At 46.3% G+C, this 461,373-nt stretch carries 489 protein-coding genes, 4 tRNA genes, 1 other RNA gene, 1 pseudogene, 5 riboswitches and 1 other annotated feature (2 of these 501 cut by a window edge); of the genes and pseudogenes, 41 read left to right on the top strand and 454 right to left on the bottom strand.

Annotated elements, in window-relative coordinates; genetic code table 11:
* The 10 genes from dnaJ to gpr all read right to left on the bottom strand — a co-directional run.
* Nucleotides 1-496, bottom strand: the 5' end (the start) of a protein-coding gene (gene dnaJ, locus SPSPH_RS09580) for a molecular chaperone DnaJ (protein ID WP_075755449.1). It extends 641 nt beyond the left edge of the window; 496 of the gene's 1,137 nt are visible here — the first part of the coding sequence; it begins with the start codon at nucleotides 494-496; its stop codon lies beyond the left edge, outside the window.
* A 19-nt stretch (nucleotides 497-515) separates the two neighbouring features.
* Nucleotides 516-2,369 (bottom strand): molecular chaperone DnaK, encoded by a 1,854-nt coding sequence (gene dnaK, locus SPSPH_RS09575; RefSeq protein WP_075755447.1) that lies wholly within the window; start codon nucleotides 2,367-2,369, stop codon nucleotides 516-518.
* Nucleotides 2,370-2,404: 35 nt separating this feature from the next.
* Nucleotides 2,405-2,971 (bottom strand): nucleotide exchange factor GrpE, encoded by a 567-nt coding sequence (gene grpE, locus SPSPH_RS09570; protein WP_109298118.1) that lies wholly within the window; start codon nucleotides 2,969-2,971, stop codon nucleotides 2,405-2,407.
* Between the two features lie 19 nt (nucleotides 2,972-2,990).
* On the bottom strand, nucleotides 2,991-4,574 hold the full coding sequence (locus SPSPH_RS09565) for a TCP-1/cpn60 chaperonin family protein (protein ID WP_075755443.1): 1,584 nt from the start codon (nucleotides 4,572-4,574) through the stop codon (nucleotides 2,991-2,993).
* 14 nt (nucleotides 4,575-4,588) lie between these two features.
* Entirely contained in the window at nucleotides 4,589-5,620 is a 1,032-nt protein-coding gene (hrcA, locus tag SPSPH_RS09560; RefSeq protein ID WP_075755441.1) for a heat-inducible transcriptional repressor HrcA, read from the bottom strand.
* Between the two features lie 108 nt (nucleotides 5,621-5,728).
* Nucleotides 5,729-6,868, bottom strand: coding sequence for a radical SAM family heme chaperone HemW (gene hemW / locus SPSPH_RS09555; RefSeq protein WP_075755439.1), 1,140 nt, complete (start codon nucleotides 6,866-6,868; stop codon nucleotides 5,729-5,731).
* Between the two features lie 11 nt (nucleotides 6,869-6,879).
* Complete coding sequence (gene lepA / locus SPSPH_RS09550) at nucleotides 6,880-8,676, bottom strand: translation elongation factor 4 (protein ID WP_075755437.1); 1,797 nt, start codon at nucleotides 8,674-8,676, stop codon at nucleotides 6,880-6,882.
* Between the two features lie 91 nt (nucleotides 8,677-8,767).
* Nucleotides 8,768-9,262 (bottom strand): hypothetical protein, encoded by a 495-nt coding sequence (locus SPSPH_RS09545; protein WP_075755435.1) that lies wholly within the window; start codon nucleotides 9,260-9,262, stop codon nucleotides 8,768-8,770.
* Nucleotides 9,263-9,281: 19 nt separating this feature from the next.
* Nucleotides 9,282-10,388 (bottom strand): stage II sporulation protein P, encoded by a 1,107-nt coding sequence (spoIIP, locus tag SPSPH_RS09540; RefSeq protein WP_083945463.1) that lies wholly within the window; start codon nucleotides 10,386-10,388, stop codon nucleotides 9,282-9,284.
* 102 nt (nucleotides 10,389-10,490) lie between these two features.
* On the bottom strand, nucleotides 10,491-11,462 hold the full coding sequence (gene gpr, locus SPSPH_RS09535) for a GPR endopeptidase (protein WP_075755433.1): 972 nt from the start codon (nucleotides 11,460-11,462) through the stop codon (nucleotides 10,491-10,493).
* Nucleotides 11,463-11,617: 155 nt separating this feature from the next.
* Here gpr and rpsT point away from each other — a divergent pair, with 155 nt between their 5' ends.
* Nucleotides 11,618-11,884, top strand: coding sequence for a 30S ribosomal protein S20 (gene rpsT / locus SPSPH_RS09530; protein ID WP_075755431.1), 267 nt, complete (start codon nucleotides 11,618-11,620; stop codon nucleotides 11,882-11,884).
* Between the two features lie 142 nt (nucleotides 11,885-12,026).
* Here the strand turns inward: rpsT and holA are convergent, their stop codons facing one another.
* Genes holA through SPSPH_RS09515 form a run of 3 tightly spaced genes read right to left on the bottom strand, consistent with a single transcriptional unit; the run spans nucleotide 12,027 to nucleotide 16,093 of the window.
* The gene (gene holA, locus SPSPH_RS09525) at nucleotides 12,027-13,067 is read right to left on the bottom strand and encodes a DNA polymerase III subunit delta (protein WP_075755429.1); all 1,041 of its coding nucleotides are present in this window, start codon (nucleotides 13,065-13,067) and stop codon (nucleotides 12,027-12,029) included.
* An 18-nt stretch (nucleotides 13,068-13,085) separates the two neighbouring features.
* The gene (locus tag SPSPH_RS09520; RefSeq protein ID WP_158027058.1) at nucleotides 13,086-15,479 is read right to left on the bottom strand and encodes a DNA internalization-related competence protein ComEC/Rec2; all 2,394 of its coding nucleotides are present in this window, start codon (nucleotides 15,477-15,479) and stop codon (nucleotides 13,086-13,088) included.
* Entirely contained in the window at nucleotides 15,476-16,093 is a 618-nt protein-coding gene (locus SPSPH_RS09515) for a ComEA family DNA-binding protein (RefSeq protein WP_075756038.1), read from the bottom strand. The genes SPSPH_RS09520 and SPSPH_RS09515 overlap by 4 nt, the downstream gene beginning before the upstream one ends.
* 255 nt (nucleotides 16,094-16,348) lie before the next feature.
* Between SPSPH_RS09515 and SPSPH_RS09510 the strand changes: the two genes are divergently transcribed.
* Nucleotides 16,349-17,764, top strand: coding sequence for a sodium:solute symporter family protein (locus SPSPH_RS09510; protein ID WP_075755427.1), 1,416 nt, complete (start codon nucleotides 16,349-16,351; stop codon nucleotides 17,762-17,764).
* A 16-nt stretch (nucleotides 17,765-17,780) separates the two neighbouring features.
* The gene (locus tag SPSPH_RS09505; RefSeq protein WP_075755425.1) at nucleotides 17,781-18,200 is read left to right on the top strand and encodes a HutP family protein; all 420 of its coding nucleotides are present in this window, start codon (nucleotides 17,781-17,783) and stop codon (nucleotides 18,198-18,200) included.
* A gap of 53 nt (nucleotides 18,201-18,253) precedes the next feature.
* Here the strand turns inward: SPSPH_RS09505 and SPSPH_RS09500 are convergent, their stop codons facing one another.
* From SPSPH_RS09500 to SPSPH_RS09460, 9 genes are all read right to left on the bottom strand, one after another.
* Nucleotides 18,254-18,712 carry a DUF4878 domain-containing protein gene (locus SPSPH_RS09500; protein ID WP_075755423.1) on the bottom strand — a complete coding sequence of 153 codons (459 nt, stop codon included), beginning with the start codon at nucleotides 18,710-18,712 and terminating at the stop codon, nucleotides 18,254-18,256.
* Between the two features lie 51 nt (nucleotides 18,713-18,763).
* A complete protein-coding gene (locus tag SPSPH_RS09495; protein WP_198930901.1) occupies nucleotides 18,764-19,069 on the bottom strand; it encodes a DUF1294 domain-containing protein in 306 nt (101 codons plus the stop codon).
* A 186-nt stretch (nucleotides 19,070-19,255) separates the two neighbouring features.
* On the bottom strand, nucleotides 19,256-20,155 hold the full coding sequence (locus SPSPH_RS09490) for an SDR family oxidoreductase (RefSeq protein ID WP_075755421.1): 900 nt from the start codon (nucleotides 20,153-20,155) through the stop codon (nucleotides 19,256-19,258).
* Between the two features lie 71 nt (nucleotides 20,156-20,226).
* On the bottom strand, nucleotides 20,227-21,030 hold the full coding sequence (locus tag SPSPH_RS09485; protein ID WP_075755419.1) for a hypothetical protein: 804 nt from the start codon (nucleotides 21,028-21,030) through the stop codon (nucleotides 20,227-20,229).
* Between the two features lie 313 nt (nucleotides 21,031-21,343).
* Entirely contained in the window at nucleotides 21,344-21,529 is a 186-nt protein-coding gene (locus SPSPH_RS09480; RefSeq protein ID WP_075755417.1) for a hypothetical protein, read from the bottom strand.
* An 80-nt stretch (nucleotides 21,530-21,609) separates the two neighbouring features.
* Nucleotides 21,610-22,212 (bottom strand): CBO0543 family protein, encoded by a 603-nt coding sequence (locus SPSPH_RS09475; RefSeq protein ID WP_233138761.1) that lies wholly within the window; start codon nucleotides 22,210-22,212, stop codon nucleotides 21,610-21,612.
* Between the two features lie 357 nt (nucleotides 22,213-22,569).
* Nucleotides 22,570-22,773 carry a hypothetical protein gene (locus tag SPSPH_RS09470; protein WP_075755415.1) on the bottom strand — a complete coding sequence of 68 codons (204 nt, stop codon included), beginning with the start codon at nucleotides 22,771-22,773 and terminating at the stop codon, nucleotides 22,570-22,572.
* Between the two features lie 112 nt (nucleotides 22,774-22,885).
* Nucleotides 22,886-22,961, bottom strand: a tRNA-Met gene (locus SPSPH_RS09465).
* A gap of 8 nt (nucleotides 22,962-22,969) precedes the next feature.
* On the bottom strand, nucleotides 22,970-23,455 hold the full coding sequence (locus SPSPH_RS09460) for a hypothetical protein (RefSeq protein ID WP_075755413.1): 486 nt from the start codon (nucleotides 23,453-23,455) through the stop codon (nucleotides 22,970-22,972).
* Between the two features lie 231 nt (nucleotides 23,456-23,686).
* Between SPSPH_RS09460 and SPSPH_RS09455 the strand changes: the two genes are divergently transcribed.
* On the top strand, nucleotides 23,687-24,019 hold the full coding sequence (locus SPSPH_RS09455) for a hypothetical protein (RefSeq protein ID WP_075755411.1): 333 nt from the start codon (nucleotides 23,687-23,689) through the stop codon (nucleotides 24,017-24,019).
* A 44-nt stretch (nucleotides 24,020-24,063) separates the two neighbouring features.
* On the opposite strand, the gene SPSPH_RS09450 is transcribed toward SPSPH_RS09455, so the two are convergent.
* The 30 genes from SPSPH_RS09450 to SPSPH_RS09305 form a co-directional block, all read right to left on the bottom strand.
* Nucleotides 24,064-24,140 (bottom strand) — tRNA-Pro (locus SPSPH_RS09450).
* Between the two features lie 194 nt (nucleotides 24,141-24,334).
* A complete protein-coding gene (locus SPSPH_RS09445; RefSeq protein WP_075755409.1) occupies nucleotides 24,335-25,633 on the bottom strand; it encodes an FAD-dependent oxidoreductase in 1,299 nt (432 codons plus the stop codon).
* 380 nt (nucleotides 25,634-26,013) lie between these two features.
* Entirely contained in the window at nucleotides 26,014-26,919 is a 906-nt protein-coding gene (gene thrB, locus SPSPH_RS09440; protein ID WP_075755407.1) for a homoserine kinase, read from the bottom strand.
* A gap of 19 nt (nucleotides 26,920-26,938) precedes the next feature.
* Complete coding sequence (locus SPSPH_RS09435; RefSeq protein ID WP_075755405.1) at nucleotides 26,939-28,234, bottom strand: homoserine dehydrogenase; 1,296 nt, start codon at nucleotides 28,232-28,234, stop codon at nucleotides 26,939-26,941.
* A gap of 8 nt (nucleotides 28,235-28,242) precedes the next feature.
* Nucleotides 28,243-28,692 carry an ACT domain-containing protein gene (locus SPSPH_RS09430; RefSeq protein ID WP_075755403.1) on the bottom strand — a complete coding sequence of 150 codons (450 nt, stop codon included), beginning with the start codon at nucleotides 28,690-28,692 and terminating at the stop codon, nucleotides 28,243-28,245.
* 155 nt (nucleotides 28,693-28,847) lie between these two features.
* A complete protein-coding gene (gene spoIVA / locus SPSPH_RS09425) occupies nucleotides 28,848-30,326 on the bottom strand; it encodes a stage IV sporulation protein A (RefSeq protein ID WP_075755401.1) in 1,479 nt (492 codons plus the stop codon).
* 147 nt (nucleotides 30,327-30,473) lie between these two features.
* The gene (locus SPSPH_RS09420; RefSeq protein ID WP_075755399.1) at nucleotides 30,474-31,502 is read right to left on the bottom strand and encodes an NAD(P)H-dependent glycerol-3-phosphate dehydrogenase; all 1,029 of its coding nucleotides are present in this window, start codon (nucleotides 31,500-31,502) and stop codon (nucleotides 30,474-30,476) included.
* Between the two features lie 10 nt (nucleotides 31,503-31,512).
* Nucleotides 31,513-32,133 (bottom strand): glycerol-3-phosphate 1-O-acyltransferase PlsY, encoded by a 621-nt coding sequence (gene plsY / locus SPSPH_RS09415; protein WP_075755397.1) that lies wholly within the window; start codon nucleotides 32,131-32,133, stop codon nucleotides 31,513-31,515.
* Nucleotides 32,134-32,154: 21 nt separating this feature from the next.
* Nucleotides 32,155-33,480 (bottom strand): ribosome biogenesis GTPase Der, encoded by a 1,326-nt coding sequence (gene der / locus SPSPH_RS09410; protein WP_075755395.1) that lies wholly within the window; start codon nucleotides 33,478-33,480, stop codon nucleotides 32,155-32,157.
* A 153-nt stretch (nucleotides 33,481-33,633) separates the two neighbouring features.
* On the bottom strand, nucleotides 33,634-34,941 hold the full coding sequence (locus tag SPSPH_RS09405; protein ID WP_075755393.1) for a DUF512 domain-containing protein: 1,308 nt from the start codon (nucleotides 34,939-34,941) through the stop codon (nucleotides 33,634-33,636).
* Nucleotides 34,942-35,054: 113 nt separating this feature from the next.
* Nucleotides 35,055-36,263: a stage II sporulation protein P gene (spoIIP, locus tag SPSPH_RS09400; RefSeq protein WP_223225973.1), complete on the bottom strand. Its 1,209-nt coding sequence runs from the start codon at nucleotides 36,261-36,263 to the stop codon at nucleotides 35,055-35,057.
* Entirely contained in the window at nucleotides 36,253-37,008 is a 756-nt protein-coding gene (locus SPSPH_RS09395) for a DUF1614 domain-containing protein (RefSeq protein ID WP_233138758.1), read from the bottom strand. The genes spoIIP (SPSPH_RS09400) and SPSPH_RS09395 overlap by 11 nt, the downstream gene beginning before the upstream one ends.
* 231 nt (nucleotides 37,009-37,239) lie before the next feature.
* Entirely contained in the window at nucleotides 37,240-37,938 is a 699-nt protein-coding gene (locus SPSPH_RS09390) for an NAD-dependent epimerase/dehydratase family protein (protein WP_198930900.1), read from the bottom strand.
* Between the two features lie 178 nt (nucleotides 37,939-38,116).
* The gene (fni, locus tag SPSPH_RS09385) at nucleotides 38,117-39,184 is read right to left on the bottom strand and encodes a type 2 isopentenyl-diphosphate Delta-isomerase (protein WP_075755387.1); all 1,068 of its coding nucleotides are present in this window, start codon (nucleotides 39,182-39,184) and stop codon (nucleotides 38,117-38,119) included.
* Between the two features lie 8 nt (nucleotides 39,185-39,192).
* Complete coding sequence (locus SPSPH_RS09380) at nucleotides 39,193-41,154, bottom strand: bifunctional 4-hydroxy-3-methylbut-2-enyl diphosphate reductase/30S ribosomal protein S1 (protein ID WP_075755385.1); 1,962 nt, start codon at nucleotides 41,152-41,154, stop codon at nucleotides 39,193-39,195.
* Between the two features lie 191 nt (nucleotides 41,155-41,345).
* Complete coding sequence (locus SPSPH_RS09375; RefSeq protein ID WP_075755383.1) at nucleotides 41,346-43,202, bottom strand: carbon starvation CstA family protein; 1,857 nt, start codon at nucleotides 43,200-43,202, stop codon at nucleotides 41,346-41,348.
* Between the two features lie 241 nt (nucleotides 43,203-43,443).
* Nucleotides 43,444-44,214 carry a LytR/AlgR family response regulator transcription factor gene (locus SPSPH_RS09370; RefSeq protein WP_075755381.1) on the bottom strand — a complete coding sequence of 257 codons (771 nt, stop codon included), beginning with the start codon at nucleotides 44,212-44,214 and terminating at the stop codon, nucleotides 43,444-43,446.
* A complete protein-coding gene (locus SPSPH_RS09365) occupies nucleotides 44,207-45,931 on the bottom strand; it encodes a sensor histidine kinase (RefSeq protein ID WP_075755379.1) in 1,725 nt (574 codons plus the stop codon). The genes SPSPH_RS09370 and SPSPH_RS09365 overlap by 8 nt, the downstream gene beginning before the upstream one ends.
* Before the next feature lie 4 nt (nucleotides 45,932-45,935).
* A complete protein-coding gene (locus SPSPH_RS09360; protein WP_075755377.1) occupies nucleotides 45,936-46,547 on the bottom strand; it encodes a lysophospholipid acyltransferase family protein in 612 nt (203 codons plus the stop codon).
* Nucleotides 46,540-47,214, bottom strand: coding sequence for a (d)CMP kinase (gene cmk, locus SPSPH_RS09355; protein ID WP_075755375.1), 675 nt, complete (start codon nucleotides 47,212-47,214; stop codon nucleotides 46,540-46,542). Before cmk ends, SPSPH_RS09360 begins: the two co-directional genes overlap by 8 nt.
* 12 nt (nucleotides 47,215-47,226) lie before the next feature.
* Complete coding sequence (aroA, locus tag SPSPH_RS09350; RefSeq protein WP_075755373.1) at nucleotides 47,227-48,525, bottom strand: 3-phosphoshikimate 1-carboxyvinyltransferase; 1,299 nt, start codon at nucleotides 48,523-48,525, stop codon at nucleotides 47,227-47,229.
* Between the two features lie 22 nt (nucleotides 48,526-48,547).
* Nucleotides 48,548-49,576 (bottom strand): 3-deoxy-7-phosphoheptulonate synthase, encoded by a 1,029-nt coding sequence (gene aroF / locus SPSPH_RS09345; RefSeq protein ID WP_075755371.1) that lies wholly within the window; start codon nucleotides 49,574-49,576, stop codon nucleotides 48,548-48,550.
* A 122-nt stretch (nucleotides 49,577-49,698) separates the two neighbouring features.
* Nucleotides 49,699-50,256: a hypothetical protein gene (locus tag SPSPH_RS09340; protein WP_075755369.1), complete on the bottom strand. Its 558-nt coding sequence runs from the start codon at nucleotides 50,254-50,256 to the stop codon at nucleotides 49,699-49,701.
* 57 nt (nucleotides 50,257-50,313) lie between these two features.
* Nucleotides 50,314-51,555, bottom strand: a complete 1,242-nt coding sequence (locus SPSPH_RS09335; RefSeq protein WP_075755367.1) for an NAD(P)/FAD-dependent oxidoreductase — start codon at nucleotides 51,553-51,555, stop codon at nucleotides 50,314-50,316.
* Between the two features lie 80 nt (nucleotides 51,556-51,635).
* Nucleotides 51,636-52,370: a pseudouridine synthase gene (locus tag SPSPH_RS09330; protein WP_075755365.1), complete on the bottom strand. Its 735-nt coding sequence runs from the start codon at nucleotides 52,368-52,370 to the stop codon at nucleotides 51,636-51,638.
* A 29-nt stretch (nucleotides 52,371-52,399) separates the two neighbouring features.
* The gene (locus SPSPH_RS09325; RefSeq protein ID WP_075755363.1) at nucleotides 52,400-53,383 is read right to left on the bottom strand and encodes a hypothetical protein; all 984 of its coding nucleotides are present in this window, start codon (nucleotides 53,381-53,383) and stop codon (nucleotides 52,400-52,402) included.
* A gap of 16 nt (nucleotides 53,384-53,399) precedes the next feature.
* Entirely contained in the window at nucleotides 53,400-54,680 is a 1,281-nt protein-coding gene (locus SPSPH_RS09320; RefSeq protein ID WP_075755361.1) for an FAD-dependent oxidoreductase, read from the bottom strand.
* A gap of 107 nt (nucleotides 54,681-54,787) precedes the next feature.
* A complete protein-coding gene (locus tag SPSPH_RS09315) occupies nucleotides 54,788-55,327 on the bottom strand; it encodes a spore maturation protein (RefSeq protein WP_075755359.1) in 540 nt (179 codons plus the stop codon).
* 16 nt (nucleotides 55,328-55,343) lie between these two features.
* Complete coding sequence (locus tag SPSPH_RS09310) at nucleotides 55,344-55,925, bottom strand: nucleoside recognition domain-containing protein (protein WP_075755357.1); 582 nt, start codon at nucleotides 55,923-55,925, stop codon at nucleotides 55,344-55,346.
* A gap of 73 nt (nucleotides 55,926-55,998) precedes the next feature.
* Entirely contained in the window at nucleotides 55,999-57,147 is a 1,149-nt protein-coding gene (locus tag SPSPH_RS09305; protein WP_075755355.1) for a D-alanyl-D-alanine carboxypeptidase family protein, read from the bottom strand.
* 299 nt (nucleotides 57,148-57,446) lie between these two features.
* Here SPSPH_RS09305 and SPSPH_RS09300 point away from each other — a divergent pair, with 299 nt between their 5' ends.
* A complete protein-coding gene (locus SPSPH_RS09300; RefSeq protein WP_075755353.1) occupies nucleotides 57,447-57,641 on the top strand; it encodes a rubrerythrin family protein in 195 nt (64 codons plus the stop codon).
* A gap of 62 nt (nucleotides 57,642-57,703) precedes the next feature.
* Here SPSPH_RS09300 and ytfJ read toward each other — a convergent pair whose 3' ends face one another.
* From ytfJ to SPSPH_RS09270, 6 genes are all read right to left on the bottom strand, one after another.
* Nucleotides 57,704-58,159 (bottom strand): GerW family sporulation protein, encoded by a 456-nt coding sequence (gene ytfJ, locus SPSPH_RS09295; protein ID WP_075755351.1) that lies wholly within the window; start codon nucleotides 58,157-58,159, stop codon nucleotides 57,704-57,706.
* The gene (locus tag SPSPH_RS09290) at nucleotides 58,152-58,829 is read right to left on the bottom strand and encodes a DUF2953 domain-containing protein (protein ID WP_075755349.1); all 678 of its coding nucleotides are present in this window, start codon (nucleotides 58,827-58,829) and stop codon (nucleotides 58,152-58,154) included. The genes ytfJ and SPSPH_RS09290 overlap by 8 nt, the downstream gene beginning before the upstream one ends.
* Nucleotides 58,830-58,904: 75 nt before the next feature.
* Entirely contained in the window at nucleotides 58,905-59,438 is a 534-nt protein-coding gene (gene scpB / locus SPSPH_RS09285) for an SMC-Scp complex subunit ScpB (protein ID WP_075755347.1), read from the bottom strand.
* Nucleotides 59,439-59,445: 7 nt separating this feature from the next.
* Nucleotides 59,446-60,153, bottom strand: a complete 708-nt coding sequence (locus tag SPSPH_RS09280) for a segregation and condensation protein A (RefSeq protein WP_075755345.1) — start codon at nucleotides 60,151-60,153, stop codon at nucleotides 59,446-59,448.
* 7 nt (nucleotides 60,154-60,160) lie between these two features.
* Nucleotides 60,161-61,144 carry a tryptophan--tRNA ligase gene (gene trpS, locus SPSPH_RS09275; protein WP_075755343.1) on the bottom strand — a complete coding sequence of 328 codons (984 nt, stop codon included), beginning with the start codon at nucleotides 61,142-61,144 and terminating at the stop codon, nucleotides 60,161-60,163.
* Nucleotides 61,145-61,160: 16 nt separating this feature from the next.
* Nucleotides 61,161-61,781, bottom strand: a complete 621-nt coding sequence (locus tag SPSPH_RS09270) for a site-2 protease family protein (protein ID WP_075755341.1) — start codon at nucleotides 61,779-61,781, stop codon at nucleotides 61,161-61,163.
* Between the two features lie 306 nt (nucleotides 61,782-62,087).
* Here SPSPH_RS09270 and SPSPH_RS09265 point away from each other — a divergent pair, with 306 nt between their 5' ends.
* Nucleotides 62,088-62,825 carry a DUF4363 family protein gene (locus SPSPH_RS09265; protein WP_075755339.1) on the top strand — a complete coding sequence of 246 codons (738 nt, stop codon included), beginning with the start codon at nucleotides 62,088-62,090 and terminating at the stop codon, nucleotides 62,823-62,825.
* Nucleotides 62,826-62,872: 47 nt separating this feature from the next.
* On the opposite strand, the gene SPSPH_RS09260 is transcribed toward SPSPH_RS09265, so the two are convergent.
* The 24 genes from SPSPH_RS09260 to SPSPH_RS09145 all read right to left on the bottom strand — a co-directional run bounded on the left by SPSPH_RS09260 (nucleotide 62,873) and on the right by SPSPH_RS09145 (nucleotide 80,402).
* Complete coding sequence (locus SPSPH_RS09260; RefSeq protein ID WP_075755337.1) at nucleotides 62,873-64,387, bottom strand: spore germination protein; 1,515 nt, start codon at nucleotides 64,385-64,387, stop codon at nucleotides 62,873-62,875.
* On the bottom strand, nucleotides 64,377-64,985 hold the full coding sequence (locus SPSPH_RS09255) for a stage V sporulation protein AE (protein WP_233138755.1): 609 nt from the start codon (nucleotides 64,983-64,985) through the stop codon (nucleotides 64,377-64,379). Before SPSPH_RS09255 ends, SPSPH_RS09260 begins: the two co-directional genes overlap by 11 nt.
* Before the next feature lie 16 nt (nucleotides 64,986-65,001).
* Nucleotides 65,002-65,670: a hypothetical protein gene (locus tag SPSPH_RS09250; RefSeq protein WP_075755333.1), complete on the bottom strand. Its 669-nt coding sequence runs from the start codon at nucleotides 65,668-65,670 to the stop codon at nucleotides 65,002-65,004.
* 46 nt (nucleotides 65,671-65,716) lie between these two features.
* Nucleotides 65,717-66,055 (bottom strand): stage V sporulation protein AE, encoded by a 339-nt coding sequence (gene spoVAE / locus SPSPH_RS09245; RefSeq protein ID WP_075756034.1) that lies wholly within the window; start codon nucleotides 66,053-66,055, stop codon nucleotides 65,717-65,719.
* Between the two features lie 29 nt (nucleotides 66,056-66,084).
* Nucleotides 66,085-67,089, bottom strand: a complete 1,005-nt coding sequence (gene spoVAD / locus SPSPH_RS09240) for a stage V sporulation protein AD (RefSeq protein ID WP_075755331.1) — start codon at nucleotides 67,087-67,089, stop codon at nucleotides 66,085-66,087.
* A 14-nt stretch (nucleotides 67,090-67,103) separates the two neighbouring features.
* Nucleotides 67,104-67,559 carry a stage V sporulation protein AC gene (gene spoVAC / locus SPSPH_RS09235; protein WP_075755329.1) on the bottom strand — a complete coding sequence of 152 codons (456 nt, stop codon included), beginning with the start codon at nucleotides 67,557-67,559 and terminating at the stop codon, nucleotides 67,104-67,106.
* Between the two features lie 259 nt (nucleotides 67,560-67,818).
* Nucleotides 67,819-68,019 (bottom strand): dodecin family protein, encoded by a 201-nt coding sequence (locus SPSPH_RS09230; RefSeq protein ID WP_075755327.1) that lies wholly within the window; start codon nucleotides 68,017-68,019, stop codon nucleotides 67,819-67,821.
* A gap of 444 nt (nucleotides 68,020-68,463) precedes the next feature.
* On the bottom strand, nucleotides 68,464-69,213 hold the full coding sequence (locus SPSPH_RS09225) for a SigB/SigF/SigG family RNA polymerase sigma factor (protein ID WP_075755323.1): 750 nt from the start codon (nucleotides 69,211-69,213) through the stop codon (nucleotides 68,464-68,466).
* A 9-nt stretch (nucleotides 69,214-69,222) separates the two neighbouring features.
* Complete coding sequence (gene spoIIAB, locus SPSPH_RS09220; protein ID WP_075755321.1) at nucleotides 69,223-69,669, bottom strand: anti-sigma F factor; 447 nt, start codon at nucleotides 69,667-69,669, stop codon at nucleotides 69,223-69,225.
* 13 nt (nucleotides 69,670-69,682) lie between these two features.
* Nucleotides 69,683-70,018, bottom strand: a complete 336-nt coding sequence (gene spoIIAA / locus SPSPH_RS09215) for an anti-sigma F factor antagonist (RefSeq protein WP_083945460.1) — start codon at nucleotides 70,016-70,018, stop codon at nucleotides 69,683-69,685.
* A 164-nt stretch (nucleotides 70,019-70,182) separates the two neighbouring features.
* Nucleotides 70,183-71,340, bottom strand: coding sequence for a D-alanyl-D-alanine carboxypeptidase family protein (locus tag SPSPH_RS09210; RefSeq protein WP_233138752.1), 1,158 nt, complete (start codon nucleotides 71,338-71,340; stop codon nucleotides 70,183-70,185).
* Nucleotides 71,341-71,424: 84 nt separating this feature from the next.
* Nucleotides 71,425-72,756, bottom strand: a complete 1,332-nt coding sequence (locus SPSPH_RS09205; RefSeq protein WP_075755319.1) for a pyrimidine-nucleoside phosphorylase — start codon at nucleotides 72,754-72,756, stop codon at nucleotides 71,425-71,427.
* Nucleotides 72,757-72,762: 6 nt separating this feature from the next.
* A complete protein-coding gene (locus SPSPH_RS09200) occupies nucleotides 72,763-73,950 on the bottom strand; it encodes a phosphopentomutase (protein ID WP_075755317.1) in 1,188 nt (395 codons plus the stop codon).
* 36 nt (nucleotides 73,951-73,986) lie between these two features.
* A complete protein-coding gene (gene xerD, locus SPSPH_RS09195) occupies nucleotides 73,987-74,874 on the bottom strand; it encodes a site-specific tyrosine recombinase XerD (RefSeq protein WP_075755315.1) in 888 nt (295 codons plus the stop codon).
* Nucleotides 74,875-75,020: 146 nt separating this feature from the next.
* Nucleotides 75,021-75,248, bottom strand: coding sequence for a hypothetical protein (locus tag SPSPH_RS09190; protein WP_075755313.1), 228 nt, complete (start codon nucleotides 75,246-75,248; stop codon nucleotides 75,021-75,023).
* Between the two features lie 288 nt (nucleotides 75,249-75,536).
* Entirely contained in the window at nucleotides 75,537-75,968 is a 432-nt protein-coding gene (locus SPSPH_RS09185) for a HEPN domain-containing protein (RefSeq protein ID WP_075755311.1), read from the bottom strand.
* The gene (locus tag SPSPH_RS09180) at nucleotides 75,965-76,606 is read right to left on the bottom strand and encodes a hypothetical protein (protein ID WP_075755309.1); all 642 of its coding nucleotides are present in this window, start codon (nucleotides 76,604-76,606) and stop codon (nucleotides 75,965-75,967) included. The genes SPSPH_RS09185 and SPSPH_RS09180 overlap by 4 nt, the downstream gene beginning before the upstream one ends.
* Before the next feature lie 2 nt (nucleotides 76,607-76,608).
* Complete coding sequence (locus tag SPSPH_RS09175) at nucleotides 76,609-76,917, bottom strand: hypothetical protein (protein WP_075755307.1); 309 nt, start codon at nucleotides 76,915-76,917, stop codon at nucleotides 76,609-76,611.
* A gap of 388 nt (nucleotides 76,918-77,305) precedes the next feature.
* Nucleotides 77,306-78,457, bottom strand: a complete 1,152-nt coding sequence (locus SPSPH_RS09170; protein WP_075755305.1) for a tyrosine-type recombinase/integrase — start codon at nucleotides 78,455-78,457, stop codon at nucleotides 77,306-77,308.
* Between the two features lie 122 nt (nucleotides 78,458-78,579).
* Nucleotides 78,580-78,768 (bottom strand): hypothetical protein, encoded by a 189-nt coding sequence (locus SPSPH_RS09165; protein WP_075755303.1) that lies wholly within the window; start codon nucleotides 78,766-78,768, stop codon nucleotides 78,580-78,582.
* A gap of 117 nt (nucleotides 78,769-78,885) precedes the next feature.
* Nucleotides 78,886-79,437, bottom strand: a complete 552-nt coding sequence (locus SPSPH_RS09160) for a hypothetical protein (protein ID WP_075755301.1) — start codon at nucleotides 79,435-79,437, stop codon at nucleotides 78,886-78,888.
* Nucleotides 79,438-79,476: 39 nt separating this feature from the next.
* Entirely contained in the window at nucleotides 79,477-79,656 is a 180-nt protein-coding gene (locus SPSPH_RS09155; protein WP_075755299.1) for an Arc family DNA-binding protein, read from the bottom strand.
* A gap of 5 nt (nucleotides 79,657-79,661) precedes the next feature.
* Nucleotides 79,662-79,850, bottom strand: coding sequence for a hypothetical protein (locus tag SPSPH_RS09150; RefSeq protein WP_075755297.1), 189 nt, complete (start codon nucleotides 79,848-79,850; stop codon nucleotides 79,662-79,664).
* Between the two features lie 126 nt (nucleotides 79,851-79,976).
* Nucleotides 79,977-80,402 (bottom strand): HIRAN domain-containing protein, encoded by a 426-nt coding sequence (locus tag SPSPH_RS09145; RefSeq protein ID WP_075755295.1) that lies wholly within the window; start codon nucleotides 80,400-80,402, stop codon nucleotides 79,977-79,979.
* A gap of 144 nt (nucleotides 80,403-80,546) precedes the next feature.
* Here SPSPH_RS09145 and SPSPH_RS09140 point away from each other — a divergent pair, with 144 nt between their 5' ends.
* Complete coding sequence (locus SPSPH_RS09140; RefSeq protein WP_075755293.1) at nucleotides 80,547-80,768, top strand: helix-turn-helix domain-containing protein; 222 nt, start codon at nucleotides 80,547-80,549, stop codon at nucleotides 80,766-80,768.
* 10 nt (nucleotides 80,769-80,778) lie between these two features.
* Nucleotides 80,779-81,612 carry a hypothetical protein gene (locus tag SPSPH_RS09135; RefSeq protein WP_075755291.1) on the top strand — a complete coding sequence of 278 codons (834 nt, stop codon included), beginning with the start codon at nucleotides 80,779-80,781 and terminating at the stop codon, nucleotides 81,610-81,612.
* A gap of 201 nt (nucleotides 81,613-81,813) precedes the next feature.
* On the opposite strand, the gene SPSPH_RS09130 is transcribed toward SPSPH_RS09135, so the two are convergent.
* The 17 genes from SPSPH_RS09130 to SPSPH_RS09050 all read right to left on the bottom strand — a co-directional run bounded on the left by SPSPH_RS09130 (nucleotide 81,814) and on the right by SPSPH_RS09050 (nucleotide 93,233).
* Nucleotides 81,814-82,119: a helix-turn-helix domain-containing protein gene (locus SPSPH_RS09130; protein WP_075755289.1), complete on the bottom strand. Its 306-nt coding sequence runs from the start codon at nucleotides 82,117-82,119 to the stop codon at nucleotides 81,814-81,816.
* Nucleotides 82,120-82,863: 744 nt separating this feature from the next.
* Nucleotides 82,864-83,124, bottom strand: coding sequence for a phage terminase small subunit-related protein (locus SPSPH_RS09125; protein ID WP_075755287.1), 261 nt, complete (start codon nucleotides 83,122-83,124; stop codon nucleotides 82,864-82,866).
* A 106-nt stretch (nucleotides 83,125-83,230) separates the two neighbouring features.
* On the bottom strand, nucleotides 83,231-84,217 hold the full coding sequence (locus SPSPH_RS09120) for an XkdQ/YqbQ family protein (protein ID WP_075755285.1): 987 nt from the start codon (nucleotides 84,215-84,217) through the stop codon (nucleotides 83,231-83,233).
* A gap of 7 nt (nucleotides 84,218-84,224) precedes the next feature.
* Nucleotides 84,225-84,470, bottom strand: coding sequence for a hypothetical protein (locus SPSPH_RS09115; protein ID WP_075755283.1), 246 nt, complete (start codon nucleotides 84,468-84,470; stop codon nucleotides 84,225-84,227).
* Nucleotides 84,471-84,575: 105 nt separating this feature from the next.
* Nucleotides 84,576-85,022, bottom strand: a complete 447-nt coding sequence (locus SPSPH_RS09110) for a hypothetical protein (protein ID WP_075755281.1) — start codon at nucleotides 85,020-85,022, stop codon at nucleotides 84,576-84,578.
* A gap of 259 nt (nucleotides 85,023-85,281) precedes the next feature.
* A complete protein-coding gene (locus SPSPH_RS09105) occupies nucleotides 85,282-85,902 on the bottom strand; it encodes a hypothetical protein (RefSeq protein WP_075755277.1) in 621 nt (206 codons plus the stop codon).
* Between the two features lie 11 nt (nucleotides 85,903-85,913).
* Nucleotides 85,914-86,174 (bottom strand): hypothetical protein, encoded by a 261-nt coding sequence (locus tag SPSPH_RS09100; protein ID WP_075755275.1) that lies wholly within the window; start codon nucleotides 86,172-86,174, stop codon nucleotides 85,914-85,916.
* Nucleotides 86,167-86,346: a hypothetical protein gene (locus tag SPSPH_RS09095; RefSeq protein ID WP_075755273.1), complete on the bottom strand. Its 180-nt coding sequence runs from the start codon at nucleotides 86,344-86,346 to the stop codon at nucleotides 86,167-86,169. The genes SPSPH_RS09100 and SPSPH_RS09095 overlap by 8 nt, the downstream gene beginning before the upstream one ends.
* Nucleotides 86,339-86,551, bottom strand: coding sequence for a hypothetical protein (locus tag SPSPH_RS09090; RefSeq protein ID WP_075755271.1), 213 nt, complete (start codon nucleotides 86,549-86,551; stop codon nucleotides 86,339-86,341). Before SPSPH_RS09090 ends, SPSPH_RS09095 begins: the two co-directional genes overlap by 8 nt.
* A 30-nt stretch (nucleotides 86,552-86,581) precedes the next feature.
* Nucleotides 86,582-87,889, bottom strand: coding sequence for a replicative DNA helicase (locus SPSPH_RS09085; RefSeq protein WP_075755256.1), 1,308 nt, complete (start codon nucleotides 87,887-87,889; stop codon nucleotides 86,582-86,584).
* Between the two features lie 18 nt (nucleotides 87,890-87,907).
* The gene (locus SPSPH_RS09080; protein WP_075755254.1) at nucleotides 87,908-88,645 is read right to left on the bottom strand and encodes a conserved phage C-terminal domain-containing protein; all 738 of its coding nucleotides are present in this window, start codon (nucleotides 88,643-88,645) and stop codon (nucleotides 87,908-87,910) included.
* 100 nt (nucleotides 88,646-88,745) lie between these two features.
* On the bottom strand, nucleotides 88,746-89,018 hold the full coding sequence (locus tag SPSPH_RS09075) for a helix-turn-helix domain-containing protein (RefSeq protein ID WP_075755252.1): 273 nt from the start codon (nucleotides 89,016-89,018) through the stop codon (nucleotides 88,746-88,748).
* A 234-nt stretch (nucleotides 89,019-89,252) separates the two neighbouring features.
* Nucleotides 89,253-89,441, bottom strand: a complete 189-nt coding sequence (locus tag SPSPH_RS09070) for a helix-turn-helix transcriptional regulator (RefSeq protein WP_075755250.1) — start codon at nucleotides 89,439-89,441, stop codon at nucleotides 89,253-89,255.
* A 118-nt stretch (nucleotides 89,442-89,559) separates the two neighbouring features.
* The gene (locus SPSPH_RS09065) at nucleotides 89,560-90,195 is read right to left on the bottom strand and encodes a hypothetical protein (protein ID WP_075755248.1); all 636 of its coding nucleotides are present in this window, start codon (nucleotides 90,193-90,195) and stop codon (nucleotides 89,560-89,562) included.
* 524 nt (nucleotides 90,196-90,719) lie between these two features.
* Nucleotides 90,720-91,355, bottom strand: a complete 636-nt coding sequence (spoIIM, locus tag SPSPH_RS09060; protein ID WP_075755246.1) for a stage II sporulation protein M — start codon at nucleotides 91,353-91,355, stop codon at nucleotides 90,720-90,722.
* A gap of 141 nt (nucleotides 91,356-91,496) precedes the next feature.
* The gene (locus tag SPSPH_RS09055) at nucleotides 91,497-92,690 is read right to left on the bottom strand and encodes an endonuclease Q family protein (RefSeq protein ID WP_075755244.1); all 1,194 of its coding nucleotides are present in this window, start codon (nucleotides 92,688-92,690) and stop codon (nucleotides 91,497-91,499) included.
* 3 nt (nucleotides 92,691-92,693) lie between these two features.
* The gene (locus SPSPH_RS09050) at nucleotides 92,694-93,233 is read right to left on the bottom strand and encodes an NUDIX hydrolase (RefSeq protein ID WP_075755242.1); all 540 of its coding nucleotides are present in this window, start codon (nucleotides 93,231-93,233) and stop codon (nucleotides 92,694-92,696) included.
* 74 nt (nucleotides 93,234-93,307) lie between these two features.
* Here SPSPH_RS09050 and SPSPH_RS09045 point away from each other — a divergent pair, with 74 nt between their 5' ends.
* A complete protein-coding gene (locus tag SPSPH_RS09045) occupies nucleotides 93,308-93,433 on the top strand; it encodes a hypothetical protein (protein ID WP_255430382.1) in 126 nt (41 codons plus the stop codon).
* A 43-nt stretch (nucleotides 93,434-93,476) separates the two neighbouring features.
* Here the strand turns inward: SPSPH_RS09045 and SPSPH_RS09040 are convergent, their stop codons facing one another.
* The 24 genes from SPSPH_RS09040 to SPSPH_RS08925 all read right to left on the bottom strand — a co-directional run bounded on the left by SPSPH_RS09040 (nucleotide 93,477) and on the right by SPSPH_RS08925 (nucleotide 119,506).
* A complete protein-coding gene (locus tag SPSPH_RS09040) occupies nucleotides 93,477-94,139 on the bottom strand; it encodes a hypothetical protein (RefSeq protein WP_075755240.1) in 663 nt (220 codons plus the stop codon).
* A gap of 16 nt (nucleotides 94,140-94,155) precedes the next feature.
* Entirely contained in the window at nucleotides 94,156-95,226 is a 1,071-nt protein-coding gene (buk, locus tag SPSPH_RS09035; protein ID WP_075755238.1) for a butyrate kinase, read from the bottom strand.
* Between the two features lie 280 nt (nucleotides 95,227-95,506).
* On the bottom strand, nucleotides 95,507-96,298 hold the full coding sequence (gene spo0A / locus SPSPH_RS09030) for a sporulation transcription factor Spo0A (RefSeq protein ID WP_075755236.1): 792 nt from the start codon (nucleotides 96,296-96,298) through the stop codon (nucleotides 95,507-95,509).
* Between the two features lie 217 nt (nucleotides 96,299-96,515).
* A complete protein-coding gene (gene hfq / locus SPSPH_RS09025; protein WP_075755234.1) occupies nucleotides 96,516-96,776 on the bottom strand; it encodes an RNA chaperone Hfq in 261 nt (86 codons plus the stop codon).
* Between the two features lie 40 nt (nucleotides 96,777-96,816).
* Complete coding sequence (gene miaA / locus SPSPH_RS09020; protein WP_075755232.1) at nucleotides 96,817-97,755, bottom strand: tRNA (adenosine(37)-N6)-dimethylallyltransferase MiaA; 939 nt, start codon at nucleotides 97,753-97,755, stop codon at nucleotides 96,817-96,819.
* The gene (locus SPSPH_RS09015; RefSeq protein ID WP_075755230.1) at nucleotides 97,752-98,570 is read right to left on the bottom strand and encodes a class I SAM-dependent methyltransferase; all 819 of its coding nucleotides are present in this window, start codon (nucleotides 98,568-98,570) and stop codon (nucleotides 97,752-97,754) included. Before SPSPH_RS09015 ends, miaA begins: the two co-directional genes overlap by 4 nt.
* Before the next feature lie 9 nt (nucleotides 98,571-98,579).
* Nucleotides 98,580-100,391 carry a DNA mismatch repair endonuclease MutL gene (gene mutL / locus SPSPH_RS09010; RefSeq protein ID WP_075755228.1) on the bottom strand — a complete coding sequence of 604 codons (1,812 nt, stop codon included), beginning with the start codon at nucleotides 100,389-100,391 and terminating at the stop codon, nucleotides 98,580-98,582.
* On the bottom strand, nucleotides 100,388-103,000 hold the full coding sequence (gene mutS, locus SPSPH_RS09005) for a DNA mismatch repair protein MutS (RefSeq protein WP_075755226.1): 2,613 nt from the start codon (nucleotides 102,998-103,000) through the stop codon (nucleotides 100,388-100,390). Before mutS ends, mutL begins: the two co-directional genes overlap by 4 nt.
* Before the next feature lie 27 nt (nucleotides 103,001-103,027).
* The gene (gene miaB, locus SPSPH_RS09000) at nucleotides 103,028-104,368 is read right to left on the bottom strand and encodes a tRNA (N6-isopentenyl adenosine(37)-C2)-methylthiotransferase MiaB (RefSeq protein WP_075755224.1); all 1,341 of its coding nucleotides are present in this window, start codon (nucleotides 104,366-104,368) and stop codon (nucleotides 103,028-103,030) included.
* Between the two features lie 202 nt (nucleotides 104,369-104,570).
* Nucleotides 104,571-104,939, bottom strand: coding sequence for a sulfite exporter TauE/SafE family protein (locus SPSPH_RS08995; RefSeq protein WP_075755222.1), 369 nt, complete (start codon nucleotides 104,937-104,939; stop codon nucleotides 104,571-104,573).
* Complete coding sequence (locus SPSPH_RS08990) at nucleotides 104,936-105,292, bottom strand: sulfite exporter TauE/SafE family protein (protein WP_075755220.1); 357 nt, start codon at nucleotides 105,290-105,292, stop codon at nucleotides 104,936-104,938. Before SPSPH_RS08990 ends, SPSPH_RS08995 begins: the two co-directional genes overlap by 4 nt.
* A gap of 15 nt (nucleotides 105,293-105,307) precedes the next feature.
* Nucleotides 105,308-105,652: a DUF3870 domain-containing protein gene (locus tag SPSPH_RS08985; RefSeq protein ID WP_075755218.1), complete on the bottom strand. Its 345-nt coding sequence runs from the start codon at nucleotides 105,650-105,652 to the stop codon at nucleotides 105,308-105,310.
* Nucleotides 105,653-105,739: 87 nt separating this feature from the next.
* A complete protein-coding gene (locus tag SPSPH_RS08980; RefSeq protein ID WP_075755216.1) occupies nucleotides 105,740-106,567 on the bottom strand; it encodes an Asp23/Gls24 family envelope stress response protein in 828 nt (275 codons plus the stop codon).
* A 109-nt stretch (nucleotides 106,568-106,676) separates the two neighbouring features.
* On the bottom strand, nucleotides 106,677-107,498 hold the full coding sequence (locus tag SPSPH_RS08975; protein WP_075755214.1) for a PHP domain-containing protein: 822 nt from the start codon (nucleotides 107,496-107,498) through the stop codon (nucleotides 106,677-106,679).
* Nucleotides 107,495-108,991, bottom strand: coding sequence for a leucyl aminopeptidase (locus SPSPH_RS08970; RefSeq protein ID WP_075755212.1), 1,497 nt, complete (start codon nucleotides 108,989-108,991; stop codon nucleotides 107,495-107,497). Before SPSPH_RS08970 ends, SPSPH_RS08975 begins: the two co-directional genes overlap by 4 nt.
* A 136-nt stretch (nucleotides 108,992-109,127) precedes the next feature.
* Nucleotides 109,128-109,388 (bottom strand): stage V sporulation protein S, encoded by a 261-nt coding sequence (locus SPSPH_RS08965; RefSeq protein WP_075755210.1) that lies wholly within the window; start codon nucleotides 109,386-109,388, stop codon nucleotides 109,128-109,130.
* Between the two features lie 216 nt (nucleotides 109,389-109,604).
* Entirely contained in the window at nucleotides 109,605-110,126 is a 522-nt protein-coding gene (locus tag SPSPH_RS08960) for a hypothetical protein (RefSeq protein ID WP_075755207.1), read from the bottom strand.
* A gap of 142 nt (nucleotides 110,127-110,268) precedes the next feature.
* A complete protein-coding gene (rny, locus tag SPSPH_RS08955; RefSeq protein WP_075755205.1) occupies nucleotides 110,269-111,822 on the bottom strand; it encodes a ribonuclease Y in 1,554 nt (517 codons plus the stop codon).
* 163 nt (nucleotides 111,823-111,985) lie between these two features.
* Nucleotides 111,986-112,432, bottom strand: a complete 447-nt coding sequence (locus tag SPSPH_RS08950; protein WP_075755203.1) for a regulatory protein RecX — start codon at nucleotides 112,430-112,432, stop codon at nucleotides 111,986-111,988.
* Nucleotides 112,432-113,493, bottom strand: a complete 1,062-nt coding sequence (recA, locus tag SPSPH_RS08945; RefSeq protein WP_075756031.1) for a recombinase RecA — start codon at nucleotides 113,491-113,493, stop codon at nucleotides 112,432-112,434. The genes SPSPH_RS08950 and recA overlap by 1 nt, the downstream gene beginning before the upstream one ends.
* Before the next feature lie 265 nt (nucleotides 113,494-113,758).
* Nucleotides 113,759-115,333 (bottom strand): DEAD/DEAH box helicase, encoded by a 1,575-nt coding sequence (locus tag SPSPH_RS08940; protein ID WP_075755201.1) that lies wholly within the window; start codon nucleotides 115,331-115,333, stop codon nucleotides 113,759-113,761.
* Between the two features lie 12 nt (nucleotides 115,334-115,345).
* Nucleotides 115,346-116,593, bottom strand: coding sequence for a competence/damage-inducible protein A (locus SPSPH_RS08935; RefSeq protein ID WP_075755199.1), 1,248 nt, complete (start codon nucleotides 116,591-116,593; stop codon nucleotides 115,346-115,348).
* A 528-nt stretch (nucleotides 116,594-117,121) separates the two neighbouring features.
* Nucleotides 117,122-118,456: a 30S ribosomal protein S12 methylthiotransferase RimO gene (gene rimO / locus SPSPH_RS08930; RefSeq protein ID WP_075755197.1), complete on the bottom strand. Its 1,335-nt coding sequence runs from the start codon at nucleotides 118,454-118,456 to the stop codon at nucleotides 117,122-117,124.
* Between the two features lie 15 nt (nucleotides 118,457-118,471).
* On the bottom strand, nucleotides 118,472-119,506 hold the full coding sequence (locus tag SPSPH_RS08925) for an ABC transporter substrate-binding protein (protein WP_075755195.1): 1,035 nt from the start codon (nucleotides 119,504-119,506) through the stop codon (nucleotides 118,472-118,474).
* Nucleotides 119,507-119,830: 324 nt separating this feature from the next.
* Between SPSPH_RS08925 and SPSPH_RS08920 the strand changes: the two genes are divergently transcribed.
* Nucleotides 119,831-120,223: a hypothetical protein gene (locus SPSPH_RS08920; protein ID WP_075755193.1), complete on the top strand. Its 393-nt coding sequence runs from the start codon at nucleotides 119,831-119,833 to the stop codon at nucleotides 120,221-120,223.
* On the opposite strand, the gene SPSPH_RS08915 is transcribed toward SPSPH_RS08920, so the two are convergent.
* The 26 genes from SPSPH_RS08915 to infB all read right to left on the bottom strand — a co-directional run bounded on the left by SPSPH_RS08915 (nucleotide 120,220) and on the right by infB (nucleotide 148,536).
* Nucleotides 120,220-122,121 (bottom strand): YgiQ family radical SAM protein, encoded by a 1,902-nt coding sequence (locus SPSPH_RS08915; RefSeq protein WP_075755191.1) that lies wholly within the window; start codon nucleotides 122,119-122,121, stop codon nucleotides 120,220-120,222. The genes SPSPH_RS08920 and SPSPH_RS08915 overlap by 4 nt on opposite strands.
* Before the next feature lie 21 nt (nucleotides 122,122-122,142).
* Nucleotides 122,143-122,916, bottom strand: a complete 774-nt coding sequence (locus SPSPH_RS08910) for a helix-turn-helix domain-containing protein (protein ID WP_075755189.1) — start codon at nucleotides 122,914-122,916, stop codon at nucleotides 122,143-122,145.
* A gap of 5 nt (nucleotides 122,917-122,921) precedes the next feature.
* A complete protein-coding gene (gene mnmH, locus SPSPH_RS08905) occupies nucleotides 122,922-123,971 on the bottom strand; it encodes a tRNA 2-selenouridine(34) synthase MnmH (RefSeq protein WP_075755187.1) in 1,050 nt (349 codons plus the stop codon).
* Between the two features lie 56 nt (nucleotides 123,972-124,027).
* On the bottom strand, nucleotides 124,028-126,193 hold the full coding sequence (locus SPSPH_RS08900; protein ID WP_075755184.1) for an FtsK/SpoIIIE family DNA translocase: 2,166 nt from the start codon (nucleotides 126,191-126,193) through the stop codon (nucleotides 124,028-124,030).
* Between the two features lie 91 nt (nucleotides 126,194-126,284).
* Nucleotides 126,285-126,518 carry a YlzJ-like family protein gene (locus SPSPH_RS08895; protein WP_075755182.1) on the bottom strand — a complete coding sequence of 78 codons (234 nt, stop codon included), beginning with the start codon at nucleotides 126,516-126,518 and terminating at the stop codon, nucleotides 126,285-126,287.
* Entirely contained in the window at nucleotides 126,518-127,309 is a 792-nt protein-coding gene (locus tag SPSPH_RS08890; RefSeq protein WP_075755180.1) for a ClpP family protease, read from the bottom strand. The genes SPSPH_RS08895 and SPSPH_RS08890 overlap by 1 nt, the downstream gene beginning before the upstream one ends.
* A gap of 150 nt (nucleotides 127,310-127,459) precedes the next feature.
* Nucleotides 127,460-129,079, bottom strand: a complete 1,620-nt coding sequence (locus SPSPH_RS08885) for a ribonuclease J (RefSeq protein WP_233138930.1) — start codon at nucleotides 129,077-129,079, stop codon at nucleotides 127,460-127,462.
* A gap of 268 nt (nucleotides 129,080-129,347) precedes the next feature.
* Nucleotides 129,348-130,232, bottom strand: coding sequence for a 4-hydroxy-tetrahydrodipicolinate synthase (gene dapA / locus SPSPH_RS08880; RefSeq protein ID WP_075755176.1), 885 nt, complete (start codon nucleotides 130,230-130,232; stop codon nucleotides 129,348-129,350).
* Nucleotides 130,233-130,247: 15 nt separating this feature from the next.
* The gene (dapG, locus tag SPSPH_RS08875) at nucleotides 130,248-131,468 is read right to left on the bottom strand and encodes an aspartate kinase (RefSeq protein WP_075755174.1); all 1,221 of its coding nucleotides are present in this window, start codon (nucleotides 131,466-131,468) and stop codon (nucleotides 130,248-130,250) included.
* A 10-nt stretch (nucleotides 131,469-131,478) separates the two neighbouring features.
* On the bottom strand, nucleotides 131,479-132,510 hold the full coding sequence (locus SPSPH_RS08870) for an aspartate-semialdehyde dehydrogenase (RefSeq protein ID WP_075755172.1): 1,032 nt from the start codon (nucleotides 132,508-132,510) through the stop codon (nucleotides 131,479-131,481).
* 52 nt (nucleotides 132,511-132,562) lie between these two features.
* Nucleotides 132,563-133,357 carry a 4-hydroxy-tetrahydrodipicolinate reductase gene (gene dapB / locus SPSPH_RS08865; protein WP_075755170.1) on the bottom strand — a complete coding sequence of 265 codons (795 nt, stop codon included), beginning with the start codon at nucleotides 133,355-133,357 and terminating at the stop codon, nucleotides 132,563-132,565.
* Nucleotides 133,358-133,645: 288 nt separating this feature from the next.
* A riboswitch (Lysine riboswitch) is annotated at nucleotides 133,646-133,818 on the bottom strand.
* A 237-nt stretch (nucleotides 133,819-134,055) separates the two neighbouring features.
* On the bottom strand, nucleotides 134,056-134,745 hold the full coding sequence (locus SPSPH_RS08860) for a general stress protein (RefSeq protein WP_075755168.1): 690 nt from the start codon (nucleotides 134,743-134,745) through the stop codon (nucleotides 134,056-134,058).
* 65 nt (nucleotides 134,746-134,810) lie between these two features.
* Nucleotides 134,811-135,083 (bottom strand): YlmC/YmxH family sporulation protein, encoded by a 273-nt coding sequence (locus tag SPSPH_RS08855; RefSeq protein WP_075755166.1) that lies wholly within the window; start codon nucleotides 135,081-135,083, stop codon nucleotides 134,811-134,813.
* 12 nt (nucleotides 135,084-135,095) lie between these two features.
* A complete protein-coding gene (locus SPSPH_RS08850; RefSeq protein ID WP_075755164.1) occupies nucleotides 135,096-135,413 on the bottom strand; it encodes a hypothetical protein in 318 nt (105 codons plus the stop codon).
* 76 nt (nucleotides 135,414-135,489) lie between these two features.
* Complete coding sequence (locus SPSPH_RS08845) at nucleotides 135,490-135,933, bottom strand: deoxyuridine 5'-triphosphate nucleotidohydrolase (RefSeq protein ID WP_075755162.1); 444 nt, start codon at nucleotides 135,931-135,933, stop codon at nucleotides 135,490-135,492.
* A 12-nt stretch (nucleotides 135,934-135,945) separates the two neighbouring features.
* The gene (locus SPSPH_RS08840; RefSeq protein WP_075755160.1) at nucleotides 135,946-137,199 is read right to left on the bottom strand and encodes a M16 family metallopeptidase; all 1,254 of its coding nucleotides are present in this window, start codon (nucleotides 137,197-137,199) and stop codon (nucleotides 135,946-135,948) included.
* Between the two features lie 371 nt (nucleotides 137,200-137,570).
* Nucleotides 137,571-138,461, bottom strand: coding sequence for an N-acetylmuramoyl-L-alanine amidase family protein (locus SPSPH_RS08835; protein ID WP_075755158.1), 891 nt, complete (start codon nucleotides 138,459-138,461; stop codon nucleotides 137,571-137,573).
* A gap of 30 nt (nucleotides 138,462-138,491) precedes the next feature.
* Nucleotides 138,492-139,721 (bottom strand): glycosyl hydrolase family 18 protein, encoded by a 1,230-nt coding sequence (locus SPSPH_RS08830; protein WP_075755156.1) that lies wholly within the window; start codon nucleotides 139,719-139,721, stop codon nucleotides 138,492-138,494.
* A gap of 165 nt (nucleotides 139,722-139,886) precedes the next feature.
* On the bottom strand, nucleotides 139,887-140,612 hold the full coding sequence (locus SPSPH_RS08825; protein ID WP_223225981.1) for a polysaccharide deacetylase family protein: 726 nt from the start codon (nucleotides 140,610-140,612) through the stop codon (nucleotides 139,887-139,889).
* Nucleotides 140,613-140,781: 169 nt separating this feature from the next.
* Nucleotides 140,782-142,893: a polyribonucleotide nucleotidyltransferase gene (locus SPSPH_RS08820; protein ID WP_075755154.1), complete on the bottom strand. Its 2,112-nt coding sequence runs from the start codon at nucleotides 142,891-142,893 to the stop codon at nucleotides 140,782-140,784.
* A gap of 134 nt (nucleotides 142,894-143,027) precedes the next feature.
* Nucleotides 143,028-143,294, bottom strand: a complete 267-nt coding sequence (gene rpsO / locus SPSPH_RS08815; protein WP_075755152.1) for a 30S ribosomal protein S15 — start codon at nucleotides 143,292-143,294, stop codon at nucleotides 143,028-143,030.
* Nucleotides 143,295-143,440: 146 nt separating this feature from the next.
* A complete protein-coding gene (locus SPSPH_RS08810; RefSeq protein ID WP_075755150.1) occupies nucleotides 143,441-144,361 on the bottom strand; it encodes a bifunctional riboflavin kinase/FAD synthetase in 921 nt (306 codons plus the stop codon).
* A 180-nt stretch (nucleotides 144,362-144,541) separates the two neighbouring features.
* Nucleotides 144,542-145,426: a tRNA pseudouridine(55) synthase TruB gene (truB, locus tag SPSPH_RS08805; protein ID WP_233138750.1), complete on the bottom strand. Its 885-nt coding sequence runs from the start codon at nucleotides 145,424-145,426 to the stop codon at nucleotides 144,542-144,544.
* Entirely contained in the window at nucleotides 145,423-146,391 is a 969-nt protein-coding gene (locus tag SPSPH_RS08800; protein WP_075755148.1) for a DHH family phosphoesterase, read from the bottom strand. The genes truB and SPSPH_RS08800 overlap by 4 nt, the downstream gene beginning before the upstream one ends.
* A gap of 5 nt (nucleotides 146,392-146,396) precedes the next feature.
* Nucleotides 146,397-146,753, bottom strand: coding sequence for a 30S ribosome-binding factor RbfA (gene rbfA / locus SPSPH_RS08795; RefSeq protein WP_075755146.1), 357 nt, complete (start codon nucleotides 146,751-146,753; stop codon nucleotides 146,397-146,399).
* Between the two features lie 28 nt (nucleotides 146,754-146,781).
* Complete coding sequence (gene infB, locus SPSPH_RS08790) at nucleotides 146,782-148,536, bottom strand: translation initiation factor IF-2 (protein ID WP_416341267.1); 1,755 nt, start codon at nucleotides 148,534-148,536, stop codon at nucleotides 146,782-146,784.
* Nucleotides 148,537-148,773: 237 nt separating this feature from the next.
* On the opposite strand from infB, the gene SPSPH_RS23525 reads away from it, so the two are divergent.
* Nucleotides 148,774-149,175: a hypothetical protein gene (locus tag SPSPH_RS23525; protein ID WP_422397040.1), complete on the top strand. Its 402-nt coding sequence runs from the start codon at nucleotides 148,774-148,776 to the stop codon at nucleotides 149,173-149,175.
* 147 nt (nucleotides 149,176-149,322) lie between these two features.
* Here SPSPH_RS23525 and SPSPH_RS23520 read toward each other — a convergent pair.
* The 57 genes and pseudogenes from SPSPH_RS23520 to flgB all read right to left on the bottom strand — a co-directional run.
* Nucleotides 149,323-149,463: pseudogene (locus SPSPH_RS23520) on the bottom strand (translation initiation factor IF-2 N-terminal domain-containing protein); the annotation flags it as partial.
* Between the two features lie 164 nt (nucleotides 149,464-149,627).
* Nucleotides 149,628-149,933 (bottom strand): L7Ae/L30e/S12e/Gadd45 family ribosomal protein, encoded by a 306-nt coding sequence (locus SPSPH_RS08785; RefSeq protein WP_075755142.1) that lies wholly within the window; start codon nucleotides 149,931-149,933, stop codon nucleotides 149,628-149,630.
* Nucleotides 149,930-150,193, bottom strand: coding sequence for an RNase P modulator RnpM (gene rnpM, locus SPSPH_RS08780; protein ID WP_075755140.1), 264 nt, complete (start codon nucleotides 150,191-150,193; stop codon nucleotides 149,930-149,932). The genes SPSPH_RS08785 and rnpM overlap by 4 nt, the downstream gene beginning before the upstream one ends.
* Nucleotides 150,190-151,269 (bottom strand): transcription termination factor NusA, encoded by a 1,080-nt coding sequence (nusA, locus tag SPSPH_RS08775; protein ID WP_075755138.1) that lies wholly within the window; start codon nucleotides 151,267-151,269, stop codon nucleotides 150,190-150,192. The genes rnpM and nusA overlap by 4 nt, the downstream gene beginning before the upstream one ends.
* A 25-nt stretch (nucleotides 151,270-151,294) precedes the next feature.
* Entirely contained in the window at nucleotides 151,295-151,753 is a 459-nt protein-coding gene (gene rimP / locus SPSPH_RS08770) for a ribosome maturation factor RimP (protein ID WP_075755136.1), read from the bottom strand.
* Between the two features lie 225 nt (nucleotides 151,754-151,978).
* Nucleotides 151,979-155,665: a PolC-type DNA polymerase III gene (locus tag SPSPH_RS08765; protein ID WP_075755134.1), complete on the bottom strand. Its 3,687-nt coding sequence runs from the start codon at nucleotides 155,663-155,665 to the stop codon at nucleotides 151,979-151,981.
* Nucleotides 155,666-155,710: 45 nt separating this feature from the next.
* Complete coding sequence (locus SPSPH_RS08760) at nucleotides 155,711-156,382, bottom strand: MgtC/SapB family protein (protein ID WP_158027057.1); 672 nt, start codon at nucleotides 156,380-156,382, stop codon at nucleotides 155,711-155,713.
* Between the two features lie 258 nt (nucleotides 156,383-156,640).
* Nucleotides 156,641-158,356: a proline--tRNA ligase gene (locus SPSPH_RS08755; protein WP_075755132.1), complete on the bottom strand. Its 1,716-nt coding sequence runs from the start codon at nucleotides 158,354-158,356 to the stop codon at nucleotides 156,641-156,643.
* A gap of 1 nt (nucleotide 158,357) precedes the next feature.
* Complete coding sequence (gene ispG, locus SPSPH_RS08750) at nucleotides 158,358-159,428, bottom strand: flavodoxin-dependent (E)-4-hydroxy-3-methylbut-2-enyl-diphosphate synthase (protein ID WP_075755130.1); 1,071 nt, start codon at nucleotides 159,426-159,428, stop codon at nucleotides 158,358-158,360.
* A 14-nt stretch (nucleotides 159,429-159,442) separates the two neighbouring features.
* Nucleotides 159,443-160,474, bottom strand: a complete 1,032-nt coding sequence (gene rseP / locus SPSPH_RS08745) for an RIP metalloprotease RseP (RefSeq protein ID WP_075755128.1) — start codon at nucleotides 160,472-160,474, stop codon at nucleotides 159,443-159,445.
* A 27-nt stretch (nucleotides 160,475-160,501) separates the two neighbouring features.
* Nucleotides 160,502-161,665: a 1-deoxy-D-xylulose-5-phosphate reductoisomerase gene (locus SPSPH_RS08740; protein ID WP_075755126.1), complete on the bottom strand. Its 1,164-nt coding sequence runs from the start codon at nucleotides 161,663-161,665 to the stop codon at nucleotides 160,502-160,504.
* A gap of 23 nt (nucleotides 161,666-161,688) precedes the next feature.
* On the bottom strand, nucleotides 161,689-162,507 hold the full coding sequence (locus tag SPSPH_RS08735) for a phosphatidate cytidylyltransferase (RefSeq protein WP_233138928.1): 819 nt from the start codon (nucleotides 162,505-162,507) through the stop codon (nucleotides 161,689-161,691).
* Between the two features lie 18 nt (nucleotides 162,508-162,525).
* Complete coding sequence (locus SPSPH_RS08730) at nucleotides 162,526-163,308, bottom strand: isoprenyl transferase (RefSeq protein ID WP_075755124.1); 783 nt, start codon at nucleotides 163,306-163,308, stop codon at nucleotides 162,526-162,528.
* Nucleotides 163,309-163,490: 182 nt separating this feature from the next.
* On the bottom strand, nucleotides 163,491-163,661 hold the full coding sequence (locus tag SPSPH_RS08725) for a DUF362 domain-containing protein (RefSeq protein WP_075755122.1): 171 nt from the start codon (nucleotides 163,659-163,661) through the stop codon (nucleotides 163,491-163,493).
* A 3-nt stretch (nucleotides 163,662-163,664) separates the two neighbouring features.
* Complete coding sequence (locus tag SPSPH_RS08720) at nucleotides 163,665-163,865, bottom strand: hypothetical protein (protein WP_075755120.1); 201 nt, start codon at nucleotides 163,863-163,865, stop codon at nucleotides 163,665-163,667.
* Nucleotides 163,866-163,869: 4 nt separating this feature from the next.
* Nucleotides 163,870-164,430 (bottom strand): ribosome recycling factor, encoded by a 561-nt coding sequence (gene frr, locus SPSPH_RS08715; protein ID WP_075755118.1) that lies wholly within the window; start codon nucleotides 164,428-164,430, stop codon nucleotides 163,870-163,872.
* Nucleotides 164,427-165,155 carry a UMP kinase gene (gene pyrH / locus SPSPH_RS08710; protein ID WP_075755116.1) on the bottom strand — a complete coding sequence of 243 codons (729 nt, stop codon included), beginning with the start codon at nucleotides 165,153-165,155 and terminating at the stop codon, nucleotides 164,427-164,429. The genes frr and pyrH overlap by 4 nt, the downstream gene beginning before the upstream one ends.
* Nucleotides 165,156-165,293: 138 nt before the next feature.
* The gene (gene tsf, locus SPSPH_RS08705; RefSeq protein WP_075755114.1) at nucleotides 165,294-165,941 is read right to left on the bottom strand and encodes a translation elongation factor Ts; all 648 of its coding nucleotides are present in this window, start codon (nucleotides 165,939-165,941) and stop codon (nucleotides 165,294-165,296) included.
* 73 nt (nucleotides 165,942-166,014) lie between these two features.
* Nucleotides 166,015-166,713, bottom strand: coding sequence for a 30S ribosomal protein S2 (rpsB, locus tag SPSPH_RS08700; RefSeq protein ID WP_075755112.1), 699 nt, complete (start codon nucleotides 166,711-166,713; stop codon nucleotides 166,015-166,017).
* A gap of 197 nt (nucleotides 166,714-166,910) precedes the next feature.
* Nucleotides 166,911-167,471, bottom strand: coding sequence for a DUF6115 domain-containing protein (locus SPSPH_RS08695; RefSeq protein ID WP_075755110.1), 561 nt, complete (start codon nucleotides 167,469-167,471; stop codon nucleotides 166,911-166,913).
* 18 nt (nucleotides 167,472-167,489) lie between these two features.
* Complete coding sequence (locus SPSPH_RS08690; RefSeq protein ID WP_075755108.1) at nucleotides 167,490-167,822, bottom strand: hypothetical protein; 333 nt, start codon at nucleotides 167,820-167,822, stop codon at nucleotides 167,490-167,492.
* A 46-nt stretch (nucleotides 167,823-167,868) separates the two neighbouring features.
* Nucleotides 167,869-169,491, bottom strand: a complete 1,623-nt coding sequence (locus SPSPH_RS08685) for a DUF342 domain-containing protein (RefSeq protein ID WP_075755106.1) — start codon at nucleotides 169,489-169,491, stop codon at nucleotides 167,869-167,871.
* A 52-nt stretch (nucleotides 169,492-169,543) separates the two neighbouring features.
* Nucleotides 169,544-170,308, bottom strand: coding sequence for a FliA/WhiG family RNA polymerase sigma factor (locus tag SPSPH_RS08680; protein ID WP_075755104.1), 765 nt, complete (start codon nucleotides 170,306-170,308; stop codon nucleotides 169,544-169,546).
* A gap of 20 nt (nucleotides 170,309-170,328) precedes the next feature.
* Entirely contained in the window at nucleotides 170,329-170,661 is a 333-nt protein-coding gene (locus tag SPSPH_RS08675; protein WP_075755102.1) for a hypothetical protein, read from the bottom strand.
* Nucleotides 170,662-170,675: 14 nt separating this feature from the next.
* Nucleotides 170,676-171,161, bottom strand: a complete 486-nt coding sequence (locus SPSPH_RS08670; RefSeq protein WP_075755100.1) for a chemotaxis protein CheD — start codon at nucleotides 171,159-171,161, stop codon at nucleotides 170,676-170,678.
* Nucleotides 171,161-171,781, bottom strand: a complete 621-nt coding sequence (locus SPSPH_RS08665; RefSeq protein ID WP_075755098.1) for a chemotaxis protein CheC — start codon at nucleotides 171,779-171,781, stop codon at nucleotides 171,161-171,163. Before SPSPH_RS08665 ends, SPSPH_RS08670 begins: the two co-directional genes overlap by 1 nt.
* Nucleotides 171,782-171,814: 33 nt before the next feature.
* A complete protein-coding gene (locus SPSPH_RS08660; protein ID WP_075755096.1) occupies nucleotides 171,815-172,279 on the bottom strand; it encodes a chemotaxis protein CheW in 465 nt (154 codons plus the stop codon).
* Between the two features lie 16 nt (nucleotides 172,280-172,295).
* A complete protein-coding gene (locus SPSPH_RS08655; RefSeq protein ID WP_075755094.1) occupies nucleotides 172,296-174,365 on the bottom strand; it encodes a chemotaxis protein CheA in 2,070 nt (689 codons plus the stop codon).
* 178 nt (nucleotides 174,366-174,543) lie between these two features.
* Complete coding sequence (locus SPSPH_RS08650) at nucleotides 174,544-175,590, bottom strand: protein-glutamate methylesterase/protein-glutamine glutaminase (RefSeq protein WP_075755092.1); 1,047 nt, start codon at nucleotides 175,588-175,590, stop codon at nucleotides 174,544-174,546.
* A 24-nt stretch (nucleotides 175,591-175,614) separates the two neighbouring features.
* Entirely contained in the window at nucleotides 175,615-176,280 is a 666-nt protein-coding gene (locus tag SPSPH_RS08645; protein WP_075755090.1) for a flagellar brake protein, read from the bottom strand.
* A 26-nt stretch (nucleotides 176,281-176,306) separates the two neighbouring features.
* A complete protein-coding gene (locus SPSPH_RS08640) occupies nucleotides 176,307-177,185 on the bottom strand; it encodes a MinD/ParA family protein (protein WP_075755088.1) in 879 nt (292 codons plus the stop codon).
* Complete coding sequence (gene flhF, locus SPSPH_RS08635) at nucleotides 177,178-178,278, bottom strand: flagellar biosynthesis protein FlhF (RefSeq protein ID WP_075755086.1); 1,101 nt, start codon at nucleotides 178,276-178,278, stop codon at nucleotides 177,178-177,180. Before flhF ends, SPSPH_RS08640 begins: the two co-directional genes overlap by 8 nt.
* A gap of 1 nt (nucleotide 178,279) precedes the next feature.
* On the bottom strand, nucleotides 178,280-180,346 hold the full coding sequence (flhA, locus tag SPSPH_RS08630) for a flagellar biosynthesis protein FlhA (protein ID WP_075755084.1): 2,067 nt from the start codon (nucleotides 180,344-180,346) through the stop codon (nucleotides 178,280-178,282).
* Between the two features lie 18 nt (nucleotides 180,347-180,364).
* Complete coding sequence (flhB, locus tag SPSPH_RS08625) at nucleotides 180,365-181,510, bottom strand: flagellar biosynthesis protein FlhB (RefSeq protein WP_075755082.1); 1,146 nt, start codon at nucleotides 181,508-181,510, stop codon at nucleotides 180,365-180,367.
* Nucleotides 181,458-182,246: a flagellar biosynthetic protein FliR gene (gene fliR, locus SPSPH_RS08620; protein ID WP_075755080.1), complete on the bottom strand. Its 789-nt coding sequence runs from the start codon at nucleotides 182,244-182,246 to the stop codon at nucleotides 181,458-181,460. Before fliR ends, flhB begins: the two co-directional genes overlap by 53 nt.
* A gap of 46 nt (nucleotides 182,247-182,292) precedes the next feature.
* Nucleotides 182,293-182,562: a flagellar biosynthesis protein FliQ gene (gene fliQ / locus SPSPH_RS08615; RefSeq protein ID WP_075755078.1), complete on the bottom strand. Its 270-nt coding sequence runs from the start codon at nucleotides 182,560-182,562 to the stop codon at nucleotides 182,293-182,295.
* Between the two features lie 13 nt (nucleotides 182,563-182,575).
* Complete coding sequence (gene fliP / locus SPSPH_RS08610; protein ID WP_083945534.1) at nucleotides 182,576-183,268, bottom strand: flagellar type III secretion system pore protein FliP; 693 nt, start codon at nucleotides 183,266-183,268, stop codon at nucleotides 182,576-182,578.
* Nucleotides 183,269-183,357: 89 nt separating this feature from the next.
* Nucleotides 183,358-183,933 carry a flagellar biosynthetic protein FliO gene (fliO, locus tag SPSPH_RS08605; RefSeq protein WP_075755076.1) on the bottom strand — a complete coding sequence of 192 codons (576 nt, stop codon included), beginning with the start codon at nucleotides 183,931-183,933 and terminating at the stop codon, nucleotides 183,358-183,360.
* Between the two features lie 17 nt (nucleotides 183,934-183,950).
* Nucleotides 183,951-184,313: a response regulator gene (locus tag SPSPH_RS08600; protein ID WP_075755074.1), complete on the bottom strand. Its 363-nt coding sequence runs from the start codon at nucleotides 184,311-184,313 to the stop codon at nucleotides 183,951-183,953.
* Nucleotides 184,314-184,353: 40 nt separating this feature from the next.
* The gene (gene fliY / locus SPSPH_RS08595) at nucleotides 184,354-185,454 is read right to left on the bottom strand and encodes a flagellar motor switch phosphatase FliY (RefSeq protein WP_075755072.1); all 1,101 of its coding nucleotides are present in this window, start codon (nucleotides 185,452-185,454) and stop codon (nucleotides 184,354-184,356) included.
* Entirely contained in the window at nucleotides 185,447-186,451 is a 1,005-nt protein-coding gene (gene fliM / locus SPSPH_RS08590) for a flagellar motor switch protein FliM (RefSeq protein ID WP_075755070.1), read from the bottom strand. The genes fliY and fliM overlap by 8 nt, the downstream gene beginning before the upstream one ends.
* An 82-nt stretch (nucleotides 186,452-186,533) precedes the next feature.
* Nucleotides 186,534-187,010 (bottom strand): flagellar basal body-associated FliL family protein, encoded by a 477-nt coding sequence (locus SPSPH_RS08585; RefSeq protein ID WP_075755068.1) that lies wholly within the window; start codon nucleotides 187,008-187,010, stop codon nucleotides 186,534-186,536.
* Between the two features lie 195 nt (nucleotides 187,011-187,205).
* Nucleotides 187,206-187,403, bottom strand: a complete 198-nt coding sequence (locus SPSPH_RS08580; protein ID WP_075755066.1) for a flagellar FlbD family protein — start codon at nucleotides 187,401-187,403, stop codon at nucleotides 187,206-187,208.
* Nucleotides 187,404-187,503: 100 nt separating this feature from the next.
* Nucleotides 187,504-189,414, bottom strand: coding sequence for a flagellar hook protein FlgE (locus SPSPH_RS08575; protein WP_075755064.1), 1,911 nt, complete (start codon nucleotides 189,412-189,414; stop codon nucleotides 187,504-187,506).
* Between the two features lie 90 nt (nucleotides 189,415-189,504).
* Nucleotides 189,505-189,903, bottom strand: a complete 399-nt coding sequence (locus SPSPH_RS08570; RefSeq protein ID WP_075755062.1) for a TIGR02530 family flagellar biosynthesis protein — start codon at nucleotides 189,901-189,903, stop codon at nucleotides 189,505-189,507.
* A 2-nt stretch (nucleotides 189,904-189,905) separates the two neighbouring features.
* The gene (flgD, locus tag SPSPH_RS08565; protein WP_075755060.1) at nucleotides 189,906-190,517 is read right to left on the bottom strand and encodes a flagellar hook assembly protein FlgD; all 612 of its coding nucleotides are present in this window, start codon (nucleotides 190,515-190,517) and stop codon (nucleotides 189,906-189,908) included.
* Nucleotides 190,518-190,532: 15 nt separating this feature from the next.
* Complete coding sequence (locus SPSPH_RS08560) at nucleotides 190,533-191,954, bottom strand: flagellar hook-length control protein FliK (protein WP_075755058.1); 1,422 nt, start codon at nucleotides 191,952-191,954, stop codon at nucleotides 190,533-190,535.
* Nucleotides 191,955-191,992: 38 nt separating this feature from the next.
* Entirely contained in the window at nucleotides 191,993-192,649 is a 657-nt protein-coding gene (locus SPSPH_RS08555) for a MotE family protein (protein WP_075755056.1), read from the bottom strand.
* A 15-nt stretch (nucleotides 192,650-192,664) separates the two neighbouring features.
* Nucleotides 192,665-193,195, bottom strand: a complete 531-nt coding sequence (locus SPSPH_RS08550) for a lytic transglycosylase domain-containing protein (RefSeq protein WP_075756025.1) — start codon at nucleotides 193,193-193,195, stop codon at nucleotides 192,665-192,667.
* A 4-nt stretch (nucleotides 193,196-193,199) separates the two neighbouring features.
* A complete protein-coding gene (gene fliJ / locus SPSPH_RS08545) occupies nucleotides 193,200-193,652 on the bottom strand; it encodes a flagellar export protein FliJ (RefSeq protein WP_075755054.1) in 453 nt (150 codons plus the stop codon).
* A gap of 94 nt (nucleotides 193,653-193,746) precedes the next feature.
* Nucleotides 193,747-195,063 carry a flagellar protein export ATPase FliI gene (fliI, locus tag SPSPH_RS08540; protein ID WP_075755052.1) on the bottom strand — a complete coding sequence of 439 codons (1,317 nt, stop codon included), beginning with the start codon at nucleotides 195,061-195,063 and terminating at the stop codon, nucleotides 193,747-193,749.
* Entirely contained in the window at nucleotides 195,060-195,827 is a 768-nt protein-coding gene (locus SPSPH_RS08535) for a FliH/SctL family protein (RefSeq protein WP_075755050.1), read from the bottom strand. Before SPSPH_RS08535 ends, fliI begins: the two co-directional genes overlap by 4 nt.
* Nucleotides 195,820-196,830: a flagellar motor switch protein FliG gene (gene fliG, locus SPSPH_RS08530; RefSeq protein WP_075755048.1), complete on the bottom strand. Its 1,011-nt coding sequence runs from the start codon at nucleotides 196,828-196,830 to the stop codon at nucleotides 195,820-195,822. The genes SPSPH_RS08535 and fliG overlap by 8 nt, the downstream gene beginning before the upstream one ends.
* Before the next feature lie 17 nt (nucleotides 196,831-196,847).
* Nucleotides 196,848-198,407: a flagellar basal-body MS-ring/collar protein FliF gene (gene fliF, locus SPSPH_RS08525; protein ID WP_075755046.1), complete on the bottom strand. Its 1,560-nt coding sequence runs from the start codon at nucleotides 198,405-198,407 to the stop codon at nucleotides 196,848-196,850.
* A gap of 102 nt (nucleotides 198,408-198,509) precedes the next feature.
* The gene (gene fliE, locus SPSPH_RS08520; protein ID WP_075755044.1) at nucleotides 198,510-198,812 is read right to left on the bottom strand and encodes a flagellar hook-basal body complex protein FliE; all 303 of its coding nucleotides are present in this window, start codon (nucleotides 198,810-198,812) and stop codon (nucleotides 198,510-198,512) included.
* Between the two features lie 10 nt (nucleotides 198,813-198,822).
* The gene (gene flgC, locus SPSPH_RS08515; protein WP_075755042.1) at nucleotides 198,823-199,257 is read right to left on the bottom strand and encodes a flagellar basal body rod protein FlgC; all 435 of its coding nucleotides are present in this window, start codon (nucleotides 199,255-199,257) and stop codon (nucleotides 198,823-198,825) included.
* A 2-nt stretch (nucleotides 199,258-199,259) separates the two neighbouring features.
* A complete protein-coding gene (gene flgB, locus SPSPH_RS08510) occupies nucleotides 199,260-199,676 on the bottom strand; it encodes a flagellar basal body rod protein FlgB (RefSeq protein WP_075755040.1) in 417 nt (138 codons plus the stop codon).
* 194 nt (nucleotides 199,677-199,870) lie between these two features.
* Between flgB and SPSPH_RS08505 the strand changes: the two genes are divergently transcribed.
* Complete coding sequence (locus SPSPH_RS08505) at nucleotides 199,871-201,064, top strand: IS256 family transposase (protein ID WP_075754137.1); 1,194 nt, start codon at nucleotides 199,871-199,873, stop codon at nucleotides 201,062-201,064.
* A gap of 179 nt (nucleotides 201,065-201,243) precedes the next feature.
* Here the strand turns inward: SPSPH_RS08505 and codY are convergent, their stop codons facing one another.
* The 11 genes from codY to folP form a co-directional block, all read right to left on the bottom strand.
* Nucleotides 201,244-202,017 carry a GTP-sensing pleiotropic transcriptional regulator CodY gene (gene codY / locus SPSPH_RS08500; protein ID WP_075755038.1) on the bottom strand — a complete coding sequence of 258 codons (774 nt, stop codon included), beginning with the start codon at nucleotides 202,015-202,017 and terminating at the stop codon, nucleotides 201,244-201,246.
* A 37-nt stretch (nucleotides 202,018-202,054) separates the two neighbouring features.
* Entirely contained in the window at nucleotides 202,055-203,449 is a 1,395-nt protein-coding gene (hslU, locus tag SPSPH_RS08495; protein ID WP_083945457.1) for an ATP-dependent protease ATPase subunit HslU, read from the bottom strand.
* 18 nt (nucleotides 203,450-203,467) lie between these two features.
* Nucleotides 203,468-203,998 (bottom strand): ATP-dependent protease subunit HslV, encoded by a 531-nt coding sequence (gene hslV / locus SPSPH_RS08490; protein WP_075755034.1) that lies wholly within the window; start codon nucleotides 203,996-203,998, stop codon nucleotides 203,468-203,470.
* Nucleotides 203,999-204,018: 20 nt separating this feature from the next.
* Complete coding sequence (gene xerC, locus SPSPH_RS08485; protein WP_075755032.1) at nucleotides 204,019-204,963, bottom strand: tyrosine recombinase XerC; 945 nt, start codon at nucleotides 204,961-204,963, stop codon at nucleotides 204,019-204,021.
* Nucleotides 204,964-205,065: 102 nt separating this feature from the next.
* Complete coding sequence (gene trmFO / locus SPSPH_RS08480; RefSeq protein WP_083945455.1) at nucleotides 205,066-206,361, bottom strand: methylenetetrahydrofolate--tRNA-(uracil(54)-C(5))-methyltransferase (FADH(2)-oxidizing) TrmFO; 1,296 nt, start codon at nucleotides 206,359-206,361, stop codon at nucleotides 205,066-205,068.
* Nucleotides 206,354-208,549: a type I DNA topoisomerase gene (gene topA, locus SPSPH_RS08475; RefSeq protein ID WP_075755030.1), complete on the bottom strand. Its 2,196-nt coding sequence runs from the start codon at nucleotides 208,547-208,549 to the stop codon at nucleotides 206,354-206,356. The genes trmFO and topA overlap by 8 nt, the downstream gene beginning before the upstream one ends.
* Nucleotides 208,546-209,634, bottom strand: a complete 1,089-nt coding sequence (gene dprA, locus SPSPH_RS08470; protein WP_075755028.1) for a DNA-processing protein DprA — start codon at nucleotides 209,632-209,634, stop codon at nucleotides 208,546-208,548. The genes topA and dprA overlap by 4 nt, the downstream gene beginning before the upstream one ends.
* A 153-nt stretch (nucleotides 209,635-209,787) precedes the next feature.
* Nucleotides 209,788-210,915 (bottom strand): MGDG synthase family glycosyltransferase, encoded by a 1,128-nt coding sequence (locus tag SPSPH_RS08465; RefSeq protein ID WP_075755026.1) that lies wholly within the window; start codon nucleotides 210,913-210,915, stop codon nucleotides 209,788-209,790.
* Entirely contained in the window at nucleotides 210,908-211,429 is a 522-nt protein-coding gene (gene folK / locus SPSPH_RS08460) for a 2-amino-4-hydroxy-6-hydroxymethyldihydropteridine diphosphokinase (RefSeq protein WP_075755024.1), read from the bottom strand. Before folK ends, SPSPH_RS08465 begins: the two co-directional genes overlap by 8 nt.
* Nucleotides 211,426-211,794 (bottom strand): dihydroneopterin aldolase, encoded by a 369-nt coding sequence (gene folB, locus SPSPH_RS08455; RefSeq protein WP_075755022.1) that lies wholly within the window; start codon nucleotides 211,792-211,794, stop codon nucleotides 211,426-211,428. The genes folK and folB overlap by 4 nt, the downstream gene beginning before the upstream one ends.
* 11 nt (nucleotides 211,795-211,805) lie before the next feature.
* Entirely contained in the window at nucleotides 211,806-213,011 is a 1,206-nt protein-coding gene (folP, locus tag SPSPH_RS08450; RefSeq protein ID WP_075755020.1) for a dihydropteroate synthase, read from the bottom strand.
* A gap of 123 nt (nucleotides 213,012-213,134) precedes the next feature.
* Between folP and SPSPH_RS08445 the strand changes: the two genes are divergently transcribed.
* Nucleotides 213,135-214,187: a nicotinate phosphoribosyltransferase gene (locus tag SPSPH_RS08445; RefSeq protein WP_075755018.1), complete on the top strand. Its 1,053-nt coding sequence runs from the start codon at nucleotides 213,135-213,137 to the stop codon at nucleotides 214,185-214,187.
* 131 nt (nucleotides 214,188-214,318) lie between these two features.
* Here SPSPH_RS08445 and SPSPH_RS08440 read toward each other — a convergent pair whose 3' ends face one another.
* The 36 genes from SPSPH_RS08440 to SPSPH_RS08265 form a co-directional block, all read right to left on the bottom strand.
* Nucleotides 214,319-215,158 (bottom strand): methyl-accepting chemotaxis protein, encoded by an 840-nt coding sequence (locus SPSPH_RS08440; RefSeq protein WP_269147931.1) that lies wholly within the window; start codon nucleotides 215,156-215,158, stop codon nucleotides 214,319-214,321.
* 44 nt (nucleotides 215,159-215,202) lie between these two features.
* Entirely contained in the window at nucleotides 215,203-215,961 is a 759-nt protein-coding gene (locus tag SPSPH_RS08435; RefSeq protein WP_075755014.1) for a TPM domain-containing protein, read from the bottom strand.
* A gap of 23 nt (nucleotides 215,962-215,984) precedes the next feature.
* The gene (locus SPSPH_RS08430; protein WP_075755012.1) at nucleotides 215,985-216,539 is read right to left on the bottom strand and encodes a LemA family protein; all 555 of its coding nucleotides are present in this window, start codon (nucleotides 216,537-216,539) and stop codon (nucleotides 215,985-215,987) included.
* A gap of 122 nt (nucleotides 216,540-216,661) precedes the next feature.
* On the bottom strand, nucleotides 216,662-218,191 hold the full coding sequence (locus SPSPH_RS08425; RefSeq protein ID WP_075755010.1) for a YifB family Mg chelatase-like AAA ATPase: 1,530 nt from the start codon (nucleotides 218,189-218,191) through the stop codon (nucleotides 216,662-216,664).
* Nucleotides 218,192-218,372: 181 nt separating this feature from the next.
* Entirely contained in the window at nucleotides 218,373-218,729 is a 357-nt protein-coding gene (locus tag SPSPH_RS08420) for a YraN family protein (protein ID WP_075755008.1), read from the bottom strand.
* Nucleotides 218,730-218,748: 19 nt separating this feature from the next.
* The gene (locus SPSPH_RS08415) at nucleotides 218,749-219,039 is read right to left on the bottom strand and encodes an EscU/YscU/HrcU family type III secretion system export apparatus switch protein (RefSeq protein ID WP_075755007.1); all 291 of its coding nucleotides are present in this window, start codon (nucleotides 219,037-219,039) and stop codon (nucleotides 218,749-218,751) included.
* Between the two features lie 28 nt (nucleotides 219,040-219,067).
* Complete coding sequence (locus tag SPSPH_RS08410; RefSeq protein WP_181382905.1) at nucleotides 219,068-219,859, bottom strand: ribonuclease HII; 792 nt, start codon at nucleotides 219,857-219,859, stop codon at nucleotides 219,068-219,070.
* Nucleotides 219,860-220,055: 196 nt separating this feature from the next.
* Complete coding sequence (gene map / locus SPSPH_RS08405; RefSeq protein ID WP_075755005.1) at nucleotides 220,056-220,802, bottom strand: type I methionyl aminopeptidase; 747 nt, start codon at nucleotides 220,800-220,802, stop codon at nucleotides 220,056-220,058.
* 304 nt (nucleotides 220,803-221,106) lie between these two features.
* Nucleotides 221,107-221,958: a ribosome biogenesis GTPase YlqF gene (gene ylqF, locus SPSPH_RS08400; RefSeq protein ID WP_075755003.1), complete on the bottom strand. Its 852-nt coding sequence runs from the start codon at nucleotides 221,956-221,958 to the stop codon at nucleotides 221,107-221,109.
* Between the two features lie 83 nt (nucleotides 221,959-222,041).
* On the bottom strand, nucleotides 222,042-222,569 hold the full coding sequence (lepB, locus tag SPSPH_RS08395) for a signal peptidase I (RefSeq protein WP_075755001.1): 528 nt from the start codon (nucleotides 222,567-222,569) through the stop codon (nucleotides 222,042-222,044).
* Between the two features lie 90 nt (nucleotides 222,570-222,659).
* Nucleotides 222,660-223,001: a 50S ribosomal protein L19 gene (gene rplS / locus SPSPH_RS08390; RefSeq protein ID WP_075754999.1), complete on the bottom strand. Its 342-nt coding sequence runs from the start codon at nucleotides 222,999-223,001 to the stop codon at nucleotides 222,660-222,662.
* A 229-nt stretch (nucleotides 223,002-223,230) separates the two neighbouring features.
* Entirely contained in the window at nucleotides 223,231-223,803 is a 573-nt protein-coding gene (locus tag SPSPH_RS08385) for an RNA methyltransferase (protein ID WP_075754997.1), read from the bottom strand.
* 2 nt (nucleotides 223,804-223,805) lie between these two features.
* On the bottom strand, nucleotides 223,806-224,552 hold the full coding sequence (gene trmD / locus SPSPH_RS08380; protein WP_075754995.1) for a tRNA (guanosine(37)-N1)-methyltransferase TrmD: 747 nt from the start codon (nucleotides 224,550-224,552) through the stop codon (nucleotides 223,806-223,808).
* A gap of 10 nt (nucleotides 224,553-224,562) precedes the next feature.
* Nucleotides 224,563-225,096, bottom strand: a complete 534-nt coding sequence (gene rimM / locus SPSPH_RS08375) for a ribosome maturation factor RimM (RefSeq protein ID WP_198930899.1) — start codon at nucleotides 225,094-225,096, stop codon at nucleotides 224,563-224,565.
* On the bottom strand, nucleotides 225,068-225,484 hold the full coding sequence (locus tag SPSPH_RS08370; RefSeq protein WP_075754991.1) for a YlqD family protein: 417 nt from the start codon (nucleotides 225,482-225,484) through the stop codon (nucleotides 225,068-225,070). The genes rimM and SPSPH_RS08370 overlap by 29 nt, the downstream gene beginning before the upstream one ends.
* A gap of 37 nt (nucleotides 225,485-225,521) precedes the next feature.
* On the bottom strand, nucleotides 225,522-225,749 hold the full coding sequence (locus tag SPSPH_RS08365) for a KH domain-containing protein (protein WP_075754989.1): 228 nt from the start codon (nucleotides 225,747-225,749) through the stop codon (nucleotides 225,522-225,524).
* 27 nt (nucleotides 225,750-225,776) lie between these two features.
* Entirely contained in the window at nucleotides 225,777-226,049 is a 273-nt protein-coding gene (rpsP, locus tag SPSPH_RS08360; protein WP_075754987.1) for a 30S ribosomal protein S16, read from the bottom strand.
* A gap of 48 nt (nucleotides 226,050-226,097) precedes the next feature.
* Nucleotides 226,098-227,438 carry a signal recognition particle protein gene (ffh, locus tag SPSPH_RS08355; protein ID WP_075754985.1) on the bottom strand — a complete coding sequence of 447 codons (1,341 nt, stop codon included), beginning with the start codon at nucleotides 227,436-227,438 and terminating at the stop codon, nucleotides 226,098-226,100.
* 5 nt (nucleotides 227,439-227,443) lie between these two features.
* Nucleotides 227,444-227,803, bottom strand: coding sequence for a YlxM family DNA-binding protein (gene ylxM / locus SPSPH_RS08350; RefSeq protein ID WP_075754983.1), 360 nt, complete (start codon nucleotides 227,801-227,803; stop codon nucleotides 227,444-227,446).
* Between the two features lie 91 nt (nucleotides 227,804-227,894).
* Nucleotides 227,895-228,809: a signal recognition particle-docking protein FtsY gene (gene ftsY / locus SPSPH_RS08345; protein WP_075754981.1), complete on the bottom strand. Its 915-nt coding sequence runs from the start codon at nucleotides 228,807-228,809 to the stop codon at nucleotides 227,895-227,897.
* A gap of 26 nt (nucleotides 228,810-228,835) precedes the next feature.
* On the bottom strand, nucleotides 228,836-232,393 hold the full coding sequence (gene smc, locus SPSPH_RS08340; protein WP_075754979.1) for a chromosome segregation protein SMC: 3,558 nt from the start codon (nucleotides 232,391-232,393) through the stop codon (nucleotides 228,836-228,838).
* Between the two features lie 273 nt (nucleotides 232,394-232,666).
* Entirely contained in the window at nucleotides 232,667-232,927 is a 261-nt protein-coding gene (locus SPSPH_RS08335) for a stage V sporulation protein S (protein ID WP_075754977.1), read from the bottom strand.
* 100 nt (nucleotides 232,928-233,027) lie between these two features.
* Nucleotides 233,028-234,074 (bottom strand): elongator complex protein 3, encoded by a 1,047-nt coding sequence (locus SPSPH_RS08330; RefSeq protein ID WP_075754975.1) that lies wholly within the window; start codon nucleotides 234,072-234,074, stop codon nucleotides 233,028-233,030.
* A gap of 59 nt (nucleotides 234,075-234,133) precedes the next feature.
* A complete protein-coding gene (rnc, locus tag SPSPH_RS08325; RefSeq protein ID WP_075754973.1) occupies nucleotides 234,134-234,868 on the bottom strand; it encodes a ribonuclease III in 735 nt (244 codons plus the stop codon).
* A gap of 11 nt (nucleotides 234,869-234,879) precedes the next feature.
* Nucleotides 234,880-236,121: a beta-ketoacyl-ACP synthase II gene (fabF, locus tag SPSPH_RS08320; RefSeq protein ID WP_075754971.1), complete on the bottom strand. Its 1,242-nt coding sequence runs from the start codon at nucleotides 236,119-236,121 to the stop codon at nucleotides 234,880-234,882.
* Between the two features lie 13 nt (nucleotides 236,122-236,134).
* Nucleotides 236,135-237,082 (bottom strand): NAD(P)H-dependent flavin oxidoreductase, encoded by a 948-nt coding sequence (locus SPSPH_RS08315; protein WP_075754969.1) that lies wholly within the window; start codon nucleotides 237,080-237,082, stop codon nucleotides 236,135-236,137.
* Between the two features lie 144 nt (nucleotides 237,083-237,226).
* On the bottom strand, nucleotides 237,227-237,463 hold the full coding sequence (locus SPSPH_RS08310; protein WP_021167513.1) for an acyl carrier protein: 237 nt from the start codon (nucleotides 237,461-237,463) through the stop codon (nucleotides 237,227-237,229).
* Nucleotides 237,464-237,501: 38 nt separating this feature from the next.
* Nucleotides 237,502-238,245 (bottom strand): 3-oxoacyl-[acyl-carrier-protein] reductase, encoded by a 744-nt coding sequence (gene fabG / locus SPSPH_RS08305; protein ID WP_075754965.1) that lies wholly within the window; start codon nucleotides 238,243-238,245, stop codon nucleotides 237,502-237,504.
* Nucleotide 238,246: 1 nt separating this feature from the next.
* Nucleotides 238,247-239,191: an ACP S-malonyltransferase gene (gene fabD, locus SPSPH_RS08300; protein ID WP_075754963.1), complete on the bottom strand. Its 945-nt coding sequence runs from the start codon at nucleotides 239,189-239,191 to the stop codon at nucleotides 238,247-238,249.
* 31 nt (nucleotides 239,192-239,222) lie between these two features.
* On the bottom strand, nucleotides 239,223-240,104 hold the full coding sequence (locus SPSPH_RS08295; protein WP_233138917.1) for a DUF561 domain-containing protein: 882 nt from the start codon (nucleotides 240,102-240,104) through the stop codon (nucleotides 239,223-239,225).
* Between the two features lie 49 nt (nucleotides 240,105-240,153).
* Nucleotides 240,154-241,170 (bottom strand): beta-ketoacyl-ACP synthase III, encoded by a 1,017-nt coding sequence (locus SPSPH_RS08290; RefSeq protein ID WP_075754959.1) that lies wholly within the window; start codon nucleotides 241,168-241,170, stop codon nucleotides 240,154-240,156.
* Entirely contained in the window at nucleotides 241,157-242,188 is a 1,032-nt protein-coding gene (gene plsX / locus SPSPH_RS08285) for a phosphate acyltransferase PlsX (protein ID WP_075754957.1), read from the bottom strand. Before plsX ends, SPSPH_RS08290 begins: the two co-directional genes overlap by 14 nt.
* Nucleotides 242,189-242,384: 196 nt before the next feature.
* Nucleotides 242,385-242,954 (bottom strand): transcription factor FapR, encoded by a 570-nt coding sequence (gene fapR, locus SPSPH_RS08280; protein ID WP_075754955.1) that lies wholly within the window; start codon nucleotides 242,952-242,954, stop codon nucleotides 242,385-242,387.
* 136 nt (nucleotides 242,955-243,090) lie between these two features.
* Entirely contained in the window at nucleotides 243,091-243,267 is a 177-nt protein-coding gene (rpmF, locus tag SPSPH_RS08275; RefSeq protein WP_021167506.1) for a 50S ribosomal protein L32, read from the bottom strand.
* A gap of 42 nt (nucleotides 243,268-243,309) precedes the next feature.
* A complete protein-coding gene (locus SPSPH_RS08270; RefSeq protein ID WP_083945453.1) occupies nucleotides 243,310-243,828 on the bottom strand; it encodes a YceD family protein in 519 nt (172 codons plus the stop codon).
* Between the two features lie 191 nt (nucleotides 243,829-244,019).
* Nucleotides 244,020-245,222: an acetate/propionate family kinase gene (locus SPSPH_RS08265; protein WP_075754951.1), complete on the bottom strand. Its 1,203-nt coding sequence runs from the start codon at nucleotides 245,220-245,222 to the stop codon at nucleotides 244,020-244,022.
* Nucleotides 245,223-245,494: 272 nt separating this feature from the next.
* On the opposite strand from SPSPH_RS08265, the gene SPSPH_RS08260 reads away from it, so the two are divergent.
* A complete protein-coding gene (locus SPSPH_RS08260; RefSeq protein WP_075754949.1) occupies nucleotides 245,495-246,748 on the top strand; it encodes a nucleotidyltransferase in 1,254 nt (417 codons plus the stop codon).
* On the opposite strand, the gene SPSPH_RS08255 is transcribed toward SPSPH_RS08260, so the two are convergent.
* Nucleotides 246,684-247,514 carry a patatin-like phospholipase family protein gene (locus SPSPH_RS08255; protein WP_233138748.1) on the bottom strand — a complete coding sequence of 277 codons (831 nt, stop codon included), beginning with the start codon at nucleotides 247,512-247,514 and terminating at the stop codon, nucleotides 246,684-246,686. The two genes, SPSPH_RS08260 and SPSPH_RS08255, sit on opposite strands and share 65 nt — an antisense overlap.
* 108 nt (nucleotides 247,515-247,622) lie before the next feature.
* On the opposite strand from SPSPH_RS08255, the gene ylbJ reads away from it, so the two are divergent.
* The gene (gene ylbJ, locus SPSPH_RS08250) at nucleotides 247,623-248,873 is read left to right on the top strand and encodes a sporulation integral membrane protein YlbJ (RefSeq protein WP_075754945.1); all 1,251 of its coding nucleotides are present in this window, start codon (nucleotides 247,623-247,625) and stop codon (nucleotides 248,871-248,873) included.
* Nucleotides 248,874-248,964: 91 nt separating this feature from the next.
* Here the strand turns inward: ylbJ and SPSPH_RS08245 are convergent, their stop codons facing one another.
* The 4 genes from SPSPH_RS08245 to SPSPH_RS08230 all read right to left on the bottom strand — a co-directional run bounded on the left by SPSPH_RS08245 (nucleotide 248,965) and on the right by SPSPH_RS08230 (nucleotide 251,661).
* Nucleotides 248,965-249,426, bottom strand: coding sequence for an ATPase (locus SPSPH_RS08245; protein ID WP_075754943.1), 462 nt, complete (start codon nucleotides 249,424-249,426; stop codon nucleotides 248,965-248,967).
* 25 nt (nucleotides 249,427-249,451) lie between these two features.
* Complete coding sequence (gene coaD / locus SPSPH_RS08240) at nucleotides 249,452-249,937, bottom strand: pantetheine-phosphate adenylyltransferase (RefSeq protein ID WP_075754941.1); 486 nt, start codon at nucleotides 249,935-249,937, stop codon at nucleotides 249,452-249,454.
* Between the two features lie 34 nt (nucleotides 249,938-249,971).
* Nucleotides 249,972-250,544, bottom strand: coding sequence for a 16S rRNA (guanine(966)-N(2))-methyltransferase RsmD (gene rsmD, locus SPSPH_RS08235; RefSeq protein ID WP_075754939.1), 573 nt, complete (start codon nucleotides 250,542-250,544; stop codon nucleotides 249,972-249,974).
* Between the two features lie 295 nt (nucleotides 250,545-250,839).
* Nucleotides 250,840-251,661 (bottom strand): NlpC/P60 family protein, encoded by an 822-nt coding sequence (locus SPSPH_RS08230; protein ID WP_158027056.1) that lies wholly within the window; start codon nucleotides 251,659-251,661, stop codon nucleotides 250,840-250,842.
* A gap of 60 nt (nucleotides 251,662-251,721) precedes the next feature.
* On the opposite strand from SPSPH_RS08230, the gene SPSPH_RS08225 reads away from it, so the two are divergent.
* A tRNA-Pro gene (locus SPSPH_RS08225) sits at nucleotides 251,722-251,798 on the top strand.
* Nucleotides 251,799-252,532: 734 nt separating this feature from the next.
* Here the strand turns inward: SPSPH_RS08225 and SPSPH_RS08220 are convergent.
* The 29 genes from SPSPH_RS08220 to lgt (SPSPH_RS08080) form a co-directional block, all read right to left on the bottom strand.
* Nucleotides 252,533-254,263 carry a TIGR03960 family B12-binding radical SAM protein gene (locus SPSPH_RS08220; protein WP_075756022.1) on the bottom strand — a complete coding sequence of 577 codons (1,731 nt, stop codon included), beginning with the start codon at nucleotides 254,261-254,263 and terminating at the stop codon, nucleotides 252,533-252,535.
* Nucleotides 254,264-254,336: 73 nt separating this feature from the next.
* Nucleotides 254,337-254,873, bottom strand: a complete 537-nt coding sequence (nrdG, locus tag SPSPH_RS08215) for an anaerobic ribonucleoside-triphosphate reductase activating protein (RefSeq protein WP_075754933.1) — start codon at nucleotides 254,871-254,873, stop codon at nucleotides 254,337-254,339.
* Between the two features lie 101 nt (nucleotides 254,874-254,974).
* The gene (gene nrdD / locus SPSPH_RS08210; RefSeq protein WP_422397033.1) at nucleotides 254,975-256,981 is read right to left on the bottom strand and encodes an anaerobic ribonucleoside-triphosphate reductase; all 2,007 of its coding nucleotides are present in this window, start codon (nucleotides 256,979-256,981) and stop codon (nucleotides 254,975-254,977) included.
* A 27-nt stretch (nucleotides 256,982-257,008) separates the two neighbouring features.
* Nucleotides 257,009-257,473: a transcriptional regulator NrdR gene (gene nrdR, locus SPSPH_RS08205; protein WP_075754929.1), complete on the bottom strand. Its 465-nt coding sequence runs from the start codon at nucleotides 257,471-257,473 to the stop codon at nucleotides 257,009-257,011.
* Nucleotides 257,474-257,756: 283 nt separating this feature from the next.
* Nucleotides 257,757-258,014 carry a YlmC/YmxH family sporulation protein gene (locus tag SPSPH_RS08200; RefSeq protein WP_075754927.1) on the bottom strand — a complete coding sequence of 86 codons (258 nt, stop codon included), beginning with the start codon at nucleotides 258,012-258,014 and terminating at the stop codon, nucleotides 257,757-257,759.
* An 80-nt stretch (nucleotides 258,015-258,094) separates the two neighbouring features.
* Nucleotides 258,095-258,706 (bottom strand): stage II sporulation protein R, encoded by a 612-nt coding sequence (gene spoIIR / locus SPSPH_RS08195; RefSeq protein ID WP_075754925.1) that lies wholly within the window; start codon nucleotides 258,704-258,706, stop codon nucleotides 258,095-258,097.
* Nucleotides 258,707-258,736: 30 nt separating this feature from the next.
* Entirely contained in the window at nucleotides 258,737-259,510 is a 774-nt protein-coding gene (sigG, locus tag SPSPH_RS08190) for an RNA polymerase sporulation sigma factor SigG (protein WP_075754923.1), read from the bottom strand.
* 135 nt (nucleotides 259,511-259,645) lie between these two features.
* Nucleotides 259,646-260,383: an RNA polymerase sporulation sigma factor SigE gene (sigE, locus tag SPSPH_RS08185; protein WP_075754921.1), complete on the bottom strand. Its 738-nt coding sequence runs from the start codon at nucleotides 260,381-260,383 to the stop codon at nucleotides 259,646-259,648.
* Nucleotides 260,374-261,294: a sigma-E processing peptidase SpoIIGA gene (locus SPSPH_RS08180; RefSeq protein WP_075754919.1), complete on the bottom strand. Its 921-nt coding sequence runs from the start codon at nucleotides 261,292-261,294 to the stop codon at nucleotides 260,374-260,376. The genes sigE and SPSPH_RS08180 overlap by 10 nt, the downstream gene beginning before the upstream one ends.
* A 191-nt stretch (nucleotides 261,295-261,485) precedes the next feature.
* Nucleotides 261,486-262,535: a cell division protein FtsZ gene (gene ftsZ, locus SPSPH_RS08175; protein WP_075754917.1), complete on the bottom strand. Its 1,050-nt coding sequence runs from the start codon at nucleotides 262,533-262,535 to the stop codon at nucleotides 261,486-261,488.
* Nucleotides 262,536-262,562: 27 nt separating this feature from the next.
* Nucleotides 262,563-263,756, bottom strand: a complete 1,194-nt coding sequence (ftsA, locus tag SPSPH_RS08170; RefSeq protein WP_075754915.1) for a cell division protein FtsA — start codon at nucleotides 263,754-263,756, stop codon at nucleotides 262,563-262,565.
* A 159-nt stretch (nucleotides 263,757-263,915) separates the two neighbouring features.
* Complete coding sequence (locus tag SPSPH_RS08165; RefSeq protein WP_075754913.1) at nucleotides 263,916-264,245, bottom strand: small basic family protein; 330 nt, start codon at nucleotides 264,243-264,245, stop codon at nucleotides 263,916-263,918.
* 1 nt (nucleotide 264,246) lies between these two features.
* Nucleotides 264,247-264,939: a DUF881 domain-containing protein gene (locus tag SPSPH_RS08160; protein ID WP_075754911.1), complete on the bottom strand. Its 693-nt coding sequence runs from the start codon at nucleotides 264,937-264,939 to the stop codon at nucleotides 264,247-264,249.
* A 26-nt stretch (nucleotides 264,940-264,965) separates the two neighbouring features.
* Entirely contained in the window at nucleotides 264,966-265,712 is a 747-nt protein-coding gene (locus SPSPH_RS08155; RefSeq protein WP_075754909.1) for a cell division protein FtsQ/DivIB, read from the bottom strand.
* A 97-nt stretch (nucleotides 265,713-265,809) separates the two neighbouring features.
* Nucleotides 265,810-266,742 carry a D-alanine--D-alanine ligase family protein gene (locus tag SPSPH_RS08150; RefSeq protein WP_075754908.1) on the bottom strand — a complete coding sequence of 311 codons (933 nt, stop codon included), beginning with the start codon at nucleotides 266,740-266,742 and terminating at the stop codon, nucleotides 265,810-265,812.
* A gap of 17 nt (nucleotides 266,743-266,759) precedes the next feature.
* Nucleotides 266,760-268,007: a UDP-N-acetylglucosamine 1-carboxyvinyltransferase gene (gene murA / locus SPSPH_RS08145; RefSeq protein ID WP_075754906.1), complete on the bottom strand. Its 1,248-nt coding sequence runs from the start codon at nucleotides 268,005-268,007 to the stop codon at nucleotides 266,760-266,762.
* 74 nt (nucleotides 268,008-268,081) lie between these two features.
* A complete protein-coding gene (murC, locus tag SPSPH_RS08140; RefSeq protein ID WP_075754904.1) occupies nucleotides 268,082-269,461 on the bottom strand; it encodes a UDP-N-acetylmuramate--L-alanine ligase in 1,380 nt (459 codons plus the stop codon).
* Nucleotides 269,462-269,596: 135 nt separating this feature from the next.
* Entirely contained in the window at nucleotides 269,597-270,715 is a 1,119-nt protein-coding gene (gene murG, locus SPSPH_RS08135; RefSeq protein ID WP_075754902.1) for an undecaprenyldiphospho-muramoylpentapeptide beta-N-acetylglucosaminyltransferase, read from the bottom strand.
* A gap of 17 nt (nucleotides 270,716-270,732) precedes the next feature.
* A complete protein-coding gene (spoVE, locus tag SPSPH_RS08130) occupies nucleotides 270,733-271,836 on the bottom strand; it encodes a stage V sporulation protein E (protein WP_075754900.1) in 1,104 nt (367 codons plus the stop codon).
* 36 nt (nucleotides 271,837-271,872) lie between these two features.
* Nucleotides 271,873-273,252: a UDP-N-acetylmuramoyl-L-alanine--D-glutamate ligase gene (gene murD / locus SPSPH_RS08125; protein ID WP_075754898.1), complete on the bottom strand. Its 1,380-nt coding sequence runs from the start codon at nucleotides 273,250-273,252 to the stop codon at nucleotides 271,873-271,875.
* The gene (gene mraY, locus SPSPH_RS08120) at nucleotides 273,253-274,227 is read right to left on the bottom strand and encodes a phospho-N-acetylmuramoyl-pentapeptide-transferase (RefSeq protein WP_075754896.1); all 975 of its coding nucleotides are present in this window, start codon (nucleotides 274,225-274,227) and stop codon (nucleotides 273,253-273,255) included.
* Between the two features lie 29 nt (nucleotides 274,228-274,256).
* A complete protein-coding gene (locus SPSPH_RS08115; RefSeq protein ID WP_075754894.1) occupies nucleotides 274,257-275,636 on the bottom strand; it encodes a UDP-N-acetylmuramoyl-tripeptide--D-alanyl-D-alanine ligase in 1,380 nt (459 codons plus the stop codon).
* On the bottom strand, nucleotides 275,629-277,143 hold the full coding sequence (locus SPSPH_RS08110) for a UDP-N-acetylmuramoyl-L-alanyl-D-glutamate--2,6-diaminopimelate ligase (RefSeq protein ID WP_075754892.1): 1,515 nt from the start codon (nucleotides 277,141-277,143) through the stop codon (nucleotides 275,629-275,631). The genes SPSPH_RS08115 and SPSPH_RS08110 overlap by 8 nt, the downstream gene beginning before the upstream one ends.
* Nucleotides 277,144-277,284: 141 nt before the next feature.
* Nucleotides 277,285-279,381 (bottom strand): stage V sporulation protein D, encoded by a 2,097-nt coding sequence (locus SPSPH_RS08105; RefSeq protein ID WP_075754890.1) that lies wholly within the window; start codon nucleotides 279,379-279,381, stop codon nucleotides 277,285-277,287.
* A gap of 25 nt (nucleotides 279,382-279,406) precedes the next feature.
* Nucleotides 279,407-279,862 (bottom strand): cell division protein FtsL, encoded by a 456-nt coding sequence (gene ftsL / locus SPSPH_RS08100; RefSeq protein WP_075754888.1) that lies wholly within the window; start codon nucleotides 279,860-279,862, stop codon nucleotides 279,407-279,409.
* Between the two features lie 35 nt (nucleotides 279,863-279,897).
* Nucleotides 279,898-280,836 carry a 16S rRNA (cytosine(1402)-N(4))-methyltransferase RsmH gene (gene rsmH, locus SPSPH_RS08095; protein ID WP_075754886.1) on the bottom strand — a complete coding sequence of 313 codons (939 nt, stop codon included), beginning with the start codon at nucleotides 280,834-280,836 and terminating at the stop codon, nucleotides 279,898-279,900.
* A gap of 32 nt (nucleotides 280,837-280,868) precedes the next feature.
* Nucleotides 280,869-281,300 carry a division/cell wall cluster transcriptional repressor MraZ gene (mraZ, locus tag SPSPH_RS08090; RefSeq protein ID WP_083945532.1) on the bottom strand — a complete coding sequence of 144 codons (432 nt, stop codon included), beginning with the start codon at nucleotides 281,298-281,300 and terminating at the stop codon, nucleotides 280,869-280,871.
* A 167-nt stretch (nucleotides 281,301-281,467) separates the two neighbouring features.
* On the bottom strand, nucleotides 281,468-282,298 hold the full coding sequence (locus SPSPH_RS08085) for a polysaccharide deacetylase family protein (protein WP_075754884.1): 831 nt from the start codon (nucleotides 282,296-282,298) through the stop codon (nucleotides 281,468-281,470).
* A 17-nt stretch (nucleotides 282,299-282,315) separates the two neighbouring features.
* Nucleotides 282,316-283,110 carry a prolipoprotein diacylglyceryl transferase gene (lgt, locus tag SPSPH_RS08080; RefSeq protein WP_075754882.1) on the bottom strand — a complete coding sequence of 265 codons (795 nt, stop codon included), beginning with the start codon at nucleotides 283,108-283,110 and terminating at the stop codon, nucleotides 282,316-282,318.
* Nucleotides 283,111-283,364: 254 nt separating this feature from the next.
* On the opposite strand from lgt (SPSPH_RS08080), the gene SPSPH_RS08075 reads away from it, so the two are divergent.
* Nucleotides 283,365-283,562, top strand: coding sequence for a DUF1858 domain-containing protein (locus SPSPH_RS08075; protein WP_075754880.1), 198 nt, complete (start codon nucleotides 283,365-283,367; stop codon nucleotides 283,560-283,562).
* A gap of 30 nt (nucleotides 283,563-283,592) precedes the next feature.
* Here the strand turns inward: SPSPH_RS08075 and SPSPH_RS08070 are convergent, their stop codons facing one another.
* The 23 genes from SPSPH_RS08070 to cbiD all read right to left on the bottom strand — a co-directional run bounded on the left by SPSPH_RS08070 (nucleotide 283,593) and on the right by cbiD (nucleotide 302,716).
* A complete protein-coding gene (locus SPSPH_RS08070; protein ID WP_075754878.1) occupies nucleotides 283,593-283,841 on the bottom strand; it encodes a FeoA family protein in 249 nt (82 codons plus the stop codon).
* A gap of 124 nt (nucleotides 283,842-283,965) precedes the next feature.
* Complete coding sequence (gene feoB, locus SPSPH_RS08065; protein ID WP_075754876.1) at nucleotides 283,966-285,915, bottom strand: ferrous iron transport protein B; 1,950 nt, start codon at nucleotides 285,913-285,915, stop codon at nucleotides 283,966-283,968.
* Nucleotides 285,916-286,067: 152 nt separating this feature from the next.
* Nucleotides 286,068-286,391, bottom strand: coding sequence for a thioredoxin (trxA, locus tag SPSPH_RS08060; protein ID WP_075754873.1), 324 nt, complete (start codon nucleotides 286,389-286,391; stop codon nucleotides 286,068-286,070).
* 42 nt (nucleotides 286,392-286,433) lie between these two features.
* Nucleotides 286,434-286,823 (bottom strand): CoA-binding protein, encoded by a 390-nt coding sequence (locus SPSPH_RS08055; protein WP_075754871.1) that lies wholly within the window; start codon nucleotides 286,821-286,823, stop codon nucleotides 286,434-286,436.
* Nucleotides 286,824-286,866: 43 nt separating this feature from the next.
* Nucleotides 286,867-287,298, bottom strand: coding sequence for a peptidylprolyl isomerase (locus tag SPSPH_RS08050; RefSeq protein WP_075754869.1), 432 nt, complete (start codon nucleotides 287,296-287,298; stop codon nucleotides 286,867-286,869).
* Between the two features lie 123 nt (nucleotides 287,299-287,421).
* Nucleotides 287,422-287,982, bottom strand: coding sequence for an SGNH/GDSL hydrolase family protein (locus tag SPSPH_RS08045; protein ID WP_109298131.1), 561 nt, complete (start codon nucleotides 287,980-287,982; stop codon nucleotides 287,422-287,424).
* A gap of 141 nt (nucleotides 287,983-288,123) precedes the next feature.
* Nucleotides 288,124-288,300, bottom strand: a non-coding RNA gene (gene ssrS / locus SPSPH_RS08040) — 6S RNA.
* A 200-nt stretch (nucleotides 288,301-288,500) separates the two neighbouring features.
* Entirely contained in the window at nucleotides 288,501-289,109 is a 609-nt protein-coding gene (gene cobC / locus SPSPH_RS08035) for an alpha-ribazole phosphatase (protein WP_075754865.1), read from the bottom strand.
* Between the two features lie 4 nt (nucleotides 289,110-289,113).
* A complete protein-coding gene (gene cobD / locus SPSPH_RS08030) occupies nucleotides 289,114-290,202 on the bottom strand; it encodes a threonine-phosphate decarboxylase CobD (RefSeq protein ID WP_233138745.1) in 1,089 nt (362 codons plus the stop codon).
* Complete coding sequence (locus tag SPSPH_RS08025) at nucleotides 290,189-291,073, bottom strand: GHMP kinase (RefSeq protein ID WP_075754861.1); 885 nt, start codon at nucleotides 291,071-291,073, stop codon at nucleotides 290,189-290,191. Before SPSPH_RS08025 ends, cobD begins: the two co-directional genes overlap by 14 nt.
* Nucleotides 291,074-291,111: 38 nt before the next feature.
* Nucleotides 291,112-291,837: an adenosylcobinamide-GDP ribazoletransferase gene (cobS, locus tag SPSPH_RS08020; RefSeq protein ID WP_109298123.1), complete on the bottom strand. Its 726-nt coding sequence runs from the start codon at nucleotides 291,835-291,837 to the stop codon at nucleotides 291,112-291,114.
* A gap of 65 nt (nucleotides 291,838-291,902) precedes the next feature.
* Nucleotides 291,903-292,859, bottom strand: coding sequence for an adenosylcobinamide-phosphate synthase CbiB (gene cbiB / locus SPSPH_RS08015; protein ID WP_075754857.1), 957 nt, complete (start codon nucleotides 292,857-292,859; stop codon nucleotides 291,903-291,905).
* A gap of 2 nt (nucleotides 292,860-292,861) precedes the next feature.
* Entirely contained in the window at nucleotides 292,862-294,394 is a 1,533-nt protein-coding gene (locus SPSPH_RS08010) for a cobyric acid synthase (RefSeq protein WP_075754855.1), read from the bottom strand.
* Entirely contained in the window at nucleotides 294,387-294,968 is a 582-nt protein-coding gene (cobU, locus tag SPSPH_RS08005; protein WP_075754853.1) for a bifunctional adenosylcobinamide kinase/adenosylcobinamide-phosphate guanylyltransferase, read from the bottom strand. The genes SPSPH_RS08010 and cobU overlap by 8 nt, the downstream gene beginning before the upstream one ends.
* 1 nt (nucleotide 294,969) lies before the next feature.
* Nucleotides 294,970-296,370: a cobyrinate a,c-diamide synthase gene (locus tag SPSPH_RS08000; RefSeq protein WP_075754851.1), complete on the bottom strand. Its 1,401-nt coding sequence runs from the start codon at nucleotides 296,368-296,370 to the stop codon at nucleotides 294,970-294,972.
* Between the two features lie 25 nt (nucleotides 296,371-296,395).
* Entirely contained in the window at nucleotides 296,396-297,022 is a 627-nt protein-coding gene (locus SPSPH_RS07995) for a precorrin-8X methylmutase (protein ID WP_075754849.1), read from the bottom strand.
* Between the two features lie 49 nt (nucleotides 297,023-297,071).
* Nucleotides 297,072-297,842 (bottom strand): precorrin-6A reductase, encoded by a 771-nt coding sequence (gene cobK / locus SPSPH_RS07990; RefSeq protein ID WP_075754847.1) that lies wholly within the window; start codon nucleotides 297,840-297,842, stop codon nucleotides 297,072-297,074.
* Complete coding sequence (cobJ, locus tag SPSPH_RS07985) at nucleotides 297,839-298,528, bottom strand: precorrin-3B C(17)-methyltransferase (RefSeq protein ID WP_233138911.1); 690 nt, start codon at nucleotides 298,526-298,528, stop codon at nucleotides 297,839-297,841. The genes cobK and cobJ overlap by 4 nt, the downstream gene beginning before the upstream one ends.
* Nucleotides 298,529-298,548: 20 nt before the next feature.
* Nucleotides 298,549-299,622, bottom strand: coding sequence for a cobalt-precorrin 5A hydrolase (locus SPSPH_RS07980; protein ID WP_075754843.1), 1,074 nt, complete (start codon nucleotides 299,620-299,622; stop codon nucleotides 298,549-298,551).
* A 3-nt stretch (nucleotides 299,623-299,625) separates the two neighbouring features.
* Complete coding sequence (cobM, locus tag SPSPH_RS07975; RefSeq protein WP_075754841.1) at nucleotides 299,626-300,390, bottom strand: precorrin-4 C(11)-methyltransferase; 765 nt, start codon at nucleotides 300,388-300,390, stop codon at nucleotides 299,626-299,628.
* 30 nt (nucleotides 300,391-300,420) lie between these two features.
* Nucleotides 300,421-301,014 carry a precorrin-6Y C5,15-methyltransferase (decarboxylating) subunit CbiT gene (gene cbiT, locus SPSPH_RS07970; RefSeq protein ID WP_075754839.1) on the bottom strand — a complete coding sequence of 198 codons (594 nt, stop codon included), beginning with the start codon at nucleotides 301,012-301,014 and terminating at the stop codon, nucleotides 300,421-300,423.
* Entirely contained in the window at nucleotides 301,011-301,643 is a 633-nt protein-coding gene (cbiE, locus tag SPSPH_RS07965; RefSeq protein ID WP_075754837.1) for a precorrin-6y C5,15-methyltransferase (decarboxylating) subunit CbiE, read from the bottom strand. The genes cbiT and cbiE overlap by 4 nt, the downstream gene beginning before the upstream one ends.
* On the bottom strand, nucleotides 301,622-302,716 hold the full coding sequence (gene cbiD, locus SPSPH_RS07960; protein ID WP_075756020.1) for a cobalt-precorrin-5B (C(1))-methyltransferase CbiD: 1,095 nt from the start codon (nucleotides 302,714-302,716) through the stop codon (nucleotides 301,622-301,624). The genes cbiE and cbiD overlap by 22 nt, the downstream gene beginning before the upstream one ends.
* Nucleotides 302,717-302,828: 112 nt before the next feature.
* Nucleotides 302,829-303,000, bottom strand: a riboswitch (cobalamin riboswitch).
* Between the two features lie 206 nt (nucleotides 303,001-303,206).
* Between cbiD and SPSPH_RS07955 the strand changes: the two genes are divergently transcribed.
* Both SPSPH_RS07955 and ldhH read left to right on the top strand, forming a co-directional pair.
* On the top strand, nucleotides 303,207-303,821 hold the full coding sequence (locus tag SPSPH_RS07955; protein WP_075754835.1) for a LutC/YkgG family protein: 615 nt from the start codon (nucleotides 303,207-303,209) through the stop codon (nucleotides 303,819-303,821).
* Nucleotides 303,821-305,992 carry an L-lactate dehydrogenase (quinone) large subunit LdhH gene (gene ldhH, locus SPSPH_RS07950; RefSeq protein ID WP_075754833.1) on the top strand — a complete coding sequence of 724 codons (2,172 nt, stop codon included), beginning with the start codon at nucleotides 303,821-303,823 and terminating at the stop codon, nucleotides 305,990-305,992. The genes SPSPH_RS07955 and ldhH overlap by 1 nt, the downstream gene beginning before the upstream one ends.
* Before the next feature lie 145 nt (nucleotides 305,993-306,137).
* Here the strand turns inward: ldhH and SPSPH_RS07945 are convergent, their stop codons facing one another.
* The 6 genes from SPSPH_RS07945 to SPSPH_RS07920 form a co-directional block, all read right to left on the bottom strand.
* A complete protein-coding gene (locus tag SPSPH_RS07945) occupies nucleotides 306,138-306,671 on the bottom strand; it encodes a 2-oxoacid:acceptor oxidoreductase family protein (protein ID WP_075754831.1) in 534 nt (177 codons plus the stop codon).
* Nucleotides 306,671-307,495, bottom strand: coding sequence for a thiamine pyrophosphate-dependent enzyme (locus SPSPH_RS07940; RefSeq protein WP_083945451.1), 825 nt, complete (start codon nucleotides 307,493-307,495; stop codon nucleotides 306,671-306,673). The genes SPSPH_RS07945 and SPSPH_RS07940 overlap by 1 nt, the downstream gene beginning before the upstream one ends.
* Complete coding sequence (locus SPSPH_RS07935; RefSeq protein ID WP_075754827.1) at nucleotides 307,495-308,634, bottom strand: 2-oxoacid:acceptor oxidoreductase subunit alpha; 1,140 nt, start codon at nucleotides 308,632-308,634, stop codon at nucleotides 307,495-307,497. The genes SPSPH_RS07940 and SPSPH_RS07935 overlap by 1 nt, the downstream gene beginning before the upstream one ends.
* A complete protein-coding gene (locus tag SPSPH_RS07930; RefSeq protein WP_075754825.1) occupies nucleotides 308,631-308,855 on the bottom strand; it encodes a 4Fe-4S dicluster domain-containing protein in 225 nt (74 codons plus the stop codon). Before SPSPH_RS07930 ends, SPSPH_RS07935 begins: the two co-directional genes overlap by 4 nt.
* A gap of 161 nt (nucleotides 308,856-309,016) precedes the next feature.
* Nucleotides 309,017-309,940, bottom strand: a complete 924-nt coding sequence (locus SPSPH_RS07925) for an NAD-dependent epimerase/dehydratase family protein (RefSeq protein ID WP_075754823.1) — start codon at nucleotides 309,938-309,940, stop codon at nucleotides 309,017-309,019.
* 120 nt (nucleotides 309,941-310,060) lie between these two features.
* Complete coding sequence (locus SPSPH_RS07920) at nucleotides 310,061-310,921, bottom strand: ChbG/HpnK family deacetylase (RefSeq protein WP_075754821.1); 861 nt, start codon at nucleotides 310,919-310,921, stop codon at nucleotides 310,061-310,063.
* A gap of 138 nt (nucleotides 310,922-311,059) precedes the next feature.
* On the opposite strand from SPSPH_RS07920, the gene SPSPH_RS07915 reads away from it, so the two are divergent.
* Nucleotides 311,060-311,350 carry a hypothetical protein gene (locus SPSPH_RS07915; protein ID WP_075754819.1) on the top strand — a complete coding sequence of 97 codons (291 nt, stop codon included), beginning with the start codon at nucleotides 311,060-311,062 and terminating at the stop codon, nucleotides 311,348-311,350.
* 57 nt (nucleotides 311,351-311,407) lie between these two features.
* On the opposite strand, the gene folE2 is transcribed toward SPSPH_RS07915, so the two are convergent.
* The 9 genes from folE2 to SPSPH_RS07870 all read right to left on the bottom strand — a co-directional run bounded on the left by folE2 (nucleotide 311,408) and on the right by SPSPH_RS07870 (nucleotide 319,768).
* Complete coding sequence (folE2, locus tag SPSPH_RS07910) at nucleotides 311,408-312,196, bottom strand: GTP cyclohydrolase FolE2 (RefSeq protein ID WP_075756019.1); 789 nt, start codon at nucleotides 312,194-312,196, stop codon at nucleotides 311,408-311,410.
* Between the two features lie 31 nt (nucleotides 312,197-312,227).
* Nucleotides 312,228-312,914, bottom strand: coding sequence for a 7-cyano-7-deazaguanine synthase QueC (gene queC, locus SPSPH_RS07905; protein ID WP_075754817.1), 687 nt, complete (start codon nucleotides 312,912-312,914; stop codon nucleotides 312,228-312,230).
* 35 nt (nucleotides 312,915-312,949) lie between these two features.
* Nucleotides 312,950-314,029, bottom strand: a complete 1,080-nt coding sequence (locus tag SPSPH_RS07900; protein ID WP_075754815.1) for an HD-GYP domain-containing protein — start codon at nucleotides 314,027-314,029, stop codon at nucleotides 312,950-312,952.
* 113 nt (nucleotides 314,030-314,142) lie between these two features.
* On the bottom strand, nucleotides 314,143-315,090 hold the full coding sequence (gene rnhC, locus SPSPH_RS07895) for a ribonuclease HIII (RefSeq protein ID WP_233138740.1): 948 nt from the start codon (nucleotides 315,088-315,090) through the stop codon (nucleotides 314,143-314,145).
* A gap of 16 nt (nucleotides 315,091-315,106) precedes the next feature.
* Nucleotides 315,107-316,300, bottom strand: a complete 1,194-nt coding sequence (gene larC / locus SPSPH_RS07890) for a nickel pincer cofactor biosynthesis protein LarC (protein ID WP_075754813.1) — start codon at nucleotides 316,298-316,300, stop codon at nucleotides 315,107-315,109.
* Between the two features lie 9 nt (nucleotides 316,301-316,309).
* The gene (gene larB, locus SPSPH_RS07885) at nucleotides 316,310-317,062 is read right to left on the bottom strand and encodes a nickel pincer cofactor biosynthesis protein LarB (RefSeq protein ID WP_075754811.1); all 753 of its coding nucleotides are present in this window, start codon (nucleotides 317,060-317,062) and stop codon (nucleotides 316,310-316,312) included.
* A gap of 3 nt (nucleotides 317,063-317,065) precedes the next feature.
* Complete coding sequence (gene larE / locus SPSPH_RS07880; RefSeq protein WP_075754809.1) at nucleotides 317,066-317,887, bottom strand: ATP-dependent sacrificial sulfur transferase LarE; 822 nt, start codon at nucleotides 317,885-317,887, stop codon at nucleotides 317,066-317,068.
* 110 nt (nucleotides 317,888-317,997) lie between these two features.
* On the bottom strand, nucleotides 317,998-318,456 hold the full coding sequence (locus tag SPSPH_RS07875) for a hypothetical protein (protein WP_075754806.1): 459 nt from the start codon (nucleotides 318,454-318,456) through the stop codon (nucleotides 317,998-318,000).
* Between the two features lie 337 nt (nucleotides 318,457-318,793).
* Nucleotides 318,794-319,768: a 2-hydroxyacid dehydrogenase family protein gene (locus SPSPH_RS07870; RefSeq protein ID WP_075754804.1), complete on the bottom strand. Its 975-nt coding sequence runs from the start codon at nucleotides 319,766-319,768 to the stop codon at nucleotides 318,794-318,796.
* A 406-nt stretch (nucleotides 319,769-320,174) separates the two neighbouring features.
* Here SPSPH_RS07870 and SPSPH_RS23515 point away from each other — a divergent pair, with 406 nt between their 5' ends.
* On the top strand, nucleotides 320,175-320,363 hold the full coding sequence (locus tag SPSPH_RS23515) for a CC/Se motif family (seleno)protein (protein ID WP_422397032.1): 189 nt from the start codon (nucleotides 320,175-320,177) through the stop codon (nucleotides 320,361-320,363).
* 16 nt (nucleotides 320,364-320,379) lie between these two features.
* Here SPSPH_RS23515 and SPSPH_RS07865 read toward each other — a convergent pair whose 3' ends face one another.
* The 28 genes from SPSPH_RS07865 to SPSPH_RS07730 form a co-directional block, all read right to left on the bottom strand.
* A complete protein-coding gene (locus tag SPSPH_RS07865; RefSeq protein ID WP_075754802.1) occupies nucleotides 320,380-323,472 on the bottom strand; it encodes an efflux RND transporter permease subunit in 3,093 nt (1,030 codons plus the stop codon).
* A complete protein-coding gene (locus SPSPH_RS07860; protein WP_233138737.1) occupies nucleotides 323,465-324,604 on the bottom strand; it encodes an efflux RND transporter periplasmic adaptor subunit in 1,140 nt (379 codons plus the stop codon). The genes SPSPH_RS07865 and SPSPH_RS07860 overlap by 8 nt, the downstream gene beginning before the upstream one ends.
* Nucleotides 324,605-325,069: 465 nt before the next feature.
* Nucleotides 325,070-326,152 carry a 3-dehydroquinate synthase gene (gene aroB / locus SPSPH_RS07855; protein ID WP_075754798.1) on the bottom strand — a complete coding sequence of 361 codons (1,083 nt, stop codon included), beginning with the start codon at nucleotides 326,150-326,152 and terminating at the stop codon, nucleotides 325,070-325,072.
* Nucleotides 326,133-326,666 (bottom strand): shikimate kinase, encoded by a 534-nt coding sequence (locus SPSPH_RS07850; RefSeq protein ID WP_075754796.1) that lies wholly within the window; start codon nucleotides 326,664-326,666, stop codon nucleotides 326,133-326,135. The genes aroB and SPSPH_RS07850 overlap by 20 nt, the downstream gene beginning before the upstream one ends.
* A 24-nt stretch (nucleotides 326,667-326,690) precedes the next feature.
* Nucleotides 326,691-328,019: a type II secretion system protein GspD gene (locus SPSPH_RS07845; protein ID WP_146196571.1), complete on the bottom strand. Its 1,329-nt coding sequence runs from the start codon at nucleotides 328,017-328,019 to the stop codon at nucleotides 326,691-326,693.
* Nucleotides 328,020-328,024: 5 nt separating this feature from the next.
* On the bottom strand, nucleotides 328,025-328,573 hold the full coding sequence (locus tag SPSPH_RS07840) for a hypothetical protein (protein ID WP_075754794.1): 549 nt from the start codon (nucleotides 328,571-328,573) through the stop codon (nucleotides 328,025-328,027).
* 48 nt (nucleotides 328,574-328,621) lie between these two features.
* A complete protein-coding gene (locus tag SPSPH_RS07835) occupies nucleotides 328,622-329,695 on the bottom strand; it encodes a chorismate synthase (protein ID WP_075754792.1) in 1,074 nt (357 codons plus the stop codon).
* 14 nt (nucleotides 329,696-329,709) lie between these two features.
* Nucleotides 329,710-330,312 carry a type 4a pilus biogenesis protein PilO gene (locus SPSPH_RS07830; protein ID WP_075754790.1) on the bottom strand — a complete coding sequence of 201 codons (603 nt, stop codon included), beginning with the start codon at nucleotides 330,310-330,312 and terminating at the stop codon, nucleotides 329,710-329,712.
* Nucleotides 330,313-330,314: 2 nt separating this feature from the next.
* Nucleotides 330,315-330,845 (bottom strand): PilN domain-containing protein, encoded by a 531-nt coding sequence (locus tag SPSPH_RS07825; protein WP_075754788.1) that lies wholly within the window; start codon nucleotides 330,843-330,845, stop codon nucleotides 330,315-330,317.
* Nucleotides 330,832-331,926: a type IV pilus assembly protein PilM gene (gene pilM / locus SPSPH_RS07820; RefSeq protein WP_075754786.1), complete on the bottom strand. Its 1,095-nt coding sequence runs from the start codon at nucleotides 331,924-331,926 to the stop codon at nucleotides 330,832-330,834. The genes SPSPH_RS07825 and pilM overlap by 14 nt, the downstream gene beginning before the upstream one ends.
* Nucleotides 331,907-332,185 carry a late competence development ComFB family protein gene (locus SPSPH_RS07815; protein WP_075754784.1) on the bottom strand — a complete coding sequence of 93 codons (279 nt, stop codon included), beginning with the start codon at nucleotides 332,183-332,185 and terminating at the stop codon, nucleotides 331,907-331,909. The genes pilM and SPSPH_RS07815 overlap by 20 nt, the downstream gene beginning before the upstream one ends.
* An 18-nt stretch (nucleotides 332,186-332,203) precedes the next feature.
* The gene (locus SPSPH_RS07810) at nucleotides 332,204-332,662 is read right to left on the bottom strand and encodes a hypothetical protein (protein WP_075754782.1); all 459 of its coding nucleotides are present in this window, start codon (nucleotides 332,660-332,662) and stop codon (nucleotides 332,204-332,206) included.
* A gap of 186 nt (nucleotides 332,663-332,848) precedes the next feature.
* A complete protein-coding gene (locus SPSPH_RS07805; protein WP_075754780.1) occupies nucleotides 332,849-333,391 on the bottom strand; it encodes a PilW family protein in 543 nt (180 codons plus the stop codon).
* A gap of 46 nt (nucleotides 333,392-333,437) precedes the next feature.
* A complete protein-coding gene (locus SPSPH_RS07800; RefSeq protein WP_075754778.1) occupies nucleotides 333,438-333,836 on the bottom strand; it encodes a type IV pilus modification PilV family protein in 399 nt (132 codons plus the stop codon).
* Nucleotides 333,837-333,858: 22 nt separating this feature from the next.
* Nucleotides 333,859-334,344, bottom strand: a complete 486-nt coding sequence (locus tag SPSPH_RS07795; protein WP_075754776.1) for a pilus assembly FimT family protein — start codon at nucleotides 334,342-334,344, stop codon at nucleotides 333,859-333,861.
* On the bottom strand, nucleotides 334,320-335,051 hold the full coding sequence (locus tag SPSPH_RS07790; RefSeq protein ID WP_233138910.1) for a prepilin peptidase: 732 nt from the start codon (nucleotides 335,049-335,051) through the stop codon (nucleotides 334,320-334,322). Before SPSPH_RS07790 ends, SPSPH_RS07795 begins: the two co-directional genes overlap by 25 nt.
* A gap of 94 nt (nucleotides 335,052-335,145) precedes the next feature.
* Nucleotides 335,146-335,532 (bottom strand): type II secretion system protein, encoded by a 387-nt coding sequence (locus tag SPSPH_RS07785; RefSeq protein ID WP_075754774.1) that lies wholly within the window; start codon nucleotides 335,530-335,532, stop codon nucleotides 335,146-335,148.
* A 16-nt stretch (nucleotides 335,533-335,548) separates the two neighbouring features.
* Nucleotides 335,549-336,775 carry a type II secretion system F family protein gene (locus tag SPSPH_RS07780; RefSeq protein ID WP_075754772.1) on the bottom strand — a complete coding sequence of 409 codons (1,227 nt, stop codon included), beginning with the start codon at nucleotides 336,773-336,775 and terminating at the stop codon, nucleotides 335,549-335,551.
* 35 nt (nucleotides 336,776-336,810) lie between these two features.
* Nucleotides 336,811-337,860, bottom strand: a complete 1,050-nt coding sequence (locus SPSPH_RS07775) for a type IV pilus twitching motility protein PilT (RefSeq protein WP_075756015.1) — start codon at nucleotides 337,858-337,860, stop codon at nucleotides 336,811-336,813.
* 19 nt (nucleotides 337,861-337,879) lie between these two features.
* A complete protein-coding gene (locus SPSPH_RS07770; RefSeq protein ID WP_075754770.1) occupies nucleotides 337,880-339,571 on the bottom strand; it encodes a GspE/PulE family protein in 1,692 nt (563 codons plus the stop codon).
* Nucleotides 339,572-339,863: 292 nt separating this feature from the next.
* Entirely contained in the window at nucleotides 339,864-340,718 is an 855-nt protein-coding gene (locus SPSPH_RS07765) for a shikimate dehydrogenase (protein ID WP_075754768.1), read from the bottom strand.
* A gap of 210 nt (nucleotides 340,719-340,928) precedes the next feature.
* A complete protein-coding gene (locus SPSPH_RS07760) occupies nucleotides 340,929-341,435 on the bottom strand; it encodes a YqeG family HAD IIIA-type phosphatase (protein ID WP_075754766.1) in 507 nt (168 codons plus the stop codon).
* Between the two features lie 211 nt (nucleotides 341,436-341,646).
* Nucleotides 341,647-341,889, bottom strand: coding sequence for a sigma factor-like helix-turn-helix DNA-binding protein (locus SPSPH_RS07755; RefSeq protein ID WP_250724571.1), 243 nt, complete (start codon nucleotides 341,887-341,889; stop codon nucleotides 341,647-341,649).
* Nucleotides 341,890-341,988: 99 nt separating this feature from the next.
* The gene (locus SPSPH_RS07750; protein ID WP_255430388.1) at nucleotides 341,989-342,111 is read right to left on the bottom strand and encodes a hypothetical protein; all 123 of its coding nucleotides are present in this window, start codon (nucleotides 342,109-342,111) and stop codon (nucleotides 341,989-341,991) included.
* A 41-nt stretch (nucleotides 342,112-342,152) separates the two neighbouring features.
* Nucleotides 342,153-342,240: riboswitch (cyclic di-GMP riboswitch) on the bottom strand.
* 289 nt (nucleotides 342,241-342,529) lie between these two features.
* Nucleotides 342,530-342,724 (bottom strand): hypothetical protein, encoded by a 195-nt coding sequence (locus SPSPH_RS07745; protein WP_075754764.1) that lies wholly within the window; start codon nucleotides 342,722-342,724, stop codon nucleotides 342,530-342,532.
* A gap of 104 nt (nucleotides 342,725-342,828) precedes the next feature.
* Nucleotides 342,829-343,065, bottom strand: coding sequence for a hypothetical protein (locus SPSPH_RS07740; RefSeq protein ID WP_075754762.1), 237 nt, complete (start codon nucleotides 343,063-343,065; stop codon nucleotides 342,829-342,831).
* Nucleotides 343,066-343,206: 141 nt separating this feature from the next.
* Nucleotides 343,207-343,374: an aspartyl-phosphate phosphatase Spo0E family protein gene (locus SPSPH_RS07735; protein WP_075754760.1), complete on the bottom strand. Its 168-nt coding sequence runs from the start codon at nucleotides 343,372-343,374 to the stop codon at nucleotides 343,207-343,209.
* Between the two features lie 177 nt (nucleotides 343,375-343,551).
* Nucleotides 343,552-343,782, bottom strand: a complete 231-nt coding sequence (locus SPSPH_RS07730) for a hypothetical protein (protein ID WP_075754758.1) — start codon at nucleotides 343,780-343,782, stop codon at nucleotides 343,552-343,554.
* 351 nt (nucleotides 343,783-344,133) lie between these two features.
* On the opposite strand from SPSPH_RS07730, the gene SPSPH_RS07725 reads away from it, so the two are divergent.
* The 3 genes from SPSPH_RS07725 (at nucleotide 344,134) to SPSPH_RS07715 (ending at nucleotide 346,362) form a co-directional block, all read left to right on the top strand.
* Nucleotides 344,134-344,484 carry a DUF898 family protein gene (locus tag SPSPH_RS07725; RefSeq protein WP_075754756.1) on the top strand — a complete coding sequence of 117 codons (351 nt, stop codon included), beginning with the start codon at nucleotides 344,134-344,136 and terminating at the stop codon, nucleotides 344,482-344,484.
* Between the two features lie 66 nt (nucleotides 344,485-344,550).
* Entirely contained in the window at nucleotides 344,551-344,742 is a 192-nt protein-coding gene (locus SPSPH_RS07720; protein ID WP_075754754.1) for a DUF4177 domain-containing protein, read from the top strand.
* A gap of 42 nt (nucleotides 344,743-344,784) precedes the next feature.
* Nucleotides 344,785-346,362 (top strand): recombinase family protein, encoded by a 1,578-nt coding sequence (locus tag SPSPH_RS07715; RefSeq protein WP_075754752.1) that lies wholly within the window; start codon nucleotides 344,785-344,787, stop codon nucleotides 346,360-346,362.
* On the opposite strand, the gene SPSPH_RS07710 is transcribed toward SPSPH_RS07715, so the two are convergent.
* The 23 genes from SPSPH_RS07710 to SPSPH_RS07600 form a co-directional block, all read right to left on the bottom strand.
* Nucleotides 346,328-346,837 carry a sigma-70 family RNA polymerase sigma factor gene (locus tag SPSPH_RS07710; protein ID WP_075754750.1) on the bottom strand — a complete coding sequence of 170 codons (510 nt, stop codon included), beginning with the start codon at nucleotides 346,835-346,837 and terminating at the stop codon, nucleotides 346,328-346,330. The genes SPSPH_RS07715 and SPSPH_RS07710 overlap by 35 nt on opposite strands.
* A gap of 355 nt (nucleotides 346,838-347,192) precedes the next feature.
* Nucleotides 347,193-348,575, bottom strand: a complete 1,383-nt coding sequence (ltrA, locus tag SPSPH_RS07705) for a group II intron reverse transcriptase/maturase (RefSeq protein ID WP_075754748.1) — start codon at nucleotides 348,573-348,575, stop codon at nucleotides 347,193-347,195.
* Between the two features lie 468 nt (nucleotides 348,576-349,043).
* The gene (yyaC, locus tag SPSPH_RS07700) at nucleotides 349,044-349,637 is read right to left on the bottom strand and encodes a spore protease YyaC (RefSeq protein ID WP_075754746.1); all 594 of its coding nucleotides are present in this window, start codon (nucleotides 349,635-349,637) and stop codon (nucleotides 349,044-349,046) included.
* A 69-nt stretch (nucleotides 349,638-349,706) separates the two neighbouring features.
* The gene (locus SPSPH_RS07695) at nucleotides 349,707-350,276 is read right to left on the bottom strand and encodes an HD domain-containing protein (RefSeq protein WP_075754744.1); all 570 of its coding nucleotides are present in this window, start codon (nucleotides 350,274-350,276) and stop codon (nucleotides 349,707-349,709) included.
* A 63-nt stretch (nucleotides 350,277-350,339) separates the two neighbouring features.
* Nucleotides 350,340-351,182 (bottom strand): metal ABC transporter permease, encoded by an 843-nt coding sequence (locus SPSPH_RS07690; RefSeq protein WP_075754742.1) that lies wholly within the window; start codon nucleotides 351,180-351,182, stop codon nucleotides 350,340-350,342.
* Nucleotides 351,183-351,205: 23 nt separating this feature from the next.
* On the bottom strand, nucleotides 351,206-351,937 hold the full coding sequence (locus SPSPH_RS07685) for a metal ABC transporter ATP-binding protein (protein ID WP_075754740.1): 732 nt from the start codon (nucleotides 351,935-351,937) through the stop codon (nucleotides 351,206-351,208).
* Nucleotides 351,938-351,954: 17 nt separating this feature from the next.
* Nucleotides 351,955-352,398, bottom strand: coding sequence for a Fur family transcriptional regulator (locus tag SPSPH_RS07680; protein ID WP_075754738.1), 444 nt, complete (start codon nucleotides 352,396-352,398; stop codon nucleotides 351,955-351,957).
* A 99-nt stretch (nucleotides 352,399-352,497) separates the two neighbouring features.
* Entirely contained in the window at nucleotides 352,498-353,475 is a 978-nt protein-coding gene (locus SPSPH_RS07675) for a metal ABC transporter solute-binding protein, Zn/Mn family (protein ID WP_075754736.1), read from the bottom strand.
* A 258-nt stretch (nucleotides 353,476-353,733) separates the two neighbouring features.
* Nucleotides 353,734-354,381 carry a C40 family peptidase gene (locus SPSPH_RS07670; protein ID WP_422397031.1) on the bottom strand — a complete coding sequence of 216 codons (648 nt, stop codon included), beginning with the start codon at nucleotides 354,379-354,381 and terminating at the stop codon, nucleotides 353,734-353,736.
* A 24-nt stretch (nucleotides 354,382-354,405) separates the two neighbouring features.
* A riboswitch (cyclic di-AMP (ydaO/yuaA leader) is annotated at nucleotides 354,406-354,544 on the bottom strand.
* A gap of 96 nt (nucleotides 354,545-354,640) precedes the next feature.
* Nucleotides 354,641-355,600 (bottom strand): glycosyltransferase family 2 protein, encoded by a 960-nt coding sequence (locus SPSPH_RS07665; RefSeq protein ID WP_075754732.1) that lies wholly within the window; start codon nucleotides 355,598-355,600, stop codon nucleotides 354,641-354,643.
* Between the two features lie 169 nt (nucleotides 355,601-355,769).
* Complete coding sequence (gene aroH / locus SPSPH_RS07660; protein WP_075754730.1) at nucleotides 355,770-356,129, bottom strand: chorismate mutase; 360 nt, start codon at nucleotides 356,127-356,129, stop codon at nucleotides 355,770-355,772.
* 130 nt (nucleotides 356,130-356,259) lie between these two features.
* Nucleotides 356,260-356,574 carry a hypothetical protein gene (locus SPSPH_RS07655; protein ID WP_075754728.1) on the bottom strand — a complete coding sequence of 105 codons (315 nt, stop codon included), beginning with the start codon at nucleotides 356,572-356,574 and terminating at the stop codon, nucleotides 356,260-356,262.
* Between the two features lie 148 nt (nucleotides 356,575-356,722).
* Complete coding sequence (locus SPSPH_RS07650; RefSeq protein ID WP_075754726.1) at nucleotides 356,723-357,205, bottom strand: HyaD/HybD family hydrogenase maturation endopeptidase; 483 nt, start codon at nucleotides 357,203-357,205, stop codon at nucleotides 356,723-356,725.
* 86 nt (nucleotides 357,206-357,291) lie between these two features.
* Nucleotides 357,292-358,017: a Ni/Fe-hydrogenase, b-type cytochrome subunit gene (gene cybH, locus SPSPH_RS07645; RefSeq protein WP_075754724.1), complete on the bottom strand. Its 726-nt coding sequence runs from the start codon at nucleotides 358,015-358,017 to the stop codon at nucleotides 357,292-357,294.
* 19 nt (nucleotides 358,018-358,036) lie between these two features.
* Complete coding sequence (locus tag SPSPH_RS07640) at nucleotides 358,037-359,929, bottom strand: nickel-dependent hydrogenase large subunit (RefSeq protein WP_075754723.1); 1,893 nt, start codon at nucleotides 359,927-359,929, stop codon at nucleotides 358,037-358,039.
* 21 nt (nucleotides 359,930-359,950) lie between these two features.
* A complete protein-coding gene (locus SPSPH_RS07635; protein WP_075754721.1) occupies nucleotides 359,951-361,081 on the bottom strand; it encodes a hydrogenase small subunit in 1,131 nt (376 codons plus the stop codon).
* Between the two features lie 210 nt (nucleotides 361,082-361,291).
* Entirely contained in the window at nucleotides 361,292-362,578 is a 1,287-nt protein-coding gene (locus SPSPH_RS07630) for an ammonia-forming cytochrome c nitrite reductase subunit c552 (RefSeq protein ID WP_075754719.1), read from the bottom strand.
* On the bottom strand, nucleotides 362,571-363,056 hold the full coding sequence (locus SPSPH_RS07625; protein WP_422397000.1) for a NapC/NirT family cytochrome c: 486 nt from the start codon (nucleotides 363,054-363,056) through the stop codon (nucleotides 362,571-362,573). The genes SPSPH_RS07630 and SPSPH_RS07625 overlap by 8 nt, the downstream gene beginning before the upstream one ends.
* Nucleotides 363,057-363,183: 127 nt before the next feature.
* Nucleotides 363,184-364,170, bottom strand: a complete 987-nt coding sequence (gene nirJ2 / locus SPSPH_RS07620) for a putative heme d1 biosynthesis radical SAM protein NirJ2 (RefSeq protein ID WP_075754717.1) — start codon at nucleotides 364,168-364,170, stop codon at nucleotides 363,184-363,186.
* A 4-nt stretch (nucleotides 364,171-364,174) separates the two neighbouring features.
* Complete coding sequence (locus SPSPH_RS07615; RefSeq protein ID WP_075754715.1) at nucleotides 364,175-365,347, bottom strand: radical SAM/SPASM domain-containing protein; 1,173 nt, start codon at nucleotides 365,345-365,347, stop codon at nucleotides 364,175-364,177.
* Nucleotides 365,348-365,628: 281 nt separating this feature from the next.
* Entirely contained in the window at nucleotides 365,629-365,952 is a 324-nt protein-coding gene (trxA, locus tag SPSPH_RS07610; protein ID WP_075754713.1) for a thioredoxin, read from the bottom strand.
* A 33-nt stretch (nucleotides 365,953-365,985) separates the two neighbouring features.
* The gene (gene leuS / locus SPSPH_RS07605) at nucleotides 365,986-368,466 is read right to left on the bottom strand and encodes a leucine--tRNA ligase (protein WP_075754711.1); all 2,481 of its coding nucleotides are present in this window, start codon (nucleotides 368,464-368,466) and stop codon (nucleotides 365,986-365,988) included.
* Between the two features lie 117 nt (nucleotides 368,467-368,583).
* Nucleotides 368,584-368,792 (bottom strand) — a binding site (T-box leader).
* Between the two features lie 69 nt (nucleotides 368,793-368,861).
* On the bottom strand, nucleotides 368,862-369,038 hold the full coding sequence (locus SPSPH_RS07600; protein ID WP_158027054.1) for a hypothetical protein: 177 nt from the start codon (nucleotides 369,036-369,038) through the stop codon (nucleotides 368,862-368,864).
* Nucleotides 369,039-369,181: 143 nt separating this feature from the next.
* On the opposite strand from SPSPH_RS07600, the gene SPSPH_RS07595 reads away from it, so the two are divergent.
* From SPSPH_RS07595 to SPSPH_RS07585, 3 genes are all read left to right on the top strand, one after another.
* Nucleotides 369,182-370,897: an ABC transporter ATP-binding protein gene (locus SPSPH_RS07595; RefSeq protein WP_075754706.1), complete on the top strand. Its 1,716-nt coding sequence runs from the start codon at nucleotides 369,182-369,184 to the stop codon at nucleotides 370,895-370,897.
* Complete coding sequence (locus SPSPH_RS07590; RefSeq protein WP_075754704.1) at nucleotides 370,897-372,693, top strand: ABC transporter ATP-binding protein; 1,797 nt, start codon at nucleotides 370,897-370,899, stop codon at nucleotides 372,691-372,693. The genes SPSPH_RS07595 and SPSPH_RS07590 overlap by 1 nt, the downstream gene beginning before the upstream one ends.
* Before the next feature lie 300 nt (nucleotides 372,694-372,993).
* Nucleotides 372,994-373,404: a hypothetical protein gene (locus SPSPH_RS07585; RefSeq protein ID WP_075754702.1), complete on the top strand. Its 411-nt coding sequence runs from the start codon at nucleotides 372,994-372,996 to the stop codon at nucleotides 373,402-373,404.
* An 89-nt stretch (nucleotides 373,405-373,493) separates the two neighbouring features.
* On the opposite strand, the gene SPSPH_RS07580 is transcribed toward SPSPH_RS07585, so the two are convergent.
* Nucleotides 373,494-374,873 carry an aminotransferase class V-fold PLP-dependent enzyme gene (locus SPSPH_RS07580; RefSeq protein ID WP_083945446.1) on the bottom strand — a complete coding sequence of 460 codons (1,380 nt, stop codon included), beginning with the start codon at nucleotides 374,871-374,873 and terminating at the stop codon, nucleotides 373,494-373,496.
* Between the two features lie 151 nt (nucleotides 374,874-375,024).
* Here SPSPH_RS07580 and SPSPH_RS07575 point away from each other — a divergent pair, with 151 nt between their 5' ends.
* Entirely contained in the window at nucleotides 375,025-378,291 is a 3,267-nt protein-coding gene (locus SPSPH_RS07575) for a DEAD/DEAH box helicase (protein WP_075754700.1), read from the top strand.
* 143 nt (nucleotides 378,292-378,434) lie between these two features.
* Nucleotides 378,435-379,127, top strand: a complete 693-nt coding sequence (locus SPSPH_RS07570) for a metallophosphoesterase (protein WP_075754698.1) — start codon at nucleotides 378,435-378,437, stop codon at nucleotides 379,125-379,127.
* A 42-nt stretch (nucleotides 379,128-379,169) separates the two neighbouring features.
* Here SPSPH_RS07570 and SPSPH_RS07565 read toward each other — a convergent pair whose 3' ends face one another.
* On the bottom strand, nucleotides 379,170-379,871 hold the full coding sequence (locus tag SPSPH_RS07565; RefSeq protein WP_075754696.1) for a cytochrome c biogenesis CcdA family protein: 702 nt from the start codon (nucleotides 379,869-379,871) through the stop codon (nucleotides 379,170-379,172).
* Nucleotides 379,861-380,394 carry a TlpA family protein disulfide reductase gene (locus tag SPSPH_RS07560; protein ID WP_075754694.1) on the bottom strand — a complete coding sequence of 178 codons (534 nt, stop codon included), beginning with the start codon at nucleotides 380,392-380,394 and terminating at the stop codon, nucleotides 379,861-379,863. The genes SPSPH_RS07565 and SPSPH_RS07560 overlap by 11 nt, the downstream gene beginning before the upstream one ends.
* An 89-nt stretch (nucleotides 380,395-380,483) precedes the next feature.
* Between SPSPH_RS07560 and lgt (SPSPH_RS07555) the strand changes: the two genes are divergently transcribed.
* On the top strand, nucleotides 380,484-381,278 hold the full coding sequence (lgt, locus tag SPSPH_RS07555; RefSeq protein WP_075754692.1) for a prolipoprotein diacylglyceryl transferase: 795 nt from the start codon (nucleotides 380,484-380,486) through the stop codon (nucleotides 381,276-381,278).
* A gap of 68 nt (nucleotides 381,279-381,346) precedes the next feature.
* Here the strand turns inward: lgt (SPSPH_RS07555) and SPSPH_RS07550 are convergent, their stop codons facing one another.
* The 9 genes from SPSPH_RS07550 to hyfB form a co-directional block, all read right to left on the bottom strand.
* Complete coding sequence (locus SPSPH_RS07550; protein ID WP_075754690.1) at nucleotides 381,347-381,727, bottom strand: RidA family protein; 381 nt, start codon at nucleotides 381,725-381,727, stop codon at nucleotides 381,347-381,349.
* 61 nt (nucleotides 381,728-381,788) lie between these two features.
* Nucleotides 381,789-382,670, bottom strand: a complete 882-nt coding sequence (sdaAA, locus tag SPSPH_RS07545) for an L-serine ammonia-lyase, iron-sulfur-dependent, subunit alpha (RefSeq protein ID WP_075754688.1) — start codon at nucleotides 382,668-382,670, stop codon at nucleotides 381,789-381,791.
* A 4-nt stretch (nucleotides 382,671-382,674) separates the two neighbouring features.
* A complete protein-coding gene (gene sdaAB, locus SPSPH_RS07540; RefSeq protein WP_075754686.1) occupies nucleotides 382,675-383,352 on the bottom strand; it encodes an L-serine ammonia-lyase, iron-sulfur-dependent subunit beta in 678 nt (225 codons plus the stop codon).
* On the bottom strand, nucleotides 383,352-384,071 hold the full coding sequence (gene nuoB, locus SPSPH_RS07535; protein WP_075754684.1) for an NADH-quinone oxidoreductase subunit NuoB: 720 nt from the start codon (nucleotides 384,069-384,071) through the stop codon (nucleotides 383,352-383,354). Before nuoB ends, sdaAB begins: the two co-directional genes overlap by 1 nt.
* 11 nt (nucleotides 384,072-384,082) lie before the next feature.
* Nucleotides 384,083-385,594 (bottom strand): NADH-quinone oxidoreductase subunit C, encoded by a 1,512-nt coding sequence (locus SPSPH_RS07530; RefSeq protein ID WP_075754682.1) that lies wholly within the window; start codon nucleotides 385,592-385,594, stop codon nucleotides 384,083-384,085.
* Nucleotides 385,591-387,069, bottom strand: a complete 1,479-nt coding sequence (locus SPSPH_RS07525) for a hydrogenase 4 subunit F (RefSeq protein WP_075754680.1) — start codon at nucleotides 387,067-387,069, stop codon at nucleotides 385,591-385,593. Before SPSPH_RS07525 ends, SPSPH_RS07530 begins: the two co-directional genes overlap by 4 nt.
* Nucleotides 387,070-387,073: 4 nt before the next feature.
* Nucleotides 387,074-387,700, bottom strand: coding sequence for an NADH-quinone oxidoreductase subunit K (locus SPSPH_RS07520; RefSeq protein WP_075754678.1), 627 nt, complete (start codon nucleotides 387,698-387,700; stop codon nucleotides 387,074-387,076).
* A 15-nt stretch (nucleotides 387,701-387,715) separates the two neighbouring features.
* A complete protein-coding gene (locus tag SPSPH_RS07515) occupies nucleotides 387,716-388,600 on the bottom strand; it encodes a respiratory chain complex I subunit 1 family protein (protein ID WP_075754676.1) in 885 nt (294 codons plus the stop codon).
* A 5-nt stretch (nucleotides 388,601-388,605) separates the two neighbouring features.
* On the bottom strand, nucleotides 388,606-390,636 hold the full coding sequence (gene hyfB, locus SPSPH_RS07510) for a hydrogenase 4 subunit B (protein ID WP_075754674.1): 2,031 nt from the start codon (nucleotides 390,634-390,636) through the stop codon (nucleotides 388,606-388,608).
* A 134-nt stretch (nucleotides 390,637-390,770) separates the two neighbouring features.
* On the opposite strand from hyfB, the gene SPSPH_RS07505 reads away from it, so the two are divergent.
* From SPSPH_RS07505 to SPSPH_RS07495, 3 genes are all read left to right on the top strand, one after another.
* Complete coding sequence (locus SPSPH_RS07505) at nucleotides 390,771-391,427, top strand: response regulator (RefSeq protein ID WP_075754672.1); 657 nt, start codon at nucleotides 390,771-390,773, stop codon at nucleotides 391,425-391,427.
* Between the two features lie 168 nt (nucleotides 391,428-391,595).
* Nucleotides 391,596-392,978, top strand: a complete 1,383-nt coding sequence (locus tag SPSPH_RS07500) for an FAD-binding oxidoreductase (protein ID WP_075754670.1) — start codon at nucleotides 391,596-391,598, stop codon at nucleotides 392,976-392,978.
* Nucleotide 392,979: 1 nt separating this feature from the next.
* Complete coding sequence (locus tag SPSPH_RS07495) at nucleotides 392,980-394,308, top strand: (Fe-S)-binding protein (RefSeq protein WP_075754668.1); 1,329 nt, start codon at nucleotides 392,980-392,982, stop codon at nucleotides 394,306-394,308.
* Between the two features lie 105 nt (nucleotides 394,309-394,413).
* On the opposite strand, the gene SPSPH_RS07490 is transcribed toward SPSPH_RS07495, so the two are convergent.
* Entirely contained in the window at nucleotides 394,414-395,502 is a 1,089-nt protein-coding gene (locus tag SPSPH_RS07490) for a sugar diacid recognition domain-containing protein (protein WP_075754666.1), read from the bottom strand.
* 265 nt (nucleotides 395,503-395,767) lie between these two features.
* Here SPSPH_RS07490 and SPSPH_RS07485 point away from each other — a divergent pair, with 265 nt between their 5' ends.
* Entirely contained in the window at nucleotides 395,768-396,715 is a 948-nt protein-coding gene (locus tag SPSPH_RS07485; RefSeq protein WP_075754664.1) for a metal-dependent hydrolase, read from the top strand.
* Nucleotides 396,716-396,782: 67 nt separating this feature from the next.
* Here SPSPH_RS07485 and SPSPH_RS07480 read toward each other — a convergent pair whose 3' ends face one another.
* From SPSPH_RS07480 to SPSPH_RS07470, 3 genes are read right to left on the bottom strand one after another with little or no spacing between them, the layout of a single operon-like run.
* On the bottom strand, nucleotides 396,783-398,156 hold the full coding sequence (locus tag SPSPH_RS07480; protein ID WP_075754662.1) for a VWA domain-containing protein: 1,374 nt from the start codon (nucleotides 398,154-398,156) through the stop codon (nucleotides 396,783-396,785).
* Nucleotides 398,153-399,013, bottom strand: coding sequence for an AAA family ATPase (locus SPSPH_RS07475; protein ID WP_075754660.1), 861 nt, complete (start codon nucleotides 399,011-399,013; stop codon nucleotides 398,153-398,155). The genes SPSPH_RS07480 and SPSPH_RS07475 overlap by 4 nt, the downstream gene beginning before the upstream one ends.
* A 22-nt stretch (nucleotides 399,014-399,035) precedes the next feature.
* A complete protein-coding gene (locus SPSPH_RS07470; RefSeq protein ID WP_075754658.1) occupies nucleotides 399,036-400,220 on the bottom strand; it encodes a metal-dependent hydrolase family protein in 1,185 nt (394 codons plus the stop codon).
* 181 nt (nucleotides 400,221-400,401) lie between these two features.
* Between SPSPH_RS07470 and SPSPH_RS07465 the strand changes: the two genes are divergently transcribed.
* The 3 genes from SPSPH_RS07465 to SPSPH_RS07455 all read left to right on the top strand — a co-directional run bounded on the left by SPSPH_RS07465 (nucleotide 400,402) and on the right by SPSPH_RS07455 (nucleotide 402,878).
* A tRNA-Ala gene (locus tag SPSPH_RS07465) sits at nucleotides 400,402-400,477 on the top strand.
* Between the two features lie 152 nt (nucleotides 400,478-400,629).
* Complete coding sequence (locus tag SPSPH_RS07460) at nucleotides 400,630-401,217, top strand: YqaA family protein (RefSeq protein WP_075754656.1); 588 nt, start codon at nucleotides 400,630-400,632, stop codon at nucleotides 401,215-401,217.
* Between the two features lie 326 nt (nucleotides 401,218-401,543).
* Nucleotides 401,544-402,878 carry a hemolysin family protein gene (locus SPSPH_RS07455; RefSeq protein WP_075754654.1) on the top strand — a complete coding sequence of 445 codons (1,335 nt, stop codon included), beginning with the start codon at nucleotides 401,544-401,546 and terminating at the stop codon, nucleotides 402,876-402,878.
* 99 nt (nucleotides 402,879-402,977) lie between these two features.
* On the opposite strand, the gene SPSPH_RS07450 is transcribed toward SPSPH_RS07455, so the two are convergent.
* Nucleotides 402,978-403,166 carry a hypothetical protein gene (locus tag SPSPH_RS07450; RefSeq protein WP_075754652.1) on the bottom strand — a complete coding sequence of 63 codons (189 nt, stop codon included), beginning with the start codon at nucleotides 403,164-403,166 and terminating at the stop codon, nucleotides 402,978-402,980.
* A gap of 139 nt (nucleotides 403,167-403,305) precedes the next feature.
* Here SPSPH_RS07450 and SPSPH_RS07445 point away from each other — a divergent pair, with 139 nt between their 5' ends.
* Nucleotides 403,306-403,506, top strand: coding sequence for a hypothetical protein (locus tag SPSPH_RS07445; RefSeq protein WP_075754650.1), 201 nt, complete (start codon nucleotides 403,306-403,308; stop codon nucleotides 403,504-403,506).
* 58 nt (nucleotides 403,507-403,564) lie between these two features.
* Complete coding sequence (locus tag SPSPH_RS07440; RefSeq protein ID WP_255430392.1) at nucleotides 403,565-403,693, top strand: hypothetical protein; 129 nt, start codon at nucleotides 403,565-403,567, stop codon at nucleotides 403,691-403,693.
* Between the two features lie 16 nt (nucleotides 403,694-403,709).
* Here the strand turns inward: SPSPH_RS07440 and SPSPH_RS07435 are convergent, their stop codons facing one another.
* The 8 genes from SPSPH_RS07435 to SPSPH_RS07400 form a co-directional block, all read right to left on the bottom strand.
* The gene (locus tag SPSPH_RS07435) at nucleotides 403,710-404,591 is read right to left on the bottom strand and encodes a CvfB family protein (protein WP_075754648.1); all 882 of its coding nucleotides are present in this window, start codon (nucleotides 404,589-404,591) and stop codon (nucleotides 403,710-403,712) included.
* A gap of 8 nt (nucleotides 404,592-404,599) precedes the next feature.
* Entirely contained in the window at nucleotides 404,600-404,947 is a 348-nt protein-coding gene (gene rsfS / locus SPSPH_RS07430; RefSeq protein ID WP_075754646.1) for a ribosome silencing factor, read from the bottom strand.
* Between the two features lie 132 nt (nucleotides 404,948-405,079).
* Complete coding sequence (locus SPSPH_RS07425; protein ID WP_075754644.1) at nucleotides 405,080-406,090, bottom strand: LCP family protein; 1,011 nt, start codon at nucleotides 406,088-406,090, stop codon at nucleotides 405,080-405,082.
* An 83-nt stretch (nucleotides 406,091-406,173) separates the two neighbouring features.
* Nucleotides 406,174-406,734, bottom strand: coding sequence for a bis(5'-nucleosyl)-tetraphosphatase (symmetrical) YqeK (yqeK, locus tag SPSPH_RS07420; RefSeq protein ID WP_075754642.1), 561 nt, complete (start codon nucleotides 406,732-406,734; stop codon nucleotides 406,174-406,176).
* A 342-nt stretch (nucleotides 406,735-407,076) separates the two neighbouring features.
* Nucleotides 407,077-407,328, bottom strand: a complete 252-nt coding sequence (locus tag SPSPH_RS07415; RefSeq protein ID WP_075754640.1) for an RNA recognition motif domain-containing protein — start codon at nucleotides 407,326-407,328, stop codon at nucleotides 407,077-407,079.
* 119 nt (nucleotides 407,329-407,447) lie between these two features.
* A complete protein-coding gene (gene nadD, locus SPSPH_RS07410) occupies nucleotides 407,448-408,062 on the bottom strand; it encodes a nicotinate-nucleotide adenylyltransferase (protein WP_075754638.1) in 615 nt (204 codons plus the stop codon).
* 171 nt (nucleotides 408,063-408,233) lie between these two features.
* Nucleotides 408,234-408,392 (bottom strand): hypothetical protein, encoded by a 159-nt coding sequence (locus tag SPSPH_RS07405; RefSeq protein WP_181382908.1) that lies wholly within the window; start codon nucleotides 408,390-408,392, stop codon nucleotides 408,234-408,236.
* Between the two features lie 19 nt (nucleotides 408,393-408,411).
* Nucleotides 408,412-409,665, bottom strand: coding sequence for a glutamate-5-semialdehyde dehydrogenase (locus SPSPH_RS07400; RefSeq protein ID WP_075754636.1), 1,254 nt, complete (start codon nucleotides 409,663-409,665; stop codon nucleotides 408,412-408,414).
* Between the two features lie 250 nt (nucleotides 409,666-409,915).
* On the opposite strand from SPSPH_RS07400, the gene SPSPH_RS07395 reads away from it, so the two are divergent.
* Complete coding sequence (locus tag SPSPH_RS07395) at nucleotides 409,916-411,091, top strand: IS110 family transposase (RefSeq protein ID WP_288183632.1); 1,176 nt, start codon at nucleotides 409,916-409,918, stop codon at nucleotides 411,089-411,091.
* Between the two features lie 121 nt (nucleotides 411,092-411,212).
* Here SPSPH_RS07395 and proB read toward each other — a convergent pair whose 3' ends face one another.
* From proB to minC, 16 genes are all read right to left on the bottom strand, one after another.
* Nucleotides 411,213-412,340, bottom strand: a complete 1,128-nt coding sequence (gene proB, locus SPSPH_RS07390) for a glutamate 5-kinase (protein WP_075754632.1) — start codon at nucleotides 412,338-412,340, stop codon at nucleotides 411,213-411,215.
* A gap of 21 nt (nucleotides 412,341-412,361) precedes the next feature.
* Nucleotides 412,362-412,664 carry a ribosome assembly RNA-binding protein YhbY gene (yhbY, locus tag SPSPH_RS07385; protein WP_075756012.1) on the bottom strand — a complete coding sequence of 101 codons (303 nt, stop codon included), beginning with the start codon at nucleotides 412,662-412,664 and terminating at the stop codon, nucleotides 412,362-412,364.
* A 23-nt stretch (nucleotides 412,665-412,687) separates the two neighbouring features.
* Nucleotides 412,688-413,959, bottom strand: a complete 1,272-nt coding sequence (gene obgE, locus SPSPH_RS07380; RefSeq protein WP_075754630.1) for a GTPase ObgE — start codon at nucleotides 413,957-413,959, stop codon at nucleotides 412,688-412,690.
* Nucleotides 413,960-414,115: 156 nt separating this feature from the next.
* On the bottom strand, nucleotides 414,116-414,331 hold the full coding sequence (locus tag SPSPH_RS07375; RefSeq protein WP_075754628.1) for a Spo0B domain-containing protein: 216 nt from the start codon (nucleotides 414,329-414,331) through the stop codon (nucleotides 414,116-414,118).
* A 194-nt stretch (nucleotides 414,332-414,525) separates the two neighbouring features.
* Nucleotides 414,526-414,819 carry a 50S ribosomal protein L27 gene (gene rpmA, locus SPSPH_RS07370; protein WP_109298216.1) on the bottom strand — a complete coding sequence of 98 codons (294 nt, stop codon included), beginning with the start codon at nucleotides 414,817-414,819 and terminating at the stop codon, nucleotides 414,526-414,528.
* Nucleotides 414,820-414,841: 22 nt separating this feature from the next.
* Nucleotides 414,842-415,162, bottom strand: a complete 321-nt coding sequence (locus tag SPSPH_RS07365; protein ID WP_075754624.1) for a ribosomal-processing cysteine protease Prp — start codon at nucleotides 415,160-415,162, stop codon at nucleotides 414,842-414,844.
* A gap of 9 nt (nucleotides 415,163-415,171) precedes the next feature.
* On the bottom strand, nucleotides 415,172-415,483 hold the full coding sequence (gene rplU / locus SPSPH_RS07360) for a 50S ribosomal protein L21 (protein WP_075754622.1): 312 nt from the start codon (nucleotides 415,481-415,483) through the stop codon (nucleotides 415,172-415,174).
* A gap of 251 nt (nucleotides 415,484-415,734) precedes the next feature.
* Nucleotides 415,735-417,171 carry an Rne/Rng family ribonuclease gene (locus SPSPH_RS07355; protein ID WP_075754620.1) on the bottom strand — a complete coding sequence of 479 codons (1,437 nt, stop codon included), beginning with the start codon at nucleotides 417,169-417,171 and terminating at the stop codon, nucleotides 415,735-415,737.
* A gap of 27 nt (nucleotides 417,172-417,198) precedes the next feature.
* Nucleotides 417,199-417,909: a TIGR03936 family radical SAM-associated protein gene (locus SPSPH_RS07350; protein WP_075754618.1), complete on the bottom strand. Its 711-nt coding sequence runs from the start codon at nucleotides 417,907-417,909 to the stop codon at nucleotides 417,199-417,201.
* Nucleotides 417,909-419,768 (bottom strand): TIGR03960 family B12-binding radical SAM protein, encoded by a 1,860-nt coding sequence (locus SPSPH_RS07345; protein WP_075754616.1) that lies wholly within the window; start codon nucleotides 419,766-419,768, stop codon nucleotides 417,909-417,911. Before SPSPH_RS07345 ends, SPSPH_RS07350 begins: the two co-directional genes overlap by 1 nt.
* A gap of 157 nt (nucleotides 419,769-419,925) precedes the next feature.
* Nucleotides 419,926-420,798 (bottom strand): site-2 protease family protein, encoded by an 873-nt coding sequence (locus SPSPH_RS07340; protein ID WP_075754614.1) that lies wholly within the window; start codon nucleotides 420,796-420,798, stop codon nucleotides 419,926-419,928.
* A 34-nt stretch (nucleotides 420,799-420,832) separates the two neighbouring features.
* Entirely contained in the window at nucleotides 420,833-421,567 is a 735-nt protein-coding gene (locus SPSPH_RS07335; RefSeq protein ID WP_075754612.1) for a M23 family metallopeptidase, read from the bottom strand.
* A gap of 299 nt (nucleotides 421,568-421,866) precedes the next feature.
* Nucleotides 421,867-422,973 (bottom strand): rod shape-determining protein RodA, encoded by a 1,107-nt coding sequence (gene rodA, locus SPSPH_RS07330; RefSeq protein WP_075754610.1) that lies wholly within the window; start codon nucleotides 422,971-422,973, stop codon nucleotides 421,867-421,869.
* Nucleotides 422,974-423,075: 102 nt separating this feature from the next.
* The gene (gene minE / locus SPSPH_RS07325) at nucleotides 423,076-423,351 is read right to left on the bottom strand and encodes a cell division topological specificity factor MinE (protein ID WP_075756011.1); all 276 of its coding nucleotides are present in this window, start codon (nucleotides 423,349-423,351) and stop codon (nucleotides 423,076-423,078) included.
* Nucleotides 423,352-423,376: 25 nt separating this feature from the next.
* A complete protein-coding gene (gene minD, locus SPSPH_RS07320) occupies nucleotides 423,377-424,168 on the bottom strand; it encodes a septum site-determining protein MinD (RefSeq protein WP_075754608.1) in 792 nt (263 codons plus the stop codon).
* An 11-nt stretch (nucleotides 424,169-424,179) separates the two neighbouring features.
* Entirely contained in the window at nucleotides 424,180-424,836 is a 657-nt protein-coding gene (gene minC / locus SPSPH_RS07315; RefSeq protein ID WP_075754606.1) for a septum site-determining protein MinC, read from the bottom strand.
* A 270-nt stretch (nucleotides 424,837-425,106) separates the two neighbouring features.
* Between minC and SPSPH_RS07310 the strand changes: the two genes are divergently transcribed.
* Entirely contained in the window at nucleotides 425,107-426,075 is a 969-nt protein-coding gene (locus SPSPH_RS07310; RefSeq protein ID WP_233138733.1) for a bile acid:sodium symporter family protein, read from the top strand.
* Between the two features lie 479 nt (nucleotides 426,076-426,554).
* Here the strand turns inward: SPSPH_RS07310 and mrdA are convergent, their stop codons facing one another.
* The 37 genes from mrdA to SPSPH_RS07125 all read right to left on the bottom strand — a co-directional run.
* Nucleotides 426,555-428,387, bottom strand: a complete 1,833-nt coding sequence (gene mrdA / locus SPSPH_RS07305) for a penicillin-binding protein 2 (RefSeq protein ID WP_075754604.1) — start codon at nucleotides 428,385-428,387, stop codon at nucleotides 426,555-426,557.
* A 61-nt stretch (nucleotides 428,388-428,448) separates the two neighbouring features.
* Nucleotides 428,449-428,943, bottom strand: a complete 495-nt coding sequence (gene mreD / locus SPSPH_RS07300; protein ID WP_075754602.1) for a rod shape-determining protein MreD — start codon at nucleotides 428,941-428,943, stop codon at nucleotides 428,449-428,451.
* Nucleotides 428,940-429,854, bottom strand: coding sequence for a rod shape-determining protein MreC (mreC, locus tag SPSPH_RS07295; RefSeq protein ID WP_075754600.1), 915 nt, complete (start codon nucleotides 429,852-429,854; stop codon nucleotides 428,940-428,942). Before mreC ends, mreD begins: the two co-directional genes overlap by 4 nt.
* A gap of 40 nt (nucleotides 429,855-429,894) precedes the next feature.
* The gene (locus SPSPH_RS07290) at nucleotides 429,895-430,935 is read right to left on the bottom strand and encodes a rod shape-determining protein (protein ID WP_075754598.1); all 1,041 of its coding nucleotides are present in this window, start codon (nucleotides 430,933-430,935) and stop codon (nucleotides 429,895-429,897) included.
* Between the two features lie 33 nt (nucleotides 430,936-430,968).
* Nucleotides 430,969-431,658 carry a RadC family protein gene (gene radC / locus SPSPH_RS07285; RefSeq protein WP_075754595.1) on the bottom strand — a complete coding sequence of 230 codons (690 nt, stop codon included), beginning with the start codon at nucleotides 431,656-431,658 and terminating at the stop codon, nucleotides 430,969-430,971.
* On the bottom strand, nucleotides 431,655-432,224 hold the full coding sequence (locus tag SPSPH_RS07280) for a Maf family protein (protein ID WP_075754593.1): 570 nt from the start codon (nucleotides 432,222-432,224) through the stop codon (nucleotides 431,655-431,657). The genes radC and SPSPH_RS07280 overlap by 4 nt, the downstream gene beginning before the upstream one ends.
* 11 nt (nucleotides 432,225-432,235) lie before the next feature.
* Entirely contained in the window at nucleotides 432,236-432,529 is a 294-nt protein-coding gene (locus SPSPH_RS07275; protein WP_075754591.1) for a DUF4321 domain-containing protein, read from the bottom strand.
* 105 nt (nucleotides 432,530-432,634) lie between these two features.
* Nucleotides 432,635-433,165 (bottom strand): Gx transporter family protein, encoded by a 531-nt coding sequence (locus SPSPH_RS07270; RefSeq protein WP_075754589.1) that lies wholly within the window; start codon nucleotides 433,163-433,165, stop codon nucleotides 432,635-432,637.
* 2 nt (nucleotides 433,166-433,167) lie between these two features.
* Nucleotides 433,168-433,551: a NusG domain II-containing protein gene (locus SPSPH_RS07265; protein WP_158027053.1), complete on the bottom strand. Its 384-nt coding sequence runs from the start codon at nucleotides 433,549-433,551 to the stop codon at nucleotides 433,168-433,170.
* Nucleotides 433,552-433,831: 280 nt separating this feature from the next.
* Nucleotides 433,832-434,785 carry an RnfABCDGE type electron transport complex subunit B gene (gene rnfB, locus SPSPH_RS07260; protein ID WP_233138728.1) on the bottom strand — a complete coding sequence of 318 codons (954 nt, stop codon included), beginning with the start codon at nucleotides 434,783-434,785 and terminating at the stop codon, nucleotides 433,832-433,834.
* A gap of 51 nt (nucleotides 434,786-434,836) precedes the next feature.
* Nucleotides 434,837-435,415: an electron transport complex protein RnfA gene (locus SPSPH_RS07255; RefSeq protein ID WP_075754585.1), complete on the bottom strand. Its 579-nt coding sequence runs from the start codon at nucleotides 435,413-435,415 to the stop codon at nucleotides 434,837-434,839.
* On the bottom strand, nucleotides 435,408-436,094 hold the full coding sequence (gene rsxE / locus SPSPH_RS07250; RefSeq protein WP_223226006.1) for an electron transport complex subunit RsxE: 687 nt from the start codon (nucleotides 436,092-436,094) through the stop codon (nucleotides 435,408-435,410). Before rsxE ends, SPSPH_RS07255 begins: the two co-directional genes overlap by 8 nt.
* A gap of 14 nt (nucleotides 436,095-436,108) precedes the next feature.
* A complete protein-coding gene (locus tag SPSPH_RS07245; protein WP_075754583.1) occupies nucleotides 436,109-436,720 on the bottom strand; it encodes an RnfABCDGE type electron transport complex subunit G in 612 nt (203 codons plus the stop codon).
* 12 nt (nucleotides 436,721-436,732) lie between these two features.
* The gene (locus SPSPH_RS07240) at nucleotides 436,733-437,752 is read right to left on the bottom strand and encodes an RnfABCDGE type electron transport complex subunit D (RefSeq protein WP_075754581.1); all 1,020 of its coding nucleotides are present in this window, start codon (nucleotides 437,750-437,752) and stop codon (nucleotides 436,733-436,735) included.
* 17 nt (nucleotides 437,753-437,769) lie between these two features.
* Nucleotides 437,770-439,092 carry an electron transport complex subunit RsxC gene (rsxC, locus tag SPSPH_RS07235; protein WP_075754579.1) on the bottom strand — a complete coding sequence of 441 codons (1,323 nt, stop codon included), beginning with the start codon at nucleotides 439,090-439,092 and terminating at the stop codon, nucleotides 437,770-437,772.
* Between the two features lie 71 nt (nucleotides 439,093-439,163).
* A complete protein-coding gene (locus SPSPH_RS07230; protein ID WP_233138726.1) occupies nucleotides 439,164-439,559 on the bottom strand; it encodes a SoxR reducing system RseC family protein in 396 nt (131 codons plus the stop codon).
* A 347-nt stretch (nucleotides 439,560-439,906) separates the two neighbouring features.
* Nucleotides 439,907-440,470 (bottom strand): hypothetical protein, encoded by a 564-nt coding sequence (locus tag SPSPH_RS07225; RefSeq protein WP_075754575.1) that lies wholly within the window; start codon nucleotides 440,468-440,470, stop codon nucleotides 439,907-439,909.
* Nucleotides 440,471-440,499: 29 nt separating this feature from the next.
* Entirely contained in the window at nucleotides 440,500-441,684 is a 1,185-nt protein-coding gene (locus SPSPH_RS07220) for a CaiB/BaiF CoA transferase family protein (protein WP_075754573.1), read from the bottom strand.
* An 81-nt stretch (nucleotides 441,685-441,765) separates the two neighbouring features.
* Nucleotides 441,766-443,115 (bottom strand): SLC13 family permease, encoded by a 1,350-nt coding sequence (locus tag SPSPH_RS07215; RefSeq protein ID WP_075754571.1) that lies wholly within the window; start codon nucleotides 443,113-443,115, stop codon nucleotides 441,766-441,768.
* 217 nt (nucleotides 443,116-443,332) lie between these two features.
* Nucleotides 443,333-443,509, bottom strand: a complete 177-nt coding sequence (locus SPSPH_RS07210; protein ID WP_181382938.1) for a hypothetical protein — start codon at nucleotides 443,507-443,509, stop codon at nucleotides 443,333-443,335.
* Between the two features lie 12 nt (nucleotides 443,510-443,521).
* Nucleotides 443,522-444,679 carry a sodium ion-translocating decarboxylase subunit beta gene (locus SPSPH_RS07205; RefSeq protein ID WP_075754569.1) on the bottom strand — a complete coding sequence of 386 codons (1,158 nt, stop codon included), beginning with the start codon at nucleotides 444,677-444,679 and terminating at the stop codon, nucleotides 443,522-443,524.
* A 208-nt stretch (nucleotides 444,680-444,887) separates the two neighbouring features.
* Nucleotides 444,888-445,283 carry a biotin/lipoyl-containing protein gene (locus tag SPSPH_RS07200; protein ID WP_075754567.1) on the bottom strand — a complete coding sequence of 132 codons (396 nt, stop codon included), beginning with the start codon at nucleotides 445,281-445,283 and terminating at the stop codon, nucleotides 444,888-444,890.
* Between the two features lie 38 nt (nucleotides 445,284-445,321).
* A complete protein-coding gene (locus SPSPH_RS07195; protein WP_075754565.1) occupies nucleotides 445,322-445,594 on the bottom strand; it encodes an OadG family transporter subunit in 273 nt (90 codons plus the stop codon).
* A 45-nt stretch (nucleotides 445,595-445,639) separates the two neighbouring features.
* Complete coding sequence (gene mmdA / locus SPSPH_RS07190) at nucleotides 445,640-447,169, bottom strand: methylmalonyl-CoA decarboxylase subunit alpha (RefSeq protein WP_075754563.1); 1,530 nt, start codon at nucleotides 447,167-447,169, stop codon at nucleotides 445,640-445,642.
* Nucleotides 447,170-447,199: 30 nt separating this feature from the next.
* Nucleotides 447,200-447,643: a methylmalonyl-CoA epimerase gene (gene mce / locus SPSPH_RS07185; protein WP_075754561.1), complete on the bottom strand. Its 444-nt coding sequence runs from the start codon at nucleotides 447,641-447,643 to the stop codon at nucleotides 447,200-447,202.
* A 108-nt stretch (nucleotides 447,644-447,751) separates the two neighbouring features.
* Nucleotides 447,752-448,690, bottom strand: coding sequence for a methylmalonyl Co-A mutase-associated GTPase MeaB (gene meaB, locus SPSPH_RS07180; protein ID WP_075754559.1), 939 nt, complete (start codon nucleotides 448,688-448,690; stop codon nucleotides 447,752-447,754).
* Nucleotides 448,691-448,727: 37 nt separating this feature from the next.
* Nucleotides 448,728-449,120: a cobalamin B12-binding domain-containing protein gene (locus tag SPSPH_RS07175; RefSeq protein ID WP_075754557.1), complete on the bottom strand. Its 393-nt coding sequence runs from the start codon at nucleotides 449,118-449,120 to the stop codon at nucleotides 448,728-448,730.
* Nucleotides 449,121-449,142: 22 nt separating this feature from the next.
* Nucleotides 449,143-450,762, bottom strand: coding sequence for an acyl-CoA mutase large subunit family protein (locus SPSPH_RS07170; protein WP_373325913.1), 1,620 nt, complete (start codon nucleotides 450,760-450,762; stop codon nucleotides 449,143-449,145).
* A 233-nt stretch (nucleotides 450,763-450,995) separates the two neighbouring features.
* Nucleotides 450,996-452,498 (bottom strand): acetyl-CoA hydrolase/transferase family protein, encoded by a 1,503-nt coding sequence (locus SPSPH_RS07165; protein ID WP_075754553.1) that lies wholly within the window; start codon nucleotides 452,496-452,498, stop codon nucleotides 450,996-450,998.
* A gap of 431 nt (nucleotides 452,499-452,929) precedes the next feature.
* A complete protein-coding gene (locus SPSPH_RS07160; protein ID WP_075754551.1) occupies nucleotides 452,930-454,000 on the bottom strand; it encodes an ABC transporter ATP-binding protein in 1,071 nt (356 codons plus the stop codon).
* 14 nt (nucleotides 454,001-454,014) lie between these two features.
* The gene (locus SPSPH_RS07155; RefSeq protein ID WP_075754549.1) at nucleotides 454,015-454,674 is read right to left on the bottom strand and encodes an ABC transporter permease; all 660 of its coding nucleotides are present in this window, start codon (nucleotides 454,672-454,674) and stop codon (nucleotides 454,015-454,017) included.
* 10 nt (nucleotides 454,675-454,684) lie between these two features.
* Nucleotides 454,685-455,569, bottom strand: coding sequence for a substrate-binding domain-containing protein (locus tag SPSPH_RS07150; protein WP_075754547.1), 885 nt, complete (start codon nucleotides 455,567-455,569; stop codon nucleotides 454,685-454,687).
* Nucleotides 455,570-455,782: 213 nt separating this feature from the next.
* Nucleotides 455,783-455,901: riboswitch (molybdenum cofactor riboswitch) on the bottom strand.
* 73 nt (nucleotides 455,902-455,974) lie between these two features.
* Nucleotides 455,975-457,909 carry a molybdopterin biosynthesis protein gene (locus SPSPH_RS07145; RefSeq protein WP_075754545.1) on the bottom strand — a complete coding sequence of 645 codons (1,935 nt, stop codon included), beginning with the start codon at nucleotides 457,907-457,909 and terminating at the stop codon, nucleotides 455,975-455,977.
* A gap of 2 nt (nucleotides 457,910-457,911) precedes the next feature.
* Nucleotides 457,912-459,153, bottom strand: coding sequence for a gephyrin-like molybdotransferase Glp (gene glp, locus SPSPH_RS07140; protein WP_075754543.1), 1,242 nt, complete (start codon nucleotides 459,151-459,153; stop codon nucleotides 457,912-457,914).
* A gap of 1 nt (nucleotide 459,154) precedes the next feature.
* The gene (locus tag SPSPH_RS07135; RefSeq protein WP_075754541.1) at nucleotides 459,155-459,352 is read right to left on the bottom strand and encodes a hypothetical protein; all 198 of its coding nucleotides are present in this window, start codon (nucleotides 459,350-459,352) and stop codon (nucleotides 459,155-459,157) included.
* An 84-nt stretch (nucleotides 459,353-459,436) separates the two neighbouring features.
* Nucleotides 459,437-459,760, bottom strand: a complete 324-nt coding sequence (locus SPSPH_RS07130) for a MoaD/ThiS family protein (RefSeq protein ID WP_075754539.1) — start codon at nucleotides 459,758-459,760, stop codon at nucleotides 459,437-459,439.
* A gap of 91 nt (nucleotides 459,761-459,851) precedes the next feature.
* Nucleotides 459,852-461,373 carry the 3' portion of a sigma-54-dependent Fis family transcriptional regulator gene (locus SPSPH_RS07125; RefSeq protein ID WP_075754537.1) on the bottom strand. The gene runs 473 nt beyond the window's last position, so 1,522 of the gene's 1,995 nt are visible here — the last part of the coding sequence; its start codon lies off the right edge, out of view; its stop codon occupies nucleotides 459,852-459,854.

Below are 461,373 nucleotides of genomic sequence, written 5' to 3'. Positions count from 1 at the left end.
GACAAGTTTCAGGATGTGTTCCGGGAGCAGCACCTGAACCTTGGCAGGTACCGCAATCTTCGGTGCGTGGTACTTGTATTTCAGTTTCCAAGCCGAAAGCGGCGTCCTCAAAACTGATCTCCATATCATAACGTAAATCGGCACCCCGTTCAGGTCCGGCCTGCCGCCCACCGCCGAAACCAAAACCCGCCTGCCCAAAGAACATATCGAATATATCCGAAAAACCACCAGCCCCGGCGCCGCCAAAACCGCCACCGCCGTTAGCGGCATCGAACGCAGTATGACCAAATTGGTCATACTGCGCCCGGCGCTCGGCATTGGATAGAATTTCGTAAGCTTCATTTACTTCTTTAAACTTTTCTTCCGCTTCTTTGGGATTGTCGCGATTAACATCAGGATGGTACTTGCGGGCCAATTTGCGATAGGCTTTTTTGAGTTCATCCTCTGACGCCGTCTTGGCTACACCAAGCACTTCATAATAGTCACGCTTACTCATTCACACCATCCCAAACTCATTATTTCTTGTCTTCGTCCACCACTTTATATTCGGCATCAACTACTTTATCGTCATCAGGTGCACCTTGCGCACCTTGTGCTCCGCCTGGCTGAGCCCCTTCTGCCGCTCCTTCGGCCTGAGCAGAGGCTTGATACATAGCAGTCGACAGTTCGTAAAGCGGCTTAGTAAGAGCTTCAGAATCAGCCTTGATGGCCTCAATATCGCTGCCTTTCAATGTTTCTTTCAGCTTATCAGCCGCTTGCTGCACTTGATCAACAAGAGTTTTATCGGCTTTTTCGCCAAATTCTTTAATGGTTTTTTCCGCATTATATACCAGCGAGTCGGCATTATTACGAACTTCGACTTCTTCTTTGCGCTGTTTGTCTTCAGCAGCATGCGACTCGGCTTCTTTAACCATTCTTTCTACTTCCTCTTTATCCAGTCCACCGGAAGAAGTAATGGTAATCTTTTGTTCTTTGCCTGTACCTAAATCTTTTGCCGATACATGGACAATCCCGTTGGCATCGATATCAAAAGTAACCTCAATGCGCGGTACGCCACGGGGGGCAGGAGGAATGCCGGAAAGTTCAAAGCGTCCCAGCGTCTTGTTATATGACGCCATTTCGCGTTCACCTTGCAGTACATGGATATCAACAGACGGCTGATTGTCAGCAGCAGTTGAGAAGGTCTGACTCTTGGAAGTCGGGATGGTAGTATTGCGGTCAATAATTTTGGTAAATACCCCGCCCAAAGTTTCGATGCCCAGGGACAGCGGCGTAACGTCCAGCAGCAGTACGTCTTTTACTTCACCAACAAGCACACCGGCCTGGATGGCGGCACCGACGGCTACGCACTCGTCCGGGTTGACACCTTTATGCGGCTCTTTGCCCAAAGATTTTTTAATGGCTTCCTGTACGGCCGGAATCCGGGTGGAACCGCCGACAAGAATAACTTTATCAATATCCTTGGCAGACATCCCGGCATCGCTTAATGCCTGACGGGTCGGCCCCATGGTAGCTTCAACCAGATCGGCCGTTAATTCATCAAATTTTGCCCTGGTCAGATTGATGTCAAGATGTTTCGGACCAGTTTGATCGGCAGTAATGAACGGCAGGTTAATATTAGTGGTAAGTACACCTGACAGCTCAATTTTGGCTTTTTCCGCAGCTTCTTTCAACCGTTGCATGGCCATCCGGTCATTGGTCAGATCAATTCCCTGTTCTTTTTTGAATTCGGCTACCAGCCAATTCATAACCCTTTCGTCAAAGTCATCGCCGCCCAGCTTGTTATTACCACTGGTGGCTTTAACTTCGAACACGCCGTCGCCCAGTTCCAGGATCGACACATCAAACGTGCCACCACCCAGGTCAAATACCAGGATAGTGTGGTCATTGCCTTTATCCATACCATAAGCTAAAGCTGCAGCCGTAGGTTCATTGATGATCCGAAGCACTTCAAGACCTGCAATAGCACCGGCATCTTTGGTAGCCTGACGCTGGCTGTCAGAGAAGTACGCAGGAACGGTAATTACCGCCTGAGTTACTTTTTCACCCAGATAAGCTTCCGCATCGGATTTGAGTTTTTGCAGAATCATTGCTGAAATTTCCTGAGGAGTATAGTCCTTACCCTCAATAGTAACTTTATGCGTAGTCCCCATATGACGTTTAATCGAGCTAACCGTGCCGTCAGGATTGGAGACAGCTTGACGTTTAGCGATTTGTCCAATTAAGCGCTCACCGTTTTTTGAGAAACCTACTACAGAAGGGGTGATGCGACTGCCTTCCGGATTAGGAATAACTACCGGCTCGCCGCCTTCCATTACAGACACGCAGGAGTTAGTAGTACCAAGGTCAATACCAATTACTTTTGCCATCGTTAATTTCCTCCTTAAGTAAACTTACTTGTGAATTAATTTCCTACTACTTTTACCATACTTGGACGAATTACCCGCCCGTTAACTTTGTAACCTTTTTGCAGTTCTTCCACAATCATACCATCAGGCTGACTGCTATCCTCAAGGCGCAGTACGGCTTCATGCTGCGCTGGGTCAAACATATTTCCTACCGCAATAATGGGCTCTACCCCTAACTGTGTCAGGGTACTATTTAGCTGGCGGAAAATCATTTCCACGCCTGTGGCCAAAGCAGTTACGTCATTTGGCGTACTGGCTGTTGCCCGCTCAAAATTATCCACTATAGGCAAGAGTTCACAAATAATGCGCTCTGCAACTATAATAGATAGTTCTTCCTTCTCCTGACGAGTCCGGCGCCGGAAATTATCAAAATCGGCTTGTAAGCGCTTATACCGGTCTGTCATCTCATCAAGCAGGCGGCCTTTTTCATCCAGCGCCGCCATAAACTGACTTACATCTTCTGCCTGAAAACAAACTTCATAATTTTCTTCTGCTGCAGTTTCAGTATTTAGATTTTCTTGAACTGATTCAGTTTGTAATCGCTCTTGTTTTTTTTCTGCCACGAACTCCACCTCCGGTTATTTAGAAGTCAGGCATACCGCTGTCAGCACCGCCTGCCTTCTGGGCATTAGCCCCCTCTTCTTTTTTCTTTATAATGGTATCAATCCGCAAAATAGCCACAGCCACTTCTCCTGCAGCTTTTATGGCATGAAGTTTTACCGGAACCGGATCAATAACACCCCGCTCCAGCATATCAACCACTTCACCGCTATCACAATCCACACCTAAAGAATCGCGGTTTTGAGCCGTTTGCGCAGCAACGACATCCTCTACTTTTTCCAGAGGATTAAAGCCTGCATTTTCCACGATTTGCGACAAAGGCTGCTTCAGAGCATTAGCTACGCAATCCAGGCCATAGGCAGCCATACCTTTAAGGTTTTCACGATATTTGCTGACTTCCCGTGCCATTGCAATTTCAATGGAACCACCGCCCGGTACGTAACCGCCCTTTACTGCGGCCTGCACACTGGAAGCGGCATCTTTAGCAATACGTTCGCGTTCCCCTACTACCTCTTCGGTGGCTGCACCTACCAAAATCGTGGCCATTGGCTTGCCGCTGCCGCCAATAACCCGCACTTGTTCCAGCTTTTCATCCTGGTATACCTTTTGTGCAGCACCCAAATATTTTTCAATATCGGTCTGTTCTTTTTTCAAGCCGGTGCGTTTTATCATCCGCGCTCCGGTGTGATCGGCTACCCGGCGCAGATCTTTGGAAGATACCCTCTGAATAACCATAATATTGGCATCTGTGAGAATTTCCTCGGCAGCGCTGTGTACCCCCCGGTCAACCATAACAATGTTCACACCAAGACCAACAATCTTTTGCACATTGGATTTAAATTCATCCTGCAGATCGATATACCTTTTAAAACCGGCTTCTGTACTTAACGCCTCGTCTTCAATCTCTTCCGGTTCAAGTGCATCATCAATAAGCAGTAATTTTGCATTCAATATTTCTTCCGGCATTTCCTGGGTCATACGTTCCTGATCAACAATAACACCCAGAAAGACTTCATTGTCAGCGCCCGCTTCCGCCGTAATAATTTCGGCCAGCTTAAAGTTAGATTCGTTTAGCTTTTCCACACCTATCAGTTTAGCGGCTGCTACCACCAGGTCGGCAATATCTTCATGTTCCCGTCCGGCGATCATGGCAATACTCCGGAGTATGGGATCATTTACTTCAGTAATCGTACGGGTACGGTCCTTTACGTTTTCCAGGACTTTGGCGACACCATACCTGATGCCTTCAATGACTCTGGCGACAGGTACACCGCGCATAACCTGGTTTACCCCTTCAGATACCAGACTGCCAGCCATGATGGTAGCGGTAGTAGTGCCGTCTCCTACTTCGGCCTGTTGGGCCTTAGCGGTATTAATAAGCATTTTTGCCGCCGGATGATTAACATCCATCTTATCTAAAATTGTGACACCATCATTGGTAATAATAACTTCACCAAAACGGTCAACCAGCATAGTATCAAGCCCTTTAGGGCCGATTGTACCTTCAACGGCTGCAGTAATTGCCCGTACAGCATTGGCGTTAGTTAACAGAGCGGCTAATCGTTCATCCACATCAGCGCCACTGCCGGCTTGCTTTAAATTCATGGATTTCCTCCCACCTATAGCATTTTATACTTTTTCAAAATTTCACCTAAATGGCGTTGCATAAATTTAAGTACAGACATAGTTTTACCATATTCCATCCGGGTGGGACCAAGCACGGCAACCGTTCCTACCACTTGCCCGTCTATGCGGTACGTGGCTTGAACAACACTGCAGTCATGAATGCCTGTATATTTATTTTCCTGACCAATCGTAACAACCACACCATCACTGTTGGCCATATGGAGAATATCACATAGCAAACGGTCTTCCTCCAGCATGGTTAAGAGACCCTTAACCTTATCAACATCCCTGAATTCCGGCTGATTTAACATCTGCGTCGTGCCGCCAAGATACACTTTTTCCTTCTTATCAACAGTAAGTACATGCTTAAGCAGGGTAACGGCCCTTTCATACAACTGCGGGTCAGGCAAAATATCGTTTTGAATATCTTTTAGCACCGGTGTAGTAATCAGTTCGATCGCCAAGCCTCCCAGCCGGGAATTGATGGCAGTTGCCACACGGGTCAAGTCTTCATGGTTCAGGCCTTCAGGAATTTCAATTATTTTATTTTCTAACAACCCGGTATCGGTGATAATAACAACAATAGACCGGCACTCATCCAGCGGTAAGAACTGAAGGTATTTGAATGTACATTGTGACACTTGTGGTGCCAGGACCATAGAAACATTGCTGGTCACGCGGGAAAGGACCTTAACTGTCTCCTGAAATACTTCGTCTATCCGCCGGGCTTTTGTCTGATACCAGTTGTCGATGAGCTGAATATCTTTGTCAGAGATCTGGGGTGGTGCCAACAAACAGTCAACATAAAAACGGTAACCTTTGACTGAGGGTATTCTGCCTGCCGAGGTATGCGGTTGTTCAATATAACCTAACAGCTCCAAATCGGCCATTTCATTACGGATTGTGGCCGGACTGACCCCCAAATTATATTTACGGGCAATCGTCCGCGAGCCAACCGGTTCTGCGGTGGATATGTAGTCATCAATAATGGCGTGCAGGATTTGGCGCTTCCTTTCATCTAACATCGACTCCACCTCCTTGTTGTTAGCACTCATATCACGCGAGTGCTAACACCTACTAAAAAAATACCACTCCTTGGGTGTAATGTCAAGATAGTACACTACTTCTATGAGCTAATCGGGTAAAAAACTTCTAAATACTATATTGCCAAACTTCATCCCCGTATCGGTTAGCCAAATCCGTTCATCATCTGCCTTCAGCAAGCCTTGTCGTTGAAGCCTCGCAAAAACATTGCCAAACAGGTCAAAAAAATCTACACCAAAATACCGGGTAAAATGACTTAACCTCATCCCGCCGGTAGTACGCAATGCTAAGAAAATATATTCGGCCATAGACTCGCCCAAGGTCAATGTTTCCTCCATGACGACCGGAGACCTGCCTGTTGTTACTCTACTTATATATTCCTTAATTCCCGTTACCGTACCTGTTCGCTGCCTGTTTAAAAAAGAATGGGCAGCAGCTCCAAGCCCTAAATAAGGCTGATAATGCCAATATTTCAAATTGTGCCGGCACTCGAATCCCGGACGGGCAAAGTTTGAAATTTCATAACGGGCCAACCCTTGACTTGGTAAAAACTCAGACATTGCATTATACATGGCTTCCTCGTCCGCTTCATCCGGCAAGGCCAGCAACCCTTGTTCAGCGGCCGTCGCCAACGGGGTTCCTTCTTCCAGTTTCAGCCCATATACCGAAATATGGGCCGTATGTAATGCTGCCGCTTGCTCAAGCTCGCGAAAAAATCCAGCTGCTGTCTGACCTGGCAAACCATACATTAAATCAATACTTATATTATTAAACCCGGCAGCTTGTGCGTATTCCACAACCGCAAGACTGTCGGCCGTTTGATGGATACGTCCCAGGCCGGTAAGCAAATCATCATTAAAGGACTGAACACCAAAACTCAGTCGATTAATTCCGGCAGCTTTCAAGGCGGCAAGCTGCTGCCGCGTTACCGTGCCCGGGTTGGCTTCCATACTGATTTCAGCTCCGGACTCAATCGTAAAGTTATCCTCAAGACTGGCTACTATTTGCTCCAGCAGGGGAACCGGCAGGACACTGGGCGTGCCGCCGCCAATGTATACTGTGTCAACAAGCGGCTTATACAACTTACCGCCCTGATCAGCAATCTGCTGACACAAGGCGGTAGTGTAGGCCGTAAATAAGTGTTCTACTCCCGAATAGGAAGAAAAATCACAATACAAACATTTCTGTCGACAAAAGGGAATATGAACATATAGGCCAAGTTTGCTCATCGTCCGCTACCTTAATCCATTTTTAAAATAGCCATAAACGCTTCTTGCGGAACTTCAACGTTGCCCACTTGTTTCATCCGCTTTTTACCCTCTTTTTGCTTTTCCAGCAACTTGCGCTTACGGGTAATATCGCCGCCATAGCATTTTGCCAGTACATCCTTGCGCATGGCCCGTACAGTCTCGCGCGCAATAACCTTGCTGCCAATAGCGGCCTGAATGGGAATCTCAAACATTTGCCGGGGGATAATACCTTTTAGCTTTTCGGCCAGCTGCCGTCCCCGGTGTGTTGCCCTGTCCCGGTGAACAATTACACTCAGGGCATCAACCGGCTCACCATTCAGCAAAATATCCAATTTTACCAAATCCGATGTCTTGTAGCCCAACAGTTCATAATCCAGCGAAGCATAGCCGCGTGTTGATGATTTCAACTTATCAAAATAATCAAAAATGATCTCACTTAAGGGTAAATGATAGGTCAGCATTACCCGGGTGGTATCCAGATATTTCATATCTTTAAACTCGCCGCGCTTATCTTGAGACAATTCCATAACAGCGCCCACAAAGTCATTGGGAACCATAACCGTGGCTTTTACATACGGTTCTTCCACATGTTCGATTTCCTGAGTTGTCGGCAATTTTGACGGATTTTCAATATCGATAACTTCACCGTCTGTTCTGAACACCCGGTAAATTACACTGGGTGCGGTGGTAATGAGCGTCAGATTATACTCCCGCTCCAGACGTTCCTGAATAACATCCATATGTAGAAGTCCCAGGAAGCCGCAGCGGAAACCAAAGCCAAGCGCAATAGATGTCTCGGGTTCAAATACCAGCGATGCATCATTTAACTGAAGTTTTTCCAGAGCATCACGCAAATTTTCATAATCAGAGCTATCTACCGGGTATAAACCGCAATACACCATTGGCGTAATTTTGCGGTAACCCGGGAGTGGTTCGGCAACCGGACGCTCGGCACTGGTAATAGTATCACCTACCCGGGTATCTTTTACATTCTTAATACTGGCGGCAATAAAACCAACCTGTCCCGGGCCCAACTCGTCAATGTTGGCAAGATATGGTTTGAATACGCCTACTTCCGTCACATCAAAAACCTTATTTGTCGCCATCATTTTGATTTTCATGCCAGGCTTAATACAGCCATTCATTACCCGTACATAAGCAATTACACCTTTATAGGAATCAAAGTGCGAATCAAAAATGAGTGCACTTAAGGGTTCATCAACAGTACCTGCAGGTGGCGGAACTTTTTTAACAATGGCCTCAAGAATTTCCGCGATGCCAATGCCTGTTTTGGCGCTGGACAAAACGGCATCTGAGGTATCTAAGCCGATAACATCCTCAATTTCCTGTTTAACCCGCTCCGGCTCGGCGCTTGGCAAATCAATTTTATTGATTACCGGTACAATCTCAAGGTCATGTTCCAATGCCAAATAAACATTGGCCAGCGTTTGGGCTTCAATCCCCTGGGCGGCGTCAACTACTAAGAGCGCCCCCTCACAGGCTGCCAGACTGCGGGAGACTTCATAGGTAAAGTCAACATGCCCCGGTGTATCGATAAGGTTCAGCATATACGTTTCGCCGTTATTTGCGGTATAAGACAAGCGAACAGCCTGCGCTTTAATCGTAATGCCACGCTCGCGTTCAAGCGCCATTTGATCCAAAACCTGGTTTTCCATCTCGCGGGCAGAGAGAGCACCTGTATACTCCAACAACCGGTCTGCAAGCGTCGACTTGCCATGGTCGATGTGGGCGATAATAGAAAAATTGCGAATATGTGATGTATCCATCAGACTGGGGCTCCTCCCTGGTATAAATAAGGTTTTTTACACATTTCTATAAATTATACCATTAGCTGCCCGTTAACTGCAAGCGCTACCTCTATTCGCCAATATACTGTTTAATTTGCACTATAGCCGCTTGGGCCTGTGTTCTCACTGCCTGAATGGCAGTCTCAATATAGGGTCTAATGTGATTCCAGTATTCGAGCACCTGTTCCTTCGCGGCAAACGCTTCATCCACAAACTGCCGGTGCCAAACATCAAGCCAATGTCCAATAAACCTTCCGTCAATTTCTATTTTAGCCGGAATAGTAATGGCATGATTGGCGATATGCACTACAAGCTCATGGTCTGTCCGGGAAATATGGGCAAAAGGATATATTTTGCCCAGCGTTAAGCCATAGCCAAAAGCATAAGCCGAATATACATCTTCCCGGTTGCGGCCAATATAAAAGAAGCGTTCTTGCTCAGGACGCTGAGTGAGAGTGGTTAATTGATGTTCTGCCAGTCCCACACCAATTACAATAATGGCCAGCAATATAAAAAGACCTCGGGCAATAATTCCTATATCATTTGCCGCCACCCGTTCAAACACGCCACCCCTCCTCCGCTGACTAACGGTTCTCAGCAAGTATTTCTGCCAGTATGTCTCCCAGTATTTCCATACTACGCATGGCCTCTTCTTTGCTGCTTTCCTGTGATCCCACTTCTATCAGCAGCGCTCTGGGATGAAGATGCTGGTTATACCGCCACTCCACCAATTGAATACCGCGGCATAACCCCGGAAATTTAGCATTCAGCTTAGCGTCAATTAACTTAGCAAAGGCGTGATTCTGCTGCCAGTGCGGTTGGGGCAAATCCTGCTGTCCGGTAGCTACAACAATAGTAATTTTGGCAATCGGCAAATCATTAGCCATAAGGGTTACATTTTGGCGCTTATCGGCGTCGCGATGAATATCGAAAATCATTTGAATCGACGGATTTTCGGCAAGCATTTTTTGTGCAGTAATTTCGGAAGGTCCATACGCTTTCATAAAGCTGGGGTAGTCGTGAATCGTGGTACTGTGAATGGCTTTTACCCCATTTTTCTCTAACTGCTTGGCTAATGCCGCTCCTACTTCCACGATTTCACCATGCTGGCCTCCTGGCCGGTGCGTCACGCCGGAATTGGGAATAAAAGCTTCCGCCGTATGTGTATGGTATATTCCTACAAGCGGTTTGTCCGTAATTGCTACAGTTTTCGTATCAAATACCGGGAAGTTCGGCAGTGTCGTTGCACTGACAGCAGGCGATACCGGCTTTTTAAACGCCAATATAAAAGGGATTTCCTGTGAAACTAGCGAGCGCAAATCGCGAAAATCAACACCTGCAAATACCCGCACTATTTTGTTGGCAAAATTTTCATCACTGGGTGCCGGCGTTATTTTTATTATACTTTGCGGCTGAAATGTCAGGGAAAAACCAGGAATGCCTGAAATAAGCACGTCCTTTCCTTTAGGCCACAAAGCAGGCATGTATTGTCCGTAATATACTGCTTTGCCACTTACCGGTATAGCACTCTGTGTCAGATTGAGATAGGTGCCAAAAAATAATCCTCCTGATATTACCATCATCACCACAATAAACGCTATATTGGAAATCCTATAGATGCCGTAAAATCGCAAGAAATTAGACCAATGCCTGCTTTGATTTCTTTGTTTCCGCTCTTTCCTCGTAACCATTGCCGCCTCCGCCAGACCCCCAGAATTGGTTGTCCTCTGCTATTTTTGTTTACATACAATGTATATGCCTGGCGGCAGGACGATATTACAATTAGTCCCAAATCAATGTAAGTACATATGGATATTCTCGTAATCAATGTTAGGATGCATCGCCTGATTAATGCCGCCGGCCACAACGGCAGCAATATCTTCGATGAGTCTGTCAACCTCCTTAGGCGTTACCATAAGGTCTCCGAGTATGTCAGGCAATACCTGTCGGACAATGGTCTGCCTGTCCTGGTCAGATAAATTGGCCATGCTCTTAAAATACCGGCCAAAAGCCGCATGTTCCTGGAGAGTGTTAATGGTATCCATAGCAATGGTTGAAGCATGCACCACTGTCGGTACGCCAATAGCCACGACCGGCACTCCTAACGAGGTCTGCGTAAGCCCAAAGCGTTTATTGCCGACACCTGAACCAGGATGGATGCCGGTATTAGCTAATTGGATGGTAGTAATTACCCGTTGACTGGAAGCAGCAGCCAGAGCATCGATAGCGATTACCAGACTGGGCTTGATATTGTTCACAATCCCCTGGATAATTTCGGCTGTTTCCATACCGGTTATACCAAGCACACCGGGAGAAATCGCACACACCGCGCGCACACCGCCTTTTAGTTCCGGCGACAACATCTCCTGCAAATGCCGGGTAACGACAATCTTGTGCGTAGCCCGCGGGCCTAAAGCATCTGGCGTGACATTCCAGTTTCCAAGGCCGACAACCAATACGGTGGCGTTGCGAGGTAAATTAACCATTCCAGCTAATTCAACCGCCAGGAAATTCATGATTTTTTCTTGTAACGGAGTATTTTTATAGCGTAAGCCGGGTGCCTCCAGGGTAATATAACTTCCTTTGGCTTTCCCCATCATTCGCTCCGCCTCAGGAGTAGTAATATTTACCCGGGTAATAAGTACATCCTCATCTTCACTGGTCTCAACTAAGACACCGGGAATGTCTTCTCTCACCTGTTTTGTCAGCATTTCACGCGCTTCTAACGCCAAATCGGTTCGTACTGCAGCAGGAACTTGATCCATGAATTATTCTCCCCCTACTAAAAACTATTTCAAACCTATCTTATCCGGAAAAAAAGTTAGCTATACCAAGCCAATTGCTTTTACTTTATTGCTTGCTTTTTCCTGTAGAGCATGCTAAAATAGTTCAGTAACATATACATAAGGAGGTGAATTACTTGCCAAATATTAAAGCATCTGAGCGTAGCGTAAAAACTGACGCAGAACGGCGTGCCCGCAATTATTCGGTAAGATCAGCGATTAAAACTTCTGTTCGTAAGGTGGAAGAAGCTGCACGTACCGGTAAAGCAGATGAGGCCAAGAACCTCCTGACTACTGCTGCCAGCGTTATTGACAAAGCAGCCGCCAAAGGCGTTATTCATAAAAATGCCGCAGCTCGTAAGAAGTCCCGTCTAGCTCGCAAAGCTAATGCAACTCAAGCTTAATTATCTCAATAATAATTGAAACCCTGTTCACTAAAAAGTGGACAGGGTTTTCTTTATCCTAACAGAGAGTATAACTTTCTTAAAAGCAGGATCAACATCGGCTTCCGCTTTCGCCAAAGGCTCGGCGCAAGCCGTGTTTTCTTTATCCGCATAATTCAATAATTATTTTTTCCAGGGCTACCGGACCTGTCCGGCTTGACTTTAAATCCTGGTCGGCTGCCGCCAGGCTGAGCATAGCCTCTCTTAGTTTACTGTCAGCAAAACCCCGGCTTTGCTTCACCAGTTTCTCACCAATAAAGCCTGGCACCTTAAAATACTCAGCCACCTCCCGGCTGCCATAGCCTTGGTGTGTAAGTTCTTTAGCCTGCCATAACTGTCTGACCTGCCGGGCTAAGAGTGCCAATAGCCTCACAGGGTGTTCCCCGGCTGCCAGTTGTTCACGCAAGAGTGCAAGGGCCTGTGAAGTATGTCTTTGGCTTAGCGCCTCCACCATAGCAAAAATAGATACCTCGGGAACGGAAGACAAGATTTGCAATAAATCCTGGCGGGTAACCAGCCTTTTATCTGCCGTATATAAAATTACTTTCTCTAATTCATTGTTTAAAAAATCAAGAGAAACTTGCGGCATCATGCTGACTGCTGCTATAAGATGTTCCTCAGCATCGGAAGCCATTTTGATTTTGAGTTCAGAAAGCCGGTCTGTCAACCAAGCGCGCAGTTCCTTCCCCTTTAAGGGTGCTGCCTCAAAGACAACGCCATTTTTTTCCACAGCTTTATAAATCTTACGCCGCTTATCAGGCTTATCGGGCGTCAGAAATACAAGATGACTATAGGCAGGCATATTACTAAATAAAGCAATTAACCGGTTTAATGCAGGATCGGTTTTGTCCTGCCCCTCGTCGCTGCTGCTCTTGCGTCCGGCACTAAAAAGCGTCGTGCTGCGGATAATGATTAAGTTCTTTTCACCTAAAAAGGGTATTGTTTCAATAGTATTTATCAGTTCTTCCTTAGCTGGATCGGCTTCAAAAATAATGAGGTTCATATCCCGGTCTGCCGGTGGTACCACACTGGCAATCAGAGCCTGCTCGACCTGCCGCAGATGATAGGTTTCTTCCCCATGCAAAAGATAAACAGGAGCAATCTTATTTTGTTTAATGAGAGCACGTATTGCTTTATAATCCATAATTCACCAGCTTATATATTATTTGATATAGGTGTCAACTTCCAGCTTCCTGCCGTCAGACTTAAACACTACGGCCCCATGGGTATCTGTACGGTAAATTACGGTCTGCCTGTCAGTCAGGCGTCTGATGGTTTCCGGATGCGGATGCCCGAACCGATTGGCATAGCCTACGGAAATAACGGCATACTCCGGGTCAAGAGCCTGTAAAAACGCCGCCGTGGTGGAGGTCTTTGAACCATGATGTCCTACTTTAAGCACCGTACAGGGCTTAACCGCTTTTGCGGCAAGCAGCGCCTCCTCACCTTTTGCTTCCAGGTCGCCGGTGATAAGAAAACTATGCCGGCCATAACTTACCCTAACCACACTGGATACTTCATTGCCTGTGACAGCCTGATTTCGGCCATTTTCACCAACCGCATGCTCGATACCAACATCCACCCCATCCAGTTGAAATCTCTGATCTGTATATGTAGGAATAATCGCGATCGCCGGTTTAGTGTGAACAAGTGCCTGTACTGCCTGTGAGTATTCTTCTCGCGGCAGCATAACCTTATTGACGCTAACCCTGCCGGCAATACCGGCAGCGCCGCCTGCATGATCTTGGTGTCCATGGGTCAGGATTAAGTAGTCAACGGTTGTCACACCATAGTGCTTGAGATAGGGAGCAACCACTCTTTCACCGATATCATAATTTGAGCTGCTGAAACTGCCGCCGGTGTCTACCAGTACGGCCTTGCCGCGGGGTGTAATAATCAAAGCCGCATCCCCTTGACCCACATCAATAAAGTGCACGGACAAGGGCCGCGGATACCAGGTATACACTGCCAGCAGACCAATAATTACCATGACGGTTGTGGCGCAAGTGCCCGGACGCTGCCTGACAAGCTGTCCCGGACCCGGGACAGCTAACGGACGCCAGCCATAAAACCAGGCCAGGAGCAGGTAGTAAGCCGCACTCCCGCTTATCCCTACGGACGGTATGTAAACAGAACTGTACGGCACCGCTGCCAGGAGCGCTGTCAGCATCATAACCAAACCGATCAACAGGCTGCTGATAACAAACACCAGGTTGCCAATGACCGGAACAACGGTATAAATTATAACTCCTGTCAAGCCAAGGATGATTACCAGTTCAACAACCGGCAGGACAAGGATATTGGCAGCAAAAGAGATGAGGGAAAAATTATTAAAATACCAGGCAATTATCGGCAAAACACCCAGTTGGGCACTCGCGGTCACCGCCAACGGTCCTGCCAGCCATGCTGGCAAAAAAGCAGACAGATAATCATATGTCGGTTTATATAAAAATACCAAACCGGCTGTGGCGGCAAACGATAATTGAAAACTAATATCATAAAGCAGCAGCGGCTGATAAACAAGCATTCCCAGCGCTGTAATGGCTAGTGCCGCCGGAGCATAGCTTTCCCGTTCAACCAATATTGCCAGCAAGCTGATTATGCCCATAATCATCGAACGTATTACCGGTGGCGTGAATCCGCTGATACAGGCATAAAATACAATCGCCAGTACAGCCACAACCGTAGTCGTCCGGGAACCCAGCCGCAGCTGATTGCCGAACCACCGTATCAAGCCTGCCACCAGTGCAATATGCGCGCCTGAGACAGATAAAATGTGAATTAACCCGGTTGCCGCGAAATCATCGACAACATTTTTATTTATTCCTTGATAGCCGCCAAACAGTACGGCCGTTAAGATAGCGGCATCGTTGACCGGCATTACCTTTTGCAAGGCCCGGACAATTCCGGCTTGCCAGTCTGCCAGCGCTGCACGCCAGGAGTATCCGGCATAGGCTGTATTCAGCTTAATGTTCTGCTCCTGTACAGACATACGTGCTGTAATACCCTCGCGCTTAAGCGCAACCGTCATATCGATCTGTCCCGGGTTATTATACCCGCGCAGCTCCCGTACTTTCCCATAGACAGTTATTTTATCACCGTAAACTGCCAACTCACCGTTTTCCTTATACAGCACATTAATGCGAACTTTTCCACTGGAAGCTGAGTTAGCGCCTGTCTTTTCCAATTCTACATTTTGAACTTTGACTACATATCTTACTTGTTTGCCGTGCGTATTTGCCTGGCTTATCTCAGGAACGGCATCCACAATTCCCGTGACCGTAACGGTTTTCCCGATATGGTGACTAATAGCATCGGCCGGAACAATGCTATCCAGATTGGCACAAAGCATTCCGGCAATAAAAAACAGGCCGATAATCGGCCAAAAGGCCTGTTGGTAATTACGAACAACACGCCATAACGCTGTCAAAAGCAATAACACAGCCAAGACAATAAGCGTCAGACTATGCCAGCTATATATCCCTGCCTGCCAAATACCTGCGGCAAAAGCGGCACAGGCAAATACAATAATAGTATTTATTTGCTCCGTAATCACAGCGATATTTTGTTTTTAAACTGATTATATTTTGCCTCACCAATACCTGGCACTTTCTTGATATCGGCAATATCTCTGAACGGTTCAATATTGGTGCGATACTCAATAATCCGTTCAGCTATTGCCGGGCCAATGCCTGGCAGTTTATCCAATTCCTCTTTGGAAGCGGTATTAATATTAACCTTATCACCGCTGCTGCCAGTATTGGCATTAGCAGGCACTGCCATACCCGGATTATTGCTTACAGGAATAGCGGCGTAAGGGACGTGAATCTGCATCTCATCTTTAAGCAGCATTGCCAGATTAATTTTTGCCGCATCTGCACCAGGCATAAAGCCGCCGGCCAAGGCCACGGCATCAACCACCCGGCTGCCGCGAAAAAACTTGTACACGCCCGGCTTGCTAACCCCGCCGCTGACATAAACTACAACTTCATCTTCTTCCCCCTTGCCGGCAGGAATAGGATTAGAATTTTGTAAGGTTTCCGGTGAAGGCGCCGCTGTATTCAAAGCCCGGTCTGCTGAAGTCTTTTGCACAAAGCTGTAACAACTATAGGCCAAAATCCCGCATGCCAGCATAATAATAATGATTAGCTTTCTCTGCAGAATCCCCATACAATGATACCCCACTTTGTATTTTTGAATATATTTCAACAAATTGGGGTAATATCCTGCCCAATTTTCATTTTTGGTAAATTGTTTTACAGATATCGCCATTGACATTATTTTACTCGTTAGTTACCATAGAATTGCAATATAGCAGCTTTGACCCGGTTTTGTAGGATGGCAGGATTGCAGGAGCCTTGAAAGCAGGTGGTAGTAACCAACCGGTCAATAGCCATTGTAGATGTAGAAAGGTAGGATAGTTTCATGTCAATTCAGTTTGTAATTGTTGTCCTTTATATTTTTTTGCTCTTTGCCATCAGCCTCTATGCGAAACGTAAAGCTGCCGGCGGAAGTGTGAATTTTTTATTTGGCGGACGCCAAATGAATGCCCTCTTAGTGGCCGCTAATGTGGCAGGTCTGGCAGTTGGAGCCGCCTCAACCATCGGCGTGGCAGAAAATGCCTTCACAGCCGGTATCGCGGCCGGCTGGTATAATGCTGCCTGGGCTGCCGGCGCCTTGGTCATGGGCGTATTGGCAGCCGGAAAATACCGCGAAATGGACTGTACCACCATTCCCGAACTCTTTGAACGCTATTATGATAAAAAAGGCCGGGTTATCAGTGTTATCGGCCTAATTACTATACAATTGGTTATAACATCCATGCAATATCTGGCCGGCGGCGCCATTTTGTCCTCAATGCTGCCGGAGGTATTTTCATTCACCGGCGGTATGATTACCAGCGCTATCGTTTTTGTGGGAATAACCCTAATCGGCGGACTATGGTCATCCGGTTTATCCAATATTGTCAGTGTTGCCCTGATATATGCAGGCGTTGTTACCGGAACCATACTGACAGTTAAGCAGCAGGGCGGTTTGGGCACAATCGCCGCTCAACTGCCGCCAGGCACTGATTGGTTCACCCCTCTTGGCGGACTCGGTTTTGCTACCATTGCCGGCTGGTTTGTTGTTATGATTACCCAAAGCTTATCGGCCCAAGGCCCGGTGCAGATTGCCTGTGCCGCCTCAAGCGCCAAAGCTGCTAAACGGGGATTCATCTGGGGCGCAATTTTGATTTTCCCTATCGGCTTCTTATGTGCCATTATGGGTTTGGCTGCCAGAGTAGCTTATCCTGAAGTGCAGGCAACCCTGGCACTGCCAAAGATTATTATGGGACTTGATCCTGTGGTTTCAGGCATTACCCTTGCCGCGTTATGGGCTGCCGATGTGTCGACAGCCTGCACCTTGTTGCTTGGCGCCGGCACCTTATTTGCTCAGGATATATATAAACGGTTTATAAATCCCGCAGTGACCGAAAACAAATATGTCATTATCAACCGTGTAACTATTTTGGCTTTAGGCTTTTTCACCCTTTGGCTGGCCTTTAACGCAGTGGGCATTTTGAAAACCCTGCTGCTGGGCCTAAGCTTAACAACAGCATTTACCCTTGTGTTTTTATGTACGATCTTTTTGCCAGGCCTATGCCGGCGGAATTCCGCCTTTTATACCACCCTGGCCGGTATGCTGACATTGCTGGCCTGGCAGCTGATTCCGGAAATTAGAATAGTTGCTCACCCCATCTATCTCGAATGGCTTGTATGTATAGTAACTTTCCTGGCAGTTGCGGTAATTGACCCTCAGAAAATCACAATTCCTGCGAAATCCACTCAAACTACACAATGATGGGGGATTAACAATAATGAGTGAAATAACCAGCATAGATGTTGGACGAGCCGCACTGCGAATGGCTATCAGTGAAACCAGACAAGACGAGCACGATACTCGGCAGTTATTGGCAAAACGAAACCTGCAGGCTGTAGCCGTAGATTTTGGCGGCGAGTTTATTCCTTCAGTCAAGAAAATCATTGAGCGGGCCGTTGTGGCTGCTCAGCGACAAAACCTGGTGCCTGGCAATCATGTTGGCGAAGGCGCTGTTGCCGGGGCGGTACACGCAGCCTTAGAACAAGTTTCTGCCAAGGCAGTAGGCCTTAATGTCGGTGGTAAAATAGGTATTGCCCGCCATGGAGAACATCTTTGCGTAGCCGTTTATTTTGGCGTTGGTGTGCTAAACCTTAATGAAGTTGCTGTAGGACTTGCCCACCGCTCATTGTCATTGTAAATTGTACATTAATATAGAAACAGGGTACCGGTTTATTAGCCGGTACCCTGTTTTTAAATACGACTAAGCAATTGGGCTAATACTTTGTATTTCGCCTCACGCAGAGCCTGATCATAATCGACAATATACCATTCACCGTCAATTTTTTCAAGACCTACCGGCTTAACCGAAACATTCATTGAGTTTTGTTCTGCCTGCAAAGTAACAACCGCTGCCGCATAATCACCTTGCTGAGCCACCTTTTTCACAGATAGCAAATTTGAGTTTTTAATTGTTGAACTGCTTTCACCGGTGACGTATTTTAATACGGTCTTGGTGTCACTAGCCGATGTCGGTGACACATAGAGTGCCGCTTCCTTCATCTGGTTGCCTTTAGCAGCATCAAAAAAGTTCTGAATTACCGCTTCTGGTGACAAACCGGACTGACGCTGAACACCTGAACCGCCGCCGCAACCGGCTGCAACAAGCAGAGCCAACATGAGCATAGCAACCAGAATTACCTTATTTCTCATACTACGTAATCCAATCCTTTCTAAGTATTATGGTAACAAGATACTTGTATATTATATCACAAAACAAGCAGTTTTTTTGAGGATAATTATGTAAATATAATAGCCGCAGACAAAATTAATCACCAGCATAACCGGCATACCAATAACAAAAGTTGCGTGAAGCGTCTTATGCCGATAAACATACATACCGGTAAGTACGCCGGCGGCACCAAAAAATAAGGCTGCGAAAAAAAAGGTGCGTTCACGAATCCGCCAGGTTTTTCTCTTGGCCCGCTCTTTATCCAGTTCAACCAAGCGAAATGCAACCACATTCCAGACAAAATACAGTATAAGCCAAGCTGGTAAATCAATATTCACTACAATCCACTCCCCCTGCCATTGTCCCCGCCGAAATATAATTGTCGGCGTTTTTTGGATGATATAGGATACTCCACTAAAACGAAAAAGCCTAGACATAAGTCCAGACAAACATAAAACGCATATTAATTGCTTTTAAACCGAACCTAGAACGCTTCCCATCAGCTTTATTGGTTCGGGATTTACCTAGCTTTCTGTTATTGTACCACCATTTACATGAAGAACTTGACCAGATACATAGCGAGAGTCGTCACTTGCTAAATATACATATGCCGGAGCGACCTCAAACGGTTGCCCGGCGCGTTTCATGGGGGTATTAGCGCCAAAGGTTTTAATATACTCGGCGGGAAAACTTGACGGATTTAACGGGGTCCAAATCGGCCCCGGGGCTACTGCATTAACACGGATATGCCTTGGTGTTAAAGATAAAGACAACGATCGTGTAAGACTGACAATTGCCCCTTTAGTTGCAGAATAGTCAATTAGATATTTTTCTCCTTGATATGCCGTCACAGAGGTAGTATTTATAATCGAAGCATAGGGGCACATATGAGGCAGCGCCGCCTTAATCATATAAAAGAACGCAAAAATATTAGTTCTAAAGGTAGCATCCAACTGTTCGGCAGAAATATCAAGAATGCTCATCTGGGGAAATTGAACACCATGATTATTTACTAATATATCTAACCGCCCAAAAGTCTCCATTGTTTCTTCCACAACAATATAGGACTGACGCTCGTTTCGCAGATCTCCCGGCAAAAGGATACAATCTTGACCGATTTCGTGTATTCGTCCTTTTGTCTCTTCAGCGTCCCGGTGCTCATCAAGATAGGCGATCGCAATACTGGCGCCTTCTTTCGCAAAGGCATAGGCAGCTGCCCGGCCGATGCCGCTGTCGCCCCCGGTAATAATTGCTACTTTTCCCTGCAGTTTGCCACTACCCAAGGAGTTTGGATTTTCTGAGATAGGTCTGGGGTGCAAAAGATACTCCATACCGGGTTGACGGTTTTGATGCTGGGGAGGAAAGGTAACGGGGACAGCTTCGCATTGTTCTTCCATCCCTAAGTATGAATACTTAGGATACATAACATCACTTCCTTATTCGGTTTACTATATCATATTCCACCTTGATAAGTAGTGACATAATATCTTAGAAATTAATGCAGAGATGAGATCATAACCAGCTTTGATTGTGATTGCCAATTAGTTCCTGTATATTTAAACATAGTTTCTACCTCAGCTAATCTGTCTGCTCTATAAGCGCCAGAAAGACTTTGACTGCCTTTTAGCTCGTAGACCCCATCATGATCGATATCAACCGGTTCTAACTTAACAAAAGGGGCAGTCATTGTCTGAGTTTCCTTTTGTACCTTACCCTCTTCGTCATAAATACCTAACCGCAAATAATCTTCCCGGCGTTCAGCTACTCCAACGATTACTGTTGTTCCATCGGTATTATTGGCGAGAGCTACTTTCCAACCGTCCACAAACTTGCCAGTAATGTTAGTGGCAAAATTCTCTTTACTGCCGAATAGCTCTTTTGGCTCACCGCCACTAAAAGATATGATATTGTGATATGACCATCCACCGCTGCCGCCTGATGCTGTCGCTACGTAGACGTCAGCTATTTTATCACCCGAAAAATCGCCAGCGAAAAGATAGGGCTGATAACCGCCTACTTCAGCAAGAGGAAAACGAATAAATGACTTATCTGCACCGCTTTTTACTGTAATACTAAGATTTTTAGCAGCAGAAAAATTGGACTGGATTTTATAGCCGGCAAGGTATATCCTGTCAGCTATACCATCACCGGTTACATCAGCCTCGAGAGTATCAAAAATATAATAATCGGCAGGTAAGTTTATTTCCGTTGCCAAAATAGCGCTCGCATTCACTGCCATCATCGGTGCAGTGAATAAGCTCAGCATAATCGCGGCCATAAGAACTTTAATTTTTTTCATGTTGCCAGTCGACCTCCTTTATAATATGAACGATAAACAAAGTGAAAAGTAACAGTTCTTATTAAACCCCTCACAAACTGTTGCCTTAGCTGCCGCTGGCAGGATATGATCACAGCAAGCAAAAAACTTAAAGTCTGGGAGAAATCATTAATTTCTCCCAGACTTCTATCTTTCGTGTTTCACAGACAATACTGTGCGTTTTCTCCCGGATCAGACTGGCTCGAAGCCACGGAATCCCAGAAAACTTATTATATTATATTGAATTAATTTTAACACCGCATTTTAATTTAAGCAAGCTTTTGCTATAGGCTCATTATCTTAACTGGTTGGCAATATCTTCCCTGCCAAGTTCTTTTAATTTTTTCCTCGCAGCTTCTAAGCTCTTGCCCAGTGATATTCTTTGCTTGCTGCTAATTAGTATTAAGGTATACTCACCATTGAAATCTGATATTTGCTCACTCATATCACCACTCACCCAAATTGTTGGAGCTCCAGCCATAATATCGCTCCTCCTTTTTTTGGTAGCCTTTCGCCAAAAGATAATAAATCCCTGCTGAAGTCTAAAAAAGGGCGTTCGGTTTATTGATCAGGCATGGTTAACCCCAGATACAATCCGGCCAGAAATATCGTAAAAATTGCCACAAAATGAATGACAAACCAAAACCATTGTTCAGAGCGGAAAGCCTCGGCCGGTATGGGCGCTCTCAAATGCTGCGGTATAAGCTTACCACCGATCCATTCCATTAAAATAAAAAAGCCCCACCAACTGGTGTATGAATCCCAGAAATCCCATTCAAAATCATAGTGAATCAGCCTTGTTGTATTTTTTAAGACCGTTTCCAAGAGCACGCCAAGATTTACGATCACCCCATAAAAGGCTATTTTGTGCACCCAGTTTACCGGACTGTACCTGACACCCAGAATAACATAAAAAGAAAATGCGGTCAGAACTGCAATCACGGGAATACGGCTAAACGGCATAAAGATGTAGGGAAAAGAGTAAAAGCCTACTTTTTCAAAAATAAAACAGAGTATAATTCCCAGCATTCCGGCGATCGTATAAAGCAGGCCATAGCGCCGCCAGTCCAGGCGCAGAATAAAAAAGGTACCGGTAAGCGATACTATCAAACTAATCACCGATATATACATTTCCATACTGCTATCAAGAAAAGTCAGCCCCATAAGCCTGGCCTCCAGAATAATTCAATTTTGTTTGTAGTGTATTCCACAACAGTGCTTTATAATCAAATTAATTTTCATGCCAGACTGATCTGATTGTTATGGACAACAGTTACTGCCTTGGCAGAATGAGAAAATGAGCAAAATCGATTCAACAAAAACTGGAGAATAAGCAAATGATTGCAGTGTGCAATCACAAAATAACTCCACCTGATGATGCCCTGCCGGGAACAGGTCGAAACACTCTCATTAGAGAGTGTCGCGTGAACCCGTCACAAGGAGTATTACAAGGCTCCCCCTTAATATAGATTGTTCTCTGAAAATAAAAAGGCCTACCAGATAATCCTGGCAGGCGGTCGACTATATTAAATACTCTTTATCATTATCAATCAAAAAAGTTAAGTAATCACGAATAATCTCATTCGCTTTGGACTTATCATTGGCATTAGCAAAATGAAAGCTTCCATCGGTAATCTTAAAATCTTGAATCCCTTTTAATAAAAGCTGTTCTCGTATACGTGAAGTTAATTTACTCATGAGTGTCTCTTCCGTGCCGGCAATCACAATATCACATCCTTATTTCCATAATTTGGATATATTATATCATTACACTGCCAAAAAGCCAACGAAAAAATAAAAAGCCGCCAACCGGAACCGGCAGGCGGTATAAATTTCGTGGTTGCGGGGACAGGATTTGAACCTGTGACCTTCGGGTTATGAGCCCGACGAGCTACCAACTGCTCCACCCCGCGATGATTGTTTATCGAAGTCTTTTTATTACCTCGTGGTGCCATGGTAGCCATACTCCGTAAACCACAATAAAAACAGGTATTGAATACCAATTTTGCCATCCCAATAATTTCATGTATCCAGTCTGCGTAAGCAGCCATTCATAAGAATAAGATATACCTGTAAATATTGCAACATATAACCACTTGTTTTTTTTATCAAAATAGTTGATAAATATTACAGCTAAACATGAGGGGATAATTGCATAAGACGCTAAGTCCCCAATCCCCTCTTTACCGGGATCTCCCAAGTCAAAGAGATCAAAATATTCTCCTAGAATATTTATGTCAAGTAGCACACCTACACATCCTACGACTCCAAAGGTAAGGTAGATACCTAGCCAATCAATCTGTCGTTTGGGCATGAACACAACAAAGAGCAATACGGTCATGCAAAACAGTAAAGGAAGCCAAATTCCCGAAGCATATATATCCAATCTGTCCAAAAAAGCATCCATTACATTAAACATCTCCTTACCACGCTGCTATCAGCAGTATTCCCTTATTATAATTTTTATACTAACACAATTTGTATGAGACTTGTTCTTAATTGTCCTCCTATCATCAGCCGCTTACCGCAGAATTTTATCTCTCGCACATCTCACTCCGTATAAATTCTCGGTAATAGCACATCATATAAATAGGGAGAATCACCCTAAACGCCATTTTTAAGGGAGGTAACACTATGGGTGGCAGAACTCTTGACCAGTTTCGCAGTAGGCAACAAGCCAGGTCCAAAAAAAATAAAGAAAGCGACTTGCCCAAAGATCCCAAAAAAGAAGATTCAAAGCGTGATTCTGAATAGGTGGCAACCGCCGCCTTCTTTTATTTTAACACTAGGGGCTTATATTCACGAATTGCAGTCAGTGGAAGAACATTCTGCTAATGTCATGCAGGGGATTTTGCAAACATTAAAGCCGGAAATAGAAAGGACAGACCAATTAAGGTCTGTCCTTTCTATTTCTACAAGGTTTAATTTTGTCCTCGCTAAAATGCGGCAAGGGACAAGATTACATAAATAAAAAAATCCGCGGATCTATAAACCCGCGGATTTACTGGACTTTTCTGGTCGGAGCGACACGACTTGAACGTGCGGCCTCTACCACCCCAAGGTAGCGCTCTACCAAACTGAGCTACGCCCCGACATTGTTACCAGTCATGCTGTATTTTCTACGATGTTTGACTGACAAAATTTATTGTACCTAATTTCCGGAGAATTGTCAACAGTTTTATCAATTATAAGTTTTATTATGGAAACTTTTATTAGTTATCTGGTAAGTCCAGCGTGATGATTCCACACCGACCGAACAACAGTAATCGCTAGCTTTTAATGCATATTACCGGCATATTGCTGCCCGCTTGACCGGACGGGCAAATACTCCGCTTAGACCGGCTTTTGCCACCCGCTGTTTAATGGCTTGGATATCGGTGGTATATAAGCCTTTCTCCTGCATGCGCTCAAAGTATTGAGCACCGGAAAATGTGTATTTTACTTTTAAGCCGTTTACTGATTGCATTTGTTCGCCGACATGGGCAATAGCATCACCAATGGCTAATGTTTCGGGTAATATCAGTAGTTTTTCGCCAAGTGCCTGACGTAGTGCATTATGTCCTGCCAGAGTACCTGTTGCAATGGCCTCTGTATGGCCAACCAAGAGACCGGCCTTTTCGCCGCCGCAAAACAGGTTATCAAGTCCCTGGACTTTGAGGGTGTTGTCCCGCGGCGAGAGTGCGGTAAAACGCATCGAATTGCCCACACCGCCGGAATATGGATCTTCATAACGGGCGTTCTCAAAGCCCGGAATCTGGCGGAGCATGTCCAATGGAAAATAAGGCGTCATGAGCTTGGCATGACCGGTATCAAGCAGAATGACGTTATCAGCAAATTCCTTTAAGGCATATTGCTGGCAGGCTTTTATCGATAGAAAGTCCGGCTTTTTAAGCCGGCCAGGTATAGGGACGACAACGACCCCCTTAGTGTTAAGTTCTTTAACAATGGCTTCACTCAGTGAGTCTTTGTGGAGTTTGCAGGAACCGCTCATGGCACCTAAGCTGCCGTCAGCCTTACGCCCAATCATTTCTTGTATGCCGGCACGGGCGGCAATGCTTATTCTGGGGCCAAAGGTTGGACAACGAATAATACACATTGCGCAGCCGTTGCCATACTTGCTGCACTGGGATTGGGGGCCGGCGGTCCCGGTAGCTTCGACAAATACATCACCATACACTTCGTCGTCCTTGTCGGTGATAACTGACTTAATTCTTTGCCCGTCCATTGTAATGTCACGCACTCTGGCCAGGAAGTTATATTTTATATCATAGCATGCTAATAATTGTCTGATAGCGGGTTCCACATGCGCCACATCATACAAAGTAACATGCTTGTGACCGGGAAATTCAATATTGCTATGGCGGGCAACTTTATCGATAGTGTTAAATATATCGTCACCCATAGCTGACAATTCTTCCGCAGCCGTAAACCGGCCATTATTACGCATAATTCCACCGACCAGGCCTGTTCCCAGAAGCATGTCTGCCCGTTCAAGTAAAATTACTTCACCTGCGCCTGCTTTTTTGGCAGCTACAGCTGCACTGCAGCCAGCCCACCCGCCGCCAATAACAACTACTCTAGGCACGAAGACACCTCCGTTATAGTTCAGGCAATGCCCGTATTTTGCAGATATTCTTCCGGGATGTACCTTATGACTCCCGTTGCAACAAGATAACGCTGCCTTTCTTTATCCGATGACTACCTCGCTCTAAGACTCCAACTCTCCAGGCGGGAGTATACCCCTACGGGCACAGGTGAGCGACTAAGTCCCTGGATAAGGGCGACTAACCTTCAGATGGGGTTAAAATCCCACTTGAAGCTAAGTCTACTTTATATTTTGGCATGAAATACCGCAAATATGTATAAAGAAATACGGCTACGCCCGGCCTCTGGCGACAGGCGGCAGTCGATGTTGCCCAAACAAAAACCTGATCGCGATATGTGCGAACAGGTTTTGTATATATGTTATAGTATTATAGCACCTTGCCGGTCAATGTTTAACAGTTGATATCTTGCTTTGATTTTATGAATATTGAAGGCTTTGACCATTACCTGCCCCACTTCATCGGAGTCTCCGTCGGTAAAGGCCAGCAGACATGGCCCGGCACCGCTTAACGCCGCCCCCAGTGCTCCGGCCTGACGGGCAGCTGTTAATACTTGCGCCATACCGGGAATAAGCTTCTCACGATATGGCTGGTGCAGCCGGTCTTCCAGCGCGTGCAGCAGGAGTTTAAATTCACCGGTGCACAATGCTCCGACTAACAGTGCCGACCGGCTGACATTAAACACAGCATCCGCAAAGGGTACCGACTCTGGCAATACTCTGCGGGCAGCCTTGGTAGACAGGTTGAACTCAGGGATAACAGCTACCATTGAAAAATCCTTGGGAGGCAGGAACCGCAAATATTTGGCAGAGCCGCTATCCATGATGCTGACAGTAATACCGCCAAAAATAGCCGGAGCTACATTATCAGGATGGCCTTCAATACTGGTAGCCATATCCAGAATTTCTTGCTTTGATAATTGACAGCCGGTAAGTTCATTGGCTGCTACCAGTCCACCGACTATAGCGGCCGCACTGCTGCCAAGTCCTCGCGCCAGGGGAATATTGTTGACCATTTTAAGCGCAATTCCCGGATAGTGCCGGCCTGTTTTATTCAGAACCATCTGAACGGCTTTAATGGCAACATTAGAACCGTCAGCCGGGATAGCACCTGCACCTTCGCCCGCTACCTCAAGTGATATACCTGCTTGTGGACTCAAAGTAAGTTCAAGCTCGTTATATATCGTGCAAGCTATACCAACCGCATCAAACCCCGGGCCGCAATTGGCCGTTGTTCCCGGCACGCGGATTTTCACGGTATTTGCCATGATATCGCCACCTTTACTGCTATGAAATCTGCTCTGCTTCTACTCTGATTACATTGCCCACTTTGCTTACCATCGACATGCCCAGTAAGGTATTCATGGCTAGACGGATGTTTTCGTCAGATACCCGGTATGTAATAAGCACAAGCTCTGTTGCGCACTCCACTTTACGTTTCTGAATGACGGAATGCAGGCTGACCTGCTGGGCACCAAATGCACCTGCAATAGCCGCCAGCACACCCGGTTTGTCTTCGACTAAGAGGCGGATATAGTACGGTGATTCGGTTTTACTGACAGGATAGATGGGTTTTTGTTCAAAACAAGTACACAATATCCTGCTGCTGACATTATGGCGAATATCGCGGGCTACATCAATGATATCGGCTGTCACCGCACTGGCAGTTGGCAATTCACCGGCCCCGCGGCCATAAAACATGGTTTCACCTACGGCATCACCTTTGACAAAAATAGCATTAAATACATCATTCACTGCGGCTAAAGGATGAGTAACCGGCAGGAAGGCCGGATGTACACGTACATTAATCCCCCGGTCATCTTGCTTGGCAACAGCCAGAAGCTTGATGACAAAGCCAAGTTCCCGGGCATACTCAATATCTTCAATGGTAATATTGGTTATACCTTCAATATAGACATCTTCTAATGTAACCCGGGCACCAAAACCGATGGAAGCCAATATGGCAATTTTTCGGGCCGCATCATAACCACCGACATCAGCTGACGGATCGGCCTCGGCATACCCTTTGGCCTGAGCTTCGGCTAATACATCACTATAATCCATTTGTTCGTTGGTCATTTTGCTGAGCATATAGTTGGTCGTGCCATTCACAATGCCCATAATCTCACTGATTTGATTAGCCGCCAGACATTGTTTCAACGGTCTGATTATCGGGATACCCCCGCCGACACTAGCTTCGAATAGAAAATCGGTATGAGTTTCTGCCGCAGTGTCAAACAATTCGCGGCCGTATTTGGCCACCACATCTTTATTTGCGGTAACAACATGCTTGCCGGCCTTGAGCGCGGCTAACATATAATCTTTGGCCGGCAGCTCGCCGCCCATAACTTCAACCACGATTTTTATATCAGAATCATGTAGTATTTCGTCAATACTTGTTACCAGTTGCGCCTCTGTTGTTATATTTCTAACCTTGTCTGGATTTTTTACCAGTATTTTCTTGATAACAACAGGTGCTCCCACTTTTTGTTGAATACTGCGGGCGTTATTGGCCAATATTTTAACCACACCGGTACCAACAGTCCCCATTCCCAACAAAGCAATCTGGATTGCTTTCATTATTTTTCCTCCTAAGCCTGACCTAGAACTTCCAGTCTTTTCACACCATCAACCATTCTTAATTTGTCAAGCATTGCTTCCAAGTCAATAGCTAATTCGGCAGTTTCAATGGATATAGTCGCATTGGCGACCCCTTGCAGAGGGATCCCCTGATTAATTGTCAAAACACTGCCATGTTCGTTGGCTATCGTGTTTAGAACCCGTGACAATACGCCTGATTTGTGTTCAAGCAACAGAGCAAGTGTAACAATCTTTTCTTTACTGGCTTCATAAAACGGAAATACATAGTCCTTATATTTGTAATAGGCGCTACGGCTTAGTTCCATTTTTTCCACTGCTTCGTTAATTGTTCTTGCTTCACCGCGTTTTAATAACTCTTTTACCTTAATCGTCTTTTTGATGGCTTCGGGTAAGATTTCCTCCCGAACTAAATAAAAAACAGCTTTTTGTCCTGTAACCATGGTTCTCCTCCTCGGTACTGCTACTACGGATGGATATCTGTATCTGGTAGACATTATATCATCAATTCTGCCAGGTTTACAAGCCAAAATACAAAAAAATTCTAGTCAGTCCTTTACAGACTGACTAAAAAATTCTTCTGAAAATACTGTTTTTGTTAAAAAATGATACATATTAATCCGCCGCTGCCATCATTAACGATTTTTTGCAGTGTATCTTTTAGTTTTAACTGCGCATTTTCCGGCATAGCTGTCAATTTATTTTGAATGCCTTCACGAACCAGTTCATTTAAAGATTTACCAAATAAGTTGGTACGCCAAATTCTTTCCGGTTCGCCTTCAAATTCACGCATGAGGTATTGAATGAGCTCTTCGCTTTGTTTTTCAGTGCCGATAATCGGAGAAATTTCCGCTTGCACATCAGTACGGATGATATGTAAGGATGGAGCCGAAGCCTTTAGTTTTACGCCAAACCGGTTGCCTGTCCGGATAATTTCAGGTTCTTCTAAAATCATTTCATCAAGTTGTGGCGGTACAATGCCATAACCAGTTTGTTCAACATCTTCAAGCGCAGAGGCAATTTTGTCATACTGCCGCTTAGCTATTGACAGATCTTTCATCAGGCGCAACAAATGATGTTCACCGCTAATAGTAAAGCCGGTGAGCTCTTCAAGTACACTATAGAAAAGATCCGGGCGGGCGGTCATTTCGATAACGGCTATACCACTGCCAAGGTCCATGTCATGAAGAATGACATCGGCGACAAAGTCATAACCGGACAAATCGTCAATGGCCCGATCAATATCACGCAAACGGCGAATGTATTGAACGACGTCATTCACCGCACCCTCAAATTTTTGTCTCAGCCAGTGATCTTTCTCCAGCTCTTCTACCCACTTAGGCAATGTTATATTGACTTCTTTGACCGGGAATTCATATAATACTTCCTGCAAAATTCCATAAATATCGTCATGCGATAATTGGGCACAATCAACCGGAATAACAGGCACATCATAACTGCCTTCCAGTTTAGCCACAAGTTCACGAGTATCTTTGGAATTTGGTTTGCCGGTATTTAAAATGACCAGGAATGGTTTTTGCAATTCTTTAAGTTCGGCAATGACACGTTCTTCGGCCGGAAGATATTTATCCCGGGGTAAGTCGGTGACAGTACCGTCTGTGGTAATGACCAAACCAATTGTTGAATGTTCGGCAATAACCTTACGAGTGCCAACTTCGGCTGCTTCCTGGAACGGAATTTCGTTTTCGAACCAGGGTGTAAGCACCATGCGGGGGCCTTCTTCCTCTTCATAACCCAGCGCACCGTCTACGGTATAACCAACACAATCGACAACCCGAACCCGCACATTAACATTGTCTTTTACATTGATTTCGACGGCTTCATTAGGGATGAACTTAGGCTCTGTCGTCATAATAGTTTTGCCGCCGGCACTTTGCGGCAGTTCGTCTTTGGCACGTTCTTTATCATGGGGATTACTGATATTAGGTAATACCATGGTTTCCATAAAACGTTTAATAAAGGTTGATTTACCCGTGCGAACCGGACCGACTACACCAATATAAATATCTCCACCAGTGCGTTCGGCGATATCTCTAAACAGGTCGAATTTTTCCATCTGGCGTCTCCCTCCCTGATTACGGTAATTGTCATTATAAATATATGACAGGCCACCTCAAATATTACAAAATATAAAAAAGTATGGTAACTAAAAAGTAACTTACCTTACTTTATTAGCCACCATACTTTTTTATGCCAAGTTTATTTACTGCCAATGTAAATTGTTAAGCACAACTTCTTCTACCTCATGTGTCCGGCCGCGGGTCATGAGTTCGAGAACTGCATGTTTCGAGGATTTATTTTGATACAGGACCTCATACATTTGTTCTGTTATCGGCATTTCCACTTTATATTTAGCTGCCAATTGAAAGGCTGCTTTAGTTGCCCTGATACCTTCCACAACCATGGAGGTTTCCGCCTGTATTTCATCAATGGTCTTGCCTGCCGCCAGCATCAGGCCAGCCCGCCGATTGCGGCTGTGTACACTGGTGCAGGTGGCAATAAGGTCCCCGATACCGGCGAGTCCGGCAAAGGTCAGGGGATTTGCTCCCATCGCCATACCAAGGCGGGTGATTTCGGCCAACCCGCGTGTCATCAGTGCGGATTTAGCATTATCACCAAACCCCAGTCCTTCGGCAATGCCAGCGCCAAGGGCAATGATATTTTTGAGCGCGCCGGCAAGCTCTACCCCGACTATATCAGGATTGGTATATACGCGAAAAAAAGGCAGCATAAAGGTATCTTGCACAAACTCAGCTACCTTGCGCGACCTGGCTGCGGCAACAGTGGCCGTGGGATGACCGGAAGCCACCTCCTCAGCATGATTAGGACCTGATAATACGGCAATATTCTCAGCCGCCAGCGGCAATTCATCGGCAATGATTTCGGACATCCTTTTCACGGTGGTCAGTTCCAGCCCTTTGGCAGCACTGACAATAAGGGTGTCAGCACTGACATAAGGGGCCAAGGCTGCTGCTGTTTGCCGTATGGCATGAGAGGGCGTAACCAGTACGATTAGCCGGGTATCGCCTGCGGCCACGGCGAGGTTATCGGTAACGCAAACTGTTGCCGGTAATTTGCAGCCAGGTAAATAACTGTGGTTTTCCCGGGTGGAACGGATGCTTTCTGCTAGCTTAGGCGACCTTGCCCATAGAACAACGGATTGATGTTTTTGACCCAACACGCCGGCTAACGCTGTCCCCCAGCTGCCGGCGCCAATTACTGCGATATGCATTATATTACTGTCACTTCTCCTTTGTGGGACCGGAGGCTGTTTTACCGCCTGCTCTAATTTTTGGTTCTTCCCCTTTTAGAAGGCGCTCAATGTTCGGACGGTGCCGGATAATAACAAATAAAGCGGCCAATATCCCGAAATAAAAAAATTCTTGCCTGACATTCAATAGCCACATGCTGATAGGAACCAAAGCTGCCGCGACAATGGATGCCAGCGAAACATAGCGAGTCAAATAAACAATAGCCGCCCAGACGGCAAAAACAACGAGTGTTACCTTAGGCGCAATCATGGCGATAACACCAAGGCCGGTAGCCACACCACGCCCGCCTTTAAAATTCAAAAATACCGACCAGTTATGGCCGGTGATAGCGCCAATACCACCAGCCAATTCAGCTAGCGCCGTTCCGCCCAAATACTGACCTATCAGGACCCCTGCCACACCTTTGAGCGCATCTGTAAGAAAGACCCAGAAGGCCGGCCAGGGACCTAATGTCCGATACGCATTAGTGGCCCCAATATTTTTACTACCAAACTGCCGTAAATCAATATTATAGAAATTCCGACCAATAATCAGTCCATTCGGAATTGAACCAATTAGGTAGCTGGCAGCAATAACCAGCACATACTCCATTCTCCCACTCCTTCAATGAGTTTACTCCTCTTTGTCTTTGCGGCCACGAACCACTAATTTGAGTGGAGTTCCTTCAAAACCAAACGCTTCTCTCAATTTGTTTTCTAAAAAGCGCAAATAGGAAAAATGCATAATTTCCGGATCATTAACAAAGAAAACAAAGGTGGGCGGTTTTACGTCCGGCTGGGTGGTAAAATAGATTTTAAGCCGCCGGCCTTTATCGGAAGGTGGTGGGTTGATCGCAGTAGCATCTTCAATAACTTGATTAAGCACACTGGTTGCTACCCTCATGGAATGCTGGTCTGCTACATATTTTACCAGCTCAGTTACCCGATGAACACGCTGTTTGGTGAGCGCTGATGTAAACAGTACCGGCGAATATTGCATGAAACCCAATTCTTCGCGAATGGTCTCGGTAAATTTCAGCGAGGTCTTGCCGTCTTTTTCAATAAGATCCCATTTATTAACGACAATAATGCTGGCTTTACCGGCTTCGTGGGCATAACCGGCAATCTTTTTATCTTGTTCTGTCACGCCTTCTTCGGCATTAATAACCATGAGCACTACATCACAGCGGTCAACTGCCCGCAGGGAGCGGATAACACTATACCGTTCAACCGGCATATCAATCTTGGCCTTACGCCGCATGCCAGCCGTATCAATCAGCACATAGGACTGACCGTCTTTAGTAAAATGGGTATCAATGGCATCACGGGTAGTGCCGGGAATGTCACTGACGATAACCCGTTCTTCACCAATAATGGAGTTAACCAGCGAAGATTTGCCAACATTGGGGCGGCCGATTACCGCCACTTTGATTTGGTCAATATCTTCGGGTTCAATATGCTCTTGTGGCATATTTTCAATTAATCTGTCAAGCATGTCACCAATGTTAAGGGCATTAGCGGCGGAAATGGCAATAGGATCACCTAGTCCCAGATTATAGAACTCGTAAATATCGGCTTCATTTTTCATATTGTCTACTTTGTTTACCACCAAGAGCACAGGCTTTCTGGTGTTGCGCAAAATCACGGCCACTTCGTTATCAGAGGAAGTTAATCCGGCTTTGCCGTCCACAATGAACATGATAACATCGGCTTCCTCGATAGCCAGTTTAGCCTGATTACGTATGGCATTAAGCATCTTGTCTGTGGTCTCAAATTCGATACCGCCGGTATCAATCATAGTAAAATTGCGGCCCAGCCATTCGGCATCCATGTAAATACGGTCACGGGTAACACCGGGTATGTCTTCAACAATAGATAGACGGCTCTTGCCAATATAATTGAATAAAGTTGATTTGCCGACATTAGGCCGGCCAACAATTGCGACAATTGGTTTACTCATCTAATACCACCTTGTATCTTTTTAAAATCGTTTCCTTGATGTGATGAATCCGTTCTAGATCTGTAGTAGTTTTTCCTTTACCATTGCCTGTATTTACTTAAATTAACCGCATAATTGCATAGTTACCGTACTATAGCTGTTCTTGCCTGCACACTATCGCCACGCAGCAAGCAATTGTTTTAAGTCCTGGGCAAAATAGGCACTGCGTACAGGTGCCCCCAGTTCGGCGGCAATATCTGCAGGTGTGGTGTCATCAAGAAAAACCTGCTCCCCTTTTCTGAGAGCAACTCCTGGTATAATAATACCGGTCCGGGAACCCGGAAGCCTTTTCAATGCCTCGATAATATCACCGCCGGTCAGCAGTCCGGTGACGGTAACATCACTGCCAAAAAATCTGTTTTCCACTGCAATAACCCTAACTGTTAAATTGGGAACAGCCAGTTCAGCCAAAAGAGTTACGAGAATTTTTTCAGCGGAAATGCCGCAGATAACATCGATAACCTGTGGCTCAGTATAGCCGGCAGCCATGACCGGTTCTTCCTCCCATTCAGCCAGAAAGCTGCGGACAAGGCCGACCCCGTTTTCCAGCTGCCGAAAGCCGTCATACGATTCATAACTGGGAAATTCTTTACCTGCAGCCAGATAAAATTCATCAGCCAGATACACGAAAGATTCCTCAAGCTCTTCACGGCATTTTTTTTGCCACTCATGGACAAGTTCTGTTACCTCTTCGGCAGCGGCAGCGGAAAACTTGGTTAACGGATGACAATGGTCACGATAACGGGTAAGACCTACGGGAACGATCGACAGCGATAAAACCGACGGCTTAAGAGCGTATAAATCCCGGATGGTTCTATCTAACTCCCTGCCATCATTAACCCCGGGGCAAAGCACAACCTGTGTATGAAAGTCAATACCTTTGTCTGCCAGTTCATTAAGCTGGTCCATTATCTTGCCGGCCTGCCTGCCACCTAACATCCGCTCTCTAAGTTCACCATTAGTAGTATGTACGGAAACATAAAGTGGCGAAAGATGCAGTCTGGCAATCCGGCTGATATCTTTTACTCCCAGATTGGTCAGGGTAACAAAATTGCCATATAAAAAAGAAAGGCGATAGTCGTCATCTTTAATATACAGGCTTTCACGCATACCTGGCGGCATTTGGTCAACAAAGCAAAAAATACATTTGTTAGCGCACTGTCGCACTTTATCAAATACTGCGCTTTCAAACTCCAACCCCAAATCTTCATCATATTCTTTTTCCAGAGTTATTAGTTCCTGTTCGCCGGAGCTGCGTTCTATAAGCAGTTCAATTTCTTCTTCAGCCAGCGCAAAACTGAGATCAATGATATCCTGAACAACCTCGCCGTTGACTTCAAGCAATCGGTCTCCGGGCATAAGGCCTATTTCAGCGCCGATACTGTCAGATTTTACGTTAGATATAATGCCGCTATATGTCAAAGTATTCCCCCCTTTCTTTAGTATTCCTTCAGTAGCTATATTTTCCTGCAAAACCGCTGATAAACGGCAAAAATTAAATTAGAAAAGGCAGGACCAGGCCTGCCTGCTTAGTACTATTTGTCGTCTTTCCTGTCAGCTTGCTCGGAAGGCTCATTGTCTTTCCTGCGTTTTCGGGACTTGGGAGCAAGAAAATTAGCAAACTCTGTTGATGCAAAATTTTTGAGTTTAGCACCGGCCTCTTTGAGGCCGCCGGTACTCAGTAATAAAAAAGCTGCGCCCCCAACGATGAGCAGTCCTAAAATCCACCCTATCGACTTGGTGGCACCCGATGCCCCGCCGGCAGCAGAACCCAGGCCGGCATTGCCATCCGCATTGGTGGCTCCGGCGGCATTGGGGCCGGTAGGAGCGCTGGATTTACCGAGTATTGTTGGTATAACGTCGGCAAACAGGGCAATGCCTTTTTCAGCCGATTCGCGGTCATTCGTATGGGCTCCGACTTCCAGCAGCATGGAACGCGGATGCAAGTCCTGATTATAATCGCCGCCTTTGGCAAAAAAGATACCTTTCACCAAACCAGGATGCTTTTTATCTGAGGCGGCTTTAATCTGCAGGGCATAATCTTCAATTTGCTTGCCTGTAGGGCCATATTTGCCAACAACCAGTTGCACTTTACTGATATCCTGTCCGTCAATTTTACCACCATACACCTGCGGTGGCACAGCATCACGGTGAATATCAAAGATAGCATCAGGCTGTTCTTTTTTAATCAGATTAACCGCTGTCCGGCGCGAACGTTCATACGCCATATCGTCATGCGGATCATGCTTGGCTTCTGAAAAAGCCACATTCATACCTTTGCTTTCGAGTTCTTTGGCGAATCTGGCACCGACTTTATAGATACCGCCGGCACCAAGAATACTCTCTTTGCCATCGGTGGGCACATAAGACTCGTCAGAATGAGTATGATAAATGGCCACTTTACCGCTGCCCTCGGCTCTGGCAGTGGCTGGTTCCAAAAAACCCTTAAATTGAGCCAGAATCCCTTGCTCTGGTTCCTTATAATACAGGGATAGATCAACTTCCTCAATTAATTTGGCATAAGCAGTATCGCCCTCAACTCGGACAACTTCATACTTGCGATTGTTTTCAGTAAGAACCTGATCTCCCGGTTGCAGCAGCCGGCCTGTCATATACACGTTATTGCCGGCTTCATCGACAATAGTCGCGTAACTGCCGTCATTACGTTCATGGGCAAAGCCGTTGGGACTAAGTATCGCAAGCAGCAGCCCGATAATAAGGACTGCACCCAGTCTACTCTTCACGGCGTTCACCCCCGTTGTTTGAGGCCTTGTCATTTGCTGGCATTTGCGGGGTATCTTTTTGTTTTTCCTTCGGATGCAGTTCCTTACTAAACTCATAGAGACCTTCAGGACGATTGGGTCCCAGTACAGGCCCGCCCTGCAATTTTTCCCGGGTCTCGCCTACCAGTTCGGCAATCATAACCGCGATGATACCGGCAATAATGGTCGCATCAAAGGCTCCCGCCCCACCAATCGCCGTAGTTCCGGGAATGCCCAGACCAGAGATGGTTACTGCATGGACAATATCGCTTAAAACTATTCCCAATACCCCGCCGATAAAGGCACTGCGACGTGAACGGCCGGCAATATAGGCAATTAAGCCTGCGGCTAGTCCATAGATAAGTTTGGGGTCCATAAACATGTTTTCCGGTTCATACGGCAGATAGCGTGAGCCTAAGGATACCGCTGCGGCTACCAGTACCGCCGCAACAACCGCCCGCACTCTTTCAGCCGTTTCATCAGCTTTAACAATTAAGTAAATACAAAGTAAAATTGGCAATAAAGCGCCACCCACGTTAATGGTGATTTCCATCGGGGAACGCATAACGGGAATGTCAATAAAGCTGCCAATAACGATTCCGGCAATGAAAAGCAATGCCTGTTTATCCGTCATTCGCATACGATCCAGGATTCGCTGCGCTAGTCCGAAATAAACCAAGACACTGACGACTAAAAGTAGAATCATTCCCAGCGGCATATTCATCATGTTGTCTCACCTCATACCTTTGTGATGTTGATTTATTACATCTAGTTTGCACTGTTACTGTCTGATTAATACAAAGGGGGGTGTGTCAAAATAGGTTTTATTTCCAGCCCATTTCACATAAAAAAAACACGGCTTGCGCCGAGCCTTAGACGGGCCGAATTGCTATGCCATCCGTGGCGCAATCGGCACTAGCGCCATCCAGGCGCGTCGCAGCGGAAGCCGTTGTTGGGATTATAACCGCCGCCCGGCAATACCTGGACCCGCTGCCGCCATCCTGACAATATCCTCCATTTGATCCGGCGAGTAAGTGGTGACCCCTGGTTTATCTCTCTGAGCAAGCTGATACATAGCCTGAGCCACCACTCTTGCCTCTATTGCCAGCTTAGGCCATGACCTCTTAAGTAAAAGGGAAAGCCCGCGGACGACCTTAATTGCTATGGTTTCGAAAAATCTAAATTCTTGGCGCATCCCGATCAGCAGTGACGGACGAAGAATCGAGACTGCAGTCAAAGGAATGCTTTTTATTTGCTCCTCAAGGTGTCCTTTCAATTTTTGATACCAGATAAATGATTCAACATTGGCATTTACCGCGCTTACAATCAGAAAATGACAGACCCCCTGTTCTTTTGCCATATTAGCCAAGGTAACAGGATACTCTACATCCACTCTATACATGGCTTCCTTCGTTTTGGCTTTCTTGATTGTTGTCCCTAAACAGCAAAAAACATCATCTACCGCAAAATATTCTTTTACCGCTTCAAGCCGGTCAAAATCACAGACTATTTCTATTAGCTTTGGGTGTTTCACCGCCAGAGGTCTTCTGACAATGGCATAGACTGTTGCATATTGTTTCTCCGCTAGCAGGATTTGCAGCAATTCACTTCCCACTAAGCCGGTTGAACCGGCGATAAGAGCCGTTTTCGCCTTCACAATACCCTCTTCCCTTCCAAAAGTAAATGTTTTCATTGCAATGGATTTGTTTAATAAAATAAGTCCGCTTTCAATCATAATCATGAGAAAGCGGACTCTGCCTTTTCGTTGATAATATCATTTAATCTTTCGCTAACTTCTTTGTTTTGACAGGCTCTCTCGCTGTGCGACAGCCCCGCTAGCGTATTTTTTTCCGTCGTGCAAACTGTGTTATATCAATGCCTCTGACTTCCAGCCATTCCCGGCTGAAGCCGGTAATCACAAGAGGACAAGACTGCAGTTCCTTAACGGTGCGTGTACCCGCCAGCAGCATGAATCGTTTTACAGCTGTGGTAAAGCTCTCATACCAGTGAATAGCTCCCTCCAGCCCTTGGCACTGCAGCACTTTAAGTATCGGGCCGGCTATACCCGCCGCTGCGCCGCCGATAGTAAGCGCCTTAACAACATCAAGCGGTGTTCGTACTCCGCCTGACAGGATAACATCTGCACTGGAATTTGTTATTGACAGCACTTCCATGGCACTGATAGCGGTGGGGATACCCCAACTCATCATGTCGTCATCCAAAGGCAGTTTACTGCGGGCAGCTTCAATTGCCAGGAAGTTAGTTCCGCCGGTCCCACCGACATCAATAGCTTTAACTCCGACACCCGCAAGCGCTGCCGCTTGTTCGCGCGCAATGCCGCACCCCACTTCCTTGACAATAACCGGAACATCCACTTGCGCCACGATGGCTGCAATGCGTGACAGATAACCGCTGAAGTCGCGGTCTCCCTCACTCATGATAATTTCCTGGCCGGAGTTAAGATGAATCTGAATAGCCTGGGCATCAATCATTTCAACGGCATAGCGGGCAGCCTCAGGCGTGGCATGGGCCCCAAGATTGGCAAATACAATCCCCTCCGGGTTGACCTGCCGGACAATTTTATAAGACTCGGCCACAGCCGGATTCTCAACGGCTGCATATTGAGAGCCAACCGCCATAGGTATGCCTGTTTGTTTGGCAAATTCCGCCAAATCGCGATTAAGGAGGGTAACATCATCGGCACCGCCTGTTATCGCATTAATAATAACTGGTTGTGCCAGAGGGATACCGGCCACAGTTGTACTGATGTCAATATCCCGCCAGGCCAAATCCGGCAGACAATTATGCACTAAATGAAAATCGGCAAATCCGGCAGCCGCCGGACCATCGTCCAGCAGCATCGAGTACTTTATATGTTCCAGTTTGCGTGACTGCCGTTTCATACTTCGCTTTAGTCCTCCCGTTTAAACAAATGACCAAATTTATCACCAAGCGTAACACCCGATGCAGGAGCCTGTTTAGTCAGGTAATCATTGAATTCTGCCCGCTCTTTATCCTGCTGAGCTTGCACCATACTCAGGGCAATTCGCTTGGTTTCTTTATCAACACTTAGTATTTTAACCGCTACCTGCTGCCCGATGCTTACTGCTTCTTCGGCATTAACAATACGCCTTTCCGCTACTTCCGAAATATGCACCAAGCCTTCAACACCTGCTTCAATTTCTACAAAAACACCGAACTTTACAATTTTGGTAACCTTTCCAGTGACTACCGAACCAACAATTAGTTTATCGACAGCAGCATACCAGGGATCTCTTTCAACATCTTTCAGACTAAGTGACAGCTTTTTGGCCTCCATATCAACCTTAAGTACAACCACTTTAACATCATCGCCAACACTGACCACTTCCTGGGGCGTTCTAACCCGCTGCCAGGATAAGTCGGAAATATGAACCAGTCCGTCGATGCCACCGATATCGACAAATGCGCCAAAGTTAGCCAAACGACTTACTTTGCCGGTAATGGTCTGTCCCACCGCCAGTTTAGCAAACAGTTCGTTCTCCTTGGCTTCCTTTTCTGCCAGCAGCAATTGTTTGCGGGATAATACAGCTTTCTGTTTTTCCCTGTCAATTTCAATAGGAACTGCCGGAAGAGTTTGTCCGATAAAAGTATTCAAATCCTCCACATATCTGATATCCAGCTGTGATGCCGGAATAAAAGCGCGTACACCGAATACGGCGGCAACCACACCGCCTTTAACCACTTCGGTGACCCTGGCTTCAACCGCCTGTTTGGCTGCAAGGGCCTGCTCGAGCTTATCCCAGGCGGTAATTTTATCAGCCTGCGCTTTAGATAGCTTAACTTGACCGTCAGCACCATCAGCCTCAATAACCAGCACATCAATAATTTGCCCCTGACTTACAGCGTCAGCAGCTGTCTGCGGGGCCGGATAAGCAAGTTCTGACAGCGGTATGACTCCTTCCGCCTTATAACCGATATCAACAAATACCTCATCATGGCGTATTCCCACAACAGTGCCTTTGATAACACTGCCGGCCTCAAGTTTAGCAACATTGCCAATATTCATTTCTTCCATCTTAGCATATACCTCCTCAATTACCCACTCAGGGGTTGACGCACCGGCTGTAATACCGGCATTCTGTACATTTACAAACCACTCAGGCTTTAGCTCACCGGCTGACTCAATGTGCCGCGTTTTGCAGCCGGCCTCCTGGCAGACACTTGCCAGGCGGGTGGTATTGGCACTATTTTTGCCGCCGACTACGATCATAATATCTACTTTTTTCGCCAGGTCGAGCGCTGCCTGCTGTCTGAGGTCAGTTGCCGTACAAATAGTGCGCTCAATCTTCAAATCCTCACATTTGGTTTTTAAAATTGACAGAATGGCTTCAAAATCATTGGCAGCAAAGGTAGTCTGAGCCACCACTCCCAGCCGCGGATAAAACGGCAACGACTTGGCTGCAGCAATGGTTTCTACCACTTGGGCTTCCTCATTTGACCAGGCCACAATGCTTCTTACCTCAGGATGCTGGTGCTCGCCGACAATGACCACCTGATAACCGGACTGCCTAAGCTCATAGGCTGCCTGTTGAGCCTTCTTTACATGCGGGCAGGTGGCATCAACCACGTCTAACTGCTTGGCCTCAGCCTGCCGGTAGATTTCCGGCCCCACGCCATGTGACCGGATAATGACCTTGCCTGCAGGAATATCCTCCAGATTGTCAACCGCACCAATGCCTTGCGTTTGCAGGTGACTAACCATTTGCGGATTATGAATAATGGGTCCTAAGGTATGTACCGGACAATTTGACGCAACAGCACTCACAGCCATGTTGACAGCTCGCTTTACTCCATAACAAAAGCCCCGGTGCTCAGCCAAATATATTTTCATAAAAGCCTCCTATTATATATTCCACAGCCAAAAATATGGCAGGCGCAGGCAGGTAATGGCCTTAAAGCTGTCTTTTGTATATTCACCTTATTTATTATACCCCCTTTACTCTGGCGTTTCAAATAAAAAGCAAAACCGCCACCAATTCGGCAAAGCCAAATTGGTGGCGGTTATCAGGCAACAATTAACTATTAGCTTGGAATATTAGGCTTTGTGGTATCAACCGGACAAGACATTATCGAAATCTCCGTGTTCATACCAATCGGCTTATCTGTTTTTAACAGCTGGCGCCACAGTCTGATAGAATCAATCAAGGTAATAATTACCAGGATAATCAGGATAATGCTCATTGTACCATTAGTGTTACCTAAGGTATCGCCGCGTTTGAAAAACATTTGTACGTTCATTACACCGGCAGTGATAACAGTAACGGTCAGAAAAGCAAGCGGTGCAAAGGTAATCCATGCATAGGATTTCTTAGGAGCAATTTTCAGGATAATGGTAGTGCCAAGAGCCAGGGCAATTACTGCCAAAAGCTGATTGGCAACACCGAACAGCGGCCAAATGGTGGCTACGTCACCACTATAGAGCAGGTAGCCCCAGCAGTAGGTTACGATAGCACTGGTAAAGAGAATGCCAGGCCACCAGTTGGTTTGTTTGAGCGGAGCATATATATATGTGCCGAGAATATCCTGAAGGATGTAGCGGGCTACACGGGTACCGGCGTCAATTGTGGTAAGAATGAACAGCGCTTCAAACATGATGGCAAACTGATACCAATAGCTCATGAGATGCTGCATACCACCGATACTGGAAAAGATGTGAGCCATACCAACGGCCAGCGATACAGCACCGCCAGGACGGTGAGCGACATCCATTTGCACCAAACGGGATAATTCTTGGATTTCAACAGTAGGAATACCTAATTTGGCAAATACAGCCGCCGGGCTGTTAATCGCAAAATAATCACCAGGCATCAGCACAACTGCCGAAATAAGAGCCATTACCGCCACAAAACCTTCGGTCAGCATGCCGCCGTAGGCAATCAGGCGGGCCTGAGACTCAAGTTCAATCATCTTAGGAGTTGTACCTGAACTGATAAGCGAATGGAATCCGGAAATGGCGCCGCAGGCAATAGTAATGAACACATACGGCCACCAGGGTCCGGGAATAATGGGTCCGCCACCGTGAATAAACTGAGTGGTCATCGGCATGTTAACCGTTGGCTGAACAATGAGAATGCCTAATGCCAATGCCAATACAGTACCAATCTTCATATACGAACTTAAATAGTCACGGGGAGCCAATAACAGCCATACCGGCAAAACTGCGGCAAAGAAGCCATACAGCGGTAAGGCTACTGATAATTGCTGCTTAGTTAAGTCAAAGATACCGGCAATTCCTGCCCAGGGCTGACCAGGGCTTAGCCAATGGCCGGTAAATACGGCAGCCATTACCAGGAGGAAGCCAACAATGGAACCCGACCGGATAGCACCCGGGGAGATTTTGAACATATAGAGACCAATGACAATAGCAATCGGGATGGTCATAAACAGCGTGTATACGCCCCAAGGATTTTTAAACAGGGCATTGACAACAACAATAGCCAAGCCGGCAAGAGCAACAATAATGATAAAGAGAATTGCGAGCGAAGTGGTTACACCGGTCAACGGACCAACCTCACGCCGGGCAACAACTGCCAGCGATTGACCATTGTGACGCACCGACGCGAACAGGATAATAAAATCATGAACAGCACCGGCAAAAACTGAACCTAGTAAAATCCACATAAAGCCAGGGCCCCACCCATATTGGGCAGCCAATACCGGACCAACAAGCGGGCCAGCACCTGCAATAGCTGCAAAGTGGTGACCGAACAATACCCATTTATTGGTTGGTACGAACTCTCGTCCGTCATTACAACGGTAGGCCGGAGTTATATTGGCATCATTTAACGCCAGGACTTTTGCCGCGATGAATGCTGAGTAATACCGGTACGCCAGCACATAAACACAAATCGAAACTACTAATAAATTAACTGAATTCAAAAATAATTCCTCCTTTCAGAATCTAAAAATTAAACCTTGTGAATACAATCCCCCTTTCACAGAAGATTCCCTTATATTTGAAATGATACAGTATAGTGTATGAGTAGGCAATACGTCTGCCGTGAAATGACAAAAAACCAGGATGAAATACACTATCATCCTGGTCAACAGCACACTCTTGTATACATAGTTACACATGTTTTTTTATTCTAACAGAAAATATAACTTGGCCGTGTTTTCTTCATAAACCGAATATTTTTTTGAGTTTGGGAACCTGCTGGCGGCTGACCGGCACTTCTTCAGCCAACCCTTCCAGGATCAAATTATAAGTACCGTTAAACCACGGAATTATCTCCCGGATTTTTTCTATATTAACAAGATAGGCACGATGGGTACGAAAAAACAATTGTTCATCCAGGCGAGAATAAAACTCCTGGAGAGACATATTGGAGTAATAGCATTTATTGGCCGTGCGGATGGCTAATTGGCCTTCGGCACAATATACGGCAATAATATCCTTTGTGTCAATTACAAAAGCTTTGCCGTTATGTTCAATCGCCAATTTTTGCAGAGAATAAGGCACTGTTGCTAACTCGCCGGCCCGTTTGGTGGAATTGGTCTGCACAGCTTCCTGCAATAATGCCCGAACCTTTTCTATACATTTTGCCACTCTTTTGGCGGAAAAGGGTTTCAATAAATAGTCGACGGCATTAAGATCAAAAGCTTTAACCGCAAATTCTTCGTGCGCTGTGGCAAAAACAAGCAACGGCACAATCTGAGCCGCATGCATTTTTTCGGCAATTTGGATACCGTTTGAGCCGGCCATTTCAATATCCATAAAAATTAAGTGCGGATTCAGCGAGGGTATGGCGTTGATGACGGTATCACCACCGGCAAACTCACCCACAACCTCAATTTCACGAAAACTTTCCAACAAGTATTTTAACTCACTGCGTGCCGGCTCTTCATCATCAACAATCATGACTCTAATGGTGCGTAATTGATCAACCATTCACCACAACCTCCATGTCAATGGGTATATGGAGCAGCACTGTTGTTCCCTGCCCTTCCACACTATCAATGGCAAGTGCATGTTTGGGGCCGTATATCGCTTTGAGACGTTCATTAACATTAGTTAAACCAACACCGGCTCCTTTGCCAAAACCATATTCCAGTATCTGTTTTTGGATGGTGGCCGGGATACCCTGACCATTGTCGGTAATGGAAATCTCAACCTGCCTGCCAATGATTTGCGCGAGAATTTTAATGGTTCCGCCATCAACTTTGGCCAGAAGACCATGTTTTACAGCATTCTCGACAAGTGGCTGCAAGGTAAAAGCAGGGATAAATATATCCAGAGTATCAGGATCTATGGCATGCTCAATGGTTAGCCGCGAACCAAATCTCGCTTGTTCGAGAGTGAGATAGGAATCCACATGCTCAAGTTCTTCTTTGAGGGTGACAAAATCCCGGGCTGTTTTTAGGCTGCGCCGAAAGAACTCGCTTAACTCAATTAAAAGATTGCGGGCATTTTCAGGATTTGTACGGCAAAAAGAAACAATCGTATTCAGGGAATTAAATAAGAAATGCGGATTGATTTGAGCTCTAAGGGCTTTTAGCTCCGCTTTGGCCGTTAACTCTGCTTTATGTTGGAGGGCTGCCAGTTCAAGCTGAGTACCAAATACCTGGCCAAGTCCCTGGGCAAATTCAATATCCAGCGCTGTCAGCGCTTCTTCGCGCGCGTAATAAATCTTCAAAGTGCCAACAAGCTCGTCCCGGCAATAGAGCGGTACGACTATCGCCGATTTTAGCGGACAGGCCGGTTCCGTGCAGCCAATCTCTGCCTGCGTCTGAGCTACCGTAACCTGCTGCTGGGCCAAACAGGCTTTAGTTAATTTAGTAAACACCCGCATGCCCTGTGCATGATGGTCGCTGCCACGGCCTATATGGGTTAACACTCGTTCCAAATCGGTGATTGCCACTGCGGCAGCCGAGGTCATAGTTAAGATATTTGCAGCTACTTTTTCAGCCGAGATTGGATTTAACCCCTGGCGGAAATGGGGTAATGTAGCATTGGCTATCTTGAGGGCTTTGTGAGTTTGCAAAGCGGCAATTTGGGTCTGATGCTCTTTGGCGTTATGAATAATAATCATAAAAACCGCGATACCTATGGCATTGGCCAGCGACATGGGAACAGCGACAAGAGACACCAGCGACCAGGCTGCTTCGTAAGGTTTTGCAAATACTAAAATCAAGCCCATACTGAGCATGATTACACTAACACCGATAATTACACCGGTAATCCATTCCGACGTTTTCGGTTTAATACGCATATGAACATAGCCGGCTATCACACCGCCGATTATGGTGGCAATGCCGCACTGCACAGCAGTAAAACCCCCAAGGTAAATCCGGTGCAGGCCGCTGATTACCCCGGTAGCGGTTCCTACCAGCGGACCGGCCAAGAGCCCGGCGGCAATTGCCCCGGTATCCCGGACATTGGCAAGCGCACCTTCAATGGGTATGCCAAAATACGTGCCGGCAATAGATATAAGCGAAAAAATAAATATAAGTGCCAACTTCTCCCGGCCGGTAGTAGTTTCTTTAAAAAGCAGGCGAAAAGCCCGTGTATGTGATAATACATACGCAAAAACGGCAATTATGGCAATACGCTGCACTAAGATTATCGATAAATGAACTTCTACTATTTCGATCGTGCTATTTCCCATATACTTATACCTGCTTGCCAGACGAGGGATTGGCCGCCTCCAGCAAAAGACCTATCTCTGTCATAATTCGCATACTCATGACCTCCATAGTATCTTGGGTATTATTGTCACGGCTTACTATAATCGGCTTGCCAAAGACCACCTTAAATTCTGGCAGCCAGTGTCCGTCCCGGAAGACTTTATCGGTGCCAATTAGCGCCGCCGGCACCACCGGCACGCCGGACTTAATCGCCAGCAGGGCAAATCCGGGTTCCGGCGCACCCAGTTTACCACTCTTACTGCGAGTGCCTTCAGGAAAGATGCCGAGAACAGAGCCGTTCTCCAGCAGTGTCAAAGCGGTACGGATTGCTTTCCTGTCAGCCGCTCCCCGCCTTACCGGAAAAGCTCCTAGTTTGGTAATCAACCAGCTAAATATAGGGTTAGAAAACAATTCTTCCTTAGCCATAAAGTGAATTTTCCGTGGTATAGCGGTACCAAGCACCGGCGGGTCCCAAAGACTGATATGGTTTGCCGCAATAATAACACCACCTGCCGGTATATTCTCGGCTCCAATCACTTTCCAGCGAAATACCAGTGAGAAAAAGGTGCGCAGTATAACATGAACCAAGTTATACATTTGTCTGCCTCTCCTTGCATAGGTTTAGTATTTTTTCCACAGTGTCATCGATAGACAAATGGGTAGTATCAACCTGAATAGCGTCGGCAGCAGCGATGAGCGGCGCAACTTCCCGTTCACAGTCTTCCTTGTCCCGGCAGGCAATTTCATTTTCCAGTTCAGCCAAAACAATGGTATAGCCTTTGTCTGTCAGTTCCCGCCACCGGCGTTTCGCCCGCTCGGCAATAGATGCTGTTAAAAATATTTTTATGTCGGCATTAGGCAAAACATGAGTGCCAATATCACGGCCATCCATAACAACGCCACCCTGGCTCGCCATTTCCCGCTGCAATTTTAACATAACATCTCTAAGCTCAGGTACCTGCGCTACCTTGGCTACAAGCCGGCTGACCTCAGGGGTGCGGATGGCCTCCGTAATATCCTGTCCGGCCACAGCCACTTTGGTTTTACCATCCACATAGGACAGCTTTACATCAAGCTTGCGGGCTAAACCGGCAATCTCCCGGTTATTAGGTTCCACACCTTCATGAAGCGCCTGCCAGGCTACTGCCCGATACATAGCTCCGGTGTCAATATAGGTATAGTTTAACTTTTGCGCGGCAAGTTTTGCTACCGTACTCTTGCCAGCGCCTGCCGGTCCGTCAATTGCAATGATTAAGGGCTTCATTTATTGCCTCCTTTACTCCTGCCTTAATGCTGCCAGAATGCTAAAAAAGTCAGGATAAGAAATTTTTACACAATCAGGTTCTTCGATTTCGACGCCTTGGGCAGCCGCACCAGCCACTGCCAGCGCCATGGCCATGCGGTGATCGTGGTGGGAATTGCATGAGGCAAAATTTAATTTTTGCGGTCCGTTAATAATAAGGCCATCAGCAGTTTCGTCAATGGCGGCCCCCATCTTCCCAAGCTCGAGCACAACGGCCTTGAGACGGTCGGTTTCTTTTACCCGCAGTTCTTCTGCGCCGGTAACAATGGTTTGACCTTCGGCAAACAAAGCCGCAACCGTTAATACCGGAATTTCGTCAATAAGACGCGGGATAATCTCGGCGCCAATGGTTACGCCCTGCAGCTTAGCCGAACGAACAATAATATCTGCTACCGGTTCTCTGCCGCTCCAGCGTTCATTGGTAACCGTTATATCTGCACCCATTTGGGTTAATATATCGAGAATACCGGTGCGGGTCGGGTTGATGCCCACATTGACTAATACTAATTGACTGTTAGGAATAATGGAGGCAGCTACCAGCCAGAAGGCTGCTGAGCTGATATCACCCGGGACATCAATTTGCTCCGGGGCGTCAACCTTTTGTACAGGCTCAATGATAATACTGTTACCCTCCCGTTTAACAGGTATGCCGAAGGTTTCAAACATGCGCTCAGTATGATCGCGTGAAGGCATTGGTTCGGCAACAATAGTCGGGCTGTTGGCAAATAGTGCTGCCAATAGTATGGCTGACTTTACTTGCGCGCTGGCAACAGGCATATCATATTCAATGCCTTGTATTTGTTCGGCTGCCAAAATAGCTAAGGGAGCATACCGTGACTGCTCACGCCCCTTAACGTTTATTCCCATCCTGGCCAGTGGTGTTATAACCCGGGCCATCGGGCGTTTTCTCAGGGAAGCATCACCAGTCATAACGCTAAAAAACGGCTGAACTCCTAATAAACCTGTCATCAGTCTTATTGTTGTTCCCGAATTACCGGCATCAAGTACCTCATGCGGTTCACGCAGTCCGTAAAACCCATTGCCTGTAACAGTAAGAACCCCTGCATCGCCTTGCTCAACACGTACTCTAAGCGCCCGCATGCAGTCAATCGTTGACCAACAGTCGGCGGCATGCAAAAAATTTGTTATCTTTACAGGCGTATCAGCAAGACCGGCAAGCATAATACTGCGGTGCGATATCGACTTATCTCCCGGAATATTGACAGTCCCTTTCAGACCGGTTGTTCCCGTAACTTTCATATTTTCTCCCATACTACTATACTACTCCCTCTCATCACTTATTTTTCTTTTTATTTACGGTTCGACCAAGTGCGGCAGTTAATTTGTCCAGTTCTTCCATGAGCTGGGCAAAATTTCCTGGCGTGAGTGACTGAGGTCCGTCAGATAAGGCTTCCTCCGGGCAGGGATGCATTTCTATCAGCAAGCCGTCAGCACCGGCGGCAACTGCAGCCTTGGCCATAGGACTAACCCACCGCCAACTGCCTGTGCCATGGCTTGGATCAACAATAACAGGCAAATGGCTTATATGTTTTATTACCGGCACAGCACTCAAATCCAGCGTATTGCGTGTATAGGTCTCATAGGTACGAATGCCCCGCTCACACAATACGATTTGATCGTTGCCGCCTGACATAATGTATTCAGCAGCCATGAGCCATTCTTCAATCGTAGCTGCCAAACCACGCTTTAGCAGAACTGGTTTTTTGGCTAACGCTACTTCTTTGAGCAGTACGAAGTTTTGCATGTTGCGTGTACCAATTTGCAGCATATCTACATACTGGGCAATTAATTCTACTTTACGGGGATCGGTTACCTCTGAAACAACAGGCAAACCTACTTCCTGACCAACCGTCCTGATAATTTCAAGACCGTCTTTTTCCAGCCCTTGAAAACTGTAGGGTGAAGAACGCGGTTTATATGCTCCGCCCCGCAGCATTGCCGCCCCGGCCTCTTTGGCGCTGGCAGCAGCTTGCTGTAATTGTTTATAGCTTTCAATTGCACAAGGCCCGGCAATAACGGGGATGTTTTCTCCGCCAAAACTGGCAGTGCCAACCGTAACAATAGTATTGTGCTGTTGAAACTCCCGACTGGCTAATTTATAAGGTTTTGCAACAATAACTACCTTATCAACGCCTGGCATTCTTTCATATAGATCGGGATTACAGGCCGATAAGTCACCACTGGCTGTAATAATTGTTTTATCTGCGGTAGTTATCGAGTGACCATCCAAGCCCAACTGTCGAAGCTTGTCCATTACCCGATTAACCTGGCCGGTAGTGGGAGTGTTCATCATTATAATCATAACAGGCCTCCACAATATCTCCAAAAATATGCTTTAGTATAATTCCCTGCCTGGTAAAAATTCTCCTCCAACGTCCGCAGTTTATTGCCGAATTTCCGTAAATAATTCACCCTTGCGGCGTATTACCGTTTAAAAATTACCTTCCCTACCACCACAAGATTACTTTGATTTTCCAGTAAAATACCATCCACAGGATACACCAGATCATTTTTATGGGTATCAATAATAAACTGGGCAGTTTTTTTAATTCTAACAGCGTCAATTTCGATATAATCGCCTTCATATACTGTAAGTTCAACTTCACCTTTGCCAAAATTGCCCACCGTTTCCCCGTTTACGGTAACAATCGCATCAACACCGGCCGGCGGGTTAATCATCCGGATGGTAATTTTCTTCCCCGGCCGCAGCGTACGCATCGACTTGGCGACAACTTTGTTTACCGTGTTCATAGTCCGGTCAGCATTAGGCAAAGGCACATCGGCAGCATACATAGTGGCAGGAGAAGTGATTTGCTCGCCCTCCAGTTTATCTACCAACGAGAGATATTTTCGGGCCTCGCCATGCACAAGGAGAACTTGCACTACCAGCAGCAAAACAACAGCTGCAGTGGCCAGTTTGATGAGCAGCCGGTCGATAACATAGAAATGCTTACGGCGGAACTTGTCATTTCGGTTCTCCATCCTAAAGCCCCCTATCGCAGTTCATCTCTACTAAAATGCCTTACGTCCTTTACATTATTAGCTCCCGGCAGCAGACCTGCCGGCCACATAGCCGGTAGAAAAAGCGGCTTGCAAATTAAAACCACCGGTGTATCCGTCTATGTCAATAACTTCACCGGCAAAAAACAAACCGGGTATCAATTTTGATTCCATGGTCCTTGCATCAATTTCTTTGGTACTGACACCGCCGGCCGTTACTATAGCTTCAGCTACCGGCCTGGTTTGCGAAATGGTAAACGTCAGGTGTTGAAGTATGGTTAGCAGGCGCATTCGCTCTTCTTTCGTAATTTGATGGACAAATTTATCCGGGTCAATAAACGACAAATCAATGACAACAGGAATTAGTTTGGCAGGCAGCAGTTCGTGCAGAGAGTTTTTCAACTGCTTTCTGGTAAACTTGGCAAAGTCACGCTGCAGGCGCTTGTCCAAAGTCTCCGTACTAAGAGCCGGCTTAAGATTGATGGTTATCGTCACTTCCTGATCCGGAGCAGCGGCAAAGAGCTCAGACACTTTTTTGCTTAATGACAAAATAATGGGGCCGGACAGACCATAGTGGGTAAACAACATCTCGCCAAATTCTTCGGCGGCTTTTTTGCCGGCACTTAACACAGTTGCTGTCACATTCTTAAGCGACAAACCTTGCAGTTCAGTTATCCATTCCTCCGCAACTTCCAGCGGCACCAGTGACGGCTTCAGCGGCACAATGGTATGTCCGGCAGCCTGCGCTAACCGGTAGCCATCACCTGACGAACCTGTACCGGGATAGGAGGCGCCGCCTGTCGTAATAATTATGGCATCGGCCCGGTATTCGGCCTCTGTTGTAATAACACCAACAGCCCGGCCATCTTCTATAATTAGTTTTTTAACTGTTTGATTTGTTTTTACGTTAACCTGTAGTTTGGACAGTTCTTTAGTAAAGATGCTAATAACATCTTTGGCCTGATCACTAACCGGGAAAACCCGCCCGCCGCGTTCCACCTTGGTCGGCAAACCGGCCTGATTAAGAAAATCAACAACATCCTGATTAGTAAAGGCATGAAAAGCGCTGTATAAAAAAGAGCCATTCCCTGTCATATTTTTCACCAGTTCAGGAATATCGCAGTTATTCGTGAGATTGCAGCGGCCTTTTCCGGTAATAAGCAGCTTACGTCCGACATCTTTCATTTTTTCGAGTAGCGTTACCTGAGCGCCATATTGAGCCGCGCTTACGGCAGCCATAAGGCCGGCGGCTCCACCGCCGATGATAAGAACTTGCTGCATATGTCACACTCGCTTTTCTTAATTATTTGAGGAAATTGAGCAAAAAAACCCTTATTTACTTCCAAATAAGGGTGAAAAAATCAACTGTTTTTTTTCTTGCCCAGGCGTTTTAGTTCTTCCACCTCACCGGCAAGCAGTTGGCGGTACTGCCCCCGTCTGACTCCCTCCAAGGTTAAAAAGGCAAATTTAACCCGCTTTAAATTCTTCACAGGAAAACCGATTGCTTCACACATCCGGCGAATCTGCCTGTTTTTTCCTTCGTAAATAACAAATTCCATGGTAGTTAACGCTTTTTCCCTGTCGATGTCCACAATATTAATTTTTGCCGGCGCGGTCATGCCATCTTCTAATTTAATACCGGCCCGCAGCTTGTCGAGCTTCTCCTCAGGTGGATACCCCTGAACCTTGACTAAATAGGTTTTGGCGATCTCATGACTGGGGTGGGTCAGCGCATGCGTCAAATCACCGTCATTGGTCATAAGCAGCAGCCCTTCGGTATTATAATCCAGCCTCCCCACAGGATAAACCCGTTCCGGAATATCGGCAACAAGGGTAGCCACCGTTTTACGTCCCCGGGGATCTTCCAATGCAGTTATGATTCCTTTCGGCTTGTTGAGCAAAATATAAACATACTTTTCCGCTTTTAACGGCTTGCCATCAACAGCAACCCGGTCCCGCCTGGTCTCAACTTTACTGCCAAGCTCAGTAACCGTCTTGCCGTTAACGGTTACCCGGCCGGCTGTAATGAGTTCCTCTGCGTCCCGCCGTGATGCAATACCGGCTTGAGCAATAACTTTCTGCAAACGTTCTAACATGTATTTCGACTCCTACTTTTACACTTATTTTATTCTTGAGCAAATTGACTAAAATCAGTCTGTACTTTACAAGTGCGCACCCGTTTATTGTCTTTAGTTAGCCGGTCACAACTGCCGCAAATGCCTTCGCCACAGCACATGGTGGCATTATTGGTGGCTGCCATTGGCAGGTTGACTTGAGCCGTCTGCATGGCGGCGATAACTCCATAATGCTGCTCATCAGGCCCTGCGCTGACAATAAGCTCAGGACATTCTTTGCTGTCGGTTAACAGCTCGGTCAACGCCTGCATGCCAAACTGACGCATGGAGGCTACTTCCTGGACAGTAATGCCCAGTTTGGTAAGTTCACCGGCAATAAAAACCTTGCCAATCCTGCCTGGTGCGACAAGTGCTTTGATATCATTATTCTTTTTGACCAGCCGGTGTGCTATTGATAATGCAGGTGGCTGTCCCATACCCCCAGTTATTAATAATATTTTACCATTAACTATGTTGTCAATCCAGGGTTGACCAAAAATACCATTAAAATACGGACCGCGCACCAATACATGGTTATTGTTGTCGGCTAACAAGTGTGCGGATTTGGGTCCGGTAGTTTCAACAACCACTTGAATATGGCTGCCAATGACCCGCATTACGCCTACAGGAAACTGATAGAACTGCTGGTCGGACGGCCGGCGCAAGAAAACAAAGGACCCGCATCTGTCAAGAGCCTGGGCAAGTTCAGGGATTACTTCAAATTCCAAGAGGTATGTATGCTCGGCAATCTTTTCTTTTAAAATAAATTCAGTATCGGCTTCCATGCGTACAGGTGCATCGGCATCAATAATCCAGTTTTTCTTTTTTGCTTGCCATTGTTTTTCGTATAGTATGCACACTCCGCTCCAGTTGCAATCACATACTGCTTCACCTTTTAAATGGCTGCAAAAAGTACAATGGTTAGTTTCCGCCAACAGGCAAGGGCAATAAGGAGAATTTATATCAATACACTTCATTGCCAGCTTATATAGCATGTTTCACCCCTCCTTGTTAAACCAAACAGGTATTATAAATATCATTTAATCCCGTTTTGATAACACGGTCATTAATTTCTCCCCGAACGGCTGAATATAAGCCGCGTTGTTTCATCCGCTCAAAATAGGCCGAACCTGAGAAAGTATACCTTAGTTTAATGCCTTCTTCTGTCGTCATCTGCGCGTGAATATAATTGATAAAATCACCTGAAGCCAGTTCGGACGGCAGTTCAAGATACTTCATATCAATACAGCAGCGTACCGCATTATGGCCTGCTAAAAGTCCGGTTACTACCGCTTCCGTATGGCCTACAAGAATACCGGATTTTTCACCGGCACAGAACAAATTATCAATACCGTCTACTTTCAGTGAGCTGCCGCAAGGAGCCATACCCAAATACCGTATGGAATTCCCTACTCCCCCGGCGTACGGGTCTTCATACCTGGTGCGTTCCAGTCCGGGTATTGTCCGCAGCATATCAAGCGGGAAGAAAGGGGTCATTAGCTTGGCATGTCCGGTATCAATAAGAACCATGTTTTCGGCATAATCGGCAATGGCATATTGTGAGCAGGCTTTTTTTCCAAGCATTCCTGACTTTTTGAGATTTTCCGGCAAGGGTATGACTACCATGCCTTCTTTTTCTAATTTATCTTTAAGCTCAGGACTGAGTGAGTCTTTGTTAATTTTACAGGAGCCACTCATAGCGCCATAGCTGCCATCGGCTTTTTTACCCATTATTTCTTTGACATCGGCCTTGGCGGTAATACTTACCCGGGGTCCGAATGTCGGACAGCGAAGAATGCACATGGAACAACCGTTGCCATATTTTAGGCAATTGCCCATAGGGCCGGAAGTGCCGGTTGTGTCAACAAAGGCATCTGCCTTGAAAACTTCTTCGTTATCATCAAGAAGGTGTTGGATCTTTTTACCGTATTTAACTACACCAGATACCCTTGCCCTGGTCTTGATTTCAATACCATAGTTTTGCAGGATTTTTTTCACCAAGGGTTCCATTGTAGTTACATCATAAAATGAAGCATGACTATGTCCGGGAAAATGTATACCTCTATGCCTGCTATTGGCATCCATGGCTACAAATAAGTCTCCCCCGCCCATGGCAATAGCTTCTTCAGCAGCCGTAAACCGGCCATTGTTGCGGAATATGCCCCCAACTAAGCCTGTTCCTAACAGCAAATCGGTGCGTTCAAGCAAAACTACCTGTGCCCCGGCTTTAGCCGCTGCTAACGCTGCGGCACAGCCAGCCCAGCCACCTCCAACTACGACGACTTTAATCATGGACTTCGCCTCCATTCCCCTGCTTTACATCACATTACAGTGTATTCGTTTGGATTCGAAGTGCCACAAATGCCGATATAGAAAAAACTGGCAACAAATGTTGCCAGTTAGCTTGTAAATAGATATTGGCACAGGTAGACGGCAAGCAAAAAGCTGGCTATATCACCTGATAGTCCGACCAGGAGAGCATACCGTGGATTGCTGATTGACACCGCACCAAAGTATACGGTCAGCACATAAAAGGTAGTGTCCGTACTGGCCAGCACGGTGGAAGCTATCCTCCCAACCAGCGAATCAGGACCATAGGTATTCAAAATTTCTGTTGCCATTCCGAGAGAACCGCTGCCTGACAGCGGACGCATTATGGCTAACGGCACCAGATCAGCCGGTACTCCCAGCACATCCAGCAGCGGTGCCAGGAGTGCCACACAGGCGTCCATGGCACCTGATGCCCGAAAGATGCTGATAGCCACCAGCATGGCTACCAGACAGGGTATAATTCGGATAGCTGTTTGGAATCCTTCAGCAGCCCCTTCAATAAACGCTTCATATACTTTAACCTTGCGCAGGTATCCGACAATGGGAATTATGAGCAGCACAGCAGGAATAGCCCAAACTGACAGCTGCTCACTCAGTTCAGTCAACATCCGGAGTATTCCTCCTTTATCGTCTAAATACTGCCCGGCATAGCCGGTCAATAATAAGTACAAAAATGGTGGCAACCAAACTGACAATCAAGGTTGGCCCGACTATCTCGGTAGGATTTACCGAACCTGCCGCCGACCGCAGCGCAATAATAGTAGCCGGAACAAGGGTAAAACCGGTAGTGCATAAAGCCAGTAAAGTACACATAGCCGGCGTGGCCGTGCACTTTTTCGGATTTAAGGTCTGCAACTGCTGCATTGCTTTGATACCCAGCGGTGTTACCGCATTGCCCAGACCGAGCATATTGGCGCTGATGGTCATAATGATCGCCCCCATGGCCGGATGATTTTTGGGTACACTGGGAAATAGCAAACCAACTATCGGCTGTAAAACGAAGGAGATGACTTTGATTAATCCCGATAATTCGGCAATTTTCATAATACCCAGCCATAAGCACATAATTCCAATTAAATTAATCGCCAATTCGACTGCACTTTTGGCAGCGCTGATGGCGCTCGCAGTAACAACCTCAATCCTCCCGTTCATTCCGGCATAAATAATGCCGCTGGCCATCAGTAACAACCAAATTACATTAATCATCACACTATCACCCATTATGATGTATGACAGAATGTTGCAGGCTAGAACGTCAAAAGGACGCCGGCGGCGTCCTTTAAGCAAAATTGCGAATTACAAATGTCACGAAGCCTACCACTGATCCCCAAATCAGTTTGAAAAATGATTTTCGTTCCACCGTCCGGTCAGCAACCAGTTCGGTACTGGCAACTGCTACATTATCGTACATGACGGTAACTGTGCCGAGTTTCTGCCCGGCGGCAACCGGTGCGGCAACTTTTTCAGGAGCATCAATTACCGTGGTAAATTTATCAAATTCATTATCAGCAACCGGTAGAATAATATCATCAGTGGCCATCAGTTTTACCTTACCGACTTTACCCTCAGTAATTTTAACGGTCTTTAGGATATCATCCTTACGGACAACAGGCAGTTGTGTGAGCTTGCTGAAACCGTAATCCAAAAGGTTTATGGAATCATCCCACATATGTTCGCTGTCCAGCACTACGGCAATAATTTGAATGCCGTTCCGGTTGGCGGCTGAAACCAGGCAGCGTCCTGCAGCATCGGTATAGCCTGTTTTAACCCCGTTAGCCCCGTCATAGAGCCATAGCATTTTGTTTTCGTTATACAAATCCCGGTCATGATCTTTCCCTGGCCAGGGAATAACTTTATGCTGGGTTGAAACAATTTGAGCAAAGAGTTGATTTTTATATCCGTATGCTGTAATTTTGGCCAAATCATGTGCCGTGCTATAATGCTGTTCATCAGGCAGGCCGCTGCTATTGGTGAAATTGCTGTTGACCGCGCCAATAGCATGAGCTTTAGCGGTCATCTGTTTAGCAAAATTTTCTACCGAGCCTGAAATATGTTCAGCCACAGCTACGGTTGCGTCATTGCCGGATACAAGCATTACGCCATACAACATATCCAGCAAGGTAAGCCGCTCGCCTGCTGTGAGCCATAAAGAGGATCCTTCCGTGCCGGCAGCTTGGTCGCTGGCAGTAACCACATCATCCAGTTTGCCGTACTCGAGCGCTGTTATCAGTGTCATAATCTTGGTGGTACTGGCCGGATAGCGCTGTTCTGCCGCATTTTTGCTATAAAGTACTTTTCCTGTTGATGCTTCTATGACAATTGCCGATTTAGCCGTAAGTTCCGGCAGAGCAGTCCCGGCAAATACAGTTGTTGGCAAAAAAACCAGACATAGCAGGGACAATATTCCAAAATTAATTAGTCGTCGCATAATTCAATCCTTTCGCGTAAGGTAAGCCAAGCAATATTATATAATTAAATTCACCACAGGTCAAAAGTAATTACCTGCCAAATTAATCCATGTTATAAGCCAGACCAGCATCCATTTGTATCAAAATCAGGATCAATTTAGCGAGGATTGTTGCGCAGTGCAAGGCGGAGGAACCACACCGGCGTCGTAAAGCGGCTGTTAATAGCTAAGCTTGTCTAAATTTTACGTGTAATACTATCATGGCATTATTTGCGCAGCAGACGGAAATAATAGTAACAAATTCAAGGAGGTGAATCAATATGGAAACACTTGATCTTAAATCATCGTTGCGCACCACCCTGACGCAAAAGCAGGAACTTGTGCGCGATTATCAGTCGTTTGCCGATCGTATTAATGACAAAGAAGTAGCTAAAATGTTTAAACATTTCGCAGAAGCGGAAGCGCTGCATGCCACGCAAATTAAGAATAAGTTGGATGATTTAGCCAGCAATTAGTACTTGTATATGTAAAAACCCACACAATTATGTGTGGGTTTTTACATATACGACCGGTTGTCCTACTCCTCTGCCGAAGACTGCCGGTAGCCTTGAGTTTCGGCAGTTTGCGCAAGCTCTTCAAGTTCTTCCTCTTCACTGGCATCTTTGCTCAGCATGCTTTCAATCTTATTTATTACTTGTGGCACCATATCAATAAGCCGGTCATAAAAAAGGTTGCTCTCCACCGACATAAACCGCACTCCGCTAGTCGGCGAGCATACTAAAAATCCTACCGGTTTCACGCTAATGCCGGCACCGCTGGCACCACCAAAAGGGTGGCTGTGTGCAGCCGCTGTATCTTCGGCCTCATAGTCGCCGCCACCTGCCGCAAAACCAAATGTTACCCGCGATATAGGGACAATCACAGTTCCATCAGGGGTTTCCACCGCGTCGCCAACAATGGTATTGACATCAACCATACCTTTGATACTTTCCATAGCTGTTTTCATTAAACCCTGTATCGGATGATCAGCCACTGCGAGTCGCCTCCTTGTGCAATGAATTTGCTACTCTCGCCATACTTGCAGTAATAACATTGCCAAGTCTGATTCTGAATATACACCTTACTTCGACCTCCAGATAGTTGCATCCATATACGGGCTTCACCCTTACCGCAGGTTCGGAATCCATAATCAACCTATTTTGCAGCGATTGCAGCAACAGGCCCAGCATAGAGCCCAATATGCCCATTAGGACACCCGTAACAGCGGCATCCTCAAAGCCATATACAACTTTTATCTCAAGCCTGTCACAATGCATCGCCTGCGTTAATCTGTTTGTATAATGGCGATAGGTGCGGAAAAAGTGTCTGGTTGACTTAAGCAAACGCAAGAATCGCCGCGGGTTGTAAATAAATATCTTGGCCAGTTTTTTTACAAAACGCTGCTCACGCTCCGCATGTGTTTCGGTTTTAGCATGGGAAGTCTGTATTTCCGAGGTAACCCATGGCAAATCATTATACTGGATAATTTCAATAACAGGAATTTTCATGGTATAAATGAGCAGCTTTCTCAAGGCATAAACAGTCACTTCAAGAAAATCATCATCTTTACGCCGGCAAAAATGCAAGTCAATGTACAGGTTGACTTGTGAAAGCAGCCATAAAAAAAAGAGCACTGTTGTCAGGAATAATAGCCAGCTTTCCATGCTTTCCACCTCTCGCCTTGTAGCCTATTAGTTAGTATGCACGAATAAATAAAAATAAGACAACCAATGGTTGTCTTATTCCTCAGTCTCCGTACCCGGAAGCAGGCTGGCGATGGCCGGTAGGTCATCTAAGCTGTTCAGGCCAAAACATTGTAAGAACTCGTTAGTTGTGCCATATAAAATCGGACGTCCTACCGCTTCTTTGCGGCCTACTTCTTTAATGAGTGTACGGTCAAGCAGTGTAGTAATCACTCTGTCGGCTTTAACACCACGGATACTCTCAATTTCCTGTTTGGTCACAGGTTGTTTAAAGGCGACAATGGCGAGTGTTTCCAGGGCGGCAGCCGACAATTTGCTATCCTGCAGTTCGGCCAGTTTGCTGACAATATCAACAAGCGAGGGTTTTGTACATAGTTGATACCCACCTGCCACTTCCACAATGGTAAGACCACGCTGCTCACTCACCATGATGCCTGTCATTTCGACGATCAACGCATGCACATGGTCAACGTGAATATCTAATATTTGAGCTATTTTTGCCGCAGGCAGCGGCTGTCCGCTAGCAAATAGCAACGCTTCAATTGCTCCTTGCAAATGCTGATAAAACATCCGCCGGTCACTCCTTCAAACTAAGGCAAATCGGTGCAAACTGCTTTTCCTGGTGAATCATGATTTGCTTTAATCTAATTAGCTCCAATAACGCTAAAAAAGCGGCAATAAACTCCGAACGGGAACCTGTCCTAATCATGAGTTTGTGAAATTCCAGCTTCCCGTTGTTACTTCTTAACAGCGTCATAATATCGTGCATTTTATCCTTAACACTTATCTCTTCCGGGGCAATAACGGCAAAGTCAGGGATCACACTTTCCCAGAGCGCGGCAAAAGCTTTTAGCAGATCGTCAAGTGAAAGCCCTTCAGGCAGTGGAAACTGCTTGGCAAACTCCTGCGGCGATCTAATAAAATATTTGTCCCGCTCACTGCCCAGTTGGTTGAGGAACTGGGCTACTTGCTTATATTTACGATATTCAATCAGCCGGTCAACCAGTTCTTGGCGCGGATCAATAAGCTCATCGGCTGCTTCGGCAATAACCGGACGCGGCAATAACATATGCGATTTTATTTGTAACAGAGTAGCCGCCATAACGAGAAATTCACTGGCTACTTCAATATCGAACTCTTCCATAGCCTTAAGATAGTACAGATATTGCTCGGTTATCTCAGCGATGGGAATATTATAGATATCTATCTGACTTTTTTCAATTAGATGCATTAGTAAGGCTAATGGTCCCTCAAAAGCTTCTAGCTTGATAGTATAGCCTGACATAGTTTAACTAGCCCAAGTTCATGACTGACCGGACTTCTTCCATGGTTGCTGCTGCTACTTTTCTCGCACGTTCGGCACCGTAAGCTAATATTTCCCTGATTTTTTCAGGCTTGGCCGCCAGCTCTTTGCGGCGGCTATGGACATCGACCAATGTGGTAACCATCTTTTCAGCCAGCCGTTTTTTACATTCTACACAGCCAATACTGGCATTCCGGCAATGACCGGCAATTTCGCTTTGTTCCTGCTGTGAACTAAAGATTTTGTGAAAGGTATAGACTGTACAAACTTCCGGATCACCCGCATCGGTTTTCTTAACCCGCTTGGGATCAGTAATCATCAGCCTTACCCGCGCCTGCAACTCCTCCGGCTCAGCCGCATACGGAATCTCATTGCCATAGGATTTACTCATCTTGCGCCCATCGATGCCTGGCAACAGGGGGCTTAAAATAGCCTGAGGCTCAGGAAATATCGGCTTGTACAAATTTGCAAAACGACGAACAATTTCTCTTGTCAGTTCAAGATGCGGTATCTGATCTTCAGCTACCGGCACGACATCAGCCTTATACAAGATAATGTCGGCCGTCATCAATTCCGGATATCCCAAAAATCCGTAAGTATTAATCTCTTTACCCATTTCACCTAATTGCTGCAATTTATCTTTATAGGTCGGGACACGTTCCAGCCAGGACAGCGGTGTCATCATTGACAGCAGCAAATGTAGTTCAGCATGTTCTTTTACATGCGACTGGACAAACACAATACTCTTCTCCGGATCCAGGCCGGCACTCAGCCAGTCCAGCGCTATATTTTCAATACGCTCAGGCAGTTTGCCGGTATCTTCGTACGAAGATGTAAGCGCATGCCAATCTACTATCGAATATATGCAATCATATTCTTCCTGCAGTTTGATCCAGTTGCTAAGCACCTGATAATTCCCCATATGGAAATTCCCCGACGGCTGCATGCCGCTAAAAATACGTTTTTTAGTCAAAATATATCTCCTCCTGTTATAAAACTGTCATTACTATTAAATTAATAATATAGGATAAACCAATTCTCAGCGGATAGATAATGCTGCCAATAACACCGGTAAAGACAAGTGCTATTAATATAAAGGAGCCATATTGCTCCATTCTATCAAATATCTCTCCCTGACGGGCTGGCAGTATACTTGCCAGTATCTTTGAACCGTCAAGCGGCGGTATGGGTATCAAATTAAATACGGCTAAAATTATGTTATAGCTGTACAGCAGCCACAAAACTTTTACCCAATCCCCGTGTAACAACTGCAACTTACCCAAAATGGCTATGGCAAAGGCGGTTAAGAGCGCCAGCAGCATATTAGACACAGGCCCTGCCAGCGATACGAGTAACATTCCCTTGCGGTAATCCGTAAAATTGCCGGGATTAATAGGAACAGGCTTCGCCCAGCCAAACTGAGCCAGCCACAACATTAAGAGTCCAATGGGATCAAGATGTGATACAGGATTAAGTGTTAACCGCCCCATAAACCGCGGAGTCGGATCACCTAACGTAACTGCAACCCTGGCATGGGCATATTCATGTACCGTGAGGGCAATTAATAATGCCGGGATTCTGAATATCATATCGGCGTCAAAACCAAACAAATGGAGTCCTCCTTATTACTTTCACTCGACGTACTACTAAATTATACTAAAAAAGCAAGCAAAAGCAAAATAAAATAGCGGATTATTTCTATACTATCTACAATGCGTTACAGTTTTGCAGCGACTGGTGTGTTGGCAAAAGCACAAGTCAAGCGCCAGCGGTGGAGCGTTGTCAATACACCAGCCGTCTGCGACTGCAAATTCTTTACTGCTGAATATATAAAATTAGCAAAACCTGCTCAAAATAAACATATCCGGGTAAACTGCTGTTCTTTACCTTAAAATGAAAGGAGGCATCTACTTATTATGCGGGTACTGTCACTGATAAACATTGCGGTATTTACTTTGATTTTGCTGTTACTGGCCGGCTGCGGCTTAGCAGGGCCTGCGCCTAAACCGGAAATAGGTCCTGCCGGCAAACCGGTTGAATCAAAGCCCAACCCGCCGGTTTGGGAAAGATTTATTTCAGCACCTGCCGAACTCTATGATCTGGAAGCCACCGCCGGAGTTGTATTTGAAGGCATTAACAAAGAAGACTGGGCCCAGGCGCAGGCCGGGCTTGCCAATCTGCAAGCCAAGTGGCAGCAAGGCAAAGCCGCCGTCGGCGATAAAAAAGGCGTAAAGGAAGCCGATGAAGCTATGGGAAAACTAATTGCAGCCATCAATTCCGAAAAAATAACCGAATCTCATGAAAACCTGCTTGCCTTTATGGGTAGCATCAGCGATATCGGCAAGTCCTATAAACTATCACCTGTTGCCGATATTATTGCTGTCAGTAATGGGATACGCAATGTCAGTTTTTATGTAGAAAATAAAGATTGGGAAAAAGCTGTCATTAAAGCAAAAGAATTACAGGGAACCTGGGAAAAAGTAAAGCCTGGCATGGAGCAGGTTGGGATTTTAGGTGAGATAACCAAAACCCATTCAACGGTAAATCAGTTGAAAGATTCCGTTAATGCTGAAAATAAAGGCGCGTTTAAAGAGCAACTGGCCAACATCAATGAAAGCATGGGATATATACGTGAATTTTTTCGTGGAAAATAGCCTCCAGCAACAATGCCGCCCGGAAACTACGGGCGGCATTGTTTGTCTTACTTTTTATCTTGGTCACTACTGTCTTTAGTATTGTCTTGCACGCCGGTACTTTCAAGCCGGTCTGCATCCTGAGGTTTTAGGACGGCAGGACGCAATATTTTATTAGGTATGGGCAACCGGAATAACACGTCTTTCATCGCACCAAAATTAAAAGGAATTGCCGGCCACAGATAAGGAATGCCAAAAGATTTCGTTGTCAGCATCAATAAAAATACGGCTCCTACTCCCACAATAAAGCCTGGCAATTGGAAGAACATGACCAAAATGATAATCAGGGCCCGAAAAAGACGGGTAGCCATAGCAAACTCCATACTGGGAGTGGCAAATGCTCCGACAGCGGCTACTGCCGTATAAAAGATTGTCTCATTGCCGAACAGTCCTACCTTGGTGGCAATATCGCCCAGCATAAACGCTCCAATAAAACCTAAAGCCGTTGATTGCGCGGTAGGAACATGTACGGTTGCCATTCTGACCAATTCGACCCCAAACTCGGCCAATATAAACTGAATTCCAATAGGAATGATGCCTGACTCCTGCGGACCCAGAAAAGCCAGAGATTCAGGCAAAATCTGTCTGTTTAGCACTACAGCCAGCCATAACGGCGGCAGAAGCAAAGATAATAAAACCCCTGCCAAGCGAATCAGCCGCAGGTAAGAGCCAACTACTACATTTTGCCGGTATTCCTCCACATGCTGCACATGATGCCAAAAGGTTGTCGGCAAAATCATAATATTAGGCGAAGTGTCAACAACTAAACATACATGCCCCTCAAGCAGATGAACGGCAGCGACATCCGGCCGTTCGGTATACCGCACTTTCGGCAGCGGATTCCACTTGCTGCCGGCAACAACATATTCTTCTATAGCCTTTTCCGCCATCGGTACGCCGTCAATATTAATATTATTTAACCGCTCCTTGACGGTCTCAACCAGTTCCTGGTTGGTAATATCTTTAATATAAGCGACCGCAACATCACATTGTGACCGTGTGCCTACCTTGACAATTTCAAATCTGAGATTGGGGTCACGCAACCGCCGCCGGATCAGCGCCGTATTAAAAACAATGGTTTCAACAAAAGAGTCCCGCGAGCCTCTTGTTACCTTTTCGATATTTGATTCGGCAGGAGCCCGAACCGGATAGGCGCGTGCATCAATGACCATGACTTGCCCTTCGCCTTCCACAAAGAAGAGCAGTTCACCTGACAGCAGGCTGGTAATAGCATCATTCATGTTTTCAACCAATTTGACCTGGGAATGAATGGCCCGCGAATAAAACAGTTTCTGGAAGGTATTGACGGTTAATTCCTCTTGCTTATAAGCGGTTAATTCTTCAAACACATTTGATAAAACCACGTCATTGGTCATGCCATTTATCGAAAATGAAGCTGCCCGTTTTTTCCCTGCCCGATATTCGCGAAAGATAATATCAAAGGTTTCGCCCACTCCCAGGCGGTCTTTTACATAATTTATATTACTGTCAAGATCTTTAGCAATTTTCTGTTCATCTGACATAATCAATGCCACTCCGTTCTAATATCTCTTCAATTGCTTTACGGGTTATTGGAGCCCCCCGGCTCAAGTCATCATGCTTATCCATTTTCCCAATATCGCCTACGCCAATAATAACAGGCACCTCAACATCATTTAACACATCAACAGTATCACCGGTAATCACCGGCTCACAGTCGCAAGCATTCTTTTTTTTGATTTCCCCTTTTTTATCAACCGATGAGTCAATCACATGGCCCTGGCAATCAATACAGGCATCGGCATGAACCCCATGAATACAGTGGGTATTGGAGGCTACAGCCACAGCACCTAATACTTCAATATCAGGATGATTGGCTACGTATTCCAGCGCCCGTTCTCCCTCGGCTTTTTCCTCACGTCCTTTATCATCAAACATAACAAGTACCGGATCACGGGGAACGGTTTTCAGAAGTTCAACAATTTTTTTGCCACCGATAGGTGTCGGGTTGCCCCCTGATGCCGAAATACAGCGTAAACCCAAGGAAGAACCAATATTTTCAACTGCCTGCTGAGCTACTTTATCACCATCTGTAACGAGAATCACCCGTATTTTTTTATTGAGTGCCGTAACTTTGTCCAACTCCATCACCTCATTGCTACTGGCTATTTTCTTCGCCTAGTAAATTACTGATTTTATTAGCAATTTTTTCGCTTTCACTAATTACCTGTTTGAGCTTTTTTAAACTTGCTTCCAGTTCATTGGAAAGCTCATATTGTGCCTGAGCCAATACTTGTGCGGCAGTCTGCACGGCAATAGGCTTGTTAGAACTGTTATTCCCGTCATTTCCCTGTTCTTTACTCTGGTTCTGGCTTTGCCTTGCCTGCTGCGCCCCTTGCTCTCCGCCGGTGGCTGCCGGATTATTTTGCTGACCGGCATTAGCCAGCAGCATGCTGAACAATTGCCGTAATTCCGGCGCCACTTCCGCTTGAGAGTTTGCAGCCTGCTGTCCTGCCTGGGGTGACTGCGGCTGCGGCATTGGTTGATTTATCCCGGGTTGTTGTTCTTGTTGAGTTGGAGAGTAGCCGCCACCACTATGACTGTTTCCGTTAAGGGCCCCCTGCAAGTTCTCCAGTTGCCCGTTAATCTTATGTAACAGGTCGACAACTTCTTGCGAATTATCCAGCTTGGCTTGCGTTTGCAAGAAACCTTTAGCCATATCGGCAATTACTGTTCCTTCACCTGTCTGTGAACTTTCCAGACTTGAATTTTGTCCTTGCCTGGGTTTAATGTAACTTGATACCTTACTCGAAATTCGTTTCGGCACACTAATCCCCCCATATGTTACTCAAAAAACTGACTGGCTTATAAAGTTACCCTTTCGGATTAAAAACAATGGCTATAAGTAAACCAAAAATAACCGCTGCTGTTATCCCACTTGCAGTTGCTTTAACGGCCCCGCTGAAAATACCCCAAAAACCGATTTTATCCACTTCTTCCAGAGTACCTGAGACCAGCGCATGACCGAAACCCGGTAAGGGAACGGTTGCTCCCGCACCGCCCAGTTCCACTAACGGCTGATATAGCCCTATTCCGCTTAAAAGGCCGCCTAATACTACAAACAGCACTAACACATGGGCTGGTGTAAGCGGAGTAAGCTCCATAAGCAGTTGCCCGATTACACAGATCAAGCCCCCAATAACAAAAGCCATTACATATGCCTGCAAATGGGTTGCCTCCTTTATATTTCCACTGCTACAGCATGCGCAATACAGGGGATTGATTCTTTTTGCTGATACGAGGTCGTACTATGCAAACTGCCTGTACCTACCAGTAATATTTTGTGCAGTTTCTGACGCATGAGCAAACGGTAAATATAGCCGGTAAATACGATTGCCGAACTGGCGCAGCCACTGGCACCGGCATGGGCGTCCTGTTCCTCTTTAAAAATCATGCAACCGCAGTCCTCATAATTTGTTGATAAATCAATTCCTTTCTCCTTAAATAACTCAATGACCAATGCTTTGCCAACACTTCCCAGGTCACCGGTATAGATCATGTCATAATAATCCGGCGGACGCCCGGTATCGTTAAAGTGAGACCACAAGGTATCGGCAGCCGCGGGAGCCATAGCCGGCCCCATGGCGTTAGGATCTTTTAAGCCTATATCTACTATTTTCCCCACCGTTGCAGCCGTAATCCGCGGACCCTTGCCAACGGCTGAAATGACCACCGCACCGGCTCCGGTTACTGTCCACTGCGAAACAAGCGGCCGCTGTACACCAAGCTCGGTAGGAAACCGGTATTGACGTTCGGCCGTGTCATGATGACTGGAAACACTGGCAACAACTTTATTGGCAAAACCGCCATCAAGCAAGGTCGAGCCAACCAGCATACTTTCAGCTAATGTGGAGCAAGCACCATACATACCCAAAAATGGGCGGCCAATATTTCTTAGCGCAAAATGAGTACTCATTAGTTGATTAAGCAAGTCACCTGCCAATACATAGTCAACATCAGTAAGCACACTGTTATCCTTTGCTACCGCGGCCCGTATTGCCCATTCCATCATGCAGGATTCACATTGCTCCCAACTATCGTTGTTGTCAAGATTATCCTCTAGTATCCGGTCATAAAACTCGGTTAATATCCCATCGCCTTCCATCGGTCCGACAACATTGGCGGTACTTGTTATAACCGGGGGAACGGCAAAAACAATACTCTGCTGACCACGCTTTTTGTGCATGCTGTCCACCTTTCTTACAGTCTCAGCCAATAAATAAACCCAATGATTACTGCTGTTGAAATGCCATAAACCAATACCGGCCCGGCAATTACAAACATTTTTGCACCGATACCAAAGACATAACCTTCCCGCTTAAACTCCATAGCCGGCGAAACTATGGCATTGGCAAAACCGGTTATCGGCACAACCGACCCGGCACCGGCTATTCGTCCAAGTTCATCATACAGCCCTAAGCCTGTGAATAAGGCGCTTAGAAAAATTAGCACGATAGAAGTCGGCCCGGCAGCTTCCTTTTTGCTAAATCCCAAACTCATAAAATACTCCAGAAAAAATTGTCCAAGCACACAAATCAAGCCACCAACAATAAAGGCCCATACCACATTTTTTACTATAGGAGGTTTAGGTTTAAGCTGATTAAACTTTTCCTGGTACCGTTCCTGTTCAGCCTGACTGGCTTTGCTGTTAAACACTTGCACACCTCCATTATCAGTTTGGTATGATAAAGCAGACTTAGCTTCAGGTGGGGTTTTAACCCCATCTGAAGGTTAGTCGCCCAACTTCCTGGGAAGCCCCTAAACTCCCGCTGGGAGTCTTAGGGTTAGCCATCGGATAAAGCAGCTATTGCTAAAAACCAGTGTAAGTTCGCTTATATTTTGACCATAGCTAAACTGATTAATTCATATAACAACAAAGAGTGCCTGCGGCACTCTTTACGCTAATTATATTTAATTAGTGATTAACCTTGAAGGCTACCTTTACATCGGCTTTGTATTCCCCTATGTGGCCGTTATCTACACTTGCCGTAAAATTTGTTACTTCGACGCCAAGAATGGAGTCAACAGTCTTTGCCGCTTCCAAAACAGCATTATCTACCGCATCAGTCCAGTTGTGGCGGGAAGTTCCCACGAGTTCGATAACTTTTACAACCATATTACTACCCCCTGTAAAAATTATGTTTGGTGACAATTATAGTCTGTACATTATTCTGATTGTTATGCCACAAAAAAACTTGTCTGGCTCTCATTGGAGGTTTCGGAGTCATATCTGTAGTAAAATACAGCCAGGCAGCCGCGCTCCCGGCCATAAGCAGCGACACCAAAAACAGAAAAATAAAGCCTTTGAACTTTGATTTATTAACTACACTATCCATTGCAATCACCTCTTATTTTTATTATGTCCTAAAATCAGTTTACTACTATGGTATGAAAAAATAAGAAAAATCCTGGCGCGCTCCATATAATCGTCAACATTACCGAGGCACGAGTGGCCGTTATGCATAAGCGGAGCAGCGTTGTATGAAGGCAACCCGTGCCGGGTCTGGTGCTGGCACCAAAATTTATACATGCTGTTAAACTAAAAAACAGACCTCATTTGCTAAGAGGTCTGTAATAGTTCTCTGATTATCTTGAGCGCATGTTTTTCAATACGTGATACCTGCACCTGGGATAATCCAATAATTACCGCAATTTCAGCCTGTGTTTTATCGGCAAAGAAACGTAAATAAATAACGGTACGTTCTTTCACAGGCAGCCGTGCCAATACTTCTTTTAATGCCAGTTTATCGAAATACGCACTGTCCTGGCCCTCAGGCAGCATGATTTGGTCTAAAAGATGGATGGCATCGCCGCCATCACTGCCTGGAAATGCCTGCTCATATAATGAGACTTGCGGCTGAACAGCTTCGAGCGCGGAAACGATTTCTTGCGGTGCCAGCGATAATTCTTTGGCAATTTCGGTAATTGTTGGTTCTCGTCCCAAAGAACCTTGAAGCTTTTCCTGGGTTTTGTGAACACGATAGGCAAGCTCCTTTAGCGGGCGGCTGACTTTGACCGGATTATCATCTCTGATAAACCGGCGAATCTCACCAATAATCATAGGTACAGCATAGGTAGAGAATTTGACGCTAAAATTGAGGTCAAAGCGTTCAATGGCTTTTAATAGTCCAATACTGCCAATCTGAAATAAATCATCCCACTCATAGCCGCGGTTAGTAAAACGGTGGACAATGCTTCGGACTAAATTCAGGTTGTTTTCAAGAATACGCTCTTTAGCTTCTTCCCGTACGGCAGGGTCAGTCGATTGGGCCTTACAAAGCAATTCTTTAAATTCCTCATCTTTGAGCATGGTTTTCACCTAGTGCTCTACGCAGGGCACAAGCATTTTTACCATTCTTACTGTCGTCCCCTGCCCCAGCTCGGAAATAACTTCAAGTTCATCCATGAAAGAATCCATAAAAACAAAGCCTAATCCCATACGTTCAGGATCACTGGAAAACGAAGGCTGGCGTGCCTCTTTGATGTCGGCAATGCCTCGCCCGTAATCAATAACGGTAAATTCAAGCTTGTCCTGAAATAAGTTCATAATTAATTCAATATAGTTTTGTTTATCATTACAATCACCATAACCGTGAATTACAGAATTAGATACGGCTTCCGAAACGGCAACTTTAATTTCATCAATTTCTGTGAGCGTCAAATCCAGTTGTGCGGCAAAAGCCGCCGCTGCCGTCCTGGCAAAACCGACATTTTCATCAACACTTAACATCGAGAGTTTTATTTGATTTTTTATCTGCGTTCCCATTGGCACAGCCTCCTTATAGTAGTTCTAACGCTTGGTCTTCAGATTGATAAATGTTTAAAATTTTCATTAACCCGGCCAATTCAAATATTCGCTGTACCTGCGGTGCAAGGTGAACTACGAGGATTTTACCGCCAAGCGGGGCGATCTGCCGGTACCGCCCGAGAATAACACCTAACCCGGAACTGTCAATGAAACTAACTCCCTGCATATTCAGTAAAATGTGTTTGGCTCCGCTCGCCTCCAGTGCCTCATCGACGACAGCACGGAATTCATTAGCTCCGCAAACATCCAGTTCACCTGTAAGCCTTACTACCAAAACACCCTGTTTCATAACTGTAACAAGCTTCAACAATATAACCTCCCAAGTTAACGTCTCTACAATGGGAAATTCGGTAAAAGGAAATTTTTTCCTGCTATGGTTGTGTAAAAAAATAAAAAACTGCAGAATATTCCGCAGTTTTTTATCCTAAACAGAAAGTATAACTTTCTTAGATACTCATTGTCGATCTGTTTTTAATTTGAAATGCTGAACAAATTTGTTATCATATTTTGGAAAATTCTTATCAGCCCGGCTTTGGGTACTGCTTTTTCAGCAATTAAATCCACTTTACCCATTTCCTTGCCATCTTTAATAACAATAAGCTCGCCACATTTTTGCCCTGCTTCTATCGGGGCATTAACGCTGGAATCTGCCACGATCTTCTTTTGCAAATTCTTATTTTGTCCTTTGCCGACAATTAAATTTAAGTCTTGAGCAGCCACTAGTTGAATCTCTTTCTCTATGCCTTTATTGACTTTCAGCCGTTCAACCACAGTGCCTTGAGTGACAATGGGTACAGCCGTATAATTGGCAAAGCCCCAATCAAGCAGTTTCATACTTTCTCTTAAGTGAGAACGCGGTTCAGGGGTGGCGAACACTGCTGAAATAAGACGAAGACCATCCCGTTTGGCGGTACCGACAAAACAATATTTTGCCTCTTCTGTCCAACCGGTTTTTAACCCGTCGCCGCCCTTATACCACCACAATAGCTTGTTAGTATTAACAAGCCAGTTTTTCCCATCCCGCAGCCAGGCTTCTTTAATCCCGCACATCTCCATATACAGTGGGTGGGTGGTGGCTTCTTTGGCAATTAATGCAGCATCATAAGCACTCATGTAATGGTCAGTTGTCGGTAACCCATTTACATTGTTAAAATGAGTGTCTGCCAGACCTAATGCTTCGGCCCGCTTATTCATAGCTTCAACAGCAGCCGCTTCACTGCCGTAAATGTGTTCCATAAGTGCTACGGCAGCATCATTCGCACTGACGACCGCCACGGCAGTCAATATCTCCTTGACAGACATTTTCTCACCCGGTTCCAGCCATATCTGTGATCCACCCTGACGCCAGGCAGTTTCACTTGTAAATATTTCGTCAGTAAGCTGAATGCGGCCCTGTTCAACAGCTTCGACTGCCAGCAGCAAGGTCATAATTTTGGTTACACTGGCAGGCGGCAAGCGTTTGTGTGAATCTTTTTCAAAAAGTATTGTACCATTTTCGTCCATAAGCACAGCAGATACAGCACTAGTTTGCAGTTGCACAGCTGACTGCGGGTTTGCCGGAGCGCCAAAAGCAGTACTACCGGCCAAAAGCAAAAACAGTAATGTTACCAGCACAGTTTTTCGGATCAATCATAACACTCCTTTCTTTTGAATTATGGTATCCCATATTGGAGAAGCTTAAACAAGAAATAAGACAAAAAAAATCGACTGGTATTATTCCAGTCGATCATGAAAGCCGTTTTTATCAACCAAGCCTATTATCAAAGGCGGAATGACGGTAGGCTGCTCTTTAATTTCAATGGCCTGCTGTAAAATTTCGTCCGCCTGTTTAAGCTTTGATTTATCATTTGTGTATATTATTGCCAACGGCTGCCCGCAGCTCACATACTGTCCCAGCCGGCACTGCATCTGTATCCCGGCGGCTACATCGATTGTCTGTCCTTTATACTCCCGGCCTGCCCCCAAACGCATAGCGGCATAACCAATTTGAGCAGCGTTGACAGCGGTAATATATCCCTGACAAGGGGCCGTAACTTTCTGAACAAAGCCGGCCTGCGGCAGCTTACCGGTATCTTGCAAAATAGCGGAATCACCCTGTTGAGCAGTAATAAACTCGCCAAATTTGGCTAACGCCTGTCTGTTGTCGATAAGGTTTGTGAGCAACCTGCGCCCGTCTGCCGGTGTTTTTGCTTGACCGCCTAACACCAGCATCTGCGAACCCAGTTCCAGGCAAACCTCCTTGAGCGCGGCTGTACCCCGGCCTGATAGCAGTTCGATGGCTTCCTTAACTTCCAGGCTGTTGCCGATAGCCATACCCAACGGCTGATCCATATTGGTTAGTATGGCAACCGTTTCCCGGCCAACAAGCCGGCCGATATTTACCATAGCTTCAGCCAGGATAACAGCATCGGCCCTGGTTTTCATAAAAGCACCATTGCCAACCTTTACATCCAGAACAATTTTATCTGCCCCTGAAGCAATCTTCTTACTCATAATGGATGAGGCGATAAGCGGTATACTTTCGACCGTAGCCGTGACATCTCTAAGAGAATATAACTTGCCGTCGGCCGGTGCAATAGCAGCCGATTGGCCGGTGACAGCAATCCCGTATTGCTGCAGATTAGCAATAAATTCCTGACGTTCCAGCGTAGCCTTAAAGCCTGGTATGGCTTCCAGCTTATCTATGGTACCGCCGGTAAACCCCAGTCCCCTGCCGGACATTTTGGCCACAGGCACTCCGGCGGCAGCCACTAGCGGTGCCAGCACCAGTGTGGTGGTATCGGCAACCCCGCCGGTACTGTGTTTGTCCACTTTTATTCCGGGCACCTGGCTTAGGTCCACCTGCTCACCGGAGTTAGCCATAGCCATAGTAAGGGCTGCTGTCTCACGGTCTGTCATACCCCGGAAAAATACGGCCATAAGCCAGGCCGCCATTTGATAATCAGGTAGTTTATCATCGGTATAAGCCTGTATCAGCCAGGCAATTTCATTTTCTGATAATTCTTCACCATTACGCTTTTTGGTAATTATGTCAGCGGCATGCACTATTTTTCACCTCAAAAGGTCTTTTAAGAAGCTATGTCCATAGGCTAACGGCGCCAGAGAGAAATTCGCGGCCACAGTTGCCCCCACATCGGCAAAGGTAGAGCGTATCCCTAAATTGACTGGCTGCGGTGTTGTTGCCAGTCTCTTATGATACGCCAACAGCGGTACATACTCTCTGGTATGATCTGTTCCCGCTACAGTAGGATCACAGCCATGATCAGCGGTAATAATCAGCAGATCCTCTTCTGTCATCCTGGACACAAAGCCGGCAAGAGCTGTATCAAATTCTTCCAAAGCCTGCCCATAACCTGCCGCATCGTTGCGGTGTCCGTAAATGCTGTCAAAATCAACAAGATTGGCCATAATTAATCCGCTTGGCAAACTTTTGCCTGCTAAATCGGTAAGCACTTCCATGGCATGACTGTTGGATTTTGTGGGATAAGATTCCGTCAGGCCCCGGTGGGCATAAATGTCGGCAATTTTACCAATACCAGTGACGGCAAAACCGCTCTCTTTAAGCAGGTCAAGCACTGTTGGCGCTGGCGGTTCCAGACTGTAATCATGGCGGTTAGCCGTACGGACAAAATTCCCCGGTTTACCGATAAACGGCCTGGCAATAATCCGGCCCACAGCATGGTCGCCAAGGCAAACTTTGTCTCTCGCAATTTTGCATAACTCATATAAACGGGTCAGGGGAATAATCTCCTCATGAGCAGCAATTTGAAAAACACTGTCAGCAGACGTATATACGATCGGTCGGCCTGAACGCATGTGTTCTTCTCCCAGCTCGGCAATAATCTCTGTGCCGGAAGCTGCTTTGTTGCCCAAGACGTCCAACCCGGAATGCAGCTTGAAGCTTTCAATAATTTCGGCCGGAAAACCGTTAGGATAGACGGGAAATGAAGTAAACAGCGGGCAGCCTGCCAATTCCCAATGACCGCTTGTCGTATCTTTTCCTTTCGACAGCTCTGCCATTTTTCCGAAAGCAGCAATAGGGCGGGAAACTGCCGGAACACCGGCAATGGGCTCAATTAAGCCTAATCCCATGCTTGCCAGTACTGGCAAAGTAAGTCCGCCCTTAGTTTCAGCAATATGTACCAGCGTATTGGCCCCGGCGTCACCGTATTCGTGGGCATCAGGCATAGCACCAATCCCTACGCTGTCAAGTACAATCACAAATATACGTCTAAACAAGTTGTATAGCTCCTCTGTGAAGTAGTGTATATAGTATTATGCACGCGGATGAGTTTTATCATATACTTCTTTTAAACGGTTTTTGGTTACATGCGTATAGATTTGAGTTGTCGAAATATCGGCATGACCAAGCATTTCCTGAACCGAACGCAAATCTGCGCCATTTTCTAACAAATGTGTGGCAAAGGAATGTCTTAAGGTATGGGGAGTGATCTCTTTGGTAATATCTGCTTCTAATGCATATTTCTTGATAATCTTCCAAAAGCCCTGCCTGGTAAGACGATTACCATGATGGTTAACAAATAACGAAGCTTCTTCATAAGTACGCACCAGTTTCGGTCGACCTTTGCCGATGTATTCCTGCACACATCTGGCGGCAATAGAGCCAAGCGGCACAATGCGTTCTTTGGCACCTTTACCATAACACTTAATATAACCCATCTCCAGGTTAACATCAGATATGTTCAGACAGATAAGTTCAGAAACCCGGATACCTGTGGCATACAATAACTCCAGCATGGCTTTGTCCCGCAGACCGGTAGGTTGAAACGCATTAGGTTGTTTTAATAATTCTTCCACTTCAGTAATGCTAAGAATTTTGGGCAGTTTTTTCTCCAACTTGGGTGATTCCAGATTGACAGCAGGATCTTTTTCCAGATGACGCTCTCTGACCAGGTATTGATAAAAAGATTTTATGGCAGCAAGATTACGTGATATCGTGGAAACGGCGCGCCCCTTCATTTGGAGATTATTAAGATAACTTAGGATGGTGTCACGATTCGAATTCCGTAAAAAATCTAATTGACTATTTTGCAAAAACGTGTGAAACTGCCGTAAATCCCGCCCATAGGATTCTAGCGTATTTTGGGCTAACCCTCGCTCAACTGCAAGATAGTTAATAAATTCGTTAACATACGATTCCATTTTATTTTACCACCCTTTTTCCTTCCCAGATTATCGGCTGAATATTCACAGTATCTGGTCTATTTCTTTATTCAACATGAAGTTTACTTTTCCTTTATTTGTCTATCATGTTTTGTAAAGTTTTAGTGTTTTTTAGTGAGAAAATGCTAATCTATGTCATACTGTAAAGAGACAGCCGTCTTTGCTTCAGTCATAACCCGCAGCGGTTTTTCTAACAAGTGCTGGTCCCGTATTTTAAGACCGGGATTACTAAACTCCCAAAGCATGGTCATTAATTTGGGCAGAATGTAGAAGATGATAAGCGTTAATAGGACGATTCTAATATACAGTTTGGACCGCTTGATTACACGCCGCCAAGAAAACATCACTACCATACGCTTGTTCTTCCCTCCCCCGTTAGAAATATGGGCTCTGGCTTAACTTAATATCATATTTTATATTCACTATTTATCTATGCTTTATGGCACTTGATTATGCTAGCTTTATTCACTTTTAGGTACTTTGTTAATTAGCGGTGTATTACAATGATTGTAATATTTATTGTAATACAAAACCTGCAAGGGATTATTCCCAAAATGTCTGATAAACAAACGAAAACCGCACCCTGGAGGATGCGGCTTAAAGCAAAAACTGAAATCGCCTGGTAGCAGTCTGTAGTATTATTATTTGGCTTGGCTCGTTTGTTTGTCTTGTGATAGTTTATGTAATTTACTGATTACTGTCTCACAATAACTTATAGATTTTATGGCCTCTCCCACAAGGTTGGTTGCCGCTCTATTGTTTATATAATACTTATTGTTGTAATCAGCTTTATTTCTTGCAATTCGCAGCCTATTCAAATTTTCTCCAATCTGTTGATATGTCTCATTGGCACTTTTATTAAACTGGCTTTTAACAACTTCGTGAACCTTGGCATCGTCCGGAAGATCAACTCCATTATCTTTCAAGAAATTACGGGCATTGCAAAATGCACTATAGTAAGCTCGACTTATTGCACATCTCATTTTGGCCTCTTGGCATGGATTTTGTCCATTGTTTTTACCGCAAATCTCCTGTGCAAAAGTCAAATAATTACTCCAATCAAAGGTACTCATATGAACACCACATCTAAACAAAGTTTACCTTGGGCTTGGTGTACATTTGCTAACCACCATTGCTGATCAAACTCATATAATTTTTCGATGGCATACTCAGGATTTGTACTTGTAGCTATTGATAAAAATAATTGAGACTCATCTTTTATTTCTGGATCTTTAACAACTTCGAGACCAAGTTTAGCATCGGTGAAATAATCAAATATTTTTGAATGTAGTGTTTCCAATAACGGCAAAAGAAAAGAATTATTTCGAATAAAATCGCAAGCTTCTTTGTCTATATCAAACAAATTAGATAATTGCTCAAAATCACAACAAGCTTGTGCACCTTTTTTTTGTTTTATTGATATAATTTTCATTGGCGTACTCCCACTGAAATCAACAGAAGAATCCGCTTGTAAAAATTCGAGACTCCAATCACTTATAGTCTTATTTACGCGATTCAAAGAATCTCCAAATTTAATAAAATCGGCAACATTTGCTTTGTACATTCTACTAGCTAGTATTTGCCACGCATTTTCGCTTTTCGGTCGCGAGCTCGCTAAAATAGACTGCATTTCTTTTACATCATAATATACAATGTCAGCTCTTCCGTTGTTATCAATATCTATACGCACAGTATTACCATTATATGACATTTTTATTCACCTCTATCAACAGAAGCATCCTCATCACGCTTCTCTACGTTTAGGCCAATAGAAGTATTGAATTTTTCTTGGTACTCCATACCCGCAATTAACAATCTGGCTGTAATTTCTTTTATCATCTTTGGTGCTATAGAAACTCTAGCAACAACATCAACATTGAAATCCTTACACTCATTTATTGGTGTTGCATGCCCAAAGTCAATAACTATTTCGTCTTTGACGATACTATGAATCCTAATAGAATTAGCCTTTTTTGGAGTTTCTATTTCACACGGAACGTTTTCTTTTATAACAACTCCCATAATGCCCCCTGTTCAGTAATCCTTATATATGTTGATGTCTTATTCTATATCTAACTGGAAATACCTTCCAAGATATCCACAAAGTTACCAACATGTTCTATATCAAAATCCATATTATGTAAGAAAAATACTGCATTATGTAATCTTTGTGGATAAAACGCTTTACTTGTCCACAGGTATTTCCTTTTTTTATGTATACTTGTGTGCATTTTTAATATTTGTATCCTCACAATAGACATGTAACAAGTAGATATTCCTATGTATATTATCGCATAGTTTGAGGTTGCAGGTAAATAAGCCAGACCAATTTATTACATTTAGGAAAGGAAGTTTTATGCAAAAACAAAAAACCGCCCACCAGTTTCCCGGCGGACGGCAAAACAACCTTTTATAATCCCGCTAAATAATTGGATACTGCATCTATTACACTTTCAGCATCACCTTCTAAAAGGTGCCCATACTTGTTGTATGTTATCTGAATATTGGTATGCCCTAATACCTCAGACAGTGTTTTGATGTTTACCTTCCGGCTTATCGCTATGGAGGCGAACGTATGCCGTAGTTGGTGAAAGCTCCTATACTCTACACCTGCTGCCTTAGTTGCTCGGCAAAATGCGTTTGTAATCTGTGTACCTTTAACCATTTCGCCTGTTTCAAGCGTGAATACTAGGTTGTTATTGGTGTAGGCAGTTCCTAGCTCTAGCTTATTGGCGGCCTGCCATGCTTTCTGCTTCTTGAGAGCGGCCTTTACCTTATCATTAATTGGAATTGTACGGAATGCTTTTTCCGTCTTTAAGTTCCCTACAATCATTTTTTGCTCTGTGGCTGTGTACTTAGCACCTTGCCGGACATTAATCACACCTTTTTTAGTATCAACGTCCTGCCAGCGCAAGCCTAGCAACTCGCCTTTTCTCATGCCTGTAAAGGCCGCCACATAAATGATATTCTGAAGATACTTTCCGTCACTGGATTTTAATATCTTGCCTAATTCTTCCTCAGTAAAGGGCTTTACTTCGTCCCTGCCTGCAACAGGCTTTTTGGGTATCTTTACCCCTATAGCTGGATTTTTAATAATGATGTCATCTAATACCGCATTGCTCAAGCAATTTCCAATGATAGTTCGCAGTAATTCCAAGCTTTTTCTAGATAGTTTTTCATCCTTGCTGTTAATGAATTGCTGTATTCTTACTCTGTCCAAATCTTTTAACTTTGTCTTGCCAAGCTCAGGAATGATATGTTTATTTATCAGCGACTTATACAATTCATATGAAGTAATCTCAAGTGTCTTTTTCTTGTCAACCTCTAACCAGTTAGAGATTAACTGCCCAAAAGTTCCTTTGCTGGCCGCCATATCAACCCCGGATTCTAACTCCTTCTGCCATGCCTTGCGCTTCTCAGCTATCTCACCTTTGCTCTTGCCATAAATAGCCTTAACCTTGTTCCTGCCGGCCTTATCCTTATAGCCAAACCGCTGGCAAAATAACTGCTTATCTTCCAGCCATTTAATCTCTGTGCCAACCCCTGATTCACGCTTTGCCATTACTCACACCACCCTTCATTATTCGCCTGTTTTAGGCTTGCTATACTTTTTTTATTGAGTAGTGGGCGGGATTGCCCCACCCCTTCTTGTTGTCTCACTATTACTTTTGGTCATTTGCAGTGCTAGGCCACTAAGACCTTAGCTAAACTATCTATTTTGTCAATATAGTGGATACTACAATTGTCTAGTTTTAAAGCGACCTTGCTTACATCATGGAGTTCCTTTATCGACTTTGCCCCATATATGAAAAGGTTTGTTTTTTGTCCATCAGTCTGCATAACAACAACAGTGGTTTTTACATCGTTCATCATAATTATCTCTCCATTCAAAATAATGTGTTGGTATTTGCTTTTTGTTCCCGGTTCATTGTTTTTATAGCAAGTAGGCGGGGCTACCCCGCCCAATCAACTAGACTGATTCTGTCACTGTTAGCCTATCGCACACGCCGCGGTAAGCCCCTGCCTATAAGCTATTATCGCGGGGTCACTACTCTGGTGTATATCCCTTGTGTTAATGCGTAAATAATTCTCAGCCATGAAAGGAACTGCCTGATTATATACATCAATATGCCGATCTAACACATTGCGACCATTTGCATAGATAACAGTAGAGCTCTCAGGGATTTCTTTTACTTCGCCATTGCATTGCTTGCAGATAAACACCAGACGAACCGGACGATTCATAATAATTTCGGGCCAACGCCAAGCCAGCATTAATTTTTCACCGCAATCTGGGCAAATACGGTTTGACATGTACATGCTCATTCCCCCATTATCCGTAGTGTTTTGATAATTTTCCAGATCTTTTGCCAAATTTACTTTGATTTTACCGCGCTTTTGTTCAAACTTATTTACATACCAGGTTAGAACTGCTGCTATTTCCTTGTCTATAGAACGGTTATTATGTTCCGCGATATACAGCAACTTCGCTTTTAAAGAATCGCTAAGTCTTATTCCGACACTTGGTAGGTTTGGCGACATGTTCCTCACTCCTTTAAACAAAGGGTTCTGATATATTCGTTAATCTTTATGGATTTTTATTTCACCATATTTTTGTTCATATTGCATAATGTACCGCTTTACAATCTGCCCAACTTCACTGCTAAGAGTACGGCCATTTTCTCTGGCCAATCGCTGTAGCTTAGATTTCATTGCTTCGCTTTCAAGACGTGCCATAATTCGCGGCATTTTTGAAAACATATATTTTACCGCCCTTTATCTATGAGTATTTGCTGCTTAATTCCTCTAACCAATTCGCTAGCCGCCCAGGTAAGGGTTAATGCTGCCGCCTGAGCCGGTGTCTTAGGATATTGCAATATAGACTGAATGGTGGTCAGCCATTGGCCGGCATCGGTAATATAACGGTTGAGACGTTCCTTCTCAAAGTCTGTCATATTTTGTATCCTCCCATCAGTTTGACTATGTACCCCGCCGCCTGATAGAATGGATTTGACAGCGGGGCTTTTCTGGTTTCTGCTTGTCCCTGGCTGTTTAGTGGTGGTACACTGAGCAGCCTTTTCCTATGCACCTAGTGCATAGCTGATATTTAAGCCGTACCGTTTCACCCCGCCCCCGCCCGTAATATTCTCTACTGCTGCTCCCAGCTTGCCGCCGACCTTATCTATTACCCTTGCCAGTAGTGCAGTGTATTTAGCTTTGATATAGCCTATCTTGTATTCCTTGCTGCCTGCCACAGTAACCACTACGGCCACAGCGTTAGCATCAACCGGGTTATTACTTTCATGTACCAGGTACACCTTGACCAGTTCCCGCTCATACTGTGCCAGCCGCTTTAATGCTTCCTGCCGGTTCCCCACAGTAACGCCAACGGCCTTGGTAAAGAACTTGCTCCTTGCCATGCCCCAGGCTTTTTGAAAAGCTTCCGGGCGGGATATGCCTTTGGCTACCAGGGCATTGCCTATGGTTGTTACTATGGATTTCAACATTTTTCGCACCCTCTCTGTTTATTTTGTAATACTTTAGTTTAATTTATCTAACTATAGTATAACTTATTATGCATAGCATGTCAATACTTTGGTTTGACTTATTAAACTTTTTTTGTTACTATTTAAACAAAGGTAGGTGATAATATGATTAGCTATAAACCATTTCTAAAACTGTTAATAGATAAAGAAATGAAAAAGCAAGATATCATGCAACTGACTGGCATTTCTAAAGCTACTATGGCCAAACTCAATACCAATGACTATGTATCACTTGAAATAATTGATAAGCTCTGCGCTGCCCTCAACTGCCAGCCCGGTGACCTTATAGAGTACATTCCCAACCAAAATGAAGACTTTACAAAGTAAGGAGAACATTATGGACTTAGATTTGCAAAATCTATGTATTAGCAAGCGAATATATGACCGTATAGAGCTCAACAATACCTCTGATAAAGTCACATGTGCTGAAATTCTTCTTATTGGCGGATCAGCTCGAGCTTATTGTAATGAGTGCCGTAATGATAGCGTATTTAAGATAATACCCTACCTGCCAAAAATACCCGGTCCAACAGTTTTAGGGTATGTAGCTGAAGAAGTCGACTTGAGTAAATTCAATTCAATTGTCAGAGATAAATGTATTACCCTGGTTGGCGAATGTGCCGCTAATACAGATCACACCATAGTTTTTAATTTTCACGTTACGTCCACTAGTTTAGTTAAAATTGGTCAATATCCGTCTTACACTGACCTTATGAGGCCAACAACATCAAAATACAAGAAAGTCCTTGATACAGATAAGTTTAAAGAGCTTAATAGAGCTATCGGTCTGGCAAGCTCTGAGATTGGAATAGGCTCTTTCGTATATCTAAGAAGAGTTTTTGAGCATATCTTAGATACTGCCCATAATGAAGCTAAAACGTCTTATGGATGGAATGAAACTGACTATCAAAATAAAAAAGTACATGAAAAAATAGTTTGCTTAAAAGGGTTCTTGCCACAATTCTTAGTTGATAATTGGACATTGTACTCTATTTTAAGTAAAGGCATCCATGAGCTTTCAGAAGAAGAATGTATCAGCTATTTCCCTGTGGTAAAATCCGGTATTGAATTAATTCTTGATGAGTTGCTCTCCAAAGAGGAACAAAAACGAAAGCTAGCTGAAGCTCAAAAAGCAATAAGCCAACTTCATAGTCAGTTAAAATCAAAATAACTGAGACTACACCGGCCCTAGTAGCCGGCTTATTTTTTTGTCTATTGGGCGGGATGATAGCCCCGTCCAATTTAAGGCTTTTTAAGCCACTTTATATAGCCACTAGTACAAACACCCTGCCCACCATGCAAAAACGCCACAGCGAGGCTAAAACCAAATAAAAACATATGTTCTGTATTGCTGTAATTTATATGTAAGTCTCTATTTATTCATAATTTGCCTACTTTTAGCCCATTGCATAATTTCGTCAGCGATGAATCTCTTATGCTGACTGACCGGGAAATATGGTAGACCTTCATTTTTTATCAGCCTATAAACGTGACATTTTGATATACATAGAAATTCTGCGACTTGTTCAATGTTCATGATCGGTGGGAATTGTTTTTGTTCTTGGGCCTTAGGCTGTATCGGTTCCGGTTTTGGTGCTGGCTTGCCGCACTCCGGACAAAATTTTGCCTTGGTCGTTAACTCAGTGCGGCATTCTAGGCAGTAGATTTTTTCTAGCATTGCGACCTCCTATTATACCAGCAAAATTATTTTTCACTGGTACTTATAGTAATGTCCACTTTTTTGTCCACCTTCACATATTGGGTACATTGTGGACATGATAAAATCCCCGTTGGATTCTTCCCTGCTGTTACTTAACTGCTGATACTGAATACCCAAAATGGTTAGTTCTGGTTATTGATTTTGCAGCATTTTGCACACCTTTTGCACTATTTTTAAATAATGCAAGCGGCCTATTCTCGCATACTTTTTGCCGCCAGTGGCATGTCTATATATTCACGAATATTAGGTTTTAATAAGTTCTCAGCATATTGCAAAAACCTAACATTTTCTTACCTTTTGTAAGCATGCCCAACCGTTAATTTTACTAGATTGGCGGCACTTTTTAGCAACGTTAGTACAAGTAATGTAATGACGGTCATTTTATTAGCTCTGAACCGTCTACACCTTGAATACCTTTTTTACTTTTTGTATTCAAAGTCTACAGACTGGATGCATACAAAAATGCATCTTGGGTGCAAAGGGTGCAATGCACATAGTGCAATTTTACGTGCATTATGTGCATCTCGCCCCGCCCGACACCTAGCCAATAATGGTTGGTTTGGGTCCCGTAATTTCGGCATATCGTTTGTTTGTTTCGAATATTACCCCTGTTCTGGTACACCGTTTTAAATATCACGTTACCATTGGCGTACCTTTTGAAAGGGAACGTTACCTATAAGGGTCACCAAAATAGTAACGCAACTAATAACGCAGTTGCCTAAACATAGCTCGCATAGCTTTAATTCTCTCCAAGCGCTGCCGTATTTCTGCTTTAATCGCTTTAATCTCCGGCGGCTCTTCATCCTCTATACGCTGTAGCCAGTGATATTTTGCACTCCACCGTTTTATCAATGACAGGTTTTTGCCTGTTATCCTGGCAACATCTTTGAGCCTTCGGCTATCGCCCAGGCTCTTGAATATCCGGTATGCTTCTAACGTCTGACGGCTTTCTTTTCTGGTCATAACCTGCCATCTGTCACCACCAACCTACATTATTGGGCGGCATCATCTCACTGGCCGCCTGTTCTCTCTGTCTGTCGCATATAGGCTCTTCTGCTTAACCTCCGCTCTAAGCGTTAAACTCACTGCTCCGCAAACTAAGGTTCATCGTGTGCTGCCTATTAGTAAACACATGCTTTGCCCCTTCGACTAGCATATGTTTATTTACTGTGATATCGCCTAATGCAAGCTGTACAGCGATATGCGACCCGGCCCTTACCCTGATATCACCAAAAGCATTATTAATGCTCAGGCTTCGTGTTTTCCGATTATACATTTCCAGTAATGCGTCTGCCATAGCCTGAGGATTGGTTACTCCTTCATCAATCTTTTCGCAGTATTGGAGTACACCCCATTTCTTAATACTTTCCGATGCGGTGAACTCTTCCGGATCTTGAGGAGCAGTAAAAACCTCATGCTTACCGGTGTCCTTATTTTCCCGGTAGAGCTTAACCCGGTTAAAAGTCCTATGATCAATACTAGATACATAATCAAAGTTCTCGCCGGTTTCCGCGTCAATCAGTAAATCAAGTTTCATGCTCTCAATGTTTTTCAAGGTCAATTTACCAAAATCATCATAAAGAACATAAAGCTTTTTCTTGTTTTCTAGCGTTATCCCAATAGCCTCCTGAATAATATCAAAGAGTGTCTGATTGTCCTCAACCCTCTTTTCAATGACATATTCAGTGTCTTCGATTTCTCCAACCTTCAGTAGATGAATGGCAGCTACCTTTTTGATAAGTTCAGAGGCAGTCAGCCGTTCATAGTGCATGGTATGCTTATTCTTAAGGTATCTTAACTGGTCATAGGCGGTAACCTGGATAATGCCGTCCTTATCGCGTTTCTTAGTAAACACATAACCATAGAAAACATCTGTTCCATCTACGGCCATCCTGACAGCGTTTCCCTCGGTAAAGTCAATAGTATTATCCACTAACACATTAAACGTTAGTTTGCCAGGTGCACCTTTACGGGTGGTCTCCCAGGAGATTCCCTCTTCCACAATGGGTTCATATAGCTTGCCACCGTTATTAATCAAAATTTGCACATCATTCATTATCCAATTACCCCCTAATTATTGCTTTGGTCAATTCATCAAGTACCCCAACAAACTCCCTTGTACAAGCGGCCTGCTCCCTATCGTTAAAGGCATCAATAGCGGCCTGTACGGTTTCAACGTCCACACCCTCAATTCTAGTAGCTACACCCATGGCGCGATTCTTCAACCAGCTATGTACTTCTTCAATGTTTCTGGCCTGTTCCAGTAGAGCAATAGCCCTATTAACGAGCTCCTGCTGCTCTTTTGTCATTTTGCTATCCCCTCTCGGTATCCGGGTTATAATCTTCCGGCCAGTACCGGTCACACTTCACCACTATTTCAAGAGTTTCACCATTCATAACCAGCGGGCGGGTTGTTACACCTTGGCGGCTATCCGGCCACTTACAGAGACAACGCCAGCCGCACCGCTGGCATGTCCAGCATAGGCTTTCAGGTATTCGGTTAATTGCATTATCATCAAATTCCACGCTGTTATGCATGTCCAGGCATCCACCCCCGACCGCCGCGATATTGCCATCCAATCAAGCCGCCGCCACCTGTTTATTAATAACGGCCTATCTCGCGGCCTTAATTCAGTATCAATCCACCGGCTAATAAGAATAGTGCTCCTGTACTCTTCTTCAAGCATTACCAGCTTAACGGCCTTGCTCCCTGTCGAATCAGAATAGCTGTAACTATGTCCTATACCACAGGCAAAAGCCGTCTGCCGATATCTTTGCAAAATGTTCTGCTGCTCATTATGGAGTTGTGCCGACAAAGAAGGGTAATTCAGTAACAGGTATTCAGCTTGCTTGGTATGCATTAGCTTTCACTCCTTGGCCTTAGTGGGCGGGATCTACCCAACCCGCCCACAAGTAGGCAATGCCATGTCACGTTGTGCTTTATTAATCTGCTCATTATGCAATTCAACCCGGCCAATACTCAAACATGCTATAAAGCCCTGACAGCCACAATTAGCACACTGTGTAACTGCGCCCTGCCCTGTCCAGTGAAGAATATCCACATGGCTGCTTTTACATTGCAAACAAAGAATAACGCCGCTTGTAAGCATCACATCACCCCTATTCCACTACCCGCATATATCGCGGCCTTTTTTTATGCACTCTATGGACTTCGCCAGTAGTACCATTCTGCATAAACTCCTTGCCGGTGATGTCTACATATTTCCTGTAAACCGTCAGCCCATTATCTTCTGCAAACTTTTCCATAAGCCCCGGCTTACCTTCCAGCCGCCGCATGGCGCTTATCAGGCTTAATTCACCGCAAACGAAATTCATTAGGTCATTATTCATGTAGTCCCAAAGAATACTACCAATTTCACGGCCTATAGGCTTATTTAACCCATGCTCCCGCATTGCTTGCATGGTAAAGTAATAATCTTTGCACTGCCGCTTGCCGCCGTCATAGTCCTTTTTGGGCGGGAAAACCTGCATTAATTCCCGTGGTGTCAGCGTCTGCATTATCGCCTTTATTTGCTCAGTAAATTCAAGCCTTTTCATAAGTCCGCTATAATCTAACCCCGTAATATCTGAGTGAATAAGATATTTAACGCCATGATAGATTACGCTGGATATATAGACTTCGCCTTGCTTGTTTTCTTCTAATAGGCGCATAAGTGCCCTAATATGTAGCCCGGCATAGTCCGGCTTCGCTTTCTTGCGACCTTGCAAAACAGTAAACATGATTCGCCCCCTTACTCCACATCTAAAAGACTGTTGTAAAATCGCGCAGGCTTGACTGTTGTCTTTTTTCGGCTCCTGCTCTTGCTGCCGCCCTTACCTTTGGGATTGCCATAATAGCCAGTCCGAATTTGTTCGTCAAAGGTTTCTTGAAGCTGTTTCCCGGTATCACTGCTTGGCCATATTTCGCAGTCGCAGTCAGGGCAAATATAAAAGTCATTTGGTTTGACTATTGTCATGCTGCCACACAACGGGCAGATTACCTGCTTATTCATGCACTGCCCCCTTTGGTTTTCGTGCCTGTGCCTTTTCATAACGGTTAATACCTTTGCCGCGTTTAATACCCTCAAGCCATATTAAGGGATTAGCCTTCAGCATTTGTAGGACTTCGCTTTCTGTCAAAGCTACAATCTGCCGCGCTAACCGGATAATCACAAAACTATCCAAAGCTACCACCCTGCTTTTCAAAGAATGTGCATTGGGCTATTCCCTGGTAAAATTCAATTAAAAAATGTTCCGCATCGTGCCGGCAGCCGCCGTTTCCATCATTCCAGCGACATTGCTCAACCATACAAACCGCTACAGTTTCGTTCGATTGCTCACGCTTGCTTTTAGCTTGCCTAAAGTCAATAATCTTTGATTTATCAGGCAACCATCCCGCCCCCTTTCTGAAGTTACAGCCCTACCCCGCCGCCTGTACAAATTTTGCATAGTACAAGGCCTTGGCCTTATCATCGGTGAATGTCAGCCTGTCACCAAAGAAATACAAAGGCATGGCTCCTGTTCGAGTATTACGGCCTTTGACAATCTCTAAAACTATATTCCAGGGGTCCTTGCTCCCCAAAAATGTCTTAGTCTCTTCCTCGTTTGGCTTCCTGAGGTTAAGCCATAAGTCTGCTTCATGGCTCATGTAACTAGCCTGTGCCAGTTTACCCGATGCGCTTAATTGTGCCAGCATGATAATTGCCAGCTGCTGCTCTTGCGCTATGGTTTTTAAGCGTCTAGCTGCTCCGGTTAGTAACTGCCAATCATCAGCCTTTGAGTCCAGAAAGTCCATACGGCCTATGTAGTCAACGATTGCCAGCCTGATGTTCTCTTTTGCCTTAAAGCGGCGTATTTCCGATAATACTGTATTAATTCGCAAGTCCGGGATAGTCAAAGTGTGCAGCCCACCAGTGTCAAAGGCATCTAATTTTAGCGGCAATTTATTAAAATCACAGTCTGACAGTTTTCCTGCCCTCAATGCCGTATGGGATAATTCAGCCAATATAGCCGACCACCTGAGAGCCATCTGATCTGCCGACATCTCCGAATTGATATAAAGACCCGGCAACTTCTGAGTTACACAAACATCACGCGCTAGATTAGCCGCAAACGCGGATTTCCCGCCCCCGGTGCTGCCAGATAGTATAATTAAGTCTCCTGATTCAATACCTCCTGTTGCTTTATTCAAGGCGCCAAAACAGGTATAAATACACTTCTTAGCGCGTCCCTCCGGCTCCATCCGTTCTGCAACTACATCTAGGCATATCCTTGACATATCTTTTGGCGATATATAATGCCGACCGGCTGCATTCTCACATTTTGAAAGCGCTATTTCTATTCTGGCCTTAACTTCATCAACGCTAGTGCCGTTCTCTATATCCTGGCGTATGGTGTCAGACAAAGTCATTAAATTCCTTGCCTTGGTAGTCTCTTTCAGTTTGGCAATTGCCACCTTAAAGGCTGTCGGATTGGTAAAAACATCAGTTAGCGTTGTCCAACTAACACCTAGCCGCTTTATCATGTCGCTATGCTCTATGTAAAATGTCTGTGCCGTCACTTCCCGGCCGTCCTGGTACATCTTTGCCATAGCTTCAAAAATGATGTTATTCTCTCGTTGGTAAAAGTCTGCTGCCGTTAACTCGGCTAACGCTTCCCCTAGGTATTCGGGTCCTTCTGTACAAGCACCTAATATGTATCGTTCGTTTTCAGGGTCAAATATTAACAAGGCTTGTCCTCCTTCCCGTTATGTGAGCCAGTTTGTTTTACTTACTGGCTTTATTTCGACTTTGGGTTCTGTTTCAAGCTGATTAAGATAACTATCGAATTTTGTTCCAAACAAAGTTTCAGGGCGCAAGTATTTTGCACTATCTGTCCCCAGCCACTCTTTGGCCTTTTTTTCAATAACCTTTTTAAAATCATCAAAAGTATACTTTTCTTGCCAGCGTGTCCTTATGCTAGTTTTGTGCTTCTCTGTTACTCGGTAACTTGTCCCACAACTTTGATTAAGGTAGTCGATAATTTCCCTAAAAGGAATCGTTTCAACACTATATATATTATTATTTTCATTCTTACCATTCTTTACATTCTTGTTTGTGTTATTTTGTTGTTCTTTTGTTGTCATTTTGCTGTCATTTTTGCTGTCACTTTTTGGAGGCTCAATCTGGTATAACTCCCAGTTTATAAGGGTTACAAGACTAAATTTGTTGTTACTCTGGATGTCCAAACTTTGATTGTTGTTTAACCAAAGCAAATATTTCCAAAATGTTGATGGGTTCATCTTTAATTCTTTGGCTCCGGCATAGCGTCCCGTGATAAATTGACCTGGCTGAAGATTGATTTTTTGAAGTCCTATTAATTGCTCATGTTCCTTGTGGCTTGCTTTGAGCAAGCACCATATCCAAACCTTTAATAGCTTTTCATTTTGAAAGATTGGTTTTTGTATTAAGCATCTTGTTAGTTTTACATACCCACCAGCTGCCATTTCCTAACACCGCCATTGCTGCCATGCTAAATTACTGCTATAATTTGGGTAAATCATCAAATCACCGCCATGTCTCGCCCTCGCCCGGGCGGGATTTTCTTTATTTGGCTTGCAAAAATTCGTCAATAGCCCAATTCGGAACAAGCCATTTAGCACCGGCTTTAATTCCCTTAATTTTGCCGCTGTGTAAAAGCTCCATGAAGGTATTACGTCCAAGACCAATAATCTTTCTGGCTTCTTCTGGGCTATATGCTTTTTTTGTTATATCCTGCTTCTCATTTCGGGCAACAATTTCTTTTACTTGCTCTATCGAAAGCTCAATTATGGTTCCTTTCTCAGCATCCAAGGTAAATAATTTTTGTGTAGTTTTCATAAGTAAATCCCCTCTCTTTTCTAAAAATTAAAAGCCTGCAAGAATAGCAACAAAGGCATTAACCTTTTATCAACTATTCCGGCAGGCTTTAATATCACGCACACAATCCGGCTGCTATGCTGTTTTCCTTACTCGGCATCGTTTAGGTTTGCCGTTTGGCAATATCCTAATAATGGTTTCCCGCTCAGACTTTGGTATGCAGGTTGGCTGTTTTTTATCTGGTTTCTTCATGTTCTAAGCTCCCTTACCATTATCAACTGGTTTATCGAGAATCTCAGCAACAAACCAGCCAGGAACAAATATACGGCGTCCTACCTTCACAGTAGGAATATCCCCTTTCTTAGCAGCCGAATAAATTCCCGCGCGGCTCATAGGAATAATTTTAAGCATCTCCGGTAATTCATAGAGTTTTTGTTTCAACATGCTATCCTCCTCTGTCCATATTTTTTTATCTATTATTTAGCGTATCACACGGTCTATCTGTTATCAACACCTTGAACTTACACTTACCATGATTAGTACATCTTTATTCTATACAAAACTATAAAGCTTTGCACTTATCTAACCGCATAAAAAATGTCAAATATGTATCCAAATAAATAGCCACTGCCAACTTTTGAAAAGCGGAAGTTATTTTACCATAATTACAGTTTAATAGCGTAGCAGGTAAATAATCTGGAATGGTAATACCTCTTAGACTATATTCATACCTTACTAACTTCTCACTTTCATCGCCAGCATTCAATAAAGAATCTTGATATTCTTGGCTCTTTTTATACTCTTCATATTTTTCGAAAAGTTCTTTTTCTCTGGCGATTCTTTCAGTTTTAGTATCCATGATATCACTGGGTAAAAGTCCGAACAAAAAGCTTGCTGGTGGGATAAAGTCGCTAATCTCCTGAATAGCTTCTCTTCTAGCAAAACCAACGATGTTAGGCGAAAACCTAAGTTTTTGCCCATCAGGCGAAGCAAATGTATTTCCTCCCAGCATAGCCCATGCAGTAGCGACCTCAATTATTGTTCCCGTAGGATATTCCGTCCAGCGCCCTCCCCCTCTTCCATATCCTCCACGTTTAGGTGTAGCTATTAACCCATCACGCTCATATCGATTTAGGGTTGTTCTGGACAAAGTAACCTCTATTTTTTGAAGTCTGTAAATTAATTCATCAGGACTCATTAGTATCCCACCTTTAAACTGACCATCTAAGTGGTTAATTTATTTTTATATTATCCTATTTGCATTCCAAAATCAATACCCTTTCTATTTTTTTATATTTACCCCTATTTATAAGCACCAAAAACACCCCTAAATCAGCCCCGTTGTAATATTTATTGTAATACCACCCCGCCCAGAGCAAAAAGAAAAAGCCTATATGCCCAGTAAAATCAACGTTCTACAGGATTATAGGCAGGAAAACTTAACTTAATATCATACTTATTCATCACATAGTAGGTTTATTCTTATTTTAAAAATTCAAATAGCATCCTTATTCCTGTTTTTGAAAAAGGTATATTGCCTGTCAGGGTAAAAGAAACCGCAGGCACAGTCCTTTCATCTGACAATATTCCTGAAGCGCGGGTGGCTGTTATACATAAGCAGAGGTTAAGCGCCCGTCGTATGACAGCCACCCGCGCCGGGTCTTGTGTTGACATATAAATAAATTGACAAAGGCTGCATAGCCTACTACTATGCAGCCTTTGCTAATTAATAATGATTTGTGCCGCGGTTTTCATAAATACCGGTGAAATGTATACTTCTATCAAGGTTGCACCCAACATGAGCACCAGCATGATTAAGCAAAATACCGAGTAAGAAATCGAGTTATAAAATAAATTCTCTTTATTCTTGCGTCGCACTAACATCAGGGAAAAACTTGTCGCCGCCACACCGGTGGCCAAAATGGCAGGTACAGCCAGAAAATTATGCGGTAAAACGGAAACAAGAGCAAACAGCAAACCTTTCATTATATATTCATTGACTAAAAAACCAACCGTAAAACCAATGACGAACCCTCGCAAGCAAACCAAAAACAGCACAAAAGGTATCCCGACAATAGTAAAACCCAGCAGCCACATGATGCCAATCATTTTGATATTATTAAACATTACACTGGTTAATAAGGAATGGGTGTCACTTATTCCTTCCTGCTGCCCGGTTAAGCCCTGAAAAAATACCTGCAAATAACCGATGAGTTCAGTTTTTTGTTCATCAGGCAGTGTCTTTACTGCCATTGCACCAATAACTATGCCAATAATAAATATGAGAATCATGAAAAAATAGGCGACAATATTCGCACGGATATACTCGACAGCATTCTTGCGAAGCAGTTTTAGCATGCATGTACCTCCCTGCCAGCAGCCTGCCAAGTCTAAAACCGTAGGATGAAAGAACACTGCGGATTTGGGCTTGGTGGGCTGCTAGTACTGCTACAATATATGTTCTGCTAAAACTGTTTAGACCTTTTTGTCCACTACATTTTAACCATCGGTCTTAACCATCCGCCCATAGATTCCGCCGCCACCGGCAGTGATGGCCGCCGCTCCTGTACGGGCGCAGATAATAAAATCGGCGATTTTACTGCCCGCCACTTGGGCCAAAGCATCATAGGTGACGTAATGCAGAATATTCATCTCTGTATCAAAGGCTTCCAGCAAGTTAGCCATATTTTTCTTCCCCAGGCCAGGAATAAATTCCAAAGGAATTTGATAACAATAGCGGGGACGGTAAGCGGGATGGCGGGGTTCAGGATAATCAGCTATTTCGTTGATCCGGTCAAACACACCCTTTACCAGGCTGCTGCCGCCGCATTGCGGACAGCAGTTGCCTGTCAAGCCGTAAGTATCAGTAAAAGCGCAGTTGGAACAAAAGGTGTGATGGTATTTCCCCAGTCTGGGATCAAGGCCATAGTTGGCTGTTACCTGCCGGCCACCGCTGCGGGCTAAGGTTTTGGCTATTTCAGCAAAAGACAAGGCTTCCATGCCAAAGATGTTATACTCCCGGGCAATTTTATCTAATGAATGGGCATCTGAGTTAGTAATGAAGGTATACTCACTCAATTCACCAATTCTATCTGCCATATCGCTGTCAGAGCTGAGCCCCAGCTCAATTGCCGCCAGTTGATTCAGTTCTTTATCGCCGAGAATGTGAGACAACTTATCACAGCACACGCCATACAAACTTTTATGTGGCGTAAAAACGTGGGCCGGCACAATGAGCGCGTCAAAATTGCCGGCAATAGTAATAAGCTGGTTCAATGGCATGTGGGCGTTCTGCGAACTAAGATTGATATTGCGGATAAACCGGCACATATAGTTGGAAAACGCCGCCATTGTCTCAATATCGGGAACAAAAACCAGGGTATGTGCCAAACCGCCATTGGGCTCCCGTGTCTCGATTTCCGCGCCAAGCACCAGCAGCATATGCTCCTTATAGATATACCCGCCGCTATTAACCGGCATAAGCAAACCTTCTGACACAAGCTGTTTAATATCGGCCAGCACCAATGGTGATAACGCATCAACGATACCGACAATATCCATACCTTTGCGGTTGGCAGCCTCACTTAAAATTTCCCGCACAGTTAACCGGCGGGAAGTAGGAATTTTTACCCATTTGCCGCTTTCACTCATGCCGACATGAATGTGCAGATCAGCAAAATATTGATTTAGCATGGTCTAGATCCCAGCCAGACACAGTGCCACCAAACTTTTGGCATCACAAATTTCACCACTTCTAATCATTTGACGGATTTGTTCAGGAGTATACTGTTCGGTTTTGATAAATTCATCTTCATCAGGCCGCTGGTCGGATTCCACCAGATCTTCAGCCAGATACAGGTGAATCACTTCATTGGAAAATCCGGGGGTTGTGTACATGGATGTCAGTTTGTGCAGTTTGTTGGCAACAAAGCCGGTTTCTTCAGCCAGCTCCCGCAGAGCGCAGTCTTCCGGTTTTTCGTTTCTGTCGAGCTTGCCTGCAGGAACTTCCAGAATGATCCGGCCGACAGGATGCCGGAACTGACGGACTAAAACAACCTGCCCCGTTTTGGTTATCGGCACAACAGCAACAGCGCCGGGATGTTCCACTACTTCCCGTGTTACGGTACGTCCATTGGGAAGCATAACCTCATCCTGTCTTAAATTAATGATTTTACCTTCAAATAAACGATTTGAGCTTACCGGCTTTTCATATAAATCAATTTCGGTATGCGGCATAGAATTACCTCCAAGTTTTTATGGTATATGTTACCAAGCCTTATCATATATTCCTCATAAGGGGGAATGTCCCAATGAAAGTAATTGCCAATAATGGCCTGTATTTTAGCGGTAAAATTAAAGATTTACTGAAAGAATTACAAAGATTAAGCAAAAACTATAGTACGCTGCACGAAGTCATTACCAAAACCAGGCAGTAAACGGAAAACCGTGGGCAAAGCCACGGTTTTCCCGTTTTTACCTTTACTCCATCCACGGATAATGCGTATGAGGTGTCAAAACAAACAGCGGTGTTTTGCTGTTGGCAGTTGCTGCAAGCCATTCGGGAACCACTACCCAATTAACAGGCAGAGACAATTGCCGGGCAGCCTGTTCAACAATACTCAGCCCCTGGTAAACATGTTCCAGGGTTGTTTCCGGGCCAAGATTAGTATTACTGACCAAACCGCTGATTTTGAGCCGTGAAACTTGTTCGATACGTTGCAGGGTGTGAATAATGCCCTGAACATCACTGGTAAAGGGGCGTCTGGTATTAATAACCAGCAAAGCCTGGTAAGCATATTGAGCAAAATGCCGGTTAAGCTGCCCTAAGACAATGGCCGACTCGCCACCGCCAACATCCATGACTACATGGGTATTGGTCTGGGACAGCACTTCGAGTATATTGTGGGGTAATACCGGCAAGTCGGCATGTGACAGCCGCGGCTCAGGCGCAACTACCCTTACGCCGTTCCGCTCCAGCAGCTCACGGTTTTCCCTGGTGCGGAAATACGGTTTTACCAAATCAATGTCGACAATAGCTGTATCCATTCCCTTAGCTTTCAGCGCCAGCGCATAATTGACGGCTAATTCCGTCTTGCCGCTGCCAAATTCCCCGACAAAAATTGTGATACGGTTATCTGTCATCGCTTTTCCTTACCTGTTATTCATATATTTTTGCGGCTTCTTCGCCGCGCAGCACCCGTAAAGCACCTTCAACCAATGCCTGAAGCTCATCTTCGCCCGGATATACCAAGACCTGATTGATAAATTTCACTCGGTCGGTAATCATTTTTACAAGCATGGTCGAATGGGCCAAACCGCCGGTCAGGACAATGGCATCCAGAGCACCGTTTACCACTGTGGCCATGGCACCAATTTCTTTTGCCACCTGGTAAGCCATAGCTTCATAAATAAGCGCCGCTTTAGTATCACCGTTAGCAATACGGCTTTCTACTTCCCGTCCGTCATTGGTGCCAAGATGCGCTACCAGGCCACCTTGTCCAACCAGTTTCTTATTTATGTCATCAAGACTATACTTGCCGGAGAAGCACATATTGACAAGGCCATAGGACGGCAAACTGCCGGCACGTTCTGGTGAAAACGGTCCTAAATCATTCGGGTTGCTGACATCAATCATCCTGCCTCCTCGTTGTATCCCGACGGAAATACCACCGCCAAGATGAACCAGGATTAACGTAAGAGCCGTGTATTCTTTGCCCGTTTCCTTGGCAACTCTATGGGCTACGGCTTTCATATTAAGGGCGTGGAACAGACTGCGGCGGGAAATCTCCGGTAAACCGGTAATACGGGCCAACGGTTCAAATTCATCAACACTTACCGGATCAACAATAAAAGCCGGGATTTGTACCTGGCTGGCTATACCCCGGGCTAAAAGCCCGCCCAGATTGGAAGCATGTTCGGTTTGTACTCCTATGATTAAATCTTCAGCCATAGCATCATTAACGGCATAGGTCCCGCTGGCAAGCGGTTTTAATGGCCCACCGCGTCCAACAACAGCCGACAAGTGGCTTACTTTAATATTATTGTCCGCCAAAGCCGCTTCTACTAATTTCAACCGGTAGTCATATTGATCACAGACTTTGGCAAAGGCTTTCAATTCAGTAGTACTATGACGGATAACTTGCTCAAAATCAATTTGTTCATTGGTATATACCGCTATTTTTGTTGAGGTTGAACCGGGATTAATTGCCAGGATTTTGTATTGATTCATACTGCCTCCATATCCGAGTACCTTGTCTCACCTAATTCTTTGGGTTATATAGCAGTCTTTTTCCGCCCTGCGTTGTTGTCGTCGCCTTACATATGTCCGATATGCGCGGCTCCTCCGCCTAGCAGGACGAAAAAATCCTTGCTATCTAATCTCAAATTTTAGGTGAGACAAGGCACTAGTTTGTTTGATCAATGTTATGTATTTATTCATTGCCTGATGCAAAAATCCTGCCAGACGAAACAAACCCTCCTGACTTAATTGTCCAGAGGGTTTGTACAGCTTAGCTGGCTCTCATTTCCATGCGGAGTTTATCGGCAATCATCGCCATGAATTCCGAATTGGTAGGTTTACCTTTGTCAAGCTTAATGGTATAACCAAATAATTTATTAATCATGTCAATATTGCCCCGGTTCCAAGCCACCTCAATGGCATGGCGGATAGCCCGCTCAACGCGGCTGGGAGTAGTAGAGTATTTCTCAGCAATCATAGGATAGAGAACTTTCGTGACAGCTCCTAACAATTCTACCTCAGCGACGATCATCATAATGGCATCGCGAAGATATTGATAGCCCTTAATATGCGCCGGAATACCAATTTCTCTGATGATATTGGTAACCTCTACATCTATGGGCCGGGTCTTAACTGCCGGTACAGTAGCGGCGGCAGTAACCGGACGGGTAGTGACAGCCGTTCCGGCTAATTGCCTGATTCGATTAATAAGCACGTCCATGTTGAAAGGTTTTAAAACATAGTAATCGGCACCTAGTTCTACTACCCGCTGAGTAATGCTTTCCTGACCGAACGCGGTCAGCATAATGATCTTGGGGCGTTTGTTAGCTGAAGCGTTAATGCGCTCCAAAACACCGATCCCGTCTAAATGTGGCATAATGATGTCTAAGACTATAACATCCGGAGATCTTTCTTCAATAATCGATAGCATTTGTTCTCCGTTATAAGCTACACCAACTAACTCAATATCAGACTCTCGGCTAAGACATTCCTGGAGAATCTCCGAGAACTCTTTGTTGTCGTCAGCGATAGCTACTTTAATTGTTTCGCTCAGCGTTACCATTGGCATCCTCCCTGCAATTCTCTAATATATTAATGCATATTACAACATATTCGACAAAATCGCGCCAGTTCCTTCCTGGTTTGGTAGAAAAAACCAATTTATTTTAATTAAATTCTAAATATTACCTTAATTATATATGATGCAAGGATTCTATGACAAGCCTGATGTGAAAAAGTACTCCAGGCATCTGCCTGGAGTACTGCAAGACACGGCTAATTTATTTATCGGTTTTAACGGCTTCCTCTTTTTTCTCATGCAAATTGGCAGACAATGGACGAAACGGAGTCACTGTTGAAATTGCATGTTTATAGACTAACTGCTGTTTACCTTCGTTTTCAATTATTACGGTAAAATTATCAAAACCTCTTACGGCTCCACGCAATTGAAATCCATTAACCAAATATATAATTACCGGCACGCTTTCTTTTCGTACTTGATTTAAAAAACTGTCTTGCAGATTAATGACTTTGTTAGTCAAATGAAACCCCTCCGTATCAATGTTCTACTCTTTTTCTATTCTACCTTATACAAAACTTTCCTGCAACATACTTGTAAATAGCTTCCAGTAAATTATTGTAATTACCGAAATTGTCCACATCAAACCAGGTTATATAAGACATACGCCGGTAAAAGGTCAATTGCCGTTTGGCAAAGTTTCTCGTGGCTTGTTTTACCTGTTCAACAGCGGTAGCTAATTCTTTCCCTTCGCTCAGATGCTCAATAATCTCTTTATACCCAATGCCGCGCATAGCTTGACAGCCAGGCAATACTCCCTGCTGCAGCAGTCTGGCTACTTCATCTACCAAACCTTGCTCAACCATGATATCAACCCGTCGGTTAATCCTTTCGTATAACCTGGCTCTATCCATAGTAAGTCCAATAACAGCAGCATTATAAAGAAGCTCCGTAGGTGCTGTTTTGTCTTGAGAAACAGTTTCGCCGCTTACATAGAATACTTCCAGTGCCCTGATTATCCGGCGCAAATCATTAGGATGCAGCCTGGCAGCAGTGTCTGGCTGAACTTTTGCTAGAAGAGTATGCAGGTATTCATTCCCTTGCTCTGCCGCCAGGTCGGCCAGTTTCTGCCGCAGGACCTCATCGCCGGGAGCCTGACTGAAGCGGTATCCTTCAAGCAGTGCCCGCACGTACAGGCCGGTGCCGCCCGCCAAAATGGGAATATGTCCGGTGTTATTGATTTGTGTAATAAGTTTTTGGGCATAATTGCGAAAATCAACAACATTAAATTCTGCAGCCGGCTCTAAGATGTCAATAAGATGATGCATCACACCATCACGCTCAGCCAGGCTGGGTTTGGCGGTACCAACATCCAATCCCTTGTACACCAGCATAGAGTCGCCGGAAATAATTTGGGTGTTGAATTTTTTCGCCAAATCAATACTTAGTTTGGTTTTGCCTACGGCAGTGGGGCCAATGATTACTATCAAGCGTTCTGTCATAATTGGCCTCCGGCAGCTTTGTCTGCGTGACAGTCGATAATGCCATATTGTATGCTGCTGTATTTGCCGCCAACGATTGTCGTTATCCCCAGACGCGAGAACTCACCACTGCCTGCCGCTTCTTTTATCACAACTTTTTGCCTGGCTATCCGGCAGGCTTGCTCCACAGCTTCCGGTGTAAGAGAACGGTTATCTGCCAAATTTCTAATCGGCTGTAAGTTAGAGCTCTTATAAATTGGCTGACGAAACATGGGGTCAAAGTATACAACATCAAAACTGCAATCCGGTACTGCTAAGAGATACTGAAAATAATCGGCGTTTTCCACTTTAATCCGGCGTAAAGCGCTGGTGATATCATATTCAGGCTGAGGTTCAAGCGCAAAATTTTGCAGTCCAAGTCTGGTTATCAAAGCTATTATGGGTGAACTTTCCAGTCCAACAACCTGGCCGCTTTCACCGGTTACAAAACTGGCAACAATAGCATCTGTCGCCAGACCTAAGGTGCAGTCAAGCACTGACATGCCTGCTGCCAGCCCCATGGCAGCCACCATATGGTCATGTTTTCCATTTAACAAGTTTTTTATGCGCAATTCGGCCATACTTAGGTGAAAAAAGTATTCACCATTGCTGGTGTGTACAATTGGACCATCAACAGCAGCGACAATAATATTACTCACTTTATATTGCTCCCTGATTGCCGCCAAAGATTGCCGGTTGCGTTCTACAAAAGGAGCATTCAGTGCCGCTGCCATCTGTTTCGCGGTTTGTACAACACAGGCTGAAGGCTGCCCAGCGGTTGTAACAATCAAATCCATGGTAACCACCTAGGTCCGCTTAAACATTTTGGCCAAATCATCCGGGCCAAATTTCACGATTGTAGGGCGCCCGTGGGGACAAGTGTAGGGCAATTCGGTTGTATATAGTTCACTAAGCAGGGCTTGAATTTGCCGCATATTGAGTGACTCTCCCGCCTTAATCGCGCTGCGGCATGCCGCCATTTGCAGATAGGCATGCCGTAATTCCTGCGCCGATGGTTGGTGCATATCACCAATTAATTGTAAGATTTGCCTTAAAATAGCTTCGGCGTCGGTCAGGGGAATATCTGTTGGCATTTCCAACAGACGCATAGTATCGGGACCAACCTGTTCCAAGGTAAAGCCGAGCTGGTAAAATGTGTCATGATGTTCGACAATACTGTTGCAATCGTCACTGGTGAATTCAAAATATTGTGCCACCAGCAGTTGTTGGACCGGTACGCGCCCTTTGGAGCGGCTTAAACGGTCATATAATATCCGCTCATGGGCGGCATGCTGGTCGATAATGTACAGACCGTCCTGCCCCTGTGCCACGATGTAACAAGCGTTGATCTGGCCCAGCGGATAAAGGTCGCATTCGGCATGGGCTGAACGGGAATCACTATACTCTGCTAATGGCTCCTCTTGCTGCAAGGACTGTCTAACAGCGGCAAAGGAAATATTTTCATCACGCCACAATGCAGGTTTCCATGGCTCCGGCGCTGCGAACATACTGGTATGTCCCACGGCAGGAATGCTGTGTTTTTGTCCGCTCGGACTGCCGGTAATGACCGGCTGGTTTATCATAGGTTCTGTCTGGGTCTCATTCACGGCAGTCTGATTATGTACAGGCGCCGACAGGCTGGAGGATACGGCTTTATATACTGCCCGGTACAATTTTTGCTCATCACTGAATTTGACTTCTTTTTTCTGGGGATGAACATTGACATCAATGGTTTCCAGGGGTATGGTGAGCCGCAGCACAGCCAGCGGATATCCATTTTTCGGCAGCAGCGAGAAATAGGCATTATCAAGCGCTTTGGCCAGCATTCGGCTGTTTACCACCCGGTTATTAACCATAAAGGTTTGCCATTGCCGGCTGCTTTTTAGCAGTACAGGCTTTGCCACATAGCCTGATACAATGATGCCTTCGTTGTTATACTCTACCGGCAGTAATTCCGGCACCACTTTGTGTCCGTAAATATCGGCAATGGCATTAACTAACTGCCTGGTACCGCCGGTCGAAAGCACCAGGCGGTTATTGCTGATTAATCGAAAAGCTATGTGCGGGTGCGACATGGCTAATTTTGTCACCGCATCATTGATATATCCGCTTTCCGCCGGCGGCGTCTTCAGGAACTTGCGCCTTGCCGGTGTATTGAAAAACAAATCGGCAACAGTCACAGTGGTGCCACAGCCTGCCCCGGCCTCGCGAGCATCTGCCAATACGCCGCCATTAATTTCTACATAGGTTGCCAAAGCATCGGTTTGCAGCCGTGTAGTCAGCGTAAATTTGGCTACCGCCGCGATGCTGGGCAAGGCTTCTCCGCGAAAGCCCAGGGTTTGTATTGCCGCCAGATCTTCGGCGGTTCGAATTTTGCTGGTGGCATGGCGCTTTACAGCCAACAGGGCATCTTCATATCCCATGCCTTTGCCGTCATCGGTTACCCGGATAAATTGTGTGCCGCCGTCAACTATTTCAACTTCTATACTGGTACTGCCGGCATCGATTGCATTTTCGACAAGCTCTTTAACGACGGCAGCCGGCCGTTCTACCACTTCACCGGCAGCAATCTTATTGGCGGTATTCTCATCTAACAGGTGGATAATTTGCTGGCTCATAACCTTCCGGTTTCCTCTCTGGCTTTATTTTGCAGTTGATACAATACATTCAGCGCTTCCAAGGGAGTGAGGGTCATAACATCAACAGCCAACAATTCGTCTGCAACACCTGAACCAAACAGCGACATCGTAGCGGCAGCAACCGGCTTGGCACTTTCCTCTTTACCTGCTGCCGGTGCCTCACTGTTCACGTCAGCCTTACATTGTTCTAAATCCTGCAAGATTTGCTGGGCCCGTTCAATAATCCGCTTAGGTAACCCGGCGAGCTGAGCGACATGCACACCATAGCTCTTATCTGCCCCGCCCGGTATAATCCGGCGCAAAAATACAATATCATTACCACGTTCTTTTACAGCCACCGAATAATTTTTAATGACTTTACTGTACTCGGCCAGCTCGGTCAATTCATGGTAATGTGTCGCAAACATAGTTTTGGCTTTAACTTTGTCTTTGATATATTCGACCACTGCCCGCGCAATACTCATACCATCAAACGTACTGGTCCCGCGACCAATCTCATCTAAAATAAGCAAGCTATTGGCTGTGGCAAATTTTATAATTTGCGCTGTTTCCGTCATTTCAACCATAAAAGTACTCTGACCTGTTGCCAGATCATCACTGGCTCCTACCCTGGTGAAAATCCTGTCAACAGGACAAATTGACGCCTCCCGCACCGGAATAAAGCTGCCAATCTGCGCCATAATGACAAGCAGTGCCACCTGACGCATGTAGGTCGATTTACCAGCCATATTGGGGCCGGTTATAATCATTATCTCACAGTCGTGATGATTGAGCCCGGTATCATTTGGCACAAACATTTCACCGGCCAAAAGCCGCTCAACCACCGGGTGGCGTCCGTCTTTGATGATAAGCTCCCTGCTCTGATTCAAACCAGGACGTACATAGTTAAAGCGAACCGCTGCTTCATTTAAGGAAATAAGCACATCTAACTGGGCTATTTGCCTGGCAGTCTGCTGGATTTCGCAAATCCGCTCTTTAATATAGTCCTTAATGGTAGTAAACAGCTGATACTCAATATTAACAATCTTTTCCTGAGCGCCAAGCACCTTTGTTTCAAATTCCTTAAGCTCAGGTGTGATATACCGCTCGGCATTAACAAGGGTTTGTTTACGGATATAGGTGGGAGGAACTGCACCGGCATTGGCGTGAGTAACTTCAATATAATAGCCGAAAACTTTGTTATACCCGATTTTGAGCGACCTGATGCCTGTAGCCTCACGCTCCCGCAATTCCAGTTCCTGAATCCACTCTTTGCTGTCTCTGGCAATACTCCTAAGCTCGTCCAGCTCTAAATCGTAACCTGCACGAATAATACCGCCCTCACGAATACTAAAGGGGGGATTGTCGACAATGGCTGCTGCAATCATTTGGGTTACATCGATATGGGTTTTAATCGCCTGTCCAATACCGGTCAATAATGCTGCCTGGCAATCCTGAAGTTTAACCTTTATCTCAGGCAGGACTGATAAGGATGTTTTCAGCGCCGACAAATCCCGCGCATTGGCGCTGCCTACTTCAACCCGGGTCAGGATCCGTTCAAAGTCATATATCTCACCAAGCAGTTCTCCTAAAGTTTCGCGGGTTGCCCCTTTATCCGACAAATCAGCAATTGCATCCTGACGCTTGAAAATACCGACAGGACTTAACAGCGGAAATTCCAGCCATTTTTTAAGCAGACGCCCGCCCATCGCAGTTTTGGTAAAATCCAGCACCGCCAGCAGTGTGCCTTTGCGCCCGCCGTCACGCATGTTGCGGGTAATTTCAAGATTGCGCAAGGTTGAGGCATCCAGGACTAAATAGTCCTGGGCATCCACGCGCGTCAGCTTATTAACATGCGAAAGATCGCTTTTTAAAGTATGGTGCAGATAATACAGCAGATAGCCGACAGCAGCCTGGGCCCCCGAACTGCCGGGCAGTTCTTCATCGGCAAAATGCTGTCTGGATAGTTCATTGACCAGTAACGAGTCCGGCATTGCCAGGGTAGTAACCGCACAAGCCGGTACTCTCTGACCAAGAAAGCCGTTTATTGCCGGAAAGCTTTCTATCTTGCCCACTACCACCAATTCTGCCGGCAGCAGGCGGTACAATTGGTCACAAACAGCCGTTGTGCGGAAACTGCCGGCAAAGATCGCCCACAGACACTCTCCGGTAGAAATATCGGTGGCTGTCAAACACAGTTCATCGGCTTCCTCATATAGCAAGGCCAGGTAATTATTTGCTTTATCAGGCAATGAGGCTTCAGCCAGCACAGTGCCTGGCGTTATAATCTTGACGACTTCTCTGCGGACAATGCCTTTGGCTTGTTTAGGATCCTCCACTTGCTCACAAATAGCTACCTTGTAACCTTTACTGATTAATTTAGCAATATAATTGTCGGCGGCATGATAAGGAACACCGCACATCGGAACACGCTTATTCTGGCCTCCCTCGCGCGAAGTCAGAGTAATTTCTAATTCCCGTGAAGCGGTCTCGGCATCTTCAAAAAACATTTCGTAAAAATCGCCTAACCGGAAAAATAATATTTCACCACTATGCCTACTCTTTACCTCCCGGTATTGTTCCAGCATTGGGGTATAGCTTATTGCCATAGTGTAAATTCTCCTCTACCAAAACAATTAAATCAAACGGCCTTTCAAAACCCAGGTCTGTGCCGTATCAATCTGAATATGTACCAAATCACCGGCTTGTTCCTGACCTTTTTTCGGCCATAACACAATTTTATTTGTACGGGTTCGTCCCATAAGGGTATTATCATCATTTTTACTGGGACCTTCAACCAGCACTTCCATGCTCTTACCAACAAGCTGTTCATTGATGGCCAGACTAATTTCATTTTGTACCGTCATTAGCTGATTAAGACGGGCCTTTTTCGTTGGCAGAGGTACTTGATCCGGATATCTGGCCGCCGGTGTACCTGAGCGTTGTGAATAGATAAAGGTATAAGCCGCGTCATATCTAACCGTTTTGAGGAAGTCCAGCGTTTCCTGAAATTGGTCTTCCGTCTCTCCCGGAAATCCAACAATCAAGTCAGTGGTAAGACTGGCACCGGGGACAGCCTGGCGAATTTTAGCTACCAGTTGACGATAGTAGAGAGTGGTATAACCCCGGTTCATGCCTTCAAGAATAGCATCACTGCCTGCCTGAACCGGCAAATGGAAGTGCTCGCAGATCCTTTTACTAGTTTTAATGGTTTCAATGACCTTATCGTTCATATCCCGAGGATGCGAGGTCATATAGCGGATACGGGCAATCGTATCAACCTGGTCGGCGGCACGCAGCAAGTCCGCAAAATCAACCTGTTCCTCACTGTCTTTTCCATAGGAATTGACATTTTGACCAAGCAGTGTTATTTCTCTGAAACCGTCCTGGCCCAGTTGCTGAATCTCATTTATGATATGCTCAAGCGGACGGCTGCGCTCGCGCCCTCTGACATAGGGGACAATACAATAGGTACAGAAATTATTACAACCATACATGATCGGTACCCAGGCAGATATTTTCCCTTTCCGTACAGTCGGCACATCTGGCGCAAGTCGTTCCGCCTGATCCCAGACAGCCAGAACCGGTTCGCGGCTTTCCTCCAGTTTGGCAATAAGTTCTACAAGCTGATGGGTATTATGGGTGCCCATAACCAGATTGACATGGGGAAATTTTTTGAGGATTTTATCTTTGTCCTTTTGGGCCATACAGCCAACAACCCCAATAATCAAATTAGGATTAACCAGCTTTAGCCTTTTCAGTTCACCAATTTTCCCATAAATTTTCTTTTCGGCACTCTCCCGGACACAGCAGGTATTTATTAAGATTATGTCGGCTTGCTCCATATTTTCTGTAATCTCATAGCCAATTGTCCTCAATTGACCGGCCAGCCGTTCTGAGTCATTCAAATTCATTTGGCACCCGAAAGTAATTGTGTGAAAAAGCTTGGGTGAGCCGTGATTTTGCTTTGATTCCATCTATGTATCAGCTCCAATTGCGAAAGAGTATCTGCCAATTATTATAGCTTAAATTTTAAGCCAGCACAAATTTTAAGCAAACACGGCTTATACCACGGCATGAACAAAAGCCCAAGCCGATATTGATTCAACTGCAATGTCCGCTGCTGGCATCATATGCAAAAAAATCCTGGCAATAAAAATCGCCAGGATTTTTTTTGTACTATTTTTTTCGTGTTCCCCAAATCATTTTAAAACCGGAATAAATAACGAAAATGCCAAAAATCCGTTTTAGTTCACTGGCAGGTATATGTTGAACCAAGTTAGAGCTGATTAAAGCTCCGACAATGGCTCCTCCGGCCAAATAGAGAACAGCTTGGTAATGAATCAGCTTATCTTTATGAAAATGCCACACACTGACGAGAGCGGTAGGAATGATAACCAGCATGGAAATCCCTTGCGCTGTATGCTGCGTTATGCCTAAGATAAAGACCATCATCGGCACCAGCACTGCGCCGCCGCCAATGCCCAGCAGCCCGCTTAAGATACCGGCACCCAGGCCGATTGCAAAAATAATAAAAACGGCACTCATGATACCACCATCCTCAAACCGACAAGTATGAGTAAAAGCCCAAATAGCTGTTTTAGCCGGATGGCAGGGATTCTTTTCATTATCCGGGCCCCGATACTGGCGCCGCACATACTGCCAATAGCTAAATTAACCGCCAAACCCACATCAATATTGCCATGGAAACCATATACGGCACTGCTGACAAGGGCTGTCGGAATAATCACCGCCATTGAAGTGGCTTGGGCAATATGCTGGGTAATAGAAAAATAGGTTACCATGATGGGTACCAGAAAGATGCCGCCGCCCACACCGAGTAAACCGCTGAGAATACCTACAACAAAGCCGGCTCCTGAAAACTTCAGTTGTTCAGACATTATTAAAACCCCTTATTAATCAATGGTACAGGGGGCCAGGCCCTCTTTATAACTGCGGTATTTATCATAAATGATGCGAATAGCGGTAATGATTGCTTTCTTAGCGCTGCCTTGATACGTTTTGTCCACAACTCTAACCAGACTATCCGGATTGGCAATAGATTTGCCAACTAAAATCGAGGCTACATGATTACGAGCTACCGCTGTGGCCAGGGTACAGTCGGCTTCTATGATGGTTCCCGTATCTTCATCAATACTTAGCACTACGCCGATAACTTTATAAATTTCACTGGCTGTAATTCCTGTGGGTAATTTTGCGTACCCGGAAAATAAAATACGCTTATTTCTATTGTTTTCCACAGTTTCCCATCCTCACATATAGTATCTTACTAAAGTTAAACAGGCTTGTCGTCGAAAACGCCGGTCAAACGCAATCGCAGGCAATAATTATTCAATACTTAACCGTTTAACCATCACATTTACTTCTTTAACGTTCATGCCTGTCATGTACTCAACAACCTGCTTGACACGGGTTTGGGCATCCTGCACGACATTCCAGATCGATGGCCCATATTTAATGGTTACATCCAATGAAATCGAAATTCCTTTTTCTCTGTCCTGCGAGTTCTTAATATGTATTTGGCCTGTTTTGGTAACAGCCTCCTCGCTTGTCGCAACATAGTCCACAATTGCCGCTATTACTGCATCGGAGATAAGCAGCTTTCCATAATAACTAAAGGTCGGCCGGACAATTGATTTTTCCCCCAGCTTCCGCCGCTGCTTTGAGCGGGATTTTTTAAAAAAGACATCCAGCGGATCAATCAAATAACCGGAAAAATGCGGTTTAAGTTCAATCGTAGGTACAGGAATAATATGCTTCCCCTCTTTTAACCTACTCTCCTTCGCTTTGGCAATTTCACCCCTAGTGGCAATATCCTCAATCCGGATTACCTGGCTGATTGGCGGTAGATTCAGCACATCCACTATCTTTTCTACCATGTTTTTGGATGTTCCCAGTACTAAAATACGGCCAGGTTTTACTCTAACAATTGCATCTCTAACTTCAACAGCATGGTCAGGTTCCATAAATATGGCACGTTTGACAGCACGAATTTTGCTTGGCTCTTTTTTTGCTGAATAGCCGGCAATAATTTTACTGTCCTTAATTAACAGCCCGTCGTCAATAATTGTATCAACGTCATATTCGTGCGCAACAATTAGCGCCCGATGGCTTTTGCCCGTTCCACTTGGACCTACCAGAGCGATGGTGTCCATAGGCCAGCCTCCTGCCCAAATAATAAGATATAACCAGTTATTATTAGAAAGGGATTCTTTCTAATAATATAAAAATAAACACCTTTGCAGGTGTTGTCAAGTAAAAGTATCACATTGACAAAGATTCAACAATAGCAGTCGGAATCGTGAAGCTGCCCAGTTCCTCAGGATACCTGCCGGGAATAGCATGAAAATCGGAACCGCCTGTTATTTTCAATTTGTATTTGTTGGCAATCCCCAGGTACTTGTTTGTCATTGCCTGGTTGTGCTCCGGATGATATACTTCCAAGCCATGAATACCGGCTTGGATTAAATCAATAACCAAATCATCGTTACCGACCAGGCCGGGATGCGCCAATACGGCAATACCCCCAGCCTGTTCGATTAAACGGATTACTTGTTCCGGAGTCATTTTATAATGGGGAACATATGCCGGGCCATTTTGGGCCAGCGTCTGTTCAAAGGCTGCCGCAACTGTTTTGAAGTATTTTTTCTCGACAAGCGCTTTGGCTATATGCGGCCGCCCTACGGCTTCGGCTTGCCCGGCAATGGTCAATACCCGGCGGTAATCAATCGAATAACCCAATTTGTTTAATTTATCTACCATAACCTTGGCCCGCTGCAAACGGTCCTGGAGAATAATCTCCAATTGATCGTTAAGTTTACCATTGTCAATATCAATATAATACCCCAGAATATGGACCTCATATTTCGGTAAATCGGTGCTGAACTCTATCCCGGGAATAATGACCGGCTTGGTAACAGCTGTATCGAAAGCAGCAGCTCGCCGCAGCTCTTTATGGGCGGCAACAGTATCATGGTCCGTAATAGCAATATGACTCAAGCCAACCTGCCTGGCCTGTTTAACAATCTCCTGGGGCGATAACCGGCCATCAGAAGCCGTGGAGTGAATATGCAAATCAGCAATCATAACCGGCCCAGGTTGGCAGCCAATTGAATGAGTGTCCGAACCCCTGCCCCGGTACCCCCCTTGAGATTATAGCCCTTATTCTTATCTGTATCCGATGTTCCGGCTATATCCACATGTACCCACGGGGTTTCGCCGGCAAACTGTCCGATGAATAAGCCGGCTGTAATTGCCCCGCCCGGCCGGCCGCCACTATTTTTCAAATCAGCTATTGAACTCTTGATTTGCTCAAGATATGCTTCATCATTAGGCAGCTCCCACATTTTTTCCCCTGTTTGCCAGGCGGCAGTGGTGACTGCTGCCAGCCACTCGCGATTGTTGGTAATAACACCTGAATAAAAACTCCCGAGCCCAACAACACACGCCCCTGTTAATGTTGCGATGTCAATCAGCTTAGTGGCCCCCAATTTTTGGGCATAGGTGATCGCATCAGCCAGAATCAACCGTCCTTCGGCGTCGGTGTTTAATACCTCAATGGTTTTCCCGCTCATCGATGTAATAATATCACCTGGCCTGTAGGCCGTTCCTGATGGCATATTTTCAGTACACGGCACAACAGCTAAAATATTTATATTAGGTTTAATTTGGGCAATAGCCAGCATAGCGCCTAACACAGCGCCGCCCCCAGCCATATCCCCCTTCATTTCATCCATATTTTGACTGGGTTTTAGTGATATGCCGCCACTGTCAAAGGTAATCCCTTTGCCGACATAGGCTATAACTTCTGGCTTTGCCGGAGCTCCCGCATACTTTAAGGCAATTAATTTAGGAGCGGCAACGCTGCCTTGCGCTACTGCCAACAGTGCACCCATCCCCTGTTTTTCCATATCCTCTTTATCAAGTACGCTTAGTTCCAAACCGTATTTTTGGGCAATCTCAGCAGCATGCCACGCCATTTTGGCCGGGGTCATATATTGAGCCGGGTGATTTACCAAGTCGCGGGCATAATTTACACTTTCGGCAATTATTTTGCCAAGCCGCATTGCCTCATTATATTCATCAATTTTTGTGCCGTCCTGTATCGCAATAACAAGTTTCTCGATGGCAGGAGAATCCTCTTTGCCGGTTTTGTAATGTTTAAACCGATACAGCCCCATGATGGCCCCCTCAACAACAGCTTGAGCCGTTTGGCAGTCTTCTGCCACTCCCGTATCTGGTACAGTTGTTACCACCGTTTTCGCACGGAGCTTTCTGGCAGCCCGCATTCCAACAGCAATAAGCGCGCGGGCTTTGTCTAACGTAAGTTCACTTTGCTTGCCCAGACCAAGCAAAATAACATGTTTCGCACCAATTGCACCAAATGTATGTATAACTGTGGTTTCACCATACTTACCACATTCCGGCATATCACGAATGATTTCACTTATATGTCCACTTAACGCTTTGTCTACAGCGCCGGTTGTTCCACCGGGAATCATAGCGCCTTCAGATACATGAATAATAATGGAATCACACAAAATTTCCGGTAATGAGCCGGCAATGACTTCAAGTTCCATCTTTTTCACTCCTTATACTGATATACCATCTATACTATTCCATGATATTTTATATGGTTATATTATGCCATAAAATACTTATTAAAAACACTAAAACCTGTTCAAGATGAACAGGTTTCAAGCTTTCAGTAAATGATTAGCGAGGCTCAACAATCAGTTTGATGGCTGTTCTTTCTTCACCATCAATAAGAATATCGGTAAAGGCGGGAATACAGATTAGATCAACTCCATGCGGCGCTACAAACCCTCTTGCAATCGCTACTGCTTTTACAGCCTGGTTAAGTGCTCCGGCACCGATTGCTTGAATCTCGGCGCCACCACGTTCTCTCAATACACCAGCCAAGGCCCCTGCTACAGAATTAGGATTAGATTTTGCTGATACTTTCAATACATCCATGCTTTTATGTGCCCTCCTTTAATAAAAAAAAATTATTAGTTCTATAAATTAGATATATTCGTTATACGGCAAAAAATACCTTTTTTCACAAATAAAAAAATCTAATTATTACAACAAATTCAATAAATTCATTTTTTATAGCAACCAATAACCATTACAGGCACATTGCAGTAACAACAAAGTCAAGCATCCATTGTTGCAGGGCAACCGGACATGCTATTTGTTAAACACAAACACACGCCCATCTTCCCGAATACCAATAAGACCGTGATTATCATTATATTGTTTGCGCATATTTTCCAGCATATCTTCTATTACTTCTTCTTGCAGCCGGAGGTCTTCTTCTAACATGGTATCATTATGGTCAGCGACCAAGCGCTCGGCAAACCGATCTCTAAGAAGTTTGATCGTTAAGTTGATCTCTCCCCGGGACATAGTGTGTACATCCCGCGTAATACTTAACATTGCCACTTGCTCATAGGAACTTAGTTCAACATCCATGCTGCTGGTTTTAATATCCTCCAATAAATGATATGCCGCAACACTATTAATAATAAGCCGTTTAAGATTTTCAAAGTCCACGGCCGTGGGAATACCAGAAATCATAAATGTAAGTTTTATCGAATTTTCCTCAGGATCAAAGTTGATGGTCCCAAGTTCAGGATAACGCACCAACATAGATATAAGCAGGTTTGCCCCATCAGAAACCTGTTGATCATTTTGATTAAATTCAGGCATGTATTTTCACCATCCAAAAAGTATATATAGAGCAAGTATTCTCTGAGAAGCTGCTAAATCCTGCTTTTAAATTCCTGGTAAAAAATCTAAAAAACGGCTTTACCTAAAGGTAAAAGCCGTTTAAATAGCTCAATTCATTTTTTTACTTCGCATAATCAACAGCACGCGTTTCACGAATAACTGTTACTTTAATTTGACCCGGATATTCTAGTTCACTCTCAATTTTCTTCACAATATCCCTTACCAAACGAACAGCAGTTAAATCGTCAATCTTATCTGGTTTAACCATAATACGAATTTCGCGGCCTGCTTGAATAGCGAATGACTTTTCTACGCCATCAAATGATTCAGCGATTTCTTCCAATCGTGTTAATCGCTTAAGATAGCTTTCTAATGTTTCTCTACGAGCTCCCGGCCGCGCAGCAGATACAGCATCAGCTGCCGCTACCAGCACTGCCTGAATGGTTTTAGGTTCTTCGTCACCATGATGCGCAGCAATAGCATTAATAACCTCAGCTGTCTCACGATATTTCTTAGCTAAATCGGCACCAATGGTAACATGCGGACCCTCAACTTCATGGTCAACAGCTTTACCAATGTCATGGAGCAACCCTGCCCGCTTGGCTAACATTACATCCACGCCAAGCTCGCTTGCCATAACTCCGGCCAAATGCGCTACTTCAATGGAATGCTTAAGTACATTTTGGCCGTAACTGGTACGGAATTTTAATCGTCCAAGAAGTTTTATCAGCTCCGGATGCAAACCATGAACACCTGTTTCAAAGGTAGCTTGCTCGCCTGCTTCCTTGATTTTCTGTTCAACTTCTTTTTGCGCCTTTTCAACCATTTCCTCTATGCGAGCCGGGTGAATACGCCCATCAACGATAAGCTTTTCCAGTGCTATTCTGGCAACTTCCCGCCGAACAGGATCAAATCCTGACAAAATAACCGCTTCAGGTGTATCATCAATGATCAAATCAATACCGGTAAGGGTTTCAAGGGTTCGGATATTGCGGCCTTCACGACCGATAATCCTCCCTTTCATTTCATCATTAGGCAAGGAAACTACCGAAACAGTAGTTTCTGCAACATGATCAGCAGCACAGCGCTGAATGGCCAGTGATATAATCTCTTTGGCTTTCTTTTCCGCTTCTTCCTTGGCCTGTTGCTCCAATTCTTTGATGAGCATAGCTGTTTCGTGCTTAATTTCATCTTCGACATTGGCAAGCAGTAAGCTGCGGGCTTCCTCGGAGGTTAAACCGGACAGTCTTTCGAGTTCAGTAAGTTGCTTGGCATAAAGCTCGTTAATCTTTTCTTGACTTTTATCCAACTCAGTTTCTTTACGACTGAGAATCTCTTCTTTCTTTTCAAGAGAATCGATTTTTCTGTCAAGGTTTTCTTCTTTTTGCACCAAGCGCCGTTCCAGACGCTGAAGTTCTGTACGACGTTCTTTAATTTCCCGCTCAAGTTCACTTCTAAGTTTGTGAATCTCTTCTTTGGCTTCTACTAGTGCTTCCTTTTTCTTAGATTCGCCATCCTTCTCAGCATCTTCTAAGATTTTTCTGGCTGCATTTTCCGCAGAAGCGATTTTGGCTTCGGCAATATTTTTACGTACTAAATAGCCTGCACCAGCACCTAGCAGTCCGACTAAAATTGCGGTAAGAATAATTTCTAGTATATGTTCCACCTCCTTCATTTTGCAAAATAGCAATTAAGGGTAAAGCCGATATTTAGCTCGCTTTCAAAAGTAGCTGCTCTGATGCTTTATCAACATACAGGCTCTCCTAAAAGTTTACCTAACTAGATTTAACTTGTTACACGATTGGATAATTTTATTGTAAATGTTTTTCAAATAGGTGTCAAGGTGACATATCCCTAAGGTGCTTTAAAACTTTACTGACAGTTCCTGGGCTAAATCCTTTTGCCGCTAAACGGCGCACTAGCTTCGGCATTGCATCCTCATGACGGGCCAGGTATTTGCGGGCTAAATTCAGGGCTGCCTGATATTCGAATTCCTCATCCCGACTCATTAGTCTTTCATTAATCAAAGCTGCCGGCAAACCTCGCCGCCTTAATCTCATATAAGACTCTTTTACACTGTATTTATTCATCTCAGCATATTTTTCCAGGAGCCTATCACAAAGCGCGGCATCATTCAGATAGCCGCGCTCAGTAACATATTGAATAGCTGCATGTACTGCATCCTGGTCATAACCTTGCTGTGCAAGCTTTTGCTCAAGCTCGTACTGACTATAAGTTCTATTCTTTAACAGCGCAACAGCAGTGTCAGCTATCTTCTTATTCATCAGACTTCAAAAGCCTCGTCACTATCCTCGCTAAAAACCTCATCACTTTGACTTAAGGTTTTATCAAGCTTGGCATCGCCGGTAAGTAAGGTTTCGCGGATCTTCTTATCAATTTCATCGGCAATTTCCCGGTTTTCTTTGAAAAATTCCTTGACGTTTTCCCGCCCTTGCCCCAGCCGTTGTCCATTGTAAGAAAACCATGCGCCGCTTTTATTGATAATATCAAGGCTAACTCCCATATCCACCAGACTGCCTTCACGCGAAATACCTTCACCATACATTATGTCAAATTCAGCCTGTTTGAACGGAGGAGCTACTTTATTCTTAACAACCTTGACCTTTGTGCGGGTACCGACAACATCATTCCCTTGTTTCAAAGTATCGGCCTTACGAACATCCAAACGAACTGACGAATAGAATTTTAAAGCACGTCCGCCGGTGGTTGTTTCCGGATTGCCAAACATAACACCGACTTTTTCACGAATTTGGTTGATAAAGATAGCCGTAGTACGCGACTTACTGATAATACCGGTAAGTTTACGTAAGGCTTGAGACATTAAACGGGCATGAAGACCGACATGCGAGTCTCCCATATCTCCCTCAATTTCGTTTTTGGGCACCAAAGCAGCTACCGAGTCAATGACAATAACATCAATAGCCGCACTGCGCACCAGTGCCTCAGCAATCTCAAGAGCTTGTTCACCATTATCAGGCTGGGAAATTAAAAGATTGTCAATATCAACACCCAGTTTTTTGGCGTAAACCGGATCAAGAGCATGCTCGGCGTCAATAAATGCCGCTATACCGTCCAGTTTCTGTGCCTGGGCTATAATATGCAGCGCAACTGTGGTTTTACCTGACGACTCTGGCCCGAATATTTCAATAACGCGTCCTCGCGGTACGCCACCGACGCCGAGCGCAATATCAAGAGGTAATGAGCCTGTTGGGATAACTTCAATATTCATTTTGGCAGCCGCTTCGCCAAGCTTCATAATAGCGCCTTTGCCAAAATCCTTCTCTATCTGCCGCATAGCATTTTCAAGTGCTTTGAATTTGTCCATTTCCCGGTTTTTCTCAAAATCTTTCGCTTTATCCACGATAAATATAAACCTCCCCCGCTAACTATATATTCAGCATTAAAGAAGTTTACAGGCACAGGCGGGAGGCATGTTGACAATGCCGCACCGCTGGTGCCTGACTTTCACTGCCAACACACCTCCCGCCTGCAAACTTTAACGCGCTGTATATATACTAACAGTATACAAACGTTTGTTCGTTTTGTCAATCCTCTTGTCGGGTGATGCTTGCCTATATGGTATTTGTATTTTAGCGTCCCTTTGCCGGCTCTATATTAATCCGGTAGCCTTTAATGGTATTTTTATTCATAACCGACAGTACCCGTTCAGCAACGGTTTCCGGTACTTCAACAAAGGTAAATTTATCATAAATATTTATTACACCGATAATACTGCCTTCAATGTCAGCTTCTTCGGCAATTGTGCGAACAATGTCCTGTGGCTGAATTCTTTGCGCTCGTCCGGCATTAATAAATAACCTTACCATGCCAGGCTCGGCCCCGGTGTTGGCAAATTGGGTTTTCTCAAGACTTACCTGCTCTTTGTAGCCTTCTTGAAACAGTTTTAATGCAGCTGCCGCAAGCTCGATCGGGTCGTAATCGGCAGCCAAATCAGCAATAATACTGCTATAGGCATCAAACCCGCCGCGGTTAATGGTCTGAGTGAGCTGGTTTTTAATCACTTCTGTCTGACGTTCAAGAATATCGGCAGGTGATGGCAATTGGCGCCGCAGGATGCGTGTCTTGACCTCTTTCTCAATAATCTTAAGCTGTCTGTACTCACGGGGTTGGATAAAAGTAATTGCCACACCCTTTTTCCCGGCGCGTCCTGTACGGCCAATGCGGTGAACATAGGATTCAGGGTCTTGAGGAATATCATAGTTAATAACATGGCTGATATGGTCAATATCCAACCCCCGCGCAGCAACATCGGTGGCAATAAGAATATCCAGCTTGCCGTCACGGAATTTTTTCATAACCCGGTCACGCTGCGTCTGGCTTAAATCTCCATGCAATCCGTCTGAAATATAGCCGCGCGCCGATAAAGACGCCACCAGATCGTCGACACCTTTCTTTGTCCGGCAAAAAATGATAACCCGGTCAACCGTCTCGGAATCGAGTACCCGGCACAAACCGTCAAGCTTATCACGGGTTTCGTAATAGATTTGGTCAATCAGCGGCACTGTCAGTTGCTCTTTACTAATAGTTACCGTTACTCTGTCTTTCATATACCTATTGGCTAATCTCATTATTTCAGCCGGCATAGTAGCTGAGAATAGCAGGGTTTGGCGCTCAGTGGGAACATGCGCAAGGATACTTTCAATATCGTCGATAAAGCCCATATCCAGCATTTCATCAGCTTCATCAAGTACCAGCATTTTTACATGGTCCAGCTTGATCGTGTTTCTGCGAATATGGTCAAGCAGTCGGCCAGGAGTGCCGATGACGACCTGTACACCTAATTTGAGCGTTCTAATCTGTCTTTCTATGGCCTGTCCTCCATAGATGGGCAAGGTTTTAATCCGCTTGAATTTCCCGATTTTAGCCAATTCTTCAGAAACCTGGATGGCCAGTTCGCGCGTTGGGGTAAGCACCAGGGCTTGTATTTGTCTGGCCTCGGTTATCCGCTCCATGATCGGTATACCAAAGGCGGCAGTCTTACCTGTCCCGGTCTGTGCCTGACCTAAAACATCCTTGCCTGTTAATACCAGCGGGATAGTCTGGCTCTGAATGGGGGAAGGTTCTTCAAACCCCATCGCCGTAATAGCTGCCGCTGTTTTTTTACTTAAAGCTATCTCACCAAATAAAGTTACTGTGTCTTTCAATATAACAACCTCCTAAATAGTAAGCAGATAATGCCGCAAATGACTAAGGGCGGCTAGAGCCGTCCGGTTTTTTATATCAGTACGTGCTCCTGTAAAATAATGCTCGTAACAGTTGGTTCCTGCCGGACCGTCAATGGCAATGTAAACAAGTCCTACCGGCTTATCGGCAGTGGCGCCGTCAGGACCGGCAATACCGGTAATGCCGATACCTACACCGGCACAAAATTTTTCTCTAATACCCTGAGCCATGCTTTGAGCTGTCTCACGGCTTACGGCCCCTTTTTCGGCAAGTATTTCTTCGGCAACGCCAACTTGTTCCACTTTGACAGTATTGCTGTAGCACACTATGGAACCTGTCAGGTACCGCGAACTGCCGGGAACATCGGTAATACGGCTGGTAACAAGGCCGCCGGTACAAGATTCTGCAAGCGCTGCCGACAATTTTTTTTCCAGTAATAATTTGCCCACACTCATCTCGATAGTGTCTTCATCAATTCCAAAAACATGTTCACCTAACAACGGGCGGATTTGGCTTTCGAGATCGTGAATCATTTGCAAAGCTTTTGGTTCGCTTGCCGCCTGAGCAGTAATGCGCACGTGAATTTCACCACTGCGGGCTAGCAAGGCAATCGTCGGATTGGACTGAGATAAAATATAGTGCTTAATTCGCTCTTCTAACGCCGACTCTCCCAGCCCATAGGTACGGAGGACTCTTGATACTATCGCCCCCTGAAAACCAAAGCGTTCGCTAAGATACGAAACAATCGAGGTTTCAAACATGGCTGAACATTCATGCGGCGGTCCCGGCAGATTGATAATAATTTTACCTGTCGCCTCGTCTTCAATAATAACACCTGGCGCTGTGCCGCAAGTATTTTCAACAATCCGTGCTCCTTCGGGCATCATGGCCTGACGCAAATTATTACTTGGCATACAGGTACGGCGTGTGGCAAAATACTGCTCAATTTGCTTGGCACTTGCCTCATCCAGATACAGCGTTTTACCTAGCAGCGATGCGGTTACTTCTTTGGTGATATCACCTTGCGTTGGTCCCAGTCCACCGGTTGTTATAACAAGGTCGGCCCGTTCTAATGCGGTTTTTAAAACCAGCTTCATTCTGTCCCGGTTATCACCGACTGTTGTTTGATATATCACGCTAAACCCCAGCTCGTTTAAGCGGGTAGCTAAAAATGGCGCATTGGTATTTATTATCTGTCCCAAAAGCAGTTCAGTTCCTGTACTGACTAACTCTACAATCATTACTTTCCCCCCTAACTCTAATGCATTCGCGTTATAAATTAGCAAATCCTTTACTTAATTGATATTTTACCGCAAAAATTATCGTTAATAACCGCATTATTGCTATGGCTTGTTTATAACCGGATTACTCTATATACAATGTGTTAAAAACTTTTGCAGGCGGGTGGTGTGTTGGCATAAGCGGAAGTCAAACGCCAGTGGTGGAGCGTTGTCAATACACCGCCCGCCTGCGCCCGCAAACTTCATGAACACGGAATATATAGCTTTCAGGATAAAAAATAGCAGAGCATGACGCCTCTACTATTTTGAGCTTGCATTATAGTATTATGGCTGGTGCCTTGGCGAAATCGGATATGAGGTTTAAGATGCAGTACCTTGTGTCACCTAATTATTTGGATTATATAGCAGTCTTTTTCCGTCCTGCGTTGTTGTCGTCGCCTTACATATGTCCGATATGCGCGGCTCCTCCGCCTAGCAGGACGAAAAAATCCTTGCTATCTAATCGCAAATTTTAAGTGACACAAGGTACTAGTCCGGCTTTTTCTCAGCTAACAGATCGTACGTAAATCCTTGTACAACCTCTGCCTGTACTACCGTCCCGGGGACCAGCCCGCCAGCGTTCTCCACAAAAATCCGTCCATCCACCTCAGGCGCTTCCCGGTATGACCTGCCGAAAGCCACATCAGGCTGTTCGCTATTATGGCCTTCAATCAGTACCGTAAGCTCTTTTCCTTCCATCTGGCGATTCAGTTCTCCAGAAATCTGGCATTGCAAGGCCATCAGTTCGTGATAGCGTTCTTCTTTAACCGCGTCAGGCACCTGCTGCGCCAAAGCCCCGGCTGGTGTGCCTTCTTCCTGGGAGTAGGAAAAAACACCTACCCGTTCAAACTTTTGCGCCAGCATAAATTGCTTTAAGGTTTCAAAGTGCGCGTCTGATTCACCCGGGAACCCGACAATGAATGAAGTACGAACAACTACGCCAGGGATGGAAGTTCGAATTTTAGTTAGTAATGTTTCAATATCCGCCCGTGTATCGCGGCGGTTCATGGCCGCTAATATTTCATCGTCAGCATGTTGCAGCGGCATGTCAATATATTTGCAAATCTTAGGTTCGTTGGCAATTGTTTCAATAAGTTCATCATTAAAATATTTGGGATAGCAATAAAGCAGCCGAATCCAAAGCAGTCCGTCGATTTTTACCAATTCTTTAAGCAAGGCTGTTAACTGCGGCGTATGATAACGGTCACGCCCATAACTGGTAGTGTCCTGGGCAATCAAATTTATTTCTTTTACACCTTGCGCGGTGAGATTTTTTACCTCACTGACAATGGATTCTACTGTACGGCTGCGATATTTTCCCCGTACCAGCGGAATCACACAATAGGAACAGCAATTACTACAGCCTTCGGCAATTTTTACATAAGCACTATAAGAAGGGGTAGTGGTAATACGTCTCATATTTTCATCATAAATGGTATCTGTCTCACCAATAAGCAAAAGACGCTCACCGGCCAGAACAGCCTGTACTGCCTCCATAATCCGGTGCCAGGCGCCGGTACCGACAATGGCCGATACTTCCGGCAATTCATCTAATAATTCCTGCTGATAACGCTGCCCCAGACAGCCGGCAACAATAAGTCCCCGGCATTTACCTTCCCGTTTAAAATCAGCCATCTGAATAATGGTGGAAATAGACTCTTCTTTGGCAGAGTCTATAAATCCACAGGTGTTGACTATCAGGATATCGGCGGCATGTGGGTCATCGGTAATAGTTATATTGTTATCAGCCAAAATCCCCAGCATTACTTCCGTATCTACCAGGTTTTTGGCACATCCTAAACTAACAAATCCTGCTTTAAGCATTGGTGCGTAGGCCTCCTACTTTATTCCCAAGCGGGCTTGAACCCATTTATCCAGTAATCGCCGCTGCTGCTCAGGGGAGTACATATCATGATGGTCAAGCAGTTTCATGGGTTTTTTCGCATATTCCCGGTACAGTTTTGTTTCCGGATTAGTGGGGAGAAAATAAAATTTATGTTGTGTCATAACCATTTGCGGTGCATCCTGAGTAAGCCAGTCAATAAAATGTTTTGCCTGCTCGGCCTGCTTGGCTCCTCTGACCAGGCCCGCGCCTGTCAGCAAATACGATGAACCGCCTTCAGGGTAAACGATTTGTACAGGAAAGCCGTCCTTGGCATAACGCATAGTCTCACTATGCACAGCAATACCGATATCCACCTCACCCATGCTGGCCATTCGCGCCGGTGTGGCCAGAAATTTAGCATATTGTACAATATGCGGATGAAGTTTTTTGAACAGGTTTAATGTTTGTTCCTCACCATTGGCGGCAACCAAGGTGTATAAAAGATTGGCAGCAGCATCGGCTGCAAGAAAATCCGTCATGCCTACTCTTACTTTATCGTCCAGCAGCAAGTCTGACCAATTGGCCGTCTGTTGCGTTGTGGCTTGATAGTAATCCTGATTGACCGCAAAAACAATGGGGTCATACCATAGACCTACCCAATAACCGTCAGTATCTTGAAACTTGCTTGGTATGATATCAGTATATTCTGATTGGTATGGTACCAGGAGCGCACTGCTCCGGGCTTGTTTCAGCGTCTTGCGATGAGTCAGGATGAGGTCGGCCTGCGGCTGCAGTGACTCTGCTATTAACCGGTTAATCAGTTCCCTGTCGGTAAGGGGAGTAATATTCACTCTAACATTAGCGGTTTTCTCGTATTCCTGGGCTATTATGGCTACCTGTTCCAGCGGTAATGTTGTATAAACAGTAACAGTCTCCAAACCGCTTTTGTTCCCCTTGCTGCCTGCATAGCCTGCAAGATAGGTAGTGCCTGTAACCAATAAAATAAGCAAAAAGAAAGATATTAATAACAGTGGTAGATAACGTCGCATAAACTACCTCCGCTCTATTGTAGTCCGCTAAGCCCAAATCCGCAGTGTTCTTGTCGCAGACTACTAGCTATAGTTAGAATTACAGGAAAGGCAAACATATATACTATACCTTTTATTTCTTCTTTATGCAAGTCTAAATTCCTTTAATTTCCTGAAACATAAATCATTATATTGTAACCAAATTAACTCCATTATTCTAAAAAATAACATATTGTGGTAGAATAGAGGAGACCAAGCTTCCGGGGAAACCCGCTAAACTCCCGGTTATTAAAGCAGGGCGTATTAGTGTGGTATCAGGTAAATTATCGGAAAGGAGTTGTTACCATGATAGATAAACCCTCCTTGTGGTCTATGCTTCATCCGGATTTGACCGCACGTCTGCTTATTGTCATAATTTTTTTACTGTTAATAGCAGTGGGTTACGCATTTGGCATCTACGACGGGCTTGTACATAATGATACGACAGCTGCCCTGAATTCGTTTGCCGCACTACTCTTATACGCCATTCCCGCCTTTGGCTTGTTAAAACTCAAACGCTGGGCCAGGATGGTGGAATTAGTCTTATCGATTGTGTTTGTAATCATCGGATTTATCGTCATGTTCGGTTACAGTATGACGATGGGGATTATAACTATTGTCCCCCATGGACTAATTGCCATGTACCTGTTATCAGATGACTGCCGCCGTGCATTCGGCCTGCTAGCCAAAAGAGACTAGATTTTTCTATCTAGTCTCTTTTCTTTACCCCGCTTGTCCCTGGCAGGAGCAACCCGACGGGTTTTGTTAGATTTACCGGCTTGTGAGACGGCAGCCTGCGGTTTATTTCGCGGCGGCCGTATCAGGCATTTTGGCTCATAGCCGATTAAGTCCCGGCGATTGGCCTTAGTGAGTGCTTCATACACCAACTCGTAGTTTTTCGGATTCCGGTACTGCAATAACGCTCGCTGCAGCCTTTTATCCTCCGGCTTTTTGGCAACATAGACCTTTTCCCCTGTCAGCGGATTGATCCCGGTATAATACATACAGGTTGATATGCTTCCCGGAGTAGGAATGAAGTCCTGCACCTGCTCCGGATTATAACCGGTATCACGCAGAAATTCGGCCAATTCAACCGCTTCTTTAAGGCCGGCGCCCGGATGGCTGGACATAAAATAAGGTACAAGGTATTGTTCCTTACCTAATTCCTTATTGACTTTTTCATATGCCTTTTTAAATTTTAAATACGTATCTTTACCTGCTTTGCCCATTAGTTGTGTTACTTTGGCCGAAATATGCTCTGGTGCTACTTTTAACTGACCGCTGACATGATGCTCGCACAATTCCCGCAAAAACTGCATATCATTGGCTGCCAGCAAATAATCATACCGCAGCCCGGAGCGCACAAAGACTTTTTTTATGCCGGGAATTTTTCTGATTGCCCTAAGCAATTCTAAATACTCGGTATGATCGGTGTTCAAACTTTTGCAAGCATTGGGAAACAAGCATTGCTTACCGCGACAGGCCCCCCGGTCTGCTTGCTGCTCACAGGCAGGCTGGCGAAAATTCGCGGTAGGTCCGCCCACATCATGGATATACCCCTTAAAGTCCGGCATTCTGACAATTTCACCGGCTTCCCGCAGTATGGATTCCTTGCTGCGGCTTTGGATTATCCTGCCCTGATGCGCGTATAACGCACAAAACGAGCAGCTTCCATAACAGCCGCGATGACTGACTATGCTGAACTTTACCTCCTGAATAGCCGGAATCCCGCCTGCTGCGGTATAGGAAGGATGATAGGTGCGCTGATATGGCAAATCATATATTTCGTCCATCTCTTGCGTCGACAGCGGCATAGCCGGTGGATTTTGCACCACATATTGTTCACCATATCCCTGAACAATGTTTTTTCCCCTGATCGGGTCCTGCTCCAAATACTGAATTTTGAAGGCTTGGGCAAAATCAGCCTTACTATTGACGACCTCCTGATAACCAGGTATCTCAGCATAATCCCAGAGATGCTCTAGCGTCTCGGTGCGATAACAGGTTCCCGGTATATCCCGGATATTTTCAATACCAATACCGGCAGCTAATTGTGCGGCTAAGTCTTTTATCTGCTTTTCACCCATACCATAGATCAGCAGATCGGCTCTACTATCAATTAAAACCGACCGCCGTATACTATCTGACCAATAATCATAATGGGCAAACCGCCGCAAACTGGCTTCGATCCCGCCAATAATCAACGGTGTCTTTTTCCATATCTCTCTTAGCCGGTTGCAATAAACAATTGTCGCCCGTTCCGGCCTAAGTCCAGCCTGGCCTCCGGGCGAATAGTTATCAGTACTGCGATATTTCTTGGCTGCCGTATATTTATTAAGCATAGAGTCAAGATTGCCTGCGCTGACCAATATACCCAGCCGGGGTTTGCCTAAACGTTTAAAGTCATTCGTGGTACGCCAGTCAGGCTGAGCAATGATTCCCACCTTGTAACCATACTTTTCTAAAAGTCTGGAGATAATGGCCGGTCCAAAACTGGGATGGTCAACATACGCATCCCCGCTTATAAACAGGAAATCCAGTTGTTCCCAGCCTCTTTCAGCCATATCTTCTCTGGTCATGGGCAAGAAATTCGTCATATCGGTAAATTTACCTCATTCCTATTGTGTAATTCCCGTCAATGTAAATGTTTTAACAATGACTTCACCATTCCCACCAATTTTCCCCACTGCATTCCCGTTATATACTACCTCAACGGCACCGGCGTTGCCAAACTTGGCTGTCAGAGTATTGACGGCTTCCCAGGTCAACGATTCACCGCGCTTTGGAATACCTTCGTAGATTTCCTTGCCGTCTGCCATGACTTGTGTCCAACACTGGGAATTGTATTTAACATTTACAATGACTTTGGCAGCCGGCTGGACCGGCAGAGCAGACTGGGTTGACGGCGTTGGATTTGAAGCCGGCTGCTGCGCTGCCGGTTGCTGCATTGCCTGTTCCGGCTGTTTAGGGGCCGCGGATTGCGGTGGCGGAGTTGGAACAGGTTTTTGACTGCCTGATGACCACCAGGTCACTCCGGCAACAATCCCTGCTGCAACAACAGCTATCCCCAGCCATTTGAACCACGCATTACCGCTTTGAGGCGGCCGGCTTACAGGATCTTCCTCTTGCTGGCTGCTTTCCGGAACACTCTCGGTAACCTGCCCTTTATTTTGACGATATATCTCCATAACCTGCTGAGGATCAAGCCCCAAAAAAGTTGCATAATTGCGGATAAACCCTTTTACATATACCTCTCCGGGAATAACACCATAGTTACCTTCTTCAATAGCGTTAAGATACAGCGCCCTAATGCTGATAGCACTTTCAACATCTTTGATCGACAGATCTTTCTTTAAACGTTCAGCGCGTAAAAGTTCCCCTACTGTTTGCAAAACAACTACCTCCCAAACTGTTGTAAGTATTGGATTATTACTTCCGTTGCCTGCTCTATATCATCTGCATTTACTTCTACATCATATATAGCTGTATCTGATTGCCCATAGCCATACATAAGATCGTAATAGTCCACAAGCAGTACCTTCACGACGTCCCGAACCTTACCTGCTCTAAAATCAGCCAATAAGTATTCTGTTTTCTTGTTGCCGAGACGTCTGCGCAATGATTCAAGGCCAGCAACTATTGCTTCATCATTGTCTTTATCTTTATATAAATGTATGTACTCCTTGATTAACCGGTCTACCCGTACCTCAATATCTGCTGACACCAAAATCTTTTTGCCCCGCCTCATAGCGTCAAACAGACAGTCGGGCAAGTATACATTGCCAATACGCTTGCTTTCACATTCAACGACTATATATGGCTGTGTATTTAATTGGTCAAGCGCCAGCAGTAAATTCGTATCAAAAATTTGAGCTGTTGCCGGTCTGCCTAAACCAATTTGTCCAAAAACCGACCCCCGGTGATTTGCTAATTGTTCCAAATTGATTACCGGAATGTTTGCATTAGCCAGTTGGTTTAGAATTAAAGTTTTCCCTGTGCCGGTTGAGCCGCAGAGCACAATGATTATGGGTTTAACCTCGAAAGTTCTCAACCTGTTCAAGACAAATTGACGATAGGCTTTGTAGCCCCCGGAAAGCTGAGAAGACAAGATTCCCATTAATTCCAGCACAGTTACTACCGCTTTGGAGCGCATGCCCCCCCGCCAACAGTATACTACCACTTTTCGTCCTGATTCACGAAGTTGTTGAACCCGTCCGACGATATCCGGCAGCTTGGCTGAGGCCAAAACCAGTCCCTGCAGCTTGGCTTCTTCGACACCTACCTGTCTGTAGGTCGTTCCCACCTGAACACGTTCATCATCACTGAATAAGGGAATGTTTACGGCTCCAGGGATATGCCCGGTTTCATATTCTGCCGGTGAACGCACATCAATAAAAACCGGACTGTCTATAGCGACAGCTTCTTCTACACTAATAATACTATGCAATATAAATCACCACTATTATTCTACCCTGTCATAAATGCGCTAAGCATAAAAGAGAGTTATTTCTTGAAATATCTTACGTTAACTTGTTCAGAAGTCATAATAATATCCCGTGCTTTACTACCTATATTGGGTCCGACAATTTTCATCTCTTCCATAGTATCAATTAACCTGGCCGCGCGCGTATAGCCAATACGAAATTTGCGTTGCAGCATGGATACAGAAGCTTGTCCGGTTTCCAGCACCATATTCACGGCATCTTCCAAAAGTTCATCTTCAAAATGAGTTTGCTCATCTTTACCGGCATTCCCACTCTCCACAGTCGTTATACCATCATTATATTCCGGCTCAGCCTGTTCCTTAATATAGTTTACCAGGGCTTCCACTTCGCTATCGGCAATGAAGGCTCCCTGCACCCTGAGCGGTTTTGAAGCCCCGACCGGGTAAAATAACATATCCCCTTTGCCTAACAGTTTTTCGGCCCCGGCACTGTCTAAAATTGTCCGTGAGTCGACTTGTGACGAGACAGCAAAAGAAATGCGGGAAGGTACATTGGCCTTAATTGTACCGGTAATAACGTCAACCGAAGGACGCTGTGTGGCCAGTACCAGGTGCAAACCGGCAGCCCGGGCTTTTTGTGCCAGGCGGCAAATGGCATCCTCAACATCGACAGGGGCTACCATCATCAAATCAGCCAGCTCGTCGATGATAATCAGCACTAAGGGCAGGTGGTTATCGGCATGAAGCTCATTATACCGTGCAATATCACGGACTCCCGCGGTAGCAAAAACTTCATAACGGCGCTCCATCTCCTGTACAGCCCAGTTTAAGGCCGATGCCGCTTTCTTGGCGTCTGTCACTACAGGTGTCAGCAAATGCGGTATACCATTATAGTTGGATAGTTCCACCATTTTAGGGTCAATTAATACTAATTTTACTTCATCAGGACGCGCTTTAAAGAGCACGCTGGTTATCAACGTATTAATGCAAACGCTTTTGCCTGAACCGGTAGCCCCCGCAACCAGCAAATGCGGCATCTTAGCCAGGTCTGCAATAATTGGCTGTCCTGCAATGTCTTTGCCTAACGCTACTGTCAAACCGGAGGAAGAACGTACAAATTCGTCAGTTTCCAAAACCTCTCTTAAAGCAACACCGGATAATTCCTTATTGGGCACTTCAATGCCAATAGCTGCTTTACCGGGAATAGGAGCTTCAATACGAACCCCTGACGATGCAAGTTTCAGCGCCAGGTCATCTGATAAATTCACTATTTTGCTTACTTTTACACCAGGAGCGGGTTCAAGTTCGTACCGCGTAACTGTCGGTCCCTGACAAGTATTTATCACTCTGGCACTGACGCCGAAACTGTCTAACGTCTGTTCCAGTATACGGGCGTTGTCGGTAACTTCTTTCGGCAGCTTGGTTAAGCGTGGACGGTTTGGTTTTTTTAAGATAGATACCGGCGGCAACCCATATGTTGCAGTCGCCTCAGCCGCTTCAGGCCTGACTGGCACGAAAGACTCCGGTTCAGAGTGTTCTGCTGTGGCGATCCCCTCTTTAGGCATACTATTTTCTTTTTTGGGCGTCTTGACAATAAATTCCGGCTTGTCATCACACTGCTGGTCATAAAAAGCAGGCCGGCTTGGTGGCTCCTCTTGTTCTGAGAAAATATTTTCTGCAGACGCGGCGATAGCTTCCTTGGCTGAAGTCAGGCTGTCTACCGCCTTGACTTTAGCTGTCAGCAATGCTGCCGCCAGTGACCAGGTCGTAATCATTAGTATTGAACAAAGCAACATGGCGGAAAGTACGATGATGGAACCATGCACTCCTAACAATTTACGCAAAGAAAAAAGCAGCACACCGCCGGTAAAGCCGCCGCCTGTCACCAAGCTATCAGGCATTATTTCCTGACCAACCGGAATCTTAACATGATGATAAATTGCTAAAACCATAAGATAAAAAAGCAATAAGCCCCAAAACTTGACTGAATAAATAATTGGGCTTTTCGCTACAATGTACTTTAGTCCAACGATTAACAACACTAAAGGTACAACTGCCGCGCCAATTCCAAAAGTATATGTAAGTATTTTAGCAATAAATACCCCTAACGGACCAACATTCAAACCCAGCAGGCTAATTAACGCCAGCAGTCCGCCGGTAAACATTGTTATACCCAATAATTCATGTCGCAATTCCGGAGTCAAATGGTCTAACCATTTAGGCAAAACATACCACCTCTACTAGTACAGGGTTCTACATTATGAGAAAAATTCCTTTATTTTTAGTATTTTTAAGGCAAAAGAAAAACGCCCTCTTTTATGAGAGCGCCTGAATAACCGGTTTATAAGTGATAATTGTTCCCGGCTGCAATTCATTGCGAAGGTAGTCGAGAGGATCGGTGGTCAATAAGCGAACAACACGAAATTCATTATGCGATATTTTTTGCGCCATTACCTTTTGTCCTGCATATTCAATTTCTTCATAAGCTGGCTGCGGCTGATTTTGGTCGCCGTACACTACTTCTTCCGGAACAATTGTCCAAAGAATCATTACTGTTTCAGCCCCTTACCTTCTTTATGGTCTTTTTGCAGTTCAATGAGTTCCTCTAGTTTTTTCAAGGCTTGCGATACGCCGCCTATTTCATTAATTAAACCATATTTAACAGCATCTTTGCCAGCTACCGAAGTTCCGATGTCCCGGGACAATTCACCTGTTTTGAAGAGAAATTCTCTCCATTTCTTTTCAGTTACATTGGAATGGCTTACCACAAATTTATTAACACGCTCTTGCATCTTTTCGAGATAATCAAAGGAGCTTGGCGCGCCTATGACCAAACCGGTAAGCCTGATAGGGTGAATTGTCATGGTAGCGCTCTCCACAATAAACGAATATGTCGCCGAAACGGCAATCGGTACGCCAATACTATGCCCGCCCCCCAATACTATGGAAACAGTGGGTTTTGACATACTGGCAACCATTTCAGCGATGGCCAGCCCTGCTTCAACATCGCCGCCTACAGTATTGAGTACCAGCAGCAAACCGTCGATTTCATTTGACTGTTCAATCGCGACAATCTGTGGCATTACATGCTCATATTTGGTAGTTTTGTTCTGAGGCGGTAAAACCATATGGCCTTCAATTTGCCCAATTATAGTCATTACATGAATATTGGTCTTCGCTATTGGTACTTCGGGTGTCCCTAACTCCTGGATATTTTCGGCTGCTGCTGTTTTCCTGGCTTGTCTGCTTTTTTTCGGACTTTCTGCCGGCGACGGATTTATTTGAGGTGCTTCAGGATTAGTACCCGGAGGAGCAACTACCGGATTATCATTAACTATCATTTACATATCCCTCCAGCCAATAAGCTAGTTATTTTTTATCCATATATAGTATTGGCGCTGATTGAGATTTCATACAGGCCTTGCCGGCAAAACAAATAAATAAGCCTTGAGGTGCCTGGTTTTTCAGCAGGAACACTCAAGGCTTCATTATTATACTTCCATGATTATCGGTAAAATCATAGGACGGCGGCGGGTACGTTCATATAAATATTTGCCCAGCGTATCACGAACATTGGATTTAATGGCGGCCCATTCCGTAATACCGTTATTTTCACACTTTTCCAACGCCTGCCTGACACGCTCTTTGGCATCTTCCATAAGCTGTTCAGACTCGCGTACATAGACAAAACCACGGGATACAATATCCGGGCCTGCGGCCACTTGCCCGCCTTGTTTGTCCATCGTGACCACAATGATTAATATTCCGTCCTGTGAAAGCTGCCGGCGGTCGCGAAGTACAATATTGCCCACATCACCAACCCCAAGGCCATCTACTAAGACATTGCCGGAAGTTACCTTGCCGGCTACCAGCCCCTTGTCGGCGGTAAACTCCAATACCTGGCCATTTTCTGCAACAAAAACGTTCTCCTTAGGCAGCCCCATGGATTGCGCCAGTTGAGCATGCTTTACCAGGTGACGGTATTCTCCGTGAACCGGGATAAAGAATTTCGGCCGGATCAGGTTTTGGATTAATTTGAGCTCCTCCTGGCTTGCATGGCCGGAAACATGAATGCCGGAGGCCGCTTCATATACCACTTCGGCACCTTGCCGAAAAAGATAGTCAATTGTGCGTGAAACCAGTTTCTCGTTGCCGGGGATTGGTGTGGCTGAAATGATTACCGTATCTCCCGGAACAATTTCAACCTTTTTGTGTTCCGACATCGCCATTCTCGTTAAAGCCGACATCGGTTCCCCCTGACTGCCTGTTGTCAGAATAACAACTGCTGAAGACGGATAATTATTAATTTCATCAATATCAATAAGTATCCCTTCAGGCACATTTAAATAGCCTAGCTCCAGAGCGATATTGGCAACATTAACCATGCTGCGTCCAAGAATAGCTACCTTGCGCCGGTATTTGCAAGCAGTATCAATGGCTTGCTGAATCCGGTGAATATTAGAAGAAAAGGAAGCAATAATAATACGCTCCCGCGCGCTACGAAAAGTCTCGTCAAAGGTGACTCCCACCGACTTTTCACTTTGCGTGTAACCAGGTCGTTCCGCATTGGTACTATCAGCCAAAAGTACCAGAACCCCTTGATCACCTAACTCGGCAAAGCGGTGAAAATCAGTAACTTTACCGTCAACCGGAGTCTGATCAAGTTTAAAGTCGCCGGTATGGACAATCACACCAACCGGTGTTTTTATGGATAAAGCTACTGAGTCGGCGATACTGTGACTTACCCGGATAAAACCGATTTTAAAATTGCCAATCTGAATTCGGTCGCCTGGTTTAACGGCATTCAGATTAGTCGCAGGAACGTTGTTTTCTTTCAAACGGCCTTCCAGAATGCCAAGAGTCAAACGAGTGCCATATACAGGGACATTCAGCTGTTTTAATACATAAGGCAGGGCACCGATATGGTCCTCATGCCCATGCGTTAAAACAACCGCCTTCACTAAATCGCGGTTGTCCAACAGATAGGTAATATCAGGAATAACCAAATCAATCCCCAGCATGTCGTCTTCAGGGAACATTAAACCTGAGTCAATTACTATGATTTCGTCACCATAGCGTATGACCGTCATGTTTTTACCGATCTCCCCCATACCGCCCAAGGGAATTATCTGTACTTTGTTTGGTTGTCGTGACAAAAAAACATACACCTCCAAATAAATAAAGTAACCATACGAATCATTAAGTTGTAAGCGCCCGTTCATTAACCATAAACTAAAAAACCGGCCGTCCTGCCCACTTGTGAATAATTATAACCGATTTACCTGCCTATGACAACAAGTGGTACTGCTCGCTCAGAATATTATATGCAAATTCTGGCGACACATGCAAAAACCGGCAGCATTCGCTGCCGGTCCAAATTTACTGTAAAACACCGATTGATTGCATTACCTGCTTAAGCTGCTGCGTCTCACCCGCAGTGGGTGATATTAACGGCAGCCGCAGGGGACCTGCGTTAATGCCGATAATATTTACACATTCTTTAATCGGTATCGGATTAGTTGTAATAAAAATGGCTTTGAAGAAAGGCATAAGTTCAAGATGTATTGCTTGTGCTTTGGCTATATCTCCGGCAAAAAAAGCGGTTATCATCTCTTGCATACGCTTGCCGACAATATGTGCAGCAACACTAATTACCCCATTGCCGCCTACGCCTAAAAGCGGTAGTGTCAATCCATCATCACCACTATACACTAAAAAGTCGTTCGGCGTTATCCGGATAATTTCAGAAATTTGATCTAAGCTGCCACTGGCTTCCTTGACTGCTACAATATTGTTAATTTCCGCCAGCCGGGCAATCGTTGCCGGTAAAATATTAGAAGCAGTACGACCGGGAACGTTATATACAATAAGCGGCAACCCCGTTGAGTCGGCAATAGCTTTAAAATGCTGATAAAATCCTTCTTGCGGCGGTTTATTATAATAAGGACCTACAAGCATAGCTCCATGTACACCAATTTTTTCGGCTGCCTGCGTCATATCAATCGATGCTCTGGTATCATTTGAACCGGTTCCCGCAATGACGGTAGCACTGTCCCCCACTGCATCCAATACCGTCCTGAATAATTCCAGCTTCTCATCCTTTGAAAGAGTAGCCGCTTCCCCGGTACTGCCGGCCACAACAATGCCGTCAGAACCATTAGCTACAAGGTATTTCGCCAGTTTCGCTGCTTCATTGTAATTTACGCTGTAGTCAACATTAAACGGGGTTACCATCGCGGTTAAGACTCGTCCGAAATTCCTCATGATACTCTCCCCTTATTAATTTGATAAACCAAATTTTTCATGAAGCGACTTAACAGCGGCTCCAACGTCACTTTGGGGTACAAGCGCTGAAATGGAGGTATGCGAGTCTACGGTTTGCAAAATAGCAATCTTATTACGTGATAGAGCTTCGATAAAGTTTGCCATAACTCCGGGAACTTCACGCATTCCGCCACCAACTACCGACACTTTCGCACAGTTTTCCAAGATTTCGATATGATAGCCTTGCTGCTTGAGTTTGGTTGAAGCCTGCTCTACGTGCTCAGCAGTAATGGTGAACATAATTTGTCCCGGATGGACATTAATTAAATCAACACTAATATCACTTTCAGCCATAGTTCTAAACACGTTAAAGCTGCTGTCACTTCCCATGGTATCGTCAAGATGAACTTTAAACTGGGCAATATTGGTCAGGTAAGTTACCCCTGTAGCCACTCTGTCAACTACCGCAGCTTCACTGGTATCCTCTTGGGCAATATTGGTGATAAGTGTGCCGGGAGCATCACTAAAGGTGGATTTTACTACCAGTGGAATATTTTTTTGCATGGCAATTTCCACTGCCCGGGGATGAATAACCTTAGCCCCTTGATGCGCCAGTTGACACACTTCACCATAGCTTATGCAATCAAGGATTTTAGCATTCTCTACAATTCTTGGATCAGCGGTCATGATGCCGTCAACATCGGTATAGATTTCTATCATTTCCGCATTGAGCGCTGCACCTAACGCCGAGGCAGTTGTATCACTGCCGCCACGTCCCAAGGTAGTAAACTCACCTTCATCAGTCATACCTTGGAAACCACAGACAACAGGGACTTTTCCTTGTTTTAACAGGCTAAGTATCCGTGTTGGATCACATTTTAAGATACGGGCGTCAGTAAAGTTATCATCTGTGGTAATGCCTGCCTGCCCGCCTGTTAACATAACAGAAGCCATACCGGCAGCCTGCAAAGTACCGGCCATAACTACAGCTGAAATCATTTCACCGCAGTACATAATCTGATCCAGTTCCCGGGCCGCAATCCCTTTATACACCGAACGTGCGACGCTAAGCAGCGTATCGGTGGCATAAGGAGCTCCCTGGCGCCCCATTGCCGATACCACAATTACCGGATTGAAGCCCTGTTCCCGCGCCTTCTCAATTTTACGCAGAACCAGTTCCCTCACTTCGGGTGACGCTACAGATGTGCCCCCGAACTTCTGGACAAGTATTCGCATTTTGTACACCTCAAATTAAGTTATGCTCAATCATATACTCGGCAATTTGCACGGCATTAAGAGCTGCACCTTTTCGAATCTGATCGCCTACTACCCACATATTCAGCCCATAAGGAACCGTTTTATCCGGGCGGATACGACCAACGAATACCTCATTGCGGTCAGAAGTATATAAAGGCATAGGATACAGCATTTCTGCCGGATCGTCTTGTACAATAATGCCTGGGAATTCAGCCAATAGCTGTTTTGCCTCTTGCGGGGACAGCGGACCGTCCATTTCTATGTTTATTGATTCAGAGTGACTGCGATATACCGGTACTCTTACGGTGGTCGCAGTGATTCCGATAGAATAATCATTCAATATCTTATGAGTTTCATGTACCATTTTCATTTCTTCTTTAGTGTAATCGTCCTCAACAAAGACATCAATATGTGGCAACAGATTAAAGGCTATCTGATAATGTTTGGGCAGACTGGCACTTGGCAATATATTAGCTTCTACCGGACGGTTTTCCATAATGGCCTTAACCTGATCTGTCAGTTCGTCAATAGCCTCCTTGCCGGCGCCAGAGACTGCCTGATAGGTTGATACAACAATCCGCTTTATTTTGGCAGCGTCATAAATAGGCTTCAAAGCCATAACCATAATAATAGTTGAACAGTTAGGGTTGGCAATAATTCCTTTGTGCTTTTTTATGGCCTCAGGATTAACTTCCGGCACTACCAAAGGCACTTCCGGGTCCATGCGAAAGGCACTGGAGTTATCAATAACAACAGCTCCCCGTTTAGCAGCTTCAGGTGCCAGTGTTTTACTGATCGAACCGCCGGCAAACAAAGCAAACTGCACGTTGTTAAAAGCCTCTGGTGTTGCTTCTTCAACTATGTAACTTTTTCCCATAAATTCTATGGATTTTCCGGCTGATCGTTCAGATGCCAACAATTTTAATTCATTAAACGGAAATTTGCGTTCTTCAATAAGTCTTAAAAATTCCTGCCCAACTGCTCCAGTTGCACCTACAATTGCTACATTATACTTTTTCATGTAAGCCACTCCCCCAAGCTTTTCACATTATTTTGTACTACTATACAAGACTTTAGTCCATTATATGTTCAAGGCCAACTATTAGCCCATCCACAGTCAGTACCTTTTTACAAGCCAGTACAACTCCCGGCATAAAGGATTCGCGGGATATTGAATCATGGCGAATGCTAAGCGTTTGTCCTAAACCACCAAAAATTACTTCCTGATGGGCAACATAGCCTGGCAAGCGAACACTATGCAGCCTAATTCCCGCTAATTCGCCCCCACGCGCACCAGGCAGTTTCTCAGTCTCCCGGGGATGACCCTGACGCATTTCACCTCGCACACTGGCAATCATCTCCGCCGTCCTCAGGCCGGTGCCGGAAGGTGCGTCAAGTTTTTGATCATGATGCATTTCGATAATTTCGACATGCGGTAAATACTTAGCAGCTTCTTGCGCCAGTTTCATCATGAGAATTGCACCTATGGAAAAATTAGGAGAAATAATTGCATTAACTTTAGAAGCTGTACATAATTTACGGAGCTCATTAATATCGGCTTCCGCTAAGCCGGTAGTTCCAACTACCGGGCACACACCGTTTTTAATTGCCAGTTGAGTATTATTCATAACTGCTTCAGGATTAGTGAAATCAACCATAACTTGTGGTTTTGTCTCATTGATAACCGTAACCAGATCATTGCCTACAGTTACTCCTGTTTTGCCTGCACCGATAATATCCCCTACATCGGCAAAATCTGAGTTAATATCCATCGCACCAACTATACTTAACTGCTGGTCCTCATGAACTGCGCGCAGTACTTCCCGCCCCATTTTGCCATAAGCTCCACATACCATTACTCTTATCAAACGCTGTCCACCTCCTATTAAGATAAAGCAGACTTAGCTTCAGGTGGGGTTTTAACCCCATCTGAAGGTTAGTCGCCCTTATCCTGGGATTTAGCTGCTCTTAACTCCCTTTTGAAAAAGGGAGTCCTAGAGCGGGTTAATCTCAGGGAAAAACCTTCGCTTTTGCCAAATCCTTAGAAAAGTCAAAGGCATAAACATAAAGCAGCCGGTGAGTGCATTTCTCGCCGGCTGCCCTAAAGACAGCATTGGTCTAACCTTAGGAAAATACAAACGTATATTCCTCTGATCAGATGAGATAGCACTCCACCAAGTAATGGTGACAGTCTTAAACCTGTTTGATATAAGACCAGTAAAAGAGACTGGCAGTCCTGCTTTTACTTCGGCGGTTGTCCCTTTCCTTCCAGCTCATCGACGCCGCTCTCCCTGAAAGTACTGTTAACTCCCGCACCTCTACTTCATCCTGTATAGGATGTTGCTTATTCATTTTATACACATTCTATACCAAAGGTTCCAACGTTGTCAAATAAATATTATAAAATAGTGTATTTTACGGTCTAAGCAGGAAAAACCACCGACAAGTTTCTTATAACCATCATATTACTGAGGCGCGGGCGGCCGTTATATATAAGCGGAGTTAAACGCCGGCGGCGCTGTGTTGTATAAACTGAGTAAAAACCGGGGGATTCCCCCGGTTTTTTTTAGCTTAATGCGTGAGTTTCGACATCCTTGGCACCATTTTGGCGAAGGATCTGAGCCGCTTGGTTAGCCTTAGCTGCATCGGCGCGGATAATAGTCAAAATTCCCCCTTGCACTACATGCTGCTCATAGCGTTTTCCCACCTCAGCGGGAATGCCCCAGTCAATCAAACCACCGGCAATACCACCGGCCACAACCCCGCTTAAAGCAGCTGCAATCGGACCGGCAGCAACAATTGGCCCTACTCCGGGAATGGCTAAAGCACCCGCTCCCAGCAGCAAACCGCCAATTCCGCCTAAGGTGCCACCTGTAAGAGTACCATCGGTAATGTCATCTTCAAAAGATCCATCACCTTGGGTGTTTTTTGTGTTTTTGTTCTTAGAAACAATGTTGATTTCTTCTGTTGTAAAGCCTTGCGCCCTGAGGGAATTAACCGCTTGCTCCGCATTATTCCGGCCATCAAACACGCCGATTACACTTTTAACCCCCTGAGTATTTCCCTGAGCTGACTGAGTTACCTGATTTCCCTGCATGGTGCCTGCCGTCATTTGATTGGAAGTGGCCGCCGGCTGGGCACCTGTATTGGCATTGAACATGGCATTGCCTGCCTGTCCTGTAGTTTGGTTCATCGCCTGATTATTAACATTACCTGCTATTTGATTGCCACCATTGTTACTGTTTGTTGTCTCCATCAATAAAGCCTCCTAACATTAGTGTGATATACAATCTAATGTTAGGTTGACCATGTATAAGTTTTTTATTCCCTAAACGTAGAATACATTCGTTCATAAGCATTATTCAAATCAACAATAACAACCTCGTCACCAATCCGTTTGATGGCCTGCCAGGGTATTGTGGTTATCTGACCATCCCCTAAAAAGTTAAAGAGGGATCTTCGTTTGGGTAATACCAAGCCGCCAATAACCCCTGTCCGACTGTCAAAAGTAATTTCACATTCACCGATTATGCCCAACCGGGCTCCATCACCCAAATTAATAACTTCTTTTCCGGCCATTTCACTTATCCGCATATCCTCACCCACTTAATTACCAAATAGTCTACTAAAAAGCGGCTGGATAACCGCCATAGCAATCGACGTCATAGCCAACGGATCAAACGAAAGTATCCCGACCGTTATTTTCTCAGGCAACTCAAGTTTCAGGAAGGAAACCACCATTACCATCGAAAGATATACCCCGCCGGCAGTAGCTACTAAATCCTGTACAGCGGTGGAAAAAGGTGATGGCTTGGGTTCCAGCAAAGGTGCGCTGTCCAATAAGGTACGAGAGCGACAGACACGCAGCCAAACCGATCCCATAAGGAGAAGAATAATGAGTACCAACGCCGCCCATGTATACATCGTATCCCCCCTAACCGGCTTCTACCAATGTATATGGCGCTTTAGACTAAAATATGAACGAAAAATCAGCCCGGCTTCACTCGCCGGTACTGCCTAAGCCACCTGACCGGACAGCGGCAGCACAATCATTATCTGTCTTTAAATACTTATAAAAAATTCCCTGAGCTATTCTAGTCCCTGCTCTGATTGTCAAAGGCTCGGTACCATGATTAAATATGCCAACCAGAATATGTCCCTCATTGTCCGGATTATTATAATAATCGGCATCAATAATTCCTTGCCCATTGATTAAGCTCAAACTATGTTTAATGGATAAACCGGAACGGATGTGAATACCTAAATATTCATCCTCCTGCATATAAGCTTTGAGGCCTGTCGGAATCAAGGCCACCTTTCCGGGATATAAAGTAGTTTCTTGAGCGGCGGCAATATCATAGCCGGCACTTAATCCGGTCTTGCGTACAGGCAAAATTACATTACAGTCCTTATATTGGGTAATTACCTCAAACCCTCTTGTCATACTATTCCCCTTTTAAATCCTAAAGTTCGTATTAATTTTTGCAGAATCAACAGGCCCCAGGGCAGTAAAGCACAATTGCTTGGCAGTAAGCATCTGCTCAATCATCTGATTGACATCGGTTAACGTTACCCTGTCAATTTTACCGACAACTTCGTCTAAGGACACAAATTTGCCTAAAGTAATTTCCAGTTTGCCAATACGGGACATCCTGCTGCTTGAACTTTCCAGTCCCAGCAGCAAATTTCCCTTTATTTGCTCTTTGGACTTAGTTAACTCTTGTTCACTGATTCCTTTTTCTTTGAATTCTCTTAGGTTTTCCAGAATCAGATCTAAAACCTGATTTACATTGCCTGGCCGGGTTCCGGCATAGATAGTGAATAAGCCGGCATCCCGGTAATTAGTTTGATAGGAATAAATGGAATAGGCCAGTCCCCGCTCTTCCCGGATAGATTGAAACAGCCTGGAGCTTATCCCGCCGCCTAAAATATTATTCAGAATATGAACAGGATATATTTCCGGGCTGTCTTGTGGCACACTTGCTGTACCTAAACACACATGTACCTGCTCTATGTCTTTGCTGACAATGGTTTTCGCCGGAGCAAACGCCGGAGCAGTGATTGCCAGATTTCGGCTTTGGCCTTGCATTTGACCAAAATAATTTGCTGCCAACTGTACCAAAGCATCATGGCTTATATTGCCAGCTGCAGCAATAACCAAATTATCCGGTGTATAGAAATCCTGATAATATTTTTTCACTAACGCCTGGTCAAAGCATTCTATCGAAGCAAGTGTGCCTAAAATATTCCGGCCAAGCGGATGAGCCGGCCAGATAGTATCTAAATGAATATCATGAACCAATTCATCAGGTGTATCCTCATACATATGTACTTCTTCAAGTACTACCTGACGTTCCCGCTCAATGTCATCTTCGGCAAATTTGGACCGTAGCAGCATATCGCTTAAAATATCCATCGCCAGCTCGGCATGCGAGTCTAACACTTTTAGATAATAACAAGTGCACTCTTTGGCGGTAAATGCATTAAGCTGACCACCTACAGCATCCACCGTCTCAGCAATATCCTTGGCCGACCGCCGGGCGGTACCTTTAAACATCAAATGTTCAATAAAGTGAGAAACACCATGATTTTCTTCGTTTTCAAACCGTGATCCGGTAGCCATCCATACTCCCATGGTGACTGATTTAACATACGGAATAGTCTCCGAAACAACACGAACCCCATTAGGTAACACTGATTTTCGGTACATACAGTCTCCTTTTCCTCAAGCCAAAGTTAAAGCTTCCACCAGTATGCCTGGGAGAAAATCTTTATCATTTCACATACCTATTATAATGCAATTTATCAAAATAAGCATATTCCTTATTATACCTAAATTCAATAAAGAAAAAAACAGAGATAACCGGCTAAACTTCAGATTGACCAAAATCAATTGAAGTTTAGCCTGCTTTATCTCTGTTTACAGAAACTAATTTATCCGATGACTAACCCGCTCTAAGACTCCGCTTCACAAGCGGGAGACCCCTATGGGCACAGGCGAGCGGCTAAGTCCCTGGATAATTCCGACTAAGATTCAAATGGGGTTAAAACCCCATTTGAATCAAGTCTCCATTTATAGAATTAGTTAGCAAAGTAGCTTACTATCCCATCGAAAATACCCTGAGCCATTTTATTGCGGTAACTGTCTTCCTGCAGTTTACGCGCTTCGCCGGCGTTTGTCACAAATCCCATCTCAACTAAAATACTAGGCATGCTGGTGTTGCGGAGAACGTGGAAGGTTGCCGGCGATGTACCTTTATCTACAGCACCTGTCGCTTTGACAATACCGTTTTGCACTTTAAGTGCAAGCTGGGAAGACTTGCCGCTGGGATAAAAGGTCATTGCTCCGTAAATGGCAGGATTGGGATTAGAATTGGAATGGACACTAACAAATATATCAGCCTTGTTAGCTTCGGCAATATTTACCCTTGCGGCTAATTCCTGTCCAAGCGAGCTGCCCTCGGCAGCTACGGTGCGGTCAGTTTCTCTGGTCATAACTACTTTGGCGCCGGCGCTTGTCAGCTTGTCCCGCAATTTTTTGCTGACAGCTAAGTTATTATCCGATTCCCGGGTATTGTTGGCTACCGCCCCAGGGTTGCTGCCGCCATGGCCTGGGTCGACAACAATGACTTTGCCACGCAATACACCGCTGCTGCCGGTAACAGAACTGCCGTCTCCGGACGGAAGCGGTGTCACTTTTACCGGACTATCCGGCGAAGTTGTTGCCGCCTTGCCGCCATCAAAAATATTCAGTATTGGGCCAAGAATTTTATCAAATAAAAAACTAAAAAGCTTTTCAAAGATATTAGATCCGCCAGAGCTGCCGCCGCCATCTGTTCCGGGAACAGTCGAAGCCCCCAGAGTGCTGACAACACTATTTAAAGATGCCGCATGGCTAACTTGTACAGGTGCCACGACATTAAATACTAAAACGAGAAGCATAGCTATAATCATTATTTTTTCTTTATACACAACAAACCTCCTGTGTCGTTTATTAGTTGGTTATTTGCGGAACTTGTCCCTCAATACCGGCCACACTGCCGGGTCTTCTTCGCCAAGTTTCCACATGGCGGCACCGGCAATATCATACTTGGTAATAAGTGCCAGCTTGTGTTTCAAGCTTTCGCTATTTTCAAACCAAACCGTATGCGCTGTACCGTCTGTTGCGGTATAGCTAAAATGAGGAGATTTAGCTGTGTCATCCCACTGCACGGTTTTACCATAACGCTGAGCTAAATCCATAATAGCGTCAAACTCTAATGACTGGACTCCTTGTGCCGACCAGTCATAACCATAAGCAGCAATGCCAAGATAGAGTTTATCTTTAGGAATAGATTTCAACGCATATTTTAAGTTGTTTTCCACCCAGCGGATATCAGCAATCGGCCCCGGGCCACTCCAGGCACCGTGATTATCGTAAGTCATGATCATAATTTTATCAGCATATTTGGCTAACTCGGCGTAGTCATAGGCAGCCGCCACATCATTGTTCTCATCCTGTTTAGGAAAAACATCAATGGAAACAATATATCCCTGCGGTTTGAGGCGGCCATAAAGCTCACGCATAAAGGCCGTTAAAAGATCACGGTCTTTTGCCGGCACCATTTCAAAATCAACATTGATACCATCCAGATTGTACTTTTTAATATAGGCTTCAAAATTATCAATCGCTTTGGTTCTAAGAGCAGGGTTTGCCAGAACAGTATGCACCGGTGGCGCGTTATCCTGTTTAGCGTTATTCACCAACAGCAATACTGCCACATCTTTCTGATGAGCAGTGTTAACCACAGCTATATGGTCATTGCCACCCCGGTCGGTTAGTGTGCCATCGGCCTGCATGGTAGCCCAAAAAGGCGCAATGGTCTTAATTACATCAGCATTTTGAACCATAGAGTTATACGAGGAAGTATCTTCCCCCCACCATTCAGCATAAAACCCGACAAACTCTTTCGCTAAGTTGGTCTTTAAGCCATTATCGGAACTATTGTCTTGAACAGCTGCATCTGGGCTGGCAGCATTTCCCAGGACTTTACCCAGGAACAGACCAAGGATAATATCAACTACCCCCTTGCCTGCACTCACGCCACTCGTCCCGCCGGACTCAGCAGTCCCGGCAGCCTGTCCTAATATATCAGATACGGAAAAAGCATGTGCCGGCATAACCGGCAGCATAAAAGTCGCCATAACAGTCATCATGACTAACCAAGCCGTTGCCTGCTTATACTTTTTCATCAGCTACCTCCATCCCAGCAGATAAGTTGTCTTATCCTGCTTTTAGAAAGCCATGCTTTCTGTTAAAGCAAGCATAATAACTACATGTTACTTTTTTATGTAAACACATAGTATCACATTTATTGCATTTGGTCAATAAAAAAGCAGGCTTTCGCCTGCCTGTTTTTACGGTTTTAGTATATCAGATACCGTAGTTATTGTATATCCGCGTTTTTGTATTTCCTCAATAAGACTGGGAAGAGCCTGGGCGGTAGGCGCGGTTGGATGCATCAAAATAATGGCGCCGTTATGAAGCTTTTTCAATACCCGCTCCTTAAGTATTTCCGGCGGCGGCCGCTTCCAATCGACCGTATCAATGCTCCACATGATCGTAGTGTACTGTAATTCCTGCGCAGCCAGCAATACTGTATTGTTATACTCACCATAAGGTGGCGCGTACAGGTTTGTTTTTATGCCGGTAAGATTGTTCACTAATTCTTCTGTTTTTATGATTTGCTCTTTGTTTTTCTCTTTGCTTAGGTTGTTAGGGTGCGGGTGGCTATAGGTATGGTTACCCAGTTCATGTCCTCTATTGGCTAAATCCTTCAGTATTTCAGGATATTTATTAGCCCAGCTGCCGCCAATAAAAAAAGTGATGTGAATATTATTTTTATCCAATGTCTTAAGCATATCGGGGAGGTATTCTTCGCCCCAGAATACATTGCAAGCAAATGCCACTTGCGGCCGCGACTGATTTCCCTGAAAAATGGGCGGCGGTACAGTCGTCAGTTGGGTAGTAGCCAGCAGCGGCTGGAGCAGGCCTGATAACATAGCTATTGTCAAAAAGACACCAATAGAAAAATACACATACCACTGGCGAATTTTTCCTACCATTATCATTTTACACTGCATAACAATCAACTCCTGCCTAATACCCCGCATCACTTAAATAGTGAGGTGACGCAAGGTACTATCTACTCGCTCACATATAGTACAGTGTATTAATGGTGCCAGTCATTTATGAGCAAAATTAAAAGACTTGGCTGCTGCCAAGTCCCTAAATTGTTTGACCGATATGGTATTATTCGCCGACTTCAGGGCGGTTTTCCTTTGGCGGTTCTGCTTTTAACAACTCTTTACGCGACAGATTAATACGGCCTTGGCGGTCAATTTCTGTAACTTTAACCATAATTTCATCGCCAATCTTAACAACATCTTCTACTTTGGCTACCCGTTCGCGCGCAAGCTGTGAAATATGGACAAGGCCTTCTTTCCCAGGCAGAATCTCGACAAATGCACCAAAGTTCATGATGCGGGTGACTTTACCCGTATAGGTGGTACCAACTTCCACGCTGCGTACCAGGCTTTCAATTATACTCACTGCTTTTTGACCGGCCTCAACATCAACGGCGGCAATAAATACTTTGCCATCATCCTCAATGTCGATGGTCACGCCTGTTTCCTCAATAATCTTTTTAATAATCTTACCGCCTGGTCCAATGACATCGCGAATTTTGTCAGGATCAATTTCCATCGTAATAATGCGCGGTGCAAACGGCGAAAGTTCTTTTCTCGGTTCAGCAATAGCTTCAAGCATTCTGCCCATTATATGCATGCGTCCCCGCCTGGCCTGAGCCAGCGCATCTTCAAAAATTTCCTTCGTAATGCCGGATATTTTCATATCCATCTGCATAGCTGTTACACCTTTTGCCGTACCGGCTACTTTAAAGTCCATATCACCCAGTGCATCTTCCATGCCTTGAATATCTGTCAGGATCGTATAATGATCCCCTTCTTTAACCAGACCCATGGCTACACCGGATACGGGAGCTTTAATCGGCACACCGGCATCCATTAATGATAATGTACTGCCGCATACGCTGCCCATAGAGCTTGAGCCATTGGATTCCAGCACTTCTGACACTAACCGGATGGTATAAGGAAAATCAGTTTCTGAGGGAATTACAGGCAGCAAGGCTCTCTCAGCCAGTGCGCCATGACCAATCTCGCGACGGCCCGGACCGCGTGAAGGACGAGTCTCACCTACGCTGAAGGAAGGGAAATTATAATGATGCATATAGCGTTTGGATTCCTCGACACCAAGCCCGTCAAGAATCTGTTCATCCCCGATGGCTCCCAGGGTGGTTATCGTGAAGACTTGCGTCTGTCCGCGAGTAAACAAGCCTGACCCATGAGTACGTGCCAAAAGGCCTACTTCACAAGTAATAGGCCGTACTTCTTCAATCTGGCGGCCATCTGGACGGATTTTATCAACGGTAATCATTTTCCGTACAATTTCTTTGAGAATTTTTTGGAACATGTAATTAATGTCTTTTTCATTATCAGGATATAGCGAAAGGAAATGTGCCACAACTTCATTTTTAATCTGTTTGATATTTTCCTCACGCGTATGCTTATCCGAATTAACTACAGCTACCTTTAACTGTTCTGTTGCAAACTGCCGCATAGCTGCATCAATATCGGCAGGGACTTCATATAACGGTTTTTCCTTTTTCGGTTTACCGATTTTCGCAATAATATCTTCCTGGAAAGCAACTATTTCTTTGATGGCTTCGTGACCAAATAAAATTGCTTCAAGCATGGTTTCTTCCAGCAGTTCATTGGCCCCTGCCTCAACCATTAAAATGGCATCTTTGGTACCTGCTACGACTAAATTAAGCTCACTTTTTTCCTGCTCTTCCACCGTGGGATTCAAAATAAGCTTGCCGTCAAGCAGCCCTACACGCACACCGCCAATTGGCCCGTTAAAACCAATATCAGATACGCCTAAAGCGCAGGATGCACCAATCATTGCCGGGATATCCGGCGGGTTGTTCTGATCTACCGACATGACAGTAGCCACAACGTGAACATCGTTTCTCAGCCCATCGGCAAATAACGGTCGAAGCGGCCGGTCGATTAAGCGTCCGGCTAAAATGGCGGCTTCGCTTGGACGCCCTTCCCGTTTGATAAAGCCACCGGGAATTTTGCCAACCGAATATAAGCGTTCTTCATAATCAACAGTCAATGGGAAAAAATCAATGCCCGGCCGCGGCTCGGCCGACTGAGTCGCAGCCACAAGCACAGCCGTGTCACCGTAACGTACCAAAACGGCACCGCTGGCTTGTTTAGCCATTTTACCTGATTCAATGACCAGGGTACGGCCACCTAATTCCATCTGGAATTTCTCCATATTTTGTTTTCCTCCTCTGTTAAACCCCTTTTCTTTTAGCAAAGATTAACTGTTCGACATTTTTCTTATTATTCCCTTTTTTATTTTTCTTTAACCTGGAAAATAAATAAAAAAAAGCGGAAAATCCGCTTTTTCTATTTCCGCAAGTTGAGTTTTTCCAAGATTGAACGGTAGCGTTCAATATCATTTTCACGCAGATAGTTTAAGAGACCTCTGCGCTGACCAACCATTTTTAATAGACCGCGACGGGAATGGTGGTCTTTTTTGTGTTCTCTTAAATGTTCTGTCAAATAATTAATGCGCTCGGTAAGAATCGCAATCTGAACTTCCGGTGATCCGGTATCATTCAAGTGTACACGATATTTTTCAATAAGTTTCTGTTTGTTTTCAGGTGTCAACACGATGGTTCACCTCCTTTTACGTAGCTTTACCCCCATTAGCCAAGACATCGCCGGAGACTCGACTATCCTCGCTATGGTTATATGTGATTTAATCACTAAAATATATACTAACATAAAGATTAACACATGTAAACCTTTATAGCGCTTTAAAAGTAATTTTTTCGCGCAAAATTGATATCATTAGCCATTTGCTGTTTTAGTTGCTCGATGGAATTAAAAGCAATCTCACCGCGAATTCGGTCAAGAAATTGTACCTGAAGATGTTCTCCATAAATCAAACGGTCAAAATCCAAAATATGGATTTCAATCCGGCGGGATTGCCGCGTGAAGGTAGGATTATTGCCAATATTGGCTACTGCATTAAATTTTTGGCCGGACTTATCTATGGCATACACGGCATAAACTCCGTCAGCGGGAACCAGCAAGCCTTGGGGAATAGCCAAATTAGCGGTAGGAAAGCCTAATTTATTACCCCGCTGGTCGCCTTTGATAACTTCCCCGGTGATGGTTACGAAGCGGCCAAGCAAAACAGCCGCCTGTTTGACTTCACCCTCTTTAATTAATTGCCGGATAACAGTACTGCTCACAACAGTACCTTCGATATCAACCATATGTACCACATCGACGCTGAACCCGTGAAGAACGCCAGCCTTTTTCAACATGTCCGACGTCCCTGCCCCCCGATACCCATAGGTAAAGTTTTCTCCGACTATCACATGTTTCAGCTTAAGGTTGTTGACCAGCATTGCAACGAAACTCTCAGGCGTCAGTTGTAAAAGCTGACTTGTAAAGGGGATATTAAATAAAATATCAACTCCCAGGGCTGCAATTAAATTAACCTTTTCCGGGTTGGTTATAATGAGCGGTGGACAATGTTCTGGATTAATAACATTTAGAGGATGATTGCTAAAAGTAAACACAGAGCTCAAGCAGTTTTCGTTTTTCGCCAGCTCGACAGTACGTGAAATGATTGCCTGATGTCCAACATGAACACCATCAAAAGTTCCTAACGCCATATAAATGCCCGGATATTGATGTATGTCTTTTATCTGTGTAAATACTTCCATAGTTTCTCTGTTTCTCCTCGTTACCGCCTTACAGAAGGCTTGAGCGCAATACCTGGCAAGCGCTAGCTATAGCCTTCCTATCAGGGCAAAAATTATAAGGGGTGACTTTTGCTAAGAAAAATCGCTGGAGTGGCGCGCAAAATTTATAAATTCTGTTAGGCAAGCCAATAGTCCGGAACGCTACCGGTCCGGACTTAATATTTTAACTGGCGTTAGTAGCGACTGACCTTCGGCCCCGCTTATTTTCCGTCCAATGCCAATGAAAGTTTTCTGCCAGTCGTAGATTGTAACCAAATCCAGGGCATTTGCCTGACAGCAGATACTGCGTCCATTTTTTACAGCATTAGAATCTTGTTCAGATAATATCACAGCGGGAAAATGAGTAAGAACACTATCAGGCTTTTGGACGGCTTTTTCCTTGAGTAAAGCAATTTCTTCAAGGGTTAAAGACTGTTCCAGACAAAAATTACCGACACGGGTTCTTACCAAAAAACTCATGACTGCCAAACAATTCAATTTACGGCCAATATCAGCACATAATGTCCGAATGTAGGTTCCTTTAGAACAGGTTACATCAAACACAAGGCCTGCTTCATGCTCTGCCACCAATGCAATAGCATGGATCATAATGGTTCGAGGTTTCCGCTCAACTACCTGACCGGCACGAGCCAGCTCATACAACTTTTTACCGCCAATTTTCACCGCTGAATACATGGGGGGAATCTGTTCGTTAACTCCGATAAACGCTGCCAGCGTTTCCCTTATTTGTATTGACGACGGCCTTGTGTACGGACTGCTGGCAATAATTTGACCTGTATCGTCACCGGTATCTGTTTCAAACCCGAAGGTAAGTTCAGCACGGTAATGCTTGTCTGCGTCTGACAGATACTCAACAAGTCTGGTTGCATTACCTAAAAAGATTGGTAAAACGCCAGCTGCCGCCGGGTCCAGCGTACCGGCATGACCGACACGTTTTATACCATATAAGCGGCGAATAAACGACACCACGTCATGAGATGTCATCCCTGGCGGTTTAAGTACATTAATCACACCACTGTGCATCATGCAATAAAACCTGCAGCTAATTGTTTTCTTGCTGCCTCGACAACCAATGTTTTAGCACGGTCAAGCGGCTCAGCTACCGTACACCCCGCCGCCCGCGCATGCCCTCCACCGCCAAAAGAAAGGGCCAGCTTGCTTACATCTGCTGTCTTTGAACGCAGACTTACCCGCACACTATTATCATCTGCTTCCTTAAACATAATGGCTATTTCAACCCCGTCAATGTTACGCGGATAATTAATAAAGCCTTCTGTGTCATCCTTAAGTTTGGTTATTGCATCATAGTTTAACACGATTGTAGCTATGTTCCCGGCATCGCCGCAATCGATGATCTCAAGCGTCTCAAGCACTTTGGGCAGCATTTCAATAACAGCCCTTGGTTTGGTTTCAAGACGTTCGGAGATAACATGGGGCTGAGCACCCAGTTCCACCAATTCCGCCGCAATTTTGAGGGTTTGAGCTGAAGTATTGGCATAGCGAAAAAAACCGCAGTCAGTGGCTATGGCCGTAAACAATGCTTCAGCCATACTTGGCGTGATATTGGCATTTACTTCTTTAAATATCTTGAAAATAATTTCGCCGGTAGCGGCCGCCTGACTATCAATATACCAATAATCGGCAAACTTGACGTTGGATATGTGATGATCCAGGTTCAGTATAGGGGCTTTTATAACCTCACTTACCTTCCCAATTCGCTCCAGATCACTGGCATCAAGCACTACCAGTAAATCGGCGGTATGGACAATACCTTCAGGCTTTTCTACCTTCTCCCAGCCGTGGAGAAAGTAGAAAGCCCGAGGAACTTCATCATCAAGCAGGATTCTTACCTGTTTGCCCTGCGCTGACAGAAAGCTGTAGAGGGCAAACAGCGACCCTAACGCATCACCGTCCGGATGAACATGAGCAGTCAATATGATGTTGTTGGCTTTATTTAACAGCGTAGCGCTGTCTGCAATCGACACTTCCATCGGTGTTACTGGTTGCCTTCTTCCTGCTTAATTTTCAAGATGAGCTCCTGAATTCGCGCACTATATTCTAAGGTTTCATCAAGGTGTAGTGATAATTCCGGCGTACATCTCATCCGGATGCGTTTGCCGATTTCGGCACGCATATAGCCTAAGGCTTTAGTTAATCCAGCCCAGGTTTCAGCCTTTTGTTCATCACTGCCCATAAGGCTGAGATATATTTTAGCACTACGAAGGTCACCGGTGGCTTCCACCCTGGTAACTGTTACAAAGCCTATCCGGGGATCTTTGAGATCTGTCAGGATTATCTTGCTAATTTCCTGTTTGATAAATTCCTGCACCTTTTCTACCCGCAGTTGTCCCATAATAATTCCTCCGCTATCTACAACATCATTAAGCGCGCGGTGCGACTTCTTCCATGGTGAAGGCTTCAATGATATCGCCTTCTTTAATATCGCGGAACTTTTCAACAGTTATGCCACATTCATACCCTTGTGCGACTTCTTTGACATCATCTTTAAAACGCCGCAATGATTCGAGTTTTCCTTCATGAATAACAATGCCGTTTCTCAAGATCCGCACTTGGCTGGTACTGGTGATTTTTCCTTCCGTTACATAGGAGCCGGCAACCACTGCTTTAGGGATAGAAATTACCTGGCGTACTTCTACATGTCCCAAAACGACTTCTTTAAACTCAGGAGCCAGCATACCGGTGATGGCAGCCTCTACATCATTAATGGCTTCATAGATAACCCGGTAGGTTCTAACGTCGATTTTTTCAGTGTCTGCCGCTTTGCGGGCATTACCGTCAGGTCGGACATTAAAACCAATGATCAGGGCGTTAGAAGCGGCTGCTAACATAACGTCCGATTCATTAATGGCGCCGACACCGGCATGAACGATATTTACTCTCACTTCATTGTTCTTGATATTTACCAGTGATTGACGCAGAGCCTCAATCGATCCCTGAACATCGGCTTTCACTACAATGTTAAGATCTTTTAAGCTTCCTTCCTGGATTTGCTTAAATAAATCATCCAGTGAGACCTTCTGCGACTGCTTGATATCTTCTGTACGTTTTTTGGCCACACGTTTTTCAGCCACAGCCCTGGCAGTTCGCTCGTCAACTGCCACTAAAATATCACCCGCCTGGGGAACATCGGCCAATCCCAATACTTCTACCGGTGTAGAGGGTTCAGCCTTCTTAATTTTTTCGCCACGGTCATTGGTCATTGCCCGCACTTTACCATAAGCGGTACCGGCAATGATGGTATCACCGATTCTAAGCGTACCTTTTTGCACAAGTACGGTTGATACCGGTCCCCGCCCTTTATCAAGTTTGGCCTCAATAATGGTTCCATAAGCAAGACGATTGGGATTTGCCTTAAGATCAAGCATTTCCGCCACTAATAAAATCATTTCCAGAATGTCGCTGATACCTGTCTTTTGATGGGCTGAGACCGGAACCATAATAGTGTCGCCGCCCCAGTCCTCAGGTATTAACTGATGTTCTGCCAATTGCTGCTTGACCCGGTCTGGGTTTGCACCCGGACGATCTATTTTGTTAATGGCAACAATAATCGGAACTTTTGCCGATTTGGCGTGATTGATAGCTTCTATCGTTTGAGGCATAACACCGTCATCAGCGGCAACAACCAAAATGGCTATATCAGTTACCTGAGCGCCGCGCGCGCGCATGGAAGTAAACGCTTCATGGCCCGGAGTATCCAAAAAGACAATCTTTTTGCCCTGACACATTACCTGATAAGCACCAATATGCTGGGTAATCCCGCCAGCTTCCTGCGATGTCACATGGGTTTGCCGAATAGAGTCTAACAGTGAGGTTTTGCCATGGTCAACATGCCCCATAACCGTAACAACCGGTGGACGATGAACCAAATCTTTTTCATCATCTTCAATCTCCGGAATTTCTGTCGGATCTTCTTCCGGCGGAATAGCTTCAACAGTGACGCCAAATTCACCGCCTAAGATAGTGGCTGTATCGAAATCGACTTCCTGATTAATACTGACCATGGTTCCCAGCATCATCAGCTTTTTAATTACTTCGCCTGCTTCCCGGCCCATTTTGCCGGCCAGGTCTTTTACCGTAATTGATTCGCCAATTTTGATGCTCTTAGGTTTTGGCATCTCAGCTTTCGGCGGAGTAAACTGATTCCTGCCGGCCTGGTTTCTGTGCTGGCCGGAACGTTGCTGCGAATTCCTATTCCCCTGCCCGGGGCCACGGCGCGAATTATTATTGGTCGAACGGCGATTATTATTTTGAAACTGTGAATTTTGCTGTCCCTGTGGCCTGTTATCCGCCCCAGAAGCCGGATTCGGCTGCTGGCGCTGCTGCCCAGACTGTTGCATAGGAGTCTGTGGCCTTTGCGGTGGACGCTGCTGCTGGTTATTAAAGCCGGGTCTGTTCTGTTGCTGCTGGTTATTGGTACCCGGTCTGTTCTGCTGTTGCTGATTATTATAGCCCGGTCTATTTTGCTGCTGCTGATTACTAAAGCCCGGCCTGTTCTGTTGTTGCTGATTATTGAAGCCCGGTCTGTTTTGTTGCTGCTGGTTATTATAACCCGGTCTGTTCTGTTGCTGTTGGTTATTATAACCCGGTCTGTTCTGTTGCTGTTGGCTATTGGTACCCGGTCGATTCTGCGGCTGCTGGCTATTGGTACCCGGTCGATTCTGCGGCTGCTGGCTATTGACACCCGGTCTGCTCTGCGACTGATTGCTGCGGACCGGTCTGTTCTGTTGCTGCCCACTCTGATTCGGCCTGTTTGACGGCTGGTGAGAATGAGCAGCCGGTACGGCATTAGCGGCTGCAGGCTGCGATACCCGTTGTTCAGCCGGTGCGGCAGGCTGGGATGACTGCGCAGTGCGGACAGGCGTACCCGGATTAGGCTCTCCTGTTTTACGGGCAAACGTTCTATCAATTGCGACCTTTGCATCCTCATCAACACTGCTCATATGATTCTTGGCAGTAATATTATGGCGACCTAAAATATCTATAATAACTTTACTGGTAGTATTATATTCTTTGGCTAATTCATATACTCTGTATTTGGACATTGATCCACCCCCATTTTCTTTCTCCCCCACGGATAAAATCGACTTACCTTGAAGTGAGGTTTTACTCCTGCCACAAGGTTAATCTCCTCAATCCCGGACTTCCCGCTTTACCTCCCACTTGCAGAAGCTGGAAGTTCGAACAGGTCAGTCAGCGGAGATATAGCTTACTCTTCTAACGCCCGGACTAACGGTTTGACAAAACCATTATCGGTAATGACCACTGCCGCCCGTAGTGCTTTGCCGATTGCACCACCCAGTTGTTCTTTTGACAAGGCATAATAGATAACGATATCCCTGGATTCTGCTTGATACTGATACTCTTTTTTCGTAGCATCAGATGCATTGTTTGCCACAATCAGCATTCTGGCCTTGCCTGATTTGATAGCACCCTGAACCGCAAAATCACCTGAGACTATCTTGCCGGCCTTCTGCGCCAATCCCAGAAGCGACATAAGGTTCTTTTCGTTCATTCGGTAACCCCGGCCCTCAGCGCATTATAAACAGCTTCATCAATCTGATGTTTAAGCGCCTTTTCCAGGCGTTTTTCCTTAAAAGCTTTTGTCAAACATTGCTCACACGGGCACATATACGCACCCCGTCCGGCTTTTTTGCCGGTAGGATCAAGTATCACTTCTCCGTCCGGAGTTCTGACCACCCGCAGCAATTCTTTTTTTGATTTCATGGTCTGACAGCCAACGCACATTCTAAACGGAATCTTTTTGGCTTTCACTCAAACTCCTCCTGCGCTGAGCTTAATGGTGAAACTGATGCCTGAGCTGCTTGTGATTCACTCTTAATATCAATTTTCCAACCAGTAAGCTTAGCTGCCAGTCGTGCGTTCTGTCCTTCTTTGCCAATAGCCAGTGAGAGTTGATAGTCTGGAACAACTACTCTTGACATTTTTTCCGCTTCCTGAATATCTACAGAAAGTACTCGGGCAGGACTCAAGGCATTGGCTATATATTTTGCCGGATCAGCATTCCATTTAACTATATCTATTTTTTCGCCTTTTAACTCGTTAACAATAGTCTGTACCCGCATACCTTTATGGCCTACACAGGAACCTACAGGATCCACTGTCTCATCACGGGAGTAGACGGCGATCTTCGATCGTAGGCCGGGTTCCCTGGCTACTGATTTTATCTCAACAACCCCATCGTGAATTTCAGGCACTTCCAGTTCAAACAAGCGCTTCAATAATCCTGGATGGGTTCGGGATACAAGTATTTGGGGCCCTTTGGTGGTTTTCTTTACTTCTACTATATAGGTCTTCAATCTGTCGGCGTGTTTATATATTTCATCAGGAATTTGTTCAGAAGGTGCTAAAACAGCTTCCGCTTTGCCCAAGTCAATAAATACATTTTTTTGTTCAATTCTCTGAACAATACCTGTTACAATATCACTTTCCCGATTGGAAAATTCCTCATAAATCATACCCCGCTCGGCTTCCCTAATACGTTGCACAACAACCTGCTTAGCTGTTTGTGCTGCAATTCTGCCGAAGTTTTTGGGCGTAACTTCTAATTCAACCACATCTTCAAGCTCATAGCGCGGATCAATAGCCTTAGCTTCCTTTAAAGACAGTTCAAGACGTGCATCACTTACATCCTCAACCACATTCTTCCGGGCATAAACATGTATTTCACCGGTAGTTCTATCCAAAGAAACTCTTACATTTTGTGCCGAACCGAAGTTACGTTTATAGGCTGAGATCAAAGCGGCTTCTATGGCATCAAACAAAACTTCCGGCGCAATGCCTTTTTCTTTCCCCAATTGTTCAAATGCCTGCATAAATTCAGCGTTCATACAATTCCCCCCTATTCAATTGTTGCTAAAACTCTATATGTAATCTGATCTGCGCAGCTTTTTCCCGCGGAATATTCACAATTTGTCCCGCGATATCAATCCGGACTTCTCCATCAATTAAACCAAGCAGGTTTCCCACAAGCACTTTTTGTCCATTAATGGCCTCATAGGTTTTTACTTCTACCTTATCACCGGCATGACGGACAAAATCACGCTCCTTTTTGAGCGGACGATCAAGACCGGGGGAAGATACTTCAAGATAATAATGATCTTTAATCAAATTACTTTCATCCAGCTTAGCCTCAAGCTGCTCGCTCACCCATTGACAATCATCAATCTCAATACCTGATTCTTTATCCAAGAAGACTCTGAGATACCAGTCGTGCTCTTTTACATATTCAACATCAACCAATTCAAGCTTACTATCGGCAATAATGTCGGAAACAAGTTTTTCAACAACTGATTCTATTTTCTCTTTAGACATGATTTTTATAACACCTCCGCTTCAACGGCTCAAGCCGGCCGCAACAGTTCCTGCTTTTTATTCTTGCCTAATCTCTTACCCCTCATACCCTAAGATTGATTAGTGCTGAAATACGATGAAAGAGTGGGTGCCGGTACCCACTCTTAAAAAGTCAAATACTTTTATACTGCAATTATTATACCATTAAAATGGTAATCTTACAACCGACTTAATCAATTTTAATTATCAGGCAAACAATTGAGTTTGGTCACTGTCATCAAGCCCCTCTAAACATCCATGGGTTTTCAGAATATCAATAACAGTTTTCGAAACCCGGCTGCGGGACCGCAGATCTTCAATTGATGAAAAAGGCTTACCCTGCCTGGCAGCTACAATGTTTTGGGCAGCTGATACTCCTACTCCCTGCAAAGATCCCAGCGGCGGCAAAAGACCATTGTCCACCAGCTGAAATTTTGACGCATCTGATTGGTATAGGTCAACCCGCCGAAAGCCAAAACCGCGCAAATACATCTCATATGCCATTTCCAAAATGGTATGAGTGCTTTTTTCTTTAGCCGACAAAGCATTGCCCTTTTCTTCCAGCGCCGTAAGCTCAGCCTTAATTGCTTTATCACCTTTGACGATTAAATCAGCATCAAATTCAGTGGCTCTAACCGTAAAATACGAGGCGTAAAAGGCCAAAGGATGATGTATCTTACAATAGGCTATCCGGAAGGCCATCATAACATAAGCCACAGCATGCGCTTTGGGAAACATATATTTTATTTTTTGACAGGACTCTATGTACCACTCAGGAACGTCTTTGGCCCGCATTTTCTCAACATCATCAGGTTTTACGCCTTTTCCTTTACGTACGCCTTCCATAATTTTGAAAGCCACCTGCGGATCAACGCCTTTATGGATGAGATAAACCATAATGTCATCCCGTGCAGAAATGGCTTCTGACAATTTTGCCGTGCCATTTCTGATAAGGTCTTGCGCGTTATTGAGCCACACGTCAGTACCATGGGAAAAACCGCTTATCCGCACCAATTCACTAAAGGTCTTAGGCTTGGTATCTTCCAGCATTTGCCGCACAAACTTAGTGCCAAATTCCGGTATGCCGAAAGTAGCAACCGTACTGCCCAGTTGTGCAGGGGTAAGCCCTACAGCCTCTGTTGAGGAAAACAGGCTCATTGTTGTCTGATCATCAAACGGGATGGTTTTTGCATCAATACCGGTTAAGTCTTCCAGCATTTTTATTACTGTCGGATCGTCATGGCCCAGAATATCAAGCTTGACCAACCGGCTGCTGATCGAATGATAATCAAAATGGGTGGTAATTGTCGAAGAGTTTTTGTCATCTGCCGGATATTGAATCGGCGTAAAATGATGCACATCCATATCCCGCGGCACAACCATAATTCCGCCCGGATGTTGTCCTGTGGTTCTTTTTACACCGGTACAACCGTCAAGCAAACGGTTTATGTGGGCATTACGAGCCACTTGGCCTTTTTCATTTAAGTAATTTTTAACAAAGCCGTATGCTGTTTTTTCAGCGATTGTGGCAATGGTGCCTGCTCTAAATACATTATCACGACCAAACAACTCTTCTGTGTATTTATGCGCCACCGGTTGGTAATCACCGGAAAAGTTAAGATCAATATCGGGAACTTTGTCGCCATGAAAGCCCATAAACACCGCAAAGGGAATATCATGCCCGTTTTTCTCCATCCTGATTTGACAGTGTGGACATTCTTTATCCGGCAGATCAAAACCACCGCCATAACTGCCGTCGGTTATGAATTCACTGTATTGACAGTGTGAGCAGCGCCAATGCGGCGGCAGGGGATTTACTTCGGTTATCCCTGTCATGGTAGCTACAAAGGATGAGCCGACAGAGCCCCTTGAGCCTACAAGATAACCGTCATCCATTGATTTTTTCACAAGCTTATGCGCAATCAGATATAATACGGCAAAACCATTATTGATTATCGAGTTAAGCTCATATTCAAGGCGTTTGGCCACAAGTTCGGGAAGCGGAGTTCCATAGAGCGATTCGGCCTTTTGATAGGACATGAGCTTGATTTCTTCCTCAGCACCGGGAATCTGCGGTGAATATAATTCCTCGGGAATGGGTTTGACCGATTCGATAAGCCCATTAATCTTAAGCGGAGCTTCTACCACTACTTCATAGGCTTTATCGGTTCCGAGGTAATTAAACTCTGCCAGCATCTCGGCCGTTGTCCGGAAAAAAAGCGGCGGCTGCTTATCAGCGTCATCATACCCCTGTCCGGCCATGAGGATGCGGCGGTATATTTCATCTTCCGGATTTAAAAAATGCACGTCACAGGTGGCAACTACTAATTTTCCCAGTTTGGCACCAATGGTGCAGACCTGCCTGTTGATGTCGCGCAGCCCTTCTTCATCGGCAATTTTTCCTTTTCGCAGTAAAAATTCATTATTACCTGTAGGCTGAATCTCAAGATAATCATAATAGTTGGCAATCTTAATTAATTCTTCTTCACTGGCACCTTGAACCATAGCATGAATTAATTCACCGGCTTCACACGCTGAACCTAATAATAGTCCTTCCCGGTGTTCATCCAGTATAGCCCGGGGAATACGCGGTGTACGGTGCAAATACCGCAAATGGGATATCGAAACCAGTCGATATAAGTTACGAAGTCCGATATTGTTTTTCGCTAAAATAATAATATGGCGGGCTTGGTTAATATCATCCTCAAAGAGATAGCCTTCCATACCATAAATCACTTTAATGCCGGCACTAACAGCCTCTTCATATGCCTCGGGAAAGGCTTGGACCACCCCATGGTCGGTAATGGCAATGGCCGGATGCCCCCATTTTGCCGCTGTTTTTATCAGGCTTTTGGCAGATACAACAGCATCCAGCGCACTCATGCGGGTATGGGCATGCAGTTCAACCCGGCGAACAGGTTCATTGTCCTGGCGTTCAGGGGCTTTTTCCGCCCGGCACATGCTGTCGGCAAACAATGTTAGTTCATTGGCAAATTTATCATATTGCACAGTGCCCTTAACGGTCACCAGCATCCCCTTCTTAATCAGCCCGCTAGTCTTATCGAATTGCTCTTTATTATCAAAAAATACTTTGCCGCTAATACCATCAGTCGAATCAACAAGGTCAAATGTCAGCAGAAAACGCCCCGACTTTAACTCCTTCAATTCATGATTAATGATTTGCCCGGTAAGTATTACGTTGCGTGCTTCTTCCTGGATGGCATTTATCGGTTGCCCAGCACCGGCAGCGCCCCGAATGTTGCGGCCAAATATAATAGGACTATCACTTGCTTTAGGTTTATCCTGCGGCGACGCTGCTTCTGTGAGAGCTTCCCGGTATTCAGGCGTTAACAGCGCATCATCACATTCAACTGTTTCTTCAATAATTGAATGGATAAACCTGACCTCAGAGCTACGGCCAAACTCTTGCAGGATAAAGGACTTAATCGCCTGTTCCACCCCACGCTCAGCCAAAATAGCCGTTGACAAACCGCCCATAGTTTCAATGGTAAGGGTTTCTTCGTCATAAGACCAGGAGTCGGAGGCACTTAATAGTAAATGTTTTGTACCATAATGTCCCCGTGCAACCTGTTCAACAAATTGGGACCAATTCTCAGTCAGATACTGTTTTACATCCCTGACCTGCTGGCTAAAAATAACGTTAGCTAAACCGCACTGCTGACACAGCTGTGCCGCCAGCGTATCAAGCGCCTGCCCGGCAACAAGTTTGGCTGTAGTTATATGTATTGCCCAGGTCTTTGCACTGGGATTTACTTCCACTTTTTTAACTTGAGCTGTTTTTAATAGTTGCTGACTAGCCGAATCCAGCGGTAGCCGCTCCACAAATTGAAAAAAGCTTTGGCAATTTTCAGGTATAACACAATAACTAGGCATTTAACCTCTCCCCATCAATAACAGGTCACAGATATTCTATATATTTTACCACGGTTTTTCAATAGAAATCACACCATCAATTTCTGTAAGTTCCGAGAAAATCCGTACCATATCGGCATCTGGCGGAATTGTTAAGGCAAACTCTAATTTTATCACTTTTTGTTCATGTATATGGTGCATGGTTATATTGTGGATACCAATACCATGTTGTCCAAAAAACATACCTACCTGCCCAAGCTGTCCAGGCTGATCACGGATAATCAACTTAATTTTATCCCGTGATTTACTGGTCCAGTGGCGGCGTTCCACTTGCCCAAAAAATACTAAGGTCAAAAATACCAAGGCCGTACCGGCAATACCGGTAAAAAAGAGACCTGCTCCAATTGCCAGACCAATCCCTGCTACCACCCATAGACTGGCTGCCGTAGTAAGGCCTGTAACAGTCAAGCCTTCTCTCAGAATAGTACCTGCACCTAAGAAGCCAATCCCACTAATCACTTGCGCAGCGATTCGTCCAGGGTCCTTATTGACCGTCTCAATGCCGGTGAAACCGTAAATAGATACCAGCATCATTAATGTCGAACCCACACACACCAAAATATGGGTACGCAAACCGGCCGGCCTATCCAGGCTTTCGCGTTCAAATCCAATCAAGCCGCCAAGCAGACATGAGATAACCAACCGTAAAACAATATCTATTTCACTGATTGGAGCCACTCTCTCCCACCTCCCATTACTTGCAGCCGCTAATAAAGAAAACACGGCTTGCGCCGGGCCTGGCGACGATGAAAGCCGATGCTGCTCTTAAAAAAGTTATACTTTCCGTTAGGAAAAAAAGCGTGATCACCGGTATCACGCTTTTTTATGAAAAAGCTGCTTCTATATAATATATACCGCGTTAAATTTTTTTTACAAACAGATGGTGTGCCGGCAAAAGACAAGTCAAACGCCGGCGCAGCATTGTGGAATATATAATTACAGTTTAGCCAGCAATGTTTTGATACCTGCTACATATTCTTCAGGTCCAAAATAGAGTGTCTCGCCGGTACGCCGCACTTTAACTTCAATTAGATTGTCACTGATGGCTTTGGGACCAACTGTGACTTTTACCGGATAGCCAATAAGATCGGCATCCTTAAATTTAACACCAGGACGCTCATTGCGGTCATCCAGTACGGCTTCTACGCCGCTGGCGTTTAACTCACCGTATATTTTCTCAGCCAAAGCCATTTGCAGTTGATCTTTGGTGCTGACGGGAACAACTACGGCATGGAACGGTGCAATAGGTACAGGCCAGATAATACCGTTTTGATCGTAATTTTGTTCAATGGCTGCCGCCATGGTACGGCTGACCCCTATCCCGTAACAACCCATTACCATGGGCTTCTCTTTACCATCGTCATCAATAAAGGTAGTCTGCAAAGCTGTACTGTATTTAGTGAATAGCTTAAATACCTGACCAACCTCAATCCCCCGTGCCGTTTTAATCGGAGCGCCGCAGCGGGGGCACGGATCACTTTCCTGAATCAAGCGGATATCGGTAACAATCGACGCCTTAAAGTCACGGCCGGGATTAACATTGATATAATGTGCATCAGGCTTATTGGCACCGCACACGGCATTATGCATATTCATAACAGTAGCATCGGCTACAATAATAATATCCTTTTTGTCCGCCAGGCCAACAGGACCAATATATCCGGCTTTACTGCCAACAACACTGGCAATAGCTTCTTCGTTAGCCATTTCAAGGTGCAGGCAGCCAACTTTATTTAGCAGTTTAATTTCGTTTACTTCATGGTCACCGCGTACCAGTGCCAGGACAATCTCACCTTTATCGGTGCTATAAGCCAGTGTCTTAATTGTCTTTTCCGGGCTTACCCCCAGGAACTGGCTGAGTGCGGCAATGGTTTTCGTATCCGGCGTATCTTTTTCCGTCAACGGCATGCTTTCCTCGGCTGCCGCACTGATGGGATGCAGTTCAGCTTTTTCAACATTAGCGGCATATTCACAGCCGCCGCAGTACACAATGCCTGCTTCCCCGGAATCGGCAATTACCATAAACTCGTGTGAACCACTGCCGCCGATAGCGCCTGAATCGGCTTCTACCGCACGGAAGCTCAGCCCGCAGCGGGTAAATATCCGGGAATAAGCATCATACATTTTGTTATAGCTTTCATCAAGGCCTGCCTCATCACGGTCAAATGAATACAGATCCTTCATGATAAATTCCCGTCCCCGCATAAGGCCAAACCGGGGTCTGATTTCATCGCGGTATTTATTCTGAATCTGATAAAGCAGGAGTGGCAGTTGACGATAGGAGCGTACGTCACCACGAACAAGGGTGGTAATCAGTTCTTCATGGGTAGGGCCTAAGCAGAAATTGCGGTTGTGACGGTCTTTGAGACGAAACATTTCATCACCATAAACACTCCACCGGCCAGTTTCCTGCCACATTTCGGCCGGCTGGATAATTGGCATTGCCAGTTCCTGACCGCCTTTTGCAGCCATCTCTTCGCGCACAATGGCTTCAATTTTTTTTAAGACACGCCACGCCAATGGCAGGTACGAATAAATTCCACCGGCAGCTTTACGAATAAAGCCAGCCCTGAGCATTAATTGATGGCTTATTACTTCGGCTTCAGCCGGAGTTTCTCTTAACGTTGGTGCAAATAATTGGGAAACACGCATGTTAGTTGTTAGCCTCCTTATTAAGTTTGTCAATTTCAGCAAATAATGCACTTATGAGTTCGTCTTCCGGCACTTTACGGATAATCTTGCCTTTACTGAACAACAGGCCCTCGCCTTTGCCCCCGGCAATACCAACATCAGCTTCTTTTGCTTCACCTGGTCCATTTACCACACACCCCATTACGGCTACAGTAATGGGCTTTTTAAACAGTTTCAGCTTATCTTCCACCATTTCGGCAATATCTACCAAATTAATCTGGCAGCGGCCGCAGGTGGGACAAGATACCAGCGTGGGGCCATATTGCCGCAGTCCAAGTGACTTAAGAATTTCATTGGCCACATGAATTTCTTCTACAGGGTCGCCGGTTAACGATACTCTGAGGGTATCACCAATCCCCTGGGCCAATAGCGCTCCGATTCCTACTGCCGATTTAATGACACCTGACCGCACTGTTCCAGCCTCGGTTATGCCAAGATGCAAAGGGTAATCCACCGCTTCCGACATCAGCTGATAGGCGCGGATCGTTAGCGGTACATCATGGGCCTTCAGCGATATTTTAATGTCATTAAAATTATGCTTCTCTAATATACGGATATGCTTTAGCGCGCTTTCCACCATAGCTTCTGCTGTCGGACTCCCGCCATGTCTGGCAAGCATCTCCTTACTTAGTGAGCCGGCGTTAACCCCGATACGAATGGGAGTTCGCCGCTTTTTAGCGGCTTTAACAACAGCGGCTACCTGGTCAGCGTCGCCGATATTTCCGGGATTCAGGCGCAGGCCGTTAACACCGTGCTCGATGGCAGCGAGAGCCAGACGGTAGTCAAAATGAATATCGGCAATCAGTGGTACCTCGACCGCCGCTTTGATTGCTGCTATCGCCTGGGCGGCATTCATGTCAGGCACGGCAATGCGAACAATATCACACCCGGCGTCAAGCAGCCGCTTAATTTGTGCTACCGTTTCCGGAACATTGTCGGTACGGGTATTTGTCATTGATTGTATTGAGATAGGCGCACCGCCACCTACCGTAATTTTGTCAATTTGGATTGGCCGCGTTTGCTTGCGCTGCATACTTCATCACCAGCTTAAAACAATTTTAATCGCGATATATCTTTGAAGGTTGCCACCACAAACAGGAGCATGAGTAATGCAAACCCAATCATCTGGATAAATTGCATTTGGTTTCTATTTAGCGGTTTGCCTCTGAGACCTTCCACCGCCAGGGTGACAACATGCCCTCCATCCAGTACCGGCACCGGCAGCAGATTAATCAGGCCTAAATTAATACTTAAAAAAGCAGCAAATTGCAGTAACGGAATGATGCCAAGCTGGGCCACTTCTCCTGCCATCTGTGCTACACCAATGGGTCCGGCGACATCGGCAGCCGCTTTACCGGTAATCATCTCGGCAATGCCAACTACCATACTTTGCGCGACAAACAAGGTTTGTTTGCCCGCCAGACCAATAGCCTCAACCACTCCTGGCTGATACTTATTAATTAGCGGCATGACACCAATAATCCCCCGCTTAGTACTTTCATCATATTCAGGCGTCAATATCGCTGTTTTGTCTTGTTCAGAACCTCGGGCATAGGTTATCGTGAGATTCGCTCCCGCATGTGATTGGATTACACTGACAAAGTCACGCCAGGATTCAATCGGGGTGCCATTTACCGCCGATACTTTATCCCCCGGCAGCAAACCAGCCATAGCGGCCGGCTTATCCGGAAAAATCTTGCCGATGATTGGCTGATTGGAAGGAGTGTCGATGCCGGCACTGACAAATACGATGAACAGCAAAACAACCGGCAAAACCAGATTCATGGCAGAACCGGCCACAATAACCAGCATTCTGGCCCAGATAGGCTTCGCGCTGAAAGAACGTTCATCCTGTTCTTCATCAGGATCCATACCGGCAATTTTATTATAGCCGCCTAGTGGTATGATGCGAAGAGAGTATATGGTTTCTCCAATTTTTTTGCTTATTAGCTTTGGTCCGAAGCCGATAGCAAATTCATCCACCCTCATTCCCACGCTCTTCGCAGTAATAAAATGACCAAGCTCATGGACTAGGATTAATAAACCGAAAACAAATATGGTTGCAATAACGGTAGACAAATCTTTACCACCCCTTCATGTATTTGGTTAGGCCTTCCTGCCAAGGTCACTCACTGCCTGGACCGCACATTGGCGCGCCCATGTATCTGCTGCATATATTTGCTCCAAATCTGGAGTGGTAACAAGTGAATGTATTTCCATAGTATAACTTATAATCTGTGCAATATCAAGAAAACCAATTTTGCCCTGTAAAAATGCATACACAGCCACTTCATTGGCAGCATTGAAGACACAAGGCATGGTTCCGCCCTTGTTCCCCGCAGTATAAGCCAGCTTTAATGCCGGAAAATTGCCTGTATCAGGTTCAGTGAAGGTCAACGCCGACAAAGCAGTCAAATCAAGCCGTGGAAATTTGGAGGGTATGCGTTCAGGATAAGACAACGCATACTGAATTGGCAGACGCATATCCGGCATTCCCAATTGGGCCATGACACTGCCATCAATAAATTCCACCATAGAATGAATAATACTCTGAGGATGAACACAAACATCAATTTGATCATAAGCCACACCAAAGAGCCATTTGGCTTCAATCACTTCCAACCCTTTATTAGCCAAAGTTGCTGAATCAATTGTGATTTTACGTCCCATAGACCAATTAGGATGTTTCAGGCAATCCTCGACGGTAACATGAGCTAGTTCCTTGGCGGTACGCCCCCGGAACGGGCCGCCTGACGCCGTTAAAATAATCCGGCCAATGTGTTTATTGTTTTCGCCCTGCAAACACTGAAAAATCGCGCTATGTTCGCTGTCAACCGGATAAACGCTGACATTATAGTCTTTCGCCAAAGCCATAACTAACTGACCGGCGGCTACCAGCGTTTCTTTGTTAGCCAGAGCAATGTTTTTTTTAGCTTTGATGGCAGCAATCGTTGGCTTAAGACCGGCGAAGCCAACCAGTGAGGTCAAAACGGTATCTGTCTGGTGAAAAACAGCAGCTTCTAAGAGCCCCTCTTCACCGGTTACGATTTGGGTTGGCCCGCGATAGGAAGCAGCCAGACGGTCAGCTGCTTGTTTATCAATTAGCACCGCTAATTGGGGTTTGAAATATTCTATCTGCTCTTGTAGCAGCTGTTCATTATGATAGGCAGCCAACACTGTTACATTATATTTATCAGGGTTAGCAGCAATTACGTCCAAAGCCTGAGTACCAATGGAGCCGGTACTTCCTAAAATTGCAATATGCTTCATCTGTGGAACTCCTGTCTAAATTTCTAATAGCCGACAAATGTTCTTATGTAATAGTAGACCACCGGAACGGTAAACATAATGGCATCAAAGCGGTCAAGTACGCCGCCATGTCCTGGCAAAACATTGCCGGAGTCTTTTACTCCGGAAAATCTTTTAAGCGCCGATTCTGCCAGATCACCGAGCGGAGCTGCAAGACCTACCAAAAGACCTAAGAGCAGGGTATGGACCAGCGGCAATCCACTCACCCATCCCATAATACTGACACCGGCAATACTGCCGATTAAACCGCCTATTGCTCCCTCATAGGTTTTACCAGGGCTGATAGCCGGACACAATTTATGCCGCCCCAGCGTGGAACCAACAAAATAAGCCAGCGTGTCACTAGCCCAGGTACCGATGAAAGCCAGCCAAAGATAAGCTGCACCGACCGATAAGGCGCCCAATGCGGTTTGTATATATTCATGGGGGCTGGCAAAGCGCAGCAGCAGCAAATGCGCAAACGGCAAACTGATATATAGTGTTCCCAACACAGTAAAGGCGGCATCCGTCATGCCAAATTTCGCATGGGAAACCACTGATTTGGCGATAGTCGCCAACACAACCAGCAATATAACCATAACCAGTTCCTGCGCATTACCCAACCACGCACAGCCCAAAACTAATATGACCCCCATAAGACCAATCCCGCAGTGAACCTGGATATCCTTTGCCTGCATCATTTTATAAAACTCATGCCAGGCCAAGAGTGCCAGCAGTATTACCGCGGCAGCAAACAGCCATGCACCATAATTAATAATGTATATGGCTATCGGTATTCCAATAGCTGCTGTCAAAATACGCATTCCAAGCAATATAGGCACCTACCGTTTATTCGTATTTTTTATACCACCAAATCTTCGATCCCGTTGCTGATAATCGCGAACAGCCTGCAGCAGATCTTCTGATTTGAAATCCGGCCAGTGAATTTCCGTAAACCAAAACTCAGTATATGCCATTTGCCATAACAAAAAATTGCTAATGCGAAAATCTCCGCTCGGCCTGATCAATAAATCCGGAGCCGGCAAATTGGCAGTATATAAATGTTCTTCAATAATTGTTTCATTGATATCTTCCGGGTCTAACTCCCGCCGTAACACTTTTTCACTAATTATCTTAACAGCGCGCGTCAACTCAGCCCGGCCCCCGTAGTTTACGGCCAGATTTAAAATCAATCCTGTGTTATGAGCTGTAAGCGTCTGAGCTTTTTCAACTTTTTTTTGCAAATTGAGGGCCAAATCCCCTGTATGACCGATAAATCTTACTTGCACATTATTTTCATCTAATTCGGCAAGCTCATTATCAAGATAATCAGACAGCAGACTCATTAACAAACTGACTTCATCAGCCGGCCGCCGCCAGTTCTCCGTAGAAAAGGCATATGCAGTAAGGACTTGTATACCTATTTCGGAAGCGGTCTTTACAATTTCCCGCAGGGTTTCCGCCCCGGCCCGATGACCAAGGGTCCGCGGCAACCCTTTTTTCTGCGCCCAGCGTCCATTGCCATCCATGATTATAGCCACATGACGCGGGAGTCTTGTGGGATCAATATCATTATAATCGTTTTGTTTAAGAGTATGCTTTTTGCTAAACCACTTCATCCACACACTATAATCCTCCGCTAAGCTTTAGCTATAGTTATGACCAAATTATCTCCAGAATATAGTAGTCCGCCAAGCCAAAATCCACAGTGTTTTTATCCATCCTGTGGCTTTAGACTTGGCAGACTACTAGTAAAATTAGCCAACAGATATCAAATTTAAACCCCCTCTTGCGAGGGGGATTTAAATTATTCCGGAGCTACAATTGCACCAGTTGGGCAAACCTCTGCACAAGAACCACAGTCAACACATTCTTCGTTGATGCTGTAGATGGGTTCACCTTCTTGAATAGCGCCAACCGGGCAGGTAGCCGCACAGGAACCACAGGCAACACACTCATCTGTAATTTTGTAAGCCATTAATTAAAACACCTCCTTTCCCATTTTAGCAGCAGCAATTAAATGATAAATTCCATCAGCATCCACTTGCTGCCTAATAACATACAATGTATCATCAAGCTGAAACATATTGCGCGAAGGTTTAGTAATGGTAACAGTATATTTGCTATCATTTTGTTCCAACTTATTAATAACTTCAGACAACGGCTGCGCGACTGTATCCAAGCTGTTACACTTCCATAATGTCTTTTTCTTTTACTGCCATTACCTGATCCACTTCTTTGATATATTTATCAGTCAGCTTTTGAATATCATCTTGCGCCTTTTTGGCTTCATCTTCCGAAATGGCTTTGTCTTTTTCTATTTTTTTAACAGCATCATTGGCATCACGCCGCAAATTACGAATAGCGACTCTGCACTCTTCCGCTTTCTTATGTATAACCTTGACTATTTCCGCCCGGCGTTCTTGGGTAAGCTGCGGAATGGCAAGACGGATAACGGCACCATCACTATTAGGCATCAAGCCTAAGTCGGATTTTTGAATAGCCTTATCAATAGCAGTAAGCATTGACTTTTCCCAGGGCTGAATGATAATCATCCTGGGCTCGGGAACTGAAATATTGGCAACTTGATTAACCGGTGTTGGTGATCCATAATAATCCACCATTACCTTGTCAAGCAGAGAAGGGTTTGCCCTGCCGGCGCGCAAACTGCCATACTCTTTCCTCAAAGCTTCCAAAGCTTTTTTCATTTTATCTTCATGGGCAGAATGAATTTCCTTAGCTGTCATTTCTTTTCTCCCCCAACGATTGTTCCTATATCTTTTCCCAGCGCTGCTTTTAAAATATTTCCGGGTTCATCAATACTAAATACTACAATTGGAATTTGATTATCCATACATAATGAAGTGGCAGTAGAGTCCATAACCCCTAACCCCCGCTGCAGAACTTCAATATATTCAAGTTCTTTAAACTTCTTGGCATCAGGATTGTGACGCGGGTCAGAATCATAGACACCATCGGTACTCTTTTTAGCCATTAAGATAACATCTGCTTCGATTTCGGCTGCTCTGAGTGCTGCAGTTGTATCTGTAGAGAAATAGGGATTTCCCGTACCGGCGGCAAAAATAACTACGCGTCCCTTTTCCATATGACGTATTGCCCGGCGCCGGATGTAAGGCTCAGCAACCTGCTGCATATTAATGGCGCTCTGCACTCGCGAATCAACGCCGCAATGCTCCAGTGCATCCTGCAGGGCCAGCGCATTCATAACAGTTGCCAACATCCCCATATAGTCGGCAGTAGCGCGATCCATTCCTTTAGCGCTGCCTGCCAGGCCCCGCCAAATATTTCCGCCACCAACAACAATGGCTACATCCAGATTGTTTGCTTTTATTTCTTTAATTTCTTTAGCGATAGCATCGACAACTATTGGATCTATACCATAACCTTTATTGCCAGCTAAGGCTTCGCCACTTAATTTTAAGACAACGCGATTGTATTTACCGTTCGCCAAGCGGGAGAACCTCCTTTGATTGTATTTCTACAAATAGTCTTTAAATCCTTTATTTGTCACAACATTTTTTGTTCTGCTCTAACAGAAAGTTATACTTTCTGTTAGAGCTTGAGAAAAAAGAGAACACGAAGTGTTCTCCTATTTGTTAACAGCAGCCATTACTTCTGCCGCAAAATCATTGGCCTTTTTCTCAAGACCTTCACCTAAATGGTACCTGGTAAAACGACGAACCGATATGTTTTCGCCAATTTTAGCCACACTTTCTGTGATAAGCTGCTTAATTGTTTTATCCGGGTCCTTAATGAAAGGCTGTTCCAATAAGCAGGCTTCTTTATAGAATTTCTCCAACCGGCCGCCAATCATTTTCTCGATAATGTTGGCAGGTTTGCCTTCGTTCAGCGCCTGAGCCCGAAGAATTTCTCTTTCATGATTCAGTATTTCTTCCGGCACTTCTTCACGGGCAACATAGCTAGGGTTAGCAGCAGCTATTTGCATTGCTATGTCACGCACCAAACTTTTGAACCCATCGGTTTTGGCAACAAAGTCAGTCTCACAGTTAACTTCGAGAAGAACACCAATGCGTCCTGCCCCATGTATGTAAGCTTCAACAAGTCCTTCCGAAGCTATCCGGCTAGCTTTTTTTGCGGCGGCAGCCAAGCCTTTTTCCCGCAAATAATCAACAGCCTTTTCCATATCACCATTAGTCTCACCCAGCGCCTTTTTACAATCCATCATACCGGCACCAGTACGTTCTCTCAACTCTTTAACCATTCCAGCCGTTATCATGTCTAATCCCCCTAACTATTATTAAAGGTAAGAGGGCAAAAAAGCCCCTTACCTTTATTTTGCAAATAATAGTTTACTCTGCCATCTGTTCGCCTTGACGGCCTTCCAGAACAGCATCGGCAACTTTTGCAGTAAGCAACTTGACAGCACGAATAGCATCGTCGTTGCCAGGAATAATATAATCAATTTCATCAGGATCGCAGTTGGTGTCAACAATACCAACAATGGGAATACCCAGATTGCGAGCTTCAGCCACAGCAATACGTTCTTTACGCGGATCAATAATGAACAGCGCACCTGGAAGTTTGTGCATATTTTTAATGCCACCAAGGAATTTTTGCAGACGTTCCATTTCGTGGCGTAAAGTAATAACTTCCTTCTTAGGCAATACTTCGAACATGCCTTTTTCTTCCATACCTTCCAATTCACGCAGTCTGTTAATACGTTTTTGAATAGTTTGGAAGTTGGTCAGCATACCGCCAAGCCATCTTTCATTAACATAAAACATGTCGCATCTGATAGCTTCTTCTTTTACAGCTTCCTGAGCTTGTTTCTTCGTACCCACAAATAACATAGTTTGTCCTTGGGCAGCCAGGTCACGTACAAAATTATACGCTTCTTCCACCTTTTTAACTGTTTTTTGCAGGTCAATAATATAGATACCGTTACGCTCCGTAAATATGTACGGGGCCATTTTGGGGTTCCATCTTCTGGTCTGATGGCCGAAATGCACACCAGCTTCCAAAAGCTGTTTCATGGAAATAACTGACATAAGATACACCTCCTGTTAATTTACCGCCGCAATCCGCATTTTTTGCCGTCACCATTCTTTGGCACAGTGGCAAAATTAGATTGCGTGTGTGATAACACCGAAAAATAGTATAGCATAAGTTCTTACCGGTAACAAGTAAAAATTCCTTATATTTTTTTACTTTTTATCATTTTTTTGTTTTTATTATACCAAACGGTTCATTTTTTATTCAATTGCAGCAGTAAGGTTATCTCACCCTTACCCACACCGGTGGCTTTAGCGATTTCCGTAATCGTATAGCCTTGATCAGCCATAGCAATAATAAGCCGGTGTTTTTCTATATTAACCGGCTCTTTATCAAGTTTATTATCATCAAGCAATTCAGCTATATCATCAGCAGGCGGAGCTAACTCCATTGCCGGGGTCGGCTCCGGTACATGACTCACAGACTCTGTCCGGCTCTCCTGCCTGTAATTATCGCTATTGGGGCGATTTTCCAGTTCTATCAGTTGTCCAATAATTTTATTGGCATACTCCACCTGCTGGCTAAGTATGCCAATCTTCGCTTCTGCTTCTTCCAGCAGTAACTCAAGCTGTGCTGATTCATCCTCCAGCCGCCTGATAATCGAATCGGCCGTTTGCTCAAGCTGCTGAGAAAATTCATTTGCCGGAGCAGATACATTCAACATAAACATTTTGATAATCATTTCTTTCTTATATACCAGTAAAAAAACTAACAGTAATACAGCTACTAAAGAAACAATCACGCCTGTAAGCAAGTATACCACCCCAATATATCAGGTTTTAATGTCAATAATATGTCCACGCAGCGGGTCCTGTCCCACACCTTCCGGATCTTCTTGCTCAGACGCTTCTTTTGGCTGATCATGATTGCGAGCAAACTCACGCGGATGTTTTTTATGCTTTTGGTTCTCATCCCGTTCAACTTTACCACCTTGACTCTTGTCCATGCCTTGCACTTGCTGCTGGCGCACCTGTACTGTCTTTTTCAGTTCTTCCGCAAATTGCTGCTGCTGCAGCGTACTTTGTTGGTTCAAATTATTTTGCTGTTTTCCGACTTCTGTCGCTTTGGGAATAAGCACCTGCATATCAATTGGTCTGATGCTCATTATATCACCCACCCAATCATAATATAAGCAGATTGGTCATTTATTACTATTTATAAGAACTTGTTTTTATTTCCCCGTCTTCAGCATAAAATTTAACAAACTTAGCGGCATCCCGTAAGGGTTTTACTAATGTTCCGATAACCAATTTAACTCCCGGATAGGCAGTATCCGCCACCTTAACATGTCCATACCGCATTTCTTCTAAAGATATTTCGATTTCTGCCAAACGGTTACGCATGGTTTCAATCTGGCCAATTAAATGAAATTGCGCTTTTGTCAATTTAAGCAGCATTTCGTGCTTATCGGGCGGCAGAGTATTTTGATTCATAGCTTTCAGTACAGTAAGGGCTTTCTTCGTTTGTTCCAGGTTAAGTTCAATCTTTTTGACTTCTTTTCTCAATTCCTGGTATTCTTCCCGCAGCTGAGGATTTACACCAACTTCGATATCGGTATTGGTGGCTGAATTAGTTCCAATAACCTTTGCCCTGATTTCTTCGCCGGCCGATATCTGCCCGCCGACAATTAAACCACGCCGTTCCTCAACAATTACCCGTTTTGCGGCACTTACTTTGCTATGCAGCACAACATCACTGACAATAACGTCTTTCCCGGCATAAACTGTCGCATTTTCAATATACTTGGAAACTACATTCTCGGCGGCCTTTATATACCCCCGGTTCATGCCTTGAATGCCCATACGGACAACTACATTTTTCCCTTCAACAATACCACCGCTGACACTGCCGGCAATTTCTACATTGCCTTCTGCTTTAACCGTAAAACCGGTTTGCACTGATCCTTTAACGATTACACTGCCAACAAACTCAATATTGCCTGTAGACAGATCAACATCGGCTTTGATTTCAATCATAGGTATGACATTCAGCTTGTTATTGAGCATAACCAGCTGACCTGCCTGAGCGGCATACACCTTCAGGCCTTCGTCCACATAAACATTTTTGCCTTTCGGTAATACTACATCCCTGCCCGGCTTAGGAAAAACTTCATTACCCAGAATATCCATACCGGCTGTGCCCGGTGTTGCCGGTACCTTTTCTGCCAGTAATTCATCTGCGTGGACAACAGTAAACATGTTAAGATTTTTAAAATCAACCCGTCCGTCTTCCAACTCTGCCGGGCGTCCTTTATTCTCTAAATCAACAAGATATGTAATACTTGCATTAATTCCATCAACCGGACGCAAGCCGTTGGCACAAACTACTATAGTACCAGGCTTGGCAAACGCTGTTTCCACTGCCGTAAGATCAACGCCGTAAGTAATACCGGCATTTTTAATCCGGTCCATGACCTCTTCGATGCTAACCGGCCGACAGCCTTGCGGCTTAATCACCTGTAGTGTAGCTTCCATTTTATCACGAGAGATTTGAATCTGTATGTCCGGCTCTGCTTCTACCGGTTTCTCTGCAACTTTAACAGGAGTACCTAATGCCTCTCTTACAACACGGGTAAGCAGAGCATTGTCGACCTTATCGATACCAAGCTCTGCCAAAGCTTCAATTATTTTCGGTCCTTTTACAGGCTCGCCTGTCCCTTGTTGAGGATAAACAGTTAGAAAAAAACCATCTTCTTCTGCCGCAATATTGAAATATCCGTCAAGTGAACTAAGTTTCTCCTCAGTATGCTCTAAAAAACGATTGTTGTCCTCCATACGATTATCCCCCATCAATAGCACTCAAACTATCATACTATATGATAAATATCTATACAAAACTCGACTTAACTCTTGACAGAGCGCCACGCAGTCGGAAAATAGCTTTAGTATGAAGCTGGGAAATACGTGCCTCCGATAACTTCAGTATTAGGCTAATCTCTTTTAACGTCAATCCTTCGTAATAGTAAAGACTGACTACCAGACGTTCTTTTTCCGGTAACTTATCAATACTTTTTGCCAACATCTCTTTTACTTCTTGTTCTTCAATATGTTGGGAAGGATTTGGCGTATGCTGCGAAGCGGTCTCAGTTCTGGCGAACTCTTCCAAGGGAATAAGAGTGCTGGCATTTAGATGATTAATAAGCGTATAAAGTTCATTTAGTGGAATTTTCATTGCCATAGCAATCTCTTCATCTTTTACCGAGCGGCCTAACGCATGTTCTAATTTAGCAACTGTTTGTTCATATTGACGTGCTTTTTGTCTAATGGTAGCCGGAATCCAATCCTGGGCTCTAAGTGAATCAAGAATAGCTCCCCTGATTCGAACTACCGCATAAGTCTCGAATTTAACCCCCCGGTCAGGATCAAAACGTTCAATTGATTCCATAAGGCCAAAAAAACCATTACTGATTAAGTCATCTTTATCCACATGCTGAGGAAGACTGACTGCAATACGCCCTGCTACTAATTTCACCAGCGACAGATAGTGTTCAATAATTTTCTCGCGTATTTCCGGACTTCTGTTACTGCTATGATAGTCCTGCCAAAGCTTGAGTGTGTTAGCAGCCTTCTGTTCAGCATTATTACCTGCCATTGGCGCTTACCCTCCCATCCTTACTTTTGCGTTATTGTTATATTATCAAAATTTTCAGGATTCAAGGGTGTAAATTCCGGAATCGGCAACTCTTCTGCCTCAGGCTCATCACTGCTGACAATATCAACATTTGTACCTTTAAGGTCAGCTTCTTCCAGGGTTTCTTGTTTCTCTTGCAAAAAACGCTCAGCAAATTGACCACATGCATATCCTAACACGGCAAAAAGGACTAGCGAGACTAATGTACGGTATAAAATGGCAGTCAGTGCAATCGTGTTAAAAGCACCAACCAGTACAGTCAAGATGCTGGCGGCAAATGCCATATATAAACTAACCCGTAACTTTAGTGCCATAGCCCGTCCTCCAATTATAGTTCTTTTTCGCCTTTATCAATCGTTTTTACCCGAAATACGCCGGTATCCAGCTTTAATTCAACTGTTCGCCCATAATTGCCCCCGGTATCTTCAGCAATAAGCCTTATCTCCAGTTTTTTCAAAACTAAACGTACTGCCTCGGCATTGCGTTCCCCCACCCGCATAATATCAGTAGTATTGGTAAAGGTAAACATTTGCGCACCACCGGCAATTTTGGCGGTAATTCGTGATTTAACGGCCCCAAGTTTAATAATCTCACTTAACATTAGCGGCAAAGCAGTATCGGCAAATTTAGCCGGATTGTCGGTAGCGCGTGCCTGCGTACTATCAGGCAGCATAATGTGTGCTAAACCACCTACCTTAGCCACTGTATCAAATAAGGCAATACCTACACAAGATCCTAGCCCATAACTAATTAAGCTGGCCGGATTACGTCCAATTTTGTAATCAGCCATTCCTACTTTTATTAGTTCTGCCATTATTCCTTCACCCCGATTGCCGCCAAGATTGTATTAAGGGAGCCGGGATCAGGAATAAGGAAGAAATGCCCTTTAACACCGTCGTTTTCAGTGGTAAACTCTGTCTCTATAACCAGAGCATGGTCACCCATTTGTCCCAGTTGGATCAAAATAACACTTAAGATAGCACCGGCCATATCAATAGCCAAGGCCGGAATCGACGGGAGTAAGGTTAATTTAGTAAAATAGGACAAAGCATTCAAGTATGCCCCTGCCAAAATATTACCAATCTCCATCAATGCCGATTCATCCATAGAGTTAAGCAGCTGAGTTTCCCCCTGAGTACGGCCCATAAGCATATCAACCAGATAAAAGGCACTCTCACGGGGAAGAAGAAATAAGATACTGCCAGGCGCCGGACCAAACACTCTCAGATAAACACCTGCAACCATTGCATCAGGGCCGCCAACTACTTCAGGTACCTCCCCCAGAGGAAGAATGGATACCTCGGGAACCGTCATATCAATTTTGTTATTGATAATTTGAGATAGTGCTGTTGCCGCATTGCCGGCACCCACATTGCCAATTTCCCTCAATGCGTCTAACTGCAATGGTGATAAGTTTAATATATCCTCAGACAACCTCGCCCCCCCTTTGATATCTATACATAATAATTATCCTGCCTTAACTTCCTGGCCTATGCCAATAATTGCATCAGTATTCAATAAGATCAACAATCTGTCATCCACTTTTCCTACTCCGCTCAGGTAATCAGCTGCAATACCGCCTACCACAGCCTGTGGCGGCTCAATACTATTTTGGTCGATAGCCGTTACTTCTGATACAGCGTCAACAATCATTCCGACATGTATGTCTTCTACTTTGATAATAATAATCCGGGTATCGTCGGTGTGATCCTGCGGCGGCAAGTTAAGCCGTTTCTTTAGGTCAATTACCGGCAGCACACTGCCGCGCAAATTCATAACACCTTTAATATAATCCGGAGAATGAGGCACACGGGTAATCTCCGTGTTTCGCTTTATCTCTTGAACCTGCAGAATGCTGACACCATATTCTTCGCGCCCCAGCTTAAATACAACCAGTTGAACTTCATTTCCGGAATATGTTACTTCAGACATGCTTTTCCCTCCCTGCCTATTGCTTTAATGCGCTAACATCCAGGATGAGCGCTACTTCACCATTACCCAGGATAGTAGCGCCAGCAATAACCTTAATACCAGCCAACAGCTTGCCCATAGACTTAATGACTATTTCTTGCTGCCCGATAAGTGTATCAACAATAATTCCGGCACGATTTTCACCCATATGAACAATAACTACAAATAATTCATCCTGATTATGGATACAAGTATCAGGAACGTTAAGTACATTTCCTAATCGCACAATGGGAATAATTTGCCCTCTAAGTAAAATAACTTCCTGATTCTGAATGGTTTTAATATCCCGTGGCGTAATATTAATCGTGCTGTCAATGGAGCCAAGCGGTATGGCATAAATCTCTTCACACACCTTTACGAGCAGTGCCTGAATAATTGCCAGTGTCAGTGGCAGCCGGATTTTAAACTTACTGCCGCCATTGATCTTAGTCTCAACATCAACCATGCCACCCAGGGATTCAATCTTAGTCTTAACAGCATCTGTGCCTACGCCGCGCCCTGAAACATCAGTAACTGTCTCAACTGTGGAAAATCCCGGTAAAAATACCAGTCTGATAGCCTCAGCCGGTTCAAGTCTGTCAGCCTCGGCTTGCGTAATAAGTCCTTTATCCACTGCCTTTTGTTTAATAACATCGGCATTCATGCCTTTGCCGTCATCTTCAACCATGATAATAACATTATTGCCCTCATGCCGGGCAATAAGGCGAATTTCGCCGACAGGATTTTTGCCTTTAGCTTGCCGTTCTGCCGGGTGCTCAATACCATGGTCAATAGAGTTTCTTAGCAAATGCACCAGAGGATCGCCAATTTCATCAATGACAGTACGGTCAAGTTCTGTTTCTTCCCCCTGAATAATAAGGTTAACCTCTTTATTCAATTCGCGTGACAAATCTCTAACCATCCGGGGAAAGCGATTAAACACCTGGCCTACCGGCACCATACGGACTTTCATAACAACAGCCTGTAAATCGGTAGTTACCCGGTCCATCTGCTCAATTGTCTCAACAAGTTCGGTAAGCCGATGCGTTAAGCCGATTTGCTCCAGCCGGGTTTTGTTTATAACAAGTTCTCCGACCAGATTTAATAAACTGTCTAATTTATCAATATCAACCCTGACCGATTGTCCGCTTTTAAGTTTTTTATCAACAGCAGGATTATGATCATTAGCAGGCGGCTTTTCAGACTTTTCAGCCACGGCAGCTTTCTTATCCATGTTGCTTAACGTAACGCTCTCTGCTTGAACCGCCGGAGTTTCAACCGTTTCTTTAGCCGTGTCCTGAAGGTCGGACGAAACAACAACTACTTCTTCGACTTCCGAGATACTGCTGACTGCATATTCAAGCTTTTCAGCATCGGCAGCCGTTAAAACAAGTGCCTGGAACGTATAATCAAAATTTTCTCTTTCCAACTCTTCAACAGCAGGAATACTCTTGATAACTTCACCAATTTCTTCTAAGACGTTCATTACCATATAAGCTCTGGCTGATTTTAGCAGGCATCCTGTCCGTAAGGTAACATGAACTTCATAGCATTCAAGGCCTTGTTTTCTTGCGGCTTTGACAACAGTAAGCTCTGTTTCATCCAAATTGACAGCTTCCACCGACCTTGCCGGAGCTTCCTGCTGGACTGCCGCCGGCGGCAGCTTTTCAGCAGGCGCTGGAGAAAATTCACCTCTGGCAATGGCTGTGAGTTTAATAATTAATGGTTTAATTTCAATCGTCGCATCTGAATTTGAAGCCACATTTTCTACCAGCTGTTCCAAGGTGTCAATACACTTAAATAAAATATCAGTAATATCATCATCGGCATGCAGCGTCCCTTTACGCAAGAGGTCAAGAACATTTTCCATTTCATGTGTAAGTTCAGCAATCGTGGTAAAGCCCATGGTAGCGGACATACCTTTTATGGTATGAGCACTGCGAAATATCTCGTCAAGTACAGTTAGACTGCCGGGATCGTTTTCAAGATCAAGCAAGCAATTATTTAACGTCTGCAGATGCTCACGCGATTCTTCCAAAAACATCCCCATATACTGATTAATATCCATTCGTTTACACCCCCATATTACGTCCCAAGCTTGTTACTTCGATAAAGTAGACTTAGCTTCATTGGGGTTAAACCCCAACTGAAGGTTAGTCGCCCTTATCCTAAGACTTAGCCGCTCGCCTGTGCCCGTAGGGGCATAACTCCCCTTGTAGAAGATGGAGTCTTAGAGTGGGTTAGTCTCAGGATAAAACTTTAAGTATTTCAGCGGTTACACCGGTAATGGGTACTATCTTATCAACTACTCCCAACTCAATAGCTGCTTTAGGCATTCCGTACACAACTGCCGTTGACTGATCTTCGGCGATAGTATAACCGTTCTGCCGCTTAATAGCCTCGATACCTTTTGCACCGTCACGCCCCATACCGGTTAAAATAACGCCTATTGCCTTGCTGCCATAAGTACGTGCCACCGATTCCATTAGCGGATCTACCGCAGGTCTATGTCCGCCAATGGGAGGATTTTGATTGAGTTTTATAACGGTTTTTCCACCTTCGCGTTCGATAAGCATATGATAATCTCCCGGCGCAATAAACACATATCCAGGACGGATAACATCATTATGCTCTGCTTCTTTTACAGTAACAGAAGACAATGAATCCAACCGTTCTGCCAATGATTTAGTAAATCCCGGCGGCATGTGCTGTACAATTACAATACCGCAGGGTATATTACCGGGAATTTTAGTAATAATTTCCTGTAAAGCTCGCGGACCACCGGTAGAAGTGCCAATGGCAACAATGCGTTCATCAAGTGCCAGCCCAGGCGGTGAATGCATTTTGGGCATTGCCGGCAAAGCCCCGGCGGTAGCTCTGCCTGTCGCTAGCTGCAAGACATTGGCTCTGACTGCGGCCCGGCATTTGGTAAGTATTTCGGTACGAATGGCTGTAATATTGGATATCGGGCCTGCAGTCTTAGCAACAAAATCGACAGCACCAATTTCCAGTGCCCGCAAAGTAGCTACAGCACCTGCCTGCGTTAAACTGCTGATCATGACAACCGGTGTAGGAGCTTCTTTCATGATCAGTTCCAACGCTTTAATACCGTCCATAACCGGCATTTCAACGTCCATGGTAATTAAATCAGGTTTGAAACGTTTTACTTTATCGATGGCATCTTTGCCATTACGGGCAGTATCAACAACCGTAAAATCAGTTTCACCCGCAAATAAATCTGTTAAAAGCTTACGCATAAATACAGAATCATCAACAACCAATACCTTTATCATAAACTCACCACCAATATCCTGTATTTATTCCAAACCTTTGCGGCGTTGTTCCAATTGCTTCTTGAAGATAAATCTAATAATATTGCTGCGGTCTTTTTCGGTAATTTCAAGAAACTTAATCCCCACCCAAAACAATGTGCGGTCAGGTTGAGGCTGCTCTAGCCTGACCACTTCAGTTTTTAATGTCAGCGGTCCGATTTCCGGGTAGTCAATTGTTACCATTAATTTAGTTCCAAGCGCCCATTTATGACTGGTGGCTATCTGCGCGCCACCGCCGCTGATATCCTTGGTTATCGCCTGGATGACAGGTGTCTCGACTACCTGGTCACCTTCCATATTCATAATCTGTACAGGCAGCGCTACATCAACACGTACGAAAGCCCGTTGTTGAAATTTCTTAATATTATACGGTGCAGCAATAACCCATATCGGCAAAGGGGTCAGTTCCCGTGAAAGTAAAGAACTGGTAAACTCAAACGCCAGCCCATTAACTACCGTTCGCCCAAAAAAGACCTCGCCCCGCTGCAGCATGACCGGATATCCTTTACTCATCGGCATAGCAATGCTCATGCTATTAGCGGTAATATCTTCAATACGGCTGTGGTATTGCTCAGCAAAGCCGTCTTTTCCAGGCACAATAACTACAATACGCTGATTAATTTTAAAGACATTGTCGGGTTTATTACTCATAAGAATACCTCCTCATTTGAGGACTACTACATATATTCTAAAAATTTATGGAAAAATCCTCTTATTCCACGAGACGGCTCAACATTTTCACCATAAAGCAATTTTTTAGCAATGCCTTCAATACACCGGGATGATATGGCTTCAGGAAACGATAGCAGAAGCGGTACTTGTTTCTTAACCGCTTTCACCAGATTGCGATCTTCATAAACATACCCAAGGTTATCAATAGACACATCAAGAAACCGCTCCGAGACTCGCATTAACTTCTCAACAACCATCTGACCTTCATCCCGGTCCACCACACGGTTAACTACCAGTCTAAGCAGCGCGTCACCCCTTTGCCCGGCATACGCTTTCATCATGGCATAAGCATCTGTCATAGCCGTAGGCTCAGGGGTCGTAATAATAATAACTTCATCGGCAGCCGTCACAAAATTCAAGACATTGCGGCTTATGCCGGCTCCTGTATCAATCAAAATAAAGTCTGCCCAATTGTCAAATAGAGACAGTTGAGACACTATATGCTGCAGATGGACATCACTGAGGTTAGCCAAATGATAAATACCAGACCCACCGGCCATGAATAAAATCCCACGCGGTCCTTCAGTGACGACATCGGTTATTTTTAGTCCGCCTTCTAATAAATTAAGAATACTATAAGGTGCAGAGCAGCCTAAAACAACTTCAACATTTGCCATCCCCAGGTCGGCATCAATGACCAATACCTTTTGATCAAACGCCGCTAACGCCAGTGCCAGATTTACGGTAAAATTAGTTTTCCCTACACCGCCTTTGCCACTGGTAATTGTGAGCACGCGGCCTTTAGGTTTTTGCTTGAGAATAGCAGTTTTCAAAATGGGAGAATTTAGGGTCATTTGACGTAATTTTTCCGCTTGATCACTCATGATAATCCCTCAAAATCATGTTCGCTAATTTAGTAGAGTTAACGAGTTCAATATCATCAGGAACACTTTGCCCTGTGGTCATATAAGACAGGGTTGTGGGAAAATGGTACAGCAAATTCAGCACTGTCCCCAAATTACTTGCTTCATCAACTTTTGTAAACAAAAATTTGTGCGGCGAGCAAACTGAAAATTTATTTACTATTTCAAATGCATCCCGATACTTAGTTGTAGTACTCAGCACAAGATGGGTTTCAATATAAGGATCAACCGCTAACAGTTCCTGCAGCTCAGTAAGCTGCTCACGATTGCTCGGGCTGCGGCCGGCAGTGTCAATTAAAACTAAATGTTTATCTCCATGGCGATAAAGCGCAGTTCTAAGTTCATCAGGAGAATATACAATTTCAAGTGGTACGCCGATGATGTCGCCATAAATTTTTAATTGCTCAACGGCTGCAATACGATACGTATCGGCGGTAATCAAAGCTACCTTATAGCCTTCTTTCAACGCAAAATTAGCAGCCAGTTTTGCAATGGTTGTAGTCTTGCCTACACCGGTTGGCCCAATTAAAGCTACCGTTTTGCAGCCTGATGGTGATATGTCAATCCCATCAATACCTTGTAAACACTGGACAATGCGATCAACCAACAGCTTGCGAATCATCCCCGGATCACCGGCAGCACCGTTTTTGCCATCAGGTATTCCTTTAATAAGGCTCTCGGCAATCACCGGTTCAATATCATTCTTCAGCAATACATCCATAAGCGGCGAAGTTGACTTGCTGTCTTGCGAAAATTGACATAACATTTGCTCCATCATTTTCCGCATATTAGACATTTCAAGCTGCATCGCCGTTATTTTTGTATCCTCAATAGTATTGGCTGCAGGCGGAATCCATTGTTTTTTTTCAACACTGGGAGCAGCAGGAGAATCCAGCGCGGCCATAACCTCTACCATCTCTCTGCCGAAAAAGCCCAGGATTCCACCTTTTTTAAAACGGCGAGTATGTAAAATAACAGCATCGCGTCCTAAATCCTGCTTAACTTGCGCCATTGCTTCCGGCATACTATGTGCTGTAAACAATTTGACTTTCAAATTACAATTTCACCATCCCTAACGCCTGTACTTCAATTTTAGCATCTAATTCAGCATAGGATAACACAGCCAAATTCGGCGCCACTCGTTCTGTAAGTTTGCGGAAATATAATCTGGCCCCAGGACTTGTAAGTACCAGCGGTTGATAACCCATGTTAGTCAGTTTCGGCAGCTCATTTGTCAGGCTGGTGATAACAGCCTGTACCTTCTGAGGGTCAAGGGCCACATAGGAGCCTTGCTCGGTGCGCTGCACAGAATTGACAATAATATTCTCAAGTTGTGAGTCAACCGTTAGGCAGGTCAAAATATTATTGTTAACAAATTGGCGGGATATCTGGCGGGCCAGGGCATGGCGAACATATTCGGTCAAAATTTCAGTATCTTTAGTCAAGGTGGCATAATCAGCCAATGTTTCAAAAATAGTTACCATATCTCTAATCGAGATTTTCTCACGCAGCAAATTGCCCAACACTTTCTGAATTTCACCAAGTGATAACAAGTTTGGCGTTAATTCATCGGCAACTGCCGCATTGTTCTGTTTAACAGATTCAATTAAGGTTTGTACTTCCTGGCGTCCCAGAATTTCAGCAGCATGGGTCTTAATAATTTCTGTAAGATGTGTCGCCAGCACAGATACCGGATCAACAACAGTATAACCGGCAAGTTCAGCTTGCTCCCGGTATGTTTCCTGAATCCACAGGGCTGGCAGCCCAAATGCTGGTTCGACGGTTTCAATACCTGGTACTGATTCAAAAACTGCACCTGAATCCATGGCCAGGAAATGATCTAACATTAACTCGCCTCTGGCGATTTCAATGCCCTTAAGTTTGATAACATACACATTGGGTTTAAGCTGAATATTATCACGTATCCGGATTGTCGGAACAATAAGTCCCAGTTCCAATGCACATTGACGACGAATCATAACCACACGGTCCAGTAAATCGCCGCCCTGGCTGACATCAACAAGCGGAATAAGACTATAGCCAATTTCCAACTCCATCGGGTCAACCTGCAGCAATGAAACAATATTCTCTGGCTTACGCACCTCTTCTTTTTCCTTTTCTTCCTGCTGTGACATTTCCATTTGCACTTCAGATTTCTGCGTCCTTATCAGTGCATAGCCAATGACGCCGGTAATAGCGCTCATCGAAAAAAACGGAATACCCGGCAGCCCGGGAATCGTCCCAAGCAGCGCCAGTACACCGCTGGCAATGAAAAATATGCGGGGGTTATTAATAATCTGACTCGTAAGGTCTGAGCCCAAATTCGCTTCAGAAGCCGCCCTGGTTACAACAATACCGGTAGCGGTAGATATTAAGAGCGCCGGTATTTGGTTGACCAAACCCTCGCCCACCGTAAGCAGGGTATAGGTCTGCAGTGCCTGCAAAGCATCCATATCGCGCTGCAGCATCCCGATGGCAAAACCGCCGACAATATTAATCACAATAATAATAATGGCGGCAATCGCATCACCTTTAACAAACTTGCTCGCACCGTCCATAGCCCCGTAAAAATCAGCTTCGCGCTGAATAGTTTTCCGGCGGTCACGCGCTTCCTTGTCACTAATAAGTCCTGCATTCAGATCGGCATCAATGCTCATTTGCTTACCCGGCATAGCATCCAGGGTAAAGCGCGCCGCGACTTCCGCGACCCGTTCCGCACCTTTGGTAATTACAATAAACTGAATAATAATTAGGATAACAAAGACAATAAAGCCAACTACCGCATTACCGCCTACTACGAAATTACCGAAAGCGGCAATGACTTCCCCGGCATGACCATCTAATAAAATCAGCCGGGTGGAGGATACGTTAAGAGCCAGCCGGAATAAGGTAGTAACCAGCAGCAATGAGGGAAATACAGAAAAGTCCAGTGGTTCTATATTATAGATAGCTACCATAACAATAACCATAGCCAACGTAATGTTAAGCGTCAGCAGCATGTCAAGGAGAATTGTCGGCAGCGGGATAATCATCATAACTACAATAGTAATGATGGCCACAGCTATCATGATGTCACTGTATTTAGTTATGCCTCTAACTAACGCAGACTGGTGTGCAGCCATTTATCAAATCGCTCCTTACTAAGACAAGCGTTTTTTTAAGCGGTATACATAAGCCAAAACTTCCGCCACCGCCTGATATAATTCAGGGGGTACAACATCCCCAATTTCCACTACCGGGTACAGCGCACGCGCCAACGGTTTGTTTTCTACCACAACTACCTTGTTTTCCCGGGCCACTTGTTTGATACGCTCAGCGATAAAATCCTGCCCCTTAGCCAAAACCACCGGTGCCGACATATTTTTTTCATACTTTAAAGCAATGGCCAGGTGGGTCGGATTTGTCACTACGACATCGGCTTTGGGAATTTCCTGCATCATACGCCGCATAGCGATGGCCCGCTGTTTTTCTTTTATTTTACTTTTTATTTGCGGATTGCCTTCAGTTTGTTTGAACTCTTCTTTTACTTCTTGTTTGGACATTTTTATGCTCTGGTTATGTTCCCACCATTGATAGATATAATCAAAGATTGCCAGAATCATCATCACGGCAATAATCTGAAAAGCCAGGTCAATCACCAGCGAAGCCGCCAGTGCCACCGAATCGATAATCTCCATATTAATTAACTTAGGAATATCTCCTGTTTGTAACACCGCAAAGCGGTAAATAAAATAACCGATAATACATACCTTGAAAATAGACTTTGCCAGTTCGACAAGTGATCTTTTGGAAAATAAGCGCTGAAAGCCGGATATCGGATTCAGCTTGCTAAATTTCGGCATGATAACCTCTGTCGAAAACATGGCCCCAACTTGCATAAAATTGATCATTACCGCAATGATCATGATAACAAACAAAACAGGCAAAACTGTTTTTAACAATACTACAACTGCCTTAACATATATTAATTGCACAGACTGAAACGTAAAGTCCGGTGTAGCCAAACTTGACAAAGTTGTTTTCATAAAGCCTGTCAGCTGAGTATAGGCATGATCTCCTAAAAACTTAAGTGTGCAAAAAGCAGCCAGAATAACAAATACCGAATTAATTTCATTGCTTTTGGCCACCTGTCCTTTTTTTCTGGACTCCTGCCTGCGTTTCGGAGTAGCCTCTTCCGTCTTTTCACCATTAAATAACTGCAGGTCAAAGCTGGTCAGCTTATACCGGTTATCTTTAGACTGGCGCAAAACTTTCCAGGAGGCGGTACATGTGGTGGAAAATTTCATTGAAAACTACCTCCAAGAAAACAATGTAAAATGGTAAAGCCAAAGATAGTACAAAAATGCCGACAAGAATTTTGCCCGGCACACCAACGACAAAAATATTCATTTGGGGCATAGTACGGGCTAAAATACCTAAAGCTACATCGGTAAGCACTAAAGCAACCGAAATCGGCAAACTAATCTTAACTGCAATAATAAAAATGGCAACAAGCATATCCACCATAATATTAGCCAGCATATTGGGCTGAAATAACCCCTTGGTTACCGGAATGATTTTGAAACTGTAAAACATAGCTGACAAAAAAAGATGATGGCTGTTACTTACCAAATAAACCAGCATCGCCAAGATATATTTAAAATTGCCAATAATCGGCACCTGCTGGCCAATTAGCGGATCAAAGACATTCACCATCCCAAAGCCGATTTGCGTATCTAACAATGCCCCTGTCATCTGTATTCCATGAAAGATAAACGAACAGGCAAATCCCATGATCAGGCCGATTAAAAATTCACCGATAATCAAAGCAACATAGGATAATAAGGCGTCCGGCAAAATGAGATTTGGTTCAGCTAACAGCGGTAACAATATATAGGATAATAGTAACGACAGCCCGGCTTTGACCATTACCGGAACATTGCGGGCACCAAACATCGGGGCTGTCGAAAAAATCCCGCTCATTCGCGCAAAGATCAACAGGCAAAAGCCTAACTGGTTTTGCAGTAAAGTAAACAAATCCAATATTGCTTACCACCAATCTATGTAGAAATACCGCTGCTCCTTCCAGTTAGCGTACCATGGCCGGCAGATTCATAAATATCTCTCTGGTATAATCAACCATTATACTCAACATCCATGGCCCAAAAACAAGTATAGCAACAAAAACAGCGATGATCTTGGGAATAAACACAAGTGTCTGTTCCTGTATTTGGGTTGTCGCTTGAAATATGCTCACCATAATACCAACCAGCAAGCCAAGAACAAGCATCGGAGCTGCGACCATCATAACCATAGCCAATGCATTCCGGCCTAACTGGATAGCCATATCTCCCGACATAAGCGCCCTCCTCTTAGTGAAAACTACTGACCAATGAACGGACAACCAAATGCCAGCCATCTACCAGTACAAATAGTAAAAGTTTAAAAGGCAGCGAGATCATTACCGGCGGCACCATCATCATCCCCATAGCCATAAGGGTGCTGGCCACCACCATATCAATTACGATAAAAGGAATGTAAATTAAAAAGCCAATTTGAAAAGCCGTCTTCAGCTCGCTAATAATAAAAGCGGGAATCAACACCGAGGTGGGGACATCTTCCGGCGCATTAGGGCGCGCCATTTCCGACATATTTACAAATAAAGCCAGATCATTTTCACGGGTTTGTTTGAACATAAACTCACGCATAGGGTTCATGGCTTCGGTAAGTGCCGTTTCCTGGTTTATCGTCCCGGCCAGCATGGGCTGGAGCGCATTTTTATTCACCTGATCAAAATAAGGCGACATCGTAAAAAAGGTTAAAAACAAAGCCAGTCCGATTAAAACCTGATTCGGTGGCATTTGTTGGGTTGCCAATGCACTGCGCATAAAGGATAATACGACAATAATGCGAGTAAAGGATGTCATCATAATCAAAATAGACGGTGCCAGAGAAAGCACCGTTAATGTTAACAGAACTTGCAGGCTCAGAGCAACATCCTGGGGATTATTCGCTTCTTCCACCCCAATATTAATATTGGGAATCAATGGTGCTGCTTTAGCCATTGCCGGAAAAGCCAGTGCTATAATTAAGATCAAAACAAAAACATGGTAATGCCATGTTTTTGCATATGTAATCCATCGTGACACTCTATTTACCTCTTCCTATTATTGTTTTCAGGCTCCTTATCAACTGTTTCGGGAGTGTCTGAACCGAAAACAAGGGGAAAATTTCTTGGCATCTGCTTGAGCGAGACGAGCTGGCGGCGAAAAATGCTGCCAAACTGTTCGGGCGGCAGGGCATTAGCAGTAGACTGCAAAGCTTTAATACGCTCAATCTCAGTTGATGATGTAATCTCATTGAGCAGCGTAATATTCTGCTCGGTCACCCCAAGCACCATAAACTTGCCTGCTATCTCTACCACATGAACAGCACGATTAGGACCCAACGACAAAGTAGAATACACTTTGCCGCCAAAACCTCCGGCCCGTGTCATTCTTTGCCCCAAAAATTTAGATGTAAAATAGGCAAGCCCAAGAACCAGCAAAAAAGTTAACAGCAACGAAATAATATAACTACTGGTAGCAAGCCAGGAGGATGCCGCCGGCTGAGGCTCTTGATATTTTAAATATTCGCCTGTTTCCGCGGCTGCCAGCACCTGGCCTGTCAAAAATAACAAAACAAAAATAATGAGTACAACACTACCGCTTAGATGAAATTTACTGCGCATGTATAGTATATTCCCATCTAGCCAACTGCTTTACGGACAGCTTCAAGCACACGGTCAGGCTGGAACGGCTTAACGATAAAGTCGCGGGCCCCTGACTGAATTGCTTCAATAACCATAGCCTGCTGTCCCATTGCGCTGCACATAATCACTTTAGCACTGGGATCAATTTTTTTAATTTCTTTTACGGCAGTAATTCCATCCATTTCCGGCATAGTAATATCCATTGTGGTCAAATCAGGCTTAAGCTCCTGATATTTTTCCAGTGCCTTAAGACCGTTTTCCGCTTCGCCAACTACATCATAGCCGTTTTTGGATAAAATATCTTTAATCATCATGCGCATAAAAGCAGCATCATCCACGACTAAAACTTTAATCGCCATTAAAATAATCTCTCCCTATTTCGAAATTTATTTGGAATTGCTACTGGAGATTGTTAACCCGCTCCAAGGGACTTATCACATCGGTGATTCTCACACCAAAGTTTTCGTCAATAACTACAACTTCCCCTTTGGCAATCAATTTGCCATTAGCTAAAATATCTACCGGCTCGCCGGCCAGCTTATCGAGTTCGATCACCGAACCTGGCGCTAATTCGAGAATATCACGGATTAGTTTGCGGGTGCGGCCCAACTCAACCGTAATTTGCAACGGTACATCTAGAAGCAGGCCAATATTGGTGTCAACACCAGGCATGCCCCCTGGTTTTAACGGCGCAAATTGAACAGGTTGCACTGCCACATTTTGCACCGGCTGCTGGGTCGGTTGAGCATAAGCAGGAGCCGGTTGCGGTGGCGGCGCTGCGGGTTTAGGCGGCGCCGGCTGCGGCGGCGGAGCTGCTGCCGGCTGCTGAACGGCATTCATCAAATTTTCCACCATTTCTTTGGCAACACTAAGCGGCATAAGCTGCATAAGTTCACTGTCAATAAGCTCTTCTACTTCCATCCGGAAAGACACCCGTACCAAAGGATCGCTACCTGTAACAATCTGAGTAATATCAGGATCTATGGCAAAATCCAGCAAATTGACCTTGGGTGGCGCTATATCCACTTTTTTCTTGAAAATGGTAGATATGGATGTAGCTGTTGAACCCATCATCTGGTTCATAGATTCACTGACAGCACTCATGTACAATTCATTTAATTCGGTCGGCGGATTGGAACCGTCACCGCCCATCATCAGATCGGCAATAATTAACGCATCTTGCTCGCGTATAGCTAAAATATTGGTTCCCAGCAATCCCTGGGTATACCCTACTTCAATAACCAAATATGGCAGCGGATACTGGCGCTTTATTTCATCCAGAGTGGATATTGAGACTTTCGGGGTAGTAATTGAGACCCGTCTGCCCAAAAGCACAGACAGCGTAGTAGCGGCCGTCCCCATAGAGATATTGCCAATCTCACCCAAAGCATCTTTTTCAATATCCGACAACTCTTGCCCAGCCGGAGATGGCGAGGCTGCTACCGGTTCGCCTCTTAATAAAGCGTCTATTTCTTCCTGGGACAGGAATCCGTCACTCATCATTATCATCTCCTTGGGAAATTACTTGAGTAATTTGTATTGCATTTTTATGTCCGACTAAACCTGGTTTACACTTAAACTTTTCCCGGCTGCCAATAATGACACTCAAATCATTTTCAGCCTTAGTGTCAAGCTGCAACACATCCCCCACTCCCAAATTCAAAAGTTCATGAACGCTGATAGTAGCCCGTCCAAGTTCTGTAATAACAGGAATAAGGGTTTTCTCCAGCTTGCGCTGCAACGTATTCATGGTTTCCGGCGAAGATTGTTTGGCTGTTGAAGAAGACACCCAAAAAGTCGTTGTCAACTTAGACATAATTGGTTCAAGCACTAAATAGGGGATACAGATATTCATCAGCCCTTCCGCCTGACCAATCTTTGCCTGAAGCGTAATCAGTACCACCATGTCATTGGGAGGGACAATCTGAGTAAACTGCGGGTTGGTCTCTAAAGCCTCCATCCGGGGCTCGATACTTACAACTTGCTTCCAAGCTTCCTGCATGCTTTCCATAGCTTTATGAATAACCTTACGAATAATGGCTTCCTCAATATCAGTCAAGGCACGTGCTTTGGCAGGAGGCAATCCAGGACCGCCAAACAATCTGTCAATAATCGCTAACACAATGTTAGGATTTATCTCCAGGATTGCGTTGCCTTTTAGCGGCCGCATCTGGAAAATACTAATAACACTGGGATTGGGCATTGACCGGATAAATTCCTCATATGTCAGTTGGTCAACAGAAGCAACATCAATATGAATAAGTGTCCGCAGATGGGCTGAAAGGTAGGTATTGATCATGCGCGCGAAATTTTCGTGCAGCATGTAGATGGTACGGATTTGGTCTTTAGAAAACTTATCCGGACGCTTAAAGTCATAGATTTTAATCTTACGCTGTTTTTCTTCAGTTTTTATTTCCTCAGCAGTGACAACACCAGTCGACAAAGCTGACAGTAAATCATCGATTTCGGATTGTGATAAAACATCAGGCCCTGCCAATCCTCCCCCACCTTTCCACAAAAAACAAAACTATGTACTTAACGAGCAGTTAATTTATTATACAAGAATATTCGACATGATTCTACTGTAAAACAAAATTGGTAATATAAATGTCATAAACCCGTTCGCCGCCAAGAACTGTATTAATTTCATTTTTTAATACTTCTTTTAGCTGATCTTGTTTTGCCGGGTCAAAATCTTCTATTTTCTGCGAACGTAAGACATAAACTGCAGTATCCAATATCTTTATTTCCTCAGGTGAGGGCAATTTCCCTTCTTTTTGCGCTGTTTTCTTCTCAGGTTTCAATTCCACAATCAAACCGATTTTAAGGTACCGGCCGCTATTGACTCCGCCAATATTGAGAATAAGTCCGTCTTTTGCATCCCCTAGCTTAATAAAATGTCCCGGCTCATGCAGCGCACTTTTCTCAACCGTTTTGTCAGATACCACTCTTGTCGCAATCAAGTACGAAATACCACCGGCTAAAATTAAGCCCACAACGATCAAAATGATAATTGTCATCATTGACATTTTTTTTGGTTTTTCCTCTTCAGCCACTGGCACACCTCCATTACATAGATATTTGTTTCATTGACATGCAGCTTACCAGCTATATATTCCGCGTTAAAGAATCTGGCAGTCGCAGGCGGGTGGTGTATTGACAACGCTCCACCACTGGCGTTTGGCTTACGCTTTTGCCAACACACCACCCGCCTGCAAAAATATTTAGCACGTTATATATATAAGGAGAGGTTACCGCATATTTCTAAACAATGCCCGCCGGTAATCCATAACCATGCGTACAATTTCATCCATTGATTCTTCCACAATCAGTTTTTTGCCGCTGGTTAACGTAATTACCGTATCGGGTGTCTCCTCAATGGTTTCAATCAGTTCGGCATTCACCACAAAATCGCGGTCTTGCGACTTAAGTTTGGTAACCTTTATCATGTCAGTCCTCCTCACTTGCTTTTTTTAAGAAAATTATCCTTTCTGTTAGGAAAAAGCAGGTAGCGGAAGAGAGGTCTTCCCTCCGCTACCCTTCATGCAATTATCGCTTCAAGTTAGCCAGCAATTCCAGCATTTCGTCGGTTGTGGTAATAATTTTGGAGTTGGCCTGGAAGCCGCGCTGGGTAATAATCATATCACTGAATTGCTGAGCCAAATCGACATTGGACATTTCCAGCGTACCGCCGGCAAATTCACCGCGCCCGCCGGTACCGCTTGTGCCGATGTCCGCAATGCCGGAGTTATTGGTCTCAGTATACAGATTGTCACCGGCTTTATTCAGGCCGCCGGGATTATTAAATACAGCCATCGCAACCCTTGCCAGATTCTTACTCATACCATTGGTAAAATTACCCACAATCGTACCTGTAGCATCAATGGTAACACCGTCTAAAGTACCGTCAGCCCAGCCATTTTGCTCGGTTGCTTTAGCTGTAGACTCACTGGCATATTGAGAAATTGCCGAAAAATCCAGATCAACTGTGAACGCACCGGCACCGGCATAGGGTCCGCCTGCCGGATCAATCGTCAGGCTGTTTACCATGGTGTTTAACGCATCATACACACCAAAACGATCAAAGGCTATTGTCGACGGATTCCCGGTTATTGTGCCGACGGTAACACCATCTTTGTTAACAGCAGTCCCGGAAGGAGTAAACTCCCAGGTATTATCTCCGGTCTTGATAATGCTGGCGTTTATGGTGTATGGATTTCCTTGTGAATCATATATGGTAACCTGCATCGGTACTTTAGATGTTTCGTTATAGGCTGCTTTCACTGCCTCCGATGCATTTGTAACAGCAGTTGCTGCATCAAGCGCTGTTTGTGATGCAGCTGTTTGTGCAGTTTTTTTAAGTTGCTGGTCAGCTTCTGCTGCCTGTCGTGCTGCTTCTGCAGTAGTGAATGCTCCGTTTGCAGCGGTAACTGCTGTATTTGCAAATCCTTCCGCAGTGGCTGCAAGTCCAACTACTGCACCTATAGTTGATGTTGGAGGTGTAGCAGCCAATTTATCCGCCTCGGTTTTTAAGTTAGTAGCCGCGTTTTTTAGATCATTAGCAGCAGTTTGCGTAGCCGAAGTAGCACTATCTGCGGCAGTGGCTGCGAGAGCTGCGGCTGTATTTGCAAGCAAGGCTACATCAGCTGCTGTCGGTACCGGAGCAGGTGTACCATTCTGCAAAGCTACTGCCGCAGCATGTGCAGCAGCCATGGCTGTTTGTGCAGCCACCAGTGCATTCTGGGACGCCTTTGCTTTCACTTCGTCAGTTTGTGCTGTTGATAAAGCAGTATTTGCTGCCGCTAAGGCAGTGTTTGCATTTTTCAATGCAAGATCTGCCGCATCCTTGTCCGATTTTGCCGTTGTCAAAGCAATGTCTGCCGCCGCCCGTTCGGCTGCTGTGCCTGTCTTGATCGCGCTGGCCGATAAGTTCTTGCCAAAGGTAATTTTGTTGGTTTGCTGCGCCTTCATCATCTCACCAACTGGAATTTTAATGGTAGTAATGTCGCCGGTGGAATCAATATTCCCGGTAACAGAATCGGCCATCCAGCCTGCCACCTTTAAGCCGGTTCCGGGCACCACATAATTGCCCTGCACATCAAAGTCAAAATTACCTGCACGTGTATAGTACTTTTGGTTGCCATCAGCTAAAATAAAGAATCCCTGACCTGTGATTGCCAGGTCTGTTTGCTTGCCTGTAGGCTGGTAGCTGCCATCGGTGAAAATAGTATCAATACTGGCCACAGCCATCCCGAGACCAACCTGCTTCGGGTTGGTGCCGCCGCGATTGCCTTGCGGCGAGGATGCTCCCTGCAGGGTTTGGCTTAAAATATCCTGAAAGTTAACTCTGCTGCCTTTAAACCCAACTGTATTGACATTGGCAATATTATTGCCGATGACATCCATCCGGGTCTGATGGTTGCGAAGACCGGATACTCCGGCAAATAATGAACGCATCATAGTTAAACATGACCTCCTACATTCTTTTAGTAACATATTGGCTGCATCTGTCAATCAGCAGCCTGTGGGGCTTCCTCAAGAGGTCCAGCCCTAAATGATTACCGCACTGTCAATATTGGTAAATACGTTGCCTGCGCCACTTGCGCCGTCCACAGCAGTAATTACCGTTTTGTTTTTCACACTGACGACAAACGCCAAATTATTATCCATAATGATCAGTGATTCTTTTGCACCTTTTTGCGCCGCTTTGTCAATAGCCTGACTGAGCTGATTGAGCTGGCTGCTGTCAAGCTGAATTTTCCGGCTGTCAAGCCGCTGGAGCGCATGCTTGGAAAAAGTAACGCCGGCAAGTTCCTGACCCAGAATTTGATTGAAACTGGTTCCCGCAGCCGGTTGATTCGCCGCTGCTCTTGCTGGTTTGGGTGACGATGATACCGGTACTATTGGCGGCAAAGGCTGATATGACTGGTAAATACGGTTATCAGACATCGCTAGTCACCTGTGGAGCTATCCTTGACGCTGGTTACTTCACTTAGCCCGATAGTGCTGTCGCCAATAACCAGTTTCGGCACACCATCCACCAGGCGCACAGAATTCACCACGCCGTAGGTTTCCTTCCCGTCTTTATCTATCCAGCCTACTGTTTTACCGATCAGGGTGCTGGCCTGAGTCATCTGCCCGGTAGTGTAATCAACCGGAATTTCCGTAACGCTTATTACTTCACTCAGCCCCACAGTGGTATTTTCGTCAAGAACCAGTCTTGCTTCGCCGTTGACTATTTGCACAGAATTGACCATGCCATAGTAAAGCTGTCCACCCTGCGCCCAGCTGACTACCTTTCCAATCAAACCGCTGGCCTGACTCATCTGCATCGAGGTGTTCAGGTTTTTCATTTGTTCCAAACTGGTAAATTGGGCCATTTGGGCAATAAAATCCTTATCTTCCATCGGCTCCATCGGATCTTGATATCTCAGCTGCGTAATCAATAACTTCAGGAAATCATCTTTGCCAAGTTCATTGGTTTTATTGGTCCTGTTATTGGTCTTGTCAGTAGCTGAGCTTGCTGCGCTCTGCGTTGAGTTAGTAGTATATATACCAGCCATGATAACCTCCTTTTCTTATATACGGTAATCCACACCGGCTTGACTGCCGGTTCCGGGAATTCTTCCCTCTGCCACTTCTCCGTCAATTGCCTCAACAAAGCCCTCAGCGTCCTTTTTGTTCGCGAGCTTGATAAATTGCTGACGCGAATTTCTGTCCTGGTCATGGTTGGGCAAAAACTGGTCCAGTCCGGCTGAAACACTTACATTGTCAACCTTAAGACCGTTATTGGCCAAATCCAGCTTGAGCTGTGGCAGCGATTGTTCGATGATATTGCGTACTTCGGAATTATTGGAATGGAAACTGGCGTTTACCACACCATTTTCTACAGCGACCTTGAGGGTAAGCTCTCCCAGGTGTTCAGGTTTTAGCTTGATAATCATTTCGGTGTTTTGCGGCTTGGCAATAAGTCTGGTATGGGCTACGATTTGATCGGCCACTTGATGAACATCGGTAAAAGGAACTCCTGGCTGCTTGGTCTCTGCAGCGGCGGTGGTACCGGTTTTGGTTAAAACAGTATCCAGGCCTTGGGCAAAGGTGTGTGTTTTATTTACTTCCACAGTATTGATACTCAGGTCCTGAGCAAGCTTAGGCTGGCTGAGCGGATTTTCCGCTGAAGAATGCTTTTGGCCTTCTCCGCTAAACCCTTTACTTGCCTGTTTACCCTGTTGGTCGGTCGGCAAGAGCGGCAGTACCTCAGCCTCTGATGGCTGCTGCTCAGCTTCTACCGGGCGTTCATTGCGGCTACCGGTTTCGGCTTTAGGCAGCTGACCTTGGCCGGCAATCACAGTAGGCGCTATATCGGTGATATTTTCCGCGTTTGGCGCCGATTGCGGCAGATTTTGCTGTGCCTGTGACACACTCAGGCTGGCATTAGCCGGTGTGGTTGCAGTGGGAATAAGTTCTGCAGGCATTTGCGCCTGACTGATCGAATTATTGGCGGTTTCCGCAAACAATGTTCCCATTTGCGCACTTTCCGGTGAAACCGCTGCCTGCTGTTGCAAATTGATGCTGGGAGCTGTTACCGGAGCAACTGTCGCTTCAGGAGCGGCAGACTCACTGGCGGCCGTTGGCACTGGAATAAATCCCGGTACAGTCAGGGCAGTATTCACAGCGGTCTGTAAAAGCTGATCAGTAGGAAGCATCGTACCGTCATCAGGACCAGGTAATTCATCTGTGAGCATGTCCAGGATTTCAGGTAAAACTTGCTTGTCGGCAGGCTCAGCAGTCTTGATGACCAGATTTGTTGGCAGGTCAGGCAGTAAAAGCTTCTCTGTCTTACCATCTGTTGTCTGCTGTGCTTCGGATTGTGAAACAGCAGTATTCAGTTTGTCGCTAAAACTGTTGTTTTGCTGACTTTTCGGCTTGTTATTAGCCGTCTTGCCGGAAGCGGCTGCCGTTTGCGGGTTGACTGGTAATAAACCGAGTGCTGTATTCATGTTTTTCACCTCCTTTCGGTGCGTACATACTATTTATGCTACAGGCGTGGCGGCTGGCGCTGGCCTTTGAGCATATCTTCGGTTATGCGGGCGGCGCGTTTAGAATCAAACAAAGCCAGTATTTTAGAAACCTGGTCTTCTTCCATTTTGCCGAAAATGGCAATAACGGTAGCATCATCCAGTTCATTCATAATTGTTACCGCCGCATCGGGCTTCATTCCACCGTACAAACGGGCTAATTTTGAGATACGCTTGGCTTCTTCCTGCTGTCTAAGCTGGGCTTGTTTTTCCAAATCCTCCGGGGTAATGATATTAGGATTTGGCATTTGCGGAGTTGGCACAGGTGCTGCCGGCTGCTCAGCCGGATTCGATATTACCGGCGGCACTGCTGCCGGCCCAGGCGCAGCCATATCTTCCTCCAACTCTACCGGCTCAAAATTAGTTTTGGGCAAAAAACGCTCCATCACCGGATATTGGGACAAATTCATATCACTGGTGATTTTTTCTACATCAAATAATTTAAAATAGACTCCGGCACCAAATCCGATAGCTGTGAGAATACACAGGGAGAGGATTACCACCAAAATTTTAAATACCAGGCCAAATCTTGACTGCGGTTCTTGCTGTACCGGTGGCGGTGCAGCAGGCGGCGGCTGTTTGGATTTGGCAGCAGGAGTTCTAGGTTTTTCAGCCATTAATTACAGACTCCTCTACTTAGCCAGTGATAGCACTCTGGCTACATAGTTACGGGTTTCGCTATAAGGGGGAATACCATTATAATTTTTCACAGCCTGCGGGCCGGCATTATAAGCGGCTACCGCTTTGCTGACATCCCCTCCAAAGGTAGTGAGCATTTGTTTCAGATAGCGAACACCGCCGTCAATGTTCTCCCGCGGATCCTTGCTATTGCGTACCCCTAATGAGCGGGCGGTTTCAGGCATCAATTGCATTACGCCAACAGCCCCAACCGGCGAAACGGCTTCAGGTGACAAGCCCGATTCGGCTTCAGCTACCGCCATTGCCAGCTTGGGGTCAACCCCATATTTGCCGGCAGCCAGGTTTATCATCTTAACAATATCTTCCTTGCCGGCGCTGACTGCAGGTTTGGCAGCAGTTGACTGCTGCGCTGCGTCCGCTGCGGCAAGTGTTGCGGCAAAATCACCGGCAGGCCGGGACTGAGTATGAGAAAACCGCTGTTCTATAGCAGCAATTCGCTGCATCACTTGATTAATACTCTCCATCATGTTAACCACTCTCCTTGTCACGCATAAAGGCTTGCGTTCCAAGCTCGTCAAGAATTTTTTGCTCTTCCTGCAATAGCTCGTTATTATACTGTTCCAACCGTTTTTTTCGCAAGTTATCAACAAGTTTTCGCTGTTGAATGGCAGCCTCCAATAAGGTAAGGCATTCCTGGCGATATTCCGTTGCCTTGGCAACTTGCTCCCGTTGAGCGATAATTTCGCTCTTTATTTTATCGATATAATAACTAAAGGTCTTAAGCTTCTCAATTGTCGGTTGTCCGGCCTGCTCGTCATTAAGCCGGTCAAGGTTGAGTGCCAGTGTATTTTGTAAGTCATTTAGCAATTCTTGTGCTTTGCGCAAACGGTCCGCGGCTTCGGCTAGCTTAATCTGCGCTTGTTCTTCCTGCATTTTTCGAAATTTTAGCAGCGTTTCCAGGCGAAACCGAAACTTCTTCATAAGCTTTCATCCTTAGCAGCTATATATAACGACTATTTTTTTGCAATATTCCACCCGTCTGCACCTGCCAGCTTCTTTAATGGGGAATATATCTCTAAGCGACAAGTTTTTTTAAGCGCTGAACCGTTTCTGACAGCAGGGTATTTTCATTAATGCCTTGCTGGAGAAACTTTTTAATCTCGGCAATGACAGCAATTGCCTGGTCGATAGCCGGGTTGCTGCCATGAGCATAGGCCCCGATATTAATTAAATCTTCAGCTTCGCGATAGGTTGCCAATAAAGCACGCAATTGCTGCGCACATTGCACATGTTCAGTCTCAACAATTTCCAGCATGACCCGGCTGACACTGGCTAAGATATCAATGGCCGGATAGTGATTTTGTGCAGCCAAATTCCGGCTCAACACAATGTGTCCGTCAAGAATGCTGCGAACCGCATCGGCTATCGGCTCGTTCATATCATCCCCGTCAACCAACACGGTGTAAATTCCGGTTATTGATCCCCGGTCGCCAGTACCTGAGCGTTCGAGTAATTTTGGCAGCATGGCAAAGACGGAAGGAGTATATCCCCGGGTAGCCGGCGGTTCACCTACTGTCAGGCCAACTTCACGCTGTGCCATGGCAAACCGGGTCACGGAATCCATCATCAGCATAACATCCAGTCCCTGATCCCGGAAATATTCAGCAATGGCGGTGGCTGTCATGGCTCCCTTGAGCCTGACCAACGCCGGCTGGTCTGATGTCGCAACAACGACAACCGCTCGTTTTAACCCTTCCTCGCCTAAATCCCGTTCAATGAATTCCCGTACTTCCCGGCCACGTTCACCAATAAGAGCAATTACACTAATATCAGCCTCCGTATTCCGGGCTATCATGCCTAAAAGGGTGCTCTTGCCCACACCGCTGCCAGCCATAATCCCTACCCGTTGGCCTCTGCCAAGGGTCAGTAAGCTGTCAATGGCCCGAACACCGACACCGAGTTTTTCTGAGATGCGCCGGCGGGCTAAAGGCGGCGGCGGCACAGCAGTAAGCGGGTATTGACTGTTACTGTTCAGTGGACCTTTGCCATCAATCGGATTACCAAGTCCATCCAAAATCCGGCCTAACAGTTGACGCCCTACATTTACTTTAAGCACTCGATGAGCCGATACAACTTCACAGCCTGGACCAATACCCTGAATTTCACCGACAGGCATTAACAACACGCGATTCTCTCTAAAGCCTACAACTTCGGCAGGAATCGGTTCACCCGGATTGCGCGGGTAAATGTAGCACAATTCTCCGAGGTTTACATGCGGTCCCTGCGATTCAATCACCAGACCGATTATCTGGGTAATTCTACCATTTAATTTCATGGTGTCGGCACTATATATAGCGGAGAGATATTTTGATGGATCAAATGCTGGGTTCATGGCAGCACTTCCTGAATGGCTTTGTAAACCAATTCTAATTTGGTATCCAGCCTGGCATCGACCGTACCCAGCGAGGTGTCAATAACACAGCCTCCTAATGGAACAATGGGATCAACAGTTACACTAACCGCATTTTCCCTGCCAACCATAAGCTGCAAATCGCGTTTGGCCATCAGTACCATTTCATAATCTTCGGGATTGACTCGAATAGTAATTTGTTCCTGGTCGCGAACCTTGCTTAATGCTTCTTTCACAATTGGCAAAATGGCAGTTGGGTTTTCTTCCAGTTCCCGGGCCAGTACTCTTTTGGCTACAGCAAAAGCAATTTCGACAATCTCCCGTTCGGCGTCAAGAATCATCTGCCGGGCCGCTTGTTCGGCCGTCCCGACGATTCCCTGAGCCTTCTCCAGGGTTAACTGCATAGTCTGCTGCATATCAGCCAGTGCTGTTTGGTTTCCTTGTTCAAGCCCTTCCTGCTGACCTTGCTCAAGGCCTTCCTGATAGCCCTTATTGTGGCCTTCTTCATAAGCCTGCTGTGCCAGTTCGTGCGCCTTGCTTTCAGCCTCAGTCAAGCACTTGGCTGCAGTTTCTTCCGCCTTGGCGATAATTGTCTCAGCCTCATACCGGAAAGCCTCCAGGTCGATTGCAGGCACAACCGGCTCCGGCTCCTGTTCACGCACCGGCTCGGGTGCGATAATCGGACGGGCTTTGATAATTACCGGGCAGTTTTTTTCGAAGAACACACTTTTTATGATCTTAGACAATTATTTCGTCTCCTTTACCACGAGAAACAACGATTTCACCCGATTCTTCGAGACGACGTATATTATTAACAATTTTCTGCTGCGCTTCTTCCACATCTCTTATACGTACCGGACCCATGTACTCGATTTCTTCGCGAAGCATTTCACCGGCCCGTTTGGAAATATTTTTGTAAACTTTTTCCGATACTTCGCTTGCGGTTGCTTTAAGCGCCAACGCCAAGTCTTTGTTGTCAATTTCTCTAAGCACAAGCTGAAGCGACCTGTCGTCGAGAAGAACAATATCTTCGAAAACAAACATCCGCTTTTTAATTTCTTCAGCCAGCTCAGGATTTTGCACTTCCATGTTTTCAATAATGGTTCGTTCAGTAGTCCTGTCAACCCGGTTAAGAATATCGACAACAGAATCAACGCCACCGGCAGCTGTAAAGTCTTGAGTCACCAGTGATGATAATTTGCGTTCAAGAATTCTTTCCACATCACGGATTACATCAGGCGAAGTCCGGTCCATCGTTGCAATCCTGCGGGCAACGTCCACCTGCCGTTCAGGCGGCAATGCGGAAACGATAGCGGCAGATTGCTCCGGCTGAAGATAGGCCATAATTAATGCAATGGTTTGAGGATGTTCGTTTTGGATAAAGTTAAGTAATTGACTGGGGTCGGTTTTGCGGGCAAAGTCAAACGGCCGGATTTGCAGACTGGTAGTTAACCGGTTGATAATTGATACGGCTTTTTCGGAGCCCAATGCCTTTTCCAGCACTTCGCGGGCATAATCCAGACCCCCGTTGGAAATATATTCTTTAGCCACACACATTTGATGAAACTCAGCAAGCACTTTATCTTTTTGTTCTTGTGACAATTTTCGCTGATTGGCAATTTCCAGCGTTAATTTTTCAATTTCATCTTCACGCATGTGTTTTAACACCTGGGCTGAGATGTCAGGCCCCAGAGCGATCAACAAAATTGCTGCTTTTTGTTTTCCTGTCATTTCATTTGACTGGTACATGGCCTAAACACCTCTCATTACTCATCCGCTAACCAAACCTTAAGAATCTGAGCTACATCTTCAGGCCGTGATTTGGCAAATTTCTCTATCGAACCTCTTTGCTCAGAGCGTTCTTTTTCCTGAGCGTTTAATTCTTCTTTAGCTGCTTCAGCCTCCAGGTCAGCTATCGGCTGCGGTTCAAGCGCAAGCGCTGCAAGCGCCTCTTCCTCTTCGCGGCGGCGGGCATAGCGTCTGTAGTAGAAGTAGAGCAATGCAATAACGGCAAGAACAGCCAGACCAATGGCCAGCATATACACCTGCTGCTGTCTTTTCGCCATTTCCTCTTCTTCTTTACGTTGTTTGTCTGCCAGCTCTGTGTTGAACTGTATGGTTTCTACCGCAATGGCATCACCGCGTACCGGATTAATGCCAATAGCAGAAGCCACCGTTTTAGTAAGGCTGTCCTGCTGCGATTGCGGAATAGAGGCATCAACGAGAACAGCAACAGTTAACCGCTTGATGGAACCAGGGGTACTTACAACCTTTTCCTTGGTTTCATTGATTTCATAATTGCGGGTAGCTTCTTTTTTCTCGTAGTTTGACTCTGAGTTATTATTGGCGGCAACATAGCCCGGGATATTAGAAGTTGTTCCGGGAACGCCACCCGGCGCAGCCGCCGAATTTCCCTGATAACTTTCATTGATTTCGTGCGAACTGCGAATGATGCCTTTGTCATCGACAACAGGTTCAAAAACCTGCCGGTCCAAGGTACGCTGATCAAAATTAAGCTCAACATTCACCCTGGCCGCAGCCTTTCCTATTCCCAGTGTCTGGTCAAGCAGTGACTGCACATTTTTTTGCAAATCATCCTGTACTTTTTTGGTCATTTCAAACTGGGTGAGCGCAGCAGTGCCGGCAAGCGGCGGAGCTTCTTCCGACTGATCATTCAAAACCCGTGCAAGATTGTCAACAACCGTGATATTTTCCGGCTTCAGCCCCTGCACACTATGAGCCACCAGATTAACAATCCCTTTTACCTGCTGCTGGGTTAACTGGGCTTGCGGCTTGAGTTTCAGCATAATGGATGCCGTGGCCGGCTTTTCAGTTTTTTTATAAAGACTGTCCTCAGACATAACAATATGTACTCTGGCTTTTTCCACTTCACCCATCTGTTCAATGGTTCGCGTTAATTCTCCCTGAATGGCTTGCAGCAGGTGTACTTTGTTTTGAAATTCCGTAGTGCCAAATTTGCTCTGCTCAAAAATTTCAAAACCTTTATTTCCTCTGGGCAAACCCTGGCTGGCCAAATCCAACCTAAGCTTATGTACATCTTTAGAAGGGACTAAAATGTCAGCGCCCTTGCTTCCTGTTTGAACTTCATACTCAGCCTTCATCTCTTTTAGTTTCGCAGTAACATTGCCTGCATCTTCAGCTTCAAGACTAGTAAACAAAGGTACATTATCCGGGCGGCTGCCCCACCAATAACTCCACAGTAAAATAGAAAGAAATATAAATGCGGCTGTACCAATAATAATATACTTATGTCTTTTATTCATGTTTTGCCAAAGACGCAGAGACTGTTCCTTCAAATCAGCCATGTCTCCACCCTTTCAGTTACGGAAAAATATGCCCAAACTCATACAGTAGTCAGACTACAGCACAGATACCCGACAATGGCAGATATCTGTGCTGTTTTCATATTAAACCTGCATTCTCATAACTTCCTGATAGGACTCAACAACTTTATTGCGGACTTGCATGGTGAGCTGCAGCGCAACAGATGCCTTTTCAGCAGCGATGGTTACTTCGGCAATATCTTGAATCTTCCCGGCCGCCAGGTTTAAAGATGCTTGTTTAGATTGATTCTGCAGGTTATTTACACTATGTAGCGCATCTTGTAAAAATTCGCCGAAGGTTTTCTCCGATTCTTCTGTTTGGGCAATCGAAGCGGTTTCCGACAAAGCATTTTTGACAGGCATTAATTTTAAAGCTTCAATTTTCATTTATTGTCTCCTACTTTCCAATATCTAAGGCCTTCAGGGCCATACTTTTGGCAGCGTTGACAGCCGCTACATTAGCCTCATAGGCTCTAGTGGCAGTAATCATATCAACCATTTCACTGACAATATTAATATTAGGCATTTCCACATAGCCATCCTGGTTGGCATCAGGATGATTAGGATCGTACATAAGTTTAAGGGGAGCGTTATCCTTAATAATACCTGTTACGCGAACGCCCTCGCCTGACTCCATCTGACGGGACAACAGCTGACCGAAGGAAGCTTGTTCAGAACGCGGTTCAAATACTACCATTTGACGGCGATAAGGACCGCCTTCTGCGGTGCGGGTAGTATTAACATTGGCTATATTATTAGAAATAACGTCCATACGCAGCCTCTCTGCTGTCATGCCGGAAGCTGCAGAATCAATGGCCCGGAACAATCCCATAATTAGCTTCTCCCTCCACTAATTGCTGATTTGATACCAGCAAAATATTTGTTGATTTGTTGCGCAACTGCATCATAGTAAATAGAGTTTTTTGCCAAACCGGCCATTTCGCTGTCAATGTCCACATTACTGCCGTCACTGCGGAAAGAAGTAGTGGTAATCGTGTGAATAGTCGGCTCAACATTAGTAATGCCTGTTGATTTTATCGGCAAATGCCGGGCGTGTGTCCTGGCAATTGCCGGTTTGCCAGCACTCATGGCTAATTCCAACTGATCTTCAAAACTTACTTCACTTTTTTTAAATTTTGGTGTATTAACATTGGCAATGTTATTACTGATAACTTTATGACGAAGCGAGGCTGCGCCCAACGCTTTTTCCAGTACCGATACCTGTGTTGATTTTAAAAGTGAATCAAGCACTTGGCTGGCCCTCCTATATGTTCAGATTGCACACCACGCCTCAGGTGCTGCGCGTTAGCTATAACCTTATGCATATTTCGATAATGTACAATAAGTTTCGCAAATTGAATTAAGAGAAAAAAGAGGACAAGTTTGCAGTCCAAAAGGTAAAATGAAGTCACCACAACACCATTTACCGAAAGGAGACTGCAAACATGTCCAAGGAAATTATACAGTTGAACGAGGAAATCATCAAGGGAGAATTAAAAGAACTAGTACGCAGCAGCGTGGAGGAAACACTAAATAATCTTTTGGATCAGGAGGCTAGAGATCTGACCCAAGCGGCCAAATACGAGCGAACCGAATCACGACAAGGGTATCGCTCAGGTCACTACGATAGGAATCTAACAACCACCTCCGGGAATGTAACCCTTAAAGTCCCGAAACTCAAAGGCATTCCTTTTGAAACGGCTATCATTGAACGGTATCGGCGTAGGGAAAGCTCTGTCGAAGAAGCCCTTATTGAAATGTATCTGGCCGGAGTTTCTGTTCGTAGAGTTGAGGATATTACCGAGGCGCTATGGGGCACCAAAGTATCCCCATCCACCATCAGTGAGTTAAATAAGAAAGCGTATGTCCATATCGAACAATGGCGGAGCCGCCCGTTGCAAAGCGGGAAATATCCCTACGTTTATGTAGATGGCATTTATCTGAGGCGCAATTGGGGCGGCGAATATGAGAATGTAAGCATACTTGTAGCTATTGCAGTCAATGAAGATGGCTATCGTGAAGTCATCGGTGCCGCCGAAGGCATGAAAGAAGACAAAGCGAGTTGGACAGAGTTCTTCAAATGGCTGAAAGGCCGTGGCTTACATGGTGTTAAACTTGTTATTGGGGACAAATGCCTTGGTATGTTGGAAGCTGTGAACGAAGTATTCCCTGAAGCAAAATACCAACGTTGCACCGTTCATTTTTACCGGAATGTATTCTCCGTTGTTCCACGTTCCAAAGTGAAAGTAGTCGCCAAAATGCTAAAAGCCATTCATGCTCAGGAAAGTAAGCAGTCCGCCCAAGAAAAGGCTAAACAGGTAGCTAAAACTTTACTAGAAATGAAGCTTAAGGAAGCTGCCGCTAAAATAGAAAACAGCATTGATGAAACCCTCTCTTATACAGAGTTTCCCTTTGAGCATTGGACGAGGATCCGCACCAACAATGTAATTGAACGACTAAATCGGGAAATTAGGCGTCGGACGCGGGTAGTTGGCACCTTCCCCGATGGCCAATCGGCTCTCATGTTGGTTTGTGCCCGTCTTCGTCACGTTGCCGGAACCCAGTGGGGCAGCAAAAAGTATATGAATATGAAACACTTAGAAACTACCGGCCTTGAGTCGGATTTTAGTGCTGACTGATTTTACTTAATACGGATTGCAAACTAATTTGCGAAACTATCTTGACGGTACCCATATTTCTACAAAATCTATGAAAATCCTTTAAAAAACTTCCAGCGGATTATTAAGTTTTCCTAAAAAAAAAATTCCAACCACTTAACAGTGGCTGGAATGTAATATTGATTTTTTATAATTCTGTTTTATTTTTTGAGTTTTTTCAACTCATCCAATAAGCGTTCATTAAGCACTTTAATATAGGTGCCTTTCATGCCAAGCGATTTAGATTCAATTACGCCGGCACTTTCAAACTTACGTAAGGCATTAACAATGACTGAGCGGGTAATACCAACACGGTCTGCAATTTTACTGGCGACCAGCAAGCCTTCATTTCCTTCGAGCTCGCTCAGTATGTGCATTACTGCCTCAAGTTCCGAATAGGACAGAGTTCCTAACGCCACTTGCACTGTAGCCTTTTTCCGGGCTTCTTCTTCAATTTTCTCGCTGCGGTCTCTGAGCATTTCCATGCCGACAACTGTTGCACCATATTCGGCCAGGATTAAATCATCATCCTCAAACTCAAGGCTGAATTTAGCGACAATCAGGGTTCCAATTCGCTCGCCTACGCCATGGATAGGCACAATAGTCGTATACTTATCGTTGAATAAGCAGGAAGTACCTTCACTAAAAGAACATAAGCCACTTTCCAGGCGGAGGTTAGGTGAAGTTTGATCAATCTTGCGCAGCCATTCAACATATCTTTCCGGAAACTGCCCCAGTTTAAGCACTTTATCCCGCATGAGTTCACACTCAAAATCGTCAATTAAGGCATAGCCTAACACGCCACCGTCTTTGCTGACAATATAAATGTTAGCAGCCATAACACTGCTAAGCACTGCTGCAACTTCGCTGTATTCGACTTTCTCTGATTTTTGGAGCAGTTTGTTAATCGCGCGAGTGCGTTCTAATAAAGACATACTATTCCCCTACCTTTCATAATGTAAAACCATTAGTTTATAAAATGTAATGACTTAAATCTTGATTAATAACAATATGGTCCAGTCTTGCTTTTACATATTCGCGATTAATAATAACCTGCCGCTCAGCAACATCAGGCGCATCAAACGCCAAATCTTCCAGAAGTTTTTCTAAAATGGTATGCAGCCGGCGCGCCCCAATGTTTTCTGTCTGAAGGTTCACCCGGCAGGCAATATCGGCAAGCTCATCAATAGCATCTTCGGTAAATTCAATTTCTATGCCTTCGGTTTCCAGCAGACCAACATATTGTTTTATCAGCGCATTGGCTGGTTCTGTAAGTATTTGCTGAAAATCTTCTTTGGATAAGTTGGTAAGTTCAACCCGGATAGGAAAACGTCCCTGCAGTTCGGGTATCAGGTCAGAAGGCTTCGAAACATGAAAGGCACCGGCAGCAATAAATAAAACATGATCAGTTTTTACCGGACCATATTTGGTAACAACGGTAGATCCCTCGACAATGGGAAGTATGTCACGCTGGACTCCCTCCCGGGAAACATCAGGCCCTGAACTTTGACCCCTGACAGCTATTTTGTCAATTTCATCAAGGAAAATAATCCCATAGTTTTCTGCCAGGTCAATGGCACTGGCGGTAACCTCATCCATATCAATCAGTTTCTGCGCTTCTTCCTGAATAAAGATTTTCCGGGCATTGGCCACGGTTACTTTGCGCTTTTTCTGTTTCTTCGGCATTATATTGCCGAGCATATCTTGTATATTCATGCCCATTTCTTCGATTCCAGTTCCGGCAAACATGCCCATGACAGGTTGACCACTATCTTCTACTGTAATTTCGATCAGTTCCTCTTCCAGCTCGCCGCTTTGCAGGCGTTTACGCCACCATTCGCGGCCTGCGCTGGCTACCGGCGGTTCTTCCGGTTCCGGCGGCTTCTCCTGATTAGTCCCCATACTACCGGAAAATAGCATTTCAAATGGATTTCGTGTAGTATCCTTCTTGGGAGGTGGAACAAAGTGGTCAAGAATGCGCTCATTAGCGAGGTCTTTGGCTTTGTCATTTACCTCAAGCATTTTTTGGTGTTTAACCATGCGAATAGAGGTTTCCAGCAAATCCCGGACCATGGACTCGACATCGCGGCCCACATAACCTATTTCGGTAAATTTAGTGGCTTCCACTTTGACGAAAGGCGCATTTACCAGTTTCGCCAGGCGCCGGGCTATCTCGGTTTTACCGACACCTGTAGGACCAATCATTAAGATATTCTTAGGGACAATCTCTTCTTTAAGCTCCGCCGGCAGCTTCTTGCTGCGCCAGCGGTTTCGCAGTGCCACAGCAACTGATTTTTTCGCCTGCTGTTGACCGATTATGTATTTATTCAACTCATTGACTATTTCTTTTGGTGTAAGTTCCAGCAAAATCATCCCCCTTTAAAACTATAGTTCTTCTACGGTAATATGGTCATTAGTATAGACACAAATACCGGCTGCAATTTCAAGTGCCGTACGGGCAATACCGGCGGCCGGCAAGTCAGAGTGCTGCACAAGCGCTCTGGCGGCTGCCAATGCATAGGGTCCGCCTGAACCTATCGCGGTGACACCGTCGTCCGGTTCAATGACTTCCCCATTGCCTGATATAATGAGAAGATGTTCGGCATCAATAACAATAAGCAGGGCTTCCAGTCTGCGTAAAACTCTGTCTAAACGCCATTCTTTAGCCAGTTCAACAGCTGCTCTCATCATGTTGCCATTAAATTCTTCCAGCTTACTTTCAAATTTGGAGAATAACGTAAATGCATCCGCAACCGAGCCGGCAAATCCGGCTAAAACTTTACCATGATAAAGGCGGCGCACTTTTTTCGCGTTGTGTTTCATTACTGTATTTTGACCAAAGGTAACCTGTCCGTCACCAGCAATAGCTGTCTTTCCCTGATGGCGAACAGCAACAATCGTTGTAGCGTGAAACATGGTATCACCTCCAAGGGAATTTAGGCACGTGGATGCGATTTCTTGTAATTGGCTTTGAGTCTTTCGGTAGTTATATGGGTGTAAAGCTGAGTTGTCGACAAATTAACATGGCCTAAGAGTTCCTGCACGGTTCTGAGGTCTGCCCCGTTATCTAACAGATGGGTAGCAAAAGTATGACGCAGGGTATGGGGACTGACATTTTTCTTCAAAGCCATTTCTTCCACATACTTTTCAACAATCCGGCGGATGCTCCGGTCAGTGAGCGGGCCTCCCCGGTTATTGACAAACAGATAGCTATGCTGCTTTTTGGTTTGGCGGCCATATTCGCCAGTCTTAGTGCACAATACAGGGCGTGCACGCTGCAGGTATTTTTCCAAAAAAGCGGCTGCCGTCTTCCCCATCAAAACAATTCGTTCTTTCGCCCCTTTACCGGAGACGATAATGGTTCGTCCCTCAACATCAATATCCGGCAGAGTAATTCCGGCAAGCTCATTAACCCGTACGCCTGTCGCATAAAGCAGTTCCAGCACCGCTTTATCCCGAAAGCCAAGCGGACTGTCATCCGGCAAAGCCATTAATTCGCTAACTTCGTTAGCATCCAGAAAGACAGGTAGTTTTTTTTCCAGTTTTGGTGTTCTAACTGCGTCACATGGATTTTCACTTAAAATATTTTCCCGGCATAAAAACCGGAAAAACGACCTAAGCGCCGCAATTCGTCGCATAATGGTCGCTTTAGCGTACTCTTGCGATTTTAAATGTGCTAGATAACTGCGAAGTAACAACGGGGTAACATAACTAAACGGCCTCTCACCGCCCCCCTGATTTGACACAAACTCGACAAATTGGTAAATGTCGCGCTGGTAATTCAGCAGCGTATGGCGGGAGGAATTTTTTTCAACTCGTAAATAGAACATAAACTGATCTATAAATTTGTCAATTTGATTTGTTTGTTTGTTATCACACATTATCATCATTCTTCCCGACAAAATTAATGGCTACTGATTTTGCGGAAATTACTATTATACTAACACACCTAAGAAAATTCCGCAATATTATTGTCGTATTATTCAAATAAATTCTTCTAGCGCCGCCAGTGCCCTATCGGCAATAGCTCTGTTTTTAAGTTTCTTATCTCTGATCTTATGCCCTAAGGGGGGTATAAGCCCAAAGTTTATATTCATAGGCTGAAAATTAGACGGATCGGCCTCTGTGATATAACGGCACAGAGCGCCGTGCGCCGTCTCTTCCGGGAAAACTTTCGGCGCGAGACCCTGGGCTATCCTGCCGGCGTTAATCCCTGCGATAAGACCGCTTGCCGCCGACTCCACATATCCTTCAACACCGGTAATCTGTCCGGCAAATACAATGTTTGGCAGCTCCTTCATTTGCAATGTCGGGAGCAGTGTTTTGGGGGAATTGATATAAGTGTTGCGGTGCATTACTCCGTAACGGACAAACTCCGCGTTTTCCAGGCCTGGAATGAGTTTAAAAACCCGCTGTTGTTCCGGCCATTTGAGGTGGGTCTGAAAACCAACAATATTATAAAGGGTTGCGGCAACATTATCCTGGCGAAGCTGTACAACCGCATAAGGCATTTCTCCGGTTTCCGGATGTCTTAGCCCAACCGGCTTTAAGGGCCCGAAGCGCATGGTGTCAACGCCCCTGGCAGCCATAGTTTCTATCGGCATGCACCCTTCAAAAACGACCATGTTTTCAAACTCTTTGCGTTCTGCCGTTTCGGCGTGGGTCAGCTCGTGCCAAAATACCTCATATTGTTCTTGGTTCATCGGACAGTTAAGGTAATCATCATCGCCCTTACCGTAGCGGGAAGCCCGGTAGATAGTATTCATATTAAGGGAGTCGGCGGCAATAATCGGAGCAGCTGCATCATAAAAATACAGATAATCATTACCTGTAAGCTTGGCAATGGCCTGCGATAAAGCCGGTGACGTCAGCGGCCCGGTAGCAATGACCAGTGGTCTGTCATCCGGTATTGCTGTCACTTCGTCAGGTATAACAGAAATACGCGGATGATTGCAGAGAGTCTCGGTAATGAACCGGCTAAAATCGTTTCTATCAACTGCCAGTGCTCCGCCTGCCGGAACTGAATGAGCATCAGCCGCTTTCATAACCAGAGAATTCAGTCGCCGCATTTCTTCTTTCAATAGTCCGACAGCATTTTCTATAGCAGCAGCTCTTAACGAGTTACTGCATACCAATTCAGCAAACAAGCCGGTCTGATGGGCCGGTGTCATTGTTTTGGGGCGCATCTCATACAAGTCTACAGCTATGCCTGCTTCAGCCAGTTGCCAGGCAGCTTCACTGCCAGCCAGTCCGGCTCCTAATACGGTAACTTTAGCCACTCTTTTTCCTCCGGTTAGCAGAAGCCTTGTTGGAAGTTGGCTTTGCTGCCTTGCCTTCTGCTTTTTTCGTTGTTTCTTTATTCTCAGACGTTTGCCGTGACGGGCAAGACTCGTTGCTGCAAAGAGCGGCAAAGCCGCCATTTTTATATTTATGCCGAACCATATAGGTGCCGCATACGGGACAGTTATCGTTTAACGGCAGATCCCAGGTAGTAAAGTCACATTCAGGGTATTTTTCACAACCATAAAAAATTCTGCGCCGTTTAGTCTTCCTCTCGACAACCGCACCACCGCATTTAGGACATTTCACGCCGATATCTTTCAAAATGGGTTTGGTATTCCGGCAGGCGGGAAAACCCGGACATGCCAGGAAATTTCCATACCGCCCTTGCTTAATAATCATCATTTTCCCACAGTTTTCACAAGGAATGTCGGAAACTTCAACAGGCAGTTCCACCTGCCCGATAGCTTCTTCGGCAAAACTTAAATCTTTAGCAAAAGGATCATAGAATTCTTCCAAAACACCTAGCCAAGAGGCGTCACCTTCGGCGATAGCGTCTAGTTTGTCTTCCATCCCCGCAGTAAACTCAACATCAATGATTCTCTCGAAGTATTGTTTTAGGAGATCAAGCACCACAATCCCCAGATCGGTAGGATGAAACTTTTTCTCCACACGCTCTACATAACCCCGGACAACAATCGTCTCAATGGTCGGCGCATAGGTGCTGGGACGCCCGATGCCCTTTTCCTCCAGTACTTTAACCAAGGAAGCTTCTGTATAACGAGGCGGAGGTTCGGTAAAGTGTTGCTTAGGTTCCAGTTTGGCAAGCTGTAAGACTTGCCCTGTTTTTAGTTCAGGCAAAGTAGTTTCTGTATCAAGATCACTGTCAGAGTTTTGTTCCAATTCCTTGCCTTTACCGATAGCTCCACTAAAAGCGGCTAAGAATCCGGGAAATTTTAATTGTGAGCCTGTGGCTTTAAGCCTGTAATTTCCGGCGGTAATCTCAATGGTAAGGGTATCGTAGACAGCCGGTGTCATCTGGCTGGCAATAAACCTTTCCCAAATAAGCGTGTAGAGCTTTAACTGGTCTTTGGTCAAACTTTTGCCGATAGCTTCCGGCAACAGCTCAAGAGTGGTAGGTCTGACCGCTTCGTGAGCATCCTGGGATTTCTTATTGGCGTAGACAGGCGCTTTAGCCGGCAGGTAGCTCACGCCAAACTTGTTTTCAATATAGGCTCTGGCTTCCTGCTGAGCAGTTTCAGCTATCCGGGTGGAATCGGTACGCATATAAGTAATAAGACCGACCTGACCGGCCCGGCCAATATCAAGGCCTTCATACAGCTGCTGCGCAACCATCATTGTTTTGCGGGAAGTAAAGCCTAATTTGCGGGCAGCCTCCTGCTGCAGGCTGCTGGTGGTAAACGGAGGATATGGATTTCTCTTTCTCTCACGCTTTTTCACGTCGCTTACTACATATTCGGCATGGGTAAGCTCACTAACAATGGTTTCTGCCTGCGATTGGTTGTTGACATTCAGCTTTTCGCTGCCAACCATAAATAATTCGGCAGCAAATGCTTTGGCTGTACTTTTTTCTTTTAACTTTGCGGTAATTGTCCAATACTCTTCCGGAACAAAAGCCTGGATTTCTTTTTCCCGGTCGCAAATGAGACGAACGGTGACCGATTGCACCCGGCCGGCGCTTAACCCTTTGCGCACTTTGCGCCAAAGCAGCGGGCTAAGTTTATAGCCTACGATCCTGTCAAGTATCCGTCTGGTTTGCTGAGCATATACCCGCGGCAGATTAATGGGACGTGGTTTCTTGATAGCCTGCTGAATAGCCGGCTTAGTAATTTCATTAAATTCAATGCGGCAGGTAGTATGCTCCGAAAGATTAAGAATATGGGCCAGATGCCAGGCAATAGCTTCCCCTTCACGGTCAGGGTCTGTCGCCAGATAAACAGTATCAGCATTTTTTGCTGCATCTTTTAGACTTTTAATCAGATCGCCCTTGCCTCTGATATTAATATATTTCGGTGAAAAGTTGTTCTCAATATCAACCCCGAATTGACTTTTGGGCAAATCCCGCAAATGTCCCATAGAAGCTTTCACCATGTAATTTTTCCCAAGAAATTTTTCAATTGTCTTGGCTTTGGCCGGGGATTCTACTACAACTAGAGCTTTGCTCACTCAATTCCCTCCCTAGCGGCACGGGTATAGCGTTGTGCACTATGTTCAACCGTCAAACCCCGTAATGAAAGTTGCAATAATATATATGCGGCTGTTGCCGGCAATACCTTCAACTTTGTAACAATTTCTTCAATGCTCATGGGCTCGTCATAATTAAGTAACCCATATATGGCTTGTTCTTCTGCTGACAACGCCAGCGTTGTTGGCTTAACTGAAAAATTTTCCCAACCATATTCTTCAAGAATATCGGTCGCACAATCGACAGGCTTTGCTCCCAGCTTCAAAAGCTTATTGGCCCCTTTACTGGTGTTTGCAAAAATACTGCCAGGTACGGCAAATACATCCCGCCCTTCTTCTAAGGCAAAATCAGCAGTTATTAAGGCTCCGCTCTTTTCAGCGGCTTCCACGACAATAACCCCGCGCGCCAAGGCGTTAATGATGCGGTTACGGGCCGGAAAATGACCGGGATGGGCCATGGTACCGGGTGCATATTCAGAAACCACCGCACCGGTTTCAGCAATGCTTGCCAGCAAATTTTTGTTTTCCGGCGGATAGGCAACATCTACGCCGGAGCCCAGTACAGCTATGGTATACCCTTGCTGCTCCAGCGCCCCCTGATGGGCGGCAGTATCAATGCCACGCGCGGCGCCGCTGACAATGCCTACTCCGGCAGCAGCTAATGCTGCCGCTAACATGCTGGCGGCATTTTTCCCATAAGCCGTAGCTTTCCGGGCGCCAACAATGGCGATCAGCTTATCGGTTGCCGGTAAAGTCCCCCGGTAATACAATACATAGGGCGGATTAAAACTGTTCTGCAACAGCGAAGGATAATTGTCTGCCGTTAACGTACACAGAGAAATTCCTTTTTTAAATAAAGTGTCCGCCAGTTTATGTATATCTATCTTGTCCCGGCAGCTAAGTAAATTATTACAAATAGCAGTATCTATACATTTGGATAAAAATAAATCGCCCTGGTCAGCTAGCCAAGTCTGCCGGGCGCTACCAAAATAATCAATCAAGACCTTCATGCGTGAACTGCCGATACCTGGCACCATTTGCAAAGCAGCCAAGTAAAATTGTTCCATATCAGTTCCTCCACATTAGCTGGCATTAAACTGCCAAAACATAGCAAGCACCTGGTAAGTCATAGTACTTGCAATTATAACTGGGATAAAATCCAAAGGTCAAGAGCCAGGAGTCCCAATTTAAATATTTTTTTACAATATTTTAGCTTTTAATTAATAAAAATACTTATTAACTAAAAAATTAACTATATTTTTAGCCGCATCAGGGCAGCCAACTGCCGCAGCCCGCTGCTGTAACCGGCTAAGCTCGCCATGCTCGCCTGCCATCAAATTCAGCAAAATAGTTTTTAACTCCGGCAGCGAATCAGCCCTAAACGCTGCCCGCCTGGCTAATAAGTAGCGGGTATTTGCTTCTTCCTGACCCGGTATTGGCCGGTAGATAATAAGCGGTACCCCCAGAGCCAACGCCTCAGATACACTCATACCGCCGGGTTTAGAGATTAATAAGTCGGCAGCGCTCATAATTTCATGCACATTGTCAATATAACCCAAAACCCTTACAGGATGCCTGGCTGCTGTGGCAAAACGCATAAGTTTTCGATACAATTGCCGGTTATTGCCGGCAATGGCGATAAACTGCAACGGTTTATCAATTTCCATACACATATCCAGAATGCTGTCCATCGGCAGGACGCCGGCCCCGCCTCCCATAATCAGGATGGTTTTCCTGTCCGGAGCAAGCGTAAGCTTGTTGAGTATTTGACTCCTGTCACCCGGTTGGCTAAACGCCAGACTTACCGGAATGCCGGTGACAGTAACAGCTTCCTGCGCAACCCCGTATTGACCTAAGTACTCCACCATGCCGGCATGGGCCACAAAATAATGGTCCAACTCCGGATAAACCCATAGCCGGTGGGTAACAAAATCTGTGACAATGGCTACTGCCGGAACTGTGAGCAAGCCGTGCTTTTTACACCAGGCCACCAGCCCCGCCGGGGTAGCGTGGGTACACACAATGACCGATGGCTGAAAACTTCTGATATACTCCTCCATGCGCCTGGCAAGAAACCGGCTGACCAAGTCCCGCCCCATCAAAGCCAACCGGCTTTGATTACCCCAGCTATACATGGCGGCGTAAGCCTGCGGAAATATATCCAGTATTTTTAAATAGCTTTTGAGTATTGCCTGTCCAATACTTGGATGAAAAAAATCAAACACGTTGCAAAGTTCAGTCTGGCAGGCAGTGTCAGTCATTTTGAGCATCTGACTGACTGCTTGTGCCGCCCGGATATGCCCGGCACCGACCGGCGCGCTCATAAACAGAACCTTATTGTCAGCCAATGCCGTTCCCCTGCCTGGACACCGAGAGCCGGCCATACAAGGTAACCTGACTGTCGTCCGGACTGACAGCCAGCAATTCCTGCGCTGTTTGTCCCTTAAATATAGGTACATTGCCGGCAATCTCGGCTAATGGAATCAATACAAACCTTCTGTCAGGCATCCGGGGATGCGGTAGTTCAAGTGCCTGAAGGGCCATTTCCACATTATGATATGCTAAAAGATCAACATCAATATTACGCGGTCCCCATCGAACCTCGCGGACTCTTCCCATTTTTTGCTCAGCAGCAAGACAAACGGCAAGTAATTCCAGCGGCGGTAAATCAGTATCAATGGCAATTACCGCATTCAGAAAGCTTGGCTGCTCCTTCAGTCCTACCGGTTCAGTCTCATAAAGTGAGGATACTTTTGTCACGGTAATGCGCGCATGCTCGTCCAGCAGGTTGATAGCGGTTGCAATATTATCTTCTCTGGTAGTATTGTTGCTTATATTAGAGCCCAAACCTAAAAAAATCATTCGCCACGTCTCCGGACAGCTTCCACTTCCACACAATCAAGAGCAGCGGCAATGGGCACCGATGGTTTGCGTACCCTGACGGTAACTTCCTCGACCAGAGGATGCAAGCGCAAAACCTCCCCGGCAATGTGGTAGGATAACGCCTCCAGTAATTGGAACCGATGATTTTCCACTATTTCTTTAGTCTGGTTATATACAGAAACATAATCTATGGTTTCTTCAAGCCTGTCATTTACGCCGGCTTGCCTTAAATCGGCTTTCATATCAAGATCTACATAAAAACGCTGTCCCAATTCCCTCTCAAACTCATATACCCCGTGGAAACCGTAAAATACCATATTTTTTAAAGATATTTTATGACTCATTGCTACTCCCCCTATTGATATTTGGCATTTAGCATTACATCTGTCATACGGGCCATGCGGGCTATAGCTTTTACATCATGCACCCGGACAATATGTGCCGCACCCTTGATAATTCCCAATACGACACTGGCCCCTGTTCCCTCTACCCGGTCATCAGGCAATGCGTCCAAAATTTCACCGATAAACTTTTTGCGTGAAGTGCCGAGCAATACCGGGCAGCCCAGTGAATTCAATTCTTCCAGCCGTGCCAGCACGGCCAGGTTTTCCGGCAGCCCTTTGCCAAAGCCAATGCCTGGATCAATAATAAAATTCTTGGCGTCAATACCGGCTGCCATACCAATTTCGATACTCTTACGCAAGAATTCCAGGAGATGTGACATAATGTCCCGTTCATAATAGGTGCCCTCCTGGTTATGCATAACTACCACCGGCACATTATATTCGGCAACTGCTTTAGCCATTTCCGGATCAAATTGCAGTCCCCAGATATCATTAATGATGTGTGCCCCGGCTTTAAGTGCCTCCCTGGCAACACTGCCTTTATAAGTATCGACAGAAACAGGCACACTAAAATTGGCTAATATTTTCTCCAGCACAGGCATTAACCTGTCTAACTCCTCTTCGGCGGAAATCTTCTGCGAGCCGTATGGCCTGGTAGACTCGGCGCCGATATCAATAATGTCGGCACCGTCTTTAAGCATTTGTTCGGCATGCCGCATGGCCGAGTCAAGAGTATTAAACTTGCCGCCATCTGAAAATGAATCAGGCGTAAAGTTCAAAATCCCCATTACCAGCGTTTTCCCCGGAGTAATCGCCAGGCTATGCTGTCCCAGCTGATAGGCACGATGCGGAAAATTTTCACCGGCGGCGATGATAGCCTCTAACTCTTTAGCTAATTGCCCCAGTCCCCATGGCTGACCCTTAAGCTGGGGAATGGCTTGCTTAAAGTGTTTTAAGCTGCCGCTTAACAATACATCTGTATACTCATCGCTAAAATCGGCTGCGCCTCTGGTAACCGCTGCCTCGCCGCCTTTAGAAAGAAAAGTTTGTTTTAAAATAAGCGAAGCTTTACTTAATACATGCTCGACTTTTATTGTCTTGTGCACAACTTTATTGGACATAATAGCCATACCGCCAGGATCACAATTGACTTTTGCCAGTTCCTTCCGGGCTTGTTCCTGGTTTTTTATTTCAATTATTCGCATATTGTATCGCATTAACGCTCCTCCCCTATTGCGGCAAAATGTAATTTTATTGTATCATAAAATTATGTAGAATAAATATTATTATGCAAATTTTAGAAATTTGTTATTCAATTTGCAATATCTAGGAGGCCTTTAATGAAACAACGCTTATCGCCTGATCTTTTCAATCTTCCTGTTGAGCAAATAAAAAGCGGTTTTTTTAGTGACAATTATTTCGTGCGTACCCAGGAAATCCTCATCAAAGACAATCACCGGCCCAAAGTAGTCATGCAGGTTTTTCAACGTCAGCATGCTGTTGTGTGCGGTGTAGATGAAGCCATTGCTATAATTAAAAAGTGCGCACATAATCCTGAAAGTCTGACAATTCATGCCCTGCATGACGGGGATTCGGTTGAACCATGGGAAACCGTTATGACAATTGAAGGAGACTTAGCTGACTTTTCTCATTTGGAAACCGTTTATTTAGGTGCACTATCCCGTCAAACTAAAATTGCGACCAATGTACGCAAAGTAGTTGCAGCCGTCAATGGCAAGCCGGTGTTGTTTTTCCCGTCACGCTTTGATCATTATGCAGTGCAGACCTCTGATGGTTATGCGGCCCATATTGGCGGCGTTCACGGAGTATCCACTCCGGCCAATGGTGCTCTTTGGGGCGCCGAAGCACTGGGCACCATTCCCCATGCCCTCATCGCCACATATGGTGGCGATACCGTCAAAGCCACCAAAGCCTTTGACCGGTATGTTGATCAACGGATAAACCGGGTGGCCCTTGTTGATTTTTCTAACGACTGTGTTGCTACATCCCTGGCAGTGGCCAGAGAATTAGGCGATGCGTTATGGGCAGTCCGCCTCGATACTGCCGATAATCTTGTCGACGTATCTGTCATCCCCCAGATGAGTACTTTTAAACCTACCGGTGTCTGCGCGCAATTGGTGCTGAATGTCCGCCAGGCATTGGATGCAGAAGGCTTTAACCATGTAAAAATCATGGTTTCCGGCGGCTTCAATGCTGAACGCATCCGCCAGTTTGAAACCGCCGGCGTACCTGTAGACATTTATGCGGTAGGCAGCAGTTTGTTTAATGACAATATCAACTTTACCGCCGATATTGTTATGGTCGATGACAAGCCTTGTTCCAAAGTGGGCCGCAGCTACCGGCCAAACCCTCGACTGACATTGGTGGAATAGTAAAAAAGGGTTGTGGATAACTTGAAATCAAGTTGCCACAACCCCTTTTTTTGTCCGCCACTTAACCGCACTACCCCTCCGTTTGCCGCATAGGGGAGTATTTACGGAGGTAGTCGGCTTTTCAGGCATATTTATTTTTTATGATTTACAGTGGAAGCCAGCCCGGCAAGCTGTTCCGACATTGCCATCAGCATTTGGCTGTGGGCTGTCAGATTCTGGATGGTTTTTGCCTGATGTTCGGTAACAGAATCAACCTGCTCAATCTCGCCGGTGATTTTTTCAATAGACTGTTTGATATTATCCAGAATACTGGTAATTTGCGTGGCTGAACCGGCACTATTGGCAGCCAGTTTGCGCACTTCTTCCGCTACCACGCCAAAACCTTTTCCCATTTCGCCAACTCTGGCAGCTTCAATAGCAGCATTGAGTCCCAGAAGATTAGTCTGACTGGCTACGTTTTTAATAAACCCGACAACTGCATCAGTATCGGTTACCTGTTTGTTGGCGGCAACTGAAAGGTCTTTGAGAAACCGGCTGCTAGCAGCCAGTTCTTCTGCCTGAGCCAAAACGGCTTGAATGGCTGAAGACATCTCAACCGCAGAATCAGAAAGTTGCTTTGCGGCAGTTTCCAGCATGGTTTGACGCTCCAGTGATTCATGGATAGCTACAGCGCCAATGACTTCTCCCTGCTCATTCATAACCGGCAGACTGACGGCAACATAGGGAATACCATAGACTTCACTGCCAACTGCCGTAACGACCCGCTGCCGCCGCTGTATGGCTTGATGAGCAGCAGAGCCTGGCTTGAGCGGTTCTCCGACAACCACTTGCCCTTCCAGCTCAGGAATCGAATAAGATACCAGCCATTTGTTCCGGTCACTCACCACCATGCCGACTTTACCATTGACTAGCTGAGGAATGTATTTTGCCACCCGGGTAAAGCACTCCAACAGTGAAACTTCTGCCATCATAACCCCTTCCTTTTCTCACTGAATGCTGTGGAATATTATATTCCTTACCATCTGCGGCTTGACCCGCCGCCGCCGCCCGAACCCCCGCCATAGCCGCCACCGCCACCGCCGCCACGGGATCGCAGCAGGGAGAGAATAAGGTAGGTAATGCTGCCCCCAAAAAATACCCAGTCAATAATAAATAGGCCTAGCATTCCGGCGGCAATTGCCAGTTGAGCCCACCAAGGCAAAGTATCCCACCAGGATTGCTCTTGCACAGACTGTGTTTTTACGGCTTTTGCATCGGTACTGATGTCTGTCTTATACTCGGCGGCGGTAATACTTACCAAGGCCTGATAACCGTTCCAAATTCCCTGATTATAATCACCGGTACTAAAATAAGGTATCATGTAACTATCTTGTATCATACCGGTTTTAGCGTCATTGAGTGCCCCTTCCAGTCCATAGCCTACCTCAATCCGCGACTGCCGGTCATTTACAGCCACCAGCATCAGGACACCGTTGTTTAGCGCTTTATCCCCGATCCCCCAGTGCCTAAGTACAGCTAAGGCATATTCTTCCAAGGATGCCCCTTCCAGTGATTTTACCGTCAATACTACAATTTGCGCTTTGGTCTTAGCTGCCAGCTTAGTGCCCAAGCTGTTAATTTTACTCTTTGTTGCCGCATCCAGTACGCCGGCGTGGTCTTGAACATATATGCTCTGCGTTGGTGTTGGTGGAATTTTTGGCTGAGCCCAAACAGCAGATATCATCAATAAGGATAAGCATGCGATTAACGTCAGCCAAGCCAGCCTTTTATTCATAAGCCATCCCCCCGCCTGGCAATTTAAAAGTTAACCTGGGGAACTTGTTTAGCACTTTCTTCTGCTGTAAAGTATTCTTTAGGCCCAAAGCCCATCATCCCGGCAAATAAGCTTGTCGGCAGTGAACGTATTTTTACATTATAGACTTGCACCGCGTCATTATAGTCTTTACGCGCTACGGCAATGCGATTTTCTGTTCCGCTAAGTTCATCCATCAGCGCCCGGAAATTAGCATCAGCCTTAAGGTTGGGGTAATTTTCCGCCACCATCAGGAGTCTGCTGAGAGCAGAACTAAGTTCACCATCGGCTGCCGCTTTGCCCGCCGGCCCTTGGGCGCCGGCCAACTTGGCACGCGCATCGGCAACAGACTGAATGGCTTGTTGTTCATGCGCGGCGTAACCTTTTACCGTATTAACCAGGTTAGGAATCAAGTCGCCCCGGCGTTGCAGCTGGTTCTCAATCTGACTCCACTTGCCGGTAACATTTTCATTCATGCCAACCAGGGTATTGTAACTAAACATGGCGCTGACCAGGAGCGCTCCGACAATGGCGATAATAATCCATACCGACTTATTCATAAAAACCTCCTTTTAGCTTTACAGTCTCCTGTTTATTATATCTATATACAACGCGTTAAATTTCTTGCAGGCAGATGGTGTGTTGACAAAAGCGGACTGCGAGATATTTTGTTTAATTCAATTTATTTCCTGGAAATAAATTGAAAGTCACTGCGAAATTGAATGGCTTCCGCAATATGCTCTGCCGAAATCCGGGCTGACTGCTGTAAATCGGCAATGGTCTGAGCTACTTTTATGATCCGGTCATAGCCGCGAGCACTGAGATTCATTCTGGCAAAAGCCTGCTTTAGCAGGTTTCTCGCATCAGGCATAAGCTGACATAAGGTTTTAATATGCTTGTGCTGCATTTGAGCATTTGCATAAAGTCCGATACTTTTGAGACGTTCCTCTTGAATCCATCTGGCGGCTTCTACCCGCTGCCGGATAGTAACCGATGACTCCTGCGGACTATCTTTGACCAGATCGTTATATTCCAGACGCGGCACATGGATTATTATGTCCAGCCGATCAAGCAGCGGCCCTGAGATTCTCTTCTGATAACGGCGAATATCGGCCGGTGTACACGAACATTCCTGAACCGGATCCGAGCTAAAGCCGCAGGGACAGGGATTGAGTGCGGCAATAAGCATTATTTTTGCCGGATAGGATAATGTAGCATTAACCCGCGAAATGGTAACTTCCCCATCTTCAAGCGGTTGACGCAGGACTTCAAGCACCGTCCGCGGAAACTCAGGCAATTCATCCAGGAATAGGACGCCATTATGGCTCAGGGTGACTTCACCCGGCCTCGGTATACTGCCGCCGCCAATCATACCGGCGGTGGAAACAGTATGATGCGGACTGCGGAAAGGGCGCTCAGTAACCAGCCCCATATTGTTTTTCAGCATTCCGGCCACACTGTAAATTTTGGTAACTTCAAGCGCTTCCTGGGGGGTCATGGCAGGCAGTATTGAAGGAAGCCGTCTGGCCAGCATGGTTTTGCCCGAACCCGGCGGCCCCGACATTATAACATTATGAAAGCCGGCAGCGGCAATTTCAAGGGCCCGCTTGGCAACAACCTGGCCTTGTACATCAGCAAAATCAAGTGCCGAATCAACAGCCTGGCTTGCCGGCAGCCGGGAAATTGCCGGGAACAGTACTGTCTCACCAGCAAGATGTTTAACAACCCCGTCCAGCGTTTCCGGGGCATATACGGTTAAATCTCCGGCAAGCAATGCTTCCTGAGCGTTTTCCGGCGCGACAATCATTTCCTCGATAGTATTACTCCGGCAGTTAGCCGCCATCGATAATATCCCGGATATAGCCCGCAGCCTTCCGTCTAAAGACAGCTCTGCCGCAAATACCTGATTCCGGCAATTGGCAGGGTTAATCTGGCCACTTGCCGCCAATATGCCTACCGCAATGGGTAAGTCCAGTCCTGAGCTGTCCTTCTTGATATCGGCAGGTGCCAAATTAACAGTAATACGGCGGGACGGAAACTCAAAGCCGCTATTCTTGATGGCTGCCCGTACCCGTTCACGGGATTCACGTACAGCCGTATCAGGCAAACCTACAATATCAAGACCGGGAATGCCATTGGCAATATCCACTTCAACAGTTATCAGCACCCCATGTAAGCCTAAGGTCGTAGAGCCGAAAGTTTGTGCAAACACTAGTACCTCATCTCCCTCAAAACCAAGGATATTTTGCGCATCTTTTCCCGCACTGCTTCGTTGTCGTCGCCTTACATATTCCCGATATGCGCGGCTCCTCCGCCTTGCATTGCGAAAAAATCTGCGCAACCTATTCCATCGGTTTTAAGAAAGATGAGGTACTAGTTACCCCCACAGTAAATTAACTGCCAAAAGCATTTATTATGTGATTGCAGCGAATAGAATCCTGAGATAAATACACTTCCAGAATATCGAAACGGCAAGCGGCATCAGAAAGCCCGCGCTGGTTGAGAAAACACAGTGCCGTATTTATTATTTTTTGCTGTTTCCTCACATTGACGGCCTCAGCCGGAAACCCATAAGCAACTGAGCGTCTGGTCTTGACCTCGACAAAAACCAGGCACTCTTTATCTTTGGCAATAATATCGATTTCACCGGTTTTTGCCCGGTATTTGGTAGCAATAATTTTATACCCAAGCCTGCCCAGATAGCTTGCAGCAGACTGTTCACCTTTGTTGCCAACGTCAATATGGTTCATAACATCCTCCGCCGGCCTGTCACTTACGCTGCTTGCCTATTTGCTGGTCCAAACGGTAAATATATGCCAAAACTTCAGCAACAGCCTGATACAGCTCAGGCGGTATTTCCCTGTCCAGTTCAACAGCCATAAGCATGCCTGTAAGTGTTTTGTTCTGATATACCGGAATTCCATGTTCTTGGGCCGAGCTTAAAATCTTGCCGGCAACAAAGCCTGCACCTTTTGCGATTACCCGCGGTGCTTTATTTTCCAGTTCATCATATTGCAGTGCAACTGCCTGGGTTATTTTGTCACGCTCTTGCTCTGGCAAAGTAGTATCTCCTCCGCGGCAAATATAATTACCCTACGCGATTAGCCGGTAGTCCAACAGCCCTAACCGGTGCAAAGCTTTGGCGATGATGCCTGCATGGCCCGTATTTTTCCAGCGCATCCATATGTTCTTGCGTACCATAGCCTTTATTGCGACTAAACCCATACATGGGGTATTGGCTATCAAGCTGGTTCATGATGTGATCCCGCTCTACTTTAGCAATGATGGAAGCCGCCGCAATGGAAGCACTGACCTGATCTCCGCCAATAATTGACCGTGAGAGCATCGTAAGTGATAACGGTACCGCATCTATCAATACTGCCTGCGGTGATGGCAACATGTTTTCAATGACTTGGTACATGCCGCTCACGGTAGCTTGATAGATATTAAGCTCATCAATTGTTTCCACACTAATGATACAGCGGTTCACCGCGCTGGCAACCCGGTTAATATCCTCATATAGTTTTTCCCGCTGCGCGGCTGAAAGTTTTTTCGAATCATTTAACCCTGGCAGATAACAATCAGGTGGTAAAATCACACCGGCAATGACTACCGGCCCTGCTAAAGGCCCCCTGCCGGCTTCGTCAATACCGGCAACTAAACTATAGCCCGCACTTTGCAACTGCCGTTCATGTTTGTATAATGCGCTAATGCGCGCTTTTTCCTGCAGTTCCCTTTGCCGCCGGGATTCCCATTTATCTGCAAGCCGCTGCACCGATACCCGGGCATCCTGTTTTAATGCATCTATTATATGTAGGGAAATATCTTCTTTTGCTAATAATGAAGTTATTTGTGCCACCGTCATCTGTGCTGTATCCAAAACCAGTCCCCCAAAACTTATTATATATTTTTACATATTCTTGATTCAACTTACAAATCCTGCCTGTTTAAGGCAAGAATAATAGAACGGCCAAAATTGTTCGGCCGTTCTTGCATCTCCTGCCGCCAGGGGTGGCTCAACAGAGGTTTAGTAATCAAGAGCATTATTACCACTAACAACTTGGAATATAGGTATTTTACAGCTGCGTTAAAATAATAGTCTCATCCTCCAATACGGCAATAGTGTGTTCATATTGAATGCAAATAGAATGGTCAACAGTCCGCGCCGTCCATCCATCTTTATCAATTTGCGCCTGCCATCCGCCATTTGTAATCATCGGTTCAATGGCAATTACCATTCCCGGCTTAATTAACGGACCTCTGCCAGCCCGTCCATAATGAGGAATCTCCGGTTCTTCCCACAAATCCCGTCCGATGCCGTGACCACAAAATTCACGAACAACGCCATATTGATACCCTTCGGCATAAGTTTGAATAGCAGCGCCAATATCGCCGATCCGCTTCCCTGGCCTGGCCTGTTGAATGCCCAAATCCAGGCATTCTTTTGTGATCTTCATCAATTGCTCTATTTCCGGCCTTACCTGCCCAACAGCATAAGACCAGCCTGAATCGCCATGATATCCATTTAACTTAACGCCGATATCAATTGTAATGACATCACCGGCTTTTAACTCCGTCTGATCCGGTATTCCATGACAAATAATATCATTGATTGATGTACAAATACACGCCGGAAATCCATGATGCCCTTTGAAGCTAGGGGTTGCTCCCGTTTGTTGAATAAAAGTTTCAGCAATTCGGTCCAATTCCTTAGTAGTAATTCCCGGTTGAATATGTTCTTTTAAAGCAGCATGACACTGAGCCACAATCCTACCGGCCTCTCTCATAATTTGAATCTCTCTGTCTGATTTGAATATAATCATTTAGATTCTCCTTTCGCACAGCATGCCTAAAGCAAACTGCCGATATTAAAGCATGTTTTCGCTATGTGGACTTTTATAGATTTCCCTGTTGTCTTATTATTTAATTGCTATTCCACCTGCTCCCGCCAAACCCTGCTAATATAACGGAATGGCGCTCCACTTTACTTGAGAACAAGCAGTTCCTTTTTGCTGCTTATGCTTGCCGTCAACAGGAAAATGATCAGGGATATTGAAATAATAGAACGGCCAACATATTGTTTAGCCGTTCCTGCTCACCGTAAAAGGTATATTTTCTTTGTGTTGGTCATTTGGGACTGTCAAGGGTAAACTGCCCCAGCTTGCCGGAACGGAAATCGGTCAGAATAATTCTTCTGGCTTTTTCTTCATCTACCACACCGCCGCTGCGTAAGCAGCCCCGCTTGGCTCCGATGAGTGCTAACAGCTCAGCGGCATCTTCGGGCAGCAGTTCCTGCGTTAATTTATACCGCTCGCATAAGCGGCTGCTATAGTTATCCCGCAATATTTCCAGAAGCCGGAGGATGACTTTTTCCATATCATATATGTCATCTTTAATCGCACCGGTAGCAGCCAGTTTAAAAGCTACTTCCTGGTCATCCATCTTCGGCCATAATACGCCGGGAGTGTCTAACAATTCGAGGTTTTTGCCAACTTTTAGCCACTGCTGCCCCCGTGTTACACCAGGCCTGTCGCCGGTTTTGGCCGTTGCCGTACCTAACAGTCTGTTGATGAGCGAGGATTTGCCAACATTGGGGATACCGAGAATCATGGCTCTTACCGGCCGACCTTTTATCCCTTTAGCAGTCAGCTTAGCAATTTTTTCGCTAGCCTCCTGCTCTACTTTGTTGACCAGTTCTTTCATACCCTTGCCGCTGGCGGCATCGATACTTACGGTTGTTAAGCCCTGACTGCGGAAATGATTAATCCAGAGTATTGTTTGCGCCGTTTCGGCCAAGTCGGCCTTATTAAGCGCCACTACCCTGGGTTTGTCGCCAGCAATTTCGGCAATCATGGGATTAGCACTGCTTATGGGAATACGCGCATCCAGCAGTTCGATCACAACATCAATAAGACTGAGTTGTTTGGTAATCATCCGCTGGGCTTTGGCCATATGGCCGGGAAACCAATGAATGTGCATTACATCACACTCCTCACCTAAGAAACATAAATGATATTAAAATAGCCTCACCATTATTCTACCGTTTTAGAGCTTACAAGATACTAGGGCAAGGTTTTTATGTGATCAAGCGGCCAAAAAACAGTAATGGCTTTGCCTTTGATAAGCTCTAACGGCACAAAACCAACGTCTTTAAAGCGGCTGTCTTCGGAATTGTTGCGATTATCGCCCATTACATAAATGTGCCCTTCCGGCACGGTAACTGCCGGATACGACCCCCGGGTACGCTCTAATATATATGGCTCGTTTAATAGTTGTCCATTAAGGAGAACCCTGCTGTCTTTAATTTCAACAGTATCCCCTGCCACGCCGATTACCCGCTTAATAAAGTCGCGGCTCGGATCACGGGGATAACGAAAAACTAATATTTCGCCCCGTTCGGGTGCCTTAAACCGATAAATAAATTTATTAACAACCAGTCGTTCGCCATTAACCAGCGTGGGCCGCATAGACGGTCCCTCGACCATGTATAATTCAACAATAAAATACCGGATAAAAAAAGCCAAAACGATAGCTATCAGAATCGATATAACCCAGTCTTTTATTTCTTCACCCAGATTGGTAGTACTCACAGTCTTACTCCTTCCGCAATAGGGGATACCTTACATTCAGGGGTGATATGAAGAAAAGGGACTGAAATCAGTCCCTGAGTACCTGTCGATTTAGCGTTTTTCTCTAATACGGGCGGCCTTACCAGTAAGGTTGCGCAGATAGTAAAGCTTGGCTCTGCGGACAATACCGCGGCGCATTACTTCGATTTTTTCAATACGCGGAGAATGTACCGGGAAAGTACGCTCTACACCTACATTATAAGATATGCGTCTTACAGTAAAAGTTTCCCGCACACCGCCCCCTTGGCGGTTGATTACTACACCTTCGAAAACCTGAATACGTTCACGGCTGCCCTCGACAACTTTTACGTGTACACGCACAGTGTCGCCTGCCTTGAAAGACGGGATGTCTTGCCGCAATTGTTCTTGTTCTAAAATCTGAATAATATTCATTTTATTTCCTCCTTATATCAGACGTTCATACCAGTGCGCAGAGGACCGTCCGTATTACACAAAATGTATTATAACACATATTATCCGGCAACTCAACTAACCGATTGCAAAAGTTTGGATAATGTATCACAGTACTCCACCTTTTATAAAGTGGAGTTACTCTTTCTAGATTCAGGCGGGGGTAGAATCCCCATCTGAATCTCCGATGTCCAGCTTTAGCTGGACAAGTTCACTCAGCCCACCAAGATTCGCCCAGCAACCGGTCAAGGATAATGGCAACTGCCGCACGCACAGGCAGATGGTTATAGGTTCCCGGTCCGTAAATCGGTTCTAATATATAATCAAACTGCTTCATTACTGAATTCTCCATACCCCAACCTGTTCCAAACAGCAGCAGGCAGGGTCTGCCGGCTGCTATCTCCTGCCGCAGTCTCCTATAGGAGACTGTATTTTCATACTTACGGGCGTCGGTGGTAACAATCATAGGGCGTACACCTTCCCTGTCCGCAACATACTCGACAGCTGCCGCAATATCAGGAATAACTTCCACGATGCTTAAGGCCTCTTTGCGGTCAGGATTATACTGCCCGCCGTAGCCCTCCTGCCAGTAGCCGATAATTTCTTCGGCCAAAGCTTTCTGGCTGTCATGAGGATGAATGATAAAATACTTGATCAAATCATACGTCCTGGAGGTACGGGCAATATCATGGATATCAAAATTCGTAATGGCGGTGGTTACTATCTCATTATTTTTATTGTAAATAGGATGATGCACCAAGCCAATATATACAGGCAATGCCATAATCAGCCTCCAGCCTGCTCAGTCTTTATTTCTTCCAACAGCTTATGGTCAAGAGGACTTAGCTCCATCCCGGCCAGCAAATCCGGCCGGCGCAAAAGCGTTGTCCGCAGCGACTCTTTCCGCCGCCATCTTTCAATTTTAGCATGATCGCCTGAGAGCAGCACCTCCGGCACTTCCCAGCCATTGAACTGACGCGGGCGCGTATATTGCGGATATTCGAGCAGACCGTTATAAAAGGAATCCTGCTGCGCGCCATCATCGGCGCCAAGTACCCCTGGAAGCATCCGCGCAACCGCATCGGTAATGACCATCGCAGGCAATTCCCCGCCTGTCAGCACATAATCACCGATGGAAACAGCCTCGTCAACCACATACTGGCGTATCCGGTCATCAATACCTTCATAGTGGCCACAGACAAGGATTAACTGCTCATAGCCGGCCAGTTCCCTGGCTTTAGCCTGATCAAAAACTTGTCCGCCCGGACACATCAGCACAATCCGCCGGCGCGTAAGCTTAGCTGTACATACTACGTTTTCCACTGCCCGGAATATCGGTTCCGGTTTCATAACCATACCCGAACCACCGCCAAAAGGATAGTCGTCGGCAATATGATGCTTATCATAAGTAAAATCTCGGGGATTGGTTACATGAACAGCGATATGTCCGCTATCCTGTGCCCGTTTGAGGATGCTGTGCCCTAGTGGACCGGCAAACATATCGGGAAATAACGAAATAATATCAATACGCATAAAACCTCTGTTAGTCCATTTCTTCCTGAAGTTTGACTACCATCTGTTTTCCGGCAAGGTCAATTTTTTTAACAACTTCTTTAATGGCCGGGAGCAGCAGTTCTTTGTTGTTTTGCTGTTTTACAACATACACATCGTTACTCCCCGGCTGCAGGACATCGGTTATACTACCAAGCTGTTCACCGTCTTCGGTAACGACAGTAAGGCCGATTATATCAAAAATATAATATTGTCCTTCCGGCAGTTTGACTGCATCCTGCCGGCTGATTTTAATTAGTTTGCCACGCAGGCGTTCACTGTCATTCATAGAATCAAATCCGGAAAATTTGAGCAGGATCATCTTTTTATGCTGCCTGGCTGACTCCAGCTTCAGCTGGCCAACATCATCGACAAATACGGTTGTAAGATCATGGAATCGGTCAGGAAAATCAGTTAGCGGCAATATACGAACGTCACCCCGCACACCGTGCGGGGCAACAATTTTACCGATAGTAATCAGATCGGGTCCAGACATATTAGTTGCGGAAGGCAATAATTTTGCCATCTTCCAGCAAAATTTCCGTTGCCATCAGTTTGTGGAGGTCATCACCAATACTTACTGTAACGACTCTATCCATAGTACCCTGAACGACTTCCGCACCGATTTCCAGTTGTGCTGTTTCCTTTAGCTTTTCCAGCATATGATTTTTAAAATCAAGCCGTTTTTGCCGCTCGGCATCAATTTGCTGACGCAAACCTACCAGCCCCTGGGCATCTTGCTTGGCTTGCTCGGTCATCATGCGTTTAGCATGAAATTCGATTTGCTGGAGTTCTAAATCGGCTTTTCTGATAGCTTCCTGAATTTCAGCCGCCAAGTGCGCTTTAAGATCTTCTGTTACTTTGGCTTTAACGGTTACCGGGCACTTAATTGTCAAGTTCTCGACGTTGGCCATTAATTCCACCCCTTTGGTTTCAGCTTAACAGTTTTAATTATATTATTTCCACCATTACTCGTTTGTTTTCCCGGGTGGCGGCAGCTTTAACCACAGTGCGGATAGCTTTGGCAATACGTCCTTGCTTGCCAATGATTTTCCCCATGTCTTCCGGGGCCACATGCAGTTCATAGACTGTACCCAAATTATCGGTTGTTTCGTTAACATTGACGTGCTCCGGGTTTTTCACTAACGCTTTGGCGATAACTTCGACTAATTCTTTCATGCAGTTATCACGCCTCGTTTCTACACTTTACTTAGAACGCTTTACTTCATCCCATTTTTTCAGGATGCCGGTTTTGCTGAGCAGGTTTTTAACAGTATCGGTAGGTTGAGCGCCTTTTTGCAGCCATGCGATGGCTTTTTCTTCGTCAATCTTGATAACTGCCGGTTCAGTAGTGGAATCATAATGACCCAGGTTTTCAATAAAGCGGCCATCCCGTGGCGAACGGGAATCAGCTACTACTACACGGTAGAAAGGACGTTTTTTTGCGCCCATACGCTTTAAGCGAATTTTAACTGCCATAATAAGTCACCTCCTTTTTAGAGTATCCCAAAATGTATCTTCAGATGATTAATTCATAAAGGGAAGCTTAAAGTTTGGTTTCTTGCCACTCTTTTGCATTTCCTGAATACGTTTCATCATCTTTTTGGCTTCACCAAATTGTTTTAGCAGTCGATTAACATCTTGTACCCGTGTACCGCTGCCAAGAGCAATCCGCTTGCGGCGGCTGCCGTTGAGTATCGACGGGTCACGCCGTTCTTTGGCGGTCATCGACCGGATAATAGCAATAATATGTTTGACTTCTTTATCGTCAATATCCATGCCTTGCAGCTGTTTAAGCTTACCCATACCGGGGATCATGCCGAGAATTTGATCAAGCGGTCCCAGTTTGCGCACTTGTTCAATCTGTTCGAGGAAATCATCCAGCGTAAACTCTTCTTTGCGAAGTTTTTTCTGCATTTCCTGAGCTTTTTCCAGATTAAGCGTTGATTCAGCCTTTTCAATGAGGCTAAGTACATCGCCCATTCCCAGAATACGCGAGGCCATCCGGTCAGGATGAAACGGTTCCAGAGCATCCAGTTTTTCACCCATGCCGGCAAATTTTATTGGCTGGCCGGTAACTGCCTTGATGGAGAGAGCAGCCCCGCCGCGGGCATCGCCATCAAGTTTTGTCAGGATAATGCCGTCAATGCCAAGGTCATTATTAAAGGACTCGGCCACATTAACGGCATCTTGTCCGGTCATCGCATCAACGACCAGTAAGATTTCATGAGGCTTGACCGTTTGCTTAATAGATTTAAGTTCATTCATAAGCTCTTCATTAATGTGCAAACGACCGGCGGTATCAATAATCACAATGTCGCGGGCCATCATCAAGGCTTGATCCACGGCTTTTTTAGCAATATTGACCGGGTTTTCCTGCCCCATGGTGAATACCGGAATCTCCAGCTGCTGCCCCAGTACCTCCAACTGCTTGATCGCAGCCGGGCGATAAATATCGGCAGCCACCATCAGCGGCCGCTTGCCCTGACGTTTGAGCAGATGTGCCAGTTTACCGGCTGTGGTCGTCTTACCTGCGCCCTGCAAGCCCACCAGCATAATAACTGTCGGGGGACGGGACGCAATGGCAATGCGGCTCTGGGTACCGCCCATCAGGTTGGTAAGTTCTTCATTTACAATCTTTATAACATGCTGGGCAGGCGTCAGGCTTTCCAATACTTCCTGGCCTATGGCCCGTTCTTTGATTTTGGCAATCAGGTCTTTTACTACTTTAAAATTGACATCAGCTTCCAAGAGGGCCATCCGCACCTCTTTAAGAGCATCAGCAACATCACTTTCCGAGAGTTTGCCCCTGCCACGCAACTTTTTAAATGTTTGCTGGAGCTTATCGGCCAAACTTTCAAAAACCATTTATGTTACACCTCCCGGGTGTCTTCTAACAATACACTTAATTTAGTCAAGGCGCAGCGCAACTCAGGTAACTGCCGCACATGATGCGGCAGCTGCTCCAAATTACTGACAACTTCAGCAAGCAGCGTACGTTCTTCATGATAACGGGCAGCCAGTCCTAATTTAGTTTCATATTCTTCCAGTGTCTGTTCAGCCCGGCGTAAAATGTCATGCACCGCTTGGCGTGACACACCAAATTGTTCGGCAATTTCAGCCAGTGACAGATCCTGCAGATAGTGCATATTAAGACAGTCACGCTGTTTTTCGGTCAGGAGCGCATTATAGAAATCATACAATTGACCTACTCTCAGCACTTTATTTAACATGTGGTCTATAACGCTCACCTGCCTATCATGACAAGGGAAATTACTTTACACCACAGATTATATACAAAAACACAAAGCATGTCAAGTAAAATTACTTGTCAGCAAATAAAGCGGCGGCAAAATCAGCAGCAACGAAAGGCCGGAGGTCGTTAACCCCTTCGCCTACCCCTACCCATTTCACAGGCAGATCAAGTTCATTATTAATAGCGATTACCACTCCGCCCTTGGCTGTACCGTCCAGTTTGGTTAATACCACTCCTGAAAGCTTGACCGCATCACCGAATAGTTTAGCTTGATTAATAGCATTCTGTCCGGTAGTGGCATCAAGCACCAATAAGGTTTCGTGCGGTGCATCTGCTATTTCTTTGGCAATTACCCGGTTAATTTTTTTCAGTTCTTCCATTAAGTTCGATTTGGTATGCAAACGGCCGGCCGTATCAATGATAACCATATCGGCTTTCCGGGCTTTGGCAGCCTGTACGGCATCAAAAGCCACTGCCGCCGGGTCAGAGCCCTCCGCATGTTTAATAACTTCGGTACCGGTCCGCTGCCCCCAGATTTCTATCTGATCAATGGCAGCGGCGCGAAAGGTATCGCCGGCAGCCAACAGCACTTTCTTGCCGTTTTCACAATAATAGCTGGCTAATTTACCAATTGTCGTTGTTTTACCAACTCCATTTACGCCAACAACCAGTATAACGGTAGGCGGGTTATGGGCAGCTTCTGCCGGGGACTGACCTACCAGCATAGCACTGATTTTTTCCTGTAAGAATGGTTTTAGATCATCAGGAGAATTGATTAGCTTGTCTTTAATGCCTTTACGAATTTCAGCCATTAATTTGCTGGTGGTTGCTACACCAACATCTGCCGACAATAATACGGCTTCCAGATCATCAAGAAATTCGTCATCAATTGTGGCATAACCAATAACCAGCTGCTCGATTTTTTCCGTAAAGCTTTTCCTGGTTTTCTCCAGACCTGCTTTTAATTTATCAAAAAATCCCATTGTGAATTCCCCCAAATTAGATATTGTTATCCGGCTTTGTCCATAAACTTTACCGAAACCAGCCTGGATATTCCCGATTCTTCCATTGTCACGCCATGCAATACACCGGCGGCTTCCATAGTTCCTTTGCGGTGGGTAACAATAATAAATTGCGTGTTTTGTGCATAATCACGTAAAAATTCGCTAAACCGCTGTACGTTGGCTTCATCCAGGGCAGCATCAATTTCGTCAACCACACAGAAAGGTGCCGGACGATATGTCAGGATAGCAAATAACAATGCAATTACGGTAAGTGCCCGTTCACCGCCTGACAACAGGGCTAGATTTTGCAGTTTCTTTCCCGGAGGCTGTACAATAATATCTATGCCTGTTTCCAGAATATTGCCCGGCTCAATCAGCACAAGCTCCGCACGTCCACCACCAAACAAACGGTTGAATACATCGCCAAAGTATTGATTTATGGCTTTAAAGGCGGTATTAAATTGACGTGACATAGTAATATCAATATCTTTAATTACTGATGTCAAATACTCCTTAGCCTGTGATAAGTCAGTAACTTGCCCCTGCAAAAAGGCATATCGCTCCCGGACACGGTTATATTCTTCAATAGCTGCCGGATTAACCGGTCCAAGTGCTGCTATCTGCTGTTCAAGGGAAGCTATTGTCTGTAACAGCTGTTCAATACTGTCAGACCTTTTTAGCGCACGTGCCTCCTCGATTGTGAGGGCAAGCTGTCCGGTAAGCTGTTCGTGGCAGTTAGCTGCTTCATATGTATATTTAGTGACAAGTAATTCCATCTCGTGCAGTTTGTTTTGCAGGTCAGCACTCTGCCGGCGTAAATCTTTGATCTCTTTGTCCAGCCGGCCTATGCCTGCCAGTTTTTCCAGCTTGTCGGCATAAAGTGCCTGACGTGTTTCAACCAGCTGACATTTATCGCGTAACAGCCCTTCCTTGCTTGCCGAGAGTGAGACGAGTTCGTCCTGAGCTTGTCCATTCTCCGACTGTAGCTGCTGCTTCTCGGTATGGATACGGACAAGCTGCGCAGCCAGCGATGCTTGCAGCTGCGCAGCCTGCTCGCAACCTGCGCGGGCTGTGGTTACCGCTTGGGTAATGGCGCTGAGTTTAATTTTAGCATCGGTCAACTCATCGCCAATAGCCTGCTGCTCAGCTTTTTTGATTTTAAGTTCACCCTGCCAGTTTTCCACTTGTGATTTATAACCGATTTCCCGTGTTTCCAAAGAAGCAATGCTGGTTTTACTTTGCTCGAGCTTTTGTTGACAAACAACTATTTCGCGCTGACCATCCGCTGCTTCGGCAGTTATCGTTCTAAGCGCCAGCTCGCACTGTTCGTCCTCGGTCCTGACTGCAGCTAAATGAATTGCCAATTCGGCTTGACGAAGCTCTATTTCTTTTACATTGTTATCATAACCGGCCAGCTGCGCGTTAGCCCCGGTTATAGCGTTGGCAATAGCCGCTTTTTCCTGTTCTAAAATTTCCCGTTGCTCTTTCAGGGCTGTCAATGCTTGTTTAAGTGTGTCAATTTCATTATTCCTGGCAATAAAACTGGCTTCTTTACGCCCCATGCTGCCGCCGGTCAATGATCCGCCGGGATTAATAAGTTCACCGTCAAGGGTAACAATTTTTACGGAAAATCCACAATTGCGCGCAATTGTCAGTGCATGATCAATGGTTTTGGCAATAATAACCCGGCCCAGTAAATAGTTTACTACTGAGCGATACCGCTCGCTAACCCCGACAACATCTGCGGCAAACCCTAATGCGCCCGGCTGATTGGCGGCCAGTATTTCGGCTTCTCTTGGTTTACTTATTTTAATTGTGTTTAACGGTAAAAAAGTAGCCCGTCCTAATTTTTGTGTTTTCAAGAAATTAATAGCTTGCTTAGCGGTTTGATCGGTATCGGTAACAAGATGCTGTTGAGCACCGCCAAGTGCCACCTCAATGGCATTGACATAGGTATCCGGCACTGTCAAAAGCTGGGCTACTGCGCCACAAATCCCTTGACGCCAGGAACTCTGGTGTTTCAATATACCTTTTATCGCCCTGCCAAATCCTTCTAATTCCTGCTGCATGCTTGTCAAAACACTAAGGCGGGATGAGGTTTCATTTACCTTACCGGCAAGCTGCTGTTCTGTTTCTAAGATATTCTTATATTCATATTCCAATTTAGCCTTGTTCTGCTGCACAAGGCTAATCTGCTGTTCGAAATCCTTTCGCCGGTCAGCAAGCGCTTGAGTCTCGGCCTTAAGCTGCTGATCTTTAGCGCTGATCTCCTGCTGCCGGTTCAAATAGTTCTCATGTTCTTTAGCAAAATTCATCTGTTGTGCGGTTAACGCCGCCAAGTCACGCTCAAGCATGCGCAGGGCGTTACGTTCATTTACCAACAGCTGCAAATGTTCAAAGGTTTGCTCTTTACCTGTCTCAATTTGCTGCTCAAGCTGTCTGATGCTGGCAGCCAGGCACTCGCTGTGCCTGCTTTTCTCCGCTAACATGGCATTAGCAGTGACAATTTGTCCTTGTTTAGCTTCCAGCTCACCGTATAGCTCATTAAGTTTTACTTCTGCCGCTTGCTTTTCAGCAGTTAAGCGGGCAAGCTCATCGTCAAAACGCGCCTGCGCCTTTTGACCTTGTTCAATTCGCTCAGTCAGTACTCCTGTGCGGCTATCTGTGCGCTCTATTTCCTGGGCCACTTCTTGAATATTCTTTTCAGCACAAGTAATCGCTTCCTCTGTTTGAGCAAGCGTTAGCGTTAGCGCATCTTTTTCATTGTCGGCTGTAGTTAACCGGGCACTGGCTGCAATACTCCGGTCTGTTACATTAGCCTGTTCCAGCTTGGCGCTCTCTACCAGCTTTTCCGCTTTTGTCAACCGTTCCAGCAGCAAAGTTGCCTGACAGGCTGTCAATTCCGTGTTTAACAAATTAAACTGGCTAGTCCTGTCAGCGCTTTCTTTGAGCGGTTCCAACTGACTTTCAAGCTCTGCGGTAATATCCCGAACCCGGGTCAGATTTTGTTCTGTGTCGTCCAGCTTACGCAAGGCATCCCGTTTACGCTGTTTATACTTGATGATACCGGCGGCTTCTTCAAACAAAAGCCGGCGTTCTTCAGGTTTGCTGCTTAATATCTCATCAACTTTGTTCTGCCCGATTACTGTCATCGAATCACGGCCCAGTCCTGTATCTGCCAGCATTTCATGAATATCTTTTAATCGGCAGGGTGTTTTATTGATGTAATATTCACTGTCCCCTGAACGAAATACGCGGCGGGTGATGGTAACTTCACTAAAATCCAATGCCAGCTGCCCATCACTGTTATCAAATACGAGAGAAACTTCTGCTACTCCCAAAGGTCTGCGGTTGACACTGCCGGCAAAGATGACATCCTCCATCTTGGCACCACGCAAGGTGCGCAGGCTCTGTTCACCAAGCGCCCAACGAATGGCATCAGAAATATTGCTTTTGCCGCTGCCGTTGGGGCCAACAATGGCTGTTATTCCTTGTCCAAACTCCAGTTCGGTTTTTTCGGCAAACGATTTAAACCCATATGCCTCAAGTCGGCGGAGCAGCATACTAATCACCCTTTATATTTAAAGTCACTCAAAATTTTACCATGCCAGGTACAGTAACACAAGAGCAGAGAACATAAGACCATAACTTAGCCAGCGGATTCCCGGAACATTCCTGAGGCACAAAACGGCCGTTATGCATAAGCGGAAGTTGAACGCCGACGTCGCAGCGTTCCGTGCGGGCTTTGCATTGGCGCGCAAAACTTACAAATTTTAGATATATAAAAAAGCCTGCAGCAGGTGCTGGCAGACTTTTTCACAGCAAGCCGAATCTCATTAACGAGGCTCAACGATAAATCTAATGGCGGTACGTTCTTCCCCGTCAATAGAAATTTCCGCAAAAGCTGGTATGGTAATCAAATCAATGCCATTGGGAGCGACGAAACCACGTGAAATCGCAATAGCCTTGATAGCCTGATTAACCGCCCCTGCACCTACTGCCTGCACTTCTGCGGTACCTTTTTCCCGCAAAACTGCGGCCAGAGCGCCTGCTACGGATTTGGGATTTGATTGTGCAGATACTTTCAGCACTTCCATTTTTTCGCTCTCCTCCTTTGAATTCAGGGCCTATACATAAAGGTATTCTTCCTATTTCCTAAAAATTCCTTCTTTTACATGATTTTTAAATTTCATTTTATCATATTTTTGCTTTTTTGCTCAAAAGAAAGGAAAGGCCCTTATGTCTGAGCAGGAGCGAGCCAGGAATGACTGTCGAATCAGCACATAGTGTTATCGCCGATAAGTTGTATTGCAGTCGCAGGCGACTGAGATTGTTATTATGTTGTCCCCGTACTTTAGAGGTGTCTTTAGGGTGGTGAACAATCGTAAAACCGGTTTCAGTATCGAAGAAATTTTGTTCAATAAACCGGGTCAGCATTAAGTAAAAAATATGTGAATCCACCAGTTCGCCAAAAGCCGGATGATACGGCCCGGCAAGTACATTCTTGTCCAGTTCCTCACTGGCTTGGAGGCCTGTTCGAATAACCTCAATACCCTGGCGTTCAAAAACGAGTTTCATATAAGCGCAGCGGGCTACTGCCTGCGGTAATGACAACGGCTGGTAGACACCCTGCTGATATAATTCTGCCAGCCTTGTTCCGGCAATAACGATAGCCGGGTAAATGCGGACAAAATCCGGACATAAAGTGACGGTCTGACGTACGGTAGTAATTAAGCTCATCCAATCCTCACCAGGTAAACCGGGCATCAATTGCAAGCCACAGCTAATACCGGCAGCTTTCAGCAAATTCACAGCTTCAGCTACAATTTGACTGCTATGCCCGCGCGCCGCATTAAAAAGTACAGCATCGTCAAAAGACTGAACACCAAGTTCAACAATACTCACCCCGTGACTGCGAAGATTGGCAAGCGTACTGCCGGTTATACAGTCAGGTCTGGTAGAAAGACGAATAGCATGAATTTGACCATTATATAAAGCCTGACTGGCCGGAGCCAGCAATTCATTTTGCATAGCCTGCGGCAAAGCGGTAAAACTGCCGCCGTAGAAGGCTACTTCTATCCGGCGAGCTTGATTAATGTCAGCCAGCCGCTCCTGAATAACAGCCGCTACCTGCCTGGCAGTAACTGGTGTCAATAGGCCGGTTATTTTTCTCTGATTACAGAAAATGCATTCATGCAAACAACCCAAATGGGGGATAAATACCGGGATAATATAATGCTTCATAATACTACAATACTCCTATACAGAAAGGACGACCAAAATGGCCGCCCTGGTTTCACATATTATTGAGTTATTGTGCCAAGCTTTAGCAGCGCCTGTTTGGCAGCCTGTTGTTCAGCTTCTTTTTTACTTTTGCCCCAGCCTGAACCCATACGTTCAGTATTCACAAAAACAGCCACTTCAAAAGATTTATCATGATCAGGCCCGCGTTCGTTAATAACTTCATAGGCAATTTTGCTATCATTATTTTTTTGCACAATTTCCTGCAGCCAAGTCTTATAATCTTTTAAATAGTCACCACGTTCAACCAGCTTCAATTCAGATTTAAGCTGATTTAACACATAGCGGGCTGCGCTCTTGAAGCCTGCATCAAGATAAACAGCACCAATAATGGCTTCAAAGGCATCTGCGAGAATGGATATCCGTTCCCGTCCGCCAGACAGTGCTTCCCCTTTACCTAAGAGGAGATATTCACCAATTTTGAGTTCCAATGCTCTTTTAGCCAGCGTTTGTTCGCAAACCACCTGAGCCCTGGCTTTGGTAAGTTCGCCTTCAGGCAATTGTGGGCACTGACTAAACAAATATGAGCTAATGATCAGGTCCAAAACCGCATCGCCTAAGAATTCCAAACGCTCATTATGCCTAATACTGGTGCCTTTAGTTTCATTGGCATATGACGTATGGATAAGAGCCTGATGCAGCAGTTTATAATCGCCGAACACAACTCCTAAGGACCGGCACAACTCAGTTAACGCTTGCATGCGGGTATCATCTAGCATCCCTTTAACTTCTTTCATAAAAAAATAGGTTACGCCTGATATTTTTTTACCAGGATGGTTGCGTTGTGACCACCGAAACCAAAAGAGTTCGAAAGTGCCACATTTACAACTTGTTCCCGTGGTTTATTTGCTACATAATCCAGATCCAGCTCAGGGTCCTGGTTTTCTATATTGATGGTCGGCGGGACGATACTGTTAGCAACGGCAAGCACGCAAGCAATTGTCTCAATACCACCGGCTGCGCCTAACAGGTGCCCAGTCATGGACTTAGTTGAGCTAACCTTGAGGTTTTTAGCATGTTCACCAAACAATGACTTTATCGCAAGTGTTTCATTTTTGTCATTGAGCGGTGTGGAAGTACCATGAGCATTGATGTAATCTACTTCTTTAGGCTCAATTCCGCCATCTTTGAGCGCCATAGCCATGCATTTAGCGGCTTGAGCACCTTCAGGGGCGGGAGCGGTAATATGATAGGCGTCGGCATTAGAACCGTAGCCGATAATTTCCGCATAAATTTTGGCGCCGCGTGCCAGTGCATGCTCGAGAGTTTCCATGACTACTATGCCTGCGCCTTCGCCCAAGACAAAACCATCACGGTCTTTATCAAACGGACGGGAAGCTTTTTGCGGTTCGTCATTGCGGGTAGACATGGCCTTCATGGCACAAAAGCCGCCAACTGCCGCAGGCGATACAGCTGCTTCGGTACCACCGGCAACCATAACATCAGCATCACCGCGTTGAATAATTTTAAAAGCATCGCCGATAGCGTTAGTGCCTGTTGCACAAGCAGTAACTACGCAGCTGCAAGGTCCTTCAAGGCCAAGAGTAATAGAAGTTTGACCTGCCGGCATATTAGCAATCATCATCGGTACAAAGAACGGGCTAATCCGGCCCGGCCCCTTTTCAAATAATGTTTTGTACTGGTCATGCAGCGTATCCATACCGCCAATACCACTGCCGATTAAAGTTCCCATACGGCTGCGGTCTTCTTGTTCAAGATTGATTCCCGCATCTTCAAACGCCATCTTAGCCGCAGCGACAGCAAATTGAGTACATCTGTCCATACGCTTGGCTTCTTTTTTGTCAATATACTTTACCGGGTCAAAATCTTTTACTTCACCGGCAATTTGGGTAGAATATTCGCTGGCATCAAATCGGGTAATACGGTCAATTCCTGATTTGCCAGCAAGCAAAGCCTGCCAAAAAGCGTCTGTTCCAATACCAATAGGCGTAATCGCGCCCATTCCTGTAATTACAACTCGTTTTTTCAAGAAGGTCACCCCACTAATTTATTTCTTCAACTTCCCTAAGAAGCCGTGTAAATATTTCTTTAACAGGTAATATTTCATCTATTTTATGAATATACTCGCCGGTAAATACCAGTCCGGTGTCAACATCTCCCTGTTGAGCACGAATCAGTGCACTAATTATACAAAAATTCTTTTCGCAATGTTTTAGACATGCCACACATTTATCCGGACCATCGACGGTACATTCAAGGATTTTCTTAGCAAAAGGGTTTTTGATAGCACGTCCCGGCAACCCCACCGGGCTTTTAATCAATACTACGTCTTCAGGTTTAGCCTTTAAGTAAAATTCTTTTAAAGCCGGAGCGGCGTTAGACTCCACACTGGCGGCAAACCTGGTTCCCATTTGTACGCCATCAGCACCAAGCTTCATTACTTCAGCAATATCCCGACCGGAAATGATGCCGCCGGCGCCGATAACGGGAATAGCTACGGATTTTTTGATATCAGGCAGAAGTACACTCAAAGATTCATCAGTCCCCAGGTGACCACCTGCTTCTTTGCCTTCAACAATAATAGCGGCAGCGCCCAGCTTTTCTGAAATTTTGGCGGCCTTAACTGATGATACAATTGGCACGATTGGAGTACCCGACTTTTTCCCCATTGGGAATACGTCACGCGAGAATCCAGCTCCTGCTACTACCAAATCAATCCCTTCATCAATGGCAGTATCAACATAGCGAGCAAATTCTCTTGCCGCTACCATGATGTTTATACCAATTATCCCTTTGGTCAAGCTGCGCGCCAGTCTGATTTCATGGCGCAACTCATCAAAAGCCATACCTGATGCTGCGATAAGTCCGATGCCGCCAGCTTCAGCCACTGCTGCCGCCAAACGGGCAGTTGACAGTCTTATCGCCATGCCCCCTTGGATAATTGGGATCTTAGCAACATGTTGGCCAATTTTAAGCTCCGGAAGTTTCAAGTAACAACTCCTCCAATCAATAAACCATACCATAAGCTACCTAACACATTACCTTTAAGAAAGTCCCGCGAAAAAGTTTCCACGGGACTTTCTCCGTTTGAATAAGGTAATGACACCAATTACGACGCCAAAAAAACATTTGAATTACGCTTGCTTTTCCTTGTCTATGTACTCCACAGCGTCTTTTACTGTTTTAATTTTTTCAGCGATTTCGTCGGGAATTTCAATGCTGAATTCCTCTTCAAAGGCCATAATCAGTTCAACAATATCCAGTGAATCAGCGCCAAGATCGTCAATGAAAGTAGAATTGATTGCTACATCAGCTTCATCAACACCGAGCTGTTCCACAACAATTTCTTTAACCTTGTCAAAAGTTGTCATAATGGTATTCACCTCCTTCCAAGGAATTTTAACATATATTACATTACCATACCACCGTCAACATTTAAAGTCTGTCCGGTAATATAATTTGCCGACTGGCTTGCTAAAAATACTACGGCAGCGGCCACATCTTCGGCTTCACCCAAACGGCTCAGAGGAATTTTCGCCTCCAAATCGACTTTAACCTGTTCTGACAAACCATGTGTCATGTCGGTAGCAATAAAGCCTGGTGCAATAGCATTGACGGTAATGCCCCGTGATGCCAACTCTTTTGCCATTGATTTAGTAAATCCGATAACACCGGCTTTGGCCGCAGCATAGTTAGCCTGTCCGGCATTGCCCATAAGACCCACAACCGAAGTCATGTTGATGATCTTACCGCTTCTTTGTTTCATCATACTCTTTGTTACTGCCTTAGTGCAATAGAATATTCCTTTAAGATTGGTATTCATTACAGCATCCCAATCCTCATCCTTCATGCGCATTAACAGTGAATCCCGGGTGATACCGGCATTGTTTACCAGAATATCAATTTTACCATAGGTGTCAATGGCCTGCTTGACAAGACTGTCTACCGCATCGGCGTCAGCAACATCTGCCTTGACTGTAATTGCCTGACCGCCATTATCGGCAATGAATGTACGAACCTCTTCAGCCGCCTCGGCATTGCCGGCATAATTAATTACGACCTTTGCACCAACCTTGGCCAGCGCAATAGCCACTGCCCGCCCAATTCCCCGAGAAGCTCCGGTAATGATGGCAACTTGTCCGTCTAAATGCATTTTAGCGAACCTCCTTGAAATAATCAAGAACTTTTTCTAAAGAAGCCTCGTCTTCTATATTCAGTGTTTCGACATCTTTTGCAATTTTCTTGGTGAAGCCTGTAAGAACTTTTCCTGGTCCTACTTCTACAAAAGTATCTGCGCCAAAGTTCACGATTTGCGCCACACAGTCCTCCCACACCACCGGACTGGCAGCCTGTTTGACCAGCAATTCTTTTAGGGCTTCGCCTTGCGTAACAATTTGGCCGTTAACATTAACGACAACCGGAATAGCTGCATCCTTAACAGACACTTTGTCAAGTTCAGCCCCCAGTCTTACCGCTGCAGGCTGCATCAAAGAACTATGGAAAGGTGCACTGACAGGCAAGGAGATAGCCCTTTTGGCACCTGCCGCTTTTAACAGTTCATTGGCTTTCTCAACAGCCTGTGTCTTACCGGCAATGACAATTTGCCCCGGGCAATTAAAGTTTACGGCCTGCACAACGCCAGCTTCAGCTTCTACCTGCCGGCAAATCTCCACAACCTTATCGCGGTCAAGTCCCATGATAGCCGCCATACTGCCTTCTCCCAGCGGTACGGCTTCCTGCATGAATTGTCCACGCTTTCGTACCAATTGAACAGCATCTGTAAAGGCCAGCGCTCCAGCGGCAACCAATGCCGAATACTCGCCCAGACTGTGTCCGGCCACAATATCAGGAGTAATTCCACGCTGTTTTAATACCTCATAGCAGGCCACACTCATCGTCAAAATAGCCGGCTGGGTGTTATATGTTTTCTTGAGTTCTTCTTCAGGACCATTAAAACACATATCGGTAATTGAAAAGCCAAGAGCTTCATCTGCCGACTTGAATATGTCCCGGACAATATCAAACTTATCATAGAAGTCCTTGCCCATACCGACAGTTTGTGATCCCTGTCCGGGAAAAACAAATGCTAGTTTACCCATTTCTTTCCCTCCTTATGTATTTGTCGGATATTTATATATTTTGCGTCAGTCCAGTAATGACTTTCGGAACATTTTGAATAATATCCTGCATAATTTCATCCACGGTCCGGATTGAGTTTATCAACCCCGCAACCTGCCCAACCATCACGGAACCATACTCTACATCGCCTTCACGTACCGCATTCCTAAGTTTTCCGGCACCTAAACGATCCAATTCCTCAACCGTTGCGCCTTGTCTTTCCATTTCGGCAAATTCGCGGGTTAGTTTATTGGCAATAACTCTTACCGGATGTCCTGTTATTGCGCCGCTAACAACAGTTGAACGTTCTTTGGCTTTGATAATGGCAGCTTTATAGTTAGGGTGAGCGGTACATTCAACCGAAGCGGCAAACAGTGTTCCGATTTGTACACCCTGAGCACCCAAAGCCAGGGCAGCCACAACCCCGCGAGCATCGCCAATACCGCCTGCCGCAATAACCGGCACCGAAACAGCATCGGCAACCTGCGGCACCAGTGCCATGGTTGTTACTTCACCTACGTGACCACCGCTTTCCATACCTTCAGCAATAATAGCGTCAATACCTACCCGTTCCAGGCGTTTAGCCAGCGCCACCGAGGCAACAACCGGAATAATCTTGGTACCTACTTCCTTTAATGCCGGAATATACTCTCCAGGATTACCTGCCCCGGTAGTAACTACCGCTACCCTTTCATCAACAACTACCTGCATAACCTCTTTGACAAAAGGCGACATAAGCATAATATTGACACCAAAGGGTTTGTCAGTCAGAGCTTTTGCCTTTTTGATTTCTATCTTCAGTGCATCAGGCGGCATATGCCCGGCACCAATTAACCCCAAACCTCCTGCATTTGAAACTGCCGCTGCCAATTCAGCGGTAGCTACCCAAGCCATTCCACCTTGCAAAATCGGATATTTAATCTGTAAAAGCTGGCAGAGTTTGCTATTTAGCAATAGTGTCGGCCTCCTTGCCCCATTTTATAACAGCTGATGCCCAGGTTAACCCAGCACCGAAGCCAACAAGCACGACAATATCACCTTGTCTTATTTTGCCGCCATGTACAGCTTCTTCGAGGGCGATGGGAATAGAGGCAGCAGATGTATTACCATATTTATCAACATTGACCATAACTTTATCCATCGGCAGCTTAAGACGCTTTGCCGCCGATTGGATGATCCTGTTGTTGGCCTGATGCGGAATCAGGCAATCAACATCATTGGCACTAAGTCCGGCATGTTCTAATGCCTGAATCGCAGCTTCTCCCATTATTTTAACAGCAAACTTAAACACTTCGTTACCATTCATATGGACAAAATGCATTTTTTGCGTAACAGTTTCAGAACTTGCCGGATTGCGCGAGCCACCGGCAGGGAGTTTTAGTAAATCGCCGCCAGAACCATCGGCTCCTAATTGGGCGCCAATAATACCGTAACCGGCCTCTGTTTCAGCCAATACCGCCGCACCGGCACCATCACCGAATAAAACGCAGGTATTCCGGTCAGTCCAGTCCAGTATTTTAGAAAGCGTCTCCGCACCGATGACCAATACCTTTTTGTATAACCCGGCCTTAATAAATTGACTGCCGGTCACAATACCATAAACAAATCCGGAACATCCGGCCGCTAAATCAAAAGCAGCTGCACGACTGGCTTTGAGATTAGCCTGTACTAAGCAGGCGGTTGAGGGAAAAGACATATCCGGAGTGGCTGTAGCGACAATGATAAGATCAATCTCGTCGGCAGTAACACCGGCATCGATAAGCGCTTTCTCTGCCGCCCGGGTGGCTAAATCAGAGGTTGCCATATCTGGCGAAGCAATCCGGCGTTCCCGGATGCCGGTTCTCGATTCAATCCATTCATCTGAAGTGTCCACTATACTTTCCAGGTCTTTATTTGTCATTATTTTTTCAGGCAAATAGGTGCCAAGACCAATAATGCCTACGTCTTTAATTTCCTTCATGTGTTACAACCCCCTCTTTAGCAATGGTTTCGCGGATGTGGGCGACAACATCCTGCTCAGTAAATTCTTTAGCTACTCTAATAGCGTTTTTTATAGCTTTAGCCTGTGAACTGCCATGGCAGATGATAAACCCTCCATTTACACCTAAGAGCGGCGCTCCGCCATATTCGGCATAGTCCAGCTTTTTCTTTAACCCGTTCAAAGCCGGCAACACCAGCATGGAAGCCACTTTTGTCAAAAAACCGCTGGTTTTGATGGATTCTTTAATCAATTGCAAAATGGCTTTAGCCAAGCCTTCCCCAAATTTTAATACAATATTTCCTACAAAGCCGTCGCAAACAACAACGTCAACCGTTCCTTTCGGAATATCACGGCCTTCCACATTGCCAATAAAGTTCACTGTGTTAAGCTGCTTTAACAGCGGATATGTAGCTAAAACCTGTTCATTGCCTTTGCTTTCTTCCTCACCAATAGTTAAAAGCCCTACCCGCGGGCTGGGAATATTAAGGACATATTCCGCATAGATGGCACCCATAATAGCGTTTTGGACCAAATGTTTGGGTTTACTATCAACATTAGCGCCCGAGTCTAAGAGAATGGTTGTGCCTGTAAGGTTTGGCATCGGTGTTGCAATAGCTGGCCGCTCAATTCCATTAATCCGGCCTAAGCCTAATAGTGCGGCAGCTACAGCCGCACCCGTGCTACCCGCACATATTACCACATCGCAATGCCCCTGTTTAACAAGTGATGTAGCAACAACGACAGAAGCATCCTTCTTTTTTCTCACAGCAGCGCCCGGCGATTCATGCATATCAATAACTTCGCTGGCGTGATGAACAGTAATATTTGATTCTTTTCCATTGCCATGACGTTCAAGCGCTTGAGTAATTTGACTTTGGTCACCGACCAAAACAATTTCAACATCATCATTTACATACGCCTTGGCGGCTTGTAATGCGCCTAAAACAATTTCATCGGGCGCATAATCTCCCCCCATAGCATCAATGGCAACCCTCATTCAATATCTTCCTTTCACGAAACCCCACAGAATATGACTATTTATCCGATGACTAACCCGCTCTAAGACCCCGCTTCTGCAAACGCTATACCCCTACGGGCACAAGCGAGCGGCTAAGTCCCTGGATAATTCCAACTAAGATTCAGATGGGGTTAAACCCTATCTGATCAAGTCTCCATTTATCTACAATACTTTGTTATTTAGGCAAATCAGTATCCATGGAAACCATAATAAATTTAGCACGAAATACTTCTTGGCTATCATTTCTAGTTTTTACCCAAATAAAATATTTATTGCCTCTTTTTTTAATATTCTCTGCTTTGGCTACCAATTTTTCCCCTTCACGCACGGCAATCTTATATTTGATATTCGCAACCCCGGTTACAGCCAAGGGCGCATCAATAATTGCCAACGCCAAAGAATTCGCCTGAGCGAAGATATAATGCCCCCGTGCAACTTTTGTTTTCTCAAATACCATTTCCGGCGTTACTGTCATCAGCGATATTCCTGACTTCCCTAACTCCAGGTCAATCAGATCACCAATAACATCCGCACTGGCAATGGTCTTAAGCTTGTTCTGGGCTTCCTCGGCCATCTGCTTGGTACGTTCCCTAAGCTCGGGTATACCAAGTTCCAGCCGGTCAAGCCGAATGGTTTGCACGCTAACTTTCAAATAGGCTGCCAGTTCTTCATCAGTAAGAAAAGGTGTTGTTAACAACTTCTCTTTTAATTTCTCCTGGCGTATTTTTTTTTGGACCCGAGCCATAACATCACCTAATTTTATCAGCAACTTATAATACCAATTGATAGTATTAATTATAGCTACTTGCTACCAACATTGCAAGTAAAAAAGTGAGCAAGATAAATTTAATTGCCTTTTATCTTGCTCACTGCTTATTTTTTTATTCTGCTTGAACCACAACTTTACCATTATAATGACCACATTCAGGACACACACGGTGAGGCATTTTCTTTTCGTGACATTGAGGACATTCAACTAAACCTGGAATAGTAAGTTTCCAATTAGCACGACGCTTATCACGGCGAGCTTTAGACATTTTACGCTTAGGTACTGCCATTTGTTTCCACCTCCTTAACAAAATTGGCCAACCTGCATAACCTTAGTCCTTGGACAAGAGTTTTTCTAAAACCGCAAGCCTTGGATCGATTTTAATCGGATTACAGCCGCAGGTGCTTATGTTTAGGTTGGCCCCGCACTCGGGACATAGACCACGACAGTTCTCACTGCACACTGGTTTCAACGGCTTGGCCAACAAAATATTCTCACGAATTAAGTCAGTGATCTCCATTTCATCACCAGTAAAACAGCTAAATTCAAACTCGGAATCTTCGCCTGTTTCTTCCAGACCGGTTTCCCTGATTTTTTCACTAAAAGGGATGGTAAGTACGCTAACCACAGATTCCAGGCACCGGCTGCAGGATTCCTTCAGGGTAGCATGGATGGTACCGGTTACTTCGTAATAGGTTCCCTTATTGGTAACCACACCGTCAACCAGGACATTATCAGTCCAGGCTTCTTCCCGCTGGTTAAGGGCAAGTTCGTCAACCGAAGTTTGGAAAGAAAAAGTTTGGGTACCCCCAAGCTCTTTTTTTAACTGTGCTATGTTAATTTTCATCATTTTCCACCAACCTTCATCTATTATATCGACCCCCTGAAACTTTGTCAAGAAATAAAGAAAACACGGCTTGTAACGAGCGCCAACGAAGGTAGAAGCCGATGTTGCCCTGACAAAAAGTTAGCCTTGCGGCTAGGATAAGAAAAGCAGGGAACAAAATGTCCCCTGCCTATCATGCGAAGGTTGTATGGTGGTTATGCAAGTTTGCTGCAAATTGTTTTGGTATCCCGGGCGATAACAAGTTCTTCGTTGGTCGGGATAACAAAAATCTTAACTTGAGCGCCATCAACACTGATTTCTTGCGCTTTGCCGCGAACGTTATTCTTGACAGGGTCAATTTTGGTGCCAAGGAATTCCAGGCCGGTACAGATTTTTTCGCGCATAGAGATAGAGTTTTCACCAAGACCGGCAGTGAACACAATAGCATCAACACCACCCATAGCGGCAGTATAGGAACCAATGAAATTACGCACTCTGTAAGCAAACATTTCGAGCGCCAGTTCAGAACGGTCATTGCCGGAATTAGCAGCATTTTCAATATCACGGAAATCACTTGATACGCCGGAAACCCCAAGTACACCGGATTTTTTATTAAGATAGCTGTCGATTTGTTCGGCGGTCATGCCTTCTTTCTTCATTAAGAAAGGAATAATAGCAGGATCAATGCCGCCGCAGCGGGTACCCATTACCAGACCCTCAAGCGGTGTGAAGCCCATGCTGGTATCAATGCATTTACCATGCTTAACAGCGGCGATGCTGGCACCGTTTCCTAAATGACAGGTAATAATACGCAGATTGGTTATCGATTCGCCCATGAGGTCTGCAGCCTGTTGTGAAACATATTTATGGGAAGTACCATGGAAGCCATAGCGTCTAATGCCGTATTTCTCATAGGCTTCATAAGGTAAAGCATAAAGAAATGCATGTTTAGGCATTGTTTGGTGAAAAGCAGTATCAAAAACAGCTACCTGAGGAACACCTGGCATGATCTCGGCACAAGCATTTATCCCCATAATGTTAGGTGGGTTATGCAATGGTGCCATTTCAATGCATTCTTCCAAAGCATCCATTACCGCCGGAGTAATCAACACAGAATCAGCAAATTTTTCACCGCCGTGTACAACCCGGTGTCCAACGGCCGCGATTTCTTTCATATCAGTGATTACACCATGCTTTGCATCGGTAAGAGCCTCGATAACCAGCTTAATTCCAATGCTATGGTTCTTGATATCGGCATTGATTACTACTTTGTCTTTGCCTTCCGGCTGATGAGTTAATATCGAGCCATCAAGACCAATACGCTCCACCAAACCTTTGGCCAAAACCGACTCATCATTCATATTAACCAACTGGTACTTAATTGAGGAGCTTCCACAATTGACAACTAAAACTTTCACAACAAAATCCTCCTTATTATTGGGTATGGTTTTTCTGTCAGACACTATTTATGAGCTAACTCATTTCACTAACCAATTTTTATGTTTTCGACGCCTGCCTTAGTTTCCCTTCATCAGGAAAACTTATTTAATAAAAAATTTCACAAATGCATAAAATCTGGAAAGTTTTTTGCCGTATGCCGTCATTGGCACTCTGCGGCGACGTTTAGCTGCAGTAATGCAGCTGTAGATGCTATAATAAAACAATATACGAGGAAACAGGGTGATATGTAATGAAAGCAGTCGGTCTGATTGTAGAATACAATCCCTTCCACAATGGTCATTTATGGCATCTAAACGAAGCCAAACGAATTTCAGGCGCACCATTTGCGATCGGGGTCATGAGCGGCAATTTTACACAACGGGGTGAACCGGCCATGACTGATAAATGGTCACGAGCTGCCATGGCTGTTAAGGCTGGTGTCGATTTGATTGTTGAACTCCCGGTAGTGTTTTCGGTACGCAGTGCCCAATACTTTGCAACCGGCGGCATTCGGCTGCTTAATCATTTGGGAGTTGTCAGCCATGTCTGCTTTGGTGCGGAAATGCCGGATATGGCAAAGCTGCTGGCAGCCGCAAACGCGTTAAACCAACCGGCCGTCATTACTGCAATGCGTGAACAAATGAAAACCGGTCAGACATATGCTGCCAGCCTTGCAGCAGCCGTATCGGCAAGAGCAAGCGTTGATGCAGGTCTGTTTCAATCCCCTAATAATCTCTTGGCAATTGAATATGTACGGGCAATTAATACCTATGCTCCCCAGCTTGTCCCTTTGCCGCTTAAGCGTCTTGCTGCCGATTACCATGATAGCCTGATTACTTCTCCTATTGCCAGCGCTACAGCTATCAGGGCAGCCATTCTCCAAAAAGGTGCATTGTCTCCCGGCAGTACGGCCTGGCAAGCACTCCCCCCTAGCTGCGCCCGGCAAATTAACGAATTGATCAATGCAGGAAAGGCCCCTGTAACCTTAGCAGACTTTAGCAATATTATTTTAGCCAAAATCAGAGCCATGCGCCTGGATGCGCTGGCCGGATTACCTGACATCACAGAAGGTCTCCATAATAAAATAAACCAGGCTGCCTTCAAAGCCACTACTGTCCAGGAACTATTGGCACATAGCAAAAGTAAACGCTACACTATAACCCGCCTGCAAAGAATCATAATCCATGCACTGTTAGAAACCACTAAAGACCAACTGGCACAATTTGACCAGTCAGGCCCCTTATATGCCCGTATATTGGCATTTAACAACAATGGACGCCGCTTACTCAAAGAAATTTCCCAGCATGCCACAATACCGCTAATAACAAAAACTGCGCATTATCTTACCAGCAAACAACAACAGCCTGGCAGCCTATCGCCGCTGCAAGCTATGTTAGCCTGTGATATTAGCGCAACAGACATATATGCCTTAGGATTTCCTAATCCTGTGTGGCGGGCAGGCAATCAGGATTATCAGACTTCTCCTCTGTACATTGCAGACTAGCCAATATTTTTTTGATTTCCGGAATAACCGACTCGGCGGCAACTTCACCAGCCAGTGCACATTCATCCATCGTCTCGAAAGAGCTGGGCGAAAAGCTGCCCACATCTGGCTGAATAAGCACATCGCAATGATGCTGGCGATGCTTGCACAATTCCCTTTCCATGATATCGATAGATTGAATAATTACGTCAAACATATTGCTGATATTGGTTATCGTACCTGCATGAGCCAAGTCAACAGCGATAACAACATCGGCCCCCATATTCCGGACAGTGTCTATCGGAGTAGGATTTATAACAGCACCGTCGACAAATAATTTACCATCGATGGTAAAAGGAATAAAGACACCCGGCACAGAAATACTAGCCCTCACGGCTTGGGCAACATCACCCTCGGTAAAAACAACTTCCCTCCCGCTATTTAGCTCTGTTGCTACAACTGCCAAAGGAGTTTTTAGCTCGGCAAAGGTTTTTTGTTTTGTTAAGAGTCGGATAGTTGCCAGCGCCCGTTCACCGGAAACCATCCCCATCTGTGGTATAACAAAATCCAGCCAGTGACGCTTTTTTAGATTTTTGGCCAGCTTAAACATGGTTTCAGGATCAAGCCCGGCCGTGTACAAAGCACCTATCAGACTGCCAATACTACAGCCGGCAATATAATCTACAGGAATATTATACTTTTCCAACACTTTAAGAACGCCAATATGAGCAATCCCCCTCAGCCCGCCTGACCCCAGAGCCAGACCTATTTTGGGCGGCATCATCATCCCTCCAATACAACTACGCAGTATTTGCACCGTATTTTAGTTATATTACCTCTGCCTTGTCAATATATATATTATCAAACCGCACGGCTTGGAGGAGGAGATTAGTATATGCGGATTTGGGGCAGTGGCAAGCGTTATCGTTCACGATTATTGGCCTATTGCATGGCCTTTTGTACGGTATTTGTAACTATCGCTATGGTGACATATCCCAAAGATGCCTTTGATTCAGCTATTATGGGTTTAAATTTATGGTGGAATGTTGTTTTTCCTGCCCTGCTGCCTTTTTTCATTTTATCAGAAATACTTATGGGGCTTGGAGTTGTTCATTTCATCGGCGTGCTACTCGAACCCCTGATGAGGCCGATATTCAATGTTCCCGGTGTCGGAGCCTTTGCCATGTCCATGGGTCTTGCTTCCGGCTACCCAATGGATGCTGTAATCACCTGCAAATTTCGCAAGAATCAATTATGTAGTGCCGTCGAGGCTGAGCGGCTGCTCTCCTTCACTAATACGGCCGATCCGCTGTTTATGGTGGGCGCAGTAGCTGTAGGTATGTTTGGTATGCCCGAATTAGGTGCTACCATTGCCTTGGCCCACTACATATCCAGTTTTTTTGTGGGAATAATCTTCAGGTTTCACGGACGGGACCGGGATAATTACACCCAGGAGGGTCCGGTAGTACGCGGCAATATCATTATTCGTGCATTTCGGGCTTTGTATAATGCCAGACAGGAAGATAAGCGCTCACCCGGCCAATTGCTTGGTGATGCGGTCAAATCTTCGATGAATACCATCCTGCTGATTGGCGGCTTTATCATTGTTTTCTCGGTATTTATCCGTATTATGACCATTGTCGGTATTACCGATATCCTTACAGCCATGTTTGCCGCAATGCTCGGAGTCATCGGTTACAGCGCCAGCTTAGCCCCGGCATTGGTAAGCGGCTTGCTGGAAATTGATCTGGGTACATTGGCTGCCAGCCAAGCTGTTGCCCCACTCGATCAAAAGGTTGTTATCGTCAGTGCGATCATCGCCTGGAGCGGCCTTTCGGTTCATGGCCAGGTAGCCAGTATTGTTATCGAGTCAGGTATACGTATGATTCCGTACATGGTAGGCCGGTTGCTGCACGCTGTGCTGGCTGCCGGGATTACCGTGTTATTGCTCGGCCCGGGAGAGCAGTTTACCAAACTATTGGTCCTGCCGGTATCGATGAATATTGCTCAAAGCAATACCTGGAGCTTATGGCTGACCAGAATCGAACAAACTACCTATCAGATCGGAATATTGCTGAGCATTATGATAGCACTATCGATCGCTGTTCACCTCTGTAGAGAAATATATGGGTATGTAAAAAGATAAGGAGCATAGCTCCTTTCTTCTTTGTCTGTAAGAAAAATATTCTTCTACATTAAAAGCAACGCAGTTAAAAATCCGGCATCGCCATGCCACTTTATTTATCCTGGCTTTTTTTGTTTTGTTGTAACTCGCGATGGCCTTGCTGAACTACTTCAAGTGTTCTTTCCAGATGAACCAACACATGCTTAAATACTTCATCAGCGTAGCTGACCGCATCGGACTGTAAGTCTTTAGCGGTTTTGCGGGCCTGCATAACAAGTTCATTAGCCTGCTCCTGCGCCTGTTTATTTATCAGGTTCTCATCGGTAAGCTTAATACAATAGGTTTTAGCCTGTTCCACAATACTTTGCGCTTCTTTCTGTGCCTCATCAAGAATACGCTGCCGCTCAGCAATAATATGTTTAGCTTCATCAAGCTCTTTCGGCATCAGTTCACGCAGGTCATCTAAAAATTTGGCCAAATCATCTTCTTCGATGACTCTTTTATTAGTAAAAGGTACGCGGGCGGCCTCAACCAGCAGGTTCTCCATGTCATCAAGCAATTTCTCAATAGTCATAGTTTTCTCCCTTCCCATAACAAATCTAGCTTTTTTCACGAATTCTTTTTACTATTTTTTCTTCTAAGCATGCAGGAACCAATCCTGTAATTGGTCCGCCAAATCTCGCTAACTCCTTAATGCCGCTTGAACTAATGAACGAATAATCGCTACTGGTCATCATAAAAATCGTTTCCATATCGGGATCGATTTTCTTGATGAGCAGTGCCCGTTGAAATTCATATTCAAAGTCACTCAGCGCCCGTAAGCCCCTGACAATAAAGGTACTGTTCTGACGCCGTACATAGTCGTTTAAAAGGCCGGAAAAGCTATCTACTTTAATGTTGGGTATACCTTGTGTCGCCAAGGTTAGCATATCTACCCGTTCTTCCATGGTAAACAGCGGCTTTTTATTAGGATTATGAAAAACCGCGGCAATCACTAAATCAAACATTTTGCTGGATCGCAGAAAAATATCCAGATGCCCGTTACTAACCGGATCAAAACTGCCTGGGCAAACTCCTATCCGCATATTGGCTCCTCCTGTAGCAAATTAGTGTCGCGTATTAACGCATCAAAAAAGTTACGACTGTTTCTCCATAGCGCTCGGTACGAATTAACTTGAGATACTGCCATTGAGTAGTTATCGGTTCATGTTTGGAATGTTCAACAACAATGAGTCCCCCAGCTTCTGCAACACCGGTTGTATCAAGCTTGAGAAGCACAGCAGAAACAAGTCCCTGGTTATAAGGAGGATCTATAAATATAAGCCTGAATGTCCGACCCAGCTGACTTAACTTATCAATTGCCTTGACCGAGTCACCCCGCCAGATTTCGGTCTTTTCACTCAATTTTGCCGTATGAATATTGTCTTTTATAGCCGCAAGACTATGCTGACTATGATCGATAAACAGCGCATGCGCTGCCCCGCGGCTAAGAGCTTCTAACCCCAGATTGCCTGTGCCGGCAAACAAATCCAGCACATGGGCACCAGCTACCGCATCCTCAGCAGTTGGCAATTCTAAGTTAATAATAATATTAAATACTGATTCTTTGACTCGATCCGCAGTGGGACGCACATCAAGACCTTTTGGTGCTTTGAGCCTGGTCCCTTTTGCAATTCCGGTTATAATCCGCATATCTACCTCAATTTGTGGCTAAAATTCAGTTTACCATAGATATTTTAGCACATTTAAACCCGTATAACACTTTTTGCTAAAAAATATTTTACATGTTTTTCTTATATATATAACGTGCTAACTATTTTTGCAGGCGGGTAATGTATTGGCAAAAGCGTCAGTGGTGGAGCGTTGTCAATGCACCATCCGCCTGCGACTGCCAGATGGTTTAACGCGAAATATATATTAGTATTATTCCCGCCTTCACTCCGGGCAAACAAAAAAATAACCGGAGATATCCGGCTATTCTTCACTCTCATTTATTTACTACACGGAAAGCTCCTAAAAATCTTGCCTGATAATAGGGCTTAGACATAGCTGTTAAGGTTACCTCGCCGGCACCGGAACTAGCATGAATAAATTGACCATTACCCACATATATACCGACATGAGAAGGACCCGGAATATAGGTGCTGTAAAAAACTAAGTCACCGGGCTGAATGGCGTTTAGCGGTACACGGTGACCAATATTATATTGTTCGTCCGCCATTCTCGGCAGGGAAATACCGTAACGACTGTATATATAGTAAACAAAACCGGAACAATCAAATCCGGTTGGGGCTGAACCAGCCCATACATAGGGAACTCCTAAAAATTGCTGAGCCAAACCAGCAATTTGCTGTCCGGTGTTTCGGCCAAACTGACCGCGGCTTGCTGCATGATTATTCCCTAAATAATTTTGCAGCGCCAACCAGGTTTCCGAACCAACCACACCATCGTCCTCAATACCGACAGTCTGTTGAAATTGCATAACTGCCAGCTTCGTAAGCGAACCAAAATTACCGTCAACATTGTATTGATAGAAACCTATCTTTTTTAATTCTGCCTGCAGCGTATAAATGGCATCATTGGTGTCACCTTGTTGTAAAACAGGTAGATCCTGGCCAGACGCCTGAGCAATATTGCCGGGTGCCGCCAGCAAAAAGAAGGCACAGCTAAGAACCAAAAAAATCGTTTTAACTAAATTCAAACACATACCTCCGCACTTTTCCATTTTTTTCTTACATTTCGACACTTGGTATGAAAAGTCCTTTGGGACTAAAGACTCATAAACCTGATATATCAAAATTTTCTTCAAAAACCTGACCCTGACTGTTGACATAGTATTATGCACGTGGTAGAATTAGTAACTGTGAGCCGGGGCGTGGCGCAGTTTGGTAGCGCGCTTGGTTCGGGACTAAGAGGCCGCAGGTTCGAATCCTGTCGCCCCGACCAGTTAGATCCAGTAATATCAGGCATCCCGAAGCTTGATAAGGCAACACCAGAGCATCACTAAAGCCTTCTATTAACAGAAGGTCACAAATGAATATGCTGATGCATATACAAACATCTTGTTATTATTTACAAGATGTTTGTTTTTTTAGTTTGCCGTTATTTCCCCGTATATACTATGCTGCAAATATAAAACTGCCACCTGCCAGGAACGCTGACCGATGTAAAAGCCCTGCTGCAGCCCCAGGGGCTGCATTGCCGCTCGCGGTACTATTTTCCTTCTGAATCGTCAGCTAAACCACTTTCGTTATCTCATGAAATTAATAGATAAACAGAATGGACAAAAAAGAAAATACAGAATATAATGAAAATAGGAGAAAGAATAAGAAAGGGAGGATGAAGCACATGCTTAAAAATTATCCTGCTACTCAATTATTTCTCTTATCATCATTGATCTTAATAATTTTGCTCCTCATTACTCCGTTAGTGAGGGAATGGTACATTTTTGCTGCGGTGTTAGGCAGTCTGAAGTTCGTGGTAAAGGTTATCTGTGGCTTCTTCTTATTCTTTACAGTAATCGATATTATAGATGGTACACAGCTTCGCAAGCCAAAGCATTAATGCTAATCAAAATGATTAAAAAATTAACCGAAGCCGATGGCTTCGGTTTTTTGTCCCAACAGAAAGCATAGCTTTCAGATGGGGTTAAAACCCTATCTGAGTCAAGTCTCCATTTATCATTTGCATATACCGCATCTTTTACACCCCGCACTGCATGGCAAGGTGTATTTCTCTGCCTGAGCTTGGCGATACTCTGTCAATAAATAGGACATAGGAAAACCCATATGCAAGTTGTCCCATGGCAAAACTTCCGCTTCGTCGCGAAAACGGTACAAATAAAAATCTTCATCGACATTATATGTCTTTAGCGCCGTCCTCCAGGCTTTCACTCCACCCTTAGTCACAGCGGCAAGCAAGACTTGTCCCAGCCTGCGGTCACCCCGCGCCAGCACACTTTGGATATAGGCTTCTTTAGGCTGTTCAATCAGCGTCTCAATTCCCTTCCGCTTCTTTAATGCAGTTTGAATATATTTTAGTTTAGCCGCAACTTCTGACATCGCAGCCATAGGCAACCACTGAAAGGGGGTAAACGGTTTGGGAATAAACGGGTTAATACTCAGTGTCAGCATGCCGTTGCAGCCTAAAGATTCCATGTACAGCTTAATCTGCTCTGCCATTTCAACAATAGCTTCTATGTCCTGTTCCTGTTCCTCCGGCAAACCAACCATAATATACAGCCTCACATGAGGAATACCGGCGGTTACCGCCGCCTTGACTGCCTGGAAGATATGCTCGTTGCTAATCTGCTTATTAATTATTTTACGCATCCGTTCACTGCCGGCTTCCGGGGCCAAGGTAATGGTTCTATGGCCACTGACAGCCAAAGCCTCTACCAGCGGAGCGGTCAATGAGTCAGCCCTCAGTGAGGCAACCGACAGGGTCAACCCCTGAGCTAAAATCAACTGGCACAACTTATCAATTTCAGGATAGTCGGAAATTGCCGCCCCCATTAAACCGACTTTGGCGCGAAACGCTTTAGCCTTGTCCACACCTTCAGCAATTTGTGTCAGTGACCGCACCCGCGGATTACGGAAACAATAGCCTGCCATACAAAACCGGCAATGCCGGCCACAGCCTCTGGCAACTTCAATCAGATACATATCTTTAAATTCTGTATCAGCAGTAACAATAACCGTTTGCCCGGAATATCTGCCCAAATCTTTAACATAGCGGCGGTTTACCCTGACAGGCGCAGCTTCATGCCGCTCATACCGCTCAATAAGCCCGGCCTCATTATATCTGGGTTGGTAAAAACGCGGCACATATACGCCTTCAATTTGCGCCAGGCGTAATAATAATTCCTCGCGTACCAATCCGCACTTACGGCTATCATAATAGCAATCTAAAAACTCCTGAATTACTTCTTCACCTTCACCAATAATACAGGCATCAACAAAGTCAGCCAATGGTTCCGGGTTAAAAGTAGCGCACGGACCTCCGATAATAACCAGCGGCTCTCCCTCTTGCCTGTCGGCAGCCAATAATGGAACCTTACCGGCTGCCAATATGGCAAGCAGATTGAAATAATCCATTTCAAAAGAAACAGCAAACGAAATGAGCGGAAATTCATATAAAGGCAGCTGATTTTCTAAAGTTAACAGCGGTGTGTTTGTCCGGATATATTCATCAAAGGTTTTTTTATCAGGCAAAAACAGCCGTTCACAGGCAGTATCGCCCCGGCTGTTTATTTGCTCGTAAATGATATGCAAGCCAAGATTGGACATCCCAACATGGTAGGTATTCGGATAAACAAGCGCCATGGGAGAACGGGCCCCAGGCGCATATTTCATGGTTCCCTGCTCAGTTGCTACTATTTTCTGCAAGCGCTCTTTTAATTGCCATGTCACAGTAATCACATCCACCTGTAATGTCTCTTATAATAGTTATTGTTAATAACATTACAATAGTATACATTAAATTTTACGCCCAAAGTTTTTTTGCCGCATCCTCCCAGAGTATTACCTTGTTAGCAGCCAGAGTTGCTTTGATATCAATCAGGCGTTGATTGCGGGAACCCCTAAAGGCTAAGCCTAAATCCCGTTCGGCCTCACGATATAATCCGTCAACCAAAAGATCAGTATACTTAAGCAATTGCCCAATACTTTTCCGTTTTACCGCCATGGCCGTCAATTGCTCAAAAGTAAAGCCACTGTAAGTAACAATATCCAGCCCCTGGGCTTTTAGCCGTTTGGCCAGATGGGCCAAAGGCCTTGGCTGAAGAAATGGTTCGCCACCCGAAAAGGTTACTCCCTGTAACAACTTGTTACGGGCAGCGAGTTGTTTAATATGATTAAAAAGATCTTCCACAGCAATAGGATAGCCGCCATTTACATCATGCGTATCTTCATTATGGCAACCCGGGCAGCGGTGCGGGCAGCCTTGCGTAAAAATCACCAACCGCAACCCCGGACCATCCATAATACTTTCTTCAGTGATTCCGGCAATACGAATTTCCATGTATTCACCTTCTTTAAGCAGTGAGCCAGATTTCTAGGAGCGAGAGCGACGCAGAAATTTGTGCGAATCGCTTAGTTCCGAGCGACAGCAAGCGAACATCCTTAAATATGCCGCACTCTTTGGTTTAATTCGTTCAACTTAGCATCATTAAACCGGTCCACCGTACTCAGATAACCGGTAATGCGGCGAACCCGGCGAACACTGGTAGTGCCGCAAGAGGGACATTCTTCGGTGTCAATTACGCCAAGATGGCCGCAGCCTTCACAAAAATCCACCGGAAAATTAAAGCCGGCATATCCGAAATCACATTTGCCCATATAGCGGATAATCTCTTCTAAAGCGCCCAGGTTATTGACAGGCGGCGCAGCAAATTCTACATAACTAATATGCCCGGCATTGGCATATTTGTGATACACACCTTCAATGCGAATTTTATCAAAAACACTGATCGGGTAGTTAACAGGAATATGGAATGAATTCGTGTAATATTCTTTATCTGTAACCCCAGGAATAATACCATACTCCCGGAGATCCATCTTGACAAACCGCCCGGACAAACCTTCAGCCGGCGTGGCTAATAACGTATAATTCAGATCGTAATGCTCAGCTGCCCGGTCAAGCTTATCACGCATAAAGGCCACAATCTCTTCACCCATAATTTGGGCCTCTTCATTTTCTCCATGATGATAACCATTTAAAGCAGTCAGCGCCTCAGCCAAACCAATAAAACCAACTGACAGGGTACCATTTTTAATAACATCTTCAATATAATCATTAGCTTTCAGTTTATCTGAATCAAGATAAAGGCCTTGCCCCATTAGAAACGGCATATCCCGAACCTTTAGTTGAGCCTGAACCTGAAAACGGTGGTATAACTGTTCACAAGTCAAATCAATAAGTTCTGCCAGACTCTCATAAAACTTCATAAAATTTCGTTCAGCTTTAATAGCCAGGCGCGGTAAATTTATGGTAGTAAAGCTTAAGTTGCCTCGCCCGTCAGTTACCTCTGGACCGCAGCGATTGGACATTACTCTGGTACGGCAGCCCATGTAGCCCACTTGATTCCCATAAGGCTTGTTAAAGGTGGAATCCATGAAACTGAAGGTAGGGTTAAGGCGCTGGGCAGCAACGCGGATCGCCAGTTTAAATAAATCATAGTTGGGATCGCCGGGATTAAAGTTAACTCCTTCTTGCAGGCGGAAGATAATATTGGGGAAGATGGGATTTTCACCACGTCCTAAGCCTTTTTCATAGGCTAACAGCAAATTTTTAATTACGGCCCGCCCGGCCGGTGAAGTATCGGTACCTATGTTAAGACTGGAAAAAGGCACTTGGGCACCTGCCCGTGAATGCATGCTGTTTAAATTATAAATCAGCGCTTCCATTGCCTGGTATACTTCTTCATTGCTGGCTTTTTCCATAAAAGCAGCCATATCATGGTCAAAAAAAGCAAACGACTGGCCACCATGCATGTCATTTTGCGAGCTCTGCAAAATAATTGCCGCCAGCGCCGTGGCTGAGGCCGGGCGTTTAGGCTGACGAATAAAACCATGACCATTGTTAAAACCACTATGAAGTAACTTTCCTAAGGGTATTTGCACACAAGTCAAAGTTTTTCCGTAAAAGTCCAGATCATGAATATGATAATCCCCTTTAACATGAGCCTGAGCAAACTTTTCCGGAATCAGCCGGTTTAAATAAAAAGCCTTACTGGCTGCACTGGCGATTTGCAGCATCTTGGCTGATGGCGAATTAGATACATTGGCGTTTTCACGACTGGTTTCCACCAAAATTTCGCCAACTGCATCCATAAGGTCTGACTTGGCTTCACGCAGGCGGGTACGCTTGTCCCGGTGCAAAATGTAGGCTTTAGCGGTCTTAGCATGGCCTGTCTCAATCAAAATCTTCTCAACCGCATCTTGCACCTCTTCCACACCAAATACGCCGCCATTATATTTCTGTTTTAAAAACTTTAACACTTCAAGAGTGAGCTCCAAAGCTAATTGCCGGTCAGCTCCCCCCACGGCCTTGGCAGCTTTATAAATAGCTTCCGTTATTTTGCTTTCATCAAAAGCGGCTTCCCGTCCGTCCCGTTTCTTTATTTTAATAAACATGACTCTTCCCCCATATTCAATTTACTCCTTATGCTGTGTTTTCATTAGGAGTTCAAGTTCCTGCACAAAGTTATTAATATCAGCAAATTGGCGATATACGGAAGCAAATCGTACATAAGCCACCTGATCAAGCTCTTTGAGATGCTGCATCACAGACTCACCAATCTGGCGGGTAGACACCTCCCGCTCAGAATGATTATAAATGTCTTTCTCTACCTTACTAACAGCTCTCTCAATAGTATCAATAGGTACTGGCCGTTTTTCGCACGCCCGCAATAGTCCGTTTAATAGCTTGCCCCGGTCAAACCGTTCCCGACGACCATCTTTTTTTATAACCATCAACGGTATTTCCTCAACCACTTCATAAGTGGTAAAACGGCGGACGCAAACCGAGCACTCTCTGCGTCGGCGAATAGAGTTCCCTTCATCAGCAGCTCTTGAATCAACAACCTTGCTGTCAATCACTCCGCAAAATGGACAGCGCAAATGTATCCACTCCTTGATTACTCCGCAAAATGTGCTATAATATTTATAGCTTCGCAGGTCACAATACTATATATTGTATCTTATAAATTAAATATACGCCATATATTGTGTTTTTCCTGCTCGAGGGAAAAATATTGCAAAAAAATCTCTAACCTATAACCAGGTTAGAGATTTTTTATCCTAACAGAAAGAAAGTATAGCGGTCTTAAAAGCATAAGAGCAGAGCAGGATCAACATCGATTCCACCGTCGCCACAGGCTCGGTGTAAGCCGTGTTTGCTTTATCAGCCGTGTTTGAGCTCACCAAAACTACCTGCTTCCACTAAAATTACGTCCATTCCGATTTTATTAATTTTATCCCAAGGAATAACCACATCTTCATTGCGACCGAATAGGCCTAAAAATTTGCCTACTCCTGGTACAACAATCGCGGTAAGCCTCCCGGTTTCAACATCAATTTCTATATCTGTAATATTACCTAACCGTTTACCATCAATTACGTTTATAACTTCTTTTAATTTCAAATCGCTGGTCTTTAACATCTATCCCCCTCCTCCGTCCCATACCTTTACATTCTACAATAATTATATGAAGGACAAGGGATAAATGTGTGTTGAAATATTTATTTATTAAAGAATTCAACAATTTTCCAGCGGACTTCGGGAACAGGCGCTGCGCTGCCTTGCTGCCCAACCGTTTCTTTTGCCGAGGACAGCGGGGCCAGGGCCTTGTTAGCACCATCAATAAAGCACAGTGGCGGAAATAATACACACCACCAGTTTTGACCTGCCGCCTGCCCTAAAAGAATACGAACAGCTTGATAATCGCCGGCAGGCAATACCAGATTGCCATAGGAGCGTACAGGAAATGCAAAAGTTCCCAGTTGTACGGTAACCGGATAATCGGCGCCGTTGTCCAGCAGTGTTTTTCTTGCCAGTGTGATAATCTCTTGTTTGTGGCTGGTAATAATATTTTCAGCTGCTTTAGCATCGCCAACATCTTTAACATAAGGGGTTATATACGCAACCACCGCATCACGAACTTTTAGCTTGATCTGCTGATCTTCAATACTGTCACTATTGGCTAAGATATGCAGTCTCACATAATCACCCCGATTAGGCAGTGCGACACCTCGCTCGTGCTGATAAAAAAGCAACGCCCAGCCACCGGCAACAAAACAAAATAATACTGCCAATAATACGATTTTAAAGCTAACTATTTGTTTTCTCCTCATAACTATCTATTGCCTCCCACACAGCAGAACCTAAATATATTTGCGCATATGCCCTAAGGCTGCTTTTTCTAAACGGGACACTTGGGCTTGGGAAATACCGATTTCCTCGGCTACTTCCATTTGAGTTTTTCCTTCAAAGAATCGTAAGGTTAGAATATGTTTTTCCCGCTCGCTCAGTTTGCGCAGCGCCTCTTTAATAGCCACACCTTCAAGCCAGCTTAAATCCAGATTTTTGTCGTCGCTGATTTGATCCATCACAAATATCGGGTCACCACCATCATGATAGATGGGTTCAAACAAAGAAATGGGCTCTTGGATGGCATCAAGGGCAAAAATTATTTCTTCCCTTGGCACTTTAAGCTCATTGGCAATCTCACTAATGGAGGGCTCCCGTGAAAACCGGCTAACCAGCGAATCGCGCACTTGCAGCGCCTTGTAGGCAATATCCCGCATCGAACGGCTTACTCTAATGGGATTATTATCTCGCAAATAACGCCGGATTTCCCCAATAATCATCGGCACCGCGTAGGTAGAGAACTTAACATTCTGCGATAAATCGAAGTTGTCAATGGCTTTCATTAACCCGATACAACCAACTTGGAATAAATCATCAACATATTCGCCCCGGTTGTTGAATCGCTGAATTACGCTAAGCACCAGCCGCAGATTACTATAGATTAGCTGTTCACGAGCGGCTCTCTCGCCGCCTTGCATTATTTCGAACAGCTCGCGCATTTTAGTGGCAGAAAGCACCGGGAGCTTTGCTGTATTTACACCACATATCTCAACTTTATTGACAATCATGTTGTTTACCTCCCCAGTTTCCCTAAGCTACTAAAACAACTTACTCACACAAGCATTATTGCCATGGCTTGGAGGTTTTATACTTATATGCCCATAAAGACACGCGCACACGCAAAAAAAAATTATCCGCTGGACTCACTCCATGCGGATAATTTCTTTGCGCAGCCTCTTGATGATTCTCTTTTCCAGTCTTGATATATATGATTGCGAAATCCCCAGCATATCGGCCACTTCTTTTTGCGTACGTTCATTGCCATCATCATTAAGACCAAACCTAAGTTCCATAATTCGCCGTTCCCGTCCGGATAATTTATTCATCGCCGTATACAGCAGGGTTTTATCAACCTCTTCTTCGACCGACTTATAAATTATGTCATTCTCGGTTCCCAGCACATCTGAAAGCAACAGTTCATTACCATCCCAATCGATATTAAGCGGCTCATCAAAAGATACCTCTGCCCGGGTTTTACTATTACGACGCAGGTACATTAAGATTTCATTCTCAATACAACGCGAAGCATAGGTCGCCAGTTTGATTTTCTTGACAGGATCAAAAGTATTCACTGCCTTAATCAGTCCGATCGTGCCGATACTAACCAAATCTTCCACACTGACGCCGGTATTTTCAAATTTGCGGGCAATATAGACAACCAGCCGGAGATTTCGCTCAATAAAAACACTCTTAACCGATTTATCCCCTTTTTGTAACCGATTAAGCAAAAATATCTCTTCATCACTTGATAACGGTGGCGGTAAAATTTCTGCGCTGCCTACATAAAATACCTCATCAGGCTTGAGCCAACCGATGGCTTGCAGCAATGATATAATTTTAAGCCTGATATATAGTTTAACTATTGGCCAGGTTATGCGCATACACTCACCTCCTTTGTGATATGTGCTCCGGTTATAAGCGCCGGGTGCAAAAGTGCCTCATAAGGGCGATCACTGGCAAATACACCGTCATAAAGGCCAATAAGCACCTCGGTCGTATATGCCAAGCCATCCTCAGTCCTCACACTAATACCGTCCGGTCTAAAACCAAGCAGCATATTTTTTCCACCGACAGATTGACAAGGAATAACTTCCACTCTTGCCAGCCAAGCTGCATCCTGACATTCGTGAAGATTTGACAACCAGGCCGCCGGACTGGTAGAAGTTAAATAACCGGCTGCCTGTGAGCCTAGCAACTGAATTGCCGACTGCCAGCATAGCAGGACTACCGGCTTGTTCCCCAGCAGTGAATATAAGTTATTCCCGGTATCCAGCATGCCGGTGACATCTTTGTTCTGTCCATTATATTCAATCCGCACTTGATAGAAATTTCGCCGGCGAATCATTTTCCCCATCAGTCTTCTGGCAATAAGCGTAACAAGCATGACGGCTATGACACTGCCTGCAGCTAAGCTGCTCCAGGACATATCAAGATAATTGCCTGCCTGCTGGGGTGCTTCTGTTTGAATAAAGTATAGCCAACCTAAGGTAGCTCCGCCCAAAATGAAGGAGACAATAAAGAAGGCACCGACAAGGACCAATGTTGTCCTGACCGTCCTGTAACCAAAAGCCAGCAAGACAAGCACTACAGACATCAGCAACTTTCCCGGAATACTGTACAATACCGCCAGCTCCGGAAAAATTCCACTCAAAGCATAAACTCCCCCAAAGAGGGCGGCCGGCAACAGGCGTTTCCAGCTATAAGAAATGCCTGCCGCATGCGCTGTTAAGACCAGAATAACGCTATTCATGATACAATTAACAATCAATACTACATCAGCATAAATATACACTGGACATACCTTCCCGGCTGGAATTTTATAAGCTGTAACACTCTACACTATATGCGCTGAACCTAATTGCTATTCCAATTATAACAAGCAGCTAAGTAAAAGAGTGTCTGTTTTTGCCAGAAATTAACTGCAAAAACAGACACAAAAAACCCGGCTCAGATTGAGCCGGGTTTAATTTTCCTACTATCTTTTTAGCGACGCATCCAGGCGGGGATATCTAAGTCCCGCCCTTTAAATGGTTCAATAACCGGAGTTCCTTCTTTTCCTTCACTGTGTTTCAGGAGTGGCTTAGGATCAAAACCGGTAGCAATAACAGTTACCCGTACTTGATCTTCAAACATCTCATCAATGGTAGCACCGAAGATAATGGTAGCTTCCGGATCAGCAGCTTTGGCAATAATATCGGCAGCTTCATTGACTTCAAACAGTGTAGTATTGGGACCGCCGGTGAAGTTGAGCAATACACCTTTAGCACCATCAATCGACATCTCTAACAGCGGGCTTCTGATAGCTGCTTCAACAGCCGCAATGGACCTGTTGTCGCCTGTGCCAAAACCAATACCCATGAGTGCTGAACCAGCGTCACTCATAATCGTCTTAACATCGGCAAAGTCAAGATTAATTAACGCAGGCACAGCAATCAGATCAGAAATTCCTTGTACACCCTGCCGCAGCACGTCATCAACAATTTTGAAAGCATCCATAATAGAAGTTCGTTTATCAACTACCTGGAGCAAACGGTCATTAGGAATGGTAATTAACGTATCTACTTTTTCCTTAAGCTTGGCAATTCCCCGTTCGGCTTGGAGTTGACGTTTACGTCCTTCAAAAGTAAATGGTTTGGTAACAACCCCAACCGTTAAAGCTCCGACCTCTTTGGCACATTCGGCTACCACCGGCGCTGCGCCAGTACCCGTACCACCACCCATGCCGGCGGTAATAAACACCATATCGGAACCTTTAAGAACCTTAATGATATCCTCGCGGCTTTCTTGCGCCGCTTTTTCACCAATATCCGGATTAGCGCCTGCCCCTAAACCTTTTGTTAACTTTTCCCCGATCTGAATCCGATAAGCGGCTTCAGAACCAATGAGCGCCTGAGCATCGGTATTAACAGTAATAAATTCCACGCCCTGCAATCCGGCACCAATCATGCGATTAACCGCATTATTGCCGCCACCGCCTACACCGATAACTTTTATAGAAGCAAACTGGTCTAAGTCCATGTCAAATTCCAACATTACAAAGTTTTCCTCCCTTAACATCTATCAAATTTTCAATAGTTTCTTTGCTTTATCAATAAATACACCCCACGCGCTCTGACCAGCCTCCGGCTCGTTTGCAACAATCCGTGTACCATGGCTTATAATGCCATAACACACAGTATTGGACGGATGTACATATTCAGCAGCCAGCCGGTCTGGTTTCACCACTTCGGTATCAAGCTGAAAAACTTTAGCTACACAAGCTGCCATACTAGGCGTCGCCCCTGAACCACCAGTCAAATAAATACGTTCAAAGGTCTGTTCTGAGCCAGGCAGATACTTGTCCATTAACGGCTTAAGATAATCGTACATCAAAGTAACAATTTCATCTACTCTGCTTTCAATAATATCATATAAAAAGTCAAAGTGAACATGTTTGTCAGTCGTTCCATAATCATTGCAATCAAGCACTATTCCCTGGTTACGCAAATCAGGAGACAGCCGGGAATAGTAGCGTTTGATTTCCTCCGCGTGGGCTTGGCTGACGCCTATTCCCTGCATTAAATCACTAGTTATGTAATCACCGCCTAACGGTAACGAAGCCGAGTAACAAAGGTTGCCACCGACATAAATAACAAGTTCAGAAGTACCGGCACCCATATCGATAAAGATAAAGTTGCCTGGCCGCGCCGGCAGCTCATTTTTCATAGTTTCGGCTGCGATAACACTGCCAGCGACAATACCATTCAACTGGATTCCCTTCCCGGCAAGTGCCTCTCGGAGCTCCTGGATAATGGCTTGAGGAGCTGATATGATATGGGCTTCTACTTCTAAGGCGGTCCCTGGCAGGACTGCCGATTCTTTGGCAGGAAACACATGCAAAATGTCGGCATCATCCTGGGCAACCGAAAACATGGCCGCTTTGCAGGCACGCTCAACATCCAAACGGGTTACCGTTCCAGGTGTTGACGGCGCAACGCTGCCAATACTATTTTGCGTAACAAGTGTTGAACCACTGAGCCCCAAATAAACACCACCGGCAGCTTGGGTGTCAGCCGCCATAATAACACAATCTACTGCTTGTCTTATAGAATAAGCCAAAGCATTTATATCCGTAATGACTCCCCTGGCATATCCTGCTGTCGGGGCAGTCCCACTGCCGACAATTGCTACACTGCCATCGGCTTGTAGTTTTCCGGCAAATACTTTGACCATGCCTGTGCCGACATCAATAGCTAATATGTTTTTTTTGTTCATAAATCCCTCGCAGCACAGTATTATGTTTCTTCCCAATAGTTTCAACAAAAGTAGCATTTTCCCTTTTTTTTTCCGGAAAAATACTCGCTTTTTTTAAGGCAGTAACAACTAGAGCTTCAAGACCGAACCACTAACAGACGGCCTGAAGCTCCGGAGAATTTATTTCTTAAGAAAATACCGGCGAATGATAGCCAGGTTTTGAAAAATCCGTAAACCAAAAGCCAATAGTGCAACATAATATAAATCAATCCCCAGGCGCTCACCAATATAAACTAAGCCGGCAGCCATAAGCGCATTGGTGAAAAAGCCGGTTATAAATACCGTATTGTCAAATTTGTATTCAATTCCGGCTCTAAGGCCGCCAAATACCGAGTCTAACGAAGCCAACAAAGCTACCGACATAAATTTTGCATATTCAAGCGGTACAGTAATCGGGAAAGAGATACCAATAAGAATACCTATAATAAGTCCAATAATCGGCAAGACCATATTACTGCTCACCTTCCTTAGCCGGCTTGGCAAACTCAAACCGGAAAGCGCCTTTATATGCCGGGACCACTACTGCCTCTTGCTTTTTAATTGTCACTTGAATACCCCAGAATTGCAAGGTTTCAATAACACCGCCGCGCATTTTCAGTGCATTTTCCAATGTTGTGGGTTCTCCGATAGCCCGCACATCATAAGGTGGCGAATAACGGGAGTTATTCACCGATAAAGTTGGACCGGCACAGCGAATTTCCGAGCTGGCAATGAGCCGCTGCTCATTAATAGAAATAGCCTCAGCACCTGCCGCCCATAATTCGTTAATGACTTTTAAGATATCATCATCATGAATAAGATACAGGTTAGGGTTTTCCCCCGGTTTGGACGGCCGTTTGCTATCATCAATTGTTACAATAATTCCCGGACCTTCTACGGCTACTACACCGGCGCCCATCCTTACCCGGTCAAATTCCTTGGATGCAACTTCAACACCTGAAGTGCGTTTTAAATCCTGAACCTGCTTAGCCAGCTCATCCCGTTCCTTTTCAGTCTGGTTCAGCCGTTGGGATAAATCCTCTACCCTTTGATAGGGAATACTTGATTTAATATCCTCAGTGGTACGATATTGTACCGCCAGCATAATACCCAGCACTACACAGACCAAGGCAATGGCAAATTGCCCCTGCTTAATAGGTAACAAAATATCGTCTCCTTTCCAATTACACCTTATTTGTCCCGTATTTTGATAATGGGTGAAGTATAGTTAAGATCTATATATTCAACAACCATTTTTTTTGCGGAAATTTCCTGTAAAATTTCACCTGTTAATTTGGCTTTTTCCATAAGCCGTTGATTGTCACCAACCCGAATATAAATCGAGCCGGTGGTATAAGCTACAAGTTCATCAGCAGACTTAATGTTGACCTCGGATAATTGGTTTAAGACCTCCTCATCCAGCGCCGCCAAGTATGTTAATACATTTAAAAGTCCAGGATTATTCACTTGGTCACCAACATATACATTCCCCAAACGGACGCCGGTAATAACAGGCACTTTGACTTGTTTCAAATTTTTAAAAGCCGCCATAACTATGCCCTGCCTGTCAATTTCCACAAAACCATACTGATTGGCGACAAATGCCAACGGCTGACGTTCCTGAATATGAATACCGATAGTAGCCGGAAATTCTCTTTCAACCTGCACTTCAGCCACCCGCAGGTCATTCAGCAATCGGTCCCGTATTTCAGGGGTTTTCAGCCGAAAAATATTTACTTGTTCAGGAACACCCGCAACACGCAATACATCTTCGACAGCAATATACTTATTGCCTGAGACAACGACTGTCCCTACCGTAAAATAGGAAGAATTAATAAATAAAAAAAATGCTATCAGCACTGCTAAAGCCGCCAGACAAAGCGCGAATCGCGAAGCCCGGCGCTTCCTGTCCGCTTTCAAGCGTTCTGCCGTTTGCATGCAATCACTCCTGTAGACACCTTATGCAGTAATTATACAACGGATTGTCCGCTAAAGAAATAAAAAAATGAGCAGTTAATACTGCCCATTTCACCTTTTATTCAGCTACCATCAACAAAATGCGTTCACACAATTCGTCAAAACCTATACCGACAGCAGCTGCTGCCTTGGGCACAAGGCTGGTAGCCGTCATGCCTGGAATAGTATTAATTTCCAGAACATGAGGCTGATTATCGTTGCCCAGCATGACGTCAACCCGGCCAATCCCCCGGCAGCCCAGCAGCTTATATGCGGCAAGCGCTATGCGTTGTACATGGTCGGCAACCTGGGTTTCCAGTCTGGCCGGCACAATATATTCGGTGGCTCCCTTAGTATATTTAGACCGATAATCATACCGTCCGGATTGGGGTACTATTTCGATGATGGGCAGTGCCTCCGGCGAGCCTGTGCCAAGGATGGAAACAGTCAGCTCTTTCCCCCGGATAAATTCTTCAACAACAATGTGACCGCTGTAGTTAAAGGCTTCCCGCACAGCAGACTCAATATCACCGGCCTTTTCGACAATGATGACACCGATGCTTGAGCCCTGAGCGGCGGCTTTTACTACTACCGGCACACCAAAGGTAGTTAAAATATCCTCTGCCACCAAAGCCAAATCTGTATCCTGTTTGCTGTACAGCCGGGACTGCGGGGTAGGTATCCCTGCAGACATAAACAAGCGCTTGGTTATCGCTTTATCCATGGCCATCGCACTGGCTAACACTCCTGAACCGGTATACGGTATTCCCAGCATCTCCAGGGTGCCTTGCATCAGTCCGTCTTCACCATACAGTCCATGAATAGCATTAAAGACTACATCAATCTGCTCTTGTTTAAGCTGTTCAATGAAATTAGGGGGATCAAGGTCTACGCCAACGGCAGTATACCCTTTTTCTCGCAGCGCTGTTAAAATAGCCCGCCCTGTATTTAACGATACTTCTCGTTCAGACGACGGCCCACCCATAACAACTGCAATTTTTTTGTTTTTCATAAAAAATCCCCCTTTAGTTACCCTGTCCTTACAATTTGTGCTCCTAAAGACTGCAACTTTTGCTCTAAATTTTCATAACCGCGCTCAATATGATATACCTGTTCAATCTCGGTGGTGCCTTTCGCCGTTAATGCCGCCAAAACCAGCGCACTGCCGGCGCGCAAATCAGGAGCAGCCACAATGGCGCCTGTCAGGCTCGCTACCCCGCGGATAATGGCAGTACGGCCTTCCACCTTGATTTTGGCCCCCATTCGGGTAAGCTCATCAACATGCTTAAACCGGTTCTCAAAAATAGTTTCGGTAATAATACTGGTCCCTTTGGCAATGGTTACTAAGGAGAGCATGGGTGCTTGCAAATCGGTGGGAAAACCGGGATATGGCAGTGTTTTAATATCGACACCTCTAAGCTCCCCGGCCTTTATTCTGATAAAATCATTGCCTGTTGTTATCTGCGCTCCAATTTCCTGAAGCTTATCGGTCACTGAAAATAAATATTCGGGAACAATATTTTCGATAACAATATCACCGCGGGTCATAACTCCCGCGATCAAAAAAGTACCGGCTTCAATTCTGTCGCACATTACCGTATGTTCGGCAGGAACCAGTTTATTTACACCATTAATCCTGATAGTGTCAGTACCTGCGCCGCTGACTTTTGCCCCCATTTTATTCAAAAAAGCCTGCAAATCAGCAATTTCCGGTTCACGAGCCGCATTACGAATAATGGTAGTACCCTTAGCCAGTACAGCGGCCATCATGGCATTTTCGGTAGCACCAACACTGGGAAAATCGAAGTTAACTTCGCCCCCTGTCAGTTCTACTGCTTCGGCATCGATAAAACCAAAACTTTCGTCAACTTTTGCGCCAATTCTCTCTAGAGCTTTAATATGTAGATTGATTGGTCGAGGTCCGATAGCGCAACCGCCGGGATAAGACACTCTAACTTTACGGAATCTTCCTAATAGTGGCCCCATTAAAAATACTGAGGCTCGCATTTCCCGCATCAAATGTTCGGGGATTTCAGCCTTACTGACGTTGGTAGTATCAATAAGCATGGTATGGTCCTGCCTGGATATCTTGGCTCCAAGCAGTGTCAAAATATCCTGCATGGCCTGAATATCACGCAAAAAAGGAACGTCATGAATAACGCTGACACCGGAACATAGAAGCGTTGCCGCCATAATTGGCAAAGTGGCATTTTTGGCCCCGCTGATCCGGACACTGCCACATAGTTGTACTTCTCCTTTGACGATAAATTTCTCCATCGTCTTCCCTCCTAGAAAAGTACAATCACCCTACATCTTATCTCTAAGCTCTCCAAAATCCTCTATAAATTAAATTATAATTTTTGCATAAGCTTTTCTACCAATTCTTCACCAACCTCATAAATATTACCAGCTCCCATAGTCATTATCAAATCTCCGGGCTCGGCAATTTCGGCCAGATACCGGGCAATTTTACTTTTGTCCGGTATATAAGTTACCTGCTGACTGGATTGCCTCTCAACCTCAGCTTTGAGACTTTCACCGCTAACTCCGGGAATAGGTTGTTCACCGGCCGAATAAATGTCGGTAAGAATCAGTAAATCAGCCGAAGTGAAAGCACCGCCGAATTCCTGGCATAAAAATTTGGTACGCGTATACCGGTGCGGCTGGAAGACACAGATTAAACGCTTAGGTTGCGTCTGCCTTGCACCTGACAAAGTGGTAGTAATTTCCGTAGGGTGGTGGGCATAATCATCCACTACCCAAATACCATTAACCCGCCCTTTGGACTGAAACCGGCGTTTAGCGCCCTGGAACAGGCCAAGACCATCCACGATCTGCGAAAAACTGAGCCCGGCTTCCCTGCCTACAGCTACTGCCGCTAAGGCATTGGCCACATTGTGCATGCCAGGCACACAAATCCTTGCCGTACCTAATGATTCTCCCCGGTGATATACATCAAAGATGGTAACCGGACCGTCGGATTTTATATTACGTGCGGTATAATCTGCTTCATGATTCAGTGCATAACTTACATAGCGCCGATCCAACTTAGACGCTATATTTCTTACATAAGCGTTGTCAAAGCATAGTACGGCCAGCCCGTCTGCCGCCTCAAGCTTATGTAAAAACTCCTCGAAAGTGCGTAATATATTGTCCATAGTCTTGTAGTAATCCATATGGTCATTTTCAATATTAGTAACAACTGCAATTTGCGGTGAAAGCTTCAAAAAAGAAGCATCGCTTTCATCGGCTTCCGCCACCAAATACCGGCCCTGACCGAGTTTGGCGCTGCCGCCTATGGATTCTAATTCACCACCAATGATTATCGTCGGGTCCATACCTGACTTTTCCAGCATGAGAGCAATTATGGAAGTCGTTGTGGTCTTGCCATGAGCACCGGCTACAGCTATGCCCTGCCGCCTGGCCATCAGAAACGCCAGTATATCAGCCCGGTGGTATACAGGAATTGCGTTTTCCCTTGCGGCCCGGACCTCCGGATTGGTTTCGGGAATAGCGGTGGAAACAACCACAGCTTGCGCGTCACCGATATTTTCATAATTGTGGCCAGTATACACTACTGCACCCGCCTGCTCAAGTTTGGCTGTAACAGCTGATTTTTGGGCGTCAGACCCAGATACAGCATACCCCATATCCAGCAGTACTTTGGCAATAGCACTCATACCTGAGCCACCGATACCAATAAAGTGAATTCTTTTTATAGTATTTAACATGATATTTCTCCCCTTTCTTGCGCACCCCTCGATACCGCATCCGCAGAAAGAGTTATTCCCAGCCTATCCGGCTGCTGCCTAGGCATATCATAGTGTATGCAGTGCTTACAGCCATTGTTACCTTATACCCCGCGTTTAAGGTTTTTTCAGACTAAGCGCTAAACGGGCAATGGTTTCTGCCGCTTGCGGGCGCCCTAACTCTTTGCTCTTTTTCGCCATATCGGCAAGTGCTTCCGGGTTGTCCAGCAGCCTTTCAATTGTATCTATTAGTATAGCACTTGATAATTCCTTATCGGCAATAACACAGGCTGCTCCCTGTTTTGCGAGAGCTTGTGCATTGAATTCCTGATGATTTTCAGCCGCATACGGATAGGGTACAAGTATTGCCGGAATGCCTCGGGCTGTTAATTCAGCCAATCCCACTGCTCCAGCCCGGAAAATAGCCAAATCAGCCGCCGCTAACGCTAACGGCATATTATACAAATACGGTTTGATGATAATATTACCATCACTGGAAATGTCTATACCAGCTTGCTTATTATTGCCAACTATGCTATTATACTCGTTTTGTCCTGTCACATGCAATATTTGAATACGCTTGTTACCGCTAAAATGTTTGTGAACACCAAGCATAGCGTTATTAATACTGCGGGCCCCGCGACTGCCGCCGACAACCAACAGGGTGAGTCTGGCAGAGCTAAGCCCCAAGGCAGCCTGTCCTTCCTCGCGTGTTGCCGACATGACTTCCGGCCTGATAGGATTACCGGTAAAGATAATTTGTTCAGGCTTGTATTCGGTAAAATATCCCCGGGCCTCCTGGTAGCCGATAGCGATTTTGTCAACAAAGCGTGCCAGAATTTTATTCGTAATGCCTGGTATAACATTCTGTTCCTGAATCATCGACGGTATCTTAAGCAAACTGGCACTGAGCAGCACCGGACCACATACATAGCCGCCGGTGCCGATAACAACATCTGGCTTAAAAGCCTTGACAATCCGGATAGATTTCCAAACACCGCCTGCCGTATTAAACAAAGTCTGCACATTTTTCCAGGAGAGTTTGCGTTCAAGACCGCGCACCTCAATGGTGGTAAAGTCAAAACCTTCTTTAGGAATAATATCGGCTTCCAGACCTTGTTTTGTTCCCACAAATAGTATTTCACAGTGCTCGGCCAACTTGGCTATCTCTCTTGCGATAGTAATGGCGGGGTAGATGTGCCCACCTGTCCCCCCGCCAGAAATAATCATCCGCATAGGTTTGCCCCCTACATTCATTTCCAGCTGACATATCGCGAAACATTAAGCAGAATACCCACTCCGGCCATGGTAAAAATCAGAGCCGAGCCCCCAAAGCTGAGAAAGGGCAGCGGTATTCCGGTTACCGGCATCGAGGCGGTAACTACTGCGATATTCATCAGCGCCTGTAAAACAATCATACTGGTTATGCCGGCAGCCAGCAAACTGCCATAAATATCCGGCGCCGAGATAGCTATTTTAAAGCCACGCCAGGCAAATAAGAAGAACAGGATAAGAACAGTGGCCGTACCAATAAACCCAAGTTCTTCCCCTAAAATGGCAAAGATAAAATCGGTGTGCGGTTCAGGCAGATATAAGAATTTTTCCCGGCTGCGTCCCAGTCCAACGCCAAATAAGCCGCCTGAACCAATAGCATATAAAGACTGAATAATATGATAGCCGCTATTTAGCGGATCTGCCCACGGATCACTAAACGCCAATAGACGCTTTAACCGATATGGTTCGGCAATAATGAGCCCAACAATGCCGAGAACGCCGACTGCCCCTAAAGAACCCAAATGCGCCAGTTTAGCACCGGCGGCAAACAACAGAATAAAGACCGTACCACCGATAACCAGGGCCGTACCTAAATCAGGTTCTTTTAAGATTAAGCCAAATACCACCAAAAGTATAGCTAACTGGGGAGCAACACCTTTCATAAAGCTGCCGATTTTATCTTGCGTCAGAGCTAAACGGTTGGCGGTAAAGAGCACCATGCATAATTTGGCTATTTCTGACGGTTGCAGATAGAGTGAACCAAACCCCAGCCAACGCCTGGCACCATTGACTACTTTACCTAACCCGGGAACGAGGACAAGCACTAGCAATAGCAGCGTAACCAGCATGATTGGCTTAGCTAAATTTCGCCAGGCGTGATAATCAATATTCATGGTAAGCAGCATCGCCAGAATTCCCAGCACGGCCCAGATTATCTGGCGTTTTAGAAAATAGTAGCTGTCATTATAGTTGACATATGCAGAAACAGCACTGGCGCTATATACCATTACTATCCCAAACCCCAATAAACCAATGATGGCAAAAAAGATGACATAATCGGGCGACTTAGGTCTGCCTACCACTCCCGCTCCCCCCTTAACCAAACGCAATTCAACAACTTATGGCTTTAAACTCACTAACCGGTGTACCAAATCTTTGAAGGCTTTCCCCCGCTGTTCATAATTATCAAACATATCATAGCTGGCACAAGCCGGTGACAATAGCACCACTTGCGGCGGTTGGGCCACACTGTGAGCAAGGGTTACCGCCTCATCAAATGAAAATACCTGGTGAACATTTTTTATGTCCTGCCGGGCAGCAGCCTCGGCAAAACGCTGCTGCGCTTCCCCCAACAGGATTACATGAGCAGTTTTTTCTTTAGCCACCTGCATGAACTCGGTCAGGTCTGTGTTTTTATCCCGCCCGCCGGCAATGAGAATAATCTGTTCGTCAAAAGCCTTCAGGGCTTTTATCGAGGATTCAGGATTAGTACCTTTAGAATCATTATAATAAGCTACACCGTCAATTTCAGCTACAAACTCCAGGCGATGCTCAACACCGGCAAAGGTTTTAAGAATCGCCGCCATAGCTTCTGGCCGGACTCCGGCAAAATAGCCGATGGCGCAGGCTGCCAGCGCATTTTCTATATTGTGGCCGCCCTTGATTTTTATATCGCTAACAGCACAAATATCGGTTTTTTTTCCGTTCCAGCTGATTCTGACATTGCCGTCTTCGACAAAAGCACCTGCTGCAAGCGATTGTGTAAGACTGAAATAAACTGCTTTACCGGCTGCCCGCTTAGCCATATCGCGCACAACCGGATCATCATAATTCAGGATTATATAATCAGCAGCTTGCTGCTTGTTAAATATTTGTTCTTTCATTCTCTGATAAATATCCATGGTACGATGCCGGTCCAGATGGTCTGGTGTTATATTTAAAACAGCCGCAATATGTGGTCTAAAATTAACAACACCTTCCAGTTGGAAGCTGGATATCTCTGCTACCAGAATGCCGTCCGGCTTCACTGCCAGTGCTTGCTCAGACAGCGCCGCACCGATATTGCCTCCAACAGCTACTTCCCGTCCGGTGGTTTTAAGCATTTCGCCGACAAGGGTTGTCGTCGTCGTTTTACCATTCGTGCCGGTAATCGCCACAATGGGTGCTTCACTGAGGCGATAGGCCACTTCCACTTCACTCATGACAGTAATCCCCTGCTCCCGGGCGGCAGCAACAAGCGGGATATAGATAGATATACCTGGCGACAATACCAAATACTCTACTCCATGCAAAAGCTCTGCCTGCTGGTTGCCTAATGCCAGCACAATGCCGGCTGATTGCAATGCGGAAAAATCCTTGCCAAGCTGCCCGGCAGGCTTGGCATCACTTAATGTAACCGCTGCACCTAAATTCCGCAAAATACAAGCTACCGAAATCCCACTTACCCCGGCACCTAAAACCAAAACTTTTTTATTAGCAAATTCCGTCTGTTTAACCACTTAGATACCTCCTGCCCGGCTGACCGCCAAGATACTCAAAGCTATCGCGGCAAACAACGTACCTGCCAGCCAGAACACGGTTACTACCTTGGTTTCCGTCCAGCCGGACAATTCAAAGTGATGGTGAATGGGACTCATTTTAAAAACCCGTTTGCCTGTTGACTTAAAGGAAACAACTTGAATAATAACCGACAGGGCCTCGATAACAAATACACCCCCGACGATAACCAGCAGAAATTCCGTTTTGGTCATCACGGCTACCGCAGCCAGTGCTCCCCCTAATGCCAGCGAACCAGTATCCCCCATAAAGACTTTCGCGGGAAAAGCATTATACCGTAAAAAACCAAGACATGCGCCGGCTAAGGCTGCACAAAAAAGGGCTAAATGAGGTTTGCCAAAATAAAGCGAAATTACGGCATAGGCCAATGCAGCTACCGTTGTGGTGCCTGCTGCCAGGCCGTCAAGACCGTCTGTAAGATTGACTGCATTGGTAGTACCGACAAGCACCAGGAAAATTAATAAATAATATAAAGCCCCAAAATCGACATTGGCTCCCCAAACAGGGATCCATAAATCTGTTCCCCGCCCAAAATAAATGCTGGCAATATAGGAAAGAGCCACAGCCATAATAATTTGTCCCAGCAGCTTTTGCCGGGCCTTAAGCCCTAATGAGCGCTTAAGCACAACTTTGATAAAATCATCCAGAAAACCAATCAAGCCATGACCCAAGGTAACAAATAAGGCTAGTAATACTTCCGGATTGTTGCCGGAAAAAATCAGACTGGGGACAACCAGCGCCAACAAAATCAGCACCCCTCCCATAGTGGGGGTACCGGCCTTTGCATAGTGACGCTCCGGCCCTTCTTCTCTAATACTTTGACCAAATTTCATTCGTCGTAGCATGGGAATAACCACCGGTCCGGCAAGTATGGCGATAGCAAATGCCATCACGGCGGCATACAGCAATTCTTGCATGGTAACCTCCTGTATCGGATCACTGCTGCTTACAGCAAGATATCGTTAAACGCTTCCAACATAGTTTCCATCTTCATCCCGCGGGAACCTTTAAGCAAAATATAATCCCCTGGCTGAAGCAGGCCGCGCAAAACCAGAGTAGCTTCCTGGTGTCCGGCAAAAGCCTGTGCAATTTTTACGCCATCCTCACAGGCAGCATCGGCAATATGTTTGGCTAATTCCCCCACTGTCAACACAATGTCAATACCCACTGCCGCCGCCTGCCTGCCGATGCGGCGGTGCGCTTCCTTAGCAGCCTCGCCCAGTTCCAGCATATCCCCCAGTACCGCAATCTTGCGGCCCCGGGTCATGGCCGCCAAAGTATCAAGCGCCGCCGCCATAGATAAAGGGCTGGCATTATATACATCATTGACAACCGTGTATTCTCCGTATCTTTTTACCTCAAGCCGCATCGCACCCGGGACAAAACTGCCAATACCTGCTTGCAGTTCGGCAGGCTTTAAGCCCAGTTCCCAGCCGGTGGCGATAGCAGCAAGCGCATTATACACATTATGAATTCCCACGGTATGCAAAACAACCGGAAAAGAACCGCGCGGACTACAGCAGTCAAATTTTGTTATCAACTCACCATTGTCACTGCTGCTGATATTTTCAGCCCTCACAACAGCTTCCGGCTGTAAGCCGTAAAACACCACTTTTGCCTCAGTTTTCGTCTCCATGGCCCGTACATGGGGATCATCGGCATTGAGCACCACCAAGTCATTGTGAGTAATTGCTTCCACAAGCTCGGCCTTGGCCATAGCGATATTTTCGACAGAACCAAGAATCTCCATATGAGTTTCCCCGACATTAGTGACAACCCCCACGGTGGGTAAGGCAATCTCAGTTAACTGGCAAATCTCGCCGCGCGCCCGCATGCCCATTTCCACAACAGCCGCTTCGTGACTGGCTTCCAGCTTTAGTAAGGTAAGCGGCAAGCCAATTTCATTATTGAAATTGGCTTCGGTTTTAAGTACATTAAATCTACTGGACAACACCGCGGCCAGCATATCTTTTGTCGTTGTCTTGCCATTAGAACCGGTCACAGCAATGACCGGAATAAGAAACCGCTGCCGGTGAAACCGTGCTAACGCTTGCAAGGCTGCCAAAGTATCCACTACTTCGATCACTGCGACATTATCAGGTACCTGAACCGGCCTGCCGGCAATCACCCCGGCCGCCCCTTTAGCCACAGCCTGAGCAATAAAGTCATGGCCGTCAAAACGCCCGCCCACTAACGCAATAAATAAACTGCCAGGCTGAAGATTCCTGGTGTCGGTAGAAATTCCCCTGAATAATTTTCCGCCGCTGGCTGCAGCCAAACGGCCGCCCGTGGCCTTCAGCACCTCTGGCAATGTAAAATCAGCCATTCTTTTTCATCTCCCTGATAATTTCACGGGCTGCCTGCCTGTCATCAAAATCAATCGTTTTGTCTGCCAAAATCTGATATGTTTCATGACCTTTACCGGCGATAAGCACAACATCCTCAGGCTCGGCAAGTGCTATCGCCCGGGCAATTGCCTGGCGGCGGTCAGCAATTTTCTCATACTGTTTGCCGGCCTGATTGCCGGCTAAGGCTTCTTTGATCCCGACTTCTATATCTGCCAATATTTTTTCCGGGTCTTCACTGCGGGGGTTATCTGAGGTAGCGATGACTATATCACCATACTGCACGGCCAGTTTGCCCATAACCGGGCGTTTCGTGCGGTCGCGGTCCCCGCCGCAGCCAAAGACGACCAGGATTTTGCCTGCAGCAAACTGTTTTGCTGTTCTGAGCACATTTTCCAAACCATCAGGCGTATGGGCATAGTCAACAATAACAGTAAACGGCTGCCCGGCCTGCACCAGTTCAAATCGCCCCGGTACGCTGGTAAACTCCTCAAGTGCTTGTTTAATTGTCTCCGGGTTAACACCTTCCGCCAAGGCGGCTCCTACTGCTCCTAATACATTATACACATTAAACATCCCGGTAATACTGAGCTTTAGTTCTCTTTTGCCAAAGGGCCCGTGAATGTCAAAGCTGACGCCTGCCGACTTAACGTCAATATTGGCCGCGGTTAAAACCGCGTTATTCGTAACAGCATAACTTATTACCGGACAAGATGAATATCCGGCCATTGGCACACCAGCGCTATCATCGAAATTGATTACCGCGGCTTTACCTGTTTTGGTGTTTTGCGGCCGGCTTAAGGAGCGAAACAACCCGGCTTTGGCATCAATATAATTCTCAAAAGTTTGGTGAAAATCCATATGATCCTGGGTCATGTTGGTAAAAACACCAACATCAAACTCGCAACCGGCCACCCGGTTTAGCGCCAATGCGTGAGAGGAAACCTCCATGATAGCATAGTCTATGCCGCTATCAACCATTTCCGCCAGTGTGCTTTGCAGTTCAATGACATCAGGAGTGGTATTTTTAACAGGCAGCACTCTGTCTTCAATCAAAGTCTGAATGGTCCCGATTAAGCCGACTTTATAAGCAGCTTGCCGTAAAATACTGCGAATCAAATACGTGGTCGTCGTTTTGCCATTCGTGCCTGTTACCCCAATCATCCGGAGCTTATGTCCCGGATAATCATAAAAACAGGGTACAACCGCCTGCATGGCCGTCCGGGTGCTTGCTACTTTAATAATGGTTATCGCCGCATCTGGCGGCTCTGGCACATCTTTTTCCACTACGACGGCAACTGCACCACGCCGGGCAACTTCGGCAACAAAATCATGCCCGTCAGCATGAACGCCGGTTAAGCAAAAAAACATAGTCCCGGGAACCACTTTACGGGAATCATGCGCCACCGCAGCAATGGTTTGGTCAAGCCGTCCCCGTACCACAGGCTGCGGCAATAATGCCACCAATTGTTCTAATTTCTTGGCCATAAAAATTCCTCCTGCCTATATTACGAAAAAAGTTAGTAAATCAATAACCCCATTATACTATTTTTACCAAAATCAGTTATATATAGTATACAAAATATACAAAAAATCTTTATTGAAATTCTGAGAATGAATAAAATACCGCTACTCAAAATAGACGTCAATACTTGTTCCTGATAACACTTTACTGCCAGGCAAAGGATCTTGCTTGATAACTTTGCCGTCTTTGCCGTCTATTCCAACCGGATTAATGACAAAGCCCAGTTCTGCCAGCATATCAGCTGCCTCCCGCTGTGTCCGTCCGGTTAGATCCGGCACAGTAACCTCACCGGCTACATACCTTGGCGTCATAGTATACAGCAATACCCCGCCGCCGGGCGGCATGCGGCTGCCAGGTTTAGGAATCTGATCGGCTATTCTATCGCCTGCTTCCTCTATCCGTGGAGTCAAGCCGGCTTTTTTCAGTTCCGCCACAGCTTCCGGAACGCTTAAATTAATTAAACTGGGAACCAGTACATGGGCCTCGGTCGTCCCGGATTTTGCCGACGGGGACAACTGGGGGCTAATTTTGAGATATTGCAATACATCTTTCATTACGGCGCCAAATACCGGGGCAGCAATTTGTCCGCCATAGTAAAGACCGACAGGTTCATCAATAATCACCAACAGAGCTACCTGTGGGGCGTCAGCCGGCGCAAACCCGACAAAAGACGCCACATATTTGTCAGGTGAATATCCGCCTGCACCGACCTTTTGCGCCGTACCCGTTTTTCCGGCAATCCTGAACCCCTCAATATATGCATTTTTCCCGGTACCTTGCGATACTACCGACTCCAATATTTCATTAACTTGCTTAGTTACCGAAGTATCAAGCACTTGCCGGACAACGTCCGGCTGAAACCCTCTGATAACCTGCCCTGATTTGTCCTTCACTTCTCTGACAATCTGCGGCCTTAAAAGCTTGCCGTCATTGGCCACCGCTGCTACCGCAGTAACCAGTTGAACAGGAGTAACCGCAATACTCTGCCCGATTGACATGGTTGCAATATTAATCGGCGTTGCTTTAGTACGGTCAATAGTAATACCCTTTGCTTCTCCCGGCAAATCAATATTGGTGTGACGGCCAAAGCCAAAATCGTCAATATACTTGTAAAAGGACTCCCGTCCTAACCGCAATCCTACAGTAACAAAACCGACATTGCAAGAGTTTTGTACCACTTCGGTGAAGCTTTGACTGCCATGCCCCCCATGTTTCCAGCAGTGAATATGGCGTCCCTGCACTTCCACTTCACCAGGATCAAAAAACCTGTCTTCCGGTCTTACAGTATGTTCTGACATAACGGCAGAAGTAGTAATAATTTTGAAAGTTGATCCAGGCTCATAGGAGTTGGAAACGGCAATATTACGCCAAAGTTTAGGGGAATACTCACTGAATTTATTAGGATTATAATCCGGCTTGTTAGCCAAGGCCAAAATACCGCCGTCACGTGGATCAATGGCAATAATCGTGGCCGCTTTGGCCTGAGTCTCTTTCATCACCCGTTCAAGTTCACGCTCAATAATCTGCTGAATAACCAAATCAATGGTAAGGTAAATATCATTCCCTTCAACAGGAGCTACAAACCGGTGTGAGGCGTGCGGTATCTCCCGGCCCCTGGCATCATATTCGATGACAATACTGCCGGAACGTCCCTTTAAATAGCTGTCAAACGTCATTTCCACACCATCTAAACCCTGGCTGTCAATCCCGTTAAACCCCAGAACATGGGCAGCCAAGTTATCATTGGGATAATGGCGTTGACTTTCCTGTGTCAGACCGATGCCCGGAATATTAAGCACTTGTACCTTACGGGCTGTTTCAGCATCAATTTTTCGTTTGATCCAGGTAAAAGCCTGGCGCCTTTTTAGCTTGTTTTTAAGATTAGTTTCATCCAACGCCAAAATAGCAGCCAGACTGGCTGCTGTTTCTTCAGGATTCCGTATTTCGGCTGGTATTGCATATACAGATTCAGTACTGACACTAACCGCAAGTTCGCGGCCATTTCGGTCGTAAATAATGCCTCGTTTGGCTTCAACAGGAATTTCACGTATGCGTTGATCAACAGCGTTTTCCGAAAGCCAGGCGCTCTTATAAAACTGGAGATAGAGTAAGCGACCAATCAACCCCACCATAATTACCGATATGACAAGAAAAAGGAAAGCCACCCTCTTCCTGATGGTAACATGCGAAACAGATGCCACCTATATATCTCCCCCATCGTCTAAATTACCGCCCTTTACTCGCCTCCGCTTTGTGTACTTTGATTGCGCTCAGCATCTGCTCAGCAATACTCTCCGGCTGGACAGGCACTGTTAAGGACTGATCGGCTGAAGGTGTGGCTGCCGCTGCGAAATAGGCATTCTTAGGAATAACCATGCCTAACTCGTTCATCGCAATGGCTTCAATACGCTGCGGTGATTTCAATTTTGCAATATCCAGACGCAAGAGCTCATTTTCTTTTTCCAGCTTTGCTACCTGGCTTTTAACTTTCACTAAATCATAGCCTGCTTGAACAATGGCAGCACTTTGCATAGTGGTAACCACAGCAATTAGTATCGCCATGGAAACTAATATCAGACACTTAACACGCAATTGTTTGTCAGCTTTTTGCACAATCTTCGGCGCAGGTGAAGCGGCTTCTTGTTCATAAACATACAGTTCTTGTTTTTTCTGTACTAACATCTTTATTGCTCCTCCCCACTATTTAGAACAATTTATCATGCTAACTTTTCGGCTAACCGCAGCTTGGCACTCCGGGCCCGAGGGTTATATTCAAGCTCGGTGGACGATGGCAGGATAGGTTTCCCCTTCACCTTAACCTTTGCTTTCGTATTGCAAATACAAATCGGCATTTTGGGCGGACAGACACAGTTTTTAGCCAATTCCTGGAGCGTCTGTTTGGCAATCCGGTCTTCCAGCGAGTGGAAGGTGATGATCCCGATACGTCCTCCCGGCTTCAGTCTGTCGACTGCGGTGATAAAAGTATCCCGCAAAATTCCCAGTTCGTTGTTCACTTCGATTCTAATAGCCTGAAAGGTTCTTTTGGCAGGATGCGGGCCGCCCTGGCGTGCTCCGGCAGGAATAGCCTTCTTGATAACCTCCACCAGCTGCCCGGTTGTTTCAATACTGCTTTTGGCTCTATTTTCAACAATAAATTGAGCAATTCGCTTCGCCCAGCGTTCTTCCCCATAATCGGCAATAATAGCTGCCAGATTCTGTTCACTGTAGTTATTGACAACCTCATAAGCGGAAAAATCGGCATTAGGATTCATCCGCATATCAAGCGGCGCATCCTGCATGTAGGAAAAGCCCCGTTCAGCAACATCCAGTTGATGTGATGAGACTCCCAAATCAAACAAAATGCCATCCACCAAACCGGTCTCTAAATGCTCTAACACCGAACCTAAGTTGCGGAAATTATCCTGAACAATACTTATCCGGCAGGCAGCCCCTGATAAACGCTGCTTGCCGGCTTCCACGGCTGACGGGTCCTGGTCGATGCCGATTAACCAGCCGTTTGGTGCTAACTGTGCAGCCAAACAGGCCGAATGCCCCCCGCCCCCAAGTGTACAGTCTACATAAATTCCCCGGGGATTAGAAAAAATACCGTCAACACTTTCTTTTAATAATACGCTGGTATGTTCAAAGTCTCGCACTCTTTACCCACTCGTTTCGGTTATAGTTATAATTAAATGCCTAAATCAGCTAAATTCTCCGCAATAGCAGTAACCGTAGGATTAATCTGCCGGTTATATTCATCCCAGGCCGCTTTATCCCAAATCTCAATCCGGGTCGATACGCCAATGACAACCACATCCTTGTCCAATTGAGCATGCTCCCGTAAATTGGCCGGCAATAGCACTCTGCCCTGCTTATCGCATTCCAGTTCAGCCGCTCCGGAAAAGAAAAATCTCACAAAAGCTCTGGCCTCCGGCTTAGCCAATGGCAGCTTTTTTAATTTTTCTTCTAGGATAGCCCACTCATCCCGGGTATATACAAACAAGCAATTATCTAATCCTTTAGTGGCAATACAGGTTTCTCCCAACTCCTCACGGAATCTTGCGGGAAAAATCAGCCGTCCTTTATTGTCAATGGTATGCAGGTATTCACCCATAAACACGGCTGTCATCACCACCATAAGAAAAATTTAACCACTTTACACCACTTTACACCACTTTTTTAGACTATTCTGGGCAAAAAAAAAAAATCCTGCTTATAATCTGCAAGATTCTAAAAAAATCCATTAAATGGAGACCTAAGTCCCATGTTTTTAATACTAGTACCTTGTTAGTTCCGTATCAACCCAAACCGTTCCAATACCGGCGCGGCATTAAGCCTGACAAAAAAGCTGCGGAAAGTCTGCTGTCCTCTAAAGATAGGTATGCGCTCCAACGCATACGGATTGCTTTCAGCGCCTGCCTGACCAAAACGGATAGTAAAAGCCGCCTTATAGCCTGCTTGTTTCACCATTTCCTCCACCTGCGAATTATATGCGCCGGTAGGATAGGCAAAATATCTGACCTTGCTGCCTAATTGCCGCTCAATTTCCTGGCGCGAACTTAGCAGTTCTTCCAGAGCCTGCTCACGGGAAAGCGCAGTAAGCGCCTTATGTGATACGGTATGGGAGCCAAAAACAAAGCCGTCGCGCTGCATCTCCCGCACTTGCTCCCAGGTCAGATAGCGTTCATCATGTCCCACCAAATTGGTAATCAGAAAGATTGTTGCCGTAAAACCGTATTTTTTCATAATCGGATATGCGTTGGTATAGTTATCCAGATAACCATCATCAAAGGTAATTAGAACCGGCTTTTCCGGCAATGCCTTGCCATGGTTGAGATAAGCCATCAATTCGTCCGGCGTAATGGTGGTAAAACCGTTACGGGACAGATAGTCCATTTGCTCCTCAAAATCCTGGGGCGAAATAGACAGCGCATGGTGCAGCGTATCAATTTTATGATAATTCAAGATGGGAACATCATCAAGCGCCGCACCTATGTCGCGATTACGATTGTGTCCGGCTACCACAGCCGTGGTACTAATTGTGGATGATGCCAACAGTAATAAAAAAATAAGTCCCATAATAATAAAACATCCCTGACGCCGGCTAAAACGAACCACCGTATTTCCTCCCTCTGCTAAACCACTTCACCATTTTTCCGTCTCTTTTTATTACGCCAAGCCAGCAAGGTTCCGCTCCATATTAGGATAATGGCACTGACTAGCTGGGCCAAACGCCACTCTCCCAGCATTTCACTGTCAAGCCGGAACTCCTCAATAACCAAGCGGCCCAGCGAGTATAAAATCAAATACAGCAAAAACAGGCTGCCAGATGCCAGTGTGCTCGGTTTTCTAATTGTTAGCCGGCTTACTGTAATAAGTAAGATAAATATAGCTAAGCCCCAACCGGATTCATATAAAAAAGTAGGATGAAAGAAATCGAACTGCTCATACCCTGATGGACGGTATATGTAATCAATATAGATACCCCAGGCTGCGTCTGTCGGATAACCGAAGGCATCCTGGTTGATAAAATTCCCCCATTGGCCAATAGCCTGGGCAAAAGCGAGCCCTGGTACAACGATATCGGCCCAGCGCCAAAAAGAAATTCTATTGATTAGCGAATATAGCCAAATCGTTAAAGCAATACCAATTAACGCACCGTGGATGGCTAAGCCGCCATGCCATAGCTGCAAAATTTCCCGGGGATTGCCGGCGTATAACTGCCAGTTTACAACAACATAATACAATCTGGCGGAAAATATTCCTATAGGTATGCTATACAGGGTTAAGTCCAGTAAAGTATCCACATTTTCACGGCGTAAGCGAACCTGATACCAGCTTATGGCACATGCTGCCAGAATGGCGGTGGCTAAAATAAGCCCAAACCAGCTAAAATGAATGGTGCCTATTGAAAAAGCGATTTTTCCCATGGAAGCTCCTAATGCTGATTAAATTTCGTGGAAAAGCGTAAAAAACACATAAAAAAATATCGATAATACGATACTAATACAGTAATGCGGCCAAGCACCGGCAGTGGCAATACCATGCCCTTATCAGTTGTCATGCACCATACACGCTGCTACTAAATTCATAATAAAGTCATGACAAGCATTAGTCAAGTGTGATATAATTAATTATGTTACCAACATATTCCATTTAACTGTAATTTAAGGAGGCTGTTACAATGACTATCACTAAAGACATGAGCATCGTTGATGTTGTTCAACAATATCCGCAGACTGTTCAGGTATTCCGCAACTATGGCATGGGTTGTCTGGGTTGCGCTGCTGCCCGCTTCGAGAATATCGAACAGGGCGCTGCTGCCCACGGCATTGACGTAACTGCACTGATTGACGATTTAAACAAAGCTGTAAATGCATAATTATAAAAACAGGGCAATATGGCCCTGTTTTTATTTCTCCTTTTTATCCTGCCGGCAGCTGACAACAGCAAGACCAACGGCCGCTTCATAATCCAGCGCCAGTTCAGTATTACCAATCCTGAGAACATAGACCGGTGATGTCTGTACCATCTCAATCTCTACCCCGGGCAACAAACCAAACACGGTAAGTTTGCGCAAAGTCCTGACATCTTGCCCGGTTATTGCCACAATCCTGGCTTTTTCACCGGCTTTGAGTGCTGTTACAGACTGTTCTGTCATAGCATCCCTCACCTTTAGTTTCAACATGTTATTATTCTGTATATTCCGCTTTGCCAACACACCTCCCGCCTGCAAAGCCTTAACGCATTATATATATCCCTGCCATGTTTGCACAAACTCTTTACTATATCGGAATAGGCAACAGGTTAAGAATATGATGCACCACCGCAGCCGAACCAAAGGCAATTATAATGATCAGCAACACCATAGCTATAGCCCCGAATAGGCCGCGTTCCTTAACCATAACGGCAAATTGAGCGACACAGGGGACAAATAGGGTTATCGCTATGGCGGCAATTACCAATTGAGAATCAGTCAGTTTGCCCTGAGCCGCCAGGTCATACAACCCGGCGGCACCATAGTCACGACGAAAAAATCCCAATAAGAATGCCTGAGCTGTTGCCGGCGGCAGGCCGACAAATACCATCACAGGCTCAACCCAGGTAATTACTGTATGTAAAACCCCGCTGTGATGACCAGCCCACAGCACCATGCTTGTTACAATAAATACCGGCAATATCTCCATTAAATACCATACCATTCTGCTATAGGCCTTTTTTATAACATTACTGACCAGCGGCAGCCTCAGCGGTGGCAGCTCCATATAAAAAGCACTGCGACTTCCCGGCACAATTTTGGCACTCAACCAGCCGACAGCAATAAAAACAATCAGCATATATACACTCCAGATCGTAACGGCAGCAGTATTATGCGATAACAGTGCCAGTACTACCCCTAGTTGAGCCGAACAGGGTATGGCCAGCGACAGCAGGAAGGTAGCCAGCAGCCGTTCGCGTTTACTTTCAAGAGTACGGGTAACCATTACCGCCATCGTGCCACAGCCTAATCCCAAAGTCAGCGGGATGACAGCCCTGCCATTTAAGCCAAAATACCGGAAGACGGCATCCACCAGCATGGCCAGTCTTGGCAAATAGCCGGTATCTTCCAATACCGCAAACATCAAAAAAAATGTCCCGACAATTGGTAAAATAATTGCTAATGCATAGCGAAATCCCATGGTAAAAATGCCGTATTCCCCTACCAGCAGCCCTTGTGCCCACTCCCACGGAATACTGCTGCCAACAAGCTGCTCGGCTATCGGATTAATCAGCGGTATAAATACGCTATTGTTAAGATAATCGACAAGATAACCGGCACCAAACTTCCCAACAAATTGATATAAGCCAAAGTAAAGTACCAGGCAAAGGATAGGAATCCCGCTTACCGGTTGTCTGGTTATTTTGCCCAGCCAGCCTGCCAGCCTTTCTGTCGGCCGGCGTTCAAAACTCGCCTGCTTAACCACCTTACTGATAATCTTATCGGTAACCTCCTGCCGCAATGCCGCCGCGCTAGCCTCAAGGCTGCCTTTTTTTTGTCCTGACAGCTGCTTGATGGTATCGGCGATTTCCGGCCAGGCTGCCTCCGACCGGGCAATATCTGACATCATAGTATCACCCTGCAGTAACAAGAGCGCAGTTATCCGCTTACTAAAACCATATTGCCGGGTTAATCTGCTGCTAATACTGGCAATTGCCTGTTCAAACTCTTCGTTCAGGCTAAAAACCTTCGGCTTAGTCCGCTGATAATTGCCAACTCCTTGTTTCAGTGTTTCCAGCCCTGTCCTTTCCACAGCCGATGTAGTGATAACCGGGATTCCGAGTATTTTTTCCAATAGCAGCCTGTCAATTAACATCCCCAAATCCCGGGCTTCATCCATAATATTCAAGTTAAGGATTACAGGCAAGCCGGCATCAATAAGCTGAAGGGTCAGCGGCAGCATCCGCCGGATGTTTTTTGCATCAATAACATGAATCACAATATCTGGCACCAAATTGCCCAACAACAGTCTGGTAACCTTCTCCTCATCAGTCAGCGGAATTAGCGAATACATCCCCGGCGTATCAATGACTTCAAAGCGCCGTCTGCCGTAGTTAAAATGACCTGTTGAAATATCAACCGTAGTACCCGGATAATTAGATACGGCAACATAATTTCCCGTCAAATAGTTGAATATTGCACTTTTACCAACATTAGGCGAACCTACCAGTACAACTTTTGCCGGTGTATTTCGCATGCCATATCCCCCGCTTATCAAAAGTACCATGTTAAATACTACTGCTAATTTCCTATGCCGGTACAGGCGTGGATATGCGTTCAGGACAAATAAAATTCCCGGCCCACAAGGGCCGGGATAAATGGAGAGCAGGTTAATCATCGGATAAAAAATTATATTATTTTTTCCAGTTTGGCAACAATATTGGGTTTAGGCATATAACCTGTTATTTTTTCCAATTGATCGCCGTCTTTAAAAACAATCATGGTCGGCAAACTCATGACACCATATTTTTGCGCCAGTGAACGGTTTTCATCAACATTAACTTTAGCAACCTTAATTTGATCTTGCATTTCTTCTGCCAGTTCATCCAGGAGCGGTGCTAATCTGGTGCAGTAGCCGCACCACGGTGCCCAAAAATCTACAAGTACCGGCTTAGCAGTGTCAAGAACTTCCTCTTGGAAATTATTTTCATTCGCATTGACTACATTTGCCATTAGACAGTCCCCCTTTTTATTATTATAAAACGGGTATGTATCCTACTTGTGGTTGCAAAGTTCAACCAGTACACAATTCTGATCAACCACATTAAGACCAATATTTGCGGCTGCCGTCACTACGCTGGCAGCATTGGCACCTGGCTGCAGCCAAACATTTTTTATACCCAGCTCAGCACAATGGTTCATAATTTGTTCGCCAATTTTAGGTGGCACAACAACATTTACCACCTCAGGCACAACCGGCAGGTCCTTAAGCGCCGGATAACAGGTATCACCAAGTATCTCACTTACACCGGGGTTTACCGGGTACACCTGATATCCCGCTTCTTTTAATGCTTTAAAAATCTTATAACCAAACTTATCCTTGTTGTTAGTAGCTCCTACAACAGCCCATGTTTTCATTTGGAGCATTGCATCAACATGGCTCATAGAGTATCCCCCTTACCGTTATTTTACGGCAATAACCCTTAAATCATTCCTCAGTAACAGTTACTTTATTCATTGTGTCACCTTGGGCAATTTGGTCAACGGTTTCCATGCCTTCAATAACCTTGCCAAATACTGTATGAACACCATCCAAGTGAGGCTGGGGCTCGTACACAATAAAGAACTGACTGCCACCGGTATTGGGGCCGCGATGTGCCATTGACAATGAGCCGCGCTCATGTTTGTTAGGATTGCCTTTAGTTTCACAGGGAATGGTATAGCCAGGACCGCCGGTACCATTGCCGCTGGGGCAACCGCCCTGGGCAACGAAACCTTTAATTACCCGGTGAAAGGTTAATCCATCATAAAATCCTTCTTTGATTAACTTCTCGAAATTGGCTACTGTCTGGGGCGCATCTTTCTCAAATAACTCGATAATTACATTGCCTTTATCCATCTCAATAATTGCTTTTTTCAAAGTTTATCCCTCTTTTACATAGAATTATCTCAATTATATCACAGCTAGGTATACTTTGGCAAAATTGGAAACAGGTTTACAGAAAAAATAAAATACCCTTTCACAAAACGTATGCCGAAGCAGTTAGAACATTTTTCGAAGTATCTCAATAGCAACGCCAGCCATAACCTTGTAACCGGCCTCACTGGGATGTACGCCGTCACAGTGCAGCCCTGACTTTATTTCAGTATTGCTTTCGTCAATCATAGCTGAATAAAAGTCAATATAGACAGTACTATTATTGACAGCATATTGTTGAATAACTTCCCGGTATTCACCCAGCAAAGTTTCGGCATACCAGTCATTACACGGTATCGGCAGACCAATAATTGGAGTAATACCGTTTTCCACTGCCAGCTTTACCATAACTCGAATGTTATCAATGACCTGGCTAACCTCAACACCCTCGTAAGCATCATTAGTCCCGCCCATAATGATAACATGCGAAGGCTTATGCCCAAGTGCATCACGGTCAAAGCGGCTCAGCATACCGGTTGTTGTATCCCCGTTGATACCACTATTGACATGCTCAATAGCAAATTCTTTAGAAGCTAAGAAAAACCACGATTGCTCTGGCAAATAGGGAAAGCCGTATGTAATTGAATCGCCTATGGCGACTATTTTTATTGTATTAACAGTACTCACCTCCCTTTTCGAATTTTGTAAGACCAGCAACAACATACTGTCCATTTCTTAAAGGTAGCTTGTCCAGGAATGGCGAGAGTATAGGTTTAGGCATAAAAAAATTCTCCTTCTCACGAAGGAGTACCACTTGTTAAATAATTATGTCGGCCCACGGTACCGTGCTCTCGTATGTTCATACCCGCTTCTCAGCAGGTGGGCGTTTTCTAGTTATGTTTTTGCCTTCCACTCTTAGGAGGCTTGGCAGCTGCGTAACATCTAACTCCCCAAGTAAATGAGTCGGTTGAACATATAAGAGGTTAACGAATACCCCAGGCATTAGCGTCTTCTGTTATTATGTATCTTATCATGCCGGCTGCATTTGCTCAAGGCGGAAAATCAGGCAAAAAAGTAGGGTTTTAGCTTAATTAGCCGGCTTCATCAGGCTAATGCCATTTCACCCTTGAGCGCGCGCAGTTATTAATTATTTGACTTTTTAGTAATTCAAATCCTCTGGCTCTAGACTTGACAGACTACTAGCCTTATTTTTTAAAATGGCTGACACAATTTAATAAAGTGATTGTCGGCCGGCCATCATAATATTCAATAATATTTACAGCAGTATTATCTTGTCTGATACTCCATACATGATTTAGGTGTATATCGAGGACCGCACATAAAATTGTGCCAATAGTACCGCCATGGGCCACTACGGCTACTGTTTGGTCCGGATGGTCGGCTACAATTTTTTCAATAGCGGTATATGCCCGCGCTTTGAGCTGATGAAAAGTTTCACCGCCAGGTATTTGCAGTTCATCAGGTGTTGTCCACAATTTACCTAATAGTCCCGGCCAACGCACCGAGATTTCTTCATAAGTGAGGCCTTCCCAGTCGCCAAACTTTATTTCCCGCAGTTCCGGCACAGTATGTACTGTCAGATTATGTTTAGCCGCAATATATCCAGCTGTCTTATAGGCACGAGACAAGTCACTGGCATAAACCGCCGCAACGGCTTCTTCAGCTAAGCGCTCTGCTACCGCTTGAGCTTGTTTAAGTCCGGTATCGGTTAAGGCAATATCGCTATGTCCCTGATACTTTCGTTCCAAATTCCACAGCGTCTGACCGTGGCGTACTATAATTAATTTCGTCATGGGTTCACCTCAATACCTGCTCTAAGTGTTCGAGCAGCATTTTGTTTTGCTCGGCCAATTTGACAGCCACCCGCATATAATACGGAGATAATCCCGGATAATTACTGCAATCACGAATTAAGATACCGCTTGCCGCCAACCGCTGCCGCAGGCAGGCTGCCGAATGGCCGCTTAAGCTGGTATCTATTAATATGTAGTTGACAGATGGCATAAACGGTTTTAAACCAGGCAAAGCTTTCAGACCTTCATACAATACATCTTTTTCCCAGTTTATTATTCCCCGGCTTTTTTGCTGATACTCCTGATCCGCCAAAGCGGCTACACCGGCTGCCTGTGCTAACGAATTGACATTCCAGGGGTCTTTGGCAGCATGGAGTCTGGCAGTGAGCCTGGGATGAGCAAGGGCAAATCCCAATCTAAGGCCGGGAATAGCATAAAATTTAGTAAGTGAATGGAGTATTACCAGGTTATCATATTGCTTAAGCAGCGGCCGACAAGTATATTTGCCGCCATCTATGATAAAGTCCATAAAGGATTCATCCATAACCACCATGACCTTAGCTTGTCTGGCAGCAAACAGTAACTGTTCAAGCTGGCTTACCGGCAAAAGTGTGCCGGTAGGATTGCTGGGATTGCCGATAAACACCATTTCAACCCGGCTCAGGTAATCACACAGTGATTTTACATCAAGCGCAAAATTATGTTCCGGCGACGCATACACGTATTCGACATCGGCCCCGGCCGCCCTGGCCGCCCGTTCATATTCACAGAAGGCCGGTACCGGAATAAGCACCCGTTTGGGGCGTAAGCTGTGGGCAAGCACATACAGCAGTTCAACAGCCCCGTTACCGGCAGTTATGTACGTTGCGTCGACTTGATAATAGCTACTTATTGCTGTTTTGAGCAAGGCTGCTTCGACATCAGGATAGTGAATTACCTGACCAACAGACTGAACTATAGCCGTTTGAACACTCGCAGGCAAACCAAGCGGATTTATATTGGCGCTATAATCCAGCACACCGTTTAAGGTTCCCCCACGCTCCCGTGCCCAGGCATACACATTGCCGCCATGAACATGATTATCCGCGTTCACTGCCATCATCTCCTGTTATGATAAGTCCGCCGGCGATCAAGCGGACAGTTTTCAGATAAGCAACTTCCGGACAGGCGCGGCCCAGTTCCTTAATACAGGCATCGTGACCGGCCATAGCTCTTTCGCAGAACATAACCCCCAGCACTGTGCCGCTATGGGCAACGCAAACACCCACAGCACCGAAATCCCGGCTAATATGCAGCACTTGTTCAAGACAAGGTTTATATAATATCTTTTGATTGGCAACGGCACTCATCGTAGCTCCCTGTCCGATAAGCCGGGCATCTCCGGTTATGAGACCTTGTGCTACTAAATGAACTGCCGCTCTAATCGGCTCCTCATTGGCTTGATTTAAGCCGGCTAAATCCTCACGCTTATTAAAGGACAGCGTATCAACCTCACCACCTGCGTCAAAAACAGCAATTTTCATTGGCGGAGGATTCCCCAGGTGGCGGCGAATCTTGCCCTGCACATGATCAAACATAATAATTCCCGGATAAAAAATGCCGTCAGTCGGTTCAATGGCCAGAGCAATATCAGCAATTTCGTCATAAGACAGCCGTTCACCGGTGGCCGCCAGGGCTACAGCCTGACAAGCGGCGCTGATATCGGCACTGCTGGATGCCATTCCTTTACCTACCGGCAAATCCGATTCTACTTGTATGCCAAAATCGCCGGAAACAGTAAGATATTCAAGTGTTTTGTCAACAGCTGCCGCTGTTTTAGGCTCAACACCTGTCAATTTGCCGGCAGGAATAATTGAGACTTCAGAATACCAGTCCACCGGACAAGTAATCAAAAAATTGATCCCGTTTACCGTTCCCTGAACCAATTCGCCGCATGAGCCAGGTGCTTTAACTTTAATGGTCATAGAAAAGTCTGCCTTTCAGTGATTGAATCTTATTTATGCTAAATGATAAACACCAGCAAGGCCACTAACTCAGTGATCTCGGTAATAGCTCCATAAGTATCACCGGTTAAACCGCCCAGCACCTTGGCAAAATATCTTGCTGACAGTACTCCGGCCAATACGGCGCTACCGGCACTGATTGCTGCCTGCATACCAAACGGAATGATTGCTATAAGTGCGATAACACCGGCAATAACCAAAGTAGTACGGCCGGCATACTGGGCAAACGCCTTTCCCATGCCGTCAGGACGCGCATAAGGAAACGAAGTGATGCTAATAACCATAGCCATACGGCCTGCCACCGGCATAAGAAAAAGAGCGGTAGTCAGCATGGCCGGCGCCATATCGGCAATAAGCGAATATTTTAATAATAACAGGAGGCCAAAGGCTACTACACCATTAGCTCCTACCCGGCTGTCTTTCATAATCTCCAGCATCCGCTCGCGTGAGCGGCCTGAAAATACACCGTCGGCTGTATCCATGAATCCATCGCAGTGCAAACCGCCGGTGAGTATAATTTCGGCGATAATAATGGCCGCCGCCAGTACATGTGACGGCAGGAACTGGGCGAAAACATAAGCCAAACCAGCCAACAACAAGCCGATAACAACACCAATCAGTGTAAAATATTTTACACTGCGGCCAAAACTGTCCGGCGACCAGTCGGTTTGCTCCACAATGCGGATACGCGTAAGAAACTGTAATCCGGTAAAAAAATCTTTCAAACTCTGCTTCCCTCCACCCTGCATGAACGCGCAGGATAAGAAATCATAATTAAGCCGGATTTTGCTCAGGCTAAAGCCAATAAGCCTTTGCAGACAAATGCAGCTATAAGAAACAAAATGGTAACCGCATACATAATTTGAATGGTTTGTTCAATATGTACAGGCCGAAGCTCATGCCTGGCCTCACCCATATAGGCCCGGAAAGAAGCCACTCCACCATAGTAATTGAGACCGCCCAGTCTTACTCCCAGCGCTCCGGCCACTCCGGCTTCCGAAAAGCCGCTATTAGGACTGGGATGTTTGACTGCATCGCGCCTGATAGCCTTCCAGGCGCCTTGGGTATCCAGCCTGAGCAGTGCGGCGGCCATAATGATCAATAACCCGGTAATTCTTGCGGGAATGTAATTAAACACATCATCAAGCCGGGCCGCAACCATGCCGAAATCCCGGTATTTTTCATTTTTATAACCGACCATGGAATCCATTGTGTTTACCGCCCGGTACAAGCAAGCAAGTGGTACACCGCCAATTATAGCATAAAATAGCGGCGAGATAATACCATCAACAATATTTTCAGCCACTGTTTCCACAGTGGCACGGGTAACTTCAGGCGTATCAAGAGCAGCCGTATCACGGCCAACGATCCAGCCTACCTTAAACCTGGCCTGTTCCATATTGCCGGAATTGAGAAACCCGGCAATCTCCCTCCCGGCTTCCGCCAGAGCACGGGGCGATATGGCAAATGACAGCAGCACTGCGCCGGCGATGTAGCCGGCCCAGGAATGAATGGCGCTTAACGCCGCCATGATCAGCCATGCCACCCCATAGGCTGTTGTCAACACAATAGCAACCAATACCGCCCCTGCCATGGTTTTACGCATAGCCGGATGATTGACAGCCAATAAATGTCTTTCCAGCCAGGCAATAAACGTACCAAGCATAACGACCGGGTGAAATGATGTACGCGGGTCGCCAACCAGTCGGTCAATAATAACCGCGCCTAATGCCACATACTGTTCCATGACTAGCTACCAGTGGCTTCATTCAGAATACGATAGACCAAGTCCATATTCATATTCTGACGGACAACCTTTGCCAACCGGTCATAGGCGGCATTTTTCAGCGCCTGTGTATCCTTAACGACCCCCAGCGGTGCCAGGCCCTTGCGCACTCGCAGCGCATCAAGCACGGCACGCCGATAGGCGTCATTATCGAAGATTCCGTGCATATAAGTTCCCATGACCAGTCCGTCTGCTGAAACAGCACCATCCGGCATATTTACCTGTTCACCCGAGCGGGTGGTAATACTAAAAGCATGGTCAACAGGGCTCAAAAACTGGGTGCGGCCCATGTGAATTTCGTAACCTGTCAGGTTACCGCCGCTAAAATTAATTCCCAAAAATTTGTGATTGTCAGCCGCCGCTGTAACTTGATGGGTTACTTTATCAGCGACAAAAACAGTAATACTGTCAATTAAACCCAAACCCATTACTTTATCCAGGTCTGATTCGGTATGGTCAGGGTCCTGCACTTCCCGTCCCAGCATCTGGTAGCCACCACAAATACCAACAACAGGTGTGCCGCTTTTTACCAGCTTAATAAGTTCCTGCTCATAACCATTATTGCGAAGGTATAACAAGTCTTCAGTAGTGTTCTTACTGCCGGGCAGAATGATAAGATCAGGCTTGCCAATGGCTTCTCCCTGCCGTACATACCTAAGCCTGACATCGGTTTCACCGGCTATGGCGTCAAAATCAGTAAAGTTCGATATTTTAGGAAGCCGCAGTACGGCAATATCCAGGTCACCGTTTTTAGCGGGCTGCCCTTTATCTTCCAGTGATACCGAGTCCTCATCATCAATACCCAGCCGGTCAAGATGGGGAATGACACCTACCACCGGTTTACCGGTCTTAGTTTCGAGAAAATCCAGTGCCGGTTTCAGCAAATTAATATCGCCCCGGAATTTATTAATAATAATGCCTTTAACCAAATCGCGCTCATCCGGCTCTAACAGTTCCAGAGTGCCGACCACAGAAGCCAGCGCCCCGCCTCTGTCGATATCAGCAATCAGCAGTACCGGCGCCGCAGCCAGTTTGGCAACACGCATATTAACAATATCATTAGCTTTAAGGTTAACTTCCGCCGGACTGCCGGCCCCTTCAATAACGATAACGTCAAAGTCATTATGCAGTTTCTCAATACACTCGGTTACAACCCCCAGTGCGGTGAGACTATAGCCGGAATGATATTCTTTTGCCGACATATTGCCGACAGACTTACCCATAACAATGACCTGTGAACAGGCATTACCGGTAGGTTTTAATAATACCGGATTCATTTCAACAGCTGGGTCCAGTCCGGCAGCCTCAGCCTGAGCTACCTGGGCCCGCCCCATTTCGCCACCTGTTTTGGTTACATAGGAATTAAGCGCCATATTTTGTGCCTTAAATGGAGTTACCCGCTGTCCATCCTGTTTAAAAATCCGGCACAAGGCCGTTGTTAAAATACTTTTGCCAACATGGGAACTTGTTCCCTGTAGCATAATTGCTCTAGCCATTATGCTCACCCTCCCCCAGACTAACGGCTATTTTTTTGAGTTCCACTGCCAGACCGCTGACCACCAGATATACTTCATCAGCAACCCCGGCTACTTTCTGATTCACCAGCCCGGCAACGTCCCGGTATTCACGGGCCAGCGCATTATCGGGCACAATGCCTGCTCCGACTTCGTTGGTAACAAATATTACCTCCGCCTGATCCTGCCTGGCGCTGGCCAGCAGTTTATCGATGGCTGTCAGTACAGCTTGCCTGCGTTCTTCCCGGTCAGCAGGCGCAGTCGGAGCCAGGAGCAAATTACTGGTATATAGTGTCAGGCAATCAAACAGCACGGCTTCGGCGCACTGAACAGCCTGAGCCATGGCTTGTTCGGCCTGGTAAGGAGCTTCAAACGTCGGCCAGCCGGCCGGCCGGCGGCTTTGATGCAGCTTTACCCGTTCCTGCATTTCTTCATCATAGATTTGGGCGGTAGCAATATAGGCAACCTTCCGGCCGCCTTGCGCCGCATACCGCTCGGCAAACGTACTTTTGCCGCTGCGGGCCCCGCCGGTAACCAAAACAATGCTTGCTGCCATACTATTTCCCTCCCTGTCCGGTCAGGTGCTTATACCGGATACACCGTTCGACAAACCGCTTGGCAGCTTGCCGATTACCGGCAAAATGCATATGCAGATAGGAGGCCAATACCTCGCCGGACACATAACCGCCCGGATATTTGGCTCCTGTCCGCATTTTTGTAAATTCGAACGCCCAGGGAAACTCTGCTGCACTTACATCGGGAATCATCCGGGAAAAATGAAATTCATGCCCGCGCAGCCTTTCGCCGCCGGTACATAACACATTATCCTGTAATGCGGTTGTTTCCACATAGCCTACTGTTTCGAGCTTAGACTGCATCTGGCATACTGCCGGGATAATTCCGGCCATATCATAGGCCTGGCCGTCAAAGTCGATAATCTGCCGCGCCAAATACATCAGGCCGCCACATTCAGCATAAACAGGCATGCCGGCTGATGCCGCACGCCGCAGATCATTTCTCATCAAGACATTGTCCGATAATTCCCTGACAAACATTTCGGGAAAACCGCCGCCCAGTACCACCCCATCTACCTCAGGCAGACAGTTGGCAGCAAGCGGACTAAACGGTACCAGCTCGGCCCCGAACTCAGTCAAAACCTCCAGGCTTGAGGGATAGTAAAAAGTAAATACATCGTCCTGAGCTACACCAATCCGGACTTTGGCCGGAACTGCAGGCTTCCCGCTACTCCCACCACTGTCTGGCAGTGGCTCAGCGGTTTTAGCCAGCGCCAGCAACGCATCCAGATTAACCTCTTGCGCTATCTGACGTCCCATTTCCGCCACAGTGGCAGCCGCATCCTGCTCAGTTACCGGCGTCAGGCCAAGATGCCGTTCCGGCATCACCAGTTCGTTGTTGCGAAACACAGTGCCGATAACGGGAATTCCCAGTCTGGCAAAGGCCTCACAGACCATCAACCTGTGGCTTAGTGAGCCAAGCCGGTTAATAATGACTCCGGCCAGCTTAACCTCCGGATCATACATTTTAAAGCCCAACGCTATAGCCGCCGCACTCTCGCCCATAGACTTGGCATTAATCACCAATACTACCGGTGCATTCAGCATTTTTGCCACCGCGGCCGTGCTGCTGACACCGGAGCGCCCGCCATCATACAACCCCATGACACCTTCAATAACGGCAATATCATTGCCTGCTGCCGTACTGGCAAAGATTTCTGCCAGCGTTGCCGGCGGTACCAGCCAGGTATCGAGATTATGCGCGCTTTTGCCGCTGGCCAGACGATGAAAGCCTGGGTCGATGTAGTCAGGGCCAATTTTATAGGATTGGACTTTAAGGCCGCGTTCAGCCAAGGCTGACAGCATACCGGTTACAATGGTGGTTTTACCCACGCCGCTGCTGACTCCGGCAATGACCACCCGGGGAATGTTTAATTGGCCCATAGGTAACCCTCCTGTATTCAGCAAATTAGCGGCCTAACATATACATAACCGCATTAACCGAAGCTGCTGCAATCGGGCTGCCGCCTTTGTTGCCAAGTACAGTGATATAGGGAACAGGCGAAGTGGTATGCAGCAGTTCCTTGGATTCGGCAGCACCAACAAAACCGACAGGTACGCCAACAATGAGGGCCGGCTTGACATTATTTTCTTTTATCATTGCGAGCACCTCAAACAGGGCTGTCGGTGCATTGCCAATGGCCACAATGGCGCCATTAAGCTTATCACCAAATTTGCGCATGGCCGCCATTGACCGGGTAATGCCGGCTGCTTTAGCTTCCTGGGCCACCGTTTCATCAGCTACCAGACAATAAGCCTGGCCGCCCAGTTCGGCCAGCCGGCGCTTGTTTATGCCGGTGCGAACCATTTCTACATCACAGAAAATGTCGCAGCCGTTTTTAAGCGCCGCAAGCCCGGAAGCAATGGCTTCCGGATGAATTTTAATAATTGAGGCATAATCGGGGTCACCGGCAGCGTGAATAATGCGCGAATACACCTTGATTGCCTGTTCATCTAAATTAAAACCGGCCAAATAGGGAGCGATAATCTCCATACTGCGGTTTTCAATAGCCATCGGGTCTTTTATATATTCCATGCTAGTCCCTCCCGAATGTTAATTTGCGTTGGATTGAGAGATGGCACTCTCATTTCGCAGCAGTACCGGCCAACAGCCTTGTCATGACTTCATCGCTGGTCCGGCAAAGGTTTTTATACTCAATCGCCGGACGGCCAATGACAACCAGCTTCAGCCCCAGTTCCATCGCGGCCGATATTTTGGTATCGGCACCGCCAATCGTACCACTGTTTTTGGTTATGACGACCTCTGTGCCATACTCCCTGAATAACGCCGCATTGAGCGCGTGGGAAAATGGCCCCTGGATGGCCACAATATCACCAGGCTTGAACCCCAGTTCGATACATTCTGTTATCACCTCAGGCTGTGGCAGCACCCGGGCGATCAGGCGGCAATCTGCCAGCAGCGGTTCTGTCTTGAATATCTTTAACGTGCGGCTGCCTGTGGTTAAAAAGATGTTCTTGCCAAGACCGGCTGCTATCTTTGCGGCCTCGGCAGCATCTTTAACCAGATGCAGCTGCCTGTATTCCGGGACACTCACCTCTGAGCGTTCGTAGCGGATGTAGTCAATTCCGCCGGTTTCACAGGCAGACATAGCATTGGCCGATACATTGGCGGCATAGGGATGGCTGGCGTCCACGATTGCCTTAATCCTCCTGGTTGCGATGAATTCCTCCATCCCCGCCAGGGTCAGCTGTCCGGTATGAACGCCAATACCTGGTAATTCAGCCAAACTGCGGCCATAATCACTGATTACCGATACCATTACCTGATAACCGCCTGCCGCCAGACAGGCAGCCAATTGCCGGCCATCCTGCGTACCGGCCAGCACTAAAATCATACGTGATAGCCTCTGGGGGTAATCATTTTCCCATTGGCGGTATAGGTCTGGCTGTTGCCAATAATGACCAGGGAAAACATATCAATATGCTCCTTGGTAAAGTTGTCCAGGGTTGACAGGGTCATATCCTCTTTGGTCCGGGTAGCGTGATGCACAATCCCTACCGGAGTATCGGCCTGCCGGTGTTTTAGCGCAATTTCGCGCACCGTTTCTATTTGGCTTGTCCGCCGGGTACTTTTGGGGTTATAAATAGCAATAACGAAATCCCCGGCAACCGCCATTTCCACTCTCTTTTTAATAACTTCCCAGGGAGTTAATAAGTCACTCAGACTGATAACGGCAAAATCGTGCATCAGCGGTGCTCCCAGGATAGAGGCTGCCGCACCGACGGCGCTGATACCGGGAATAACCTCTACTTCCGGCTGCCTGGCTGCCGGCTGCTTGCCAACAAGTTCAAGCACTAAACCGGCCATACCATATATTCCCGGGTCGCCGCTGGAAATTACCGCCACCTGTTTTCCGGTCATGGCTTTATCTACCGCCGCCTGACAACGGTCGATTTCCTGCATCATGCCTGTGCCAATGGTGGTTTTGGCTGGCAGTAGAGCTTTTATCAAATCCAAATAGGTATCATAACCAACAATAATCTCAGCATCTTCAATCGCCTGCCGGGCTCGCGGCGTCATATCCTCCAGGCTGCCTGGCCCTATTCCCACCACCGATATTTTACCGTTGTGACCGCCACAGTCACTTTGGGATATTTTGTTTTGGGCAAAATCAGCTTGTTGTTCCGCCCCGCTAGTATGGCTGCTGGTTCGCATACATTTCCCACTCCTATCTTCTCATTAACAAAATCAGATAACGACAATTCATATTGGTCTATACATTGTTCCAGTTGTTCATTGGTAAAAAACTTAATCGGCACACCCAGCTGCTCCGCCACTGCGAGCAAACCCTGTTCATCGGCTTTTACGACAGTACTGCCAATCACAGCCACACTGTTGCTGCTCCGTCCGATTGTCCGGCAAGCCTGATTGATGGCTGACAAAATTTCAGCACCGGTGGTATCCCGCCGGCAGCCGATGCCAAGGGCTAAACTGTGGGGACGCAAATACAGATGCGGTTTCTGAATAGCAAGTTCTTTATCGGTAATGACTACAGCAGCATCATACTGATCCGGATGGATAAGTTCACTGCTATCAACTAATGCAACCCCTTGCCTGGTGGCCAAAGCAATATACCGCTCATGGTCAGCCAGTTCCTTATCAATAAAAAACAACACCCTGTCACCATTAACAATGGCGGCGTTTATGGTTTTGAGCGAACTGAACGGTTCGATGGTCAGATCAAGTTTGACTGCCAGTATGTCAGCAGCCGGCAAGCCGGCAACATCGGTGGCGGTAGTGATAACCGGCACAGCTTTGGCGGCACGGCTCACTAACCCGGTTAACTCATTGGCGCCGCCGATATGACCTGACAACAGGCTTATCGCATAATTGCCGCCATCATCCATGACAACTACCGCCGGATCGCAGCGTTTGTCCTTCACCTGTGCCGCAATGACCCTCACGACAATTCCTGTCGCCATAATGAACACCAAGCCATCATATAAGGAAAATATTTCAGCTACCAGGTCGCTTAAGGAGTCATAGGTATGATGTAACTCTGGCAGATTGCGCCCGTTTTTAGCATAGACATCAACCCCCGGCCCCAGCAGCGGTGCTATCCGTTCAGCCAGTTCGGCCCCTTTGCGGGTAACAGAGATGACTGCCAGCTTCACAATTTATTTAGCCTCCTGCGCCTGTCTGAACATATGTCCGAATTCCGGAGCATATAACCGCGACAAAGCATAATCGGTTTGCAAGACCTTACCGACCACAATCATGGCTGTACGGTCAATATTATTTTCTCTGGCAATTTGAGCAATAGTGCCTAAGGTAGCGCGGAAGATTTTTTGATCAGGCCAGGAGGCTTTTTGCACAATAGCCACCGGGGTTTCGTAGGTATAGCCGCCATCTACCAGCTCTTTAACCACATTGTCCAGCATATGCACACTCAGGAAAATACACATCGTAGCCTCGTGGCTGGCCAGCTTAACCAGTTTTTCTTTTTCCGGCACCGGGGTGCGCCCTTCCAAACGGGTAATAATTACCGTCTGGGATACATCAGGCAATGTATATTCCTGCTTTAAGGCAGCGGCTGTAGCCAGGAACGAGCTAACGCCGGGGATAACTTCAAAATCAATATTTTTCGGTGCCAGTGCATCCATTTGCTCCTGAATGGCACCATATATGCTGGGATCGCCGGTATGTAACCGGACTACCAGCTTGTTCTCTTTAACCCCTTGCTCCATAACAGCAATGACTTCATCCAGCGTCATGGAGGCGCTGTTATAGATGGCAGCTCCATTTTTAGCGAGGGATAAGAGCGCCGGATTGACTAACGAACCGGCATAAATAATGATATCTGCCTGTCCCAAAAGGCGCTGCCCTTTCACGGTAATCAGCTCAGGATCTCCCGGACCGGCTCCTACAAAAAATACATTCATTGATATTCTCCCTTCATCCAGGCTGTTTCCCTATCCGGCAGCCTGCCCTTCTTTAGTACAGGTAATAATATATATCGGGTTAAGTGCTTTAAACATATTACTGGTGCCCACCGGCTGAATCCGGGTAACTTGTACACAGCAAGCCTCAACCGCATAGGCCGGACGCTGCCGCATAAGCTGGAGAGCGGCAGACAGTGTTTCTACGGTAACAGCTGTTACAATCAGGCGTCCGCCCGGTTTCAGCAATTGATCGGCCGAGGACAAAATGTCGGGCAGCCTGCCGCCACTGCCGCCGATTAAGATGACTTCCGCCGCCGGCAGCCCGGCCAGCGCCGCCGGTGCCGAACCAAGCACAGCCTGAACATTGCCGGCCTCAAACTTAGCGGCGTTGGCCTTAATCAGTTCAATCCCCTCGGGTTCGCGCTCAATGGCATATACCCTGCCTTGCCTGGCCAATAAAGCCGCTTCAATGGATAGCGAACCGGTACCTGCCCCGATATCAATGACAGTGTCGGCAGCACCAATGCTGGCCTTAGCCAAAGTTAAGATGCGAATTTCCTGTTTCGTCATCGGAATGTCGCCTCTGATGAACTGCTCATCCGGAATACCTAAGCTGTGACTCATGCTTTCACCACCATTACGCTATGTTCAAAACCGGGAGTTTCTGCGGCCTCGGCTAAGGTCATAGCAGCCACCACTTCATTGTCATAAGACAAATTGGCGCATAACCAGACATGAGCCGCCTCCGGCCACCCGAATGCTAACAGGATGCGCGAAATACAGGCCGGATTGTGCTGAGTGTCAGTCAGGATGCCCAGCTTATGCCCTGGCCGGTAACGCAGTACCTCATCAGCGGCTGTACGGCCATGCATACTGATCAGAGCGGCATCCTGCCACACTTCGGCCACCCGGGCAAACGCCATTTGGACCGAACTAATACCGGGAATCACCGTAATACTCTCTGGCGCAAACCGTTTTCTGACTGCCACCAGCATGCTGTAAAATCCAGGGTCGCCGGACACCATAACCACTACATCCTGACTTGCCAGCTGTTCTTCAATAAAATCAAGCACACCGTTAATATCTTTATCAATAATCCTGGTAGCCTGACCGCCTGCGGCAAAGGTATCCAGCGCCCGCTTACTGCCTACCAGAACTCTGGCCTGAGCAATCGTCCGGCTAACGACAGGCAGCACATAATCAGGCGATCCGGGGCCAATGCCAACAACTACTACCTGGTACCTACATTCCATCCTAAATGGCCTCCAATTTCACGGGCTGTCTCATCAAGCCCCAGTATATCTCCCTGTAAAGTCACAATAACGGTTCCCACTGTCAAATCACCAAACACATAACGCTTTGCCCGGGCACTGGCCCGTTCGGCCAGTACAGAATAAACCTCAGTCATATTATACCGGGCGATGATTGGCATAGCAGCTTCGGTAGTAGTCGAAGCCATTATTTCTTCAATGGCCGTCTGTGGCGCTCCGTTTAGCGCCATATAGGCGGCTATTGTCTCCAGGCGGGCATCGGCCATCCGGTTATGAGTATGGAATATGCCGGCCGACACTTTAACGATTTTGCCAAGATGGCCAAATAACAACACCCGGCGCATGCCGTATTTTACTGCATTCTCCAACATATGTCCGATAAAATTGCTTGTCTGGATTACGGCGGCGGCCGGCAGGCCGCAACGGTTGATGGCTATATCCTGTCCGATTTTTCCCGGAGCAAATACTATATCTGTATAGCCTAATGCCTGCACCACACTAATCTGCGGTACAAGTGAATTTTTAAAAGCCTCTTCTGACATCGGTTCAACAATACCGGTAGTGCCAATAATCGACAGTCCGCCAACAATCCCCAATATGGGGTTAAGCGTTCTGGTCGCCAATTTCTCTCCCTCGGGAATAGAAATTGTCACAACAGCCCCTTTATCTGTTGGCAAACACTCAGTCACAGCCCTGGTAATCATGGAACGCGGCCCGGGATTTACTGCCGGTTCACCTACCGGCACAGCCAGCCCGGGTTTAGTCACCGTTCCTACGCCAATACCTGCTTTGATCACAACTCCCGGTTTATCGGTAATAATGATCTCTGCCATAATCCTAACCCCATTGGTTATATCCGGATCATCACCGGCATCTTTGATTATTGCCGCCATACCGCCGCCGGCAACCGGCCAGCTTTCGGCAACAGGTACTGTCAGCAGGACTCCTTGTGGTGAAAAAACCTGAAGAACAGTCACCGGCTGGCCCAGCCAGGCCATAACCGCAGCCTTGGCTGCCGCTGCGGCACAAGTCCCGGTGGTTATCCCTTTGCGCATTTCTTTATCGGACAATAAAAAAGCCCCCTTGAGCAGGGGGTATAACACCAAACAACATGTAAAGATTGCCTGAATATTGTACCCACACCTGCCTATCTTCCGTAGGTCCTAGCGGCATGTGTTAGAACAGGCAGGTCTCCTGACTCTGGTTCTTCGCGTACTTAGCCTTCCCAGTTTCCCAGTGGCATGTATTAAGCAGCATCCCCATTACAGTGGCGGGACCGCGCCGGTATTACACCGGACTTCCCTATTAAGCGCAAAGCACCCATTCCCTTACATGTATCAAATTTGCGATTAGTACTATTATTCCATATAGTTAATTATTTTCCTGCTTACCAGGCAGGAATTATCTAAATTAAATAATCTAAAAATTTTTCTGTATTTTTTGCGTTTTTTGTCAATTTTTAAAAGGGTTTTAGCCTATTTATTACGAAGTGTATACTGGTCAGACCATCATACCGATTAATTCGGTTATAAGGGAGTGGAGAATTTGAAAAAAGTAAGTGAAAATTGGACCCATGCGCTTACCTCCGGTACTTGTAGCGCCAGCCTGTTCCCGGAGTTCGAAACCCGGGCAAAAAACGCGGCCGCCGAAGTATTTCGCGTCAAAACAGCGGCTGAAGCCAAAGAAGTCATTGCCAATTTAGTCAAATACACCAACGCCCGCAAAGTAGTAGCCGTTGACAGCCCCTTGCAACAGGCAGCAGGAATTAATGCCACCCTAACAGACCTGGGTGTAAGCCTGTACACCGAACAAGCAGATATCGCCGAGCATGCTGAAAGTGCCGATATTGGCATCTCCGCTGTTGAGTTTGGCATTGCCGAGTCAGGCAGTGTTTGCCAGGATGCGTTAGCGTTTGAAAGCAGGCTTGTCTCGATGCTGCCTCCTTTACATATTGTTTTCATGAACAGCAATAGAATTGTTCCCGGCATAACAGAAGCTATGGAAACAATCGCCAAAGTCTACGACCGCGGTTATATCAGCTTTATTACCGGCCCCAGCCGCACTGCCGATATTGAACGCGTACTGACAATCGGCGTACATGGTCCCAGCCGTTTTGTCATTATTGCCGTTGATGAAGAAGTTAACGGAGGTAAGCAATAATGGAAGCGAATAATCGTAATATAAAAAATGAAATCCAGGAAAAGTTACAGGATGAAGTGCTGCGTGGCGCATTAAGCCGCTTTGCGGAGGCCTATCCGATATCCAGGGCCAAAGCTTATGAAAATGTTGCCGATATTGAGGCTCTGCGCGAACAAGTCCGTCAAATGAAGATGAGCGCCGTTGCCGATATTGAAAACCTGGCCGATAAATTTGAAGCAGAAGCTGCCAAACGGGGCGCTAAAGTGTTTCGCGCCAAAGATGGCAATGCGTTAAAAGAATATTTGATAAACCTCTGTAAAGAAAAAAATGTAAAACGAATTGTTAAATCCAAATCCATGGCTTCCGAGGAAATTCATCTTAATCACGATCTGGAAACAGCCGGCTTGCATGTTAAAGAAACTGACCTGGGTGAATGGATTATCTCTCTGGCCGGTCATAAACCGTCCCATATGGTTATGCCAGCCATTCACTTGAACCGTGAACAAGTTGCCGGCTACTTCTCCAAAGAACTGAAGCAGGAAATTCCGACCGATATTCCGTTCATGGTTCAGGCTGCCCGCCAAGCGCTCAGAGGGGAGTTCCTGGAAGCTGATATGGGCATATCGGGCGCAAACTTCGGTATCGCTGAAAATGGCGCTATCGGGCTGGTAACGAATGAAGGCAACGCCCGCCTTGTCACTACCCTGCCACGGGTTCATGTTGTCATCATCGGTTATGAAAAACTGATTCCCACCATTAAAGATGCCGCCCCCATCCTGCGCACCCTGCCGCGTAATGCCACCGGCCAGCTGATGACCAGTTATATGACAATGACTTCCGGTGTAACCCCGGTCATGGTCAAACAAGACGGAAAATGGGTTGAGCAAGACAAAGAACTTCATATTATTTTATTTGATAACGGACGCTTACAAGCTGCCCATGACGATAAATTCAAAGAAATCTACCAATGTGTTCGCTGTGCTTCCTGCCTCAACGTCTGTCCTGTATACACAATTGTCGGCGGTCATGTGTATGGTCACATCTATGCCGGCGGTATTGGCGCCATCCTGACGGCCTTCCTCAACAGTATGGGGGATTTTGAAAAAATCAATGAACTTTGTATCGGCTGCCGCAAATGTGTTGAGATATGCCCTGGCAAAATTGACATACCACACCTGATTGAAGAACTCCGGGCCAAAGCCGTCAAGGAACACGGTCTGCCTTTCGGTGTTAAAGCAGTAGTTGAAAACGTACTGTCAAACCGTAAGGTATTCCACACCCTGCTGCGGTTAGCAGCGATCGGTCAAAAACCGTTCCAATCCGGCCGTGTAATCCGTCATTTGCCGCTATTTTTAGCCGGCATGGCCAAAGACCGCAGTCTCCCGGCAGTGGCTGATGTTCCCTTCCGTGACCGCGTATCCAAGGTAACCAGGAAAATAAATCAGCCTGTCAAGAAAATCGCCTTCTTTAGCGGCTGTAACATTGATTTTATTTTCCCGGAAACCGGTGAGTCGGTGTATAAGGTACTACAGGATCTTAATATGGAAGTAGTTTTCCCGGAAGAACAAAGCTGCTGCGGCAAACCGGTACTGGGGATGGGTGACCGCGAAACAGCCAAACGGATTGCCAAAAAGAATATCGAGGCCTTCGAAGCCACAGGCGCTGACGCCATTCTTTCAGCTTGCCCGACTTGCGCCGAGACCTGGCATCAAACTTATATCGAATTGTTTGAAGATGAGCCGGCCTGGAAGGCCCGGGCCGAAAAAATCGGTCATAAGGTCTGCGAGTTTACCAGCTTTGTCGCGAAGGAATATCAAAAAGCCGGCCGCCTGGTCAAAACTGCCGGCAATGTAAAAGTAACATACCATGATTCCTGCCATATGAAACGCGGCCTTGGCATTTATACCGAGCCGCGCCAGTTGCTTGAAGCGGCTAACGGCTACGAACTGGTAGAAATGAAAGACTGCGATAAATGCTGCGGTATGGCCGGTGCCTTCGGCGTCAAATATACCGAGCTGTCCATGCCTATCCTTAAGCAAAAAATTACCAACATTAAAGCCAGCGCCGCTGAGATAGTCGCCGTTGCCTGCCCGGCATGCATGATGCAAATTCAGGGTGGCCTTGATAAGCAGCTGCCAAATGTAAAGATTAAGCATGTAGCCGAGATTTTAGCGGAAAATATTAAAGAGTAATAAAGAAAACACGGCTTGCGCCGAGCCTTTGGCGAAAGCGGAAGCCGATGTTGCCCTTATCCTAACAGAAAGCTATGCTTTCTGTTAGGATAAAAAAAGGAGTCTTTCGCTGAGAAAGACTCCTTTTGGCTGTTCATTTTGCTGCTTATCTCTCTGCCTGCCCCAGGGCATAGCCGGTTTCAAGCGCTTTCTTGTTAAGTTCTTCAGTACCTTTAGGTACTCTGGCCAGCACAGCCTTGGTCAAACATTCCAGTTCTACCAGATCGGCAAAACCGGCCAATGCACCAAGAGCAACAATATTGGCAACCATAACATTCCCCAGTTCATTACGGGCAATATGGGTTATCGGCAATGCCAAGACTTTGGCATCTACTTCCGGCAGTGTTTTAACCAGGGTAGTATCAACAACCAGCTTGCCGCCTTGCTTTAACAGGCCGATATATTTATTGCAGGCTTCCTGGCTCATAGCCAGCAAAATATCTGCCGCGGTAGCTTTGGGATAATCGATTTCCTGATCACTGATAAGGACTTCGGATTTGCTGGCTCCCCCTCTGGCCTCCGGACCATAGGACTGGGTCTGAATGGTCTGCTTGCCGTCAAGAATAGCCGCTTCCGCCAAAATAATACCGGCAAGAATCAAACCTTGACCACCAGTACCGCTCAAGCTAATTTGCCACATTATTTATTCCCCCTTTTGGCCTGAACATGAGCAATCAGTTTGTCATATTCTGCGGTAAACTCAGGGGCTTCCGAACGGTGAAGTTCGCCAATAACAAACTTGTCTTTAAGCTGTTCCTGCGAAAGCTTGGCAGCAGCCTGAACCGGAATTGCGTGTTCTTTCTGCCATTCCATCATTTTAGCTGCCGAACCCATCTTGTTTTTACGTCCGTAAGAAACAGGACATTGGGTAATGGCATCAATTACGGAAAAGCCTTTATTTTCAATACCTTTGACGACGAGATCTGTCAACATATTGGCATGAAATGCGGTTGCCCTGGCCACATAGGTAGCACCGGCAGCAATAGCTAATGCCCCAATGTCAAAGGACCGCTCAATATGACCAAACGGTGCCGTCGTTGATCTGCTGGCAAGCGGGGTAAGCGGCGAGGACTGTCCGCCGGTCATACCATAGATATTGTTGTTAAAGATAATGGTAGTAAGGTCGATATTCCGTCTGGCAGCATGAATGAAATGATTGCCGCCAATAGCGGTAGAGTCGCCATCACCGGTAATGACCAAGACATTCAGTTCAGGTTGCGCCAGCTTAATACCTGTGGCAAAAGTCAGCGCTCTGCCATGAGCTGTGTGGACAGTATTGAAGTTCATGTAACCGGATGCCCGGGACGAACAGCCGATACCTGATACAATAATGGTCTTTTCCTGATCAAGACCTAATTTATCAATGGCGCGAATGATAGAAGCCAAGATGATACCATTGCCGCAGCCGGGACACCAGATATGGGGAAAAGCTGACGGCCGCAAATATTTTTCGATGTCTGCCATTATTTAGCACCTCCAACGGCTGTAACAATTGGTGCCAGTATTTCTTCCGGTTTAAATAGTTCACCGTCGACCCTGGTAACAGAAACTACTTTGTCCTGACCTACATACCGCTCAATTTCACCGGCCAATTGGCCATAGTTCATTTCAGGCACAATAACCTTTTTGACTTTTGCTGCTGCCTGTTTTACAACATCGCCTGGAAACGGCCAGATGGTAATCAATTTCAAGAGACCTGCCTTAATCCCCTGCTCTCTGGCTGCCTTCACAGCAGCAATGGCTGCTCTGGCCGATCCGCCATAAGACACAACCAATACTTCGGCATCATCAAGATAATGCTCGGTGTAAAGCGTCAGTTCCTCTTTGGCATTATCAATTTTAGTGTGTAAACGTTCAATGAGCTCAGCTGTAAGGTCATTAGCCTGGGTAGGCTGTCCCAGATAATTATGCACCAAGCCTGTTACATGGTAATAATAGCCTGACCCGAAAGCAGCCATCGGCGGAATGCCATCGGCCTCAGGTTTGTACGCCTGATACTCGCTTGGCGGGACAGCAGGCAATTTACGGTCAATGATCTCAATTTCATCCGGTTCCGGTAATTCTACCCGCTCGCGCATATGGCCGATGACTTCGTCCAACAGCAGCACAACAGGAGTACGGAACTTTTCCGAAAAATTAACTGCTTTGACGGTTACATCAAAACATTCACGCACAGATGCCGGCGACAGAGCAATTACACCACGGTCGCCGTGACTGCCCCAGCGAGCCTGCATAACATCCCCTTGACCGGGTGATGTAGGTTTGCCGGTGCTTGGGCCTAAACGCTGCACATTAACAATTACAACCGGAATTTCAGCAATAGAGGCATAGCCGATTAATTCCTGCTTGAGTGAAAAGCCGGGGCCACTGGTAGCAGTAAGTGCCTTAACTCCGGTCAGGGCTGCGCCGCATACGGCACCCATGCTGGCAATTTCATCTTCCATCTGGATAAACTTACCGCCCAGCGCCGGCAGTTTTTCAGCAAGTATTTCAGCAACTTCAGTACTTGGGGTAATAGGATAACCGCCAAAAAAACGAACTCCAGCCGCCAGTGCCCCTTCGGCACAAGCCTGATTACCCTGCATTAAGCGTGCTTTTGTCACTTGGCAGCCCCCCCATCGGTTTTCGTACTGGTTTTTTCTTCTTTGGTTACTTTAATCGCATAATCCGGGCAACGCAGCTCGCATTGACCACAGATAATACATTTATCTGGATCTTTTGCATAGATTTTGCCCATTTCGTCTAAATCCAGAACGGCTTTAGGACAAAAATGCACACAGATACCACAGCCTTTACATAGCTTTGGTTTAATAGCCAGTGCCATAACAGCTTTCACTCCTCTTTCAATCAGTGTATGACTAGTGTGGATACTGATATATATACCCTAGTATAACCATAATAATTGGTTATCCAATTTTAAATTTGCTGTTATTGCGACATTTTCCTGCTAAAAATTTTATAAGCTGCAAAAAAAAAGTTAGTAATTTACATTGCCTTATTCAAAGCATGATAGGTTCGTCGCAGGCCTTCAGGCAACGGCATATAAGGCTGCCAGCCAATACCGGCAAGAGCAGCACGATTTGATAGTGTCGAGTGATAAATATCCCCTTCTCGAGGCGGCAGATAGCTCCTGTCTATTGGCTTGTCAGCCACAGCCGCCAATATTGCAATCAAATCGTTAACACTGGTTTGTGTCTGACTGCTAATGTTATATACCCTATTTACCCGCGTATGCGCCATAAGGGCCTGACAATTTGCCTCAGCCACATCACCAACATAAATAAAGTCTCTGGTCTGGCCGCCATCGCCAAAAATACAGATCGGCTGATTTTGATGAAGTTTGCGGGTAAAAATGCTTACTACCCCTCCCTCGCCGCCGTCGCCTTGACGTTCACCATATACATTGGCATAACGGAGAACAACATAGTCAAGCTGATGGATCTGGCTGTAGAGCGCAAGATACTTTTCACCGGTACACTTGGTAAGACCATAAAAAGACCCGGGCTTAAGGTGCGCTTCCTCAACAATCGGCAAACAGTCCGCATCGCCGTAAACTGCAGCACTGGAGGCAAATACCACCCGTTTAACACCTGTTTTGCGGCAGGCTTCCAAAACATTCACCATGCCGAGCAAGTTTACCTGACAATCAATATCAGGATGGTCAACAGAATAGGGTACTGATGTTTGTGCAGCAAGATGCACTACACAATCAAACCTTTCCTGAGAAAATACATTCAACAGCTCAACGTCCAGAATATCCATTTTCACAAATTTGACCCCGTCCGCAACATTGGCACGCAAGCCTGTACTTAGGTTATCAAGTACAACAACCTCCCAGCCTTTGTCCAGCATCTTATCAACAGTATGCGAGCCGATAAAGCCGGCGCCGCCAGTTACTAGTGCTTTCATATTGCTCATCCTCTATCTGTTATTCTTTCTACATAGTACGCCACCAAGCCCAAATTCAAGTGTCCCTGCCAATTCAGCCTACGGTTTTAGACTTGGCAAACTACCAGACTTAGCAGGCTACTAAACCGGGCGGACTGCCAGACTGCCAAAGGATACCAGTTTGACCTGCCGCTGTGCCAGGCATTCCATCACCTGCCGGCTGGCAACGGCCGCCAACTCCTGCTGCCAATGATAATCCCAGCCAAATGCCTGGTGTAATACGCTATTATCCAGACCCGGATGGACCATAATTTCTGACAGACCGTTAGGCAGATTATCAATAATGTTCAGCAAAATCTCTTCATTCATGCTGCCGCCGGCCAACATTCCATAAAAATGTTCAGGCGCAGCCAGCCCTGCACGCCGCACCTTCGGGCGGGCCAAGTTTGCCAGCGTACTAAGACCCAGCCGGCCAATAAGCCTACCGGCAGTTGGCCTGAAACCACCGAAAAACAAGGACGGCTCGGCCGGTATCCGCAAAGCCGGAATAGCAAACTGTTTGGCAATGTCGATGACAACATCGATTATCCCAGGCACCACATGCATATGTTGATGGCTGTCAAGATGAGTAATGGCAATGCCGGCTGCCATTACTTTTTTCACTTGGGCGGTAAACTCCCGCCTTACATCCTCAAGACGAACACCGGCTAAACAAAATTTTTGCAAAAATACCGGATAGCTGGAGCATAGCAGTCCGTCCTTATCAATTAGCGAAATAACCTGTCCCGGTTCGGCTGCCGGCAACCCGCCAACCAGCGTGAGATGAACCCCTATTCCCAACTGCGGATGGACTGCCGCTAAAGCGGCTGCATGATTAAAGGCAGGCGCACCGGCCATGATTGAAGTGCTGGTTATACAGCCCTTAATATATCCTTCAACGATACCGAGATTAATGGTTTCATGCAAACCGAAATCGTCGGCATTTACAATTAACTGTTTCATAGTTTCCTCAAAAAGATTTTATTTCCTCTGCGAAAATGGTTAATGGGGCAAAATATCCCTGGTATGAGTTGATATGTGATTTCTGATACTATTACTGGTTGCGTGACCAAATATAAAATACAGGGAGGTAATTACACGATGACACAATCCAAACAAAGCAAGCAAGCTGAAAGCAAAAGCGAATATGGTACCTTGACTGCTAAAATGGATGCCAACAAGGATTATTCCAGTAACACTGCCGGAACCAGCGCTTCCTCTTCCACGGCTGCCGGCACCTCGGCTTCTTCAGCAGATATGAACCAATTAAGCCAACTGGCTAAGCAGTCGCAAACCAGCAGCAGCACAGCTGCTACTAACGCAAAAACCCAAAAGGCTAATCAAACATTAACTGCAAAATATGATGCTAATGGCGACTATAGCGCCGAATAGCAATAAGTAAAACCGACGCGGCGCCGGACTCATTCAAAGAGTCTGGCGCCGCTTGTTTCATTGTTCCACGCACTCAACATGCGCAGCATAGGCACTATGATTATGAATGGACTCATAGTTTTCGCATTCCACTTCAAACCACTCTACACCATCAATCTTGCGCAGTGTTAGTACCAAATCCCTAAGCACATCTTCCACAAACTTTGGATTTTCATACGCCTTTTCCGTAACATACTTTTCATCTTCGCGCTTTAACAACGCATACACCTGGCAGCTGCCCTGCTCCTCCATCATGGCCGCCAGATCTTCAATCCAAATAAATTTGCCTGGCAGCTGTTTAATTTTTGCCCGCATAGTTCCCCGCTGGTTATGGGCTCCATAATGCGAAATTTCTTTACTGCACGGACAAAGCGACGTAAATGGCACCGTAATTCCAAACATAAAGTCCAATTGTTCGCCGCGAACCAGTTCAGCGGAAAATACGCAATCATAATCCAGCATGCTTTTTAAGCCGCTTACCGGCGCCGCTTTCTCAATAAAATATTTAAAATGAATATCAATATGTGCCCGCATGGCATGTAAGCGATCAATAGTATCTGTCAGCATATACTCCACTTCGCGATAGGATACCGGTTTTTGACTCCAATCACTCAGTATTTCGATGAAGCGGCTCATATGGGTGCCTTTAAACTCTTGGGGCAAATCAACAGCAAGCTTAATTTTTGCCAATACCGACTGGAACGAGCCACTCTTGGTTTTTATTAAAAAAGGTAAGTGAACATCACTGACCCCAACCTTCTGAATAGCAATACCACGCTCATCACAGCTGTTTTGAACATCCTTAATCCCGCTCTTTCCCTGGGTCGTTTGCTTCATGTTATTCACTCCTAGTATGATACAAAATAGGGTCCTTCAGTCCTGCCTCAGCAAATCCTTTAAGACGCAAAAGACAGCTGTCACATTGTCCACAAGCCGCATCCTGGCCCTGATAGCAGCTTGTTGTCAGATGAAGCGGTGCTGCCAGCTTATCCCCTAATAATACGATATCCTTTTTGCTTAAGGCTATCAGGGGTGTCTCAATAATAATCTTCCGGCCATCCTCAGCCGTAGCTTTGGTAGAATAGTTAGCCAGTTGCTGAAACATGGCAATGAATTCAGGGCGGCAATCAGGATAGCCTGAATAATCCAAGGCGTTAACACCGATATATACCCGCTCAGCTTCCGTTACTTCAGCATAGCCAAGAGCATAACTCAAAAAAATCAAATTCCGGGCAGGCACATAGGTAATAGGAACTTCAGCAGCGCCGGTATCCCCTTCCGGGACAGCCAGCTTAGGATCAGTCAGCGCACTGCCGCCAATGGCATCCATATTTGTCTCAATAATCAAATGACGGTCAACATTATAATGCTGAGCGACACTGGCGGCGGCCGCAAGTTCCCGCTTGTGCCGCTGATGATAATTAAAGCTTATTGGCAGCAGTTCATAGCCTTCGCTGTTAGCGACAGCCATACATACTGTAGAATCCAATCCGCCAGACAACAGCACAACTGCCTTTTTCTTCATAAGCGTTCCCCTATCTAATCATTTATTTTCTGCAATTAAGCTCTGATAACTTTTACAATGCTCAGACTCTTATTACGTTCCAAATCAATGTATTCTATGTCCGAAGTGACTACAACCGGCCTTGATGCCAGAAAATGTCCAAGATAAATCACCTCTGCCTGTCGTCCATCACTTAATTCTACAATATTACCCACAAAAAAATCGCGAATATTATTTAAAAATACTATGCCAATCTCAGGGTCAAGCTTATGAAACATTTCCTCAAGGATCATATCTACCACAGCAAAGGGTGTAATCTTGCGATGATATACACGGTCGGAAGTCATGGCATCATAGATATCAGCAATGGCAATAATTTTTGCGTAGTCGTGAATTTTATCACTAGCAACGCCCAGTGGATAACCGCTGCCGTCAAAACGTTCATGGTGCTGGAAAACTCCATAAGCCACACCCATTGGCAGATTAGGTATATCACACACCAATCGGTACCCCCGGATTGTGTGCAAACGCATAATTTCCATTTCTTCAGGCGTAAGCTTGCCAGGCTTATTGAGTATTTCCAAGGGAATCTGGGTTTTGCCAACATCATGCAGCAAACCGGCTAACATCAAATCCTGCAAATCCTGTTCGGCAAACCCAAGCCATTTTCCCAATACGCCACAAATTACCGCCACATTAACTGAATGATGAAACGTATAATCATCCTGACGGCGTATCATATGAATATGATTGATTACTCCGGTTGAATTAACCAACGGGTCAATCGAATTATTGGTTAATTCACGTATAGCCGCCAGTGGCACTTCCTTGAAAAAGCGTATTTTAGCAAATGACTCTTTGAGCGCATGCACCGTATCGTCATAGTCAGCATAAAACTTTTTTTGCTGGAGAGTTTCCGGAATAGAAAAATCAATATCAGGCTCATCTGAGAGTAATTCCTTAATAAATACTGTGGAAATATCCCAAAACTTTAGGCCTTCAATCATGCTTTGTGAGAGAATTGTTCCTTCACTGAGAACAATCTTTTTGTCCCGCGTCAGTACCATCCGCCCAATTTCCATCCCAGGCTTTACTTCGTCGAGCGGATATGGTTTGATACGATACTTTGCAGTCATTGCTTTCCCTCCCCGCACGCCACTCCCGGATATATAATTAGTATATGTTACAATATTAACAATATAATTTTACATGTTTTCCTTTTTTCCTGCTAAAAATTTTCCAAATTGAGTTATATCTGCTCAAAAGTCTTAAAATGGAGCTTGCAAACTTGGTTTAATGCCGCTTTTCCATACTTTCCGGCAAATTCCCGGGCAACGCCAACTACCTGGACTGCCCCTTTAGGAAAGCTGATGCCAAACTGTGCAGAAAGCTCGGCCATGCTGACTAAAAATCGGTCACGCGCCAGGATGGAAGCGGCGGCAACGGCAATATTGCGCTCAGCCCGGTGCATCTGTATTAAGGTAATCTCCTGACCTTTTTCTAAGAGTTCGGCCTGAATAAAACGTTCGTGGGCGAATTGGTCGGCGATGGCAAACTTGGCCGGCTCCTGGGTTAGCAGGCTCTCAAGAGCCCGGGCGTGCGAAAAGGCCAGAAAATGATTGAGGTTCCTACCGGCACTGTTAAACTTGCTGTACATAGCATTATACTCAGCCGGCATCCACGCCAATTCAACAAACCGGTGTGCGCACTCTTCCCTGATACGTTCTGCCAGAGCACGGTTTTTTTCGTCAGACAGGGCTTTGCTGTCTTTTACTCCTACGGCGGCCAGTTTATCGGCCGTCTGTTCGTCCACCAACACCGCAGCCACTACCAGCGGACCAAAGAAATCGCCTTTACCTGATTCATCAAGACCAATCCATTTATTATCAAAATCAACCACAGCCTCAAAGCCTGGCGGCCGTCCGGCAATTAGCTGCGCCTTCCCGGCACCCCCGCCCGCAGCCGGCGTTTTTCCTGCGCAAATGGCCTCCACGGCTGTTTTGAGCGGGGACCCAGAACCACCCACAACAATACTAATGCCCTTTTTTCCATTATATATATTAACAGTCACTGTGGCCTGCCCGTCGGAAACCTTTACCTGCCAGCCATAATTGATCGGCTTTTCCGCCGTTATCGTAAATCCTGCCTGGGCAAACCCTTCCTTCAGAACCGCCAGTCTTGCGTTTAGCATATCCATCTACAACCTTCTGTCCTTAACAAATTGACATAGCTTCTTTTAACGCAATATGTTGAACTACCTTAAGCGGCACCCCGGTGGCTTCAGCAATTTTGCGGCAATCTTCATATTCGGGCGCTACATTACATATCTTGCCCTGGTGGGAGCTAATTTTCACCTTGACTTCTCCCCAAGGCAAGCTAATAACCATAAACTCGCGACTAGCCATAGACCGTGATACCGGATAGATGCGCATGCCAATTGAGGTGGTTTCCTGTAAAACAATATCAACTGCTTTAGTCCGGCAATCTGCGGGAATCAGTACAGACAGTTTCGTTGCCGGCCGGTTTTTCTTCATAAAAATAGGCGTCAGCCAAACATCCAGTGCCCCGGCAGCAAAGAGTCTGTCCATTACATAACCATACAACTCCGGGCTTTGGTCATCAATATTGGCTTCCAGCACCAAACATTGTCCGTCCTCCCGGCCACTCAGCAAGGCGGACACATTGCCTGCATATAACCGCAAAACATTGGGAATTTCCAGTTCCCAGGTACCAGCCCCATAACCAATTCGGGCACTGACAAAGCTTTCAGGCATAGCTCCAAAACCATTGCCTAAGGTCGCCAGCACAGCAGCGCCGGTAGGTGTCACCAGTTCTTTGGCAATATCGCCCTGATAGCAGGGAATACCCTGCAAGAGTTCGGCAGTGGCCGGTGCCGGTACCGGCATAAGTCCGTGACAACACTGAACAAAGCCGCTGCCAACATGCAGGCGTGAAGCATAGATATGTTCGATCCCCAGGTAATCAAGCGCCCAGGCAATCCCAACAATATCCACAATCGAATCAACTGCGCCGACTTCATGAAAATGAACCTCTTCGGCCGGCATGCCGTGAACCTTCCCTTCGGCCTCTGCCAGACGGGTAAATATCCGCTTAGCCAGTTCCTTAACCGCAGGTGCAAGCTCTGCACAATCGATCATAGCGACAATATCAGCTAAAGTGCGATGCTCATGCACCGACTCGTCTACCTGAACATCTAGATAACAGGCATTGATACCGCCTTTGTCCACTCTGGTTATTACTAGCTCATAGCCGGTTACTGGCAATTTAGCCAGTTCTGTCCGAAGCAGTTCTGCCGGTGCACCGGCGTCCAGCAGCGCCCCCAGCAGCATGTTGCCGCTAATACCGGCAAAACAGTCAAGATAAATTGCATTATATTTTACATCCATTAGTTCAAATCACCTCATTTGATTAATAATGCTGGCCAGCCTGCCTGCGCCGAAACCATTGTCAATATTCACAACAGCGATACCTGCCGCGCAACTGTTGAGCATGCTTAATAATGCCGCAAGCCCACCAAAACTTGCGCCATAGCCAATACTTGTCGGCACTGCAATGACAGGTTTGGCTGCCATGCCGCCAACAACACTGGCCAGCGCCCCTTCCATCCCAGCAACAACAATAAGTACATTAGCCTGCTCGATAAGCTGCCTTTGATCAAGCAGGCGATGAATCCCGGCCACCCCCACATCATATACCCGTCTGACTTCATTGCCCATAATTTCAGCAGTAACAGCCGCTTCCTCAGCTACCGGAATATCACTGGTGCCGGCACTCATCACCAAAATAAACCGTTCACTATCAACAGGCGGTTTTTGCCGCTCAACAGTAATTAATCTGGCCAATTCATGATACTCAGCATCAGCTACAACGGCTTTTACGGCAGTATACATCTCTTTGCTGGCTCTTGTCGCCAAAATACTATGATTATATTCGGCCAGCCGTTGAACAATAGCCTGCACTTGTTCCACCGTTTTCCCCTGACAGAAAACCACTTCGGCAAATCCTTGCCTGATCAGGCGATGGTGATCCAGTTTAGCAAATTCCAAATCTTCATAAGGCAGTATCTTTAGTTTCTCAACCGTTTCCTCTAAGCTTAATTCGCCTGTCTTAAATTCTCTTAGCAGGCTGCTTACATGGTCAACATCCATTTTCTACACCTCGTTCAACGTCTCATTCATACTGCCGGTGCGATAACCACTAAGATCAAGCGTAACATATGTAAACCCAAGCTGCTTTATACCTGAAACAATAGCCGGCAACAACTCCTGGCTGGCTAACAGCTTTGCCACTGCTTCCGGCTGCAGCTCGATACGTGCCAGAGTATCATGATGACGCACTCGGATCTGACCTGAACAATACTGCCGCACCACTTCCTCGGCAAGTTCTACCTGCCGCAACCGTTCAGCGGTAATCTCCAGCCCATACACCAGGCGTGATACAAGGCAGGCCGCACTTGGCTTGTCCCAGGTGGGCAGCCCCCATTCTTTCGACACAGCCCGGATATCCTCTTTGGTAAAGCCGGCTTCCAGCAGTGGGCTTTTTACCTGTGGCAGTTCGGCAATGGCTTTCATCCCTGGGCGAAAATCTCCTAAATCATCGGCATTCGAGCCCTCAATAACCCAGTCAAAGCCATGCTCCCGCGACCAAGCCACCAGTGCGGAAAACCGTTCCTTTTTGCAATAATAGCATCTCTGGGACGTATTAGCAACAAAATCAGCGCTATTCATCTCTGAAGCTGGCAGCACGGTATGCTTGATACCAATTGCCTGGGCAAACGCCCTGGCCTCCTCGCACTCTCTGGCCGGAGATGATTCGGATACCGCCGTTATGGCCATAGTATTATCCCCCAGCACCCTATGCGCGGCTGCAGCCAAAAAAGTACTGTCAACACCGCCGGAGAAGGCAATAACTGCACTTTTGAGCGTTAAGAGTATGGTATTAAGCTTATTTACTTTTTCCTGGATTGTAATCATTGCCATCCTCCTGTTACTTATCAACATAAAGACATAATGTTTTTATATGCATTATGTCTTTATAAGAATTCCCTATGAACAGCCAAAATCCTGTTTATGGCTGAATTTTTTTAATTTTGCAATTGGGGAGCAGGATGTGAGTTTTCTAAAAGTTTTTCCAGGGTCTCGATGATTTTCAGTTGAGTTTCTTCCATAAATAGTATGCACTGGTTTAGCAACAGAATTTGCGGGTGAATCCGTATTTGCCTTTCCCGCGCAACCAGTTCCAAATACCCAATTGCCAGTTCCATTTGTTCAGCAGCCGCTAAAACCTGGCTGTCAAGTAATCGCTCCCAGAGAATATAGTGATATGCCTGCACCAATTGGGCAGCCTGACTATATCCTTCACTATTGTAATGATAATGGGCAAATTCGGAAACATGTTTAACAAACTCATTAAATTCATGACTGGTAGGCAGCATCATATCCGAGACTGTAGTTAAGATGAGTTTGTTTAGCTCATGAATATTGCTGTTTTGCAGTTTCATTAATGTTAACAAATTATTTACTTCATCCGTCTGATTAAACAATAGCATCCCCCCAAGGCGGTGCCTTTTAGAGCATTATACTTCATAGTATTCAGTTCCCCCATATTATGTCACGAGTACCTCATCTTTCTTAAATCGAGGGAATAGTTTGCGTAGATTTTTTCGCAATGCAAGGCGGAGGAGCCGCACATATCGGACATATGTAAGGCGACGACAACGAAGCAGTGCGGGAAAAGATACGCAAACTATCCTTGTTTTAAGGGAGATGAGGTACTAGGTACCTGCAAAACAAAACCGCCGCAAAACCTATTCGTAAGAATAGTGTCTGCGACGGAATTTTACTGCTACCATATGTTAGAAGGAAATTTTACCGGAATTTCTATTCGTAAATTTGCGAATTGACACAGGTAAGCGGCTTGCCGCCGGTGAGAACGGCAATAATATTGTTAGCAGCAATCTCGGCCATAGCGTTTCTGGTCTCAATGGTTGCATTGCCCAAATGCGGCGCTAACACTACATTATCAAGTTCTTCCAGACCGGCGGTCACTTTAGGCTCAAATTCATATACATCAAGAGCCGCACCGGCAATTGTCTTGCTCTTGAGTGCCGTAAGCAAGGCAGCCTCATCAATCAACGGGCCGCGGGCCGCGTTAATCAGGAACGCAGTAGGCTTCATACTGGTCAATTCCTTAGAGCCGATCATATGTTTCATGGCCGGATTATAGCTCTGGTGGAAGGTTAGGAAATCGGCCTGCTTAATGACTTCTTCCTGTGGCAGATATTCAAGCCCCAGTTCCTGCTCAAGTTCAGGCTGCAAACGGGTGCGGGTATAATAAACGATCCGCATATCAAAGCCTCTGGCACGTTTTGCCACAGCCCTGCCAATATTGCCCATACCAATAATCCCCAGTGTCTTCCCTGTCACTTCAACGCCCAAATGATACAATGGCGCCCAACCGGTAAACTTGCCGGCCCTGGTAGTTTTATCCCCCTCAACAATACGGCGGGCAATAGCCAAAATCAGCCCCCAGGTTAAATCAGCAGTGGCATTGGTGGAAACTGCAGGTGTGTTGGTTACCGGAATCTTCCGGGAGGTAGCGGCAGCTACATCAATATTATTAAATCCGGCACCATAGTTGGCAATAATCTTCAAATTGGGATTTGAAGCGATTATTTCGGCATCAATGTTATCCGAGAGCAGGCACAATAATGCATCTTTTCCTGCCAGGCCATCGATAATTTCCTGCTTGTTTAAAAGACGAAGATCGTTGTGCATGGTTACTTCAAAATGCTTGGACAGCATCTCGGCCGCAATTTGGGGAATAAGCCCCGAAACAAATACTTTTTGTTGCATTGTCAACAACTCCTTTTTGTTACCTGCATTGCCAGTGCCTCACCCGGCGGGAACACGAAGTATATCACCGGCCTTTTTGCTGCCAGGCTTTGTTGTCGTCGCCTTACATATGTCCGATATGTGCGGCTCCTCCGCCGCGCCTGACAACAAAAATTCTCGGAGCTATACTTCATAACCCCGCCGGATGAGACACTTGATATATTTTAAATATATTTTACCAAAATTCCTTACTTTATGGTAGAGTACGCCGGCAGGATATTGTAGCTTTATCCCGAACAAATTTGGTAAATAGGTAGAAGGAGGTATGTTTATGGCAACGCTGACAATAACTGACCAGGCTCTCGAATATATTATTGCTCGCGGCAAACCGGTATATCTTGAACTTTTCCAAGTCATTTCCTGCTGAATTGACATAAGAGAAAGCCCGGCTGTACGCCTGGGCCAACCGCATAACCCGGAAAAATATTCTCTTAAGGAAATACAAGGCATAAAAGTATATACCCCTTACGACCTGCCTGACATCCCCCTAACCATTGCTCTCAGCCGCTTCCTATGGTTTAAGAAGCTGGTTATCGAAGGCTGGCAACTGACTTAGAAAGAAGCCCCTGGCATTACATGCCTGGGCTTCTTTCTGTTGTATCAGGATTAGCCTGTTTAAAATGATTTTGTAGTCTGTCAATCAAAAGATATACCAGCGGAATAATAATAAGTGTCAGGAAAGTTGAAGTAATTAAGCCGCCGATAAGGGTTACTCCCATGGATGAGCGGATTTCAGCCCCGGCACCAATGCCCAAAGCAATGGGCAGCATGCCGAAAATCATGGCAAGTGTTGTCATTAAGATCGGTCTGAGCCTGACTGAACCTGCTTCTACCAGAGCCTCGACGGTCGGCACACCGCGTGCGCGCAGCTGATTTGTATAGTCGACAAGCAAAATAGCATTCTTAGTTACCAGTCCCATCAGCATGATAACACCAATCAACGACATGATATTAATGGTATTGCCTGCAATTAATAAGCCGAGTATGGCTCCTACCAGAGAAAACGGTAAGGACAGCATGATTGTCAGCGGATGGATAAAGCTTTCAAATTCCGCTGCCAACACCATATAAATCAGAATGATAGCCAGGATAAGCGCCTTGGCAATCTCATTAAACGAGTTTTCCATCATCTGGGCCTGGCCCACCAGCTTATGGGTATAGCCTAAGGGTAAATTAAGCCCCGGAATCAAATCTCTTACCTGAGCAAGGATTTCACCCGTAGAAGTGCCTACCGCATTGGCATAGACAATGACCTGACGCTGTCGGTCTTCCCGGTCAATTTGCGTCGGGCCGGATGACAGCTTCACTTCGGCGATATCACCGAGGCGGATAAAGCCGCTCCGGCTCTGAATCCGCAGATTGGCCACATCGTCCATACCCAGGCGATGTTCTTGCTTAAGCTGGACGCGAATATTATAGTCACTGTCAGCCACATTATACTGGTTGCCGGCTGTTGACCCCAGAAAAGCAGTTTGTACCGCCTTGCCGGCAGTTGCCGCATCCAGGCCGACATCGCCCAAACGAGCCGGGTCAAATTTTACCTGAACCTCCGGTTCAGACTGTTCGCTGGATATATCAACATCGGTAGTACCGGGAATTTGTTTTATTTGTTCGGCAAGTAAGCTGGCATACATATTCAGATTGTCCAGCTCCGGACCGCGCAGCGCCACCTGTACCGGACGCGAATCGCCCCGCCCCACGCCTTGCCCGCTTGACACCGATACCTTTAAGCCTTTGACACTCCGGAACTTAACCCGAAGCTCATCCATAATCTGCATCATGGAGCGTGAACGCTCCCCGGTGCTAACCAGCCTTACACCAATCATTGAGCGATAAACCTGACGGTTGCTGCCAACAACCATATAGGCTGATTCCAGTTCCGGAATAGCCAAAATTTCCTGTTCAATCTGGGCAGCTAATTCCCGGTTCCGCTCAATCGACGTTCCTGCCGGAGCCGTCATATTAACAATAAATTCACCGGAGTCATAGGTGGGTTGAAATTCAGAGCCAAGAAACTGCACCAGCAAGCCATTAACCAACAGGGATATTATCGCCAGCGCCACCAGTTTTTTCGGCCGCCGCAGCGCCCAATGCAATACCTGCCGGTAAAATTCCCGGAAAGCCTCAAACCCTCGCTCCCATTTATCAAGCATGGCCTCCAGCCAGCGGATTCCACCTTTTTCCCCGCCATGACCGGCCTTAAGCCAATAAGCCGACAACATGGGTGTCAGTGAAAAAGCAACAAACAGGGAGAACGCCACGGCAAATGCCACCGTCAACCCGAACTGCTTGAAAAACTGGCCAATAATCTCACCCATATTGCCGACAGGCACAAAGACGGCAATAATGCAAAAGGTTGTCGCCAGCACTGCCAGCGAAATTTCTTTAGTGCCTTCACATGCCGCCTCGAAGGGTTTTTTACCTTGCTCCATATGGCGGAAGATATTCTCAATGACTACGATGGCATCGTCAATCAGAATGCCTACCGCCAGACTAAGCCCCATTAACGACATATTGTTAAGGGTAAAATTCATCACCTTCATCAAAAAGAAGGTGGCAATAATGGAAGTCGGAATGGCAAGAGCGCTGATAATGGTTGCCCGCGTGTTGCGTAAAAAGAGAAAAGTAATGGCCACAGCCAGGAAACCGCCAAACACCATGGTCACCATGACATCTTCCACACTGTCTCTAATATACACTGAGTTATCCCGCACTTTGGTGACCTTGATATCAGGCGGCAGCACATTCTGTTGCAGATGCTGCATCGACTGTTTTACTTTGTCCGCGACACCAACAGTATTGGTGCCTGATTGTTTTTGGATGCTGACAATTACGCTGGGTATGCCATTGGTTGCAGCATAGTTGCGTTCTTCCTCCCAGGCATCTTTGACCTCAGCCACTTCGTGGAGCCGCACTAAACGCCCCTGTTGGTTAAGAACAATAATTTGCTTGATATCGTCAATGCTTTTGTATTTACCAATGGTTCTAACCGTTAACTCCATGCCTTTTTCTTTGACATGCCCGCCCGGAGTATTGACATTATTGCTGTTAACAACCTCCAGCAATTGCTGCAATGACAGACCATAAGCCTCCAGTTTGCTGGGGTCGGCCAGAATTTGAATTTCTCTTTGGGCTGCCCCATAGACACTAACCTCGGCTACCCCTTCCAACTGCTGGATTTGGTCTTTAACAATATCCTCGGCAATTTTGCGGATTTCACCCCGCGACCGGTTGTCGGAGGCCAGACTAAAAGTAAGGATAGACTGTGCCGTAATATCGTACCGCTGGACGACAGGCTCATCAATCTCGTCCGGCAGCCGCCGACGAATACCGGCGACCTTCTCCCGCACATCGTTGGCAGCCAGTTTGGCATTTGTCCCCAATTCAAACTCAATCGTGGTCTGCGACACGCCTTCCCGCGATACCGAGGATAGTGTTTTAATGCCTGACACTGAGCTTACGGCATCTTCGACAGGTTTTGTAATCAGGCTTTCCATCTCTTCCGGCGAAGCGCCGGTATAGGTAACACTAACCAAAACAATAGGAAACTCCACATCAGGATACAGGTCAATCCCCAGGCTCGGATAGGCGTTAAGCCCGAATACCACCAGCAGCATAACCAGCATAGTGGTAAATACCGGCCGCTTGATAAATAAATTAATCATTTAGCTGCCGAGCCTCCCCCGGCGCAGCCAGTCGGACCAGCGAACCGTCCCGCAGTTTATTTTGACCGGCAATGACAATCTGCTCTCCCTCTTTAACGCCGTCAATCACTTCCGCCCAGCCGCCGCCCACATACCCCAGAGTAAGCAGACGCTGCTGCACTTTGTTGTCAGCGGTAAGCACATACACCGTTTTACGGTCTTCCCGCATCACCAGCGCCGTTTCCGGCACAACAAGGGCCTGCTCATGCGCCGGAACAGAAACATCCACTTTGGCAAACATACCAGCCTTGAGAATATTTTGTTCATTAGGAATGGAAATCTCGGCGGTAAAGGTTCGTGAAGGCATGGCAGCTACCGGTGACAGACGGGTTATTGTCCCCACAAACTCCTGGCCACCAAGCGCATCTACCCTGACCTTTACACTGGCACCGGTCTTAAGCTGGGTAATCTCCGCCTCGCCTACCGTAGCCTTAGCTAAAAGCGTGCTAATGTTGGCCACAGTAACCAGCGGCGTACCTGCTTTGGCATAAAAGCCGACTTGCAGATGACGCCGGGTGACCACACCACTCTGCGGCGATAGTATGGTAGCGCCTGTCAGTTTGCTTGCATAAAGGCTTAACGCGCCTTCAGCCGCCCGAACCTGGCCTATAGCCAAATCGCGTTTCGTTCTGGCAGAATCGAGTGTTTGCACCGATATGGCACCTTGCTCAGCAAGTCTGGCCATCCGGCTATAATCAAGCTCGGCTTGTTCAAGATTGGCCCTGGCCTGCAGCAGAGTTCCCTCTGCCTGAATCACCTGGGCCGAAAGTTCTCCCATATCAAGCACGGCTATCGTCATACCGGCAGTGACAGCATCCCCTTCATCCACCGTAAGGATCTCTATACGACCGTCAACTTTACCGGAAATATCCGCACTCCACACCGGCTCAAGACTGGAGGAAAAGGTCAGCACAGGCGTAACGTCCCGTCTGGTAACAGCAGCCACTTCGACCGCCACTGCCTGCCCCTGCGCCACGCGCCCGGCCCGTTCTTTTCCCGCCTGCACATTGCTATAGATACGGTAGCTGATAATCCCGGTTAAAACCAATGCCATAATTGCTACAATAATGATTGCCCTTTGCTTGCGTGCCACCTGTTCATTCCTCCACATAAATTTTAAAATCCTCAGTTTTTATTCGACAAGTGGCTAGGCTATCCTGCTGTTGTGATGCAAATTTAAAGAAAAACCACTGATGCGGTTCTTTAGTTTTGTATAGATTAGATAATCCTGGAGTATTAAAAGAAAGCTTACTTTTGGCATTGCCCCATAAGCAGAGAGTCAAGTTATTAGGAGCAACGCGACGCTAGAACTTGTGTGAATCGCTTAGTTCCAAGCGGAGCGCGGAACTTCCTTTAGCTAAGGTCTAGGCCTGGAGCCTCCAAAAGCTGAAAAGCCGGATGGTATTCCTAAAATCCGTAAACTCGCTTACGCTCAAACAGTACGGATTTCTTAACGGAATACCATCCGGCTTTTCTCCTGCGGAACGCTTTTTCCGGCAATGGCCGGAGGGTTACGAGAATTGCAAGAAGCACTCTCTCTTGCTGTAACTCCCTGTTGTCAGGTGATCTGCGCCAGCGCTTCCTTAATTGCAGAATCCGTAACTTCGCGGGTTATCTTTACCTGGCCAATGCCTGTCATAAGTACCCAGTTGATTTTACCGCTCTCCATCTTCTTATCTCTCTGTAAATAACTTATAAGTGCTTGTGGCGAATAGCCGGGAGCTGTAAGCGGCAAACCCATGCGGCTGAGCAATTGCTGTAAAATCTCTACATCCTCGTGCTTGCATAACCCCATACCCTTGCTGATAAGTCCGGCAGCATGCATACCGATGGCTACGCCTTCCCCGTGATTATACTCCGAATAACCGCCCACAGCTTCAACGGCATGGCCAACAGTATGCCCAAAGTTCAGCAGCATACGGAGTGAACTCTCCCGTTCATCCTGGGCCACAATTTCAGCCTTAAGCTCGCAGCACCGGCCGATAACCGTCGCCAGCACAGCCGGCTCGCGAGTCAATAAAGCGGCAGCAGCAGCGGCTAAGTCAGCAAAAAAGTTCTGATCGGCAATAACACCATATTTTATGACCTCTGCCAGACCGGCTTTTAGTTCCCGATCAGGCAGCGTTTCCAATGCTGTCGGATCGATAACGACCAGATTCGGCTGATAAAAAGCACCGATTAAATTTTTCCCCAGTTCATGGTTAACGGCAGTTTTGCCGCCAACACTGGAATCAACTTGCGCCAATAAGGTCGTCGGCACTTGGATAAAGGGTACCCCGCGCAAATAAGTAGCTGCCGCAAAGCCGGCCAAATCGCCGACAACACCACCGCCCAAAGCAATAATCGGCGATTTACGGTCAAGGCCTTTACTAATGGCCTCAGTGAACACCGCATTTGCTGCAGTAAGCGATTTTGAACCCTCTCCCGGTTTTACAGTTACCATCGCGACTGTAAAGCCGGCAGCTGTCAGGCTGTCAGTTAAGGTTCCCGCATAGAGCGGACATACATTTTCATCGGTCACAATAAGGGCTTTATCGCCCAGCGGCAAACGGCGCATCAGTGCACCCACATGACTGATTCCGCCGGGCATTATATGGATGGTATAGCTATGTGCTTCCAGGTTAACTCTTACTTCGGCCACGCAAATAACCTCCTTCCCGCAGCAATCCAATAATTTTCTCTGTCACTTGGTGGGGCGGCATACAACTGGTATCAATAGTATAGTCGGCCCTCATATAGAGGCTGGCCCGCTCTTGAAACAACCTGGCTACCCGCTCGGCCCGGTCCTCACAATCTAAGAGCGGCCGTACGCCACGGCGGGAGGTTCGTTCCAAAATGGTATCCAGCGAAGCCGTGAGCGAGATAATAATTCCCGTATTTTTAAGTCTGACCATATTCTCCTGTTTAAGCACTACCCCTCCGCCTGTGGCGATAACCGTGTTGGTATAACGCGCAACCCGTGAAATAACCTCCCGTTCTAATTGTCGGAAATGGTCTTCGCCATAGAGTTGGAAAATATCACTAATAGCCAGTCCTGTTTCTTTTTCAATTTTTTTGTCAACATCAACAAAGGGACGGTTTAGTCTTCCTGCCAATAACCTCCCGGTACTGGTCTTACCTGTACCCATAAATCCGATTAGAACTATGTTTTTCACTTGTTCCTCCAAATTAAACATTGCCTATTTAACAATACGTGGGGTAAGGAAAATGACTACTTCTGTATCGTTGTGTGTTTTACTAAAATTTTTAAATAAAGCACCAATTATTGGCAGTCCACTGAAAAAGGGCACAGCCTTTCTCGCTTCACTGTCTGTAGACCCGATTAAACCACCAATTACCATGGTTTCGCCGTCCTTCAGCCGCACTGTAGTCTCAGCCTGACGGGTGGTAATCTTATATTGTTTAATATCTGACACTAAAGTGGGACTACTGACTTCTGTAAGAACCTGTACGGTAATCAGTCCGTCGGTATTAATCCTCGGCGTATAAATCAATTTGATACCGGCATCTACATACTCGGTACTTGTTGTTGTTGTCCCATTAGTTAGTGTTTGCACCTGTACAGGAATACGGTCACCAATAAGGATCTGAGCTTGCTGCCCGTTAATCGTGGTAACCTTGGGCCTGGCAAGCACTTTCGCATCGCCGTTGCTTACAAGTGCATTAATCGTTGCCTGGTAATAAAACTCGTAAGGATAGCCTTCCGGATTACGGCCAAATTGAATAATCCCTTTGTTATTTTCGCGGGTAACCGTAATATTATCATCATCATCTTTATCCCGCTCTGCATATTGCGGCGTTGCTTCCCATGACCACTCAATTCCTAAATTTTTTGTTTTCTCTTTACTGATAGCCAGTACTTCGGCTTCCAGTGATACCTGCTGATAGGGTACATCCAGCTCATCCAACAGTTTTTGAACCCTTGCCGCCTCGGTATTGGTACCAAAAAGAATTAATGAATTTGTTGCAAAATCAATAGTCAGCCTGTCTAATGCTGTTGATTCTTCGCTGGATTTTTCACCGGCAGTGGCGGCAGCACTGTTTTGCTGTGTATTGGCAGTTTTCACAGCCGAACTACCCTCGGTTTGTGTGATTTTCTGTCCTTTTTTCGCCCCAAACAAAATGGAGAGAATTGTGTCTTTAACAGAATCCGGATTGATAAATTTCAGCTTAAAGATATGTACCGATCCAAACGCGCGGCCGATTTGTTCAGCAACCCCTACCACCATAACATCACCGACTAATTGGTAGGTGAGTCCTTTGGTCTTGCATACCAAATCAAAAGCCGAATCGTACGGGATATTGGTAAGCTGAATGGTGATCGTCCCCTTGACCGAATCATCCAGTATCATGTTTACCTTGCCGACACTCGCCAAAGCCGTAAGGACATCCCGGACTTCCGCATTGCTCACCTGCATGTTGACGGGGGGTTTAGCCGCAGCAACACCTGTTATGCTAAAGGAAAAAAGACATAACACTATAAGTATTGATTTCTTCAGGCAACACATTAAATTCACCTTTCTAAAGTCAAAACTTTTTCGCCCTGCGGGCCCCGCAGAGTGGCCGTGCCTTCCCCAATAGTTACCAGTTGATATATACCGATGTACTCCTTAATCAGATAAGAGCGGCTAACACCGTCTCTTTTTATTATCGCAACCTGTTGCCCGCCGCCACTCACTGTTCCAGTCAGTTCTAACGAACTTTCCGGCGTTGCAGAGGGTAACACGGCAGATGCCTGAACACTTGAGTAATTCTTTGCTGACGGTAATGCAGCGGCCACCGCCGCCGGCTGAAATTCCGGGGGAACGGCAAACGGGTCACGTACCACGGCATGTACCGGATAGCGTGATGGCATTACCGCCCGTGACATTGCCGGTGAACTAATGCTTTGCCGCGAGGAGCCCGGATGAGTACCGGAAAAGGCAGTCCGTCCCGGCAACCAGAAAAAATACCCTGATGCCGCGGCGATAAAACAACAGAAAAGGATCAGCTGGATACTATGCCGCCAGCTTCGCCTGTGCTGCTTGCATTGTGTGCACTGCCCCCGGTTAAGCCTTTCCACAAAGCAACTCCTCACTTAGTAAAACATCATGACACATAGATAATGAATTTAATCATTAATCCGTATTCTATAATTATTAATGGCCAGCCGCAAATCGTCAATACTGTCACCGCCGAATTTTTCCAACAGACACTGAACCATTACAATAGCCACCATGGCTTCGGCGACAACCGCGGCCGCGGCAACAGCACACACGTCGCTCCGCTCCGTATTGGCCTTTTCTTCCGATTTATCGGCTATATTCACAGTCGCCAGCGGCTTCATCAGTGTCGGAATTGCCTTCATTACGGCTTTAATAATAATGGCCTCACCATTACTTATACCACCTTCAATACCACCGGCATTATTGGTGCGACGACAATACCCCTGACTGCCCTCATAATATATTTCATCATGTACCTGACTGCCTGACAAATTGGCATAAGCAAACCCTGCCCCGAATTCTACGCCTTTAATGGCTTGAATAGACATAACAGCGGCCGCCAAGCGGGTATCCAATCGCCGGTCCCATTGCACATGACTGCCTAGCCCGGGCATAACCTGAGCAACTACTACTTCAAAGATACCGCCCAGAGAATCGCCTGCCGCCTTGGCTTTCGCAATAGCCTCCAGCATTTCTGCCTCAGTTTGCGCACCACCGATGTTTAAAACTCTGGAAGTTATGGTAATACCAGCCACCGCCAAAAGCTGCTTAGCAACAGCGCCTACCGCAACGCGGGCTGCAGTTTCGCGGGCGCTGGCCCTTTCCAGAATGTCCCGGATGTCTTGCCGCTGGTACTTTAACACCCCAGGCAAATCAGCATGTCCGGGTCTGGGAGCCCGAATGGGTTCTCCCTGTGGCTGGCCAAATACAGCCATCCGCTCTTGCCAGTTATCCCAGTCACGGTTATGAATAAGCATAGTTATCGGACTGCCTAATGTAACGCCAAAACGCACCCCTGAGGTTATTTCGGCTTTATCTTTTTCAATCTTCATCCGGCCGCCGCGACCGAACCCCTGTTGGCGGCGTGCCATATCGGCATTAATTTGATCCAAATCCAAGGCCAAGCCTGCCGGAATCCCTTCAATAATAGCGGTAAGCGCCGGTCCATGCGACTCGCCGGCTGTAAGGAATCTGAACATGAAAACACCCCTGTTTAATTTTTTTTATTTTTTACCGGAGATGACTGAGACGGCTGTTTTGCTACAGGTTCGGAAAAAATGCCTTGGCTGTACACAACTACTATAAGTTTAACTTCTAATATGCCTTGTTTTGCTTGAAGATGAGCATATGTAAGGTAATTAAACCGCTGAAGCTCACCCATTTTTTTCGTAAATTCAAGCAGATTGGGAAATGATGCTTTGAGCTGGATTTCTATCGGAATCTCCCTATAGCCATTTCTATTCACCAAGGCCAATGGCTTAATCTCCAAAAGACTTACTTGGCTTAGCTTAGCGGCTTGTTCAATTTCTTTTAAAAAACTGCCAATCTCAGGTTTATCAGGCAGTTTTGCAGCCAGTTTGGCAACCTTCGCATCCATATCCCGTACATGTTGTGACGGGTCAGGGTACTTTTGTGCATAGCTTTCAATAGTTTTTATGCGTTGCTGTTCTATTTGGCATTGAGCTGCAAGGACATCCATCCGCTTGCCTTGTGGCGCTATTATCCCTAAATAGACCAAGACAATGGCAGTCAGCAACCCTGCCCCGAATAAAATCACCTTGTGCTTACTGTCTAAGTTGGCCAGCCAGCCTGTCACAACTATATCCCCTTAATTTTCACAGTCATTTCAAAGGTAGTATACAAATACTCAGCCTCTTGTTCGGCCTTAAGCAGAACAGGTTCGCCCAAAAGTTCATCCTGTTCCAGCTGGGTAATAAAATTGGCCAAATCAGGGTAGGTCGCCGCGTTGCCTTTTACCAGCAACACCTGCTGCTCCCCGGCACTTAGTTCGGAAAGCCATATTTGCGGCGGCGTTATCACGCCAAAATGCACTACGATGGCATTCCACGAAGTCTGTTCAGCCGTTATGTTAAGCAGAACTGCATGTTTTTCATTAATCAGACGTTGTTTATCTATGACCAATTGCATTTTTTCCTGGGTTGGGCGTAACAGCTCATATTGCTGGCTCAAAGCTGCCAATTGCTGTTCCAATGCCCATATTTTATAAGTATTAAAAAGGATTATTCCCAAAACCAAAGTGGTAAAGACTCCGCCGGTAACCAGTGCCAGCTTTTTCAAAGGCCATTTTGAGCGTCTCCTGGCAGGCGGCAGCAGATTAATAGTTAACATCCATTCCTCCGTGCAAAGCAAGGCCAATCGCAACCGCCAGCTGTGGCGCCAAGCCATGCAAATACTCTCTATCCAGCGAAGCAGCCGGAGTTAACACGCTGAGCGGGTTATGCCGCAGCACCTGAATGTCCCCTAATTGCGCAGCTAAATATTCCGGCAGATTATCCAGCTTTGACCCACCGCCGGTAAGATAGATTCTGTCAAGTACAGTTTCCCGGTTTTGTGCCTGATAATACTCGACCGTACGCTCTACTTCACGCCCAAGTTCACTGGCGAGCAATTGGAGACGCTGGTGCGCCATAGACAATTCGCCTTTGAAATCACGGCACTTCAACATGCCGGTCTGTTGTTTCAATCGTTCAGCCTCTGGATATTCAAGCTCTGTTGTCTGCATAATGACTTCAGTAAACTTGCGGCCGCCGATCGGAACAAGTCTGGTAACTGCCGGACTTTCACCCTGAAAAACACTAATTTGAGAAACAGTTGTGCCAATATCAATAACCATGGCATTTTTCACGTCATGCAATGTTCGAAATACAGCCAATGGTTCAATATCGATGGCTAACAGTTTGCACCCAGCCGCTGCCAACGCGTCAGCTAAGGTGTTAACAAGCTCATGAGGTGCTGCCACCAGCAGCACCTTGAGCTCTGCTTCATCTTTCCCCGGCCCAATTACGGCAAAGTCATAATAGTAACTGTCAGGCTCGTAAGGCACATACTTCTCCATATCCCATCTGACGGCCGCTTTAAGTTCTTCCTTAGTCATAACCGGAAAAATGATTTCCCGGACAAATACTGCTCTGCCGGCTACTGCTGCAATCACGTCCCGGGAGGAAATTCCACTGGTGGCCAACAGTCGGCGAATACTATCTGCCAGTGCCTCGCGCTCAAGCACATACCCGTCCTCTACCACATGTTCAGGCAAAGCAATCAAGCCTGCGGCTTTAAGTACCGGGTGTCCGCTATGTAAGGATAGCTCTGCCGCCTTGACCTGTCCGGTGCCAATGTCAAGACCCACAATATTTTGGGACTGCCCACCAAGCCAGTGAACCAGATGCTTTTTAAGCTTTTTTAGATTCATGACGCGGCCGGCTGGACACAATCTGAATAGCCTGACTAATGGCGGTAAGAATATCAACATTAAATTGCTGTTCCAGTGACTTTGCCTTGCTAAACGTTTCCCCCCGTGCGCTTACGACATAATGAGGCGGCAAAAGGTTCAAAGCCAGGGCAGCGGTGTCAAAGCGGCATTGTTCACACCTGCAGGCATGTTTATGGTTTTCAATGACTTCATCAAGCTGTTGCCAAACTAAGTCTTCCATAAAGTTTTTAAGTTCCACAAAGATCCCTCCCACTGTTTAATAGTTGCTATACGAATCTATAGATAAGCCGGACGTACTTGCAGCAGGTGGCGTAACCCGGAGTATTACCTGCCGTTTGGCAGCTGTTTTACCACTGCCAACTGTCCCGGTTGAAGTAATAATGCGGCCTGTCCCCGAACCCGTTACCTTGACAGTATAGCTGCCTGCTGTAGGAGTTCCCTCATTTTTAATGGCAGAAGTCTTGATAACCCCTGGAGGAATTCCGGTTTTTGCCACAAAATCAGTCTCTGTTTTTAATTTGACAATAGCCCACTGAACTCCTGCTTCAGCGAGATATTGAGCAGCAACTCCATTGCGATAATCTTTGCTTAGATCCACTTCAGTCGAACTAAGTGAGATAAAGGCTCCGCCTAAGCCTAAAAGCAAGGTCATGACAATGATCACCATCAGCGTAACCGAACCGCGTTCCGGCGATAAGCGTCGCGTAAACAGCAAGAGCATCACCTCTGTTTCTTTCATCCTGACAGAAAGTGTATAACTTTCATAAAAACAGGATCAACATCGGCTTCCACTGTCGCGCCAAAGGCTTGGCGCAAGCCGTGTTTTCTTTATCAAATAAGCGTGATAATTGCTTCAGATAGAGTTAAAGCTCCACCTGAAGCAATTCTTACTTTGGCATTATCACTTAAAGGTCTGCGTCAAACTGGTAACTGCCGAATAAAGCACGAAACTATGCCCGGTAACAGTATCCTTTGCTTCCACCGTTATGGTTATCGTATCAGGTTTGCTGGGATCAGGCTGCCTAAACAGGGCTTGATTATCCGGGTTAAGAATAATGTAGTTCGCCCCTTTAACATTCTCGCCAGTCACCGGCTGCGAAACAACTTGCGGAATGATACCGGTCTTATATAATTTATGGTCGGCTGTACTGACATGATAGCGGTAGGTATTGCCATACTGGCCTGATTTTATATTACGGTAGGTAATAGATCTGCCATCGCTCCCCAGTTCATAATTATCACCATAACGTAAATCCCTAACCATACTATCAACCGCAAAACGGGCTGTCTGCTGTACCTCAGACCGGCTGATGCCGGACTTCCAGGAAACAAGCGAAGTAGACAAAAGCCCAAAAATTCCGGACAATAATACTACTGTCAGCATAAGTCCAAGCATCAATTCGATCAAAGTCATTCCCCGTTGCCCTGTCATGCTGTTTTGCATTTAACATCTCTCCAAATACTCCAAGTAAAACCGGCAACTGCAATAATTATGGAATGCAGGAGTAAAAAGTGGTTAGTTGTACCTGACGCGCTTGTCCCTGCCTGGTCCATGAAACCACCACCACCACTTCGACAAGGCGGCTGTCATCGATACTGACAAAAGCGGTAGTTGCAACCGAGTAAGGACCTGTTGCCGCTGCCGTTCCCTGCCACGCAATGCTGGCCGGCAAGGCTAGATTTTTCCAATAAGTATCTGACCGCAGCTTTAACAGTTCCAGCTGTTTTTGCGCTAAATTGGTAGCCGCCGTATATTCCGCAGCGCCACCGGCAGCTTTGGTGGACTGGAGGAACATACCTGTAACTGCTAATAAAACTATGCTGGTAAGCATCATCCCCACCACTACCTCAGCCATAATAAAGCCATTTTGCCGCCTTAGTCCAGACATTCACTCCACCCCGTCACAACGGTTACTCGATACGTATCCGCCCCACAGAATCAATGATCACTTGTTTGCTCAAGCCGGTTATCTTCCTGCTGTTTAATTTAATGGTCGTCCCCATACCGTGGGGCAAAACCGGAAGTCCGTTTACATTAAAAGATACAACAGCATTAACCACAAAAACACTGGCCGGCAGCCTAACAGATTTTACACTGTGACCACTCACCATCACACTGTATTGATAAGGCTCGGCCGAAGCAAAAACCATCCTGGGGATAGCTTCGCCGCCGCTATTAATTGTCAATTGCTGCATCCAGCGCAGATCGGCCGCTAATTGCCTTGACGCACTATCCATTTCCCGTCTGGCTGTCGAATCTCCCAGTTTCGGGACAGCTAATGCGGTCACCAGCGCAAGGATGGCAAGCACCATCAGCATTTCTATAAAAGTAAAGCCGCTTTGACCAGACGGCTTTAGACAAATTTTCTTCTTTATGGCAAAAATTGAAAATACCATTGGATAATCTCAACTCCGTATAAAGCACTGATAAAACCGGCAATAGCAATAAAAGGGGCAAAGGGAATAAAATCTTTGCGGGTTTTCAGTTTGAACAGCAAAAGCAAGACGCTGCTCAGACCGCCCAGGACAAAAGCTAAAAATAAGGTCAGCATGGTGGGTTCTAACCCCAGCCACAAACCAAGAGCTGCAACAAGCTTGATATCCCCATCGCCCATACCGCCGCGCGTAATTAGGGCGAGAAAAAGTAAGACTCCCCCGCCGGTAACAGCAGCAAGAAGCATATCCCCAATAAGGGGATAACCGGTATATAGCTTGGCAACAACACCGGCTCCGGCAAACCAGACAAGCACTTTATCCAAAATAAGCTGATGATCATAGTCAATGAAGGCAATAATGACCAGAAATGAAGTAAACATCAGAGCTATAACCAGTTCAAGCCCTGCGCCAAAACACAAGAAACACCAAAAGAATAATAATCCGGTAAGCAACTCAACCACCGCATAGCGTGGCGAATAGGGCTTGCCACAATAACGGCATTTGCCGCCCAAAAGCAGATAGCTCATTATAGGAATTAAATCCCGAACTGTAAGCAGGGTGTTGCATTGAAGACAATGCGAAGGCGGAGTAACTACAGACTCGTTTTGCGGTAAGCGATAGATACAAACATTGAGAAAGCTGCCGATAACAGAACCAATAAAAAACATGAACATACTTAACAACTAAATACCCCTATCAACCCATATAGTTAAAGCAGCTGATTATTTTGCTGCTCAATACAGCAATAGTCCTAACAATCGCTTATGATTTTTCGCTCCAGTCTGCATAATACGACTTGGCTGTGGCTTCCACAGTCGCAAACGCCCGTCCACCATCAATACCATAAATAACTTTCTTGTCCTGATACTTAAAGCTTTGTTCTCCGCTCTTCACTGTTGAGATAAAATAAGGCGATAAGGTAGCAATATCTGTGGCAAATACGCCTGTGGCAGCATAATGCTGGGCAATTGCGCTGTCGATACTCCGCAAATCAGCCTGAATTCTTGCCTTGGTTGCACTGTCGGTAGCACTGGTAAATTTAGGAACGGCAATGGCAGCCAAAATCCCGATAATGGCGATCACTACCAATAATTCAATTAAAGTAAAGCCTTTTTGACTTTTTATATTGTTTCTGCTGTTCATAAGCATTTATTTCAACCCTCTGTCAATTATAAGATTGATTAAAATTAGTAAGCACATCAAATATCGGCAGCATCACCGAAATCACAATAAACCCAATAATCATCCCCACAATTCCAATCAATACCGGCTCCAGCATACTACTCAGCCTGCTAACCATATCCTCAACATCACTATCATAAAAATCGGCGATCTTCTCTAACATCTTATCCAGTTCGCCTGTTTCTTCACCAACGGCTACCATCTGTACCACCATAGGGGTAAACACGTTACTAGCCCTTAGTGGCATTGCCAGCCCCATTCCCTCACGAATACTGGCCTGAGCCGCAGTCAATGCCCTTGTCATGCTCAGATTGCCTGAGCTCTTTTTCACAACTTCAATGGCCGTGATAATAGGTACCCCGCCCCGTACCAAAGTTGACAGCGTACGGCTAAAACGGGCAATTGCCATCTTTCGCCATAGCAGGCCAAATACCGGTAAAACAAACAGTAATTGATCCAGCACCAGCCGGTATTGTTGCTGCCGTGCCAATACGATTACCCCATAGGTGCACAACAGTAGTGCCGCTGTCAGCCATAGGCCATAATCGGTGAGCAAACCGCTGATTTTCAGTAATACTTGTGTCGCCAGCGGTATTTCAGCCTGCATATCTTCAAATAATTTCATAAAGGGAGGCAAAACAAAGGTCAGAATAAAGCTAACAGTTATTAACGCAATACCTACAACCACTGCCGGATAAACCAACGCCGATTTGACCCGTTCATTAAGTTTGTGCTCTTGTTCGAAGTGAATTGCCAGCCTGCTTAGCATCTCGTCAAGCACACCGCCAACTTCCCCGGCTTCCACCATATTAATCATAATATCAGGGAAAATAATGGCATGCCCGGCCATAGCCCTGGACAGAGTTTCACCTGCTTGTACCTTTTTATAAATGATTTTTAGGGCAGCTTTGAGTTTAGGATTATAGGTCTGTTCAATCATGATGCTGAGACAGGCTAATAAGGACAGCCCGGCATCCACCATTGTCGAAAACTGGCGACAAAAAACGGCTAAATCTTTTATACTAACCAACTGCAGCTTATCTAACATCGCACCAATAGTGGATGCTGATTTCTGTACTTTGATTTGGGTGACAAAATAACCTTTATCCCGGATATAGGCAGCTACTGCCGCCTCGTTTTCGGCCATGATACTGCCTGTCAACACTTGACCGGTTCGGGCTTTGGCCTTATAGCTATATGTTTTTATCACTTCTAAATACACCTCTATGTTTAGCGAATATACATTTAACCATTTGCCAAACGGATAAAGGTCTCCTGGTCTATAGCCCGCGCAAGAGCTTCCTCATAAGTTACGATACCCTTGCGATACAAATCACGCAGTGACATATCCATAGCCTGCATCCCGCTTTTAGCTCCGGTCTGAATAACCGATATAAGCTGGTGGGTTTTGCCTTCACGGATAATATTGCGCACCGCCGGTGTCGCCACCAAGACCTCCATGGCGGCTGTCCGCCCGGCAGCATCACGGTTGGGCACTAGCTGCTGCGCTACAATCCCCTGCAATGTGAGTGACAACTGAATCCTGATTTGCTGCTGCTGGTAAGGAGGGAAAACGTCAATGATGCGGTCAATGCTCTGGGCAGCATCACCGGTATGTAAAGTAGCCAGCACCAAATGTCCGGTTTCAGCAGCTGTCAGCGCAGTGCCAATGGTCTCCGCATCACGCAACTCACCTACCAGAATAACATCCGGGTCTTCCCGCAGTGCTGCCCGGAGAGCGCTTACAAACGACCGGGTGTCTACATGAATTTGGCGTTGGTTAATAATACTTTTTTTATGATTATGCAAATATTCAATAGGGTCTTCCAAGGTAATGATATGACAAGCCCGCTCGGTGTTAATTAGATCAAGCATAGCGGCTAAAGTAGTTGACTTGCCGCTGCCGGTAGGCCCGGCGGCAAGCACCAGCCCCCGTGGTTTGCGCGCCAGGGTTTTGAGCACTTCCGGGTGGCCAAGCTGCTCTAAAGTAGGTACCTGCTCGCTCACCACGCGAATAGCAACCGCCAGGGAACCACGCTGTTTAAAAACATTGACCCGAAAACGGCTCAAACCAGCAATACTATAGGCGAAATCAATCTCTCCCAAAGCCTGAAGCTTGTCTTGCTGTTCCTGAGTGGTAATCTCCCTAACCATGAATTCAGTATCTTTAGCTGCGAGTTTGGGATACCGGGTGCCTTGCAAACTGCCTCCTACTCTAAAAATCGGGGAAATCCCCACCGTAAGATGAATATCTGAGGCCTGAGCCAATACTGCTGCTTCTAACAGACTATCTATAGTCTTCATGTTTTTCCCTCTACTCCTGGCCAGAGTAAGCAACCCGCATAACCTCAGATATGGTAGTTAGCCCGCTGACTGCTTTGGCAATACCATCCTGGCACATTGGTTCCATGCCTTCCGCGGCGGCAATATTTCCTAAAATGTTGCTCGATACCCGCCGGTTGATGGCCTCGCGCACCGCCGGACTGACAGTCATCACTTCATGGATGGCCATACGTCCAAGATAGCCGGTATGGCTGCAGCGCGGGCAGCCAACACCCCGGTACAAGCCAGGCCTGTCTTTAAAACCATTTGCCAGCAGAAAATGCCACTCTGGCGACTCAGTTGCCGGTGTATATTGTTGTTTGCAATCCGGACAAATTACCCGCACCAGCCGCTGGGCAACTATCCCCAGTACTGCGGAAGCCACTAAAAAGGGTTCCAGCCCCATATCGATTAACCGTATCACTGCTCCCGGCGCATCATTGGTATGCAATGTACTAAATACCAGATGACCGGTAAGCGCTGCCCTGACAGCAATATCGGCAGTCTCCCTGTCCCGTATTTCACCAACCATAATCACATTAGGGTCCTGTCGCAAAATCGACCGTAAACCATTAGAAAAAGTTAATCCCGCTTTATAATTTACCTGTACCTGGTTAATACCGTCTAAGCGATATTCAACAGGGTCTTCCACCGTAATCACATTTTTGCCGGGAGTACTAATCTCGGTAAGAGTCGAATATAAGGTGGTGGTTTTACCTGCCCCAGTAGGACCGGTCGCAAGAACCATGCCATGTGATTGAGAATACAGTTTACGGTATACTGTTAAATTTGCGGCGGCAAAGCCCAGTCCATTAACATCCAAAATAACAGTCTGTTTATCCAGTATCCGTAATACAATTTTTTCACCGCTAATTGTGGGCAAAGTTGATACCCTAAGGTCAATGTCACGCCCAAACTCCTGCACCTTTATACGTCCGTCCTGTGGCAGCCTTTTTTCCGCAATATCCATTTCACTCATAATTTTAATCCGCGAGATAATGGCAGCATGAGTATGTCGCGGGAAAGTAACAACTTCTCTTAGTACCCCGTCCACTCTGAACCGCACTCTCAGCAACTTGTCCTGCGGTTCAATATGGATATCGCTGGCCCGTTCTTTAATAGCCTGGCTGATAATGGAATTGACGATACTCACCACCGGTGCATCGTCGGTAAATTGGAGTTCAGCAGCAGTGGTGCTAGTACCGGCTGCGTCTGTTTTAAGTTTGCTGACAGCCTTCTCAACCAACTCCTGCACACCATAGGACCGCCGGATAGCCCACATAATCTCACGTTCGGCAGCCATTACCGGTTCAATGTCGCAGCCGGACGCCATCCGAACATCATCAATGGCAAAAAAATTCGTGGGATCAACCATGGCCAGGGTTAATGTGCGCCCCTCTTTCCTTATGGGAATAACCTGATAGCGTTCAGCCAAAATGGCAGGTATCGCTGAAGCAATTTCGCGCGAGATCTCCAGGGTACCAATAGTAACATACGGTACGCCAAGCTGAAACTCCAGTATTTCAGTCATCTTTGATTCGGTAATATAGTCTAAAGCAATAAGCACTTTTCTTAGAGGTTCACCTGTTTTTTTTTGCACGCTTACTGCTTTATTCAGTTGTTCGTGACTGAGAAATCCAGCTTCAAGTAATACATTGCCCAACCGTTTACAATTGTTCAACATTTGTTTATCTCCACCAAAAAATAATTAAACGGCTTGTCCCAAGGTTTGAGCGAAAGGAAGCGATTCAAAGGAAAAAAAGCAACCGGCACAGCAAAACATAGCTATTTTGCATGATCGGTTGCATTACTTGCGTTGGTTGAGTAAGTAATCAAATATAGCTTCAAACTTCATAATCTTTATATTATTTTTATGAAGGATGAATTAGAGAGAGTATTTTTATATAGTTCGTACATAAATAAAAAATTCCTGCCCCAATAATGGTGTTTTTATAAAAAAAATCCATTATTGGGTATTATTTACTTAATTTCGACAACAGCACCTGCTGCATAATGTCACGTGGAGCAGAGCAGCCAGTCCAGAGTTCAAATGCCAATGCCCCCTGCTCAGCAAGCATGCCTTCCCCCCCGACCACAGTGTGGCCACGTCGCACCGCCTCTGCCATAAAAGCGGTTGTCAGCGGGTTGTAAACCAGATCTGAGATAACGGCTGACGGCATCAGCAGTTCCCAGGGCAGGGGTGGCTGGCTGGCTATATTGGGATACATCCCCAGAGGTGTGGTATTAACAACAATATCGGCTTTAGACAGCGCGGCGGTAAAATCCCGGCTATCCCACCCGGTGCCGTACACTGGAGTATTTATTGGCAGCAGCTTTACAATACCGTCAACTTTCCCTTGGTCCCGGGCACTAATAACTACTGACGCAGCATGATTGGCGATAAAACCTGCGGCTACCGCCCGCGCCGCGCCGCCTGCCCCTAAAATAACGACATGCTTTCCAGTCACAGCAACACCCGCCAGTTTGAGGGAGCTGATATAACCGCCAGCATCGGTGTTGTGGCCTATCAGGCGACCTTCCTTATTAACGATGGTATTAACAGCGCCAACCAGTCTGGCACTGTTGTCTATTTCATCTAAATAATCCATGACAGCGATCTTATGGGGGATAGTGACATTGATACCTGCAAATCCCAGCGCTTTAACTCCGGTTACCGCCTGGGAGAGCAGTTCCGGCGGAACTGCAAGCGGCAGATACACGTAATCCAGACCGCTGGCAGCAAATGCAGCATTATGCATAGCCGGAGACAGCGAATGGCTGAGCGGCCAGCCCAACAAGCCAACTTTTTGAGTTGTGGCGGTTATATTCATAAAACAGTTCTCCTTTACATACCGGCCTATAGTCAGTAGCAGACGGCACGCCTGATGCGATAAAGTAGACTTAGCTTCAGGTGGGGTTTAAGCCCCATCTGAAGCTAAGTCGCCCTTATCCAAGGATTAGCCGCTCGCCTGTGCCCGTAGGGGTATCCCCCCCTTTGCAGAAGCTGGGAGTCTTAGAGCGGGTTAGCCGTCAGATAAATCTTAGGATAAGTGTCCGGCAGATTTTAACAAACGGACGGCCAGCTTTTCCAACTGGCGGGTAAATTTCGTGCCAATAAATTCTTGAGCGGCCAGCGGTTTAACCCAAATAGTAAACATACCTAAGCGATTACCGCCTAATATGTCGGTAAACAATTGATCACCCACTACGGCAATTGACGCCGGACTCAATTCCATAACCCGCGCGGCCTGGCGAAATCCTGTCCGGGAAGGTTTTAACGCCCGGGCGACAAAAGGCACTTCACACTGTGCCGCAATTTGCCTTACCCGCCGGTTTCCGTTGTTTGACACCATGCACAATTTAAAATCCCGGTTAACCAAATCGGTAAGCCATCCCAACACTTCCGGACAAATTTCCGAGCTATTCCAGGGAATTATAGTGTTGTCAAGGTCGAAAACGATGCCACGGATACCCTGTTTTTTGAGTTTTTCCAGATTAATGTCATATAAGGTGTCTACCACCAAACAAGGTGCTAATAACTTAAGCAAAATTCCCCTCCTCAGCCAATAGTATTATAGGTTGGTAGCAGCCCGACGCCAAGGTCGGGCATTACTAACAGTATTTATGAAAAAATCGGTATTGGCTGCCGTACAATTACCATAAATTATATCATGGCAAAAGTAAAAACAAAAGGAATTGCCACACAGGCGCTTACAATGACAGCCAAAGTCTGGTCATTGTAAGCGCAGTGCGGCAATCTTATTTGGGTGGGTTTCCATCCACCGACAAAGTCTTACCCAATTTGTTAATCGCATGTTTTTCTATTCTACTGACATAACTGCGGGATATCCCTAAAATTTTAGCAATATCCCGCTGTGTCTTCCGACTGCCATCAGGTATGCCGAACCGCATTTCAAGTACCCACTTTTCTCTTGCTGTCAGTCGGCGAATCTCCCGCGTCAACCGTTCTTGCTCACATAGACTTTCGACTGCTTCGCCCACAACATCCGGAGCTGTGCCAAGCACATCAATCAGTGTTATTTCATTAACATCTGGTATTTATCTGTTTCATGGTTCAAGTTCGTCCGGCTGAGTATCTAATTACGCTTTCGGCTTGGGAACATGCTGTTCTAGCTCTTCGATAATATCTGGCAGCTGAAGCAATAGTTCCTCTATTTCCTTTAATTCTTCTTCACTTAATACAATATCGTCCGTACCGCCCATCACTAACCCTCCCGTACAAAATAAAAATACCAGATTGCGTTTAATGCAACCTGGCAATCATAGATGTAACTCATCCTTAGACCCACGGCTTTGCGTCCCTTCCTTTAAGAAGGTTTGCCCATTATTCTTTTTTTAATTATTTTTATACATCTATTGCCAAAATCCTGCTAAGATGGATAAAAAAGAGTAAATATTTTCCCATTTCTGCAGACATATCACACACCCACTGCCTACTGCAAAAAAAGAGTTAAAAACCGCTGACCCGGTCCTTACAACCGACAACACTACCGAAGCGTAGACGGCCGGTCGGTATGCAAGCGGCGCAGCGTCGTCTGACGGCCGCCCGCGCCGTGTCCTTTGGGAGGCGCACAAAACGTATACCTTCTGTTAGATTTAAAAAACCGTCCTTGCGGACGGCTTACCAGTTATAATCATTCATAAAATCAGGAAAATCTTCAGCTTTATCTAATTCCATTAATTTTTGCCTCGCCTCAGCAAGCGTAGTTCCGATTCTTGTTGATTCTCCGGTTTTATTAATCAACAGAATCTCGCCATTGCCAATTACTACCTGCTCCAAATCATCTTGGCTTGTCCAAAAATATTGAGACTCCATAATAACCTCCCCTTTTACCATTTACATGTACATCTTTCGGCAAAAAGGATTTAATTCCTGCTGCCAAGCAAGTCCGTAGGAACGGTTTAATTGCTCACTTTTTGCTATTCCCAATTAAATTCCATAGTTACCGCCAGTTCACCGGCTTCAGGCTGAACACTAAAATACGAGCAATGGGAAAGTATCTTGCGTAATGATCGGAGCTGTTTCGGAGAATCCCCTGCTATTTTAGGAACTCGAACAATAACAAGCGCCTTATTATTGAAATTCTCGACAACAGTAATATTATTCGATACAAGTTTTATAGCAGTTAATATACGGATAAATGTTTCTCTTCTCATAGACAGCCCCCCCCCTTAAGATGACTTTATGTAAATTATATCATGATTAAATGAAAATTGCATGAATTTATTACTGTAAAAAATTGCGGACATATTTATACCCTTGGTTTTAGGCATGAAAAAAGAGCCCGAAGGCTTTAATTATTTAATTTTATTCTTTAGCATTTGTTGATATTCATTAAGCAGCACGTCCAGCATCTGGCTTGCCCGAACAACTTCCATATCTGTTAGTGATTTGTCTTTCGCGATTTCATGCAACTTATCACGCATTTTCTCAATCATTGCTTGCAGTTCAATTAATTCTTTCATGACTATTGCCCTTTCACCCCCTGGATAATTACAGTCTGCCCAGGAACGAAGGCATCTATTTGCATAAATTCAATATCGCTAATGTTTGGTATGCCGACAACTGATTTACCTCCAGTTTGCTGCCTGGAGTTCTTCGCCCAGGTATCATTCCCACTTGTCCGGATTGCCATCAGCCGATTACTCGGCTTTGAACAGTGTGGTAAGCCTGTGTTGAAGGATTGCAGTTAAATCAACACCCAAATTCAGTTTCAGCCTTTCATCAACAGGCAGCGAATTCCAGGCGGACCAGGCGGCGAAGTGGAATTCGCGAAGGATTATCTCTTTTTCCTCCTCCTTCATGGGCGGCGGAGCTACTATGTGAACCGTGGTTTTACCTAATTTATAAGTAGCGGCATATTTCTTTCCCACGCGATCACCTCATTTATATATATGCCGGTGACCGGTATGGACGGCCCTGCTAACTGCCAAAATTCACCTCTCCGGTCGCAGGAAGGTTCATAAAGTTCTTCCCCGGTCCCGTTTGGCAGTCATCAATAGTCCAATGTTGCTTGCAGACAATATTTTTCACCTCATATATTGTTTGCAAGCAACATATAAAGTAAAATCAACTTAGCGGGATACTATGCTGTGGCTAGATGTAATACCAGAAGTAATAGAAAGCTGAATCATTTATTCTTTATGTGACAAAGAACACAGTACTAATCCCACAGGCTGTGTTTTTGTTGATTATGTAGAATTAATCATATTGGAGGAGTCATTATGTCAAAAACCTTTGAATTTCGTGGTACTGGGTTTGGTTATCTCTGGCTGGTAATCTGGACTTCAATTGTATCAGTCATTACCCTTGGACTATACTTCCCTTGGGCTTATTCCGCTCAACAGAGATGGATTGCCGATAATACTTACGTGAATGGGCGGCAGCTACTGTTTACCGGTACTGGGATCCAATTTCTGGGCCACTGGCTGTTGATCATGGTATTAACCTTTATAACGTTTGGTCTGTACGTGCCTTGGGCTTACTGCCAATTAAAACGCTGGGAAACAGAGAATACCTGCTTTGCCGACGAGGTAACCACGCAGAGTGGTTCCCCAGCAGTCATTAATCATTAAAACCAGTTACCAAACGGGTTGATATGAGCACAGGTTGCAAAATGAAGATTCGAGGAGGTATCTAATATGCGCCAATATAAAGTGATAGAAGTAAAGAAAAAAGGATTTCTGGGAACCTCACGGCTTGATGGCGGACGGCTTGAGGAAATTCTGAATGAACAAGCCGTCAATGGCTGGATTTTTGATAAACACATTTCCGGAGAAACTCTGGTTCTTGATAAAGATACTATTATGCTTGTTTTTTATAAAGATGCCTAACCATTCGACGGAAACCTGTATATTACCCTCAGAGGTGATACTATGAGGCCACCACACACTTGTCAGGACTTAGAGCCAGCCGCCTTTTACCTCCGCAAGTCGCGCGAAGACAGCGAAGCCGAAGCCCGGGGCGAGGGTGAGACACTGGCTAAACATAAACGGGACTTATTCAGACTGGCTAAAGACTACAACGTAACTATCGCCCATGTTTTCGAAGAAATAGTATCTGGAGAAAGTGTCGTTAACCGTCCGGAGATGATGCAGCTTCTTAAGGAAGTTGCCGCAGGAAAATGGCGCTCTGTATTCTGTATGGAAGTTGACCGCCTGGGGCGTGGCGACATGGAAGATCAGGGATTCATTCTTAAAACCTTCAAGAACGCCAATACGCTCATCGTAACACCGCGCAAGATTTATGACCTTAATGATGAATTTGATGAAGAATACACCGAATTCGAAGCCTTTATGGCACGCAAGGAATTGAAAATTATCACCCGGCGTCTGCAAGGCGGCAGGGTGCGTTCGGTGCAGGATGGCAATTATATCGGCGCCAGACCGCCATATGGCTATCAAATTGAGAAAACCAACCGTGAGAGAATATTAATACCACACCCAGACCAGGCTCCCGTAGTAAAGCTCATTTTTGAATTATATACTCATGATGACCCTAATGTCAGAATGGGCAGCAACAAGATTGCTGCTGAACTTAACCGGCTAGGCAAGCCTACCTATAGCGGCAAACCCTGGGAGGCCTCTACCGTTCTCTTTATCCTGAAAAACGAAGTCTATATCGGCCGGCTGCAATGGAAAAAGAAAGAGGAAAAAAAGTCAAAAACTCCGGGCAAAAAAGAGGACGTTAGAACACGCCCCCGTTCGGAGTGGATTGACGTTGAAGGCAAACACAAGCCGCTTGTGGCCAAAGAGATTTTCAGCAAAGCACAGGCAATCCTAAAAGGTAAATATCATGTCCCCTATCGGCAAGTCAATGGTATTACCAACCCACTGGCCGGACTTGTTAAATGCGCAATATGCGGTGGGGCCATGGTATACAGGCCATACTCCCACCAGCAGTACCCCCATATCATCTGCTATAACAAGCAATGCCCAAATAAGAGCAGCCGCTTTGAGTATGTGGAAACCAGCGTGCTGAATGGCCTTGAATATTGGCTGGAGAAATACCGGGCTCAATGGGTGCGCAACAAGCCTGTCGAACAAAAAGATAATGCAATAAGTATTAAGAAAAAGCTATTGCAGCATCTTAACAAGGAGCACAGAGAGTTAGAGCTGCAAAAAGATCGTCTCCACGATTTTCTGGAAAGAAATATCTATGATGAAGCTACCTACCGGGACAGGTCACAGAAACTTTCCGAACGGATTCTGGAAACGGAAAAGGCCATAGCCGACACCGAGACTGCTATCAAGCACGAAATAACAAGAGAACAAGCCAATAAAGATATTATTCCGAAATTTGAAAAGGTCCTTGTCGTTTATAAAAAGACAAAGGACCCGGCGGTTAAAAATCAATTGTTAAAAACTGTATTAGCATATGCCACTTACCGCAAAGAAAAGCACCAGAATGGCGACAATTTCATTCTGGTGCTGCATCCCATTTTACCCAGGTAATGCGCAGCTGTGATTGCTTAAACAGATAACCATTCAGTGTTATTTCATTTCCTTCCTTATCAACCCCGATCGGGTCATACAAACTAACTTCACTGCGTATGCGGCGGGTACTTCTTAAATGCATGAGTATTTCATTCTCAATGCATCTGGCTGCATAGGTAGCCAACCTGATCTTCTTGGCAGGGTCAAATGTGTTAATGGCTTTAATAAGACCTATCGTGCCGATGGAAATGAGATCATCAACATCTTCGCCAGTGTTATCAAACTTCTTGACAATGTGTGCCACTAATCTCAGATTGCGTTCAATTAATACGTTTCGGGCTTCTTCCTCCCCGTTCTTTAACCGCTGCAAATAAATACGTTCATCTTTCTCCGACAGCGGCAAAGGGAAAGTATTGTTTGCTATATAAGAGACGAGCAGGGTGATGCCTTTAATTACCGAAGCTGCTAATACCGTAATAAACGTAAGAGCCATTCAGTCATTCACCCCCAAAAAATCTGTCGATTAAATTCTATGGAGTAGACAAGATGAATGTGCCTGGCAATAAAAAATATTTATATACCACTTGCGCCGGCAGCGCAGGTGGCATATAATCGATAAGAAATGTATGCCGTTCGGGAGGAGCGTGGTTTCGCATGGAGCGTTATATTGCTGATATTGGTGTATTCTTTGCCGGCACGCTGGTAGTACTATACATGATGTGGGACAGGCTGTTTCCCGAGGAGTAGGTAACAGCCACTAATCGATCGAGTAGGAGGTCATCCATTAACTGAATGACCGACCTCTCACACCACCGTACGTACCGTTCGGTATACGGCGGTTCAATAACTTAACGTAAATGCAATACCTCGTATCTCTTTGCTATGTTCATGTAGCCAAGGGATTCGAGGTATTTATCTGTTAGTGTCCTGTTCAGAATTACACTCCCAGCAATTCGCCAATATCCCAATCTTGTATTAGCGTATTCCCACGCTTTGCCACTATCTAGCCCCAATCTTTTCAGATTGTCATGCTTTGTGGAGATTTTCTTCCATTGTTTCCACAAGAACATCCTCAGCCTGCGCCGTATCCACTGGTTCAACTCCTGCATCTTTGCCCGCATATCTCCTATGGCGTAGTAATTTAGCCATCCATTTGTGTACTCTTTCAATTCCCTCAGAATGTCTTTTATTGACCGACCGCGATTTCGCCCGGTTATTTTCTTCACCTTCTGCTTGAATCTCCGGATTACCTTCGCATGGGGGCGGATTCCTACTTTACCAACTACTTTATGTAACGAAAACCCTAGGAACTTCTCTCGCAGCGGACTGCCTATCCGGCTTTTCTTTCGGTTCACAGTCAGTTTCAGTGTCCCTTCTAAATACCGAATACAACTTTCCATGATTCGTTTTGCTGCTCTTGGCGTTTTTACGTAAATATTACAGTCATCGGCATATCTCACGAATTTATGTCCTCTGCTTTCCAGCAGTTTATCGAACTTCGTTAGATAAATATTAGATAACAGCGGCGATAGGTTTCCTCCCTGGGGTGTTCCCGCTTCTGTTCGACTTACTAACCCGCCTTCCATTACTCCGCTTTTCAAATACTTCCGGATGAGCTTTATTACTCTCTCATCCTTTACTTCTTCCCGGAGCATATTAATTAGAATGTCATGATTTACCGTGTCAAAATACTGCGCCAGATCAAGGTCGACGGCTTTCGTGTATCCTTCCTCGTAGTAGCCTTTTGTCTTGCTTATGGCTTGGTGCGCGTTCCTTCCTGGGCGAAAGCCATAACTGTTTTCGGAAAATGTTTTTTCAAAGATTGGCTGTAATATCTGTGCTATCGCCTGCTGTAGCAACCTGTCTAATACCGTTGGTATTCCCAGCTTTCTCTTACCTCCATCCGGCTTCGGGATTTCTACCCGTCGTACCGGCTGGGGTTTGTATTTTCCAGTTCTCAGCTTTGCAAGGAATTCTTCCTTGTTTTCCTTTAACCAGCCCAGCATCGCACCTACTTCCATGCCATCTACTCCTGCAGCACCTTTCTTACTCTTCACCTGAAGGTAGGCTGCATTAAGATTGTCTTTGTTTAGGATTTCTTCTAACAGATTTACGCGGTTCTTTATTACAGGCTCTAGTGATGCCATGCTCCGCGCTCCCCTGCTACTTTTTGTTTCTAACATATCCTCACAGGGGTAGCCCATTTTACTGGTTTTCTGCTCTCTTAACATGACTTCACCTCCTTCTGTTCAAGAACTCAATTATTGTTCGGCCCTTCCTGAAAAAAAAACTTCCAGTACTATGGCCTCGGCTGACTTCTCACGATTAATCTTGTTTCAACCATGTTTCAAAAATTATCTCCACATGTCCGTGAGACCTCCCCGGGTAAGAACGCAGTCTTTCTCTCCATCTATCTGCCACATCTACAGGATTGACCTCGAATAGTTTGGGGCTTCGGTTTGAGTTGCAACCTCACCCGGTTTTTTTCCTGCCTTTTATGTGATTTCTGTTCGTCAGACCGGAGATTTGCCGCTGGCTTCCTTCAGATTCCACCTCGCGATGGACACCCTTGCCTTAAGCTATGCGCTTGGCACTATTAACCCGCGCTAGGGACTTGCTACCCGTTAGACTGCGCCCATGCCGGGCGCACAACTGAAAGGCGAGATGGCAGTGCAGCCATCTCGCCTTTTTCATTTGGTTCATTTAGCCATAGACTGAGTGCAGGCCGGCATTGTTTCAACCTGGATGGTGTTCATTGCTTCGGTAAGCACTTCGCTAATCACTTTGCTTATTTTCATTACCTTAGACAGCGGCGTACTCTGCAAATCAAGGTAACCTATCTGGCTTTGCGCATTCACCACACCAATAATTGATATATCACCAACAGTAGGCAGCCGGTTGCCGACAGCAATGCCTGCAGCCAATCCGCCTTGCCAAACTTCAATATTGCCGATCTCATGGCTTTTCCCCAGGCAAGCGTCAATGGCAATAATAAGCGGATGATGAAACCGATGCTTAATAATATTAAGCATTTCGACGAAATTACCGGCGTGAACAGGCTGCTCCAATGTACCATACACATGGCATTCGGTGTATTCTTCCAGATAGGTTCCGATTAGCGGCCCCAAAGCATCACCGGTATAGCGGTCAGAGCCAATGCACAGTACCACCAACGGCCGTAAGTGTATCCCTTCCTGACACTTTAATAGCATTATCAGATGGTCATATAGTTTTTCCCGGCTATTGGAATCATGCAGATTAACGGTTAGCTTATTCAGAACATGTTTTGCCATTATCCCTCTCCTTTTAGCTGTCCTCTTTAATCTGTATGCCCCCCTGCCTTAGTTTATGTTTAATATTGACTAACCAATAAGCGGCAGCTCTTGATATTCAGGCAGAGTCACTGCCCGGGCCAGCGCATGGGTAACAAATTCAACATGTTCTTTAAAATCAACGTCCATGGCGGCTGCGCTGACTGTAATGGTCTCACGGTTTACCGCACGGGCAAAAGCTTTGTCTTTCATTTTCTTCATAACCGATTTTAGTTCCAGATTTCCTAAGCTCTTATCCGGGCGCACCAAAGCACAGGCAATGATAAAGCCGGTCAGTTCGTCAACTGCCAGCAGCGTTTTTTGCAACAAGGTGCGCTCCGGTTGCCAGTCACGGGCATGGGCTTCAACATCGGTGATAAACTGACTGTTATACCCGGCTGCCGAGAGTAATTCCCGGGCATGATGGGGATGATCATCCGGGAATTTTTCAAAATCAACATCATGCAGCAGCCCTACAGCTCCCCAGTATTCAATGTCTTCACCAAATTTAGCTGCATAGGCCCGCATCGCAATTTCAACCGCCAGGCAATGCTTTAGCAGAACCTCACTATGTACATGCTGACGCAAAAGCTGCCAAGCCTGTTGTCTGTTGTAGTCCATGTAATAATCCTCCTAAATTATGTATAGTAATTTAATCCGATTATACCAAATTTGTTAAATACATTACAAGTTGATTATCTGGCTGTGGGACTCTGTCCGCTGCCAATAACGGTGAAGCTGACGGTAAATGGCCGTTGCCAGATAGCACAAAATTGCGGTAATAATGATGGAACCGCCTGGTGCAATATCCAGGTAAAATGCTGCCGTCAGACCGCACCCTACTGACAATACAGCCAACAGAATTGCCCAGCCCAGCGTAGCCTTAAAGCCTTTCCCCAATTGTTCCGCTGCCGCTACCGGCACAATCATCAAAGCGCTCACCATAAGAATCCCTACCACCATCATACCGGTAACAACAGTAATGGCCGTAACTATACTTAATGCCATATTCACCGCACTGGTATGAATGCCCGCAACTTTGGCCACGTCTTCATCAAAAGCAACCAAAGTAAGTTTGTTAAAATGGCTAAATACCACTCCCAAAACAACAATGCCACACCCGATAATCACCAGGACGTCTTGCCAGGATACTGTAAGGATACTGCCGAACAGAAATCCCAGCAAACTGGCGCTGGGTATCCGGGTAATAGTACTAAAAATTATCGCTAACGCTATTCCCGCATAGAAAAAAATAGCCAACGCAGTATCTGCCATTTGGGTGCGGTGGCGCCGTACAAGCTCAATACCGACAGCCCCGGCAACGGTTAATGTAAATGCTCCTATCGCCGGGTAAATACCTGCCAGATAACCGCCTGTTACTCCGGCAAAAGCAATATGTCCTAACCCGTCACCGATCAGCGACTGCCGGCGTACCACAATAAACATCCCCAAAACCGGGCAAATGACAGCCGTTATAAACCCGGCTAAAAAAGCCCGCTGCATAAAGTCGTATTGCAATATTTCCAAATTAAATCCCCCCACTTGTTCAGTTAGCCTGTGAAGCCGGAATAATACCACAAATGCCGCATAGTGGCATGACTGGAATGAAATTGTTCACTGTCACCAAAAAAACACAGGCTGCGATTAATACACGCTACTTTACTGGCAAAATGGGTAGCGTTTTCAATATCGTGGGAAACCATAACAATGGTAATGCCTAGTGTGCTGTTAAGCTGACCCAGTAGTTCATAAATTTTGGCACTGGCGGCATAGTCGATACCACTGGTCGGTTCGTCCAGCAGTAATAATTGCGGATTACCGGCCAGAGCCCGTGCTACCATTACCCGCTGCTGCTGGCCGCCGGATAGTTCGCCAATCCGGCGGTCTTTTAGCTTATCCATCCCCACCAATTCCAGCATATGCCGGACAATATGCCTGGCTCCTTTTTCCTTCTTTAGCAAACTGGAATAATTAACAAGCCCCAATGCCACAATTTCTTCGACAGTTGCCGGAAAAGCTGCCGTATTCTGGGCATAATGCTGTGGCACATAGCCAAGTATTCCCTGCCTGGCAGCGGTATAAACCGTCTGGTTGTCAATCAACACGTGACCGGCCAGGGGCTCGATAAGTCCGGCCATAATTTTTAACAGCGTACTTTTCCCCGCACCATTAGGACCAACCGCTACTACAAATTCACCCTGAGCTACAGAAAAGGTAATATTATTAAGCACCATTTCTGTGTTGTACCCGAATGTAATATTATGTAAGTTAATTTCAGCCATAGTTTTCCTTTTACTCCTTAAGAAGGATTGCATTGCCGGCATACACCGAACAATTCTAAGTTGTGACGCACTAATTCATAGCCATGGGTTTGCAACACCAGCATGAGGCGGGGGTCTACCGGGCAATACTCAATACATTGCGTTTGTCCGCATTTTACACATACAATATGATGATGATGGCTGGTGTCCACCAATTCATATCTGACACTTTCTTTTCCCAGGGCATTTATCGGGGTTAACGCTTCTAGGTCAACCAAAACATGAAGATTGCGGTATACGGTGTCCAGGCTTATGTCCTTATAGCGCACCTTTAGTTTTTCCCAAATTTCAAAGGCGGACAACGCTTGGCCTGACTCAACCAGCTGCGCAATCATAGCCTGCCGCTGGGCTGTTATCCGGTAGCCTTTATCTTTCAAACGGGCTATTACAGCGATGACACTTGCTGCATGATCGACAGTCATATCCTTTCCCCTTTCTACTGCAAAAAAGATTCCTAATAGGAATGAGATTGCCACGCTACGCCAGCAAGCGATAACGCGGCAATCTCTGAATGCAATTTATTATTCGAGAGCCTGGATTAAATTGGCTAAGTTTGCTCGCATCAGTGTAAGATAATTCTTCCCCTGCTTTACTTCATCAGGGGTTAACGCATCCACCGGATGCAACACCAGAACTTTGGCACCGGCTTCTTTAGCCAAAGTTTCCGCTACCTTGGAACTCACAATTGTTTCCGAAAATATGTAATTAATTTGCCGTTCACGACACAGCTTGGTAATATCAGCCATCTTTTCCGGCGTTGGTTCGGCATCCGGTGACAAACCCATGATGGCAACCTGTTCCAGCTGGTAGCGCTCTGCCAGATAGCCAAAAGCAGCATGGGTAGTAATAATTGTACGTTTCTTTACCTTTTGCAAACCGCTCTGATACTCTTCGTGAAGCTTTTGCAGCTCTTTATTATAATTAGCGGCATTTTCACGGTAATAGGCGGCATTGGCTGTATCGGCAGCAGCCAGAGCTTCCGCAATGTTGTCTACTTCCTTCTGGGCCAATACAGGATCAAGCCAAACATGCGGATCAATTTCGTTTTCTTCATGTTCATGCTCATGCTTATGCTCATCAACATGGTTATGTTCGTCATGTCCATGACTATGGGGAATGCCTTCTTTTAATTCAATACCTTTACTGACCTCAACCGCCGTTGTGCTGCCAAGTACGTCTTTCCCCGTTACTTTGCCAATCCAATGCTCGAAATTGGCACCGTGAAAGAAAAACAGTTTTGCATTTTTAACCTGTATCAAGTCCTTGGCTGATGGTTCCCATTCGTGCGGTTCGGCTCCGGCCGGAACAAGTATATCTACCTCGACTTTGTCGCCACCAACCTGCCGGACGAATTCGTATACCGGATAAACACTGGCCAAAACCTTGATTTTGGCTGCTTGCTGTGTATTATCGCCTGGCGCAGCTGTTCTCTGACCGCAACCACTGACAAGTACCCCCAAGAGAAAAAGTACAACCAAAACCATCCTTGTTTTTATCATATATATCGCTATCCCCTTTTAATAAGAATATTCCTATTAAGATAGTAACAGGCCGGAATCCTACTGTCAACACTTTCCACCCCTTAATAAGATTATTCTTAACAAAAAATCAAAAAAATATAGCGGCAATATAGCTGCCGCTGCTTTTTTTAGCATTATTTTACTTGGTTGCACGGGTGACCTCAAAAGATCGACTGTATATATAGGCATGAAATAACAAAAGCGGGAAGACAGCTAATGCCTTCCCTGCTTGTTGGTTTACATCACCCGGCGGGCGCCAATGTAGCGCGGACCCCAATAGCTACTGCTCATACTGGCAATAGCCACACCGCGGCTGGACGTAGCGCTGATAAAATTACCATCACCAATATAGATGCCGCTGTGAGATGCTCCCGGTGCGTAGGTAGTGAAAAACACCAAATCACCGGGTTGAAGACGACTGTAAGACACAGGCCGCCCAACTGCAAACTGTTCATCAGCCATTCGCGGCAGAGAGATACCACTCTGGGCAAATACGAAGCGAGTAAAGCCGGAACAGTCGAAACCGCCAGGGCTTGTCCCACCAAATACATAAGGCACACCTTGATAACGCAGCGATGTCTGAATAATACGCCGTACCGAAGTTGTGGAAGAATCACGGCTGGCAGGAATATCCCGCCCCATCAAAGCACGATAAGTTTGTGCTCCAACTACACCATCAGGCTCAAGACCCCGAGCTTTTTGAAAAGCCTTGACAGCACTGACCGTTAAGTCGCCAAAATCACCATCTGCTGCGCCGGCATCAAAACCAAGCTCAGTAAGCTGAGTTTGAATAGCGGCTACATCAGCGCCTCGGTCACCGGATTCATATGTACCTGAAGCATGGGCAAAAGCAGCGGTCCCAAAAAAGAGACAAAAAGCAACAATAAACCCGAAATACTTTTGCAATTGGTTTCCCCTCTCCTTGGCCTCCGAGGTTAGCTGACGGGTTAGGGTTGCAGGCACCCTACCTGAAAAGCCAGTGCTAATCAGGTTTCACCCCATAAAACTGGTTCCCCCGTACCTGAGCTGGATTCGGCTTTCTAAAACGCTCCTTGGTTATTATTCTGTATCAAATTTGAAAATCCTGCCTAAAATTCATGGTTTTTTTACAAATTTAGGGAGGATTATAGTTTCCTGATAATTACTACTCGTTACCTTTATTTTGCTGCCGACTCAGATCAGCCTGAAGCCAGTAGAGCGGACGCTGTTTCACTTCTTCAAATATTCTCCCGACATATTCACCAATAATACCAATGCCCGCTAATTGCAAACCGCCCAACAGCAAAATACTGGCCGTAATTGTCGCCCAGCCCGGAACAGCTTCATCGGTAAAAAGCCTAATATAAACAACATGGCCTGTCAGCACAATGCTGCTAAACCCCAGGGCCAGTCCAATATAAAAGGCAAACCGGAGCGGTGTTTTAGAATATGCCGTTATACCATCAAGCGCAAAATGCAGCATTCGCTTTAATGAGAATTTGGATTGCCCGGCAAAGCGTTTCGGCGCAACAAATTCAATCTTAGTCTGCCGATAGCCAATCGCGCTGATCATACCTCGAATAAATCTGGCACGTTCCCGAAAGCGCCGAAAACTATCTACCACCTGTTTATCTAATAATCTAAAATCAGAGCCACCCTCGGTAACCTGTACATTAGACATGGCATTCATCAGTTTATAAAACATGCCTGAGGTAAAGCTTTTAAACCAGGATACTCCTTCAGTATTAATTCTCACTGTCTGGACTACCTGGAAACCTTCTTCCCATTTGGCAAGCAACTGCGGCAGCATCTCAGGCGGATGCTGCATATCGCCATCCATGGTAATAACGGCATCCCCTTTTGCATGATCCAGTCCGCAGGTTAAAGCCACCTGATGACCAAAATTGCGAGCCATAATGAGCGCCCGTACCCGCTTGTCCGCATTGACTAAACGTTCTAAGATAAACGGAGTAGCATCACTTGAACCATCATCGATAAAAATGAGTTCATAAGAATAGGCCAGCGGCTCCATAGCATTAACAACTTCCTGATAAAAGTTGTCGATATTATCCTGTTCGTTAAATACCGGCACAACAATAGATATTACATTTTCCGGTGAAGCCATAATTCAGCCTCCTTTTCACCATTTTATTATTGCACTGCCGGCCAGTGAATGCAAGTCTTGGAACTGAAAAAGCGAGATTACTTCCCATACCTGCAATGACGGTAAGGACCCGCTACAGTCATTGTGAGAGGTACGGCGAAACAATCCCGCTTTTTCACTTAGAACCTTCTTACGCTGTGATATCCTGACGTAAAACCATTGCGTCATGCAAATAAATATGCTTGATATCCTGCTGACAAGTATCGGTATTCCAAAGAATCAATACCCTGATACACAGCGGCAGCGCTTCAGGACACTCTATTTCCTGGGTGCCAAACAATGGCACTTGTGTCCAGCCGAGTTTTCTTGCACCTGCAGCCGGAAAAGCCGCGTTTAAATCAGGGGTTGAGCTGAATATCACAGCGCCAATATCTTCGGTATTCATCGCATTTTCCCGTACAATTGCCGCTAGAAGTTCAGCCACGCGCTCAAAGATTTCTTCACATTGGTTTGCGGTAACAGTTGTCGCGCCTCGAACGCCACGCAGCATAATAACCACTCCTAGAGAAAAATTAGCATAGGCTTAGTATACAATATACGCGAAATTAATCCTTTTTCCTGCCAACATTGTAAATATATATATCCAATAACACTAAAGCCTCGCCGCCATGCTGTTAAAGTTAGTCTTCTTTCTTAGGTTTATTGCACCGGCAGGAGTCGCATACATGGCACCGCCACCAGCCGCATTCGGGGCAAACGGCATTGGACTGATTCAGCTCAACATATTTTCCTTGTTCATACTCTCGCCAACAAAAGCTGGCACCCGCTATTTTCTTTAACATAACCGACCGGGTATCTACCCATAATTTTTGCCCAAAAACAGTAATCAACAGCTCATGTACACCATTCTGCTCGTTAAACCTGTAATCTTCAGCAGGAAATACTTCAGGCACTCCTTTGAGGCTAAGGATAACATAGAGAACATTGTACTTCACAGTCCACCTCCCGCATGTATCCGCTGACTTAATCACTCTAAGACTCCCGCCTCTTTAGGCGGGAGTAAGAGCAGCTAAATCGCTGGATAATTCCGACTATACTCCAGTTGGGGGAACCTTACCGGAAGCAAGTCTTCAGTTATAATACCTATGTAAGCGGCAGGCAGTTTATACCCCAAGAATCTAATACTCGCAATGTCCTGCAGATAGCATTGTCAACACTAGCTTGTACTGTTTCACTTAATTCTAAACCAACATCAATAACGGCCGGCTGAACTCCTAATACAACCACGTCTTTCACCGGCTCTTCCAATACTTCCAGCGCCGCCAGCACGTCCTGAATCCCCAGTTCGTGCATAGATACTTTATGTTTAAAATAAGCCTTGACTTCCTCATTGGCAAACTGAAAAAAAGCCCCTGGTTCACTGCCGCCATTAATGGCATCAATAATCAGCAGCCGGTCAGCGCCTTTGATAAAGCGCAGCAATTCCATGCCAAGCGTACCGCCGTCAAGAACTTCAACAGTATCCGGAAAGGTATAACGCCGGGTAAGTTCCTCAACCACCCGGACGCCAAAACCTTCGTCCTGCATTAAAATATTGCCGATACCCAAAACAACGATTTTTTCCATGATGCAAGCTCCTATCATTCGCTCAATAGACAGAAGATTGCCACGCTAAATTCTGCTGTACATCCGGCGTGGCAATCTCGATCTCATTACTTTATCTTAGTTTTCAGGTTATCTTTGCTAATATCATCCAAATCATCAGGTTCTTCTTCCATATACTTGACACCGGAGAACATAGCCGATATCTCGCCGCCTTTTTCGGTAAAGTCAGCCCTGATTGCCATATATACGTGCACAATGACAAACAAGATGATACACCATGCAACAAAATGGTGAATGATATGAACAGTGTATTCGTTAACCAGCCAGTTGTTAAACGGGCCAAATACTTTTGCCAGGAACCGGTTAGGCTCAATCATGTAGTACATCGCCAAACCGGTTATGGCTTCAATCAGAAACATAAGATATACCGCCAGATAGCCTGATCTGGCCAATGAATTCCGGAGATAGGGACGATGCTTGCCGCGCATGAACATATAATGCATCTGCGTATCCATAATTCCAGTCCAGTACAGCTTAGTCCACGGCTTAGGCAAAAGCCTGTCGCCGGGATTAATGATAAAGCCGTAAATGCGGGGAATAAAGGAGATGATAAGCACATAGCCTGCGATAAAATGAATATACCTTATCATTTCCATCGATAAAACATGATTAACGGCAAACGTTGGCTCTATTCCCTGTGTCCCCAGGAAAAAAGGATTGCCAATGTACAGGCCGGTAAGAAACAGAATAAATGTACATATTACCATAACCCAATGGAAAATCCGCGTCCACGGGCTAAACAGGTAATAAGGTTTCATTGCTCCTTGACGCATGACCGGTATTCCTCCTTTTTTATAAATACGGGTCGGTGCGAACTACTGCAAGTTCCTTGCCTTCTTTGTCATAGAGATGAGTGGCACAAGCCAGACAAGGGTCAAAAGAGTGAAGCACCCGCAGTATTTCAAGCGGCTTTTCGGCAATCTTTACTTTGGTATCAATCATACTGGCTTCATAAGCGCCATAGCCGGCTTTTCCGTCCCGGGGACAAGCGTTCCAGGTGGAAGGAACAATCGCCTGATAGTTTTCAATTTTGCCGTTTTTAATGGTTACCCAATGACTCAGGCCGCCTCGCGGCGCTTCGTGCAGACCCACTCCTTTGGCTTCCTTCGGCCAGGTTGCCGGATCCCAGGTAGCCGTGTTAGCTACTGTTGTGTCGCCGGCTTTAATACTGTTTATCAGTTTATCAAAGAAATACTTGGCAATATACGCATGCAGCTGTGCATCCAAAGCGCGGGCTGCCGTACGCCCTACTGTAGTCGGCATCCATTTTTCCGGCGGCAGATTTAATGCTTTGGACACTGCCTCAATCTGGTCAACCATGAATTTTTCCGCCCAGGTTGGCTCACCGATAATGCCTTGTTTAACCTTGGTATACACAATAATATATTTAGCCAGCGGGCCAACTTCAGCCATTTTACCATTCCATTTGGGTGTCTTAATCCAGGAATATTTGCCATCCTCGTTAAGATACTTCCAGTTGGTCTTGGTCCCTTCTTTCGGTTCGGTATATTGCGGAGTGGTAACACCGTTCCAGGGATGAAGGTCCTTGCCGGCTTCAGGATAACGGTACCAAGAATGTTCAACACCTTCGGTCAATACATTCGGATCAGTCAGGTCTTTACCTTCCAGCGGATGGAAAACAGCCTGGCCAATACCCTGACCAAAGTTTTCTACAACCCCGTTGGCACGGATTAGCAGATTTTTAAAATAATCCCCATTGGAAGTTCCGCTATAGCGGTCTTCGGGGAAATCGCCAAAGGCCAGCACCCGTTGCCCGGCTAAACCGCCGCCGTCGGCAAAACCTGCTTTGACAAACAAATCGCCAATGACCAGCGCATCCGGTATGTAAAAATTATTTACCAAATCTATTGTTAGATTTATCGCAGTATCCACTACGGCTAACCGTTCGGTGTTAATAGGTGCATTCATATCATTCATGGAAATGGAACAGGGCATCCCGCCGACAATATAATGCGGATGAGGGTTTTTGCCGCCGAAGATAACATGGGGAATAACAATTTCCCGCTGACGGTCAAGCATGTTCAGATAATGGGATACAGCCATCAGATGAGCTTCCGGCGGCAGCACGTTATAGTCGGGATGATCCCAGTAATGGGCCGAAAAAAGACCCAGTTGGCCGCTCTCGACAATGCCTTTTATTTTATTTTGAATTTCCCTGAAGTACGCGGTTGTTGCCTTCGGAAACTCTTTAGGATAGGCGTTGGTGTCAAAACTGACAGGGCCCTCAAACGTAAGGCTGTATTTTTCCAGTACCGTGTTCTGCAGCGCCGCCGTAGCTGCCGGGTCGGCTCTGAGCGCCGCTACCGGGCTGACCCAGTCCAGGGCATGCAAATGATAAAAATGGACAAGATGATCATGCACCATTTGCGTACCGGCTATTATATTGCGAATAAAGTTGGCGTTTTTGGGAATTTCGATACCTAACGCATCTTCAACCGCCCGCAAGCTGCCTAAAGCATGTACGGTAGTACAAACACCGCAGATTCTCTGGACAAACATCCAGGCATCCCGTGGATCCCTCCCGTTTACTATTAATTCAATCCCCCTCCAGGCAGTGCCGCTTGAAAGAGCATCTTCCACTTTGCCGGTAGCTTCATCTACTTCTATTTCAACCCGCAGGTGGCCTTCAATCCGGTTTATCGGATCAACAACTATGCGTTTCATCTAAACCGCTCCTCCTCATCCCTATTCATTGTCCTGGCCGCGTTCCGGCTTGGTTTCATCCGTGCCGTCCTGCGCTTTTTCTGCTTTAGACTCATGCATTTTGTGCTGAACATAAGATGCAATACCATGAGTCGCTACACCGGCGGCAGTCACGCCGGCCAAGATAGCGCCAACTTTGTCTGCATTGACAATAGTATTAGGCACAGGGATGTTAGGCAGCCGTTCATAGAAAGGATCATTATCCCAGAAGTTATTGGCGGCACAGGCAACACAGGGCGCACCTGCCTGGATGGGATAACTCAGACCATTCCACCAGCGTATATTGCCGCAGGAATTATAAGCTTCCGGCCCCCGGCAGCCCACCTTGTACAGACACCAGCCGGCCTTGCTGGCAATATCGTCAAATTTTTCCACAAACATACCGGAATCAAAAAATGGACGCCGATAACAAGTATCATGGATGCGATTGCCAAAAAATTGTTTAGGCCGTCCCTGATTATCAACAGGTGGTAACTGGCCGAAAAGAACATAATGCATAATGGTACCTGTCAGCACTTCCGGAATCGGCGGACAGCCAGGCACCTTGATAATCGGCTTGCCACTAACAATTTCACTTACTGCCACCGACTTGGTGGGATTGGGTCTGGCGGCTTGAATTCCGCCCCAGGCGGCACAGGAACCATTTTCAATAATCGCTGCCGCATTTTTAGCGACATGCTTCAATGTCTCAAGCATGGGTTTTCCGCCAACCATACAGTATATGCCAGCTTCCGCAGTAGGCACAGCACCTTCAAAAACCAGAACATACTGACCCGCATATTTTTTTATTGTTTCTTCCAGGTGATGTTCCAGTGGCTCGCCGGCAGTGGCAGCCAATACATCCATGTATTCAAGAGCAATCATATTAAGTACCAGATCGGAAGCCAACGGTGACTGGGAACGAATAAAGCTCTCGTCGCAACCTGTACACTCATGACCATGCAGCCAAATGACCGGCAGCAACGGTTTTTTCTCTGCCGCTTCAATGACACGGGGTATTAGTTCGGTAGACAGCCCCATAATACTGGTCAGAGCCACGCATGTTTTAACGAAATCACGCCTGCTGATATTTTTCTTTTGAAATAATCCCCAAAGGGTATCCCGCTTTTCCATAGTCGCCCCCCTTAAAATAATACTGTTTACAAATTAATCCTTCTTCTGATATTCTGCTTATTTTTCCAGTTTCCTGTCGCACTTGTCAAAAAATAATAAATTACAATTAGAACTTATTATGCCGCAGCTATACAGGCAATTTACAAGCGGGTGATGTATAGGCAATACACCACCCGCCTGCACTACAAACTGCTTTCACTTGTTAATTACTCATAGAGAGTTGGTTCCTGCTGCTTTATTGGCAGCATTAACAGCCTGATGAGATAAATCAATGGACTGCCCCAGCGTGTTAAGTCCTTGAACCGGATTATGGAACCCCATACTGTTGGAGGCTGCCATGTAATCCCAATACCATTGAGCCCGGCGCAGCAATTCACGGGCATTGGCCAGTTCAGTCTGATTGACATTCGGGATTTGACTGGCTTTTTGAATGGCTTCATGGGCTCTGGCAACATTTTCTCCCGCCATATGCTGAAGCTGCCAGGTATTATCCTGATAGGCCTTAACCTGGTTGAATAAAAGTTCCTGTCCCTGGGTATGGCAGGGGGAACAAGATTCATTGAGCGTCTTTAACGGGCTTGTCATCCAGTGCGAACTATACTTCTGTCCGTTTTTTCGCATATAGGGCATATGGCAATCAGCACAGGACACACCAAATTTGCCATGAACCCCATTTTGCCATTCTTCATAATCGGGATGTTGCGCCTTTAAAACAGGCACTTTTGAATCGGTTTGCAGAAAATCATATTCAAATCCGTTCGGTTTGCCGGAATAATACTCATACATTTCCTGAGGAGTCAGGCCTTTATCCCAGGGAAATATTACTTTGAAGGTACCTGGCTCAAAATAGTACTCAGAATGGCATTGACCACATACATAAGAACGCATCTCTTCACGGCTGGCCTTGCTGACATCTATGCCACGCCGTTGCATAGCTTCGATAAAGGCCGGATTAATTACCCGCAATCCCATAGTCTCAGGATCATGACAGTTAGCACAGTTGATCGGATGATCTTTGGCCCGGTCCATGAGTTCATTAAGCGGTCGACTGGCATAACCCCAGCCCATTTCCTGATAAAATTGCTCCAGATACGGTGTTTTACAGGTAACGCATGCCCCTTTAGCTGCCGGACCAATACGCTTGGATTCCCGCAAATCGTGCATCGCATACTGGTGACCGCGATCTTCGGTATAATCTTTGCTGAAGGGATTGCCTTTGAAGTTGACAAATAATTCAGGCTGTCTTTCTGATTTTTGAATATTAATGCCGCCACCATAACCTGTCGGCGAAGGTGCGGTTTCTAAATTCTTCTGATAGCTTTCGTAATACAGCGGGTAGTTTTTACCCCAGGTTTCGATGTTATATTCTCCTGCCGGAAGTTTAACCAACTGCACTGCTGATTGCGGTTTAAACAACCATATACGGCTAAGCACCGCTCCTGTAAACAGGATAATAAGCACGAGGAAAGCAGCCAAGACTTTTTGGGTCTTATTCAACAGGAACACCCTCCTTAACTACAATCTGATTATGAATCATGCCGCGGTGGCATTTGGTGCAGGCGTGCCCGCCGCTTGCCGACATAAATGTATTGCCGATCGTATAGGCATGGCAACGGGCACAGTTATCGTTTACAATAGCTCTGCCTTTGGCGCTAATCCGAATAGTATCAGGATAATCACGCAAGAATTCATGATAGGTGTCATGCATACCGGTTTGTCCTTTGACAATCATTTTCTCAACCAGGTTCTCCTGAGGCAAATGGCAATCCCCGCAGCTAAACTGACGGTGATTGGACGCTTGCCAGGTAACCGCTGCATGCTGCATGGAGTGGCAGCTGCTGCAAAAGGAAGCCTTATCTGCATAAGCTATGCCGCCGCCTGCTATGGCAAACCCGGCAATGGCTGCTAATGCGCCAATCAGCATGAAGGTAAGAGTTTTTCTTTCCAGATAATTTTTCCATTCCAATATAGCCACCTCCCGATAACCGGTTCAGTCTGCGTACTATTCAGCATTATTAGATTCCCATTTTTGGAAGGGTTTATGCCAAAAAAAAAGAAGCTGGCCGAAACAAAGTTTCAGCACAGCTTCTTTTTTAGCAGTATCATCTATTTCCCCGGTTACACCAAGGCTCTTCAGCCAAATAATCTCCGTCAGAGTAATAATACGCTCTGGCACGGCAACCACCACACAGGCTGTCATAACCACAAGAACCGCAGCCGCCTTTGAGCGGTTCCTGGCGCAGTTCTTGAAAGACCTTACTGTCTTGCCATATTGTATCAAAAGCAGCCTCTCTCACGTTACCTACTTTCAGCGGTAAATACGGACAAGGCTGGACATCACCATTAGGCAATATGACACAATAGGTAGTACCTGCCAGACAGCCGCGGGTATAACGCATAGGCACGCCGCGTTCTTTAGCAATACGCATAAACTGTGGGGCACAGGTTGGTTTTATTTCAATAGAGGTGGTTGCCTGCTTGTCAAGAATACGTGTCAGCAGGGCTTCATACTCTGCTGTCTTAAGCGTAGTTTCTTCAATGTCTTTTCCCCGTCCGGCAGGCACAAGAAAAAAGATATGGTGGGCAACAGCACCTAACTCAACAGCCAGATCGGTAATCCTGGTAATTTCATTTTCATTCCAGTTGGTCACGGTGGTATGGAGCTGGAAAGGCAAACCGGCTTCCCGGCAGCTTTTAATCCCCTCCATGGTTTGCTGCCAAGCGCCTTTCACTCCCCGGAAGGTGTCATGACGTTCAGCATCACAGCTGTCTACACTTATGCCTGCGCACATTAACCCGGCAGACTTCAGCCTGGCCGGAACCTCACCGGTTAGCATAATGCCATTGGTGCCGAGTACTGGTCTAAGCCCGACGGCAGCAGCATGGGTAATGAGTTCATAGATATCAGCGCGCAGCATGGGCTCGCCACCGCTTAAAATCATAATCTTAAAGCCGGCTCTGGCGATCTCGCTAAGCAATTTTTTGCCTTCAGCGGTGCTTAGCTCATCAGAACGTTTAGCGCCCGCATCGCGGTAACAGTGTATACAATTGATATTACACTGTTGTGTGGTATTCCATGAGATTATCATGCAGTTACTCCTTGTAATCAGTAAGATAGCACGCCGGATCTTCGCTCCACATATCACCCGATACTGCCTCTGCCCTTATCCGGCAGCCACCACAGAAACTTTTGTAGCGGCACTCGCCACAGCGACCGGTGACATGGCTTTGTTTATCACGCAGCTTGCACAAAAATTCATCTTGTGCATTGTGCCAGATTTGACTGAATGATTGTGTGCGAACATTGCCAAGCGATTTATGGCCCCAGAACTGACAGGCATGAACATCACCCTGGGGATCAACATTGGCCATTTTCTGTCCGGCCGAACAGCCGCCATGCATACCCAAAAGCTCTTTAATTTCGGGTACCCGTTCCGGCTGAGTACGCTCAAAATGTTGCAGAATGTAGATGCCGTCGGCATGATTATCGGTGGTAAGAATTTCAACTTCCACGCCACGCTTGTGAAAATCCAGTGTCCGTTCAATTAAATATTCAATTGTCTGGCGTTTCTGTTCAGCAGTGGTATCAAGTTCAGCCATTTCCTTGCCTCGTCCGGCATATACCAGATGATACATACAGAAACGAGGAATCTTCTCTTGTTCAACAATATCTAAAATATCGGGCAATGTATGATAATTCAGCTTGTTAACAGTAAAACGGATCCCTGTTTTATTACCGGCAGCAATAGAGTTGCGGATGCCGGCAAGAGTTTCTTTAAAGGCCCCTTTTTTCCCCCGGAAATAGTCGTGGACTTCTTCATTGCCGTCAACACTAACGCCAACATACTGGAAGCCGGTATCTTTAATACGTTTGGCCATCTGCGGGGTAATGAGCGTGCCATTTGTTGAAATAACCGGGCGAATGCCCTTCTCAAGGGTATAAGCCCCCAGTTCAAACAAATCCTGGCGGACAAGTGGTTCACCGCCGGAAAACAGTAATACAGGCACTTTCATGCCTGCCAGGTCATCAATAAAACTCTTGGCTTCAGCAGTAGTAAACTCACCTGCATAATCACGGTCTTCAGCACAGATATAACAGTGCTGGCAATTGAGATTACAGCGGTTGGTCGAATTCCATACGACAATGGGTGTTGCGTCTGAGGAAAATTGAAGCATCTGGGGCGGCAAGTGGCGGGAACTACGACCATATTTTACGATGTCGGACACAGTCGCCGTGCCGCAAAGCAATTTGGTGCAACCTATCATCTTGTATTATTTCTCCTTCGATTTTAAGTTTTATAATAATTTCGACATACGGCGAAAAGTTCCCTGCTGGCCTTACAAACTTTTCCGATAATTGTAAACAAGCCCTATAGTTGACGGGGAATATATAGTATCCCATAAGGATTTACAGTAGGTTGTTGGTAAGAGCGCAGGTTAAGTGCCTGCGTCGGAACATAACTAACAACCTGCTGTAGAGGAAAATCTGTATTGGATTTTATATAGTACAACTCCCGGATACCATATAGTACCCGGGAGTTGTGGTTTTAAAACAGCTTTTCCAAAGCATCACCAATATCTTTTTTCGGACGATAGCCGGTAATCCTGGCGACTTCCCTGCCGCCTTTAAAGAATACCAGCGTAGGAATACTCATAACATTGTATTGGCTGGCCAGTTCCTGTTGCTCATCCACATTAATCTTAGCCACATCTGCCCGGCCTTCGAAGTTTTTGGCCACAGCCTCCACTTCCGGTCCCACCATTTTGCAAGGACCACACCAGGGCGCCCAAAAGTCGACAAGCACCGGTTTGTCGGCTTTAATGACATTGTCATTAAATTCAACCGCGTTTGTAATGGTAATTATACTCATTTTCCCGCCTCCTTACTAATGGACTTATTATCTCTATTTCACAACAATATTAACCAGTTTCTGCGGCACAGATATTACTCTGACAACCTCTTTACCGGCAATAAGCTCACGGACTCTTTCCTGCTCAAGCGCTGTCCTTTCCAGTTCTTTTGCACTGAGGCCTGCTGCGACAACCACTTTATCGCGGACTTTGCCGTTAATCTGAAGAACAATCTCGACTTCTTCGACTTCCAGGGCAGACGCATCAAATGTCGGCCAGAATTGCTTATGAACACTGCCGTCGGCAATGGTCTCCAGCCATAATTCTTCGGTGACATGAGGAGCGAACGGAGCAAGCATTTTCAGCAGACTTGCGACTACCTCCCGCAACAAAGCAGCGTTGGGTGTTATACCTTGCTCTTTTAGGGCATACATCGCATTAACCAGTTCCATAATCGCACTGATGGCTGTATTAAAGTTAAACCGCTGACCGATGTCCTCGGTTACCCGTTTGATGGTTATGTGCAGAATGCGGCGAAGTTCTTTTTCTGCTTTAGTCAGTTGGCTTGGATCATAGCTTGCCGTCTCTGCCTGGATATACGGTCCATAATGACCGATAATCCGCCACAGACGTCCTAAGAAACGGTATGCACCCTCAACGCCCTGGTCACTCCATTCCAAATCCCGTTCCGGGGGTGCCGCAAATAAGATAAACAATCTGGCGGTATCGGCGCCGTACTTGCCAATAATCTCTTCCGGCGAAACAACATTGCCTTTGGACTTGGACATTTTGGCACCGTCTTTGATAACCATCCCTTGGGTTAACAGGTTCTTAAACGGCTCATTGACATTAACCAGGCCGGCATCTTTTAATACTTTGGTAAAAAACCGTGAATACAGAAGGTGCAAAATGGCGTGTTCTATGCCACCGATATATTGATCAACAGGCATCCAATAGTTGGCTTTATCAGGATCAAAGGGCTCGTCCGCACTATGCGGGCTGGTATACCGGAAGTAATACCAGGAGGAGCAGATAAAGGTATCCATAGTATCTGTTTCCCGCCGCGCCTTGCCACCGCATTTCGGACAAGTACAGTTGATAAACTCCTCGGCTTTAGCCAGTGGCGATACCGAGCCGCTGGTAAAATCAACGTTTTCAGGCAATAAAACCGGTAATTGTTCTTTGGGAACAGGTACTGTACCACAATCAGGGCAATAGATGACAGGAATCGGTGCGCCCCAATAACGCTGACGGGAAATGAGCCAATCACGCAGACGATAGTTAATCCGCCGCTTGCCAATGCCTTGTGTTTCGAACCATTGCGCAATTTTGACCTTGCCGGCTTCGTTATCCAGACCACTGAATTCGCCTGAATTAACCATAATACCCTGGCCATCATACGCGCCAGTCATATCATTAAGGTCTAGCGCTTGGTCAGCCGGCTGAACTACCAGCTTTTTCGGCAAATCATACTTATTGGCAAATTCCCAGTCACGCTGGTCATGAGCCGGTACACCCATAACTGCACCGGTACCGTATTCTGCCAATACATAGTTGGCTATCCAGATAGGCACCTGCTCACCGGTAAACGGGTGAAGAGCATACGCCCCGGTAAAGATGCCCTCTTTTTCCGTCTCAGTGGACGTGCGGGCAATTTCACTTTGTCCTCTAACCTTCTCGATAAAGGCTCTGACAGCCGCTTCCTCCGGTTTGCCGGTAACAAGCTTGTCCACCAGCGCATGCTCCGGTGCCAGTACAATATAGCTGACACCAAAAACCGTATCATGACGGGTGGTGTACACGGCAATCTTATCATTTATTTCAGGCACGGCAAAACTGAATTCAGCGCCTTCACTACGGCCAATCCAGTTTTCCTGCATAGTCTTAACCCGTTCAGGCCAGCCTTTAAGCTCAGGCAAATCGTCTAAAAGCCGGTCAGCATACTCTGTTATCTTTAAAAACCATTGTTCGAGGTCTTTTTTAACAACATCAGAGTCACAGCGCCAGCAGCGTCCGTCAACCACCTGCTCATTGGCCAGTACGGTATTACAGTCATTACACCAGTTTACTGCCGCTTTCTTTTTATACGCTAATCCACGTTCAAAAAACAACAAGAACAGCCACTGAGTCCAATGATAATAATTCGGATGGCAGGTGGCTACTTCGCGGTCCCAGTCATAAGACAACCCCAGCTCTTGCTGCTGGCGGCGCATGTTAGCAATATTATCCTTAGTCCAGGACGAAGGATGAATGCCATGCTTAATAGCGGCGTTTTCGGCAGGCATGCCAAAAGCATCCCACCCCATAGGATGCAGCACATTGTAGCCTTGCATGACTTTGAATCTGGCGACAACATCACCAATCGAATAATTACGTACATGGCCCATGTGCAAATTTCCTGATGGATAGGGAAACATCTCCAAAACATAATATTCTGGTCGCTGGCGGTTAATAGTTGTGCAGAAAGCATTGCTTTCAGCCCAGAGTTTTTGCCATTTGGCCTCAATCTCGCCTGGCATGTATTTTTCATTCATCGAGTAAATCCCCCTTGGACAGATAAGATAATAAACTATAGCTTACACTAAGCTTTAGCGTAAGAGAAGCCGATTAATTTCTATACCCGTAGAATATAAAAAAATCCCGTGGCTAACGCCAGGGACGAGGCTTCTCGCGGTACCACCCTGTTTGATGACAATTGTCATCCACTCATTTGCCAATAACGCCAGCCTCGCGTCGACCACTACACACGTTCACAGTCGCTCTTCAGCAGCGAGTTCAATAATAGTACAGATTGGCTCACAGCGACCGCCAACTTTCTGAACCGCAGCTATCATTTACTATTCTGCCTCTTAAGATTTGCATTCTCAATTATATAGTAATAATTTGCAAAAGTCAACTTATGGATAAATGGGTCTTTGTGCCGCTCCGGTCAATTAAACTTGTCCACGGCACATAGCCGCGGATCAACGCCGGGATTGATGATAACCAGCAGTACATGGGTGTCGGCTGAGCCGGCTCTAATAGGCGGAAGTATTTCTACCAGTACGACAGAAATGACCGCACCGTCATAAGTCGGGTTGATGGCACCTCGGCCCCTGTTTGACATAAATAGCACCATGTGCAGCAGACTATAAACGCAAGCAGCTGTTTTTAGCAGATGGTTGGCTGGCTCCGCGACCGCAGTAAATTTTGCAGCCAACATCTATATGGTATAATTATACGGTGAGACGTTTTCGAAGGGGTATGGGTATGAAGCATTGGCAAGGTTACTGGCAAAGATACCGGCTGCATTTTAGCGGAGCGGCCTTGTTTGTCGCGCTGGAGGCGGTATGCGATTTGCTGCAGCCGACCATTATGGCCAGTATTATTGATATTGGTGTGGCCAACCGGGATCTGGATTATGTACTGCAGCAGGGCGGCATCATGCTGCTGGTGACGGCGGCAGGCGCTTTGGCGGCAACCGCCCGCAATATCATTTCCAGTACAGTATCCCAGCGGGTGGGCACCGAACTGCGCAGCCAGGTCTATGAAAAAATTCAGACCCTGCCGTTTACCATGGTTGACAAATTTGACCGGGCAGCCCTGATAACCCGGCTGACCAATGACGTAACCCAGATTCAGTCGCTGGTAAACGGCATGATGCGCATTTCGCTGAAAGCACCTATTCTTTGCATTGGTGGCCTGATTATGGCAGTCAGTCTAAACCCTCGCCTGAGCGTGGTGCTGGCCGGCGTTGTGCCGGTGGTGGGCTTGCTGATTGCCATTAATATGAAAATCGGGTATCCCATGTTTCTGGCGGTGCAGTCCGCCCTTGATCAAATGAACCGGACAGTACGGGAGACAGTGTCCGGGGTCCGGGTGGTAAGGGCCTTTAACCGGTTTAGTTATGAACAAACCAAGTTTGCGACTGTTAATACCTATTTCCGGGAGCGGTCGGAGACTGCGCTGCGCCGGATGGCAGTTTTCGGACCAAGCATTGCCCTGACGATGAATCTGGGAGTGGTCGCCGTCCTCTGGCTGGGCGGCCGCGGGGTGAAAAGCGGCGAGATGCAGGTCGGCCATATTATTGCTTTTATAAATTACATGACCCAAATATTATTTGCACTGGTCATTATTGCGCTGGTATTCAACGTATTTGTCCGGGCCCGGGTATCGGCCCGCCGGATCGAAGAAGTGCTGAATGTCCAGGCAGACGGGACGGAGGAACTGGCAGCCGACCCGGCGCCTCTTTCCTTCCGGGGCAGGATTGACTTCGAACAGGTCTCTTTTGCCTATGATGGAACGCTGGCACTGGATAATATTTCGCTGACCTGCCTGCCGGGAGAAACCGTCGGCATTATCGGGCCGACCGGTGCAGGAAAAAGCACGCTGGTGCAGTTGATTCCAAGACTGTATGAACCTGCAGCCGGCACTGTGAAGCTGGACGGCCTCGATATCCACCGGCTAAATCCCCGGCTGCTGCGGGATAGGATAGCCTTTGTGCCGCAAAAGGCCTTGCTATTTTCCGGCACGATTCTGGACAATATCCGCTGGGGCAAAGAGGGGGCAACGTCGGCCGAAATAGAAACTGCCGCCCGCATGGCCCAGGCCCATGACTTTGTCATGGATTTCCCGGAAGGCTATGAAACCCGGATTGGGCAGGGAGGCGTCAATTTATCCGGCGGGCAGAAACAGCGGCTGGCCATTGCCCGGGCACTGGTGCGCAAGCCAGCCATTTTGATTCTCGACGATGCCACCAGTGCGGTAGATGTTGCTACCGAGGCCCGGATTAGACAGGCTTTAGCGGCCTATGCGGCCGGGCTGACCTGTTTTATTATCGCCCAGCGGATTTCTTCTATTATGACAGCCGATAAAATTGCAGTTCTGGATGAAGGAAAACTGGTCGGACTGGGACAACATGAAAAGTTGCTGGCAAGTTGCGCGGTATACCGGGAAATTTGCCAGTCGCAGTTAGGCGGTTGCTGATGGCAGAGCAGGACCGGCGGGAAAATTCCGGCTCCGGATCTTACCGGGGATTTTTGCGCGGCGGCAAGGGTTTGGGCCGGAGCAAACAGCAAGCAGTGACCAAGCCGCAGCATTTTTGGTCAACACTTGGCCGGTTGTGGTGCTATCTTGGGCGGGAGAAAGAACAACTAAGCGTTATCTTTGGCATGGTACTGCTGGAAGGGGCGCTGGCGCTGGCCGGCCCCTATCTGGTCGGTGTGGCAGTGGATGCGGTGACAGCCTACGGGCAGGGAGGTTCTTCCGCCCGGCTGGAGCAGCTCATCTTTATGCTGCTGACTGTGTATCTGAGCACGGCTGCACTGTCTGCCGGCGAGGGCTGGTTGATTGTGGGCGTATCTCAGCGGCTGGTGGCGGTCCTGCGCCGGGAACTGTTTACCAAGCTGCAGAAGGTTCCGCTGGTATATATCGATACCCGTGGCCACGGTGATGTCATGAGCCGTTTTACCAATGACATTGATATTGTAAGTACAACGGTTTCGCAAGCGGCCAGCCAGATAATGGGCGGCTCGATCGCAATTGTGGGTTCATTGGTCATGATGCTGTGGCTGAGTCCGCTCCTGACACTGGCTGCTATGATTACGGTGCCGCTGTTGGTTTTGCTGACCAAGGCAATTTCCCGGCGGACCGGACAGCTGTTTAAGGAACAGCAGGATCAGTTAGGCCGTCTCAATGCTCATGCTGAAGAAACTATCAGCGGGATTGAAGTGATTAGGGCCTATAATCATGAGGCAAAAGCCATTACCGAATTCAACCTGATCAATGACCAGCTCTGTCAGGTGGGGCTTAAAGCACAAATCTGGTCAGGATTTTTAATGCCGATTATGAATGTCATCAACAATATAGGCTTTGCCGCCATTGCCATCGTCGGCGGTATTCTGGCCGTCAATCAGGGGATTACCGTCGGCGTCATCGCCAGCTTCCTCGGGTATTCCCGTCAGTTTGTCCGGCCACTCAACGACTTGGGTAATACCTTTAATACACTCCAGTCAGGGGTCGCCGGTGCCGAACGGGTCATAGAGCTGCTGGATACTGCCGAAGAGCCGCCCGATCCGCCAGGGGCGGCAGTGCTGCATAAGCCACGGGGCGAAGTGATCTTTGACAGGGTTTCCTTTGGCTACCGGCCGGACCGGCCAATTTTGCATGCTATTAGTTTTACAGCCGTTGCCGGCAGCAGCATTGCCCTTATCGGCCCGACTGGCGCCGGCAAGACGACCATCGTCAATCTGTTAACCCGTTTTTATGACGTTACCGGCGGAACCATTTACATTGACGGGCGGGATATCCGCGACTATACCCGCGACAGTGTGCGCAGCACGTTCGGCATTGTCCTGCAGGACACCTACCTGTTCTCTGGGACAATCCGGGATAACATCCGTTATGGCCGGCCGGAGGCATCCGATACGGATGTGGCGGCCGCAGCCGCCAAAGCCAATGCGGCCGGGTTTATTGAGCGCTTCCCACTGGGGTATGAAACCGAACTGACGGAAAACGGCAGTAACTTAAGTCAGGGACAGCGGCAATTGTTAGCCATTGCCCGGGTTATCCTGGCCGACCCCTCCATCTTGGTATTAGATGAAGCCACCAGCAGCATTGATACCCGGACAGAAGGGTATATCCAGGCTGCGTTGAAGACCATTATGCAGGGCCGGACCACGTTTATTATCGCTCACCGTTTAAACACCATCCGGGATGTAGACATGGTGCTGGAAATTCAAGACGGCAGGATTGCTGCCCAAAGACTGCGGCAGCGGGCCTAGTAGTCTGCCAAGTCTAAAGCTATAGGATGAATTGCGCGAGATTTTTCGTCCAGCAAGGCGGAGGAGCCGCGCATATCGGACATATGTAAGGTGACGACAACGAAGTTGGGCGGAAAATATCGCGACAAGAACACCATGGATTTAGGCTTGGTGGACTACTAAGCTACAGGAGCGGCTGTCCATCAAGCCAGCTCTGGAGTACCGGCAGGCAAATGAAAACAAAAGTCAACTTAGGGATAGATGGTGAAAACTGTTCTATCTCAGTCAAACCTTCATACACTGTTCATAAGGAGGTGCGTCATGTATAAGCTTATTATCGGCAATGTCAGAGTGACCGTAAATGATGACAGTATTAAGCGGGAGCAGGCCGCCGCTTATGGCAAACAGGCGATTGCCGCTGCCAGCCAGCAGGGCAAGCTACTCTCCCATGTTGAACTTAGTACCGGACCAGACGGTATTGAGGTTGCCTGCACGGAAAAAGCCGGTTGCCGCATGATCAGAAAATCCATTACCCAAAGTATGCTTGACGGTGTCTTAGATGCCGCCAAAGAGAAATTCTATCCCACCGGAACCTTTTCCCAAAAAGATTTATGGTTTGACAGCGAAACAGGTCAGGAGTGGCGGGGGCAGGAATGCGAGTTAGCGCGTCAGGACGTTTTGAAAAGATTAGAAGAATGGGTAAGTTCTCAAAATTCCCAAACCCATACATAACCGGCACTTACGGACAAGTCAGAAGTAACGGGGAAACAACCAAAACCACCTTGAAACCAAATCGGAATCCGGGTGGTTTTAGTTTGTTCCTAGCAATAGGGATAAGCATCTTTTTCACTGCCGTTGCAGCGCCCGGGTGACAATACATAGGCATATTTGCGTGCATAGTGGTTCCTGTGCTTGGCGGCATGAGCCAATAGGGTGTAAAATATATCTATTTCCTCAAAGTTATTATATATACCGAAACTAATCCGGGCTAAACCGGGTATCCTTTTATCATCATGGGTTTGATAGTATTTGATTTCCGCTTCATTCAAGTTCAGCAGCTTTTCGACATAGGGGTGGGCGCAGAATAAGCCGCTGCGAATGGCAATTCCGGCTTCCTGGGACAAAAGTTCGGCAACCTGACTATGGTGCAAGCCTTCCAGACTGAAAGATATCAGGCTTACCCGCTCCTCTCTTCTTTCCTGGCAACTGTATAAAGTAACACCGGGAATCTCTGCCAAGCTGTCGATAGCATACTCAATAAGTGCCTGTTCGTAATTATGGATTTCAGTAATAGACAGACGGGACAGTGCTTCTATGGCGGTAATCAGCGCCAGCACCCCCATCATATTGGGAGTGCCAGCTTCATATTTTGCCGGTGGGTCATCCCACTCAATATGTTGCTGTGAAACCAGGCCAACTGCTCCTCCCCCCTGATACACGGGAACAGCCTGTTCAAAGCATTTCTTCGGCCCAATCAACACGCCGGTGCCAAACGGCGCATACATTTTATGGGCTGAAAAAGCCAGAAAATCAATATGTTCGGGCGAATGCTGCGGTTTCATGTTCACCGGAGCATGCGGAACCCATTGGGCACCATCAACAAAAATCCTGGCCCCGTATTTATGGGCCAATCTGGCAATTTTAGGAATAGGATTGATATAGCCGGTAACATTAGAAGCACCGGTAACAGCTACCAGGCTTACTTTTCCCCGATAGGTCCGCAGCTTGGTTTCCAGGTCTTCTAATGACAATCTGCCTGATTTGGTTAAGCCTACATAGTCGACAGTGAATTTATCCCGCCAAGGCATGTCATTGGCTAAATGTTCCATATCTGTTGATAACACGACCTGCTCTTTGCCGCCTGCTGCCAGGGCATAGGCCAGTATATTGATAGATTCGGTGGTATTTTTGGTAAAAATAATGACATCACCTGGATCAGCCTTAACAAAATGCCTGACAACTTCCCGCCCACGGTCATAAAGCTCGGAAGTCAGAATCGATTTATAACCTCTGCCCCGATGAACCGAAGCATACCAGGGAGCAAACCGGGAAATTGCTTTTATTACCGGGCTTAACGGCGGCGTGGTGGCTGCATTATCAAAATTGATCGCCGTAACCTGCCGGCCATTTGCCAATGTGACTTTAGTATCACATCCGGTCACTAGGGTTCGAAAATAACTTCCTGGGTTCCGGTAAATCATATTTCAACCCCACTTTTCATTATTTTTTTAATACGCCGTCAATATAATTTATGCAACCGGTCAAGCCGGGGGAATAGCAATGCAGGATTTTCAGAGACCAGAGAATAATTATCTACTATTGAACCATTAAAGATAGCCCGAAGGAGTCGTTATGCTAACAGATGAACAGATTCGGCACGAAGCGGATATTGATGCTTCATATACCAGAGGATTGCACTATTATCGCAATAGCTGTGTCAAAACTTTGCACTTCTCAGCCTCTGACAGCACCTTTGAAGCCAAAGTGCTGGGAAACGACCTGTATAGAATAGCTGTGACATTTACCCCGGCACAAAAGATTGAACAATATCACTGCGATTGTCCGGCTTTTTTCAGATATCATGGCGCTTGCAAGCATATTGTCGCTGTGTTGAAGGCCATCCAGCAGAATTGGGATACCTATTTCACTACAGCCAGCTATGTCCCAATAACGCGTACAACCAAAGCAATGCTGGATTTTTTTCAGAATACCGGGCTTGAAGCCCGAGTGGACAAGCCCTACTCAGCCTCGCGGTTAAAGCTTATCCCCACCTATAGCTTTCACTGGTATCCTGACCAAAAACTAAGTCGGCTGGATTTTACCATTGGCACTGACCGGATGTATGTTGTGAAGAATATTCCACAACTCATCACCGCTATGGATACTAAGCAAGAGTTTGTCTTTGGTAAAAACTTTACCTTACATCCCGGCGAAGCTGTCTTTGATGAACCTTCAGCCGCTCTGCTGCAGCTGCTGAAAAATGCTTACGACGAAGAAACTCAGCGAGCCTTATGGAATTATCATTCGTTTTCCGGGTCATCTGCCAACTCTGCTTTTAGTGAAGCCAGGCATTTTAAACTAACCAATACCTATCTTATGCGCTTCTTCGAGATTATGCACTCTCAGCCTTTTACTGCCATAATTAACGGTCAAACACCGGCTAAGCTTACTGTGCAAAAAGGCAGACCGCCAATACAGCTTGCAGTTGAAGCCACTGAAGACGGTTTACGCTTGTCTATGGCGACCAAAGATGAAGTATTTTACGGACTTGATACCGATTACCGCTACATTTACCATAACAACACTATCTATCATACCGATGCGGTATTTGCCGGCTACGTTAAACGGCTGCTTGAGTGCTTATACGAAACCAGAAAAGCCGAAATAGCTATTCCGGCAATAACAGTGTCTGATTTTGTGTCAGGTACCCTACCGGTGTTGGAAACTATTGCTTCAGTAAAGGTAGATGCCACTGTTTACAGCAAATTCCACAAAGAACCTTTGGTAAAACAAGTGTATCTGGATAAATTCGCGGAAGGGATCAGCGCCAAAATCGAGTTTTGCTATGGTACTGTGATCATCAACCCGGCTGCCGACACCAACGCAGTTCCTTCTGCCCCGGAGGAAAAATGGCTGTTGCGGTCTACAGCGCAAGAACGGGAGCTGTTGGGTGTTTTTCAGCAGCACGGTTTTGTTTGGGAAAATGGCAGCCTGGTTTTGCCTGACGAAGATGCTGCCTATACGTTTCTGCAGCAAGGTTTGCCGAAGCTGCAGGATATTGCCGAAATATTTTATGCTGATGCGTTTCACCATATCAAGATTCAGCCTGCCGCCAGGATTGCCGCCGGTGTAAGACTGAATACCCATACCGACATGCTGGAGTTTTCACTGCAGCTGGACGATATCTCTGCTAAAGAATTAATCGAATTATTAGCCGCATATAAATTGAAAAAGCGCTATCACCGTCTGCCAAATGGTGCATTCATTCCGCTTGATTCCACCGAATTTCAAACAGCAGCCAGGCTGATCGACGCACTGGGCCTGCGCCCGTCTGACATTGAGAAACAAGTGGTAGAACTGCCCAAATACCGCGCCCTGTATCTTGACAGCCTGGCAAGGGAGTCACCGGACTTTACCATGGAACGCAGCAGTACCTTTAAACGCATGGTACAAGACATCCGCGAACCGCAGGATAGCGAATGCGTTATTCCGCAAGGCATCCAAGGCAAACTCAGAGATTATCAAAAAACTGGCTTTAAATGGCTCAAATCTCTTGCCAATTACGGGTTAGGCGGTATCTTAGCCGATGATATGGGGCTGGGAAAAACCCTGCAGGTAATTGCTTTTGTCCTTTCAGAAAAGGCTAACTGTCAAGCGCCGTCACTGGTCATCGCTCCTACCTCACTTGTCTACAACTGGCAGGAAGAAGTGTTCAAGTTTGCGCCCAGCCTAAATGCAGTTGTTATCTCCGGTCAGCCTGATGAACGGGTAGAACAGCTCCAGGATATCGGTAATGCCGATCTGGTCATAACCTCCTATGGCCTGATTCGCCGTGACGTAACATTTTATCAAAAAACTGCTTTTAAATACTGTTTCCTGGATGAAGCCCAGCATATTAAAAATCCCAACACGCTAAATGCCAAATCAGTTAAGCAGATTAAGGCCGGCAGTTATTTTGCCCTTACCGGCACCCCGATTGAAAACACCTTAACCGAGCTGTGGTCGATTTTTGATTTCCTGATGCCCGGTTATTTGCGCTCACACAAAACGTTTACCAGCCGGTTTGAAATTCCCATTGTTAAAAATGGCGACAAGAGAGCGTTAGCAGAACTGGGGCGGCACATCAAACCCTTTATTATGCGGCGCATGAAAAAAGCAGTTCTTAAAGAACTGCCGGAAAAGGTCGAGACTAAGATGGTCAGCGAAATGACCCCAGAACAAACCAAGCTGTATGCCGCCTGGCTCTTAAAGGCCAAATCAGAGTTCGAAGCCGAAGTCAGCGCCAACGGCTTTGAAAAAAGCCAGATTAAAATTCTCTCCCTGCTGACCAGGCTTAGACAAATTTGCTGTCATCCGGCTCTGTTTATTGAAAACTATGAAGCCGGCAGCGGCAAGCTGGAAATGCTGCAGGAACTAATCAGGGATGCTATCGGCAGCAGACACCGGATCTTACTATTTTCTCAATTTACCGGGATGTTGGCCTTGATTAAACAAACACTTACCGCCATGCAGCTCAGCTATTTTTATCTGGATGGCGCTACCAAGGCCGATGAACGCCTCCGGCTGGTAAATGCTTTTAACGCCGGGGAAAACGAAATTTTCCTTATTTCACTCAAAGCCGGCGGCACCGGCCTCAATCTTACCGGCGCCGATATGGTTATTCACTACGACCCGTGGTGGAATCCTGCCGTCGAAGATCAGGCGACCGACCGCGCCTACCGGATTGGACAAAAAAATTCGGTTCAGGTCTACAAGCTGATTACGAAAAATACCATTGAAGAAAAAATTTATCTGCTGCAGCAGCAGAAGAAAGAAATGATTGATACCCTCATTAAGCCTGGGGAGAATTTCCTGACCAAGATGAGTGAGTCTGAAATCCGGGAACTGTTCACCCTATAAGACGCCGGTGCAGCAACCTGCTGCCAGCATCCTTGCCGTTTCCGGATCGTTGGCAGCCATGGCACTCTTACTCATGGCATTGCTATTCACCCCATTATTAGATAAAATATATTCCAGAAATATAGGTGAGGATACTTTTAGTTATGAAGATATTTGCTATTGCTGACCTTCATTTGTCAGGAACACCTCCGGCTAAGCCGATGAGCATTTTCGGCGCACACTGGGAAGGGCATTGGGAAAAACTTAAAGCAAATTGGCACGAACTAGTCACTGATGACGATGTGGTTCTGATTGCCGGCGACACTTCCTGGGCAATGAAGCTGCCGGACGCACTTGTCGATTTACACGCTATTGCCGGTCTGCCTGGGAGAAAAATTATAATACGCGGCAATCATGATTATTGGTGGCAGACAGTAAGCAAACTAACCAAAGCCGTCGATGGGAAGCTGGAGTTTCTTAATAACAGTTTTGCCCCTGTCGGCGAATGGGCCATCTGCGGCAGCCGCGGCTGGACATGCCCCGAAGACCCGCTGTTCAAAGCCAAGGACCGGCCCATTTTCGAACGGGAATTGCTGCGTGTCGAAGCTTCCCTGCAGGCCGCCCGGGATGCGGGCTTTACCCGCATCATTCTTATGCTGCATTTCCCCCCGTTTTATGACCACCAGAGCCATACAGGCTTTGCCCAGCTGATTACTAAGTACAAAGCAGAGATCTGCATCTACGGTCATCTGCACAGCGATTCCATAAAAAATGCGGCAACCGGTATAATTAACGGTGCCGCCTACCATCTTGTATCTTGCGATGCGCTGGAGTTTCAGCTCAAGCAGTTGATTTAGCCGCTCCTCCTTGCTGTGATGTAAACCGGCTGACTATATAGTTCAACCCAATAGGTTCCACAATATGCCTATGCCCTTTTGCATCAAATCAAAGTAAATAAACAGACCTGCGGCAATGAGTATGATGCCAGCCACTTGCTGAACAATCGGCAGCCATTTATAGATTCCCTGAATTTTACTCATATAGCGGTTTATCAGCAGCGCCAGGGCCAAAAATGGCAGACAAAAACCCATAGCGTAAATAAACAGGAGAAATGCTCCCTGGCTAACGGTGGCCGTTGCTCCTGCATACATAAGCACGGTAGCCAAAATAGGACCGGTACAAGGTGTCCAGCCGGCGGTAAACGCCAGCCCTAAGAAAAACGCCCCTGCCGGGCCGGTAAACGTGCTTTGTAAAAATGGCCGGTATTCGCGGGCAAGGCCAGGCAGCTTCAGTATACCAAGCACATGTATTCCCATGATCATCATGAATACTGCCCCTATTTTACGAATAACCTCCTGATAGTCCAAAAACAGCTCACCAATATAGGAGGCCGTTGCGCCCATAGCCACGAATATGAGCGTAAAACCGCTGAGAAAACTAATGGCATTGGCTAAAAACCGCCAGTGATTGTCCGCCATGGTCTGGGCCCCGCCTCCGGCCAAGAGCGCAGTATAGGTGGGCAGCATAGGTAACACACAGGGTGACAAAAAAGAGATCAATCCCGCCCCGAAAACCGTTATCAGGGTGATGCTATAATCCATTCAGCACTCCTTCCAGTTCGGCCAGCGTTACCGGGCCTGACTTCCGGTATTTGATAATCCCTTGCTTATCCACCACTAAAGTGGTAGGAATGGCGTTAATACGAAAGAGCTTTGCCACCTCCCCCTCTGTATCGCTTAAGACGCTCATGGTATACTTGTTCTGAGCCATGAACGCAGCCACTTTATCACCAGGCTCCTGAATGTTGACGGCGTGGAATTCAACCTTGCCACTATACTGCTCAGCAAACTTATCCAATTCCGGCATCTCCTGACGACAAGGCGGACACCAGGTCGCCCAGAAGTTGAGTACCAGAATCTGTCCGGCCGGGGCAACTGTGACCTGCCTTCCGTCCAAAGCAGGCAATGTAAATTCTGGCAGAGCGTTGCCTACTGTAACGCCAGTCTCGGCTGGCGGTTTCTGGGGTTCCGCCCCGGAAAAACTATCAGGCTGCATGGCGACAAATCCCATGGCAACAGTCATGCAAATAACAGCCACTGCTAAAATGATAAGTCTTTTTGGCATAATAATCTCCTCTCATACACTATATGCTTACTAAGGAATATACAGAATCCGCGAATTACTAACACCAATATTATAATGGAGGCCGCACTATGCATCAGTATCTTTTTTTTATCGGAGACTTCCCCATCCGGGCTTACGGGCTCATTTTAAGTCTTAGTATTATTCTGGCTACCTGCACTGCTTATTTTTTTGCCAAGCAGGATGGGCGCTGGCATCAGCATGTGCCGGATATTGGAATTTATTGTGGCTTAGCCGGTATTGTCGGTGCAAGATTATGGGATGTCTTTTTCTTTGACTGGGATTACTACCAACACCACCTGCTGGAGATACCCTTTGTCTGGCAGGGGGGAATGGCCATTCAGGGCGGTGTCCTGCTGGGGGCTATCGCTGGTATCGTCTACACTAAGATCCACAAAATCGACACCTGGGCTTTTGCCGATATTGTTGCCGCTCCAGCGGTTATCATGGGACAAGCTATTGGCAGGATGGCCAATCTAATGAACGGTGATGCTTTTGGCAATCCTACCGGCGGCAACTTTGGCATAATTTATCCGCCGACAACCTTAGCCTACCAGGTGTATGGCGACAAACCGTTATGGCCGGCTGAAGTGTGGGAAGGCCAGATCGATGTTATTATTTTTGTACTGCTACTGCTCTTTAGAACAACCAACCATGCCAAAGGCCAGGTTTTTATCCTTTATGCGATTTTGTATTCAGCCGCCCGCTTTTTCCTCGAATTCCTCAGGGGAGACTATGGCACACTTTTATTTGGCTTAAAATCCGCCCAGCTCACCAGCCTGGGCATCATACTCATTGGCCTGATCCTATTTATCCGACAAGGATATTATGCCGAACGTATCGGCCTCGGCGGCAAAAGTAAATAATAAAAACTATTATAAAGCGAGGCTGTGGATGACTTATCACTAAGTTTTCCCACAGCCTCTTTATAATTTTATGGATATACGGCTATCAATTCAATTTCTACACTGACATCACGCGGCAGCCTGGCCACTTGCACACAAGCGCGAGCAGGCGGCTCATCGGCAAATGCTTGCGCATATACCTTATTCATCACCGCAAAATCTTCCATATCTTTCAAAAATACCGTTGTCTTGACAACATTGGCAAAAGTGAGACCCTCTTTTTCCAAGATTGCCCGCAAATTGGCAATAACCTGGTAGGTTTGGCTTTCTATACCGCCGTAGACAATTTGGCCGGTAGTTGGATCAAGCGGAATCTGTCCTGATACAAATAGAAATCCATTGGCCTTGATAGCCTGAGAGTAGGGACCAATGGCCTGCGGGGCACGATCAGAACTAATCACGGTTTTCATGCTGCAGCCCTCCGGAAAATATATTTTTTTGAAGTATTCTCCATATATCTGAAAAAACCTGCTATCTGGCACTGATTTTTTCTGTCAACTCCAGGCCGGTAGGTGTAACTGCCAAACCACCCTGAGCCGTTTCTTTAAGCGAACAATGCATGGATCGGCCTACAGACTCCATGGCATCAATTACTTCATCCACCGGAATAACACTGGTAATGCCGGCCAATGCCATTTCCGCCGCGATGATAGCCTGAGCCACAGCGCCGGCATTACGCTTAACACACGGTACTTCTACTAAGCCGGCTACCGGATCACACACCAACCCCAGCATATTTTTAATTGTAATAGCTACCGCTTGTCCGACTTGAGCTGCTGTACCGCCTAACAGAGCCACCATCGCGCCTGCCGCCATAGCTCCGGCTGAACCGCATTCAGCCTGGCAGCCGCCTGCCGCACCGGCCAGTGAAGCCCGTGAAGCAATAACCATCCCAATGGCACCGGCTACAATCAGCCCACCGGCCAATTGTATCTGATCAAGGTCATATTCTTCCTTCAGGGCAAATAAGATGCCTGGCAATACACCGCTGGAACCGGCGGTAGGAGCGGCGACAATCCGTCCCATAGCAGCATTGGCTTCCCCGACAGCCAGAGCGTAGGCCACCGCTTTGCCGCTAAAACGCCCCATCAGCGTTTTTTGCCGGCTTTGGCTGTATTGCTGTAATTTCCTGGCATCGCCGCCCACTAGGCCCCCTTTGGAACGAGGCCCCTTTAGCCCGGCAGCAATTGATTCTTCCATTACGGCAAGCATGGCTTCCATCCGTGCAGTAATTTCAGCAGACGATAATTCTGTCTGTTTGACCTGCAGCCCTAAACAAAATTCTGCAAACGGCAGTGCCTCTGCTTCAGCCGCCGTAATCCACTCGGCAAGCGACAATTTTGCTAATGACATTCCCTTACACTCCTTGTCCGCTAATGGCATGAATACAACGTACGGTTTTTATCATCGGCAGACCGGCCACAGCAGCCAGGTCTGCCTCAGCCAGCGGCTGGTCGGTCTCAAGCACCATACTGGCCAAACCGCCTTTATTTTTTCTGAACACTTTCATCTGAGCAATATTAACGCCACATTTGGATAATATTCCTGTTACCTCAGCCACTGCACCGGGACGGTCTTCATGCAAGGTCAGGATTGTCGGAAAATCGCCGGTAAAGGCCAGCGGGAAATCATCCACTTCACTAATTACCACACGTCCGCCGCCAATGGATGCTCCCGCGACCTGACTCTTAACTCCGTTTTGCCCGGTCAGCCAGAATTTCACAAAATTGGGGTGAGCCGCATCACCGGCATCAATTGTCCGAAAAAAATAATGTAAACCGGCTTCCCGGGCATAGTCAAACGCCTGCGGGATCCTCAGATCATCGGTCGGCCAGCCCATAAGACCTGCTACCAGTGCCAAATCAGTTCCATGCCCCCGTCCGGTCTGAGCAAACGATCCATGCAGGCCGATAGTGGCCTCAATGACCGGCTGACCTAAAATTGCCCTGGCAGCATTACCCAGGCGTACCGCCCCTGCGGTATGAGAACTTGAAGGGCCAACCATAACCGGACCAATAATATCAAAAATATTCATTACTTATCCTTGCCTCCCAGTCTGTCCAGCGCCAGCAGCAAACCATAGATAAGAGCCGCCGGACGCGGCGGGCAGCCTGGCACATAGATATCTACAGGAACGATTGTGCCGACAGCGCCGCGAATGGCATAACTGCTGCCAAAAACTTTGCCGCTGGCGGCACAGGCGCCTACCGCCATAACCAATTTCGGTGCCGGCACAGCTTCATAAGTCATAGTTAGGGCTTGCTCCAGATTACGGGTAACTACTCCTGTCACCATCAGCATATCGGCATGCCGCGGCGAAGCCACAAAATCAATACCATATTGCTGCAAATCATAAACAGGATTATTCAGCGCCGTCATTTCCCAGTCACAAGCGTTGCACGACCCGGCATCCACATGCCGGATATGCAGTGACCGTTTCAGCGTGGCTTTAATTTTTTCCGACAACCGGGTTGTCAGCTCAGCCAACCGGTATTCGTCCGAATGATCTAAGACAGCATGCTCACAGGCAGCAACACATGCCCCGCAAAAAATACAGGCCCGGTTATCAATGAGGAGCTGCCCGTCCGTAATCCGGATGGCTCCGGTAGGACAAGCCTTACAGCAACTTTGGCACTGTTGGCACAAACCGGCTGCTTTCGTCACCTCACCGCGGAACCGGGGAGGCACCATGCCACCATCATAGGGTTCGGTTACGCGGCCTGTTTTCACTATTTTTTTGAGAAGTTCCAGCATAGTATTCCTCCTTAGCGATCAAGACACGCATAACATAATTCAAAACTTTTATTGATTAAGGGAAAATCAGGAATAATATTCCCGGGAGCAGCAACCGTAAGCGCCGGCCAGTTAGCATAAGAAGCCGACCGGGAAAAATAACGGTAGACAGTATTATTTTCACCTGCCATCAGCCAGTGCAAAACAGAGCCGCGGGGCGATTCGGCATAACCGCAGCCTGCTTTATATAGCGGGGCAGGCGGTACTTCAACTAACAGCTTGCCACCAGGTAACCCTACCAGTATTTGGTCAATAATTCTCAGGGACTCGCCGGCCTCATCAGCCCGCACCCATAAACGGGCTGCCACATCGCCCTTCTTATACACCGGCACTTCAAAATCAAACCGCCCGTATGCCGCATAAGGAAAATCCCGCCGCATATCAGAATCAATACCTGATGCCCTGGCGGCCACCCCGACAACCCCCAAATCAGTGGCTGCCCGCTGCGGCAAGATGCCGGTAGTATTAACCCTGTCCAAAAAGGCATCATTCTCCCTGAGCAGCCCCAGTAGCTCGTTAAAATCCCGCGTAAGTCTGACAAGGGTACGGCGAATGTCATTGATCATATCCTTAGTAATATCCATAGTAACCCCGCCCAATGTCACCCAACCACGCAAAAACCGGTTGCCTGCCAGGCGTTCATTCAGGCGCATCACCTGCTCTTTTAACCGCGCGCCATGGCTTACTCCCGGCGCAAAGCCCAGCCCGGCACACAAATTGCCAATATCACCAACATGATTGTACAGTCGTTCCAGTTCGGCCGCCAGTACCCGCAGGTATTCGGCCCGAACGGGAATTTCGACCGCAGTCATGGTTTCCACTGCTTGAACAAAAGCCAGCGTATTGGCCACCGAACAAGCACCGCAAATGCGTTCCGCCTGATATAATGCCCGGCCAAAGGACATGCCTTCCACCGCTTTTTCAATGCCGCGGTGAGTAAAAAACAGCTTAGCCTCCAAATTAATGACATTTTCACCTGCCTGACTAAACCGAAAATGACCTGGCTCGATAATGCCGGCGTGAATCGGGCCGACAGGCACTTCAAATACACCTTTGCCCTGAACAGGCGCCATTGTATACTCACTGTCGGCATTAGGCACAGGCGCGCCCGGATCGAAATCCTTCCGGAGCGGGTATAGGCCCTGGGGCCAGTTTTCATGCAGCACAAGCCGCCTTAAATCCGGATGTCCAAGCGGTACTAACCCAAATAAATCATGAATCTCCCGCTCATACCAGGCGGCAGACGCCATCAAAGGCGTAAGGGAAGGAAATTCGGGCGGGTCCTCCTGCTTGATCAGGGCTTTAATGGTTTTAATCAGCCTGTCTGCCTTACCGGCAAATACGGCATAGATGGCAAAACAACCATTGATAGCACGTTCATCGTTCGCAAACATAGCTGTCAGCCGGTAGCGGCCACCATGGCTGAGTACATTGGCGGCCGCCCGGAGGGTTGCCACCGGTATTACTTCTATTGTTGCTGTCATAATCCCCCTCCTGTCATAATAGCCACAGCCCTGGTGATAAGAGTATCAAGCCAGGCCGGCAGGTAAATGCCGCCGCCGGCCATCAGCACCAGCGATACCACTATGGCTGCCATCGCCGGTTTGCCAGGCCGGTAGCCGCTGGCGGCAACCCGCCGTGGCGCTGAAGCAAAGCCCAGCTTTAAAGTATAATAAATCATACCGGCAAAAATAGCTGCCATCAGCAATAATATTATCACTCCCAGCCAGGCACTGCCTGACTGAAAGGCGGCCCAGACAATGGTAAGCTTACTGTAAAAGATGCTAAACGGCGGCAAGCCGGCAATAGCCAGCACGGCAGCCACAAACAAGGCTCCCATAACCGGTGCGGCGCCTACCAGGCCCCGGATACGCAGGATATTCTTGGTGCCATAGTGTTGGATAACAGCACCTGCCAGATAAAACAGGGCTGATTTCGTTATCGCATGATTAATTACATGCAGCAGCGCCCCGTACATGGCGAGCGGTGTGCCAATCCCCAACCCCAGTGTAATCAGCCCCATATGTTCAATACTCGAATAAGCCAATAACCGTTTTAGGTCATGCTGCACTAAAATAAACGGAACCGCAATGACAATGGACAATAAACCGAAGCCTGTCAAAAATTGTTCAGTAAAAGCAGGCCCTACAGCGCCTTTAACTATAATAGAGGTACGGATAATGGCATACAGCGCACAGCTTAAGAGTGCACCGGATAAAAAACCGCTGACCGGCGATGGCGCCTGGCTGTGGGCGTCAGGCAGCCAGGTGTGCATGGGAGCCAAACCAGCCTTAGTGCCATAGCCGATTAAAATAAATACAAAAGCCAGTTTAACCATACCAGGATCAAGCCGGCCGCTGGCAGCTTTAAGCGCCTGCCAGCTTAGTGCCTGCCCGCCGCCGATATCGGCGCTGACCTGCGCATAGTACAGCAAAATGGTGCCTAAAAGTGCCAAACAAATCCCTACAGTACACACCATTACATACTTCCAGGCTGCTTCCAGTGCCGGGCGGTCAAAATAGAACGCCACCAGCAAGGCCGAACTTAAAGTAGTGGCCTCAATGGCAACCCACAGCAGCCCCATATTCTCTACTACCGGCACACATACCATCGTAAATACAAATAAGTTTAGCAAAATATAATAACGTTTCAGCATCTTTAAGGAAGCATGCCCCTGCACAATCTCCAGCTTCATGTATGACAGCGAAAATAGTGTGGCCGTGCAGGTAAGTATCGCAATCACCAGCAACAACACGGCGCTCAGGGCATCAACATAGAATTGACCGGCCTGAATATTCCCATTCACCGCCACCTGATAAACGATAACCAGCAAAGTCAAACTTACCAGACAACTGCCGGTCAGATTAAGCCGCCTGATGGCTTGCTCTGTCAATTGTGCCATATTTAAAAGACTAGTTGCCAATGGCAGAACCAGTGCCAGAACTATCCATTGCTCCATACTATCATCCCTTTAACTTTTTTAACACACTGGTATCTGTCGACATAAACGAGCGTTTCAGCCGGTAAGTCAAAATAACCAGTACCACTACCGCCACCATCACATCCAGAACCACGCCAAGCTCAATAATGAGCGGCAAGCCCTGCGTTACCGACAGTCCAACCAGATACAGGCCATTTTCCATCGTAATCAGGCCAACAATCTGCAGTACCGCCTGACGCCTGATCATAATCATCGTCAGGCCAATTAACATCATGGCGACCGCGGCAGCCAGCGCATCCCGGCTGACGATTTCCGGCAGCGCCTTGTCAGTTAATCCATAGGCCAATACAATCATAATCCCGGCTACCATGGCTGAATAATTAGGCTGTAAAATAGGATTAACTTCCCGTTCCCGCCGCAGCATACCGACAATACGGAACAGAGCGTAAGGAATCAGGCCGGCTTTTATAACCAGTGTAAGCGCAGCCGCAATGTAAGTGTGCACCGCGCCGGTTTCAGCAGCTACAATGGCACAAGCCAGTGCCACCAGGATGGATTGGCCCAGTAAAATAATAACCGCTGTTTTCAGGTTGGTAACCCGGCTTAACAGCAGTGCCAGAAATAACAAAATAATGATAAGCACATTCACAGCCTCACCCCCTTCTTACTGTGCCACCAACGCCAGCAGCGCCAGCATAGCAGCTACTCCCATAAAACCCGGTACTTTAAACAGCCGCATTTTGTTAGTACTGGTCTCGACAACCGCTAAGATCAGGGCCGTAAGCAGTACCTTGCCGGCTGTCCAGAAAAATGCCATAACCGGCGATAAACCGCCCGGCTGCCAGGGTAAAAACAATACAACAAACAAAATGATAAAGACTAATTGTTTAATGGCCGATGCCCAAAAAATCAGCCCCAGCCAGCGGCCGGAATATTCCAGCACCATTCCCTCGTGAATCATGGTCAGCTCCAGATGCGTATCAGGATTGTCAACAGGAATGCGTCCTGTTTCTGTCACTAATATAAGAAAAAAAGCAATAGCAGAAAAAATATAAGGCAGCGAAAAAGGAGTAGCCGCTGCCGCTCCGGTCATAGCCGCCAGCCCGGTTGTTCCGGCTCTCACAGCCACTGTCAGCATGGTTAATAATAGCACAGGCTCTACCAGCACACTGATATACATCTCCCGCGAGCCGCCCATGCCGCCAAAACTGCTACCGGCGTCAAGAGAAGCCAGCACCAGAAAAAAACGTCCGGCCGCCAGCACATAGAGCAAAGTAAATAAATCGCCTGCCGGCAAGAGTGCTGCCGCAGCAAAAGCGCCGGCAAAATAAATAAAGGGCGCCCGGGAAAAAATCCACGAGGTGGTCGGCGATACCACACTGTCTTTTTGCAGTAGTTTAGACAAATCATAATATACTTGCAGTACTCCCGGACCACGACGGTTTTGCATGCCGGCTTTGGCGGTTTTAATCATACCGGCCACTAACGGTGAAACAGCCACAATAGCGAAAGCACAAACAAAATTTTTAATTAGCGTTACTGGTTCCATATTGCTCACCACCCGTTACTTATAATGAGTGCCAGCACGGTAATTGCCGTGATATATCCGACATAAAGCTGGACACTGCCTGTTTGAATACCCTTCATAAACTGAGCCGCCTGGATGATGGCATGATTAACAGGCCGGTAAAGGGCGTTAAATATATCGGTAATACTGACATGGTAACTCAAGCGGCGCCCAAAGTAGCGGTTAGGGCTTACATCCGCAACCGTCTCACGCTGGGGCCGTAAAATTGCCCGGAAAGCCATGCGGATTGGCTTGGAAAAGCCGGTAGCAGTATATTCCATCCTGGCTGTCGGCACAATCCCGCAGGTCCAGGTCTCACCGCCAACAATCTGCGGTTTGCCGTATAACCGGTATAACGCCCAGGCAAGAGCTGCGCCAAAAAACATAATAAGCACGACCACAGGCATCTCCAGACTGGTATTGCCGCCGGCCGGCTGAACCCCGGCCAGATACCAGGCCGTATCGGCAAAAGCCGGCAAAGCATTTACACCAGGTATCCCAAAAAGCACCTGTTTAAGAGCCTCAATAACCAGCTGCGGCCATACACCAAAAAATACGCACAAGCCGGCAAGAGCCGCCATAGACACCAGCATAGGCTTGTTAGCCTCCCCAGCCTGCTCGGCCTGGCTACTGCGCGGTTTGCCCAAAAAAGCAATGCCGAACGCCTTCACAAAGCAAGCCGCTGCCAGCCCCCCGGTAAGCCCGAGCAGCGCCAGCAAAAGCGCTGCCAGCACCTTCCCCAGCACTCCTTGCAAGGCTTGCGGCAAATAGAGCAAAGACTGAAAGGTTAACCACTCGCTGATAAAACCATTTAACGGCGGCAATGCCGAAATAGCAGCAGTACCAGCCAACACACACACAGCCGTGTAAGGCATCTTTTTTATCAGGCCGCCCAGGCGTTCCAGTTCCTTGGTCCTGACAGCCGTAAGCACAGCTCCGGCTCCCATAAACAGCAGCGACTTAAAAATAGCATGGTTTAGCACATGATAAAGCGCTGCCGCCCAGGCCAGCGCTGCCAGCGTTCCCATTCCTTTGGCCATAAATACCATGCCGGCCCCCATTCCCAGCAAAATAATACCCATATTCTCCGCACTGGAATAAGCAAGCAAACGTTTTACATCCGACTCCATCAGCGCATAAAGCACACCCAATACGGCAGACACAATAGCAAATACCAGCACCACTACGCCCCACCAGACCGGGCCTGTGCCCAAAAACTCAAGATAAAACCGGCACAAGCCATAAATGGCGGTTTTAAGCATTACGCCTGACATGAGTGCCGATACATGGCTGGGAGCCGCCGGATGCGCCAGCGGCAGCCAAATGTGTAGCGGAATAATACCGGCCTTAGCACCAAAACCAATCCAGGCACACAAAAATACCATGTTCTTAGTCCAAGTATCAAGACTGCCTGCTGCCTGAACCAGGCTGCCAAAGTCCAAACTGCCGGCCTTGTGAGCCAGCAGAAAAAAAGCAGTGATAACAAAAGCCGTCCCCACATGGGTCATGACAATGTAGACAAAAGCTGCCCGCCTGACTTCATTATGATGATGCTCATAATTGACCAGAAAAAACGAAGTAACAGCCATCAATTCCCAAACAACAATAAAGGCGGCCACATGACTAACAGCAACCACCAGCACCATCGACAGCAAAAAAGCACAATACATCGATACCATAACCTGATAGCGACGTCCGTCCCCCGCATACTCACGGCTGTAACCAACAGCATATATACTGGCTGCAGCGCCTACTACCCCAATAATCAACAAAAAGTACGCCGCCAGATAATCCAGCCGGATGTGAACCGGTTCGCCTAACAGCAATAACGGTGTCATTAAGTCAACTTTGCCACCGGCAAAAATAAAAATCGCACACAGTACAACCGCCAGACACCCCAGCGCCGCCATTCCATGTGCAACATAGTTGACTATTTTGTTACTTTTAGTGAAAAATGGTGACAGTACACCTGCGATAAAGAAAAACAGGGAAAAATACAATAAAACTTCGGCAACCATTGTAACGCCTCCGGTCCGGTAAATAGTGATTGATATTTTATATGATACTATTGTAACATAATATTATTAGGTATGGGGCAAGAAAAAAAATTTTCCAACATGAAATTACAGGTTAACTAAGTGGAGGCTAAAATATGGATAGAATACGTATTGTAATTGCTGACGATCATGCCGTATTGCGTTCGGGACTCAAAGCATTGCTGAATTGTTCACCATTATTTGAAGTCATTGGCGAAGCCGGTGATGGTCAACAGGCCATTCGCATGGTAGAACAGCTCCGTCCGGATGTACTGCTGCTCGATATATCCATGCCGGTTATGAGCGGCGTAGAGTGTATCAAAGAAATGAAGTCCCGGGGACTTTCCTGCCGCATACTTGTCCTGACAATGTATGATGGTGATGAATATATCAAAGAAGTCATGCGGGCCGGTGCCGACGGCTATGTACTAAAAAAATCGGCAGACACCGAACTGGTTGAAGGTATCCTTAAAATTTCCTCAGGAAAAAAACATCTCAATGAAACCATGTCGCAAACCCTGCTGAATAGTCTGCTCAAAATTCCAGACGAAAAAAACGACCAGCGCGATCCCTATACCCTCTTAAGCGCGCGGGAGCGCCAAGTGCTGCGGCTGTTGGCCCAGGGGCATACCAATAGTGAAATTGCCAGTCACCTGTCTTTAAGCACCAAAACGATAGACACCTACCGTTCACGCGTCATGACCAAACTTAATGTCCGGAAAAAATCCGAACTGGTCAATTACGCTCTGCAGTATAAACTTATTAATATGTGAAAATTAAGACTATTTGTCGGATTTTCCCTTACAGGCACTTACAGTAATCCCCCACATAATATTACTGTAAGTGCCTGATTTACATTTTGACGAAATTTAGCGACAATATTATCAAATGCTAATTTTCTTTACTGTCGGAAAATTTTAAACATGAAGGGGTATGAGCAAATGCAAAACCAACATATTGAGGCGCTCAAAAGAATTGTAGGTACTGAGCATGTACTAACAAGTGCGGAAGAGCTGCACTGCTACTCGTATGATGCTACTCCAGGGTTTTCCCATATGCCCGACGTTGTTGTCATACCAGGCACTACGGAAGAAGTAGCCAAGGTGCTGGCGTTGGCCAACAGCGAAAAAATTCCGGTTTATACCCGCGGTTCGGGCACCAATTTGTCTGCAGGCACCATACCGACAAAAGGCGGCATTGTGCTCCTCATGACCCGCATGAATCAAATTATTGAAATTGATACCGAAAACCTGGTGGCAGTAGCCCAGCCCGGCGTCATTGTCTCTGACCTTAATAAAGCAGTTGAAACCCACGGGCTCATCTATCCGCCGGACCCCGGCACCGTAACCACAGCTACCTTAGGCGGCACCGTCTCTGAAAACGCCGGCGGACTGCGCGGGCTCAAATATGGCGTAACCAAACACTATGTGATGGGCCTTGAAGTAGTGCTTGCCAGCGGACAAGTTATGAATGTCGGCGGCAAAAATGTAAAAGACGTGTCAGGCTATGACATGACCAAGCTCTTTACCGGTGCGGAAGGCACCTTAGGCGTAATTACTAAAATTATTGTTAAACTGGTCCCCGCTCCTGAGGCCAAAAAGAGCATGATGGCTATTTTTAAGAACCTTGACAATGCCGGTAATTCCATAGCGGCCATCATCGCCGCCAAGATTATTCCGGCAACACTGGAAATTATGGATAATGCCACCATCCGCACGGTCGAAGATTATGCCAAAGTTGGCCTGCCGGTTGATGCCGAGGCCGTCCTGCTGATTGAAGTTGACGGTATTCCCGAGGTAGTGGAAAAAGAAGCTGCAAAAGTCCTGGAAGTGCTGACCATTAATAAGGCAGATGAAGTGAGACAGGCCAAAGATGCGGCTGAACGCGATAAAATCTGGGCTGCCCGCCGCGCCGCGCTCCCGGCCCTGGCCAAGCTCCGCCCCACAACCTTTGTGGAAGATGCCACCGTCCCCAGAAACAAGGTTCCTGAGATGATTCGCGCCGTAAATGAAATTGCCAAAAAATACAATGTCACTATTGGTACCTTCGGCCATGCCGGCGACGGCAACATGCATCCGACTATTGTCTGTGACATCCGTGATGAGGAAGAAATGAGCCGGGTATATAAGGCCATGGACGAAATTTTCGGTACCGCTATTAAACTGGGCGGCACACTGTCTGGCGAACATGGTATTGGCCTTGGCAAACTTAAATATATGGAAGATCAATTCGGTCCGGTAGCGATGGAAGCTATGCGCAATATTAAACGCGCCCTTGACCCCAACCTCATTTTAAATCCCGGAAAACTAGTAGGAGAGTGTTAAAATGAGTGATTCTAACAAATCCGTCACCGCGCAGGCCATCAATGCGCAGGATAAGGAACTGTTGGCTGACATTCAGGATGCGCTTGCCAACTGTATGAAATGCGGTAACTGTATGGAAGTGTGCCCCATCTACAAAGAGCTGGGCACCGAAACAGCAGTTGCCAGAGGTAAACTCGCACTGATGGAGGCGGTATTAAGCGGTAAAATTCCCATCAGTGAAAACTTCGATAAATGGATGGCCAAATGCGTATCTTGTAAAGCGTGTTCGGTAAAATGTCCTTGCGGTGTACCGGCTGACGAACTTATCGTCCGCGGCCGCCAGGCTGCCGTAAAAGCCCGTGGTCTGCATCCGGTAAAGAAACAGGTGTTTAACCTGCTGAAAAACCGGGCCATGTTTGACCTGGCACTAAGAATGGCCGGTCTCTTTGGCCCGCTAAGCATGAAAAAACTGCCCCGCCCCATGGCGGCCGTAGCCCGTTTCCCGATGCCCGGACTTGATAAGCGCCGCGTAACCGCGCCGTTTGCCGCTACGCCGTTGCGCAGCCAAAACCCGGAAGTAATTAAAGTTGATAAACCCAAAATGAAAGTCGGTTTTTTCACCGGCTGTACTATCAATTATATTTACACCGATGTAGGTCAGGCAGTCATTGATGTACTCAAGGCCAACAATGTTGAAATTGTCATTCCGCCTATGCAGCATTGTTGTGGCACACCGATATTTATGTCCGGCGATGTTGAGTCGGCTAAACTCTTAGCCAAACACAATATCGAAGTCTTCGAGCAATATGATATTGATTACATCATTGCCGCCTGCGGCTCCTGTGCCGAAGCCTGGAAGATAGAGTTCATCGAATTGTTCCACGATAACCCGGTAATGAAAGCCAAGGCTGAGAAACTGGCTAGTAAGACCTATGAAATCAGCCAATTCTTAGTTAATGTTGTGAAACTTGACAAAAGCAGGCTCGGTCCGGTCAATGCCACAGTCACCATGCACGACCCCTGTCACATGGCGCGTGGTATCAAAGTTACCGCTGAACCGCGTGAAATATTAAAATCCATCCCCGGTCTGACCTTCGTAGAAATGAAAGAAGCCGACCGTTGCTGCGGTTCCGGCGGCTCTTTCAGTCTGGCGAACTACGAAATCTCGCGTAAAATTAACGACCGTAAAATCGCCAATATCGCTCAGACTAAAGCGGACACAGTGGCCACCAGCTGCGGCACCTGCCGCATGCATATCACCGACGGCCTGGTCCAAAACAACATGAACCAAAACGTATTCCATGTCATTCAACTGTTAGACAGAGCTTATAAAGCCGGCCAGCGCAAGTAAAGCTTACTCCACATAGGCTGTGATGGTGGCCGATGGTCTGACTCACCCCCCAGTCATTATCACAGTAATGTGTAAATTAAGTCCAGAGTAAAAAATGGAAAGCGGTTAATGGGCTTGGCCCAAACCGCTTTCTGTTTTTTTATGCTGTCGGATAGGAATCTCTACCGCAATGGTCGTTCCTTCCCCTTCAGAGGAATGAATGGTAAAATCGCCTGACAAAAGTGCAACCCTTTCATGCATACCGTGAATACCAAGACAATTATCACTGGCAGTACCGCTGATCCGCTTGGCATTAAAACCAATACCGCTGTCTTTTACTATCAGCATCAGTCTTCCCTTGTGCTTTTTCAGGGTAACTTTCACCTTACTGGCTTTGGCATGTTTGGCAATATTGGTTAAAGCCTCCTGCAAAATCCGGTACAAGGTAATTTCAATCTCCGGCAAAAACCTTTGCCGCGACAAATTAACAACAGCCAGGTCCACAAAAATATTATATTGGCGTGAATAGTTCTCAATATACTTTTGCGCTGCTGCCACCAGCCCCAGGTCATCCAGCAAGGCCGGTCTAAGCTGCACGGCCAGGTGATGCACAGCCTCCAGTGTTGTTACCACCAAATCACGCATCTCCAAAATCTTCATCCGCTCATTCTCACTATGCACATGCTCGGATAACACCCGTAAACCAACGATAATTGACGTTAAGGCCTGACTGGTTTCATCATGCAGCTCACGCGATATCTTTTTACGTTCCTCTTCCTGAACACTAATCACCTTGTTTAACAACGTGGATTGAAGCTCTTCCTTTTCCAGCAGAGCGCGCACCAGCTTTTCCTGTCTGGCATTGGATTCTAAGGCCGCTTCGACAAATCTTGCAGCCAATCGGGCGTAAGGCGCTGCCGTATGAGGTTCACCGGAAACGCCAATAACCCCAACACAGCAATCATTTACCATAATCGGCACATTGAATCCTGCCCGTACCCCTTTTAATTGCCGTTCTTCCTTATCTGTAACGGAAAATTCCCGGATCGGACCACTAAGCAGCATTTTTGCAGCCGCTTCATGAATATGCGAGATACGCTCCTTGCTGAAGGATGCAATAATAACACCGTGATTATCTGTAATATTGACGTTTTGATTTAGTTCTGCGGCAACAATATCAACAAGTGTTTGAGCAAAACGGGGATCAAGCTCCATAGCTGGCCTCGCCGCTGTAAGAGTATATCCGTTTTTTCCGCCAATACCTGCCTGACACTGCTGGTTTCATTGTAAAAATCCCCCTTACAATTAATTTGTGTTTTACAAACTTTGGCTTGCGTCAATATAGATAGTATCTAATGAAAATTTGCAGCCGCCTCACTCTGCTTGCCTGCAATTACCAATAGACCTCCTCCCCGTCAGCTGTGATATAATTAGCAAGTATTGATATGTTATGTCACCTAGTTGGGGAGGTTTCGATCGCATGGATACTTTCTCCCATGCCTTGCTGGGTATTGCTGTTGCAGGTTTATCAGGACACCCGTTAAGCATTGGCGACCCTATTTATGTAGCAAGTATTATCGGTGCTCAGGCACCTGATTTTGATGTTATTGCCAGCGTCCGGGGAAAACTCGCTTTACTCCGTCAGCACCGGGCTTTCTCGCATTCCATCCCCGGGCTTATCCTGTGGTCAGGTTTGATTACTGCCGGCTTTTTCTTAGCGTCACCAGCGACAGCACCTGTTGACGTTTTTGTTTGGTCTTTTCTCGGAGGTCTGTCACATAGTATTATGGATTTCTTTAATGCCCATGGCGCAGCCGTCTTGTGGCCATTTAGCCGGGAACGCAAAAGCTTCAGTCTGTTAAATGTGTTTGATCCGTTACTGCTAATCATTATGCTTGCCGTATTTGTTCCAGGCCTGCCGGCGCGGGAGACTTCCCTGCTCTTTTTTGCCGTAACCGGTTTGTATATTGCGGTAAGATTTATACTTAAGCTACGTGCAACCAATCGGTGCAGACACCATTTTGGCAGCAATGCAATTATGCGAATGCTGCTTATGCCATCCCTTAAGAGTACCCGCTTCTGGGATTTTGTTATTGAAACCAATAACCACTATTATGTCGGGCAAATCGGTGTATTTCATCAGGCGTTCATGATTCATACCGAACTGGCCAAACAAGCCTTATCTCCGGCTGCCCAGGGTGCACAAAAAACCGTTTTGGGCGAATTTTTTTCGTCGTTTACGCCGTTTAGCTATTTTACTGAACATCAGGATCACCAGCAACATGCTAAATTTGTGCACATTTATGATCTGCGTTATTTTTTCAATCAGACCTTCCTGCATAGTGCCACGATTATTTTTGGCAGCGATCAACAGCCTTGTGATTCCTATATTAAGACCTACGGACAAAAAATAAAAATACCCTGTTAAAGCCAAGCCGGTTTCAGGTGCTGCCTGCACCGGCAATTTTATTGTGGAATATACTAGTCGGCCACATTCATAGAATATGGCTGGCTACATTGGTTAATTGCTCCAAATTGCGGCATTCAAACACTTGCCGGCAATATGGCAAATACTCTTGCATGAGACAGTCTCCGGTAAACCACTCTTTCTCCGGCAGAGGATTCAGCCAGTAGATGGCCTCAGCCTGTTCGGCAATTTTAGCCAGTTCGTCCGCCCCGCCCGGATGCCAGTTATTCCGGCCATCCCCTAAAATAATTAGTTTAGTGCGGCTACTAATGGCCGAAAGCTCATGCCGGGCCAGTTGTTCAAAAACAAAATCATAACGTGACAAACCTACCCGGCGGTTAAATCGGTCGCGTAAATGCCTGGCCTGCAAAAAAGCATTAACATCCTGATTTTTAAACCACTCGGTAACTTCAACGGCTTCATCAACAAACACAAACGAGCGGATGTTGGCATAACGCCTGTTAGCCGCCTGCACCAGTTGCAGCATAAACCGGCTAAACTGTTCTACCGAGTTGGAAACGTCACATAATAGCCATAAATCCACCTTACTCTTGCTCTTATCCCGGTATTTTAAATGCAGCGGGCAGCCGCCGGTGCGAACTACTTCCCGGAAGGTGCGGCGAAGATCCACCTTGCCGCGTTTGGCCCGCCGCAGCCGAATGCCAGGCCTTTCGGCCAATTTTTTGGCCAGTTTGGCAATCTCCTGCTCCACGGTGATAATTTCTGCCGCAGCCAGGCCATCAAATTCCCGGCGCCTGATGTTAGCATACTCAACCAACTGCACGATATGCTGACGGCCAAATTGCCTGACCGCTTTACGCTCCAGTTCCCGGCGGATAAGTGCCTCCAACTGGGCAAACAGCTTTTGCCAATTCTGAAACCGGCCTTCTTTCATCTGTTTATTTACATATTGACGCTCAATTTTGTTAACGGCTTCAAACCATCTGAGTTTGACCTGAACAGCCCGCAGCTTTTGCGATATTTCTTCCGGCTCTGCACTGGCAAGAGCTATATCTCTGGTAAATTGCCTGGCCAAGTCTTCCAGCACAACGGCCGGCTGACTATCAATGGTTTCCAGCAGACCTTCGGCATCGCCACCGGCGCCTGCTGAACTGCGGCCACTGCCATCAGCGGTAGCGGCTTTAATTGTCAGCAGTTCCTGATTATGAGCCGCTTGTTCGGACGCCGGCGGTGCTAAATCAAAATAAAGATCAAATAAAGCAGCAAAGACCGGCCGCTCCCACATGCTTTTGACCAGCGTGGTTTCCAGCACGCCCCGCAGCAGCACCGGGTTAAAGCCAATGAGTTCGGCCGACCGCAGGGCATCGGCGGCTTCCATGGTGGTTACCGTTAGACCGGCTTTCCGCAGTAAACGGACAAATTCGACAATCAAATGTTTCATGGCTTAAGTAAATATGGCAGCTTATCGGCGACAAGCTCACGGTCTTTGGTATATTTGAGCAGTGCGGTAAGCGTAGCGCGGACTGCTTCTGGCGTTAATTCGCCGCCAAAAAGATGCATGGATAATGCCCAATCAATACTCTCGGTAACACTGGGCGGCTTCTTGAGCGGCTGTTTGCGAAGATTTTGAACAAATTCGACAAGCTGATTGGCAAACTTCCGGTCAATTTGCGGAGCATTCAACTCAACAATCGCCATTTCCCGTTCAAAATCAGGATAATCAATGTGAAAATGCAGGCACCGGCGGCGCAGCGCATCACCTAATTCCCGGGTGCTATTGGAAGTCAGCACAACATGCGGCCGGGTAACGGCACTTATGGTGCCAAGTTCGGGAATGGTTACCTGCCAGTCAGATAAGGCCTCCAGGAGGAAGCTTTCAAACTCCTGATCGCTTTTGTCAATCTCATCAATTAAGAGCACCACCGGTTCCGGACTGGTAAGCGCCGTTAGCAGCGGTCGTTTTAGCAGGAATTCCTGATCAAAGATCTGCTGCCGCCCTGTTTCCCAGCCGCTTTGCGCCAATGCCTCAATCTGGATGTATAACAGCTGTTTTTGATAGTTCCACTCATACAGCGCCTTGCTTTCGTCAAGACCTTCATAACATTGCAGACGGATAAGCCGCCGGTTGCGCAGCCGTGACCACGCCTTTGCCAACTCGGTTTTGCCAACACCGGCCGGCCCTTCCAAGAGCAGCGGCTTCTCCAGGTTCTCGGCCAAATACATTGCTGCCGCTAAATTATTATCAGCCAGATAGCCGTTTGCCGCTAAGCCGGCTTTCAGGTTCTCAATTGCTTCCATCACTACCAACTCCATTAACTGATTATTGAGCCACCCCATCCTTAAATACTTTTACAACATTTTTTATACACGCGATATCGGTTAGCGGATTGCCGGCCAGCACCAGCAAATCTGCCCGTTTACCCATTTCCAGGGTCCCAAGTTCCTGATCGGCACCTATCGCCTGCGCCGCTAAGCCGGTAGCAGCCTGAAGCACCGCAGCGGCCGGCAAGCCACACTCGGCCAGCAAATAAAGCTCCCGCCAGATATCACCATGCTCTACCCCGAGTGCTCCGGCATCAGTACCGGCAACAATCCTGGCACCTGACCGATAGGCCCGCACTACCATCGCTTTATGCCGCAAGTATACTGTCTCAATGCCCGCCGGCGGCAAGGTCCTGGTCTGATGGGTACGGCCATAGTCCAGCATACGCTCAAACGGCACCAGGGTGGGTATCCAATACACAGCACTGTCAGCCATGATATCTGCCGTAGCTTCATCAATTAGCGCCCCATGCTCGATGGTAGCCACACCGACAGCCAGTGCCTGACGCACGCCGGCTATACCGTTTGCGTGTACAGCAACCTGCCGGTTTAACCGCTGCGCTTCATTGACGCCTGTCTTGGCTTCTGCCAGCGACAGTTCCACAATACCGGCGTCTTGGGCAACAAAGTTGACACAGCCTGTCATCATAAGCTTGATGCAATCGGCACCGCTTCTGACCTGTTCCCGCACCGCCTTAACCATTTCATCCGGTCCGTCAGCCTCCCGCCCGCCGGCATAATGAAAATGCCCGCCGGTTATGGAAATAGCTTGTCCGGCCGTAAACACTCTGGGGCCCGGAATAGTTCCCTGATTTACAGCCTTTTTTAAAAAGGTGCTTATCCCGTAGGGGCCGCCTAAATCACGAACCGTCGTTACGCCCTGACAAATGGTTCGCCTTAGGTTATTGACCGCCCGGAGCAGTGTTGTTTCCTTATCCTCCTTCCAGCGCAAAGTACGTGCTTTTGCGTCTGAAATGCCTTCCAAAAATAAATGGACATGAGGATCAACGAGACCTGGCATAACGGTGTACTGAGTATAATCAACGGCTGCGGCCACACAGTCAGCAGCAAAATCGCCGGCTTGACCGATACCGGCAATGCGTCCCTGCTCTACAGCCAAGTAACAGGTCTCGCGGTAGCGGCCTGTTCCCTCTATTAGCAGACCTATCTTAAACAAATTCATGCTCGTCCTTCTTTCCCACACCTGACTTTGCTTGTAAAATTTAGCTGAGTGTACATTTTCACAGTATTCTTCATGCTGCGATTAAGTCCCTGCCGCTCCCGGATTTTTCTGTAAAATTCTTGACATTATCTTGCCAGATAAGTATAATTACAATGTAATTCAGTGTAATATTATAAAATTTGGGGGTATAGCTCAGCTGGGAGAGCGCTTGAATGGCATTCAAGAGGCCAGCGGTTCGATCCCGCTTATCTCCACCAAGCAAGAAGAATTAACTGTTCATCTGGTTAATTCTTCTTGCTTTTTTATCCTGCACTGCTCCGGGTTAAGTCCGCCTGCTATTTTATCTACTCCTTACCTTGACTGACGCCCGGATGTAAGATAAACTATTTAGAAGGAGAGGAGCGTGTTAATGGAATCGTTAGTAGAAATACTTTTGGAATGGGGTTTTCCCGGTCTCTTACTTGCCGCTTTTACAGAATCCTTTATATCGCCGGTGTTGCCTGACCTGCTTCTCATCCCATTAGCTTTAGCAAATCCGCACTACGCCATATATTACGGGCTAGCTGCCACGGTTGTATCTGTCTTAGGCGGTTTAGTTGGCTATGGCATCGGTTTAAAAATCGGCCTGCCGGCCGCCCGTAAGTGTATGCCGGCCAAATATCTGAGCAAAATACACACCACTGTGGAAAAAAATGCGCTGCTGGCAATATTTCTAGCTGCTTTGTCCCCTATTCCGTACAAGTTTGTCAGTATCACAGCCGGAGCGTTAAGAATAAATATGTCAATTTTTTTAATCATTTCCTGCCTGGGCCGCGGCAAACGTTTTTTACTGGAAGGTGTGCTTATCTATTATTTTGGCCCGCAGGCGGTGGAAATGTTTACCCAGCACAAAGATGATATGTTGATCATTTCACTCATTCTCATTGCCATCGTCGGTGTGGTGACTTATATTATAAAAAGAAGTAAAAAAAACGATACCGTGATTGATGAATTGTAATACCCACTGCCCGCTGCAGTCAAAGCCAGCGGGCAGTTTATTATAAGGAGGTTTAGCAACGAGATGGCGATCATGATCATCCTATAGCAACCGCGCGTGTTTGATACTGTGCATAAAAGGATATGATATGACTGTACCTGTACATGAATTTTACTTTATCCAATGGCTAACTCGCTCTAAGACTCCCGCCGCTTTAGGTGGGAGTATACCCCTACGGGCACAGGCGAGCGACTAAGCCTCTGGATAATTCCGATTAGGATTCAATGAGGTTAAAACCCCACCCGAATCAAGTCTACATTTATCAAAGGGAGAGTGCTATTGTAATTTTGGACACAGCTTCGATTGGTACCGAGATTATAATTATCCTTGTTCTTATTTTAGCCAACGGGCTATTTGCTATGACCGAAATGTCCATTGTTTCTTCCCGTAAAAGCCGTTTAGAAAGTATGGCCACCAGCGGCAGTAAGGGCGCGCAGGCCGCCATTAAGCTGGCAGAAGACCCTACACCATTGCTATCCGCCGTACAGATTGGGATTACCCTAATTGGCATATTGACAGGCGCTTTTGGCGGAGCCAGATTATCGAGCTATCTTGTCGTACCGTTAAATACCATCCCCTTTCTGCGCGGTTACAGTGAGGCCATCAGCCTTGCTATTGTCGTTGGCATAATCACCTATTTATCGCTGATTATCGGGGAACTGGTGCCGAAAAAACTGGCGCTCAATAACCCTGAGCCAATTGCAGCAGCCATTGCCAGACCCATGTCTGCTTTTGTACGTCTTAACCGTCCGCTGGTCCATTTGTTAAGTCTTTCGACAGTTATGGTAATGAAGCTGCTTGGAACCAAAGCGCCTGATGAACCACCGGTAACAGAAGAGGAAGTCAGGGGACTGATTGGGCAGGGAGCACAATATGGTGTCTTTGAAAAATCTGAACGCGAAATGCTGGAAAAGATTTTTATTCTTGGCGATATGCGCGTCGGTGCTCTTATGACGCCCCGGACCCAGATCAAATGGCTGGATCTTGAAGATAATGATCAATATAACCTGCGCATCATCCGCAACTCTAACCATCTGTTTTTTCCGGTAGCTCGCGGCAGTTTAGACGATATAATCGGCGTTGTTTACTCTAACGAACTCCTGGCAAACTATATTCCCGGAGTGCCCTTACGCCTGGAGAAGGCTGCCCGCCAACCGCTCTATGTTCCCAAAAACACCCCAGCCCTGAAGGTTCTGGAAAAAATCAGGGAAACCGATGTATATGTGGCCCTGGTAGTTGATGAATATGGCGGTATTTCCGGTTTGATCAGCCTTTATGATATTGCTGAGCACATTGTCGGTGATATGCCCTATCTTGGTGAAGATGAAGATCCTGATGTCATCATTCGTGATGATACATCCTGGCTGGTAGATGGTATGCTTTCTGCCGAGGAATTGAAAGAATTACTGGATGTAGACCATTTTCCCGGTGAAGAAAGAGGGTATTTTCAAACCCTTGGCGGTTTCATTGTCTCTTTCCTTGGCCGCATCCCGGCAACTGCCGAAAGTTTCGAGTGGAACGGCTATACCTTTGAAATCGTTGACATGGATAAGGCCCGGGTTGACAAAGTGCTTATTACCCGTCAGTTGCCACAGGTACATGGCGATCGTTCAACAGAATAATAACATAGCAGCCCTGCGAATTTGCAATTCGCAGGGCTGCGTTCTATTTATAGCGAAAACATGGCTTGACCTTTGGCGAAAGCAGCCACCAAACCGGTGCTAAAAAGTTCGCATTGACGGAGTGCGTTTTTCATTAATTGTATGAGCATACTCCTCAAGCTGTGTGCTTAACGTGCTGCTGGCTGTTATGATCTCGGCATCAGCCGAATTAGAAGTCTGCATAAGTTCATTAAGCTGTTGCCTAAGTGCTTTAACCTGCAGAGAAATAGTCTGTAACTGCTGGTCCATGCAATATTCCTCCTTATTGTCTTGTATTTATAGTCTTTCCCTCATCATAAAAAACATGTAAGCATTGGGATTAGCAATCATTGTCGCTCATGCTTATTTTGCATCCGGGAAAACTAACACCAGCACAGGAGGTGATAATTTGACAAAAAAGACTGGCTTCTGGAACGGCAAAAACATGGCCGGCGAATCACATGCGGGTGTTAAAGGGTTAATCAGTGAAGGGCCGCGCACAAGCCCTACCCAGTCAAAATATCAGGTAAGCACAGATACCGTCTCTGCCACTGACCTCCAGGCCAACGCAGAAGCTCCGGATACTGCTGGCAAACACACCCCTGGCTGACCCAACAAAAAAAAGCGGTAGTTGTGCCGCAGGCAAACTTTTAAGGAGGGATTATTCTATGGCTGACAAACAGACAAGGAAGGCAAACAATACCAAGAGCAATGAACTTGCCGACAAAATGCATCCCACCGACAAGCCTGCCGACAAAAAAAAGCATGCACCTTGCAAAAACTCCCTTCCCACTTAATAAATAATGAAGGTGGCTATTCGCCACCTTCATTATTTATTAAGTAAGTCCAGCCCTCTTTCTGTTCAATAAGCCGGTCTTTGAGCAAACGACCCATCGCACGTTTAAAGGCCGCCTTACTTATATTAAATTTTTCCTTAATGATCTCCGGCGGTGAATTATCACTATAAGGCATCTGGCCGCCCCTGCTGCGAAGCACCTGCAGTATTTTGGCGGTATCCTCGTCCATGGCATTTTCTTTGGCCGGACGCATGGATACATTGATGCGGCCGTCTTCTCTGATATAAGTAACCCGGGTGTCAAGTTCAGCACCTACCCGGGGCCGTTCTGTCATCTCATCATTGTGCAGGAAGGCAATAAACCGGTCTTTAGTAAAAAGAAAGGCGCCCTGCTCATTATAATTGTATACCGACCCGGTTACCATATCACCGACTTTAACGCCTTCAGCCGGCCGGGAAGCCTGTCTGAGTTCGTCTTCCACCTCCATAGTAACAGCCGGACGGCCGGACTTATCGCGATACAGCTTGACCCACACTTTTTCACCGCGGCGCGGCAGGCCCCGCCTGCCGGCATGCGGCATGAATACACCTCGCTCAGCGCCAATGTTGACAAAAGTGCCGTCACGGGTCGTGTTAATAACTTCCACTCTGGCGACCTGGCCTTCCCGCATTTGCGGCAGGCGCATACTGGCCGTCAGCCTGCCTTTGGGATCTGTATAGAGGTATACCTTAACAGTTTGTCCTACGGCAACAGGTTCTGTCTGTTGGGCATTATGCAGCAAAATATCATCACTGGTATTGCCTGTACCGGCGTCTAAAAATACGCCTAAGTCACTTTTCCGTACCACTGCCAGCTCTACTACATCACCAGGCCTGAATGCATGTTTATTTCTATCCATACTCACACCTAACCTTGGTAAGACATTTGTTTGGCATCGCTCCACAACCGCTCGAGATTGTAAAATACACGGTCATCTTCCACAAAAATATGGGCCACACAACTGCCATAATCGAGTAGCACCCATCGCGCTTCCCGGTATCCTTCTTTACGCAACAGCCTAATGCCTTGTTCTTCCATCTGTTCCACAATGTTATCGGCAATGGCTTGTACTTGGGTAGTTGAATTAGCGCTGCAAATGACAAAGGAGTCAGTAACTGGTGATATTCCCAGCAAATCCATAATAATGATGTCACGCGCTTTTTTGTCGCTGGCAGCTTTGGCCACTAATTCAGCTAAATTATGATTATCAATCATCGGTTAAACATTACCTCCTGGAAACTCTTCGTTATAGCTTTTTCTTTCCAAAATTATTTTATTCGGACCAGACAGGCCAGTTTCCTGCCAAAAAGGGTAAAGCCTCAAAAATAAGCTTTACCCTCGAACATTTTAGTTGTTTCTGGTGCTGGCCGGACTTGAACCATCCCTGGATATGCCATCGGCTGCCTTTTTAGAAAAAAACATTTTTTCTATTACCTGTGTTGTCTGCTCGGTATTCGGCACCCAATAGCTCAAGCCTTCGATGGTGGCAAAATCACCTGGCAGCATTTCCGCATTAAAATTATTTGAGTCAAAGCTTTTGAGACTATTGGCTACTTTGGCCATAGTCATCACCGACATATCGGTATCAACATATTGATTAAGGGTACTGACAAGTGCGGGTACCTTTAAGAGAGTGCCCACCTGCATGGTCTCTTTAGCCAGGGCTTTTACAAAACGCTGCTGTCGCTGCACCCGGCCAATATCACCAAGTTCATCACTGCGGAATCGAACATATTGCCCCGCCATTTCACCATCTAAATGCTGATAGCCTTTATCAATATCTATCGTAAGATCAGCATAAGGGTCACGATAGTGCATATCATGCTCGACGTAAAGATCCACACCACCTAAAATATCAATGACTTTGATAAATGCCTGCCAGTCAATTACTACATAATAATTAACCGGAATATGCAAAAACTGCTCCACGGTGCTGCGGGCAAGTTCAGCGCCGCCATAAGCGTAAGCATGGTTAAGCTTGTCATAGCCCTTGCGTCCGGGGATGTTCACCTTAGTGTCACGCGGCAGGGACAACAAATTGATTGTGCCATCATCCGGATTAAGGCTGGCAACCATCATGGTATCTGATCGTCTGGCCTTATCATAAGGGTTTTCATGATCTTGATCATCAAGACCTAGGAGTAGGATATTGACTCTGTTCTTAAGTGTTTCCGGCGGACGTTCGGTAGACTTTACCACCGGCGTTACTGCCGGTACACGAGCCATACTAAGGTATGCATAAACAGTGGCTCCCGCAATAGCCACTACCGCCAGCAGCAGCAGCACCAGCAGAATAAGAATGCGATCCCAGCGAATTTTGCGTCGCCGCTGCTTTGTTCTATTGTCTGCTTCATTCATGGTATCATCTCCTCTCCAAGAGATTAACAGGACCAACATCGGCTTCCACCGCCGCCAAAGGCTCGGCGCAAGCCGTGTTTTCTTTATCTTTGTAATAAATAATTACGGCCTTCTATTGTGGCCGGATGTATAAGCAAGCCTTGCTCAATAACATAGTAAAGGGACTGATCAAAGGCGGCAAGCAAAGCCGCATTAAGATCGGCGTCAGCTAAACGGCGAAGCTTGTCTACCCCGGGAAACTTCCTGCCCGGTTCTATACAATCAGCCAGATAAATGATTTTTGCCAAGGTTGACATAGTACGCCCGCCAGTAGTATGAAGCCTAATGGCAGCCAGAATATCAGGATCATCGACCCCATATTCCGTGTTGGCCAGAAACGCGCCGACCGGCGCGTGCAATAACACGGGTTGGCAACGTTCGACATCATTCATCACTATAGCAAAAGCTTCTGCCTTTTGCAATAGGCTATCGCTGGAAATGTTGCGGGCACAGTCATGCAACAGCCCGGCCAGGCGGGCTGTTTGTACATCTACGCCAAATCTGCCGGCAAGTTCACCGGCAGTCTGACTTACTCCCAATGAATGTTGAAAGCGTTTGGCAGACAATACTTGTGACAGCTTGTCCATAGCCTGGTTATACTCCATGATTTGACACCACCTTGTTGTTCTTATTATAAAGTAGACTTAGCTTCAGGGTGGGGTTTTAAACCCCATCTGAAGGTTAGTCGCTATTATCCAGGGGCATAACCGCTCTTAAACTCCCACTTTTAGAAGACGGGAGTCTTAGAGCGGGTTAGTCATCAGATAAAATTCGGCAGTTTTTTGCAAAAATCCTCTTACATATATAGTATCCAACAATTGCAGGCAGGTTGTGCAATAAACTGCTGGCTTTGCTGAAAGAGGCAAATAAAAAACCTCCTAAATATATAGGAGGTTAATATATAGGGTTACAGTTTATTATAAACTACAAGCTGCTACACCGGCCTTTTACCCTTGCCGTGGCTTAGCTTCATTGACAACGATTTGCCGGCCGCCGACTTGAGAACCATTCATAGCCTCGATCATTTTGTCGGCATCAGCGTCCTCTACTTCTACAAACCCAAACCCACGGGAACGTCCTGTTTCCTTATCCGTGATGATTCTGCTCGAAATTACAGAACCATGTGGGCGGAAAGTATCTGCAAGCTCTGTGTCTGTAGTAGTCCAGGGCAGATTGCCGACATAAAGTGTTTTTGCCAAAGGGAATCACCTCCGTTACCTCAGGATACTTTTAAACAAAATAAGTTTTACGTTAACATTATTTGCAAAAGCACGGTATTTATGCCTGCCTGATTCTACCTTTTTAAATTGGCGGACTACTATCGGTACAAGCCTTCCTTGTAGATGTAAGCTTCCACACTTTCCGGCACGATATATTTAATCGACCGCCCCTTCTTCACCCGTTCACGAATATCGGTTGAAGATATTTCAAGCTCCGGTGTGGCCAGCCGCTGAATGCTGCGGCGTCCTTTGGCGCCAAACTGTTTTATTACCTGATCAATATAACTGATGCAGCCCGGCCGGGTAGCGGCCACAAAGAAACATAAATCCAGAAGCTGGTCGATATGCCGCCATGTGGGCAAATCTTTTACCGCGTCGGCACCGGTAATAAAATAAAATTCGGTACTGGCACCATAGCAATCAATTAATGCTCTGACAGTATCAACCGTATAGGAGGGACCGGAACGCTCAAGTTCAATGCCTGACACAAAAAAATGGGGATTAGAATAAGTAGCCATCACTGTCATAATATAACGGTGGATGGCTGGCGTAACCAGTGATTCTTGTTTATGCGGCGGATTGCTGGCAGGAATAAATAAGACTTTATCCAGGTTGTATTCAATACGGACAGCTTCCGCCGTTACTAAATGACCGACATGAATAGGGTCAAAGGTCCCACCCATAATACCTACTTTAGCTGTTGCGCACACCATAGTATCTGCCTTTCAAAATATCCAAAAAATCCAAATTCACTTTCATTATAGCAAATGCTTGTCACCATGAAAAGATATTTAAGTGCTGCACCACAAAGCTTGGCTGCTTTTATCCGGAGACTTAATCGCTCTTACTCTTGCCTGGAGAAGCGTGAGTCTCAGCGCGGTCAGTCATCGGCTACATGTTATGATGAACCACACTATGCCAGCTACTGTGGCGATAAGGGCGGCTGCCTGCGCATAATCAACAGCGTCATGCCGTCCCTTTGGCGTACGCAAATAATTCATTACAGCATAATAATAACCTGACAGCTGTTTTAGCTTATTCATCAGTGCCTGCTATGCCAAACTATCGTATTTGCCCATTGCCGTTTACTATATATTTAATGCTGGTCAACTCCGGCAGCCCCATCGGCCCTCTGGCGTGAAGCTTCTGAGTACTTATGCCGATTTCAGCGCCAAACCCAAACTCAAAACCATCGGTAAACCGGGTTGAGGCGTTAACATATACGGCAGCAGCATCGACCTCCTGCTGGAAGCGGTTAGCATTGTCATAGTCGCAGGTGACAATGGCTTCCGAGTGCCGCGTGCTGTATGCTGCAATATGATCCAGCGCCATATCCAAACTGCCGACTACCCGTACTGCCAGAATAAGATCCAGAAATTCGGCCGCCCAGTCTGCTTCTGTCGCTGGCTTAACAGCGGTATGATATGTCATAGTCTGGGTGCAGCCCCTTATTTCAACACCGGCTTGGATATACCGTTCCAGCATGGCAGGCAGGAACTGAGGCGCGATTTTTTCATGAACCAGCAAAGTCTCCATGGCATTACACACGCCCGGTCGCGAAACCTTGGCATTGAAGGCAATGTCCTGAGCCATGGTAAGATCAGCCGCAGCATCGACAAAGGTATGACAGACACCTGTACCTGTTTCAATAACAGGTACCGTGCTGTTTTCAACAACAGTCTTAATCAGCCCGGCCCCGCCTCTGGGGATAATTACATCCAAATATTGATTAAGCTTAAGCATGGCAGTGACAGCCAAACGGTCAGTGGTCTCGATAAGCTGAATGGCTCCTGCCGGTACGCCGGCCGCCTGCGCGGCATTGGCCAGGATGGACGCAATAGCAGTATTCGAATGGATGGCTTCCGAGCCGCCGCGCAAAATAACGGCATTACCGGCTTTTAGGCAAAGTCCGGCAGCATCTACCGTAACATTGGGGCGGGCTTCATAAATAATACCAATAACCCCTAATGGCACCCTCATTTTTGTGACCTTAAGGCCATTAGGCCGCAGCCAGCCGCTGATACTCTCCCCGACAGGGTCTGGCAGTGCCGCAATTTGCCGTAAGCCGTCAGCTATGGCTTTGATTCTGGTTTCATCAAGCATCAGCCGGTCAACGAGGGGTTTAGCCATGCCATTTTCCCTTGCTTGCGCAATATCTTTGGCATTGGCGGCAATAATTACTGCCTGATTGTCTGCCAACGCTGCTGCCATCGCCAAGAGTGCCTGGTTTTTCACCGCAGTAGATAATGTCGCCAGTTTGCGGGCTGCGAGCTTAGCTTTGCCGCCTTTTTCGGTGAGTTCAGTTATGTAATCCATACCTTGTCTCCTTGTATTATAGAGTAGTAGTTATTAGAGCCCCTCTCCAAGGGCTATATGCTACACTGTAAGGGATGCTGTGGATTGGTTTTATCTCCTACCACCAGATGGTTCAAGAGAGGCTCCAACCGCAGCCCTTTGCAGGTTTGTTAATCAGTTAGATACCGCCAGACGGTTGATGTAGAACAAGGTTACAAGAGCAAAGTGTTCTGTGGGTACAGCATCAAATAATACCGTTGGAGGTCTTGCTATGATTTGTGTCGGGATTGATGTCGCTAAGGATAAACACGACTGCTTCATCATCAGTTCGGAGGGTAAAGTCCTTGCAAATGTGTTCACCATCCAAAACAGCATGGAAGGATTTGGCTACCTGTTGGAAAAAATCCGTGCCTGTTCTTTGCCCCTGGACAAAATAAAGGTAGGGCTTGAGGCTACCGGACACTACAGCTACAACATTCTCGGGTTTCTCCTTGACAATGGTCTGGACACCTATGTCATTAACCCCTTGCACACCAATCTTTACCGGAAAAGCCTCACCCTGCGAAAGACGAAGACTGACCGTGTCGATGCGCGAACAATTGCGGCTATGCTCATGTCTGATGTGGGCCTCAAGCCCTACACAGACACAGCTTACCACAATGAGGAGCTAAAGTCACTCACCAGATACCGGTTCGACAAGGTGAAGGTACGCGCTAAGCTGAAGTCCTCAATTGCCAGGCTGGTATGCATCCTGTTCCCGGAGCTGGAAAAGCTGGTATCGTCACTCCATATGGCCTCTGTTTACGCCTTGCTCGATGAGTTCCCGGGGGCTAAGCAGATTGCAGCGGCACATCTGACGCGGCTCACCCATTTGCTTGCCGAATCCTCCAAAGGCCGTTACGGACGGGACAAAGCCATAGAGATACGTGAAGCCGCCAGGCAATCGATTGGCTCTGTGACGACCGCGAAATCACTGGAACTGCGGCATACCATCCGGCTCATCCGTGAACTCGATGCCGAGATTGCGGAAATTGAACAGGTCATCCAACGCATCATGGACAAGATGCTTTCGCCTATTACCACGATTCCCGGCATTGGCTACAGGATGGGGGCTATGATTCTGTCTGAGGTGGGTGACTTTTCACGCTTTGATTCCCCTGACAAGATTTTGGCCTATGCCGGCCTGTCGCCCTCTACCTACCAATCCGGGCAGCTTAAAAATTGCTATGCCCATATGGAGAAGCGCGGCTCCAGATACCTACGCTATGCCATCTTCAATGCCACAAAATTTGTTTGCCTTTGGGACCCTGTCTTTGCCGCTTACCTCGCCAGGAAACGCGCCGAGGGAAAGCATTACAATGTGGCCATCTCTCATGCTGCCAAGAAGCTGGTGCGGCTCATTTATGCTCTGGTGAAATCCGGCGAGCCTTATCGTCTGGCAGCCTGATTCTCTCTCGATAGCCCGCATGGCGTCCTGTGGACGTCTGCTTTGCTATACCCTTTTTGGAACCATCTGTTTTTTGTCCACCATCCTCAATTTCGGGCTTGACTTTTAATAGTTAGTCTCTCTATACCAGTAATACCAGGTTGTCGCGGTGTACAATCTCATCATAGGGTTTAGAGCCAAGTATCTGACTAATTTCATGGGTGTGAACCCCCATGACTTTTTTCACATCATCAGCACCGTAATTGGTAATGCCTCGCGCCAGTTCCCGCCCACAGTCACTTACGATACTGATGGTGTTGCCTAGCTCAAAGTCACCGTCCACGGCTGTTATTCCGGCAGCCAGCAGGCTGGAGCCGCCCTTTAGCAGTGCCTGTTCACACCCTTTATCAACTTTTACCTTGCCGCTCACGCCGGCGCCAAAAGCCAGCCAGCGTTTACGAATTTGCAGGCGATTTTCTTTGGAAATAAAAATCGTGCCTACCCTATGGCCTTGCAGTACCTCACGAACTACACCATCCCGGCCGCCGGAGGCAATCACCATGGTTACCCCGGAATTAACGGCAATTTTCGCTGCCTGTATTTTGGTATACATACCGCCTGTTCCCCGAAGAGTGCCTGGTCCGCCTGCCAACTCTTCAATCGCCGGGGTAATATCCATAATTTCATCAAGCAGAGTGGCCTGTGGGTCTGTCTGAGGATTGGCGGTGTAAACGCCTTCCACATCGGACAAAATGATCAGCAAGTCGGCGTCAATAATGCTGGCTACCATGGCGGAAAGTGTGTCATTATCACCAATTTTCAATTCATCAATGGCAACTGCGTCGTTTTCGTTAATAATGGGAATGACGCCCTGATTGAGGAGCGCCATTAATGTGTTGCGGGAGTTAGTATACCGCTTGCGATTAACAGAGTCGGCGCGTGTTAATAATACCTGGGCAACAATCTGACCGTATTCACCAAACATTTTCTCGTAAATGTGCAGCAAAATTCCCTGCCCAACAGCAGCCGCCGCTTGCTTTTCAGGAATCGTCTTGGGCTTTTCTTTAAGTCCCAGGCGATCCATGCCGGCACCAACTGCACCGGAAGTAACCAGGATAATCTGTTTTCCCTGATTGGCAAGATCAGACAACTCACGTGCCAGTCTCTCTATCCGCAAAAGATTAAGTTTGCCTGTCGTATGAGTTAATGTACTGGTTCCAACCTTAACAACAATACGGTTGGCACTGCTTAAATTCTCTCTGGTAAGCATACTAATACTCCCCTCCACAATTCACGGCAATTCTATTTTTGATTTTTCCTCATTTTTTTTATAAAGTAAGCCGTTGCGGCCAATTACCTGTACTAATTCTGCACCGGTAGCCTTTGCGAGTGCGGCAATAGCAGCTTTCGGTTCTTCCGGGCTGTTTTGCAGCACCCGGACTTTGATAATTTCTCTGGCAGCCAATGCTTGTTCAGCACTTTCCGTAACAGTGTCGATTACGCCACTTTTACCAATCTGCACCACAGGGTCAAGCGTGCTGCCCATCGCCCGTAAAAATCGTTTTTGTTTACCTGTGAGTGTTGTTTCATTCACTTGCACTTGCAAAATATAGCCTCCTATGGTCTAAACTCAAATTCCATATCGCCGATTCGAACTGTGTCACCTTCCTGGATTCCTCTTGCCCGGAGTTCTGCATCAATTCCCAGTTTACGCCAAATGGCCTGAAAACGGCGTAAGCCCTCTTCATCACCAAACCGGGTCATGGCCACCAGTTTTTCGATATTGTCGCCCTGAACGACAAACGCGCCGTCGTCTTCCCGGGTAATGGAGAATTCGTCCTCAGGTTTGGCTTCATATACTTTGGCCTCTTCTATTTCCTCCGGCTCTTCCACATATGCATCCAGGAGCTGAGAGGCCCGCTGCATAAGAACCTGCAAACCCTCGCCGGTAGCAGCTGAAATAGGATAAATCTCATGCCCGGCAGCCTTCATATAGTCGGCTACCTGCTGATAATTCTCCTGCGCTTCCGGCAAATCCATCTTATTGGCGGCAACAATTTGTGCCCGCTTAAACAGTTTTTCATTATACAGTTTAAGCTCATTATTAATTTTGTGAAAATCCTCTATCGGATCACGGCCTTCTATCCCGGATACATCAAGCACATGGATCAGCACCTTAGTTCGTTCAATATGACGCAAAAAGTCGTGCCCTAACCCCACACCTTCATGCGCGCCCTCGATTAATCCCGGAATATCGGCCAGCACAAAGTTTCGGCCTTCAGCAATGCTGACAACTCCCAATACCGGCGACAAAGTGGTAAAATGGTAGGCCGCAATTTCAGGTTTCGCTGCCGATACCATAGATAAGATACTGGATTTGCCTACACTGGGATAGCCGAGCAAACCAACATCTGCTAATAGCTTGAGTTCAAGCAGCAGTGTTTGTTCTTCACCGGGTTCTCCTAATTCGGCAAATGTCGGTGCCCTGTTTACACTATTGACAAACCGGGCATTACCACGTCCACCCCGTCCTCCTTTGGCAACAATAACCATTTGTCCGGGTTCGGTAATATCCCCAAGTATTTGGTTGGTCGCTTCATCTCTGATAATAGTTCCCGGCGGTACTTTAATCAATAAGTCTTCCGCACCGCGGCCGTGCATGTTGCTGGACTGGCCGTTAGCCCCGTTATTGGCTTTGAACTGGCGCTTGTAACGAAAATCAATAAGGGTATTCAGGTTGGCATCCCCCATTAACACTACATTGGCACCACGGCCGCCATCGCCGCCGCTGGGCCCGCCTCTCGGAACATACTTTTCCCGGCGAAAACTCGACATACCGTTTCCACCGCTACCAGCCTTAACCGTAATTTTGGCTCTATCAATAAACATAGAAATCCCCTTGCATTTTTTATATGTAATATGCGCGTTCGCACCCATTCTTATCCGATAGCCAATCCAGCTAAGACTCCCAGCTTCCACAAACAAGAATTAAGCATATAAGCTCCGGGAAGTTTAGAGATTCAGCCACAGGCATAAGTATATTTTTTACACAGACTTATTTTGGTAGGCGGCAAGCAGATCGGATATCATATCAGGGTCGTGCGCCAATTTTTCAATATATTGCAGTGCTTTTTCGCCCCGTCCTAATTGTATCATCGCATGGATGACCTGCAGATGATTTAAAAAATCATGCCGCTGAATACGAAGCAGTTTGATCATATCAGCACAGGTAGCTACTTCAGGGCAAGTGGTATTGGTCATACTATCATCCTTCCAATATACTGCGGATGATGTATCTTTCGCTCCCGGCAGCTAAAATACCTGTCGGACTTCGACATTTTCACTGAAAATTAAAGAAAACACGGCCATCTGTGCCGGTTCTTGTATTGGCACCCAAACCTATACTTTCTGTTAGGGTAAAAAAAACCTGCGGCCAATTAGGCCGCAGGCGTTTCTTACATCGCTTCTTCAGCTGCAGGATACACACTAACTTGCCGGTCATAACGGCCTTTACGCTCGAAAGCGACTTTGCCGGGAACTTTGGCAAACAAAGTATCATCCTTGCCAATACCGACGTTATTACCGGGATGGAAATGTGTACCACGCTGGCGCACCAGAATGCTGCCTGCGGTTACAGCTTCACCGTCTTGACGCTTCACACCCAGGCGCTTAGCCTCGCTGTCGCGTCCGTTACGGGAGCTGCCAACACCTTTTTTATGAGCAAATAATTGTAAATCAAAAGAATTCAATTTAAATTTTTCCATCTTGCTTTCACCTCCTGTGCCCAATAATACGAACACTTTTAGGATATAGTCTGGCAATTTCGGTTAAACCCAGCAGCATTGTTGCAAAAATTGCGTCCGTAAGCCTGTCAGGCTGACCAATAAGTTCCATAGTAAGAACATCAGTGTCCTGTACCAGCTCAATATCCCGCCCCAAATGGCGTTCAATTCCCATGATAGAGGATTGGACCAGTGCCGATACTCCGGCACAGACAATATCCTGACCATGTGGCGCAACATTGGCATGACCGCCGACCGTAAATCCGGTAATTGCCTTGTTGTTATCACGAACCAACGTAATGGTAATCATTATCCGGCCTTATGCTTCAATTTTCGCAATGCGGACTTTAGTGAACGGCTGACGATGACCTTGGCGGCGGCGGTAATTGGACTTGGCTTTATATTTGAAAACCAGAATCTTCTTGCCTTTGCCATGGGCCACTACTTCAGCAGTAACTTTGGCATTAGCAATGAGCGGTTTGCCGATAACGACCTCGCCGTCCTTTACCACAGTCAGAACACGATCAAAATCAACAGTCTGACCTTCGGCAGCTTCGAGCTTCTCAATGTTGAGCACATCGCCTTCAGTAACGCGGTATTGTTTACCGCCTGTTTCGATAATAGCGTACATGTTTAGTTTGCACCTCCCCTGTGTTAGGACTCGCCGAATACGGTACCCGGAACTGCTTATAAACGCCCATCTGCGTTGTTGCTCTTGCGCGTGCTCCCTGCGACGTACTTCCCAGTACGACTACGGTCGCATGCTCATCGCGCCTAGCACCTGAGCATTTCTAAGCAGTTCCTAGTTTTAGTAGAACCTCTCCGTGCGGTGGTGTAGACACTGCCTACATCATCAAATAATATCATACTGGTAATAGTTTGTCAATCTGGTTTCCACAGCAAGGAAAATATCTCCGGATTGAGGTCGGCAACAGATTCTAGCGTAAGGCTTCTGGCTGTTTCCTCTTCCAGACGCTTGAGCTCACCTTGCTTTGTTAACAAGTCAGCTACCTGGGGATGGACTTGAATTAACAGCCTGCCGCCCGGCCGTGACCGTTTATTTAGCTTTCTTAAGTCCCGTTTAATGTCAAGCACTACCGTTTCCGGCGATTTAATGCGGCCTTTTCCCAAACAATACGGACATTGACTGTAAAGCATGCCGTTAATACTCTGCCTGGCCTTTTTCCGGGTCATCTCAACCAAGCCCAGGCTGGTAAAGCCTAACACATTGGATTTGGTACGATCCTTTTTTAATTCCAGCTCAAGTACGGCAAGCACGGCTGCCCGCTGCTCGGCTTTGTCCATATCAATAAAGTCAATGATAATGATGCCGCCAATATCCCGCAGCCTTAGCTGCCTGACGATTTGTGCCGCTGCCTCCAGGTTTGTCTGAAATACCGTTTCCGACAGGTTGGTCTTGCCGACAAATTTGCCGGTGTTCACGTCAATGACAGTAAGTGCTTCGGTATGATCAATGACTAAATAGCCGCCACAGGCTAATTCTACCCGCCGGTTACGCAGGCTGTCCAACTGGGTATCCAGGTTAAAACGGCTGAATATATCACTCTCCTGGCCGGTTGGTGTATACAAGCGAACACACTCTGCCAGCTCGGGCGATATATGGGTAAGTAAATCAACAACCCGGTTGTAAGCTTCCTGGTTATCAATAACAAACTCGGTAACATCCTCAGTCAGATAGTCCCTGACAATCCGCACAACAAGCTCGGCATCCCGGTAAATGAGCGCCGGAGCATTGCTGCGTTTAGCCCTGGAGCTTAATATTGACCACATGTTAGCCAAATAAGCCATATCTTTTATTAAGTCTTCCTCACCTTTGCCTATGGCTACCGTTCTGACAATGACTCCCATGCCGGCCGGACGAATTTTCTCGGCAATCTGACGCAGGCGTTCACGTTCGGGTTCTTCTTCAATGCGGCGCGAAATACCGATATAGTCGACGGTAGGCATCAGCACAATATACCGCCCAGGCAGTGTCAGACTAATGGTAGCCCGCGGTCCTTTGTCCCCCATGGCGTCCTTGGCAATCTGCACAAGTACATCCTGGCCGATGGTCAAGTGCTGACAGGCGGCTTGACGACCCGCATCCCCCATATATAAAAAAGCATTTTTATCCCGGCCAATATCCACAAATGCGGCCTGCATACCCGGAAGAACATTTTTTACTTTGCCTTTGTAGATATTGCCGACCAAATGTCCGCTTTCGCTGCGTTCCACCGATACTTCCATCAGCTCACCTGCTTCTAAAAGGGCCACCCTGGTTTCTTCCGGCATCACGCTGGCGATTATACTTTTACTCATACTTTATTCCTCTTACGTTCTCTCTACCTATAATTCCATAGGCGATAGCTGTACCCGGCCATCGCTTACAAACAGCCCGGTGCGATTAATTAAGGCATTGTCTTTATCAACAGGCAGCCCAAAACCGGCAATCAGCGCGTCAAGCACTTCAACCGGCTTAACACTGCCGCCAGGAGTAATCTTTATCGATAAGCCAAGGCTCATGACTTCCTGCTGGCTGTCGGCCACTTTCCTCACGGCAACCGGTGTGGCAAGATATTCTTTAATATCAATTTCACGCCGGCCTTTAGGCGATTGTTTACTATATATGACTTCAACTTCACTATTAAACTTTGCCAAGCTCGTTTCGACAGTATGCCAGTGCGCTCCTGGCGCCAGGGAAGCAACAACTTCATAGGTTGCCAAATTAACCACTGCCATCAGAGCTTTACTGCGCCCACCCACATATTTAGCGGCTTTCAGAGTAATGCCTGCAGGTAACTGGGGCTTCAGTCTTGCTGTTATCTGGTCAACACTGATTTCTTCAGTCAGTTCAAGCTCCAGATATTCGGCCTCACTGGTTACTCCCACCGCCAAAGCTGAAGCAAAAGCCAGCTTCATATGGGGATTAAAACCTTCCGAGTAGGCGGCCGGCAGCTTAGCCCGCCGAATGGCCCGTTCCATTGTACCGGCCAGGTCCAAGTGGGAAACATAGCGTATTTCATCACTTTTGGTTATCTGAAGCCGTAATTTAGCCATTATGCCTGCCCCCAATCCACAACGTTAACCTCAAGCTCCTGACAGACGCCACAGGCCATGCAGTTTTCATGACGGCAATCAGGGGTAAACGCAGCATCTTTCGCCGCCTGCCACTCCCGCGCCAGGAAAGACTTGTCCACACCTGCCGATAAGTGTTCCCATGGCAAATATTCCTGCAGCACCCGTTCCCGGTTGGCATAGAAAACAGGATCAATTCCTTCGGCAGCAAAAGCTTCCATCCACACAGCATAGTTAAAATGTTCAGACCAGCCGTCGAACTTGGCACCATTCTGCCAGGCCCGGAGTAGCACCTTGCCCAGCCTGCGGTCACCGCGGGCAAACACGCCTTCCAAAAAACTGGTGCGGGCATCGTGCCAGCTTAGCGAAATACTGCGGTCCTTAATGAGTGAGCGCAGCAGCTTTTGTTTGCGTTCAAGCTCTTCCACCGGGTTTTGGCCAAACCATTCAAACGCAGTGTGCGGTTTGGGGACAAAAGAAGAAACACTGACAGTTACCTTGGCCCCTTTGCGTCCTTTCAGCTGTTTATACAGATCAGCCACCCGCTGAGCTAACGCAGCAATACCTGCGATATCTTCATCCGTCTCGGTCGGCAAGCCAATCATAAAATAGAGTTTAATGGTTGACCACCCGGACTTAAAAGCAGCACTTACCGCTTCTGTCAGGTTTTCCTCGGTAACTCCTTTATTGATAACATCTCTGAGCCGCTGAGTCCCGGCTTCCGGCGCAAATGTCAGTCCGCTTTTTCTCACTTGCTGCACTTGCTTGGCCAAATCAATGGAAAAGCTGTCAATTCTCAGCGAAGGCAGCGACACACTTACTCCCTGCTCTTTAAACCGCTCAATAAGTTCAGTAATTAAATGACTAAGACAGGAATAATCGGCCGAGCTTAATGATACCAGCGAAATTTCATTATAGCCTGTATTGTCAATAAGCTGTTGTACATGATTGAATAGTGTCTCAAGCTTGCGTTCCCGAACCGGACGATAGATTACTCCTGCCTGGCAAAAACGGCAGCCGCGCGTACACCCCCGGAACAGTTCCAGCATGATGCGATCATGCACAATTTCAATAAAAGGAACAATCGGCTTTGTCGCAAATGTTATCTGATCAAGCTCTTGAATAACACGCTTAACAATAACGGCTTTCGCTTCCGGTATAAGCGGCTTAATCGCCTCCACTGCACCGTCAGCCTGATAATCTACCTCGTAAAACCGGGGAACATAGATTCCCTGCAGGCCGGCAAGCCGTTTTAGTATCCCCGTCTTGCCACCAGGCCTGCCGGCCTGTTTCCACTCAGCAATAGCAGCGGCCACCTCGGCGATAACCTCTTCAGCCTCACCAAGTATAAAAAAATCGACAAAATCAGTCATCGGCTCGGCATTAAAAGCACATGGCCCGCCACACACTACCAGCGGTTGACTTTCATCCCGTTCGGCAGCCAAAAGCCTAATGCCTGCCAAATCAAGCATATTAAGCACATTACTGTAACTAAGCTCATACTGTAAGGAAAAACCGATAATATCACATTGATCAACAGGCCGCTTACTTTCCAAGGTATGTAGCTTGATACCAGCGGTTCTCATTTCCGCTTCCATATCCACCCATGGCGCATACACACGCTCCGCAAACGTATCCGGACGGTTATTTAATACTTCATATAATATTTTGAGCCCAAGATTAGACATGCCCACTTCATACACATCAGGCATAGCCAGCACAAAATTTACGACATATTCATCAGGGGCTTTGCTAACACTGTTCCATTCATGACCAGTGTAACGGGCCGGTTTCATAACCCGGCTCAAAATCCCGGGACTGACAGGATCTAAAGAAGACATAGGTACCTCCAAAATATATTTCTGCAATAGAATTCAGACAAAAGCCAACGGCCGGCAGCGCGACAGCTATAAAAATTATTATCTATTCTTTGACTGGAAATATCAAGACTTATTTTTTCCATCTTGGCCAGATTTGAAACCTGACAAAAAGATGCGGCTACAAAAACTCTTTTATCCTGGCTCTTATCCCCTTTTTCAGGAGGCCCTCCCACACTTCGGTTTCTGTCAGCGCTCCGCACAATTTGAAATTTTGGTCAACAATATGCACAATATAATATTGCTCCGGGCCAAATAAGGCAATAACCTCACTGATAGCAGCATCCTCAATGGCTGTCAGATGTCTTGTCGGCATAATGCCGCAGGCAATGAGCTCAGCTTTTTTTCTGGCCAGGATACGCATGGTCCGGAATCCGGCCAGCGTGTTTTCCGTCCGGGCAGTAAGCAGCAAAAACCCGGCAGCTACCAGCATAGTCAAATTCACCGTATAATCAAGCAAAAAAATCAATCCTGCCAGCACGATCAGCAGACAACTTATGATATGACTCATGGTTACAACAATAGCTGTGGCAGCCCGGTAGTCACGTCTGCGGGTAAGAACAGCCCGCAAAATTCTGCCACCGTCAAGCGGTAATGCCGGCAGCAAATTGAAACCGGCCAACATAAGGTGTGTTTCGCCATAAAAATAAATCTCTTCCTGCCAACTGCCTGCCCCCCCCGCTGCGACATAACATAAAGCCGCCAGACCCAGGCTTGCCAGTGGTCCGGCGGCTGCTATCATTATTTCACTTACCGCCCCGGCATCGGTCAGGCGTTCTACGCGCGCCGTAGCGCCAAAAGGCAGCAATTCTACCTGCTTGACTTTATAACCTAAGCCGCCTGCCATCAGCATATGCGCCAATTCATGCAATAAAACGGCACTAACAATTAGCAGCGCTTTATCGGCAAGACCGGCAACAGCGAATACGGCAATCAGCCCCAAGAACCAATTATTTACTATGATTTCAACCCCTGCTATCTTCCCGGCCCGCATATTTCACATCCTTATCTGCCAGTATCGTGCGACACTACTTTATCCTCGACAAAGGATCAATCGCTTTGCCATTTTCCCGCAGTTCAAAGTACAATACGGACACGGCAGCTCCCGTTTTTCCAACCCGTGCCACCACCTGCCCCTGACTGATCTCATCACTTTCTTTGACTAATACATCGGTCAAGTGACCGTAGATTGTCTCGATATTCTGCCCATGGTCAATAATAAGGATTGTGCCAAACTGGACACTATCGGTAACGACTTTGACTTTGCCGGTAGCTGCTGCACGTACACTTGCTCCTGCCGGCGCAGCAATATCAATGCCTTCGTGGAATATATCCTGCTTAACCGCAGTATTGCCCTGCCAGCCATACTGCGTTACTATCTGCCCCTCTACCGGTTTGGTCATATAGCGCAATGGGTCGGCAGGACGGGAAATGGTTGTCTGCATTTGTTTCAACACAGGTATCCCGGATATATCGGCACCATTAGGCCAATGCCTGTTTATATACTCAATGGTTCTGGCTGTATAATAGACAAAATCAGTCTGAGTCGCCAGGACCTGACGAACAATACCTGTGACTTCCTGTCCAACTCTGGTATTGGATGCCTGGGCACCGTAAACCAGCGCAAATATCGCTAACGCTGCTATTATTTTTTTAAGCCAAGTATAGTCAGGTTCTTCTTCATAATAAGATTGCCAGGTTTTTTCCGTATTGCGGGCAGAAAAATTCCAGCGATTTTTTAAACGGTTCCATAGCTTTGTCATCCTAAACCCTCCATAAGTACCGGCTTAAGTGTTCTTATGGAATATATATGCTAAAACTACAGATTTATAACCAGCAGCAAAATTCCCTCTCCAGCAATGGCAGGCCGCTACCACACCAATCAGCAGCAAACCCAAATAAGAAAAACTGCTGGCGCGTAAAACTTATATAGGTTGTTAGAGCAAAAACAAACAGACAGGCTGTTTCAACATTCACAGCCTGTCTATGTACAATAGCACTACACCAAAGAAGTCGGCAGATGTCTGATGCCGGTGGGATAAAATATACCAATGCTTTGCCGTCAAAATAAAATTTTTTGCCTTCGCATGTAGATATTTAATAATATCCCGATACTGATCATATTAGTGGTCAGTGAACTTACACCGTAACTCATCAGCGGCAGGGGAATACCGGTAACAGGCATAATTCCCGCGGTCATACCAACATTAACAAGCAGATGAAAGGCTAACATCGAAACAATGCCTGTTGCCAGCAGTGTGCCGAAATTATCACGGGCACCACCGGCAATTTTGACTCCACGATAGAGTAAGATAAGGTACAGCAGCAAAATTATCACAGCGCCAACAAACCCCAGTTCTTCCCCAATCACGGCAAAAATAAAATCGGTATGATTTTCCGGCAAAAAATTCAGCTGGCTTTGCGTACCGTTAAATAAGCCTTTGCCAAACAACATGCCCGAACCAATGGCAATCTTAGACTGAATAATGTGGTAGCCTGAACCCAAAGGGTCCACATTGGGATCGATAAATACCGTTAACCGTTTTTTTTGATAATCCTTTAAAAAATGCCAAAAAATTGGCATAAAGGCAATACCTGCCCCAATAATAGACATTAAGAGCCGCATATTAATGCCGGCTACAAAAATCATTCCGAACAATATGGCCATAAATACCAGGGAAGTGCCAAGATCAGGCTGCTTTAACACCAGGATAAACGGTATGCCCACATAGACAAAAATCGGGATAATATCTTTAAAAGAATTAAGCTTACCTGTTCGTTTATCCAATACCTGGGCCAACCCAATAATCATAATCAGCTTAGAAAACTCCGATGGCTGCAAACTGATGGGGCCGATCTGAATCCAGCGCTGGGCGCCAAGCGCCGTTTGCCCGACAAACATAACGGCAAGCAGCATTATCAGATTAAAGATATACAAAAAACCTGAGAATCTTTCCAGTGACTTATAGTCAAAATTCAGCATGATAAAGAAAACAGCAATATTAGCCAGGACAAAAAAACCCTGACGCTGCACATACCAGTATCGGTCCTCACTGGGAGTGTTGATATGAGTAGCACTACCGATGATAACAAGACTTACAAGAATAAGCAGGGCAGTAACAGCGATCAGAATAAAATCTAAATTTCGCAACAGGCGCTGGTTAAGCATAACCTAGTGACCTCTCTCTAACAATATCTTATATATTATAATAGTATTTTCTGCCCGCGTCCAGTATGCTGCCGTAAGAGGCCGCCATCAATCTTACTTTCCCTACTCTCCCGGCATGGTCCGTTTCATGCGGTTTACCGGAATATTAGCAACCAATGCCACCTGGGTGTTAGTCCGGGTCAAATTTATTTCCATTTCGGTTTCATTAATATCCATATAGTTAGAGATAACTTTAATCATATCATCTTTTATAACTTCCATAAACTGTGGTGATACATTAACCCGGTCATGCACCAGAACAAATCTCAAACGTTCTTTTGCAATATTTTTCGAACCTTGCGCTTCTCGGCCAAACAGCTTTTGAATAAGTTCAAACAACATTTTCTCCTCCTAGACCCATTATTTACAATCCCAACACTTTTTTAAACTTGCCCCATAAACTCTCATTCGTCTCAAGAACCATGAGCGGAACATTTTCGCCTGTCAGGCGGCGCACGATGTTGCGGTAAGCCGTACTGGCCAGGGCGGAGTTGTTGACAACGGCAGGCTCGCCCCTGTTGGTAGATATGACAATGTACTCATCTTCAGGAATGATTCCCAATAAATCAACAGCTAAGATCTCGATGATATCGTCAATATCCATCATGTCGCCCTTTTTGACCATGAGTGGCCGGATACGGTTAACAATCAGCTTAGGGTTGTGCTTGCCTTCTGACTCTAACAAGCCGATAATTCTATCCGCGTCGCGAACAGCCGACACTTCCGGTGTGGTAACAATAATGGCGCGGTCTGCACCGGCAATGGCATTTTTAAACCCTTGTTCAATACCTGCCGGACAATCAATAATTACATAGTCAAATTCTTGCGCCAAGTCTTTGCATAACTGCTGCATTTGGTCTGGCGTAACGGCGTTTTTATCTCTGGTTTGGGCAGCAGGCAGCAGGTAGAGTGTCTCGTACCGCTTGTCCCTGATCAGTGCCTGCTTTAAGCGGCAGTTACCCTCAGTCACGTCAACTAAATCATAGACAATTCTATTTTCAAGCCCCATAACTACATCAAGATTCCTTAAGCCGATATCGGCATCAACTAAAACAACTTTTTTGCCCTGAAGAGCAAAACCAGTACCTATATTAGCGGTTGTCGTCGTTTTTCCTACGCCGCCTTTTCCTGACGTAATAACTATTACTTCCCCCATCTATGTACCTCCTATGTAATCTTTACATCGTCTGCCGGTCCAATCACAACAACTCCACCGTCAATCCGGGCTGTTTCCCGGTAGGCAGGCACATCCTGGTTGTCAGGTGCACGCGCAATAAGTCCGGCGATTCTTAGCTGGCCTGCGATTAGCTTATCAGCCGTAATAACCGCCGCTTGATCGCCGTTGGCGCCGGCGTGTGCTAAGCCTCTGCAGGTTCCCTGAACAGTAATATTGCCGCTGGCAATAATTTCAGAACCGGGATTAACGTCTCCCATAACGATGACAGAACCGTCAAATACTACCTTCTGACCGCTTCTGAGCGTTCTTGATATGATTAACGTTTGTCCGCCTTCGTTCTCCTGCCGGTATAGAGCAGCTTCCCCGCAGCTATTATCCTGAGGCGATATTTCGGGTGGCAGGGGCTCAGGCCGGTCATGTAAGGCAAGTCCATAACCGGCCAGCAGGCTGATTAGCTGCCTTCGTTCATCACCGGTTAATGTATTGGTGCCGGATGACACTTTGACGCCGGTGCTGCCGGTAAAAAAGTAGGCAGCCGACTCCAACTTTTCTTTTAACTGTTCCAATATGGCGGTAAAATCAGCCGTTTGGTTCAGTACCAATTCAAGGCCGTCTTTACTTCCTTTAAAAACTACATCCTCCCGCATATCTTCTCCTAAATTTTACCATAAATTATTACCCATATGTCAACTAAAATTCGCCCTATTTCCCAAATTTCCTGCAAACTATATACACAACATAGTAAAGCTTTTTGCAAGCACAGGTGTACCGGCAAACCTGTGCTTCCGGCGGGCAACGGCAAAGCGATACCAAACCGTATCGTTCTTATCAGGAGGCATATCCTGTTAACAGCTAAAAAGGGTATGTCCCATATAAGCTGGAATATAGTACTTTAGTATTGTATTGGAGGCTATAACGTGATTAACTTTTTGGCAAAAATTACTGCCTGGCTGGGACAGCATATGTTCTTTATCGTACTTTCCGGCCTGATAGCCGGGTTTTTAATACCGCTTCCCGATTCTCCCGCCCTGCGGGCGACCGTAGTTGGTTCCTTTGGTTATATGACGTTTGTTACCGCACTTGGTACAAGTTTAAAAGAATTTTTACGAGTCTTAAAAAAACCGGTTATTCCGCTCTGGATACTGGTATTAATACATGTTGTATCCCCATGTATTGCCTGGCTGGCAGGACTGTTCTTTTTCAGCGGCGATCCTTATACCCAGTTAGGCTATTTAATAGCCGCCTCCACTCCCATTGGTGTGACGTCTGTCATTTGGACGGCTTTAACCGGTGGCAGCGTGTCTGTTGCCCTGGTTGCCGTCACCCTTGATACATTGCTGGTGCCTGTCATGTTACCCTTTTTCTTTAAGGCCGTCATTGGGCAGACATTGCAAATTGATTACCTGCAAATGATGGTTCAGTTATTTGCGATGATTACCATCCCAAGTATAGCCGGTATGCTGATTCATGATCATGGCCGCAGCGATATGCTGCCCAAGTCGCTTAAGGTTATTGGCAATTTTATTGCCAAGCTGGCCTTCTTTGCCGTTATATTTATTAATGCCGCTTTAGTTGGACCAGATATCGCCTGGGACTTGTCGACCCTTAAAATCGTCCTGGTAACCATGTTCCTGGTGGCGCTGGGCTATGCCATGGGTTATCTGGGTTCTTGGGTCTTTAAAAACCGCTCACGTGAAGTGGCGCTGGCCATGATTTATTGTGTTGGCTTGCGTAATGCCAGTTTCGGCGTGGTGCTGGCTTTAACCTTCTTTCCCCATGCTGTCGCTATACCGGTAACTATGACAATTTTATACCAGCAGCCATTTGCAGCCATCATTCCTTACTTTTTTGGGTCTACAGGCAATAAAGACCAGGGTGCAACCTAAATATGGGGTAAGCAAAACCGCTGACGTAGTCCTTTGACTTTACGCATATCAGATAATTCAGGAATCAAGCGTCGCGGTCTTACTTTTGGCATCGCCCCAAAAGTAACAAAAAGTCTAGGCCCGAAGCCTCCAAAAGCTGAAAAGCCGGGTGGTATTCCTAAAATCCGTAAACTCGCTGCGCTCAAACAGTACGGATTTTTTAACGGAATACCACCCGGCTTTTCTCCTACGGAACGCTTTTTCCGGCAATGGCCGAGGAGGTTACGGGGGTTACCGACGCTTCCTGGCCAAACGTCAATAGTACTGAGGCGCGGGCGGCTGTTATACACAAGCGGAGGTTAAGCACCAGCGTCGCAGCGTTGTATGACGGCCGCCCGCGCCGGGCTTTGTGTTGGCGAACCAAACTTATAAACTCTGTTAAACTAAAAAAACATGAAGCTAGACTGATAAAGTCTAGCCCCATGTTTTCTTTTATCTGGTTATAACGCCGTCTGCGGCCGGTATATTTTAGCCGCTTCAGCCGGAGTCTGGTTAATATTAAAAGCTGCTTCCATAATTTTTTTGGCAATAGGTACTGCCGATGATGAACCAAAACCGCCTTGTTCAACAATAATAGCAACTGCCACCCGCGGATCTTCATAAGGACCATAGCCTACAAACCAGCCATGGTCACTGCCATGAGAATTTTCCGATGTACCTGTTTTTCCGGCAATGGCAACAGGAAAATCTCCAAACGCAGTGGCCGCAGTACCACCTTCCTGGGCAACTTCCCGCAACGATTCCTGGATAAGAGTCCAATTGCTCTCGGCCAGAATCACCTGACCTGTTTTTTCCGGCTCAAAGGTTTTTATAACCTCGCCATTAGGGCCGGTAATCCTGCTAACCAGTTGCGGCTTATAACGCTGACCGTCGTTGGCAACCTGACCAATAACCACAGCCATTTGGAGCGGCGTTGCCAATTGAAAGCCTTGCCCAATGGCAGCATCAAAGGTCTCTGATAAATACCAGTCTTCTCCATACACTTTTTCTTTATACCGCCGGTTGGCCACCAGACCGTCCGATTCCCCCGGCAAATTGATTCCGGTATAGGCACCCAAGCCAAACATGCGGGCAAACTTTTCCAGATTATCAATACCCAACCGATTACCCATCTCATAAAAGTACACATTATCCGATTTAGACAAGGCTTCACGGAAGTTAATCCATCCCAAAGCTTCCCCCATAGCATTACCTTTGGGGATAATCCAGTGCGTGCCGGTATCAAGGATTTTTTCTTCCGGTGTTACTTTTCCAAGCTCTAATGCCGCCGCACCGGTAATAATTTTAAAGGTTGAGCCTGGCGGATATACACCGGCTATCGCTTTGTTATCCATCGGGTGATGCGGATTCTCGTTAAGTAATTTCCAGTCTTTACTGGAGATACCGCCATTAAATGCATTAGGATTAAAGGTCGGACGACTTACCATGGCCAAAACTTCCCCGGTCTTCGGGTTCAAGACTACGGCAGCGGCGGCTTTGGCATTGGTGTAGCCTGCTTTGGTCTGCAGATAAATCAGCTGTTCATCAATGGCCGCTTCGGCCGCCTTTTGGATTCGCTGATCAATTGTCAGCACTAAGTTATTGCCAGGTATCGGGTCCTTCTTGCCAATTACCTGTACCGGACGGCCATTAGCGTCAACCTCCACCTGGTTGCCGCCGTCAGTACCGCGAATTTCTTTGTCATACACTCTTTCTAAACCAAATTTGCCGACAATATCTCTCGCTTTATACCCCTGGGCTTTGCCGCTTTCCAGCTCTGTCTCATTAATCTCGCCGACATAACCAAAAATATGAGCGGCAAGCTCATTATTAATATAATTTCGCAGCGGCTGAATTTCAATAACAACCCCAGGCAATTCTGAGCGCCGTTCTTCAATTTTGGTAACAATTTCAGGACCGACATCGGTTTTGACCCGGATAGGTTCAAATGAGCCGGTTTTCTGAGATAATTTCCCTTTAATCTCTTCTGCATTGAGGTTAAGGATAACAGCCAGCTTGCCGATAACTTCATCGGGAACCGGCCCGTTAATGGGCAGTAAAGATATGGTGAAACCCGGACGATTCGATACCAGCATTACGCCATTCCGGTCATAAAAAACGCCCCGTGGGGCCATAATGGGAATAAGCCTGATGCGGTTGCCGTCAGCCAGCTGTCCGTAGTATTGACCTTGTGCCATTTGCAGATAGCCAAGACGAGATACTAAGGCAACAAATATGAAAATGATAATTATACCAAAAATCTCTAGTCTGCCATATTCACGTTTAGCAAGCATCCGACAATCTCCCTTCCAAGAATACCAACGAACTGACATACCAGAGAATTAATTTGCTGTTTCAAAATTGACTGCGGTTACCGAAAGTAATCCGGTAAATCAGCCGGTGAATCGGAATACAAAACAAAATATTATAGGCCAAGGAAGGTAATAGCTGATATTGCAGCATAGGAATAAGCTCCACCTTGTAACCCAACAGCAAAAGCAGAGCCTGCATGCTCACGCTGTTAAAGAAAGTAGCCATGGTAATCGCCAATACCGGCAATACCATACTTTCTTTAAATACCTTGCGTTCAGCCAAGCCGGCTATATAGCCTGTAGCCATCTTCGATAAGGTGTTCAAGCCGAAAATATTGCCTGACGCAAAGTCCTGCATTACACCTGCAAAAAAACCGATACCAACACCCCGCTCCCGGCCGGCAAGCAAACCGCTGGCTACAACAATAATTAACAATATATCAGGTTTAGTCCCATTGCTAAAAATTAATGGCAGTAAGACAGACTGAACAGCAATAGTGCCTAGAAGTAACCCGGCCCAGACGACTATTGTTCTCATTGACCTGCCCCTTTCGGCTGTACAGGCGAACTAGACCAGGTTTGCCCCGGTGTAGTGGGAGCAGCCGCCGACGGCACAAGTTGCACTTCGCGCGACTGTACGATGATTAATACCTCTTCTAGTCTATCAAAATCTACTGCCGGCTTCAAGACAGCATATTTTAACAATCCGCCTTCATCATTAACAATATCCATAACTTCACCAACTAATAAACCTTTGGGATATATACCGCCGAAACCGGAGGTAATGATCTTATCACCCTTGATTACATCGGCGTCACGGGCAATATTAATCATTCGCGGTGCGTGCGAATTAAAGGTACTGCCTTCAACAATACCAGCTACCCGCGACTCAGGCCGTTGCACCAGGCAGCCGACCGCGCTCCGCGGGTCCAGGATGAGCTGCACTTTGGCAGCATTATTATAAACGGTTACGACATTGCCAACAAGTCCTTGGGCAGTTACCACCGCCATATCCTTTGCTATCCCATCGGCAGCACCACGGTTTATGATAATTATGCTGGTCCATGTTCCCGGATCACGGGCAATTACTTGCGCGGTGATAAAATCAAACTGCGGAACAGTTTTTTTGTAATCCAGCATACCCCGCAATCGCGCATTCTCTGCCAAAATCTCCGTAGTATTAACATCTTTTTGGCGCAGTCCCTCATTTTCAGCTTTCAGCGCCTGATTATCACGATACACTGTCATAATTTGTCTGGTAAAAGAACTTGTGTGACGTATAGCAAACCCAAGTTTGCCTAATACATATTCGATCGGAGTTAACAATGTAATTACAGTCTGCTCCATAAAAGCAAACTGATATTTCCCTTTGGCTACAGTACCGGCCAGCAAAAAGACGGTAAGCACCGCCACTAAGAGAATGACCGCCTTTTTGTGAATGAATCGCACTTTCCGGGCCCCTTCCTTACAATAATTCCAGCTACGAGAATCAGCCTAGTTGAGTCTTTTTGGGCGGCATTAGCACCCGTTTTAAAAGATCAATGCTTTCCAGTGCTCCACCAGTACCTGCGGCAACACAGGACAAAGCTTCTTCGGAAATATGTACCGGCATCCCTGTTTCTTTGTTCAGCAGCGTATCCAGCCCTCTTAAAAGCGACCCGCCACCAGTCATAACGATTCCCCGGTCCATGATATCGGAAGCCAGTTCAGGGGGGGTTTTCTCCAAGGTAACCTTAACAGCTTCAATAATACCTGCTACCGGCTCACTGAGTGCTAATTGCACTTCACTGGCTTTAATAATCAAGGTCTTAGGTAAACCGGTTACTAAATCCCGCCCGCGTACATCCATTTGTTCATCGGCTTTCGGAGTAATGGCCGAACCAATAGTAATTTTCACTTCTTCTGCAGTACGTTCACCGATCATTAAGTTATAAGTGCGTTTAATATACTGAATAATCGCCTCATCCATCTCATCGCCGCCAATACGGATAGAACGGCTGGTAACAATGCCGCCCAGTGAAATAACGGCTACTTCGGTAGTGCCGCCGCCAATATCAACAACCATATTCCCGGTCGGTTCATGAACAGGCAAGCCCGCGCCAATGGCTGCGGCCATCGGTTCTTCAATCAAATAGGCTTCCCGTGCCCCGGCCTGAATTGTAGCGTCAATAACCGCTCTTTTTTCAACCTCGGTAACACCGGAAGGTACACCGACAATGACTCGCGGCCTGATAAAAGACTTTGAATCCATTGCTTTTTTTATAAAATATTTAAGCATCGCCTGAGTTACGTCAAAATCAGCAATTACGCCATCTTTGAGCGGTCGAATGGCCACAATATTCCCCGGCGTACGCCCAATCATCTGCTTGGCTTCCTCACCGACAGCCAACACTTCCCCGGTATCACGCTGGATGGCTACTACGGACGGTTCTCTCAGAACAATCCCCCTGCCTTTCACATGCACCAGTGTATTGGCTGTACCGAGATCTATCCCCATATCACGCGATAGTGAACCGAACAAATTGAACATAGAAATTTTAGCCCCTTTCATTTAGAAAACCTATTATATTATTCCCTTTTCCTTAAAACTAACATACTTGCCATCGCCGATTATTACATGGTCAAGTACGGAAATATTCAGTACTGTTCCGGCTTCCACCAGTTGTTTCGTCAATGCGATATCTTCCCTGCTGGGAGTCGGATCACCGCTGGGGTGGTTATGCACCAGGACAACCGATGCCGCACTGTAACTGATGGCTTCCCGGAAAAGTTCCCGCGGATGAACAATAGAAGCATTTAAACTGCCGACAGAGATAATTGCCCGGGCAATAACATGATTCTTGGTGGACAAAAGCAAGGCAACAAAATGCTCTTTTGTCTGATATCTCAGCTCCGGCATCATCAAATCTGCGGCATCACGCGGATTCCTTATTACCGGACGTTCTGCCGGCTCTTTCCGGCTCAGCCGGCAGCCCAGTTCTATGGCAGCCACCACCGTAACGGCTTTGACTAAGCCGATGCCTGCAGTTTTGCTCAATTCCTGTGGTGATATGCTGCCAAGGCCGGACAATTCATATTTAACTAACAGTTGTTCAGCAAGCCGGTTAACCGGCATATTTTTCGTGCCTGTGCGGAGAAGTATCGCCAATAACTCGGCATTACTAAGAGCTTTGGCTCCCTTGGCAAGCATTTTTTCGCGCGGCCTTTCCGTCTCAGGCAGTTCTTTCATCATTAACTGTTTATCTACAGTCATAACAGTTCTACTCCAGCCTGTCCTAATAGTTTTGACAGCAAAACAAGCGGTAAACCCACCACATTATTATAGCAGCCATTAATGCTTTCCACCAGCAGTGTTCCCCGCCCTTGAATCGCATAAGCGCCGGCTTTGTCCATCGGTTCGCCGTTATCCACATATCGCTCGATTTGAGTAACTGACAGCGGTCTGAGGGTAACGGCAGTCGCACTGAAACCAGTGAACACCCGGCCGCCTCTGACCACTGCCACGCCGGAAATAACCGTATGCTCTCTGCCGGCAAGAGCTGTGAGCATTCTGACAGCATCCTGCCTGTCCACCGGTTTGCCAAATACCTTCCCGTCCAAAACCACAATAGTGTCAGCCCCAATGACTACGGCATCTCCGGCAACCTGTTTACTAACATCCATGGCTTTATCGCGTGCCTGACCTATCGCCAATTCGTGAGGCGGCAGGTCTTTAGCATTATCTTCCTCAATTTGGCTGACAACAATCGTAAATGTAAGACCGATTAACTCCAGCAGCTGCTGCCGCCGGGGCGACGATGATGCCAGAACTATTTTCATGCCAAATCCTCCTAAAAACGCCGGAAAAGGATAACTGCCGCAATAATCCCTATTATACTCATCAAATTAGGGTACAAGGCAAAACCAATTACCAGTTTTATTACATACAGGTTAATGGCTACCGGTGGCACATCAAACACAGGAAACGGTTTTATTAAGTAGGGAGCAATGCCTGAAAGCAAACTGGAACTGGCGGCAAGTTCGCCTAAAATGCCGCCGACAACTGCTCCGGTGACAAGAAATAATACCATCATACCCATATTTTTTCCGGCTGAGCTGCCTCTTTTTGTGCCGGTTTTCACCATAAAACCCCCTCATGCATTAACAAATGTTGTCAGAACACTACTATATAACAATATATTGACAAAAGTATGACAAATCATATATGAACAAATGGTATAAGGACATTGTCAATCCGTATCTTTACAAGTCAAGCCATGCTTTACTGGAATTTTAGCAAGAAAATAATTAGCCGCCAGGCCGGTGCAGAGTCCAGTCGGTACGGCAAAAAGCAATAGGTATGGCAGATACCATAACAGCCCCAGACTATTAACAAGCATAGCTGCCAAAATTACTTGCGCAATATTGTGAGTTGCTGCGCCAAGTACACTGACACCGACAGGGGAAAATACCTTGCCGTAGGTATTAGCTGCATAACTCATAATAAAAATACTGGCCAGCGCACCGCCCATACTCATAACAAATGCCGGTCCAAACAGGGAACCGCCAAATAACGAGCCTAGTAACACCCGGGCAACGGTAACATACACAGCATCCCGCCAGCCTAGCATAATGATTGTCAGCAGTGAAATTATATTAGTCAATCCCAGCTTTACACCAGGTACAGGTACGGGAACCGGCAGCCGGCTTTCCACAACATGCAGGGCGGCAGCTACGGCGACAAGCAGGGCTAAAAAAACCAGGCGTTTTGTCTTAGCCATATTTACCTCACAATGTCGTCAATATCAGCAGAACTATCGGCTGTTATTTTGACAACAACCCGGTAAGGTAAACATACGATCTGCTGTGGCGGAGTATTTATCCAGCCTGACTGAACACAAATTTGATCCGGACAGTCAGCTTCTTTCATATGTACATGTCCATCTTTGTACTCAATAACGTTAAAATGGCTATCGCCGCCAATCCTAAATTCTCCGGAATAACCCGGACGTAACGGAATTGTTTTTACTATCTGGCCGTTTACTGATATGACCATATGCTTTTCCTGACCGCTTGCTCCTGACAGGTAGTACATATTAAGGCCGATACCGGCAGTTGCAAATAGTAACAAAGCACTAATCAGCCATTTGTCAGCTTTTGTAAGCATAATTGCCACCTTGCCCATATTCTATTATATTTTACATTAAAATAATGGTTTATGCAAATAATACCAAAATTATCCTTTGCAAGAAAATGCCGGCTTTTACCCGGGCTCTGGCATCATCCGGTCGCAGCGGCAGGAATTATATTTTCACTCCTGAAAAAAGCGGACCGGTAAGTGCCAGCAGCGCAGCGTTGTATGCCTTTGTGCCGGGCCCCTGACCAAAAATCTTGGGAAGACAATAGTAAAGAGGAGGGCTTCCCCTCCTCTTTACTTATTGTTTGTATTATGCTACAACATCTTCCACTTCGCTGCCGGGCACTACCCCAAGCACAGCTTCCCTGATGGCTTTAGTCGGACATTTAGCCAGGCAAGTAGGATTGTTACACTTCTCGATACATACTTTGGCGTCAACAACCGCTAAATTGCTCTCCATCTTAATAGCGCCATACGGGCATTCTTTCATACATAAGGTGCAGCCAATACAAGCAGCGCTGCAGGCTTTCTTAGCAACCGCGCCCTTATCATGTGAATTACAATTAACACGGACAGAAGCTCCCAGCGGCATCATAGCAATGACTTTTTTCGGACAAACTGTTTCACATTTTGCACAACCGGTACATTTATCCGGATCAATAATCGGCAGGCCGTCGGCACTCATTTCCATAGCGCCAAACGGACAAGCTTTGACACAGGTGCCAAGACCCAGACAACCATATTTACAGCTCTTAGGGCCGCCGAATAACAGGTTGGCTGCCACGCAGTCCTCCACACCGACGTATTCATTGGCCTTACCGGCCTTGACATACGTACCGGCGCACCTGACCTGGGCAATCCGGGGGTCAACGGGCGCCGCCGCCTTGCCTGTCAGCTCGCCGACCAGTTTGGCGACAACGTCCTTGCCAGGGGTACAGAGATTGGGCGGGACATCCGGGTTGGTCACCACGGCCTCGGCATAGCCCATGCAGCCGGGATAGCCGCACGCGCCGCACTGTCCTTTGGGGAGTATGTCCTCAACAATATGAATAAGCGGATTAACCTCAACGGCAAACTTCTTGTTGGCATAGGCCATAATAATACCGAACAACAGTCCCATGGAGACTAGTAAAACTATAGCCGCAATTACGGTATCAGCCCCGACATTCGCGTCAATCGACGACTCGACTGCCACTGCAGCATGTACAGCTTGATCAAATCCGGCCAGCATAAGAAACAGAATGCCGGCTGTTATTTTTTTCATTGCGCATATCCTTACAGTTTTTTTCATAATTTATTCAGCCAAACCTCCTTTCTATGAAATCATGCCGGAGAAGCCGAGAAACGCCAACGCCAGCATACCAGCTAGAATAAAGGAAATCCCCAGGCCGTCAAGCGTCTTAGGCACATTCGCATACTGTAATTTTTCCCTAAGGCTCGCCATAAGCACGATAGCTAGGGCAAATCCCGCACCGGAACCAAAAGAGTTTACGACACTCTTAACTAAGCCAAAGCCCTCTGCGGCATTGATTACAGGCAAACCGAATACTATGCAGTTTGCGGCAATCAGCATCAAGTAAATACCCCACATATTATATAATGCAGGCGAATGTTTCTTGATAATCATCTCCAAGAGCTGCACAGAACAGGCGATAAGGAGGACAAAAACCGGTGTTTGCAAAAACTTAAGCCCAAATGGAACAAGGGCAAATGTGTATACAAGCCAAGTCATTACCGAACTTACCACCATAACCGAAGTTACCGCAACACCCATACCAAGCGAGGCGTCAAGGTTTTTGGAAACCCCGAAAAATATGCACAGGCCCAAGAAACGAGTTAGAACGAAGTTGTTAATAAGAACAGCTCCGATAAATAAAGTGAAATACTCACCCATTCGCACTCACTCCTTTTTGCAACGCCATTTTTTGCATTCTTGCCTCTTTCAGTTTCTTACTCGCCGCTTTATCTTGATATTGACCAATGATGGCAAAAAGGCCGATCAAAAGCCCAATAAGCATGAAAGCTCCAGGCGGCAAAATCATAATGAGTGCAGGATTGTAAAAGCCTTCGGGAAATATAGGAATCTTAAACAGAGTCCCGCTGCCAAACAATTCACGGGTAGCACCGATTAAAACCATGGCACCCAGAAAGCCGATGCCCATGCCTAAGCCGTCCACAGCCGAAGGGATAACGCCGTTTTTTGTGGCAAAAACTTCCGCCCGCGCCATAATAATGGCAAAAACGACCACCAGCGGCAAATAAATACCCAGCGCCTCAAAAATCTCCGGAGAAAAAGCTTGCAGTACCAACCCGCTTACCGTAACAATTGTGGATATGGAAGTAATAAAAACAGGGAGGCGCACTTTGGGATTGATAAAGTTTTTCAAAAGAGAAATAACAATATTATTTGTGGTAATAACAAAAGTTACCACAATGCCCATGGCAACCGCGTTATTCACGGTCGCAGTTACCGCCAAAGCCGGACACAAACTCAAGGCCAGCCGGAAAATGGGATTCATTTCGAAAAGCCCTTTGGTAAACTCAGGCCACAATCTCATATTTTCGTTACTCATTTATTTTATTCACCTCACTTGTTCTGGGTTTCTTTCATATATACTCCAACTTCCTCAGCCGCTTCTCTAATACCTTTGGCTATTGCCCTTGTAGTGATAGTCGCGCCGGTCATCGCCTGAATATTTTTATCGGTTGGTTCTTTTACAACTACCAAATCTTCAGGTTTTTTCCCCGGAAACTGTTGATAAAATTTCGGCTCATAGAATTTGTCGCCAAGACCGGGAGTTTCCGCTTGGGATACAACCTTGAAATTTAATAGTTTCCCTTCCGGGCTAACGGCGATAATCATCGAAACTACACTAGAATAACCTTTGCTCGCAGCCGGGACAATATAAGCTATCACCTTGCCGTCAGCCTTCATTGCGGCTTTATACCATCCGGGCTTGTTTTCAATCGGAATTATACCCCAATCATTCGGGCTTAATTTTAAAGCAAACTCCTTATTCGGCACATCTTCAATTACCGCCTGCATAGCTTTTTCTTTTCTTTTCGTATCATTTGCAGCCGCGTAAGGCGCGGTAATAAAATACACTCCCGAAAGAATTACACTTGAGATCAGACAGGCCGTCGTCAAGTTAAGGGCAATTTTTATAAGACTGTCATTTTTACCAGAATCATGTGACATGCTCCCACCTCCTTACACCGTTTTTCCGAACCTGACGGGTTTAATAGCGCGGTCAATAAGCGGCGTTACCGAGTTCATCAGCAAAATAGCATAACAAACACCCTCAGGATAGCCGCCTTGAAGCCTAATCAAAACAGTAAGAGCTCCCGCTCCGGCGGCAAATATAATCTGCCCTTTGACGGTAATGGGGATAGTAACCATGTCGGTAGCCATGAAAAACGCCCCCAAAATCAACCCGCCGGAAAGCATGCTCAAAATCGGGTCACCTGTGAAAAGGCCGGTAGAGCCGTTAACATTATACAAGCCGCCAAAAATCCAAGTCAAAACCGCTACGGTAGAAATCATAACAACCGGAATTTGCCAATTTACATAACCCCGATAAATGAGGTAAATGCCTCCCAAAATCAGGAGAATCGCCGAAGTTTCGCCCATACTGCCGCCATGTGTGCCCAAAAACATGGCCTTGTACATAGTGGCTTGGTCGCCAAAAACCTCCACCAGCTTGGCATAACCTTCCATTTTTAAAATACCCAAAGGAGTGGCGCTAGTAAGCGCGTCAACCGTGCCGGGCATAGCCATCTTCGGCCAGGTTGTCATCAAAACCGGCCAGGAAGCAACCAGCGCCGCTCTGCCGATTAGCGCGGGGTTAAAAATATTAAACCCAAGCCCGCCCATGGTGTGTTTGGCAATGCCGATGGCAACGACAGAACCAAAAACCGGCATATACCACGGCACATCCGGCGGTATGTTCATGCCTAACAAAAGGCCTGTCAAAAACGCGCTTCCGTCATTTATGGTAATAGGTTTTTCCTGCCATTTTTGAATAAGATATTCGGTCAAAACACATACCGCTATACACAGGGCCAAAGTAGTAAAAGCCCCGATTCCAAACTGATAAACGGAAAATAAAGCCGCCGGCGTCAGAGCCATATTAACGGTCCACATTATTTTGGAAATGGATTCATCGCACCTGATATGCGGCGACGCCGAGACCGTCAACATACCGGTGTCAAGTTTTACTTCTGCGCTCATACTCTTTGCGTCACCTCCTATTTCTTCGCCGCAGCCTGGGCCGCGTTTTGGACTTTACATAGTTTGATATACTGAACAATATTGCGCTTGGCGGGACATACATAGACGCATGAGCCACACTCCACGCAGTCCAAAACGTTATATTCTTTCACGGACACCTCAAACACGCCGCGTTCGCCAAGAATACTGAACATGTTGGGTACCAGCCCCATCGGGCAGGCCTCTACACAGCGGCCGCAGCGAATACAGGGCTGTTCATCCCCCATATTTACGTCAGCTGCACTCAGGGCTAAAATACCGGAAGTACCTTTGATAACAGGTACGTCAACAGTGCGTTGGGCCATCCCCATCATGGGTCCACCCATAATCACTTTGACCGGCTGCTCTTTAAAGCCGCCACACAATTCAATTGCCTGGGCAAAAGTTGCGCCTACCCGCAGCAAAATATTTTTAGGTTCGGCAATAGCGCCACCGGTAATGGTAGCAACACGCTCGATCAAGGGGATACCTTTCTCGACAGCATCAGCCATAGCCACCATCGTGCCAACGTTTTGAACAACAGTACCTACATCCATAGGCAGGCCGCCGGATGGTACTTCCCTGTCAAGGATAACCTTAATCAGGGTCTTTTCCGCACCTTGCGGATATTTGGTTTGAAGCGGTACAACTTCGATGGCAGAACCGGTACAGGCTTTACGCATAATTTCAATGGCATCAGGCTTGTTTTCTTCGATGCCGACATAGCCTTTGCTTACGCCAAGAATCTTCATTGCAATCTTCATGCCTGTAATAATGCGCTCGGTTTGCTCCAGCATTACCCTGTGGTCGGCAGTCAGGTACGGTTCGCACTCTGCGCCGTTCAGGATAAATGAGTCAATCGGCTTTTCCGGAGGCGGCGACATTTTTACATGTGTCGGAAAAGTTGCCCCCCCCATACCGACAAGACCGGCAAGGCGGACAATTTCTTTCAGTTCTTTAACATCAAGCGACTGCCAGTCGCGGCTAAGCGGCAGACCGGGTGCCCATTCATCCTTGTCGTCACTTTCAATGACAACTGCCTGACAGGCGCCAAAAACCGGATGAGGATATTCGGCAATTTCTACCACCTTACCTGATGTTGAGGCATGAATCGGACTGGCGACAAAGGCTTGTGCCTCAGCTACTACCTGTCCTTTCTTGACCAGATCGCCCACCTTGACTATCGGTGCGCAAGGCGCTCCCAGATGCTGCCTGGTAGGAATGATGACTTTCCGCGGTATCGGCGCCACTTCTATGGCTTTGGCAGCCGTATACCGCTTGCGGTCGTCGGGATGAACCCCGCCGCGAAAGCTTTTTGCCATAAATTCAACTCCTTTTTATTTAGAAATTTTTCAACCGCAATTTAATATTTTGGCCAGCCCAAACCAAACTGCTACAAAATCCGGGTGATTACCGGCTGCATGTCTGCCCTGGTTCTGGCCTTGCGATCATAATAACGAACATACAAAAGTGACAGGACGCAAGCAATACTCCCGCCGCCCATTTGCAACCAGAAAGGGTCGTTAATCCCCATCATCTCGGTTCCAAAATACCAGCCTACGACAGCGCCGGCAATGGTGCCCAAAACAGGAACGGCATAAACAACAACAGCCGATTTCAGCATGCTTATCTGCTCGATTTCAAAAACCACCCTCTGCCCGCGTTTCGCGCCCACCGGGTTGCGCGCAACAAGAACTATCGCATTGTTGCCAGGACACGAGCCGCAGTTTTCGCAATCGTTATGGCGGCTTGCCTTTACTTTTGCTATATCATCGATAACCTCCAGCACAATGCCTTCATGCAGTTTTTCCAGTTTTTATCCCCCCTTTGGCAGGTGATATACAAGTAATAGTGGATTATTAAAACGAAATATATATTCGCGTAAAACGATTGTTTACCTGCTAATTTACATAAATTAAATTTTTCACTTATCAAAGAAAAATGATGTTAGTAAATTGAAAAAATTCCAACTGTATTTACAATACCAGATTTTCAAAAAAATTACTATACTTTTTTGTGAAATTTTGTACAAAATCTTAAAAATTAACACAATAAATATACTAAAAGCCTTTTCAAACGTTATTTGTAACGTTTGAAAAGGCTTTTAGTATAAAAAGGCTTATATTTTTGAATTTATTATCCTTTAAGCATGGTTTCATTTTTTTCTTCTGTCAGCAATACTTCTTTAATAATTTTTTCTTCTGCCACCACTTTTTCAGGTAATTTTGACCGCAATGCGATGAGCAGTTGCTGCCCTGGCTTAATGTAAAACCGTCTATTTTCCATTTTTCCCTTATATCCCGGCGCGGTATAGGCCAATGTCCAGACATTCCTGCTGTCCAGCGCCGAATTAAACCGATAGGTACGGCGAAATTTAATTACGCCGATAAGCTGGGGCTTATAACGGTATAAACCAAAAATATCACGGTAAGGAATTTCGTGCGTTATGCGGCCTAATAAACCATGTTTGATTAATCTGAGTACCTTCTTATCCATTTCATAGGTGTATTTTGCCGACATACGCTCAATAAGCACAAACAGCACCAACGCTTCAGCCATCAGCTCCACCGGTTGAAATATTCCAAGGGCAAACCATTTGTAAAGTGAAAATACGACAACAGCCGCAAAAGCTGTTACAGCTGCTGTCATCACAATAAAATTCTTTCTGCTGATTTGTGAGCGTACTACTACTTTTTCCAATGCAATCGAAGCCTCCGTGTGACATTGCTTTATATAACCTTATTCTCTCTCAGTTTGTTAATTTCCTGTACACTTAAGCCGAGAAATTCCTGTAAAATTTCTTCCGTGTGCTGTCCCAGGAGCGGCGCCGGTTGTTCCACAGCTCCGGGAGTATCTGACAATTTAATAGGTATTCCCGCCATTTTTACCATACCTGCAACCGGATGTTCAGTACCAACAAGCATATCTCGGGCAACAATCTGAGGGTTATTTACCACTCTATCCATGGTGTTAATCGGGCCGCACGGAATTCCCGCATCTTCCATCACCTGAAGCCATTCATCAACTGTCTTGTGTACAAAAGCAGCATCCAGCAAATCTTTTAATTGCCGCACATTTTGTGTCCTAATGGCATTGGTGGCAAAACGGGAATCTTGCGCCAATCCGGGTTGACCTATTACCTTACATAATTTTTCAAATAACTTATCATTACCTGCACCGACGATGAGCGAACCGTCTTTGGCGGTAAACGCCTCAAACGGGGCAATCGAAGGATGCCGGCTTCCCATCGGTCCTGGGGCGGTGCCTGTTACCATATATCTGGCTATGGCATTTTCCAAAACAGCCAGTTGACAGTCCAGCATTCCCACATCAATCATTTGTCCGTGCCCGCTTTTTTCCCGGTGGTATAAAGCCATTTCAATCCCAATTACAGTAAACAGACCGGCAATAATGTCACCGATAGAGGCGCCTACCCGGACAGGCGGTCCGCCTTCCGGCCCGGTAATGCTCATAATCCCTCCCATCGCCTGAACAATTACGTCATAGGCCGGTTTATTCCGGTAGGGACCTGTCTGACCAAAACCGGAGCAGGCAGCGTAAATGATGCGGGGATTAATTTCTTTTAAACTACTATAGCCAAGCTCAAACTTTTCCATAGTGCCCGGACGGTAATTCTCAACTACAATGTCGGCTTTTTTTACCATTTCCCGAAATAGGGCGCGGGCTGCCGGACTTTTTAAATTGAGTGTCATGGAACGCTTATTGCGGTTTAGGCTCATGAAATAGGCGCTCTCTTCACCGATAAAAGGACCAAAAGCCCTGGAATCGTCACCAACTCCGGGAGGCTCAATTTTAATAATTTCAGCCCCAAAGTCGGCCAGCATCATGCTGGCATATGGCCCTGCCAGTACTCTCGTTAAATCCAGCACAATCACATCCTGCAATGCCTTCATTCTACCATCCCCCTAATTACGTAAAATTTGCTGCAATTCATCGACAAAGCTGCTGCTATTCGGGAAAGGTCAATGAGAAAACTAAAAACCCAGTATGCCAAAGAATATATAGCAGACAATACCCCCAACCACCGACATGGCCAGTCCCCACATTAGAAGATTCCGGAACAATTTAGCCTTGTCTTCATGTTCACCCGCGCAGGCAATGCACAGCGCGCCGAGAGTAGAAAGAGGTGAGGTATCAACAAGGTGGGCGCCAATGTTAATTGAGGAGATAAGGGCGATGGGGTTACCGCCGCCAACTTCTTGGATCAAACCGGGCACCATGGGCAGGAACATCGGCATAACAACACCGGAAGAACTGGAATAAGCTGAGAGCAGACCGGTTACAAAACCAAGCACGCCATTAATAGTTGTCGGATTGGAAATAGCGCCAATCAGTTTTACCAGGGCATTCAGGCCACCGGCTTTATCCATAACTTCAATTAATACCGTGACCCCGCACACCATCATAATTACACCCCAGGGAATAACCTTGATGGCCGCCTTGCTGTCACCGGAACCGGTCAGCATGAGTACGCCGGCCAGGATAAAGGCGATGGTTCCCACATTAGCTAGAATGTTCATCATCGCCTGGGAAAATAAACCTTTAGTAGCAGGCAAACCGGGTAGGATAACCAGGAGAATAAGGATAAACACAGCTAAAAGGGTTAGTATTTGATGTTTATTGAACGGTTCAGGCCTGGGAGCCAGTTCATCAATATCCAGAGCCTGACCACGCTGCTTCTGAATCCAGGCCCAGCCACCCAGAACAAAGAAGCCGCCAATATTAACAAAACCCTGAGCTACTTCCGAGTTGAAATGAATCTTCCAGGCTAAACTGCTAAGCTGCTCGGCCGTAATGCCAAGTTCTGGCGCCATTTTAGCAATTATGCCATTGGAAATGATACCGGTGGGAGCAAAAGGTGAGAAGGCAGCGCCATTGGCAGCACCAACAACCAGCAATGTCATGAGCAAGGCCGGCATATTGATCCTGGTGGCAATTGCCATGGCTACAGGAGCCATCAATGCAGTACCGGCAATATTACCAGGTCCGATAGTAACAATAAAGGTTGTCAGCAAAAACACAATTAACGGCACAATGGCTGTATTGCCTTTACATAGGCGAACCGAATATGCCGTCAGTTTTTCCATGGTGCCGTTAGTCTGGGCCATGCCAAACAGAAAGGTTACCCCCACCAAAATCATGAATAAACCGGTTGGAAAATAGCCAAGCACTTTTGTGCCGATCGTGTCGCCCCAAAAGCCCCCAACAATTATGGCAAAAGCGATGCTAAGGAAACCTACATTAAGATCTTCGTTGACACAGCTGATAACGACAACAATAACCAGGGCAATTATTGACATTATTGCTGCTAGTGAAATATCCATTTACAATTCCTCCTACATCCTGAATGTGTTATAGTCTTATCTTCAAGCGTGAACCCGCATTTTTTATACTATTCCACAATTGCTTAAGTGTAATACCTCTTTGCCGGGATTTTGGGCAAAAATAATAAGACGGTGAAGCGTACACAGCTTCCCCGTCTTAGGTAATTCATATAGTATCATCCAATAGAAATTTATGGCAGGATGTTAAGCGTTATTCTTATTTTTCGTCTTCATCGTCTTCGTATTCATCATCATCATCTTCATCCTCTTCCACCGGTGCCGGAAATGCGGCATGAAGCGCCTTCGTAGCAAAAATGAAGACTCCAATAACCGCGAACATGGTTGGCAAAGCGACTGTCATCAGGGTAATTGCTTTTGAAGTTGCACTTTCCATCTATTTACCTCCCTATTTTGCCAATGCCGGAATCAGAGCAAGTACTAAGCCGCCGGCCACAACAGAAGCAACCTGTCCGGCTACGTTTACTCCGATAGCATGCTGTATGATGAAATTAGTAGGATCTTCTTTGAGTGCCATTTTAGCAATTACCCGGCCAGACATCGGGAAGGCCGAGATACCGCAAGCACCAATCATCGGATTAATCTTGGTCGGACTAATCAGGTTCAGCAGCTTGGCGAACAGTACGCCGCCAACAGTATCAAATACGAAGGCTACAGCACCCAAAGCCATGATCAGAAGAACGTCGAAAGTCAGGAAACGTTCGGCAGACATGGTACCGCCGATGGTAATACCAAGTACCAAGGTAACCAGATTCGCAAGCTCATTTTGAGCAGAGTTTGAAAGATTCTCTACTACACCACTTTCTTTCAGCAGGTTGCCAAACATCAGGCTGCCGATAAGAGCAACCGAGATGGGAGCAACGATACCGGCAATAAGCACAATCATGATCGGGAATAAAAACTTGGTTGTTTGCGAGACAGGTTCTTCCCCTTCAAACCCCATTTTCATTTTGCGCTCGCTCTCGGTAGTGATGGCTCTGATAACAGGCGGTTGAATTACCGGCACCAATGACATATAGCAATAGGCGGCAACCGATAAAGGTCCTAACAATTCCTGGGCAAATCGGCTGGCTACATAGATGGTTGTCGGACCGTCAGCAGCGCCAATAATACCGATAGACGCCGCATGTTCAAAAGAAAACCCTACCAAGGTTGCGCCAATTGCGGTGGCGAAAATACCGAATTGCGCGGCAGCCGCAAACAGCATGACCGAAGGGCGGCGAATGAGTGGCGTAAAGTCGCACATTGCGCCGATGGCAATAAAAATAAGTACAGGAAACAATTCATTGGCAATACCTGCGTTATAGAGAACAATGAGAAAACCTTGTTCTCCCGGTGCATTAGAGACAGCCGATGAATGCGGGATATTGGCCAGGACTGCACCAAAGCCAATCGGCAAAAGAAGCGTCGGTTCATAATCATGTTTTACTGCAAGATAAATGAGTAATGCGCCGACAGCCCACATAACCACATGCTTCCAGGAAAGACCAATGAAGCCCATGAGAAGTTCGTCGAGCCAAGGATATTGGTGAATCAATGCTTCCATGTGTGTTCAGTACCTCCTAATATATGTTTGTGAAAGAAGCGGCATCATTATAAGCTTTACATAACATTTCAGCGTTATGTAGTAGGAAATAGTGCGGCTTAAAGAGTACCGCACTATTTCTCTATTTGCTAAAAACACGATTATCGCCGGCCATTGATGTGACAAATAGCCTTACCTTAGAAAAACGCGGCTTGCTGTGAGAATAGGCTTAGCCAAGTACAGCCATAACCTCACCAGGTTTAACATTTTGACCGGCGGCTACGTTGACCGATTTAACAGTACCGTCGGACGGAGCGCCGATTTCGTTTTGCATTTTCATGGCTTCCAGAATAAGGATGACTTCACCCTTCTTAACCTGCTGTCCGGCTTTGGCCATGACTTTAGATACTTTGCCAGGCATCGGAGCCACTATCGGGGTATCACCGGCAGAAACCTGAGCCGGTGCAGGAGCAGCGGCCTTAGGTGCCGGAGCAGCAGGTGCGGCAGCCGGAGCTTGAGCAGCCGGAGCAGCGGTCGGACGAGGCTGAGCGGATGCAGCGGCGCCCACTTCTTCTACTTCTACCTCATAAGTATTGCCATTAACGGTTACATTAAATTTTTTCATTGTAACGGACCTCCATTCATTGATGGTGTTCTATTCACTTACGCAAATTGACGGCTATCCATAATCTTCTGCCGTCCGACATTTGCCCATTGATTGCCTGTGCGGGTAATCCTGACAGCCAGGTTGCCGGTTCCCATCATGGCATAGATGCTGGCAGTAATGGCGGCAATGACTTCGGGGCTAATGCCCTCTGCATCTACGGCCATTGAAGAGGCTATTGGCGATTCGGTTGCTGCCGCCGTTGGTTTTTTCTTCTTTTTCTTAGGCTTGGGCGGCTCAGGTTTTCCGAATATCGAATCTAAAAATCCCACGTTACTGTCCCCTTTCTTTCTGTTTCGAAGGTGTAAGCGAGAGAATTATAGCGGAATACTACCATGTTTTTTAGCCGGACGCTGTTCACGTTTGGTTGCCAGCATGTTGAGCGCAGTAATAATCCGTGGCCGGGTTTCTTTCGGTTCGATAACTTGGTCAACGAAACCGCGTTCTGCCGCTTTGTACGGAGTAGCGAAGTCTTCCACATATTTTGCTGTTTTCGCTTCCGCATCAGCATCACCACGGAAGATAATATTAGCCGCTCCTGCCGGCCCCATAACCGCAATCTCGGCGCTCGGCCAGGCCAAAACCTGATCGGCCCCTAAATCCTGGGAGCACATGGCCAGATAGGACCCGCCATAGGCTTTACGGGTAATAACGGTAATTTTAGGAACAGTAGCTTCCGAGTAAGCATACAGCATTTTAGCACCATGACGAATAATGCCGCCATATTCCTGATCAGTACCAGGCAAAAAGCCGGGAACATCAACAAGATTAACTAAAGGCAGGTTGAAAGCGTCACAGAAGCGAATAAACCGTGCCGATTTGTCCGAAGCGTTGATATCAAGGCAACCGGCCATATTGTTAGGCTGATTGGCGATAATACCTACCGGCTGACCGTCAAAACGGGCAAAGCAGGTAATGATATTTTGCGCATAATGAGCATGAACCTCATAGTACTCGCCATTATCGACAACCGATTTAATTACATCCTTCATGTTGTAGGGCTGATTCGGGTTATCCGGCAGCAGGGTATTAAGCCCCTCATCCATACGGTTAGGATCATCGCCTTTGTTGACAACCGGAGCCTCGTCCAAATTGTTGCTTGGCAGGAAGCTTAACAGATAACGAACCTGCTGCATGCAGTCATCATCATTTTCCGTGGCAAAATGCGCCACCCCGGAAGTCGAGTTATGGGTCATGGCACCGCCTAATTGCTCGGCCGTAACCTCTTCAGCCGTAACCGATTTAATGACCTGCGGGCCGGTAATAAACATTTGACTGGTATTTTTGACCATGTAAATGAAATCGGTCAAAGCCGGAGAATATACGGCACCGCCGGCGCAAGGTCCCATGATTACCGAAATTTGCGGGATTACACCTGAAGCCATGGTATTTTGATAGAAAATTTTCCCATAGCCGGATAAAGCATCCACCGCTTCCTGGATACGTGCACCGCCGGAATCATTAATGCCGATTAACGGGGCACCCATTTTGAGAGCCAGTTTTTGTACTTTTACAATTTTATTGGCATGCATTTCTCCCAGCGAACCACCAATAACGGTAAAGTCCTGGGCAAATACATATACTAAGCGGCCGTCAACCGTGCCATAGCCTGTCACTACGCCTTCGCCCGGAGATTCTATTGTTTCCATGCCAAAATTAGTGCAACGGTGGGTGACAAATTGATCCAGTTCAACAAAAGTTCCCGGATCTAATAATTTTTCCACACGCTCACGGGCAGTAAGCTTACCGCTGGCATGCTGTTTGTCAACACGCTTTTGCCCGCCGCCTAGTTTAACCTTTTCCTGGCGTTTTTTCAGATCGTCAATTTTTTCCTGGATTGTAGCCATTTAGAAAAACACCTCCATAACTCTTGGGGATTACTTGCGTTCAGACAATTCGAGTAAAATGCCGCCGGTTGCTTTTGGATGAATGAAAGCAATGCTGGCACCGCCGGCGCCATAGCGCGGCGCCTGGTCGATAAGGCGAACACCTTGCTCTTTAAGGTCCGCAAGAGCAGCCTCAATGTTGTCAACACGCAGGGCTACGTGTTGAATGCCTTCGCCGTTCTTTTCAATGAATTTAGCTACAGGACCATCCGGAGAAGTTGATTCTAACAATTCCACTTCACTGTCGCCGCAGGGAATAAAGCATACTTTTACCTTTTGCTCTTCCACAACTTCTTCACCCATAGCTGTCATGCCAAGCACTTCTGTGTAAAATTTCTTGGCTTGTTCCATGTCTTTTACTGCAATACCAATATGATCAACTTTGAGGACCTCGAATTTACGGGCGTTTACGCCTGATTTACACTCTTGGGACATTCGCAATACCTCCTGTTAAAATTTGATTGATATATCCAATCTTTCTCATAATACCATATTTTAATATCAGGTACTATATTTTCCTGTCAACTGCGTATTTTTTTTCTATCAGCGCAGCACTTGGCGCAATAAATCTGTAACTACGGTGTACGGGTCTTGCTCCCGCTTTTCGATGGCCGCCACTAACGAGTCGAAGGTACCGCCGGTGATAACGGTCTTAAGTATATACCGGCCGATTTGTTCATCCAGTAAAGCAATAAGTTCATTTTTCGTACGTTCTGTACGCCTGGCGGACAGCTGTCCTGATTGTTTCAGATGGCAAATATGCTCTTCAATGGTGGCAACAAGCTCGGTGATGCCTTCCCCTTTACTGGCTACCGTCCGTTTTACCGGCGGCCGCCATGCCAGCATGGTCTGATTTAAGTCCAGCATCATCTCAATTTCAGTATTTAACCGGTCTACGCCATCTCTGTCCGCTTTATTGATGGTAAATATGTCGGCAATTTCTAAAATACCGGCTTTAATCGCCTGAATATCATCACCCAGGCCTGGTACCAGCATTACCATGGTGGTATCGGCGGCTTTAACAATGTCGACTTCGGACTGGCCGACACCCACGGTCTCAATAAAAATAACATCCTTGCCTGAAGCATCTAATATTTTTACAGCTTCCGCGGTCTTGCGCGACAATCCCCCCAGACTGCCTCTTGTTCCCATGCTTCTAATGAATACCCCTTCATCCAGGGTTAGTTCATTCATCCGAATACGGTCACCTAAAATAGCGCCACCGGAAAAAGGGCTTGTTGGGTCAACGGCTATGATCCCCACGGTTTTTCCCTGACAGCGGTATTCTTTGGCCAATTTGTCAGTAAGGGTGCTTTTGCCGGCGCCAGGGGGGCCGGTAATGCCGATAACATGTGCATTACCGGTATGGGGATAGAGTTTTTTCATAATCTCGGCTGCTTCATCGTACTCATTTTCCACAGCGGTGATAGCGCGGGCCAGGGCTCGTTTGGAGCCGGCCAGCACCTCTTCTACGATATTCATTCCTATCACCTGTACATCTCACAAATGCGAGTGTTTATTATTTTACTGTAGTTTTGATAAATTCAACAATATTGGCTGTCGGGGTGCCTGGAGTAAATACTTCGGCCACACCGGCGGCTTTAAGTCCCGGAATGTCGGCATCGGGAATAACACCGCCGCCGATGATAAGTACATCGGACATGCCTTTTTGTCTGCACAGCTCGACAATGCGGGGGAAGAGGTGATTATGAGCGCCGGATAACAGGCTGATTGCCACCACATTTACGTCTTCTTGCAGTGATGCTTCCACAATTTGTTCCGGCGTCTGGCGAAGGCCAGTATAAATTACTTCAAATCCAGCATCACGGAGAGCGCGGGCTACGACTTTGGCGCCGCGGTCATGACCGTCCAAGCCAGGCTTTGCTACCAATACTCTAATACGTTTTTCCATCGTTGTCCCTCCTATTTTAGAGTTATAGGCTTACATGAGCTTCGTATTCGCCGAATACTTTGCGCATTACGCCGCAGATTTCTCCAAGAGTTGCATAGGCCTTAACAGCCTCAAGAATAAGCGGCATAAGATTAGTATTTTCATCTTTGCAGCCTGCTTCCAGTTTAGCAAGTGCAGCCGAAACGGCAGCATTGTCCCGGCGGGCGCGGAGGTCTGAGAGTTTTTTCTTCTGTAATTCACCAACAGAAGCATCCACACGTAAAAGACCTTCTACCGCCTTTTCTTCAATTTGGAACTGGTTAACGCCAACAATAACGCGCTGTTTATTTTCTACTTCCATTTGCCATTTGTAAGCGCTTTCCTGGATTTCACGCTGAATATAGCCTTTTTCAATAGCCACAACAGCGCCGCCCATATCATCAATTTTCTTAATGTAATCCCAGGCTTCCTGCTCGATTTGATTGGTCATCGCCTCGATGTAATACGAACCGGCCAGCGGATCAACCACATCGGCTAAACCACTTTCATAGGCCACAATTTGCTGGGTGCGCAGCGCGATACGTACCGAATCTTCGGTGGGCAAAGCCAGCGCTTCGTCTTTGGAATTGGTGTGCAGGGATTGGGTACCGCCAAGCACGGCTGCCGCTGTTTGCAAAGCAACGCGGACAATATTATTATCCGGTTGTTGCGCGGTAAGCATGGAGCCGGCTGTTTGTGTATGTACACGCAGCATCCAGGATTTGGGGCTCTGCGCACCAAAACGTTCTTTCATTACTTTGGCCCAGACCCGGCGCGAAGCGCGGAACTTAGCAACCTCTTCCAGTACATTGTTATGAGCATTCCAGAAGAAGGACAAGCGTCCGGCGAAATCGTCAACATTTAAACCGGCTTTAATGGCAGCATCAACATAGGCAATACCGTCGGCAATTGTGAAAGCGATTTCCTGGGAAGCTGTCGAACCGGCTTCCCGGATATGGTAACCGGAAATAGAGATGGTGTTCCAGTTAGGGACATGCTGTGAGCAATATTCAAAAATATTGGTGATAAGCCGCATAGAAGGCTTAGGCGGGAAAATATAAGTACCGCGGGCCGCATATTCTTTCAGAATGTCATTTTGGATAGTCCCATTGAGTTTGTCAGGGCTGACACCTTGTTTTTCAGCAACGGCAATGTACATAGCCAGCAGTACGGAAGCCGGGGCATTAATCGTCATGGATGTCGATACCTTGCCAAGGTCAATGCTGTCAAACAGGATTTCCATATCAGCCAGTGAGTCGATAGCAACACCCACTTTGCCGACTTCACCTTCAGCAATCGGATCATCCGAGTCATAACCAATCTGGGTCGGCAGGTCAAAGGCGCAGGATAAGCCGGTGCCGCCGGACTCTAACAGGTAGCGATACCGTTTGTTAGATTCTTCCGCAGTGGAAAAGCCGGCATACATACGCATGGTCCAGAAACGGCCGCGATACATAGTTGGCTGCACACCGCGGGTAAACGGATATTGTCCGGGGAAACCAATCTCTTGTTCATAGTCGGTGCCCTCAATATCAAGGGGAGTATAAAGCCTGTTGTAAGGTAAGTTTTTGCGTTCCGGAAATTTGGCCTGGGCTTTTTCTACCTTGCCGGTGTACTCGGCCATCTTTTCCTTCAGGCTAATTAGGTTAGCTGTGCACATCTTCTAAATTCCTCCTTTAGATATGTAGTTCTCTGATGCATCGGAAAGATTATTTTTTTCTGTATAAGTCAATTCTATTTATCCGATGACTGACGCTCTTAAGACTCTGCCGCCTCTGCACCTGGGTGTAAAAACGGCCAAGAGTCTGACCAGTTTACCTTCACCAGTAACTAACAACAGGTGCTGATAAATCTGCTTTATTTCATACTGCCTGTTTCCAGGAAGCGAGTATGCCAGGATAAAGCTTCATGTAAGAGATGCGGTGTATGCGCATAGCCGGTGGCTTTTTCAGCCCGCTCCAGATACTCGCGCAGCATTGGCTGATAATCAGGATGAGCGCAGTTGTCAATAATAACCCTGGCACGTTCCTTCGGACTTAAGCCACGGATGTCGGCAATGCCACGTTCGGTAATAAAGACATCAACATCATGTTCTGTATGATCAAAGTGTGAGCACATGGGAACAACGGAAGAAATACTGCCTTGTTTGGCAATTGAATTGGAGAAGAAGCAGGTTAAGTAGGCATTGCGTGCAAAATCGCCTGAACCGCCGATGCCGTTCATCATTTTGGTGCCCATAATATGAGTGGAATTGACATGACCATAGATGTCAAATTCAATGGCAGTATTCATGGCAATTACCCCAAGGCGCCGGGCGATTTCCGGGTTGTTGGCAATTTCCTGCGGCCGGAGAATAATTTTCTTGCGATATTCAGCAATATTATCATACAGGCGTTTTAAGCCATCCGGGGAAGGAGTGAGAGAAGTACCTGAGGCAATAATCAGCTTGCCGGCATCAATAAGATCAAACATGCCGTCTTGAACAACCTCAGTGTATACAGTAAGATTTTCAAAGTCAGAATCTGCCAGGCCGGCAATAACCGCGTTTGCGACCGAACCAACACCGGATTGTAAGGGCAGCAGATTGACCGGCATGCGGCCGGCTTTAATCTCGTGGTGTAAAAAATCAATAAGGTGACCAGTCATCGCCCTGGCATCATCATCAATGGCTGCCAGCGGACGAACGTCATCTTTGATATCACAGGGCACAATATAAGCTATTTTGTCAGGACCGCACGGAATATAAGGTGTGCCAATACGGTCACTGGCTTTGACCAGCGGTATCGGCTGACGGTTCGGAGGGTCAAGCGGCACATAGACGTCATGCATACCCTCAAGCTCAAGCGGCTGGCTGGTATTGATTTCCACTATGACAAAATCAGCACTTTGCACAAAGGATGCTGCATTACCGAGGGAAGTTGTTGGAACAATATGGCCTTCTTCGGTAATAGCGCAAGCTTCCACAATAGCCACATCCACCTTGCCGCCGAAAAATCCATAACGGGACATCTGCGCTACATGGCTTAAATGAAGGTCGGTATACTGAATAGCACCACTATTAATGGCTTTTCTGATGGTATCGTTAGTTTGGTAAGGAAGACGTTTGGCAATCCCTTTCGCTTCCGCCAAAGCCCCGTCAAGCTCTTTACCAACCGAAGCACCGGTCCATAAATTCACTTGAAAATGCTCTTGTTTCATTCTCGCTGCCAATGCCAGGGGTACCGCTTTGGGATAACCTGCAGGCGTAAACCCGCTGGCACCAATATTCATTCCTGGTTTAATGCTGTTAGCCGCCTCTTCGGCACTAACAATTTTTGCATATAAAGATTTGTTTCTAACCCGCTCTTTAATGTCAATCATTTACGCACCCTCCCCGCGAATGATATGTTACTAGCTAATTAAGAAAGTAATCACTGTTATTGTTAGGAAAACAACAAAAAATATTCTAAAAGTATTCGCCGTCCACAATAAAAAAGCACCCATGGGTTCATTTTGTATAAACAAAATAAGCCTAGGTGCGCGCTTATTAGCTATCCGTGACCGATAGGCAACAGACCATAAGAGCGGAGTTTTCGAATATACTTTCAATGCGTCCACATGGCTGGCTTGTCCGTATATTATAGACTTGGCTGTACATGAGATTATTTGCTATTATCTATTCTGCAAAAAAGCCTAAATTCCTGCTAATTTTTTCTAATAACAGTACGAATTTATTTATTTTCCCAACCGAAAGTCCAAATTTCCCTAAGAACCTAAAAAGAGGATAAAAGCAATAGAACAGGACAGCCTTGTTATACCAGTTGAACTTCCTCTGGATTAAAAGCCACCTCTACGTTGCTGCCCAGTGTCAGACCAATGGTCTGCTCCCGGGGTACCCGTACCAGCAGTGACAAACAACCGGTTTCAATCCTGATTTTATAAGCTCCAACACCTGGAATAATTCCGACCACCTTGCCTTTAGCCGTTATGAGCGGCTGACGGCGCAGCAGCGAGCTCTCATTGAGGATGTACAGGGCATCCCCCGGCAGGCAACAGGCCGTTGCCCGGGGCGGGGCCGGGGTATTATGCCTAAACTCAACACCACCAGGCAAACGCACCACCAGTTCCCGTCCGCAATGCTCCACTTGACACGGCAATATATTATCCATATCGACAAGGTTAGCGACAGTTGCAGTAGCCGGGCGGCGAAGCACAACTTCCGGGCAAGCATCTTGAATAATCCGGCCGCCTTCTAACACCACCACTCTGTCGGCAAAATAGAGCACATCATTAAAATTATGACTAACCAGTAATACCGTTAATTTATGTAATGTTGCTACCTGCTTTAAATCCGTCAGAATGGCTGTCCGTGAAGCCGTATCCAACGCGGCGAACGGTTCATCCAACAGTAGTAACTGCGGCTGAAAAACCAACGCCCGCGCTAGGCCAACCCGTTGCGCTTCACCGCCTGAAAGCTGGTTGGCCTGACGTTTGGCCAAGTGCTGACAGTGGAAGGTAGTAAGCGCTTCCCGTACCTGCTCTTCTATCTGTGCTGGAGAATAGCCGCGGAATTTTAAAGGCAAGGCCACGTTATCATATACCGTGCCATTAACCAGCAGCGTCTCCTGAAACATCATCGAGCTATAGCGGCGGGCAGTTTCCGGACCGCTTTTAGCAGCATCCCGGCCAAACAGGGTAAGCATTCCCTGCTGATAGGGCAGCAGCAGGTTGATTACCTGCAGCAGCGTACTCTTCCCGGCACCATTGGCACCAGACACTGCCACCAGTTCCCCTGCGCCGATAACCAGATTTTCAATATCCAGCACCGGCTGCCGGTTACGGTATACCTTAATTTTGTCTAATTCGATAATGGTTTCTTCCATAATTCCCCGCCTTGCTATCTTGCAGTCCGGTTTTGCAAATAAGTTAAAGCGGCAACAATACCGTATGCCACAACCAACAAAATAAAACTAAGCGCCAAAGCGGTGTCATAATTACCTTTACCCACTTCCATGACCGTAGCGGTAGTCAGCACCCTGGTCTGGCCCTTGATGTTACCTCCTACCATCATGGAAGCTCCCACTTCCGATACTACGCCGCCAAACCCGGCCATAACAGCAGCCAGTAACCCCAGTTTCGCCTGACGGATCAAGAGTATATTAGCCTGCCATTTGGAAGCCCCAAGTGATAAGAGCTGCAAGCGTAATTTCGGGTTCAGACTGCCAATAGCGGCAAACGATAATCCGGCAACAATCGGACTGGCAATAACAGCTTGGGCGATAATCATCGCCCAAGACGTATACATAATTCCCAGCATCCCCAGCGGTCCATACCGCCAGAGCATTAAACTAACCACCAATCCCACGACAACCGGCGGCAGCCCCATGCCAAAATTGACCACGCTGACAATAATTTTTTTCCCGGGAAACTCGTTAAGTGCCAGCCATAACCCCAGCGGTATTCCCAGGATAATGCTTATTATGGTAGCTATCCCTGACACTTTGATCGTCAGCAGGGCAACCGCCAGAATCTCTGGGTCTTGCCAGATATTATCCATAATTTAAGGCCTATATTCCAAAATCTTTTTCGGTTTTACCGCCGTCAGCAGTAAATAAAGCCTGTCCATATTTGTCTTTCCCAAAAGTACTGATGATGCTCTGGCCCTCATTTGACAACAAGAAGTCAGCAAAGGCTTTAGCACCTTCTTTGTTTACTTTATCGAATTTTTCAGGGTTAACTTCCATTACATGATAAATGTTGAGCAATTTTGCGTCGCCCTCAACCAGAATTTGGGCGGTAATGTTTTTTGCTTGGGATAAATAGGTAGCCCGGTCGGCAATGGTGTAGCCTTTTTTCTCATCGGCAATTTTAAGAGTTTGCCCCATACCGGCACCCGCTTCCTGATACCAGGCATTACCTTGCGGCTTAATGGCAGCGGCTTTCCATAAATTCAGTTCAAGCTTATGGGTACCGGAATCATCACCCCGTGATACAAAGGGTGCCTTACCTGTGCTAATGGCTTTTAACGTATCGATAACTGATTTGCCTTTAATGGCCGCCGGATCTTCTCCAGGACCAACAATAATGAAGTCGTTATGCATTACCAGGCGGCGATTAATAGCCGCACCACTATCCACTACTTTTTTCTCAGCATCCGGAGCATGTACTAATAATACGTCAGCTTCGCCTTTTTGTCCCATTGCCAGGGCTTGGCCTGTACCAACAGAAATGGTTTTAATTACATAGCCTGTTTTCTTCTCAAAAGCCGGAATGATTACATCCAGCAAGCCACTATCCTGGGTACTGGTAGTAGTAGCCAGAATAACTTCCGGTTTGGCCGGTTTTGCCGGACTTTGTGCCTGCTGATCCGGAGCTTTCTGACAGGCTGTCAAGGCGAAAGTCATGAGAATGATCATCATGACGCCAATCAAATTTAGTACTTTTCTTTGCATACCATACCTCTCCCTTTTCCTATTCATTAGTCTAGCGCTAAAACTGCCGTTCCTGTACATTCACCTGCCTTTAATTTTTCATAAAGAAAACACGGCTTGCGACGCGCCTTAACGCGGCGCAAGTCAATGTTGCCCTTATCTTGTTCTTAAGAAAGCTATACTTTCTGTTGGAAATTAAAAAACAGCATTGCGAAAGATAAAGCAATGCCGTTTTTGGCGGTGTAAGCTTCTTCTTTTCACAAGGAAGGCGCTCCAGTTTCCTGGAATACCCTATCGGTCAGCTATCTTAGCTTTTCAGCCTTAGATTCACAGACTCGAAGAAAATATTTATTATTAAAGTCATTAAATTGTGCCATACAGGCCTGTTTCACTGCTTAGTAGCAAGCGACCATAGCCAGGAACCATTCACATCTTTAGCAGCACCGTACCGGCTTCTGCCAGATCATAACCGCCCAGGCGTTCCACTTCCTGCCGGAAAGCAGGTGTCTGTAAAATGGTAATAATTGTTTCGGCCGTAATATCGCCAGGCGGGAAGTTCAATAAGATATCGTAGCATTCGTGGGATATCGGAATAAATTCTAAACCCAAAGCCGTCGCCGCCGCCCGGATACCCAGGCCGGTATCGGCGGCACCGGCCGTAATGGTTGCCGCTACCGCCATGTGGGTGCTGACCTCTTTTTCGTAGCCTGTAATATGCTCCACCCGTAATCCTGTTCGAGGCACTAAATGATCTAAGAGCATTCTGGTGCCTGAACCGCGCTGTCTATTTACATAGGTGATATCTTCTCTCCCCAGCTCCTCCAGGGTCTTAATATTTTTGGGATTGCCCGGCAGCACCATCAATCCCTGCTCGCGGCGCGCCAGCCGTACTAGCTGCCAGTTTCCTTTTGTCAAATACTTATTAACAAAAGGAATATTATACTCGCCGGTCTTATCGTCAAGCATGTGAATACCGGCAATATGAGCTTCATTGTTCCTTACGGCCATTATGCCGCCCATACTGCCCACGTTAGCGGCCGACAGCAGTTTGCCGCTCCGGCGGTTTAAAAATACGCCTAAAATATCCAGTGCCAGATCATGACTGCCGACAGCCAGTACTGTTTCCGACTGCTGCCGGTTAAGCATGTTTATCTGTACCATAGCGCCGGCCGGAAGCCCGGTACTGCGTTCACTCACCACCAGAACACCTTGCGCTTTGATGAGTGAAGAAATGATTCCTGCACCGCGGCTTAGCGGCGCAGCCACCGTTTTCCCTTGAATTGTCCCTACAGATACCCGTACAAACTCCTCAACGCCAACATGCGAGGACAGTTGTCGTGCCAGTACCGCCGGAACCTGCTGCGCCGCCGGGATCGGCAGACGCTGCCGCTCATAGAGCACATCTTTCACAAACAATTCGGCAGTCAGCATGGCCGATACCGGATACCCTGGCAGACCAATTACCGGCTTTCCCTGGCAGAAAGCCAGGATCACCGGCTTGCCAGGTTTGATGGCTACCCCATGAACCAGCACTTCACCAAGTTCAGCGAAAATGCGGGAAGTGAAATCCTCAGTTCCCGCTGAAGTGCCGGCATTGGTAATAACCATATCACTGGTTGCCAGACTGGCAATAACCGCTTGCTTGATTTGCTCATAATTATCTGGCACAATTTCATGACGTATAGCGTCCCCGCCCCACTGAGTAACTGCCGCACACAACATATGGGAATTAACATCCAGGATTGCGCCAGGTTTTAAGTCGTGTGAACGTGCTACAAGCTCAGTACCTGTAGGAATAACGGTAACTTTTGGCTTTGCCACCACTTCAACGGTTTCCAGTCCGGCAGACAACAGGGCGGCAATATCAGCCGGCCTGATTACCTGGTGCTCCGGCAATACCATCTCATTGGCGACAATATCTTCACCGATGATGCGGACATGCTGCCATGGTGCCGCAGCAGCAATAATTTCGGCAGACGCATTTTCTATATGTACATCTTCAATCATAATGACTGAATTAGTCTCTGCCGGCATCAAATCACCGGTATCAATTATATAGCATCCTCCCGGTACAAAAGGTTCATGACTTTTCAGTAACTTCAGGCGCATCGGGGTAGTTTCTGTTGCGCCAAACGTATCCTGCGCCCTGACAGCAATACCATCCATGGCAGAGCCATTATAATGCGGCACCGATTGTTTGGCATAGGTACACCCGGCAGTAACGCGCCCCAAGGCTTGTTCAACCGGCAGTGTCTCGGTCGGCAAATCAGTAAAATAACCGGCCGACATCAGCGTATTCTGCCATAATTCCCAGCTTTTTTCTCTGGGCAGACACTCTAAATATGCTTTTCCTGTGCGCATGACTATGCCTCCCTCATGACTTCGACAAGGACCACATCGCCGGCGTAAAGCCCGCTGCTGTCAGCAGGCACATGCACAACCCCGTCTGCCTGAGTCATAACACTGATAAGTCCGGATTTCCCCAACACAGGTTCAGCCCGGTATTCTCCAGCTTGCCAAATCAGCTTTACCCGCAAAAAGTCGTCGCGCCCGGGAGCGGATGCACAGTTACGGGTCAGTCTTGCCGGAATCCTCCAGCCTGCTTTACATGACCCAGAGCCCTGTAGTCTGCTGACCAACGGCATAACTACCATTTGGCATATAGTCATTGCTGCCACCGGATGTCCCGGCAGTCCAAATACCGGCACATGGTCAATTAAACCGAAGATGGTCGGCTTGCCCGGTCTAACCGCCAGCCCGTGAAATATGACCTTGTTCCGGCCAAGTTCCTCAATGACCTGCACCGTATGGTCTCTAGCCCCGACCGAACTGCCGCCGGAAACCAGTACCAACTGGTTTTCGCCGGCTGCTTTGCCGATTGCTGCCAACAGATCCGCATAGTTGTCTTTGGTAATTCCATAACGCGTAACCTGGCAATCGGCTGCTGTCAGCATCGCCGCCAGCGTATATGAATTAATATCGCGTACCTGCCCATTTTCAGGTACGGCAATAACATCGACAACTTCATCGCCTGTTGAAATAATTCCTACCGTTAATCGCCGGCGCACCTTTACCCTGGCAATGCCACAGGCTGCCAGCGCGCCAATTTCAGCAGCAGTCAGCCTGGTGCCGGCAGCGACAAAAACCGTACCGGGTTTTATATCTTCCCCTTTGGCCACCATATTTTCCCCCGGTGCAATCGGCTTGGCTACCAGTAAGGTTTCTTGATCTGACTGCTCGGCATGCTCAAGCATAACCACACCATCTGCACCGGCAGGCAACATACCGCCGGTCGGAACAATTACCGCCTGGCCTGAGACAATGGTATAATCGGCAGACTGGCCCATAAATACTTCGCCAATAATGTCCAGCATTACCGGCGCTCCTTCACCGGCACTGAAAGTATCGCGGCTAAGTACCGCATAACCGTCAACCGTGGAGCGGTTAAATGGCGGCAAATGATCAGCGGCGGCAATATCTTCGGCAACAATCCGTCCCAATGCCTCGATAAGCTCAGTTTCCTCAACAGCCGTTGTACATTCCGGCAATACATTGTTAATCAGCGTTTGTGCCTTAGCTAAAGAAATGCAATCAAAAAATTCCATGTCAGTCTCCTTTATTGACTCCGAAACAGCCCAACTGACAGGCAATAATTTTTACTTTAGCCGCATCTGCGGCCCTTCCGACAGTAATAGGCGGTACGCCTTGGCTATTAGCCAACGCTATAGCTTCCGCACAGGTTAGACGGCCGTCTTTGGCAAGTTCCTGTACTTTCTGTTTAATGGATTCGTCAATTTGCTTCATGGCTGCCTCCTGTAATGCTGTTATCTCCTATACACTTTGCCATTTGTTTAACAATTCCTGCAATACTATCTGCTTACATTTCAATTATTTTCTAACAAAATTAAATTTGTTTTTCTGGTTTTTGGCATAAAATCCTAAAGCCATCCGGTATGGACCCGGACAGCCTGGAGGCACGAAAGCCACTCTGTCACCTGGTTGAATAGCATAATCCAGAGACTGCGCAAAACCGTTGACAAAAACTATTTCAATTTCATCCAGGGGTATCCCCAGTTTTTCCGCCAGTTGAGTGCCTGTAGTTGGCTCCTCAAGTTCCATAATCAATGGGATAGGCCAGTTTTTCTCTTTAAAAAATTTATACAAATGAAGAAATCCCCGTATCTCAATAGTTCTCCCAGCTTGTTCCGACATGGCTATCCTCCTTAAGTCCTACCTTTATCTTCCATTTTACTACATGATAATAAATAGGTACAGGCAAATATAAACTAGGCTGGTTTATTGACTAGTTTTTAATAGCATACAATCGCATCTTCTTATATAGAGTATTTCGGGATATTCCCAATTCTTTAGCTGCCCGGCTAACATTTCCGGCAAATGCATCAAGCTTGGCAATTATCCTATTTCTCTCGGCAAAGCCGGCCATCTTTTGCCTTTGTTCCCTGGTAAAAATCACTTCATTTACTTGTGGTGCCGCTATTTTCATCAGTGAAGACTGTGCATAAAGTACTTCAGGCAAAAGCTCCACGGTAATAACTTTATTCTCAGCCAAACAGGCCGCATGCTCGACCACGTTTTGTAACTCCCGTACATTGCCAGGCCAGTAATATCTATGTAAATAGGTCATAACTTCGGACTCCACCGCAAATGTACACCCCTGTGCACGGCTTACCCTTTCTAAAAAATGGTCAAACAGCAGTTGTATATCTTCGCGGCGCTCCCGCAGCGGCGGAATAAGGATTGACAACACATGTAAGCGATAATACAGGTCAAGACGAAAGGTTCCTTTGTTTACTTCTTCCAGCAGATTCTTGTTTGTAGCACAAATCAGGCGAATGTCAATCGGAATTATCTTATCACTGCCGATGCGCGTCACTTTTCTTTCTTGTATCACTCGCAGTAAGGCGGTCTGCTGTTCGGGAGGCATGTCACCAATTTCGTCAAAAAAAAGAGTTCCACCAGACGCCAGCTCGAACTTCCCCGGTTTACCACCACGTTTCGCCCCCGTAAAAGCCCCTTCATCATAACCAAATAACTCACTGCCAATCAGTTCCCGGGGAATGGCGCCGCAATTGACAGCCACAAATGGTCCGTTATGCCTGTCACTATGGTTGTGAATAGCCTGAGCAAAGATTTCTTTACCTGTACCACTTTCACCAGTAAGCAATACATTGGCTGCCGTATTCGCGGCCCGTGTGGCAACATGCACAGCTTCACGGATTTGAAAGCTTTCCCCAATAATATCGCTGAACTGCAACACTGCGGCATCACCACTAGAACGCTGTGCCATATGCTTCAGTTGTTTGATAGGCCTGAGAACAATAATGCCGCCAGCCAGCACGTCTTGCTCATTAAATACAGGCTCCCGGGAAGCTGCAAAATGCCGGCTACCCCCGTGGGCATCCACTATGATTTCGACCTGATGATAACTTTTACTGGAAGTTAGAATCTCCCCTGACTTACCATCAAATAACTGCCTAAGTTCTGTCCCGATTATATGTTGCTCCGGCTTTCCAAGCATAGCCCGGCCTGCAGGATTTATTTCAATTACTGCCTCATGGTTATCAACAATAAGTACACCATCAGAAACGGTATTTTTTAAACTGGCCATCCTTTTGTTAATCAATGCGATTTCACAATTCTTTTGACTCATGCTTAGCTGGGCAGTAACAGCGTCGGCAATAACCGTTACAATTCCCAATGCATGTAAATGCGACGCATGAAAGGCGTAGGATATATTTAGAACACCGGTAATTTGTCCATCACAATCATAAATTGAGGCCGCCGAGCAGCTAAAAGCATGAATT

This window comes from Sporomusa sphaeroides DSM 2875 (genome assembly GCF_001941975.2).
Taxonomy (GTDB): Bacteria; Bacillota; Negativicutes; order Sporomusales; family Sporomusaceae; genus Sporomusa; species Sporomusa sphaeroides.
This window is presented reverse-complemented; position numbering and strand designations above follow the sequence as displayed.

What these genes read in the sequence shown, in the direction of transcription:
- SPSPH_RS09510 (WP_075755427.1), top strand. Translation starts at nt 16,349, where the DNA reads ATGTCAATTCAGTTTGTAATTGTTGTCCTTTATATTTTTTTGCTCTTT.
- SPSPH_RS07245 (WP_075754583.1), bottom strand. Translation starts at nt 436,720, where the DNA reads ATGTCACATGATTCTGGTAAAAATGACAGTCTTATAAAAATTGCCCTT.
- SPSPH_RS08560 (WP_075755058.1), bottom strand. Translation starts at nt 191,954, where the DNA reads ATGAATACAGCACTCGGTTTATTACCAGTCAACCCGCAAACGGCAGCC.
- spoIVA (WP_075755401.1), bottom strand. Translation starts at nt 30,326, where the DNA reads ATGGAAAAATTCGACCTGTTTAGAGATATCGCCGAACGCACTGGTGGA.
- mraY (WP_075754896.1), bottom strand. Translation starts at nt 274,227, where the DNA reads ATGCAAGAATTGCTGTATGCCGCCGTGATGGCATTTGCTATCGCCATA.
- SPSPH_RS07160 (WP_075754551.1), bottom strand. Translation starts at nt 454,000, where the DNA reads ATGGAAGAAACCATTATCGAATTAGACAAAATTAAGGTATACCGTAAC.
- SPSPH_RS07560 (WP_075754694.1), bottom strand. Translation starts at nt 380,394, where the DNA reads ATGCCAAAAAGACTTATCATTTTAGCAGTGGCTGTTATTTGCATGACT.
- queC (WP_075754817.1), bottom strand. Translation starts at nt 312,914, where the DNA reads ATGAAGAAAAAGGCAGTTGTGCTGTTGTCTGGCGGATTGGATTCTACA.
- SPSPH_RS07715 (WP_075754752.1), top strand. Translation starts at nt 344,785, where the DNA reads ATGAGGCCACCACACACTTGTCAGGACTTAGAGCCAGCCGCCTTTTAC.
- mreD (WP_075754602.1), bottom strand. Translation starts at nt 428,943, where the DNA reads ATGAGAACAATAGTCGTCTGGGCCGGGTTACTTCTAGGCACTATTGCT.
- spoIIP (WP_083945463.1), bottom strand. Translation starts at nt 10,388, where the DNA reads ATGGTTACGAGGAAAGAGCGGAAACAAAGAAATCAAAGCAGGCATTGG.
- SPSPH_RS08070 (WP_075754878.1), bottom strand. Translation starts at nt 283,841, where the DNA reads ATGACAGAACAGTCTGTAACAGCACTCAAAGCCGGTGAAAAAGCCAGG.
- SPSPH_RS08990 (WP_075755220.1), bottom strand. Translation starts at nt 105,292, where the DNA reads ATGTCTGAACAACTGAAGTTTTCAGGAGCCGGCTTTGTTGTAGGTATT.
- SPSPH_RS07335 (WP_075754612.1), bottom strand. Translation starts at nt 421,567, where the DNA reads ATGACAAAGCTATGGAACCGTTTAAAAAATCGCTGGAATTTTTCTGCC.
- SPSPH_RS07665 (WP_075754732.1), bottom strand. Translation starts at nt 355,600, where the DNA reads ATGGCTTCACCGGAAAATGTAATATCTATTGTTGTGCCGGTATTTAAC.
- SPSPH_RS09325 (WP_075755363.1), bottom strand. Translation starts at nt 53,383, where the DNA reads ATGCTATATAAGCTGGCAATGAAGTGTATTGATATAAATTCTCCTTAT.
- SPSPH_RS08580 (WP_075755066.1), bottom strand. Translation starts at nt 187,403, where the DNA reads ATGATAAAGGTTACCAAACTTAAGTCGCAAGACCGCGATTTTGTGGTG.
- der (WP_075755395.1), bottom strand. Translation starts at nt 33,480, where the DNA reads ATGAGTAAACCAATTGTCGCAATTGTTGGCCGGCCTAATGTCGGCAAA.
- SPSPH_RS07200 (WP_075754567.1), bottom strand. Translation starts at nt 445,283, where the DNA reads ATGAAAAAATTTAATGTAACCGTTAATGGCAATACTTATGAGGTAGAA.
- SPSPH_RS07375 (WP_075754628.1), bottom strand. Translation starts at nt 414,331, where the DNA reads ATGACCAATACCACTTGCCCTGAAGTAGCTACCTGTGCTGATATGATC.
- SPSPH_RS07165 (WP_075754553.1), bottom strand. Translation starts at nt 452,498, where the DNA reads ATGATTGACATTAAAGAGCGGGTTAGAAACAAATCTTTATATGCAAAA.
- SPSPH_RS08860 (WP_075755168.1), bottom strand. Translation starts at nt 134,745, where the DNA reads ATGGAGACAACAAACAGTAACAATGGTGGCAATCAAATAGCAGGTAAT.
- rplU (WP_075754622.1), bottom strand. Translation starts at nt 415,483, where the DNA reads ATGTACGCTATTATCGAAACAGGCGGTAAACAATACCGCGTTACTGAA.
- SPSPH_RS09110 (WP_075755281.1), bottom strand. Translation starts at nt 85,022, where the DNA reads ATGCATACCAAGCAAGCTGAATACCTGTTACTGAATTACCCTTCTTTG.
- flgD (WP_075755060.1), bottom strand. Translation starts at nt 190,517, where the DNA reads ATGGCTGGTATATATACTACTAACTCAACGCAGAGCGCAGCAAGCTCA.
- SPSPH_RS09395 (WP_233138758.1), bottom strand. Translation starts at nt 37,008, where the DNA reads ATGATGAATATGCCGCTGGGAATGATTCTACTTTTAGTCGTCAGTGTC.
- SPSPH_RS07495 (WP_075754668.1), top strand. Translation starts at nt 392,980, where the DNA reads ATGAGTGATTCTAACAAATCCGTCACCGCGCAGGCCATCAATGCGCAG.
- SPSPH_RS07210 (WP_181382938.1), bottom strand. Translation starts at nt 443,509, where the DNA reads ATGGAAAGTGCAACTTCAAAAGCAATTACCCTGATGACAGTCGCTTTG.
- SPSPH_RS07550 (WP_075754690.1), bottom strand. Translation starts at nt 381,727, where the DNA reads ATGAAAACCGTGATTAGTTCTGATCGTGCCCCGCAGGCCATTGGTCCC.
- fliP (WP_083945534.1), bottom strand. Translation starts at nt 183,268, where the DNA reads ATGGCTAAAGCAGCACCATTGATTCCCAATATTAATATTGGGGTGGAA.
- SPSPH_RS08150 (WP_075754908.1), bottom strand. Translation starts at nt 266,742, where the DNA reads ATGAAAAACAAAAAAATTGCAGTTGTTATGGGTGGGCCGTCGTCTGAA.
- SPSPH_RS08370 (WP_075754991.1), bottom strand. Translation starts at nt 225,484, where the DNA reads ATGGCCAACGTCGAGAACTTGACAATTAAGTGCCCGGTAACCGTTAAA.
- SPSPH_RS08165 (WP_075754913.1), bottom strand. Translation starts at nt 264,245, where the DNA reads ATGGTCTTGCCGATTATTGGACTTATTATAGGTATTCTTATTGGTATC.
- fabG (WP_075754965.1), bottom strand. Translation starts at nt 238,245, where the DNA reads ATGCATTTAGACGGACAAGTTGCCATCATTACCGGAGCTTCTCGGGGA.
- SPSPH_RS09340 (WP_075755369.1), bottom strand. Translation starts at nt 50,256, where the DNA reads ATGGAGAACCGAAATGACAAGTTCCGCCGTAAGCATTTCTATGTTATC.
- nrdG (WP_075754933.1), bottom strand. Translation starts at nt 254,873, where the DNA reads ATGGAAATTCGTATTGCCGGAATCACTGAAGAAAGTATTATGGATGGT.
- sigE (WP_075754921.1), bottom strand. Translation starts at nt 260,383, where the DNA reads ATGCGCATAACCTGGCCAATAGTTAAACTATATATCAGGCTTAAAATT.
- ftsZ (WP_075754917.1), bottom strand. Translation starts at nt 262,535, where the DNA reads ATGTTGGAATTTGACATGGACTTAGACCAGTTTGCTTCTATAAAAGTT.
- rsxC (WP_075754579.1), bottom strand. Translation starts at nt 439,092, where the DNA reads ATGGCAAAAAGCTTTCGCGGCGGGGTTCATCCCGACGACCGCAAGCGG.
- SPSPH_RS08655 (WP_075755094.1), bottom strand. Translation starts at nt 174,365, where the DNA reads ATGGATATTAATCAGTATATGGGGATGTTTTTGGAAGAATCGCGTGAG.
- SPSPH_RS09055 (WP_075755244.1), bottom strand. Translation starts at nt 92,690, where the DNA reads ATGCTAAATCAATATTTTGCTGATCTGCACATTCATGTCGGCATGAGT.
- murG (WP_075754902.1), bottom strand. Translation starts at nt 270,715, where the DNA reads ATGCGGATGATTATTTCTGGCGGGGGGACAGGTGGGCACATCTACCCC.
- SPSPH_RS07440 (WP_255430392.1), top strand. Translation starts at nt 403,565, where the DNA reads ATGGCTGACAAACAGACAAGGAAGGCAAACAATACCAAGAGCAATGAA.
- hyfB (WP_075754674.1), bottom strand. Translation starts at nt 390,636, where the DNA reads ATGGTTGCCGAAGTTTTATTGTATTTTTCCCTGTTTTTCTTTATCGCA.
- mrdA (WP_075754604.1), bottom strand. Translation starts at nt 428,387, where the DNA reads ATGCTTGCTAAACGTGAATATGGCAGACTAGAGATTTTTGGTATAATT.
- fapR (WP_075754955.1), bottom strand. Translation starts at nt 242,954, where the DNA reads ATGGCTCGGGTCCAAAAAAAAATACGCCAGGAGAAATTAAAAGAGAAG.
- spoIIAB (WP_075755321.1), bottom strand. Translation starts at nt 69,669, where the DNA reads ATGGGAACGCAGATAAAAAATCAAATAAAACTCTCGATGTTAAGTGTT.
- SPSPH_RS07505 (WP_075754672.1), top strand. Translation starts at nt 390,771, where the DNA reads ATGGATAGAATACGTATTGTAATTGCTGACGATCATGCCGTATTGCGT.
- trmD (WP_075754995.1), bottom strand. Translation starts at nt 224,552, where the DNA reads ATGCGTATTGATATTATTTCGTTATTTCCCGATATGTTTGCCGGTCCA.
- fliE (WP_075755044.1), bottom strand. Translation starts at nt 198,812, where the DNA reads ATGAAAATTGAAGCTTTAAAATTAATGCCTGTCAAAAATGCTTTGTCG.
- SPSPH_RS09135 (WP_075755291.1), top strand. Translation starts at nt 80,779, where the DNA reads ATGGACTTAGATTTGCAAAATCTATGTATTAGCAAGCGAATATATGAC.
- flhB (WP_075755082.1), bottom strand. Translation starts at nt 181,510, where the DNA reads ATGAAATTTTCCACCACATGTACCGCCTCCTGGAAAGTTTTGCGCCAG.
- spoIIM (WP_075755246.1), bottom strand. Translation starts at nt 91,355, where the DNA reads ATGCTAAAACTGCTTCGCAAGAATGCTGTCGAGTATATCCGTGCGAAT.
- map (WP_075755005.1), bottom strand. Translation starts at nt 220,802, where the DNA reads ATGATTATATTCAAATCAGACAGAGAGATTCAAATTATGAGAGAGGCC.
- SPSPH_RS08680 (WP_075755104.1), bottom strand. Translation starts at nt 170,308, where the DNA reads ATGGCAGGTAATAATGCTGAACAGAAGGCTGCTAACACACTCAAGCTT.
- SPSPH_RS09080 (WP_075755254.1), bottom strand. Translation starts at nt 88,645, where the DNA reads ATGGCAGCTGGTGGGTATGTAAAACTAACAAGATGCTTAATACAAAAA.
- SPSPH_RS07290 (WP_075754598.1), bottom strand. Translation starts at nt 430,935, where the DNA reads ATGTTCAATTTGTTCGGTTCACTATCGCGTGATATGGGGATAGATCTC.
- SPSPH_RS09365 (WP_075755379.1), bottom strand. Translation starts at nt 45,931, where the DNA reads ATGGGAAATAGCACGATCGAAATAGTAGAAGTTCATTTATCGATAATC.
- xerC (WP_075755032.1), bottom strand. Translation starts at nt 204,963, where the DNA reads ATGTGTGATAACAAACAAACAAATCAAATTGACAAATTTATAGATCAG.
- SPSPH_RS08965 (WP_075755210.1), bottom strand. Translation starts at nt 109,388, where the DNA reads ATGGATGTATTGAAAGTATCAGCAAAATCTAATCCTAATTCTGTAGCA.
- SPSPH_RS09475 (WP_233138761.1), bottom strand. Translation starts at nt 22,212, where the DNA reads ATGGGGCTGACTTTTCTTGATAGCAGTATGGAAATGTATATATCGGTG.
- SPSPH_RS07685 (WP_075754740.1), bottom strand. Translation starts at nt 351,937, where the DNA reads ATGGCTGAAATTAACTTACATAATATTACATTCGGGTACAACACAGAA.
- fliY (WP_075755072.1), bottom strand. Translation starts at nt 185,454, where the DNA reads ATGAGTGACGGATTCCTGTCCCAGGAAGAAATAGACGCTTTATTAAGA.
- SPSPH_RS07240 (WP_075754581.1), bottom strand. Translation starts at nt 437,752, where the DNA reads ATGAGCGCAGAAGTAAAACTTGACACCGGTATGTTGACGGTCTCGGCG.
- cbiT (WP_075754839.1), bottom strand. Translation starts at nt 301,014, where the DNA reads ATGAGTCACAGCTTAGGTATTCCGGATGAGCAGTTCATCAGAGGCGAC.
- fabD (WP_075754963.1), bottom strand. Translation starts at nt 239,191, where the DNA reads ATGGGTAAACTAGCATTTGTTTTTCCCGGACAGGGATCACAAACTGTC.
- SPSPH_RS07530 (WP_075754682.1), bottom strand. Translation starts at nt 385,594, where the DNA reads ATGACAGCAACAATAGAAGTAATACCGGTGGCAACCCTCCGGGCGGCC.
- lepA (WP_075755437.1), bottom strand. Translation starts at nt 8,676, where the DNA reads ATGGATACATCACATATTCGCAATTTTTCTATTATCGCCCACATCGAC.
- SPSPH_RS08115 (WP_075754894.1), bottom strand. Translation starts at nt 275,636, where the DNA reads ATGGCTGATTTTACATTGCCAGAGGTGCTGAAGGCCACGGGCGGCCGT.
- frr (WP_075755118.1), bottom strand. Translation starts at nt 164,430, where the DNA reads ATGACAGCTAAGGAAATTCATTCTGCCCATGAAGATAAAATGAAAAAA.
- SPSPH_RS07865 (WP_075754802.1), bottom strand. Translation starts at nt 323,472, where the DNA reads ATGATTAATTTATTTATCAAGCGGCCGGTATTTACCACTATGCTGGTT.
- murA (WP_075754906.1), bottom strand. Translation starts at nt 268,007, where the DNA reads ATGGAGAAATTTATCGTCAAAGGAGAAGTACAACTATGTGGCAGTGTC.
- SPSPH_RS08675 (WP_075755102.1), bottom strand. Translation starts at nt 170,661, where the DNA reads ATGGCACTAAAGTTACGGGTTAGTTTATATATGGCATTTGCCGCCAGC.
- SPSPH_RS09155 (WP_075755299.1), bottom strand. Translation starts at nt 79,656, where the DNA reads ATGTTTTCAAAAATGCCGCGAATTATGGCACGTCTTGAAAGCGAAGCA.
- SPSPH_RS08570 (WP_075755062.1), bottom strand. Translation starts at nt 189,903, where the DNA reads ATGTCTGATAACCGTATTTACCAGTCATATCAGCCTTTGCCGCCAATA.
- dnaK (WP_075755447.1), bottom strand. Translation starts at nt 2,369, where the DNA reads ATGGCAAAAGTAATTGGTATTGACCTTGGTACTACTAACTCCTGCGTG.
- rimM (WP_198930899.1), bottom strand. Translation starts at nt 225,096, where the DNA reads ATGGCAAAATTATTGCCTTCCGCAACTAATATGTCTGGACCCGATCTG.
- SPSPH_RS08200 (WP_075754927.1), bottom strand. Translation starts at nt 258,014, where the DNA reads ATGTTAAAGACCAGCGATTTGAAATTAAAAGAAGTTATAAACGTAATT.
- SPSPH_RS09190 (WP_075755313.1), bottom strand. Translation starts at nt 75,248, where the DNA reads ATGGTAGTGATGTTTTCTTGGCGGCGTGTAATCAAGCGGTCCAAACTG.
- SPSPH_RS08335 (WP_075754977.1), bottom strand. Translation starts at nt 232,927, where the DNA reads ATGGAAGTGCTGAAAGTATCTGCACAATCAAATCCCAAATCCGTAGCA.
- SPSPH_RS07350 (WP_075754618.1), bottom strand. Translation starts at nt 417,909, where the DNA reads ATGGCTAAATTACGGCTTCAGATAACCAAAAGTGATGAAATACGCTAT.
- rsxE (WP_223226006.1), bottom strand. Translation starts at nt 436,094, where the DNA reads ATGAGTAACGAAAATATGAGATTGTGGCCTGAGTTTACCAAAGGGCTT.
- SPSPH_RS08950 (WP_075755203.1), bottom strand. Translation starts at nt 112,432, where the DNA reads ATGAATAAGAAGATAGCTGACACTGCTGTTGCGCTGTTAAAGAATAGA.
- SPSPH_RS07590 (WP_075754704.1), top strand. Translation starts at nt 370,897, where the DNA reads ATGGCAGAGCAGGACCGGCGGGAAAATTCCGGCTCCGGATCTTACCGG.
- minD (WP_075754608.1), bottom strand. Translation starts at nt 424,168, where the DNA reads ATGGGGGAAGTAATAGTTATTACGTCAGGAAAAGGCGGCGTAGGAAAA.
- thrB (WP_075755407.1), bottom strand. Translation starts at nt 26,919, where the DNA reads ATGGCAAATACCGTGAAAATCCGCGTGCCGGGAACAACGGCCAATTGC.
- SPSPH_RS08850 (WP_075755164.1), bottom strand. Translation starts at nt 135,413, where the DNA reads ATGTATACATGGGCGGCGTTGGTACTCATTATTCTTCTCCTTATGGGA.
- SPSPH_RS09430 (WP_075755403.1), bottom strand. Translation starts at nt 28,692, where the DNA reads ATGGTTACAGGACAAAAAGCTGTTTTTTATTTAGTTCGGGAGGAAATC.
- SPSPH_RS08645 (WP_075755090.1), bottom strand. Translation starts at nt 176,280, where the DNA reads ATGAGTAATAAACCCGACAATGTCTTTAAAATTAATCAGCGTATTGTA.
- SPSPH_RS09045 (WP_255430382.1), top strand. Translation starts at nt 93,308, where the DNA reads ATGAAAGTAATTGCCAATAATGGCCTGTATTTTAGCGGTAAAATTAAA.
- spoVAD (WP_075755331.1), bottom strand. Translation starts at nt 67,089, where the DNA reads ATGCACAAAAAGCGTGGTCAGCAGAGTATTGTTTTTGCCGTTCCCCCG.
- ftsA (WP_075754915.1), bottom strand. Translation starts at nt 263,756, where the DNA reads ATGAACAAAAAAAACATATTAGCTATTGATGTCGGCACAGGCATGGTC.
- SPSPH_RS07500 (WP_075754670.1), top strand. Translation starts at nt 391,596, where the DNA reads ATGCAAAACCAACATATTGAGGCGCTCAAAAGAATTGTAGGTACTGAG.
- SPSPH_RS09105 (WP_075755277.1), bottom strand. Translation starts at nt 85,902, where the DNA reads ATGTTTACTGTTTTGCAAGGTCGCAAGAAAGCGAAGCCGGACTATGCC.
- sdaAA (WP_075754688.1), bottom strand. Translation starts at nt 382,670, where the DNA reads ATGTCATTAGCAAAATTGTCGCTTGCCGAGTGGATTACGGCGGCTGAA.
- SPSPH_RS09160 (WP_075755301.1), bottom strand. Translation starts at nt 79,437, where the DNA reads ATGTCGCCAAACCTACCAAGTGTCGGAATAAGACTTAGCGATTCTTTA.
- buk (WP_075755238.1), bottom strand. Translation starts at nt 95,226, where the DNA reads ATGAATCAATACAAAATCCTGGCAATTAATCCCGGTTCAACCTCAACA.
- trxA (WP_075754713.1), bottom strand. Translation starts at nt 365,952, where the DNA reads ATGAGTATAATTACCATTACAAACGCGGTTGAATTTAATGACAATGTC.
- SPSPH_RS07460 (WP_075754656.1), top strand. Translation starts at nt 400,630, where the DNA reads ATGGAATCGTTAGTAGAAATACTTTTGGAATGGGGTTTTCCCGGTCTC.
- SPSPH_RS07595 (WP_075754706.1), top strand. Translation starts at nt 369,182, where the DNA reads ATGAAGCATTGGCAAGGTTACTGGCAAAGATACCGGCTGCATTTTAGC.
- SPSPH_RS08785 (WP_075755142.1), bottom strand. Translation starts at nt 149,933, where the DNA reads ATGAACGAAAAGAACCTTATGTCGCTTCTGGGATTGGCGCAGAAGGCC.
- SPSPH_RS09050 (WP_075755242.1), bottom strand. Translation starts at nt 93,233, where the DNA reads ATGCCGCATACCGAAATTGATTTATATGAAAAGCCGGTAAGCTCAAAT.
- SPSPH_RS09490 (WP_075755421.1), bottom strand. Translation starts at nt 20,155, where the DNA reads ATGTATCCTAAGTATTCATACTTAGGGATGGAAGAACAATGCGAAGCT.
- SPSPH_RS08310 (WP_021167513.1), bottom strand. Translation starts at nt 237,463, where the DNA reads ATGACAACTTTTGACAAGGTTAAAGAAATTGTTGTGGAACAGCTCGGT.
- SPSPH_RS07155 (WP_075754549.1), bottom strand. Translation starts at nt 454,674, where the DNA reads ATGGATAATATCTGGCAAGACCCAGAGATTCTGGCGGTTGCCCTGCTG.
- SPSPH_RS08025 (WP_075754861.1), bottom strand. Translation starts at nt 291,073, where the DNA reads ATGACCATTAAAGTTAAAGCACCTGGCTCATGCGGCGAATTGGTTCAG.
- SPSPH_RS07580 (WP_083945446.1), bottom strand. Translation starts at nt 374,873, where the DNA reads ATGATTTACCGGAACCCAGGAAGTTATTTTCGAACCCTAGTGACCGGA.
- ftsL (WP_075754888.1), bottom strand. Translation starts at nt 279,862, where the DNA reads ATGTTAGTACAGAAAAAACAAGAACTGTATGTTTATGAACAAGAAGCC.
- SPSPH_RS09420 (WP_075755399.1), bottom strand. Translation starts at nt 31,502, where the DNA reads ATGCATATCGCAGTAATTGGCGCCGGCAGCTGGGGGACAGCGTTAGCC.
- xerD (WP_075755315.1), bottom strand. Translation starts at nt 74,874, where the DNA reads ATGGAATCGTATGTTAACGAATTTATTAACTATCTTGCAGTTGAGCGA.
- rnhC (WP_233138740.1), bottom strand. Translation starts at nt 315,090, where the DNA reads ATGGATATGCTAAACGCAAGACTGGCGGTTCTGAAGGAAGGGTTTGCC.
- SPSPH_RS08915 (WP_075755191.1), bottom strand. Translation starts at nt 122,121, where the DNA reads ATGACGAATTTCTTGCCCATGACCAGAGAAGATATGGCTGAAAGAGGC.
- rimO (WP_075755197.1), bottom strand. Translation starts at nt 118,456, where the DNA reads ATGCTTAAAGCAGGATTTGTTAGTTTAGGATGTGCCAAAAACCTGGTA.
- SPSPH_RS09485 (WP_075755419.1), bottom strand. Translation starts at nt 21,030, where the DNA reads ATGAAAAAAATTAAAGTTCTTATGGCCGCGATTATGCTGAGCTTATTC.
- SPSPH_RS07940 (WP_083945451.1), bottom strand. Translation starts at nt 307,495, where the DNA reads ATGGCAGACATCGAAAAATATTTGCGGCCGTCAGCTTTTCCCCATATC.
- yyaC (WP_075754746.1), bottom strand. Translation starts at nt 349,637, where the DNA reads ATGGCAAAACATGTTCTGAATAAGCTAACCGTTAATCTGCATGATTCC.
- SPSPH_RS08920 (WP_075755193.1), top strand. Translation starts at nt 119,831, where the DNA reads ATGATAGATAAACCCTCCTTGTGGTCTATGCTTCATCCGGATTTGACC.
- mce (WP_075754561.1), bottom strand. Translation starts at nt 447,643, where the DNA reads ATGTCCCAAGAGTGTAAATCAGGCGTAAACGCCCGTAAATTCGAGGTC.
- SPSPH_RS07750 (WP_255430388.1), bottom strand. Translation starts at nt 342,111, where the DNA reads ATGGGCGGTACGGACGATATTGTATTAAGTGAAGAAGAATTAAAGGAA.
- SPSPH_RS07795 (WP_075754776.1), bottom strand. Translation starts at nt 334,344, where the DNA reads ATGGTATTTTCAATTTTTGCCATAAAGAAGAAAATTTGTCTAAAGCCG.
- SPSPH_RS07270 (WP_075754589.1), bottom strand. Translation starts at nt 433,165, where the DNA reads ATGGCTAAGACAAAACGCCTGGTTTTTTTAGCCCTGCTTGTCGCCGTA.
- SPSPH_RS07925 (WP_075754823.1), bottom strand. Translation starts at nt 309,940, where the DNA reads ATGAAAGCACTAGTAACTGGCGGCGCCGGCTTTATCGGCTCGCATACT.
- SPSPH_RS08155 (WP_075754909.1), bottom strand. Translation starts at nt 265,712, where the DNA reads ATGCAAACGGCAGAACGCTTGAAAGCGGACAGGAAGCGCCGGGCTTCG.
- folP (WP_075755020.1), bottom strand. Translation starts at nt 213,011, where the DNA reads ATGCGATACAATATGCGAATAATTGAAATAAAAAACCAGGAACAAGCC.
- SPSPH_RS08010 (WP_075754855.1), bottom strand. Translation starts at nt 294,394, where the DNA reads ATGGCTAGAGCAATTATGCTACAGGGAACAAGTTCCCATGTTGGCAAA.
- SPSPH_RS07215 (WP_075754571.1), bottom strand. Translation starts at nt 443,115, where the DNA reads ATGGATATTTCACTAGCAGCAATAATGTCAATAATTGCCCTGGTTATT.
- plsY (WP_075755397.1), bottom strand. Translation starts at nt 32,133, where the DNA reads ATGGAGTATGTGCTGGTTATTGCTGCCAGCTACCTAATTGGTTCAATT.
- SPSPH_RS08685 (WP_075755106.1), bottom strand. Translation starts at nt 169,491, where the DNA reads ATGGAGGACAACAATCGTTTTTTAGAGCATACTGAGGAGAAACTTAGT.
- SPSPH_RS08840 (WP_075755160.1), bottom strand. Translation starts at nt 137,199, where the DNA reads ATGTACCGAAAATCAGTGTTACCTAATGGGGTTCGTGTTGTTTCGGAG.
- SPSPH_RS08690 (WP_075755108.1), bottom strand. Translation starts at nt 167,822, where the DNA reads ATGAGCATCAGACCAATTGATATGCAGGTGCTTATTCCCAAAGCGACA.
- fliJ (WP_075755054.1), bottom strand. Translation starts at nt 193,652, where the DNA reads ATGAAGAAGTTTCGGTTTCGCCTGGAAACGCTGCTAAAATTTCGAAAA.
- SPSPH_RS07650 (WP_075754726.1), bottom strand. Translation starts at nt 357,205, where the DNA reads ATGGAAAAAATCGTTGTTTTGGGTATCGGCAATATTTTAATGCAGGAC.
- dapG (WP_075755174.1), bottom strand. Translation starts at nt 131,468, where the DNA reads ATGCGAATACTTGTCCAGAAGTTCGGGGGCACATCTGTAGCGTCACCC.
- SPSPH_RS07675 (WP_075754736.1), bottom strand. Translation starts at nt 353,475, where the DNA reads ATGATAAAAACAAGGATGGTTTTGGTTGTACTTTTTCTCTTGGGGGTA.
- SPSPH_RS08855 (WP_075755166.1), bottom strand. Translation starts at nt 135,083, where the DNA reads ATGCGGATAAGTGAAATGGCCGGAAAAGAAGTTATTAATTTGGGTGAT.
- SPSPH_RS08550 (WP_075756025.1), bottom strand. Translation starts at nt 193,195, where the DNA reads ATGGAGAGTATTAATCAAGTGATGCAGCGAATTGCTGCTATAGAACAG.
- rodA (WP_075754610.1), bottom strand. Translation starts at nt 422,973, where the DNA reads ATGCTTAACCAGCGCCTGTTGCGAAATTTAGATTTTATTCTGATCGCT.
- cobC (WP_075754865.1), bottom strand. Translation starts at nt 289,109, where the DNA reads ATGACGAAATTAATTATAGTACGCCACGGTCAGACGCTGTGGAATTTG.
- leuS (WP_075754711.1), bottom strand. Translation starts at nt 368,466, where the DNA reads ATGAATGAAAAATACATGCCAGGCGAGATTGAGGCCAAATGGCAAAAA.
- glp (WP_075754543.1), bottom strand. Translation starts at nt 459,153, where the DNA reads ATGGAATTTTTTGATTGCATTTCTTTAGCTAAGGCACAAACGCTGATT.
- SPSPH_RS07915 (WP_075754819.1), top strand. Translation starts at nt 311,060, where the DNA reads ATGACACAATCCAAACAAAGCAAGCAAGCTGAAAGCAAAAGCGAATAT.
- rpmF (WP_021167506.1), bottom strand. Translation starts at nt 243,267, where the DNA reads ATGGCAGTACCTAAGCGTAAAATGTCTAAAGCTCGCCGTGATAAGCGT.
- SPSPH_RS08110 (WP_075754892.1), bottom strand. Translation starts at nt 277,143, where the DNA reads ATGGCCAAGAAATTAGAACAATTGGTGGCATTATTGCCGCAGCCTGTG.
- SPSPH_RS08885 (WP_233138930.1), bottom strand. Translation starts at nt 129,079, where the DNA reads ATGGGGGAGATCGGTAAAAACATGACGGTCATACGCTATGGTGACGAA.
- rimP (WP_075755136.1), bottom strand. Translation starts at nt 151,753, where the DNA reads ATGTCTAAAGAGAAAATAGAATCAGTTGTTGAAAAACTTGTTTCCGAC.
- SPSPH_RS07680 (WP_075754738.1), bottom strand. Translation starts at nt 352,398, where the DNA reads ATGACTGTCGATCATGCAGCAAGTGTCATCGCTGTAATAGCCCGTTTG.
- SPSPH_RS09505 (WP_075755425.1), top strand. Translation starts at nt 17,781, where the DNA reads ATGAGTGAAATAACCAGCATAGATGTTGGACGAGCCGCACTGCGAATG.
- SPSPH_RS07765 (WP_075754768.1), bottom strand. Translation starts at nt 340,718, where the DNA reads ATGAATATAACCGCCACAACTCAAAAAGTTGGCTTGTTGGGCTGGCCG.
- flhA (WP_075755084.1), bottom strand. Translation starts at nt 180,346, where the DNA reads ATGGCTGCACACCAGTCTGCGTTAGTTAGAGGCATAACTAAATACAGT.
- SPSPH_RS09230 (WP_075755327.1), bottom strand. Translation starts at nt 68,019, where the DNA reads ATGGTTGTAAAAGTTATCGAACTCGTGGGAACTTCCCGCCACAACTGG.
- SPSPH_RS09330 (WP_075755365.1), bottom strand. Translation starts at nt 52,370, where the DNA reads ATGTTAGAACGTTTGCAGAAAGTTATTGCTCAAGCCGGTATTGCATCA.
- radC (WP_075754595.1), bottom strand. Translation starts at nt 431,658, where the DNA reads ATGACTGTAGATAAACAGTTAATGATGAAAGAACTGCCTGAGACGGAA.
- fliO (WP_075755076.1), bottom strand. Translation starts at nt 183,933, where the DNA reads ATGCGCAGTAAATTTCATCTAAGCGGTAGTGTTGTACTCATTATTTTT.
- cbiB (WP_075754857.1), bottom strand. Translation starts at nt 292,859, where the DNA reads ATGGAACAGTATGTGGCATTAGGCGCGGTTATTATTGACCGACTGGTT.
- cobJ (WP_233138911.1), bottom strand. Translation starts at nt 298,528, where the DNA reads ATGACGCCGCGAGCCCGGCAGGCGATTGAAGATGCTGAGATTATTGTT.
- SPSPH_RS07585 (WP_075754702.1), top strand. Translation starts at nt 372,994, where the DNA reads ATGTATAAGCTTATTATCGGCAATGTCAGAGTGACCGTAAATGATGAC.
- SPSPH_RS07930 (WP_075754825.1), bottom strand. Translation starts at nt 308,855, where the DNA reads ATGGCACTGGCTATTAAACCAAAGCTATGTAAAGGCTGTGGTATCTGT.
- SPSPH_RS09115 (WP_075755283.1), bottom strand. Translation starts at nt 84,470, where the DNA reads ATGACAAAAGAGCAGCAGGAGCTCGTTAATAGGGCTATTGCTCTACTG.
- SPSPH_RS07995 (WP_075754849.1), bottom strand. Translation starts at nt 297,022, where the DNA reads ATGGAATATATAAAAGACCCGATGGCTATTGAAAACCGCAGTATGGAG.
- SPSPH_RS07265 (WP_158027053.1), bottom strand. Translation starts at nt 433,551, where the DNA reads ATGCTTACAAAAGCTGACAAATGGCTGATTAGTGCTTTGTTACTATTT.
- mmdA (WP_075754563.1), bottom strand. Translation starts at nt 447,169, where the DNA reads ATGGCTACAATCCAGGAAAAAATTGACGATCTGAAAAAACGCCAGGAA.
- infB (WP_416341267.1), bottom strand. Translation starts at nt 148,536, where the DNA reads ATGCCAAAACCTAAGAGCATCAAAATTGGCGAATCAATTACGGTAAAA.
- SPSPH_RS08895 (WP_075755182.1), bottom strand. Translation starts at nt 126,518, where the DNA reads ATGATTCTTTGGACAATTGTTCCGGAAGAAGTAGTGTACGGCGACCAA.
- SPSPH_RS09360 (WP_075755377.1), bottom strand. Translation starts at nt 46,547, where the DNA reads ATGTATAACTTGGTTCATGTTATACTGCGCACCTTTTTCTCACTGGTA.
- dprA (WP_075755028.1), bottom strand. Translation starts at nt 209,634, where the DNA reads ATGGAACAATTTTACTTGGCTGCTTTGCAAATGGTGCCAGGTATCGGC.
- SPSPH_RS07725 (WP_075754756.1), top strand. Translation starts at nt 344,134, where the DNA reads ATGTCAAAAACCTTTGAATTTCGTGGTACTGGGTTTGGTTATCTCTGG.
- SPSPH_RS09145 (WP_075755295.1), bottom strand. Translation starts at nt 80,402, where the DNA reads ATGTTGAAATCCATAGTAACAACCATAGGCAATGCCCTGGTAGCCAAA.
- flgC (WP_075755042.1), bottom strand. Translation starts at nt 199,257, where the DNA reads ATGGGATTGTTCCGGGCCATTGATTCTGCAGCTTCCGGCATGACAGCA.
- coaD (WP_075754941.1), bottom strand. Translation starts at nt 249,937, where the DNA reads ATGCGGATAGGAGTTTGCCCAGGCAGTTTTGATCCGGTTAGTAACGGG.
- ftsY (WP_075754981.1), bottom strand. Translation starts at nt 228,809, where the DNA reads ATGGGATTTTTTGATAAATTAAAAGCAGGTCTGGAGAAAACCAGGAAA.
- SPSPH_RS07220 (WP_075754573.1), bottom strand. Translation starts at nt 441,684, where the DNA reads ATGAAGGCATTGCAGGATGTGATTGTGCTGGATTTAACGAGAGTACTG.
- ylqF (WP_075755003.1), bottom strand. Translation starts at nt 221,958, where the DNA reads ATGCACATTCATTGGTTTCCCGGCCATATGGCCAAAGCCCAGCGGATG.
- SPSPH_RS07710 (WP_075754750.1), bottom strand. Translation starts at nt 346,837, where the DNA reads ATGGCTCTTACGTTTATTACGGTATTAGCAGCTTCGGTAATTAAAGGC.
- ldhH (WP_075754833.1), top strand. Translation starts at nt 303,821, where the DNA reads ATGGAAGCGAATAATCGTAATATAAAAAATGAAATCCAGGAAAAGTTA.
- SPSPH_RS08890 (WP_075755180.1), bottom strand. Translation starts at nt 127,309, where the DNA reads ATGATAGTTAATGATAATCCGGTAGTTGCTCCTCCGGGTACTAATCCT.
- SPSPH_RS08575 (WP_075755064.1), bottom strand. Translation starts at nt 189,414, where the DNA reads ATGATGCGTTCATTATTTGCCGGAGTATCCGGTCTTCGCAACCATCAG.
- pilM (WP_075754786.1), bottom strand. Translation starts at nt 331,926, where the DNA reads ATGAATCTAAAAAAGCTTAAAAAGCATCTGGTTCACTGGCTTGGTGGG.
- ispG (WP_075755130.1), bottom strand. Translation starts at nt 159,428, where the DNA reads ATGCAGCGCAAGCAAACGCGGCCAATCCAAATTGACAAAATTACGGTA.
- SPSPH_RS09480 (WP_075755417.1), bottom strand. Translation starts at nt 21,529, where the DNA reads ATGGCTGGAGCTCCAACAATTTGGGTGAGTGGTGATATGAGTGAGCAA.
- SPSPH_RS07920 (WP_075754821.1), bottom strand. Translation starts at nt 310,921, where the DNA reads ATGAAACAGTTAATTGTAAATGCCGACGATTTCGGTTTGCATGAAACC.
- SPSPH_RS09180 (WP_075755309.1), bottom strand. Translation starts at nt 76,606, where the DNA reads ATGTCATATAATGGTAATACTGTGCGTATAGATATTGATAACAACGGA.
- hrcA (WP_075755441.1), bottom strand. Translation starts at nt 5,620, where the DNA reads ATGTTAGATGAAAGGAAGCGCCAAATCCTGCACGCCATTATTGATGAC.
- SPSPH_RS09310 (WP_075755357.1), bottom strand. Translation starts at nt 55,925, where the DNA reads ATGATTAATGTAATTTGGTTGTTACTGATGGCCAGCGGCATTATTTAT.
- SPSPH_RS08995 (WP_075755222.1), bottom strand. Translation starts at nt 104,939, where the DNA reads ATGAGTGCCGTTTTTATTATTTTTGCAATCGGCCTGGGTGCCGGTATC.
- SPSPH_RS07205 (WP_075754569.1), bottom strand. Translation starts at nt 444,679, where the DNA reads ATGGAAGCATTGATTCACCAATATCCTTGGCTCGACGAACTTCTCATG.
- SPSPH_RS09120 (WP_075755285.1), bottom strand. Translation starts at nt 84,217, where the DNA reads ATGAATGATGTGCAAATTTTGATTAATAACGGTGGCAAGCTATATGAA.
- SPSPH_RS08365 (WP_075754989.1), bottom strand. Translation starts at nt 225,749, where the DNA reads ATGAAAGAATTAGTCGAAGTTATCGCCAAAGCGTTAGTGAAAAACCCG.
- fliQ (WP_075755078.1), bottom strand. Translation starts at nt 182,562, where the DNA reads ATGTCGGGAGATATGGCTATCCAGTTAGGCCGGAATGCATTGGCTATG.
- SPSPH_RS08960 (WP_075755207.1), bottom strand. Translation starts at nt 110,126, where the DNA reads ATGCCTGAATTTAATCAAAATGATCAACAGGTTTCTGATGGGGCAAAC.
- SPSPH_RS09070 (WP_075755250.1), bottom strand. Translation starts at nt 89,441, where the DNA reads ATGTTGAAACAAAAACTCTATGAATTACCGGAGATGCTTAAAATTATT.
- SPSPH_RS07900 (WP_075754815.1), bottom strand. Translation starts at nt 314,029, where the DNA reads ATGACTGCAAAGTATCGTATCAAACCATATCCGCTCGACGAAGTAAAG.
- SPSPH_RS08245 (WP_075754943.1), bottom strand. Translation starts at nt 249,426, where the DNA reads ATGACTATTGAGAAATTGCTTGATGACATGGAGAACCTGCTGGTTGAG.
- nusA (WP_075755138.1), bottom strand. Translation starts at nt 151,269, where the DNA reads ATGAACGCTGAATTTATGCAGGCATTTGAACAATTGGGGAAAGAAAAA.
- SPSPH_RS08555 (WP_075755056.1), bottom strand. Translation starts at nt 192,649, where the DNA reads ATGGCTGAAAAACCTAGAACTCCTGCTGCCAAATCCAAACAGCCGCCG.
- cbiD (WP_075756020.1), bottom strand. Translation starts at nt 302,716, where the DNA reads ATGCGCAAAGGGATAACCACCGGGACTTGTGCCGCAGCGGCAGCCAAG.
- SPSPH_RS09130 (WP_075755289.1), bottom strand. Translation starts at nt 82,119, where the DNA reads ATGCTAGAAAAAATCTACTGCCTAGAATGCCGCACTGAGTTAACGACC.
- SPSPH_RS07835 (WP_075754792.1), bottom strand. Translation starts at nt 329,695, where the DNA reads ATGTTCAGATTCCTTACAGCCGGCGAGTCGCATGGACCGGCGCTTACC.
- SPSPH_RS07400 (WP_075754636.1), bottom strand. Translation starts at nt 409,665, where the DNA reads ATGGATTACATAACTGAACTCACCGAAAAAGGCGGCAAAGCTAAGCTC.
- SPSPH_RS08755 (WP_075755132.1), bottom strand. Translation starts at nt 158,356, where the DNA reads ATGCGTGTTTCCCAATTATTTGCACCAACGTTAAGAGAAACTCCGGCT.
- SPSPH_RS08290 (WP_075754959.1), bottom strand. Translation starts at nt 241,170, where the DNA reads ATGAAGGAAATTAAAGACGTAGGCATTATTGGTCTTGGCACCTATTTG.
- cybH (WP_075754724.1), bottom strand. Translation starts at nt 358,017, where the DNA reads ATGCGTCAAGGAGCAATGAAACCTTATTACCTGTTTAGCCCGTGGACG.
- SPSPH_RS08255 (WP_233138748.1), bottom strand. Translation starts at nt 247,514, where the DNA reads ATGATGATGCCGCCCAAAATAGGTCTGGCTCTGGGGTCAGGCGGGCTG.
- larE (WP_075754809.1), bottom strand. Translation starts at nt 317,887, where the DNA reads ATGATTACAATCCAGGAAAAAGTAAATAAGCTTAATACCATACTCTTA.
- SPSPH_RS08420 (WP_075755008.1), bottom strand. Translation starts at nt 218,729, where the DNA reads ATGAACCATATTGACGTTGGCAACAAAGGTGAACAGTCTGCTGCAAGC.
- SPSPH_RS07695 (WP_075754744.1), bottom strand. Translation starts at nt 350,276, where the DNA reads ATGGACTACAACAGACAACAGGCTTGGCAGCTTTTGCGTCAGCATGTA.
- rpsP (WP_075754987.1), bottom strand. Translation starts at nt 226,049, where the DNA reads ATGGCAGTTAAAATTCGCTTAAAGCGTATGGGCGCAAAAAAACGTCCT.
- SPSPH_RS07145 (WP_075754545.1), bottom strand. Translation starts at nt 457,909, where the DNA reads ATGCGCACAGGAAAAGCATATTTAGAGTGTCTGCCCAGAGAAAAAAGC.
- SPSPH_RS08765 (WP_075755134.1), bottom strand. Translation starts at nt 155,665, where the DNA reads ATGCCTAGTTATTGTGTTATACCTGAAAATTGCCAAAGCTTTTTTCAA.
- fliI (WP_075755052.1), bottom strand. Translation starts at nt 195,063, where the DNA reads ATGAACCCAGCATTTGATCCATCAAAATATCTCTCCGCTATATATAGT.
- SPSPH_RS09515 (WP_075756038.1), bottom strand. Translation starts at nt 16,093, where the DNA reads ATGGGGATTCTGCAGAGAAAGCTAATCATTATTATTATGCTGGCATGC.
- SPSPH_RS07805 (WP_075754780.1), bottom strand. Translation starts at nt 333,391, where the DNA reads ATGCAAAACAGCATGACAGGGCAACGGGGAATGACTTTGATCGAATTG.
- SPSPH_RS09565 (WP_075755443.1), bottom strand. Translation starts at nt 4,574, where the DNA reads ATGAATTTAAAGCAAGCCGGCAGTGGCGCTGATGTGGATGAACGATTA.
- SPSPH_RS08000 (WP_075754851.1), bottom strand. Translation starts at nt 296,370, where the DNA reads ATGGGCCAATTAAACATTCCCCGGGTGGTCATTGCCGGAGTCAGCAGC.
- SPSPH_RS08650 (WP_075755092.1), bottom strand. Translation starts at nt 175,590, where the DNA reads ATGATAAAGGTATTGGTTGTTGATGATTCTGTATTTATGCGTAAGCTT.
- SPSPH_RS09185 (WP_075755311.1), bottom strand. Translation starts at nt 75,968, where the DNA reads ATGAGTACCTTTGATTGGAGTAATTATTTGACTTTTGCACAGGAGATT.
- ylbJ (WP_075754945.1), top strand. Translation starts at nt 247,623, where the DNA reads ATGCGGATTTGGGGCAGTGGCAAGCGTTATCGTTCACGATTATTGGCC.
- SPSPH_RS07355 (WP_075754620.1), bottom strand. Translation starts at nt 417,171, where the DNA reads ATGAGTAAAAGTATAATCGCCAGCGTGATGCCGGAAGAAACCAGGGTG.
- holA (WP_075755429.1), bottom strand. Translation starts at nt 13,067, where the DNA reads ATGGATTATAAAGCAATACGTGCTCTCATTAAACAAAATAAGATTGCT.
- SPSPH_RS09315 (WP_075755359.1), bottom strand. Translation starts at nt 55,327, where the DNA reads ATGTTGACTGAACTGAGTGAGCAGCTGTCAGTTTGGGCTATTCCTGCT.
- SPSPH_RS08800 (WP_075755148.1), bottom strand. Translation starts at nt 146,391, where the DNA reads ATGGAAGTGTCGATTGCAGACAGCGCTACGCTGTTAAATAAAGCCAAC.
- codY (WP_075755038.1), bottom strand. Translation starts at nt 202,017, where the DNA reads ATGTCTTTATTAGAACGCACTCGCGCGATTAACAAACTGCTCCAAAAA.
- SPSPH_RS08385 (WP_075754997.1), bottom strand. Translation starts at nt 223,803, where the DNA reads ATGGCATTGCCTGTATATATTGGCTTGGTGCATCATCCTATTTACAAT.
- mutS (WP_075755226.1), bottom strand. Translation starts at nt 103,000, where the DNA reads ATGGCAATAAGCTATACCCCAATGCTGGAACAATACCGGGAGGTAAAG.
- SPSPH_RS07635 (WP_075754721.1), bottom strand. Translation starts at nt 361,081, where the DNA reads ATGGAAAAGCGGGATACCCTTTGGGGATTATTTCAAAAGAAAAATATC.
- SPSPH_RS07565 (WP_075754696.1), bottom strand. Translation starts at nt 379,871, where the DNA reads ATGGATTATAGCATCACCCTGATAACGGTTTTCGGGGCGGGATTGATC.
- lgt (WP_075754882.1), bottom strand. Translation starts at nt 283,110, where the DNA reads ATGGGAAAAATCGCTTTTTCAATAGGCACCATTCATTTTAGCTGGTTT.
- SPSPH_RS09500 (WP_075755423.1), bottom strand. Translation starts at nt 18,712, where the DNA reads ATGAGAAATAAGGTAATTCTGGTTGCTATGCTCATGTTGGCTCTGCTT.
- aroF (WP_075755371.1), bottom strand. Translation starts at nt 49,576, where the DNA reads ATGATTATAATGATGAACACTCCCACTACCGGCCAGGTTAATCGGGTA.
- SPSPH_RS09100 (WP_075755275.1), bottom strand. Translation starts at nt 86,174, where the DNA reads ATGAATAAGCAGGTAATCTGCCCGTTGTGTGGCAGCATGACAATAGTC.
- SPSPH_RS08870 (WP_075755172.1), bottom strand. Translation starts at nt 132,510, where the DNA reads ATGAAAAAGTATAATGTAGCAATTGTAGGTGCAACTGGAGCAGTTGGG.
- SPSPH_RS09460 (WP_075755413.1), bottom strand. Translation starts at nt 23,455, where the DNA reads ATGGATGCTTTTTTGGACAGATTGGATATATATGCTTCGGGAATTTGG.
- rpsB (WP_075755112.1), bottom strand. Translation starts at nt 166,713, where the DNA reads ATGTCAGTTATTTCCATGAAACAGCTTTTGGAAGCTGGTGTGCATTTC.
- SPSPH_RS07515 (WP_075754676.1), bottom strand. Translation starts at nt 388,600, where the DNA reads ATGGAACCAGTAACGCTAATTAAAAATTTTGTTTGTGCTTTCGCTATT.
- SPSPH_RS07575 (WP_075754700.1), top strand. Translation starts at nt 375,025, where the DNA reads ATGCTAACAGATGAACAGATTCGGCACGAAGCGGATATTGATGCTTCA.
- SPSPH_RS08740 (WP_075755126.1), bottom strand. Translation starts at nt 161,665, where the DNA reads ATGAAGCATATTGCAATTTTAGGAAGTACCGGCTCCATTGGTACTCAG.
- cobM (WP_075754841.1), bottom strand. Translation starts at nt 300,390, where the DNA reads ATGAATGTATTTTTTGTAGGAGCCGGTCCGGGAGATCCTGAGCTGATT.
- SPSPH_RS09300 (WP_075755353.1), top strand. Translation starts at nt 57,447, where the DNA reads ATGGAAACACTTGATCTTAAATCATCGTTGCGCACCACCCTGACGCAA.
- SPSPH_RS08935 (WP_075755199.1), bottom strand. Translation starts at nt 116,593, where the DNA reads ATGATTGTAGAGTTAGTCAGTACAGGAACTGAACTGCTTTTGGGACAG.
- truB (WP_233138750.1), bottom strand. Translation starts at nt 145,426, where the DNA reads ATGATGCACAGTGGTGTGATTAATGTACTTAAACCGCCAGGGATGACA.
- smc (WP_075754979.1), bottom strand. Translation starts at nt 232,393, where the DNA reads ATGCTGCTCCGCCGACTTGAGGCATATGGGTTTAAATCGTTTGCCGAA.
- SPSPH_RS09370 (WP_075755381.1), bottom strand. Translation starts at nt 44,214, where the DNA reads ATGGTTGATCAATTACGCACCATTAGAGTCATGATTGTTGATGATGAA.
- SPSPH_RS08260 (WP_075754949.1), top strand. Translation starts at nt 245,495, where the DNA reads ATGAAAGCAGTCGGTCTGATTGTAGAATACAATCCCTTCCACAATGGT.
- SPSPH_RS08725 (WP_075755122.1), bottom strand. Translation starts at nt 163,661, where the DNA reads ATGGCTTACAAAATTACAGATGAGTGTGTTGCCTGTGGTTCCTGTGCG.
- SPSPH_RS08980 (WP_075755216.1), bottom strand. Translation starts at nt 106,567, where the DNA reads ATGGACACCATCGCTCTGGTAGGTCCAAGTGGAACGGGCAAAAGCCAT.
- SPSPH_RS09040 (WP_075755240.1), bottom strand. Translation starts at nt 94,139, where the DNA reads ATGACAGATAACCGTATCACAATTTTTGTCGGGGAATTTGGCAGCGGC.
- yqeK (WP_075754642.1), bottom strand. Translation starts at nt 406,734, where the DNA reads ATGGAGTATAACCAGGCTATGGACAAGCTGTCACAAGTATTGTCTGCC.
- SPSPH_RS07365 (WP_075754624.1), bottom strand. Translation starts at nt 415,162, where the DNA reads ATGATTACCATTACGTTGGTTCGTGATAACAACAAGGCAATTACCGGA.
- SPSPH_RS07785 (WP_075754774.1), bottom strand. Translation starts at nt 335,532, where the DNA reads ATGCTTATGAACAGCAGAAACAATATAAAAAGTCAAAAAGGCTTTACT.
- rnfB (WP_233138728.1), bottom strand. Translation starts at nt 434,785, where the DNA reads ATGAAAAAAATAACAGCCGGCATTCTGTTTCTTATGCTGGCCGGATTT.
- aroH (WP_075754730.1), bottom strand. Translation starts at nt 356,129, where the DNA reads ATGCTGCGTGGCGTTCGAGGCGCGACAACTGTTACCGCAAACCAATGT.
- hslV (WP_075755034.1), bottom strand. Translation starts at nt 203,998, where the DNA reads ATGTTTCACGCTACAACGATTGTTGCTGTTCGCCATCAGGGAAAGACA.
- SPSPH_RS07800 (WP_075754778.1), bottom strand. Translation starts at nt 333,836, where the DNA reads ATGTCTGGACTAAGGCGGCAAAATGGCTTTATTATGGCTGAGGTAGTG.
- meaB (WP_075754559.1), bottom strand. Translation starts at nt 448,690, where the DNA reads ATGAATATCGTAGAAGAGGTGCTGGCCGGCTCCAAACGAGCCCTGGCC.
- scpB (WP_075755347.1), bottom strand. Translation starts at nt 59,438, where the DNA reads ATGTTTTATCAGCATTTGCAAGGAGCAATTGAAGCGTTGCTATTTGCT.
- rplS (WP_075754999.1), bottom strand. Translation starts at nt 223,001, where the DNA reads ATGAATATTATTCAGATTTTAGAACAAGAACAATTGCGGCAAGACATC.
- SPSPH_RS09170 (WP_075755305.1), bottom strand. Translation starts at nt 78,457, where the DNA reads ATGGCAAAGCGTGAATCAGGGGTTGGCACAGAGATTAAATGGCTGGAA.
- SPSPH_RS07130 (WP_075754539.1), bottom strand. Translation starts at nt 459,760, where the DNA reads ATGTCGGAACAAGCTGGGAGAACTATTGAGATACGGGGATTTCTTCAT.
- ltrA (WP_075754748.1), bottom strand. Translation starts at nt 348,575, where the DNA reads ATGTTAAGAGAGCAGAAAACCAGTAAAATGGGCTACCCCTGTGAGGAT.
- SPSPH_RS09140 (WP_075755293.1), top strand. Translation starts at nt 80,547, where the DNA reads ATGATTAGCTATAAACCATTTCTAAAACTGTTAATAGATAAAGAAATG.
- SPSPH_RS07175 (WP_075754557.1), bottom strand. Translation starts at nt 449,120, where the DNA reads ATGGAAAAACGTATTAGAGTATTGGTAGCAAAGCCTGGCTTGGACGGT.
- SPSPH_RS07615 (WP_075754715.1), bottom strand. Translation starts at nt 365,347, where the DNA reads ATGATAGGTTGCACCAAATTGCTTTGCGGCACGGCGACTGTGTCCGAC.
- cobK (WP_075754847.1), bottom strand. Translation starts at nt 297,842, where the DNA reads ATGATTTTAGTGCTGGCCGGTACGCAGGATGGCCGGCAATTGGCTGCC.
- SPSPH_RS07525 (WP_075754680.1), bottom strand. Translation starts at nt 387,069, where the DNA reads ATGGAGCAATGGATAGTTCTGGCACTGGTTCTGCCATTGGCAACTAGT.
- SPSPH_RS08975 (WP_075755214.1), bottom strand. Translation starts at nt 107,498, where the DNA reads ATGATTGCTGATTTGCATATTCACTCCACGGCTTCTGATGGCCGGTTA.
- SPSPH_RS07480 (WP_075754662.1), bottom strand. Translation starts at nt 398,156, where the DNA reads ATGAAACATTTGATTGTCGAATTTGTCCGTTTACTGCGGAAAGCCGGT.
- SPSPH_RS07790 (WP_233138910.1), bottom strand. Translation starts at nt 335,051, where the DNA reads ATGTTTTTTATTGGTTCTGTTATCGGCAGCTTTCTCAATGTTTGTATC.
- SPSPH_RS07720 (WP_075754754.1), top strand. Translation starts at nt 344,551, where the DNA reads ATGCGCCAATATAAAGTGATAGAAGTAAAGAAAAAAGGATTTCTGGGA.
- plsX (WP_075754957.1), bottom strand. Translation starts at nt 242,188, where the DNA reads ATGAGGGTTGCCATTGATGCTATGGGGGGAGATTATGCGCCCGATGAA.
- SPSPH_RS08640 (WP_075755088.1), bottom strand. Translation starts at nt 177,185, where the DNA reads ATGAGTGATCAAGCGGAAAAATTACGTCAAATGACCCTAAATTCTCCC.
- SPSPH_RS08735 (WP_233138928.1), bottom strand. Translation starts at nt 162,507, where the DNA reads ATGCGTATTTTGACAGCAGCTATTGGAATACCGATAGCCATATACATT.
- ffh (WP_075754985.1), bottom strand. Translation starts at nt 227,438, where the DNA reads ATGGTTTTTGAAAGTTTGGCCGATAAGCTCCAGCAAACATTTAAAAAG.
- SPSPH_RS07170 (WP_373325913.1), bottom strand. Translation starts at nt 450,762, where the DNA reads ATGGCCGAGTACACCGGCAAGGTAGAAAAAGCCCAGGCCAAATTTCCG.
- SPSPH_RS09380 (WP_075755385.1), bottom strand. Translation starts at nt 41,154, where the DNA reads ATGAAAATATATTTGGCTGAGCACCGGGGCTTTTGTTATGGAGTAAAG.
- nuoB (WP_075754684.1), bottom strand. Translation starts at nt 384,071, where the DNA reads ATGCTGGAACTTCTCAAAAAAATAGTGAAAACAGGCCGCGTAACCGAA.
- larB (WP_075754811.1), bottom strand. Translation starts at nt 317,062, where the DNA reads ATGGATGTTGACCATGTAAGCAGCCTGCTAAGAGAATTTAAGACAGGC.
- SPSPH_RS07475 (WP_075754660.1), bottom strand. Translation starts at nt 399,013, where the DNA reads ATGGAAGCAATTGAGAACCTGAAAGCCGGCTTAGCGGCAAACGGCTAT.
- SPSPH_RS08600 (WP_075755074.1), bottom strand. Translation starts at nt 184,313, where the DNA reads ATGGCGATTAAAGTTTTAGTCGTGGATGATGCTGCTTTTATGCGCATG.
- SPSPH_RS09075 (WP_075755252.1), bottom strand. Translation starts at nt 89,018, where the DNA reads ATGAAAACTACACAAAAATTATTTACCTTGGATGCTGAGAAAGGAACC.
- cbiE (WP_075754837.1), bottom strand. Translation starts at nt 301,643, where the DNA reads ATGGAATGTAGGTACCAGGTAGTAGTTGTTGGCATTGGCCCCGGATCG.
- SPSPH_RS07255 (WP_075754585.1), bottom strand. Translation starts at nt 435,415, where the DNA reads ATGGGTGAGTATTTCACTTTATTTATCGGAGCTGTTCTTATTAACAAC.
- SPSPH_RS07570 (WP_075754698.1), top strand. Translation starts at nt 378,435, where the DNA reads ATGAAGATATTTGCTATTGCTGACCTTCATTTGTCAGGAACACCTCCG.
- SPSPH_RS07345 (WP_075754616.1), bottom strand. Translation starts at nt 419,768, where the DNA reads ATGTCTTCTTTAGATCCTGTCAGTCCCGGGATTTTGAGCCGGGTTATG.
- nirJ2 (WP_075754717.1), bottom strand. Translation starts at nt 364,170, where the DNA reads ATGATAATCTCATGGAATACCACACAACAGTGTAATATCAATTGTATA.
- spoIIR (WP_075754925.1), bottom strand. Translation starts at nt 258,706, where the DNA reads ATGAGGAGAAAACAAATAGTTAGCTTTAAAATCGTATTATTGGCAGTA.
- SPSPH_RS09305 (WP_075755355.1), bottom strand. Translation starts at nt 57,147, where the DNA reads ATGCGACGACTAATTAATTTTGGAATATTGTCCCTGCTATGTCTGGTT.
- recA (WP_075756031.1), bottom strand. Translation starts at nt 113,493, where the DNA reads ATGGACAAATTCAAAGCACTTGAAAATGCTATGCGGCAGATAGAGAAG.
- SPSPH_RS07735 (WP_075754760.1), bottom strand. Translation starts at nt 343,374, where the DNA reads ATGAAAGAATTAATTGAACTGCAAGCAATGATTGAGAAAATGCGTGAT.
- miaB (WP_075755224.1), bottom strand. Translation starts at nt 104,368, where the DNA reads ATGGAATCAAAGCAAAATCACGGCTCACCCAAGCTTTTTCACACAATT.
- SPSPH_RS08330 (WP_075754975.1), bottom strand. Translation starts at nt 234,074, where the DNA reads ATGAAGCATTATATTATCCCGGTATTTATCCCCCATTTGGGTTGTTTG.
- spo0A (WP_075755236.1), bottom strand. Translation starts at nt 96,298, where the DNA reads ATGGTAACGCTGAGCGAAACAATTAAAGTAGCTATCGCTGACGACAAC.
- sdaAB (WP_075754686.1), bottom strand. Translation starts at nt 383,352, where the DNA reads ATGAATATTTTTGATATTATTGGTCCGGTTATGGTTGGCCCTTCAAGT.
- gpr (WP_075755433.1), bottom strand. Translation starts at nt 11,462, where the DNA reads ATGGATCAAGTTCCTGCTGCAGTACGAACCGATTTGGCGTTAGAAGCG.
- sigG (WP_075754923.1), bottom strand. Translation starts at nt 259,510, where the DNA reads ATGATTGTCAATAAAGTTGAGATATGTGGTGTAAATACAGCAAAGCTC.
- SPSPH_RS09165 (WP_075755303.1), bottom strand. Translation starts at nt 78,768, where the DNA reads ATGATGAACGATGTAAAAACCACTGTTGTTGTTATGCAGACTGATGGA.
- minC (WP_075754606.1), bottom strand. Translation starts at nt 424,836, where the DNA reads ATGCGGGAGGATGTAGTTTTTAAAGGAAGTAAAGACGGCCTTGAATTG.
- SPSPH_RS09175 (WP_075755307.1), bottom strand. Translation starts at nt 76,917, where the DNA reads ATGGGAGTTGTTATAAAAGAAAACGTTCCGTGTGAAATAGAAACTCCA.
- SPSPH_RS08295 (WP_233138917.1), bottom strand. Translation starts at nt 240,104, where the DNA reads ATGGCTTGGGTAGCTACCGCTGAATTGGCAGCGGCAGTTTCAAATGCA.
- rsmD (WP_075754939.1), bottom strand. Translation starts at nt 250,544, where the DNA reads ATGCGGATTATAACCGGAATTGCAAAAGGGACCAGGCTCAAAGCACCA.
- SPSPH_RS07450 (WP_075754652.1), bottom strand. Translation starts at nt 403,166, where the DNA reads ATGGACCAGCAGTTACAGACTATTTCTCTGCAGGTTAAAGCACTTAGG.
- SPSPH_RS09065 (WP_075755248.1), bottom strand. Translation starts at nt 90,195, where the DNA reads ATGAGTCCTGATGAATTAATTTACAGACTTCAAAAAATAGAGGTTACT.
- lgt (WP_075754692.1), top strand. Translation starts at nt 380,484, where the DNA reads ATGCATCAGTATCTTTTTTTTATCGGAGACTTCCCCATCCGGGCTTAC.
- mutL (WP_075755228.1), bottom strand. Translation starts at nt 100,391, where the DNA reads ATGAGCCAGCAAATTATCCACCTGTTAGATGAGAATACCGCCAATAAG.
- SPSPH_RS09290 (WP_075755349.1), bottom strand. Translation starts at nt 58,829, where the DNA reads ATGGAAAGCTGGCTATTATTCCTGACAACAGTGCTCTTTTTTTTATGG.
- folK (WP_075755024.1), bottom strand. Translation starts at nt 211,429, where the DNA reads ATGATTTTTTTAGGTTTGGGCTCTAATATAAGCAACAATACTACCAGA.
- SPSPH_RS07405 (WP_181382908.1), bottom strand. Translation starts at nt 408,392, where the DNA reads ATGAATAAGCTAAAACAGCTGTCAGGTTATTATTATGCTGTAATGAAT.
- SPSPH_RS07945 (WP_075754831.1), bottom strand. Translation starts at nt 306,671, where the DNA reads ATGTGGCAAATTAGCTTGAGCGGTACTGGTGGTCAAGGTTTGATTCTT.
- SPSPH_RS09260 (WP_075755337.1), bottom strand. Translation starts at nt 64,387, where the DNA reads ATGTCAGATGAACAGAAAATTGCTAAAGATCTTGACAGTAATATAAAT.
- SPSPH_RS07740 (WP_075754762.1), bottom strand. Translation starts at nt 343,065, where the DNA reads ATGAGAAGAGAAACATTTATCCGTATATTAACTGCTATAAAACTTGTA.
- SPSPH_RS07490 (WP_075754666.1), bottom strand. Translation starts at nt 395,502, where the DNA reads ATGGAGCTTGATCCCCGTTTTGCTCAAACACTTGTTGATATTGTTGCC.
- feoB (WP_075754876.1), bottom strand. Translation starts at nt 285,915, where the DNA reads ATGCGAAATACACCGGCAAAAGTTGTACTGGTAGGTTCGCCTAATGTT.
- SPSPH_RS08845 (WP_075755162.1), bottom strand. Translation starts at nt 135,933, where the DNA reads ATGACAAGAGGGTTTGAGGTAATTACCCAATATAAGGACTGTAATGTA.
- SPSPH_RS07425 (WP_075754644.1), bottom strand. Translation starts at nt 406,090, where the DNA reads ATGAATGAAGCAGACAATAGAACAAAGCAGCGGCGACGCAAAATTCGC.
- SPSPH_RS09280 (WP_075755345.1), bottom strand. Translation starts at nt 60,153, where the DNA reads ATGTCAGGCTATACTATCAAGCTAGAAGCTTTTGAGGGACCATTAGCC.
- SPSPH_RS07275 (WP_075754591.1), bottom strand. Translation starts at nt 432,529, where the DNA reads ATGGTGAAAACCGGCACAAAAAGAGGCAGCTCAGCCGGAAAAAATATG.
- SPSPH_RS09320 (WP_075755361.1), bottom strand. Translation starts at nt 54,680, where the DNA reads ATGATTAAAGTCGTCGTAGTTGGAGGTGGCTGGGCTGGCTGTGCCGCA.
- folB (WP_075755022.1), bottom strand. Translation starts at nt 211,794, where the DNA reads ATGAGTCATAAAATATCTTTAAAAAATATGGTATTTTACGGTTTCCAC.
- hemW (WP_075755439.1), bottom strand. Translation starts at nt 6,868, where the DNA reads ATGAGCAAACTTGGCCTATATGTTCATATTCCCTTTTGTCGACAGAAA.
- SPSPH_RS08445 (WP_075755018.1), top strand. Translation starts at nt 213,135, where the DNA reads ATGAAACAACGCTTATCGCCTGATCTTTTCAATCTTCCTGTTGAGCAA.
- obgE (WP_075754630.1), bottom strand. Translation starts at nt 413,959, where the DNA reads ATGTTTATTGATAGAGCCAAAATTACGGTTAAGGCTGGTAGCGGTGGA.
- SPSPH_RS08430 (WP_075755012.1), bottom strand. Translation starts at nt 216,539, where the DNA reads ATGAATAAGTCGGTATGGATTATTATCGCCATTGTCGGAGCGCTCCTG.
- SPSPH_RS08505 (WP_075754137.1), top strand. Translation starts at nt 199,871, where the DNA reads ATGTCCAAGGAAATTATACAGTTGAACGAGGAAATCATCAAGGGAGAA.
- rsfS (WP_075754646.1), bottom strand. Translation starts at nt 404,947, where the DNA reads ATGATTGATAATCATAATTTAGCTGAATTAGTGGCCAAAGCTGCCAGC.
- SPSPH_RS07435 (WP_075754648.1), bottom strand. Translation starts at nt 404,591, where the DNA reads ATGGATAGAAATAAACATGCATTCAGGCCTGGTGATGTAGTAGAGCTG.
- nadD (WP_075754638.1), bottom strand. Translation starts at nt 408,062, where the DNA reads ATGGTGTGCGCAACAGCTAAAGTAGGTATTATGGGTGGGACCTTTGAC.
- aroA (WP_075755373.1), bottom strand. Translation starts at nt 48,525, where the DNA reads ATGGGAGAAAATATGAAAGTTACGGGAACAACCGGTCTGAAAGGGACT.
- larC (WP_075754813.1), bottom strand. Translation starts at nt 316,300, where the DNA reads ATGGATGTAAAATATAATGCAATTTATCTTGACTGTTTTGCCGGTATT.
- dapA (WP_075755176.1), bottom strand. Translation starts at nt 130,232, where the DNA reads ATGAGGAATTTCGGACGAGTCTTAACCGCGATGGTAACCCCGTTTAAT.
- SPSPH_RS07150 (WP_075754547.1), bottom strand. Translation starts at nt 455,569, where the DNA reads ATGCAAAGAAAAGTACTAAATTTGATTGGCGTCATGATGATCATTCTC.
- SPSPH_RS08820 (WP_075755154.1), bottom strand. Translation starts at nt 142,893, where the DNA reads ATGGAGAAATTCCAGATGGAATTAGGTGGCCGTACCCTGGTCATTGAA.
- SPSPH_RS07135 (WP_075754541.1), bottom strand. Translation starts at nt 459,352, where the DNA reads ATGAAGCAAATTGACGAATCCATTAAACAGAAAGTACAGGAACTTGCC.
- SPSPH_RS08670 (WP_075755100.1), bottom strand. Translation starts at nt 171,161, where the DNA reads ATGGCAGAACTAATAAAAGTAGGAATGGCTGATTACAAAATTGGACGT.
- rnc (WP_075754973.1), bottom strand. Translation starts at nt 234,868, where the DNA reads ATGAAAGAAGTTAAAGGGATGCTAGATGATACCCGCATGCAAGCGTTA.
- SPSPH_RS08925 (WP_075755195.1), bottom strand. Translation starts at nt 119,506, where the DNA reads ATGCGACGTTATCTACCACTGTTATTAATATCTTTCTTTTTGCTTATT.
- fliF (WP_075755046.1), bottom strand. Translation starts at nt 198,407, where the DNA reads ATGGCTGATTTGAAGGAACAGTCTCTGCGTCTTTGGCAAAACATGAAT.
- cobU (WP_075754853.1), bottom strand. Translation starts at nt 294,968, where the DNA reads ATGGCAGCAAGCATTGTTTTGGTTACCGGCGGGGCCCGCAGCGGCAAA.
- SPSPH_RS08660 (WP_075755096.1), bottom strand. Translation starts at nt 172,279, where the DNA reads ATGTCTGAAGTAACATATTCCGGAAATGAAGTTCAACTGGTTGTATTT.
- rbfA (WP_075755146.1), bottom strand. Translation starts at nt 146,753, where the DNA reads ATGGGACAACTGCGGGTAGAAAAGGTGCAGGAATTTATCAAACAGGAA.
- SPSPH_RS08825 (WP_223225981.1), bottom strand. Translation starts at nt 140,612, where the DNA reads ATGCAGTGTAAAATGATAATGGTAGGAAAAATTCGCCAGTGGTATGTG.
- SPSPH_RS08435 (WP_075755014.1), bottom strand. Translation starts at nt 215,961, where the DNA reads ATGAATAAAAGGCTGGCTTGGCTGACGTTAATCGCATGCTTATCCTTA.
- SPSPH_RS07640 (WP_075754723.1), bottom strand. Translation starts at nt 359,929, where the DNA reads ATGAAACGCATAGTTGTTGATCCGATAAACCGGATTGAAGGCCACCTG.
- rny (WP_075755205.1), bottom strand. Translation starts at nt 111,822, where the DNA reads ATGAAGGAGGTGGAACATATACTAGAAATTATTCTTACCGCAATTTTA.
- SPSPH_RS08075 (WP_075754880.1), top strand. Translation starts at nt 283,365, where the DNA reads ATGACTATCACTAAAGACATGAGCATCGTTGATGTTGTTCAACAATAT.
- fliG (WP_075755048.1), bottom strand. Translation starts at nt 196,830, where the DNA reads ATGTACCAGTCAAATGAAATGACAGGAAAACAAAAAGCAGCAATTTTG.
- SPSPH_RS07870 (WP_075754804.1), bottom strand. Translation starts at nt 319,768, where the DNA reads ATGCAACAAAAAGTATTTGTTTCGGGGCTTATTCCCCAAATTGCGGCC.
- SPSPH_RS07485 (WP_075754664.1), top strand. Translation starts at nt 395,768, where the DNA reads ATGGATACTTTCTCCCATGCCTTGCTGGGTATTGCTGTTGCAGGTTTA.
- SPSPH_RS07770 (WP_075754770.1), bottom strand. Translation starts at nt 339,571, where the DNA reads ATGTTGAACAATTGTAAACGGTTGGGCAATGTATTACTTGAAGCTGGA.
- SPSPH_RS09150 (WP_075755297.1), bottom strand. Translation starts at nt 79,850, where the DNA reads ATGACAGACTTTGAGAAGGAACGTCTCAACCGTTATATTACCGATGCC.
- SPSPH_RS07470 (WP_075754658.1), bottom strand. Translation starts at nt 400,220, where the DNA reads ATGAATTTGTTTAAGATAGGTCTGCTAATAGAGGGAACAGGCCGCTAC.
- SPSPH_RS07845 (WP_146196571.1), bottom strand. Translation starts at nt 328,019, where the DNA reads ATGTGTTGCCTGAAGAAATCAATACTTATAGTGTTATGTCTTTTTTCC.
- SPSPH_RS09265 (WP_075755339.1), top strand. Translation starts at nt 62,088, where the DNA reads ATGCGGGTACTGTCACTGATAAACATTGCGGTATTTACTTTGATTTTG.
- SPSPH_RS09125 (WP_075755287.1), bottom strand. Translation starts at nt 83,124, where the DNA reads ATGACCAGAAAAGAAAGCCGTCAGACGTTAGAAGCATACCGGATATTC.
- SPSPH_RS08830 (WP_075755156.1), bottom strand. Translation starts at nt 139,721, where the DNA reads ATGAAAAAGTATAAGCAGGCAACGGCTTGGTTAGTCATGATGACTGTT.
- SPSPH_RS08270 (WP_083945453.1), bottom strand. Translation starts at nt 243,828, where the DNA reads ATGATGAAAATTAACATAGCACAGTTAAAAAAAGAGCTTGGGGGTACC.
- SPSPH_RS07745 (WP_075754764.1), bottom strand. Translation starts at nt 342,724, where the DNA reads ATGGAGTCTCAATATTTTTGGACAAGCCAAGATGATTTGGAGCAGGTA.
- SPSPH_RS07340 (WP_075754614.1), bottom strand. Translation starts at nt 420,798, where the DNA reads ATGCGGGCCGGGAAGATAGCAGGGGTTGAAATCATAGTAAATAATTGG.
- tsf (WP_075755114.1), bottom strand. Translation starts at nt 165,941, where the DNA reads ATGATAACGGCTGGAATGGTTAAAGAGTTGAGAGAACGTACTGGTGCC.
- SPSPH_RS08970 (WP_075755212.1), bottom strand. Translation starts at nt 108,991, where the DNA reads ATGGAACTTGAAGTCATTGCCGGCTCATTACCGGAAATTTTGTGTGAT.
- miaA (WP_075755232.1), bottom strand. Translation starts at nt 97,755, where the DNA reads ATGACAGAACGCTTGATAGTAATCATTGGCCCCACTGCCGTAGGCAAA.
- SPSPH_RS08810 (WP_075755150.1), bottom strand. Translation starts at nt 144,361, where the DNA reads ATGGAAGTATTTACACAGATAAAAGACATACATCAATATCCGGGCATT.
- SPSPH_RS07825 (WP_075754788.1), bottom strand. Translation starts at nt 330,845, where the DNA reads ATGTTAACTATTAATCTGCTGCCGCCTGCCAGGAGACGCTCAAAATGG.
- murC (WP_075754904.1), bottom strand. Translation starts at nt 269,461, where the DNA reads ATGTTAAATACTATAAAAAGAATTCACTTTATTGGTATCGGTGGCTCA.
- SPSPH_RS08055 (WP_075754871.1), bottom strand. Translation starts at nt 286,823, where the DNA reads ATGAGCCATGTTGATGCAATGCTCCAAATGAAAACATGGGCTGTTGTA.
- SPSPH_RS07395 (WP_288183632.1), top strand. Translation starts at nt 409,916, where the DNA reads ATGATTTGTGTCGGGATTGATGTCGCTAAGGATAAACACGACTGCTTC.
- ylxM (WP_075754983.1), bottom strand. Translation starts at nt 227,803, where the DNA reads ATGTTAAATAAAGTGCTGAGAGTAGGTCAATTGTATGATTTCTATAAT.
- SPSPH_RS09335 (WP_075755367.1), bottom strand. Translation starts at nt 51,555, where the DNA reads ATGCAGCAAGTTCTTATCATCGGCGGTGGAGCCGCCGGCCTTATGGCT.
- fni (WP_075755387.1), bottom strand. Translation starts at nt 39,184, where the DNA reads ATGAAACGGCAGTCACGCAAACTGGAACATATAAAGTACTCGATGCTG.
- proB (WP_075754632.1), bottom strand. Translation starts at nt 412,340, where the DNA reads ATGCTTACCAGAGAGAATTTAAGCAGTGCCAACCGTATTGTTGTTAAG.
- SPSPH_RS07280 (WP_075754593.1), bottom strand. Translation starts at nt 432,224, where the DNA reads ATGAAAATAGTTCTGGCATCATCGTCGCCCCGGCGGCAGCAGCTGCTG.
- cmk (WP_075755375.1), bottom strand. Translation starts at nt 47,214, where the DNA reads ATGAAGCCCTTAATCATTGCAATTGACGGACCGGCAGGCGCTGGCAAG.
- SPSPH_RS09225 (WP_075755323.1), bottom strand. Translation starts at nt 69,213, where the DNA reads ATGCTCAAAGATGAGGAATTTAAAGAATTGCTTTGTAAGGCCCAATCG.
- spoVAE (WP_075756034.1), bottom strand. Translation starts at nt 66,055, where the DNA reads ATGGCTTTTGTTATTGGGGGCTTGATCTGTGTAATCGGGCAACTGCTT.
- SPSPH_RS09015 (WP_075755230.1), bottom strand. Translation starts at nt 98,570, where the DNA reads ATGGATTTGATTGTTACAACCGCTGGGCAGCCTTCAGCCTGTGTTGTA.
- SPSPH_RS07600 (WP_158027054.1), bottom strand. Translation starts at nt 369,038, where the DNA reads ATGTCAAACAGGGGCCGAGGTGCCATCAACCCGACTTATGACGGTGCG.
- SPSPH_RS08440 (WP_269147931.1), bottom strand. Translation starts at nt 215,158, where the DNA reads ATGATGGCAGAAGTTTCACTGTTGGAGTGCTTTACCCGGGTGGCAAAA.
- trxA (WP_075754873.1), bottom strand. Translation starts at nt 286,391, where the DNA reads ATGGCAAATGTAGTCAATGCGAATGAAAATAATTTCCAAGAGGAAGTT.